Origin of the sequence: Mangrovicella endophytica (assembly GCF_002893625.1) — a bacterium.
Taxonomy (GTDB): Bacteria; Pseudomonadota; Alphaproteobacteria; order Rhizobiales; family Rhizobiaceae; genus Mangrovicella; species Mangrovicella endophytica.
On sequence record NZ_PKMZ01000002.1, the window covers coordinates 113,375 to 558,670 of the forward strand.

Below are 445,296 nucleotides of genomic sequence, written 5' to 3' on the forward strand. Positions count from 1 at the left end.
GAGGCGCATCATGACCTTGCCGCTGATGAACCTGGTTCTCGCGCTGATCTGGGTGACGGTCAGCGGATCCTTTTCGCTGGTCAACCTCGTATTCGGCTTCTGCCTGGGCGCACTCTCCCTTCTGCTGGTGCGCGAACATGTCGGCGCGGTCGGCTATCTGTCCCGCACGCGTCGCATCCTGTCGCTGCTGCTGCTCTTCATCCGCGAGCTGCTGATGTCGGCCTGGCGGGTGGCGCGGGTCGTCTGCCGCCCGACGATCGACGTCAGGCCGGGCATCTTCGCCTATCCACTGACCGTCGATCGCGACCTTGAGATCGCGCTTCTCGCCAACCTCATCACCCTGACGCCGGGGACGCTTTCGGTCGATGTCTCGGCCGACCGGCGGACGCTCTACGTCCATGCTCTCGACTGTTCCGACCCCGATGGCGCGCGCAGGGACATCGCCGACGGTTTCGAACGCAAGATCCTGGAGGCGTTTCGATGAGCCTCGAGACCTTCGCTGCCGGCTTCCTCGACATCGCGCTGGATGTCTCGTTCGCGATCTTGGGCTTCGCCTTCCTGGCGACGCTCCTGCGGATCTACAGGGGGCCGACGCTGCCGGACCGCGTGATCGGTCTTGACATGCTGACGGCGATCGCGATCGGCTTCATCGCCGTGATCGGCATCGACACCGGCTACACATTGTATGTCGACATCGCCATCGCGCTCGGCCTCGTCGGCTTCCTGGCAACCGTTGCCTTCGCGCGCTTCATCCTTGCCAGGGGTGGCGGGGACGACGAGGAGAAGGCGTCCTGATGGCCGGTGCGATCATCCTCATCCTGGCCGCGCTTCTGTCGCTCACTGGATCGATCTTCGTGGCCATCGCCGCCATCGGACTGCTGCGCTTGCCGGATCTCTATACGCGCATGCACGCCGCTTCGAAGGCGGGGACGGTCGGCTCGGGCATGATGCTCATCGCGCTCGCACTCGTGTCGGCGGGATCAGCCGAGGCGCTTCGCGCCATCGCGGCGGTTCTCTTCTTCATCCTGACCGCGCCCATTTCGGCTCACCTGCTGGCCAAGGCAGCACATGCCGCGGGTTATCGCCTGTGGCCGGGCTCCGTCCTCAACGAGATGCCCGCGCTCGACGTTGCGCCCATGCCGCCGGATGCAGGCGACGGTATGGTGGGGAGTCCGGACGCGCAGGAGAGCGATGGCGGGGCCGCCGCGCCGCACGGAGCGCCGCCGCAGATCGCGCCTCGCGGGGCTGCATGAGCGAGCGTTTCTCCACTTTGTTCTCCATCGTTGCGGGCCTCTTCGGCGCCGTCGGCATCGCCTTGTCGGCCATGGCCGCGCATGTGGGCGATGACCGTTATCTCGCGATCGCCGCGGCGATGCTGCTTTTCCACGCGGCCGCGCTGCTTGGCCTGTCACAGTCCACGCCGGCCCGGCTGCGGCTGGCTCCGCTGTCGGCGCTGCTGATCACGATCGGTACGCTGCTCTTCGCCGGTGATCTCTCCGCCCGCAGCTTCCTCGGTGACCGGCTGTTCCCAATGGCCGCGCCGAGCGGCGGCATCGCGCTGATCGCCGGCTGGCTCAGCATCGCCGCCGGGGCCGCGGTCGCCGCAGTCCGGCGTCGAGGCTGACGGATGCCGCGGATGGGAATTTAGACAGGGGGAGAGCAGAGATGAACGGCTTCGACAACAAGCTCTTCGACGGCAGGACGGTGGTCGTGACCGGCGCCGGACGCGGCATCGGCGCAGCGGTCGCCCGCGCCTTTCTCCAAGCCGGCGCGCATGTCGTCGCCCATGCCGGGCGCAGCGAGGAGCATGTGGAGCGCGATCTGACGCGCGGCCTCGACGCGGCTGCGCTCGAACGCCTCAGCGTCGTCACGGGCGATCTTGCCGCGCCGGGCGCGGGGCTTGCTCTCGCCGGGCGCATCACCGGCTTGGCGCCGCGCATCGACGTGCTCGTCAACAATGCCGGGACGATGGTCGGCCGCGTTCTCCTCGGCGAGACGACGCCGGAGCACTACGACCGGGTGCTCGATCTCAACATCCGCTCGACAGTGGAGGTCACGCAGGGCCTGCTTCCGGCGTTGAAGACTGCTGAAAGTGGCGCTGCGATCGTCAACACGGTGTCGATCTCCGCGCGTACCGGCGGCAGCCCGGGCTCGTCGCTCTATTCGGCCTCGAAGGCCTTCGTCTCCACCTGGACCCGTTCGCTCGCCCGCGAACTCGCGCCGGATCGTATCCGGGTGAACGCCGTGTCGCCCGGTACGATCATGACAGACTTCCACCGCCGCTACTCCTCGCCGGAGAAGCTTGCCGCCACCGCCACCGGCATTCCGCTGCAGCGGCTCGGCACGGCGGAGGACTGTGCGCCGGCCTATCTCTTCCTCGCCTCCGAGCACCTGTCCGGCTATGTCACCGGCCAGGTGCTGGAGATCAATGGCGGTCAGTTCATGGGTTGAGCCGCGGCGCCAACGGTCCTGCCGGCGTCGGCGTCCGGCTCGCTCGCGTCGGCCTCGCGTTCCGCAGGCGCCGGCTGCGCCGTGTCCACGGCGACCACCACCGACATGCCGGGCGCGAGGCGCTCCGCCAGCGTCTGGCCTTCGTCGATGGCGATCCGCACCGGCAGGCGCTGCGCCACTTTGGTGAAGTTGCCGGTGGCGTTGTCCGCCCGCAGAACCGCAAACTCCGAGCCCGTCGCCGGCGAGAAGCGCTCGATATGGCCCCTCATCGTCTCGCCCCGGAAGGCGTCGACGGTAAAGGTGACGACCTGGCCGACGCGCATGCCGGCGAGCTGGGTTTCCTTGAAGTTGGCCGTCACCCAGATCCGATCCGGCACCAGCGTGGTGATCTGCGAGCCCGCCGTCAGATATTGGCCGAGGCGCGCGCCGACTTCGCCGAGCACGCCGTCCTTCGGCGCCACGATGCGGGTGTTGCCGAGGTCGATCGTGGCTAGCTCCACCGCCGCCTCAGCCCCTTCGACGGCGGCTTCGAGAGAGCGTCGCCCGACGATGATCGACTGCAGGTCCTGGCGGGAGACTTCCACCGCCGCCTGCGCCTGCTGCAGGACCGCCGTTGCCTGATCGAGAGCACTGCGGGTTGCATCCGCCTCGCTCTTGTTCACGATGCCCTTCTGGACGAGCGGAACTATGCGGTCCCAGTTGGCTTGCGCCGTCGCCAGAGCCGACCGCGCGCTCGTGACCTGCGCCTCGCCGGAGGCGATCTTGGCTTCGGCCGAACGGCGTTGCTGGGCGGAATTGGCCAGCGCCGCCTTCTGCACATCCAGCGTCGCCCTGGCCTGGCTCAGCTTCTGCCGGTAAATGCGATCGTCGATCCTGAGCAGCGTCTGCCCAGTCTTGACGCTCTGATAATCCTGCACGGCGACCTCGGCGACGTAGCCCGCCAGTTGCGGGCTAATCACAGTCACCTGGCCGCGGACATAGGCGTCGTTGGTGGTTTCCACCGTGCTGGCGAAGGGTGGCAGGCGCCAGGCATACAGAACCAGCGTCACGCCGGTGATGCCGATGAGGAGCGCGACATAGGTCGCGAACGAGCCGAAGATCTTGCGCATGAGCGTCACCGTTGCAGTTCACGCGGCCGCCGGCGGCGCAGTGTGCGGCGCCTGGAGAGCCTTGATCCATTTGAATGTCTGATGAGCCAGAAGCCAGAAGAGCCCGAAGGCGGCCGTGGCTGACACCAGCAGGAAGGCGTCGTTGTAGGCGAGGACGTTGGCCTCGCGCGTGGCCTGCTGCGCGATCAGGCTGACGCCCTCGGCCCGCTGCAGCACCGGATCGGCGAGCGTCTTGGCATAGGCAGCGCCATACTGGGCGGCGCGCTGGGCCACGGTCGGGTCGGTGAGGACGACGCCCTCGACCAGATAGTGGGAGTGATACTTCTCGCGGATCGTCACCACCGTGCGGAAGATCGCCGAGCCCATGGCACCACCGATGCTCTGGGTGACGAGGAAGACGATCAGGAAGCTGAGGATGTAGTTGGTGCCTCGCTTCATCGCCGAGACGAAGCCGACGCTCATCGCCGGTGGCAGGAACAGGGTGCCGGCCGCCGCTATCATCGCCTGGCTCACATACATCTGCTCCGGCCGCGTCAGGCTGGTGGAGTGGCCGTCGAGAAAGGCCCCGACCGCCAGCAGCGCCAGCGCCAGAGCGTGGATCGCCGGCACCCGATCCGGCGTCAGCACGGCGGCGCAGAAGGCGCCGGCGACGAAGGTCGCGCCGAGGATCACCGTATAAAGCGTCACCAGCTGGTCGTTCAGGAGACCGAGCGTGGTGAAGAGGCCGTAGGCGCCGCTGGTCTGTTCGGCGAGAATCAGTCGGAACAGGAGGAGCACACCGGCGAAGTGCAGGATTTCCGGCGAGGCGATCCAGCGGAAGTCAACGAGCGGGTTGTCCCGGTTGAGCTCGATCAGCACCGCCGCCGTGAGGCTGCTGCCGCCGACGGCGAGCAGCACGCCGAGCCAGCGCGCCTCGAACCACCAATAGTACGGGCCGACGGTGAGCGCGACGACGATCGAGCCAAGGCCGATCGCGATCAGGAGATAGCTGAGAACGTCGAGCGGCTCGATGACCTTGGCGCGGGCGGGCGCCGTCAGTGGCAGAAGGTAGATCGCACAGTAGCTCATCATCGCCAGCGCCACCTCCAGAAGGAACATGGCGTTCCAGCCGCCGAGATCGACGAGCGTGGGCGAGATCAGCCGGGCGATCGGCATGGCGGCCGCGGTCAGCGTCAGGCTCGCCGTCATGCCGATGCTGAGCTTCCTGGCCGGCGGGAAGGACTCCAGCATGTAGAGAAAGCCGAGCGAGGACATGGGCGAAGCGGCGCAGCCCGCAAAGAAGCGCACAACGATCGCCGAGCGCAGGTCGCTGACGAACAGATGGGCAAGCGTGACCAGCACGAAAACCACGATGGCGCCTTCGGCAAAGCGCCGCAGACCGAACTCCGCGCGGACCTTGGTGAGGAGCAGGGTCAGGCTGACATTGGGTGCCAGATAGGCGGCGATCAGCCAGGCGGACTCATTGGTGGTGGCGCCGAGCGAGCCCTGGATCTGCGTCAGGTTCACCGACATCAGGTTGAGGCCGAGCCCCTGCGTCAGCGAGATGAGGATTGCGGCGGCGATATAGCAGGCGGCGAGCAGGGGATGGCGCGGGACGTATTCCGCCGGCGCCGGCATCGGCTGCGTCTGACGACGGCTGCGTCCGATCACGGCGCTGAGCGTCGGTGCAGGAGCCCGCGCTGCCTCTGCATCCGGCGCTGCTGCCGTCTGGGCAGCTTTCGGTTCGAGCGGCACATCGGCGACGGCGGTCGCATCCGCGGCTGGGTGCGGCATGATGGTCGGCTTGATCATCGTCTGACCTCAGGACGCTGGGTCGAGACGCTTGGCGAGAGTGCGGAGCACCGCAGCGGCACCCCTCAGGTCCGCCGTCGCAATGTCACCGATGATCTCGTCCCGCAGCTCCGCCGCGATCGTCGCGACGATGTCCGCCTGCGCCTGCCCATGCTTGGTGAGGACAACATGCTTGGCCCGCCGATCGTTCTCGACCGGCAGCCGGCTAATCAGATGGAGCTTCTCCATGCCGTCGAGCAGACGCACGACGGTTGCATTCTCCAGCTCCAGCTCGGCTGCGAGCTCGCTCTGCGTCAGGCGACCGAGCCGTGACAGGCAGAACAAGGTCCGCGCCCTGGCATAGGTGAGGCCATGTGCCACCACGCGAGCGTTGAAGGCGGTTCGGATCCGACGGCCGACGCCGGTGAGCGTCTCCATGAACTCGGCTCTGGCTACGTCTGCATGCATGGAGATAAGCCTGCTTAAATGTAGTATGCTAACTTTCCTGAGGCGATATAGCCGCTCTCTCGGCTCTCTTCAAGATCGTCAGTGGGACTTATGAACCCGTGCGGCGTGGCCCTGGCTGCGTCGGCAGGATGCCCGGTTTCAGTCGCCGCCGTCGTCCGGGATCTTCAGGAGATGGCCGCAGGCCTTGCAGTGGACGGCGTCCGGCTCATGGCGCTGCAGGGCGCATTGCGGGCACGTGAAGCTGACCTTGTAGGGGCGGAAGATCGCCTGAGCCAGGCGCACGAAGAGCGAGATGCCGACGATCATCGTCACGATCGATGTCAGCTTTCCGGCGGTGCCGGGTAGGGTGATGTCGCCGAAACCCGTGGTCGTCACCGTCGCGACGGTGAAGTAGAGGGCGTCCACATAGCCCTCCATGCCGGATCCGGGCCGGGCGAAGGCGGTGTAGACGAAGCCGGTGATCAGGAAGAGGCAGGTGGCCAGATTGATCGCAGCCCGGCCGACATCCTCCCATTGCCGGAGACCCCGTTTGCGCAGTGAGCGCCAGAACAGGTCCTTCTGCGACAGCGTCCAGAGGCGCAGGATCCTGAGGAAGCCGAGATTGGCCAGCCATAGCGGTGCCAGCAGCGTCGCAAGGACGATGAGATCGACCCAGGTCGCCGGGCGCAGCAGCCAGCGCCGCAGGCTGTAGGCCGCTGCGCCGCGGGCGCACAGGTCAAGTGCCAGGATCACCGCGACCGCATAGTCGAACCACAGGAAGTGCTGCTGCTCCTGCAGCACCGGGCTGACGATGAAGAAGCCGATGATGACGAGGTCGACGGAGGCGATCGCCCACTGGAAGTGGATGTCCCGCGGATCCTCGCCGACATAGAGCGAGCGCAGCCGGTTACGCCAGGCGGCGCGATGGGGGGCGGGAGACGAGCGACTGTCCACGGTGGTCCTTCACGAGGCATGCGATGGATGTCCCGCCCCGGGGCCAAGGGCCCGGGCGAGAGCGTGCGTGTTCTAGCTCAGTTTAGGGCGAGAGCATCCGGCGACATCAGCGCAGGCTCGCTCAACAGGTGCAGGCGAGTGGGTCGAGGTGCCGAGTTCAGTCGCGATCAGCGGTGCCGGCAACATTCGCCACTGTGACCGAGCAACATCCGCAATCTTGGATAGCAGCCAAAATGGTCCGATTCCCGTCCAGGTACGGTTAAGCAGGTAAATGTCGGCTGAACGGTAAGACTATCGTAATCGGCGTCTGCGATGACTCGCCGATTGATACGGCTCGGTTTTCCGGCGCTCTCCGCTGGCCGCACCGGCCGCCTCAGTGTCGCGAGGTCAGCCAGCGGGCATCGATGTCGATCAACCTAAAGCTCATCATTGCCGGGCTGGCTATCGGCCTCGTCACGATCGTGGTGGGCGTCCTGTCGCATCAGTCGCAGATGCGCTCACGCGAATATGCCGCCCAGGTCTACGATCAGGGGCTGCTACCGCTTGGCGAGCTGTTCGAGGCCGACAGCGCCCTGACGATTCTCAGCGACCGCTACTCCCGCAAGCTCATTTCCGATCCCGACAAGGCTCCTTCAGCTGCCGAGGTGGAAGCGCTGACGCGCTCGCTCGGCGTCATTCTCGGTCATCTGCGCGTCGGTGCGGCCGGCGCGCTGTCGGACGGGACGCGACTTGCCACCCGGGCACTGATCGAGCGTCTCAGCCTCGTTCAGGCCGCCGACGGCAAGTTCAGCCTGCGCCTTCTGTCAAAAGAGCTGGCCGAATCGAACATCCAGCTGAACGACACGCTGCAGCGCTACCGCGCCGACGTCACCGCGCTGCGCGCCGAGATCAGCGCCGGCTTCGACAGCCTGCTGGTGGCAAGCTGGATCGAGCTGGCGCTCGCGGTGATCTTCTGCCTTCTGGTGGCGCTCATCCTCTCGCGCACCATCGTGCCGCCGATCCGCAATGCAGTGAGCATCGCGACCTCCATCGCCGGCGGCAATATCGAGAACGAAATCGTGCCGGCCGGTCGCGGCGAGACGGGCGAGCTGCTGGCCGCACTCGCCATGATGCAGAAGAGCATCCTGTCCAACAGCCGCCGCATCGAGAAGCTGATGACGGCGCAGGCGAGCCGGTTCGACAACCAGATCACGACGCAGCACAACCGCTTCGAAGCCGCCCTGAACAACATGACGCAAGGGTTATGCATGTTCGACAGGGACATGAACCTTGTCGTCTTCAACGAGCCCTTCGCGCAGATGTTTCCCAATCTGGCGCTCGGCGCGCCGGCGACGGAAGTTCTGGCGGATTCCCGGCTTCACGATCTCCTCGCGCCGCATGAGACGGGCTTCTTCGTCCATGCCATGCGCGATGGCCGGATGATCGCCGTCTCGCGGCGCGGCATGACCGGCGGCGGTCTGGTCGTGACATTCGAGAACATCACCGAAAAGCATCGCACCGCCAAGCAGCTCGAGCACCTGGCAAGCCACGATTGGTTGACGGACCTCGCCAATCGTCACCAGTTCACCGAGAGCCTCGAGCGGATGCTGCGCGATCAGCCGCAGATACCGATCGCCATCCACTGCCTTGACCTCAACGGCTTCAAGTCGATCAACGACACCTACGGACACCCTTGCGGCGATGCGCTGCTGAAGCTCGTCGGCGACACTCTCGTCGCCTGCGTGGGCCCGAACGATCTCGTCGCCCGGCTCGGCGGCGACGAGTTTGCCATCATCCAGACAGCGCCGGAGTCGCAGGACGTGGCCGAGGCGCTCGCCCGGCGTGTCGTCGATGCGATGAGCGAGCCCATGGAGGCCGCGGGACGGCGAGTCTCGATCGGCGTCTCGATCGGGGTCATCTTCGTGCCGAAGCGGACGAAGGCGTCGGCGCCATCCGCCGACGTCGTCATCAAGAATTGCGACCTCGCCCTTTACCGGGCCAAGTCGGAGCGGCGTAGCGGCTATCAGTTCTTCGAGCCCGGCATGCGCGAGCATCTGGAGCTGCGCCGCCTCTTGGAGAGGGATCTGGAACAGGCGCTCGACCGCGAGGAGTTCGAACTCTTCTATCAGCCGTTCGTCGATGTGGACCGCAAGGCGGTCTCCGGTTTTGAGGCGCTGCTGCGCTGGCGTCATGCCGAGCGCGGCATGGTCTCGCCGATGCAGTTCATCCCGCTGGCGGAAGAGCTGGGCCTGATCGAGAGGATCGGCCTATGGGCTCTGCGCTCAGCCTGCGAGCAGGCTGCCGCCTGGCCGGGCGACCTGAAGATCTCGGTCAACCTTTCGCCGGTGCAGTTCCGCAGCCCCACGCTCGTCGCCGATGTTGTCGCCATCCTGCGTGAAACCGGTCTGGAGGCCAAGCGCCTCCAGCTGGAGGTGACGGAATCGGTGTTCCTCGACGATACCGATGGCGTCTTGACCTCGCTGCGGGCGCTCCGTCAGCTCGGCGTTCTCATCTCAATGGACGACTTCGGAACCGGCTATTCCTCGCTCGGCTATCTCAGCCGTTTCCCCTTCGACAAGATCAAGATCGACCAGTCCTTCGTCCGCGACCTGAAGAAGCCCGAGAACATCGCCATCGTGCGCGCCGTGATGGGTCTCAGCCGCGCCATGAAGATCGCCGTCATCGCCGAGGGCATCGAGACGCGCGAGCAGCTGGAGACGCTCTATCGCGAAGGCTGCCGCGAGATGCAGGGCTACCATTTCAGCAAGCCGCGGCCGGCAGCGGATTTGCCGAAGGTCCTGCGCGAGGTCGCGCAGTACTGGCGCGACAACAAGGCGCTGGAGGAGCCGCGTCAGGGTCGCGACAAGGCTGCCTGAGACGCGGGTGCAATCGCGGCCGCTCATCGACGCCACCGGACGGAACCACTCGTCGCCTTTCCCCGCCAGAGCCGGCCTTTCGCGCCTTGACCGACTCCGGAGGCGCTTCTAGCCTCCGATCCCGACATCGCTTCAGCTTGCAAACGCCCTGGACCATATCGTTTCAGGGTTCGGGATCGCCGCATGGACCAGATCGCATCCACCAACAATCTCGAAGCTTTCTGGATGCCGTTCTCGGCGAACCGGCAGTTCAAGAAGGCCCCGCGTCTCTTCGTCGGCGCCAGGGACATGCACTACAGCACGGCCGACGGGCGGCAGGTGCTGGACGGCACGTCAGGGCTCTGGTGCGTCAATGCCGGGCACTGCCGCCCGCTGATCACCGAGGCCATCGCCGTGCAGGCCGGGGAGCTCGACTACGCGCCGGCTTTCCAGATGGGCCACCCCAAGGCGTTCGAGCTGGCGGCGCAGCTCGTTGCCATGGCGCCGAGCGGCCTCGACCATGTCTTCTTCACCAATTCGGGCTCGGAATCGGTCGATACGGCGCTGAAGATCGCGCTCGCCTATCAGCGGGTAAAGGGGGAGGGCTCGCGTTTCCGCCTCATTGGGCGCGAGCGCGGCTATCACGGCGTCAATTTTGGCGGCATCTCGGTCGGGGGCATCGTCGGCAACCGCAAGATGTTCGGAACGCTGCTGACTGGCGTCGACCACATCCGCCATACCCACGATCCCGCGCGCAACGGCTACTCGCGCGGCGAAGCCGAACACGGCGTCGAACTCGCCGACGACCTCCTGAAGCTGACGGCGCTGCACGACCCATCCACGATCGCAGCCGTCATTGTCGAGCCGGTCGCCGGCTCCACCGGCGTGCTGCCGCCGCCCAAGGGATATTTGAAGCGCCTGCGCGAGATCTGCGACCAGCATGGCATCCTCCTCATCTTCGACGAGGTGATCACCGGCTATGGTCGCATGGGGACGCCGTTCGCTGCCGACTATTTCGGCGTCGTCCCGGACATCATGATCACCGCCAAGGGGCTGACCAACGGCGTCATCCCGATGGGCGCGGTGTTCGTGAAGGACACGATCTACGAGGCCTTCATGAACGGGCCGGAGCACCTCATCGAGTTCGCCCACGGCTATACCTATTCCGGCAATCCGATTGCCGCCGCCGCCGGTCTCGCGACGCTGCGAACCTATCGCGAGGAGGGTCTGTTCGAGCGCGCGGCGGCGCTGGAGTCCGTCTGGGCCGACGCCATCCACTCGCTGAAAGGCGAGCCGCACGTCATCGACATCCGCACCATCGGCCTCATCGGCGCCATCGAGCTCGACCCGGTGGCTGGGCAGCCGACGAAGCGCGCCTTCTCCGCCTTCCTCGAAGCGTTCGAGAAGGGCCTCCTGATCCGCACGACGGGCGACATCATCGCCCTATCGCCGCCGCTGATCGTCTCCGAGGCACAGATCGGCGAGATCGTCGATATGCTGCGGACGATCCTGAAGAGCCTGCGGTAGCACCGCGGCCGTTCTCATTTCCAAACGGAGCTCGCGGATGAGCCTTACGTCAAACGTCCAGGTCGACGGCGACCGGCTGTGGGATTCGCTGGCGGAGATGGCGATGATCGGGCCCGGTATTGCCGGTGGCAACAACCGCCAGACGCTGACCGATGCCGATGGCGACGCGCGCCACCTCTTCAAGCGGTGGTGCGAGGAGGCCGGGCTGACGATGGGACTCGACTCGATGGGCAACATGTTCGCCCGCCGCGACGGTACGGACCCCGATGCGCTGCCGGTTTATCTCGGCAGCCATCTTGATACGCAGCCGACCGGCGGCCGCTACGACGGGGTGCTCGGCGTACTCGGGGCCCTCGAAGTGGCGCGCAGCCTAAACGATCTCGGCATCCGGACGAAGCACCCGATCGTCATCGTCAACTGGACCAACGAGGAAGGGACACGCTTCGCGCCGGCCATGCTCGCTTCCGGCGTCTTCGTGGGACTTCATGACGAGACCTGGGCGAAGAGCCAGACCGACCGCGACGGCAAGAGCTTCGGTGCCGAACTGAAACGGATCGGCTGGGAGGGCGATGAACCCGTCGGCGGGCGCGCGATGAAGGCCTTCTTCGAGCTCCATATCGAGCAGGGGCCGATCCTGGAGGAAGAAGGGATCGACATCGGCGTCGTCACGCACGGGCAGGGGCTCTACTGGCTGCAGGTGACGCTGAACGGCAAGGAAAGCCACACCGGCTCGACGCCGATGCCCCGGCGGCGCGACGCGGGTCTCGGCCTCGCGCGGGTCACGGAGCTCGTCCATGAGATCGCCATGGACTACCAGCCGGATGCGGTCGGAGCGATCGGCCATGTCGAGATCTACCCGAACTCCCGCAACATCATCGCCGGGCGTGCGGTCTTCACCATCGACATCCGCTCGCCCGACAAGGGCGTCCTCGATGCGATGCGCGAGCGCATCGAGGACGGCGTCGCGACGATCTGCGAGGCCCTCGACATCGGCCACGCCATCGAAGTGACGGGCCATTTCGACCCGGTCACCTTCGACCCCGGCTGCGTCGCCGCCGTCCGCAACGCCGCGGAGCGGCTCGGCTACTCGCATCGCGACATCGTTTCCGGTGCAGGGCATGATGCCTGCTGGATCAACCGTGTCGCCCCGACAGCGATGATCTTCTGCCCTTGTGTCGACGGGCTCAGCCATAACGAGGCGGAGGCGATCAGCAAGGAGTGGGCGAAGGCCGGCGCCGATGTTCTGCTTCAGGCCGTGGTGGAGACGGCCGTCGTGGTGGAGTAGAGTATCGCCGCCGACAGGAGGCTGCGATGGGACGGCCAAAGGAACTCAGCGACGCCGAGCGGGCCGAGCTCATGGCCCAGGGTCTCAGACCGGCCGAGGTCTGGGTGCCGGATTGGGACAGCCCCGCTTTCCGAAAGCAGATCGAAGAGGACTGCCGTGCGATCAACGCTGCCGACGCGCGCTCCGGCGAAAGCCGCCGTCTGTCGGAAGAGGTCGATGATCTCTGGAACAATCCGTCCGAATGAGGCGTGGCGACGTCGTTCTCGTGTCCGGCAAAGGCGACTACGGCAAGTCGCGGCCTGCAGTGGTCGCTCAGGCTGATTATTTCGCACAGCATCTGAACAGCGTGACGGTGATACCGTTTACGAGCGATCTATCGAGCGACATCTCGCTACGCTTCACGATCGTTCCGTCCGCCACCAACGGGCTTCGACAGCCCTCGCAGCCGATGGTCGACAAGATCCAGACCTATCCACGCGATAAGGTTTATGGCCCCATCGGATTGCTGGATGCGGAGCAGATGATCAGGATCGATCAAGCGCTGATCATCTTCCTTCAGTTGGCGTACCCCGCCGCGACGGTACCATTCGCGTCGAAGCTCTGACCGGCTTTTGATCAGACCGTTAGACGCTGAGCCAGTCATCCCGCCGAGCCCAGTGTCAATCGGCGAAAAGTGTCGCCTCAAGCCGGTTTCAGGCCTTGTTTCAGACGGCGGCTGAGATCCTCGAAGGGCATCGCGCTCGTCTGGTCGTGCGGATGCTGGATCAGCCCGTCATAGATGTGCGGCACGAGGTCGACCGCCTGGTCGAGCGTCGTATCGCCGCCGCGCTGATAGCCGCCGAGGAGGCGCAGGTCGCGCGTGTCCTCGAAGCGGGAGATCATCGCGCGCAGCCGAGTCACCAGTTCGCGCTCCTGCGGCGCCCACGACAGGTCGGCGAGGCGCGAGATCGACTTCAGGACGTCGATCGCCGGAAACCGCCCCTGCTCGCCGATGGCACGGTCGAGGACGATGTGGCCGTCGAGCGTGCCGCGGATGGCGTCGGCAATCGGATCATTGTGATCGTCGCCGTCGACCAGCACCGAGAAAATGCCGGTGATCGTGCCGGACCCCTCATAGCCGGGGCCTGCGCGTTCCAGCAGCTGCGGCAGCTCGGAGAAGACGCTCGGCGGATAGCCGCGGGCAACCGGCGGCTCGCCGGCCGCAAGTGCGACGTCGCGGGCCGCGTGGGCCAAGCGGGTCACGCTGTCGACGATGAGCAACACGTTCTCGCCGCGGTCGCGGAAGAACTCGGCGACCGACATCGCGGTCTTCGGCGCCAGCCGCCGCATCATCGGGCTTTCGTCGCCGGTCGCCACCACGGTGACGACCCGGTCGAGATTGCCGCCCATGGTCTCCTCGAGGAATTCGCGCACTTCGCGTCCGCGCTCGCCGACGAGCGCCACGACCACCGTGTCGAAGCCCTTGGCGCGCGCCAGCATGCCCATCAGCGTCGACTTACCGACACCGGAGCCCGCGAAGATGCCGATGCGCTGGCCCTTGATCAGCGGCGTGAAGATGTCGATGGCCTTGACGCCGGTGCGCACCGGCTCCTTGACACGGCCGCGCTTCAGCGCGGGCGGCGGCGGCGCGTCGGCCAGACGCTCCTCGTCGCCGCGCCCGAGCGGGCCGAGACCGTCGCAAGGCATGCCAAAAGCGTTGACGGCACGGCCTTTCCAGCTGGCGGCCGGCGCGACCGTCAGCGGCCCCATGCGATGGGCCGGCGCCTTGACCGGACGGGTGAAGCGCGTCCCGAACGGCTTGACCGTCAGACTGCCTTCCTCGATGCGCACCACCTCGCCGATCTCGTCGCCATTGTCGCCGGGACAGCTGATGCAATCGCCGAGGCGCACGAAAGGCGACAGACCGGCAACACGGAACGCCTGCGGCGAGACGTCGACGATGTGGCCGGAGATCCTGAGGCAGTCCTCGTCAAGCGCCGAAAGGCGGCTGGAAACCGGCTGCTCTGTCGTCACGAGGTCGCCCCGAGGGTCTTCACGGCCTCGTCAAGCGAGCCTTCGGACTTGGTGATCAGGTTGGCGGCACTCTCGAAGGCGCGCTGCACGGCGATCAGCCGGGTGATCTCCAGCACCGGATTGACGTTGGACCCTTCGGTGAAGCCCTGCATGACGCCGGCAGCGTTGAAGTCGAGGACCGGCGTTGCGGCGACGTCCGGCACGACGCCGGACGTTCCGGCGCGCTGCAGCTTCGCATTCGCCGCCATTTCGAACAGGCCGATGGCGCCGATCTGGCCGCGCCCCTGCGTGATCATGCCGTCGCGGGCGACGGAGATGCCGCCGCCGGCAGGGTCGACGAGGATCGGCGCGCCGCCGGCGTCGAGGAAGCTCTCGCCGTTCAGCGTCTGAACCTGGCCCTCCTCGTTGATCCGCATGCGTCCGTCACGGGTGTAGACGGTGCCGTTCGGAGTCTGGATGGCGAACCAGGCATTGCCAGTCACCGCCATGTCGAGCGGATTGCCGGTCTGCGTCAGTTCCCCGACCTTGGTCGAGATATAGGTCTCACCCTTCGACACGAAGGCGGACGGATTAGCGCTGGCTTCGGACAGGAAGGTCTCGAACTTGACCTCCTCGGCGCGGAAGCCGGCGGTGCGGGAGTTGGCGATGTTGTTGGAGATCGTCTCGAGCCGCTTTTCCATAGCGACCTGAGCCGACAGCGCAATCGGGAGCGCAGACTGCATGTGTTTCAGAAGCTCCTGTTGCGATAGGTCTGCAGCGTCAGAAGGACGCTGGTGTCGATGCCGATGCCGCCGCTCGATCCGGTGAAGAGCGCGAGCGCCGGATTGGCCGCCGCCGGATTGGAGGTCGCGGTGTTCATGTCGTACATGGCCAGGAACTGGCCGATGAACTTCTTCAGCTTCGCCGGATCCTTCAGGTCGGCGACGTCGAGGCGCTTCTCGATCATGGCCGCCTGCTTGTCGATATCCATCGACGAGGTCGTGGCCGGGATGTTGAAGGCCGTCTGCACCACCTGGAGGAGGGCCTTGTCGGCGAGGATCGAGAAGGCGCTGGTGATCGTCGTCGCCTTGCGCTCGAAGTAAAGCGCCAAGCGCGTGCCCTCGTTCGTGGCGCCCGCATTCTCCTCCATCGTCTGGCGAAGATACTTGGCAACGACCGGCTGCTTCAGCACGTCGGACTTTGTGGTGTCCGCGCCGTTGACGGCGAAGTTGAAGGCGGTCGCGAATTCCCTGTAGCGCTTGTCGGTCAGCTTGTTGGCGAAGCTGTCGCTGCTGGTGACGCCTTCGGTGAGGACCTTGCGCATGAAGCCCTTGGCATAGGTCATGTCCTCCAGGCCGAAGGCCTTCATGGCAAAACGGTAGACCTTGTCGTTCTTCAGGAAGTCGTCGATCGACGTGACCTTGGACAGCTCCGACAGATAGTCCTCGCTCGCCCGCTCGACTGCCGGCTCCTTGGACGTGCGCGTCAGCGACGTCGACAGATCGCGCGAGATGAGGGCGTAGTTCGCCGCTGCGCTCAGCATGGAAGTCTCCCGGTCTCAGATGCCGGCAAGATCGGGATTTGAGCTTGCGCCAGCCTGTCGGAGAGCCAGTCAGGTCCGCACAAGCCGTCATGCCGTAGCAACGACCTCGGTCATCTGCCGGAAGGGGTCGTCATGGGGATCATCATCGGACTGGTTGTAACGCTCGGTTGTCTGCTTGGCGGCTTCGTCGCCATGGGCGGTCACCTCAGCGTTCTTGTGCAGCCCTTCGAGTACGTCATCATCCTGGGCTCATCGATCGGCACCTTCCTCGTCGCCAATCCGATGAAGGTCGTGAAAGACACCGGCAAGGGCATCAGCGAAGCCTTCAAGAACGCTTCGCCGACGCAGCGCGATTACCTCGACGTTCTCGGCATCCTGCATCAGCTGATGCGGGAGATGCGGTCGAAGTCCCGCAGCGAGGTCGAAGCGCATGTCGACAGCCCATCGGAGTCGGAGATCTTCCAGGCCTTCCCGAAGGTTCTCAAGAATACCGCGATGACCAACTTCATCTGCGACTATTGCCGCCTGATCATCATCGGCAATGCCCGTCCGCACGAGATCGAGTCGCTGATGGAGGAAGAGATCGAGACGATCAGCCGTGACACGCTGAAGCCCAAGCACGCGCTGCAGGACATGGCCGACGGCCTTCCGGCTCTCGGCATCGTCGCCGCCGTGCTCGGCGTCATCAAGGCCATGGGCGCCCTCGACCAGTCGCCCGAGGTGCTCGGCCACCTCATCGGCGCCGCCCTCGTCGGCACCTTCGCCGGCATCTTCTTCTCCTACGGCGTCATCGGTCCGCTCGCGACCAAGGTGAAGGTCGTGCGCGAAAAGCGGGTCCGCATGTATGTCATCATCAAGCAGACGCTGATCGCCTACATGAACGGAGCCATGCCGCAGGTCGCGCTGGAATACGGCCGCAAGACCATCTCGGCCTATGACCGCCCGACCATCGACCAGGTCGAAAACGAAACCATCGGCGGCGGCTCGACCGCGCAGGCAGGCTAAGCGATGTCGGCCCTCGCCAAGGACGTGATCGCATCACAGGGCGTTGGAGCGCGCATCCGCTCCGCCGCGGAGATCGAGCCAAGCCGGCTGCCTCTCCTGCGGGTGATCGCCCAGAGCTGGACGGACGCGGTGCGCGCCGGGATGGAGACGCTGGCGATCTCGCCCGTCACCATCGAACTGGCCGGCATCTCGTCGACCGACTTCAACAAGACCTCCGCCATGGTGACGGACGCCGCACTCGGCGCCGTCGCGGCATCGCCGAAATGGGGCGAGAACGGCTTCATCCTCGGCGACACCAACCTCGTCGATCTTGTGCTTGAAACCTTCTTCGGCGGCGACGGCAGCCCGCGCGAGGCCTCGGATCGCTCCGTCACCGAGCTCGACAAGAGCTTCGTCGAGCTGGCGCTGAAGACCTTCAACAAGGCTGCCAACCGCGCTTTCGCCGACATCGAGGAGATGGGTCTGACGACCCGCGACACCGCTTCGCACGAGATCGGCGAGGCCATCGGCGCGAGCCTGCAGGGTTCTCGCTCGCGCTATGTGTGCATCACCTTCGAGCTGCGCACGGGATCGATCAAGGCCGAGCTGCGCTATGCGCTGCCGGAGTCCTTCGTCGCCTCGCATCGTCGCAAGCTCAGCGTCATGCCGGAGACCTCCACGGCCGTCCTCGACGAGGGTTGGCAGCGGCAGATCCACAGCGGCCTCGGTCATGCCGAGATGAAGCTGACTGCGATCCTGGGCGAGAAGACGATGACCCTCGACGAGGTGTCACATCTCGCCGTCGGCCAGACGCTTGTCCTCAGCGAGACGATCGAGAGCCTGATCCGCATCGAATGCGAGGATCAGGGCCTCTTCCGCGGCAAGGTCGGGCGCTCGCGCGAAGCCTTCGTCGTCTCCATCGAAGACAAGATCGACCCCACCGAGGAGTTCATCGATGACATCCTATCTGATTAACATCGTTCTTCTCGGCGCTCTCGCCATCACGGCCTGGCGCACGGGGCGCATGTACAAGGAGCTGCGCACGCTGCGCGACGGCGAGAGCGGGCTTGGCGCGGCGCTCGAGGCGGCGGACCAGTCGATCAACCGTGCGGCACATGCCGTGGTCGTCCTCAAGCACGAAGGCGTGCGCACGCTGAAGGCGCTCGAAGCCTGCAACGATGAGGGCAGGGCGCTCGCCGAGCGCCTGGAGGCTCTGATCGCGCGCGCCGACCACCATTGCGCCGGCACGGCTGGTGCAGCCGTGCAGCGCGTGGCGGCGCCGTCCATCGTGCCGGCGCTGTTCCCGACGATCACGACCGCCGGCAAGGAGATCGCGAAGACGGTTTCGCACCAGCCCCGCGCGGTAGGTCAGACAAGGGCGCATGAACGCGCCTCCAGCATCACGCAATAATTCCCGACGGCGGTGTGGACGACGATATGTCAATCGATTACTCCGAACTCGCAAATCTCGGCCTCGAGGACGACGTGACGCCGCCTCCGGCGCCCGAAAAGAAATCCGGCCGCAAGGGCTCCAGCTCGGCTGCGGCCGCCGCCAGCGCCTCGACTGTCTCGGCCGGGCACGGCGACACAGGCGAGAAGCCCGACCTCAGCATCATCATGGACATCCCGGTGACCATGCAGGTCGTCCTGGGCTCGGCGGTGATGTCTGTCGGCGAGCTGGTCAAGCTCGGACGCGGCGCGGTGGTCAAGCTCGACTCCAAGGTCGGCGAGCCCGTCGACATCACGGTCAACGGCCGCATCGTCGCCCGCGGCGAGATCGTCGTGCTGGAGAACGAGGAATCCCGCTTCGGCATCACGCTGACAGAGATCGTCTCGCCCGGCACGCGTCAGACGCGCGCCAAGAACATCGCGGCCTGATCGCGTCATGTCGGCGGCGTTGAAGATCGAGGACCAGTCGGGCGATCTGTCGTCGACCGGTGCTGCGCGTGCGGCGATCCTGCTGCTTGCGATGGGCACCAGCGGCGCAGCCCGCCTGCTGAAGCACCTCACGGCTGAGGAAATCCGTGCGATCCGGCAGAGCGCCATGGCGCTCGAGTCGATCTCGCGGGAGGAGCTCGACGAACTCGTCGAGGAGTTCCAGGAAGCGTTCAAGATCGGCCCCGGCCTCAGCAAGCCCGGCCGTCAGATGAAGGAACTCCTGCAGCAGGCGCTGTCGGAGGAAGAGCTCGCGACCGTTCTCGACGATTCCGACGACGACCAGCCGGTTTTCGATCTCAGTGCCGGTTCGGTCTGGGACGAGGTGGAAAAGCTCGATCGCGAGGTGCTGGTCACGGCGCTGTCACGGGAGCATCCGCAGGTCGTTGCCGTGCTGCTCTCCAAGGTCGAGGCGCAGACGGCCGCCGACATCGTCATCAAGTTCCCGTCGGCCTTCCGCAACGAGGTCATGCGGCGCATGCTGGCGGTAAAGCAGCTTGCCATCCCGGTGCGCCTGCTGTTCGAGACGCATCTGCGGCAGGAACTGCTCGCTTCGCCCGAGAAGGCGGCTGGCGGACGGCATGCGGCGCTTGCCGACATCGTCAACCGCATGGACAAGGAACAGTCCGACGAGCTCCTGAAGGTGATCGCTGCGACCAAGCCGGCCGACGCGGTGACGCTGCGCAGCCTGCTGTTCTCCTTCGAGGACGTCATCTACCTGCCGGCCAAGGCTCGCTTCGTCCTGTTCGACGCAGTGCCGACCGATGTGGTCATCCGCGCCCTCAACCGGTCGAACGAAGAGATCCGCGAATGCGTCCTTTCGGCGCTCGGCGCCCGCGCCCGCCGCATGGTGGAAGCGGAGCTCGCGCAGAACAACGAGATTCCGGACGCGGACATCAACGCGGCGCGGCGCACCATCGCGACCTCGGCGCTCAGGCTTGCCGGCGAAGGCAAGATCCAGCTCCGCGAGGCGGAGCCGGCCTGATAACGCGAGAACGGCCCGGCGGCACGCCGTAGCACGCCGCCGTCGATGCCCGCGATCGATGATCGGTCGCGGCGGAAGTTTTCACCCCGTTGGGCGAGGCGTGTAGGCCGTGGCGGCAGACGAGGACCGCGAAAGTAAAACAGAACAGCCGACAGAGAAGAAGATCCGTGACACGGTCGAGAAGGGCAATCTGCCCGTCTCCCGTGAAGCGCCGATCCTCGCGTCGCTGTTCGCCTCGATGGCCTTTCTCATGTTTCAGGCACGAGAGGGCGCGAGCCGGCTTCTTCTGAGCCTGGAGAACACTTTCGAAAACCCCAGCCAGTGGGACATCGAGAATGGCGCGGACGCGCTGCATCTCCTGCATATGCTGGGCCTTGAGAGCGGCCGCTTCCTGCTGCCGGCCAGCGCCTTCTTCCTTGCCGGCGGCATCGTTGCCTCGGTCGCCCAGAATCCGCCGCAGATCAATCTTGAACGCATCGTTCCGAAGTGGTCGAACGTTTCTCCGACATCCGGTTTCTCCCGCTTGTTCGGGATGCGCGGCCTCGCCGAGTTCGGCAAGGCCGTCTTCAAGTTCGCAACCGTTGGCACCGTCGTTGGTTGGATGCTGGCGTCAGACTTCCAGACGATGCTGAAAACCATGTGGTCCGATCCAACGCTCCTGCCGGAGCTCATCCTCAAGCTGGCGATGCAGCTCCTGGCGGGCGTCAGCATCGCCACGATCGTGCTGGTGGCCGCCGACATCGTGATGTCGCGCGTCTTCTGGCGGCGCGACCTGAAGATGACCAAGCAGGAGATCAAGGAAGAGATGAAGCAGAGCGAGGGCGACCCGATGGTCAAGGCTCGCCAGCGTCAGATCGCCCGCGATCGTACCCGCAAGCGCATGATGGCCGCGGTGCCGCAGGCAACGCTCGTCATCGCCAACCCGACGCACTACGCCATCGCCCTGCGCTACCAGCGCGAGGAGGGCGGCGCGCCGCTCGTGGTGGCCAAGGGCACCGATCTGATCGCGCTGAAGATCCGCGAGATCGCCGAGGCAAATGATATTCCGGTGATCGAGGACAAGCTGCTGGCAAGGTCCATGTATGATCATGTCGAAATCGATCAGATGATCCCGCCGCAGTTTTTTAAAGCGGTCGCCGAGATCATCTATTATCTGTACTCCCGTGCGGGAGCCAAGGTTGGGGCGGCAGCGGTCTGATCATGCTGGATATTAGAAACAGGCACACTGCGGCCCGCGAGAAGGCCTTGGCGAACGGCATCAAGGAAGTCGTCGCGGAGCTGCGTCTCGTCGAGGTCGTGGACTACATCGCCTTCCTTCGCATGAATCACTACGGCAACATCGCCGACCTCGTGCGCTCCTCCAGCGAGCTGCACCTGAAGCCGGGGGCGTTGCGCTTCGCCAACAGCGGCGACATTCGCCTCAACTGGGGCAGCGTGCCGATCATCGCGCTCGACATGGAGTTCCATTACGAGCCGATCACCGCGCATTTCCGCCTGGAGCTCGGCTCGGCCAATGCAGCGGTCGACATCTCCTATCTCGTGATCGACAATCCGAGCAGCGATCCCGAGGTCGATACGGCGCGCCTGCAGCGTGCCGTCGGCGAGGCAAGGCTGCAGCCGACGATGCTGGCCGCCGCCCACTGAAGTGCCTGGCGGCTCAGCGCCGCCGTCAACTGTTTCGCGCCCGCAGGAGCCAGCCGGTTCCCGCGGGCGTTTTCTTTGCGAAGCCTCTGAAAAACAACGACGTGCGACGAAACCGCACAGGCGCGGAACCATCGGGAGTTCCAATCGCGAGCCGAGCTCGAAGGCAAGTTTCAGACAAGCGGTCAGGCTTAGTTCTCTCCACATGGTTAATGCGGCGAGGATGCCATGGCCGACCAACTTTATCTGATGGGCGTTGCCTCGCGCCGGGCCGAATGGCTCTCGACGCGCCAGAGCGTCGTTGCCGAGAACGTCGCGAATGCCAACACGCCCGGCTACACCTCGAAGGACATCAAGCCGTTCTCCGAGGTGATGGAGACGACACGCCTCGAGATGACGACGGGTAATCCGATGCATCTCGTCAGCGGCGACGGGCGCCAGTTCGGCACCGAAAGCAACGAGACCGGCGGCTGGGATGTCCTTTACTCCGGCAACTCCGTCAGCCTGGAGCAGGAGATGCTGAAGGCGGGTGAGGTGCAGCGCGACTACTCGCTGAACACCAACATCGTCAAAGCCTTCCAGCGCATGCTCCTCTCCAGCATCAAGGGCTGAACCTGATGTCCGATCCGATCATCTCTTCGCTGAAGATCGCCTCCAGCGGCCTCGAGGCACAGTCGATGCGCCTGCGCGTCGTGTCCGAGAACATCGCCAACGCGCAGTCGACCGGCGCCACGCCCGGCAGCGATCCGTACCGCCGCAAGACGGTGACCTTCGAGAGCGAGCTCGATGCCCTCAGCGGCAGCGAGCTGGTGCGGGTCGGCGACATCGGCACCGACAACACGCCCTTCCGCGTCGAGCATGACCCGGGCAACCCGGCCGCTGACGCCAACGGCTATGTGAAGATGCCGAACGTCAACACGCTGGTCGAAATGGCCGACATGCGCGAAGCCAACCGGTCCTACGAGGCCAACCTTCAGGTGGTGAAGCAGGCTCGCGAGCTGATCACCATGACCATCGATCTCATGAGAGGCTAGCCATGATCCCCGCTATCGGTTCGGCGCTTCCGCGCCTCGACGTCACCAATGCCGACACGGGCATGTCCGTTGGCGGCAGCCGCTCTGTCGGCGCCGCATCTACCGTCGGCGGCGCAAGCGACTTCAGCAAGGTTTTGGCCGAGGTCGCGAACGACGCGATCGGCACCATGAAGAACGCCGAAGCCGTCTCGATCCAGGGCGTCAAGGGTCAGACTTCGACCCAGGCCGTGGTGGACGCCGTGATGGCCGCCGAGCGCACGCTGCAGACCGCGGTCGTGCTGCGCGACAAGGCCGTCTCCGCCTATCTCGATCTGTCGCGCATGGCGATCTGACGCGCCTTCCATGTCTTAGCCGCTCTGCTGCATCGCAGGGCGGCCACCGGCCTCGCTGATCGTCCGCCGATCACCCAAATCCCCCAAGGATACGTCCCATGAGAGCACTGGCCATCGCCGCGACCGGCATGAGCGCGCAGCAGACCAATGTCGAGGTGATCGCGAACAACATCGCGAACATCAACACGACCGGCTTCAAGCGCTCGCGCGCCGAGTTCACCGACCTGCTGTACCAGGTGGAACGTATGCAGGGTCTGCCCGTGCGCGGCGGTGACAACGTCGTGCCGGAAGGCGCCCAGCTCGGCCTCGGCGTGCGCACCGCGGCGATCCGCTCGGTCCACATCCAGGGCACGCTCGCGCAGACCGGCAACACGCTCGACGTCGCGATCGTCGGCAAGGGCTGGCTGCAGGTCCAGGGTCCGGGCGGCGAGACGCTCTACACCCGCGACGGTGCGCTCAACACGAACGCCAACGGCCAGCTGGTGACGCTCGATGGCTTTCCCGTCGATCCCGCGATCACGGTGCCGACCAACTACAAGGACTTGACGATCAATGAGACGGGCGAAGTGTTCGCCCGGATCGATGGTCAGGCCGACCAGCAGTCGCTCGGCCAGCTGACGCTCGTCACCTTCGCCAACGACGCGGGCCTTGCGGCACAGGGCGGCAACCTCTTCGCCGAAACTACGGCGTCGGGCCAGCCGGTCGCCGGCGTTCCCGGGGATCCGGGCTTCGGCACGCTGCGCCAGGGCTACCTCGAAGATTCCAACGTCGATCCCGTCAAGGAAATCTCGGAGCTGATCTCGGCGCAGCGCGCCTACGAGATGAACTCCAAGGTCATCCAGGCCGCCGACGACATGTCCGGCATCGTCTCCAAGGGCCTGCGCTGATCATGGCCTTCGCCCGCAAGCACAGGAAAGCCATGCACGCCGCCATCCGCGCGATCGCAGCCGGCGTGCTTGCGGGCGCGCTCTTGGGCCCCATCGCAGCCCGGGCGGCGGACATCGAGCTGCCGACGCCGCAGGCCGTCATCTATCCCGGCCAGTCGGTGCTCGACAAAGGCGTCGGCTCCAAACGCTTCCGCATCCCCGGCGAACGGCTCACGGCCTATGCCATCGAAGAGGCGATGCTGAACGGCAAGGTCGCCCGCCGCACGCTGCTGCCGAACAAGCCGATCCTCCTGTCCGACCTGAAGAACCCGGACATCGTCAAGGCCGGTGTCGGCACCACGCTCGTCTATCGCGACGGCGGTCTTATCATTACCGGTCCCGCGACACCGCTCCAGTCCGGCGGCGAGGGCGAGACGATCCGCGTGCGCAACTCCGACAGCGGCATCGTCGTGACGGGGACGGTCGCAGCCGACGGAACCATCGAGGTCAGCGCCAGATGAGATCCCGCACGCTCCTTCTCGGCCTCTGCGGCTGGCTCTTTGCGGCCAGCACCGCGCTGCCAGCCGACATCTCCGCGGTCACCTACACGCGGGCCGCGCCCAATCCGAGCTACAGCTACGCCGCCTCTCCGGAAGCGCCGCCCCGCACCGGTGGTGTGCGCATCAAGGACATCGTGAGCGTCAAGGGTGTGCGCGACAACCAGCTGGTCGGCTACGGCCTCGTCATCGGCCTGCAGGGCACCGGCGACAGCCTGCGCAATTCGCCGTTCACCGAGCAGGCGATGCAGTCGATGCTCGACCGCATGGGCGTCAACGTGCGCTCCAACTCGCCGCGCAGCAAGAACGTCGCGGCCGTGATCGTCACCGCCGAGCTGCCGGCCTTCGTCGGCAAGGGCTCGCGGATCGACGTTACCGTCTCCTCGCTCGGCGACGCCCAGTCGCTGATGGGCGGTACGCTGGTGATGACGCCACTCTACGGTGCCGACGGCGAGATCTATTCGGTCGCCCAGGGCTCGGTCGCCGTCACCGGCTTTACCAGCTCCGGCGAAAGCGAGTCGCTGACGCAAGGCGTGCCGACCGCCGGCCGTATCGCCAATGGCGCGCTGGTCGAGCGCGAGGTGCCGGGCGGCTTCGACGACAGCGTGCTGACCGTTGAGTTGCGCAATCCGGACTATCGCACCGCGATCCGCGTGGTGGACGCGATCAACCGCTTCGCCGGCGGGCGCTACGGCCGCATGGTGGCGCGCGAACGCGACTTCCGCTCCATCCAGCTGACCAAGCCGACGAAGATCTCCGCGACGCGGTTCATGGCCGAAATCGGCGATCTGACCGTGACGCCCGACCAGGCCGCCCGTGTCGTCATCGACGAGCGCACCGGAACGGTGGTGATCGGGCAGGACGTGCAGATCTCGACGGTCGCGGTCACGCAGGGCAACCTCACCGTGCGCGTCACCGAGATGCCATCCGTATCCCAGCCGGCGCCCTTGTCGAACGGCCGCACGACCGTGACCTCGGACACGGTGGTCGACGCGACCCAGACCGGCGGTAACTTCGCCTTCGTCGGCGGCTCCGACCTCGAGACGGTGGTGCGCGGCCTGAACCGCATCGGCCTCAAGCCGACCGGCATCATCGCCATCCTCCAGGCAATCAAGACGGCCGGTGCCCTGCAGGCCGACCTCGTGGTGCAGTAATGACGATGATCACACGCTCCCGCCTCGTCGATCTCCTGGGCGGCGCCGCATTGGCGGCCGCACTTGCCGTCGGCGCTCCTGCCGCCTTCGCCCAGGACGCGCCGGGCTCGGCCGGCATCGAGGCCGAGACGGCCGCCCCGGCGGTGATCAACGAGAACGCGGCCGGCGCCGCGCAAGGGCCGGCCAAGCTGGCGCAGCCCTTTGACATCAAGCCGCAGGTGCTGCGCCGCGTCGGTTCCGACGGAACGGATGCGACGCTCGCCCAGCCGACCGAGGTCGAGAGCTACTGCCTGAACATCGCCGACAAGGTGCAGGACGCGCGCTACGCCGCGCAGACCGCGCAGCTGAAGGAGATCGAAGGGCAGATCGATCAGAAGATCGCGGAGCTCGAAGCCAAGCGCCAGGATTTCCAGCGCTGGCTCGAGGAGCGGCAGAAGTTCCTCGACGCGGCCTCGCCGATCGTCATCGACATCTACGCCAAGATGAAGCCGGACGCAGCCGCCGCCCAGCTGGCCGGCCTCGATCAGGCGACGGCCGCTTCGGTGCTCGCCAAGCTGAAGACCCGCACGGCGTCCTCGATTCTTGCGGAAATGCCGGCCAAGGCCGCGGCCGATCTTGCCGCCTTGATCGTCGCCAAGACCACCGATCCTGACGCCCCGATCGCGGCGCCGAAAGATGGACAACAGTCATGAGGGCACTCGCGCTCCTGGCGCTGGCACTCCTCGCCGGCTGCTCGACGACGAAGGACGACTTCCTGCGTGAGCCCAGGCTCTCGCCGGTCGGCTCCGGCGTCTACCAGTACCCGCCGCTGCAGGCGACGCCAGCGGCCTTCCCGCCCTCCGTTCCCGCTGGCGAGCACTCGCTGTGGACCGATGCGCGGGCGGACTTCTACACCGATCCGCGAGCGCTCAATGTCGGCGACATCGTCACGGTGAAGATCCGCATCAACGACAAGGCGGCGCTGGCCAACAACACCAAGCGCAACCGCAAGGGCGAGATCGACAACAGCCTCGACTTCAAGGGCTCGATTGACGGCGAGTCGATCGGCACGCTCGGCGGTTCGCTCGGCGCCAGCAACGAATCGGACATGAAGGGTAGCGGCTCGATCTCGCGCTCGGAATTCCTCGACCTCTCGGTCGCGGCGGTGGTGACGCAGGAGCTGCCGAACGGCAACCTGTTCATCAGCGGCCAGCAGGAGGTGCGGGTCAACTTCGAGGTGCGCGTGCTCTCCATCGCCGGCATCATCCGCCCGCGCGACATCCTGCCCAACAACACGATCTTCTACGACAAGATCGCCGAGGCCCGCATCTCCTATGGCGGCCGGGGCCGCCTGACGGAGGTGCAGCAGCCGGGCTGGGGCCAGCAGATCTACGACATCGTCGCGCCGTACTGACCGCCTCATTCGACATGTCGAGCGGCGGGCCTTCAGGGTCCGCCGTTTGCGTTTCCGCGGGGGGCGGCTGGCGACCGTGGAGCAGGGTCCGGAGGTCGCGGCGTTTGGTTCCCTGCAATCCACCACTAACGATTTGTTAAGCAAGTCTCGGAACAGGCTGACCCGCTAGTGCTTGGCGCAGGCCCGATGGTGTCCGAGCGGCGATGAGCGCCCCTCCCTTTCGGCCTTTACCCTTGACCGCAGGGTTCGCCGATGACCGATGTGAACGCTGATATCCTGGCCGCGCTGGCCGGCCCGCCGAAGAAGCAGAGCCCGATGCCGACGATCATCGCGGTCGTGGTGCTGACGGTGATCGCGGCCGGCGGCGGCGCGCTGATGGGCAAGATGCTCGGCAGCCAGACGGCCGAAGCGCCCGCCGCGGCTGCCGATGCCAAGCCTGCGGGCGAGGGCGCTGAGACGGCGGCCGAGCCGGCCAAGGCGAAGACCGACGCTTATGGCGGCGACCCCGAGAAGGGTCCACTGGTGATCCTGCCGCTGCAGCCCGTCATCACCAATGTCTATGCGCCGAACAACACTTATCTGCGCCTGCGCGCCTCGGTGGTGATCCGTTCCAAGGAGACGGAGGAAAGCCCTGAGCTGCTCGCCCAGCAGATCCAGTCGGACGCGGTGGTGTTCCTGCGAACGGTGCAGCTCGCCCAGATCGAGGGCGCGCGGGGGCTGTTGCACCTGAAGGAAGACCTGACCGAACGCGCCAAGATGCGCTCGCCGGCGGTCGTCGACTACATCATCCAGGAACTGGTGGCGGAATGAGCCGGGCCGCCTCGCTGCTGAGCGCCGCGCTTCTCGCCGGCCTCGTTCTCGTGCCTGCCGCGGCCTTCGCGCAGGAGACCTCGGCCGCCAACGCTCTCGCCTCGCTGATCCCGGCCGGCGACGCCGCGGCATCCGGCCGCATCGTCCAGCTCTTCGGCATCGTCACGGTCCTGTCGATCGCGCCGGGCCTTCTGGTGATGGTGACCTCGTTCACCCGTATCGTCATCGCGCTGTCGATCCTGCGAACCGGCATCGGCCTGCAGACGACGCCGGCGAACCTCATCCTGATCTCGCTGTCGCTGTTCATGACCTTCTTCGTCATGGCGCCGACCTTCGACAAGGCCTGGAACAACGGGCTGAAGCCGATGCTGAACAACGAGATCACCGAGCAGGAAGCCTTCACCCGCATCTCTGATCCGTTCCGCGATTTCATGCTGAGCCAGGTGCGCTCGCAGGACCTCGCACTGTTCGGCGACATCGCGGAGGCGACGAGCCGCACCCGTGTCGAGACGATCGAGCAGGGCGCCGGCGAGGGGCCATCGGTCGAGCTCCGGGTGCTGATCCCGGCCTTCATGATCTCCGAACTTCGGCGCGGCTTCGAGATCGGCTTCCTGATCGTTCTGCCCTTCCTCGTCATCGACATGATCGTCGCGACGCTGACCATGTCCATGGGCATGATGATGCTGCCGCCGACCATCATCTCGCTGCCCTTCAAGATCCTGTTCTTCATCCTGATCGATGGATGGAACATGCTTGTAGGCTCACTGGTCAGATCGTTCTTCTGACGGGCCCTCGGGCCCTCCCCAGCTGCCGCAACGGCAAGCATCGAAAGCCCTCCGGCCCCCAATGCCGAAGGGCTTTTTGCGTTATGCAACAACGCGCTAGGCGATGGGGGCGGATAGGCACCGAGGCGGATGGAACTCTTGCCGGCCTCGCCACGTTTTTATCGGCTTTTACTCGGCGTTAAAGCGTCCCCTGTAGATTCGAGACATGGCGGATTGGCCAGATCGCGTTTGATGCGACGGCCAAAGGCATGATGCCGAACCGCCATGCCGGCAAGACCCGGAATGTCCCCCAAAGGTTTCAACCAGTTTTCGGGACAGTTCTCCTATGACTAGCGTTCTCTACAACGGCGCGGCGACGACCGCTCTCCGCGTTCTCCAGAACACCAACAGCAACCTGGACAAGGTCCAGAACCACATCTCCACTGGCCTGAAGATCGGCGAAGCCAAGGACAACGCCGCCTACTGGTCGATCTCCACGACGCTGAAGTCGGACAACAAGTCCCTCTCCACCGTCAAGGACGCGCTCGGCCTCGGCGCCGCCACCGTCGACGTCGCCTACAAGGGCCTCAACGAGTCGCTGAAGGCGCTCAACGAGATCAAGTCGAAGCTGACCTCGGCCACCCAGGCCGGTGTTGATCGCGCCGCTGTCCAGGCCGACATCGACGCCTACCAGAACCAGCTGACCTCGATCGCCAACGCCTCGGTCTTCTCCGGCGAGAACTGGCTTTCGATCGACTCCGACATCTCCGGTACGTCGAAGCAGGTCGTCGCTTCCTACTCCCGCAACGCTGACAACACGGTTGAGATCGGCACGATCAATATCGACCTGTCGAGCACGGCGCTCTTCGACGCCGGCGGCACGGGCAAGGGCATCCTCAACAGCCAGTCTGCGCTGATCTCGGGCGGCACCTACCTGACCGTTGGCGGCAACAACGCCGCGTCGGTCCCGACGACCACCGCGCTTGCTTTCGGCGCGCAGACGGGCGGCGCTGCGGTTTCGAACGGTTCGGCCCGCGTCGTTTCCCTCGGCACGCTCGACATTTCCGACATCAGCGGTGGCGACACGATCAACTTCAACCTGACTGTGGGCGGTGTCTCCGGTGCGGTGAAGCTCGCGACGGACGGCCTGAACGAATCGAACTTCGTCTCGCGACTGAACCAGGCCATCGTCGACTCCATCGGCGCCAGCAAGGCCATCGCTGCGGTTGATCCCGCGACCAAGGAAGTGACGATCTCGACCGTCGCCACCGGCACGTCGGCGGCCATCACGGTCGGCGCCGTCACGGGCAATGACGGCGACGGCAACCTGACGGCGCTCGGCGGCCTCTTCGGCGCCGGCTCCTACCCGCTGCCGACCGTCGGAACCGGCGCTGCGGCCGTCTACACCGGCGGTGCACGTGGCACCTCGGGTGCCGGCGATACGCTGGCGATGACGATCCAGTATGGCTCGCGCGTCGTCAACGTCTCGCAGGCAATCACGGGCGCGGTGACGAACGACGCTACGTTCATCAGCGAGCTGCAGACGACGATCGACACGGCTATGGCCGGCGCCGGTTATACTGCTGGCGACATCATCGTCGGCGTTACCACTGGCGGTAACGTCACGCTGACGACGAAGAACCAGGGTGCGGAGCAGGCCATCGGCGTGACGAACGTCGTTCCTGGCGGCATCGCTGCCACGCTCGGCTTCACCAACTCCACGGCTGTGTCGTATGGCTCCTCTGCCGCCGCGACCATGACCGTCGGCACCTTCGACAACACGGACCTCGCGTCCGGCGACAAGATCAAGTTCAACCTGAACGTCAACGGTACGGTTTCGACCATCACCGTCGACACCGCGGGCCTCGTAGGCACGGCTGCTTCGGCCGCCGCCGACAAGACCCTGTTCGCGGCCAAGGTTCAGGGCGCTCTTGATGCGGTCTTCACCGGTGCGAACCGCGTGAACTTCGATATCGCCGCTGGCGGTGCGATGACCCTGACCACGGTCAAGGAAGGTTCCACTGCTCAGCTCGCGATCTCCGGCGTTCGTGCCGAGGATGGTGATGGCACGACCACCCACACCGCGGGCCTGACGGTCGGCGCAACGACTGGCGGCGCGGCGGGCTCGCCCGGCACGGTTGCCACGATCACCGGCACCGGTGCGTTCTCCGGCACGCAGACCTTCGGCGCCAAGGACAAGGTGACCTTCAAGCTGACGCTGGACAGCACGGAGCATACCGTGACTGTCGATAAGGCAGCGGTTGTCGCTGCTGGCTTCTCCAGCGGCACGATCAGCTCGGCCAGTGACTACGCCACGGTGCTGAACTCGGTCTTCGCGGCCAACAGCATCGCAGCCACGGCGTCCGATGACGGCGCGGGTCACCTCGTGCTCGAAAAGGCGTCTAACTCCGGTGCCGGCACGATCGCCGTCAGCGGCGTGAGCTCGAACGTCGGTGCCGACACGATTTCGGTCGCTGAGATCGACATCAACTCGGACGGCTTCAAGGCCCTCACCGATAGCCAGAAGACCGACGTCCTCAAGGCCTACATCTCGGTCGTCAACGACGCGATCTCCAAGGTGACCGCGGCGGCTGCTGCGCTCGGTTCGGTGTCCAGCCGTATCGACCTGCAGAAGGACTTCGTGACCACCCTGATCGACACCATCGACGCGGGTGTCTCGGGTCTCGTCGACGCCGACATGAACGAAGAGTCGACCCGCCTCCAGGCCCTGCAGGTTCAGCAGCAGCTCGGCGTCCAGGCTCTCTCGATCGCCAACCAGTCGGCTCAGAACGTCCTGTCGCTCTTCCGCTAAGCGGAACGAAACTGACGGTAAACGCGGACACTGCGCTCCACCTGCAGGGTCTGCACGAACCGACCGAAACAGCACCTCCCGGCGCATCGCCGGGAGGTGTTGTCGTTTAACAAGGACACTGCGGCGAGGCGCCGCATGCCGATACTTCCGGAAGGTTCCATCTGCAGCGGCCATTAGCGGCTGTTTTGCCCAGCACCCGCCACCCCCGCACAAGCTTGCCCCGCAATAGTCCGGCCACACGGCAGCAGCAGCACATGCGGCAAGGGGAGCTTGATGGCGATCGTCGGGCGCGAGCAGGCACAGCAGATCTGGTCGAATTTGAGCGCCCTCGGGCCGCGCAAGCTCGGCGCATTGGGAATTATCGGCGCGCTGGTGATCGCGATCGTGGGCATTGGCGCCTACTATCTCAGCCAGCCCGACCAGGAGGTTCTGTACTCCGGCCTCGAGCGCAACGACGTCGCGCAGATGAGCGCCGTCCTCAGCGAGAACGGCATCCCCTTCGAGGTCAGCGCCAAAGGTGATTCGATCACCACCGCCTTCTCGCAGACGGGCAATGCCCGCATGCTGCTGGCCCAGAACGGGCTGCCGCGATCCGACAAGGCCGGCTACGAGCTGTTCGACCAGCTCGGCTCCATCGGCCTCACCTCCTTCATGCAGGAGGTCACCAAGGTCCGCGCGCTGGAGGGCGAAATCGCCCGCACCATCCAGAGCCTGAAGGATGTGCGCGCCGCGCGCGTCCACATCGTCCTGCCGGAGGAGGGCTCCTTCCGCCGCGAGCGGCAGAAGCCCTCGGCGAGCGTCGTCATCCGTACCGACAATGCGGACGGGTTCAGTTCGGCGCAGGCGATCCGCCAGCTCGTCGCGGCCGCCATCCCGGACATGACTGCGGACGAGGTCACCATCCTCAACTCCGACGGCACGCTGCTTGCCTCCGGCGAGGATTCGCTCTCGGCCGCGCCGACCAAGCTCTTCGGCATCGAGAAGATCGTTTCGGGCAGCGTCGAGGATTCGATCCGCCGCACGCTCGCGCCTTATCTCGGCGTCGGGAACTTCCAGGCGAGCGTCGCCGCCCGCGTCAACACCGACCAGAAGAAGATCGACGAGCGGATCTTCGATCCGGACGGCCGCGTCGAGCGCTCGACCCGCACCGTGCGTGAGAACGCCAAGTCCGCCAACTCGTCGGAGAATCAGCCGGCGACGGTCGACCAGAACATTCCGGAAGAGCAGACCCAGGGCGCCGGCACGGGCAAGAACTCAAACGAGGAGACCGACCGGCGCGAGGAGCTCACCAACTACGAGATCAACGAGAAGACCGTCTCGACCACGAGCAACGGCTACTCGGTCGAGCACCTCAGCATCGCCGTGGTCGTCGACCGCAACCGCCTGAAGGAAAGCGTCGGCAAGGACGCGACCGACGAGCAGGTGAACCAGGCCCTCGACGGCATCAAGCAGCTCGTCACCTCGGCTTCCGGTTACCAGGAGAAGCGCGGCGACCAGATCACCGTGACCGCCGTCGACTTCGTGGCGAATGGCGATCTCGAGCCGGTGCCTGCGACGAGCTTCGGCGAGATGTTCATGCGCCAGTCCGGAACCCTCATCAACGCGCTGACGGCGCTGGCGGTGGCGGTGCTCCTGATCTGGTTCGGCCTGAAGCCTGCCATCCGTGCCATCGCGGCGCCGGCTGCGGACGCTTCGCTCGCCGACAGCCCGCTGGAGCTGCAGAACGCCGGCATGTCTGACCTCGGCAGCCTTGGTTCGATCGGTGACGACAGCAGCAGCGGCTTCGGCGATCCGGCCATGACCAACGACCTGGCGGCCAACCTCCTCGCCGGCATCGACTTTGGCGACGGCAATGGCATGGGTGGCATGGGCGGCATGGGAGCCATGGGTGGCGCCGACGGCGGCGAGGGCATGGACCCGATGCTCCTCGAAGACCTCACCCGCAGCCAGCGCAACTCGCCTCAGTCGCGGCTCGAAAAGCTCATCGACTTCGATGAAGCCCAGGCCGCCTCGATCCTCAAGCAGTGGATTCACCAGAAGGAAGCGGCATGAGCGCGACGCCTCTCGCCCAGTACCTCTCGGAGTTCGACGAGCGCCACGCGGCCAAGGCGGCCTTCGAGCCGGCTCGTTCTGCGACCCGCACCCGCCAGCCGGTCTTCGAGCATCTCTCGCTCGTCTCGGATCGTGACGCGGAGAGCAACGACTTCACCGGCTTCGGCAGCTTCGGTGCCGGTGATGACGACGAGGATGCTACGCCGGGCGGTTTCGACCCGGACGCCTTCCTCGCCAATCTGGGCACCGACGGTGACGATGAGGCGGAGGGCGGCTCGTTCGGCTTTCAGCTTCCGGCCCCCGACCTCGACATCGAGAGCGTTCGCGAGAAGGCTTTCCAGGAAGGTCGCGACTGGCAGCGCCGGGAAATGGAGGCCGAGTTCCAGGCGACGCTAGCCGAGGAGCGCAGCAAGGCGGCCGCCGCGCTTGCCGAGGCCGTCGATGCGGCCCGCCGCGAGTGGTCGTCTGCCGAGGGCGCGCGCCTGGCCGAGCGCTTCGGCGAAGGCCTGGTGGCGCTCGAGAAGAGCATCCGCGGCTCGATCTCGGATGTCCTGCGGCCGCTCGCCACTGGCGCCCGCCAGCAGCAGACGGTCGGCCAGCTCGTCGATGCCGTGCGTACGATGACGCTCGACGGCCAGGCCTTCCGCATCGTCGCCTCCGGCCCGACCGACATGCTCGCCGACTTCGCCGACCGGCTCGGCGAGAAGCGCGAGCTCGTGACCTTCGAACCGCAGGAACAGGACGGCGAGATCCGCATCGCGGCGGACAAGACCGTGATCGAAACCCGCCTTTCGGCATGGCGCCGGGCGGTTGAGGAGGCATTGTCGTGAGCTCGCCCAACGATCATCGCGGCGAGATCATCATCGTCAAGCGCAGGGGCGGCGAAGAGGAGGGGCATCACGGCGGCGTCTGGAAGATCGCTTTCGCCGATTTCATGACCGCCATGATGGCGTTCTTCCTGGTGATGTGGCTGACCAATTCGTCGGACGACGCCACCAAGAAGCAGATCGCGCAGTACTTCAACCCGATCAAGCTGAACGACTCGACGCCTTCGGCCCGCGGGCTCAACGACGGCAATGCCGGCGCGCAGCTGCCGATCCCGCAGCGCGATGCCGGCGTGAAGGAAGCGCCGGGCGAGCCGGGCGGCAAGCCTGTCGCCGGCGACAAGAAGGGCGGGGAGGATAAGGCCGTCTTCCGCGATCCCTATGCCGTTCTCGCCGAGATCGCGGCCGAAGGCGGCCCCGGCACGGGCAAGAACCAGCTCGATGCGGGCGGGCCGAATGGTACGGGCTTGCCGGGTCTTAATGGCGGCGAAGCCTATCGCGATCCGTTCGATCCGTCGTCCTGGCAGCTGTCGCCGAATGCCGTCGCTTCCGACGGCAAGAACACCAACCCGCCGCCGGCGGAATTCCCGACGACGGTGACGCTCGCGCCGCCGGGCCAGCCGAACCAAGCCGAGGCGGATGCCGCCAAGGCCGGCGCGGATGCAGCCGCAAAGCCCGGCGCCACGGCGCCGGCCGATGCATCCAAGGTCGCTTCCGCGGCCGCTGCGGATGCGGATGCGCCGAAGACCGAAGGCGAGAAGATCGAACAGGAGATCAAGGCTCTTGGCCAAGGTGTGGCCTCGCAGGCCGAGGTCACCGAAGGCAAGGGGGGCATCACCATCTCGCTGTCGGACAATGTCATCAGCGGCATGTTCGAGGTCGGCTCGTCACGCCCCACGGCCGCGACGATCGCCATGATGGAGAAGATCGCCAAGATCCTGTCGGAGCGGAAAGGCTCGCTCGTCATCCGCGGCCATACCGATGCGCGTCCCTATCGCGGCGAGGAGTACGACAACTGGCAGCTTTCGACCGCCCGTGCACACATGGCCTACTACATGCTGGTGCGCGGCGGGCTCGACCAGAACCGTGTCAGCGCCATCGAAGGCGTCGCCGATCGCGACCCCCGCGACGCGAAGGATCCGAATGCGGCGGTCAACCGCCGCATCGAGATCCTCCTGACCGAGCCGAAGGCATGAGGTCGCATCGAGCGGCGCTGGCCGCCGCGAGCGCCATAGCGCTCCTTATCGGCGCATCGCTGCACGGCACGGCGCTGGCGCAGGACAGCGAAGCAACGGCCGAGGGCAGCGAACCACCGGCTGCTCCCGCGCCGACGCCGGCTGCGGCCACGCCGGCGATGCAGCCGATGCCGGGCGATACGATGAGCGACATGCCGGCCTCGCTGCGGGACGAGCCGGATGAGGGCGCGGCGAACCCCGCTGCCTCCGCCGAGCAGGTGCCGCCTCAGCCGGTGCCGGCCGCGCCGGCAGAGGCGGAGGCTGCAACGCCGGCGCATACCACCGCCGGCGATGCCGGGCCGTGGAAGCTGACGCGCCCGCCGATGCCGTTCGAGATCATCCGCTCGCTGCAGTTCCTGCAGGATCAGGTGGCGCGCGGCAACGGTGACGCCATCAGGGTGCAGGCTGCCCTCCTGCGCCGGTTCGGTCCGGTCTTCCTGGCGACCGATCCCGAGCTTTGGGCGGATCCGCGCAACATGCGGGCTGCGGCTCTCTTCGTTTTCAGTGGCGGCCCGCCGTCGGTGCTGGAGGGTATCCTTGCGAGCTCCTCGAAGTTCATCGCCGACCGGACGCTGATGGAGGGTGCGCTCGCCTATGTGCAGAACCGTCTTGGTGAGGCGAAGCAGAAGCTGAGTTCGCTCGACTTCCGCCCGATGGAGCCGGGGATCGCCGCGCATATCAACCTCGTGCTCGGACAGATCAACCAGCTCGACAATCCCAAGAGCGCGATTGCCTATCTCGACGAGGCTCGTCTGCTGGCGCCGGGCGGTCTCATTGAGGAAGCGGCGCTCCGGCTGGAGGTGATGCTGGTCGAGGCGCAGGGTGACAAGGCGAAGTCGAACCGTCTGGCGCGCCAGTATTTCGACCGGTTCGGCGAATCCGCCTATGCCGGCAATTTCCGGGCGCGGTTCGCGGCCGTCTATGCCGAGCGCAAGACCCCGAAGGCCTCCACGACGATGGCGGAGATCGACGACGCGACGGCTCGGCTGCCGATGCCGGACCGGCTGTCGCTGTATCTCGCGGTCGGACGGCGGGCGCTGGTCTTCGGCAACATGTCGCTTGCCGGCGATGCTTCGTCCGCAGCATTGGCCCTCGATGCCGCCAAGCCGGCCGATCGTCAGCGGGCGATCCTGTACTCGATCGCCTCGTCGCTGCCCTCGCGCAGCATCGGCGAGGCCACGGCGACGCTGAACTCGATCGATCCGAACCTCCTGCTCCAGCCGGATCAGGAGCTTCTGAAGGCGGCCTATTCGGCCCTCGAGGAACTGAAAAAGCCTGCGCTCGCGCAGTCCGACATCTCGCCGGCAACGCCGGAACCGCAGTCAACCGACGTCACTGGACCGGTCGTTGCCCGTGCGCAGCGCCTCCTGGACGCGGTATCGAATGATTTGAAAGTGCAGGGACCATGAAAGTCGCAGTTCAGACGCCTGCCCGTGATGCCGATGCCGCCGGCAAGACCGCCGAGGGCAAAGCCGGCGCCAAGGGGCGCCACTCCGCCGCCAAGGCCTTCGATCTCGTTTACGGCGAGGCGGCGCGTGAGGCTGCCGAAATCCGCGAAACGCGTCGGGGCGACGGTGCTTCGGCTGCCGGCAAGACCGGTAAGTCGGGCAAGGCCGAGGCCAAGGAGCCGATCGACCTCGCCGCTGCTGCCGAGGCCGAGACCAGCGAAACGGATGCGGATCGCTCCGATGCCTCGGAGGAGGGGAGCGATGCGGCGCGTTCGTCGCTGACGTCGGCCAACCGGCTCGCCGATCTTCTGTCCGGGCAGACTGCCATTCCGGTAGCGCCTGCCGCCACGGGGACAGGATCGGCCGACGGCGCCGTCCCTGAGCAAGGGTCGAAGATGGTCGCTACGGCCGACACGTCGAAGACGGTCGCAGTGACTGACACTAGCGATGCATCTTCGATGCAGATGCCGAGCGATTCCGCTGCCATGCCCGAAATGGGTTCGACCGACAGTCTCGACATCCTGAGCGCGCTGACGGCGACGCCGGCGAAGGCCGGGGACGACGCGGCACGGGCCGACGGACCGGCGCCGAAGCTGCGTGTCGACGTCGTCCACATGGAAACGCATTTCGAACCGAACGAAGACCAGGGCGTCGTCCTCGAGAACGCCACGACGCGCCGAGCCGACGCCCTGTTCGGCACGTCGCATTCCGAGGACGCCGCTCCCGCCTCTGACGCCGAACTGCCGCTGCACGGGAACGAGGCGCCTGCCGTCGGCGGTGATGAACCTAATCCCTCCGGCGATGCGCCAAAGTCTCGTTTCGCCGTGGACGGTCAGCCATCGCGGGTGGCGGACGTCGCCAAGGCACAGAAGGACGACCCGCGCTCCAGCCGCGCCAGCGCACGAGGCGAGGCGCTCCAGCGCCAGGCGATGACGCAGGACACGCCCCGTGCCGCCACGCGATCGACGCCCCAGCCGGCTGGGACCACCGTGCCGCCGGCCGCGACCGTCGGGCCGCCGGCTTCAGCGGGCGAGATCACCGAAGCCGCTGCAGGCGCAACTGTGGCGCCTCAGGGCAACGCTGCCGCCGATCTCCTGGCGGATCTCGGTGCCTCGTCCGCCACAACCGCGCCGGAGCAGCCGAAAGACAACAAGCCGGCGGCGGTGTCACGGCCGGGCTTCTCTCCAGCCACGACCTTCGAGCGCGTGCTCGCAGCCGCCAAGACGCCGTCCGCCGATCGCGCCGCCACCCCTAACGCTGCAGCATCCACCAGCACGGGCGCTGCCAGCCTCCATCAGGAGGAGCGCGCTCAGCCCGCCGCGGAGATGCGTCAGCCTGTTGCTTCCGCCTCGGCGGGTATCCAGGCCTCGGCTGCCGCCAAAGGTGCTTTGAACCCGGCAACGGTTGCCGCCTCGGCCGCGGCCCGGGCCGGAACCCGGCAGAGCGGCGACGTTTCGACGTCGCGTCAGCGCAGTCCGGCCGACACGAGCGACGTCAAGGCTGCGATGGCCGGCGCCGAAGGCGCGTCTGCGACGCCACGCGGTGCCGACAGCGTCGACGCGGTTGCAGTGAAGGGCGATGCGGGTATCCGCAACCGCCGCGCCGGCAGTGGTGCCGCTGCCGCCGACGCGGCACGGGTGACGGCCGCATCCAACGACGATGCGAGCCCGAGGAGCCGCGCCAGCGAACCCACGGAAGCTGCACGCGTGATCGACGTCTCCGTCGGTTCGGAACTGCCGAACGCCCAGTCGATGACTGGACAGGTGGCGGGCAAGATCATCTCCGCCATGGCACCGCTTGCCGGCTCGGCTCGCTCGCACGAAGCCAATACGGCCGGCGCCTTCCGACTGAAAGCCGGCGGCGCGGCGATGAAGACCATGCAGATCCAGCTTCACCCGGCGGATCTCGGCACGCTGGACGTCTCGATGCGGCTCGTGGACGGGCAGCTGACGGTGGAACTCGCCGCGAGCGAAGTGGGGACGGCCGAAAAGCTGTCCGGTGACCGCGATGGGTTGAAGTCGCTGCTGGAGAAGGCCGGCTTCACGCTTGACGAGGCCGCGATCACCATCGTGGCCAGGGAGCCGTCGACCTTCCGCACGGCGAACGGTCTGCAGGATGGGGCGCGTCAGGATCCGTCCGGGGGCAGCGATGGCCGCGGCGGCTCGGCGCAGTCCGACGGCAGTGGGTCGCGCCAGCAGAGCGGCTCGGGCGAGCGGAATTATCGCCAGGCTCGCGGTGAGCCCGCGGCGCAGACCGGCCGCGGCAACGCCTCCAACTTCGTCTGATCGCCTGTTCCGGAATTACAACCTGAACCAAGACGGCCGCCACGGCCGTCTTGGTTCAGGTCCGCACTGCGATGCTTCGGGCCGCGCTCATGGTGCTCGGCGGACCTCGTTTTCCCTGCTTCGCCGAGCCTTCGTGAAGCTTGACTCCCTTCTTGATCTGAGTCCGTCTAGCTATTTCTCACCATCTTCGGAAAAGGATCATTGCCTTCAATGCGTTAACTCCGCGTTCGCAGAATTTTAAACATATCCTAAGATTTGAGGATAGGCAGATTCGGCCCGCCCCGGTACCTATTAACCATAAGAAAACGAGCGGACCGGAGGGGTGTTATGATCGTGGTTGTGGATAACCGAGAGCTGGTGACGAGTGGCTACCAGTCGCTCTTCGGTCGTGAAGGCGTGTCGGCTGCCGGCTTCGGCGCTGAAGAATTTCGCTCTTGGGTTGAGACGGCGCCGGACGCCGACATCTCCGCCGTGGAAGCATTCCTGCTCGGTGACTTCAACGAGCGTTCGACCTGCCCGCGGCTCATCCGCAGCCGTTCCAAGGCGCCGATGATCGCCCTGTCAGAGGCGCGCTCCCTGGACGGCACCCTCGACCTCTTCGCTGCCGGCGTCGATGACGTCGTGGCCAAGCCCATCCACGTCAAGGAAATCCTCGCCCGGGTCGGCGCCATCCGCCGCCGCGAGATCGTCGAGAACAACAGCCGCTCGACGGTCGGCGAGATCGCCGTCTTCGCCGACGGCCGCGACGCCGAGATTGCCGGCGAGCCGATCGCCCTGCCGCGCCGCGAGCGCCGCATCCTCGAATATCTGGTCGCCAACAAGGGCCGCCGCGTCTCCAAGCAGCAGCTGTTCAGCGCCATCTACGGCATCTTCGACGAGAACGTCGAAGAGAACGTCATCGAAAGCCACATCTCCAAGCTGCGCAAGAAGCTCAAGATGCGCCTCGGCTACGACCCGGTCTCGTCCAAGCGCTATCTCGGCTACGGCATCGGCATCGACTGATACGAAGTCTCTCCGGTTACAAAGTAAATATTCCATTAAAGACCTTGCCACTTCTTGTGGTGAGGTCTTTTTTATTTTCCAACGTGTTTCAGCCTGTCGCGGTTCCTCGTCGGATCAGCTTGCTGACAGCTACGCGCAAGCCTCGTTGCTTAATCCTGTCGCATCAACTGCAGCTGCGAACAGCGGGATGAGGACATGAGCATCTACGGGATCATGCGCACGAGCGTGTCCGGAATGAACGCGCAGGCGAACCGCCTGAGCGCAGTCTCGGACAACATCGCGAACTCCAACACCAACGGCTACAAGAAGGCCTACACGGACTTCTCGTCCATGACGCTGCCGCAGGGTGCGAGCCAATACAATTCGGGCGTGGTCGATACCCGCATCCGCAGCCGGATCAGCGAGCAGGGCAACCTGTCCTACACCACCTCGACGACCGACCTTGCCGTCAACGGCAACGGCTTCATGGTGGTGAGCAACTCCAACGGCGAGAACTTCCTCACCCGCGCCGGCTCCTTCGTGGTCAGCTCGGACGGCAGCCTCGTCAATGCTGCCGGCTTCAAGCTGATGGGCTACAAGCTCCCCGTCGGTGACACCGTCGGCGTCGTCAACGGCTTTGCCGGCCTCGAGCCGGTCAGCCTCGCGACGTCGTCGCTGATCGCAACGCCGACGACCGAAGGCAAGCTCGCGGCAAACCTGCCGGATGGCGCCGCCGCCGTGCCGCAGCTGTCCAGCGCCAGCTTCGCCGCCGGTATCTACAACGGCGCCGGCCTCGACACCGGCGACAGCCTCAAGTTCACGCTGTCGGTGGACGGCTCCACGCCGGCCGCCAACATCACGGTGCCGCTGACGACCGTTACCGGCCCGGTCACTCTGAAGGACGCCATCCAGACCGCCATCGACGGCTCGTCAATCGGTGCCGGCAAGGTTGTCGTCAGCGTCGATGCGGCTGGCGCGATCACCTACACGGCCGTCTCGACCGGCCCGACCTCCGCGATCAATGTCGGCCCGGTGACGGCCGACAACACCGACGCCGATGGCTCCACCACCTCGGTGCTCGGCCTCGACACAGTCGGCGGCTCGGATACCGGCACCAACAACCGGTTGCCCTCCGCCAACGCGGCGAACGCCACCTACACCAACAAGAAGTCGATCGTCACCTACGACAACGTCGGCAACCAGGTCACGCTCGACATCTTCATGAGCAAGAAGAGCGAGGACACCTGGGAGGTCACGGTCTACAACCGCGCCGACGCTCCGAAGGCGCCCTCGACGGCCGAGTTCCCGTACTCCAAGGCAGCCCTGACGTCGCAGACGCTGACCTTCGACGGCGCGGGCAAGCTGGCCTCGGAGAAGTCGATGTCGATCGCCATCCCCGGCGGCCAGACGATGGCGCTCGACCTGTCGTCCATGACGCAGCTCGGCGGCGACTTCCAGGTTCTCGACGCCAGCGCCAACGGCAACCCGCCGAGCGACGTGAAGGACGTGCAGATCAGCGCCAACGGCATCGTCAGCGCCGTCTTCACCGACGGTTCGACCCTGGCGCTCTACAAGGTGCCGCTGGCCAACGTCGCGAGCCCGGACAATCTCGAGACGCTGTCGGGCAACGTCTTTGCCGCGAACAACGAATCCGGTGCGGTGCAGATCGGCTTCGGCGGCAGCGGCGGCCTCGGCGACATCGTCTCCGGCGCGGTCGAGCTCTCCACGGTCGATCTCGCCTCGGAGCTGACCGAGATGATCGAGGCCCAGCGCGGCTACACCGCCAACTCCAAGGTCTTCCAGTCCGGCTCGGAAATCCTCGACGTCCTCGTCAACCTGAAGCGCTGACCCCGTCGCCGGAAACGATCAAACAGGCTTGAATCATGTCCCTTTCATCTGCCCTGGAAAGCGCGAAGTCAGCGGTCTCGACCGCCTCGACGCAGACCTCGATCGTTTCCCGCAACGTCGCCAACGTCAACTCGACGACGGCCACCCGCAAGATCGTCAACGTGACGACCGCTGCCAATGGCGGCAGCCAGATCGTGACGGTCACGCGGGCTACCAACAGCACGCTCTTCCGCAACATGCTGGACGCGAACGCCTCGGTGGGCGCGTCCGGCGCACTCCTGGACGGTCTCGACCGGCTCCAGGGAACCATCGGCGACACCGATGACGAGAACTCGCCGGCGGCCCTGATCGGCGTTCTGGGCGATGCGCTGACCGCCTATTCGGTGGATCCCAGCAACTCGCAGCTCGCCCGCAACGCCGTTCAGTCCGCCCAGGACATCGTATCGCGCCTCAATGAGGCCAGCGGCGTCGTGGCCTCGATCCGGCAGGACGCGGACAACGACATCGCCGGCGCGGCCAACGACATGAACAAGCTGCTGGCGCAGTTCCAGCAGCTGAACGAGAAGATCATCCGGGGGACGCGTTCCAACACCGACGTCACCGATATGGCCGACCAGCGCGACCAGATCGTCGTCCAGCTTTCCAACTACATCGGCGTCACCGCGCGCACCCGCGGCGACAACGACATGGTGCTCTACACCGACTCCGGCGTGACGCTCTTCGAGAACGTCCCGCGCAAGGTGGAGTACACCAAGACCGTTCCGCTGACGCCGGGCGTTCCCGGCAACGTGTTCCGGATCGACGGTGTCGCGGTCACCGGCGACAATTCGACGATGCCGCTGAAGAGCGGCAAGATCGCCGGCCTGATGGCGTTGCGCGACAATGTCGCCAACACGTACCAGGCGCAGCTGGACCAGATCGCCGGCGCGCTCGTCAGGGCATTTGCCGAAACGGATCAGACCGCATCCGGCCTGCCGACGAAAGCCGGCCTCTTCACCTCCGCATCGGCGATGTATCTGCCTGATCTCAGCACCGCCTCGAGCGCTGTGCCGGCCGGGCTCGCCGGAACGCTGAAGGTCGCAGACGGCGCCTATGCGACGCCATCGCTGATCCGCGACGGTGGGTTCAACGGCGTATCCTATGTCCAGAATGGCGGCGCCTCCGCGCCGACGGGCTTCGCGGGCCGCATCAACGGCTTCATCGCAAACCTGTCCTCCACCCGCAGCTTCGACACGGCTGCGACCGAACTCGATGCCACGACGACGCTCGCCAACTTCGCCACCGCTTCGGTCGGCTGGCTCTCGGCGATGCGCTCCAACGCCACGTCCGAGGCCGAATACAAGTCGACCCTGCTCGATCGGACGCAGGAAACGCTTTCGAATGCGACGGGCATCAATCTCGACGACGAGATGACGCATCTCCTCGATCTCGAGCACTCCTATCAGGCGTCCGCGAAGCTGATCGCGGCAATCAACCAGATGCTCGACACGCTGCTCGAGACCAACTTCTAAGGCTGACCTGCGATGACGATTTCGACCCTCTCGATGATCCAAGCGCAGCGCATGACGGCGATGAAGGCGCAGGAGCAACTGCGCGATGCGCAGACCGAGGCTGCCACCAGCCGCTATGCAGATGTCGGCAAGACGCTCGGCTACCAGACCGGGCAGAGCGTCTCGTTCCGCGTCGAGACGACCAGCATCAAGAGCCAGGTCACGACCAACGGACTCATCGGGCAGAAGCTCGATTCGATGCAGAACGTGCTGGACAGCATCTTCAAGACCGCCGAGGCCTTCAAGGGCAACCTGATCGGTGCCCAGCAGGACAAGACGTCCATGGCGGCGCTCGTCACCGAAGCGAAGGCCGGCCTCGACCAGCTGATGTCGGCACTGAACACCGCCACCGGTGGCCAGTATCTCTTCTCCGGCACCAATGCCTCTACGGCGCCGATGAAGTCGTCCAATTATCAGGATTCCGACGGCCAGACTGCGGCCGCCCAGAGTCTTTCTACCTTCCTCGCCGGACCGCCCACCTATACCGACCTCAGCGAGGTGCCAGCGGCAGACCTCGACGCCTATATCGACGGCGCCTTCTCGGCGCTCTTCGACACCGATCCGGCCAGTCCGCCCACGACGGGGTGGACGGCGAGCTGGTCGTCGGCCAACGACGCTGCGACCTCCAACTACATCAACAAGACCGAAACGATCGAAACGTCGGTCAGCGCCAACCTTCAGGCCTTCAAGGATCTCGCCAAGGCCTATTCGATGGTGGCGACGCTCGGCAGCGAGAAGCTGACCAGCGAGGCCAAGACGACGCTGACGATCAAGGCGACCAAGACCCTCGCAGTCGGCTCGCTCGGCATCACCTCGATCCGCACGGACCTCGGACTGCGGCAGCAGCGGCTGGAATCGGCCAATGATCGCCTCGGCGCACAGCAGGCCGTCGTGGAAAGGTCAATCGGCAAGCTGGAGCAGATCGACCCCTATGAGGCGTCGACGCGCGTGACCCTGCTGCTCAACCAGATCAACGCATCCTACGCGATCACCGCGAAGATCCAGCAGCTGAGCATCCTGAACTTCATCTAATCCGCGGCAGCCTGACCGCCTGCGTCTCGTTCGAACCAAGAAGGATCGACATGTATCAGTTTTCTTATGCGGAAGTGATGCAGGATGACTGCGTCAGTGCCCGCGACCGCGAGCGGCAGGCTCTGGATCGTTCGATCGAGCTTCTCCAGCGCGCGGAGCGCAGTGGTCCACGCTCCCGCGATGCGATCGAGGCGCTCTACGTGACGCGCAGCCTCTGGTCGATCCTGATCGAAGATCTCGCGGCGCCCGGCAACGGTCTGCCGGAGCAGCTGCGCGGCGAGCTGATCTCCATCGGCCTCTGGCTGATGCGTGAAGCCGAGGCGATCCGGCTCGGTCGCTCCGAGAACTTCAAGGGTCTGATCGACATCTCCACAACCATCCGCAACGGGCTGAACTGAGATGGCGACGCTGCGCATCTCCCTGCGGGCTGGCGAGCGCATCTTCGTCAACGGCGCCGTCATGCGGGTCGACCGCAAGACGACGCTGGAGTTCCTGAACGACGTCGTCTTCCTCCTGGAAAGCCACGTCCTGCAGGCGCACGACGCCACGACGCCGCTGCGCCAGCTTTACTTCATCGTCCAGATGATGCTGATCGACCCGTCCAACGCCGATGAGGCGAAGGGATTGTTCGCACGGTCCTTCGCGCTTCTGTCGCAGTCCTTCGACAAGGCCGAGATTCGCGATGGCCTGGTCGAGATCGACGGGATGATCGCCCGCAACCGGGCCTTCGACGCCCTCAAGAAGCTGCGGGCCCTGATCCCGATGGAGGACGAGATCCTGGCACGCCGGGCCGCTCCGACCGCCAGCAACGACGCCGAGGCCCGTCCGGCCCGAATGATGCAGGGAGCGTGACGATGGACGTCTCGGGGATCAACACCAACAACAAGACGTCGAACACGACGAATACGACCAATGCGGCGGTCAAGACCGGCCTCGACTACAACGCCTTCCTGCAGCTCCTCGTCGCCGAGATGAAGAACCAGGATCCGCTCGAGCCAGTCGATTCCTCGCAGTATGTCGCGCAGTTCGCGACCTTCTCCAACGTCGAGCAGGCGATCAAGTCCAACACCAAGCTTGATTCGATCCTGACCGTTTCGGCCCTGACCCAGGCGAACTCGATCATCGGCCGTACCGCCACCTCCGGCGACGGCACGATCAGCGGCGTCGTCAAGGCCGTCCGGGTCGCCGATGGCGAGGCGCAGGCAATCCTGGCGAGCGGGCAGATCCTGCCGCTCAGCTCCGGCACGGTCATCGAGTAAATCCATGAACCAGGCTGACGCGATCGACATCGTACAATCGGCGATCTGGACCATCGTTGCGGCCTGCGGACCCGCCGTCGGCGCCGCCATGGTCGTCGGCATCATCATCGCCCTGTTCCAGGCGCTGACGCAGATCCAGGAGGTGACGCTCACCTTCGTGCCGAAGATCCTGGCGATCTTCATCGTGATCGCCCTGACCGCATCCTTCACCGGGGCGCAGGTCTATGCCTTCACGCAGGAGTCCTACGCCCGGATCGAGAACGGCTTCTAACCGGAGCGTGTCCCCGGCGGCGCGCCGCCGGAGACGGACCTTCAGGCATCACCCATGCGGCCCCGCCGGCTCTGTCGGCGGGGCCGCTGGCGTTTCGCCGACGCGTCTGGCGGCGCGGAAGACAGGCAGAGGCAATCTTCGTTTGCGAAGACCTGCCTGCACAGCCGCGTTCCGACGCGGCCGCGCGACCGGCATGATGCCCTGAGGAGACGACCATGGCCGTCGATCTGTTGAAGCCGCCCGCACTTGCCTCCGGCATGCCGAAGGAAACGGCCAAGCGCGACATCGGCTTTGCAGCCGGTATCGTCTTCATCCTGACGGTGCTGTTCGTCCCGATCCCGGCGATCATCATCGACCTTGGCCTGGCGCTCTCGATCGCGCTGTCGATCCTGATCCTGATGGTGGCGCTCTGGATCCAGAAGCCGCTGGAATTCTCGGCCTTTCCGACGGTCCTCCTGCTTGTCACCATGCTGCGCCTGTCGCTCAACATCGCGACGACGCGCGTCATCCTCTCGCATGGCGACGAGGGAGTCACGGCCGCCGGACACGTCATCGGCGGCTTCTCCAACTTCGTCATGGGCGGCGACTTCGTCATCGGCCTCGTGGTCTTCGCTATCCTCATCACCGTCAACTTCATGGTGATCACCAAGGGCGCGACCCGTATCGCGGAAGTCGGCGCCCGCTTCACCCTCGACGCCATCCCCGGCAAGCAGATGGCGATCGACGCCGATCTCTCGGCCGGCCTCATCGACGAGAAGCAGGCGCAGATCCGCCGCCGCGAGCTCGAAGAGGAAAGCGCCTTCTTCGGCTCCATGGACGGTGCCTCGAAGTTCGTGCGCGGCGACGCCATCGCCGGCCTCATCATCACCGCCGTCAACATCTTCGGCGGCATCATCATCGGCGTCACCCGCCATGGCATGAGCGCGGGCGATGCGGCCGACATCTTCACCAAGCTCTCCGTCGGCGACGGTCTGGTTTCGCAGATCCCGGCGCTGATCGTCTCGCTCGCCGCCGGCCTTCTGGTCTCCAAGGGCGGTATGCGCGGCGGCACGCAGACCGCAGTGCTTGGCCAGCTCGGCAACTATCCGCGCGCACTGTGGGTCGCCGCCGCGCTGCTCGGCGTCCTGGCGATCCTGCCGGGCCTGCCGGCGCTGCCGTTCCTCTCGCTTGCCATGATCATGGCCTTCGTCGCCTACACGGTCCCGAAGCAGCGGGCCGAGGAAGAGCGCGTGGTCGCGCTGAGGGAGAAGGAGGAGGCCGAGAAGGTCAAGGAAGCCGAGCGCGTGTCGGTGAAGGAGTCGCTGCGCATCGTCGAGATCGAGCTGGTCTTCGGCAAGCAGATGTCGGCCCATCTCCTGCTGCAGCGCGAGGAGCTTGCCCAGCGCGTCCAGAAGATGCGCCGCCGCTTCGCCGGCCGCTACGGCTTCGTCGTTCCCGAGATCAAGCTGTCCGATGACTTGTCGATCGAGCCGAAATCCTACGAGATCAAGATTCACGGCACGACCGTCGCCACGCAGTCGCTGCGGCTCGGCGAACTCCTGATCGTCCTCGGCGAGGCTGCCGCGCCGGACGTGCCGCACGACCTCACCAAGGAGCCGGCCTTCGGCCTGCGCGCCGCCTGGGTGTCGGAGACCTTCGCCTCGGAGGTCCGCCGCGAGGGCTTCGAACCGGTCGACACGCTGTCGATCCTCCTGACGCACCTCTCGGAGGTCATCCGCAACAACCTGGCGCAGCTTCTGTCCTACAAGGATATGCGCACGCTGCTGGACCGCCTGGAGCCGGAATACAAGCGGCTCACCGATGAGATCGTGCCGGCGCACATGTCCTATTCGGGTCTGCAGGCGGTGATGAAGCTGCTGCTCGCCGAGCGCGTTTCGGTCCGCAACCTCAACCTCATCCTGGAGGCCATCGCCGAGATCGCGCCGCATGCCCGCCGTTCCGAGCCGATCGTGGAGCATGTGCGCATGCGCATGGCCCAGCAGATCTGCGGCGATCTCCTGCATAACGGTCAGCTCGGCGTGCTGCGCCTCGGCAACCGCTGGGATCTGGCCTTCCACCAGGCGCTCAAGCGCGATGCCAAGGGCGATGTCGTGGAGTTCGACATCGATCCGCGGCTGGTCGAGGAGTTCGCGACCGAGGCGACGCGGGTCATCCGCGAGAAGATGGACCAGGGCGAGAACTTCGTGCTCGTCGCGGCCCCGGACGCACGCCCCTATGTGCGGATGATGATCGAGCGCATCTTCGTCAACCTGCCGGTGCTGTCGCATCTGGAAATCGCGCGCGGTGTCGACATCAGGGCGCTCGGATCCATCTCCTGATGCCCGACTTTTCCAACAGCGTCCTCGCGATCTTCCTGATCTTCTGCCGCGTCGGCAGCTGCCTGATGCTGCTGCCGGGCTTCTCCTCCTCGCTGATCCCGATGCAGGTGCGGCTGTTCCTGGCCTTTGCTGTGTCGCTGGCCCTGTCGCCGGTGCTGCTGCCGACGCTCTTGCCGCTCGTCACCGTCGGATCGGACGCCGACAGGCTCGCGACGATCGCCTCCGAGATCCTGAACGGCCTCTTCATCGGCCTTCTCGGTCGCTGTTTCATGATCGCGCTGCAGTTCGGCGGGCACATCATCGCGCAGGGCATCGGCATGGGTCAGACGCTGGGTGTTGCGATGGAGGATGACGCCGGCGCCGATCCCGCTCTCGTCACGCTGGTGACGATGACGGCGACGGTGCTGATCTTCATCCTCAACCTGCATGCCGAGATCGCCAAGGCGCTGGTCGCCTCCTACTCCGCGATCCCGGTCGCCGGGGGCTTTGCGGTCCGCGCGAACCTTGCCTCCCTCGTAGACAACCTGTCGGAGTCCTTCCTGCTGTGCCTCAGGATCTCGAGCCCGTTCATCCTTTATGCCGTCATCGTCAACTTCGCGATCGGCCTCGCCAACAAGCTGACGCCGCAGATTCCTGTCTACTTCATCTCGCTGCCCTTCGTGCTGGCGGGCGGGCTGGTCGTGTTCGGCTACTCCGTCGGCGACTTCCTGATCCTGTTCATGCAGGACTTCCAGAAGTGGGTGATGCTGGGATGAGCGTCGATCCCACACGGAGCAAGCGGCTCAAGCGCCTCCTGAAGGTGCAGCAGCAGAAGCGCACGCTGCAGGAATGGCGTCTCGCCACGCTGCAGCGCGAGCGTAGCGACCTTGATCAGCAGGAGGTCGAGATCGTCGAATCGCTCGGCGAGCAGTCGATCCTGCAAGGCCTCTTCCTCGACACCAAGGTGCGGGCACTCCGCCGCAACACGCAGGACAAGACCCGCAACGCCGAGGCGCAGCACACGACGTCGAAGCGGCTGGAGGCGGAACGCCGGCGCGAGAAGCAGGTCGAGCGCGCCAAGGCGGAAGCGGTGCGCGAGGATGCCGGCGTGTCGGCGCAGAAGGATCTCGCCTCGGCTCTCGACACGTTTCTGTCGCGCCTGCGCTGACAGTTGCGCCGCGTGCGCTCGAGGGTGAGGGCAGGGTGCCTGGCGTCATCACGCAAGCTTCGAATAAGTCGCCCACCCTACAAAGGTCATCAACGCTGAACGAGGGCAGAAGCCATGGATGTGTCGCTGTCGACAAGCCTTGCGCCGGACCGTCGGCGCGTCGCCGGACCGGACATTTCGCAACGTACCGGCTCGGTCGGGCGTGCGGTGGAGGCGAAGGAAGCCGGTGTCGGATCGGCCGCCTTCACGCGGGTGCTGGACGAACAGGCCGTGGCGAGCGCCGAGGGCGTGACGGGCACGCAGGATGTCACCGAGGGTGCTCCGGCGGCGGCAGCGTCATCGTCGCAGCCGCTGCAGATCGTCAAGCACCAGACCGGCCAGCGCTCGCCGTATGAAAAGTTCGAGGGCTTCGTCCTTCGCACCTTCGTGGAATCGATGCTGCCCTCGGACAAGGACGGTTATTTCGGCACCGGCACCGCGGGCAACATCTACCGCTCCATGCTCGCCGAGCAGATCGGCGACCAGATGGCCAAGGATGGCGGCATCGGCATCGCCGCAATGCTGCAGAAGGCCCGCGAGGGCAAGGTGGACGGCGCGGCGGGCTCCGCCGGCGCCCATCTCGGCGGCTCGTTGAAGGCCGCTACGAACGATCTTCAGGCACTTCAGGGCCTGGCAGGACTCCAGGACAAAGGGAGAAGTTGAGTGGAACCCAACCTCATTCAGGCGATCGGCCGGCTTGAAGCCGTGCTCGCGATGGAGACCGGTGCCCTGAAGGCCGGTGAGCCTTTCAGCCTGGCCGAGGCCAGCGGGCGCAAGAACCAGAGCCTGCTCGAACTGTCGCGGATGGCGCGCGGGCTGAAGGCGGATTCCATCTCGCCCGAACTGACGCTGCGCCTGCAGGGACTGCGCCAGCAGCTCGACGACAACCAGCGCACGCTGAAGCTCCATGTCGAGGCGAGCGAAGAGATCGCCGGCGTGATCGCCAGCAGCATCAAGCACGCTGAATCCGACGGCACCTACGGCGACGCCGTGAAGCAGATCAAACGCGCCAGATGATCAAGATCGTCGCCATCGGAATCTGGGTCTGCATCGTGTCGCTGGGGTCCAGCTACATGATGGCGTCCTTCAGCGCGCCGCATGCCAAGGAAACCGAGGCGGCGTCCTATTTCGACGGGCTCGACTACAAGAAGGTCGACCCGATCACCGTCCCGATCATCGCGGACAACGAGGTGAAGGGCTACATCCTTGCCCGCTTCATCTACACGATCGACGGCAAGGCGGCGGCGAGCCTCGCCGTGCCGCCGGACCCGTTCATTCTCGACGAGGCCTTCCGCGCGATCTATTCGACGGTCGGCTTCGACTTCCAGCGGCCCGAGCGCTACGACATCGCCAAGCTGACGAAGTCGATCAAGGAAGCGATCAACGCCAGGTACAAGACGGCGCTGCTCGACGACGTCCTGGTCGAGCAGTTCGACTATATCGACAAGCGCGACGTGCAGCGGCAGGGCTGAGCCCCGCCGCTAGAGCCGCCGCCGTCGGCGAGCGCGGCACGCCAGAAAGCCGGCTGGCGGAGAAGGGGCGTTGCAGCCCTCAGACTGACCGCCTCGAAGGCCGAGATCAGCGCTCGACGGCGTAATAGCGGCCTGACACGCGCGCCAGCTCCGCAGCCTCCGGTACTTCCCGCAATCCGGTGAAGCAGGCGCCGGCCTCCGAGCCTGCGCTCCAGACGAGCCGGGCCGGCTGCATCACCCCCTCGACCTCGTCGAGCAGGCTGAAATGCTCCGGCCGCGCCGTATCGTCGAAGAAGCGCAGGCGTGCGCCGCGCGTCGAGCGGTCGATGATGGCGCAATCGGCCAGAAAACCGCCCTCGTTCGAGACCAGCTTGCCCGGGCGCAGCCGCGTCCGCAGTCGGGGATAGAGGCGACTGTCGCCGTCCATGGCAGCCCTTCCTTACGCTTGACCACGACCACCTGGCCGCTCGAGGCCGAGCATGCCACCACCGGCCGCCCGCGTGTAGAGCGTTCAGCAAGGCTTAACCATAAGGCAAGAATTAAGCTTAACCCGTAACCCTATCCGGCTGCGCTATCGAGCGGAATCAAGCGGTTAGCGTCTGCGCGGCGGGATCGGTTCTAGGCGGGTGTTAGGGTTCGCCCTGTAGCTCTAGAGGCTCTGTGACGGAGCCTTGCGATGACGACCCTGCAACCGGCGATGGACGCTGCCCCGGCGGACGACTTCAAGGGCTATGTCGGCGATCCCGACATCGTTGCGCCCACGATCAAGGTGCGTCGGCGCCGGCGTTTCAACAGTGACCCCATCCTGCATGTTGCAGTGGGCATGCTGCTGGTGACCTCGGTCGCCTTCTTCGTCACGGTGCTGCGCATCTCACATGCCGACCCCACCTATTTCGACAGGCTGCTGACCGCCGATCTCACCGAGCCGCTCGATCCGATGATCACCGGCACGGCCACCAAGGGCGACGACGACGGCGCGCTGCCGGTGCCCGTGGTGACGCGCGCGCAGGAGCCGAAGCCGAGCGACTTCCAGATCGTCATGGTGTTCGATGGCGAGGCGCTTCTGGCAACGGGTGAGGAGCTGTTCCGCGTCAAGGTCGGCTCGGTCCTGCCAGGGCTCGGAACGGTGCTGGAGATTCACCAGAAGGGCGATGGCGGCACGATCGTGACGTCGAATGCGACGCTGAGCGGCGCCGGCGCCTGACGCGTCGTAGTCACCGCGGCCGTCTGAAGGCGAGGGGCGCTGAGGTCAGCGGCAACGCTGAGCCGCCGGCAGGGGAACGAGCGCCGGAAAGCCTCTACTTCTTTTCCAGGAGGATCTGCCCTTCCTTGGCGAGGCGGCCCTTCAGCTTGTCGGCAATCGCCGCCAGGAAGGCCGGCAGATCGACTTCCAGGTGGACGCTGTCGTCGAGAACGTCAAGACGTCCCGTCACCGACTGGCCCATCACCCGGGCGCGGAAGTCGAGCCGGTCGCCGCTCCAGCTGTCCTCGAACTTCACCATGCCGCCGAGGATCTCCTGGCGCACCTTGGCAAATCCCGTGTCGATGCGAGCGCGCGCAGTCTCGCGCGTCAGCTTGTGCGGGATATCGACGGTGATCGTCTCGGCCATGGTGATTCTCCGTGTCGCTTGCGCTCATATGGAAAGCCATCGATGCCGCATCAATACGGAAAAAAGGGGCGACGCCGTGTGGCGCCGCCCCTTGATGAAGCTCGGATGTGAAGCCGTCGATCAGGCGACGGCAGATGCCCGGCCACGGCCGCCGCGGCGACCGCGGTTCGGCTTCGGCGCCTGACCGGCATTATGTCCGCCGGGATGACCGGCAGGCCGGCCGTCCTGAATGCCGTGACCCGCATGCGCGGCCTGGCCGTTGTGGTTGCTCGGCCGTGCCGGCCGCTGTCCCATTGTCGCCGGCTTCTGGCCGGCTGGCTTGGCGGCGCCGCCCGGGCGCTGCTGGCCATTCGGCCGCTGCTGGCCGTTCTGCGAACGCGGCTGGCCGTTCTGCGGCCGCTGCCCCGGACGGCCCGAGCGCTGCGGACGGGGGCCGCGGGCCTCCTCCGCCGGAATGTCGGTGCGGTTGAGGTAATCGGTCTGCTGGAGGTCGAAGGTCAGGCCCGTCAGCTTCTCGATCGCCTTCAGCTTGGCCCGCTCGCTCGGATCGACCAGCGCGACGGCAAAGCCGGACTTGCCGGCGCGCGCGGTGCGGCCGATGCGGTGCACGTAGCTTTCCGGCTCTTCCGGCAGGTCGAAGTTGACGACGTGGGAGATGTCGTTGACGTGGATGCCGCGCGCCACGATGTCCGTCGCCACGAGCACCCGGCTGTCGCCGCTATGGAAGGCGGCGAGGGCCTTCTGGCGGGCGGCCTGGCTCTTGTTGCCGTGGATCGCCTGCGCGACGATGCCAGCCTTGGCGAGATCGTCGGACAGGCGGTTGGCGCCGTGCTTGGTGCGCGTGAAGACCACCACCTTCTCGTAGGAGGCGTCTTCCAGTCGCTCGATCAGCCAGAGCTTCTTGGCCTTCTGCGGCACCAGGAACGCGCTCTGGTCGATCTTCTCGACGGTCACCACCTCCGGCGTCACCTCGACGCGGATCGGCTCCTTGAGGATGCGGGCGGCGAGATGCTCGACATTCTTCGGCATGGTGGCGGAGAAGAGCAGCGACTGGCGCTCCGTCGGCAGCGCCTTCACGATGCGGGTGACGTCGCGCACGAAGCCCATGTCGAGCATGCGGTCGGCCTCGTCGAGAACGACGTGGCGAACCTCGGAGAGGGACAGCGCCTGCTGCTCCATGAGGTCAAGCAGGCGGCCTGGCGTCGCGATGACGATGTCGACGCCGCGACGAGCGGCCTCGATCTGCGGCCGGATGCTGACGCCGCCGAAGACGACGGAATGGGTGATCTTGGTGCCGGCCGTATAGGCCTTGACGCTCTCGGCGATCTGCGAGGCGAGTTCACGCGTCGGGGCGAGCACCAGGGCGCGCGCCGTCTTCGGGTTGGGGCGGCCGCCCTTCTTCAGGAGCGCGTCGATGACGGGGAGCGCGAACGCCGCGGTCTTGCCGGTGCCGGTCTGGGCGATGCCGAGAACGTCGCGGCCCTTCAGGACGGCGGGAATGGCCTGCGCCTGGATCGGCGTCGGCGTGGTAATGGAAATGCGCGTCAGCGCGTCGACGAGCGTATCGGCCAAGCCGAACGCCTGAAAAGTCGTCTGGGTCAAATTATGCCTTCGGGATTGCGAGCAGGGCTCGCTGATATGCCGATCGTCTTCGCGCTGGCGGACGGTTCGGCGGGCCGTGTCGGAAATGGAACCCGCTGCCTTGCTGCAGCGAGCCGGTCCGATGACGCTTGGCGATGATCCTGAAGGGTCAGGAGAAAAGCTGGCGCTGCGCGATCACGGCGTGATGGCGCTCATATCGGCTCTAAACGGCGCCGCGTCAAGTCGCGCGGCCGCGCACGGCCACGCGCCAGGCGCAGGTCTGCTCCTCACTCGAAGTAGGAGTAGACGTATTCCTGCATGCGCTGCATCAGGCCGGCTTCCTCCACGGCGGCCGTGGTGGCGAGCTTGACGCTGCGGACGGCCTCGCCGTTGCGGATGATCGCGACCTCGCCGAATTCAGTGCCGGCCGCCACCGGTGCCGGCAGCGCGCCGCTGAAGGACGCCGCCTTCTCGTACTCGTTGCCGCCGCCTTTCGGCGCGAGGACGCGGACCTCTTCCTTGGCGGCCAGCGGCACGCTCTTGACGACGCCGCCCTCGACCTTGGCCTCACCGAAAACCTCGCCCGGCTTGACGAGGACGATCTCCTCGAAGCCCGCCAGGCCGAAATTCATCAGCTTGCTGGCCTCCTCGGCGCGTTCCTTCACTGTCTTCATCCCGGCAACCGCGAGGATGATGCGGCGTCCGTCGCGCTCGGCGGAGGCGACAAGGCCGTAGCCGGCCTCCGAGGTATGCCCGGTCTTCAGCCCGTCGGCGCCGAGCGCCAGCAGCGGATTGCGGTTGTGCTGCTTGATGCCGTTGAAGGTGAACTCCTCCTCGCTGAAGAGGTGGTAGAACTCCGGATGCTCGTGGATCAGGTAGTTGGCGAGGATCGCGAGATCGCGGACGGTCATGTGCTGCTGCGGGTCGGGCAGCCCATGCGGGTTCATGAAATGGGAGTGGGTGAGGCCGATCTCCTTCGCGCGCCGGTTCATCATGTCGGCGAAGGCCTCGACGCTGCCGGCGATTCCTTCCGCTGCCGCGATGGTCGCGTCATTGCCGGACTGGATGATGATGCCCTTGATGAGATCGTCGACCGAGACCTGCGAGTTCAGCGGCAGGAACATGGTGGAGCTGCCCGAGGCGGCTCCGCCGGTGCGCCAGGCGTTTTCCGAGACGAAGAACTGGTCCTCCAGCTTCAGCTTGCCGGCCTTCAGCTGATCGAAGATCACCGCCAGGGTCATCAGCTTCAGCATGGAAGCCGGCGGCATCTCGGTATCGGGTTCCTTCTCGAAGAGGACGGTGCCGGTGCCGTAGTCCATCAGGAAGGCTCTGGGCGCGCTCGTCTCGAAGGCTGACGCTGCCGGCGCAGCGAGGCTCGCTGCCGCCAACAGGACGGCGCCGACCGTCAGCCGGGCGAGGGCTTTGAGCCTGTGCGGCAGTTCGATCATGGGTTCCGTCCTTGCTTCATGCCAGAAAATTGCCAGAGGCACGCTGCAACAGGAAGGTTGCCCGAGGCTTGGCGGGCCAGCGGCAGATATGCAATCCTCCGCCAGAAGGTACGCCCCCAGCGGCGTTACCGTCTACGCGTTCCGCTGCCGGCGACGCGGCATATCGCGGCAAAATTCGTCTTCGAACACCGCATCACAGCTGGAGAGGCCCCATGTCGACCTTGCGTGTTTCCCTGCCGGCTCCCATGCAGGCGTGGGTCGATCAGCAAACCGAAAGCGGCCGCTATGAGGATGGCGGGGACTATGTCCGCGACCTGATCCGGCGGGACCAGGAACGCGCAAGCAAGATAGCGGCGATGCAGAACAGGATCGACGAGGGTCTGGCAAGTGGCATCAGCGACCGGACTGTCGCTGAAATAGCGTCGGACGTTCGCGCATCGCTCGGATAAAGCCGAAGGATCGTGAGCTACAAGCTCACCAAAGCGGCGGATCAGGACATAGCCAGTCTTTACCGGACGGGTATCGAACGGTTCGGTATCAATCAGGCCGATCGCTTCCTGGCCGGGCTTGTCGACACACTCGACGTCATCGCGTTATTTCCGATGATCGCGCGAGAGCGGCACGAACTTGCGCCGCCGCTTCGTGTTCACCGCTACCGTTCTCACCTCATTCTCTACTCAGTCGAGAATGAAGATGTTCTCATCGTGCGCGTCCGGCATGGACGGGAAGATTGGGAGAACGAGTGAGCGTGCCGCTCAGCCCTCCATTTCGGCGCGCAGCATTTCGAGTTCCAGCCACTCGTCCTCGGCTTTGGCAAGGGCCGCGCGGCTGGCTTCGATCGTCTTCACCAAAGCCTGGAAGCGGTCGGGCTTCTTGGAGAACAGCGTCGGGTCGGCCATCTCGCCTTCAGCCTTGGCGATCTCCTTTTCCAGCCGAGCAATTTCCTTCGGCAGGTTCTCCAGCGCGAATTTCTGCTTGAAGCTCAGCTTGGCGCTGCCGCTGCCGGAAGAACGCGTCGCATCGCTGCGGCCGGCTCCCGTCGCCGCCCCCTCCGACTTTGCGGCCGTCGGCTTCAACGCCTGACGCGCCTCGCCGCGCCGCTGCGCCAGCATGTCGGAATAGCCGCCGGCATATTCGATCCAGCGGCCGTTCTCGGCCGGCGTGATCGTGCTCGTGACCGTGCGGTCGAGGAAGTCGCGGTCGTGGCTGACGAGGAGCACGGTGCCGGGGTAGCCGGCGATCAGCTCCTGCAGGAGATCCAGCGTCTCCATGTCGAGATCGTTGGTCGGCTCGTCGAGGACGAGGAGGTTGGCGGGGCTGGCCAATGTCTTGGCCAGCAGCAGGCGCGCCCGCTCGCCGCCTGAAAGGTTGCCGACGGGCGTGCGGATCTGCTCCGGCGAGAACAGGAAGTCCTTGAGGTAGGAGACGACGTGGCGCGGCTCGCCATTGACGATGAGCTGATCGCCATGCCCCTCCGTCAGCGCGTCCGAAACCGAGGTGTCGTCGCGCAGCGCCGCGCGCTTCTGGTCAAGGAAGGCAAGGTCGAGATTGGTGCCGGTGCGGATCGAGCCGCTGTCCGGTTCGATCTGGCCGATCAGCATCTTCAGGAGCGTCGACTTGCCGGCGCCGTTCGGGCCCACGAAGCCGATGCGATCGCCGCGCAGGATGCGGGTAGAGAAGTCGTCGACGAGGGTGCGGCCGTCATAGGCCTTGGCGATATGCTTGGCTTCGATGACGAGCTTGCCGCTTTCGCGCGTTTCGCCGGCCGCCATCTGCACCTGGCCCACGGAGCGCCTAGCATCGCGCCGGTCCTGGCGCAGCGTATGCAGCGCCTCCAGCCGACGCTGGTTTCGGGTGCGCCGCGCGGTGACGCCGTAGCGCAGCCAGTGCTCCTCGCGCACGATCTTGCGGTCGAGCTTCTGGAGGTCGCGCTCTTCCTCCTCCAGCAGCTTGTCGCGCCAAGCCTCGAAGCCGCCGAACCCCTGATCGAGGCGGCGCGTCGTGCCGCGGTCGAGCCAGACGGTGGCGCGGGTGACGTTCTCCAGGAAGCGGCGGTCGTGGCTGATCACCACGATGGCGCTCTTCAGCGAGCGCAACTCCTCTTCCAGCCATTCGATCGTCGGCAGATCGAGATGGTTGGTCGGCTCGTCGAGCAGGATGATATCGGGCTCGGGTGCCAGCGTGCGGGCGAGCGCCGCCCGACGCGCCTCGCCGCCGGAGAGATGCGCCGGATCGGCGCCTTCGGAGAGGCCGAGCGCCTCCAGGCAGAAGGTGACGCGATAGGGATCGTCGGCCGGGCCGAGACCGGCCGCGACATAGGCGCCGACGGTCCTGAAATCGCCGAAGTCCGGCTCCTGCGGCAGGTAGCGCACCGTCGCGCCCGGCTTGCGGAAGACCTCGCCGCCATCGGCCTCGACCATGCCTGCGGCGATCTTGAGCGCCGTCGACTTGCCGGAGCCGTTGCGGCCGACCAGCGCGATGCGGTCGCCCGGCAGGACGTTGAGTTCGACGTCGGTGAGAAGCGGCGTGCCGCCGAAGGTGAGGCGCACGCCGTCGAGGCGCAGAAGCGGAGGAGGTGCCATGCCGGGCTTCTAGAAGGTTTCGCGCCCGGGCGGAACCTGTCTCTGCGCTTCTGACACTGCCGGCGGACGATCCGTCACGCCGGGTGCGGCGGCGGCGGCGGTCCCATCAGCGGCGGCGTGCTGAGCGGCTCACCCTCGCCCCGCGTGGTCAAGGCGGCTGGTGCCGGCGCCGACACCGATGGCTCCGCTGCTGATGTGCCTGAGGCATTCGCTTGGTGACCATCCGCAAGCTGGCCGTCTTCCGCCTCTGCCAAACGCTCGGCCTCGGCCAGTTCGCGGTCGAGCCGCGCCTGCTTCTCGGACTGCGGCTTGGAGAAGCGGGCGAGCGCGAGATAGACGACCGGCGTCAGGAACAGCGTCGCGAAGGTCGCGAGACCCAGCCCGCCGACGATGACGTAGCCAAGGGCGACACGAGCCTCTGCGCCGGCGCCGTGAGCGATGATCAGCGGCACGCCGCCGACCACCGTCGCGATCATCGTCATCATGACCGGACGCAGGCGGATCATCGCGGCTTCCTCGATCGCCTCGCGCACGTTCATGCCGCGGTCGCGCAGCTGATTGGCAAATTCCACCACCAGGATGCCGTTCTTGGCCATGATGCCAACGAGGAGCACGAGGCCGATCTGGCTGTAGAGGTTGAGCGACTGGTTGAAGAAGGCGAGCGCAAAGACTGCGCAGGCAAGGCCGAGCGGCACCGTGGCGATGATGATGAAGGCGGACACGAAGCTTTCGAACTGCGCCGCAAGCACCAGGAGGATGATGACGATGGCGAAGCCGAAGGTGATGATGAGGCCGCGCGAGGTGTCCGTCAGCTCGCGCGCTTCCGCCAGCGGAATCAGGCGCTGACCGGGCGACAGCACCGTGCCGGCAAAGGCCTGCAGCTGCGTCCAGCCTTCCTGGATGGAGAGTCCCTCCGGCAGGTCCGCCTGCAGCGACACGGCGCGCGACTGGTCCTCGCGGTTCAGCGAGGGCGAGACCGCCTTTTCCTCCGTCGTGGCGATGGTCGACATCGGTACGATGCGTCCGTCTCCCGTCTTCAGGAAGATGTTGCGCATGTCGCCGGGATCGTTGACCGGATCGCTCGAGGAGATCAGCCGGATCGGGACGAGCTTGTCCTCGATATAGGTGTCGCCGATCTCCCGGCCGTCGAGCAGCGCCTGCATGGTGGTGGAGAGATTGTCGATGTCGATCCCGAGATCGGAGGCCCGCTCGCGGTCGATGACGATCGAGAGCTGCGGCTGACTGGCGTCGAAGGAGAGACGCACATTGCCCCAGCGCCCGTCCGCCTGCATCGCCGTCCGCAGCTTTTCAGCCGTGGTGGCGAGCTCGTCGTAATTCGGTCCGACGACCGCAAACTGCAGCCCCTGGCCGCCGCCGCGGATGCCGAGCGAGTTCGGCTGGATGACCGAGGCGCGCACGCCCGGAATGCTGGCGAGGCTACGGTTCATCTCCGCGACGATCGTCTGCTGGCTGCGCTCGCGCTTTTCCCAGGGGGCCAGCGTGATGACCACGAAGGCGGAGTTCTTCGTGCCGCCCTGTCCGATATTGGAGAAGATGCTGACAGCCTCGCCGCTATCGAGATAGGGCGCCATGACCTCCTCGATCTTGGCGACCTGATTGTTGGTATAGTCGAGGCTGGCGCCCTGCGGCGCAGTCACCCGCAAGAGGGCCACGGCGCGATCCTCGCTCGGCGTCAGCTCCTGCGGCAGGCTCTGGAAGACAATCCAGGCGACGAAGGAGACGACGCCTGCCGCGACGAAGACCAGCAGCGGGAAGGCGAGGCACAGGCGTAGGAGCACGCCGTAGAAGGCGGCCATCCGCTCGCCGAGCCGCATCGTGGCACGTGCCAGCAAGCCGTGCGGCTTCTGGTGCTCTTCCGCCTTCAGGAGCTTGGAGGCGAGCATCGGGCAGAGGGTGAGGGCGATGAAGGCGGAGATCGCCACCGCGATCGCCAGCACAAAGCCGAATTCGCGGAAGAGGCCACCGGCCTTGCCGGGCAGGAACGAGATCGGCACGAAGACGGCGGCCAGCGTCGCCGTGGTGGAGATCACCGCGAAGAACACCTCGCGGGTGCCGATCACCGCCGCCGCCTGCGGCTTGGCGCCCATGTTGCGCCGCCGCTCGATGTTTTCCAGGACGACGATGGCGTCGTCCACCACCATGCCCGTCGCCAGCACCAGCGCCAGAAGGGTGAGGATGTTGATGGAGAAGCCGGCGAGATAAATGAAAGCGACGACGCCGATCAGCGCGACGGGCATCGTCACGGCCGGGATCAGCGTTGCCCTGAGGTTCAGGAGGAAGAGGTAGATCACCGCGACGACGATGATGACGGCGAGGACGAGAGAATTCACCACCTCGTCGATCGAGCCGTTGATGAAGGTCGCGTCGTCGCTGGTCACCTGCAGGCGGACGCCGTTCGGCAGCGAGCCGTTCAGCTCGTCCACCGCGGCGCGCACGCCTTCGGAGATGTCGAGCGTCGAGGAGACCGCCTGGCGCACGACGCCGAGGCCGACGCCGGTCTGGCCGTTGACGCGCAGGCGCGAGGTGCCTTCCTCCGGACCGAAGCGCACGCTGGCAACGTCGATCAGCTTGGTGCGGTCATTGAGGGCGATCGCCTCGAAGCCCTCCGGGGTCGTGACGTTGGCATTGGCGCGCACGACGAGGTCCTGCGTCGGCGAGGTCAACGACCCCGCCGGCACGTCGAGCGCGACGTTGGCGAGGGCGCGCGAAACGTCCGCCATGGTGAGGCCACGGGTCGCCAGCCTGTCGGGATCGATGTCGACATAGATCAGCCGCTCGCGCGCGCCGGAGAGCTGCACGTCGGCGACGCCCTCGACGGCAGCTATGCGGTCGCTGATGCGGTCCTCGACCAGCGTCGTCAGATCCTCGATCTTCATGGTGGGCGCGACGACGGCGATGCGCATGATCGGCTGCGCGTCGGCATCCGCTTTGACGATGCGCGGCTCGTCGGCATCATCCGGCAACTGGTTGCGGATACGCGCCACCGCGTCGCGCATGTCGCTTGCGGCGACGTTCAGGTCGGTGGTTTCGGTGAACTCCGCCGTCACGCGGCTGGAGCCGAGCTGCGAGCGCGAGGAGAGGGAAGCGATGCCGGAGACGCGCGAGATCGCGCTCTCGATCGGGCTCGTCACTTCGCGGTCGACCGTATCCGGGGAGCCACCCTCAAAGTCCGTCGAGACCGAGATGACGGGATTGTCGACGTTGGGCAGCTCGCGGATCTCGATCGAGTTCAGCGCGGCGAGACCAGCGACGACGATCAGGGCGTTGAGCACGATGGTGAGGACCGGCCTGCGGATGAACAGGCTGGTGAAGGTCGTGATCGCGTCCGGCTTGCCGGGTGTCGCGGTCATCGGCCGGTATCCCCGGTCGAGGCAGATCTGTCAGCGTCGACGCCTCGGGCCTCGGCGAGGCTGACGGGCGCTTGCAGGGACGAGCTGCGTTCACCGCTGCCGCTGCGCGCCTGCGGTGTGCTCGATGGATCCGATACGCCGGCCGGAGCCTGTTGAGGCTGCTGCGGCGCGGCGTCCGGCTGGCGCGGCGTCTCGCGCTGAGGCTTGCTCCCCGCCTTCTCGTCACCGGGTTGATCGGCAATGCGCACCGTCACGCCATCGCGCAGCGACTGCACACCCTCCGTTGCGACGGCATCGCCCTCCGCCAGCGCGTCGGCTGTGACGAGCACGCGGTCGATGTTGCGCTCGACGATCTGCACCGGCGTCTTGGCGGCCTTGCCGTCGACGATCTTCCAGACATACGGGCCCTCGCGCTGCCACTGGATCGCCAATGGATCGACGGAGGGGAAGGTTTCGCCTGGGAAGGCGAGCGTCAGCGAAAAGGACATGCCGGGCCGCAGCTCGTCCGCCGCGTTGTCGAGCGTCGCCTCCGTCCGCAGGGTGCGGCTGGCCTCATCAAGGCGGCTGTCGATGGCGCTGATCACGCCGCGATACACCTTGCCGGCGCGCGCACTGGTGGCGGCCGTCACTTCGGCGCCGAGCTTCAGCTGCGGCACGAAGCTCTCCGGCGTGTAGAAGATCACCTTGACCTTCGAGCGGTCGTCGATGGTGGCGATCGCCGTCTGGCTGCCGATGAGATCGCCGACATCGACGTTCACGATGCCGACGCGCCCCGAGATCGGCGCGAAGATGCGCCGTTTCGACAGCGCCACTTCGGCCGAGCGCATGTCGAGCTGTGCGACTTCCAGCTCACGCTGCACGTCGCCGAGTTCGACGGAGGTGATGGTGCGGGCCGACTGCAGGCGCTTGTAGCGCTCCAGCTTGTCCGTGGCGGCCGCGGTTGCGATCCGGGCTCGGTCGAGAGCGAGGGTTTCAGTGTCGTTCTGCAGCGTGATCAGCGCCTGGCCGGCTTCGATGGCGTCGCTCGACTTGAAGCCAACTTCCGTGACGATGCCGGTCGAATCCGAGTAGACCGAGACGGACTGCACGGCCTCGCCGGTGCCGATCGCCTTCAGGCGGTCGCGTGTCGTCGCGGTGCGTACGGGGTCGCTGACGACCAGCGGCTCGCGCGAGCCGCGCCGACCGCCACCGCCGGAGCGGCCGTTGCCGCCTCCACGGCTGTTCTCGGCCGTCTCGGTGCCGCTCACCGGCGGCTCCTCGCCCGCAGGCGAGATGGCGGCCACGACAGAGCGCAGCGAAGCGGGCAGACCGCGCTCCGGCGCCAGCAGGTAGGCACCCGGCCGTGGATCGAAATGCAGCCAGGCGGTGCCGGCGAGCAGTGCCACGACGATGGTCACTACGATCTGCTTGAGGATGGCCATGTCGCTCGTCAGCTCGCCTGATGGGGGTCTGCAGCCCCCAACTTCGAAGGGCACGCTGACGATCCGTCACGATCTTGCGCTGCCTTGTTGATCAGGCAGCGATGCACGGGCTTATCGATAGACGAAAAAAAGGCCCGCGATACGGCGGGCCTTTTTCAAAATGTATCAGACGTGGCTTACTGGGCCGGCGTGGCGCCCGTCGCGGCCGGCGGGGTCTCGCCAGCGTCGGAGCGGAGCATCATGGTATCGCGGTTCTGCGCGAAGTTATCCTTGTTGTACTCCGGCGCGCTGTTCAGCTGATCACGCGTGAACTTGGTGTAGAGGTACAGCGAGCCGCCGCTGTCACGCATGAACTGCAGGTTGTCCATGGCAACGGCAACCGGCTTGGCGCCGATTCCGAGGAAGCCGCCGACATCGATGATCACGGCATCGACCTTGCTGTCCTTGTTGAGCGCGATGTCGCCGATCTCGCCGATGCTCTCATCGTTCGGACCATAGACGGTCGTGCCCATCAGGTTGTCGGCGGAGAGCTGAGCGGTATCCTCAACCGGCGTCATGTTGGCGCGGTCATTGCCACCGGTGGACGCCGTGGTCTCGCTGGCAGTGCCAGCAACGCCCGTCGTCGCCATGCCGTTCTGGTTAGCTGCCATGTCCGTGGAACCCGCGGCCGGAGCCGTGGCTGCAGTGCCGGAGTCAGCCATCGTGCCGGCTGCCGGAGCCGCTGTGTTGTCGGCCGTCGTCGCAGCGGTGTCGCTGGACGCGCCGAGCGTCGGCGAAGAGGCAGCGTTGTCGGCCGTCGTGGTCGTCGCGCTGTCAGCGGCCGTCGTGTCGGTCGTGGTCCCGTCGTTCGCGGCGACAGCTTCGTCGCGATCGTCGTCGAAGGCCGGAGCCTGCTCGAGCTGCTCCTTGGTCGCCGCAAGCACTGCGTGAGCGTCGCCGTCAGCGTCCTTGCCCATCTGGACGTTGGCGAAGGGGACCGCGACGTCCTTCTCGCCGATGCCGAGGAAGCCGCCTACACCAATCACGATCGCGTCGACCTGGCCCGAAGAGGCCAAAATCAGGTCGTTGACCTGGCCGATCGAGTCGGCGTCGTCAGCCGGGCCGGTGTAGATGTTCTCGCCGATGATCGTCTCGGACAGGTACTGATCAGCGCCGACGCTCATGGCCTGACCGGCGTCAGCCGCAGCCGTTTCGGTGCCGGCGGCAGGCGCTGCCGGAGTGGCCGGGGAGGTTGCCTCGGCCGTCGTGGTCGTCGTGGTGGCGGCATTCTTGTCGACCGGCGCAGCGGCAGTGCCGGCCGGATTGGTCGCCGGCGTGGTGCCGGCAGCGCCGTCAGCGGCAGCCTGCTGCTGCGGCTCGGTAAAGGTCGGCGCGCTAGCCAGTTCGTCCTGGCTCGCCGTCAGAACGGCGCGTACGTCGTCGCCATCCTCATCAGCCATCCAGCTGATCTTGTCATAGGGCAGGGCGATGACACGCGACTGGTCGCCGATATTGGCGTCGATGATCACCGAAGCGACCTTGCCGTCAGCGCCGATAAGGAAGTTGTCGATCTCACCGACCGACTCCGCGTCCTCGGCCTGGCTGGCATAGACGTTCTTGCCGGTCAGGTCGGAAGCGAGACGCTGCTCGCCGCTGAGGGTCTGGATGTAGCCGGCCTGGACAGCGCCAGCATCGGCCGTGGTCGCGGCCGTATCGGCCGTCGTAGCGGCGGTGTCGGCCGGGGCCGCGGCGCCCGCGCCCATCGTACCAGTCTGCGTGGAAGACTCCGGCTGGGCCGCCGGCGTCTGCGTGGAGTTGTCCTGTGCCAGGGCACCCGTCGCGATGACGCTCGCCAAGGCCGTGGTAGCCAGAAGTTTGCGGATCATGGTAGGATCGTCCTTGTCTTTTGTGTTCCGAAAGACACGTCGCGGGGGTCGGTTGTGAGAGGCAGGCCCCTGCGACGGCTATTCCAGGTTAAGTCGTATGCCGGCTATTCGGTTCCGGCTTCCGCTGCAGAAATCGCGTCCCGGAGGGGCGTCGACTCCTTCGTCGAAGACCGTTGGTCACGATGCATCATGCGATCCGCCGTCATGCGACGACGAGGATGCCGAGAAGCAGCAGTGCCAGCAGTCCGACCAGCACGATGAAGATGAGGATCTGCGCAAGCCCGGCAGATGCACCCGCGACGCCGCGGAAGCCGAGCAGGCTTGCCACTGCGGAAACAATCAAAAGGATCAGGATCCACTTGAGCATGAGGCGGGTATCTCCCTGAATTGCGCAGGCCGTGCCGGACTGCTTCTTACGAACGCCCACGCAGCGGCGGTAGTTCCCGGCGCAATGGTTTCAGTTGCCGACTTCTCCTTCTCTTGGCGATCGAGGGTCGACGCCATAGATCAGGCGCGCCACAGGTACGGCTTGGCTTAAGTTGGTCGAGTCGGCTCGGCCGCGGCTGGTCGCAGCCTTTCGTCACGACGTCTTCGCCGGATGCAGCCGGCTCCTCGAACGCAGGCAGGATCCGATGCGCGTCCACGTCATCCTCAATCGTCACGGCGGGACGCTGAGGACCACCAATCTCGACTGGCTTTCCGATCTCATCGTCGGCGAATTTGCGGTGCACGGCCACCAGTGCGTCGTCGAGGCCTTAGCCGGAAAAGGCGTCGTCGCCGCCATCGAGGCGGCGGCCAAGCGCAACGACATCGACGTGCTGATCGTCGGGGGCGGCGACGGAACCGTTTCTGCGGCGGTTACCGCATTGACCAAGGGCACGATCGCACTCGGCATCCTGCCGGTCGGGACAATGAACCTTTTTGCCCGAACGCTGCAGATTCCGCTCGACCTGCAGGGCGCTGTAGCAGCGCTGGCGACGGGCCAGATCACCGAGGTCGACGTGGCGAGCGTGAACGGCGAACCCTTCGCCCACCAGTTTGCGCTGGGTCTCCACGCCCGGATGGTCCGCATGCGTGGGCGGTTCAAGTATGGCTCCCGCATCGGCAAGATAGCCGCTACGCTGCGCTCCATCATGATCGCTCTGCGGCGGCTGCCGGCAATCGAGCTGGAACTGGAGCTCGACGGCGAGACGCGACGCGTCAGGACGCCCGCCCTCGCGGTCTCCAACAATATGTACGGTGAAGGGCACATCCCGTATGCGGACGATCCGCGAGGCGGGATCCTCGGCGTCTATATCTGCGAGACGCGGGACGTGCGCGCCATCGCCCGGCTGACTTTCGACATCATGATCGGCAACTGGCGGCGCAATCGCTCGCTCGGCGTCTACCAGGCGAGCAAGGTGACGATCCGCTATTTCGGCAAGAGCCATGACAACAGGGCGGTCATGGATGGAGAGCTGGTACGGCTGGAGCCGGTGTCGGAGATCGAGCTTCACCCGAAGGCGCTGAAGGTTCTCGTTCCGGCGGAAGCGACCTACCTCGACTGACCACCTACCTCGACTGACCGTCCGCCAGTTCGGCGGCGGCGAGCCTGGGAGGCGTGAACAGAGCCGCGACGGGCGGCATCTCGACGGCCGCGTCGATATCGTCGAGGGGAGTGGGGTCAGCGCTCGCGGCGATATTCGCCGGCGGCGTCAGTCGTGTCCCGATCGGTGGCGCTCGCATCCGCATCGTCTTCGGAAAGGTCAGCGCCGTAGAGATGCCCGCCTTCTGCGAGCATGGCGAGGGCGTCCTGCAGCTTGGTGCCGAGCGGCTCGTATTCGCTGCCGCGCTCCAGATGCTGCTGCTCGGCAAGCCGGCGGCCGAGCTCCTGCAACTGCGCCTGGCGCTGCTCGAACGGCATATCCGGGTCGTTCAGGATCGCGTCGATGGCGGCTTCGCTGAGGTCGTTCGCGCTGTCGCCATAGGCGATCGGGCTTTCGGCAGCGGGACCTCCGGCTGGATAGGCGACGCTGGCGTCGGGTGTCACCCCGCCGCCGAAGCGCAACGTCGGGCTGGGCGAAGGCTGCTCCACGGCGGCAACAGGGCCTGCCAGGCCACCATTCATCTGATCGCGCTCGGTTGTCATCGCCACCTCCATGTGGAGTGAAGCTGCGCACCAAACAGGCGCAGATTCACTCAGTCGTAGCGGCCGATTACTGACCGGCCGGTGCGCTGCCAGTCCCCTGGTTCGGCGCGACGACCGAACCAGTGCCCGCGGTGCCGGTGCCCGTTCCCGTATCGGCCGGCGGCGTGCCGGTGGTGTCGACACCGGCTTCGGTGCCACCCGTCGAACCCTCGCCGGCCTCGGTCGCCGCGGGCGTGCCGAGGCTCTCCTCGGGAAGGGTCTGCCCATAGAACTGGACCGCGATAAACGCGACCACCGCAAGCGCGAGGCCAATGATCAGGATCATCAGCACGGGCGTCCCCTTGTTGCCCTGACGGGCCTTATCGGGTTCCAACCGTGGCATTGTCGTTCCTCCGTTACCGGCCAGTCGGCGGCCGCATCGTTGTTGGTCTTCGTCTGAAAGCCGGACGAACGGCGGTCAGCGGTAACGCCGACCGGTCACGAGACGCCACACGCCGAAGGCGCCGGCGGCGGCGACCGGCACAAGCATCAGGCTCTTGTGACGGCGTGCTGTGCGAAACAGCTCGGGTGCATGCGACAGCGCCGCAACACTGGCGATGGAGGCGATGTCGCGCTGCAGCCGATCGTCGGCCCGCTTGTGCGGCGGCCGCCTCGCGATCACCGCCATGATCCAGAACAGGATCACCAGGAGAAAGGATCCCCCGGCAAAGCCGAGCGCGGTCGGTAGACTGCCGTAGCGCTGCTCCAGAAAGATGTAGAGGGCCGCGAGCAGGAAGCCGATCATGGCGAGTGCGAAGGCCGCCATCACCGCATAGAGCGCCATGACGCGGCGCATACGCGCGAAAAAGACGCCCGCCTCGCCCGCGATGAGCTTGGTGACCAGCTGGGTCAGCATGGATTAGTTCTTGAAGATGCGGGCGTAGAAATATCCAACAGCGGCAGCGATGAGCACGCTCTTGATCGGCTCGGCACGAACGCGCTCGCTGATCTGCGCCTCGAGATCGGACGCTGCATCCTGCGCCTGACGCAGATACTGCTCGCCGCGCTCGCGCACATCGTCCCGCAGCGCGAAGGCCTGGCGCTTTGCGCCTTCCGCTCGCTCGGTGGCCAGAGACTTCAGCGCATCAGCGACGCCGGCCACATCCTCGCGCAGGCGTGCGACCTGCGTCTCGAGATCGCCGTTCGTGCTGGCGTTGTTGCCGTTGTTTTCGAAGCTGCTGGTGTCGGACGGCATTCTGAGACCCTATACGCTGGGATGCGAGCCGTGTCGGCCGCACCACTGATGATCGAGAGGCCTGCCAGGCCTTCTCTCACAATGGGCGAGGCGGCAAAGAAGTTCCCGCCTGCAACCATTTTGCATATGGCTCACGCTGCGGGAGCGACGCCGATGATCTGGGAGGAGATCGCATCCGGCCCGTATTCGCCATCGCCTTCCAGCGCCAGCAGATCGGCGATCCGTGTCCGCGCCCGGGAAACACGGCTCTTGATGGTGCCGACGGCGCAATTACAAATCTCGGCCGCTTCCTCGTAGGAGAACCCCGACGCGCCGATCAGGATCAGAGCCTCGCGCTGATCGTCCGGCAGCTGGTCCAGAGCCTTGCGGAAATCCTGCAGGTCGAGATGACCATGCTGCTCGGGATGGCCGGCGAGCTGCATCGCATGGATACCGTCGACATCCTGGACCTCGCGGCCCTTCTTGCGCATCTGCGTGTAGAACTCGTTGCGCAGGATGGTGAACAGCCATGCCTTGAGGTTGGTGCCGGGCTGAAACGTGTGCTGCTTGTCCCAGGCCTTGACCAGCGTCTCCTGCACCAGATCGTCAGCGCGGTCGAAGGACCCCGACAATGACGCTGCAAACGCGCGCAGATTGGGGATGATGGAAATCAGTTCCCGACGGAACTCAAGCGCTTCACTCATCGCCGGCTACTCGCGATCTGCCTTCGAGGCCCGTTCGGCTGCATCAAGAGCATCGAGGAGCGACAGGAAGCGGTCGGGAACAGGCTCGCTCGCAACGTCGTCGTAATACGCCTTCAGGCGCTTTCCGATCGCCGAATTCGGTCCGAGCTCGGTCCCGCTCTTGGTGGAAGCTTCCGAATGCGACATCTGCAAGGTGGCATCCTCATGTTCACGATCGTCCATCACCGTACTCGATCGCTCGGCGTCTGATGGTTGGGAAGGCAACGCCATCTCACTCGCTTTACTCGTTTGCTCTCAGTCACTCGAGGCATCTTCTGTTATCTGTAGCGGGACAACCGTTTCGCAAGGGACGCGATGCCGCATCGTCTTGCACGACGGGCAGAGCGCTCCATCTTAGTTCACAGAAAATTCGCAATGCGCCCGCAAAGCGTTGGTTCCATCCCGGCGGAACTTTTTCCGCGCTGGCGCATTGTGATGGTTTGTTTGTCTGTCGGCACGAGGGGAGTTTTCATGTCGATGTCATCGCGCATAATGCCGCATATTCCGTATCTTCGGCGTTATGCCCGTGCACTCAGCGGGTCTCAGGCGAGCGGCGACGCCTATGTGGCGGCGGTGCTGGAAGCGCTGATCGCCGATCCCAGCCTCTTCAATGCCGACGAGGCTCCGCGGATCGCGCTGTATCGACTGTTCTCCTCCCTATGGCAGTCGCTCGAGGTCAATATCCGCGAGGACGCGCCTGTCTCCGCCTGGGAGGAAAAGGCTGCGCACAATCTGCGCGCCATTTCGCCGCGGCCGCGTCAGGCCTTCCTGCTTGTGGCGGTGGAGGGTTTCACCACCGAGGAAGCGGCTCGGATCCTCGGGACGGAGAATAGCGAGTTCTCCAGCCTGATCGACCAGGCGAGTTCCGATATCGGTCGCCAGGTGTCGACGGAGATCATGATCATCGAGGACGAACCTCTGATCGCGATGGACATCGAGCAGATGGTCGAGAGCCTCGGTCACCGCGTCACCGGCATTGCCCGCACCCATAAGGAAGCGCTGACGCTGTTCGAGCAGCAGAAACCGGGCATGGTGCTCGCCGATATCCAGCTGGCGGACGGCAGCTCGGGCATTGATGCGGTCAACGACATCCTCGCCAAGGTGTCCGTCCCGGTGATCTTCATCACCGCCTTCCCGGAGCGTCTTCTGACGGGGGAACGGCCGGAACCGACTTTCCTCGTCACCAAGCCGTTCAATCCGGACATGGTGAAAGCGCTGATCAGCCAGGCGCTGTTCTTCGAGGCTGACAAGCGCGTCGCCGCCTGATCGGCCGCTCCTGCGCCAGGTCGTCGGCGTCGATCGCCGGCGCTCGGCCAGAGAGTGCATTATGTCAAACCTGAGGGAGCGCAGCCATCGCCAGCGGGTGCGGCTGCGCGAGCCCCTGAAGGCACATCGCAGACCTGCATGCGACTTCTGTTGTGGGGCTCTCACGGCCTTTCGAACCGATTTTCGGGTTTTCCAAAGGTTCTGATAGCCGGCTCTCGGAACCTCGCAGGATGAGCGTCGTTCAGCACCAAACGAGAGCAGAAGATGCTCGGGGTGGTCTATATGCTCGCTCCGGTTGCCTTGATTTTTCTCGTTGGGAATGAGCCTGAGCGTCGTCTGCCGTGCAATGAGGGGCGGCTTCGACGTTCTGACAATACCGCTCACAGCCATCGACCTGCGGGCGACTGGCGTTGCGCGAACGCGGAAAGAGCAAGGTTGAGTGGCGGGTGATGGTTTCGCGTAAGGCTCTGAAAGCTCTGGCTAACACCGAGATGAGCCTCTTCGCGCAGGACATGAATCTCACCTATCTCTGGGTCTTCAACGGCGAGGGCTCGTGGCTCGGCGCGGATGCAGAAGGGCGCGACGACCTGCAGCTTCTCGCCGGGGCGGCGGCCGAGCGGGCCGTGGCGATCAAGAAGGAGGTCCTTCGCAGTCGCCGGCCGGCGCGTTTCGAGATTGCGATTGCCACCCAAGGCGTGATGCGCTGGTTCGACATCCGGGTGCAGCCGGACATCGATGATGACGGCTCCGTCATCGGTGTCGTCGGGGCATCGTCAGAGATCACAGACCAGAAGCGGCGCGAAGAGACGCTGAAGACGCTGCTTCGCGAATTGTCGCATCGCTCCAAGAACCTCCTCGCGATCATCCAGAGCCTTGCAAGTCAGACCGCACGCCATTCCGTCTCCGTGCCGGAGTTCCTGGTGCGGTTCCGGGGCCGCATCCAGTCGCTTTCATCCTCGCAGGATATCGTCACCGATGCCGACTGGCGCGGCGCCGATCTCGTCAGCCTCGTGACGATGCAGGTCGAGCGCTATGCGCCCGACGGCATGGAGCAGATCGAGTTCCGCGGCGCGGATGTCTATCTCTCGCCGACAGCGTCGCTGCATGTCGGTCTCGCGCTGCATGAACTAGCCGTCAACGCCGCCTCGTACGGCTCGCTGTCCGTGCCTGGGGGGCGCGTCGCGATCGTTGCGGATTTCCGCGAGGTGGACGGTGAGACGCTGCTCGTTTTGTCCTGGCAGGAATCAGCAGGCCCGCGAGTGCGGCCCGAACATGATGCGCGCTTCGGCACGTCGACGCTCGAGCGCATCGTCCCGAACGCTGTCGGCGGCGAAGCGCGTCTGGAATACCGGCCGGAGGGGATCTCCTACACGCTGACGATTCCGGAGACGCAGTATGAAGTCATCGCGCCGGAGATCGCGACGTCATCGGCTGGCTAGGCTGATCATCGCCCGAGCCGCGTCGCACTGACGCGATTGCGCGGCCTCGGCAGGCTGTCGCGGCCACCTGGATCCCGGGCACGAGCAGAAAAAAATCAGATTTCGGAAGCGGTCACTTCGATAGGCTCGCTGATTTTGCTGATCCAGATGGTTGTTGCGCCCTGCCAATGGCGAGGCAGCAGCATCGGCAACGGCTGGGCGGCGTCCGGTCTGGTTGGACTGACCGTCATCGCAGCCGCGAAACCGAGCAGGATGAGAGACGTCGCTCGGCGCCGACGGGGGCGCGGGGAGCTGCATCGAGTGGCAGCAACCAACACGGTGGCTGCGACGCCTAATAAAGCGCGAATCACGGGAGGGTGAGCTGGACAATCGGAACCAAGCTCCTAATCGGCCGTTAATGGCGCAAAGGAGAGGTTACCACCATGGAACACATCGCTGCGTTCATGCTGCTGGTCGGCTGCTCGGGGGACGTTGCCAGCTGCCAGGAAATCCCGGTGCCGGTTCCCGCCTATGAGACCCTGGACGAGTGCCAGAGCGACCTGCCGCTGCAGATCCGACTGAGCGGTTCTTCTGATAAACGCGTCTTCGGTGCCTGTAAAGCGGTTGACGAAGAAACTTTCGAGCAGTCGGCCACTATCGACTGGGCTGTCACCCGCAACGGCCAGCTGACCATCAACTTCGAGGCCGAGCCGCAGATGGTGGCTTCGCGCTGATATGGCCTGCAGGTCTAAACGATTTCATGTGGAACCAATGCCCCGGCTGCGCATTCTGTGGGCAGGGACATGAGTTCATCGAGAGGTAAAAGATGATCAGAACGGCGACGATCGCGGCGGTATCCGCTCTCACTCTGGGTTTTGCGGGCTGCACGACGGTCGAGCGCGACACCGGCACGGGCGCCCTGATCGGCGGTGTCGGCGGCGCCGCGATCGGTGCAGGCGTCGGCGGCACTAAGGGTGCCGTCGTCGGTGGTCTGATCGGCGCGGGCGCGGGCGCCGTTGCCGGCAACGTCATCGGTCGTTCCAAGACGGCAGGCGACTGCGTGTATCGCGACCGCTCGGGCCGCCGTTACGTGGCGGAATGCCCGTCCGGCTACTGATCGCCGCCTCATTGATTGTCGAAGGCCGTCGGAGCATCTCCGGCGGCCTTTGCGCTTTTGGAGGCGAACGACAGCAAGGCGTTCTGTGGCTGCCGGGTCATTGCCTCGCGCCCGCAGTTTGACGTCTTTCGCGTCCGCCATATCATCGGCACCACGATCTCCAGCGATCGTTCGGCTCGCCGGAGGCAGACAATGCGACCTTCATCCCTTGCCACCCGAAACCGGACGCTGATCCGCGCTGCCGTTATCGCCGGGCTCGGGCTGTGTCTCAGCGGCTGCGGCTCGCGCGAGAATCTGCCGCCGGTCTTCGGTGCCGTCTTCGGCGTGCCTGGCGTACAGCAGGCCCCTTATTCCGTCGGCAAGATCGGCGATCCCGTCGTGCAGCCGGGCGACCGCGTCATCGGCACGGCCGCCAATGCGCCGGGCCAGTGCATCTACTTCAGCGGCACGAGCGATCGACGCTTCCGCGCGGACTGCCCGGAAGGCTACAGGCCTTAGCTAGAGTCCCAGCCGGTGAGGCACAGAGTTCGCCCCGGTCTTACCGCCGACGCCGTCCAGGCTTTCCACCCGCAGACTGCGTCCACTCGACCCTGATCACCATGCCCGGCGGCATCAGTCAGTGGAGGCAGGCGGCGTATTCACGGCCCGAACGAGGTCGATGAAGGCGGCGTGATAGGTGTAGCCGCCAACGCCCACGGGCGCGCTGAAGTCCATACGGTCGAGGGCGTCGCCCCGACCCACTTCGAAGCCGGTGCGGTCGACGGTCAGGATCCGCCAGCCTTCTGCATCCGGCCGCTGCGCGCTCAGCATGGTCTCGACGGCATCGAGATGATCCTCGTTCATGTGGTCGCGAGCGCGCCGGCTGCTCGCCTCCAGTCCCTCGACAGCGGTCGCTGCATCAATGAGATCGGCTGCCTCCAGATCGTAAGCCTTCCCGAAGCCACCGTTCAGCGATGCCCGTTCGACATCGACGGCGATGAACACGAAGTCGGGGAAATCCACATAGAGCTTGGCCTTCGGCTGCCGAGCCAGGAAGCGCTCGCGGCAGACCTCCATAGCGGGATCGTCGCGTTCAACCCGCCGGGCGCGTCCGGTCACGCTGATGCGGGGATGGGCGAGGGGATCGCCTTTCCCCGGCTGCCCGAACAGGAGAGCACAGCGCGGATCGACAGCCAGCGACTTGCTGTGGCCGGAAAGGCCGGAGATCAGGAGGAGGGGCCGGCCGTCGAAATCGGTCGCGACGGAAACGCGGCTGATTGCAGGAAAGCCGCTGCCGGGTTCGAGGCAGGCCAGCGCCGCGTGGCGGGCGGTCCGCACCAGCGCCTTTGCCTGCCTCCTGACGGCATCATCGACGGGCTGGAGCAAGGATCGCGGTTCTTTGGCTGCCGGCCGGTCCATGATGGGCGTCCTCATCGTTTGGCGCCGCGCGTTCGCGCGGTCACCTGCTTTACCGCAGGTGAGGAGACGAGCAAGTCAATCCGTCCGTCTGCACGGTTCGGCCTCGGGAGAGCCGACAAGGCCCGCATGACGGCCACGCCGATCGACCACGGTCGTTCGATCGTAGTCGTCTCTGCCCTGCAAGCGGACGTTTGGATGATCGCCCGCTCTGTGCCGGCGTTGGCCTGCGAAGCGCGATCCGGTGCCCGGCTCGGTGCGGATTTCCTGGCGGTGCTTCCACCTACACTCGAAAGGTTCTAGACCCTGCGGGAATGGCGAAGGTCCCTGACCCTCGCCCTCGTGGAGGGAGCCGCATGAGCGACGCGCTGAAGCAACAGGTCCGTGATGCGCTGGCGCGTCTTCCGACCCCGGACGGAGGTGGCGACGTCGTCAGTCGCGGGATGGTCTCCGATATCTTCATCGCCGACCGCAAGGCCTTCTTCTCCCTGCAGGTGCCGGCCAGCGAGGCCGAGCGCTTCGAGCCGTTCCGCCAGCAGGCGGAGAAGGCGGTGGCATCGCTGCCGGGGATCGCCAGCGCCATGGTTGCGTTGACGGCCGAACGGGCTGCGGGTTCGGCGCCGCGCGCCCCAGCGCCGCGCGCGCCCCAGCCGGTACCGCAGCCGTCTGCCCCGGCGGCGCGCCCGGCGCCGCAAAAGCCGGGCATTCCCGGTATCCGGTCCATCATCGCTGTCGCCTCCGGCAAGGGCGGCGTCGGCAAGTCGACGACGGCGGTCAATCTCGCGCTCGCTCTGCAGGATCTCGGCCTGAAGGTCGGCATCCTCGACGCAGACATCTACGGGCCCTCCATACCGCGGCTCCTCGCTCTGCGCGACAAGCCGCAGAGCGCTGGCGGGCGCACCATCATCCCGCTCGACGCCTATGGGCTGAAGGCGATGTCGATGGGCCTCCTGGTCGACGAGGAGACGCCCATGATCTGGCGCGGCCCGATGGTGATGTCGGCGCTGACGCAGATGTTGCGCGAGGTGGAATGGGGCGAGCTCGACCTCCTCGTCGTCGATATGCCACCCGGCACCGGCGACGCCCAGCTTACCATGGCACAGCAGGTGCCGCTCGCCGGCGCCGTCATCGTCTCGACGCCGCAGGACCTGTCGCTGATCGATGCGCGGCGCGGCCTCGCCATGTTCCGCAAGGTGGATGTGCCGGTGCTCGGCATCGTCGAGAACATGAGCTACTTCATCGCGCCCGACACCGGTGCGCGCTACGACATCTTCGGCCATGGCGGGGCACGGCAGGAGGCCGAGCGTCTCGGTGTGCCGTTCCTCGGCGAGGTGCCGCTGGAGATGAAGATCCGCGAGACGTCCGATGCCGGCAAGCCGGTGGTGGTGGTTGAGCCGGACGGGCCTCATGCCAAGACCTACCGCGACATTGCTGCCGGTGTGCTGGCGGGCATCGACGGCGGTCGACCGGCCGCGCCGCGGATCGTCTTTGAGTGAATAACGCAATCGGGCAGCATGGCTGACCATAAATTAAGCTTGCATCAATTTTGGGAAAGCGATTGGGATATTGGCTCGGGCGGACGCAGTCTGCCGAACCCGATGGAGATCCTCGTATGAAAACATTGAAGACGCTTCTGGCTGCAACGGCGCTGACGCTCAGCCTGGGCTCTGCCGCTTCGGCCAAGACCCTGGTCTATTGTTCGGAAGGATCGCCGGAAGGCTTCGATCCTGGGCTGTACACGGCCGGTACGACCTTCGATGCTTCCTCCAAGCCCGTCTACAACCGCCTTGTCGAGTTCGAGCGCGGCACCACCAATGTCGTTCCGGGCCTGGCCGAAAGCTGGGAAGTCTCCGAGGACGGGCTCGTCTATACCTTCCACCTGCGCAAGGGCGTGAAGTTCCAGACCACCGACTTCTTCACGCCGACCCGCGACTTCAACGCTGATGACGTGATCTTCAGCTTCGACCGGCAGGGCAACAAGGAGAACAAGTTCTTCGCCTATGCCGGCGACGTGACGTGGGGCTACTACAACGACATGTCGATGCCCTCGCTGGTGAAGTCGTTCGAGAAGGTCGACGACAACACGGTGAAGATGACGCTGACGACGCCGAACGCGCCGATGATCGCAAATCTCGCGATGGACTTCGCGTCGATCATGTCGAAGGAATATGCCGACAAGCTGCTCGCCGACGGCACGCCGGAGAAGCTGAACCAGCAGCCGCTCGGCACCGGCCCCTTCACCTTCGTCGGCTACCAGCAGGACGCGGTCATCCGCTACAAGGCCTTCGACCAGTATTGGGGCGGCAAGCAGCCGATCGACGACCTCGTCTTCGCCATCACCCAGGACGCTGCCGTGCGTCTGCAGAAGCTGAAGGCCGGCGAATGCCAGGTCGCGAGCTATCCGAATCCGGCCGACATCCCGGCGCTGAAGTCCGATGACACGCTGAACGTCTTGGAGCAGCCCGGCCTCAACGTCGGCTATCTCGCCTACAACACCACGCAGGCGCCCTTCGATAAGCCGGAGGTTCGCCGCGCCCTGAACATGGCGATCAACAAGCAGGCGATCCTCGAGGCGGTCTATCCGGGCATCGGCCAGATCGCCAAGAACCCGATCCCGCCGACAATGTGGTCCTACAACGACGCGGTGAAGGACGACACCTACGATCCGGACGCCGCCAAGAAGATGCTGGACGAAGCCGGCGTCAAGGATCTGAAGATGAAGGTCTGGGCGATGCCGGTGGCGCGTCCCTACAACCCGAACGCCCGCCGCATGGCCGAGCTGATCCAGGCGGACTTCGCCAAGGTCGGCGTCGGCGTCGAGATCGTCACCTATGACTGGACGCAGTATCTGAAGCTCGCCGGCGATCCGAAGCATGACGGCGCGGTTCTCGCCGGCTGGACCGGCGACAACGGCGATCCGGACAACTTCCTGGCGATCCTGCTCGGCTGCGACGGCGTCGGCAGCGGCAACAAGGCTGCCTGGTGCAACAAGGACTATGACGCGCTGATCAAGAAGGCGAGCACCATCTCCGACCAGGCCGAGCGCGCCAAGCTCTACGAGCAGGCGCAGGTGATCTTCAAGGATCAGGCGCCCTGGGCCACGGTGGCACATTCGCTGGTGAGCCTGCCGATGCTCAAGAGCGTCCAGAACTACAAGATGGATCCGCTGGGTTCGCACCGCTTCGACGGCGTCGACATCACCGAGTAATCCACGACCGCCGGATGCCGCCGCGACAGTGGCGGCATCCTCTATTTCCAGGATGCGACGCGCTGACGCGCTTGCAATGCGACCGTTCCGGATAGAAATCGCCCGATGCTGGCATTCCTCATCAAGCGGATCGGCCTTCTGATTCCGACCTTTATCGGCGTCACCCTGATCTCGTTCTTCTTCATCCGACTCCTGCCCGGCGACCCCGTGATCGCGCTTGCCGGCGAGCGCGGGCTTTCGCCCGAGCGCTATGCGGAGCTCATGCGCAATTTCGGCTTCGACCGGCCGCTCTATATCCAGTATCTGCAGTATCTCTGGGAGGTCATGCAGGGGAATTTCGGCCGTTCCATCGCCACCAAGCAGCCGGTGCTGCGCGAGTTCTGGGCGCTGTTCCCGGCCACGATCGAACTGTCCGTCGTCGCGATGATCTTTGCGGCCGGCCTGGGCATTCCCGCCGGCGTCTTCGCCGCCGTGAAGCGCGGCTCCTGGTTCGATCAGTCGATCATGGGAGCGGCGCTCGTCGGCTATTCCATGCCGATCTTCTGGTGGGGTCTTCTCCTGATCATCCTCTTCTCCGGCATCCTGCAATGGACGCCGGTCTCGGGGCGCATCTCGCTCATGTATTTCTTCCCGCCGGTCACCGGCTTCATGCTGATCGACAGCCTGCTGTCCGGGCAGTCCGGTGCCTTCCGCTCAGCGCTGAGCCACCTGATCCTGCCGGTGATCGTGCTCGGCACGATCCCGCTCGCGGTGATCGCCCGGCAGACGCGCTCGGCCATGCTCGAGGTGCTGAGTGAGGACTATGTCCGCACGGCGCGTGCCAAAGGGCTCGCCAGCTTCCGCGTCATCGGCATCCACGCCCTGCGCAATGCTCTGATCCCGGTGGTAACGACGATCGGCCTGCAGATGGGCGTGCTTCTCGCCGGCGCCATTCTGACGGAGACGATCTTCTCCTGGCCGGGCATTGGCAAATGGCTGGTCGATAGCGTCTTCAAGCGGGACTACCCCGTCGTGCAGGGCGGCCTGCTCCTCGTTGCCGTCGTCATCATGGTGGTGAACCTGATCGTCGATCTTCTCTACGGCCTGATCAATCCGAGGGTGCGCGCCCGATGAGCCAGATTGGAGCGCAGAACGCGGAGGAAGGCATCGGGACGGATATTCCGGACCGAGCCCCACGGCGCAGCCAGCGACGTCAGCAGCTTGCCGACTTCTGGTACTATTATTCCGTCAATAAAGGCGCCGTCGTCGGCCTCGTCGTCTTCGCCATCATCGTCGCCGTGGCGATCCTGGCACCGCTGATCGCCCCGCATGACCCGGTTCTGCAGGATCGCAGCGCGCTTCTGGTGCCGCCGGTCTGGATGGAGGGCGGAAGCTGGAGCTTCCTGCTCGGCACCGATGCGGTAGGCCGCGACATTTTCTCGCGGCTCGTCTACGGCGCCCGGTTCTCGCTCTTCGTCGGCCTGTTCGTGGTGACACTGTCGGTCTCGACGGGCGTCGTCATCGGTCTCGTCGCCGGCTATGTGCGCGGCTGGGTGGATGCGCTGATCATGCGGGTGATGGACATCATCCTCGCCTTTCCATCGCTGCTCCTGGCGCTGGTGCTGGTGGCGGTGCTCGGGCCCGGTCTCGTCAATGCCATGATCGCCATTGCCCTGGTGCTGCAGCCGCATTTCGTGCGCCTCACCCGCGCATCCGTGATGGCGGAGAAGCAGCGCGACTACGTCACCGCCGCGCGCGTCGTCGGGGCCGGACCGATCCGCATCATGGCAATGACGATCCTGCCGAACTGCCTCGGGCCGCTGATCGTGCAGGCGACGCTATCCTTCTCGAATGCCATTCTCGAAGCGGCCGCACTCGGCTTCCTCGGCATGGGGGCGCAGCCGCCGACGCCGGAATGGGGCACCATGCTGGCGGAAGCGCGCGAGTTCGTGCTGCGGGCCTGGTGGGTGGTGACGTTCCCGGGCCTGGCGATCCTCATCACGGTTCTCGCCATCAACCTCATCGGCGATGGTCTGCGCGACGCGCTCGACCCGAAGCTGAAACGGTCATGATGCATGAACGACTGGATCGGTCCCGCGGTCATCGCAGCGCTGATCTCGTCGCTGGTGAGCGTCGGCGGCTGGTACGCGGGCTACCGCGTCAGCCTCGGACTGGAGCGGCACCGTCGCCTGGAGAAGATCAGGGACTTCCAGATCGCACTGCGCGCCGAAATCCGCAGCGAGCTGCATGATCTGCAGGCCCATGACACGCCGGAGATCCTCGCTTCCATCGAGGCGAAGTACCGGCAGGTGGATAGCTTCTCAGTGCGCGTGCCGAGCCCGGCCCGCCACGCTGTATTCGAAGCGATCGTGAACGAGCTTCATCTCCTCCCCGAGGAGGTCATCGATCCGGTCGTCATCTACTATCGCCAGCGCGATACGATTGAGCGCTTTGTCGCAGATCTTCGTGCCCCTGACTTCCCGGCGCTCGCCTGCCGAACGGCAGCTCGCGATGTACAGGGACTACATCGGAATGCGCCGCTACCTGCTGGAGCTTGCGCGAATAGCTGTCGAGGTCCTCGATGAATCGCTCAGTAGCCGGGCCGTGGGCCCGTCGGACCGGAGATGGGTCTTGGATGTGTAGCGGCTGGCTTGGGTCTGCTCATGATCGACCTTTCGGTGCATTCCGCCAGGATATAGGATCGAAAGGATAACACTATGCCTCTTCTGTCCGTCCGCAATCTAACCGTCACCTTCGCCACCTCGACCGGCCCGTTCAAGGCCGTCGACGGCATCGACCTCTCCGTCGAGGCCGGCCAGGTGCTGGCGATTGTCGGCGAATCCGGCTCCGGCAAATCGGTCGGCATGCTCGCTGTCATGGGGCTCCTGCCGCCGACCGCGACCGTCACCGCCGACGAGATGCGCTTCGAAGACATCGACATGCTGACCCTGACGGGCAAGCGCCGCCGCGAGATCATCGGCCGCGACATCACGATGATCTTCCAGGAGCCGAATGCCAGCCTCAATCCGTGCTTCACCGTCGGCTACCAGCTGGAAGAAACGCTGCGCCAGCATCTGAAGCTCGGGCGGCGCGAGCGCCGGGCGCGGGCGGTCGAGCTCTTGCGCTCGGTCGGCATCCCCGAGCCAGCGGAGCGGCTGAAGAGCTATCCGCACCAGATGTCGGGCGGCCAGTGCCAGCGCGTGATGATCGCCATGGCCATCGCGTGCCAGCCGAAGCTCCTGATCGCCGACGAGCCGACCACCGCCCTCGACGTGACGATCCAGAAGCAGATCCTAGACCTCCTCATGAAGCTCCAGACCGAGCACCGCATGGGCCTCATCATGATCACGCACGATATGGGCGTCGTCGCCGAGACGGCCGATCGCGTCATCGTTCAGTACAAGGGTCGCAAGGTGGAGGAGGCGAACGTCCTGTCGCTCTTCACCGCGCCACGGGAGCCCTATACGCGTGCGCTCCTCGCGGCGCTGCCGGAGAACGCCACCGGCGACCGCTTGCCGACCGTTTCCGATCTCGTTGCCGCGCAGACCGCAGGAGCTGCCCGATGAGCGCCGTCGGCACGCCCGTCCTCGAAGCCCGTGACATCCGCCGTGACTACACCGTCTCCGGCGGCCTGTTCGGCCGCAACCGCGTCGTCCATGCGGTGAAGGGTGTCAGCTTCTCCGTGGAGAAGGGGCGAACGCTCGCCATCGTCGGCGAGAGCGGTTGCGGCAAGTCCACGCTTGCCCGCATCCTGACGCTGATCGATCCGCAGACCTCCGGCGAATTCCTGATCGAGGGCCATCCCGTCGATATCGCCGTGACGCGACCGACCCCGGAGCTGCGCCGAAAGGTGCAGATCGTCTTCCAGAACCCGTATGGCTCGCTCAATCCGCGCCAGAAGATCGGCAGCGTCCTCACCGAGCCGCTGCTCCTCAATACGGATAAATCGGCGGCCGAGCGGCGTGACCTCGCCATGGAGATGCTGGTGAAGGTCGGGCTGCAGCCGGAGCATTTCGGCCGCTACCCTCACATGTTCTCCGGCGGTCAGCGCCAACGCATCGCAATCGCCCGCGCGCTGATGCTCTCGCCGAGCATCCTCGTTCTGGACGAGCCGGTCTCCGCGCTCGATCTTTCCGTCCAGGCGCAGATCCTGAACCTCCTTGCCGACCTGCAGGACGAGTTCGGGCTCACTTACGTCTTCATCAGCCACGATCTGTCGGTGGTGCGGTTCATCGCGGATGACGTGATGGTGATGTATTTCGGCGAAGCGGTCGAGCATGCGCCAAAGGATCAGATCTTCGCCGATCCACAGCATGAGTATACGCGCATGCTGTTTTCCGCGACGCCTCGGGCCGATCCCGTCAGCATCCGCCGGCGCATTGAGGCGCGAGCCTGAAAGGGCCGCCCTCGCGCTGAGGTCTGGCGGAGGCGCCGTGCAGTGGATGTCAGTCGGCGCACCTCATGAAGGGCTGACCGTGGGCTTGGCTGACCGCTAAACCTGCGCCGGGCGAGGCAGTGGATCGCTGGAGATCGCTGCATCCTCGGCGAGCATTGCCGCAGCAGCCCCGGGCGTCGCCGTCGGAACTCGGCGTCAGGATTTGCGCTGGTGGCGGGACAAGGCCTCGACAATCTCGCGCGGGCCAATCGTGCCGAGGATGCGGCCCTTGTGCGACACCACGACGTCGCCCTTGTCACCCGAGACCGCCGCCATGATGCGCCGCAGCGGCGTTTCCGGCTCAGCCATGGCGGCAACGCGCGCTGGCGCTGCGCCTGCTCCCGCGGCAGTCAGCGGCGTCATCACGTCCTCGGCACACAGGACGCTGAGCGGATTCATGTGCGCGACAAATTCGGCGACGTAGTCGTTTGCCGGACGCAGCACGATGTCCTGCGCCGTGCCGACCTGGACGATGCGGCCGCCTTCCATGATGGCGATGCGGTTGCCGATCTTGAAGGCCTCGTCGAGATCGTGGCTGACGAAGATGATCGTCTTCTTCAACCGGCTCTGAAACTCCAAGAGCTCGTCCTGCAGCCGCGCGCGGATCAGCGGATCGAGCGCCGAGAACGGCTCGTCCATCAGGAGCACCGGCGCGTCGGTGGCAAAGGCGCGGGCAAGGCCGACGCGTTGCTGCATACCGCCGGACAGTTCGCCGACACGGCTGTCGGCCCAGTCGCGCAGGCCCACCAGCTCCAGCTGCTTCATCACCTTGTCGCGCCGTTCCGCCTTGCGGCAGCCGGCCAGCTCCAGGCCAAGGCCGACATTTTCGGCGACGCTGCGCCAGGGCAGCAGCGCGAACTGCTGGAACACCATGGCGACCTCGTGCCGCCGGAGCTCGCGCAGGCGCTGCCGGCCGCAGTCCTTCGGATCGACGGCGCCGCGGCCGGTATCGATGACAACACGGCCGCGCGTGATCGGCGCCAGGCCGTTGACGGCCCGCAGCAGCGTCGACTTGCCGGAGCCCGACAGGCCCATCAGCACGGCAATCTCGCCCTCGTTGATGTCGAGCGAGGCATCGGCGACGCCGAGCACCGCTCCGGTGGCCTCGCGGATCGCCGAGCGGCTTTCGCCGCGGTCGATCAGCGGCAGGGCCTTGTCGGCGCGCTTGCCGAAGACGATGCTGACATTCTGGAAGGAGACGATCGGGCTCACCGGCGGCCTCCCTCGTCGACGCGGAAGAAGCGGTCGAGGATGATGGCCAGGAGCACGATCGCGAGACCGGCCTCAAAGCCCTTGGCAACGTTGATGGAATTCAGCGCCCGCAGCACCGGAATGCCGAGGCCCGGCGCACCGACGAGTGCGGCGATCACCACCATCGACAGCGACAGCATGATCGTCTGCGTCAGCCCGGCCATGATCTGCGGCAGGGCATAGGGGATCTCGATCTTGAAGAGCCGCTGCATGCGCGTCGCGCCGAAGGCATCGCCCGCCTCGATCAACTGCTCGGGCGTCGAGGCGATGCCGAGGCGGGTCAACCGGATGGAGGAGGGCAGGGCGAAGATCACCGTCGCGACGAGGCCTGGCACCATGCCGAGGCCAAAGAGGATCAGCGCAGGGATGAGGTAGACGAAGGTCGGAATCGTCTGCATCAGGTCCAGCACCGGTCGCATGCCGGCATAGAGCCATTCGCGCCGTGCCGCCGCGATGCCGAGGGGCACCCCGATCACCATGCAGACGGCCGTGGCGGCGAGAACGAGCGCCAGCGTCTCCGTCGTCTCCTTCCAGTAGCCGAGATTGATGATCAGCAGGAAGCCGAGGATCGTCAGCAGGGCCACGGGGATTGAGCGCCGCATGAGATAGGCGAAGACCGCAAAGAGGCCGACCGTCACCAGCGGGTGCGGGTATTGCAGCAGAAACAGGATGCCCCCGACGAAACTGTCGAGACCGGCCTGCAGCGCATCGAAGAGGAAGAGGAAGTTCTCCGTCAGCCAGTCGACGAAGGTCGCCGCATAGCTGCCGATCGGCAGCGGGTGGTCCTGGAGCCAGTTCACGGAGGCAGGTGTCCTTTCGTGGCCGAGGCGGGAAGCTGGTGGCTGTCGGCCGGTGAGGGGCAACCCTCGCGCACCGGACAAGACGCATCAAAGTCATGTCGGCACGGGACGAGTGCAGTTGCCCCGTGCCGACGGTATCACGGGCGGCTTACAGGCCGAGCGACGCCTTCACCGCGGGCGCGCCGTCCTTGCCGTCGCGCGTCTTGACGCCCTTCAGCCAGGTGTCGATCTGCTCTGGATGGGCCTTCAGCCACTCGGCGGCCGCCTTCGCCGGCTCCTCGCCCTTGTCGAGGATCGAGCCCATGATGACGTTCTCGATGTCGAGGGTGAAGGTCATGTTCTTCAGAAGCGCGCCAACATTCGGGCACTCGGTGGAATAGCCCTTGCGGGTGACGGTGTGGACCGTCGCGCCGCCGAAGTTCGGGCCGAAATACTCGTCGCCGCCGTCGAGATATTCGATCTCGAAGTTGGAGTTCATCGGGTGCGGCGCCCAGCCGAGGAAGACGATCGGCTTCTTCGACTTCGTCGCACGCGCGACCTGGCTCAGCATGCCCTGCTCGGAGGAGGCGACGAGCTCGAAGCCCTTGGTGCCGAAATCGTCCTTTTCGATCATCTTGATGACGAGGCTGTTGCCGTCATTGCCCGGCTCGATGCCATAGATCTTGCCGTCCAGCTGGTCCTTGAACTTGGCGAGATCGGCGAAGCTCTTCAGGCCCTCGTCGAACAGGTATTTCGGAACGGCGAGCGTGTATTTCGCGCCTTCCAGATTGGTGTTGATCCGCTCGATCGAGCCTTCGTCGGTGTATTTGGTGATGTCGTTCGTCTGCGCCGGCATCCAGTTGCCGAGGAAGGCATCGAGGTCGTTGTTCTTCAGCGAGGCGAAGGTCACGGGAACCGAGAGGATCTTCACGTCCGGCTCGTATCCGAGGCCCTTCAGGATGGTGCCGGCCACCGCGGTTGTCGCGGTGATGTCGGTCCAGCCGACATCCGACAGGCGCACCTTGGCGCAGCTTTCCGCCTCCTGCGCATAGGCGGCGGAGCCAAGCAGCGAGAGGGCGAGAGCAGCGGTTGCAAGTCTGGATATGGCGGCCATCGAAGGCTCCTTGTTCGAGTGTGGCTGCTGGAGGGCGATGTCTGTAGTTCGAACGATGCCAGACTATGCGCAGCCGCTTGATGCTGCGCAAGCCTTGGGCAGCGACGATTCATGTCGCTCTAAAGCGCAATGACGGTCGTGTTCTTGACCTCTTCCATCACGGCGTAGGTGTGGGTCTCGCGAACGCCGGGCAGGTTCAGCAAAGCGTCGGACAGGAAGACGCGGTAAGCCGCCATGTCCTTGACGCGGGCCTTGACGAGATAGTCGAAGCCGCCGGCCACCATGTGGCACTCCATGATGTCGGGATTGGCAAGGGCCGCTGCCGCGAAGTCCCGGAACACGTCGTCGCTGGTGCGGTCGAGCTTCACCTCGACGAAGACGATCATGCCCCGCCCCAGCCGCTCCGGGGACAGCCTTGCGGTGTAGCCGAGAATGTAGCCGTCGCGGGTCAGCCGCTTGACCCGTTCGGCCGCCGCGGTGGGCGACAGGTGCACGCGCTCGGCGAGCTCCAGCGTCGTCAGCCGGCCGTTCGCCTGCAGCTCGGCGAGGATTCGGCGGTCCTTGAGGTCGATCTCCGTCATTCTCTGCTATCTTTGATGATCCGGCCTGCGAAGTCACGGAATTTCTGACCATCTTTGGAGAGATCACCACCGGCACCCGCTGCTATAGCAACGCGCTCTGACGCCGTTCCGGAGCTCACGATGGCCGCCTATCCGACGCCCTTCCACGCCGATCTTGCGCCTGACGATGAGGCGGCGGTTCGCGCCCTCGTCGCCGCATCCGAGCGCTGGCGGCACGACGAGGAGGCTGTCAACCGCCGTGCCCGGGCGCTCGTCGAGAGCATCCGCAGCAATGCCGGCGGGATCGGCGGCGTCGAGGATTTCCTGCGCGAGTTCGGCCTCTCGACCCGCGAAGGCCTGGCGTTGATGGTGCTCGCAGAGGCGCTGCTACGCGTGCCGGATGCGAAAACGCAGGACCGGCTGATCGAGGACAAGATCGGCGCCGGCGACTGGGTCAATCACGAGGCGACGGAAGACCGCTTCCTGACGACAGCATCGGCCTGGGCGCTCGGCGTTTCGACCCGCATCATCCGACCCGGCGAGACGCCGACGGGTGTCATCGGCGGCCTCGTCAAGCGCGTTGGCGCACCGGCCGTGCGCACGGCGATCCGGCAGGCGATGCGCTTTCTCGGCCGTCAGTTCGTGCTCGGCGAGACGATCGAGGACGCGCTCGACCGCGCCCGCAGCTCGGAGAAGAAGGGCTACCGCTATTCCTACGACATGCTGGGCGAGGGCGCCCGCACGCAAGCCGACGCCGACCGCTATCTGAAGGCCTATCAGGACGCGATCGAAGCGATCGGCCGCAAGGCCGGCAACAAGCCGCTGCCCGACCGTCCCGGCATTTCCATCAAGCTGTCGGCCCTGCATCCCCGCTACTCGCCTGTGAAGCGCGAGCGCGTCCTCGACGAACTGGTGCCGCGAGTCATCGCGCTGGCCAAGCAGGCCAAGAGCTACGACCTCAATCTCACGGTGGACGCCGAGGAGGCCGAGCGGCTCGAGCTCTCGCTCGACATCATCGATGCCGTCGTCAAGTCGGGTGAACTCGCCGGCTGGGACGGCTTCGGCCTCGCGGTCCAGGCCTACCAGAAGCGCGTGCTGCAGGTGATCGAGCATATCGATGCTCTCGCCGCGGCGGCCGGCATCCGCATGATGGTCCGCCTCGTCAAGGGCGCTTACTGGGACACCGAGATCAAGAACGCGCAGGAAAAGGGGCTGCCGGGCTTTCCCGTCTACACCCGCAAGCCGGCGACGGACCTCTCTTATCTCGTCGCGGCCAAGGCGATGCTCGACCGTCGCGAGCGCATCTTCCCGCAGTTCGCCACGCATAACGCACTGACCGTCGCGACCATCATCGAAATGGCCGGCGGACAGCCCAGTGGTTTCGAGTTCCAGCGCCTGCACGGCATGGGTGAGGCGCTGTACGAGGCGGTGCGGGAATCCACCAAAGGCGCCGTCGCCTGCCGCATCTATGCACCCGTCGGCGGCTATCGCGATCTTCTCGCCTATCTCGTGCGCCGCCTGCTCGAGAACGGCGCCAACTCCTCCTTCGTTGCCAAGGTCGGTGATCCCGACGTGCCGGTGGACGACCTGCTCGGCCGGCCGCGCGACATCCTGGCCAAGGGCCCGGCGCGCAATCCGAACATTCCGCTGCCGCAGCACATCTTCGGCGCCCGCGCCAATTCTAAAGGCGTATCGTTTGGCGAGCGCGACGTGCTCGGCGCCTTCCTGCGAGAGCGGGACCGCGCCCGTCCGACGGGCGTCGAGGCGCGCTGCGCCTTCAAGGGGGCCGCGACGGATGCGGCCTTCGACGTGCGCTCGCCGATCGACGGCGCCGTCGTCGGACGCTGCGTGCCGCTCTCGGCTGACGGCGCACGCGCATTGGTGGACGAGGCGCGCCGAAACGTGCGCGCGGCGGAGAAGCGGTCGCCGCGGGAGCGGGCGGCAGCCCTCAATCGTGCCGCCGACATGCTGGAAGAAAAGACGGCGCAACTGATGGCGCTGCTGGCCACCGAGGCCGGGAAGACGGTCGACGACGGCATTGCAGAGATCCGCGAGGCCGTGGACTTCCTGCGCTTCTACGCCGCCGAGGCGGACCGGCTCTTCGCCGTGCCGCAGCCGCTGCCCGGTCCCACCGGCGAGGAAAACCGGCTCCTCTACCGCTCGCGCGGCGTGGTGGTCGCCATCTCGCCCTGGAACTTCCCGCTGGCGATCTTCATCGGCCAGGTCGCGGCAGCACTCGCCGCAGGCAATGTCGTCATCGCCAAGCCGGCCGAGCAGACGCCGCTGATCGCGGCGCTCGCCGTCGACATCCTGAAGTCAGCCGGCTTTGGCCAGGACACGCTGTTCCTGGCGCCGGGCGACGGTGCGGTCGGTGCGGCGCTCGTCGCCCACCCCGCCACCGCCGCGGTCGCCTTCACCGGCTCGACCGAGGTGGCCTTCGCCATCAACCGCTCGCTCGCCGCACGCAATACGGCGATCGCGCCGCTGATCGCCGAGACCGGCGGCATCAACGCGCTGATCGTCGATGCCACTGCGCTGCCGGAGCAGGTCGCCGACGACGTCGTGACCTCCGCCTTCCGCTCGGCCGGCCAGCGCTGCTCGGCACTGCGGCTCCTGTTCGTGCAGGAGGACGTCGCCGACCGGATGGCTGAGATGATCGCAGGCGCCTGTGCCGAGCTCACCGTCGGCGACCCGCGCGACATCGCGACCGATGTCGGCCCGGTGATCGATGCCGAGCAGCTGCGCATGCTGGAGGCGCATCTCGCCAGCATGAAGGGCAGCCATCGCATCCGCTATGCCGGAACGCTGCCGGGCGGCCTGCCCTCGGGCGGGCACTATCTCGCGCCGCACATCGTCGAGATCGACCGGCCGGAATCGCTCGGCAAGGAGGTGTTCGGGCCCATCCTCCACATCGTGCGCTGGAAGGCGGGCGAGCTCGACAAGGTCTGCGCCGCCATCGAGGAAACCGGCTACGGCCTCACCCTCGGCGTCCACAGCCGCATCGACGAGACCATCCGCGAGGTGACGGAGCGCCTGACGGTCGGCAACATCTACGTCAACCGCAACATGATCGGCGCCATCGTCGGCTCGCAGCCCTTCGGCGGCTCGGGCCTCTCCGGCACCGGTCCGAAGGCGGGTGGACCGAACTACGTCCAGCGCTTCGCCCGCGAGCAGGTGATCTCCACCAACACGGCGGCGGCCGGCGGCAATGCCAGCCTGATCGCGACGGAGGCCTGAGGACTGATGTCTTCGTGTCAGCCTCGCACAAGCGCCGGCTGATACAAACGTCCTGTCAGGACGAGCAAAGCCAAACGCCGGCAAGTCTCCTCCCAGCTTGACCGGCCTGGCTCAGCACTCCTGCAGATGCCGGCGGACGTTTCCTCCCAACGTCTGCCGCTGACGCATCACAGATGAAGACCCGGGCTCCTCCCGCCCGGGTCTTTCATTTCTGCGTCCGGCAAGGCACATGCCTATCCTTGAGACCGCGCTCGCGCGACCGCCGGCATCCGAGGCCGGGCAGCAAGGAAGGCACCACCACCCATGATGTCCGACATCGAGATCGCACGCGCGGCCACCAAGCAGCCGATCCGCGAGATCGCCGCCAGGCTCGGCATCGAGGAAGCCAGCATCGTCCCCTACGGGCACGACAAGGCCAAGATATCGGCGAGCTTCATCCGCTCGCTCGAAGGCCGCCCGGACGGGCGGCTGATCCTCGTCACCGCGATCAATCCGACGCCGGCCGGCGAGGGCAAGACCACCACCACCGTCGGACTTGGCGACGCGCTGAACCGGATCGGCAGGCGCGCCGCGATCTGCCTGCGCGAGCCCTCGCTTGGACCCTGCTTCGGGTCCAAAGGCGGCGCGACCGGCGGCGGCAAGGCGCAGGTCGTGCCGATGGAGGACATCAACCTCCACTTCACCGGCGATTTCCATGCGATCACCAGCGCCCACAACCTCCTGGCGGCGATGATCGACAATCACGTGCACTGGGGCAACGCGCTGCGGATCGACCCGCGACGGATCGTCTGGCGCCGCGCGCTCGACGTCAACGACCGCTCGCTGCGCGACATCGTGACCTCGCTCGGCGGCACGGCCAATGGCTATCCCCGCGAGGCCGGCTTCGACATCACCGTCGCCTCCGAGGTGATGGCGATCCTCTGCCTCGCAGACGATCTCGATGACCTGGAGGCGCGGCTCGGCCGCATGGTGGTCGCCTATCGCTACGACAAGACGCCGGTGCATGCGGCCGATCTTGGCGCCAGCGGCGCCATGGCGGTGCTCCTCAAGGACGCGATGCAGCCGAACCTCGTCCAGACCATCGAGAACAATCCGGCCCTGGTGCATGGCGGGCCGTTCGCCAACATCGCGCATGGCTGCAACTCGGTGGTGGCGACGCGCGCGGCACTGAAGCTCGCCGACTACGTCGTCACCGAGGCTGGCTTTGGTGCCGATCTCGGGGCGGAGAAGTTCTTCGACATCAAGTGCCGTCAGGCCGGACTGAAGCCGGATGCGGCCGTCGTCGTGGCCACCGTCCGGGCGCTGAAGATGAACGGTGGCGTCGCCCGTGCCGCTCTTGGCACCGAGAACGTCGAGGCGATGCTGCGCGGCGCGCCGAACCTCGCGCGTCACATCGAGAACGTGCGCGCCTATGGGCTGCCCGTGGTGGTGGCGATCAACCATTTCAGCTCCGATACCGATGCCGAGATCGCGGCGCTGCAGCAGTTCGTCGCCAACAGCGGCACCGAGGCGATCGTCTGCCGGCACTGGGCCGAAGGGTCGGCCGGGAGTGAAGAACTCGCACGCAAGGTTGCCGAACTCGCCGACAGCGGCGCGGCCCGCTTCGCGCCGATCTATCCGGACGACGTGCCTCTCTTCGACAAGATCGACAGCGTGGTGAAGCGGATCTATCGCGGCGGCGAGACGACGATCGAGCCGGGTGTGCGCGCGCAGCTCGCCGCCTTTGAGGCAGCGGGCTACGGCCACCTGCCGGTCTGTATCGCCAAGACGCAGTATTCCTTCTCCACCGACCCGTCGCTGCTCAGTGCGCCGACCGGCCACTCCGTGCATGTGCGCGAGGTGCGGCTCGCCGCGGGTGCCGGCTTCGTCGTGGCGATCTGCGGGGGCATCATGACGATGCCGGGCCTGCCGAGCGAGCCGGCGGCGCTGCGGATCCGTATTGGTGCCGATGGCGAGATCGACGGGCTGTCCTGAGACTCGGGCGATCCTGCCGTCGATGAATACTGCTGCCGCGCCGGATCTGCGGAGATGCTCGGTGCGGCAAAAGCTTCCACTCTAGCTGGCATGTTGTGGTTGATCCGCCACGAACATGCGTCGGTGCCTGCGCAGGACGTTCCCGTTTAAGTGTAAATTGAGGGTTTAGCTGTTTCCTCCTTCGCTGACGAGGGCGGCAAATGTCTCGATTTATCAGTCTGTTGATCAGTGAGCGACAGAAGAGTCTCGTGGGCGCGGTGCTCACGCTCGCCTTCTTTATCCTGATCCTTGCGATGCTGACTGGCGCCGCCGTCTATCATGTCCGGCGATCCATCGCGGCTGAGAACGAAGCGGCGTTGCAGGTCTATACCGATCTTCAGGGCCGCCTCAACACCATCTTCACGTCCCTGCAGACCGAGGTGACGGCCGAACCCTGCACCGCGCAGTTCCGCAGTCAGTTGCGTCGGCTGGCCTATCGCCCCGACGGCTTCAGCGAATTGATCTACGCGCCTGGCGGCATCATCCAATGCAGCGACGGTGTCGGCCGTCTGACCTATCCGATCCCGCTCGGAATACCCGATCTGACGCCGCAGGACGGATATGCCTCGATGGTGTGGATCGACTCGGGTCTGGCCTTTGCGGGCCTGGGCGACCTCGTTGGCACCATCATCCTGCGCGGCGACTATGCCGTCATCGTGCCGCCGCTGAAGCGCATCGAACCAACCGTCGACTGGCTCGACCTGGAGGTCGTGCTGCGCGGCCGTGGCGAACACTGGTGGCACCGTAACGGCGACGTGGACGTCTACAGGCGCAACCGGATCGCGGCCGGCGAACGGACCGGGCCGGCGCCGGCATTTCGCGAACTGGTATGCAGCGAGAATGCGCACCACTGCGTGGCGACCGAAGCCTCGCTCACCAATCTGGTTTCATCGTACCGGTTCCAACTGATTGCCGCCGTGATGCTTGCCGCAGGCTTGGCCTGGCGGCTGTCGCGGGCCGTGCAGCAGTTCATCACGCGGCACTGGTCGTTCGAGGCCCGGTTTCGTCGCAACTGCGGCATCGACACCATCGTCTGCGCCTACCAGCCGGTCATGGATCTCCACAGCGGCCGTATCATCGGCTGCGAAGTGCTCGCGCGCTGGCGGGACGTCGACGGCACGGTGGTGTTCCCCGACCGGTTCATTCCCATCATCGAGGATGGCGGTGATACGCTCGGCTTCACCCGTGATGTCGCGACAAAGGCGCATCGCGAGTTGAGCGCGGTCCTGCCGGTCGACGAGCGGCTGCAACTCGCCTTCAACGTCTTCCCTGAAGATCTCGGCAAGCCCGGGCTGGTGGACGTTTTCGATGTCTTCGCAGGCAGCCGGGACCGCTTCGACGTCGCGGTGGAGATCGTCGAAAGCAAGGCGTTCGATGTCGCCGACGCCGAATGCAGCATCGAGGCGCTGCATGGCGCCGGCCTGAAGATCTATATCGATGACTTCGGTTCGGGCTACTCGAACATCCGGACTTTGGCGGCTCTGCCGATCGACGGGGTCAAGCTCGATCGCGCCTTCGCCATGGCGCCGGACGATAGCCTGATGGCACGCATGCTGAACCAGGCGATCGACATGATCCGCGTCTCGGGCCGCGTCATCGTGGTGGAGGGGGTCGAGACGGCGGAGCGGCTGCAGGCGCTGCGGGGGATCCAGCCGGCCGTCGACCGGGTCCAGGGCTATCATATCGCCCGGCCGATGTCGGCTATGAGCTTTGCGGAGTTCCTTTATCGTCAGCGTCATGCGCCGACGCTTCTGGCGGCCGCCTGATGCTGCCGTCCGCGCAAGCCCATTGCCCTTTTCGCGCGTTCGCGCTACCGATGCCGGCATGACGAACGCGGTTGTTGCAAAGCTGTGGTGGCGGGCCTCTTAAGAGCGGCCTTCCTGCGTTTGCGTCGATGAAACGAGAGGTCGCCCTGGTTCCAGCCGGCGGCCTTTTTCGTGTTCGTAAGCCGGTCAGAACCAGAACCATGAAGGAAGAACGATCATGACTCTGGATGCTCGGACCGAGGCCGGCGAACAGTATGTGACGCTGGGCGGCATTACCGTCGCGCGGCAGCGCACCAGCGTTGCCTATGAGGGCGCGATCGAGCCTTATGTTGACCGGCTCGATCGCCGGCGCGGCGCGGTATTCTCTTCCAATTACGAGTATCCCGGCCGCTATACGCGCTGGGACACGGCGATCGTCGATCCGCCGCTGGTGATCTCGTCCAGCGGGCGCTTGATGCGTGTCGAGGCGTTGAACCCGCGCGGCTCCGTGCTGCTGGACTTCATCGCTGAAGCTCTGGAGAACCACGAGGATGTTGCCGAAGCCCAGCGCGACGGCGACCGACTCGACCTGACCATCGCCATGCCGAACCGCGCCTTCACGGAGGAAGAGCGCTCGCGCATGCCGACTGTCTTCTCGGTGCTGCGCACTGTGGTCGCCCTGTTCAAGTCGGACGAGGACAGCGATCTCGGCCTTTACGGCGCCTTCGGCTACGATCTCGCCTTCCAGTTCGATCCGGTGACGGAGGTGTTGCCGCGCGCCGCCGACCGCCGCGACCTCGTGCTCTACCTTCCGGACGAGATCCTGATGGTCGATCACTATTCGGCAGCCGCTTACGTGGAGCGCTACGAGTTCCAGAAGGACGGGCGTACGACGGCCGGCCTCGAAGGCGGCGGCAGCGACCATCCCTTCACGACCTCCGAGCGTATTCCGCCGCGCGGCGATCACCGTCCCGGCGAATATGCCGAGCTCGTACGCTCGGCGAAGCAGAAGTTCATGCGCGGCGACCTCTTCGAGGTCGTCCCTGGGCAGACCTTCTACGAGCGCGCCGACCGGCCGCCGTCGCAGATCTCGCGACGCCTGAAGGCCATCAATCCGTCGCCCTATTCCTTCTTCATCAATCTCGGCGAGAACGAGTTCCTGATCGGCGCCTCGCCGGAGATGTTCGTGCGGGTGAACGGGCGTCGGGTGGAGACCTGCCCGATCTCCGGCACCATCCGCCGCGGCGACGATGCGATCTCCGATTCCGAGCAGATCCTGAAGCTTCTGAATTCCAAGAAAGACGAGTCCGAGCTCACCATGTGCTCGGACGTCGATCGCAACGACAAGAGCCGCGTCTGCGAGCCGGGTTCGGTGCGCGTCATCGGCCGCCGCCAGATCGAGATGTATTCGCGGCTGATCCACACGGTCGATCACATCGAGGGCCGCCTGCGCGAGGGCATGGATGCCTTCGACGCGTTCCTCAGCCATGCCTGGGCGGTGACCGTGACCGGCGCGCCGAAGCTGTGGGCGATGCGCTTCATTGAGCAGAATGAGAAGAGCCCGCGCGCCTGGTATGGCGGCGCCATCGGCATGGTGCATTTCAACGGCGACCTCAACACCGGCCTGACCCTGCGCACCATCCGGCTGAAGGACGGCATCGCCGAGGTGCGCGCCGGCGCGACGCTTCTCTACGATTCCAATCCGGAGGAGGAGGAGGCCGAAACGGAACTGAAGGCATCGGCCATGCTGGCCGCTATTCGCGAAGCCGGCACGCCGAACGACGCCGGCACGGAGCGGACGGCGGCGGGTGTCGGCGAGGGGCTGCGTGTTCTTCTCGTCGACCACGAGGACTCCTTCGTCCACACGCTCGCCAACTACTTCCGCCAGACCGGTGCGACGGTCTCGACGGTGCGCACGCCGGTGCCGGCCGAGATCTTCGAGCGGGTCGATCCCGATCTCGTCGTCCTCTCGCCCGGCCCGGGCAATCCCGGCGACTTCGATTGCAAGGCGACGATCCGCGCGGCGCGCGGCCATGGCGCTGCCGTGTTCGGCGTCTGCCTCGGCCTGCAGGCGCTCGCCGAAGCCTATGGCGGCGAGTTGCGCACGCTGCATGTTCCGGTGCACGGCAAACCCTCACGCATCCGCGTGTCGAAGCCCGGCATCATCTTCTCCGGTCTGCCGGGCGAGGTGACCGTCGGCCGCTACCATTCGATCTTCGCCGATCCGGTGCGGCTGCCGCGTGACTTCGAGGTGACGGCGGAAACCGAGGACGGCATCGTCATGGCGTTCGAGCATCGCTCCGAACCCGTTGCGGCGGTGCAGTTCCACCCCGAGAGTATCATGAGCCTCGGAGGGGCTGCCGGCATGCGGATGATCGAGAACGTCGTGGCGCATCTGCCGCGCCGCGCCCGCGAGAAGGCTGCCTGACGTCATGCCCGCAGCTCTGGCCGGAGCCGAGCGGCACGCTGCGGCGGGAACCACGGTCAAGCGTACGGCGGCGGCCACCGTCGCCGTCGCGATGGTTGTGCTCGCCATCAAATATGCCGCCTACGCCGTCACCGGCTCGGTGGCACTGTTTTCCGACGCTCTGGAATCGATCGTCAACGTCATCGCCGGCCTGATCGCCCTCTGGGCGGTGACAGTGAGCTACAAACCCGCCGACACCGACCATCCCTTCGGACACACCAAGGCGGAGTATTTCTCCGCCGTGGTCGAGGGTGTCCTGATCACCCTCGCAGCCCTCCTGATCCTGCGCGAGGCCTGGCAGGCCTATCTGATCCCGCGGGCGCTGGAGGCGCCGACGCTCGGCATCGCCATCAATGCCGTCGCGACGGTGATCAATCTCGGCTGGGCGCTGTTCCTGATCAGGCTCGGGCGCGAGAAGCGCTCGCCGGCGCTGGATGCCGATGGGCGCCATATCCTGGCCGACGTGGTCACCTCCGTCGGCGTGCTGGCCGGGCTCCTCGTCGCACTTGCGACGGGATGGGACGTGCTGGATCCAGCCATGGCGGCGCTGGTGGCGCTCAACATCCTGCGCGAGGGCTACCGCGTCGTCACCAACTCGATCAGCGGACTCATGGATCAGGCGCTCGATCCGCTCGAGGGCGAGAAGGTTCGCGAGATCATCTCGACGCGGGCGGACGGCGCCATTGAGGTGCATGATCTGAAGACCCGTATTGCCGGACGGGCGATTTTTATCGAATTCCACCTGGTGGTGCCGGAAGCCATGACGGTCGGCGCCGCGCATGCAATCTGCGACCGGATCGAGGATGCCCTGCAGGACGCTTTTCGCGGCGCGCAGGTCCTCATCCATGTCGAGCCGGAGGCGGAGGCCAAGCAGACCGGTGTTCCGGTGATCTGAGCGTCCTGCGCAGGGGCACCTGCCATGGCTGCAGGTTCTGCTGATCCACGCGCCACTGCCTGATTGCTTAGCAGCGGCAGAGATTGGTATGCCTCCTGTGCGATCGTCGCGTTCTGCCGTTCGCTCGAAAACAGGCGACGTTCGTTATGCCCTTCACACCGGACCTCATCTCGTCGGGGAACGCTGAACTCGATCTCATCCTCAATGGCGGTTTGCCGGACCGGCGCCTTTATCTGTTCGAGGGTGCGCCCGGCTCGGGCAAGACGACGCTGGCCCTGCAGTTCCTCATCGAAGGAGCGAAACGCGGGGAGAAGGTGCTCTACATCACCCTGTCCGAGACGCGCGACGAGCTCCTGGCCGTTGCCGCCTCGCACGACATGGATGTCTGCGGAATCGACATCTTCGAACTCGCCTCGGCGGAGGAGTTTCTGGGAGAGGGCCGGGAGCAATCGATCCTGCACGCCTGGGAGGTCGAACTCGGCGGAACGATCAAGCTGATCCAGGACGAAGTCGATCGCGTGCGCCCGCGCCGTGTCGTCTTCGACAGCCTGTCGGAGATGCGGCTGCTGGCCCAGGACCCGCTGCGCTATCGGCGCCAGGTCATGGCGCTGAAGCAGTTCTTCGGGCCGCGCGACGCAACCGTGGTTCTCATCGACGACCTGACGGCAACCGCCGGTGACCGCGACAATCATCTTCATAGCCTCTGCCACGGCGTGCTGACGCTTGAGCGCCTGACGCTCGACTTCGGAGCGGCACGCCGTCGCCTGCAGGTGCAGAAGCTGCGAGGCGTTGATTTCATCGCGGGCTACCATGACTTCGCCATCCGTAAAGGCGGGCTCGAAATCTATCCCCGGCTGATCGCCGCCGACCACCACGCCCCGTTCGCCGGCGATCCGATCAGCAGTGGCATCGCCGAGCTCGACTCGCTGCTGGCGGGCGGTCCGCTGCGCGGCACGAGCACGCTGATCACCGGGCCGGCGGGCACCGGCAAGACGACTATCGCGCTGCAATATGTCGATGCTGCCTGCCGGCGCGGCGAGGCCTGCACCATCTACGAGTTCGACGAACGCATCGGCACCATGCTGGTCCGCGCCAAGGCGATGCATCTCGATCTTCAGCAGCATATCGACGATGGCCTGCTGGCAATCCGTCAGATCGATCCGGCGGAGCTCTCGCCGGGCGAATTCGCCTGGCAGGTCAGGCGCGAGGTCGAGACACGCGACTGCCGGCTCGTCGTCATCGACAGCCTGAACGGCTATCTGGCCGCCATGCCGCAGGAGCAGCAGCTGATCCTGCAGATCCATGAGTTGCTGTCTTATCTCAACCAGAAGGGCGTCGGCACCTTCCTGATCAATCCGCAGCACGGACTTGTCGGCACAATGGCGACGGGCTCCTTGAACATCTCTTATGTTGCGGATGCCGTTCTCCTCATCCGCTTCTTCGAGGCCGATGGCCGAATCCGCAAGGCCATATCGGCGCTGAAGAACCGCAGCGGTGTGCATGAGGATGCGATCCGTGAACTGAGAATCGATTTCAGTGGAGTGCGGGTCGGTGCGCCACTCAGCGAGTTCAGGGGCATCCTGACCGGGACGCCGGAATATGTCGGCTCGCGCGAGCCGCTGATGGAAGATCGACCGCGTGCATAGGCAAGCGCGAGAAGGCTACCGCGTTCTCGTCTGCGCGCCCTTCGGGCGCGATGCCGACAGCATCTGCGATCTCCTCGGCCGCAACGGCTACGTCGTCAGGACCTGTCCGGATCTCGACGCCGTCGCCGCTGATATCGACGACGACACCGGCGCGATCATCCTCACGGAAGAGTGCTTCCAGCAGAGCAGGCTTGCGCTGGCGGCGGCGCTCGATACGCAGCCCCCCTGGTCCGACGTTCCTTTCGTACTTCTGGCCGCGCGGCGCACAGGTCGCCTCGCCGCTGCCGAAACGCTGCGGGGTCGGCTGCCGGAGCAGATCATCAACGTCGTCGTGCTGGAACGGCCTCTGAGTGCGGAGTCGCTTGTCAGCACTGTCGCGGCGGTGATGCGGGCGCGGCAGAAGCAGTTCGAGATGCGGGATCGACTCGCGGAACTGACGGCGAGCCGCACCGCCCTGGAGGACAGCGAGCGCGAATTGCGTCTCGTTGCCGACTCACTGCCGGTCCTGATCGCCTTCGTCGACAAGGATCTGCGCTACCGCTTCGCTAATCTGGCTTACCGCACCTGGCTCGGGATCGATCCGGGGGCCATCATCGGCCGCACCGTGCCCGAGGTCATGGGGCCTCAGATCTACGAGCAGCGGCGCGAAGGTATCGAACAGGCGCTACGCGGCATATCCGTGCAGGTGGAGCTGCCATGGCCGATGCCGGGCAGGCCGGATGCGCAGACTGAGGTCCGCTACATCCCGCGCTTCACCGACAGCGGAGAGGTCGACGGCTTCCATGTCTTCGTGCTCGACGTGACTGAGCGACACCGTTCGGAACGCCAGCTGCGCGAAGCCGCTGCCATGCTCGAGACGCGCGTGGCCGAGCGAACGGCGGAACTGTCGGCCGAGATGGCCCGACGCGAAGGTGTCGAGGAGGCGCTGCGTCAATCCCAGAAGATGGAGGCCATCGGCCAGCTGACCGGCGGCATCGCGCACGACTTCAACAACATGCTGGCCGGCGTCATCGGCTCGCTCGACCTGATGCGCCGCCGCATCGAAAAGGGCGACTATGCCACCGTCGACCGATACATGACGGCGGCGATGCAGTCGGCGCAGCGAGCCGCGACTCTGACGGCTCGGCTTCTCGCCTTCGGGCGACGCCAATCGCTCGACCTAAAGCCGGTGGATCTCGATCAGCTCGTTGCCGGCATGGAGGATCTGCTACGGCGCACGCTCGGCGAAAACATCCGCATTGTCATCGATCTCGGCGCCGGCGGCCGCAGCGTCAACACCGATGTCAGCCAGATCGAAAACGCGCTGCTCAATCTGGCCATCAACGCCCGCGATGCCATGCCGGAGGGCGGGCTGCTCTCGATCGGAACACGCCTGGCGAGCCGTCTGGAGATCGCGGCCCTTCCGAACGCCACCGGGCCCTTCGCCGTTCTCTCCGTCGAGGATACCGGCTCGGGCATGACGCCAGAGACGCTGGCCAAGGTGTTCGAGCCCTTCTTTACCACCAAGCCGATCGGGCAGGGCACCGGGCTCGGCCTGTCGCAGATCTACGGCTTCATGCGGCAGTCCGGCGGTCACATCACCATCACCAGTGAGCCGGGCGAGGGAACGGCGATCCGGCTGTTCCTGCCGCTGGCCGGCGCGCAGGCGGATCAGGCCGGGGAGGCTCCGGCGAGCGCGCCCGGGGGACGCGGCGAAACGGTGCTTCTCGTGGAGGACGAGGAGCTCGTACGCATGCTCGTCGTCGAGGTGCTCAACGAGCTCGGCTATCGGCCGCTCGAAGCTGCCAGCGCGGATGCCGCGATCCCGATCCTCCAGTCCGGCGAGCGCATCGATCTTCTCGTGACCGATGTCGGACTGCCGGGCATGAACGGCCGGCAGCTCGCCGAGATCGCCCGCGACCTCCGGCCGGAACTGAAGGTGCTGTTCGTGACCGGCTATGCCGAGAAGGCGTCCGTGCGCGCCGAATTCCTCGGCGACAACATGGAGATGATCGGCAAGCCCTTCGCCTTCGAGACGCTGGCAACCACCATTCGGCAGATGATCGAGGGGTAAGGTCGGCCGGCTCAGCGCAGCGCAAACGGCTTCTCGCGGATGCAGCCTCCGATTCCGCCCGCCGACACGAAGCCGGCACTCGGGGGCTTGCCTTTTGCTCGCCGGCCAAGCATGGTGCCCCGCATGAACGCTGCAGCGACCCAATTCCCGGTCTGCGCCGACGCCGCCACGGCTTCGATGCGTTCGGCTGCGTTCATTCTTCTTACCCTTAGCGGCGACCGTCGGGCCCGTTAAGCGAAGGGGCGTCCGGCGGTCGAGCCGGCTCCCCAGCCATGCCCCTTTTCGCTTTACTTCTCCCCATGGATTGCGGATGACCCGGCCGTAGCAGAGCGCTTCGCGCCGCCGCCGGCTCCGCCAAGCGATGAAGGTGCATTGATGTCCGCAACGACCAGCGTCCGGCCGGGTGCCGGAGAGAGCGCCGCCATGGCGGCTGCGACCCGCAAGTATCAGCCCTATGCCCGGCTCGACCTCAATGATCGAACCTGGCCCTCCAAGGCGATCGAGAAGGCGCCGATCTGGTGCTCCGTCGATTTGCGCGACGGCAATCAGGCGCTCGTCGATCCGATGGGCCAGGACCGCAAGGCGCGCTTTTTCAACCTCCTGAAGTCGATGAACTTCAAGGAGATCGAGATCGGCTTCCCCTCGGCCTCGCAGACCGACTTCGACTTCACCCGCTGGTGCATCGAGGAAGGGGATGTGCCGGACGATGTGGCGCTGCAGGTGCTCGTCCAGTGCCGGCCCGAGCTGATCACCCGCACCTTCGAGTCGCTGGAAGGCGCTCGGCGGCCGATCGTCCACTTCTACAACTCCACCAGCGAGCTGCAGCGGCGCGTCGTCTTCGGCAAGGATCGTGACGGCATCCGGACCATCGCGACCGATGCCGCCAAGATGATCACCGACATGGCGGCGAAAGCGGGCGGCGGTTACCAGTTTGAATATTCGCCGGAGAGCTTCACCGGCACCGAACTCGATTTTGCGCTGGAGATCTGCAACGCGGTGATCGAGATCGTCCGGCCGACGCCGGACAACAAGCTGATCATCAACCTGCCGGCCACCGTCGAGATGGCGACGCCCAACGTCTACGCCGACCAGATCGAGTGGATGTGCCGCAACCTCGACAATCGCGAGAACCTGATCGTCTCGCTGCATCCGCACAATGACCGCGGCACGGCGATCGCGGCGACCGAGCTCGGCCTGATGGCGGGCGCGGACCGCGTCGAAGGCACCATCTTCGGCAATGGCGAGCGCACCGGCAATGTCGACATCGTCACCCTGGCGCTGAACATGTTCACGCAAGGAGTCGACCCGGAGCTCGACGTCTCGGACATCAACCACATCAAGGATGTCTACGAGTACTGCAACCAGCTCGCTATCCCCGAGCGGCATCCATATGTCGGCGAACTCGTCTACACCGCCTTTTCCGGCTCGCACCAGGATGCCATCAACAAGGGTATGAAGGCGATCAAGACCGCCAACACGCCGGTCTGGGAAGTGCCGTATCTGCCGATCGACCCGCAGGATGTCGGCCGCTCCTACGAGGCGATCATCCGCATCAACTCGCAGTCCGGCAAAGGGGGCATCGCCTATGTTCTCCAGGCCGACTACGGGCTGAACCTGCCGCGCAACCTGCAGATCGAGTTCCGCGAGGACATCCAGCGCATCACCGACGAGGAAGGGCGCGAGCTGCCGGTCAAGCGCATCTACGAGCGCTTCCTCGAACGCTATGTCGAGCAGCCGGGCGCCCGGCTGAAGTTCGTCGATCACTTCACGCGGCCCAGCCACAACGTCCATGGCGAGCGCGTCGTCGAGGCGACGATCCTTGACAACGGCGTCGAGACGACGATCGAAGGGCGCGGCACAGGCCCTATCGACGGCTTCATCGACGCCCTGTCGCGCCATGTCGGCGTAGCGATGTCCGTGGCGGACTATTCCGAGCACTCGCTGCAGCACGGCTCCAACGCGGCTGCGATCTCCTATGTGGAGGTCGAGCACGACGGCGGGCGACTTTTCGGTGCCGGCATCAACAAGAACATCGTGACGGCCTCGCTCGAGGCGATTGTCTCGGCGGCGAACCGGATCATCGCAAAATAAACGGCACGGGCGGCGAACTCCTCGTCAGCGCTCTCTCGAGGCGCAAGGTGTGCGCCGCCTGTTCTGTGTGCCGGGGGGAAGCTGCCCCCGGTGCTCGACGCCTTTGATGACAGCGCGATCGAGACAGTCGTCTGCCGGCAGGACGGCGGCACCGCGGTGAGAGCCGAGGCGACACGCCGTTCCTGCTCTCCGCTGGGGCGGTGACGCCTTGTCTCGTCTGCCTGGCGGAGAGCCTCGGGCAGGCCGCGACGGCCGCTGATTAGGCAACTTGCGCAAAATTTGGCGGTGCAACAGGCTCACTGCCGTTGCCGCGGCTTGATTTGCGCCATCTTATAGTGAACGAAACGTTAACATGAGGATCGGGAACACCAGCATGGCCGACGGCAGCGACAGCGTAACAGCTCTGACGGGGACCCGGCGCCTCGCGGAAGCCGTGCGCGCCGCCAAGATCGCCGCGGCGCACCGCTCGGACGTCATCGTCGATATCCGCGAGGCCGACCGGGCGCGGCTGGAAATCTTCGTCGAGGCGCTGCAACCGATCATCGACGACATTCCGCCCGAGGACGACCTGTTCGATCTCGCCATCTCCGGCGGGCCGCAGCCGCGCTTCTGGGTCGACGGCACGGCACATGTCACCATGGCGCGCGACCGGCGGACCTACCGCTTCGTGCGCGAGACGCGCCTCGGCCGCGTCACTTTGGCGGAATCGCTGGAGGCGCGTGTCATCGCCGATCGCGTCACCGCCTATATCGCCGAACGGATTGTGGAGCGCGACAAGGCGTTCGCCGTCTCGGACGGTCTTGGCGAACGGTCTGCCCTGCGCGGCGACGGCTCGGCCGCGCGCTTCGCCGACGAGGAGCCGCTGCGGTCTTCGGGCGCCACCGCTCCATCCAAGGCGACCGACCTGGTGATTGCCGCATCCTGGATGATGATCGGCATCGTCATCGGGGCAGGGGCGCTGATGGCGCTCGCCTCCTGGCGCGGCTTTACGATCGGCTGAGCCGGCGTCGCCGCGGCTGACGCGTCGGCGCGCCGCAAGCCGTTACTGCGATCCAGGAGACTGCCTCGGCGTTGCTGGCCTCACCCCACGATCTCGCGCGTTGCCTCGAAAGTGAGATCCGGATTGTTGGTCGCGGCATAGCGCAGGTCCCATTCGCTGCGCGGCAGGAAGACGGGGCTCTCGTCGCGGTCGAGCGCGACCTCCAGCGTGTTGTCCTTTACGAATTTGGCGATCAGCGCCGGGTCCTTGGCGCGAATCCAGCGCGCCGTCGCATAAGGCGCCGGCTCGAACGAGACCTCGACCTTGTATTCGGCGGCAACGCGTGAGGCGAGGACGTCGAGCTGCAGCGGCCCGACGACACCGACGATCCAGCTGGAGCCAATGACCGGCCGGAATACCTGCGTGAGACCTTCCTCGGCGAGATCCTCCAGCGCACGGCGCAGCTGCTTGACCTTCATGGAATCCTCCAACCGTACGCGCCGCAGCACCTCCGGCGCGAAGGAGGGCAGGCCGGTGAAGCGGAAGGTTTCGCCCTCCGTCAGCGTGTCGCCGACGCGCAGCGTTCCATGGTTCGGTATGCCGATGACGTCGCCGGCAAAGGCCTCCTCCGTCAGCGCGCGCTCCTGCGCGAAGAAGTAGATCGGGTTGGAGACGGCGAGCGGCTTGCCCGAGCGGACATGGTCGAGCTTCATGCCGCGCTGGAAGTGGCCTGAGCAGAAGCGCACGAAGGCGACGCGGTCGCGGTGCTTGGGGTCCATGTTGGCCTGCACCTTGAAGACGAAGGCCGAGACCTTGTCGCGGGCGGGATCGACGGGGCCGGCATCGCTCGGCTGCGGCCGCGGCGAGGGGGCGTGCTCGGCGACGAGCGACAGGAGCCGGTCGACGCCGAAGGAGCGCAGCGCGCTGCCGAAGATCACCGGCGTCAGGTGACCCGAGCGGTATTTCTCCGGATCGAAGGTGGCGTAGCCTTCCGTGGCGAGTTCCACCTGGTCGCGGAACTCGCCGAGGATCTCGCCTGGCACGATGGCGTCGAGCGCCGCGTCGCCCGGTCCGCTCATCGCCTGCGCCGTGTCGGCGTCGCCGGTGCGTCCCTTGGTGGCGGTCAGGTGCTCGTTGCGGGCAAGGTCGTAGAGGCCGTGGAAGGTCGTGCCCTGGCCGATCGGCCAGACCACGGGCGCGACCGCCAGCGCCAGCTTCTCCTCGATCTCGTCCAGAACCTCGAAGGGATCGCGCCCCTCGCGGTCCACCTTGTTGACGAAGGTGATGATCGGGATATCGCGCAGGCGACAGATCTCGAAGAGCTTCAGCGTCTGCGCCTCGATGCCCTTGGCGGCGTCGATCACCATGATGGCGGAGTCGACCGCCGTCAGCGTGCGGTACGTGTCTTCCGAGAAGTCGCTATGGCCCGGCGTATCCAGAAGGTTGAAGGTCACGCCGTCGCGCTCGAAGGTCATCACCGAGGAGGTGACGGAGATGCCGCGGTTCTGCTCGATCTCCATCCAGTCGGAGCGGGCGCGGCGGGACTCGCCCTTGGCCCGCACGGCGCCGGCCATGGAGATGGCACCGCCGGCGAGCAGCAGCTTCTCGGTCAGCGTCGTCTTGCCGGCGTCCGGGTGGGAGATGATCGCGAAGGTGCGCCGCGACAGGTAGCTGCGCGCCGGCGCGGTGCGGCTGGACGTCATCGTGGCGGCGCTCATCGTGCCTCTCCGCGGTTCGAGTTTGGCGTACGGGCCAGCGGCGGTGATCGGACCGCCGGGGCCGAAGACACGACTGCCGCGCCCGTCCGTCGCGGCCGCGCCGGTCGGCGTCACTGCTCCATCGTGCAGGCTTTCGCTCGCCTATACGCGTCTGAGCCCGCGATGTGTAGATGCCATCGTCGATCGGGCCGGTCTCGCGGTTACAGCTGGACGACCATTCGAAGGCGCTGGACCACTCCGCCGGCCGCCGCAATCAAGGCCATTGCCGCCAAAACGAGCGCTGCGCCGCCGAACAGCCCGCTGAAGCCAGCGGCTGCGAGGATCGGCGTCGTCAGAAGCGGCGAGCAGAACTGGCCGACGAAGACCGACGCCGTCAGGATGCCGCCCGCCATCCCGCGTTTGTCGGCCGGCGCGAGGTCGAGGGCGAGGGCGACGAAACTCGGTGAAACCAGCGCATAGCCGGTGCCGATCGCTGCCGCGCCGGCAAAGGCCAGCATGGCGTGCCCGGGCAGGATGAGGAGGCTGAAGCCGAACGCCATCGCGGCATAACCGAGGCCGAACACACCGGCATAGCCGATGGTCGCCTGGATGCGGCGATAAAGCAGCGCCACGCAGCCGCCGGTCAGCATCAAGATGCTGAGCGCCGAGCCGGTCATCACCGCGCCGCTGCTGCTTTCTGACGCGAAGAAAAAGGGCAGCTGCGTCGGCACGATGAAGAACAAGAGGTTCGTCAGTGCCTGCAGCAGCACCAGCCCCGCAAAAAGGAGGCGCCACGCCGTCGGCGAACCGCCGCCGCTGCCGTGATCGATCCTCACGGCCGTGGGGCGCTGCGCGACGTCGGTGATGACGATCCACATCAGCGGCAGGAACAGGGCGGCCAGCGCATAGATCGCGAAGGGAAGACGCGGCGACAGCGCCGCAACCCATCCGGCGATCGAGATGAAGAGGAAGCCGCCGAAGTTTCGCGCCGCGATCTGCAGGCCCGTCATGGCGTTGCGGTCGCTGCCGGAGAAGTAGTCCCCGACGAGAGCGGTCTGCGCCGTCATGATCAGCGCCACCGCAATGCCAAGGACAAGGCGGCTGGCGAAGATCGCCCTGAGGTCCGCCAGGACAAGTCCGCTGCTGCCGGCGAGCGCAAACAGGATGACGCCGCCGATCAGCAGCGGGCGCCGCCCGAACCTGTCGGCTGCGATCCCGGTAAAGGGTGCGAAGAGGGCGACGCTGAGCGAAGGGGCCGTCACCAGCATGCGGGTGAGGAGCGCTGCGTGCGGCTCGCCCGCAAAGAGGCGCTGCAGGCCGGGCAGCGCCGGGCTGATCGTCGCATTTGCCATCGTCGTCAGCATCGCCGCCATCAAAAGAGCGATCGCCCGCCTGTCGCGCCAAACCGTTGTCGTCTGTGTCGAACTTGGGCGTTCCATGGCGTTCCTCTTGCCGAAACCGTCGAGTCGCACCAAGCTGCCACTTCAAGCCAACTTGAGGTCAAGCATGGATTTGCTGGATATCGGCACGGTCTCCGAGAGGTCCGGCGTCCCGCCCTCGGCGCTGCGCTATTACGAGGAGATCGGGCTGATCCGCTCGGTCGCCCGCCGCGGATTGCGTCGGCAATTCGCGGCCGACGTGCTGCTCCGGCTGTCGCTGATCGATCTCGGGCGAACCGCCGGCTTCAGCCTCGCGGAAATCGCCGGGATGTTTTCAGGCGACGGCCAACTCGACCTGCCGCGTGCGGAGCTGCACGCCAAGGCGGATGCGCTGCAGCGCCAGATCGCGGACTTGCGCGTACTTCGCGACGCACTCCGGCACGTCGCCGACTGCTCGGCGCCATCGCATCTGGAATGCCCGAAGTTCCGCAAGCTCATGCGGGCGGCGGGGCGGCGGCGACCGTACCAGCCGCCCCAGCGCACGGCTGCGGCAAAGCGGAGGGGCGCAGAGGCCTGATGGGAGACGTGGGCGGAAGGCAGCCGCTGCAGTCCGGATGCGACCGCGCAGTCGGCCCGGCCGCCTGCGCATCTGGCTAAATTCAACGATGCGCCGGGTCATCGACAAATCGTCGCACCCGTGTCATGGCCGTCCCATGCGGTTCTGGCGCGACATCGTGAACGACAGGCTTTCGGGCGGCGCGCTCTGCGTCCTCCTGATGCTAGCCTTCGTCTTCCAGGCCGCCGTCTCCGGACGAGCGGCCGCAGCCGAACTCGCGCCCGACCACGCGACCGTCATCTGTTCCTCGTCGGGCGAGGGCGCTCACCGACCGAGCGATCCGGCTCCCGGCCACGACTGCCCCTGCCGCGAACTCTGTCAGGCCGGCGCGCACATGCCAGTGGCGCTTGCGCCCGCAGGCGGCGCGGGCATTCCCTTCCGCTTTGCCGACCGGGTGGAGGTGGCACCCGCATCGCCGGCACCCGCCCGGCTGCGCCTTCTGTTCAGGCCGCATCCGGCACGCGCGCCGCCTTTCACCTCGATCCAGGCCTGATCCGCGCCGGGGCGCCGCCCCGGCTTCTGCTTGACAATGGCCGCCTGCGCGCACCTGTCGTCCTAAGGGCGGGGTGCCGCCGGGCGGGCGACGTTTCGAGGCATTTTCGCAATGACCGACCTGACTGCCCGCGTGCAGCCGGCACCCGCCGCGCTCGCTCTCGACACCTACCGCGCCATCTGGCGTTGGCACTTCTATGCAGGCCTGATCGCCGTACCCTTCATGATCCTGCTGGCGGTGACCGGCTCGCTCTACCTCTTCAAGGACGAGATCGACGACACCGCCTTCGCCTACCGCAACCTCGTCGCTGAGACCTCCACCACACCGCTGCCGCCGAGCGAGCTCGTTGCCCGTGGACTAAAGGCGGTGCCGGGCTCGACCCTGTCGGCCTATCGCGAACCGGCCGACGCTGCAGGCTCGGCCCGCATCGCGCTGACGAAGGATGGGGAGACGGTCTACGCCTTCGTCGATCCTTACAGCGGCAGGGTTCTCGACACCGTCGAGAAGCGCCAGGAGTTCAACGAAGTCGTTCGGAAGATCCACAGCCTCGAATATTTCGGGCCCTACGCCAACCGCCTGATCGAGGCGATCGCCGGCTTTGCCATCATCCTCGTCGCATCCGGCCTCTATCTCTGGTGGCCGCGGCGGCAGACCGGCGGCATCGTGTTCGTGCGCGGCACGCCGTCGAAGCGCGTGTTCTGGCGCGACATTCATGCTGTGACCGGCGCCTTCGCCGGCCTGTTCATCGCCTTCCTGGCTTTCACTGGACTGCCCTGGTCCTCCGTCTGGGGCAGCAAGCTGACCGAGCTGACGGTCGCGACCGGCACCGGCTATCCCGCCGCCCTGTGGGATAGCGTGCCGGTTTCGGGCGAGCACGCGAGCCACAAGATGGAAACCGTCGGCTGGACGATGGAAGCGTCCCCGATGCCGATGTCCCAGGACATGCCGATGGCGCACGAGATGCCGGCCGCTCCGCCAAGCCCGATCGGCCTCGATCGTGCCGTCGCCATTGCCCGCGAGCGCGGCATGGCTCCGCGCTTCGAGGTCACCGTTCCCGGCGACGACAAAGGCGTCTACTCGGCCGCGGTGTTTCCGCACGATCTGGCGCGGGCACGCACCATCCATATCGACCAGTATTCGGGCGAGCCGCTGGTGGACATCAGCTATGCCGACTACGGAGCTGCGGCGAAAGCGATCGAGCTCGGGATCAACATCCACATGGGCCAGGAGTTCGGCCTCGCCAACCAGCTCCTGATGCTGGCGACCTGCCTCGCGATCATCCTGGCTTCGGTGTCGGCCGTCGTCATGTGGCTGAAGCGACGGCCCTCCGGTCGCATCGGCGTGCCGCCCTATCCGACGAGCCGCCGCGTCTATGTCGGGCTCTGGATGCTGGCCATCATATGCGGCGTTCTGTTTCCGCTGTCAGGCTTCCTGATCCTGGCGATGTTGGCGGTTGATCTCCTGATCATCCGCACCGTGCCGCCGCTGCGCAGACTCTTTGCCTGATCTGCAGCGCCGCGCGGGCGGGCGACGCGCTGCGACCTGCGTGTTTAAGCGCCAGCTTCGCCTTTTCAGCCGAGATGGCGAAGCACCATATCAGCCCGTGCCGACACGTCGATCTTCGGCAGGATGATCGTCTCATAGCCAAGCTTGGGATAGATGCGCGCCAGGCGCTCGTACTCCGCGACGGCCTCATCGAGACCGTGTCGGCGTTCACGATCCGTGGCGTAGATCTCGGGCCAGGGCGGGGTCAGAAAGACGCGCCGGTGGTAGGGCGCATCCTCGGCCAAAGTGGCACGCGCCGGTGCCCCTGTCGCAAGTTCCAGCGCCACGGCTGCATCGACGAGGCCGCGATCGAAAAACACCCAGCCTTCCGCTGCGGAGACCGTCTTCCTGTCATCACGAGCCATATCGAGCGCCCGCCGTGCGAAGGCGGCAAGATCGGTCCAGGGCAGGGCCGCGCCCGCCTGGCGTTGCTCCGCTTCGACGATGCGGCGCCCCGGCTCCGGCACCGTTCGGAAGCCGCGGCATGCCAGTTCCGCCAGGAGCGTCGACTTGCCGCCGCCTGAGCATCCGGAGAGGACGACATGTCGCGAGGCGGCGTCATCGGGTCCCCGCGATAGCATGCCGGTCTCTCCCCAACCGCCAGCGGCTCAGCGTGGCGTCTCGACCGGAGCGGAAACGACGGCTCTGAAGCCCGGCATGTTGTCGGTGTAGTCGATCGTGCCGACGAGCTGACTCGCAATCGCGCGCAGCATGCGCGAGCCAAAACCCGTACCAAGCGTCTTTTCACCTTTGCCGACGCCGCGGTCGGCAACGATGATCCGGAAGCGGTTGTGGTGCTGCTCCAGCGAGATGGACAGCGGCCCAGGGCGGCCGCCATAGGCGTATTTGTTGACGTTGATCACCAGCTCGGTGACGATCAGGCCGACATTCACGGCCCGATCGGCGGAGACGAGCACCGGCGCCAGCTCGAGCTGGAGATGCTCGCGCCAACCCTCCTCCAGGGAGGATAGAAGCTCCTCGACCAGTTCCTCCAGGTAGCGGCCGAGATCGACCACTTCGACGCTGCTGTCGCTATAGAGACGGCGGTGAACCAGCGCGACAGCACCAATGCGCCGCTGCGCTTCGGCGAGATGCGCCACCGCATCGCTGCCGGCTGCTTCCTTCGACTGCATCCGCAGGAACGTCATCACCAGCTGCAGGCTGTTCTGCACCCGGTGGTTCACCTCCTTGAGAAGAAAATCCTTCTGGCGCAACAGGGCCTCGTTCTCGCGGTTCGTGACCGCAAGCTCCTCGTTGAGCAACCGGACGCGCTGGTTAGCCCGCTCCTCCAGCAGCCGGCGCACCAGCCGTCCGGCGGATTCGGTCTCGGCCAGCGACCAGGATCGCGAGCGGCCACGCACGGTCTCCACCCAGTCCTCGAAGGATGAGCGCGGCGTCAGCACAGCGGTGGGATCGGCCGCGACGTCCTTGTGCGGGTTGCCGGCCCAGTTCACGACCTCCAGCTTCTCGGCTCTGAACCATAGGAGGATCGTGGGGATCTCCGTGGACATGGTCACGCCGAGAAGGCCGCTGGCCTCGGCCCGGTAACGGGCCGCCGGCGCGAACTCCTCCGACAGACGGGCGGTGCTGATCGGGATCTGGGCCGGGCCCTTGCGGACAAAGGCGCCGAGCTCACGGATTGCTTCATCGTCCGGGCAGTGGCCGGTCTTGTAGAGATCGCGGCCTTGTATGGCGGCGAAGCCATCGGCGTTGAGCATGGTGCGCAGGTCCGTGCCGATGCGCTGGAAGAAATCGGACAGCGACGTGTCGCGCCCGAGCTTGGCGCAGACCGCATCTTCATTGGACCTGTGCCGGATGCGCTCGCGATACAGAAGTGCCTCGTCCTTGGCACGGATCTGGCGGGACAGGTTGCTGGCCAGCGCACGACAGCTGACTCGCACCGGCAGCGACAGGCGCCTCGGCGTACGGTTGTGGCAGGCGATCAGGCCCCAGAGTATGCCGTCCTGGACGATCGATATCGAGGCCGAGGCGGCGACATTCATGTTGCGCAGATACTGCAGATGGATGGGCGACACGCTCCGCAGCGAGGCATCGCTGAGGTCGAGCGGAGGCCTGTCGGCGCGGCCCGGCCGAATGGGAGCCGGCACGTAGCCCACGTCCGGAATGACGCGGATGCGATTGCGCACATAGAGTTCGCGTGCCTGCCGCGGGATGTCGGCCGCCGGAAAGTGGTAGTTCATGAAGGAGTCGACGCCCTCGGCGCTGGACTCGGCGATCACCACCCCGGCATCGTCGTCCAGGAAGCGGTAGATCATCACCCGGTCATAGCCGGTCAGCTGCCGGAAGATCTGCGCCGCTTCCCGGCAGAGATCGTCGAGGCCGATGGTGCGCTCGAAGCGGTGGCTGGCCTTCTCGATCATCGCCAGCACGCCCAGTGGCCCGCCGAGCGGTCCGCCGCCGGGCTCGCCCGCGGGCTCCAGCTCCACCAGCAGCTTCTCCTGGGACCGGTGCATGGCGGCATCAAACCGCTCGCTTGTGCCGTTCACCCGTCCGAGAATGACGCTGTCGCCGATCGCCTCAAGCCGGTCGGAGGCGTCCACTTCCTGCCCGAGCAAGGCCGGCAGCCACTGGCCGACCCATTCGGGCGCCAGACGCGTCTCGATATCCCCTGCGCCCGCCTCGATGATCAGCGTCGCCGGGTCGACGACAAGCAGGAGGCCATGCGGCTGGATCGCGCCGGGGATGTGGATCGGCTCGCGATCGCACATCGTCAGATCCGGGGCGGCAACAGTCTTGTTAAACATGAGGCCTTCCCTTGGTGGCGCGTCGAGCGATTATGACGACACGGGAGGATTCTTGCCCATCAAACTTTCGACAGGTCTGACCGCGAGCGGCATTGGCGTCCGGGCATTGGGCGACGCGACGCCGACAGCCCGCAATCGATGGTGCTCACGCCCGGGGCGCTCCTCCCAGCAGGGGCTTGATGTGCAGCTCGCCCATTGCAGCGGCGGTCTTGCCGGTGCTCAGCTGCCGAACATCACCAGCTTCGGCTCTTCGGCCTTCGGTGCGTCGATGATCGGCCTGGCCTTGATCGCCCGACCGTCGCTGAGAAGCTGGCGCTCGCGGATCCAGTCGATGCCGGTTCCGTCAGCGCGGTGGCCGCGCTCGCGCTGCGTCAGCGACCAGGCGCCGGGCTCGCCATCGATCTCGAAGAGGTTATAGCGCGCCGCCGGCTTTTCCGGGTCGCCGGGGTTCTGGCTGGCCGAGGGAACGCCGACCACAGGCACCTTCCCCTCCGGCCCGTCCAGCCAGTAGAGCGTGTCGAGATGCGTATGGCCGTGCAGCACCAGCTCAGCCCCGACCTCGCGCATCACCTTGGAAAAGAACTGTTTGCCGATCAGCCGCTTGCTCCAGGCTGCAGCGCCGGAAATCGGCGGATGGTGGATCATCACGACGCGGAAGTGGCCGGTGGCGCGGCAGGTCTCCAGCATGCGCGCCAGCGCCACGGCCTGGCCACGGTTGAAGGCGCCGGTGGCAAAGAAGGGCGCCGTCGCCTCGGCGCTGCAGACGCCGAGGAGCGCGACCTTGCCGCGCACGCGGATATAGGGGAAGCCCTGACTCACCGCCGTCAGCGGGTTGTCGCCGGTCAGGTACGGCTTCCACTCCTCGCAGGAGCGTTTCAGCGCGCCGGGCACATAGGCGTCGTGGTTGCCAGGCACGACGGAGACATTCGCCGGCGTGCCGAGTTCCTCCAGCCAGACCCTGGCCGCGAGGGTCTCCTTCTTGGTAGCGAGGTTCACGAGATCACCGGTCACCGCGACGTGGTCGGGCACCTGCGCCTTCATGTCGGTGACCAGATCGATCAGCGTCGTGCCAAACATCGCCAACCGGCGGTTGCGATGCCAGTTGACATAGCCGGTGACGCGCTTGGAGGCGAGCTCACGAAGCGTCAGATCCGGCAGTGGGCCGAGGTGGATGTCGGAGAGATGAGCGAGCCGGAACATGGAGTTAAATCTACCGGACTCGCGCGAGATTGACAGAGGCGCTTTGCCACCGGATTGCAGAATGGCATTTGCCCGATGAACCTCTACGGCGCGGCCGGGTTCGCTCCACATGTGCCACGCCGGTCTTCACGCGGCTTCGACGGGGGGCAGCGTCGGGATGTGCGAGGCTCGAAACGGCGGCGGCGGCGGCGCGCGATCCCGATGAAGAAGGCATGGTCGATGCGATGAGGTTGCGCGAGAAACTCCTGGTTCGCCTGCTGCACGGCGTCCATCTGGCATCGCGGCCGCTGACGCTCGGCGTGCGCGGGGCGGCCTTCGACGACGAGGGACGCGTCTGCCTCCTGCGCCACACCTATGTGTCAGGCTGGCACATGCCGGGCGGCGGCGTCGAGGTCGGCGAAACGGCGGAGACCGCGCTGCGGCGTGAACTGCAGGAGGAGGCGGCGCTGGACCTCGCTCGCCCGCCGCTTCTCTTCGGCGTCTATCTCAACACTGTCGGCACGCGGCGCGACCACGTGCTCCTCTACCGCTGCGATGCCGTCTTGGCTGCCACGCCGAAGAAGGGTGACCGCGAGATTGCCGAATGCGGCTTCTTCCCGCTCGACGATCTGCCGGAGGGCACGACTCCGGCCACGCGCCGGCGGCTCGATGAGCTGTCCGGACGGGCAGCGCCCTCAGCCCTGTGGTGAGGCGAAGCGGCCGCGGTCATGCGGCTGAGTCAGATCCTGGTCCGGGCCGATCGGGACGATGCCGGTCGGATTGATCATCGTGTGGCTCCCGTAATAGTGCCCCTTGATGTGCTCGAAGTTCACGGTCTCGGCGACGCCCGGCGTCTGATAGAGATCGAGCAGGTAGTTGAAGAGATTGGGATAGTCGGCGATCTGCCGGCAGTTGCACTTGAAGTGCCCGTGATAGACGGCGTCGAAGCGCACAAGTGTCGTGAACAGGCGCCAGTCCGCTTCGGTCGGCGCATCGCCGACAAGGAAGCGCTGGTCGGACAAACGCTCCTCCAGCCAATCCAGCGCAGCAAAGAGCGTGCGGCAGGCCTTCTCGTAGACCTCTTGGGACGTCGCAAAACCGGCCTTGTAGACGCCGTTGTTGACGTCGTCATAGACGCGTGCGTTCACCCGGTCGATCTCCGGCAGGAGCGCCTGGGGCGCGATGTCCACCGACGCATCTCCCCACTGGTCGAAGGCGCGGTTGAGGATGCGGATGATCTCGGCCGACTCGTTGTTGACGATCGTGCCGGTTTCCTTGTCCCACAGCACCGGCACGGTGACGCGGCCGGTATAGTGCGGATCCGCTTTCAGGTAGACTTCGTAGAGCCGCTTCGCGCCGTTGACGTCGTCCGGGGTTGCGCCCGGCCGATCCGAGAAGACCCAGCCTTCCTCCTTCATCAGGAAGTCGACCACCGAGACGGAGATGACGTCCTCCAGCTTCTTCAGCCGGCGCACGATCAGCGTGCGGTGTGCCCAGGGGCAGGCGAGAGAGACATAGAGGTGATAGCGGCCCTTGGCGGCGGGCAAGGCGGGCTGCCCGTCAGGTCCAGGCGCACCGTCCAGGGTGATCCAGTTGCGGAACGTCGTGGTGGTGCGCTTGAAGCTGCCGCCGGTCGACTTGGTGTCGTACCACTTGTCCTGCCACTGGCCGTCCACCAGAAGTCCCATCGCACCCGTTCCCTGCCGATAATCGCCTCTACTGGCCGGTCAGGCCGGCCTTCTTGGAAGAACCTGATGGCACGGGAGGCGTTCCGGGGCAGGAGCGACGCAGTGTCAACATGGCGCCGACGCCGGCGGTTTGTGCCCGTCTCAGCCGGCCCCTGATGCGCAGCCGGTGGACGATGGCGCCGGCAGATGCTAAGCGCCGTTTCCGCGCCGGCAAACTGGCCAGCAGATGGGGATGGATGATGCAGATCCAGCGACGACGATCCGGAGCGCGTGCCGCACAGGCACACGAACTGAGCCGCCGCTGACCGCCCCGAAGGAGGAGTGGCACGCGGCGACCCTGCCCCTGCCGGAGCCTTCTTCATGCTTGCCGACGTCCGCTACGTCCCGGAAACGCCCGCCTGCGACCTTGAGATCGACGCCATCGCCGAGGAGGCTTTCGGCCCCGGCCGCTTCGCCCGCGCGGCTGAGCGCGTGCGCGAGATGGCCCGGCATGACCGCTCGCTTTCCTTCGTGGCGCTGCTCGATGGCGAGGTGATCGGCTCGGTGCGCCAGACGCCGATCGCAATCGGCGGTGTCGACGCCCTGATGCTCGGGCCACTCGCCGTGCGGCCGGCCTTCAAGAGCCGCGGTGCCGGCAAGGCGCTGATGCGCCTCGCCGCAGAGGCGGCGACGAAAGCGGGCGAGCGCTCGATCATCCTCGTCGGCGATCCGCCATACTACGAGGCGCTCGGCTACCGGGTGCTGCCGCGCGGCTCGGTGCTCATGCCAGGCCCCGTCGATCCCGCGCGGCTTCTGGGGCTGGAGCTCTCCCCCGGAGCGCTTGCGGAGCTGCGGGGCAGGGTGACGGCGCGGCGTTGAGAAGCGCGATTGATCTGCAGATGGTGGCAAAGCGACGCGCTGCCTTTTGGCGGCGCACGATTTTCTGATGACGGCGGGCTGAACCATCCCGCGCGGCGCAGCCTTTGGCCCAGAGCAACCTGAATCTCTGGAGCCCCCAATGAGCGATCAAACCAACCGCCGCACTCTTCTCAAGCTCGCGGCAATGAGTGGTGCCGCCGCGGCCGCCGTGCCGATGGGCGCTGCACGCGCGCAGGAGACGGCAACGGCACCCGTCGATCCGCAGAGCAAGTACACGAGCGAACCCTTCAAGGAGCAGCCGCAGCCCTGGCCGGGCCTGCAGAGCAAGATGGACCCCGTACCGGACTGCGGCGAGACGAGCTATCGCGGCTCGGGGCGGCTCGCCGGCCGCAGGGCGCTCGTCACAGGCGGCGATTCCGGCATCGGCCGTGCCGCCGTGATCGCCTTTGCCCGCGAGGGCGCCGACGTCGCGATCAACTACCATCCGGACGAAGAGCCGGATGCGCAGGACGTCGCCAAGCTGATCAAGGATGAGGGCCGCAAGGCGGTGCTGATCCCGGGCGACCTCACCGACCAGGCCTTCTGCGTGGATCTGGTGCAGCGGGCCGAGCGTGAGCTCGGCGGTCTCGACATCCTCGTCAACAACGCCGCCTACCAGCAGTCCAAGAAGTCGATCGATGACATCAGCTTCGAACAGTTCGACCGGACGCTGAAGACCAATCTCTACGCCATGTTCTGGATCACCAAGACCGCGGTGCCGCTGATGAAGCCGGGCGCGGCCATCATCAACACCGCCTCGGTGAACTCGGTCAGCCCCGGCGAGGAGCTGCTCGACTACGCCACCACCAAAGGCGGCATCGCCATCTTCACCAAGGGACTGGCCAAGCAGCTTGCCAAGAAGGGCATCCGCGTCAACGCGGTGGCGCCCGGTCCGATCTGGACGCCGCTGCAGGTCGCGGGTGGGCAACTGCCAGGCAAGCTCGGTGAATTCGGGCAGGATACGCCCCTCGGCCGTGCCGGGCAGCCGGCGGAGCTCGGCCCCCTCTATGTCGCCCTGGCATCGGGCGAGCTCAGCTACACCGATGGCAGCATCTTTGGAGCCAATGGCGGGACGGGTATCGTCTGACCAAGGCTCAGACGGGCGCGTGGCGGATTATCCCGCCACGCGTCCGCAGCAGGACCAGAACCCCTCTTCGACCGTGCAATACGGCGCACCTTTTTTGATGGTCCAATGATCAGATCGGCAAGTCCTGATCTGCCGCATAAGCCACCGCCTTCTGCGCCTTGAGCGCCTCCAGACGCGATGTCAGCGCCTTGGAGATGTTCTCGTAGGCGGTGCTCCCGAGCGCCAGCCGCAGGGCAGGGCGTTCGGCGTCGCCCGCCGCAATCATCGCGTCCACGCTCTTTGCTGCATCGCCTGTGATGGCAAAGCGGCCGTCCGCCAGCGCCCGGCGGATTTCGCCGGAGGGCGTTGCGTCATAGATAGGCATGGGCTCGGGACCGTCGATATTGGCGGCGAAGCCTGTCGCCGTCGGCCCCGGCTCGACGATGACGACGTCGATGCCGAAGGGTGCGACCTCCTGCGCCACCGTCTCCATGAAGCCTTCGATCCCCCACTTCGTGGCGTGGTAGATGCTGAAATTCGGGTAGGTCGTCTGCCCGCCCTCCGAAGCGACCTGCATGATGCGTCCGCCGCCTTGGGCTCGCAGATGCGCCAGGCAGGCGCGCACCAGCCGGATGGAGCCGAGCAGGTTTGTCGCGATCTGCCGCTCGATCTGCGCGTCCGTCACTTCCTCGGCCGCGCCGAAGAGGCCATAGCCGGCATTGCTGACGACGACGTCGATGCGCTGCGTGGCAAAGGCTTCATCGACGGCGCGGCGGATCGCGCCTGCGTCCGTCAGGTCGAGCTTGAGGACCTGCAGTCGCTCCCCGAGCCGAGCCTGTAGCTGCGCGAGCGCGCCCTCCCGTCGCACTGTCGCAATGACGCGGTCACCGCGGGCGAGCAGCTTTTCCGTCATGATGGCGCCGAGACCGCTGGATGCGCCGGTGATCAGCCATGTCTTTCTCATGTTCATCTCCTTGATTGTGGAGGCAATCTAAACGCTTCGATGCGGTGGCTTAAGGCGCTACAATCGGCATGAGCTAGTGAAGGAAAATCACCAATGCCACAGCCGAGCCTGGCCGATCTCACGGCTTTCGCCGCTGTTGCCCGGCATCGCAGCTTCCGCCAGGCGGCTGATGCGCTCGGCCTGTCGCGCTCGGCTCTCAGCCACACGGTCATTGCGCTGGAGCGCAGCCTCGGCGTGCGGCTCCTGCATCGCACGACGCGCAGCGTCTCCCCGACCGAGGCGGGCGAGCGCCTGCTGCAGCGCCTGACGCCGCTGTTTCAGGACCTCGACGAAGCGCTCGATGAGGCGCGTGGCGCCGACGGCGCGGTCGGGGGAGCGCTGCGGATCAACTGCGGTGAGGCGGCGGCCGAACAGCTGCTGCGCACCGCGGTGCCGGTGTTCCTGAATCGCTTTCCCGCTGTCGAACTGGACCTGACGACGGATGGTCGCCTCGTCGACATCGTCGCAGCGGGCTTCGACGCCGGCGTGCGGCTGCGCGAGGCCGTGCCGCAGGACATGATTGCCGTGCCCTTCGGCGGCGCCGTCCGCTTCGTGGCCGTTGCCGCGCCGGCCTATCTCGACCGCTTCGGTGCGCCGGCAACGCCAGACGATCTGCGGCAGCATCGTTGCATCCGTCAGCGTCTGCCGAGCGGCAAGCTGTATCGCTGGGAGTTCGAGCGGCACGGGCAGGAGATTGCAGTCGACGTTCCCGGTGCGCTGATGCTCGACCACAGCCGCCTGATGGCGCTGGCCGCTGCGGACGGGCTCGGCATCGCCTTCGTGCCCGACACGATCGTGCGCGGCGAGGTTGCCGCCGGGCGACTGGTGATCGTGCTGAACGAGTGGAGCCCGAAGCTGCCGGGTGTCTGCCTCTACTATCCCGGTCACCGCCATGTTCCGGCGGCATTGCGCGCCTTTGTCGATGTTCTGAAGGAGGTCGATGGGGCAACGCGGCCGGCGTCACGGGCGGAGGGAGGCTGATCTCGACGGCATCGGCTTGACCTCAGCCTGGAGTGCAGTGCTCCATTGCGGCAGGTGACGACGATATGCAGCGGGGAGCGAGAATGGCGGACGATCTTGCGAATAGCGCTCCCTCCGCGCTGATCGACGCCCGCATCGCCGCGCTGGCGGATTGGCGCGGCGCGACGTTGGCGCACGTCCGTGCTTTGATCAGGCAGGCCGATCCCGATGTCGTTGAGGAGTGGAAGTGGCGCGGGGTGCCGGTCTGGTCGCATGCCGGCATCATCTGCACCGGCGAGACCTATAAGGGCGCCGTGAAGTTGACCTTCATGAAGGGCGCCTCGCTCGAGGATCCGACCAAGCTGTTCAACGCCAGTCTCGACGGCAATGCGCGCCGTGCGATCGACATCCACGAAGGCGAGGCGCTCGACGGGCCGGCATTCATCACTCTCATCCAGGCGGCGGTGGCACTGAACATGACGAAGAGGGTGCCGAAAACGTCCTGATGGAGGGCCGCGAGGCATTGAGAGGCGCTTACGCCGAACGCCGGGCCGCCGCGATACAAGGGGATGAGGCCCGTCGTTATCATCGCCAGGAGTCCTCTCCCACGCCGGATAGACTTCCTGATCTTAATAGGTTTATATCAACGTAAATGGCTGTGTTAGACGCCGATGGGTGCAGCTGGCGGAGATGCGGGGCGGGGCGATGGTACAGGAGTCGAACTATCGCTGGGTCGTCGTGGCCGCTGGCGGCTTGATGGGCTGTATCGCCATGGGCGCGATGTTCTCGCTACCCGTGCTGCTGACGCCGACGACGGCGGACACCGGCTGGTCGCGGACCGGCATCTCCACCGCGATGACGATCGGCTTTCTCGCCATGGCCTTCGCGTCGATGATGTGGGGCTCCCTGTCGGACCGGTTCGGGGCGCGCCCTGTTGTGCTTCTTGGCGCCGTCCTGCTGGCCACAAGCCTCTGGCTCGCCGGCCATGCGCAGAGCCTGCTTGGCTTCCAACTGCTGTTCGGCCTTTGCGCCGGCACGTCGGTCGCGGCGTTCTTCGCGCCAATGATGGCGACGGTGACCGGCTGGTTCGTCACGCAGCGCAGCCTGGCCGTGTCGCTTGTGTCGGCCGGCATGGGGCTGGCGCCAGTCACGATGTCGCCGCTGGCGGCTTGGCTGGTCGGCGAACATGGCTGGCGCGGCACGCTGTCGATCCTCTCCATCATCGTGGCCCTGGCGACCATCCCCGCCGCGCTGTTCCTGCGCCGCCCGCCGGCCATGGCCGCCGGACCCTCAGGCGACGTTGCCGCTCAGCCGAGCGAGGCGATGACGGTGCGGCGGGCGCTGACCTCGCTGCCCTTCGCGACCCTCGTTCTCACCAACTTCTTCTGCTGCGCAGCCCATTCGGGACCGATTTTCCACACGGTCAGCTATGCCGAGCTCTGCGGTATCTCGGCGCTCGCCGCCGTCTCCATCTATTCGGTGGAGGGCATCGCTGGCCTTGGCGGACGCATCGGCTTCGGGCTTCTGGGTGACCGCTTCGGCGCCAAGCGCACGCTCGTCGGCGGTCTGCTGCTGCAGGCGCTGATCGCGCTCGGCTACCTCTTCGCGCGCGACCTATCGCAGTTCTACGCCGTCGCCGCCGCTTTCGGCTTCGTCTATGCCGGCACCATGCCGCTCTACGCCGTGCTGGTGCGCGACAACTTCCCGCCGCGCATGCTCGGAACGATCATCGGCGGCACGGCCATGGCGGGCGGGCTCGGCATGGCGACCGGGCCGGTGCTCGGCGGCTGGATCTACGACACGACGGCTGGCTACGGCGCGCTCTACCTCACCAGCTTCGGCCTCGGTCTTGGCGCCTTCTTGGTCGCCATGACCTTCACGCCGTTCAAGCCGGAGCCTGCTCGTCCTTCGCAGCTGCAGCCGGCCTGACGCGAGGCCGGCGCCGGCTGACTGCGCCTGGAGCAGGTTCAGGCGCCGGCGGCTACCGCCCCTCGCGATACCACGTGGCGGAGATCGCCAGCAGCAGCACGGCGAGGCCCAGGAAGCCGGCGAAAAGCGGCGTGCGCTCGACGCCACGCAGCACCGTCTCGTCCGTCTGTTTCAGGCCGATCCAGTCGCGTCCGTCGGCATTGGCGCGGCCGCGCACAGGCACGATCCGCGGCACGTCGATGCCGCCAGTGGCTTCCGCGAGCCGTCGTGCACTGCCGCGCGTCGCCTCGGCGATGGGCGCCAGCTTCGCCGTCGTCGAGATCGCCTCGCGATATTCCCGTGGGTTCACCGGTCCGACATTGGCAAGCGTGCGCAACTCGCCGTTGGCCGCCTGATAGAGGCCGAGCTCCTCGGTCTTCAGCGTGCCTTCCCAGCGTCCGCTGCCGGCGTCCGTCAGCGGCACCTCAACGGCCTGACCCGACGGCGTGACCACGGTCGCCGGCCCCGGGTTGTCGCCGATCGTCTGGCGGGTGATCACGAGGTCGGTGCCGCGGGCCTCTGCATCCAGCGCCTCCTCCTCGAGCTCCGGCTCCTTCATCAGCCAGTGCGCGAGGCGGCGGAACAGCGCGACATGCGGGCCACCGCCCTCGAAGCCGCGCGACCACAGCCAACCATGGTCGGAGAGGAGGAGGGCGACGCGCCCTTCGCCGACGCGGTTGAGGACGAGGAGCGGCTTGTCGGAAGGGCCTGTCATCACCGTCTCGCCCTGCACCTCGCCGACATCGACGGAGCGGAACCACTGGCTCCAGTCCGGCGGCTCTGCGGCCGAACCGGGCAGGTCGCGCGTCACCGGGTGCTTCTTGCCGAGTTCGGACAGGGTCGGGCGGAAGGGCGTCGTCTCGACGCCGCCGGTCGGCAGCGCCGGCAGAACCGACATCAGCGGCGAGGAGGCAACCGACTCTGGTCCGGCATATTCGGGCCCCGAGGCGATCAGCAGCGCACCTCCCTTTTCGACATACTGGGCGATGTAGTCGAAATAGAGCGCCGGCAGTACGCCGCGCCGCTGGTAGCGGTCGAAGATGATGAGGTCGAAGTCGTTGATCTTGTCGACGAACAACTCGCGCGTCGGGAAGGCGATCAGCGACAATTCGTCGATCGGGGTACCGTCCTGCTTCTCTGGCGGGCGCAGGATGGTGAAGTGCACCAGGTCGACGGCGGCGTCCGACTTCAGGAGGTTGCGCCAGGTGCGCTCGCCCGCATGCGGCTCGCCGGAGACGAGGAGCACGCGCAGGTTCTCGCGGATGCCGTCGACGACGGCGATGGCACGGTTGTTGACCGGTGTGATCTCGGCCGGGTCGCGTGCGGCCGACACCTCGATGATGTTCTTGCCGGCGCGCGGCAGGCGGAAGGTCACGCCCTGCGGCTGCCCGGGCCGCGCCTGCTCGCGCGCGATCAAGTCGCCGTTCAGGAACACCTGCACGTCGACGGCGCGGTCGGAGGCGCGTGGGCCCTCCTCGATGACACGGTAGGTCAGCTGCTGGTCCTGCTCGACCAGGCCGAAGCGCGGGCTGTTGGTGATCTCGATGCGCCGGTCGAACTCGTCGGGCCGCCCGGTGACGAGCGCATGCACCGGCGCGTCAAAGCCGAGCGCGGATGCTGCCGCTGGAATGTCGTGCACCTGTCCGTCGGTGACGAGGATGGCGCCGCCGACGCGTGTCGGTGAGACGTCGCCGAGGGCCGTGTTCAGTGCGCCGAAGAGAGCAGTGGTCGCATCGCCCGAGGCCGCATCCGACCGCGCCTCCACGGTGCGGACCTCGAACTCGGGGAAGCGGGCAAGGCTTTCCTGCAGCGCCGTCTCCGTCGCGTCGGCCTGGCCGGTCCGCTCGCCGATCGTCTGGCTCTGGCTACGATCGACGACGAGCGCGACGACGCTCTTCAAGGGATCGCGCTCCTCGCGCAGCACCACCGGGTTGACGAGGGCGAGCAGCAGGGCCACGACGGCGAGCGCCCGCAGCCAGGCTCCGCGCAGTCCCGCCAGCAGCAGTGCCAGCGTCAGGAGCACCGCCGGGACGGCCAGAGCGGCGACGGCGAGGAGCGGCAGCAGCGGCTCAATATCGATGGACCAGCTCATTATTGGCCGAGCCTTTCGAGCAGCGCCGGCACGTGCACCTGGTCGGCCTTATAGTTGCCGGTCAGCACGTACATCACGATGTTGACGCCCGCCCGATAGGCATATTCGCGCTGCGACGGGTCCGCGTTGTCGGTGGGGTAGAGGAACATTCCGTTGCGGTCGACGGCCCAGGCGCTGGCAAAATCGTTCGACGTGATCATGATCGAGGACACGCCGTCGCCGGCGCGGGCCGGGCGGTTCGCGGCATCGGGATCACGCCCCAGCGACTCCACCCAGAGTTCCGATCCGGTGTGGCGTCCCGGGAAATCCTTCATGATGTAGAAGGCCTTGGTCAGCACGTGGTCCGACGGCACCGGCTCCAGCGGCGGGATGTCGAGGTCGCCGAGGATGTCGCGCAGCCGCCGCTCGCCCGGGGAGACGCCGGCGCCGCCGAGATCGGCGAGATTGCCGTCGGCGAGATCGAAGAGCACCGTGCCGCCCTGTTTCATATAGGCGTCGACCCGGCTGATCGCGGCATCGCTCGGCATCGGCGCGGCCGGGTCCACCGGCCAGTAGAGGATGGGATAGAAGGCGAGCTCGTCGGTGGCAATGTCGACGCCGACCGGCGCGCCAGGCTCAAGTGCGGTCTTCGCCGCGATGTATTGCGACAGGCCATCGAGGCCTTGGCGCGCGATATCGTCGGTCGTCCCGACGCCGGTCTCGACATAGGCCAGATGCGTCGTCTCCGTCGCGCGGATCGCCGCCTCGGGATCAAGGGCGGCTGGCGGCGCGGCTGGCACGTCCGATGTCGGCATGTCCGCTGGCGGGTTCGTCTGCGCCCGTGCCGGGCCGGTATCGCCGATGAGCGATGGCGCGAGGGCGAGTGCCAGCAGGAGAGCGGCGGTGGCGCGAGGACGCCCGCGCAGCCGGGCCGCAATGCGGCTGAAGGCGCCGTTCAGCCAGAGCAATGCCAGGGCATCGAGCGCAAAGAGGCCGAGCGCGGCGGCGTAGAGCCAGGGAGTCAACTCCGTCTCGCCGCTGCGGCCATAGCCCCGTTCGCTGGCGGCAACGCCGAAGTCGGGCGTCGGCAGCGGCGCCAGCACGGCATCAGGCCCGAGCAGGTTGAGCGCGCTGTAGCCTTCCTCGGTGCCGTAAAGCCCCGGCGGGTTCTTCAGCGTCACGGCAGGCGCCGCACCGGCCTTCACCGTCAGCGGCTCCACCTCGGCTCCGGGCGTCGTCAGCCGGCCCTCGCCGTCGAGCACGCGATAGGGCGGCAGGCTGTCGGCCGCCGTCTGTCCGCCGCCGGCGCCGCTCGAGCGCGACAGCGTTACGATCCGCCGCAGCATATTGACGAAGGCGCCGGAGATCGGCAGGTTCGACCAGGTGGCTTCGGCGGTGACGTGGAAGAGCACGATGGTGCCGGCACCGACCGCTTCGGCCGTGACGAGCGGCGTGCCGTCGGTCAGGCTCGCCCAGGTGCGGGCGGCGAGATCGGCGGAGGGTTCGGCCAGGAGCTGCCGCGACACCGTGATGTCGGCGGGCACCGCGATGCCGGCAAAGGGGCTTGACGCTGCCATCGGCGCGATCTTCTGCGGCTCCGACCAGGACATGGCGCCGCCGAGCTGGCGCTCGCCGCTGCGCAGCCGCACCGGCACCAGCGGGTCCTCGCCCGTGGATGCGGCGAGGCGCGGTCCAGCAAAGCGCACCAGCATGCCGCCCTTCTCGACGAAGTCGCGCAGCGCGGTTTCGGCGGCGGCCGGCACGACGCCGATGTCGGCGAGCACGATCACCGACGGGCGCTGCTTGACGAGGTCCGGGATGGCGACGCCGAGATCGGCGCTGTCGGCCCGCACCAGATCGGCAAAGGGCTCCAGCGCACGGGTGATGTAGTAGAGCGGCGACAGCAGCGGCTGGGCGAGATCGGCCGCTTCGCCCGAGACCAGCCCGACACGGCGGCGGCGGAAGCTGTCGTCGACCAGCCGGACGGCCGCGGCGGTCGAGGCGCCGTCCAGCTCGATGCGGGCGATATCGTTGCGCAGCTCCACCGGGATGGCAAAGCGTGCTTCGGCGCTGGTTGCCCCTGCCGCGAAGGCGAGGGCCGTGCGGCCAACCTCACGACCCTGTGCATCGAGCGCCTTGAGGTCCGTCGTCTCCGCAGCCGTACCGTCGGGGCGGACGGCTTTGATAACCAGCGCTTCGGTGGAGTTGTCAGCACCGGCAAGACCGATCGTGCCGGCGAGCGGCGGGCGCAGGATGGCCGCCTCGCTCGGCTGCAGCGCCGAGAGGCTTGCCAACGCCTCATTAGCGCCCGTGCTGTCGAGGCCGTCGCTAAGATAGGCGATCCCAATGTCGCTCGAGCCATCGAGCGCCGTTCGGACACGGGCGGCTGCCGCCGTCCGGTCGACGGGGATCGGGCGCGGCCGGGCCGCGGCGATACGGTCAAGCGCGGCAGCTGCCTCGACGGGCGCGGCATCATCGGACGCCCCCTCGGCCGTGAAAGCGAGGGAAACGGGGCGGCCGGCAGCTCCGGCGTCTCGCACCAGGCTCTCGGCAGCATCGCGGCGTGCTTCCCAGTCGCGGCCGCTCGCCCAGCCGTTGTCGACGATCAGCGCCAAAGGCCCGGTGCCCGACAGGATCGCGGCATTCGGGTTGAGGGTCGGTGCGGCGAGCGCCAGGATGACCAGTGCGGCCAGGAGCAGGCGGAGCAGCGTCAGCCACCACGGGCTGCGGGCCGGCGTCTCCTCCGGCCGCATCGCTTCAAGGAGGATGCGCAGCGGCGGAAAGGCCTCGGTCTGCGGACGCGGCGGCGTCAGCTTCAGCAGCCACCAGATGGCCGGCAGCGTCACCAGGCCGAGCAGCACCAGCGGCGCGCCGAAGGACAGGGAGCCGATCATGCGCGCTTCACCTGCGCCTGCGGCGTGCCGCTCAGCCGCGCATGCACGGCCACCAGCGCCTCGGATGCGAGGCGGTCGGTCCGATGCTCGACGAAGCTCCAGCCGATGCGCCGGCAGTGTTCGCCAAGCGTGGCGCGTCGTGCGGCATAGAGGCGGCGATACTCCTCGCGCATCGTCTCCGCGCGGCCAGCGGTGAGCCGCTGGCCGGTCTCGGGGTCTTGGAACTCGGTGCGTCCGGAATACGGGAAGCTTTCCTCGGCCGGGTCGGCGATGGCGACGAGATGGCCGCGGATGCCGCGCCGCGACAGCGCCGCGATGCGGGCAAGGATGTCGTCGAGCGGATCAAGAAAGTCGCTGACCAGCACCACCTCGCTGAAGCGCTTCAGCCGCTCATCGGGGGGCAGGCCGCCGGCGGGACGGTTGGTCATCAGCGCCGCAGCGATGCGTTCGGCCGCGTTGCGGGCGGAGATCGGCTCCAGCACGCCGGGATAGCCGATCCGCTCGCCCGAGCGCGACAGAATGTCGGCGAGCGCCAGAACCAGCACCAGTGCGCGCGACTCCTTGGAAACACTCGCGGCAGTCGACTGGTAGAGCATCGAGGGCGAAGGATCGGCCCAGAGCCAGACCGTCTGCGCCGCCTCCCATTCGCGGTCGCGCAGATAGACATGATCGTCGCGGGCCGAGCGGCGCCAATCGATGCGCGCCACCGACTCGCCCTCGACGAAGGGGCGGAACTGCCAGAAATTCTCGCCCGCGCCGCGCCGGCGCCGGCCGTGCCAGCCGGCAATGACGGTCGCGACGACGCGCCGCGCCTCGACCAGAAGGTCGGGCAGGAGGGCCGCTCGCTGACGCGCTCTGACGAGGGCGTCCGATCCGGCGGTGAGTTCGACGATGCTGCCGATCGGCGCCATCAAGAGGTCCGGCTATGCCGCGCGGCGCTTGAGGACGCCGATGACGTCCCGAACGCTCATACCTTCGGCGCGGGCGGCGAAGTTGAGCGCCATGCGGTGCTGCAGGATCGGCTCGGCAAGCGCCATGACGTCGTCGACCGAAGGGGCCAGGCGGCCGTCATAAAGGGCTCGGGCCCGCACGCAGGTCATCAGCGCCTGGCTGGCGCGGGGGCCGGGGCCCCAGGCGATGTGGGCGTCCGCCTCGGCATTGTCGTTGCCGGGGCGTGCCGAGCGCACAAGCGCAAGGATCGCCTCGACGACGCTTTCGGCCACCGGCATGCGGCGCACCAGCGCCTGGATGGCGCGCAGGCGCTCGGCGGTCAGCACCGCTTCGGCCTTGGCGTCGGCGACACCGGTCGTCTCAATGAGGATGCGGCGCTCGGCCGCGAGATCGGGATAGAAGACGTCGACCTGCATCAGGAAGCGGTCGAGCTGCGCCTCGGGCAGGGGATAGGTGCCCTCCTGCTCCAGCGGGTTCTGCGTCGCCAGCACGTGGAAGGGGGCCGGCAGGTCGTAACGCTCGCCGGCGACGGTCACATGGTATTCCTGCATCGCCTGCAGCAGTGCCGACTGGGTGCGCGGCGAGGCACGGTTGATCTCGTCGGCCATCAGCAGCTGTGCGAAGACCGGGCCGCGCACGAAGCGGAAGGAGCGCCGGCCGCTCTCATCCTGGTCCAGCACCTCGGTGCCGACGATGTCGGACGGCATCAGGTCGGGGGTAAACTGGATGCGGCGGGCGTCCAGGCCGAGCGTGGTGCCGAGCGTCTCCACCAGCTTGGTCTTGGCGAGGCCGGGCACACCGACCAGCAGCGCATGGCCGCCGGCGAGGATGGCAACGAGGCTCTGCTCGACGACGCTTTCCTGGCCGAAGATGACGCGGCCGACCGCCTTGCGCACCTCGGCAAGGTCAGCCAGCGCGCGCTCGGCCTCGGCCACCACCTCGGATTCGGTCATCGCGGCAGCTTGCGGCGCGAGCATCGTCATCGGCATTCTCCGTCGATCAACCGGGGGGCCGGGAGACGAGCCGCTGCGCCCTCCCGTGATGCCGCCATCAAATCCGTCCGCATCCATCCTGACAAGGATGCGTGGGCCAACTATCTGGTGACGGGCAAGCCGGGCCAAAATAAGACGTCACCAGCGCACCGCCCCTACATAGAACCGGCATGGCAGGACTGGAATGCCCGATGGAAAATCAGTCGCATAGCCGGGACGGGATAAGCCTGGAGGCGCTCGTCTCACGAACCGAGCGCGCCGGCCGTGGCGCGCCGCCGGTCGAGCGCTGGAATCCGCCATACTGCGGCGACATCGACATGGTGATTCGGGCCGACGGCAGCTGGACCTATTGCGGCACGCCGATCGGCCGCCCGGCCCTGGTGCGGCTGTTCGCCTCGGTGCTGCGCAAGGACGCAGACGGGCGGACCTATCTGGTTACGCCCGTCGAGAAGCTTGGCATCGCCGTAGAGGATGCGCATTTCCAGGCGGTGGAGATGAGCCGCATCGAGCGGGACGGCGAGCCGGTGCTGGTGTTTCGAACCGACGCCGGGGAGGTTGTGGAGGCAGGCACCGAGCATCCCCTGCGCCTGGTTGCGGATGAATCCGGCTTCCGGCCCTACCTCACGGTGCGCGGTCGACTGGAGGCGCGGCTGACACGTGCACTGGCCTTCGATCTTGCCGACTATATCGAGGAGGAGGACGGCCGGCCTATCCTCCGCTCCGGCGGCGCCCGGTTCGCCGTTCCGGCGGTCGAAGACGAAGAGACACGCTCCGCATGACCTATGCCCTGTCCGGCTTCACCGCCGAGGATCTGCGACGCCGCTTTGCCCGCCGCGGCACGGGCGGGCAGGATGCCAAGGAGTATGGCGACCATCTGCTCAATCCGGACTTCGTCCAGCTGATGGAGCGCAGCACCGCGCGCGAGGCAGCGGTGCTCGTGCCCGTGGTCGATCGCCCGCGGGGTGCCGACGTCATCCTCACCCTGCGCTCGTCGAGCCTGCGAAAGCACTCCGGCCAGATCGCCTTTCCCGGTGGCTCGATCGATCCGGACGACGCCTCGCCGGAGGCCGCCGCCTTGCGCGAAAGCGTCGAGGAGATCCGCCTTGATCCCCACTTCGTGGAGCCGATCGGACGGCTGCCGCGCTACGTCACCGGCACCGGCTTCCGCATCACGCCGGTGGTCGCCATCGTCCAACCCGGCTTCACGCTGCAGCCGAACCCGGCCGAGGTGCAGGAGGCGTTCGAGGTGCCGCTGGGCTTCCTGATGAACGAGGCCAACCACCGCCGCGAGAGCCGCCGCCTGGATGGGCTCGACCGTCACTTCTATTCCATGACCTTCGGCGACCGGAACATCTGGGGCATCACCGCCGGGATCATCCGGACCCTTTACGAGAGATTCTATCAGTGACACCGAAGATCGATGCGCCCTGGCTGCAGTCGTCGGCGCTGCAGGCCCTGCTCGGCACCTTGAATGCAGACGGGGAGGAGGCGCGGGTCGTCGGCGGCGCCGTGCGCAACACGCTGCTGAACCTGCCCGTCACCGATGTCGACGTCGCCACGACGACGCTGCCCGACGAGACCATGCGTCGCGCCGCGGCTGCCGGCTTCCGCCCGATCCCGACCGGCATCGACCATGGCACCATCACGGTGGTGACGCCCGAGCGACCCTTCGAGGTGACGACGCTGCGGCGCGACGTTGCGACCGACGGGCGTCATGCGACGGTCGCATTCGGGCGCGACTGGGCGGTGGATGCCGGCCGGCGCGACTTCACCATCAACGCGCTCTACTGCGATGCCGACGGTACCATCCTTGATCCAGCGGGCGGGCTTGCGGACCTGCCGGAGCAGCGGCTGCGATTCATCGGCGATGCCGCGGCGCGGATCGAGGAGGACTATCTCCGGATCCTGCGCTTCTTCCGCTTCTTCGCCTGGTACGGCCGCGGGCGGCCGGATGCCGAGGGCCTGCGTGCCTGCGCGCGACTGAAGGACGGCCTGCGCAAGCTGTCGGCCGAGCGGGTCTGGTCGGAGCTGCGCAAGCTGCTCGGCGCCCGCGATCCTTCGCGCGCGCTCCTGTGGATGCGACAGGCCGGCGTCCTCACGGTGGTTATGCCGGAGAGCGAGCGCTGGGGCATCGATGCCATCCATGGCCTCGTCACTGCCGAGCAGCAACTCGGCTGGTCTGCAGATGCGATGCTGCGGCTCGAGGCGATCGTGCCGCCGGACGAGGCGCGCCTCGCCGAGCTGGCGCGGCGGCTGCGCCTTTCCAACGCCGAACGCGACCGGCTGCTCGCCTTCGCGACGGCCGAGGAGCCGGTGGCGGAGGAAAGCGATGGCAGCTTCCGGCGCCGCCTCTACTTCGGGGACCGGCAGGCGGTGATCGACCGGCTGCGCCTCGCCTACGCCGCGGCATTGGCCAAGGGCGAGGAGGCACCAGGCGGGCTGTCGCGCGCGGCGATCCTGGCGCGCCAGCTGAGCGCGGCGGAGCGCTTCGACCCGCCGGCCTTTCCGCTATCGGGCGACGACCTTGCCGCAGCGGGGATTGCGGCAGGACCGGAAATGGGCCGGCAGCTGAAGAGCCTGCGCGATGCCTGGGTCGACAGCGGCTTCGTCATGACGCCCGAGCAACTGCTGGCTCGCCTCGAATGAAGTCCGAGGCCTGAATCGCGGGCAATAAAAAAGCGGGCCTCAGGCCCGCTCCAGTTCCGGATGTATTATGTCTTGAGGCCTCGCCGCCACGAGGCGGAGCCGGTCAGTTCGGCAGCTCCGTCGTCCTGTGCTGAAACGAGTCCATCATGTTCGGCGTGATACGATCGACGCCCAGCTGCTTTGCCTGGACCACGGCACGGCGGATGACTTCCGCTCGCGTCTCGGCCCGGATGACACGTTCGCAACCTGGGATGACGCCTGCGCAATTCAGTTCGTACATGACTGCTCCTCCCTTCGAGACACGTACCGACCCACAACGAGGATCTGGTCTCAAGGTTCAATGTACTACCGGATTTTAAGAATTCCTACGGCCATTTAACCAATGGCGGCATCGACGACAGGATGGATGCGACATTTCCGCCCGTCTTCAGGCCGAATAACGTGCCGCGATCATAAAGTAGGTTATACTCCACATAGCGGCCCCGGCGGATAAGCTGCTCTTCGCGGTCGTCTTCCGTAAAGGCAGATGCGGCATTCTGGCGCACGATGTGCGGGTAGACGACGAGAAAGGCCTTGCCAACGTCCTTGGTGAAGGCGAAGTCGGCATTCCAGCCGCCTGATTCGTCCGGCGAGTGCAGCCAGTCGTAAAATATGCCGCCGACGCCGCGCGCTTCGCCCCGATGCGGCAGGAAGAAGTACTCGTCGCACCACTCCTTGAACTTGTCGTAGTCGGCGACGGCCGTGTGCCGGTCGCAGACGAATTTCATCGCGCGGTGGAAGGACTGCGTGTCGGCGTCTTCCTGGGTACGGCGGCGCTCCAGCACCGGCGTCAGGTCGGCGCCCCCACCGAACCATTGGCGGCTCGTCACCACCATCCGGGTGTTCATGTGCACCGCCGGCACGTTCGGATTGCGCGGATGGGCGATCAGAGAGATGCCGGAGGCCCAGAAGCTCGGATCCTCCTCGGCCCCGGGAATCTGCTGGCGGAACTCCGGCGAAAAGGCGCCGTGCACCGTCGAGACGTGGACGCCCACCTTCTCGAAGACCCGGCCGTGCATCATCGCCATGACGCCGCCGCCGCCGTCTTCGCCGCGCTGCCATGGCGTACGCTCGAAGTGGCCGGGTGGAAGTTCGGTCTCTTGGCCGAAGCCCTGTTCGATCTCCTCGAAGGCGGCGCAGATGCGATCGCGCAGCGCCTCGAACCAGGCGCTCGCCTCGGCCTTCTTCTCTTCGATGTTCTCCGGCAGCCCTTCGGGCAGGTCGGGGCGCTGCATGCTCATTCCTTCTTCGGCGGGCGGTGGCATCAGAGCCGATCTGCCCGCCTCTTTGCTTGTCCTTCATAGTCCGGCGCGATGAATGCGCCGGATTCGCCTTGTGCGAAAGACGACGCTATCTTCGTCCCCGTCAAGCGCAATCCGGAAGCGTATGGAGTTCCACATCGCGATGAGCCGGTTTCCCCGCCCGCCTCTCCAGGCACTGGCGCGCCAGCTGCAGGAAACGCGGCGGCGCTCGGATGCAGCGCGCGACAGCTTCGTGCGCGAGACCTTCGTGCTGCCGCGCGAAGCGGCGCGATCCAAGGCCCGGGAGTGGCTGCAGCTCTATCCGAAGGCGGCCTATTGGAGCTCGGTGGAAAGCTGGCGCCTCCTGCCGGATGGGGCGGTGGAGTTCACCATGCGTCGCCTGCCAAGCGCCGACTGACGGCTGCTCGCGCCGCTTTTCAGCGCGGCGCTGGAGTTTCGTTAGCTTCCCACCGGTCGGGCAGCCCGGCCTCTCGGCGAGTGGCCGAAGATCGACCTGTAGGCATGGCCGAAGGCGCTTTGCGAGTCGTAGCCGACGGTCAGGGCGACGCTCTCCACACTGCGCCGGTCGTCGTTGAGCAACTGGCGCGCCATCAGCATGCGCCGGCGCTTGAGGTAGTCGAGGGGCGACTGGCCGACGAGATGCGCGAAACGTGCCGCAAAGGCCGAGCGCGACATCCCGACCTCGGCAGCCAGAGCAGCGACCGTCCAGCGGTGGCTGACATCGCCATGCATCAGCTGAAGCGCGCTGCCGATCTGACGATCCGCGAAAGCGGCGATCAGGCCGGCCTCTGGCGCGCCAGCGGTCATGGACGTGCGGACGGCCTCGACAAGCAGCATCTCCGCCAGCCGCGCCATCACCAGAGCGCCGCCGGGGCGCTGGTTGTCGGCTTCGCTGTCCAGAAGTCCGAGCGTCCGCCGGATCGCTTCGGCCGAAGGATCGGCACCCTTGATTGGCAGAAAGGACGGCAGCGCTCGGAGCATGATCTGCTGGTCGGCCAGAACGATACTGCCGCCGATCATGATCGTGTCGCCACCGCCGTCGCCGATCCGGGCGAGGTCAACGCCGGGCTCCTTGTAGAGAGGCGTTCCATCCGTCGGTTCAATGCCGGGATCGCTGGCGACGGCATAGGGCGTTTCTCCCAGCAGGAAGACGTCGCCAGGGCCAAGCGGCGACGGCGCGCGCTCCGGCACGAGAAGCCACGCATGGCCCTCCAGCAGCGCCACGAATTTCAGCCGTCGCAGCGGGGGGAAGGCGAGGGCCCAGCTGCCGGATGCCTCCAGCCGCGTACGGCGCGCCGTGCCTGCGCCGGCGGCAATGACGATCTCGAACAGCGGGTCGGGGAAAGGATTGGACGATCGCGACAAAGACATGGTGGCTCAAGTCTAGGGCTGCTCGTCACCGCCGCCTAGCGTCGGCACTCATCAAGCGAAGGAGATCGCCATGGGTATCGCCGACAAGGTCGTCGTCATCACGGGAGCCGGCAGCGGCATCGGACGTGCCACGGCACTCCATCTTGCCGCATCCGGCGCCAAGGTCGTCCTCGGCGCACGGCGGGAGGAGCAGATCGCCGGCGTGGCAGCCGAGATCGAGGCAGCCGGCGGGCAGGCGGCATTCCGCCGGACCGACGTGACCCGCCGCGACGAAGTCGAGGCGCTGGTCCAGCTGGCCTGCGAGCGCTTCGGCCGCTTGGACGTCCTCGTCAACAATGCCGGCATCGGCCCGATCTCGCGCTTTGACGCGCTCAAGGTCGAGGACTGGGATGCGATGATCGACGTCAACATTCGGGGCGTGCTTCATGGCATTGCTGCCGCACTGCCGATTTTCGGGCGGCAGAAGAGCGGCCACATCGTCAACATCGTCTCGACGGCCGGCCTGAAGATCGTGCCGACGATGGGCGTCTATGCCGCCACCAAGAATGCCGCGCGCACGATCACCGAGGCGCTGCGGCAGGAATCGGGTCCTAATCTGCGGGTCACCGAAATCTCGCCGGGCTTTGTGGCGACCGATTTCGCGGCTTCGATGACGGACGAGACCGTCAGATCGTCCATACAGGCGCGCATGGACACCATGGCAATGCCGCCTGAGGCGATCGCGAGAGCGGTGGCTTTCGCCATCGAGCAGCCGCCGGAGGTGGAGATCGGCAGCATCGTCGTCCGGCCAACGGCGCAGGACTGAGGCCGCCCGCGGCGATGGTTGGGGCGGCGCGCCGCTACGTCACGCCCGCTGCCCCGGTTTCTGCAGGAGGAGCCGGCGGCAGCTCGACCGTGAAACCGGCACCGGACGTCGTCCGGTCCAGGCGAATGGTTCCGCCATGCGCCTTCAAGAGCGCGGCGACGATGCCAAGGCCGAGGCCGGTCCCGCCTGTCTCGCGCCGCGTCGTGAAGAACGGCTCGAAGATGCGGTCGCGATTGGCCTCGGAGATGCCCGGGCCGTCGTCGCGGATCTCCACCGACAGACGATCCTCGCCCCGTCGCGCAGCCATCGCGACATGCCTCGCCCCATGCTTGGCGGCGTTGTCGATGAGGTTGGCGAGCACGATCGACAGAGCCTCGCCGGACATCGGCAGAGCGATGTCTCCGCCCTCGGCCAAGATCATCCTCAGCCCATCATCGAAGGTGAGAGAGGCCAGCACCTGCGACAGCGACGTCGTCTCGTTGGTGCGGTTGGCATTCTCGGCCCGCGTCAGTTCCATCAGCCGCTGCAGGAGACGGCCGAGCCTTTGCGCATCCGCGACGATGTTGGCCAGGAAGCGCTGGCGCGTCCCGGCATCCATTCCGTCGCCCTCGTCGCGCAGCAGCTCCGCCGCACCCTGGATTGCCGTCAGCGGGGATTTCAGCTCGTGCGACAGATGCGTCGCGAAGACACGGATCGCATCCGAGCGGCGGGCGAGTTCCTCGGCCATGTCGAGGAAGGCTTGCGACAGCTGGGCCATCTCGCGCGTGCCGTTACGGGCAAGCGGTTGCAGGGCGCCGGCATCGCCGGCCGCAATGCGCGCGGTGCGACGACGCAGCTCATGCATCGGTCCGGTAATGGTCCGGATGAAGACAAAGGCGATGAGGAGCGTCGCGCCAACGATGCTCAGCATGGCGAGCGCCATCTTGCCGCGCTCGCCATAGAGATGCTTCAGGATGTTGTTTGGCGTACGTGACAGGTAGAGCGCGCCGGCGATCCGGCCCTCGACGATGATCGGCATGGCGACGAAGACGCGGATGCCGGTTCCCCGGCTGATCGAGTAGAGCGGCGGATCCGGCTCATCGGATATGCGCCGCCGCAGGATGCTACGATAGCGGCCGGACAAAGCGCTCTGCACCTCCTCGACCGCCGCCAGCGATGCGCCGACTTCGCTGCCGCCGGCGATGACGATCCCGGCCGGGTCGAGCAGGCGGAAGCCGGTCAGCGTCGCTTTCTGCGTCTCCGCCAGGATGCCGGCCATGCCTGCGCCAGCTGCCGCGAAGGGCGAGGGAGCATTTGTCGGCTGCGCGTCGGGCCGCGGCGGCAGGATCGGATCGACCGCCAAGTCGAGCGTTGGCTCGATCGGCCGATACCGCCCGAAGCGGGGATCGGCGTCCTCCTGACGAATAACGGGGCCGAGGGGTGGGCGCTGAGCCAGTCCTGACAGATCCCGGGCATAAACGGCGGCAAGGGCGGCGCCTTGCGCGATCAGCTCCGCCTCCGTCTGCCGCACCAGCTGGTTCTCGTAGAAGCGGAACAGGAAGAGGCTCGCCAGCGGCAGGCTCAGCACCGTCAGGAGAATGGCCGAGACAACGAGGCCGACGGGCGGGCGCCACTTCTCCGTCACGCGTCGCATCGGCCGAGCCTGAAGCCGACGCCATGCACCGTCTCGACGACGTTGCTGCCGCCGGCCGCTCCGAACTTGAAGCGGATGTTGCGAATGTGGCTGTCGATGGTCCGATCGGAGACGTGGACGCCGTCGGCGTGGCTGGCCTCCATGATCTGCTGGCGCGTCACCACATGCGATGGCCGCATCAGGAAGCGCCGCAGGATCGCAAACTCCGTCGATGTCAGCTCGACGCCGCGGCCATCGAAGGTCGTCGTGTGCTGGGCCGGATCGAGCGTCAGGCGCCCGTGGCTGATTGCGGGAGCCACCGGCTCGGGCTCCGCCGTCCCCGGCTGCAGACGCCGCAGGATGACCTTCACCCGCGCCACCAGCTCACGCGGGCTGAACGGCTTGGTGACATAGTCGTCGCCGCCGATCTCGAGACCGAGGATGCGATCGATCTCCTCGTCGCGCGCCGACAGGAAGAGAATCGGCACAGTGGAGGTCTTGCGCAGCTCCCGGCAGACGTCGAGCCCGTCGAGCTCGGGCATGCCGATGTCGAGCACCACGAGGTCGGGCCGGCGGCGCTGGACCTGCCGCAGGGCGGAGGCGCCGTCCGGTGCGGTCTCCGTCTGCATGCCCGCCTTTTCCAGAGCGAAGCAGATCACGTCGCGGATGTGCGGGTCGTCATCGACGACGAGGATGCGCGGTGCCATCGTCTGCGTGCTCCGTCACCATGGGAAGGGCGTCCAGCGTCGGCCGCCGAGCCTGCTGAGCTCTAGATATCGAGAGAGGCGCTCGCTGCGAAAGGTCCAGGATCGCCAGCGTAGCGCTCGGGCTCTGTGACGAGAGAGGAGGATATCTCGCGCAGACTGGACATCGATCATCTTGCGAGCTTCCCAGCCGCCCTGAGGGATCGGGCGCGATCTCATAGCCTCGAGCAGCGTATCCAGCGCTGGCAGGGCGGATGGTCCGAGCGCGGACAGATGGTCGATGTCGAGGAATGCGCCCGTGCCGGTCATCTCACGGCTGTGCTCGACGTTGAAGCGGGCGATCAGCGCGTCGAAGTCGGCGAAGGCGCAGCCATAGATCATTCCGGCCGCCACGGTCAGGTTGGTCATGACGAGCCAGTCGTTCGATCGGGCGAGCGCGATCCTGGCCACGATCAGAACCAGCCCCACCATCACGAGCGCCATCCACAGGAAGGCCGCCACCCGCCAGTGCGTCAGGGCATAGACATCGACATAGAGGTCGAGGCGCCGCATCGCGGACAGGACAAGGACGACCGTCTGCGCCGTCCAGAGGTAGACCAGCGCCCGGATCCAGCGATCCGATGCGGCTGCCGAGCCGGGTCGCATGGCGAGGAGCACGAAGGCGGCGGCGCAGAGGGCGGTGGCGACCAAAGTGTAGGCGCCACGATGGGCATATTCGGCATAGGTGATGCCGTCTGGCAGCGCCTTTCCGCCCCAGAGATAGAGACTGTCGAGGACGGTCTGCACCGCGAAGACCGCATTGAAAAGGACAAGGGCGCGCAGGATCGAGTCGGCGCCGAAAAGCGTGCTGGAAAAGCCGGAGGGCAGGGCGGGCGGTTCGTCCGAGGCGCGGGCTGCGGGCTCGGATGGCCGTATGGCTCGACCACTGAGATGGCGCAGCCGCGGACGCAGGAACGGCCAGATCAGCACGAAGGCCAGTATCCAGAAGATCAGCCGCGCCGGCTCCAGGAGGTCGATAAGGGCAGAGAGGTCGATCAGCCACAGCCAGTGCTCGACGATCGGATTGCCGGCGCCGAGCAGGATGATGAAGCCTCCTGCCAGGATGAGCGGCATGATCCAGACCGTCCATCGGACAAGCCGGCCAGCCGACATGCGCCGGGCGTCGCGCAGGCTTTTTGCCGCGCGGCGACGGCGGACCTCGTCCAGACAGAACGCAGCTGGACTCGTGACCAGGAAGCGCAGCACCGCCCTTGCTGCGGCAGGTCCATGAGGCAGCCGCCCGGCAGCCGCGAGCGCGAAAGCCGCCAGACAGGTCAGCCCGACAACGACCTGAAGCCTGCCCACCGTCTCTGCCAAGGCAAGCGCCGCGCCGGTCAGAAGTATCGCCGTCGGTATAGCCGAGACACCCAGCGACCGGCGATTGCAGAGGACGACGCCCAACCCGACCGTCAGCAGAAGAAGCGGCACCGGTAGCCCGATCGGTTGCGTGAGGGTGAGGCCGCCCGGTCGCTCGAAGGAGCGGAACAGAAGGAAGTCCGCCGCGGTGGTCAGAAGCAGTGCGGCCACGGCGTAGTCGCGGAGCCGCGGGGCGGCGAAACGGGCGGGTGTCATTGCGGATTGTCCTCGGCTGGTCGAACGGAGTGGCTCGGCTCGCGGACGATCGGCGGCGGGCTCGCAGCCGGCCGGAGCGGGTCGACCAGCCACCAGCCGTCGCGGCGGAGGCGATCGGGGATCGGGGAGCCCGGCGGCGGGACAGGGCGACGTCGGATCGTTCGCATGCCCCGTTCTCGCAGGGCCGCCAGCATCGCCTTTGCGCGACCTGCGCAGGCTTTTAGGATTTTCGTGCAGGATGTGTGCAGGCGACCGGCCCGCGCGGATCAGCGGGACGGGCTGCGATGCGGGTCGAAGCGGCGCGACCGTCCTCAGCGGCTGACCGCTCGCCATTGACCCGCTGCCTCTGACCGTCGCGGTCATCGAGCAGGGGGCATTAGTGAAGGACGGGTCGTGGACGCCGCAAGCCTGGCGGGCTGAACGTTGCCGGAGGGCTACTCGGCCCCAGCCTTTGCCGGCATGAGGGACGGCTGGTATCGGCTGATCGAAGCGCTCTCGCGCAAGGCCTCTGCAGGCGTGCCGTCAGCAACGGTGCGGGCGCGCGTCCAAAGGAAAAGATCGCTGACCTTCGTTACGCCGCGATCTGGCGTTCGACGGCAGCCTTGTCGATCACCGACCGGACTGAGACGATCTTCGATCCCCCGAATTGGTAGAAGACGTTCTCCGCAAAGGAGATCCTGCGGCCGTTGACCGGCAGCCCGAGAAACGCGGCCCTTGGATGGCAGTCGAACACGAGTCGTGCCGCGACGTGCGGCGGCTCACAGACCAGTGTGTCTATCCGGAAGTGCAGGTCCGGAATGTCCGCAAAGTCCTTGACCAGCATGGCGCGATAGCCAGCCAGGCCGAGCGGTCTGCCATTATGCTCAACATCGTCGTCGACATGCAAACCGAGGTTCGGCCAATCCTGCCGATTGAGGCAGTCGATATAGGCGCGGTACTGGTCGGCTAACGGGCGAGGGGTCAATGCGGCGGCTCCTTGCTCCGGCGGGTCAATCGAGGGGCGTTGCGGTTCGCCGGATGAGGCAGCCCTGATCGGCACCGCGCCGGCCGCGCTTGGCAAGCCACCTCAAAGCCGTACCGATCATCGCCCGTGATTGTCACGCCTTGGCGTCTGCCCAGTCTTCCCGCTGCTGCAGGACGTGCGTGACCTCGGCGACATGCTCCGTGCCCCAGTTGCAGAGTGGCGTGAGCGCCTCGGCAAGCGAGCGCCCCAGCGGCGTCAGCGCATAGTCTACCCGCGGCGGCACCTCGTGATAGTCGGTGCGCATGACGATGCCGTCGGCTTCCAGCTCCTTCAACTGCTGGATAAGCATCTTGTCGCTGACGCCACGAACCGCCCGCTTCAGCTCGCCATAGCGGTTCGGGCCTTGCAGCAGGAAGTACAGGATCAGCGGCTTCCACTTGCCGGCAATGACGCGCAGCGTTGCGTCGAGTCCGCAGCTGAATCCGGGCGGTGGTGCAAGGGTCGAGGACATGATCGGGTACTTACCAAAAGGTGCATACTTGTCTATAGGTGTGTAGCCAGCCAGCTATAGGCCACCTTAACAAGGAGGCGTGACATGAACAGGCTGGACGGCAAGACGGCAGTGATCACGGGCGGCGGAAGCGGCATCGGCCTTGGTGCCGCCCAGCGCTTCATCGAGGAAGGCGCATTCGTTTACATCTTCGGACGGCGGCAGGATGCGCTCGACGCCGCGCTGGAGCAACTCGGACCGAACGCCCGCGTCGTGCAGGGCTCGGTGACCGACCTTGCCGATCTCGATCGGCTGTTCGAGACGGTGAAGGCGGAGCGCGGCACGCTCGATGTCCTATTTGCCAATGCGGGCACCGGTGATCTTGCACCTCTCGGCGAGATCACGCCTGAGCAGTTCGACCGCACCTTCGGCGTCAATGTCAAAGGTGTGCTCTTCACAGTTCAGAAGGGCCTGCCGCTGATGACGAAGGGCGGCTCGATCATCCTGACGGGATCGACCGCGGGATCGATGGGCACGCCGAGCTTCAGCGTCTACAGCGCTACCAAGGCCGCGGTCCGAAACTTCGCACGCAGCTGGGCACAGGATCTGCGCGGCACGGGCATTCGCGTCAATGTTCTGTCTCCTGGACCCACCCGCACGGAGCTGGCGATGGACGTCGTGGGCAGCGAGGTGATGGAGTCGCTCGGCGGTACGACGCCGATCGGTCGCCTCGGCGAGCCGTCGGAAAACGGCGCGGTCGCAGCGTTCCTCGCCTCCGATGACAGCAGCTTCATGACGGGCAGCGAGGTCTTCGTGGACGGCGGTCTCGCGCAGATCTGATGCGCTGACCTGGCGAGGTCGAACGTCGAGAGACGATGGCGGCGTCTGGGCAGTTCTGCTTGGTGACATTGCTGGGGTGCCGCAAAGACAAAGGCCCTGCTTCCGTCGGGAAGCAGGGCCTTCTGCATGTCGCTCAGGTCCGCCGCGGATCAGAACCGGTAGGTGATACCGGTACCGATCAGCCAGGGATTCAGCTTGGCCTTGCCGGAGAGTTCTGTGCCGCCGAGATTGGCGGTCCAATCTGGCGCCAGGAAGACCTTCTTCACGTCGGCGTTGAAGCCCCAGTGATCGTCGATCATGTAGTCGAAGCCGACCTGGAGGGCCGCGCCCCATTCGTTCTCGATGTCCATGTCAGAGAACGCGCCGGAGTCGTGCTGGTTGTAGAAGATCGTGTAGTTCACGCCGGCGCCGACATAGGGCTTGAAGGCGCCGAAGTCGGTGAAGTGGTACTGCAGGGTCAGCGTGGGCGGCAGCACCCAGGTCTTGCCGACTTTGCCGAGGCCGGCGATCGAGTCGTCCGTCCAGACATTGGCATAGGTCGTGCCAAGGATCAGCTCCGCCGCGATATTGTCGGTGAAGTAGTAGCTGATGTCGAGCTCGGGGATGACGGTGTCGGAGTAGGTCAATCCGGAATCATCGATGCCGTCGACATAGCCTTCATCGTCGGTGATGACGCCGAGCGCGCGCAGGCGTACCTGCCACGGGCTCTTTGCCGTCTCTACCACCGTGGCTTCCGGCACGTCGTTCGCAACCGCCAGGTCGGCGGCGATCGCCTGGCCCGCAGTCAGCAAGAGGCCGGCCGCTGCGGCCCAGCCCAACGCTGTCGTCTTCATCGTCATCTCCTTCAACGTCCACCGGCGTCTCAGCCGCAGGCGGACCATGGGGAGGAGGGGACGCTGACTGTTTGCGCTAGATCAATGCGCGGCTAATCATTAGCCAATCACGGCGCCGTGATCGAGCACTGTGACGAAAATGCAACGGAACTGCCGCCTGGGTTCTACTCCTGCTGCCTGTCCGGATCGTAGTCCCCATAGGCTGACGCCGGAACTAGTCGATTCCCGATCATCGCGAGTCGCTTGGCCGTCAAGTCCGCGCAGTCTTGGTGCGTGACCACCGCAGCTGCCGCAGCGCTTCGCCGGCGGTCATGCCGACGGAGACGGCCAGGTTTAGCGAGCGGCTGCCGGGCTGCATCGGGATCAGCAGCCGTGCATCGGCATCGTCATGCACCGCATCCGGCACGCCGGCGCTTTCCCGACCGAACAGCAGCACGTCGCGGTCCTCGAAGATGAAGTCCGTGTAGGGGCACGCGCCCTTGGTGGTGAGGAGCACCAGCCGCCGCCCGGCGGCGCGTCGCGCCTTATCAAAGGCGGTATAGTCGACGTGACGGCGGAGCGCCGCCTGCTCAAGGTAATCCATGCCGGCCCGCTTCAGGGCGCGGTCGGAGAGGTCGAAGCCCGCCGGCTCGATCACTTCGACGGGAAGGCCGAGGCAGGCGCCGAGTCTGAGGATCGTGCCGGTATTGCCGGCGATGTCGGGCTGGAACAGCGCGATGGACAGGTCGCCTGCCTCGGCGGCAGCCTCGTGATCGGTGGCGGTCATTGCTGCTTGTCCCCATGACGCGGCGCCTACAGCTGCCTATATCGGAGACCTATTGCATGGCGCGAGTGCCTCCCCGGCACGGCCGCCTGCCGCCGATTGGAAGCGATTACGTGTCGATCTTTTCCTTCTTCGAGCGGCTCGTCGACCCGTTCCCGGAAGGGCAGCGCAAGGCGAGCCCTCCTACAACCCTGTCCGCTTTCGTCTGGCATCACGCCAAGCCGGTCTGGCCGATGCTGCTGATGCTCGCCATCACCACGGCGGCGATCTCGATCATCGAGGTGTCGCTGTTCGGCTTCCTCGGCAGCCTCGTTGACTGGCTGTCGGCGCAGTCGCGCGAGACCTTCCTGCAGCAGGAATGGCCAACGCTTGCGCTGATGGCCTTCGTCATCCTCGTGGCACTGCCAGGCGTCGTGTTCCTGCAGTCGCTGGTCTCGTTCCAGGCGCTCGCGGCGAACTTCCCGATGCGCTTCCGCTGGACAGTGCACAACTGGCTGCTCGACCAGTCGCTCGCCTTCTTCCATGACGAGTTTGCCGGCCGCATCGCCACCAAGATGATGCAGACGGCACTCGCCGTGCGCGAGAGCGTGGTCAAGACGATCGACGTCATGCTCTACGTCGCGGTTTACCTCACCGGCATCGTCGTGCTCGTGGCCGCGGCCGACTGGCAACTGGCGCTGCCTTTCGTCGTCTGGGTGATGCTCTATGCCGTGATGCTCGGCTACTTCATCCCGCGTCTGCGCAACATCTCGATCGCTCAGGCCGATGCGAGAGCGCTGATGACAGGCCGCGTCGTCGATGCGTATTCCAACATCGGCACGGTGAAGCTGTTCTCGCACACGACGCGCGAGGCGACCCACGCCAAGCGTTCGATGCGCGAGTTCATCGGCACCGTATACGGCCAGATGCGGCTCGTCAGCGGTCTCTACCTCTGCCTCTACGCACTGAATTCGCTGCTGCTCTTCGCCATCGCCGCCACCGGCATCGCCCTGTGGCTGGACGAGCTCGTCAGCGTCGGCGCCATCGCCATCGCCGTCGGTCTGGTGCTGCGGCTGAACGGCATGTCCCAATGGATCATGTGGGAGGTGGCGCAGCTCTTCGAGAATATCGGCACCATGCAAGACGGCATGGTGACCTTCTCGCAGAGCCGCGCGATCACCGATCGTCCGGATGCCGTCGCGCTGGCCGTGCCCGAGGGACGGATCGAGTTCGACCGCGTCAGCTTCGCCTATGGCAAGGCCGGCAACGTCATCAAGGATTTCTCGCTGACCGTCCGTCCCGGCGAGAAGATCGGCATCGTCGGGCGATCCGGCGCCGGCAAGTCGACGCTTCTCAACCTCCTGCTGCGCTTCTACGAGGTCGAAGGCGGCGCCATCCGCATCGACGGCGCCGACATCCGCGACGTCACGCAGGCTTCGCTGCGCCGGCAGATCGGCATGGTGACGCAGGACACCTCACTGCTGCACCGCTCGATCCGCGAGAACATTCTCTACGGGCGTCCGGATGCCAGCGAAGCGGAGGTGCAAAAGGCTATCGAGCGGGCCGAGGCCGCGGGCTTCATTGCCGATCTCGCCGACAGCGAGGGTCATGTGGGCCTCGATGCCGAGGTGGGGGAGCGCGGCGTCAAGCTCTCCGGCGGCCAGCGCCAGCGCATCGCGATCGCCCGCGTCATGCTGAAGGACGCGCCGATCCTCCTCCTCGACGAGGCGACGTCGGCCCTGGACTCGGAGGTCGAAGCCGCGATCCAGGAGAATCTCTATCGCCTGATGGAGGGCAAGACGGTGATCGCGGTCGCCCATCGGCTGTCCACCATCGCGGCGCTCGACCGGCTGGTGGTGCTCGACCGTGGCCGCATCGTCGAGGAGGGCACCCATGCCGAGCTGATCGCCTCGGGCGGCATCTACGCCCAGCTCTGGCACCGGCAGGCCGGCGGCTTTCTCCCCGAGGACGAGGATCAGGCCGACCTTCCCGCCGGCGCCGCCGAGACCGCTTCGGACAGCCGGGCGGCCGCGGAATGATGGACCGCTTTCTGCAGCGCTTCGAAGGCGTCATCGATCCATTCGGAGACGATGGCGAGACGCCAGAGGAGGCGCGTGCCAACCGCACCGGCCATCTGAAGGCGCTGCCGTCGGAGACCAACCGCTTCATCTGGCACTTCGCCAAGGCGGCCAAGTGGCCGCTCGCCGGCCTCCTCGTCACTGGCGGCCTCACCGGCGGAGTAGAGGCGGCGATCTATACGGGCGTCGGCTGGCTGATCGACGCGCTGGAGAAGGGCTCGCCGGCCACGCTCTTTGCCGAGCACGGCTGGCTCCTTCTCGGTCTCGTCGTGCTGACACTGGTGGCGCGCACGCTGGTGCTGGCCGCCGCCTCGATCCTCGAGGAGCAGGTGATCTCGCCGAGCTTCTACAATCTTATCCGCTGGCAGAGCTACCGCCGGCTCATGGACCAGTCCTACACCTTCTTCCAGAACGATTTCGCCGGGCGGCTCGCCCAGAAGGTGCAACAAGTCGGCCAGGCGACGGGCGACTTCATCACCACCACGCTGCAGACCTTCTGGTCCTTCGTCACCTTCATTCTTCTCAGCATCACCATTCTCGGCGCCCTCGATGTCTGGATGGGCGTGGTGCTGGGCGTATGGTCGCTCGGCTACTGGTGGATCGTGCAGAACCTGCTGCCCGAGATCCGCGAGCGCGGCCGCGAGCGCGCCAATGCCAACTCGGTCTGGACCGGCCGTGTCGTCGACAGCTTCACCAACATCCTGTCGGTCAAGCTCTTCGATGCCACGCGCAGCAACGACGCCTTCGTGCGAGACGGCTTCGAGCGTTTCGTGGAGGCCAGCCGACGCATGACCCGTTCGCTGACGAGCGTGCGCACGGCCGTCGCGCTGCTCAACGGGCTCATGATGGTCGGCGTCGGTGCCGTCGCCGTCATCGGCTGGCGCGCCGGCAGCATCTCCACCGGCGGTGTTGCGACAGCGCTCGGCCTGGTGCTGCGGCTGAACCAGATGTCAGGCTGGATGATGTTCAACATCAACGCGCTGGTGCGCAACTACGGCACCATCCAGGATGCCGTCACCACGGTTTCGGCGCAGCCGACGCTGGTGGACAGGCCCGATGCCGCCCCGCTCGTAGCCGGCCAGGGTGCCGTCACCTTCGACCGCGTGACCTTCCACTATGGCAAGGGCGGCGGCGTCATCGACGAGTTCAGCCTGACGATCCAGCCGGGCGAAAAGGTCGGGCTCGTGGGTCGCTCAGGCGCCGGCAAGACGACGCTCGTCAACCTGCTTCTGCGCCTCTACGAGCTGGAGGGCGGGCGCATCCTGATCGACGGGCAGGACATTGCCGGTGTGACGCAGAGCTCGCTACGCGCTGCGATCGGCGTCGTCACGCAGGACACCTCGCTTCTACACCGCTCGATCCGCGACAACATCGCCTATGGCCGAGTTGGTGCCGATGAGGGCGACATCCTGTCGGCCGCCGAGCAGGCGAGCGCCGACGACTTCATCCCGACCTTGCGCGATCCAAAAGGGCGCTCCGGCTACGATGCCTATGTCGGCGAGCGCGGCATCAAGCTCTCCGGCGGGCAGCGCCAGCGCATTGCCATCGCCCGGGTGCTCCTGAAGGACGCGCCGATCCTGATCCTCGATGAAGCGACCTCGGCGCTGGACTCGGAAGTCGAGGCGGCGATCCAGGAGAACCTGACCACGATGATGGAGGGCAAGACGGTGATCGCCATCGCGCATCGCCTCTCCACCATCGCAGCGATGGACCGCCTTGTGGTCATCGACAAGGGGCGCATCGTGGAGGAGGGGCGCCACGCCGACCTCATCGCGAAAGGCGGCCTCTATGCCGCTTTGTGGAACCGGCAGTCCGGCGGCTTCCTCGATTCGGCCGCAGCGGAAGCGGCCGAGTAGGGGCGCCTGCTCGTCCGTCACGACTGCGAGGCAACATCCAGCCAAAACGCAGCGCATCACCAGCATGACGGCTCTGCGGACAATCCTGGGCCGGCACTAATTGCGGCGACGCCTACCGGCTTGCCGGGTGCTGCGAGAGACAATCAGAACGTTGGCGAGCCGGAACTCTCGCCTGCCGCCGCAGCAATCCTGCCCCTCTTGAAGCAGGTCATTCGGCCGCACGGATGAGAGGAAGTTCCACCCTCCTGCGCCCCGCCGTCGCAGCGACGCGCGAAGCTTGCGCAAAGGCTGCGTATTCCGGCGCTCTTAGACTTGTTCCAGTCTGGACAAGGGACGACCCTCCACCTAAGAAGTCGCGAACGATCGACCATGGTCGCAGTCGCGCCGCATTTTCGCGTCTGCCGGCCACTTGCCGGTCGATGCGGATTTCGCGAAAGAGCGTGGCCGGCAAGCACGGCAGAAGTGCAAGGAGAGTGTTCCCGTGAGCGCGAACGAAACCCTCGAACCGACCCGCCGGGACTTCTTGTACATCGCGACCGGCGCCGTCGCGGCCGTTGGCGCCGCGTCCGTCGCATGGCCGTTCATCGACCAGATGAACCCGGATGCGGCGACCCTCGCGCTCGCCGAGATCGAGGTCGACGTCAGCCAGGTTGCCGTTGGTCAGTCGATTACCGCCAAGTGGCGCGGCAAGCCGATCTTCATCCGCCAGCGGACGCCGGAAGAGATCGAGGCGGCCAAGACCGTTTCGCTCGACGAGCTGAAGGATCCGGTCGCGCGTAATGCCAATCTCGGCGCCGACGCGCCGGCGACCGACGAGAACCGCTCGGCCAAGGGTAAGGAAGCCTGGCTGGTGATGGTCGGCGTCTGCACGCATCTCGGCTGCATCCCGCTCGGCCAGTCCGGCGACTACAATGGCTGGTTCTGCCCCTGCCATGGCTCGACCTACGACACGTCCGGCCGCATCCGCAGCGGCCCGGCGCCCGAGAATATGGCGATTCCCGCCTTCGAGTTCATTTCCGACACGACCGTGCGCATCGGCTGATCCGGGAGAAACGATAAAGTCATGGCTGGTCATTCCTCCTACGTTCCTTCCAACGGCTTCACGCGGTGGATCGACGCGCGTCTGCCGCTGCCGCGCCTCGTCTACGACTCCTTCGTTGCCTACCCCGTCCCGCGCAACCTGAACTACGCCTATACCTTCGGCGGCATCCTGGCGCTGTTCCTGGCGGTCCAGATCCTGACTGGCGTCGTGCTCGCCATGCACTATGCGGCGGCGACGGGCCTGGCCTTCCAGTCCGTCGAAGCGATCATGCGCGACGTGAACTGGGGCTGGCTGCTGCGTTACATGCATGCCAACGGCGCGTCCTTCTTCTTCATCGCCGTCTACCTGCACATGTTCCGCAACTTCTACTACGGCTCCTACAAGGCGCCTCGCGAAGTGCTGTACATCCTGGGCGTGATCATCTTCCTCCTGATGATGGCGACCGCCTTCATGGGCTATGTGCTCCCCTGGGGCCAGATGAGCTTCTGGGGCGCCACCGTGATCACCGGCTTCTTCACCGCCTTCCCGATCATCGGCGACCCGATCCAGCAGCTGCTGCTCGGCGGCTTTGCCGTCGACAACGCCACGCTGAACCGCTTCTTCTCGTTGCACTATCTGCTGCCGTTCATGATCGCCGGCGTCGTGATCCTGCACGTATGGGCGCTGCATGTCGTCGGTCAGACCAACCCTACCGGTGTCGAGGTGAAGTCGCCGCGTGACACCGTGCCGTTCACCCCGCAGGCCACCGTCAAGGACGGCTTCGCGATGGTGGTGTTCCTGTTCGTCTTCGCCTGGTTCGTCTTCTACATCCCGAACTTCCTCGGCCATCCGGATAACTACACCCCGGCCAACGCGCTGAAGACGCCGGCTCACATCGTGCCCGAGTGGTACTTCCTGCCCTTCTACGCGATGCTGCGCGCCATCACCTTCAACATCGGACCCATTGATTCCAAGCTCGGCGGCGTGCTCGTCATGTTCGGCTCGATCATCGTCCTCTTCTTCCTGCCCTGGCTCGACACCTCGCGGGTGCGCTCCACCGCCTTCCGGCCGATCTACAAGATCTTCTACTGGATCCTCGTGGCGGACTGCATTCTCCTGGGCTGGCTCGGCTCGCGTCCGGCAGAGGGCATCTATCCGACGCTGTCGCTGATCGGCACGATCTACTACTTCGCGCATTGGCTGATCGTTCTGCCGGTGGTCGGTCTCATCGAGACGCCGCGCAAGCTGCCGAACTCCATCGCCGAGGCGGTGCTCGGGCCGGACCGCGGACTGGGAACCGGCACCGGCCATGGTGCGGCTCCGACCGGAGCCGTGACGGCGCCGCAGGTCAAGGGCTGAGCGCGGACTGAGGGGAACATCCATGAAAACGCTACTCTCAGCCGTCCTCGCAGCCGGCCTTCTCTCGACAATGCCGCTGGCGAATGCCCAGCAGGACGCGGTCACCCCGGCGCCGACCCAGCCTGAGGCCGGGGCTGCGGCTCCTGCCGCACCTGCAGGCGAGGCCGTAGCGCCCGACGCGGCCGGTGGCCACGGCGGCGAAGCGGAGGAGCACCACACGGTGCACTATCCGCTGAAGCATCCCGCCAGCCTCGACTGGTCCTTCGCGGGCATGTTCGGCCACTGGGACGTCGCCCAGCTGCAGCGCGGCCTGAAGGTCTACAAGGAGGTCTGCTCGGCCTGCCACTCGATGAACCTCGTGGCGATGCGCAGCCTCGGCGCGCTCGGCTACAGCGAGGAGCAGGTGAAGGCGTTCGCCGCCGAGTACACCGTGCAAGACGGACCGAACGGCGACGGCGAGATGTTCGAGCGCAAGGCGATCCCGTCGGATCACTTCCCGGCGCCGTATCCGAACCCCGAGGCGGCCGCTGCCGCCAACAATGGCGCGGCTCCGCCGGACCTGTCGCTGATTGCCAAGGGGCGCGCGGTGGAGCGCGGCTTCCCCACCTTCATCTTCGATATCTTCACCCAGTATGCCGAGAGCGGGCCGGACTATGTCCACGGGCTTCTCACCGGCTACGGCCAGGAGCCGGCCGCCGACGTGGTGATCCAGCCGGGCACCTACTACAACCCGTACTTCATCTCAGGTCCGGCGCTGGCGATGCCGCCGCCGCTCTCGGCCGATCAGGTCACCTATGATGACGGCACGCAGCAGACGGTCGACCAGTATGCCCGCGACGTCTCGGCCTTCCTGATGTGGGCCGCCGAGCCGCATCTCGTGGAGCGTAAGCAGACCGGCTTGATCGTCATCCTGTTCCTCGCTGTATTCGCCGGTATGCTCTACATCGTGAAGCGACGCGTCTGGGACGGCATCGCCCACTGAGGCGGCGTCACGGATCGAAAACTCGGAAGCGGGGGGCTGCGGCCCCCCTTTTCATGTCTGCGGGCTGGAAGAGGGAGACAGGATCATGAGCGAGACAGCCGAAGACTTCGCCGCAGCGATCCGCACGATTCCGGACTATCCGAAACCCGGCATTCTCTTTCGCGACATCACCACGCTGCTCGCCGATGCCGCTGTCTTCCGCAGTGCGGTTGACCGTCTGGTCGACCCCTTCAAGACGAGCGGTGTCGACAAGGTTGCGGGTATCGAGGCGCGGGGCTTTATCCTCGGCGGCGCTCTGGCGCACCAGCTGCAGGCTGGCTTCGTTCCCATCCGCAAGAAGGGCAAGCTGCCGCACGAGACGATCCGCATCGCCTATTCGCTCGAATACGGCCTCGATGAGATGGAGATGCACCGTGATGCGGTGAAGCCGGGCGAGCGCGTGCTCCTGACTGACGATCTCATCGCCACCGGCGGGACGGCAGAAGGCGCAGTGAAGCTGCTGCGCGAACTCGGCGCCGACATCGTCGCCGCCTGCTTCGTCATCGACCTGCCGGATCTCGGCGGCCGCCGCAGGCTCGAGGCGCTCGGCGTCGAGGTGCGAACTCTGGTGGAATTTCCCGGGCACTGAGCGAGACCATCGTCATGACGGCACGCAGCGACCAGCCGGACGCCGAGCCGATCTTCGATGAAGCCTTCCGCAGGACACTGACGCAGCTTCTGGCATGGCGGCGGGACGTGAGGTCCTTCGATCCACGGCCTGTCGATCCGGCGGCTTTGGCGGCGGCCTTGTCCTCCTTCGATCTGGCGCCCTCCGTGGGCAACAGCCAGCCCTGGCGCCTCGTCACGGTGAACGACCCAGAGCGGCGGGTGCGGATCCGCGACAGCTTCGAGCGTTCGAATGCATCGGCCCTGCGGGCGCAGGCGACGGAGCGGGCAGGACTCTATGCTTCTCTCAAGCTCGCCGGGCTCGACCAGGCGCCGGTGCATCTCGCCGTCTTCTGCGACGAAGATTGCGAGCAGGGGCATGGTCTGGGCACCCGAACCATGCCGGAGACGCTCGCCTATTCCACCGTTGCGGCGCTCACCACCTTCTGGCTGGCCGCCCGCGCACACGGGATCGGCGTCGGATGGGTCTCCATCATCGAACCCGATGTTGTCAGCGCCGTTCTCGACGTTCCTGCGGAGTGGCGGCTGATCGCCTATCTCTGCGTCGGCTATCCCGCCGCTGCCGACGACGTGCCGGACCTGGAACGGCGCAGCTGGCAGGCGCGGGCGCCTTTGGCATCGAAACTCATCCGCCGCTGAGCAATCGGTCGCGATGGGCTTGCCTGAAGTTCCCGGATAGGCTGCAGTGGGCCGGTACCTCAGCCGGAGCGAAGGCCATGCAGCCGAAGATCGTCGTCTTTGCCATCATGGCTGCCGTCACACCCGCAACCTGCGTCTTGGCACAGGAGCCGGCGGCAGAAGTGGCGCCAGCGGCGGCGGCTGCGGTGCCGGACGCAGCTGCGCGGGCTTCGCCGAACGACCTCCTCAACGCCGCGCTCTGGATGCAGTCGTCCGTTGAATACAAGGCCACTGCCATCGGCATCTATGCGCTGGCGCGATCCAAGCTGGACGCGGCGATCGCAGACAAGGCCGCCAGCGCCCTCGACCAGAACGGCGCAGCTGAGCTGCCGCCGGCCATTATCCTCGATCTCGACGAGACGGTGCTCGACAACGCTGCCTATGAATCCGGCCTCGTCACCAGCAACCACGACTACAGCTCCAAAACGTGGGGTCAGTGGGTCGATGCCAAGGCGGCCAAGGCCGTGCCGGGCGCCTTGGACTATCTCACCTATGCCGATTCCAAGGGCGTGAAGATCTTCTACGTCACCAATCGCAATGCGAACCAAGAAGAGGCGACGCGCGCCAACATGCAGGCCCTCGGCTTTCCCATGGGCGGCAATGTCGACACTTTCCTGATGTCGCGCGAGAAGGGCTGGCGCTCGGCCAAGAAGACGCGGCGCGACTTCGTGGCGAAGGACTACCGTGTCGTCGCGCTTGTCGGCGACAACTTCAACGACTTCTCCGATGCCGCCTCCGGCACGCCGGCGGAGCGCCTCTCCGCCTTCGACGGGGTGAAGGCGCATTTCGGCACCGACTGGTTCATGCTGCCCAACCCGACCTACGGCTCGTTCGAATCGGCGCCCTACGGCAACGACTTCCGTCTGCCGGCTGAGAAGAAGCGGCAGGCCAAGATCGAGGCGCTGGAGCCATGGGTGCCGACGGGGGAGTAAGGTGTGTGCCGCGGTGACGTGGCGAAGTTACGTCAGTCCGTCGAGCAGAAGGCCGCGCCGTCGCAACTGAACACTGGCTCGCCCCGCTGGTTCACCGCCTCGACATGCGTCTCGACAATGCCCCAGCCCGGACGGCTGGCGGAAAGGCGCTTGCCCGTTACCGTTCGATGATACGTTACGCTGTCGTCCGCCATTACCGGCTTCGGCCAGCGGATGTTGCGGATGCCGGGCGAGGGGCCGAAGTTCGGTGCAGCGTTACCGCCGGCGATCCACGCGGCCGCGATCCGGTCGCGATGATCGACATTGAGGCGCATGTAGATCGCCGCCGTATGCCAGCCCGAGGCGCAGAGGCCGCCGAGCAGCGAGACCTTGGCGGCCTCCTCATCGAGGTGGAACGCCTGCGGGTCGTACAGCGCGGCAAAGCGCTTGATCTCGGCGGCTTCGAAGAGATGCGTTCCAAGGCCGGCGGTTTCGCCCACGACGATGGCGTCGAAGAAGCTCATACCGCGCCTCCCGTCGCGTCGGCCACAACGCCGCTGGACGGTTGCCCGATGCCATCGCGCGTCAGCAGGAGCAGCGTGTATTCGCTATCCATAACGGTCTCGCCGCGCTGGTTTGCGACCTCGGCGCGCAGCTTGGCGATGCCGAGCGCCGGCCGCGACGCCGAGCGCCGCGCCGACAACACCGTCGCCGTGCCTGTAAGGCGATCGTCGGGTCGCACCGGCTTCAGCCAGCGGACGAAGTCGACGCCCGGCGACCCTTGCGAGGTGGAGTCCCGCAGGAAACCGTCGAACATCATCCGCATCATCATGGCGCAGCTATGCCAGCCGGAGGCGGCAAGACCACCGAGCATCGTCGCCGCTGCAGCCTCATCATCGACATGAAAGGGCTGCGGGTCGAACTCGGCGGCAAAGGCGACGATCGCCTCGCGCGTCACATCGTATGGCGCGAGCGGCAGCACCGTCTCGACGGTGAAATCCTCGAATGTCCGCATCGCCATGCCTCCTCAGTCTTCGACCGGCATGCCATCGACCGAGCGCGAGACGAGACAACCCTCGCTGGGGTGGGGCAATCAGGTGTTGAACTTGAACATCATGATGTCGCCGTCCTGGACGACATATTCCTTGCCCTCGTCGCGCGCCTTGCCGGCCTCTTTGGCCGCCACTTCGCCGCCGAGCGTCACGAAGTCATTGTAGGCGATCGTCTGGGCACGGATGAAGCCGCGCTCGAAGTCGGTGTGGATCACGCCGGCGGCGCGCGGCGCCTTCCAGCCGCGGTCGATCGTCCAGGCCCGGGTCTCCTTCGGGCCGACGGTAAAGTAGGTGATGAGGCTGAGGAGGTCGTAGCCGGCGCGAATCAGCCGGTCGAGGCCGGGCTCGGTGAGGCCCATCGCCTCCAGATAGTCGCCGACCTCGTTCTCGGGCAGCTGGGCGATCTCGGCTTCGATGGCGGCGGAGATGATCACGCTGCCGGCGCCCTGGCGCGCCGCCATCTCCTCCACCGCGCGGGAATGCGCATTGCCGGTGGCGGCATCTGCCTCCGCAACGTTGCAGACATAGAGGACGGGCTTCGACGTCAGCAGGTTGAGGCCGCGCAGGATGGCGAGCTCGTCGGGCGCCAGCGTGGGAAGGAGCGTGCGCACCGGCTGGCCGTCGGTCAGCTTGGCAAGCGCCGCCTCCATCACCGGCAGCACGGCGAGCGACTCCTTGTCCTTGGCACTGGCACGCTTGCGCGTCGCCACGACACGTCGCTCGAGGCTCTCAAGGTCGGAGAGCATCAGCTCAGTCTCGACCGTATCGGCGTCGGCGACGGGGTCGATCTTGCCCTCGACATGGGTGATGTCGTCATCCTCGAAGCAGCGCAGCACGTGGACGACGGCGTCCACCTCGCGGATGTTGGCGAGGAACTGATTGCCGAGGCCTTCGCCCTTCGACGCCCCGCGCACCAAGCCAGCGATGTCGACGAAGGTGATGCGTGTCGGAACGATCTGGGCGGACTTGCCAATCTTGGCGATGACCTGCAAGCGCGGATCCGGCACGGCGACGTCGCCCGTGTTCGGCTCAATGGTGCAGAACGGGTAGTTCGCCGCCTGCGCCGCCGCCGTCTTGGTAAGCGCGTTGAAGAGCGTCGACTTGCCGACATTCGGCAGCCCGACGATGCCGCATCTGAAACCCATGGAAAATCGTCCTGTTGCTGTCTTCGGCCGAGCCTCGCGCCTCGATGGGCGTCAGTCCTTGCGACCGAACATCGTCTTCAGAATGTCCGCCAGCGGCCCTTTGGCGGGCGCTGCCGGCGCCGTCTTCGGCGCGCGAGCCTGACGGATGTGGCTTTGGCCCTTCGGCGGCTTTGCGTCTGACGCAGCACTGCCAGCGCGTGCCGGCGCACTGCCGGAGCCCTTGGCGCCAGCGGGCTCGGTCGAGCCGGTGGCGAGCGCAACGCGTGTCATGAACAGCGCATCATCGCCCTTGGCGATGGCGTCGATGTTGCGGCTGACGGCGTCGAGCAGCCCGTCCACCCAATCGCGATCCGCCTTGGCAAAGTCGGAGAGGACATGCGGGTTCACCCGCTCCTTCGAGCCGGGATGGCCGATGCCAAGACGCACGCGGCGATAATCCTTGCCGATATGAGCATCGATCGATTTCAGACCATTGTGGCCTCCATGGCCGCCGCCGGTCTTCACCCGCACCTTGCCCGGTGCAAGGTCGAGCTCGTCATGAATGACGACGACCTGTCCAGGCTCCAGTTTGTAGAAGCGGGCAGCTTCGCCCACTGACTGGCCCGACAGGTTCATGAAGGTGAGGGGCTTCAGGAGAAGCACCTTCTCGCCGGCGATCTGGCCCTCGGCGATCTCGCCGCTGAACTTCTTCGTCCAGGCGGAAAAGGAGGCGTCCTTCGCGATGCGATCAAGCGCCATGAAGCCGATATTATGCCGGTTGCCGGCATAGCTGGGGCCGGGATTGCCCAATCCTGCGATCAGCAACATCGTCCCGGCTCCCTCATGTCAGAAGATCCCTGGCGTTAGGCCGCCAGGGAGCTGCGCGTCTTTAAGCCTCGGCGCCTTCGCCATCCTCGTCGGCCTCGGACTGTCCGGCAGCCGTGGAGGCGATGGTGGCGATGGTGAAGTCGCGATCAGCGATCGTCGGACGCACGCCCTTCGGCAGCTTGACGGCCGAAATGTGGACGGAGTCGCCGATCTGGAGGCCAGTCAGGTCGACTGTGAAGGCTTCCGGAATGCTGCCGGCCGGGCAGTGGACCTCGACCTCATGGCGCACGATGTTCAGCGTGCCGCCGCGCGTCAGGCCGGGCGCTGCATCCTCGTTCTCGAAGTGGACCGGCACCTGCACCGTGACTTCCGTGCTCTCGGAGACACGGAGGAAGTCGACGTGGACCAGGAAGTCACGGACCGGATCGAGCTGGTAATCCTTGGGCAGGACCTTGATCTGCTCGCCGTTGAGTTCGATCGTTGCGATCGTCGTCAGGAAGCCGCCGGCATGCAGCTTCAGGAACGTTTCCTTGTAGGGGATCGCGATCGGCTGGGGATCTTTCTTGTCGCCGTAGATCACGGCGGGAATCATTCCGTTGCGGCGAAGATGTCTGGCGGCCCCCTTGCCGACCTGCTCGCGCGCCTCGGCCTTGACCGTGTAGGTCTCGCTCATGGCAATGTCCTTTGACTGGGTTGAGGTGGCCGCAACCGGATCATGGATCCGGAAACGACGAAAAGCGGTCCACATGGAACCGCTGTCCTCCGCGCTGCCTCCAAGGGTGTCTGCGCGGACGTCGACCGTATAGCCGAGGGGAATGGCAGGGGCAAGTTGCGGATGCAGCTTGATGACCCAGCGTCAGCCGAGACCTCATTCACGGATCGAGGGCAGGCGCTCCATGACACATGCACCGGAGCGGGCCGGAGCATTCGCAGGCGATCGAATGCACGCTGCGGCGACGACGAAAAGGCGATGCCGTCGCACGCAGCCTATAAGGAGCTTGGCCTCGGCGAGGCCGATACCGCTCGTCAGATCAGGCCAAGGACGATCGACTTCGCCACCGCATGAGTGCGGTTCATCGCCTGCAGTTTGTCGACGGCAGCTGCGATATGATTGTCGACCGTGTAGCGGGAGAGATTGAGCCGACCCGCTATCTCGTCACTCGTCAGACCTTGCGAGACCAGGGCCAGGCATTCCGTCTCGCGCGGCGTCAATGTCATTGCTATCGCGCCACGCTCGGCCTCATCAGAGAACGATCCTCTGGCTGCCGTTCAGGTAGCTCAACAAGCTGCTGAAGATGGCTATCCCGGTATCGTCACTGCTCTTCTTCGCGTGGAGCAGCCCGGCGGCCGCCTCTGCAGCCGCCTGATCGCCGTACTGGGAGCGAAGGAACTCGGCCGCTCGCGCCGTCCGATCCCTCGCCTCGGCAAGCGATTCTTCGGGAAAGCGCTGCCAGTTGATCAAGGCTTGATCGCCGTCGCCGCGGCCCGAGCTAGTGTCGGCACCGTCGCCATCCACGGTGGCATGACCGTCCATACCGTCGTGTCCGTCGACTGTAGCGGCACCGTCCGGGCGAATCTCGCTCGAGCCGTCGCCGTGTGGCCGCATCACGTAGCCGGCTCTGCCGACGATGCCGCTCCCGCCGCTCCAGGCGTTTGCTGCCGCTTCGGCATCTTTATCGGTCGGTCCAGTGTTCATGCATTGCAGCATGCGCTGGCAAGTCTACGAATGCAATAACTTGCATCAGTGCAAGACTACAAACCCAGATCGACGGTTTGCCGTGGGGTAAAATTCGAATATCTACAGGATCCAGGCTCTGGTAATCAGTCGAACAGGCTGGACACCGACTCTTCGGTGGCGGTGCGCTGGATGGCTTCGCCGAGAAGGTTCGCGGTCGTGACGACCCGGATGTTCTCTGCCGCGGTGATCGCCTTGGTCGGCTGGATCGAGTCGGTGATGACCAACTCCTTGAGGCTCGAGGCGCCGATACGTGCCACGGCGCCGCCGGACAATACGCCATGCGTGATATAAGCGGTGACGCTGCTGGCGCCTTGCTCCATCAGCGCGTCGGCCGCATTGCAGAGCGTGCCGCCGGAATCGATGATGTCGTCGATCAGGATGCAGTTGCGGCCGTCGACGTCACCGATGATGTTCATGACCTCCGACTCGCCCGGCCGGTCGCGGCGCTTGTCGACGATGGACAGGGGCGCGTCGAGCCGCTTGGCAAGGGCGCGGGCGCGGACCACGCCGCCGACGTCGGGGGAAACGATCATCAGGTTCGACAGGTCCTGATGCTCCTTGATGTCGCGCGAGATCAGCGGCACGGCAAACAGATTGTCGGTCGGGATGTCGAAGAAGCCCTGGATCTGTCCGGCATGAAGATCCAGCGTCATGACGCGATTGGCGCCGGCCTCGGTGATGAGATTGGCGACCAGCTTCGCCGAGATCGGCGTGCGCCCGCCGGCTTTGCGGTCCTGTCGGGCGTAGCCGAAGTAAGGGATCACCGCAGTGATACGCCGGGCGGATGCGCGCCGCATCGCGTCGATCATGATGAGCAGTTCCATCAGGTGATCGTTGGCGGGATAGGAGGTCGACTGGACGATGAAGACGTCCTCGCCGCGCACATTCTCCTGGATTTCGACGAAGATCTCCTGATCGGCGAAGCGCCGAACCATCGCCTTGCCCAGCGGCAGTTCCAGATAGCGGCCGATCGACTCGGCCAGCATGCGATTGGAATTGCCGCTGAAGAGTTTCATCGCGTTTTTCTCATCGGAGCCGGGGGCAGAAGGGCAGTGTCGCCACAGGGCCTATCGCAGTGCAGCATAGATGGGGCCGTCCTTCTTCGCAGCGCTCCTTAACACCGTCCGAAGAAGATTCAAGGCGGATCGCGGCAGGCACACCCTGCAAGCTGCGACCGCCTTCAAACAGGGTAAAGCCTCAGCCCTGCGCTGCCGCGATACGTGTCGTCTCGCTTAATGTGCGTGTGGCGATGGCGTCGAGGACCGCAGGTCCGACCGCCGTCCAGGGGTCACCGCCGCCGCTGCCGGCAGCCAACTCCTTGCCCTGGATACGATCAATGCGGCGGTCGTTCTGATCCAGAACGTCCCAGACGAAGACGACAGCCGTGCGCCCGCCCTCGTCCAGTGCGGAGAGGTAGCCCTTCAGCCGCAGAGGGGCGCTGGGCCCGCCGGAGGGCCTGATGGTGATCCCTTGCGAGACCGCTGCGCGCGACAGCGCTTGCGCCATCGCGCCTGCCGTTTCCGGCGGCGCACCCACCAGCGGCAAGAACTGGATTTCGGTTGAGACGCCTCCAGCGCGAAGCTCCGGCTCTGCGGCTGCGCTTCTGTTGCTGGACCCGCCGGGCATCTCCATCGGCGGCATGCTGCCGGCGCCGCCGCTCGCCATGTCGCCCGGCGGCGTCATCCCCATGCTCGTATCCGAGCTGCGGCAGCCCGACAGAAGCAGGAGGACGAGGCAAAGCGAACGGCCCGCTCGCGCGCCAGTCAACATCATCGCTCGCGATCCTCTTCGTCTAATGATCCTCCTGCCGGGAGTGCTGCTGCTGAGCATAGCCTCACCGGCGTCGAGCGATCCGCGGATTGCCGAAGAGCATCATTGTCGCGATTTCCGCAACAAAGCCTTAAGAACTGGCCGCGCGAGGGCCGACCGGAAGCCTCGGATCACGCGGCCGCTTTCGCGCCGATCGAATTCCGGCGGCGCAGCGCATGACGACGCGGTGATCAGGAAACGATCGACAGCTCCAGCGGCAGACGCGACAGCGGCTCCGGATCGCCGTCTGTGGTGAGGTATGTGCGCCCGAGCGTCATCGCCGTTCCCGTGTCGGAGTCCATGATGATCATGTGGGCGAAGAGCGTCATGGCGGGCTGGATCGGTTCGGCATTGCCGGATACGAACATCGGCATGTCCATCCAGGATGGCGCGTAGCGGGCACCGAGCGAATAGCCGCAGGCGCTCAGCCGGTGGCGCACCAACTCGTGCTTCTCCATCACCGCAGCATGCGCGTCGAACACGTCGCCGAAGGTCTGGCCCGGCCGCATCATCGCTTCGACGGCCCGCAGGGCTTCGCTGGCGGCTGCGTGCAGTTCCAGATGCCGGTCGCTCGGACGTCCGATCACCACGGTGCGCATCAGTGCCGCGTGATACTGTGCCTTAACGCCGGCCCATTCGAGCGTCAGCTGGTCGTCCTCGTCCAGACGGCGCCTGCCGGACTTGTAGCGGCAGAGAAGGGCATCGTTGCCGGACCCGATGATAAAGGGATTGGCGGGATAATCGCCGCCGGCCTTCAGGATCGATCCCTGCAAGGCGTGCAGGATGTCGGCCTCGTCGGCGCCCGGCTTGATCAGCGGTAGCGCCGCCTCGAAGGCGTCGTCGGCCAGCCGCGCCGCTTCACGTACATAGGCAATCTCGGCGTCGCTCTTGATCGCGCGCAGCATCGGCACGAGCGTCGAGGCGTCCTTCAGGGACGCGAAGGAGCCAAGCCGCTCCTCGACGAGCTTGCCGTTGGCTGCGGTCAGTCCATGCGTCGCCCATTCAACGCCGATCTTGGCGCCGAGCAGGCCCATGTCGTCCAGCATGTCGCGCAGGTCGAGACCTGGATCGGCGGCGCCACGATCGCGCCAGACCACGATGGTCTCGAGAATGGACGTGTGCCGCGCCTGCCGTAAGTCGGCCGAACGGGTGAGGAGGCGCATCTCGCCATCGGCCTTCACGGCAAGGCACTGGAAGAAGCAGAAGCCAAAGGAGTCATAGCCGGTCAGCCAGTACATCGACTCCTGCGCGAACAGGAGCATGGCGTCCAGTTTGCGTTCGCTCATCTCGAGGATCAGCCGGTCGCGCCTGGCCTCGAATTCCTCGCGGGTAAAATGCAGCATCGTCTCTCAGGCCCTGATGGCGATTGCGGCGAGCTGCCGGCCATAGTCCGGCTCGCTGCGATGCGTGGTGCGCCGGAAGGAGAAGAAGCGATCCTCCTCGGCATAGGTGCAGCGGCCGACGAAGCTCGCCTGAACGCCCGCTGCCTCCAGGCGCGCGACGATGAAGGCCGGCAGGTCGAGCTGGCGCTTGTCATCCGAGACGCCGGCGCTGAAAAAGCGGCCATAGGAGGAATCCGCTTCGACGAAGACGGCCTCGCGATCGGCGCCGATCTCGTAATTGGCGGCCGTGATGGTCGGGCCAAGCACCGCGACAATGTTTTCGCGCCTCGCGCCACAGCGTTCCATCGCATCGATGGTCGATTCGAGCACGCCGCCGAGCGCGCCCTTCCAGCCCGCATGGGCGGCGCCGACGACGCCGGCCTTCTCGTCGGCGAAGAGCACCGGTCCGCAGTCAGCCGTCACAACGCCGATGGGAAGGCCGGGCGTCGCGGTGACGATGGCGTCGACCTTCGGCCGCTCCGGCCCGAACGGCGCCTCGACGATGACGGCATCCGGCGAATGGATCTGCCACGGTGTGACGACGTCCGATCCGGTGCTGCCGAGATAGGCGGCCGCGCGCCGGCGGTTCTCGCGCACATCATCACGCCGGTCCTCTGAGCCGAGCCCGGCGTTCAGCCCAGCATAGATGCCGCTGGAGACGCCGCCGCGGCGGGTGAAGAAGGCATGGCGGATGCCGGCCATGCGGGAGAGGGGGCCGGCCGAGAGGACGTCATCCTCGGTCAGCGGCCGGTCAGCCGTTTGCGTATCGTCGAACATGGCGCGGGATGGTGGTGGAGCCACTCGGTGAAGTCAATCACTGGACATTAGCGAAAAGGCGGCAGTTCCATTGGCTGCGACGCGGCCGCCAAGACCTTGAAAAGGCGGCCCATCTCGCCTTCGCCGCTGCCAGCGAGACGGCGTGTCGCAGTCTCGATCGCGCGACCCTCGTCAGCGCCGCCGCGGCGGGCCAGAGCCTCGGCGCGGTCGAGGAGGCCTAGGGTGGCAAGGAATGCCCCCTGCTCGGCGATTGGCGCGACCGCCAGACCACTCGCGGCGAGGATCCGTGCGAGCCGGCTGAAGTCAACATGGCTCGTGATATCGACGAGGCCCGGCTGTGCCAGCGGGTCGGCAAAGGCATGGCGGCGCAGCGCCTGAAGCGTGTCGCCATAGCCGGGCGCGGCGTGGCCGTAATCGATGAAGAGCGCCGCACCGCCTACCGACGCGATGCGGCGGCCGATCGTCGAGGCGAGCGCGTCCCGCTGCGGGGAGAGCTCCAGGATCCCGCCCTCCGGCGGTAGCGGCCAGCGCGCCAGCTCGGCCGAGATCGGATCGCCTTGAAGGTCATGCGGCACGAAAACGAAGCGGCTATCCGGAGCCAGGGCGACGCGGCGCTCCTGCCAGCGCCCGTCATGCGAAACGAACTGGCGGATCGGCGCGGCGTCGAAGAGCTCGTTGCCGACGATGATCGTCGGCATGGCCTCCAGTTCCTCGATCCGGCGCACCCGTCGCAGCGGCAGGTCGAAGCGGTCGAGCGCCTGCAGCTGCAGCGCGGCGAGTCGGTCGCTGGTTTCCACCAGCCGCACCTTCGCAGCCTTGATGAAGTCCGGTTCAAGCCGCAGCACGGTCCGGATCATGTCGATGGCGAGTGTGCCGCGGCCGGGCCCGATCTCGACAAATACGAACGGCGAGGGGCTCCCCAGCGCGCGCCAGGCCGCAACGCACCAGGCGCCAATGATCTCGCCGAACATCTGACTGATGTCCGGGGCGGTGACAAAGTCGCCGGCGCGGCCGAAGGGTTCTGCCTGCGAATAGTAGCCGTGCTCGGGATCGAAGAGCGCGACCGCCCAGTAGCGCTCCAGGGTGATTGGCCCGTCGCGCCGGATCGCTTGCGTGATCTTGGCCGCAGCGCCTGTCACGGGGCCGTCGGTGCGGCGCCCGGCGTCGCGGGCGCGGCATAGCTGCGCGGCTTGGCGGTGATGATGCCCCAGGCTGCGACGAGCAGCATCGGCATCGACAGCACCATGCCCATGGTCAGCCAGCCGCCATAGAGATAGCCGAGCTGGACGTCGGGGATGCGCACGAACTCGACGAGAATCCGGGCGATACCGTAACCGCCAATAAAGACGGCACCGACAAAGCGGGGTTTTCGGAGCATCTTGAAGTGATGCGTCAGGATCCGCAGCACCAGCCAGAGGATGACGCCTTCCATCAGCGCCTCGTAGAGCTGGCTCGGATGGCGCGGTTCTGGACCGCCGGTCGGGAACACCATTGCCCAGGGCACGTCGGACGGTGCCCCCCACAGCTCGCCATTGATGAAGTTGGCGATACGGCCGAAAAACAGGCCGAAGGGCACGGAGGCCGCGACGACGTCGATCAGGCTGAACAAGGGCACGCGATACTGCGCGCAGAAGATGATGATGGCGATGACGACGCCGACGAGGCCGCCATGGAAGGACATGCCGCCTTCCCAGACGCGCAGTGCCGCCCATGGATCGTCGACGTAGCGCGGGAAGTCGTAGAACAGGATGGAGCCGAGCCGGCCGCCAAGAATGATCCCGCCGGTGATCCACAGGATGAAGTCGTCGATGTCAGTCTCTTTGATCGGCGAGACGCCGCCTGGCCAGAGCCTCGGATTGCCGACGAGGGCGCGCCCGTAGAGCCAGCCGCACAGGATGCCGGCGACATAGGCGAGGCCATACCACCGGACCGCGATCGGCCCGAGGTGGATGAGTACGGGATCGATGGAGGGATAGGTGAGAATGCCGAGAGTGGCGATCGGGAGCATCAGGGCCTGATCCGGAGAATGGCGCCGGGCGCCCATTGCGAAGCGGCGCGACCTTGGCTCCTTGGCCCCGGCCGGTCAAGCGCAGACAGCCTGACTTCTGTCTGAAGACGGCCCCGGCTCGACCTGCCATTGCCTTTGCGGATCGGCCTCACTAACTCGAAAGTCTGATCGCTATCCGGAGAGACGCCATGAGCAACCGAGGTCCGAACCGCTTTCTCGACGAGTTCGCGCGGCTGATGACCGATGCCGCCGGTGCCGCGCAGGGCATGCGCAAGGAGGTTGAAGGCGTCTTCCGTGCCCAGGGCGAGCGTCTGCTCAATCAGATGGACCTCGTGCAGCGCGAGGAGTTCGAGGCGGTGCGCGATATGGCGCTGAAGGCCCGCGCTGAGAATGAAGCGCTGAAGAAGCGCATGAGCGACTTGGAAGCCAAGGTCGGTGCGGGAACGCCCACGACGCCGGTGAGCGAGCCCACCATGGGTGACGGTCCGAACATCCCGATGGCGTGAGTCCGGATCGGGACCCGGATCAGCTTCGCCTGTCGTGCCGAGCAGCGCAACTGAACAGGCGGAGCAGCCGAGTGGCGGATGGTGTGTCCTCGCCCGCCTGCTTTGTCGTGCCGTCCGAGCACCTACTCAGGGGTTTTTCGCCCTTCGTCAGGACGAGGGGCGGCCTGCTGCGCTCTGCCGAAGATGACCTCGTCCGATCTTCAATAAAATGCAGGAGACTCCGGTAATAGATTGTTAACCATACCTTTGCTGAACGGGCCATTTAGAGCCTCTTGTAAAGGTTTTCTTAACCCTGGCGCTTGCGCCGACTGCCGTCGCTGCGGCTAATCCTTCCGTCGCGGGAGGATCCTCGCCGCTCAACAGTCGGGTATCGTCATGGCTCTCGCTTCACTGGTTCGTTCTGCTGCGCGCATTGCGCTCGGTGCGGCGTTGCCGCCTGCAATCCTGATGCGTGCTCCCGCACTGGCCGGAACCCGCCTCCTCGCCCGCTACTGGATCGAAGCACTGCTTGGCCGGGGTAGCAGAACGCTGGTCAATGTTGGCGCGTGCGACGGTCAGAAGTTCGATGACGTCACGCCTTGGTTCCGGCGCATTCGCAACGGTCGGGCGCTGCTGGTTGAGCCGATCCCCTACAACCTCGAACGGCTACGCGCGAACTTCCCCGACCGCTCGCGCTTCATGATCGAGCCCGTGGCTATCGCCGACAAGGCGGGGCGGATCACCATCCGCTCCTTCGACGAGGCGGCCCTGGAGGCCGGCACCCTCCCGGCTGAGCTGCAGGGCTGCTCCTCCATCACCTCCACCAACCTCATGCACGGGCGGACCGCCTGGGGCGAGGCGGACAACAACTTCCACTCCTTCGCCGCCTTCCTGCGCGACATGGAGATCGATGCCGAGCGACTGCAGACGGTGCTCGACCGCAACGCCATTGATCGCATCGACGTGCTCCTGATCGATGCAGAAGGCGCGGACTGGATGGTGTTCAGCCAGTTCGACTTCGCGCGCTATCATCCAGACATGATCAAGATCGAGATCGGCGCGCTGGAGGCGGCGGACATCGGGGCGACGGTGCTGCGGCTGAAGCAGAACGGATACAGGATTGGGATCACCGAGGAAGACATCTGGGCTTTCGCGTCATGACGGGCGCGTTTCACCCGGCTGACGGTGCTGCGGTGGCGGCAATCAACAGCTTATCCACTGCTTCGTGCCGCCTTTAAGGATTCGGAAAGGCCTTTTCGCAGAGTCGCTTAACCGGCCGCCGGACTCGGTCCATCGACCGGCGGGATGGCTTCCCCATGAATATTCCCGGCTTCCCCTTAGCGTCATGACTCCGTGCCTATAGACTGATTCTTAACGGTGATTCGCCGCGAGGCGGGTGCGGACCCACCGTTAGGATGCCGGTGCAGCCGCTCGCAGCAGTGCGCTCCGCGCCGGTTCGGCACGAGGAATTGGACAGGGAATGAGCTTCAGCCATACACATGCCGAGCGGCAATCCCACCCCGTCGACGTGGTGGAGCTTGTGGCGTCGGCGCGCGACTGGGCATTCGAGCGATCCTGCGAGGACGAGATCGCCATGTCCGTTGCCGGCCTGTGGGCGGATTACTCCGTGTCCTACTCCTGGCTGGAGGATTGCGAGGCACTGCATCTCGGCTGCGCCTTCGACATGAAGATCCCGGAGCATCGCCTGATCGAGGTGCTGAAGCTCCTGTCCAAGATCAACGAGCAGCTCCTTGTCGGTCACTTTGACCTTTGGATGCACCAGGGCGCTGTGATGTACCGCAACACGCTGCTCCTGTGCGGCGGGGCCGAGCCGACTGGCGAACAGGCGGAGCGGCTGATCTCTGCAGCGCTCGAAGCCTGCGAGAAGTACTATCAGGCCTTTCAGTTCGTCATCTGGTCCAACAAGGACGCAGACGCAGCGATGGCCTGTTCGCTGTTCGAGACGGTGGGTGAAGCGTGAGCACCAGGCTCGGCCGCATCCTGCTGCTCGGCGGCGGGAACATGGGCGGCGCGATGCTTGGCGGCTGGATCGCCGCGGGTATCGATCCCTCTGACGTCCTGATCGTGGACCCCAATCCGGGCGAGGCGGTGCGTCCGCTGATCGAGGAGCGGGGCGTCCGTCTTGCTGCAAGTGTGCCCGCAGAACCGGTGGATGTCGTGGTCGTCGCGGTGAAGCCGCAGGTAATGGCAGACGTGCTGGCAAGCCTCCAGCCCGCTTTGAAGCCCTCGACGCTCGTCATCTCGGTCGCCGCCGGCAAGACCATCGCTTTCATCGAGGCTCGGCTTGGTGCTCGTCCGGTCGTGCGAGCCATGCCGAACACCCCGGCGCTGATCGGACGCGGCATCACCGGTTGCTATGGCAACGAGGCGGTGATTCCTGCTCTGCGGGACGCGACAACGACGCTTCTCTCGGGGAGCGGTCCTGTCGAATGGGTCGACAGCGAAGCGTTGATCGACGTCGTCACCGGCGTTTCCGGCAGCGGCCCTGCCTATGTCTTCCTGCTCGCCGAGGCACTTGCCGCCGCAGGCGCGGCGGCCGGGCTGGAGCCGGACCTCGCGATGCGGCTTGCCCGGCATACAGTCGCCGGCGCCGGCGAACTGATGATCCGCTCCGACAAGGTGCCGGCAGAGCTTCGTCGCGCCGTGACCTCGCCGAACGGCACGACACAGGCCGCCCTGGAAATCCTGATGGCGGACGACGGCCTCAACGCGCTGATGACACGCGCCGTCGCCGCGTCGGTCAACCGAGCACGTGAACTCGCGAAGGATTGAAGATGGCAGGGGCGGCAAGCGAGGCGGTGGAGCGGATCGGTTTCGACGACTTCCTGAAGGTGGATATCCGCGTCGGCACAATCGTCGAAGCTGAACCCTTTCCGGAGGCTCGCAAGCCCGCCATCAAGCTGCGCATCGATTTCGGCGCACCGATCGGTATCAAGCGATCCTCGGCGCAGATCACGGTGCACTACAGGCCTGAGGACCTCGTCGGTCGTCAGGTGATCGCGGTGGTGAACTTCCCGCCGCGCCAGATCGGGCCAGTGATGTCCGAGGTGCTGACGCTCGGCGTTCCGGATGAGCGCGGCGAGGTGGTGCTGCTCGCGCCGTCCCAGAACGTTCCAAACGGTGGACGGATGTTCTGAGCGCCTGAGCTGGGCGTGGCCATCGGCCATTGATGGTCGACAGCCGACGGGTCAGGCCGGCACGCGCACCACGGCGCGAAGGCCACCGAGGGGGCTTTCGGAAAGAAGGATGTCGCCGCCGTGGCTGCGGGCGATGTCGCGGGCGATCGACAGACCCAGCCCGGTTCCGCCCGCATCAATGTTGCGCGCCGTATCGAGCCGCACAAATGGCTTGAAGACCTCCTCGCGATGCTTGGCAGCAATACCAGGCCCGTCATCCTCAACGCTGACGGTCAGCCAGCGGCCCTCATGACGGGCCATGATGCGCAGCCGCGCCGCATGCCGCATCGCGTTTGACACGAGGTTGGTCAGAAGCCGGGTGAAGGAGTCCGGCCTCACGGTGATCCGCGGGTCGCCTGAGAAGCTCGTCTCGATCCGCTTCCCTTTCAGCTGCGCCTCGGTCTCGAAACGGGTCAGCAGGCGCTCCAGGTCGAGTTCGCCGACGTCCTCCGCTGCCTCGCCCTTGGCGAAGGCGAGATAGCCTTCGAGCATGCGCTGCATCTCGTCGACGTCTTCGTTCAGCTCCTTCTGGTCCTCGCCGTCGCCCAGCAACGCGAGCTGAAGGCGGAAGCGGGTGAGGATGGTGCGCAGGTCGTGGCTGACGCCGGCGAGCATGGCGGTGCGCTGCTCGATCTGGCGCTCGATGCGGTCACGCATCTGAATGAAGGCGAGCGAGGCACGCCGCACCTCCGAGGCGCCGCGTGGGCGGAAGTCCGGCGGCATCGGCTGGCCGCGACCAAAGCCTTCGGCGGCCGCCGCTAGCGCCTGGATCGGGCGGATCTGATTGCGCAGGAAGAGAATGGCTATGGCCAGAAGCACCAGCGACGTGCCCACCATCCAGACGAGGAAGATGTGGGTGTTCGACGCATAGGCGGAGTTTCTCCGGGCGAGCACCCGCAGCACCCGATCATCCAGCTGGATGCGGATTTCGACGATCTTGGAATTGCCGACCGTGTCGATCCAGAAGGGGCGCTTGATCTGCCGGGTGATCTCGTCGCCGAGGATCCCGTCGAGGATGTTGAAGAAGGGGCGTGGCGCCGCCTGTGGTAAAGGCTCGGGCGGCAGGACGCTGACATTCAGGTCCAGCGTGTCGCGCGCGATGGCGGTAATGGTCGCGTAGCTCGGATCCTGCGGATAGGCGTCAATCAGTTCGATCACCGCCGCAATGTCCTGCACGACGGCCGCCGACAGGCGTTGCGTAACGAGCTGCCAGTGCCGCTCCATGAAGACGAAGGCGACCACCGACTGCAGCAGCACCATCGGCGCGATGATGATGATCAGCGAGCGGGCATACAGCCCCTTCGGCAGCCAGCGCGTGGCGACGCGCGGCAGCGGGCGCAGCGGACCCTGGAAGAGGTTCAGCCGTGGCCAGCGCTGCGGGATGCCGGCGCGCAGCCTGTCGATGAGCGTCACGGCCGCGAGCCGTCAGTCGACATTGAGGCGGTAGCCGATGCCGCGCACCGTCTGCAGCCACAGCGGGTTGGCGGGATCGCCCTCGATCTTGCGCCGAAGGCGGTTGATCTGCACGTCGACGGTGCGCTCGCCGACCTCGCCCTCGCCGTTGAGGAGGTCGAGGCGCGGAATAGTCTGGCCGGCCTTGGCGGCGAACTGCGCCATGATCTCCTGTTCGCGCTCGGTGAGGCGGATGATGTCGGCGCCGCGGCGCAGCTCCCGGCGTGAAAAGGAGAAGGTAAAGGGCCCGAAGCGCACATGCTCGACCTTGGGCGTCGTCGGCTGCCCGCCACGCTTCAGGATCGCGACGATGCGCAGCAGCAACTCGCGCGGATCGAAGGGCTTGGCGAGATAGTCGTCGGCGCCGGCCTCGAGCCCGGCGATCCGGTCCTCGGTTTCGGCTCTGGCGGTCAGCATCAGCACCGGCGCCTCGCGCTCGGCCCGGAACGAGCGCACCAGCTCGATGCCGCTCTCGCCCGGCATCATGACGTCGACGACGAGGAGGTCGAACTCGAGGCCGCGCAAGATCTTGCGTGCCTCCGCCGCATCGGCGGCCGTCGAGACCCTAAAGCCCCTGTCGGAGAGGAAGCGGGACAGTAGCGAGCGGATGCGGCGGTCGTCGTCAACGACGAGGAGGTGAGGGGAGTCGTCGCCCGGCCGCGACGCCGCGCCATCGAGCAGTGCTTCAACCTCGCTCATTGACGCCATCCTCTTCGATGCCCTGGCGTTCGAACCATTCGCGGGTGCTGCGGCGATCGTTGCCCATCTGCCGCAGGAACTCCGTCACCGAAACATACGGGCCCTGCGTTGCCGCCGCCAGCGCCTGGTCGATGCGGCGGACCTGCGCATGCGAAAGGTCAAGCGCCAGCTTCCGTCCCCTCTCCGTCGGGTAAAGGCGACGCTGCCGCTTGTCCTCCGCTCCGGGCATCACACGCACGAAGCCGCCGTCAACGAGTTGGCGCAGCACCCGCGAGAGCGACTGCTTGGTGATCTGCAGGAGGTCTAGGATGTCGGCAATCGTCATGCCGGGACTGCGGTTGACGAAGTGGAGGATGCGGTGGTGCGCGCGGCCGAAGCCATAGGTCTCCAGGATCGAGTCCGCGTCGGCTGTAAACTCGCGATAGGCGAAGAACATGAGTTCGATCATGCGGAAGTCGATCTCGCCGCGGGTCGGCAGCGGCGTGGAGACGATCGTCTTGGTATCGTCTCCCTCATGATCAGGCGGCACGCGGAGATCCATCAAAATAGGTCAGCACCATTGACGTAATTTCCCTCTATTGTTACACCTCCGAGCCGCAGGAGGAACAGTCTGTCGGCATTCGCATCGTTCCCGAGCGCTCGGCCGTGATCTACGGTCGGTGCCGCGATGCACTGTCTTATCCGCTGCTCCAATCCGGCGACGCCTAGAAGCCGCATCGGCGCGGCGACGGCGTCGGATCACCCGACCGGTCGCATGATGCGGCAGGCCGAGCGTCTGCTCTGTATCGTCATCTGTCAGGGAGGGCGCCGTCCGGGCGCTGAAGCAGCATGAGCAACGTTCCATTCGATCAACTCGACGGCTGGATCTGGTTCAACGGCGAGTTCGTGCCGTGGAAGGACGCCAAGATCCACGTTCTGACCCACGGGCTCCACTACGCAAGCTCGGTGTTCGAGGGTGAGCGGGCCTATGGTGGAACGATCTTCAAGCTGCGCGAGCACACCGAGCGCCTGATCGAGTCCGGCCGGATCCTCGGCTTCCAGGTTCCCTATTCGGTCGATGAGATCGACGCCGCCTGCAACGAGCTCCTCCACCGCCAAGGCTTTACCGACGCTTATGTCCGGCCGATCGCCTGGCGCGGCAGCGAGATGATGGGCGTCGCAGCGCAGAAGAACCGCATCAACGTCGCGATCGCGATCTGGCAGTGGCCAAGCTACTTCGATCCGGAGCAGCGGATGAAGGGCATCCGCCTCGACCTTGCCGAGTACCGCCGTCCCGATCCACGCACCGCGCCATCCAAGGCGAAGGCCAGCGGCCTCTACATGATCTGCACCATCTCCAAACACGCGGCCGAGGCGAAGGGATATGCCGACGCTCTGATGCTGGACTGGCGCGGGCAGGTGGCCGAGGCAACCGGCGCCAACGTCTTCTTCACCAAGAACGGCGTCATTCACACGCCGACGCCGGACTGCTTCCTCGACGGCATCACCCGTCGCACGGTGATCGAGCTCGCCAAGCGGCGCGGCTATGAGGTCAATGTGCGTCCGATCATGCCGGAGGAGCTCGACGGCTTCGAGGAGTGCTTCCTCTGCGGCACGGCTGCGGAAGTGACGCCGGTGTCGGAGATCGCCCACTGGCGCTTCACGCCGGGCGCGATCACCCGCCAGCTGGTCGAGGACTACATGGCCGAGGTGCAGCCGAAGCGGATGGCTGCGGAGTAGGATTTGATTGCGATGGGCCGGCGTCATTCGCCGGCCTGCCGCCGCCGTCGAGGGCAGGGAGTGCCAGCGTGACACAGCTCAATGCCGTCATCGTTCCCGTCACGCCGTTCCAGCAGAACTGCTGCCTTCTCTTCGATCAGGAAGAGAAGGTCGGCGTCGTCGTCGATCCCGGCGGCGACGTCGAGCGCATCCTCGCGGCGGTTGGAAAGTCGGAGCTCACCATCAAGGCGATCTGGCTGACGCACGGCCATATCGACCATGCCGGGGGCGCGATGGAGCTGAAGGAGGCGCTCGGCGTGCCGATCCTCGGCCCGCATGTCGATGACGAGCCGCTGCTCGCCAACATCGAACGACAGGCCAGCATGTATGGGTTGGCCGGCAACTACCGGAACGTCGTGCCCGATCGCTGGCTCTCCGAGGGAGACGTCCTCAAGATCGGCCACCACAGCTTCGAAGTGCTGCACACGCCAGGCCATGCACCAGGACACGTCGTATTCTACAACAGAGACGCTGCCTTCCTGCATGCCGGCGACGTGCTGTTTTCGGGATCGATCGGCCGCACTGACCTTTTCGGCGGCGATCATGCGACGTTGATTCGCTCCATCAAGGAGAAGATCCTGCCGCTCGGCGACGAGGTCGGCTTTATCTGCGGCCATGGTCCCGGCAGCCGCATCGGCGTCGAACGCCGCACCAATCCGTTCCTGTTGTAGCCGCAGCTGTCTTCGCGTCGGTCCGCTGCGCGGGCTTTGACGTGCCTGAATCGCCCTGCGGACGTTTGCTTCCGCCCGCAGTGCCATTGCGCTAGACTGTGAGTCCGGCGCCGCCCGCGCCGCCCACCCTCCGCTGGGGAAGTAGATTTCATACAGGGCAACTGACCATCGATCCGACTGTTCGAGCGAACGCACAAGGAGGGACTGCGGCCGCGCTTGTGACAGGAGGTTTATCGATGAAGCTGTCTGCACCGATCTACCGGTTGAAGCGTGAAGCGCGATTGTTGTCGCGCTCGCAGGCGATCCCCTTGCATGATGCGCTCGATCGCATCGCCCGCGGCCAAGGGCATTCCGCATGGAGTTTGCTGGCGGCGAAGCATGCCGAAGCATCGCCAGCCGCGGCGCTGTTCGGCCGACTGGCGCCGGGCGATCTGGTTTTGATCGCCGCGCGCCCAGGTCAGGGCAAGACGCTGATGGCACTCGAGCTTGCCGTGGAGGCCATGAAGGCGGGCCGGCGCGGCTTCTTCTTCACCCTTGAATATACCTTGGCCGAAATCCTTGATCGCCTTCGGGCGATCGGTGCCGAGCCCGGACTCTACGAGGGGCTGTTCGACTACGACTGCTCGGATGCGATCAGTGCCGACCACATCATCGGTGCACTGACGTCGCAACCGGCCAGTACCTTGGCGGTCATCGACTACCTGCAATTGCTGGATCAGCGTCGGGACAATCCGCCTTTGGCCGAGCAGGTAAATGCGCTGAAGGCGTTCGCACAAAGGCGGGGCATCGTGATCGTCTGCCTCTCGCAGATCGATCGAGCCTATGACCCGGCATTGAAGCCGTTCCCCGACCTTCAGGATGTGCGGCTTCCAAATCCGGCCGATCTCAGCCTTTTCGACAGAGCGTGCTTCCTCAACGCCGGCAGCGTTCGCGTGCACGGCTGAGGCGAAACGGGACGGGTCGACGGTGCTCCGTCATCCTTGCTGATTGGACGGGACCCACTCCGCTGCATACTACAGCAGAGTGGACCATGCACTGGTGCCAGCAAGCAAGACCACGTCGTTCGGTATCTTAGGCTGCCAGCCGAGGCGGTGCCTGAGGCACCCCGGCGGCTTCGCCGACACCGGCCTCAGTCGGCTGCGCAGAAGCGCTGCCGCCCGTCGCTGTCCGTAAACGTCCCGAGATCGGTAGCGAAGTCGGCATGAGCATCCATGCAGTGCCGAAGCCACTCGCGTGACCAGGGCTGCAGATATCCCGCCGACGGACGGGGTTCAGCCGCAGCGGTTCGCAGCGAGTAGTCCGGCTTGATCCGGATGATCCGCGCACCGCCCGTGTTGATGACGTCGATCCCGGACAGTCCGATCGGACGGCGGTCGAGCCGTTCGGCCGCGACATCGATAATATGGACGCCGCCGGTCGGGATGGCGGCGATCGGACCGGGTCCAGCCGCCGCACCGCCGAAGCCATGGTACTCGTAGTCGTCGACCCCGCGATACGTGATGCCGGTCTCGCCCGCACCAGCCCCTCGCAGTTGCTTCTCGGCACGATCCAACAGGCGATCCTCCACGCTGTCGCGAACATGGAGAACCGAACGTTCGACTTCGAACCTGTACCGTGCCTTCTTCAAGTCGTGAAAGGCCCGCTGGTCGTACCCATCGTACCCTTCGAAGTCGTCGTAACGCCGGTCGGAAGTGCTGGAACGGACGCTGATTGCGCCGCCATCGTTCCGGCGCATGTGGCTGCCGGCAACGCCGTGCCAGCCGCGTCCGCTGCCTCGTGCCTGCCACCGGTTGCCACCGGTTCGCCCGATCGTCTGGAATGCGCTGTGGCCGTGGTCCGCCCTGGCACCGTGGTGATTACCGCCGCCGCGATCTTCGGCAAGGGCGCTGTCCGTGGCCGCCAGGATGGCAACCGTGCAGGCGAGAACGTGCAGAAGTGAGGTTCGAGGCGCCATGGCAAAATATCCTTTCGAATTCCTTAACGGATTTCAACAAGGATGCCGAGCATGAAGCGTGCCAGTGTGGTTGTGTCAGCTTGGGACGCGCAACTGACATGGTGATGAGGTACGTCGTCCGTCGCCGATGTGGCAGCAGTGCTGGCTATGCGTTAGCAGGCACTTCGATCCGGATAACCGTGCGCCGGTGGTGCGGGAGCCGCTGTGGCAGTCTGAGCGATGCCAAATCGGGACGTCCTATTCGTCCGCGGCAGGCGTGACCATCACGCCAGGAGCGCTGGCTGGCCGCGTGGCGGCGTCGCATGGTCCAATTACGAGCGCGACGTTGGATCCTTTGCAGCCGGCACGCACCAGAGCAGGTCAAGCTTCAAGAGGGGCAATTTGGATCTCGGAGCAGGAGCCGGCGGGAGGCCGCTTGCTCAACAGTGCCTACCCGCGACATCACACGCTCGGCAGCTCGCGATGCCTCATCTCGCAGAGCTTGGTCTGTGGGACGGCGTGGCGTCGAAGGCCAAAACCTGAATGACCTGGCTTGTGATGGCAGCAGAACCCGTTGGCCCGGTCGGCTCTGACAGCGATCCGACTGCCTCCCGACGCACGGTGAGAGCATGGCGGCCGCTCCAAAGTCGTGTGAGCTTCTGTCGGTGGCCGGTGCTTCAAGAGCTTTGCGCGGAAGGCTGGCGCTGATCGTCAACGCGCCACCGCGGCAGTTTGCGGTCGATGTGCAAAACCCGCCGCGGCGAAGCCGGGCGGGGTCGCGTCATCGTAAGACCGGTGTGGTCAGCCCGCCTAGCCTAGGCCAGGCAAAGCGAAATCAGTCAGCGGTCTGGAGATTGACGGCCTTCGGGCCCTTGCCGCGCTTGTCCGGCTCGGTGTCATAGGAGACCTTCTGGTTCTCCTGCAGGCCGGGAAGGCCCGACGCCTGGACGGCCGAGATGTGGACGAAGATGTCCGCACCGCCGTTGTCCGGCTTGATGAAACCGAAACCCTTCTCGGTGTTGAAGAATTTGACCGTGCCGGTCTGCGCCATTATCGGAATCCCTTTTCCTTGGCTATACGTGTCGCCGTCGAGGCGGTGGCAGGCAAGTCTTGATTCAAGGACAGGAACCGATACATCGCGATGCCGCTCTCACGAGACCGCCCGAAGGATGCGCCTTCGATACGCAATTCGTCCATCACCTGTGTTCGCGAATTTGCCCGAACATGAAATCATTGCTATCACGCGCGTCACTTTGCAAGTAAAACTTTTAGAGGACCTTTCACGTTTCATTTCGGAACAGGCCTCTCGACCGCGCGGCGGCGATCCACACGTAAAGCGCTCCGAGTTTGCATGACGATCCTGATCGCAGGTTTCTCCGCGTTTCCTGGTGCACCGGTCAATCCGACGGAGAGGCTGGTCGAGTCTCTATCCGGAACAGCAACTCCGGGTGGCGACACTGTATCGACGGTGGTGCTTCCAGTTTCATGGACCGAAAGCTGGCCGAGGCTGCGGGCAGCGATCGACGTTGCGAAGCCGGCGGCGGTGCTGCTGTTCGGGCTGTCGTTACGATGCGAGCGCCTGCATATCGAAATGTTGGCGCGCAACCACAGGCAGCTCGGCCGCGCTGACGCGAGTGGCGCTTTTCCGTCCGGTCCGGCCGTTCTGGACGGTCCCGAGCAGTTGCCGGTGCGCATCCCGATCGCTGCGACGGCGACTGCTCTGCGCTTGGCTGGTCTCGATTTTGCCTGGTCGAAAGATGCCGGCACATACCTCTGCAATGATACGCTCTACAGGTTGGCCTTTCATGCCGACGCACTTGGCATCGACCGGTTCGGCTTCGTCCACTCACCGTTGACCGATGAGCTCGTCGATTCTTACCTAGTGGCCGAGCAGCTGCCATCGCTTGTCCGTACGGTGCCGGAGCACACGCTTGCGGCCGCTGCGGCAGCCATCATAGGTGCATGGTGCGACTGAGCGCCTTTCACTCTCAGCGCTGAGGACCACGAACTTCGCCGTGGCTCGGCGGCAGACCCTGCATGGAACAGGCCGGCGCTCAGCCTGTTGACTCCTGAATGGCGCGGCCGGTCCGCGCCTCATCATCGGGAGATATGCCATGACCATGAAGAGGCTCCTCGCTGCCGCAGCGCTGACCGCATTGCTGTCCGGGGCTGCGGCAGCACAGACAACGGGCGGCGACGCGCCGGCGAGCGCCCCGGTGCCGAAGGATGGCACGCTGGTTCAGCAGGGGGCGGGAACACCGATTGAGGATCAGGTCCCAACCGGCGGGCTGCCAGGTGTCGGCGACACGGCTGCAGACAACTCCACCGCTGACGGCGAAGGCGAAAGCGGTCCCGGAGGGCTGCAGAACGGCGTTGGCGCCGTCGGCACGCTGACGCCTTCAGCCTCCGGCGAAAATCCGGTGCCGGTCGAGCCAGGAAGCGACACGACCGGTATCCCGCTCGGTACGCCTGCTACCGCACAGTAGAGCGCAGAATTGCACTCCGCTCCGGCATCGATGATCAAGGAGCTGTGAACTTTCTTAAGCAACCTTTTACGTCGACACCCCGTTGTTCAATCCGAGACTGGAATGATCCGGTCACCCGCAACAGACCTGTCGCAGGCGGCCGGTCGCAGATGACAAAGGAAAAACCATGAAGAAGACCCTGATCGCAGCCGCTGCTCTTGCTCTCCTCGCTGGCCCCGCTCTTGCTCAGTCGGCCGGCTCCGGCACCGGCGTGAAGCCGCTTCCGGGCCAGGATGGTACGGGCAGCGCGGACGCGACCGGCACCAGCGACACCATGTCGACGACCCCGGGCGCAACGAACGGCTCCTCGTCCATGAGCACGGATTCGTCCGCCATGGGCACGATGGGCACCGACTCCACCTCGACCAGCAGCACCACCGCTGGTGAGATGTCGCCGGACGGTCAGTCGAACACGGCGAACGGCACGGTCCTGCAGCGTCCGCAGTCCGGCGCAACATCCAACTCGGAGGGCCCGTCCTCGACCACCAACCAGAAGGAGCAAACTCCTTCGGCCGGCGTGGTCCCGGGCCAGGACGCCAACTAAAAAGCTCTTGATGGCGCCTCCAGCGCCGTCATCGACACAGAGGCCGCTCCCCTGGAGCGGCCTTTTTCGTAGGTGGGAGGCGTCTTCTAGATGGCCGGTGTCGGCATCCATCTGGCAGAGCCCAGCCAGCCCTCCCAAAGCGGCCACAACCACCAGATCAAGCAGCCCGCGGCCAGAGCCCATATCATGATGACTGCCGTCATGCCGGCCTTGCTGACGGGCCGCGGATGAGCAGCCGCAGCACTTCGAAACTCTCGCATCAACTCAGGAGGGATCATCCTGACGATCAGCGCGATCGCGATGGGGAGGAGGAGCGCCTCGTCCAGCAATCCGAGGATGGGGATGATGTCGGGGATCAGATCGATAGGGCTGAGCGCATAGGCGGCGGCCGCGCCGGCGGTTGCCTTCACATACCAGCGCGTTCTCGGATCGCGGGCGGCGATCCAGAGCGCGAGGACGTCCCGCTTGATCACGCGCGCCCATTCTTTGATCCTGTCCAGCATGCAAGAGCGTTTCTGCTTCGAGGCCCACGCGGTGGGTATGATAAGCACGGCAGCAAAGAAGTGTCCTGCAAAGCGGGGCCGATGCATGAGACTTGAGGCAAAGCGATGAGCATCATCGACGACGAGCGGCTGGCGGACGCCTATAACAAGGGCTTGTCTCTGGAGCGGGCCGGCGACCGCGACGGCGCTGCGACAGCCTACCGCCAATGCCTGACGCTCGATCCCGCCGACCATGGCGGTGCGGCGGTGCGGCTTGCCGCGCTCGGCCTCGGCGACGTGCCGGACAAGGCGCCGGATGCCTATGTCGCCACCCTGTTCGACCAGCATGCCGATGTCTTCGAGGACATGCTCGTTCGGCAGTTGCGCTACGAGGTACCCAGCCGTCTGGCAGCGCATCTGCTGAAAGCGGGACCATTCAACCGCGTGCTCGATCTCGGCTGCGGAACCGGGCTGGTCGGCGAGGCCTTGCGCGACCGCTCTGAGGAGATAGTCGGCGTCGACCTGTCCGAGTCGATGGTCGAGCTGTGCGACGAGAAGGAGATATACGATCACCTCTTCGTGGGCGAAGCGGTGTCCTTTCTCGGCGACGACGACGGGAGCGGCGACGAAGATGAGGATGGCGGCGGCGGGCTGTTCGACGTCGTGACGGCTGCCGACGTGCTCCCCTATCTCGGCGATCTCGATCCTCTCGTCGGCGGCGTCGCCCGGCGCCTCGTCCCCGGTGGACGGTTCGGCTTTTCCACCGAAACGATGTCGGAGGAACGTCTGGCGGGCCGCGCGTTCACCGTCGGGCCGGGCCAGCGCTTCCACCACAGCGATGGCTACGTGCGCGATTGCCTCGACCGGCACGGCTTCGACATCGAGACGTTCGAGCCCATCACCGTGCGCCTGCAGGAGGGCGAGCCGGCACCGGGTCACCTAGTGGTGGCACAGCGGCGGGGCGGCGGCGGCGCCTGATTGCGGCGGCCGGTGCGTGGCTGCCGAAGTCGGCCGCAACCTTCGGAGAGAATGCCTCGTTCGGGTTCAAGGAAGCCAACAAGGACCCCTGCATGCGGACCCTCCTCCTCGCCTCAGCCGCTCTCGCCTCCCTGCTTGCCGCGTCGGCCTGCACCACTGCCGGCCGGACAAACCCCGGCGCCGCCACCGACACCGGGGAGACCCCCTCGGGAGGGCTGGTCCCGGGCCAAAGGCGGCTGTGAAGGTCTGCCGGTCGGATCGAGCACAGGCGGGCGGAGCGGCTGCAACCCGGATCCTGTCCCGCTCGTTTCCTCCTCAGAGCCCTGCCTGCTGATCGTCCTACAACACGATCCTAAGCCCGTTCGGAGCCAACGAGGATTTTTCATGACCCGCATCGCATTGGCCCCCGCTTTGGTCCTCACCCTCCTGGCCGCCACACCGGCGCTCGCGGACTATTGCGGCGGCTCCCAGAATGACGGGCCGGTGATCCTGTCGCCGCGCGAGCGGGAACGGGCGCGGCGGGTGCAGCTGCCGGACGGGCGGATCGCCGCCTATGCGGAGAACCGCGGCATCCCCTGGCTCTACGGGTTTGGCGACAATACCGGCAAGGCCTCGGCGCTGCCGCTGCGCAACGGCCGCACCCCGTCCGAAGAGGCCTCGACCCCGTCCTGCGGGCTGGTGCCGGGTCAGGAGCCGCACTGACGATCGCCCACCGGCACCGCTAGCGTGGTCCACGCGCCGAGGCTTGCCTTGCCGGGGCCGAGCGGCGAGGGTGCCGGCGACCATAGTCGAACCCTTTGGCAACCGAGACTATCCGCCCATGCGCATCCTGACCGCCATCGTCCTTCTCGCCACGCTTGCCGGCTGTGCCGAGATCAACAAGCCGATCAAGCCGAACGACACCTGGGGCTCCGACGCGGAAGCCGCCAACGCGCAGATCTTCAACTGAGTGCGGCAGCGGCGGCTCATTGCCCGTCGCTGCAATCCTCCTCCTTGGCATTGCGCGGCCGCCATTCGACCGTCGCGATGCAGCTGGCCCTGAGATGCACGACGGGCTTGGAGTAGCATTTCGGGTCGGTCAGCGGGTTCTCGTTCAGCTCGGCGAGGAAGGCACCGTCCCTGGCGGCCTTCTCGATGGTCCGGAGAATGTCCTCCGCCCCGTCCTCGTTGCCGGGGCAGAGATCGTTCATGTATCTCGCGAAAGACCCGTAGCCGTAGGTGGGGCCGGTGCGGTTGGCGCCCTTGTGGTCGATGATCGACCCGCCGGCCTCCCGCATGGCGTCCCAGGCGCGTTTGGCTCTCCCGTCCTTGACCATAATGCGCTCTCCCGCATGACGACGATCACCACCTAACGCTGGGTAAGCTGCGCGGTTGCGAGCGCGTCACGGCGGGCGGCTCGGGCGGCTGCGCCGGCGTTGCCGTTTGATGGGGCTGCGGGCGCCAGCGCTCGGGCAGCGGCTCGCGCGCTGCGGGATCGCCCGCCGGACCGGCCTCCGCCAGCGCGGCATGGGCGGCGCGGATCGCCTCTGCCTCGCGGCGGGCGACGGCGGGATCGCGGAACATCTCGGGATGGTGACGCCGCATCATGGCGAGCGGCAGAGCGAGCTGCACCGCCTTCGGCAGCGCCTCGAAGCAGGGCGCCCGCAGGCGCTCCGGCAGGGGCGGACCGTCGGTGCGGCGGTCGCCGTGGCAGCAGCGGCGGCGCCGGCGGCAATCGCCGCGCTTGCAGACCGCGACCAGCAGCCAGGCAATGGTCGGGAGAAACCGCTCCGGCCGATCGTCGTCGCCGGGCAGCCGCGCCGTCTGCCGGCCGGCCTCGCGGTTGCGGCGGCGCGCGGGGAGGGGAAAGCCGGCCAAGGCCTTGCGCACGATGGCGAGATGGGCGCTGGCGATCCCGTGGCTTTCGGCGATCTCCTCCGGCGTTGGCGGCGCGTCGCTGATCTCCATGCATGCTTCTCCGTATTCCATGGGGGGCGGGCGCGCGGAAACGGCGCCGCGCCCGAAGCCGGGCCGGCGGTGTGGTGGTTTGCAATTCCGGCGGCGCTGCGCGCTCTCGCTGGAATTGCGGGGTGCCGCCCGATGAAGGGCGACGGATCGCCGAGGGCATGCCCTCCTGATGTGTTTGGTGCGGCACGCCCTCGGCGATCCGCGCGGTGTTTGTGCGACCCGTGGGGTTTTCTGCCCCGCCCTTAAGCTTCGCAGCGTGCGCTGCTCGCTGGTGGAGACGGAGCTTTTGCCCCACCCTTAAGCTTCGCAGCGTGCGCTGCTCGCTGGTGGGGACCCCGTGTGGCTACCGGCGCTTCACCCTTGCGGGCTTAAGCGGATCGATCCGCAGCCCCCTCGTAGTGGGGGACGGGCCGGCGAGGCCGTTGGGCCGTCCGGGACGGCGCCTCTCCGGAAGAGGCCGCGCCGCGGACACCGCCCGCCGGCCCTCGAATGATCCCGGTGATCAATCGTGCCCTTCAAGGGCCGGCGGTGAGGGCAGTATGGGGCGGGCGGAGAGGGCGGGGATAAGGTTTATAAGCTAAGTAGGTATTTAGAACGCTAGTCTTCTAGTTTGCTGCTCCCGCAGAACAGAGGGATGAGCATTTTAGCGCATGGCCCCAGAATCATCTTGTTGCCTAGGATAAATCCAACGACGTTAACCGACACTGTCGTTACGAAAATTTTGAAATAACTCTTATGATGTCTAAAAAAGTTCAATGTATGAAACACAATTGCTTTGTTGGCCCGCTACAAATCTAAGGCAGGATGCCTGATGCGTGTGTACTCGAATAGGTATGCGTGTAGGTGCCGAAAACATAGTCCTATCGTTGACTTCCCTACTAAGTTAGCTTCATCTCAGTGCCGCAACCGCCAGTAGAGAGCCTAACGAAGTGTCGAGACCGACGTTCTTTCGCGACCCGATCCATCTTCAAATAAGATTTGACAAGGTAGATACCAAGCTTCCAGCTACGAGCATCGAGCGATCTAAGTTAGCAAGCTGGGCGCTTCAGAAGATTATCGATACAGATCAATTTCAACGCTTACGCCTCATTCGTCAGAATGGCCTCGCAAACTTTGTATTTCACGGAGCTGAACACTCCCGCTTTTCACATAGTATAGGCGTACATCATGTGGCTAATAGGATGTTCGAGCGAATTTGCCGAAATATGGGTTTTGAGGAGAGCGCTGAGACGAGATTAGAGGTCTTAGTTGCCGCTCTTATTCATGACATCGGACACGGGGCGTTCTCTCACACACTTGAAGAAATATTAAAGGACAATCACATTCCATTTCACCACGAAACTATGACTGAAAGATACATTATCGAGGAAGGATCTGAATTAAACGCGATTTTGAAAGAGGCTGATCTACAGCTTCCTTCTAATGTTGCCGCCTATTTCGACAAGAAAAAGCGAGGAAATGATCATTGGAAGTACAAGATCGTGTCGAGCCAGATGGATGCAGATCGTCTTGACTATGTTCAGCGTGATGCTCTGTTTGGTGGCATCAAGGGGCACGGATTCGATTTTGAGCGGTTGTTGGACCTGCTGTCTGTTCATGATCAAAGAAGTATAGGCGTTGACAGGGGCGCCGTAGAGGCTGTGGAAGCGTACTTGGTAACAATTGACCAGATGTATAGAGCTATTTACTATCATCAAGGAGTAAGGGCGGCTACGCAAATGCTGCTGTCGGTGTTCAAGAGGGCGACTTTGCTCTGGAAGGAGGGTGACAGAAACGTATTCCCTGCTTTCGGAAGCAGTGTTCATCCCATTGAAGTGTTGCTGAAGGAAGGCTCATATATTGACTTAAAATATTATAATTCTATTACCGATCCAATGATCTGGATGTTAATTGATTTTTGGAAGAATCATAAAGACAGCTCTCTTTCTGATCTGGCCTCGAGGTTGCTGCGGAGAGATCTGCTAAAGACGATGCCTATAACGGATGTTGCTTTCTCCAATATCTCGTCGCTGAGGGGGCGTGCAATAGAACTGACGTCAAAATTTATATCAGACCAAAAGTGTGCAGAACTATACGTTGCGGTCGATGACCCGTCTCGCACCAGTTATAAGGGCTATAACTACACTCCGGAATCACCAGACGAATCAATCTGGTTGACGGGTGGCGGGGAGCGGGACTTGCCTTTGGAAGACGTGTCAAACAGCGCTATCGTCAACGCTTTCAAGCAAAAAACATATTTCCCTCGTCTGGTCGTGCTTCCGGAAGTGCGCGATCTGATGATGGCGTAAATGTTCCTCTTTCGTTCGGTTGATGGTAGGCTTACCTAACTCAGGAGGGCGGTGCGATAATGAAGGCGTCTTTGGTTTTGGGCATCTTAAAAATCCTAGATGCGTCGGACGGCCAGATCGACACTCGCATCAGGTTGCAGAAAGAAGCCTTTCTGCTGGCGGCTCAGAGATTGCCTTATTTTAATCTTCTAGACTTTGAGTACCATCATTATGGTCCTTATAGCCGTTCGTTGTCTGATGCTCTTAGTTTTGCAGTGTCGACTGGATTGGTCGAGGAGGTTGCGCATCTGGCTGAGGATAACCTTGGCAGCCCTATTCGATATTCGTATAATCTTTTAGAGGATGGCCGGAAATTTTTGGAGGATGGTGGAGAGGACGACCACGTCCTTCGCGATTTTGTTGAATTTATGCGCTTCAAGCCTTGGCGTTCTCTTGAACTAGCCTCGACAGTCAGGTTCTTACAGCTTCGTGAAGGCTGGAATGACTATGCTGCAGCGTTCGAGGAAGCTCTGCGTTTGAAGCCAGCCACAGCTTCATACGCTTCTCAGGCACAAGAGGTGATAAGCAAAATGGAATCGTTTTCGCAAGCCCGGTAAGATGTACCTGTAAAGTTAATCAGTCGACCTCCAGAAACGCGAGGTTTAGCGGGTTCCATTGGGTATCTGTGATAAGGCTCTCTTCATAGATTGAATGCCTAACACTTGTAGATGTAAGTAGCGACGTCCCTGTAGGACAATCTCCGCGCGGCGGTCCAGGTGCTGCGCGAGCACAAAGGCTGCATCGTGAACACTTCCTCGGTCTCCGGCCTCGGCGGCGACTGGAACCACAGCTTCTATTGCGCGGCCAAGGGCACGGTGACCAACTTGACCCGTGCGCTGGCGCTGGACGAGGCGAAGGCCGGTGTGCGCGTGAACGTGGTGAACCCGACGCTGGTCTATACGCCCTTCACCGCCGGTATGCAGGACCAGCCGGAGCTGGTGAAGGCCTTCGAGGAGCGCATCCCAATTGGGCGCGGCGCCCAGCCGGAGGACATGATCGGCGCCTTCCTGTTTCTCGCCAGAGAGGACGCACGTTTCGTCGCCGGCGTAAACCCGCCGGTGGATGGCGGCCTCTCCGCCTCCAACGGCCAGCCGAAGCTGAGCTGAGCGCAGGCGCCTGGGGCGGGGCGGGGCGGGCGCGAGGCGGCTCAGCGCCCCGGCCGGCCGGTCTTCGAGGGCCGGCGCTTGCGTCTGATATCGGCGGGGTCTTCGTAGGAGCCGAGGCCGATCTTTTCGCGGCGGAGCGGGGCCGGGGAGTCGGTGCCGGCCGCCCCTCGTGGTTCGACAGGCTCACCATGAGGGACTGCCTTAGACGCCGCAGCTGCTCCCTTAGCAGGGGAGTGCTCCGGCTTCTGCGGCAGCGGGCCGGCGTGCTGCGGCTTTTCGGTGCGGCCGACCGTCATCTCATCGAGCGTATTCTTGCGGAACAAGGAGCGGTTGGGCGTCGGCATGTCCGTGCCCGGCCCCATGTCGTCGAGCGAAGGCTTGGCGAAGTAGGAGGCGCGGTCGTCCCTGGCACCTGTAGCGCTGCCATTGTCAGGCCGGCCGAGGCGCGGGGCGGCGGCCGAGCCGTCGCCGCGGGGTTTCAGCGGCTCGCCGCGCGGGCCAAAGCGGGTGGGCTCCGTCGGCGCGCGGTCGCGCTTGGTCTTCTTGCCGTATTTCGACTTGCCGGTGACGGGGGAGATCATCGCCTCCTCCATCTCGGCGGCGCTGGCGAGCGGATCGGCCGAGCTGCCGCCGCCGCCATATTCCAGCTCCTTGGCCTGCAGCCGCTTGATCTCGTCGCGCAGGCGCGCGGCCTTCTCGAAGTCGAGATCGGCGGCGGCGTCGCGCATCTCCTTCTGCAGATAGTCGAGATGGGCCTTGAGGTTGCTGCCGACGAGGGCGCCCTCGTCGACAAGGCCCTTCACGTCGACGCGGACGTGATCCTTCTCGTAGTAGCTGTCGAGGATATCGGCGATCTTGGCCTTGACCGACTGCGGCGTGATGCCGTTGGCGGCGTTGTAGGCCTCCTGCTTGTCGCGGCGCCGGTTGGTTTCGGCAATGGCGCGCTCCATCGAGCCCGTGACGTTGTCGGCATAGAGGATGACCTTGCCGTCGACATTGCGCGCGGCGCGGCCGATGGTCTGGATCAGCGAGGTCTCTGAGCGCAGGAAGCCTTCCTTGTCGGCATCGAGAATGGCGACGAGGCCGCATTCCGGGATGTCGAGGCCCTCGCGCAGCAGGTTGATGCCCACCAGCACGTCGAAGGCGCCGAGGCGCAGGTCGCGGATGATCTCGATGCGCTCCAGCGTATCGATGTCGGAGTGCATGTAGCGCACGCGAATGCCCTGCTCGTGCAGGTATTCCGTCAGATCCTCGGCCATGCGCTTGGTGAGGACGGTGCAGAGGACGCGGTAGCCCTTGGCGACGACCTCGCGGATCTCGCCGATGACGTCGTCGACCTGGGCGCGGGCGGGGCGAATCTCGACCGGGGGATCGGTGAGGCCGGTCGGGCGGATGACCTGCTCGGCGAAGACGCCGCCGGACTCCTCCAGCTCCCAGGGGCCGGGCGTGGCGGAGACCGCGACGGTCTGCGGGCGCATGGCGTTCCACTCCTCGAAGCGGAGCGGGCGGTTGTCCATGCAGGAGGGGAGGCGGAAGCCGTATTCGGCCAGCGTCGCCTTGCGGCGGAAGTCGCCGCGATACATGGCGCCGATCTGCGGCACGGTGACGTGGCTCTCGTCGATAAAGACGAGGGCGTTGTCGGGCAGGTACTCGAACAGGGTCGGCGGCGGGTGGCCGGGCTGGCGGCCGGTGAGGTAGCGCGAATAGTTCTCGATGCCGTTGCAGGAGCCGGTGGCCTCGATCATCTCGATGTCGAAGGTGACGCGCTGCTCGAGGCGCTGCGCTTCCAGGAGGCGGCCGGCCTTGTTCAGCTCGATCAGGCGCAGGCGCAGCTCCTCCTTGATCGATTTGACCGCCTGCTGGAGGGTCGGGCGCGGCGTGACATAGTGCGAGTTGGCGTAGATCTTGACCGACTTCAGGTCGTCGGTCTTGGCGCCGGTGAGCGGGTCGAATTCGTGGATCGCCTCGATCTCGTCGCCGAAGAGCGAGATGCGCCAGGCGCGGTCCTCCAGGTGGGCGGGGAAGATCTCGATCGTGTCGCCGCGCACGCGGAAGGAGCCGCGGACGAAATCCATGTCGCGGCGCTTGTATTGCTGGGCGACAAGATCGGCGAGGAGCTGGCGCTGGTCGAGCCGGTCGCCGATCGCCATCTGGAAGGTCATCGCGGTGTAGGTTTCGACCGAGCCGATACCGTAGATGCAGGAGACCGAGGCGACGATGATGCAGTCGTCGCGCTCCAGCAGCGCGCGCGTCGCGGCGTGGCGCATGCGGTCGATCTGCTCGTTGATGGAGGACTCCTTCTCGATGAAGGTGTCGGAGCGCGGCACATAGGCCTCGGGCTGGTAGTAGTCGTAATAGGAGACGAAATACTCGACGGCGTTGTCGGGGAAGAAGTTCTTGAACTCGCCATAGAGCTGCGCCGCCAGCGTCTTGTTGGGCGCCAGGATCAGCGCCGGGCGCTGGGTGCGCTCGATGACATTGGCGACGGTGAAGGTCTTGCCGGAGCCGGTGACGCCGAGCAGCACCTGCGTCTGGTCGCCGTCGGCGACGCCGGAAACGAGGTCGGCGATGGCGGTGGGCTGGTCGCCCTTCGGCTCGTAGTCGGAGGCGATGCGGAAGCGCACGCCGCCCTCGGACTTTTCCGGCCGGGCCGGGCGGTGCGGCACCCAGATCTCGCCGTTCTTGAGGAGCGGGTTGCCCTCGGTGATCAGCCGGGTGAGCGCCTCGACCGTGGCGGTGACGCCGCCGGCCGGGAGCGCCGCGGCGTCCTCCAGGGAGACGTCGAGGCCGGCCACCGGATTGAGCCCGGCGGCGGCGCGCGCCCTGGGGTCGCTGGTGCCGCCCATGGATGTTCCACGGGATGTCTTGCCGCCGGCCGGCTTGTTGGCCGTAATCCCGGCGTTCTTGCGCGGAGAGGGCGCGTCGGTGGGGGCGGCGGGCTTCTTCGCCTTGGCCGGCTTCGACCCGGCCTTGCGCTCCGCCTGCTCCTCGGCGTCGCGGGCAATGGCGTCGGCCCAGCCGGAGACGGGGCCGCCCAAGTCGCCCAAGGGGTCGCCCGTCGGATCGCCAAACGGATCGCCCTCGAACCCGGCCTGCGGCGCCTCGCCGAAGCCGGCGCGCGGGTGCAGCGGCCCGGAGGCGTCGGCGAAATCGAGGACGGGCGAACGGCGGGGCTTTTTCGGGGAGGCCATGGCGCGAATATGGGCCCGCGGGCCGGATTCGAGAAGAGGCTCTTCATCCTTCGCTTACCAGTTGGCCTTAGCATCCTTATTGCCCGCTCGAGTTCCCGCGGGCACCCCGCCGCCCCTTGTCTCGCGTATCCGGCGGCGGCGCATGCGGCGGTGGCTGCCGGCGTTTCGCGGCGGCCACCACCGGCCGCCCGTCCGCCCCCAGACTGAGGCTGGCGGCGGCCAGCCTCCCGCCAGCCCGATCCCCTAGTCTCCGCCGATTGACAGCGCCGGGCGAAGCGCCGAGAAGCGCGCGGCGACGCGCTTGGGCCGAGGCCGCCGGAGATCACGATGAACATCGAATGGGTGGGAAGCCTCGCGGCCGTCATCACGACGTTCTGCTGGCTGCCGCAGATCGTCAAGCTGATGCGCACGCGCCAGACCGCGGGCATCTCGCTCGCCAGCAACGCCTTCTTCGCCACCGGCGTGGCGCTGTGGCTGGTCTATGGCCTCGCCATCGGCTCGCTGCCGCTGATCGGCGCCAACATGCTGACGCTGGTCTTCGTGCTGATCATCGTCGGCTACAAGCTGAGATACAGCTGATGCTCGCTTTCATTGCCCGGCCGAGCGTCGCGCCGATCCTGCTGCTGGTGGCCTCCAACATCTTTATGACGCTGGCCTGGTACGGCCACCTGCGCTTCAAGGGCGTGGCGCTGCCGATCGTGGTCGCGGTGAGCTGGGGCATCGCGCTGGTGGAATACTGCCTGGCAGTGCCCGCCAACCGCATCGGCTCGGCCTACTATTCGGCGGCGGAGCTGAAGACCATCCAGGAGGTGATCACGCTCGCCGTCTTCGCGGTGTTCTCGGTGGTCTATCTGAAGGAGCAGCTGACGCTCGCGCACCTCGCCGGCTTCACGCTTATTGCTTGCGGGGCGGCGCTGATTTTCAAGAACCCGTTTTGAGGGTTCTTGGCCATTAAGAGGCGAGAGCGGACCAGTAGCTTGCGGCATAGATCGCATCGATCAGCGCTCCACTTCTTAGGTCGCTGCGGCATAGTGTAGGGCGAGACGATCAGGTCCTTGTCGAGATCGTAGAGCCTGCGCCCGGCGGCGGGGCGCCGGCCGGAATTCAGCCGACGCCGTTGCGCAGGGCGGTTGTGGTGCTCCGGGCGCGGTTTATCCGTCGCTCGTCGCTCGTCGCTCGTCGCTCGTCGCTCGTGGCTCGTGGCTCGCAGAGCGGGAGCGCACGGCCGTCGGCGGCGACGGCCTGCGCCGCGAGCCGCCGGGTGTCGCGGCTGTCTGCTCAGAAGCCGGGGGTGGAGGCGGAGATCGGCACGCTGATCGTGCAGTGGACGCCGTCGGGCAGGAATTCGTAGCGGGTCTTGGCCTTCAACTGGTAGGGCAGGGCGTGTTCGATCAGCTCGCGGCCCTGGCCGGTTCCGTCCGGCGCCGCGCCCGGCTCCGGCATGACGACGCCGCGCTCCCGCCAATCGATATGGATCAGGGGCTGCGCGCCATCGCCGGGCGGCTCCAGGCGCCAGGTGACCTCCAGACGCCCGGTAGCCTGGCGCAGCGCGCCGTATTTGGCGGCATTGGTGGCCAGCTCGTGCAGCGCCATGGCGAGCGTCTGCACCGTGCCCGAGCGGAGGCGGATGCCCGCCGGCCCCTGCAGCACCACTCGGTCGGCCGCGCCATCGAAGACGCCGAGGCTGGCCATCTCGGTGCGGGTCAGCTCGTCGAAGGTGACGCGGTCATGCTCCTGGAGGCGGGACAGCAGCCCCTGCACGCGCGCCAGCGCCGCCAGGCGGTCCCCGAAACTGTCGCGGAACTCCGGGAGATCGGCGGCGCGCCGCATGGTCCTGTCGGCCATGGAGCTGACCACCGTGATGAGGTTGCGGGTGCGGTGCTGGAGCTCGGCGACGAGGACGGTCTGGCGCTCCTCCCACTCCCGCCGCACGGTGGTGTCCGTCATCGCGCCGACCATCCGGACCGCCCGCCCGGCCTCGTCATAGAAGAAGCGGCCGCGGCCGTGCAGCCAGCGGACCGCGCCGTCGGGATGAAGCGTGCGGAACTCGTGATCGAACTCGTGCCCGCCGTCCCGCGCCTGGCGCAGCGCCGCTTCGGCGCCGGCGCGGTCGTCCGGGTGGATGCGCGAGGCCCAGGCCTCGTAGCTCGGCGTCACCTCGCCGACCGCATAGCCCTCCATGCGGAAATGCTCGTCCGACCAGTGGATCTCCCCGGTGAGGACGTTCCAGTCCCAGAGCCCGAGCCGCCCGACCTCGACCGCGCTGCGCAGCCGCTCCTCGCTCTGCTCGAGCCGTTCCGTGGTGAGCTTGGCCGCGGTGATGTCGGAGCCGATGCCGCCGATGAAGTCCACCGCCCCGCCGTCGGCGACGATGGGGAAATCGGTGTCGCGCAGCCACCGGATCTTGCCGTCGGCGGGGCGCCTGATGCGGTATTCGAAGGCGACGTGCTGCCCCTTGCGGACGCGGCGGATGTTCTCGATCGCGCGCGGCCGGTCCTCCGGCACGATCAGCTCCAGCCAGGAGCGGAAATTGTCGCGCGTCAGCGCCTCCTCGCGGCTGAGACCGTAGATCGTCTCGAAGGCGGGGGTGAGATAGGTCCATCGCAGCGCCTGCGCGTCGCGGATCCAGAGGATGTCCTGCGAGGCCTCGCCGAACTGGCGCAGCCGCTCCTCGCTCTCGCGCAGCGCCTGTTCCGCGCGCGCGCGCACGACCTCGGCCCATAGGCGCTCCGAGACCTCCTGCACCAGCGCGACCTCATCGTCGGTCCAGTGGCGCGGCTTGTCCTGGTGGATGCTGACGTTGAAGGCCAGCTTCCCGTCGACGAGCAGCGCCGGACTGAGCAGCGCCTGCACCTGCACGCTCGCGATGGCGGCGTAGCCGGACCCGGCGCCCAGCCGGCCGACATCGTCGACGCGCACGACACGCCCTTCGCGAAGGTCGTTCAGAACCTCGCCTTCGAAGTTCTCGAGCTTCACCACCGACGGGAAGGGTTGCGCCCCATCAGCCAACCAGCCGTTGAAGATGTGGGCGAGGCCCTTCTCGTGATCATATTCGGCATAGAGCACGCGGGACGCGGCGAGCTTCTCCCCGAGCAGCCGCGCGGCGACCTCGATCTTGTCCTCGGCGGCGGGCTGCGCCCGCATCGCGTCGCCCAGCGCGAGCAGGAACGCCTGCCGCTCCTCGCTCTCGCGCAGGGCGCTTTCGGTCCGCTTGCGCTCGCTGATGTCGTCGAACAGGATGGCGACGCGGCGCCGCTCGGGCTCGTCGACGCGGAAGGCGTAGACGCTGTACCAGCGGCCGAGCGCCTCCGCGCGCGCCTCGAAGCGCTTCGGCTCGCCGGTCAGCGCGATCTCCCCGTAGATGTCGAACCAGTGCTGCTCAAGCGCGGGCTCGAGCGCGCGCATCAGCTTGCCGGCGGCATCCTTCAGGCCGGTCTGGCGCTCGAAAGAAGCGTTCGCTTCGACAAAGCGGTAGTCGACGGCGCGGTTGGCATCGTCGAACAGCACCTCGACGATGCAGAAGCCCTCGTCGATCGTATCGAACAGCAGGCGGTAGTTGGCTTCGCTCTCGCTCAGCGCCTCCTGCGTGCGCTTCTGCTCGGTGACGTCGAGCGAGGAGAGCAGGATGCCGTCGCCCGCCTTGGCGATCGTCTGTGCGAACCAGCCGTCGAACTGCTCGTGGGCATAGTAATGCTCGTGCATGAGGGGTGGCCGGACTCCATCACCTGGATGAACCTGTCCCAGACGCCCGATTCCACCACGGCGGGGTTTTCGGTCAGCAGCCGCCGGCCCGTCATCGGGCCCCAGCGGTCGTTCCACTGCTTGTTGGTCAGCACCCATTCGAAGTCGACGATGGTGTCGTTGTCGTCGCGCACCGCCTTGAAGAGCTGGATGATCTGCAGCGAAGCGTCGAAGGTCGTGCGCAGGAGGGAGATGATCCGCAGGAACTCCATCTCCGCTTCCTTGCGCTGATGGATGTCCTTGAAGGAGACGGAGAAGCTCTCATTGGCGGAGTGGAGGTCGGCGAACATGCGCTCCCGTACCGCGCTGCGCTCCTCGACCAGATACAGGCGGTCGATCACCGGGCCGAGGATGGTGGCATAGGTGCGCAGGAACTGGATCTCGTTCTCGCCGAACTCCCGCGGACTGGTATCGTCGACCTGAAGGATGCCGTAGGGGCGCTCGCCGGGCACGAAGATCGGCACGTTGACCAGCGCCACCACGCCGGCCTCCTTCATGAAGGCGGGAACGTCGAACCTGTCTTCCTTGGCGATGTCCTGCGAGATGACGGGCTCGCCGGCCCGGATCGAATAGGTTTCCGACGAGCGCTCGTCCATCGGCAGGCGAACCCGTCCGACGACGTCCGGCCCCCATCCGACCCCGGCCCGCAGGAAGAGCTGCTGCCGATCCTCCTCGATCTCGAAGACCTTGGCCCGTCCCGTTCCGAGCGCCTCGCCCACCAGACGGCAGGCCTCCATGAGCACCTCGTCGAGATCCTGCGAGCGAATGGCGAATTCGCCGAAATCGGCGAGCACCTGCTGGCGCTTCATCAATTCGTCACGGTCGGGCATCGCATCTCCGGAAGCGGCCAGGGCTTGCGACCAGGACCCGCGATGGGGTCCGATCAGCGGACACACACCGGTACACACTATCGGGGAGCGGGCCCATGGCAAACGGTCCGGCGCGCCCGGCGTTGAACCTCTCGCGGCGCATCCGGCCGGCAACCGGATCGCCGGGGACCCTGCTCGCTTTGGCTGTGCCGCCCTGACGGCCTACTCGTCGTCGTCGCGGGTCGGGATGATCTCGTCGAGATTGTCGTCCTCATCGTCGTCGTCGAGCGCCAGGACGCGGTCGTCGTCCGCATCGTCGTCATCGTCATTGACGTCCTCGTCGTCGCCGACACCGTCGACATCGGCCACCGAGGACTGGGCGTCATCCTCGACATCGGCGAGGGACACCGTCTCGGCATCATCCTCGTCCTCGTCCTGCGGCTCGACGACAACCTCGTCCTCGGGCTTCTCGTCCCGTTTCACGTAGCGGGTCGCGGTGCCGTAGCGCGACTGCGTCGCCGGCGGATCGAAGAAGGAGAGGGGATAGGCCGTGCCCGTATAGGGCGAGACGGCCGGATCCTTGCCGAGATCGTAGAACTTGCGCCCGTTTTCCGGATCGGTGCGCTTGGTGCCGAGTTCGGGTCTGCCCATGGATGGCTCCTTGTCGGCGGGATTGGCGCCGGGGTTGATTGGCGGGGCCGCCGGCCGGGTGGCCGCGCGGGACATGCGGGGCGGCACGGCGCCGCGCCGGGCGGGCCGATGAGGCGCCGGCCGCGCATACGAAAAGGCCGCGGCGCGCTGAAAAGCGAACCGCGGCCTTGCCGATCGTGCCGAGGACGCCGCCGCTGCGCCGCGCCCGCCTGCCAGTACATCCGTGGTCAGGCGGGAGCAGCAAGGGGCAGCGTCGCTCGGCTGAGACGCTGCTAGTTCAGCAGCTCGAGATTGGAGGCGGAGAGCTTGCCCGTCCGCTGATCCGAGACGAGGTCGAAGCTGAGCTTCTGGCCCTCGCGCAGATCGCTGAGGCCGGCGCGCTCGACCGCGCTGATATGGACGAAGGCGTCATGGCTGCCGTCGGCCTGCTCGATGAAGCCAAAACCCTTGGTGTAGTTAAACCACTTTACGGTTCCCTGAGACATGGGAGACCTTTCTACATAGAAAATCCGTCGGCCCGCACGCATTGCAGGGCCGTTATCGATCGAAACAATAGAATGAAGCGAGATGAACAGACGCTCAGGCGAGCGAAAAGCCAAATGATCAGGCTGTCTTCGATGAGTTCTATATGCGCCTTTGCGGCGGATTTATCAAGGAGCGGCCGGCGATATAATGAACAATACGCGGCGGCGGGCCGCCAGGAGCTGATTTCGACTGGCGGGACTTGGCGCCGCTCTGGCGCGGCTCAGGCCGGCTGGGATCGCCGCTTGCCCCATAGCGGCACCAGCTCCACGGCAAGGATGGCCGCGAAGATGAGGGCGCAGCCGAGGAAGCCGAGGGCTTGCATGCGCTCGCCGAGGACGAGGGCGCCGAAGAGGGCGGCGAACAGCGCCTCCGAGGACAGGAAGATCGCCGCCTGCGGCGCGCTGGTCCAGCGCTGGCCGATCGTCTGCAGCGAGAAGGCCAGCCCCGAGGAGAAGATGCCGGCATAGGCGATCTCCTTCCACACCGCGCCCAAGGCTTCGAGCGAGATCGGCTCCAGGAGGACAGCGCCAATAAGGGCGATGACGGCGGTGGTGGCGAACTGCACGGTGTTGAGGAGGAGCGGCCGGCCGGAGCTTTGCGCATATTTGCCGACGAGCAGGATCTGCAGCGACCAGAACAGCGCGCAGACGACGGTGAGGCCATCGCCGACCGTCAGGGCCGCCAGCGTGCCGCCGCCGAGAAGGGCGATGCCGATGAGGGCGGCGAGCGCCGCCGGCCAGACCACCCAATGCGCGCGGTGGCGCATGAGGACGAGGGCGAGCAGCGGCGTGAACACGACATAAAGGCCGGTGAGGAAGCCGGAGTTCGTGACGCTGGTGGTGAGAAGGCCGACCTGCTGCAGGATCGCGCCGGCAAACAGCACCAGCCCGGTGAGGACGAAGCCGCGCCAGGCGCCGGCCGGCATCGGCGTTGCGGCGGGTTTGCGCCCCTCCAGCCAGGCGAAGGGTGCGACCGTGGCGGCGGCGATGAGGAAGCGCGCGGCGACGAAGGTCCACGGCCCGACGCTCGCCATCGCCGCGGACTGGGTGACGAAGCCCATGCCCCAGATGGCGCCGGCGAGCAGCAGAAGGAGATTGGCGGCGGATCGGGTCACGGGCGGGGCTTTCTCAGGATGTGGGCCCGTGGCTAGCGGGACGGCCGGGCGAGGGCAAGCGGGCGCGGCGGCATCGGGCGAGGAGGGACGCGGGGGCGGGTGATCTGGGGCGCGGCACGAGGGGGGGCATGAGGGGGCGGCATGAGGGGGCGCGCGCGGCATTCACGTCGGCGTGGCCCGGTGGTTTGCCGCGAACCGATCCGGCGCCCGGGCATTACGCTGAGGCAACCCTTTGGAGAGCGACCCCATGATGCTGACCCGACGCACGATCCTTGCCGCCGGCGCCGCCACCGCCGCGGCCGGCTTCCTCCACCGCCCGAACATCGCCCGCGCCGCGGCGCCCTTCACCCAGCCCAAGCTGCCCTTCGCCGAGGACGCGCTGGCGCCGGTGATCTCGGCGAAAACCGTGGGCCTGCACTACGGCAAGCACCACAAGGCCTACTTCGACAAGCTCAACAAGCTGGTGGAGGGCACGCCCTATGCCGAGATGGAGCTGGAGAAGGTCGTGACGGGCGCGGCCGGCAAGCCGGCGGACAAGGCGATCTTCAACAACGCCGCGCAGGCCTGGAACCACGTCGCCTATTTCGACCAGTTCAAGCCGGGCGGGCCGAACCGGCCGGAGGGCGAGGCGAAGCGCGCCATCGACGAGGCCTTCGGCGGCTATGACGGCTTCGTGGAGAAGACGGTCGCGGCCGCCGACACGGTGTTCGGCACCGGCTGGGTGTGGCTGACCCGCGACGACGCCGGCAGCATCGCGCTGGTCGGCTACGAGGACGGCAACAACCCGGTCGCCGTCGGGCGGCCGGCGCTGCTCGGCATCGATATCTGGGAGCACGCCTACTACCTCGATTACGAGAACCGGAAGGCCGAGCACATCAAGGCCGTCTTGGACAAGCTCGTGAACTGGCAGGTGGTGGCCGAGCGCATGAGCGCCTGAGGGCGGCGGCCGCTTCGGCGCGGCCGCGCCCGTCCGTCCGGCTCAGTCGGGCGGACTTAGGCCGGCTGGGCGGGCAGCCAGTCGATCGGCTGGAAGCCCGGCAGATGCTCGATGCGCTTTAGCCACGCCGTGATGCCCGGAAAGGCGGAAAGATCGAAGCCGCCCTTGTCCGCCATATGGGTATAGGCATAGAGCGCGATGTCGGCGAGGCTCGGCCCGTCGCCGACCAGGAAGGGGCGTTCGTGCAGGCGCTGCTGCATGACGCCGAGCGCCTTGTTGCCGCCTTCGAGCGTTTGCGCGAGGCGTTCCGGCGTCGCCCCGGCGCGGCGCTCGGGATAGACATGGAGGGCGCGGCGCACGGCGATGTTCGGCTCGTGGCTGTATTGCTCGAAGAACATCCAGGCGAGCATCTCGGCGCGCTCGAAGGGGTCCTGCGGCACGAAGGACGAGCCCTTGCCGAGATAGAACAGGATGGCGTTCGATTCCGGCAGGCGGCGACCGTCCTCCAGCTCCAGCAGCGGCACCATGCCGTTGGGGTTCTTGGCGAGCCATTCGGGCTTCTTCGTCGAGCCGTCGATGCTGTCCACCTCGACATGGCGGAACGGGCGGCCGGTGAGCGCCAGGAGGAGGCGCGGCTTGTAGCAGTTGCCGCTGGAATGCATGCCATAGAGGGTGATCATCGGGGTCTCGTCTGCGCTGCGTCGCGGCGCTGAAGGCAGCACACGACGTGGAAGCGTCGCCTGCCGGCTCGGCACGGCGCATCCTGACGCGCCCGACCGCGCCGTTCCAGCGCAATTTCCTGAAGCGTCTCATCAGCCGCGTTGATCACAGCTCCCACAATTGCGCGCTTGCGAGTGCGGGAGGGTGCGACTAGGGTCCGCGCGCCTCGCGGAGGTCCTTCGCGCGGGCATATCCCGTCAATCGTGACACCGGACGCTGACCCCCATGGCCTTCCTTGCCGACGCCCTCGATCGCGTAAAGCCCTCCGCCACCATCGCCGTGGCGCAGAAAGCGCGGGAACTGCAGGCACAGGGGCGCGACGTCATCGGCCTCGGCGCCGGCGAGCCGGATTTCGATACGCCCGACAACATCAAGAATGCCGCGATCGACGCGATCCGCCGCGGCGAAACCAAATACACGCCGGTGTCCGGCATCATGCCGCTGCGCGAGGCGATCGCCAAGAAGTTCAAGCGCGAGAACAATCTCGACTACACGCCGGCGCAGACGATCGTCGGCACGGGCGGCAAGCAGGTGCTGTTCAACGCCTTCATGGCGACGCTGAACCCGGGTGACGAGGTGGTGATCCCGACGCCCTACTGGGTGAGCTATCCCGAGATGGTGGCGATCTGCGGCGGCACGCCGGTGTTTGCGCAGACCGGCATCGAATCGGGCTTCAAGCTGACGGCCGAGGCGCTGGAGCGCGCGATCACGCCGCGCACCAAGTGGTTCCTGTTCAACTCGCCGTCGAACCCGTCGGGCGCCGCCTATACGCGCGAGGAGCTGAAGGCGCTGACCGACGTGTTGATGCGCCATCCGCATGTCTGGGTGCTGACCGACGACATGTATGAGCACCTCGTCTATGGCGACTTCACCTTCACCACGCCCGCCGAGGTGGAGCCGGCGCTCTACGAACGCACGCTGACGGTGAACGGCGTCTCCAAGGCCTATGCGATGACCGGCTGGCGCATCGGCTATGCCGCCGGTCCGCTCGCCCTGATCAAGGCGATGGACATGATCCAGGGGCAGCAGACCTCCGGCGCCTGCTCGGTGGCGCAGTGGGCGGCCGTGGAGGCGCTGAACGGGCCGCAGGACTTCATCCATGCCAACAAGGCCGTGTTCCAGGGGCGCCGCGATCTCGTGGTCTCGATGCTGAACCAGGCGCGCGGGATCAAATGCCCGTCGCCGGAGGGCGCGTTCTACGTCTATCCGTCCTGTGAGGCGCTGATCGGCAAGACCACGAAAAGCGGCAAGACGCTTCAGAGCGACCAGGACTTCGTCACCGAACTGCTGGAGCAGGAGGGCGTCGCGGTGGTGCATGGCGCGCCGTTCGGGTCGAGCCCGAACTTCCGCATCTCCTATGCGACCTCCGAGACGCTGCTGGAGGAGGCCTGCGCCCGCATCCAGCGCTTCTGCGCCAGCCTCGACTGAGCCCCCCCCCCGCAGGAGGCGACGATATGATGGCGGCGGGCTCTGGCCCGCCGTCTTCGTTTCGGTGGGGGGCGGGGTGCCGAAGACGAAGGCGCCCGGGGCGCCGGGACACTTTTCCTAAAGCGTCTCGAGGCTCCGCGAGACGATGGCGACGGGGACGCCCGCCCGCAGCGAGTTGGACACCATGCAGGTCGCCTTGGCGGCCTCGATGATGGCTGCGGGGTCCGATCCGTCGAGCGTCTCGCAGGACACCGTCATCGTTGCCCCGGTCGCCAGCAGGGGCTCACCCTCCAGCTCGACGGTGACGGAAATGGCGATCCGGCCAAGGCCGACGCCGGCTGCCTCAGCCGTGTAGCGCAGGTCGTTGCAGAAGCACCCGCCGATGGCGAGCGCGAGCAGCTGTGCGCCGTTGAAGCCGAGCCCCAAGCCCCCTGCCTTACCGAGCGGACGATCCACCACGATCGTGTGGCCGCCGGCCCAGCCGAGAGCGGCCTGCGTGCCTTCCACATTGCGAAGCTCGACTGTCGCAGCAACCATGACTTCAGCCCTCCGACCATCCCAGACGAGCCTATCCGACGGCTGAGCGGAAGGGGAGACGCCGGGTGCAGGCGGGACGATGCAGGTTGCCTTCGGCGAGCGGCGTCACGCAAGGAAAACGAACCGGCGCGTCCCGATCGACGGTCGCCGGCCCGCTTCGGAACCTTTGCATCCGCCGGGGTTGTCGACGACAGGGCGGGGCGGGACCGCGGCCACTCCGCCGTCGACAGAAAGCCGCCAACCGCCCGCCTGGGCAGCGATGACCAGACGGTCAGCCTTTCAGTGGCAGCAGGGTGCCGTCCGCGGCCCGACACCCGGTCCGGATCCCTACCTCGATCTCCGCGAGATGGCGCTGGTGATCTGCCTCGGATGTGACGAACTGAGCCAGCAGAGCGGTCGCCTCCTTGAGCAAAGGCGAATGTGTCTCTCTGAGATGTGCGACGAGTTCACGTTGCCTGCGCACGTGCCCCGCTCCCTCGCGCACATGCCTCCTCGCCATCTCCAGGAGGGTTTCATCTTGTGTCATGCGCGAAGAGTAGGTTGTCCGGCGCCAACTGCCAATGCCCGCAGATCGAAGGCCGACGGCCTGAACGACGGGGGAAGGATGGACAGGAGATGGCCCGTCCCGGCGCACCGATCAGCCGAAGCTGCCGATGAGCCCAGCATGGCTGAGATAGTCGGCGCGTGCCCGTTCGACACCGAACAGAGTTCGGTTAAGCTGCCGTCATGAGGATCGGTATCATCGCTGATGTCCATGGGAACCTGATCGCGCTGGAGGCTGTTCTGGCCGACCTTCGCGCGGCGGCTCCCGACATGATCGTGAACCTGGGCGATCTCGTCTCCGGACCTTTCGATCCGGCCGGAAGCGCCGATGCCCAGATGGCGCTCGCCTGCCCGACATTGGCGGGCAACCATGAGCGCCAACTTCTCGAGAGGGGATCAGGCCCCTCCGACGTGATCGCACGCGCTGTCCTGTCGCAATCACATCTCGACTGGATCAGCGGCCTTCCCGCGACGCTGTCCCTGGCCGAAGGGCAGGTATTCGCCTGCCATGGAAGCCCTCGGGGCGGCGACCTGGACTATCTCCTGGAGGACATCAGCACAGGCCGGGCCCGGCTCGACACGCTGGACGCGATCAAGCCCCGGCTCGACGGCATTGGCGCGGCACAGGTCGTCTTGTGCGGACATACCCATATGGCACGTGCGGTCAGCGTCGGCGGCGTGCTCGTCGTGAACCCGGGCAGCGTGGGCTTGCCGGGCTATGCTGCGGGTGACCCGATGCCCCACGTCATCGAGGCCGGATCGCCTCACGCTCGCTACGCCCTCATCGACCGTCGCGGCGGCGACTGGAGCGTCGAGTTGCGGGCGGTACCGTATGACTACGAAGCGGCGGCGCAGCAGGCCGAGGGTCATGGACGCCTGCAAGCCGCGCACGTGGTCCGCACCGGCTGGTGGCCATCAGCGTAGCCCGCAATCAGGGTGCGGATGTCCGTCGGAGCGGACGATCAAACAGCCGGTCTATAGCGAGCCAGCTTGTAGCCGAAACCGAGGAAGACGAGACCCGTCGCTCCTTTGAGGTACCGCTGGAAGCCGCCGGAGCGCGTGAACGAAGCAAGCCGGGCGAAGAGCAGGATCACCAAGCTGAACCAGGCGACATTGATAAGAGAATGAATGCCCACCAAGGCATATGCCGACAGGACCGCGTCATTGTTGGCCGGGAGGAAATGCGGGAAGACCGCCAGGTAGAACATGGAGACCTTCGGGTTCAGCCCATTGGTCACCAACCCCTCCCAGTAGGCCCGGCCGAGCGTGCGGGGACGGTGGTAAGGCGCCGCATCGGCCCGCACCTTCTTCTGAACGACAGCCTCGTAGAGGCACCTGGCGCCGACCCAGCAGAGATACGCGGCTCCCACATATTTGACGATCGCGAAGGCTGTTGCGGACTGCATCACCAGGACCGACAGGCCGAAGACCGACAGGGTCCCGTGGATCCAGAACGCTGTGAAGAAGCCGGCAACATTCGCAAAGGCGGCTCCGACGCCGGACACCGGAACGGTCTTGGCGATCAGCGCTCCGTTCGGTCCAGGAGACGCCACCAGGACGAATGCGGCGACAGCGAATGCCAAGAGGTCCGAGTAACTCAAGGTCGCATCTCCCCGTCGGCACTTGCTACGCGCGAAGCCTATATCGAGCATAAGCGCATGGGGCGCGTAAACGGGCCGAGAGCCCCGTTCGCTCCGAGGATGGCACGGCTACGTCGATTGCATCCCAGCGGGTCGGAAGCCGCTGGACGCTTCGCAAACGGTTGCGTTCGCCAGGGCCGTTGGCGACAGGGCGGGTGGCTTCGGATCGTCCGCTGGCGCCGGCTCGAAGCGGCGATTGACCGGTCGATGCGTTCCGCCGATCCTGCCTCCTATCCGCAGGAGCTGGGAGACATCTCATGGCGGGTTACTTCGGCACTGCCGTGCAGCAGCGTCTTCAGGCCCGCGCCGAGGACGCCGCCGCATTCATCGCCGCAACGCCAGGGGCGTGCCAGGTGGGCCGCATGATGGGATGTGACGACCCCGACCGGCTCGGCTGGGATCACATCGGAGAGGTCCTGCGGCACGATCTGGCGTTCGGCTTTCGCCTGATCGACCGGGACAGGGTGGACGACCTGCGCTCGCGCCTCGCGGAACGAGGCTGCCGCCTCGACACCTGGCAGGTCTTCCTTGCCGACCGCGCGAGCGCGCTGGCGGCCTCGCAGACCATCCTCTCGAGAGGGTTGCCCGCTGGCCTCGCCGAACTGGAACGAGCGCGCGATCCGGACGGCGACGGGATCCGGCGCATTCAAGCCCACATGGCCGCCGCCGGCATCGCGCCGTTCTCGGGCTCGATGCTGACCGGCGCGTGCGGTCCTGCGGTGACGGTCGGGTTCAAGGATGCCGAGGGAGGAATCCTGGCGACCGCGCATGGATACCTGCCGCACTCCGTCCACAGTCCCTATCAGCGCTACGCCTGGGGCGGACTGGTTGCGGTGGCCGCGGAGGCGCGGGCCCAGGGCCTGGGGAGCCTCGTCAATGCCCGTCTGATCGCCGAAGTTTTCCGCGAGCTGGAAGCGACCCACATCTACGAGCTCGTTTCGGACACGAATGTCGCCTCCCGGCGCATGGTGGAAGCGTGCGGGCTGCGCGCGGAACCCGGCCTCGTCTGCGGCGTGGGGGTGGCGGAGGACAGTACGCGCTTCACGCGCTAACGCCTTCGAGGAGTGGGCCGCGGCTCGGACGCCCATCGCCAGTGGCTGCTCCCGACCAACTGATGCGAGTCTACCCGGGGCCGGGGACGTCGGTCGCCGCGGCGTCTCCCGCTCATCGCGTTCCCCTTTAAGCCCGATCTATCCCTCCCGTCTGTCGAAGTCGGCCTGGGCCTGCTGGAGTTCGGGACCCCGCTCAAGCGCCCAGGCGTAAAGCGCCTCGAACGGCTCGCGCAGGGAATGGCCGAGCGGGGTGATCGTGTATTCGACGCCGACCGGCGTCGTCGGCAGGACCGTGCGCTTGACGAGGCCGTTCCGCTCCAGCCGCTTCAGGGCGTCCGCCAGTGCCTTGTGGGTGATGCCGTCGAGACGCCGCATGATCTCGTTGAAGCGCGACGGTTGCGTGCACAGGACCGTCAGGATCAGCACCGACCATTTGTTGGCGATGTGCTCCAGGATCGGCCGCGTCGTGCGCGCGTCGATCAGCGCTTCGTCGGTCGCGTCACAAACCGGCGCACGGGGGCGTTGCCGGGAGGGGCGCATCTGCGTCGTCGTCTCGGACAAAGGTATACTCCGCGATATCTGCGCTAAACATAGTGCGTAATTGACCGTAGATATAGAATCTATATCGCTGCGTCCATCGCTATCAGGTGGATGAGACATGACCAGACTCCAAGACAAGACAGCCCTCGTCATCGGCGGCTCGGGCGGAATCGGAGGCGCGATCGCCCATCGCTTCGCGCAGGAGGGGGCAAGCGTCTATGCCACCAGCCGATCCGCCAAGGCCGAAGGAACCACCACGCCGGTCGGGACAGGTTCGATCCGCTCGGTGGCGGCCGACGCCTCCAAGCCAGCCGATCTCGAGGCGGCGATCACCCGGATCCACGGTGAGGCTAGGCGCATCGACATCCTCGTGGTCAATGCGGGCCTGTCGGAATTCGCCACCCTCGACGGCCTCACCGAGGATCACTTCGACCGCACCTTCGGGCTGAACGTCCGCTCGCTCGTCTTCGCCGCGAAGGCCGCCGCGGCTCACATGGGTGAGGGGGGCTCGATCGTTCTGGTGGGCTCGATTGCCGGCGACATCGGCACGAAGGGCTATGGCGCCTACGGGGCGACGAAGGCCGCGGTGCGCTCGTTTGCGCGGACCTGGGCCAACGAGCTTGCGCCGCGCGGCATCCGCGTCAACGTCGTCAGCCCCGGCCCGACCGACACGGCGATGTTCGCCTCCGCTTCCGACGAGATGCGGGCGACGCTGACGGGGATGATCCCGCTGGGACGCATGGGACGTGCGGACGAGGTCGCCGCTGCCGCGCTCTTCCTCGCCAGCGACGAGGCCAGTTTCGTCACGGGCGCCGAACTGCCGGTCGACGGCGGCATGGCGCAGGTTTGAGAGTGATCACGATGTCCAGATCCATGTTTGCTTCCCGTCTTCAGTCCCTTCTCATCGCCGCCGGCCTTGCCGCCGGCTTCGCTTCGGCAGGGCCGGTGGCTGCCGCTAACGCCCCTGGCGCGGACGGCCTGAAGGTCGCGCTGCGATCCGTGACAGAGCACGCGGTTCCGGCGGGCTTGAATGCCGACGCCAAACTGCTCGTCCACACGATGCCGGACGTGCAGGGCCGGCAGACGCCGGCCACCACGCTCCTGTTCGTCCCGAAGGGCACGGCGCCGAACGGCGGCTGGCCGATCGTCGCCTGGGCGCACGGCACCTCGACGCCGGGACAGAAGACCTGCGCCCCAAGCCTCACGCCGGAGCTCGACGGCGGCCTGACGCGCGACGGTTTTCCCAGCGACTACGTCTATCAGATCGGTGAGCTTCTGAAGGCGGGCTATGCCGTGGTGGCGCCGGATCTGGAGGGGCTGGGAGCGGAGGCCATCGGGCCCTATCCCTATTTCGGCGCCGCCAGCGGGGCGCGGTCTCTGATCTCGGCCGTCGAAGCCGCACGGCTTGCCGATCCGCATCTCTCTAACCGATATGCCGCGATGGGGCACTCCGACGGCGGCCACCTCGCGCTCGGCGTCGAGGCGCATGCCGACGAGGCACCGGAGCTCGAGCTCGTCGGAACCGTCGCTTCGGTGCCCTACACCTCGATCGATGCGACCGCCGAGCATTTCGGCCAAGCGGCACGGACGGCAACCGACGGGACGGCGGCAAGCCAGGCCCGGATGATGCGCGAGTTCCAGGGGGCGCTCATGACGGTGGGCCTGACCGCCGAGAATCCCGCCTTCAACCCGCGGACGGTGATGGGCGAGGACCTGGCGCGGCTGCTGCCCGCGTTCCGCTCCCTTTGCTCCGTGAAGGCGATCGGCACGATCGACGCCGCGGTCAAGGCGAAGGGAGAGGCATTCGACGGCCTGAAGACCGACTGGGCCTCCAACCCCGAGATGAAGGCCTTCCTGGCCGCCAATGACCCCGCGGCAGCGCCCGATTTCTCGCTGAAGCGGCCGACGCTGGTGGTGCAGGGAACAGCCGACGGCTTCGTTCTCGAACCCCTGACGACGGCCTTCGTGGAACGGCTCCGCGGCAAGGGAGCCCCGGTCACCTACAAGACCTATCCCGGCGCTGACCACTTCTCGATCATCCGCAGCGCCGATGCCGACGTCCTCGCCTTTCTGCGGGAACGCTTCGCCCATTGAGGCGCCCGGGCCGCCCAGGCCAATTGCGCGGCCCCTTTTCACGGAAAGCGAACGACAGATGACGACACCCATGTCGAACCAAAGGGTCCTGCTGGTCCGGCGGCCGCAGGGCGTAGCGCGACCCGACGATTTCACGCTCGTCGACCAGGCGCGGCCGCGGGCGGGGGAGGGCGAGGTGCTGCTCCGCAACCTGTTCCTGTCTCTCGACCCCTATATGCGCGGTCGCATGAACGACGGAGACGGCTCCTACGCTGCACCCTATGCCCTCGGCGAGCCGCCCGGGGGCGGAACGGTCGCCGAGGTCGTCTCGTCGACCATCGATGGCTTCCGCTCGGGCGACCTCGTGGTCGCAAATGGCGGCTGGCAGGCATACGCGGTCTCGGACGGGTCGGACCTCTACGCCCTGCCAGGCAACATGGCCCGCCCTTCGCTGGCTCTCGGCGTCCTCGGGATGACGGGATTCGCCGCATGGCATGGGCTGACCGCCATCGGCTCTCCCCAGCCCGGCGAGACGCTGGTCGTCGGGGCGGCCACCGGCGCGGTCGGCGCGGTGGTCGGCCAGATCGGGAAGATCTTCGGATGCCGGGTGGTCGGCATAGCCGGCGGGGAGCGCAAGTGCCGCCATGCGGTCGAGGTTCTCGGATTCGATGCGTGCCTCGATCACCGGACTCCCGGCCTTTCCGAGCGGCTGGCGGACGCTGCCCCTTCGGGCGTCGACGTCTATTTCGAGAACGTCGGCGGCGCAGTTCGGGCCGCCGTGTGGCCGCTGCTCAATGTCGGCGCGCGGGTGCCCGTCTGCGGGCTCGTCTCCGGGTACAACGGCGACGGCGTCACGGACGGGAGCCTCCATGAGCTGATGATGTCCCTGATCATCAAACGCATCCGAATGGAGGGCTTCATGATCGCGGATCACTATGGAGCCGAGTTCGAGACCTTCAGCCGGCAGATGTCGGGCTGGGTGAGCGCCGGCAAGATCCACGCTGACGAGGACATTGTCGACGGCCTCGAGAATGCGCCGGAGGCGTTTGTCGGGATGCTCGAGGGCCGTAACCTCGGAAAGACGCTGGTGCGCATCCGGCATGGGTGACGCGGGGTAGCGCAACACGGTGCTGATGAAGGCGGTCTCGACAGCCCGTGAACGGGAAACCAAACGTCCGGATCCAAGCAGACCGTGATCTCGACCCCACGGCCAGGGGTGGGGCGAAACCGGCTCGACCGTGTCCGGACGGCCGCCTTGTCTGCCACCGGAGACCGAAAGGGACACTGTCGCGCCTCGGGGTGACCGTGCGTGCCGGCCACCTCGAAGGCCGACAGTTCGCCATCACGGGAATAGACGCCTGAAATCAGGCGGTGCTCCGCGCCACGACGTCGTAGAAGCGATGCATGCTGTTCGACCTTCCCGACCAAGCGACCCTTTATGCGGCCCTCATCGCCCGCGACGAACGCTACGACGGGCAGGCCTTCGTCTGCGTGTCCTCGACCGGGGTTTTCTGCCGCCTGACCTGTCCGGCCCGCAAGCCCAAGCTCGAGAACTGCACCTTTTTCCCGACGATCGGCGCGTGCGTCGAAGCGGGCTATCGCGCCTGTAAGCGGTGCCATCCCATGCAGGCGGCCGCAGCGGCCGATCCGACGATCGGCGCACTTCTGCAGGCCCTCGACGCGCGGCCGGAGCTGCGCTGGTCCGAATACCATGTGGAGCGGCTCGGCTACGACCCGTCCACGGTCCGCCGCAGCTTCAAGCGCCAGTTCGGCATGACCTTTCTGGAGATGGCGCGCCAACGGCGCCTGCGTGAGGGCTTCGAGGCGCTGGCCGTCGGCGGCACGGTGATTGCCGCCCAGCAGGAGGCGAGCTTTGAGTCCCCCAGCGCCTTCCGCGCGGCGTTCGCCCGGCTGCTGGGATGCGCGCCGGCAGACCTGCGCGCGGAGGGCCTTCTGAAAGCGACATGGATCCCGACGCCGCTGGGCGACATGATCGCCGTCGGCAGCCGGCAGCATCTCCACCTTCTGGAGTTCGTCGACCGCAAGGGCCTGCCGGCGGAGCTGAAACGCCTGCAGGCGGGGACGAAAGGGTCGATCGGGATCGGTGCGACGCCGCCTGCCGAGCAGGCCGCGGCCGAGCTCGAGGCCTATTTCGCCGCCCGGTCCGAACGCTTCGAGACGCCGCTGGCTCTGGCGGCGAGCGCCTTCACGCGACGAGTCTGGGACGCGCTGCGCGAGATTCCCGCCGGCGAGACGCGATCCTATGGCGAGATCGCGCGCCGGATCGGCAGTCCGAGCGCCACGCGAGCCGTGGCGCGGGCGAACGGCGCCAACCAGATCGCCCTCATGATCCCCTGCCACCGCGTGATCGGATCGGACGGTGCGCTGACCGGCTACGGCGGTGGGCTCTGGCGCAAGCGGCGCCTGATCGAGATCGAACGGCAACTGAAGACACTCAGACGGGAGAGCGTTCGTTGACCACCACCAAAGACAAGGCGCAGGCCTTCCGTCGCCTCCACATGCGGGGCGAGCCGATCATCCTCTACAATGTCTGGGACGCCGGCAGCGCGAAGGCCGTCGTGCGCTCGGGGGCGAAGGCGATCGCCACCGGAAGCTGGTCGGTCGCTGCGGCGCAAGGCTATGACGACGGCGAGGCGATACCGCTGGAGGATGCGCTGGCGGTGGCTGGGCGGATCGTGCGCAGCGTCGACCTGCCTGTCACTGTGGATTTCGAGGGGGGCTATGCCGTCGATCCCGCCTCGGTCACGGAAAACGTTCGACGGCTGCTCGCGCTCGGCGTCGTCGGCCTGAACTTCGAGGATCAGGTGGTGAACGGTCCAGGACTGTACCCCGTGGCCGAACAGGTCGAGCGGCTGAAGGCGGTGCGGCGCGCCGCTTATGACGCCGGGGTTCCCGCCTTCATCAATGCCCGCACCGACGTGTTCCTGAAGGCGGAACCGGGCAGCGACCATGCCGGCCTGCTGGACGAGGCGCTGCTGCGCGAGAAGGCCTATGCCGAAGCGGGAGCGGACGGCTTCTTCGTGCCAGGGCTGACCGACACGGTACTCGTTCGAAAGCTTTGCGAGCGAGCGACGTTGCCGATCAACGTCATGGCGCCGGATGATCCGGATCGCATCCGCGGGTTCGTCGGGCTTGGCGTCGCGCGGATCAGCCTGGGGCCTGCGCCCTACGTCACGATGACGGCCGATCTGGAACGCCGCGCCAGGGCGGCCCTCCGACCCGCATGATCGTAGCCTCGTCCGCTACCATTCGACGCCGATCTTGCCGAAATGGCTGCCGCCTTCCTCGTGCCGGAACGCGTCCGCGAGCTCCGCAAGGGCGAAGCGACGGTCGATCACCGGGCGCACGGCGTTTGCCTCCAGTGCGCGGACGAACTCCTGCTGCTGGCGGCGGTTTCCCACGATCAGTCCCTGCAGCTTGGCCTGCTTCGTCATGAACGCGCCGGTCGGGATCTCGCCGGAAAAGCCGGTGAGGACGCCGATGAGCGCGATGTGCCCGCCGATTCGCACGGCCTCGATGGACTGGGCGAGGGTGCCCGGCCCGCCGACCTCGATGACGTGATCGACGCCCCGTCCGCCGGTCCAGTCGCGAACCCGCCGACCCCATTCCGGCTCGGCCCGGTAGTTCAGCGTGAAGTCGGCTCCCAGCGAGCGGGCGCGCTCGAGCTTCTCGTCGGACGACGAGGTGATGGCGACGCTCGCACCGAACATCTTGGCAATCTGAAGCGCCCAGATCGAGACGCCGCCCGTGCCGAGGAGGAGCACCGTGTCGCCCGCCTTCAGACTGGCATCGCCGACCAGAGCGCGCCAGGCCGTCAAACCCGCGGTGGTTATGGCCGCCGCCTCCACCGCATCATAGCCCTTCGGCGCATGGGTGAACGCCGTGGCGGGACGAACGACGGCCTCCTGTGCGAAGCCGTCGATCCCGTCGCCCGGCGTGCGCGCGAAATCGCCAACCGTCGGCGCGCCGTCCTGCCAATCCGGGAAGAAGCACGAGACGACCAAGTCTCCCGGCGCGAACGCGCTGACGCCTTCGCCAACCTCTTCCACGACCCCCGCGCCGTCAGCCAGGAGGACGCGCCCGTCGGCCGCCTTCATCCGTCCGGTGGCGACCGACAGATCGTGATAGTTCAAGGAGGCCCCATGCAGGGCAACGCGGATCTCTCCCGCCCCGGGCCGGCCGGGATCGGGACGGTCCTCGGCCACGATCCGGTCCAGACCGCCTGGTGCTCGCACTGTCATCGCCTTCATCGTCACGTCTCCATGCTGTCTCGCGCGGCGGATGCGCCACTTCGCGATGGAGATAGGGCATCTCCGGCTGCCGCAACGAGGACAATGCGTATGGCGGCCGGAAAGGTCGCCGTCGACACGATCCGCGAATAGCGCCACAGTGCGGTGTCCATGCCGCGGCGGGGCCCACGGTGCCGGCGTGCCGCTGCGTTGCAGGGGCGATCGGTCCTCACAGGACGGCGCCTGTGTCGCCGCTCTCCCGCCCGCCCATCCTCCAACCGCAGGCTCTCGGCATGTCCGATACATCGATGTTCTCGCTCGATCCGGCACCGAAGGTGATCACCTTCGACTGCTACGGCACGCTGGTGCAGTGGTACGAGGTGCTCGAGCGGGAGATCGGCGCGACGCTGGCGCGGCTCGGTGCAAGAGAAGCCGACGCCTCCGCGATCCTCGACAGCTTCTCGGCCGAGGGCCGGCGCCTGACGGCGGAGAGACCGCACCGGCTCTACAAGGAGATCCTGCGCCTCGGCTTTGCCGCCGCCTTCCGCGAGCACGGCCTCGCCCCCGCTGCGGCGGAGATCGAGCGCATCGCCTCGTCGCCGATGACGATGGGACCGCATCCGGAGGTGCCCGACGCTTTGCGGCGGCTGCGCCAGCGCTACAAGCTGGCGATCTTCACGAACTCGGACGACGACCTCATCGCGCCGACGGTGGCGCGCATCGGCGTGCCCTTCGATTATGTCATCACCGCCGAACAGGCCGGAGCCTACAAGCCGTCGCGGCAGCTGTTCGAATACGCGTACCGCCGAATGGGCGTGACGCCGGATGAGACGGTGCATGTGGCCATGGGCATGTACTGGGACATGAAGGCCCGCCACGAGCTCGGCCTGCGGGGCATCTGGGTGAACCGCCGCAGCGAAACCGGCAATCCGGACTGGCTGCCCTATGCCGAGGTGACGGATCTCGACGGGGCGGCGGCCCTGCTGCTGCCGGCCTGACAGCCCGGCTCGGGAGCGCACGGCAGTGAAGCGGGCAAGAAAAAAGCCGGGCTCGCAAGAACCCGGCTGAAAAGTAAGGGGCTTCCAGAGGAAGCAAACCCTTGGGAGGAAACAGCCGGCGGGCGAAAGGGAGGAGGTATCCGCCGCAACCGACTGATGATCATCATACCTTTTCGCAGCTGCGTAACCATCTGAGATCTGCACATGCCAGCCATGCGCCAGGTGCATGCCGAAACGCAGGGCGACGGGCGGCGACGCCGGAGCTGACGGTGTCGGCTGATGCGTCGAGGGTAGCCGCTTTGCGAATTTTGAATAGGTGCGCTGCAACGAACGGTTGCCGACCGTGTCCTTGGCCCAAGCCGGCATCGAAGCGCCGCGGCCGCTCGGCCTGGCGAAGCAACGAAGTACAGCCGATCGCGTTACATGATGGCGTAAACGTCGCCGAAAATGGCGGATTCAGACAAGCATAGGCTCGCCGCTGCAACGGAAACAATCCGTCTGCCGCAGCGGTGGCGGCGTATTGACAAAGCTTGCCCGACGCTGGCGCAAGCAAGCCGATTTTCCTTTCGATCTCATGCAGTTGCTCGGCGGCACCATAGCTATTTTTCGTCGGTTGTAGGTTCTAAATCGGAGGTGGTACTTAAGCGAACATCTTGCGATTAACCAAAGGGCGAAGCAGAACAATGTCGCTGGCGAGACAGTTCAACACGAGACCGCTCTACCAGCAGGTCGCGGACGAATTCATTTCCCGCATCGTCACCGGCACCTGGGTCCCCGGCCAGCCGATCGAGAACGAAGCGGACATTGCACGCTCGCTCGGGATCAGCCTCGGCACCGCGCGCAAGGCCTTCGACATCCTCGTCGACCTGAAGCTGCTCGATCGCCAGCAGGGCAAGGGCACGGTCGTCTCCGATCCGGAGTTCGGCCGCGCCGGCCACCGCTTCAGCAATATCTGCGACCGGCCCGGACGCCGGATCAGCGGCGAGATCACCATCATCGATCCGCGAATCGAGACCCCGTCGCCGCGCACGGCCGAGCTGCTCGAGATCAATGTGCGCACCCCCATCCTCGCCTTTGGCCGCATCCGCAGCCATGAGGGCCGTGTCTTCATGACCGAAGCGGTGCAGTTCCGCGTCGATTCGTCGGTGCACGCCATGACGCCCGCAGAGCTCGAGGCGGTGGCGCGGCGGCGGTGGGTCGGCAGCGATCTCGCCGTGCGCAAGCGCGAGACGGTGACGGTCGGCACCTGCGACGCGGAGGCGGCTGCGACGCTCAAGATTTCGGAAGGCACGCCGGTGCTGCGGCTGCAGCGGGTGATCCTCTCCTATCAGGAGCGGCCGCTGGAGGTGCGCGACGCCGTCTGCTACCTCGGCGACAATCTGCATTACGCCTGCTGAGCGTTCCGGACGCGCGGAGCTGTCGAAGCGCGGGTCAGAACAGCCAGCGCTTCAGGAGCTTGAGGCCGCGCAGCACCAGCAGCGTCAGTACCACCGCCATGACGGAGAGGGTGAACTCGCCGAGCCCGCAGCCGACGCCGATGGCGCCGGCAAGCCAGAGCGAGGCGCCGGTGGTGAGGCCCCGGACGCTGCCGCGCCCATGCACGATCGCCCCGGCGCCTAGAAAGGCGACGCCGGTCGTGACCGCCTCGATCAGGCGCGTCGGGTCTGGCCGGATCAGATCCGCGTCGAAATTGCTCATCATCCTGATCGTCAAGAGCATGAACAGGCAGGCGCCGACACCGACCATCATGTGGGTGCGAAGCCCCGCGACCTTGTCTCCGGCCTCGCGCTCATAGCCGACGGCGCCGGTCAGCAGCAGCGCTGCCACCAGCCGAAGGGCCTGCACCGCGGCTGCATCGTCACCCAGCCAGTTCCAGACGTCCGCCATGTATTCCTCCATGCCGCCGGCAGGTCATAGCATGCCGGACTGCACCGGGAAGGCAGCGCGACCGCTTGCCAGCTAAGCGCTCACCTCTACTCTTAGCGCCGGCGCCGCAGGGGATGCGGCCGGAGGCGGGGCGGATGCTGGCAGAGCTTTTGACAATCGAGAACCTGACGACGCTCGTCGTCCTCACGGCGCTGGAAACGGTGCTCGGCTTCGACAACCTCCTCTACATCACCATCGAGGCCAAGCGCGTCGCACCCGACCGGCAGGCCTTCGTGCGGCGCTGGGGCATCATCCTCGCCATCGGCCTGCGGATCGTCCTGCTCTTCGTCGTCCTGCACATGATCGAGGCCTTCCAGGAGAGCTGGTTCGGCTTTGCGACCGAATGGGCGCACGGATCCTTCTCCGGCCACAGCCTGATCGTTCTCGCGGGCGGCCTGTTCCTGATCTACACGGCGCTGAAGGAAATCCACCACATGCTGGCCGTGGAGCATGTGGGCGAGGGGCGCGCCACCGGGCCTGTGACGCGATCGGTGGCCTCGGCGATCACCTGGATTCTCCTGATGAACATCGTGTTCTCCTTCGACACGGTGCTCTCGGCGATCGCGCTCAGCCACAACTTCATCGTGATGGCTGCGGCGATCATCATCTCCGGCACGCTGATGGTGCTGCTCGCCGACGGCGTCGCGGCCTTCCTGCGCAAGAACCGGATGTATGAGGTGCTCGGCCTGTTCGTGCTGCTGCTCGTCGGCATCATGCTGACGGCGGAAGGCGGGCATCTCGCCCATCTCGCCTTCTTCGGCTACGAGATCGAGCCGCTGCAGAAAGCGACCTTCTACTTCGTGCTGGCGGCGCTGGTGATCGTCGACGTGCTGCAGGGGCGCTACCAGAAGAAGCTGCAGCTGGAGAAGGCGCGCGAGATCAACGATCCCGACGTCTCCACCTGACGGTCAGGCCGGTGGCGACGCGGTCGCGACGCTGCCGGATCAAACGGCTGCGCCCGCCATCTCAGCCGCTGGCCGGCGGCGGGACGATGCGGTCGAGCCAGGCGAACAGGCCTGCGAGCGCCGGGCGGCGGAAGGCCTCGATCTCGTTCAGCGTCTCGTGCCGCGCGCCGGCGGCGAGCTCAAGCGTGACATCGCGCAGGCCCTGATGGCGCAGGCGCCCGGCGAGCCGTTCCACCGCCGCTCCATAGCGGGTGGCAGGATCGGCGGTCCCGCCGAGGCAATGCACGGGCAGGCCGACCGGGAGCTTCGCCAAGCCGGCGTCGCTGCCGCCGGCAAAGATCAGCGCGACGACATCCTCCATCATCGAGACGGTGGGCGCGAAGCCGCAGAGCGGATCGGCGATATAGGCGTCGACGGCGGCGGGATCGTGCGACAGCCAGTCGGCCATGGTGCGGCGCCCGGGGATCGAGCGGCCCCAGGCCTCGAAGGTGGCGCTCTGGACGATGCGGCTCGCGACATCCGAGCCCTTCAGCGCTCGCTCCACCCGTAAGGCAACGCGGGCGAGGCGCTCCTGCGCGCCGATATCGAAATTGGCGTTCCAGACGGCGAGGCCCGCCAGGCGCGGGCCGTGGCGCAGGGCGTGGTTCAGCGCGACGAGGCCGCCCATGGAGTGGCCGAAGACGACGACCGGCAGGTTCGGATGCTGTGCTTCGGCATGGAGCTGCACGGCGCGAGCATCCGCCAGCACTTTTGCGGCACCGTCGCGGCGGGCGAAGCGGCGCAGCGGCGCATCGGGCGCGACGGTGGAGCCATGACCGCGATGATCATGGGCATAGACGTGGAAGCCGCGTGCCGCGAGGAGGCCGGCAAAGACCTCGTACCGGCCGGCATGCTCGGCAAGGCCATGATGGATGAGGACGACCCCGCGCGGCGTCCCGTGCGCCGCGGCGTGGTAGAGGGCGAGCGCCGCGCCGGTCGGGCTGTCGAGGGTCGAGCGATGGTCGAACACGGCTGGCTCCGAATGGCGGACGCGGCAGGTTGCGGGCTGCGGCTTCGAGATAGGACTGGTACAGGGGATCGCGCAATCGCCATGCCGGCGCGGAGTGCCGGTCGCGCAAAAGGCGGACCTGCCGACTCACACGACGAGCGCGCAACGGAGACAGCCATGCCGAAGACGAGGAGGGGCCGCGGCCTGATGCGACCGGTTCTGACGGCTGCGGTGCTCAGCGTCGCCACCATGTTCGCCGCGGTGGTTCCGGCTGCCGCGCAGATCGCCATGAGCGGGACCTTCGTCGCCGAGGCGTCCTGCCCGGCGCTGCAGTCGATCCGCCAGCAGACCAATCCGGGTGCCGTGGCGACGGAAAGCGGCGCCCGCTACCGGCTTCTCGGCCGCAATGCCGATCCCGCCAGCCATTACCTCATCGAGATGCCGGGCGCAGAACCGCCACGGCGTTGGGTTGCGATCGGCTGCGGGCGCGTCGCCGGCGATGCCGACGTGGCTTCGGCCGGCGCAGCGCGGCGGGCCGGGACCGAGGGTGCCTGGTCGCGGACCGCACCGGGACGCGCGCGCGACCAGGCGGCGCCCGGTCTGCCGGTGCCGAGCGAAGCCTGGGCCGGCGGCAGCGAACGGTCCGGAACAGCGACGGCAACGGGGTCCGGCGCGCGGTCCCGCGGCCTTCCGGAGGCGCCGTCGCAGGGCCGGGATCAGCCGCGAGGCGGCGGGCAGGCTCTTCTCCTCGCCGCCTCATGGCACGCGGCCTTCTGCGAAACGACGCCGCGGGCGCGGGACTGCCGCAGCGGCGGACGCGCCGACGGCTTTTCGCTGCATGGGCTGTGGCCGCAGCCGCGCTCCAACGAATTCTGCGGCGTGCCGGCGAGACTGGTGGCGGCCGACCGTTCCGGCCCGTGGCGGCAGCTGCCGGAGCCCGAGCTGAGCGCCCGGGTCCGCCGCGACCTCGACCGGGTGATGCCGGGCACGGTCGCCGAGCTGCACCGGCACGAATGGCTGCGGCACGGCACCTGCTACGGCGGCGACGCAAACCGCTACTTCGCCGATGCGGTGGCGCTGATCGACGCGCTGAACGCCTCGCCGGTACGCGATCTCTTCCGGCGCGCGGTGGGCCAGCGCCTGGAGGCCCGTGCCGTGCAGAGCGCCTTCGACCGCGCCTTCGGGACCGGCGCCGGCGAAAGGGTGCGGCTCGCATGCGAGCGCGACGGTGGGCGCATGATCATCACCGAGCTGCAAATCGGCCTCGTGGGCCCCGCCAAGGCTGATGCCGGCCGGGCCGATCTCGCCGCGATGCTGCGGGCGGCCCGGCCGGAGCGGGGCGGCTGCCGCGGCGGCATCGTCGATCCCGCGGGGTTTCAGTAGCCAAGCTTAAAGGCGCCGACGCCGAAAATCGGATCTTGCCGCTTCGTCGAACAGCATGCGCCGCGCCGCCGCAGCGGGCAGGCCGATGTCATCGTAGCAGGGACAGAGGGCGTACGCGTCGAACATCGAACCCTCATCAGGGCCGTCACATCGAGTGGGTTGATCCAGCAGCATCATATAACATATGAAGTTACGTGACCGGCCGGCGCACGAGAGGGATGCCTCCTTCGTGTGGCGCGGCCTGTGAGTTGCTTCGGAGAAGACCCTCAATGCAGCACGACGCCATCATCATCGGCGGAAGCTTCGCCGGCCTGTCGGCCGCCATCTACATCGCGCGCGGCCGGCGCTCGGTCTGCGTGATCGACGGCGGGCGCCCGCGCAACCGCTTTGCGGCAGCCTCGCATGGCTTCTTCGGGCAGGACGGACAGGCGCCGCTGGAGATGATCGCGGCGGCGCGGGCACAGTTGCAGCTTTATCCGAGCGTGCGGATGGTGGACGGCGAGGCAGCGGCCGCGCATGCTCTCGACGGTGGCGGCTTCGACGTGACGCTGGCGGACGGCACGAGGCTGACCGCGCGCAAGCTGGTGCTGGCCTTCGGCATTTCCGACGTCCTGCCGGAGGTGCCGGGTCTGGCGGAGCGCTGGGGCAAGAGCGTGCTCCACTGCCCCTATTGCCATGGCTACGAATTCGCCGGGCGCCGCCTCGGTGTCCTGCAGACGATGCCGATGTCGGCGCACCAGGCGCAGCTCATCGCCGAATGGGGCCCGACGACACTGTTTCTCAACGGCGGCGACAGACCGGATGCCGAGACGCTGGCTGTGCTGACGGCCCGCGGCATTGCCGTGGAGCCGGCGCCGGTTGTCATCCTGGACGGCAAGGGGGATAGCCTGTCCTGCCTGCGCCTCGCCGACGGCCGGACGATCCCGACGGAGGCGCTGTATGTCGCCGTCCCGACGCGGCTTAACAGCCCGATCGCCGAGCAGCTCGGCTGCGCCCTCGATGACGGGCCGCTCGGCCCGGTGATCCGAACCGATGCCTCGCGCCTGACCAGCGTGCCGGGCGTCTATGCCGCCGGCGACATCGCCCGCGTGCCCCATAGCGCCACCTTCGCGGCAGCGGACGGCGTTTGCGCCGGCACCTCGCTGCACCAGTCGCTGGTGTTCGGCGCGCCGGCGTGAGGCTGTCGCAGCCGGGCGCGATCCATCGGCCGCCCGGCTGGCCGCTGTGTTGCCGCGAGGCGAACATGGCTGCGGCGACAGGCCTCGGTCCCGCTCGCCGCGTCCGAAGGCGTCAACCGGTAGGCGCTTGCGAGTCCGGCCGCGTCGGCGTTGAAGCCGGCGCTCCGATGGCTTAGACACGGCGCAACTTCACCCATCCGATCCGGAGTAGCTTGCGCCCCATGGCTCGCCAGTTCATCTACCATATGTCCGGCCTGACCAAGGCCTATGGCAACAAGAAGGTCCTCGAGGACATCCATCTGTCCTTCTATCCCGACGCCAAGATCGGCATCCTCGGCCCGAACGGCGCCGGTAAGTCGACGCTCCTGAAGATCATGGCCGGCGTCGACAAGGACTACACCGGCGAGGCCTGGGCGGCCGAGGGCGCCACCGTCGGCTATCTCGCGCAGGAGCCCAAGCTCGACGAGACGAAGACGGTCTTCGAGAACGTCATGGAAGGCGTCGCCGACAAGAAGGCGATCCTCGACCGCTACAATGAGCTGATGATGAACTACTCCGACGAGACGGCGGAGGAGGGCGCCAAGCTCCAGGACATCATCGACGCGCAGAATCTGTGGGATCTCGAGCCGCAGGTCGAAATGGCGATGGACGCGCTGCGCTGCCCGCCGGGCGACGCCGCCATCGCGCCGCTCTCGGGCGGCGAGAAGCGCCGCGTGGCGCTCTGCAAGCTGCTCTTGTCCAAGCCCGACATTCTGCTCCTCGACGAGCCGACGAACCATCTCGACGCCGAGACCATCCTGTGGCTCGAGAAGCACCTGCGCGACTACGAGGGCTCGGTGCTGATGGTCACCCACGACCGCTACTTCCTCGACAACGTCACCGGCTGGATCCTCGAGCTCGACCGCGGCCGCGGCGTTCCCTATGAGGGCAACTACTCCGTCTATCTCGACAAGAAGGCCAAGCGCATGGCCCAGGAGGGCCGTGAGGACGATGCCCGCATGCGCGCCATCTCGCGCGAGCGCGAGTGGATCCAGCAGGGCGCCAAGGCGCGGCAGACCAAGTCGAAGGCCCGCATCAAGGCCTATAACGAACTGGTCGAGCTGGCCGAGAACCGGAAGCCCGCGGACGGCAAGATCGTCATCCCGACCGGCGAGCGCCTCGGCAACAAGGTGATCGAGGTCGAGAACCTGACCAAGAGCTATGGCGACCGGGTGCTGATCGAGAACCTGTCGTTCAAGCTGCCGGCCGGCGGCATCGTCGGCATCATCGGTCCGAACGGCGCCGGCAAGTCGACCCTGTTCAAGATGCTGACCGGGCAGGAGAAGCCCGACAGCGGCACGGTCTCGATCGGCGAGACCGTCGACCTCGGCTATGTCGACCAGAGCCGCGACCATCTGGAGCCCAACCACACGGTGTGGGAGGAGATCTCCGGCGGCGTCGACATCATGAAGCTCGGCAAGTACGAGATGAACAGCAGAGCCTATGTCGGCAACTTCAACTTCAAGGGGCCAAACCAGCAGCAGAAGGTGGGCACGCTCTCCGGCGGCCAGCGCAATCGCGTGCACCTCGCCAAGATGCTGAAGTCGGGCTCCAACGTCATCCTGCTCGACGAGCCGACCAACGACCTCGACACCGAGACGCTGACGGCGCTGGAGGACGCGCTGGAGGAGTATGCCGGCTGCGCCGTGGTGATCAGCCACGACCGCATGTTCCTGGACCGGCTGGCGACGCACATCCTAGCCTTCGAAGGCGACAGCCACGTCGAGTGGTTCGAGGGCAATTTCGAGGATTACGAGCAGGACAAGATCCGGCGCCTCGGACCGGAATCGGTCAACCCGAAGCGCCCGACCTACAAGCGCCTGACGCGCTGACGCATCTGCGGCGTCGGGAACAACCCGGCGCCGCCAATGCCTGACCGCAGCGTCCGCATCGCTCGACGGCGGAATGCATCTTCGGGGCGGACAGGTGCGCAACGAATATGTCGCCGGGCAATCAATGAGCGATCACATTTTGCAACGAGGAGCGGCAGGAGAGAAGATTTTCACGGGAAGGCATCTATAACGGTCGAGACTCTCAACTGAACGCTACGACCGGAATTCCGGCAGACGCATGCACCGTATCGATTTTCAAAGCCTGTTCATGGCCTTGCCTGGCCCGCATATGATCCTTGACCGGGATCTGCGTTACGTAGCCGTGAACCGCGCCTATGAGGCGGCCGTACTCCGATCGAGCGAGACGCTCGTCGGACGATGTATCTTCGACATCTTTCCCGGCAGCGCCGACAACCGGCGGCGGCTGGAGGACTCATTCCAGAAGGTCTTTCGGACCGGGAACGTCGATACGCTCGCCTACATCCCCTACGAGATCCCGATCCCCGAGGAGCACGGCGGCGGCATCGAACTGCGCTACTGGACGGCGGTCCACACGCCGATCCTCGACCTGGAGGGGAAGCCTTCCTTTCTCCTGCAGAACACCGTCGACGTGACCGAGATTGCGCGGCTGCGCGAGGTCGCCTCCTTGCCTTTCCGGGACGTACCCTCGGAAGTGGCGCTGCTGCAACGCACGCTGGAGGTGGAAGAAGCCTATCAGGAGAGCGTTTCGGCCAGCGCGCAGTTCCGCCGGCTGTTCCAGCAGGCCCCGGGCATGATCGCGATCCTGCAGGGGCCCGAGCAGATCATCACCTTCGCCAACGATTCCTATGTGCGCTTCACCGGCGACCGGCCGCTGATCGGCCAGTCCCTCGCCGACGCCTTGCCCGAACTGCAGGGCCAGGGCTTCATCGAGATATCGCGGGCCGTCTATTTCGACGGCGAGGCGCGCAGCGGCGAAGGGGTCCCGGTGATGATTCGCCGGCACGCCGACAGCAGCCCGGAGGAGGCATTCGTCGACTTCGCCTATAATCCGATCCGCGCCGACAATGGCGAGATCACCGGCGTCTTCGTCCAGGCCTGGGACCGCACCGACAGCTTCCGCGCCATGCGCCGCCAGCGCCTGCTGCTCGACGAGTTGAACCACCGGGTCAAGAACACGCTCTCCACCATCCAGTCGATGGCGCGCCAGAGCCTGCGCAACAGCGAGGATCCGCAGACCGCCTTCGCCGCCTTCGAGGCGCGGCTGATGACGCTGTCGCAGACGCACAACATCCTCTCGGAGCAGCAGTGGGAGGCGGTCCGGCTGCAGGCGGTGCTGGAGGCGGGGCTGCAATCCTACGGCGCCGACCGCGTGAGCCTCACCGGCCCGGACGTGCAGCTGGCCTCCAAGGGCGCCATCGGCCTGTCCATGGCCTTCCACGAGCTGGCGGCCAATGCGGCGACGCATGGTGCCCTGGCGACGCCCGAAGGGCGTGTGGCGGTGAGCTGGAACCTCGTGCCGGGCGATGCCTGCGGCCAGGTGCTGGAGGTGACCTGGCAGGAAAGCGGATCGCGAGCCGTTGCCGCCAACATGCAGCCCGGTTTCGGGCTGCGCGTCCTGCAGCGGGTCGTCGAGGGGGAATTCGGCGGCAGCTTGTTCCTCGACACGAAGCCAGACGGGCTTATCTGCCGCTTCCGTATCGACATGCCGGAGGTGCGCGCGGTTGCAAGCTCTGCTGCATAAGGATCGCCCGGCGCTGCAAGGCCTGCGCGTCTTCATCGTCGAGGACGAGAGCCTCGTTGCCATGCAGCTCGAGGACATGCTGTTCGACTTCGGCTGCGATGTCGTCGGGCTGGCGATGCAGGTGGCGCGCGGCATCGAGATGGCAGCGGCGGCCGAAGCGCTGGATGTCGCGATCCTCGACGTCAATATCGGCGGCCAGAAGGTCTATCCCATCGCCGAGCTGTTGCGGCGGAACGGCGTGCCGATCGTCTTTGCGACGGGCTATGGACGCGCCGGCGTCGAGGCGGAGTGGCAGGACTGTCCGGTGCTGCAGAAGCCCTACACGGCCGATCAGGTCGGCTCGACCATCGAGGCCGTGCTCGGCTGAGGGCGGCGGATCTTCGGCTACTCGTCGGCGCTGCCGGCCAAAAGCAGGACGAGGTCGCGATCGGCGATGTCGAGGGTAACGCGCCGCGCCGCGGGCAGGGGCGGCTTGTCCAGGCCGGGCGGCATCATGAGGACGATCCTGGCCTTGCCGGCGCTCGCGAGAGCCGAGCGGAGCGGCGCCGACAGGCTCTCGCCGCCGGGGAGAACGGCGAGGATGATGCGGTAGGGGCGGGCGAGAAGGTGCTCCGTGGCGACGGCCTGGCTTGGTGCCAGCGTCACCTTGGCGCCGGCCTCCTCCAGCGCCTCGGCAAGGCGCAAGCCGCGCTGCCGGTCGCCGTCGCAGACGAGCGCGCTGCGACCCGCCAGCAGGCTCGACCAGGCAAAGGCATCGAAGCTCGCCAGACCCGTGCTCATGGGACCGAGCGTCGCATCGCCGGTCGCCGCGCGCAAGGAAATCCGCAAGGCCGCTTGAATGCGAAGACGCTTCGACGCATGACTGCGCCGCGCCGGCGAAGCATCATGCGACCGGCGGCCGCCCCGAAAGCCTAACAGAGCGACCGTCCCGCCGATGATCGACTTCGTGCACTACCTCATGGACAATCTGGGGCCTTTCGGCATCGCGCTGCTGATGTTCCTGGAGAACGTCTTTCCCCCGATCCCGTCCGAGGTGATCATGCCGCTGGCCGGCTTCCAGGCCGCGACCGGGCAGATGTCGATCGTCACCGTGATCATCGCCGGCACGATCGGCTCGCTCGTCGGAATCCTTCCGTGGTTCTATCTCGGCTACTTCTTCGGCGAGAAGCGCATCATCTGGCTGGCGGAGCGCTTCGGCCGCTGGATGACCATGACGCCCGAGGATGTCGAGGCGGCCGACCGCTGGTTCCGCCGCTACGGCTACTGGGCGGTGTCCTTCGGCCGGCTGGTTCCGACGGTGCGCACGCTGATCTCGGTGCCGGCGGGTCTGGCGCGCATGCCGTTCTGGGCCTTCTTCGCGGTGTCCGCAGTCGGCACGCTGGTCTGGACCGCCGGTCTGGCCTTCGCGGGCTACCTGCTCGGCCAGCATTACGACGTGGTGGAGGGCTATGTCGGCACCTTCGCGAACGTCGTCGTGGTGTGTGTCGTGCTGCTCTACATCTACCGTGTCGTCACGTTCAAACCGACGGAACGCCGCCGGCCGGTGGACCTGCAGTCGAACGAGGCACCGCATCGCCATGACTGACGCAACGGCCCTATCGGGCGCGCCCGTGACGATGACGCGCCAGCCCGCCCGCAAGCTCGCCGGCCGGGTGGCCGGGCTCTACCGCGCCGGCCCGGACGACTTTCCGACCAGCGTCGTCGATGCGCTCGACCTGTCCTTCGACGGCATCGCCGGCGACGTGCATGGCGGGCCGACGCGGCGCTCCGGCGGGCGCGAGCCCTGGTACAAGCGCGGCACCGAGATGCGCAACGAGCGCCAGCTCTCGCTGCTGGCGCCGGACGAGCTGCAGGTCGCGGCCGACGGGCTCGGCATCCCTGAGATCAAGCCCGAATGGATCGGCGGCAACATGCTGATCGAGGGCATCCCCAACCTCACCTGGCTGCCGCCGCGCACGCTCCTGTTCTTCGCGGGCGGGGTGACGCTGAAGATCGACGGCGACAACGGCCCCTGCCGGCTGGCGGGCCGCAGCATCGCCAAGCATTTCGACGGCCGCGAGGATATCGAGTTCGGCTTCGTGCAGGCGGCGAAGAACCGGCGCGGCCTCGTCGCCTGGGTGGAGAAGCCCGGGCGCATCAGCGTGGGCGAGGCGCTGGAGGCGCGGCTGCCGGAGCAGTGGATCTACGGGTAAGGGCTGCTTGATCGGCGGGCTTCTTGTATTACGATGTATTACAAGAAGGAGATGCTGATGAGTAAAGCTGAGCTGTCCGGCCCTATCACACTGCGCCTACCGGCTGACCTCCTCAAACAGGTCGAGGCCATCGCCGCGGCGTCCGAGCGCAGCCGCAGCTGGGTGATCGTTCGCGCGTTGCGGCTCTATATTGCTGGGGAAGGCGACGAGATCCTCGCCGTCAGTCGTGGTCGGGGCCAGATCGCTTCGGGCGATGCCCACGATGTGGACGATGTACTTCGCGATGTCGAAGCAATCGTTGCCGGCAAGGCCGCCTGATGCGCGTGCGCCTCTCGTCGGAGGCGCGTGATTTTCTGATCAAAGAAGCTCGCTATCTTCGAGCTCATAGTTCCGAGGCGGCGCAGCGTCTTCTGGCGCGCATCGACGAAGCCAAGGGAATGCTGGGACGGCACGCGGCAGTAGGGCCGCGGGTCCGTGCCAGCCCTGTCTCCGGTACGCGGCGGCTGGTTCTCGGCGATACGTCCTGCTCTACGAAGTGGATCGTCAAGGGGTCGCGATACTCGCCATCAGGCAGGGTCGGATGGACCAGACCACGATCGAGGTCGAGGATGATTTCGACTACGAAGTCGATCCCTCAATCGGTGACAGCCGATAGGCTCGATCCGCATCTTCTGGACGGTCGCTTGATACCGTTTGCAGACTCTATGGATCAATCCGGCTCGTCCTCGCTCTCGTCTTCGTCCTCCGTTGCAACACTGGCCGGCTCCGTCTCCAGCGCCTCCTCGCCGCTAACCTGCCGGGTGGAGCCCCAGCGGTCGAGGACGGCGTTGATGTCGTCCAGCACGAAGAAGCGCGCGGCGTCGCGGCCGTAGCCCTCGTCCATCAGCTCGTCGTAGTCGGTATGGGCGTGGCGGATATGGGCCACCGCCGCGAGCCAGAGCGCGGTTGCCGGCGACAGATCGCGCAGGTGCTTGGCGCGGGCCGCCTGCCGGATCGCCTCTGCGTCGATGAAGGGCGCGCGGGGGATCGTTGCCGTCAGCGCACGGGCGATCGCCTTCTGCCGTTCGGTCGCCATCAGGCCATCCAGCCCGGCTCGCCTTCGCCGATCTCCCGGGCAACGTCCACGGTGGCGAAATAGGGCTTGATGTCGAGGAGTGGCGTGCCGTCGAGAGCGTCGATCGCATCGATGCCGATGCGGCCGGTCTCGATGTCGAGCGACAGGATGCGCACGAGATGCAGGCCGATCGGGTTCGGCCGCACCGGCGAGCGCAGCGAGAAGGTACCGCGCGGGGCCTCGGCATGGCGCGGCATCTGAAGGGCAAGATCACGCCGCGCGCGATCGAGCCAGGTGAGGAGATGCACGGCGGCGCCGGGCGCGACGCCCGCCAGCGCCGCCCGCCATGGCGCATCCAGCTCGACGGTGGCCGGGCGGCCGGTCTCGCGCGCCTTCGCCATGTTCTTCGGGCAGGCGCTCCGCTCCGTCCAGGGCGAGCGGATGCGGCCGATGAAGACGAGGCCGGCATCTGCGTAGCCGCTTTCGGGTTGCGGAAAACGCGTCTCGCCCGGCCGCTGTCCGGCGTCAGACCTCTCGATACTGTCATCCATGTCGCTCGTCCCGCCTGCCGTCCTCACGCGTCTTCAACCGGAGCTTAGCCGATCGGCGATCATCGCCCAGCCTCGAAAAAGCAGGTCGGACCGCTCTTGCCGTCCAGGCGTTTCTGACATAAAGATATCTTTATGTCTCATCCGAGGTCGTGATGCTCGAGTCCAACAAGCTGTCCTTCGATCGTGCCGTCGATGCGCTGCGCGCCATCGCCGAGCCGACGCGGTTCCGCCTCGTGCAGCTGCTGGCGCGCAACGACCTGACGGTCTCCGACCTCACCGCCATCCTCGGCCAGTCGCAGCCGCGCATCTCGCGGCACCTGAAGCTGCTGGTGGAATCCGGCATCCTGTCACGCTACCAGGAGGGTGCCTGGGCGACGTTCCGGCTCTCGGAGGAGGCGGTGGTGACCGGGCTCGTGCGCTCGCTCCTGTCGCGCGTCGATGAGGGCGATCCGGAGCTGCGGCGCGATGCCGAACGCCTGGCGGCCGTGCGCACGCAGAAGGCCGAGCGTGCCGCCGCCTATTTCGCCGCCAATGCCGGCAGCTGGGATCGCATCCGCTCCCTGCACGCGCCGGACGCCGTGGTGGAGAAGGCGCTGCTCGACGCCCTCGGCAAGGCCCCGGTCGGCGCCTTTCTCGACATCGGCACCGGCACCGGCCGGCTCCTGGAGCTGTTCGCGCCGCTCGCGGGGCGGGCCGTCGGCATCGATGCCTCGCGCGAGATGCTGGGCGTCGCCAGAGCCAATCTCGATAAGGCCGGCATTGCCAATGCGCTGGTGCGCCAGGGCAATGCCTATCACCTGCCGGTGCAGCAGGGCGCCTTCGATCTCGTCACCATCCATCAGGTGCTGCACTTCCTGGACGATCCCGCCGCGGCGCTGCGCGAGGCGGCGGCGGCGCTGGCGCCGGGGGCGCGGCTCGCCGTCATCGACTTTGCGCCGCACGATCTGGAATTCCTGCGCGCCGAGCACGCGCATCTGCGGCTCGGCTTCGCGCATGACGCCTTGTCCTCGATGATCGAGGATGCCGGGCTCGACGTCGAAACCGTCGTCGACGTGAAGCCGGAGGGCCAGGCCGCAAACCAGCTCACCGTTTCGATCTGGGTGGCGCGCGATCCGCGCCCCGCCGCTACCGCTTCGGCCGGCCAGCCGGCCGCCCTTGCCCTTCTTCAGGAGTAACCACCTTGAACCACCGCAACCCCTTGAAGAATGCCGGCATCAACGTGTCCTTCGAGTTCTTCCCGCCGAAGAGCGAGAAGATGGAGGAGACGCTGTGGCGCTCCATCGAGCGGCTGGCGCCGCTGAGCCCGAGCTTTGTGTCGGTCACCTATGGCGCCGGCGGCTCGACACGCGAGCGCACCCACTACACGATCGAGCGCATCCTGACCGAAACCAGCCTCAAGCCGGCGGCGCATCTGACCTGCGTCGACGCCTCGCGCGAGGAAGTGGACGCGGTGGTGCGCCAGTACTGGCAGACGGGCGTGCGCCACTTCGTGGCACTGCGGGGCGACAGCCAGACCGGCGTCGGCGGCACCTATCAGGCGCGCCCGGACGGCTATCGCAACGCCGTCGAGCTCGTCGCCGGGCTGAAGGCCTTTGCCGATTTCGAGATCTCCGTCTCGGCCTATCCCGAGAAGCACCCGGAAAGCCCGGACTTTGCCACCGACATCGACCTCCTGAAGCGCAAGGTCGACAATGGCGCGACGCGGGCGATCACCCAGTTCTTCTTCGACAACGACGTCTATGAGCGTTACGTCGAGCGGGTGCGCCGCGCCGGCATCTATATCCCGATCGTGCCGGGCATCGTGCCAATCCACGACTTTACCAAGGTGGCGCGCTTCTCGGCCGCCTGCGGCGCGACGATCCCGGCCTGGCTGGCCGAGCGCTTCCAGGGCCTGGAGGACGACGAGCAGACGCGCAGCCATGTCGCGGCAGCCGTCTGCGCCGAGCAGGTGCTCGACCTCGTCGACCGCGGCATCGGCGACTTCCACTTCTACACGATGAACCGGGCCGACCTCGTCTACTCCATCTGCCACATTCTCGGCCTCAGGTCCGGCGCCGAGCAGGCGGGCGAGAGCGACGCGGCGTCGGTTGCCGCCTGAGGAAGAGGTATGACCGTCACGGACGGCGCCGTGCGCCGTCTGCGACGGCCAGACGCTCGTGCGTGCCGGTTCCGGTCGCAGTCCGCCCATGCCGATGTCGCCGCCTGAATGGTGCCATCGCCGGCCCGCCGCCGGTCATAGGGCGCAAGATTCCGCCTCGTCGGGCGCTGTCACACGGCCGCCACCATCCGCCGCTAGATACGAAAAAGCCGGGGTTTTGGACCCCGGCTTTTCGTTCGACCGCATCGATAGGCGGTGTTGGAGCGTCCCTGGATCGCCTTACGGCAGGACGCCGACGATCATCGCGCCGACGAAGGAAAAGGCGGCGCAGATCATCAGGACGTTGAGCGGACGTGTGAGTTCCATTCCCTTCGGCTCCTCGCACCAGATGGGAAGAGATTAAGACTCCTTTCGAATTCGTAAAGAGGGTGTCGTGTGTGCGCCGCAGCGCGAGTGCGCTGGCCTTGTCGCAACCCATTGGTGCGGCTGACAGAGTCGCTTCGATCAAAAAGATGAATGTGCGGCGCGCGACATGGCACGTCGCAAGCGAAGCAAAGGGGCCGTAACGTCACCTTTCAGCGAATCGTTCATCCCGACCGTCCTTGCCTGGTCGCGACGGCTACCAAGGGATCGGAGCTGGACCGGCCCGCCACGTGGAAGTGCCTCCGATCGAGATAACGGCGGCACGGAGGTGCGGGAGAAGCTGTCCTGCCGCGTGCATTTCGCTTGCAGACAGGTCTGTCCTCGGTCATTGAGCTTTTGCCGACAGACTTATTTACGGATGGCTCCCATCACTTCGACCGAAGAGCGGGTTTCGACGATCTATTCCGAGATCCTCGAACTGGCGTCCATATCGGCAGACGACGACATTTTCAGTCTCGGTGGCGATTCACTTCAGGCGGTCCGTATCGCGCTGGAGATCGAGCGGGCCTTCGACGTCAGCCTGCCGATCGAGATACTGGAGCAGTCGAGCCGCGTCAGCGACGTCGCGCGGTGGATCGACTCACAAACGGCAGTCAACGTGCCGGCCGCGAACAAGCCTTGACCGTCCAGACTGGTCCCAGGCGGTGACGATCGACCCGGCCCTTGCCGCCCGTTATCTGGAAGCCTGCTGGCGGCGCGGTGAAACGCCGCTGTTCCTGGCGGCGAACGTCAAGATCTGGGCCGTTGCGATCGATGCCATGGTGGCGGCGAACCGCCTCGATGCCGCCGCGCATGCGAGCCTGCTGGCGGCCGCCGAATTCCCGTCCGTCGTCTTCATGCGGACGATGGCGCTGGCCTTCTCGAAGCTGCCGCCGCCGGTCGACCGGGCGGGGCAGGACGGCTTCAGTGACGCCAAAGGCGTCGACGTCCAGATCGTGCGGCGGCAAGGGTCGGACACGGTGATTTTCGCCTTCACCGGCAACAGCGACAGGCTAGGGCTGCCGCTGAACCTCATTCACCGCTGGATGGTGCCATTGGGCGTCCATGTCGTCTATCTCAGGGACGTTCAGCGGCACTTCTACACGAGCGGCATCGCGTCGCTGGCGCCGACCGAGGCGGGTACCGTCGCGGCCCTGCGCCGGCTGGCGGAGCAGCTCGGGGCAAAGCGGATCCTGACCTATGGCAATTCGGCCGGCGGCTATGCGGCGCTGAAATACGCCCTCGGGCTGCAGGCGGAACGCGCGCTGGTCTTTGGAGCGCCGACGGCGCTTGAGATGACGGGCGAGCTTCATCACCTGCCGGACCTCTCGGCCGAGCAACTGCCGGACCTGCGGGCGCTTTATGCCGCCGCCCCGGCGCGGCCGCGCACTCACCTCGTGGCCAGTGGCGGCGTGGAGCGGGACGTACAGCAGGCGATGCATCTGCAGGGGCCGCCGGGCGTCTCCGTCGAGCTGATCCCGGACTATGCCAGCCACGAAACGATCCTGCCGCTGATCGAGAACGGCCGCTTCCCGCAGATCCTCGAGTGGTTCGTCGGCACGCAGTGGGACGTGCCGTGAGTCACCGGACCGATGACATGGCCCCGGCGCAGCCGATCGCTGCTCGGCTGCAGCACTTCGCGCGGGTGCAGCCGGACCGGACCGCCCTTATCGTGCTGGGGAACGGCGAAGCGGAAAGCGAGCGCGCCAGCTTCGGCGATATCGACGAAGGGGCGCATCGGGTGGCGGCGCAACTCGTGGAGGCGGGGCTTGCAGGCCGCGCCGTGCTGCTGCCCGCCCGCTCGGATCGCGGCTTCGTCGAGGCGTTCTTCGGCTGCCTGTATGCCGGTGCGATCGCCGTGCCCGTTCCTCATGGCGCGAAGAACCGGGACTTCGAACGGATCGACGGCATTGCCCGCGATGCGGGGGCGGCGGTGATCTTCGGCCATACGCCATCGGCGGTGGCCGAGCTGCACGGACTGACATGGATGGAGCCGGTCTCCAAGGAAGGCGCGGCGCCCGCGGCGCCGCCGCCGCCCGATGGCGATGCCGTGGCCTTCCTGCAGTACACGTCCGGTTCCACTGGTAATCCGAAGGGAGCGGTGATCACGCAGCGGGCCCTTGCGGCCAATCTGCGCATGCTGGGCGAGGCCTTCGCTGTCCGGCCGGATAGCCGCTTCCTCACCTGGGTTCCGCTGTTCCACGACATGGGTCTGTCGCAGATCCTTTTGCCGCTGACGAGCGGTGTCGAATGCGTGCTGATGCCGCCGCTCGCCTTCATGCAGCGGCCGCTGCGCTGGCTGCAGGCGATCAGCCGCCATCGGGTGACGATCAGCGGTGCGCCGAACTTCGCCTTCGAGCTCTGCGCCCGACGCGCCGTGCCGGCTATCTCGGGCGATCTGGACCTGTCGTACTGGACGACCGCCTTCTGCGCCGCCGAGCCGGTGCGCGCGAGCACGATGCGGCGCTTTGCCGATGCCTTCGCGCCGGCCGGCTTCGACGCCGGTGCGCTGTTCCCCTGCTATGGCGCAGCCGAGGCGACCGTCTTCATCAGCGGCGGGACGGCCGGCAGCGGTGTGACGACGCTTCCCGCAGAGGCGACGCCGGCGGGGATGGGCGAGCTCGTCTCCTGCGGCAGGTCGTTCGGCGGATCGAGCCTTGCGGTCGTCGACCCATCATCACGTGCGCCGCTGCCGGACGGCCAAGTCGGGGAGATCTGGGTGGCGGGCGAGCATCTGGCGAGCGGCTACTGGCACAATCCGGAGACAAGTGCGGCGACGTTCGGCGCCGGCCTCGCGCCGGCCGCTGACGGACCCTACTGGCGCAGTGGCGATCTGGGCCTTGTGCGAGACGGTAACCTCTACGTCGCCGGACGGCTGAAGGCGCTGATCATCCACCGCGGCGTCAATCATCATCCGGAGGATATCGAGACCAGCATCGCCGCGAGCCATGCGGACTTTGGAACGGCAGGCGCGGTGTTCTCCGTCGATACCGGCGAGGAGGAGCAGGTCGTCGCGGTCTGCGAGGTGGCGCGTGCGTCGATGGCGCAGCTCGATGCGCCGGCAATGATCGACCGCGCGCTCGATGCCGTCGCGATTACGCACGGCTTTCGGCTGCATGACCTGGTGCTGGTGCGGCCAAACTCGATCGCGCGCACGACCAGCGGCAAGGTGCGGCGGGATGCCTGCCGCGAAGAGTATCTAAAAGGCGAGCTGCGGCTGGCGCCTTATCTGCCGGGGCACAAGCAGCTCGGCCGCTACGCCGCCTGAGGGCGGCTCCTATCCTATCTTAGGGCAACGGCCGCGAAACATGGCCGGCATACCAGCCAACGCGCACGCGTGGCTTGGCTTTTCGCGCAGCGGCGGAGGAGCAGGACAACTGCCATCAGCAGACCGCCGCCATCGGCATCGCGGCGCGCGCTGCTTCACCCGAATGCCCGGCTGCGTCTTCCCTGTCCATGTAGTGCCGCACCTTGGCGTAGGACGAGAAGAAGGAGAGGATCGCCGGCAGCGCCTCGGGCTTGCGGTTCGCAGCAGACAGCACGTTGGAAACCATCTGGGCCTCGGCCGGACCGCGAGACGAGATGCCGGCGATGAGCTTCAACGCCATCCGGCCACGGGCTCCGCCGGCACCGGCACGGCGCTTCAGGACGCTCGGGTCGGGACCATAGAGCTCGATCAGGTTGAGCATCCGCTGCTCGACGGCGGCCGGCGCGAAAAGGTCTTCGGTCAGCTTGCGAACGCCAGCCGAGAGTTCTTCCGGAGACATCCGCGCGGGCATGAAGTTGACGGCGTAGGGTCGTTCCCACAACCCTTCGAGAAGCCGCCCTTCCTTCTTCAGGCGCGCATACAGGCGCGTCGCCTTGGAAGCCGTCAACGCGCCGACCGACAGATCCAGCAGCGGAGAGGCCTGCAGGAACTCGTAAAGATGGCCGAAGATCGAGGCGTCGTCATGGTCGAATCCAACGATGAAGCTCGCACGCATGGAGATGCCGTGGCTGGCGATCTTACGCACCGCATCGAGCGTCGGCATCAGGAGGTTCTGCTTCTTGTTGGTCTCGCGCAGGCTCGCGTCGTTGATCGTCTCGATGCCCATGAAGAGGACGCGCAAGCCGGCGGCGGCGCAGAGCGCCAGCATCTCATCGTCGCGCGCGATGTCGAGCGAGGCCTGCGTGGTGAAGCGCATCGGATCGTCGGCGTGGCGCTCGTTCCATTCGATGAAGGCCTGCAGCGTGGTGCGGGCGAACTGGCGATGGACAGTGAAGTTGTCGTCGACGAGGAAGGTCTGCCGGAAGCCGTAGGCATAGAGCTGGTCGAGCTCGGCGATGACCTGCTCCACCGTCTTGTGACGCTGCTTACGACCCTGATACTGGATGACGTCGCAGAACTCGCAATCGAATGGGCAGCCGCGGGTCGTCTGGAGCGCCCCGGTCTCGGCCCTGTCGACGGGATAGAGATCCCAGCGCGGCAGCGGCGACAGGCGGATGTCGGCCCGGCCGCCGTCATAGCTCGGCTGCCAGCTGCCGGCCTCGAGATCGGCAAACAGGCGTGGCGCCAGCTCTTCCAGCTCGCCGGTGACGAGAATGTCCGCATGCGGGCGCACGAACTCCGGATCGAGCGTCGCGAAGGGGCCGCCGATCAGCACCGTGCGGCCGAGGCCGCGGAAAATTCCGGCCAGCTCGGCAATGCGCCGGCGCTGGGTGATCTGGCCGGTAATGGCGACGAAGTCGGTCGCGAACTCGAAGTCAATCGGCTCGATCTGCTCGTCGGTGATGCGGATGTCCCAGCCGGCCGGCACCATCGCCGCAACCGTCGTCACGGCGAGATTGGCGGTGAAGGTCCAGTGGCGGCCGTCATTGTCGGGCAGGGCGTCGGACGTGGCATAGCTGACGAAGGTGGCCGCCGGATTGACGATGTGGATCGAAGGCATGAGCACTCCTGGCCGGATCGAGCGCGGCTTGTGCGAGGCACCGGTCCGCAAAAAGCGGCGGAGCGAGCATCGTTCTATATCACCCCATACATTTGCCTGTGTCGACAGGCCGCGATGGAGGGGAGGCACGGTCAAGCTTTCAGTCGAGCGGCCGGTTGCAACCGGCTCAACCCTGACCATGACAGTCGGCTGCCCTAGCTCCCCGCTTCCAGAGGGAGATGCCGATGCAGTTGTTCGAGACCGCCACCGATGCCGCGCTGACGCTGCGTCCCGACGTTCCCGTCTACTGCTTCCGTCCACAGGTGCTGAAGGCCGATGCCACCGCCTTCATGGCGGCCTTTCCCGGCGAGACCGCCTATGCCGTCAAGACCAATGGTGAGCCGATGGTGCTCGAAGCGCTGGCGGCGGCGGGCGTGAAGGTCTTCGACGTCGCGTCGCCCGGCGAGTTCGAGGCGGTGCGCACCGTCGCGCCCAAGGCCGGCATGCTCTACATGCATCCGATCAAGGCGCAGTCCGACATCCGGCTTGCCTTTGAGACCTATGGCATCCGCGTGCTCGCGCTCGACCACGAGGACGAGGTGGCCAAGATCCTGCGCGTGGTGCGGGCGCTCGATCTCGACCCCGGCACGATCACGCTGTTCGTCCGGCTGCAGACCAAGGGGCATGCCGCCTACGAGCTGTCGAAGAAGTTCGGCGCGGCACCCGCCCACGCGGTGGAACTCCTGCAGCGCTGCCACCGCATCGGCTTCAAGGTCGGGATCTGTTTCCATGTGGGCTCGCAGATCGAGGACCCCGAAACCTACGAGCGGGCGCTCGCCTCGGCGAACTGGGTGCGCAGCCGCGCGGGCGTGCCGCTTGCCGGCCTCGACGTCGGCGGCGGCTTCCCGGCCGAGTACGGCCATGACCCGCGCCGCCGCAAGCCGGTGATGCCGGGCCTGCCGGAGATCATGAGCCGCCTGCGCGAGGACATCGACGCCTGGGGCTTCTCCGACGTGCCGCTGGTGGCTGAGCCGGGCCGCGTCGTCGTGGCGCGCGCCTTCTCGCTGATCGTGCGTGTGCTCCTGCGCAAGGGCCGCCGGCTCTACATCAATGACGGCATCTGGGCGTCGCTGTCGGATTCCTGGACCGGCAAGATCACGCTGCCGGCGCGCTTCATCCCCGACCCCGCGCGCACGCGGCGCAACGGCAATCCGGAGACGATCGGTGCCTTCCGCGTCTGCGGCGCCACCTGCGACAGCGTCGACATCCTGTCGCGGCCGTTCTGGCTGCCGGAAACGGTGGATACCGGCGACTGGATCGAGATCGGCCATATCGGGGCCTATTCGCTGTCGCTGCGCACGCGCTTCAACGGCTTCTATCCCGACACCTTCGTCGAAGTGCGCCGCGGCTTCGACGAGGGAACGGCCGCCGAGGGTTATGCGAGTCTGGAGACGATGGCGGACTGAGCGGACCGCCGTCGTCCTCGCGGCTGCGGCTGCGACGTCGGACGCAGGGCAATGGCCGCATTTTCTGCCCGCGCCAGAGATGACGCAGCGAGCCGAACCCTTGCGAGTTTCGTTGCGGAGCAGAAACCATCCTTGCCCGCGAACGCGTCCAGCGACAAAGCGCCGTTGAGCGTCGGCCGTCTCTGCGCTATGGGCAGCTTTCTTCCCTCGATGCGGCGGCGATCTTGGTCACTTTCTCGGAACGGTTCTTCGGGCGGTTCGTCGTCAGCGCCATCGCGGCCGGCTTTGTCCTGATCCTGCTCGCGGCCGGCGCCGGTGCGTTCGTCTTCATGCGCACGCAGGAGAATGCCGACCTCATCGCGCATACGCTGGAAGTGGAAGGTGCGGTCGCCGACATCCGCACGCTGACGGAGCGGGTGGAGGTGGCGCGGCGGGGCTACCTGATCCAGCCCGATTCGCGTTTCACTACGACCTTCGAGGAGAATGCCAGGCTCCTGCCGGATGCGATCGCCCGGGCCGGCATGCTGACAAGCGACAATCCCGAGCAGCGCCCCCGCGTCGAGGAGCTGAAGCGGCTGAGCGCGCAGCAGGTGCAGATCCTGCGCCAGTCGATCGCGGACCGGGACGGCGCCGATCCGACAGCCGTCGCCGAGCGCTTCATGAACGACCTCAGCCCGACGGCGATTCGCACCATCCGCGACATCACCGAGGCCATGGCGAACGAGGAGGAGACGCTTCTGGCCGAGCGCAGCGCCACCCAGCGTCGCGACCTCGCCATCTCCTACGCGGTGCTCGGGCTGGCCGGTGCCATCCTGTTCGTGGTCGCAGGCGGCACGATCTATGTCGTGCGGCGCAACACGATCGAGCTTGCGGCCTCGCGCAACCGGCTGCGGTTGATGAACGAGGACCTGGAATCGATGGTCCAGGAGCGCACCGCCGACCTGCAGCGCGCCAATGACGAAATCCAGCGCTTCGCTTACATCGTCAGCCACGATCTCAGATCGCCGCTGGTCAACGTCATGGGCTTCACCAGCGAGCTCGACGCTGCGACCCGTCCGCTCTCCGAGATGATGGACCGGGCCGAGGCGGAGGCGCCGGGCCTCGTCAGCGAGGATGCGCGGCTTGCCGTGCGTGAAGACCTGCCGGAGGCGATCGGCTTCATCCGCTCCTCGACGCAGAAGATGGACCGGCTGATCAATGCCATCCTGCGGCTGTCGCGCGAGGGTCGCCGGGTGATCACGCCCGAGCGGCTGGACATGAACCAGATGCTGCGCGGCATCGTTGACAGCCTGCAGCACCGGCTTGTGGAAGGCGGTACGGAGATCACGCTGGGACCGCTGCCCACGGTGACCAGCGATCGCGTCGCGATGGAGCAGATCTTCTCGAACCTCGTCGAAAACGCGGTGAAGTACCTGAAGCCGGGACGCCCGGGGCGCATCACCGTGCGTGGCAAGCGGCAGGGCGACCGGGTCGTCTTCGAGGTGCAGGACAATGGCCGCGGCATCGATCCCAAGGATCACGAGCGCGTCTTCGACCTTTTTCGCCGCTCCGGCATGCAGGACCAGCCGGGCGAGGGGATCGGACTTGCCCATGTCCGTGCGCTCGCCTATCGCCTCGGCGGCATCATCGGCTGTGAATCAACGCTTGACCACGGCGCGACATTCCGCCTTTCAATGCCCGTCGAGCTGAACGCCTAAGGACTCACGCCGTTGAACACGCCCCAGTCGGTAAACATTGTCATGATCGAGGACGATGAAGGCCATGCCCGGCTCATCGAGAAGAACATTCGCCGCGCAGGCGTCACCAACGAGATCAAGCATTTCACCGACGGCACCTCGGCGCTGGCCTTCCTCTATGACGCCGAGGACGGCCCGGCGAAGAACGGCCCGGCGCTGGTGCTGCTCGACCTCAACCTGCCCGACATGAGCGGCACCGACATCCTGACCCGCATGAAGTCGGACGGGCCGTTGAAGCGCACGCCCGTGGTGGTGCTGACGACGACGGACGACAAGGTCGAGATTCAGCGCTGCTACGACCTCGGCGCCAATGTCTACATCACCAAGCCGGTGAACTACGATTCCTTCGCGCAGGCGATCCGCCAGCTCGGCCTGTTCCTGTCGGTGATCCAGGTTCCCGATCCCGAGCTCGAAGGCTGATCATCCTTGCCGCGGGTTCTCTATATCGATGACGATGAGGGCCTGCGTCTCCTGACACAGCGGGCGCTGCGCCGCCGCGGCTACGAGGTGGTGACGGCGGCGAGCGGCGACGAAGGTCTGGCGCGGCTGATCGACGAGTTCTTCGATCTGGTGGCTATCGACCACTACATGCCGGGCAAGGACGGGCTCGAGACGCTGGCGATGTTCTCGACGCTGCCGGAGATGCCGCCCGTCGTCTACGTCACCGGATCAGAGGAAAGCCGCGTCGCCGTCGCCGCGCTGAAGGCGGGCGCGGCGGACTACGTGGTGAAGACGGTCGGGGAGGGCTTCTTCGACCTGCTGTCGACGAGCTTCGCGCAGGCCCTGGAGCGCACGCGCCTCGTCGCCGCCAAGGCCGAGGCCGAGGCCGCGCTGAAGGCCACGAACGAGCGGCTGGAAGTGCTCCTCGACGAGGCGAACCATCGCGTCGCCAACAGCCTGCAGATCGTGTCCGCCTTCGTGCAGATGCAGGCCGCGGCGCTCGATTCCGAATCGGCACGGCTGGCGCTGAAGGAGACGCAGCAGCGCATCCGCGCCATCGGCCAGGTGCACCGCCGGCTCTATACGTCCGGCGACATCGAGACCGTCGACATGGCGGACTACCTGCAGACGCTGGTGCGCGAGCTGGAGGAAACCTGGTCGACGCCGGCGTCCCAGCGCTCGATCCACTTCCTGTCGGATCCCATCCGGCTTTCCACGGACCGGGCGGTGTCAGTCGGCGTCGTCGTCAATGAGCTCGTCAGCAACGCCTGCAAATATGCCTATGCCGAGGGCTCGATGGGGACGATCCGGGTGTTCCTGCGCCAGGAGGACGACGAGTTCCTGCTGGCGGTGGAGGATGACGGCCCGGGCCTGCCGGATGCGGCCGCCTCGCCGCAGGGCACCGGCATCGGCACCAAGATCATCCGCGCCATGGCCCACAGCCTCAAGGCGCGGATCGACTATGCGGCCGGACCGGGCGTCAGGGTGACGCTGCGCGCGGCGCTCTGAGGCGCCTTCCGCCCTAGAGCCTTTCACGATCAGATGGAGGCGGTTCTGTTTCTCCGGTGGCGAGGCGATCCGGCAGGAGAGACGTGCCGGTCGATGCTGGTGCATCGGCCAAGCGGCTCGACGAATCGGGCGCCCGCCGACGGGAAGCCCTGCCCGCCTGTTTGCCTTCGGCAAACGGCAGACAGGATAAACCCGTCGATCATCTCCACCGCGCCTTGGCGCGGGATGATCGATGGGCCGGGTGAATTCGGGACAATTCCATCGGGCTTCGTCTCGGCCGTAGCCCGCTACGACCTTCACCGTTCCGGGGCGAGCCACGGGTCTCGCCCGTCCTTCGGACCCCCTCGACCTTGATCCCAAATTCCCTCCGGCAGAACGCTTCCAGCTGACCGTGAAAGGCTCTAGCCGATGCGACCGGGCGGGACCGGGCTCTAGCGCCGGTGGGGCGGCGTCACGTCCCTGGCGAATTCGGCGCGATCCTCGGCGAAGTGCTCCATCATGATGTCCAGGTTGCGCCGGTGCGACTTGAAGAAGACGTCGAAGACGTCACCGAGCAGAGGCACTGCGCCGACCAGCGCGTCCGCCCCGACATTGCCGGCCATGCGCAGGAGCTTGGAGGCCGGCATCCCCATCTTGCGCGCCTCGTTGATCATATAGAGGCCGATGAGGCCGCCGGCGGCATCGCCGACGCCGGGGATGAGGCCGATGATGGAATCGGCGCCGAAGCGGATGCCGAGGCCGGGGACGCGGATCGCCGTATCCATCAGCCGGGCCAGACGCTGCAGACGCTCCAGGCGCCGCAGCCGCTCGTGGCGCGGCATGGCCGTGAACGATCCCGTTGCAGTCGCGTCTACCATGTTGCCTGTTCTCCCGGCCGTGCTGATCCATCTGAAGAGATGGTGATGCCGCACCGCTGCACCAGAGGCTTGTCCATCTGGAATGAACGCGCGGAGAGAGATTGAGATGCAGTCGGCCTATCGGCGCCTACCCAAGCTCGTGCGCTTCGTCCTCCGCAACGCGGCGATCGGCATCCTGCTCGGCTGGGCGGTGGCGGCGATCATCGTCGCGCTCGACATCGGCGGCTTCGGGACGCGGATCGGCAATGCGGAGCAGCCCTATCTTGCGGTGCTGCTGCTTGCCGCCGGCTTCGGCGTCACCTTCGGCTTTGCCTATATGGCGACCGCCGTCTGGCTGCTGCCGACCGACCAGACCGGCTTCGACGAGACGTTCAGGGACTGAGCGGCCGGAACAATCCGGCTGCGGGTGACGATCTCAGGCGGCCGCCGCCAGTGTCCGCCGGGCGGTGCGCCGGTCGCTGAGGAGCGACAGGAGGAAGACGCCGAAGCCCGCGACCGCCAGGAGCGCGCCGACCCAGCCGGTGGATTGAAATCCGTAGCCGGCGGCGATGGCGAGACCGCCGAGCCAGGCGCCGAGGGCGTTGGCGACGTTGAAGGCCGAGTGGTTCAGCGCCGCGGCCAGCGTCTGCGCATCCTCGGCAACGTCCATCAGCCGGGTCTGCAGCGACGGGCCGATGGCGATGCCGCAGCCGACCAGGAACACGCAGAGGCACAGCATCACTGGGTTCGACGCCGTCAGCCAGAGGACGGTCATGACAGCGGCGTCCCAGATCAGCACGCCGCCGATGGTGCGCATCAAAGCGCGATCGGCGAGCCAGGCGCCGACGAGATTGCCGGTGATGGCGCCGGCGCCGAAGATCGCCATGATGATCGGCACGGCCGTCTCCGGCATCCGGGCGACCAGCGTCGCGGTGGAGGCGACATAAGTGAAGACGGAGAACAGGCCGCCGAAGCCGATCGAGGCGATGCCGAGCGTGTACCAGACCTGCTTGCGGCGGAAGGCGCCGAGCTCGCGCAAGGGGCTTGCGCCCACATGCGGCTTGTCGGCCGGCAGGAAGGCGGCGATCAGCACGGCGGTGAGGATGCCGAGCGCGCCGACAAGCGCGAAGGTCACGCGCCACGAGACGATCTGACCGAGCCAGGAGGCGAGCGGCGTGCCGATCAGGATCGATACGCTGAGACCGAGCATGACGCGGCCGACGGCCTTGGCGCGGTTGTGCGGCTCCTGCATGGAGGCGGCGACAAGGGCCGCGACGCCGAAATAGGCGCCGTGCGGCAGGCCGGTGAGGAAGCGCAGCAGCGTGAAGGACGCAAAGCCTGGCGCGATGGCGCTGACGATGTTGCCGAGCGCGAAGATCGACATCAGGAGGAGCAGCAGTTGCCGGCGCGCCAGCCTGGCGGCGCAGACGGCAATCACCGGGGCGCCGACCACGACGCCCACGGCATAGGCGCTGATGACATAGCCGGCCTGCGGCATCGTGACGGCGAAGTCGCGCGCGACATCCGGCAGCATGCCCATGATGGCGAACTCGCCGGTGCCGATGCCGAAGCTGCCGACGGCGAGGGCGAATTCGATCAGCGCGATGGTGAGGAACGGCAGACGCGTCGCGGGCTCCGGCGGCAGCGTCTCGACATGCGCTTCCGTCAGGATGGTCTCGGCGGTGGTGTCGGACATGGCTGCGGCGCTTCTTTTGTCCGGCGCGGCGCCGGCATTGCGATGATCACGGAGCAGCGCAAACGGCGGGGCCGGGGACTGCCTCCGGTCGGGAGGCGTCAGTCCGCGAGTGCCATGGCTGTGTTCGAGCGCGAAGCGGCCTGTCTACCGGCTTTTGCTGCAGCGCACCAGCATCGATGCGCAAACAGACCGTCCGCTATCGGGGAATGCTGCCTCAGAGGGCGGACAGAAGCTCGCCCGTCGGCCAGCCATCGGCGGGGAGCCCGCGCTTCTGCTGCTCCTGGCGGACGGCGGCTCGCGTGTTCTCGCCGATAATGCCGTCGATGCCGCCGACATCGTAGCCCTTGTCGGTCAGCTTCTGCTGCAGCGACTTGGTTTCCTCGACATTGAGGCCCGGCTGGGGGTTGCCCATGTCGACGGGCCCGGCGCCGTCGAGCCGGGTGGCGAAATAGGCGGCGGTCAGCGAATAGACCAGCGACTTGTTCCAGCCGAGATAGATATCGAAGTTCGGGAAGGCGAGGAAGGCCGGGCCGCCGCGTCCCATCGGCAGGACGAGCGAGGCCTGCATGGCGTCGCTCTCCAAGGGCGAGCCGTCCGCCTTGGTGACGCCGAGTTCAGCAAAGGCACTCCGGGGCTCCTTGCTGACGAGCGCGGCGCGCTCCCAGGGGAAGTTCGAGGGCACGCGGACGGCCTCCAGCCACGGCTCGCCGGCGCGCCAGCCGAGCGACTGGATGTATTTGCCGGTGGTGACGAGAACGTCCGGCACGTCCTTGCGCAGGTCGACACGGCCGTTGCCGTCGGCATCGGTGCCGAACTTGATGTATTCCTCCGGCAGGAGCTGGGTCTGGCCGAGCTCGCCGGCCCAGGCCCCCTTCATCTGCGACGGCTCGAGGTCGCCGCGGCCGACCAAATCGATCGCCGCGATGAGGTGGGCGCGGAAGAGATCCGGCCGCCGGCAGTCATGGGCGAGCGTCGCGAGGGCGGGGAGCGTCTCGAAATCGCCGAGGACGGCGCCGTAGTCAGTCTCAAGGCCCCAGAAGCTCGCGATCACCGGGCCGGGGACGCCGGTCTCGGCCTCCACGGTGGAGAAGGTCGATGCGTATTTTTCCAGATTCGCCTTGCCCTGCTTCAGCCGATAGCCGCTGATCATGCGTGAGGCGAATTGCTGCCAGTTCTGCGCGAAGACACCCTGCGCGCGGTCGCGCTGCAGCACCTTCTCGTCGATGCGCATGGTGCGAACAGCCGTGTCGACGGCGTCCCGGGCAAGGCCCTTGGCGAGGGCCTCCTGGCGCACTCCGTCGAGGAAGGCCGCGAAGTCGCCGCCGCATTGCTGCGCGAACGCGGCAGGCGCGCCAGTGAGGAGGCAGGCGAGGGCGATGGCGATGCGGCGGCCGGCCATGGGCAGTCCAATCTCAGACGTCTTAACGAGCGCCAAGCGTTAGGACGTCGCCCTTAACGGGGCAAGATGGCGCTTTCTGGATCGGCCTTTCAGGGTTGGCAGACGCCTAACGCGCCCGGCGCGCCTTCAGCCACTTCACCCAGTCGGCCTTGGACCCGGCAAAGGCGTTGCGGTCGACCTCGCCCTTGACGCCCGGCACGGTGCCTGTGGCGGTCCACTGCCAGAAGCGGAAGCGGCGGGACTGGTAGACGTTGTCCGGATGGTCGGCGACGGCGCGCACCCAGAACTCGTAGTTTGGCAGGGTGCCGACCATGCGGTCGCGATGGACGTCGATCGGCACATACAGGATCGGCTTGACGCCGTAATGGCTCTCCACCGTGTCGAGGAAGTCCTTGACCTCGCGCAGGAGCTCGTCGCGCGGCGGACGCTTGGTGCAGGTCGGCGAGTCCGGGGTCCATTCGACGTCGAGCACCGGCGGCAGCGCCGCCGCGTCGCGCGGGACGTTGGCGATGAACCACTTGGCCTGCTCGCGCCCGGAGCGGCAGTGGTAGAAGAAGTGGTAGGCGCCGCGCGGCACGCCCGCCGCGCCTGCCGCGTTCCAGTTCTCGGCGAACTTGGAATCGACGCGGTCGCCGCCTTCCGTCGCCTTCAGCCAGGCGAAGGCAACGCCGCCGTCACGGGCGGCGGACCAGTCGACGTCGCCCTGGTACTTGGAGAGATCGATGCCCTGCACCGGATAGTGCAGCGCTCGTTCCACCGCGAGGTTCGACAGGCCGAGATCATCGGCGTCGAGCGCTGTGCTGCGGCAGCCGGCCACCATCAGGAGACCTGCAAGCAGCACCGCCACCGGCGCCGCGAGGCGAAAGCGATCCGTCATCGGCAGCGCACCTTGTCTGTCCATCAGAACGGCTGGCTAGAGGAACAGGCTTGAGTGACGCTGACCGTGGGCAGAAAGGCGTCGCCACCGCAATGCATCACGCCGCTCCGGACTGGTATAGATGCGCTTTGCAACTTATTACCGTGCTGCGGGGAGCGGAGGATCAGTCCTCCTTGAAACCATTTCGGGACCCCCTAAGTCGGCACACACTGGCCGCGCCCGCAAGGGCTCCGGTCTCAACAAAGAGGTATTGGGATGAGAAAGATTTCCTTGGCGCTCGGCACGTCCGCTCTGCTGCTGCTCGCAGCCTGCGGCGACAGCGAGACGACGTCGACCACGACCACGACGACCAGCGAGCCTGCTGCGTCGGGCTCGACCACCACGACGCCGCCGGCCACCACCACGACCACGCCGGGCACCAGCAGCACGACGACGACGACCAACCCGTAAGTCGCGTTCTCATCCAGGGTCCAAGCTCGCGGCGATGCGCTGCGGGCTTGGACCCATCCACAGAAGCACCCGGCCGCATCCTCCTGCGGCATAGCCAGAGCGGGCTTGGCCTCGCGCTGATGATCGCTATGATCCGCGCGCTTCGAGACCAGCGAAGCAGTCAAGCCGCGGCAACCAGATGAAATTCCTGTCCAGTCTCTCCGCGCTGTTCAGCGCGCTGCCCTCCGGCAGCCGTGCAACGCTCGACGCGCTGATCGAAGGCGTGAGGACGCTGTTCTCCGGCGATCGCCAGACGCGTCGCGGCGTGGCCTTTTCCGTCGCGATGATCGCCCTGTCGGCCAAGATGGCGAAGGCCGACGGCATCGTCACCCCCGAGGAGGTCACGGCCTTCCAGCAGATCTTCCACATTCCGGCGGAGGAGATGCGCAACGTCTTCCGCCTCTACGACCTCGCCAAGAAGGACACGGCCGGCTTCGACAGCTACGCCTCCCGGCTGGCCGGCCTCTGCCAGGACTCGGCTGGCGACTGCACGCTGCTTGCCGACGTGCTCGACGGGCTGTTCCATATCGCCAAGGCGGACGGGGTGGTGCATGAGCGCGAACTCGTCTTCCTGGAGGAGATCGCCGGCATCTTCGGCCTCAGCGAGGGCGAGTTCGACAAGATCCGCCTGCGCCATGTCGCCGGCGCGGCCAATCCGTATCTCGTTCTCGGGCTCGAGGGCGAGCCGACGCCGGAGGCGGCGCGGCAGCGCTATCTGGAGCTGGTGCGCGAGAACCACCCGGACCGGCTGGCCGCCCGCGGCGTGCCGGACGAGTTCCTGCTGATCGCCACCGAACGCATGAAGGCGATCAACGCGGCCTATGCGTCGATCTCGGGCAAGAGCGCGGCGTGAAGGCGGATAGCGAACTCGCCGGGCTCGTGCAGCCGTCGCCGAACCATGGCGAGCGGCGCAGCGGCGTTACCGAGCCGGACATGCTGATCCTCCACTATACCGGCATGGAAGACGGCGAGATGGCGCTGCGCTGGCTCTGCTCGGAACGCAGCGAGGTGTCCTGCCACTATCTCGTCCACGAGGACGGGCGCATCGTGCAGCTGGTGCCGGAGGCGCTGCGGGCCTGGCATGCCGGGGCCGGCAGCTGGAAGGGGCAGGCCGACATCAATTCGCGATCGATCGGGATCGAGATCGTCAATCCGGGCCACGACAATGGCTATCGCCCCTTTCCGGAGCCGCAGATCGCGGCCGTGATCGCCCTCTGCCAAGACATCCTTGCCCGCCGTTCCATCCCGGCCGAACGGGTGCTGGCGCATTCGGACGTGGCGCCAAGCCGCAAGATCGATCCGGGCGAGCTGTTTCCGTGGGACCGCCTGCATGCGGCCGGCATCGGCCACTGGATTCAGCCGGTGCCCCTCGGCGGTGGGCGCTTCATCTCGATGGGCGACAAGGGCGAACCCGTCGTCGCCTATCAGTCGCTGCTCGGCGCCTATGGCTACGAGGTCGAGGCGGATGGCCTCTTCGGTGAGGCGACGCGCTTTGCCACGATCGCCTTCCAACGCCATTTCCGCCAGGCCAAGGTGGATGGTGTCGCCGACCTTTCGACGATCGGAACGCTGCACCGGCTGCTGTCGAGCCTCGATCGCTCGCCCTTCGCGGCCGCCTGACCGCCGGCCAAGGCGGCCGATGCCAGCTTGACTTCGCCGGGCGCGGCGGCCACTTAGCCGACGCCAGCCGGCCGGGCGGCCGCTCCCGTCAATTCCCGAAAGGCGACGGGGGAGGAAAGTCCGGGCTCCACGGAGATACGGTGCCGGATAACGTCCGGCGAGGGAAACCTCAGGGACAGTGCCACAGAAAAGAAACCGCCCCGCCTGCAATGCGGCTCGGCGCCCGCTCAGGGCATGAGCCGCATTGCCGGCGGGGTAAGGGTGAAACGGTGGGGTAAGAGCCCACCGCGCGACTGGCAACAGGAGCGGCACGGCAAACCCCACCGGGAGCAAGACCGAATAGGAACGACGCGGGGGAGGGCCTTGCCCTTCGCCAGCCCATCTCCGGGTCAGTCGTTCGGGTGGGTTGCTCGAGGCGGCATGCAAATGCCGTCCCAGAGGAATGGTCGCCGCGCAGCCCGCAAGGGCTGCCATACAGAACCCGGCTTATAGGCCGGCTGGCACCTTACGCCGGAGCGCCAAGCGCGCAATCTGCGCGTGTTTGCAGCGTCTTCTCTACTACCTTTGAGAAGCACTCCCAAGCGAGGGCTCGCCTAGGCTGCCGTTTTTTCGGCGCAATTCTTGCCGTCGCATGGGACGGACGCTGCAGCGCGAAAAAGCCTCTTCATTTCTCAAGGTTTAGCTCCTCTAGATGACCGCTCATCTATGCTGCATTGCCGTTATCTATCATTCAGTGAATAGATCAGGGCGGCGGTAAAAAGCCGTTAATTAATAGCGGGTTAACCATGTGGCGGTAATGTGGTGGACAGCCGGACGCCCGTCCTGGTGTGGCGCAATCCCATTGACGCCCATAGGGTCCCATGTTATCCCTTTGGTCATCATCAAACGGCCGAAACCGGCCGGTTTTCACGACCATAAATCGCATCCCCGTGTGTGTCGGGGGCGGTCGGGCGGGCAGCCATGCTCGTCTTGCCGAGGTGTTCCTGTGCCGGTCGCTTGCTGGGCAAACGGGGGCTGTCATGCAGTGCGCAGGGAACGGGGAGGCGGGTCTGAATTCGGATGGAGCCGTTCCTCTCCAACTTTGTGCACAATGTCGACTCCAAGGGACGCGTGTCGGTGCCGGCAAGCTTCCGGCAGGCGCTCGCCTCGCGGGGCAATCGCGACCTGTATGCGATGCAGTCCATCACCCGGCCTGCGATCGAGGTCGGCGGGCCCGATCTCCTGGAGCGCTACGAGGCGCAGATGGTCGCCGCGGACCCGTTCGGCGAGACCTATCAGGACCTGGCGCTGCTGGCCTATGGCGACGGCGCCTTCCTGAAGTTCGATTCCGAGGGGCGGATTTCCGTGACGGACTTCATCCGGCAGCACACGGGCATCACCGACAAGATCGTGTTCGTCGGCATGAAGCACTTCTTTCAGCTATGGGAGCCAGCGCGCTTCGAGGCGCAGCGCGCGGCGGCGCGCGCACGCCTGTCAGCGCCGGTTCGCAAGAGTTCACCGGAATGATGGCGGGCGACAACGGGCATCCCGTGGTTGGCGGACCAGCCCCTCACATTCCGGTGCTCCTATCCGAGGTGCTGGAGGCGCTGCAGCCGAAAGCCGGCGAGCGCCACATCGACGGCACGTTCGGCGCCGGCGGCTACACCCGCGCGATCCTCGATGCTGGAGCGGATGTGGTGGCGATCGACCGCGATCCCACCGCCATTGCTGAAGGACAGGCGCTGGTCACGGCCTCGGGCGGACGGCTGCGCCTCGTCGAGGGGCGCTTCGGCGATCTCGGCACGATCGCCGGGCTGACGGCCGGCGGGGTCGACGGGATCGTTCTCGACATCGGCGTCTCCTCCATGCAGATCGACCAGGCCGAGCGTGGCTTCTCCTTCCAGAAGGACGGGCCGCTCGACATGCGCATGGGACGGCATGGGCCGAGTGCGGCCGACGTCGTCAACCGGCTGAAGGCGGGCGATCTCGCCCGCGTCATCGCGTTCCTTGGCGAGGAGCGGCATGCCGGCCGCATCGCCCGTGCCATCGAGGCGCGCCGCGCCGAGCGGCCGTTCGAGACGACGCTCGATCTCGCCGGCGTCGTCGGCAAGGTCGTCGGGCGCTCGCCCAAGGACAAGATCGATCCGGCGACGCGCACGTTCCAGGCGCTGCGCATCTACGTCAATGACGAGCTCGGCGAGCTGGCGCGCGCGCTGGTGGCGGCCGAAGAGGTGCTGCGCCCCGGCGGGCGGCTCGTCGTCGTCACCTTCCATTCGCTGGAAGACCGGATCGTCAAGCGCTTCTTCCGCGACCGTTCGGCGCCCCCGACGGGCTCGCGGCATCTGCCTGATATCGCCGAGGTCGCTCCGACCTTCACCGCCCGCAACAAGGCCGTCGCCGCGACGCCGGAGGAGGCCGACGCCAATCCGCGCGCCCGATCCGCCAAGCTGCGCGCCGGGCTTCGCACCGACGCAGCCGCGACGGATGCGCGCCGCGCCTTCGACTTCGCCGATCTCCCCTCGCTCGCCGACCTTCCTCAAACCGGAGCCCGACCGTCATGCTGAAGACGATCGACATCGTTCTCATCGCCTTGATGGTCTCGGCCGCAGCCTGGACCTTCGGCATCAAATACGACGCCGAGAACATCGAGGAGCAGGTGGCCAAGGTCTCCCGCAAGATCGATCTGGAACGCGAGACCATCGCGCTGCTCGACGCCGACTGGAGTCTCCTCAACCAGCCGGCTCGGCTGGAGCGTCTATCCGACGCCTTCAAGGGCGATCTCGCGCTCGAGCCGGTGCGGCCCGACCAGATCGTCGCGCAGGATGAGCTGCCTGCGCAGCCGGTTCTGATGGTGCCGAACGAGAGCACCACGCTCGGCGGCTTCGCGGATGCCTCCGGAACCGTGGTGAGATGAGACTTAAACGCCTCAGAACGCTTCTGACGCGGCCGGCCCCGCTGCCGCCGAAGGCCGATCCGTTCGGCCGTCGGCAATGCAGGGCCGTGCCGCCGATGAACCGGTCGCGCATCGTCATCGCGGTCGGGCTGTTCTGTGGCGTCTATGCGGTCATCGGGGGCAAGCTGGTCCTCTGGGGCGGCATGCCGGGTGCGCAGGATTTTTATCAGAGCGCCTATGACGAGGTCGTCGCCCCGCGTCCCGACCTTCTCGACCGCAATGGCGAGGTGCTGGCGACCGACATCCGCACGGCCTCGCTGTTCGCCGAGCCGCGCCGCATCGTCGATCCCGAGACGACGAGCGCGCAGCTGCGCGCCATCCTGCCGGAGCTGGAGCCCCGCACCCTTCACAACCAGCTCGCCAGCAATGCCGGCTTCGTCTGGGTGAAGCGGGAACTGACGCCGCGCCAGCAGCGCGAGCTCCGCGACCTCGGCCTTTCCGGCATCGGCTTCAAGACCGAGAGCAAACGCTTCTATCCCAGCGGGCCGACAGCCGCCCACGTCGTCGGGATGACCGACGGCGAGGGGCAGGGTATCGCCGGAATGGAGAAGTTCATCGACGCCCGGAACACTGCAGCGCTGCAGACGGCTGCTGCGGGCGGATCGGAGCCGGACCCGATCCGGCTCTCGCTCGACCTGCGTGTCCAGTACATTCTGCGCGACGAGCTGTCGGCCGCCATGCGACGCTACAAGGCCGCCGCGGCCGGTGGCGTCGTCCTGAACGCCGAGACGGGTGAGGTGGTGGCGCTGGCTTCGATGCCGGACTTCGACCCCAATGCGCCGGCGATTGCGTCCGGATCCGGCACGACGAACCGCATGGCGGCCGCAAGCGCGGAGATGGGGTCGACCTTCAGCGCCTTCACCACCGCGATGGCGCTGGAGTCGGGCAAGGTGACGATGGCGGACCGCTTCGACGCCTCAGAGCCGATCCGTATGGGCTCGGCCATCGTCAGCGACGATCACGGCCAGCGGCGCGCGCTCAGCGTCCCTGAGGTGTTCCTCTACTCCTCCGCCATCGGCGCGGCGAAGGAGGCGGAGGCGGTCGGCATTCCCTACCATCAGGCGTTCCTGACCAAGCTCGGCCTGCTCACGCGCATGCGGACCGAGCTGCCGGACGTCGCCATGCCGGTGCAGCCGGCCGCATGGACGGCATCGAACCAGGCCGCCATCGCCGCCGGGCGGAGCGTCGAGACGACGCCGCTGCAGACGGCGGTCGCCGCCGCCGCGCTGATCAATGGCGGCAAGCTCGTACCGCCGACTTTCCTGCCGCGTAGCCGCGCAGCAGCCGACGCCATGGCCGTGCGGGTGGTCAGTGGCAAGACCAGTGAGACGATGCGGGCGCTCTTGCGCCTCAACGTCGTCGACGCCCGCGGCTCAGGCGCTTCGGCCGATGTGCCGGGCTTCAGGGTCGGCGGCAAGACGGCGACGACCCACAAGGCCGGAGAGGAGGGGAAAGAGGGCGCCAAGACGTTCAACGCCTTCCTGGCCGCGTTTCCGGCCGAGGATCCGCGCTATGTCGTGCTGATCACCGTCGACGAGCCAAAGCCGGAAGAGGGCAAGGCGGTTGCCACCGCCAGCATGAACGCGGCGCCGACGGCCGGTGCCGTCATCCGCCGTTCCGCCGCGCTCCTCGGCGTCAAGCCGAAGTTCGGCGATGCCGGGATGTCGCTGCTGGTGTCGTACTAAGGCAGTCTGAAGGCCGCTGCGATCGTTCCTGCAGCGGTTTATTCGTCATCCCCTGTCCCAGTGCCTTCGGCCCCATCTCGTCAGCGGCTGCTCTGGAGCGCTCGACTCGAAGAGTCCAGAAGACGCTGCATGCCGGTGCCGCTGAGTGCCGGTTCCTTCTCAAGCCAACGGGTAGCAGCATGCGCCTTGTGTTGTGCCTGATCATCTCCGTGTTCGGCACTGCCGTTGCCAAGGCAGAGAACGGATTGGCTGCCGAGTGGCGTGATCTCTGGACACGCTGTCGTATCGCCATCGAGACCGGTGCGCCTGCTGACACACACGGTCTCATCAACCTCGGCTTAGTGAGAGCCTTTGTAAAGCCCGTCATGGTTGAGGGCTACACGGTTCTCCCGGGCTACGAATATGACGAGCAACGGTGGACCCGCAGAGGCAGCCGCCTGAACATCTTTGAGACGGAGATCCCGAAGGGCGGAGGCGTCCGTCGACGCTGCGACGTCAGGTTTGCATCTTGGGATGACCGTCTATCGCCTGACCAGGCGAAAGCGCTGACCCAAGCCTTCCTCACTGAGCGACAGACGCTTCTCGCAGCCGGCCGGCACGAGGTCCGTGATCCGGATGCTGTTCCCGACACCGGTTTCCTCGGCGTAGGACCGAAGGCACTCAACCCGAACGGCTGTCGTGTCATGTCGACCCTGATGATAGGCATCGGCGGGCAGTGGAGCTTTTCATCCTTGAGTGCTGAGCAAACCGTGGGCTGCAGCGGGCCGTCTCTCCTCAGGCCAAAGCCTTGATCGATCTTCGGCCGTGCCCGGATCATCGACCAGAGGTATCTCTCGTGCCGGCTGTGCCATTTTCCGTCGGCTGCTCTGGAGCGCTCGACTCGAAGAGTCTAGAAGACGCTGCCATGCCGGTATCGCTTGGTTCCGGCCCATTGTTCGAAGCGGAACAGGTGCATGCAGCTTTCCGAACTCGCAGACGGTCTCGCACAGGGCGGCGAGGGCCTCAGCACCCCGGTGACCGGGATCTCCGCTGATTCGCGCAAGATCGAGCCGGGCTTCGTCTTCGCTGCGCTGAGCGGATCGAAGGCGGACGGCGCGCGCTTCATTGCGGATGCCGAGGCGCGGGGCGCAAGTGCGATCCTCGTCGCCGACGGCAGCGCCGTCGAGACCACCCTGCCGGTGCTGCGCTCAGGCGATCCGCGTCACGCGCTCGCGGTGATGGCCCGCCGTGTCTATGGCGCGCAGCCGGAGACGGTGGTCGCCGTCACCGGCACCAGCGGCAAGACCTCGATCGCCGCCTTCACCCGGCAGATCTGGGCGTCGGCCGGCATCGCGGCTGCCTCGGTCGGCACCACCGGCGTCGTTTCGCCGACCCGCAACGACTACGGCTCGCTGACGACCCCGGACCCGGTGGACCTGGCCAAGCTGATGGCCGAGCTTGCCGGCGAGGGCGTCAGCCATGTCGCCATGGAGGCTTCTAGCCACGGGCTCGACCAGCGCCGCCTCGACGGCGTGACGCTCGCCGCGGCCGGCTTCAGCAATCTCGGCCGCGACCACATGGACTACCACCCGACGGTGGAAGAGTATTTCGCCGCCAAGATGCGCCTGTTCGACACGCTGCTGCCGAAGGGTGCGCCGGCGGTGATCTTCGCCGACGACCGCTGGTCGGCCGCCGCCGAGGAGATTGCCCGCAAGGCCGGCGCGTCCGTGCTGACGGTCGGCCGCACCGGCGGCTTCCTGACGCTGAAGCGGCTGGAGCACGAGCGGCACCGCCAGATCGCCGAGATCGACGCGGCCGGCAAGATCCACCGCGTGGTGCTGCCGCTCGCCGGCGAGTTCCAGATGGCCAATGCCCTGGTCGCGGCCGGCCTTGCCATCGCCACGGGGCTCGACATCGATCCGGCGCTGGCGGCGCTGGAAACACTGCAGGGTGCGCCGGGTCGGCTCGACCTTGCCGGCACGACCGCAACCGGCGCGCCGGTCTTCGTCGACTACGCCCACAAGCCGGAGGCGCTGGAGAACGTGCTGCAGTCGGTGCGGCCCTTCACCACCGGCCGCGTCATCGTCGTCTTCGGCTGCGGCGGCGACCGCGACCGCGGCAAGCGCCCGATCATGGGCGAGATCGCGACGCGGCTCGCAGACCTCGTCATCGTCACCGACGACAATCCGCGCTCGGAGGAGCCGGGCTCGATCCGCGCCGCCATCATGGAAGCGGCGCCGGGCGCCCGCGAGATCGGCGACCGCCGCGCCGCTATCCGCGAGGCGGTGGCCGGCGCCAAGGCTGGCGATACGGTGGTCGTCGCCGGCAAGGGCCACGAGATCGGCCAGATGGTGGGTACGGTGACGCATCACTTCAGCGACCACGAGGAAGTCGTGGCCGCGATCGCGGAGGCTGCCCGATGACCCGCCCGCCGCTCTGGACAATGGAGGCGCTGATCGCCGCGACGGGCGGCCGGCCCGTCGGCGACGTGCCGGAGGCGATCACCGGCCTTTCCATCGATACGCGCACGCTCCAGCCGGGCGATGCCTTTCTCGCCATCAAGGGCGACCGCTTCGACGGGCACAGCTTCCTGACCACGGCCGCCGCTGCGGGCGCTTCGCTCCTCGTCGTGTCGGAGCAGAAGCTGCCGGCGCTCGGCCGCGTGCAGGGCGCGCTGCTCGTCGTCGACGACGTCTTGAAGGCGCTGGAACGCCTTGCCGTCGCGGCACGGGCGCGCAGCGAGGCCAAGATCATCGCGGTGACCGGCAGCGTCGGCAAGACGACGACCAAGGAGGCGCTGCGCCAGGCTCTCGGCGCCTGCGGCAGCGTCCACGCTTCCGCCGCCTCGTTCAACAACCACTGGGGCGTGCCGCTGAGTCTCGCGCGCCTGCCGGCCGACACGCGCTACGGCGTCTTCGAGATCGGCATGAACCATCCCGGCGAGATCCGGCCGCTGGTGAAGCTGGTGAAGCCGCATGTCGCGATCATCACGCTGATCGCGGCCGCCCATCTCGGCCATTTCGCCGATCTCGACGAGATCGCCACCGCCAAGGCGGAGATCTTCCAAGGGCTGGTGCCGGACGGCACCGCCGTCCTCAACGCCGACGATCCGCAATGCGGGCCGCTGGCGACCCGCGCCCGCCAGGCCGGCGTCTCGCGCATCGCCACCTTCGGCGAGGCGTCCGGCGCCGACTTCCGGCTCGTCTCCTTCGAGCCGTTTGCCGACGGGGCGCTGATGCGGGCATCGATCGCCGGCACGGATGTCGAGATCCGCCTGTCGGCGGCCGGCCGTCATATCGCGCAAAACATCCTCGCCGTGCTCGGCGCCGCGCAGCTCGCCGGCGCCTATGTACCGGCCGCAGCCGCCGCGCTGTCGAGCTGGCGGGCGGGCAAGGGGCGCGGCGAGCGCCATGTCTTGACCGTTCCCGGCGCTGGACGCCTGACGGTGATCGACGAAAGCTACAACGCCAATCCGGCCTCGATGCGCGCGGCCTTCGCCGTGCTCGGCTCGACGCCGCCGGAGGAGGGCGGGCGGCGCATCGCCGTGCTCGGCGACATGCTGGAGCTCGGCGACCGCTCGGCCGAGCTGCACGCGGCGCTGGCCGAACCGCTGATCGAGGCCGGCGTTGACCGCGTCCACTGCGCCGGCGCGGCGATGAAGGCACTCGACGATGCGCTGGAGGGGCGGCTCGCCTGCCAGTGGCACGACAGCGTCGACGAGCTTTGCGCAAGCCTCCTGCAGGATATCAAGGCAGGCGACGTCGTCATGGCCAAGGCGTCGAACAGTCTGGGCTTCTCGAAGGTGGTCAGCCGCCTCCTCGAAGCCTATGGCAGCCGCACCAACGCGCCTGCCGGCGTGGCCGACGCCGGCAAAGGCCAGGAGTCATCGTCCTAATGCTCGCCTATCTCGGCCAGTTCGCCGCCGACGTCCCGGCCTTCAACGTCTTCCGGTACATCACCTTCCGGACGGCGTCGGCGATGATCACCGGCTTCATCGTCGTGTTCCTGTTCGGCCCCGCGATCATCGCGGCGCTGCGTATCCGGCAGGGCAAGGGCCAGCCGATCCGCGCCGACGGGCCGCAGACGCATTTCAAGAAGGCCGGCACGCCGACCATGGGCGGGCTGATGATCCTCTCTGGCGTGCTGGCGGCAACGCTGATCTGGGCGGACCTCAGCAACCTCTATGTCTGGACGGTGCTGCTCGTCACCGTGGGCTTTGGCGCCATCGGCTTCTATGACGACTATCTGAAGGTCACCAAGCAGAGCCACAAGGGCTTCTCCGGCAAATCGCGCCTGGCGCTGGAATTCCTGATCGCGGGCGTGTCGAGTGCGCTGGTGGTCTATGCCGGCACCGGCACCTTCGCCTCGTCGCTGGCATTCCCCTTCGTGAAGGAACTGCTGATCGACCTCGGCTGGTTCTACGTCGTCTTCGCCGCCTTCGTGATCGTCGGCGCCGGCAATGCGGTGAACCTCACCGACGGGCTGGACGGCCTCGCCATCGTGCCGATCATGATCGCGGCCTCGGCCTTCGGCCTGATCGCCTATCTCTCCGGCAATGTGAACTTCGCCAACTACCTGCAGATCCACTATGTCTACGGCACCGGTGAGCTCGCGGTGCTGTGCGGCGCGGTGATCGGGGCGGGGCTCGGCTTCCTCTGGTTCAATGCGCCGCCGGCGGCGATCTTCATGGGCGACACGGGTTCGCTCGCGCTCGGCGGCATGACGGGGGCCATCGCGGTCGCCACCAAGCACGAACTGGTGCTCGCTATCATCGGCGGCCTCTTCGTCATCGAGGCGCTGTCGGTGATCCTGCAGGTCGCCTCCTTCAAGCTGACCGGCAAGCGCATCTTCCTGATGGCGCCGATCCACCATCACTTTGAGAAGCTCGGCTGGACGGAGAGCCAGGTGGTGGTGCGCTTCTGGATCATCGCCTTCATGCTGGCCTTTGTCGGCCTGTCCACCCTGAAGCTGCGGTAGGCGCGCGATGATTCCGGTCGCAACCTCTGCCGGCAAGCGTGTCGCGCTGTTCGGCCTCGGCGGCTCCGGCCGCGCCACCGCACAGGCCCTCGTGGAAGGGGGCGCCGACCTCACGGCGTTCGACGACAATCCCGACAGCGTCGCGGCGGCAAGTGCGGCGGGCATTCCGACAGGCGACCTGAAGGCGGTGGACTGGAGCGGCGTGGACGCGCTGGTGCTCTCGCCGGGCGTGCCGCTGACGCATCCGCGGCCGCACTGGACGGTGGATCTGGCCAAGGCGGCCGGCGCCGAGGTGATCGGCGATGTCGAGCTGTTCGCGCGCGAGCGGGCGGCCCAAGCGCCCGAGGCGCCGCTCGTCGCCATTACCGGCACCAACGGCAAGTCCACCACGACGGCGCTGATCGCCCACTGCATCCGGGCGAGTGGTCGCGATACGCAGCTCGGCGGCAATATCGGCGTCGCCGTGCTGACGCTGGAGCCGCCGCGGCCGGACCGCTTCTATGTCGTTGAGTGCTCGTCCTACCAGATCGACCTCGCGCCGAGCCTGAAGCCTTCCGTCGGCATCCTCCTGAACCTGACGCCGGACCATCTCGACCGGCACGGGACGATGGAAAACTATGCCGCGATCAAGGAGCGGCTGGTGGCGGCCTCCGACGTCGCGGTCGTGGGCGTCGACGACGACCATTGCCGCACCATCGCGGCGCGGCTGGAGGCGAACGGTCGGCGCGTGGTTCGCATCTCGCAGACCGAGGCGCTGGAGGAGGGCGTGTTCTTCGACGGTGCGCAGGTGATGCGCCGGATGGCCGGCTACCCCGAAGCGATCTTCGACCTCACCGGCATCGGTTCCTTGCGCGGGCGCCACAACGGCCAGAACGCGGCGGCCGCCGTCGCGGCGCTGACGGCGGCGGGGCTCTCCGTCTTCGAGCTCACCGCGGGCCTGCGCAGCTTTCCCGGCCTGGCGCACCGGATGGAGGAGATCGGCCGACAGGGGGACGTGCTCTTCGTCAATGACAGCAAGGCGACCAATGCGGAAGCCGCGGCGCCGGCGCTCGCGGCCTTTCCGCGCATCCACTGGATCGCCGGCGGGCTTCCCAAAGCGGGCGGCATCACCTCGCTCTCGGGTTTTTTCCCCCGCATCGCCAAGGCCTATCTGATCGGCGAGGCGGCACCGGCCTTTGCCGCGACTCTTGGTGAACGAATTCCTTACGAAATCTCGGGTACATTGGCTGCTGCCGTCGAGCACGCCGCCCGGGACGCCGGCGAGACCGGCCAGGAAGAGGTGGTGCTTTTGTCGCCCGCCTGTGCCAGTTTCGATCAGTTCCGTAATTTCGAAGTGCGTGGCGACGCGTTCCGGGAGGCCGTCAAAGGGCTGCCCGGCATCGAACTCATTCGGAAGGGCTGAGACATGCCGACCCGTGCCAAGCGTGGTGTCGTCACCGACTGGTGGTGGAGCGTCGACCGCTGGTTCCTCGCCGCCTTCCTGACGCTGATGGTGGGCGGCCTCGTCCTGTCCTTTGCGGCCAGCCCGCCGGTTGCCGAGAAGATCGGGCTGGAGCCGTTCCACTTCGTCAAGCGCCACGCGCTGTTCCTGATCCCCTCCATCGTCGCGATGATCGGCACGTCGATGCTGAGCCCGCGCGGCGTCAGGCGCATGGCGCTCATGATGCTCGGCGGCTCCATCGTGCTGATGGTGCTGGCGCTGTTCATCGGTGTCGAGGTGAAGGGCGCCCGTCGCTGGATCGGCGTCGGCGCCCTGGCGATCCAGCCGTCCGAGTTCATGAAGCCGGCCTTCGTGGTGATCTGCGCCTGGCTGTTCGCCGAGAAGGCGCGGCGGGCCGACATCCCCGGCAACCTCTTCGCCATCATCCTCCTCTTCATCGTGGCGGCGCTGCTCGTCGCGCAGCCCGACCTCGGCCAGACCATCCTGACCGCCGGCGCCTGGGGCGGCCTGTTCTTCATGGCCGGCCTCTCCTGGATCTGGATCGCCATGCTGGGCGGCCTGGCGGGTGCCGGCTTCTTTGCCGCCTATTACGTCTTCCCGCACGTCGCGAGCCGCATCGACCGCTTCATGACCGGCGAGGGCGACACCTTTCAGACCGACACGGCGCGCGAGGCGATCATGCGCGGCGGCTGGCTCGGCCAGGGCCCGGGCGAGGGCACGGTGAAGCGCCTGCTGCCGGACAGCCATACCGACTTTGCCTTCTCGGTGATCGCCGAGGAGTTCGGCATCGTCACCTGCATGCTGCTCGCCGGCATCTTCTGCTTCATCGTGGTGCGCGGCCTTTCCATCGCGCTGCAGCAGCGGGACGTGTTCTCGCGGCTTGCGATCTCCGGCCTCGTCTTCCTGTTCGGCCTCCAGTCGATCATCAACATGGCGGTGAACCTGCAGCTGATGCCCGCCAAGGGCATGACGCTGCCCTTCATCTCCTATGGTGGCTCGTCCATGCTCGCGGTCGCGATCTCGGCCGGCTTCGTGCTGGCGCTGACGCGCAAGCGTCCGGAGAACCGCTCGCAGACCGACCGGCTGATGGACAGGACGCTGGCGCTGCACGGGGCGTGAAGCGGCTCAGATAGCAGAAGACGTCAGCGCCTCAGCGACGATGATCCGCGTTGTCCGAGTGGGCGCTGGCTGCAACAACCTTCGCCGCATCTCGCGGGTTGAATCCCGCGTCGAGTAGCTGATCCAAGGTCAGCGGACAGTCCTCGGGCAACTGCGGAACGACGATACCGTACTCCGCCAGCAGGTCAGTCGCGTTCCTTCTGGCCACGCTCCATATTTTCGGCAGATCCAGCCGCTGCCTTAGTCCGGGCGAATAAACAAGCATCGCGTCGCCCTGAAATCCGGATGCCTCGCCGACCCAGTGAGCCACGGACGGGGCGTCCGGATCGAACGCGATCTTCACGAGATGGACGAGCGTTTGCCTGAGCAGGCTCGAGACTTCCTTGATCTCGGCCCTGCCCAAATCCTCGATCTCCTCGGCCAGATTTTCGATATCAAGACGATTGGAACTGCGCGGCAGCGCACGCAGCAAAGCGGCTTGATCCTGCGTCCAGGTGTAGAAGTCAGTGTCGTGCTGCTGCGAAGGGGTCATGGCAATCCATCGTTCGCTGACTCTGCATGATGAGTCTACAGAGGCGGCTTACAGCTCGCAAACGGGTTGCCCACAGCGTAAGAGCTTCGATCACGCCTTGAAGGGAGGCTCGCTTGCCGACACAGCAAATACGCTCCTAACTTCCTCGCCTCGCCTGGAAACAGTAGTGGCATCTGCCACCTAGAGTATTTCGTCCGGCAGCACGGTTATCCCATACGGAGCTTCATGAACGGTCCCATTCTTCTGTCCGCTGGCGGGACCGGCGGACACCTGTTTCCCGCCGAGGCGCTGGCGCATGAGCTGCGGGCGCGCGGCTTCGACGTGCACCTGGTGACGGATGCGCGGGCCGAGCGCTTTGCCGGCAGCTTTCCGGCCGAGGCGGTGCACAGCGTGCGCTCCGCCACATTCGGCTCCAAACGTCCGCTGGCGCTCGCCCGCTCGCTCTGGACGCTGTGGACGGGCTTTCGCGCCGCCGGAGCCCTGATCCGGCGCATCCGGCCGGCGGTCGTGGTCGGCTTCGGCGGCTACCCCACCGTGCCGCCGCTGATGGCGGCCGTGCAGGCGGGGCGCCCGACGGTCGTCCACGAGCAGAACGCGGTGATGGGCCGCGCGAACACATTCCTGGCCAAGCGCGTCACGGCGATCGCGGGCGGCTTCCTGCCGAAGGCCGGACCCTTCGCCGACAAGATCACCGTCACCGGCAATCCGGTGCGGCCAGCAGTGGTCGCGGCGGCCGAGACGCCGTATATGCCTGCCGCGGCGGGCGAGCCGTTCCGCCTCCTCGTCTTTGGGGGCAGCCAGGGCGCGCGCTTCTTCTCCGACATGATGCCGGACGTCTTCGCCCGATTGCCCGAGCACCTGCGCGCGCGGCTGCGGGTGACGCAGCAGGCGCGGGTCGAGGATCAGGCGCGGGTGCAGGCCCGCTATGCCGAAGTCGGCGTTGAGGCCGCCGTCGAGCCTTTCTTCAAGGATCTGCCGGTGCGAATGGGGGAGGCGCATCTGGTGATCTCGCGCTCGGGCGCCTCGACGGTGCTGGAGCTCTCGGTGATCGGCCGGCCCGCCATCCTCGTGCCGCTGCCGCACGCCCTGGACGACGATCAGGGCCACAACGCCAAGCTTCTCGTCGATGCGGGCGCGGCGGTGATGCGCCGCCAGCCGACGATCACGCCGGACACGCTCGCGACCGAGATCGCCGCGCTGGTCGAGGATCCGGCCCGCCTCGCCGCCATGGCGACGGCGGCCAAGACGCTCGGGCGCACCAACGCCACGCAGTTGCTTGCGGACCTGGTAGAGTCTATCTCGGCGCGGACGCGTTCAGCCTGACCAATCAAGGAGTGTGGCCATGAAGATGCCGCCCAATATCGGCCCGGTGCACTTCATCGGCATCGGCGGCATCGGCATGAGCGGCATTGCCGAAGTGCTGGCCAATCTCGGCTACACCGTGCAGGGCTCCGACCAGTCGGAGAACGCCAACGTCCAGCGGCTGCGCGACAAGGGCATCAGCGTTTCGATCGGCCATGACGCTGCCAATCTCGGCAAGGCCGAAGTGGTGGTGGTTTCGACGGCGATCCGCCGCTCCAACCCGGAGCTGGCGGCCGCGCGCGAGCGCCTGCTGCCGATCGTACGCCGCGCCGAGATGCTGGCCGAGCTGATGCGCTTCCGCCAGGCGATCGCCATCGGCGGCACGCATGGGAAGACCACGACGACCTCGATGGTGGCGACGCTGCTCGACGCCGGTGGGCTCGACCCGACGGTCGTCAACGGCGGCATCATCAACGCCTACGGCACCAATGCGCGCATGGGCGCCGGCAACTGGATGGTGGTGGAGGCGGACGAGTCCGACGGCACCTTCTTGAAGCTGCCGGCCGACGTCGTTATCGTCACCAACATCGATCCCGAGCATCTCGATCACTACGGCACCTTCGATAAAGTGCGCGACGCCTTCCGGGCGTTCGTCGAGAACGTGCCGTTCTACGGCTTCGGCGTGATGTGCCTCGACCATCCGGAGGTGCAGACGCTGGTCTCCGAGATCGAGGACCGGCGCATCATCACCTATGGCGAGAACCTGCAGGCGGACGTACGCTTCGAGAACCTGACCGTGGACGGCGGGCGCTCGCGCTTCGACGTGACGCTACGCGACCGCGTCAGCGGCGGGACGGAGCGCATCGAGGGTCTCACCCTGCCGATGCCCGGCCGCCACAACGTTTCCAACGCGACGGCGGCGGTCGCCGTGGCGCACCGCCTCGGCATTTCGGCGGATGCGATCAAGAAGGGCCTCTCCGGCTTCGGCGGCGTCAAGCGGCGCTTCACCCATACCGGCCACGTCAACGGCGTCGACGTCTATGACGATTACGGCCACCATCCGGTCGAGATCCGCGCCGTGCTCGCCGCAGCGCGCTCCTCGGCGAGCGGCCGCGTCGTCGCGGTGGTGCAGCCGCACCGCTTCACCCGCCTGCAGAGCCTCTTTGCCGACTTCGCCGCCTGCTTCAACGACGCGGACACGGTGATCCTGGCGCCTGTCTATGCCGCCGGCGAGGACCCGATCCCCGGCGTCAGCTCCGAGGCGCTGGTCGAGCGGCTGAAGCTCGGCGGCCATCGCGACGCCAGGCTGATCGAGGGGCCGCAGGAACTGGCGCCGCTGATCGACCGCATCGCCGAACCCGGCGACATGGTGGTGTGCCTCGGCGCCGGCTCGATCACGCAGTGGGCCTATGCGCTGCCGAAGGAGTTGGCAGCACTCCACGAGGCGCGCGGCCGATGAACGGCGAGGCGCTGCTGACGAGCCTCGGCGACAGGCTGGCGGGCATCCGCGGCCGACTGACGCCGAATTCCGGCATGGAGAAGATCACCTGGTTCCGCGCCGGCGGGCCGGCCGAGATCCTGTTCCAGCCGGCCGACGAGGAGGACCTCGCGGCCTTCCTGCGCGCGCTGCCCGAAGAGGTGCCGGTGCTGACGGTTGGCATCGGCTCCAACCTCCTGGTGCGCGAGGGCGGCATCCCCGGCGTCGTCATCCGCCTGTCGGCCAAGGGCTTCGGCACCGCCGAGGCGATCAGCGAGACGGCGATCCGCGCCGGCGCCGCGACGCCCGACAAGCGCGTGGCCGCCGTTGCGCACGAGGCCGGCATCGGCGGCTTCCACTTCTACCACGGCATCCCCGGCTCGATCGGCGGGGCACTGCGGATGAATGCCGGCGCCAACGGTGTCGAGACGCGCGAGCGGGTGCGCGAGGTGAGGGCGCTCGATCGTGCCGGCAACCTCCACGTCCTCTCTAACGCGGACATGGGCTATGCCTACCGCTTCTCCGCGGCGCCGGGCGATCTGATCTTCACCTCCGCGATCTTCGACGGCTATGCCGCCGACCGCGAGGAGATCCGGGTCAAAATGGACGAGGTGCAGCACCATCGCGAGACGGTGCAGCCGATCCGGGAGAAGACCGGCGGATCGACCTTCAAGAACCCGCCGAACTCCTCGGCGTGGAAGGAGATCGACAAGGCCGGCTGCCGGGGCTTGCGCATCGGCGGGGCCGAGATGTCGACCATGCATTGCAACTTCATGATCAATACGGGCGAGGCAACGGGCTACGAGCTCGAGACGCTCGGCGAAACCGTGCGCAAGCGCGTCGCCGAGACGTCGGGCCTGCGGCTCGACTGGGAGATCAAGCGCTTCGGCAACTTCCTGCCGGGGCGTGAGGTGGAGCCGTTCCTCGGCGCCGCCTGAGGTCCCAGTCTCAGGCCTCGGGTTGCTGAGGCGCCGGCCCGAGACGGTCGAGGCGGCGCCGACATTCCCCCGCCTCCTTGGTCCACGGCAGTGCGGCCGTGATCCTTCAACGACCGCTTATGTCAGCCGAACAGCCGCAAGGCGGAGGGATGCGGCATTTGGCCGTTCAGCGGTTCGGCAGAAGCGCGTCGACAGCCTTCTGCAGCTGGTCCTGCTGAAAAGGCTTGGGCAGTCGGGGCAGGTCGAGCTCGAAGCCCGGCGGCAGATCGGCATAGCCGGTGGACAGCAAAATCGGCAGGCCCGGGCGCAGCTCGAGCGCGGCAATCGCAAGCTCCGCACCGGTCATCTGCGGCATCGAGTGGTCGGTGATCACGAGATCGATGCTCGGCTCGCGCTTCAGCACGTCCAGCGCCTCGGCACCGGAATTGGCCTCGATGACGCGATGCCCGAGATCTTCCAGCATGTCGACTGTCGTCATGGCGATCAGCGGATCGTCGTCGACGACAAGGATGGTCGTGGAGGAGGCAGGCTGATCTGTCGACACGTCGGTATCCATCAAGGGTTCGCCGCCATTCGGTGTCGAGCGCCCGGCCGCCGGAGGCCGCTGGCGGATCGGTCACGCACGACGTCGAGGATGTCTGCGGCTGAAGTCCGGAATGCAGTCTGCCGCAGCGCCGTGCCTATGTCGCAGCCGTCGCCTGGAAGGCGTCTGGCCGCTGCATAAGGGGTCGCGGTGTTGCGGCGGGATATAAGGAGCCTCTGACGCCCCGCTATGTCCAGCATCGACCTAGCATGATGTCGATGGGACGGTGTTGCCCTCCGGCATCACTTCCGCGAGACGGCGGCAAGTCCGAAAGGCCTTTCCGCTCAGTGGTTAACAGCTGCTGTTACGATTTTCTTTCAATGCGTGAATCGCCTTAACCACCGTTTAACCATCCGCACGGCATGAATGATCCGCTAACCTCGTTGAGGCGGAAAAACGGTCGATGACCAAGCATGTCGCGATGTTGATGGGCGGATTTTCCTCGGAGAGGCCGGTGAGCCTCGCCTCCGGGAATGCCTGCGCCGACGCGCTGGAAGCGGAGGGCTTCCAGGTGACGCGCGTCGACGTCGATCGCGACGTCGCCCGGACGCTTGCCGAGCTGAAGCCTGATGTCGCCTTCAACGCGCTGCACGGGCCGTTCGGCGAGGACGGCACCATCCAGGGCATTCTGGAATATCTGGAAATCCCCTACACGCATTCCGGCGTGCTCGCCTCGGCGCTGGCGATGAACAAGGCCAAGGCCAAGCTCGTCGCGAAAGCCGCCGGCGTGCCGGTCGCCGAGGCAAAGATCATGCACCGGCTCGACGCGGCCGAGGCGCATGTGATGCAGCCGCCTTATGTCGTGAAGCCGGTGGCCGAGGGCTCGAGCTTCGGCGTCCTGATCGTGCGCGAGAACCATCCGACCCCGCCGCAGCAGCTTTTCGCCTCCGATTGGCCGTATGGCGACATCGTCATGGTGGAGCGCTTCATCCATGGCCGCGAGCTGACCTGCGCCGTGATGGGCGACGTCGCGCTGAACGTCTGCGAGATCACCACCGAAGGCCACACCTTCTACGACTACGATTCCAAATATGCGCCGGGCGGCTCGCGCCACGAGATCCCGGCGGCGATCCCCGCCAAGATCGCCCGGAAGGTGCAGGAATATGCACTGGCGGCGCATCAGGCGGTCGGCTGCCGCGGCGTCTCGCGCTCCGACTTCCGCTACGACGACCGTTTCGGCGAAGGCGGCGAGATCATCTGGCTGGAGGTCAACACCCAGCCGGGCATGACGCCGACCTCGCTCGTTCCCGACATCGCCGCCGAAGCTGGCCACAGCTTCGGCCAGCTCCTGACCTGGATGGTGGAGGACGCGTCATGCCGGCGCTGACCGCACCCGAACGTCTCGCGTTTCGCGAGGGTGAGCGGCCGCAGGGGCGGCTCGCCTTCAAGCTCTCCATGGCCCGCCGGCGCGCCGTCGCGACGGCCGAGGCGCTGTCGCGCCTGCCGACGCCGCGCTTCGGCACCGTCATCGTCGTGGTGCTCGGCGCCACCGGCCTCTACGGCATGTCGCTCGGCGGTCATACGACGGCGGTGATCGACGAGATCGCCCAGCCTTTCGGCTTCTCGATCGACGACATCGACGTCTCCGGCAATCGCGAGACCTCCGAGATCGACGTGCTGCAGGCACTCTGGTCGACCGGCTCGACGAGCCTGCCCTCGCTTGACCCGGAGGCTGCCCGCGCGACGCTGGAGGCGATGCCCTGGATCGAGAGCGCGGCGATCTCGAAGATCTATCCGAACCGCGTCGTCATCAAGCTCGTCGAGCACCAGCCCTACGCGCTCTGGCAGAAGGGCCGCGAGCTCTTCATCGTCGACAAGGCCGGCCGGGAGATCGTGCCCTACAGCTTCGGCCGCTACTCGACGCTGCCGCTGATGGTCGGCACCGGAGCTGCGGCGCACGCGGCCGAGCTGCTCGACCAGATGGATGCGCTGCCCGAGCTTCGCGCAAGGGTGAAGGCGTATATTCGCGTCGGCGACAGGCGCTGGGACATGCGACTGGACAACGGCGTCACTATCCGCCTGCCCGAGGACCAGCCCGTGGAAGCGGCGGCCGAGGTGGCGCGGATGGACCGTGAGACCGGTCTCTTGTCCCGCGACATCGCTGCGGTCGACGTGCGGCTTGCCGACCGGATGGTGATCAAGCTGACGCCGGATTCCCTCGTCCGGCGCAATGCGGCGCTGAAGGAGCGCGAGAAGCTCCTCAAGCGCAGCAAGAAGGAGAATCCGGTATGAGCGTTTTCTCCCGGACGAACGACAAGCTGCCCCGGATGAAGGCGCTGTCGCGCCGGCGCTCGCGCATCATCTCAGTGCTCGACGTCGGCAGCGACAAGGTCACCTGCCTGATCGGGCGGCTGAAGCCGCGTCCCGACAGCGAGGTGCTGCCGAACCGCACCCACACGATCGAGGTGATCGGCGTCGGCCACCAGCGTTCGCGCGGCATCAAGTCGGGCGTCGTCGTCGACCTCGAAGCGGCCGAGCATTCGATCCGCCATTGCGTCGACGCGGCCGAGCGGATGGCAGGCCTCACCATCGAGTCGCTCATCGTCTCGGTCACCGCCGGGCGGCTGAAGAGCCTGCGCGGCCGCGCCGAGGTGGCGACGCGCGGCAATGCCGTCACCGAAGCCGACATGAACCGCGTCTTCTCGCTGGCGGCACAGACGCCGATCGAGCACGGCCGCATCGCGCTGCACTCGATCCCGTTCGAGATCTTCCTCGACGGCGAGAACGGCCTGGAGAACCCGCAGGGGATGGTCGGCGAGCGCCTGGGCGCGGACATGCACGTCCTCACCGCCGAGGAAACGCCGCTGCGCAACCTCGAGGCGGCGGTGAACCGCGCCCACCTGGTGGTCGAGGCCTTTGTCGCCACCCCCTATGCCAGCGGCCTCTCGGTGCTCGTCGACGACGAAGCCGCGATGGGTTCGGCCTGCATCGACATGGGCGGCGGCTCGACGACGATCTCGATCTTCCAGAACGGCCGCTTCGTTTATGCCGACTCCGTCGCGCTCGGCGGCAACCACATCACCATGGACCTGGCGCGCGGCCTGTCGCTGCGCCCGGAACATGCCGAGCGGCTGAAGGTGATGCATGGCTGCACGCTGTCGGAGCTGATGGACGACCGCGAGCCGGTGCAGGTCGCGCCGCTCGGCCAGGAGGGTGACGAGACCTCGGTCAGCGTCGCCCGTTCGCTGATCGCCAAGATCATCCGCCCGCGCGTCGAGGAGACGTTCGAGCTGATCCGCGACCGGCTGGCGGCCTCAGGCCTCGGCCATGTCATCGGCAAGCGCGTCGTCCTGACCGGCGGCGCCAGCCAGCTCGCCGGACTGAACGAGACGGCCAAGGCGGTGATGCAGCGCAATGTGCGCCTCGGCCGCCCGGTCGGCGTCTCGGGCCTCAGCCCGGCCAACAAGAGCCCCGCCTTCGCGACTTCCGTCGGCCTCCTGATCTACCCGCAGGTGGCCCAGACCGAATACGTGGCGAGAACGTCGCCGGCCGCCTTCGCGGTCGACGAGAGAACCAGTGTCGGGCGCTTCGGCGCCTGGCTGAAACGCAGCTTCTAAGTTTCCGGCGGGTTCGCCCGCCACTCCACACGGTGCGCGCCGCGCGCCGGGCGCATCATGAAGACCAACGGCCGGCGCGGCGAGACGGCCATAGATCGAAGAGGAACCAAGGCCATGGCCATCAATCTGCAGAAGCCGGACATCACCGAGCTGAAGCCGCGCATCACCGTGTTCGGTGTCGGCGGCGGCGGCTGCAATGCGGTCAACAACATGATCAACGCCGGTCTCGAAGGCGTCGAGTTCGTGATCGCCAACACCGATGCGCAGGCTCTGCGGTCCTCCCGCGCCGAACGCGTGATCCAGATGGGCGTCGCCGTCACCGAGGGTCTCGGCGCCGGCTCGCAGCCCGAGGTCGGCCGCGCCGCCGCGGAAGAGTCCCTCGACGAGATCTGCGATCACCTGCTCGGCTCGCATATGTGCTTCGTCACCGCCGGCATGGGCGGCGGCACCGGCACGGGCGCTGCTCCGGTCGTGGCCCGCGCGGCCCGCGAAAAGGGCATCCTGACCGTCGGCGTCGTGACCAAGCCGTTCCACTTCGAGGGACAGCGCCGTCTGCGCATCGCCGAGCAGGGCATCGAGGAGCTGCAGAAGAACGTCGACACGCTCATCGTCATCCCGAACCAGAACCTCTTCCGCATCGCCAACGACAAGACGACCTTTGCGGACGCCTTCGGCATGGCCGACCAGGTGCTCTATTCGGGCGTCGCCTGCATCACCGACCTGATGGTCAAGGAAGGTCTGATCAACCTCGACTTCGCCGACGTCCGTTCGGTGATGCGCGAGATGGGCAAGGCGATGATGGGCACGGGCGAAGCGTCCGGCGAGGGCCGCGCCATGGCCGCCGCCGAGGCGGCGATCGCCAACCCGCTCCTCGACGAGACCTCGATGAAGGGCGCCAAGGGCCTGCTCATCTCGATCACCGGCGGGCGTGACCTGACGCTCTTCGAGGTCGACGAGGCCGCCACCCGCATCCGCGAGGAGGTCGACCAGGACGCCAACATCATCCTCGGCGCCACCTTCGACGAGAGCCTGGAAGGCGTCATCCGCGTGTCCGTCGTCGCCACCGGCATCGACAAGACCGCGATGGAGGTCTTCGACCGTCCGGTCGAACTGCGCACGCAGGCTATTGCCCAGCGTCCGGCCCCGGTGCAGCAGCCGGTCGTCCCGGCGATCGCCGCCGCCGCGCCTGTCGCGCCGCAGCCGATGATGGCCGCTCCGTCCTTCACCGCCGAGCAGCATCAGCCGAAGGCCGCCGCGCCGGAGCTCGAGGACGACTTCACCGCCGCTCTCGAGGCCGAGATCGCCCAGGTCGCGCCGGCTGCCCGCCCGGCTGCTCCGATGACCGCCCAGCGCGAGGCGGTTGCGCCGCGCATGCCGCGCGTCGAGGACTTCCCGCCGGTCGTGCAGCAGGAGATCGAGCGTCGCACGGCTGCGATGGAGCCCGCTGCCGCGCATGACGACAAGGGTGCCATGGGCCTGCTGCGCCGTCTGACCACGGGCCTGTCGCGCCGCGAGGAGGACGACATGCTGGCGCCGGACGCCGCGCGTGCCGCCAAGCCTCAGGAGCAGCGCCGTCCGGCCCATGTCGAGCCGAACCCGTATGCGCCGCGCCGTGCGGCCGCCGAGTCCGCCGCCCGTCCGGTGTCGCAGGTCCGCCCGGCCGCTGAGGACGATCAGCTGGAAATCCCGGCCTTCCTGCGCCGCCAGGCCAACTGATCCAGCTCTGTTACAGCTTCGCAACACGAGCCCGCCGTCTCCGGACGGCGGGCTTTTTTGTTAAGACATTGTTTAAAATGCCATTTATCTCCGCTTAACCCTGTCTGCCGTAACATGGGGTAAGAAAGCGTGATTTGGTTGCAACGCCTTGCTCACGTAAAAACCCGTGAGAAAGCAGGGGGTTTTCGGACCCGGTTGCGCTCAAGGGGGAGCGAGGCCGGGCACCAGCGAAACTTCTTTCCGGCACGGACGCCACGGATCATCCGGTTCGCGGCAAGTCCTTTTTCGGGCCGGTGGGAAAGGAATGGCAGAGTGTTGATGTACCAACAGACGATCGGCGCACAGATCGACTTCCACGGCGTCGGCGTCCATCGCGGCCTTCCGGTCTCGCTGTCTCTTCTGCCGGCCGATGCCGACACGGGCATCGTCTTCCACCTCTGCGACGCCAACGGCATCACCCACGAGATTCCCGCCGTCTCCACCAGCGGCGCCGCGATGGACCTGTCGACGATCATCGGCGACCTCAACGGCGCCCATGTCGCCACGATCGAGCATCTGATGGCGGCGCTCTACGCCATGGAGATCGACAACGTCATCGTCGCGATCGACGGCACCGAGACCCCGATCATGGACGGCTGCTCGGCTGCCTTCGTCGAGGCGATCGAGGAGGCCGGCATCCGCGAGCTGCGCGCCCGCCGCCGCTACATCCGCGTCCTGAAGCCGGTCCGCGTCGAGCTGCCGAACGGCGCCTTCGCCGAGTACCGCCCCCATTCGGGGACGCGCTTCGAGGTCGAGATCGACTTCCCGACGCCGGTGATCGGCCGTCAGGCCTATGCCATCGAGCTGTCGCCGGCCGGCTTCCGCCAGGAACTCGCCCGCGCCCGCACCTTCGGCTTCATGAAGGACGTCGAGCGTCTCTGGGCCTCCGGCTACGCGCTGGGCTCCTCGCTCGACAACTCCGTGGTGATCGGTGAGGACGGCCGCATCATCAATCCGGATGGCCTGCGCTACAAGGACGAGTTCGTCCGCCACAAGATGCTGGACGCCGTCGGCGACCAGGCGCTGGCGGGCGAGCGCATCCTCGGCTGCTACCGCTCCTATCGCGGCGGCCACAAGCTGAACGCGCTGACGCTGCAGGCGCTGCTCTCCGACCGCCGCGCCTACGAGATCGTCGAGGCACCGGCGCGCCGCCGCGAGCCGCTGCGCCACTCGCCGCTGGTCGCGGTCGCCGCCTACGGGCCGCAGACGCTCTGACTCCAGCGGCCTCGGCCGCTCGATTTTCCTGACGGCGCCCGTCGCGACCCCTTCGCGGCGGGCGTTGTCGTTTTGCCCGGCTGGTGACGACGATTGCCGCAACGAGCCGGATGACGTAGGGCACACCCGGCCGCCCGTTAGCCTGACGCCACAAAAAAGGCGTCTTAACCGCGCTTCAACCGTTGTCGGGGCCGGGGGGCTGACGTAGGAATGCGGGCCTTGGAAAGAGCAGGGGAAGCGCTGATCATGAGCAAGCTTTCGTCGTCGCGCGCCGCACCGTCGGTGCTGGCGCGGCTGGTGCTGGCAGGCCTTCTCGGCGGCAGCGCGTTGACGCTGTCGGGCTGCCTGTCCGGCAAGGACGACGACGTGGACGCTCTGGCGCTGGCTGCGCAGACCGAGCCCGCGGACGTTCTCTACAACCAAGGCCTTGCCAATCTCGAAGGCGGCCGGCTGACTGAGGCTGGCAAGAAGTTCGACGCCGTCGACCGCCAGCATCCGTATTCCGAATGGGCGCGCAAGGCGCTGGTGATGCGCGCCTTCACCAGCTACCGCAGCGGCGAGTATGACGAGGCGGTCAACACCTCCAAGCGCTACCTGTCGCTGTACCCGAACTCGGACGAAGCGGCCTACGCGCAATACATCATCGGCCTCTCCTACTACCGCCAGATCCCGGACGTCACCCGCGACCAGAAGTCGGCTGCGCGTGCCGCGGCGGCGATGCAGGAGGTGATCGACCGCTATCCCGACAGCGAATATGCCGAGGATGCGCGCTCCAAGATCCGCATGTCGCGCGACCAGCTCGCCGGCAAGGAGATGCAGGTCGGCCGCTACTACCTGGAGCGGCGCGAGTACATCGCGGCGATCAACCGCTTCAAGAATGTCGTCGAGAACTACAGCGAGACGCGGCAGGTGGAGGAGGCGCTCTCCCGCCTCACAGAGGCCTACTACGCCATGGGCCTGACCCAGGAGGCGCAGGCTTCGGCCTCGGTGCTCGGCCAGAACTTCCCGGATTCTCCGTGGTACAAGGACTCCTACGCCCTTCTGGAGAGCAAGGGCCTGCGCCCGAGTGCGCCCGGCGCCAGCTCCTGGTTCTCCGGCATCGGCAAGAAGATCACTGGCGCCTGAGCAAAGACCCGCCGGTGCCGCCGCAAGGTGGCGCCCTGCTGCGGCTCTCCGGCAAAGCCGGGCTTCGGTTTGATGCGAAAGGCGGTGGCACTGCGGTGCCGCCGCCTTTGCGTTTTCGGCGCCAGCGCCTATCTATGACGCCGCACCGGTTGCGTCAGCGCCACGCCGGGCGTAGCGACATCACGGCATGCTTGTTCACCTTTCGATCCGCGACATCGTCCTCATCGAACGTCTCGATCTGTCGCTGACCGGCGGGCTCTCGGTGCTCACCGGCGAGACGGGCGCTGGCAAGTCGATCCTGCTCGATGCTTTGTCGCTCGCCCTTGGCGGGCGCGGCGATGGCGGCCTGGTGCGCCACGGCGCCAAACAGGGCGAGGTCACCGCCGTCTTCGATCTTGCCGGCGACCATCCGGCGCGCCGGGTCCTGGCCGAGAACGGCTTCGAGGACGATGGCGACGTGATCCTGCGCCGCGTGCAGAGCGCCGACGGGCGCACCCGCGTCTTCATCAACGACCGGCCATCCAGCGTGTCCCTGATGCGGGACGTCGGTGCGGGGCTGGTGGAGATCCACGGCCAGCACGACGACCGCGCGCTCGTCGATCCGGAGGCGCACCGCTCCCTGCTCGACGCCTTCGGCGGCCTCCAGGCGGAGGCAGCTGCGACTGCGCGCGCCCATGCCGACTGGAAGAGCGCCGAGGCGGAACTGCGCCGCCACCGCGCCAAGGTGGAGGCCGCGGCGCGCGAGGCGGACTATCTCCGCGCTTCGGTGGAAGAGCTGTCCGACCTCGCGCCCATCGCCGGCGAGGAGGAGGAGCTTGCGGCGCGGCGGCAGGTGATGATGCGCTCGGAGAAGATCGCGACCGACGTTGCCGAGGCGCATGAGCAGCTCGCCGGCACGACCTCGCCCATCCCCGGCCTTGCGGGCCTCCTGAAGCGGCTCGATCGCAAGCGCGACGAGCTGCCGGGCCTTCTCGACGAGCCGATCGAGCGGCTGGATGCGGCACTCGATGCCCTCTCGGACGCACAGATGGGTCTGCAGTCGGCGCTGCGCTCGCTGGAATTCGATCCGCGCGCGCTGGAGGAGACCGAGGAACGGCTGTTCGCGCTGCGCGCCGCGGGGCGCAAGTTTGCCGTTCCCGTGGACGACCTGCCGGAGCTAACGGCGCGGATGATCGGCGATCTCGCCGAGGTCGATGCCGGCGAGGAGGCGCTGGGGCGTCTCGAGGCCGAGGTCGGACGCCTGCGGCAGGCCTTCGATGCGCTGGCGAGAGACCTTTCGGAGAAGCGCAAGACGGCGGCGCGGCTGCTGGAAGGCGCCGTCATGGCCGAGCTTCCGGACATGAAGCTGGAACGGGCCGCCTTCATCGTGGAGATGACGAGCGATCCCGAGACGCCCTCGGCGGCCGGCATCGATACGGTCGAGTTCTTCGTGCGCACCAATCCCGGCACGCGCGCCGGGCCGATGATGAAGGTCGCGTCCGGCGGCGAGCTGTCGCGCTTTCTCCTGGCGCTGAAGGTGGCGCTCGCCGACCGCGGCTCGGCGCCGACGCTGGTCTTCGACGAGATCGACACGGGCGTCGGCGGCGCGGTTGCCGATGCGATCGGGCGGCGGCTGGCGCGGCTGGCAGCGGGCGTGCAGGTGCTGTCGGTGACGCATGCGCCGCAGGTGGCGGCGCGCGCTTCGACGCATCTCCTGATCTCCAAGAGCGAGGCGGAGGCCGATGGCGAGCGCCTGGCGACACGGGTCGCCGTCATCGCGGAGGAGGGCCGGCGCGAGGAAATCGCTCGGATGCTCGCTGGCGACGTCGTCACCGACGAGGCGCGGGCGGCGGCGTCGCGGCTGATCGGCGCTGGAGCCTGAACTCGGCGTCACAATCGCGGCACGTCTCTGGACGGTGAGGCCGCGTTGCGCTTCCCTTAACGTTTCTCGGCGTTCTTACGCGCTCATCCTGAACCACGGCCCGAACGACGGAGCGGATACGGCATGGCGACAGCAGCGAAGGGCGCCGGCACGGCAGTCGACGCGCTGACCGAGGCCGAGGCGGCGGCCGAGCTGCAGCGGCTGGCCGCGGAGATCGCCGAGCATGACCGCCGCTACCACGGCGAGGACGCCCCGACGATCTCAGATGCCGACTACGACGCGCTGCGCCGCCGCAACCTTGCCATCGAGCAGCGCTTTCCGGCTCTCGTGCGCGCGGATTCGCCGAGCCTTCGCGTCGGCGCCTCGGCCTCGGCGAAGTTCGCCAAGGTGCGGCATGCCGTACCGATGCTGTCGCTCGACAACGCCTTCACCGACGAGGACGTCGCCGACTTTGCCCGGCGCGTGCGCCGTTTCCTCGGCCTCGAGGAAGACGCCAAGCTTGCGATCACCGCCGAGCCGAAGATCGACGGGCTGTCGCTGTCGCTGCGCTACGAGAAGGGCAGGCTCGTCTCGGCCGCGACGCGCGGCGACGGTGCGGTGGGTGAGGACGTGACGGCGAACGCCCTGACGATCGGCGACATTCCGCATCGCCTCAGCGGCACGCGGCCGGATGTCTTCGAGGTGCGCGGCGAGGTCTACATGACCCATGCGGATTTCGCGGCCTTGAACGAGCGGCTGGCGATGGCGGCCGAGCTGGTGCCGGTGGGGGACTCCGACGGCGAGACGCCGGCCGAAGGCGACGCGGCTGACGATGAGGCGCCGGAGGAGGCGGGCTCGGGGAGCGCCGAATCCACGCTCAGCCCGAAAATCCGGCAGTTCGCCAACCCGCGTAACGCGGCGGCGGGATCGCTGCGCCAGAAGGACCCGGCGGTGACGCGCGCGCGGCCCTTGCGCTTCTTCGCCTATGCCTGGGGGGAGACCAGTGCGCTGCCGGGCAAGACGCAGACGGAGGTGGTGCAGGCGCTCGATAAGATGGGCTTCCGCACCAACGTCGTGCCGCAGGACGGAAGGGCCGAGCCGCTGATGCAGCGGCTGGAGACGGTGGAAGGGCTGATCGAGCACTACCGGCTGATCGAGGCGCAGCGCTCCAGCCTCGGTTACGACATTGACGGCGTCGTCTACAAGGTCGATGACCTGTCGTTCCAGCGCGACCTCGGCTTCGTGTCGCGGGCGCCGCGCTGGGCGATCGCCCACAAGTTCCCGGCCGAGAAGGCCACGACGGTGGTGCGCGAGATCGTCATCAATGTCGGGCGCACCGGCAAGCTGGCGCCGCTCGCCAAGCTGCAGCCGGTGACGGTCGGCGGCGTCGTCGTCTCCAACGTCACGCTGCACAACGAGGACTATATTGCCGGGCGCGATGCCGACGGGCAGCCGATCCGCGGCGGCCGCGACATCCGCATTGGCGACACGGTGGTGATCCAGCGCGCCGGCGACGTCATCCCGCAGGTGGTCGACGTCGTGGAGGAAAAGCGGCCGAAGGGCGCCGAGCCCTATCGCTATCCCGATCATTGCCCGATCTGCCATTCCACCGCGGTGCGCGAGATCAACCCGCGCACCGGCCGGCTCGATTCGGTGCGGCGCTGCACGGCAGGGCTGACCTGCCCGGCGCAGGGAAAGGAGGGGCTGAAGCACTTCGTCTCCCGCAACGCCTTCGACATCGAGGGTTTTGGCGACATCTATGTGGAGGCGCTCTTCGATGCCGGGCTGGTGAAGCAGCCCGCGGACATCTTCCGCCTCGACTTCGAGGCGCTGAAGGAGGCCGTCGGCCGCCACCATCTGGCGCTGCGCGACGCGCGCGAGGCGGCCGAGAATGCCGAACGGGCGCAGCGTGGGCTGCCGCCGAAGGAACGCGGCAAACGCAAGGACTACGACTACACCACGGTGACGCAGAACCTTCTCGCCGCCATCGAGGCGCGGCGGACGGTGGCGCTGGAGCGCTTCATCTTTGCGCTCGGCATACCGGAGATCGGCGAAAGCTCGGCCAAGGCGCTGGCGCGCCATTTCGACGATGTTCGCGCACTGATTGCCGGGGTCGATGCGGCTCGCGAGGGCCAGCCGGGCGAGGACTGGGCGGAGCTCAGCGCGCTGCGCGGCATCGGCGGCAACACGTTTGAGCGGCTGATGAGCGTCGATGCCGCCAAGCTCGCCGACCCCGACTGGCAGCCGCTGCGCGACCCGAGCCTTGGCCTGAAGGCGAACCAGCGGGTCGCCCTGCGCGAGCGCTATGGCGAGGACGGCGCGGCTTTGCGCGAGGCGATCGCCCGCGCCGTGGGGCAGGCACCGGGCAAGGCCTTCCTCGACCTCACCGGCGACAGCGACATCGGGACGGTTGCGACGCTGTCGCTGATCCACTTCTTCACCGAGAAGCACAACTGTGAAGCGGTCGAAGCGCTGCTCGACGCGGGCGTGTCCACCACCAACGAGCGCGCCGCGCCGCCGCCGGCCTCCTCTCCGGTCGTCGGCAAGACGATCGTCTTCACGGGTTCGCTGGTGCGCATGACCCGGGAGGAGGCAGGGGCCATGGCCGAGAAGCTGGGGGCGAAGGTTGCCGGCTCCGTCTCGCGCAAGACCGACCTCGTGGTGGCGGGGCCGGGCGCCGGGTCCAAGCTCGCCAAGGCGACCGAATTCGGCGTCGAGGTGATCGACGAGGATGCCTGGTTCGCGCGGATTGGGATGTAGGGCGCCCGGCTGTACGGGCGGCTCTGCGTGACCGCCCGGCTGCGGCGGGGGGAGGCGATAGCGGACGCCGCGGCTGGCCGCCTGTCGTCACGCACCGGTCGGTTGGGATAACGGCGACAGAGGCGCGTTCCGGCCCTGCGCCGGCCTATACCGATCACGGCGGAAATGCTCTATGAATGATCGCCACCTTCGGAGACGATCGATGAGCTACCGAATCCGCGTCGCCGCCGCCGCTCTCGGCGCGGTTCTCTGCACCAGCCTTGCCGCAACGTCGCCCGCGTGGTCGGCCGATGTGATGTTCGATCAGAACACCGAGCCCGAGCGCATTGCCGAGTCGCTGCGCGGCTTCGGCTCGGCCGTGGTGGAAAAGGCCGAGAATGGCGCGCCGATGATCCGGGGACGGATCGAAGGGACCGGCTATGCGGTCTTCTTCTACCAGTGCAACGACGATCAGGCCGCCTGCAAGTCGATCGGCTTCTATGCGGCCTGGGAGGGCGTCACGGCCACTTCGGAAGCGATCAACCGCTGGAACTCCAACCGGCGCTTCTCGCGCGCCTATATCGACGACTCGGGCAATCCCGCGGTCGAGATGGACATCAACCTCTATGGCGGGGTCACCGTCGCCAATTTCGAGGACACGGCCGACTGGTGGAAGATCGTGATCGGCACCTTCCGGAAGGAAGTCATCGACGCGAAGTAGGGGGCGCGGCATACGGCCCTGATCTGCCAGCCCCGCGCGTCTCGTCGGCTATACGGCCGGCGAACCAGTTGATATTCAGCGTGCTGCCGTTCCCCCGCCGTTCGCTGAAAGCTGTCCCTTGCCGATCGATTACTCCGCCGAAGTCCGCGCGGCGCTTCGGCACCTGCTGCCTGTCGCCATCGCGGTTGCCCCGTTCGGGGTGCTCTATGGGGCGGTTGCGACCGGCCGCGGACTGAGCATCATGGAAGCGGTCGGCTTCTCGGTATCCGCCAATGCCGGGGCCAGCCAACTCGCGGCGCTGGAACTGATCGGCGTCGGATCGCCGATCCTGGCGGTTGTGCTCTCGGTCTTTGCCATCAACTTCCGGCACGTTCTTTATTCTGCTTCAGCCGGGCGACATCTCCAGCGTTTCTCGCCGCTGCAGAAGGCGGTCGCCTTCTACTTCCTGACCGATCCGAGCTTCGGCGCGGTCGAGGCGCGGGCGCGGGACCACGTCGTCACCAGGACCTACTTCTTCACCTACGCCCTCAGCCTCTATGCCGTTTGGATCGGCACGTCGCTCGCCGGCGCCGTGTCCGGCGACTTCATCGACGATCCCAAGGCGTTCGGCATCGACGTCATCCTGCCCGTCTACTTCCTGGCGCTGCTGATGGCATTTCGATCGCGCAGCCTGTTCTACCCGGTCGCGCTGGCGAGCGCCTTCGTCTCGACCGCTGTGTATGTGATCTTCGGGCCACCCTGGCATGTGACGCTCGGCACGCTGGGCGGCGTCCTGGTGGCTGTCGTGGCGCCGCTTCGCGGGCCGGCGGAATGAGCGACCTCTGGGTGATCATCCTCCTCTCCGGGCTCCTGACCTATGTCACCCGGATCGGCGGCTATCTCATCGTTGCCCGTGCGGGCAAGTTGTCACCGCGTATGGAGGCGGGCCTCAACGCCGTGCCGGCGGCGGTGCTGACGACGATCGTCGTGCCTTCGCTCGTCGACGGCACCTGGGCGGAGCGGTTGATCGTGCTCGCCTGCCTCGTCCTGTCGCTCCGCCTGCCGCTGATCGGCGTGATCGCGATCGGCGCAGGCGCGGCGGCACTGGCGCATGCTGCGGGATATTGAGGCGCCATCGAAGCTTTGCCGCCGAAGATCGAGCCGGCCTGTCGCCGGCTCGATGCTGTACGTCCGACGGCGCGCCGCTTACGCCTCCTGGATCGCGGACAGCGTCCAGGCCGTGCCGGGACGACGCACGAAGGTCCAGAGTTCGGTCGTCTCGCTCGGCTCGGCGCTGGCGCCGGCGGCGATGCGACCGGTGGCGCGGTCGCGCATGACGTCGACCGAGGAATAGCGCATCGCGACGGTGGCATAGTCGCGCCCGTCCTCGTTCCAGGCCTCGGCGACGTCGCCCTGCAGGAGCTTCACGTCCGAGACCTCGTTGCGCAGGCCGTTGGTGGCGTTCTCGCCGAGCTCCTCGGCGAGGTAGGACATCATCTCCGGCGTGGTGATGCGGCGCAGTGCCCCATAATCCTCTCGGCCGAATGCGTCCTGCACCTCAGCGAGCATGCGCTCGAAGGTGTCGAGGTCACGTTGGGTGATGCCGATCTCGTCGGATTGGCCCGGCCGCGCCGTGGACGCTGCCGCCGCGGCGGCGGGGCCAGCGTTGGAGCGGCTGCCCGAGCCGATCGAGGGAATGCGGAAGCTGCCCTGGCCCGCCGGTGCGCCGCGCGGCGCATCCTGCCCGCTGTCGCGATAGGTCTGGCCGGCGCCCGCATAGGCCGGCGCCGAGCGGCGACGGAACAGCCGCATCAGGAACATCGCGGCGACGGCAATCAGCGCGATCTGCAGGATCATGCCGAACAGGCCGGCCATGCCGCCGAAGCCGCCGCCGAACAGGAGACCGATGAGGCCGCCGATGGCGAGGCCGCGCAGGAGCGAGCCGCCGAAGCCGTTGAAGAAGCCCGGCCGCTGCGGCGTGGCAGAGCGGTTGGCGAAGGAGCCGGTCTGATTGCCCGTGCGCGGCGTCATCGAACGCTCCAGCGGCGCAGACTGGGTCGGCGCAGTGCGGGTGACCGGCGCGCTCTGGAAGGTGCGCGAGCCGCGGCTGCCGAAGCTGCCGCCGCGCCGTGCCTCGGCAAAATCCACGCCGACGAAGCTGAAGGCGAGGAAGAGGCAGGTGAAGAGCGTGCCGAGACGCAGCGACGAAGTCATGGGTGTCCTCCCGTTGATTTTGCCTCCATATGGGAACGCGGGCGCGCCCGTGCGAGAGGGTGGCGAGTGCGATGGCTCACGAAGCGACGATCGCGAACACTGCGTCGCACTTGGAAGGGCGGCGCAGCCGGCCTATCAACGCGGACCCTTCGATCCGGAGCTTTCCCCCATGAGCACCGAACACGTCATGCGTCGCGGCGGCGAGGGCGTCGCTGCGGCCGGTCTCGGCAGCCTTCTGACGGTGCTGATCGCCACCTGCTGCGGCGCGCTGGCGGCGAACATCTACTACGCGCAGCCGCTGATCGCGCTGATCGGCGACAGCGTCGGCATGGCGCGCGCCTCCGAGAGCGCGATCGTGACGGTGTCGCAGATCGGCTATGCGATCGGGCTGTTGCTGCTGGTGCCGATCGGCGACGTCATCGACAGCCGGCGCCTGATCATCGCTACCATGGCGGCGAACGTGCTCAGCCTCATCTGCATGGCGGCGGCGCCCGGCGCGGCGCTCCTCTTCGCAGCCATGGCGATCGTCGGCGTCACCTCAGCTGCGGCGCAAATGCTGGTGCCGCTCGCCGCAAGCCTCGCGCCGCCCGATGCGCGCGGACGCATCGTCGGGAACGTCATGGTGGGGCTGCTGCTCGGCATCCTGCTGGCGCGGCCCGTCGCGAGCTTCCTCTCGGGCTATGTCGGCTGGCGCGGCGTCTTTGCCTTGTCGGCGGGACTGATCACGCTGCTCGCATTCGCTTGCCTGCTGTGGCTGCCGAACCGGCCGACCGCGCCGCGGCAGAGCTATGCCACGCTGATCGCCTCGCTCGGGCGGCTGTTCGTGACTCAGCCGGTGCTGCGGCGCCGCGGCTTCTACCATGCGGCGATCTTTGCATCCTTCTCGATGTTCTGGACCGGCGCGCCGCTGATCCTGCTTCGGCCGCCCTTCGAACTCTCCTCCAACGGCGTCGCGCTGTTTGCCCTGGCGGGGGTTCTCGGCGTGCTGGCCGCGCCGGTCGCCGGGCGCTTGGCGGACCGGGGCCATTCGCGCCGGGGGACGATTCTAGCCATTGCGACGGCAATCGGGGCCTTCGCGGTGGCGATCCTCGGGCAGAGCCACATCGCAGCGCTGGTCGCGGCCGGCATCCTGATCGACCTCGGCGCGCAGGCCAACCTCGTCATCGGCCAGCGCGAGATCTACCAACTGGATCCGGCGCTGCGGAACCGGCTGAATTCCATCTACATGACGATGTTCTTTCTCGGCGGCGCCGCGGGCTCCGCGCTGACGAGCCCGGTGCTGGAGAGCTTCGGCTGGCCCGGTCTCTGCATTCTCGGCATGGCCTTCCCGGCAGCGGCGCTCGTCTACCTCTTCGTGTCCGAACCGCGCTGACGCGCTTCCCAGCGGTCGAGGAAGGCCTCGATCGGCAGCGCCTGCATGTCGGGGACGGCCTCGAACAGCGTCTCGTGCGGCCAGTCCCACCAGGCGAGGCGCTCGATGCGCGCCGCGACGGTCATATCAAAGCGCGGGCGCAGCAGACGGGCCGGGGCGCCTGCCACAATGGTGAAGGGGGCAACGTCCCGCGTCACCACCGCGTTGGCGCCGACCACCGCACCGTTGCCGACCGTGACCCCGGGCATGACGACGGCGCCATGGCCGATCCAGACGTCATGGCCGAGCGTGACGCTCGCGTCGCGCCGGCGCTCGCGAAAGGCCTGATCGACGCCGAGATAGCGGAAATACTCGTTCGGCCGATAGCTCAGCTTGTGCGTGGTCAGCCGCTCGATGGGATGGGCGAGGGCGTTCAGACGCACATTGGCGGCGATCGAGCAGAAGCGACCGATCGTGGTGTAGATCGCCTCGCCCTGGCGCTCGAAATAGCTGAAATCGCCGACGCTCGTCTCCCGCAGGATGGTGCGCGGGCCGATCTCGACATAGCGGCCGAGCTTGACCTCCTTCAGCTCCGCGCTCGGATGGATGCGCGGCTCCGAGGAGCGAAAGCGCAGGTCCTCCTCGGGAGCTTCGGGCGGACGGGACGGCGACATGGCGGCTCCGGCAGGCTGGCCGGCGACGGCGCTGGCGCAAGGGCATGCAGAGGCCTATAATCCGGCCATGTCGGATGCCGCAAATCGCACCCTCCCCGTGCTCGGGATGACTGTCGGTCTCGCCGCGCTGGCGCTGGTTGCCGGGCTTGCCGTCTGGGGCTGGGCCGCGCATGGCGAGACCATCTTCATGCAGCTTCTCCAGGACGGTCTGCGCACCTGCCTGTGAGTTCGGGTGACCGCGGCTTGCCTTGCGTGGCCTGGCGGTGGATAGGCTGCGGCCGTCCTCAAGTCCTACGGAGACATCGATCATGAGCGGCCTGTCGGCTGTCCGCGTCGCCCTTTGGGCGATCGTCGCCCTGATGCTCGGGGCCGCGATCGCGCTGTTCGCCGTCGGGCGGACCAGCAATACCGGCGGAGGCGAGGGGGCCCCTTACGGCTCGGGCTTCAGCCTCGTTGACCAGAACGATCAGCCGGTGACGGAGGCGGTGCTGCGCGACGGCACGCCGGCGGCCGTGTTCTTCGGCTTTACCCATTGCCCCGAAGTCTGCCCGACGACGCTGTTCGAACTTGCCGGCCACCAGAAGGCGCTGAAGGACGAAGGCAAGGTGCTGCAGGTCGTGTTCGTCAGCGTCGATCCGGAGCGCGATACGCCGGCGGTGATGAAGGACTACGTCTCGGCGGTCTCCCCTGACATCAAGGCGCTGACCGGCAGCCCCGAGGCGGTCTCCACCATGGCAAAGGGCTGGGGCGTCTATGCCCGCAAAGTGCCGCAGGGCGACAGCTACACCATGGACCACACGGCGACGGTGTTCCTGATCGACGGCGAGGGCAAGCTCGCCGGAACGATCGCTTATGGCGAGAACCCGGACACCGCCCGCCAGAAGCTGGAGCGGCTGACCTCCTGAGGATTTGGCGATCCTCGTCATGGACGGCGGAAACGGTCGGCGCACCGGCGCGATGCGAAGCAGCACGGAAGGTATTCTCATGAGCGTGACGCAGACGCGCTATTTTCGGCGCGGTTCGCAGGCCGAGGCCCAACGGCTGTTCTCGGTGCTGGAAAGCGCCTTCGAAGACGAGGGCGCGCCGATCGCGATCACCGAGATCGACGAGGCCGCGGACGTCCACGAGGTGTCGATCTATCTCGACACGCGCGAGGGCGACCGGCGGCACGAGGTCGAAGCGGTGCTCGGCGATGCCGCGGTCGGGCTCGAGCAGGAGCAACTGCCGGACATCGACTGGATGGCGCAGGTTCTGGCCGAGCTGAAGCCGGTGCGGGCCGGGCGCTTCCTCGTCCATGGCTCGCATGATCGCGGCGAGGTGGCGCCGGGAGACCTATCGATCGAGATCGAGGCGGGCCAGGCCTTCGGGACCGGACATCACGGCACGACGGCCGGGTGCCTCGAGATGATCGAGATGCTGGTGTCGCGCCGCCGCATCGGCAAGGCGCTCGACCTCGGGACGGGAAGCGCGGTGCTCGCGATCGGCATCGCCAAGCTCGGCGGCATCCCCGTGCTGGCAACGGATATCGATCCGGTGGCGGTGGAGGTCGCGCAGGGGAATGTCGTGCTGAACGGCGTTGCCGATCTCGTCGAGACAGCGGTCGCAACCGGGTTCGATGCGCCGGCGATCCAGGCGGCGGAGCCGTTCGACCTCATCGTCGCCAATATCCTGGCCGGTCCGCTGATCGATCTCGCGCCGGCCTTCGGCGATCATCTGGCAGAGGGCGGCGACATCGTTCTGTCCGGCATTCTGACGACGCAGCGGGATGGCGTCCTCGCCGCCTTCGACGCGGCGGGGCTCATCCACCGCGAGACGTTCACGCGCGGCGAGTGGGTGACGCTGCACCTGACGCGCTGAGGCAGGATCAAAACGCAAAGCGCCGGCCACATCGCTGCAGCCGGCGCCCCAGAACTGGAACTGTTCGAGCGTCAGTTGCGCTCGGGAAGGCGCGGCTCGAAGAGCGAGTTGCGCTCGAAATCGGACGCCGGGCGGCCATCGGCATCAACAAGGTTGAGAACGCTGGCGACGTAGCGCCGAGCCTGGCGCTCGCGCGCTTCGATGACACGGTCGTATGCGGTACGGAACATGCTCTGCCTGCGGGTCGCGGGGCGTGCCCCGAGTTCGGTCATGGTGGTGGTGGTCATGGCTGGCTCCAGAATCGGCTTTGCGTCAGCCCTCCCAATGGCTTGCAATATGGCGGCCCCGGCCGGGCCGAGCCACCCTGCCAGGCGCATAGGTGAATCCCGCATATTGCAATGCACAAATCCGCTGGCGTCATACGCCGTTAACGTTGGTGCGACCTTGCGCTAAACCGGTCGCCGACCTTTCGCAGCGGAGTGGCCGGCGGGTTGCTTCGGGCGAGCGAACAGAGTGGTACGGCATGTTCCAGAGCTTCGACGAGATCACCGACTTCAGCCGCAGCGCCATGCGCGTGGCGCAGCTGCGTGCCGGCTTCGCGGAGGCCGGTATCGACGGCTTCCTCGTGCCGCGCGCCGACGAGCACCAGGGCGAGTACATCGCGCCGTCGGCGGCGCGGCTGCAGTGGCTCACCGGCTTCTCCGGCTCGGCCGGCATGGCGCTGGTGCTCGCCGACAAAGCCGTGATCTTCGTCGATGGCCGCTACACGCTGCAGGTGCGCTCGCAGGTGGACCTCAGCGTCTTCACCCCGGAAAGCTCGGTCGAGATGCCGCTGGCCGAGTGGCTCCGCCAGAACGCGAGCGGGCTCAGGATCGGCTTCGACCCGTGGTTGCATACGCTGGGCGAGGTGCGGGCGCTGCGGCAGGCGCTGGAATCGACCGGCGGCGCGCTCGTTGCGCTGAAGGCCAATCCTGTCGACCGGATCTGGAACGAGCGGCCGGCGCCGCCGAAGGGCGCCGTCAGCGTCCAGCCCGAGGCGCTGGCGGGCAAATCCGCGGCCGAGAAGCTCGCCGAGCTGCAGGCGGCGATCGGCGAAGGCGGCGGCGACTATGCCGTCCTCACCGATCCGTCCTCGGTGGCCTGGACCTTCAACATCCGCGGCAGCGACGTCTCGCACACGCCGCTGCCGCTGTCCTTCGCGCTGATCGGCCGTGACGGCCGGCACAGCCTGTTCATCGATCCGGACAAGCTGGACAGTGCAGCGACGGCGCATCTGAGCGCGCTCTGCGAGCTCGCAGCGCCCGAGGCGTTCGAACGGGTGTTGCGGAGCGCAGCGAAGGGCGCGCGCGTCCTCCTCGACCCGAGTCTCGGCGCCGACCGGATCGCGGCGCTCGTCACCGAGGCCGGCGGCACCGTGGTGGAGAAGCCCGATCCGGCTCGCGTGCCCCGGGCGCGCAAGAACGAAGCGGAGATCGCGGGCTCACGCGCCGCGCATCGGCGCGACGGCGCTGCAATAACGAGCTTCCTCCACTGGCTGGACAACCAGACGCCGGGCAGCGTCACCGAGATCGAGGCCGCGGAGACGCTGGAAGCCTTCCGTGCGCAGGCCGCGGAAAAGGACGGAATGCCGCTGCGCGACGTGTCCTTCGACACAATCGCCGGATCGGGGCCGAACGGCGCGATCGTGCATTACCGGGTCAATCGCGAGAGCAACCGGCCGCTTGGAGCGGGCGAGCTTTTCCTGATCGATTCGGGTGCGCAGTACCAGGACGGCACCACCGACATCACCCGCACCGTGCCGATCGGCACGCCGAGCGAGGAGATGCGGCAGCGCTTCACGCTCGTGCTCAAGGGGATGATCGCGATCGCGACAGCGCGCTTCCCGAAGGGCACGCGCGGGGTCGACATCGACGTGTTGGCCCGCATCGCGCTGTGGAAGGCGGGCCTCGACTATGCCCACGGCACCGGCCATGGCGTGGGTGCCTACCTCGCCGTCCATGAAGGGCCGGTCTCCATCTCGCGGCGGGGCATGGCGGTGATCGAGACCGGCATGATCCTGTCGGACGAGCCCGGCTACTACCGCGAGGGCGCCTACGGCATCCGTATCGAGAACCTGATCCTGACACAGGCGCCGAGCCCGATCGAGGGTGGCGACCTGCCGATGCACGCCTTCGAGACGCTGACCTTCGCTCCGATCGACCGGCGGCTGATCGTGCCGTCCATGCTGGAGCGTAGCGAGCGGCTGTGGATCGACAATTACCATGCCGAGGTGCGGGCGCTGCTCACGCCGCTTCTGGAGTCCGCCGCGGCCGAGTGGCTCGGCGCGATGACGCAGCCGCTGGAGGGGTAGGGCGTCCCGCCCTCACGGCTTCGGCTCAGCGGTTTCCGTGACAGCAAAGGGCCGGCGGATCGCTCCGCCGGCCCTTTGTCGTGTCGGATGAAGGGTCGCCAGCCTTAGCGGCAGAGACGACGGGGGCCGCTATAGGGCTGGTACGTGCCCGAGCGGGCGTCGAAGGAGCGATACTTCGAGGCGCAATAGCGATACCAGGCGCGGCTATAGGGACGCGGCGCCGCATAGTAGCGTGGGCCGCTGTTGGCGATCGCCGCACCGACCCCGAGACCGATGATTGCGCCGGCGATTGCGCCGCCATGATTGTGATGATGGCGCCGGTAATAGTGGCGGCCGTAGTAGCGGTTGTGGTGACGGCGCCACCCGTGCCGGTTGCCGCGCCAGTGCCGGTTGCCGCGCCAGTGGCGATTACCACGCCAGTGACGGTTGCCGCGAAAGTGGCGGCGGCCATCGAAATGCTGCGCCTGCGCTTCCGAGACGCCGATCACGGGAACACTCGACGGCACGGCGGCAGGTGCTGCCGAGAAGGCGAGGGCCACCGCCAGTACCTTCACGCCTAATGATTTGAGAAATCGCACACGAACCTCCTGACCTTTGAGCTGTTGGAAAGTGAACCAGTGCAGGCCTGAACGGTTCCTGAACAAGCGGTAACCTTTGCCGTGACAATCTAGACGCGACTGATGGATTTGCGGCCGCAGGCAGCGCAGGCCTTGGGCTGGCGGGTAACCGAGCAGGGAGTGACGGAACCCGTCGCGGGATCAGTCGTTAGCCGCAGCGGCCATTCCGGCCCTGGATTCGCCTGCTGAATGGTCCATCACGTTCCGCCCGAAAGCCCCATGAGCAACCCGGTACCGGCGTTCGACGCCAAGGCGGCGCCGATCCACCGCAATCCGGAAGCCGAAGAGTTCTACGCGCTCGCCATCCGCGAACTGACGGATATGGGGATTCCGTTCCTGCTGGCCGGCACCTATGCCGTCAGCGCCTATACCGGCATCTCCCGCGAGACCAAGGATCTCGACATCTTCTGCAAGGCCGGCGATTACCCGCGCATCCTGTCGCACTTCAAGGAGCTGGGCTACGCCATCGAAGTCGAGGACGACCGCTGGCTTGGCAAAGTGTTCAAGGGCAAGCACTTCTTCGACGTCATCTTCGCCTCCTCCAACGGCACCATGCCGGTGGGCGACCCCTGGTTCGAGCATGCTCGCGAGATCGAGGTCTTCGGCAGAGCGGTGCGGATCATCGGGCCGACCGAGCTGGTCTGGTCCAAATGCTTCATCCAGCTGCGGCATCGCTATGACGGTGCGGACGTCGCCCACACGATCCTGAAGGCGCATGGCGAAATCGATTGGCAGCGCCTGCTCGCCTATATGGAAGTACACTGGGAGGTGCTTCTGACGCATCTCCTGAACTTCCGCTGGATCTATCCGACCGAGCGCGATGCGGTGCCCGCCTGGCTTCTTGACGAACTGCTGGAGCGGCTCGACAAGCAGCGCGATCTCCCGGCGCCGCAGATGAAGATCTGCCGCGGGCGGATGTTCTCGCGCATCGACTACGAGATCGACGTCAAGGAATGGGGCTTCGGCGATGTCGGCGGGGAAGGCGAACTGCGCAGCGACCGCTAGGACTGTTCAAGCTCTGAAGGGATCTGGAAGGAGGATGCCGCGGCATGGCTGATGAGGGTGTTGTGGCCGAAGAGAAGGCGACGCTGACCGTCGCGGCGATCGGCGACCTGCATGTGAAGGACGATCATTCGGCGCCTTATCGCGAGCTGTTCGGCGAGATCTCGCGCGAGGCCGACGTGCTCGTCATCACCGGCGATCTCACCGATCTCGGCAAGCCGGGACAGGCGAAGATCCTCGCCGAGGACCTGCGGGCCTGCTCGATCCCTGTGGTGGGCGTACTCGGCAATCACGACTTCGAATGCGGCTGCGTCGAGGAGGTGACTTCGATCCTGAAGGATGCCGGCGTCCGGCTTCTCGACGGCGAAGTGACGGAGGTCGACGGCGTTTCCTTCGTCGGCGTCAAGGGATTTGCCGGCGGCTTCGGCTCCCGCATGCTCGGCTCGTTCGGCGAGCCGGCCATCAAGGCGATGGTGGCCGAGAGCGTCAGCGAGGCCATGCGGCTGGAGAACGCCATGCGCCAGGTGCGAACGCAGCGCGCCATGGTGGTGCTGCACTATGCGCCGATTGCCGAAACGGTTGCCGGCGAGCCCCTGGAGATCTTTCCGTTCCTCGGCTCGTCACGGCTTGCCGAGACCATCGACCGCTTCAAGGTCAGCGCCGTCGTGCATGGCCATGCCCATTGTGGTGCCTTCTCCGGCCACACGCCCGGCGGCGCGCCGGTCTACAATGTCGCGATGCATATCGAGAAGCCGAGCGGCAGGCCTTACGCACTGCTGGAGATCTGATTCGGACCGAGGCTTGCCCGCGAGTGCCCGCTGTCGGCCTTCGGTGGCGTGGCGTCTGCGCAAGCGCGTCGATACGGCAGCGCCACCCGGCACCGGTGAATGATCTCCGGGCCGGAAGCAGCGCCCCTTTGCGGCGTCAGGCGAGGCGTGCCCGCGGCCCGGCAGCCGGCTGAGCGGTCTGCGCGCCGTGTCCATCGCTGGATGGTGTGCCCAGAGCAGAAGCCGCAACCCTGCTCCGGGTCTTCCGGTCGATATGGTGCGAGACCAGGATCGCCAGTTCGGAGAGGAGTTCCACCTTGTCCGCATGCAGCGGCTGGCGCGGCGCATCGTCGGCCACGCAGAAGGCGCCGAGCGGCATGTCCGTCGCCGGATCGACGACCGGTGCTCCGAGATAGAAGCGGATGCCGCCGCTGCTGATGGCGAAGGGATTATCGGCAAAGCGGGGGTCGGTCATCGTATCTGCGACCATCAGCGGATCCTCGCCCACAATGGCGTGGGTGCAGAAGCTGACATGCCGCGGAATGCGGTCGACCTCCAAGCCATGCCGGCCGATCAGCACCACCTCATCCTGCTCGACCAGTGAGATGAAGGCCTGCGGCGTGTCCAGGAGTTCGGCCGCGAGCCTCGCAAGGCGGTCGAGATCCTCGTCCGGACCGAGAGTGCCCGCGCGCTTCAGGCTCTCCAGCATGGCCAGGCGCTCCAGCTCGTCCGAACGCAGCGGGGCTTTCTGCTCGCGTGCGGCGAGATCGCTGAACGAGATGATGCGATTGCGGCCGAAGCGCTTGGCCTCATAGAGGAACTTGTCCGCCGCGGAGATGATGTCCTTTTCGCATTTTTCGAGATCGTCGTCCGCGCAGGTCGAGGTGGCACAGCCGGCGCTGATCGTGGCGATCCCGCCGCAGGCTTCATTGCCCTCGTGCTCGATTTCGAGGGCATGGATGGCAAGCCTGATCTTCTCGGCGACATGCCGGGCGCCGGCCTCGTCGGTGCCGGGCAGAAGGACGGCGAATTCCTCGCCGCCATAGCGGGCGGCCAGATCAGCCGGGCGCAGGACCGAAGCGCCGATGGCTGCGCCGACGCGGCGCAGGCACTCGTCGCCTGCCGGATGCCCGTAGCGATCGTTGTAGGCTTTGAAGCGGTCGACATCGAGCATGATCAGCGAGACGGGCGTGCCGTCTCGGCTGGCGCGGCGGATCTCCGTCGCGATGGTCTCGTCGAACCGCCGGCGGTTGGCGAGGCCGGTCAGCGCGTCCGTATGCGCCAGTTTGGCCAGCGCGGCATGGGCTGCGGCGAGCTTCAGTTCGGCAGCCTTGCGCTTGGAGACGTCACGCAGCACCACGACGAAGGTATTGTCGTCAGCGACGAAGCTGTAGCGCCCTTCGATCCAGACGAAGTCTCCCGACTTGTGGCGGAGCCGGTAGGTCGCCTCGGCCGCGGTGGAGGTATCCCTTCTTGCAATCTCCACGATGCGACTGACCGCAGGCCAGTCCTCGGGATGGATGATCTCGCGCGTGGATTTGCCGATGAGTTCCGCAGGGTCGTAGCCCAGAATGGGCCGGCAGGCTGGCGAGATGTACTGGCGAACGAGGTCCGAGTTGAGCTGCATGATGACGTCGGTCGCATGGTCCGCCAGCAGGCGGTACTTGGCCTCGCTCTGGCGCGTCACGACCTCGGCCGCGCTGCGGCGGTCAGCCTCCCGGCGCATCACGAGCCAGAGCCCGGCCGATAGAAGACAGAGAACGGCAAGAAAGCCGCCCAGGACGGCGGCGCGATTGCGCCAGGCCTCGTAGATCCGGTCCTCTGCGATCGCCACGTCCAGGATCAGCGGCAAACCCTCCACATGCTGGAAGCTGTAGTAGCGAAGGACGCTGTCGATCGCGGATTTGCCAGAAAATGAGCCGGCCGGCGACGTCATGAAGCGGGCGACATTCGGGGTCTTGGACAGATCGCGGCCGATCTGATCGGCGCTATAGGGACTGCGCATGACCAAGACGCCGCGGTCGAGAAAGACGTTGATTGCGTCTTCGGGATCGATATTGGCGCGCTCGAAGAGGTGCCTGAAGTAGATCAGCCGCATGGTTGCGACAACGACGCCGGCAAACGAACCGTCGGAGCGGCTGATCCGCCGGCTCAGCGCGATGACCTGATCCTCGCCAGTCAGGCGACGGAAGAACGGCTCGCTGATGTAGAGGCCGACATCTGCGCGGTCGCGATGGATCTGGAAGTACGATCGATCGCGGAAATTGTCCTGCCGCGGCGGCAGGCTGCCGGCATCTTTGACGACGTTGCCGTTCTCGTCGAGGATCAGGATGCTTCCCAGCGTCCCGTCGCCGAGTTCGCCATCGAACATGATCGATTGCTGCAGCGCTGGGGAAAGGGCAGCGATCGCAGGATCCTGGTAGTGCGCAATGACTGCGCGCAGCGACATGTCGTAGGAGTTGATGTGACCGGCGATGTCGGCCGACAGCGTGGCAAGCAGGTTGCGTGCGCCTAGCTGTGCCTGCTCGAACCGGTCCTGCCTCAATTCCAGAAGGGCCGATACGGCAGCTGCGCAGAAGCCGGCAATCAGAAGGCCGATAGCCGCAGCGGTGAGCGTTGAGCGCCTGATTTTTCCAGTCATGCCGTCCACCGCTGCCACACCGAAGGGTGCGAAGGTCTGCAGAGATCACGGCGGGAGACTAGAATTTACGACTTCACAAGAGCTTACGATCGCCGGTTGATAGCCTCACACGTCGACCGCTGCGACATCATGGCGCAGCGATCGGACTTCAACCACGGCAGGGAGAGCGCCGCGAAGGCCTGCCCGGCCAACGCCTCAGGCAGCTTGATCGGCGCTGCCGATGCCGTTCAGCTCCGCCATCGCATCCTCCGGCAGGTCCAGCTCCGCCGCGGCGAGGTTCTCCTTCAGATGCGCAACCGACGAGGTGCCGGGGATCAGCAGGATATTGGGCGAGCGGCGCAGCAGCCAGGCGAGGGCCACCTGCATCGGCGTGGAGCCGAGGCGTTCGGCAACGCCCGAGAGGGTTGAGGACTGGAGCGGCGAGAAGCCGCCGAGCGGGAAGAACGGGACATAGGCGATGCCGTCCCGCGCGAGCTCGTCGATCAGCGCGTCATCATCGCGGTGGGCGACGTTGTAGAGGTTCTGAACGCAGACGATCTCGGCGATCTTTCGGCCTTCTGCGATCTGCGACGGCGTGACGTTGCTAAGGCCGATATGGCGCACCAGCCCTTCCTGCTGCAGTTCGGCGAGCGCGGTGAGGGGCGCCTCGATGGAACCTTCGCTCGGCGCGTGGACGTCTCCCATGATGCGCAGGTTCACCACCTCCATGGCCTCCAGGCCGAGATTGTCGAGGTTGTCGCGCACCGCCTGGCGCAGCTCTGCGGGCGAGGCGGCGGGCAGCCAGGAGGCGTCGGCACCGCGGCGGGCGCCGATCTTGGTGACGATGACGAGATCGTCGGAATAGGGCGACAGCGCCTCCCGGATCAGCTTGTTGGTGACATGCGGCCCGTAGAAGTCGCTGGTGTCGATGTGGTTGACGCCAGCTTCCACGGCGGCGCGCAGGACGGCGAGCGCGGCGGCCTGGTCCCTGGGCGGGCCGAAGACGCCGGGGCCAGCGAGCTGCATGGCGCCATAGCCGAGGCGATGGACGCTTCGCGTGCCGAGAGTGAAATTGCCGGATTGTTCGAGGCTGGCCATGACGGGCTCTCCTGTTAGGTTCGACGTCACAGATAGACTTTGCCGTAGAGTGCGATAATCCAGTACAATCCGCACGGGCTGTGCGGGAGGGCGGACAATGCAGGCGGATCTCGGCGACCTTCAGCTGTTCGTCTTGGTGGCCCGTGCCAGGGGGTTTCGGGAAGCCGCACGCTTGAGCGGCGCCAGCGCGTCGAGCCTCAGCGAAGCGATCCGCCGGCTGGAGGCACTGCTCGGCGTGCGGCTGTTCCACCGCACCACCCGCAGCGTCGTGCCGACCGAAGCCGGCGAGCGGCTGCTGGAGCGTCTGGCCCCGGCGCTTGACGAGGTGGAGGCGGCGCTCGATGTCGTCAACGGCTTCCGGGACCGGCCCGCCGGGACGCTGAAGCTGAATGTGCCGATCAGCGCCGCACGGCTTGTGCTGCCGGCGATCGTGCCGCCGTTCCTCGCCGCCTATCCGGACATCAGCCTGGAGATCGTGGCGGAGGACAGTTTCGTGGATCTCGTCGCGTCCGGCTGCGACGCCGGCATTCGCTATGACGAACGGCTGGAGCAGGACATGATCGCAGTGCCGATCGGCCCGCGCACACAGCGCTATGCGACCGCTGCGGCGCCTAGCTATCTCGACCGCTTCGGCCGGCCCGAACACCCGCGCGACCTTCTCAGCCATCGCTGCCTGCGCGGCCGTTTCGCCAGCGGGGCGATGACCGTCTGGGAGTTCGAACGGGAGGGTGAATTCATCCGCGTGGAGCCGACCGGCCCGCTGATTACGCGCGTCTCGGCCTCCGACCTTACAGTGGAAGCAGCGATCGCCGGCCTTGGCATCGTTGCGCTGTTCGAGGAGTGGCTGCGCCCGCAATTCGACAGCGGCGCGCTGGAGCCGGTGCTGCAGCCCTGGTGGCCGACCTTCCCGGGGCCTTTCCTGTATTATTCGGGCCGGCGGCTGGTACCGGCGCCGCTGCGGGCGTTTCTGGACTTCGTGAAGGCGGCGGGCAGCGGCGCCTGAAGCTGGCACAGGTCAGGCCACGAGCCGACGCCGAGTACGGCTGAGGGGCCCGCCTTGACCGGCATCCCAATCATGTACTAATCAAAGTTACATGAGACAGGACAGCCGATTATCGGGCGTGCTCCACGTGCTCCTGCACATGGCGGAGCACAATGGGCCCGTGACCTCCGAGGTGCTGGCGAGAGCCATGGACACCAATCCCGTGGTGCTCCGGCGTGTCATGGCGGGCCTGCGCGAGCAGGGCTTCGTCCAGTCCGAGAAAGGCCACGGCGGCGGCTGGATGATCGCCTGCGACCTCTCGGCCGTGACGCTGCGCGACGTCTATGACGCGCTGGGCCGACCGTCGCTGCTGGCGATCGGGCACCGAAGCGACAATCCCGGCTGCCTAGTCGAGCAGGCGGTGAACGCTGCGCTCGGCGCCACCTTTGCGGAAGCGGAGGCGCTGCTGCTGCAGCGCTTTGGCGACGTGACGCTTGCAGCGCTCAGCGCCGACTTCCATGCCCGCCTAGCGGCGCGGCCGCACCCGATGAAGACGGAGACCGACCATGTCGCATGCAGCTGAAGACGGCTCGCAGCACTTCCTGCGTGCCTTCTCCGACCCCCAAGCCGTGGCGCACTATACGGACGGGCCGAAGCGCTTCGTGCCCGGCCTCGACGGGCTGCACCGCATGACCGGCCTGCTCCTCGCGGAGGCTGTGCCGGACGATGCGACGATCCTCGTTCTCGGTGCCGGCGGCGGGCTGGAGTTGCGGGCAATGGCGGAGGCGCATCCCGGCTGGCGCTTCGTCGGCGTCGATCCGGCGCCAGCGATGCTGGATGTCGCGCGCCGGACGCTTGGCCCCCTGACAGCGCGGGTCAAGCTGGTCGAAGGGTATATCGATGACGCGCCGGATGGGCCCTTCGATGGCGCCACCTGCCTCCTGACCCTGCACTTTCTCCAGCCGGAGGAGCGGCAGCGGACGGTGGCGGCGATCCGCCGGCGCTTGAAGCCGAACGCGCCCTTCGTCGCGGCGCATGGCAGCTTTCCGCAGGATCGGGGCGAGCGGTCGATCTGGCTGTCGCGCTACGAAGCCTTCGCCATGAGTTCCGGCGCCGACGAGGAGATGGCACGCAAGGCGCGGACGGCGGTCGAGAGCAGCGTCGCCATGCTGGATCCGGCCGCCGACGAAGCCATCCTGAGGGCGGGCGGCTTCCCCGATGCCAGCCTGTTCTATGCCGCGTTCATGTTCCGCGGCTGGATCGGGCATGCGGGCTGACGGGATTGGATGAGCTGGCTTGGAGGAAGAAGGTCGCCAGCTTTGGCCTGACCTCGCTCTCGTTGTCAGGGCGGGCGACGTTCGCCCCCCGGCATCAGCTGACCAGCCTGAGGATCGTTAAAACTTTCGCTACGTCAGTCGCGCTAGTCATCGTCCACGACTGCGCCGGCGGTTGGCCTCGCAGGCGTGCCTTCAGACCGGCGCCTTGTCGTGATGGATGAGCCGCCACACGAGCGCCGGAGCGTTTCCCATGACCGATCTCCCGTCCAAGCTGCGCATCGGCATCCTCTTCGGCGGCCGCTCGCCGGAGCACGAGGTCTCCGTGATGTCGGCGACGAATGTCGTGCAGGCGCTGGATCCCGCCAGGCACGAGGGCGTGCCGATCTATGTCACCCGCGACGGGCGGTGGCTGCTGAGCGGCTTTGCCGAGGGCAGCTTGGCGCGGCCCGACGCCGGCACCTCGGTCTGCCTCCTTCCGGGTGGGGAAGGGCGGCTGATTGCCATCGAGGAGAGTGGCTCCACGCGGGAGCTCCCCAAGATCGACATCCTCTTCCCGGTGCTGCACGGCTTGCATGGCGAGGACGGCTCAATGCAGGGCTTGGCGGACGTGGCGCGTGTGCCGCTCGTGGGCTGCGACATCTTGGGATCGGCGACGGCGCTCGACAAGGACATCGCCAAGCGGCTCCTGCGCGACGCCGGCATTCCGACCGCGCGCGCGGTGACGATCCACCAGGGGACGACGCCGAGCTTCGCCGAACTGAGTGCGGAGCTGGGAACCCCGATCTTCGTGAAGCCGGCGCGGCAGGGCTCGTCCGTCGGCGTCAGCAAGGTTGCGAGCGAGGCCGAGCTGCAGGCGGCGCTCACGGAAGGCTTCCGGCACGACCGCAAGCTTCTGGCGGAGGCCTTCATCAAGGGCCGCGAGATCGAATGCGCCGTGCTGGAGGCGCCGGACGGCAGCCTCTTCGTCTCGCGGCCGGGCGAGATCGTGCCTGCGGAAAGCCACGGTTTCTACAGCTACGACGCCAAATATGTGGACGTCGAAGGGGCTGCGCTGAAGGTGCCGGCGGTGGTGCCGGAGGCGGTAGAGCAGCGCCTGCGCGACCTTGCCGCGCGGGCTTTCACCACGGTGGGCTGCGACGGGATGGCGCGCGTCGACTTCTTCGTCACCGCCGAGGACGACATCCTCCTCAACGAGCTGAACACGATTCCGGGCTTCACCGACATCAGCATGTACTCCAAGGTGATGGCAGCGAGCGGCGTCAGCTATCCAGAGGTCATCGAGCGGCTGATCGCGCATGGCCTGGCGCGGGCGCAAGCACGGCCCTGAGCGACCGTCCGCGGACAGCGATCCGACCCTGAACGGACGGAACAAGGAGCCGGCAGCATCGGCCGAGAGGCCGCCGGCTCTTCACGTCAGCTGAAGTAGTAGGGCTGGTCGATATCTTCGATGAGGCCGGGCCCGCTTGGGCTCCAACCGGTCAGCTCGCGCGTCTGCCGGCTGGAGGCGCTCATGTCGAGGCCGGCGAAATGGGTGAACCAGCCGAAGTGCCCGGCGGCCTCCTCCTTCGTCAGGCCGGCGACGGGAAGGCCGAGACGGCGGCCGATGACCTCGGCGATGTCACGAAACGGCATGCCCCCTTCGGCCACGGCGTGGTAGGCCGCTGCGGTCGCACCGCCTTCCAGAACGAGCCGGTAGAGACGGCCCGCATCCGACCGGTGCACGGCCGACCAGCGGTTGGAGCCGCCGCCGACATAGGCGGCGATGCCCTTTTCGCGGGCCAAGTTGATGAGGATCGGCACGAAGCCATGGTCGCCCTCGCCATGCACGGAGGGCGGCAGGCGCATCAGGACGGCGTTGATCCCCTGCGCGCGAAGGGCCTGCACCGCTTGCTCCGTCGCGACGCGCGGCGAGGCGCCTTCGCTGGGCTGATCATCCTCGATAATCTCCCGGCCGCCGGGGAAGACGCCGATGCCGGAGGTGACGATCAACGGCCGGTCCGAGCCTTCCAGCGCACTCCCCAGCGCCGCGACGATGTGGCGGTCCTCTTCGCAGCTCTCCCGGAAGCGCGAGAAGTCGTGGTTGAAGGCGGTGTGGCAGACCGCGTCCGCCGCCGCGGCGCCACGGCGCAGGCTGTCGAGGTCGTTGATGTCGCCGCGATGCGGCTCAGCGCCGGCCGCCCGCAACGACGCTTCGGCCGCATCGGTCCGCGCGAGACCGAGAACCTGATGGCCGGCCTGGAGAAGCTCCTGGACGACCGCCGAGCCGACAAAGCCGGTCGCTCCGGTGACGAAGACACGCATGATGATGCTCCCTGACGGATGATGGCGCCCGCGCCTTGCAAGGCCCGGCTTTGGAATAGGCGATTGCCTGCCGGACGATCCATGCTGTAGCGTCCGGAACTTCTTCGCGATCGTCCGGGTGTGCTGATGGATCCCCTATCCGACGTCCTGTCGCTGCTGGAGCCCCGCAACTACATGTCGGCTGGCTTCGATGCCGGCGGCAGCTGGGCGATCCGGTTCCCCGACCAGCAGGCCAGCATCAAATGCGGCACCGTGGTGACCGGCCGCTGCCTCGTCTCGGTCGAGGGTATTCCGGATGCGGTTCTGCTTCGGCCGGGCGACTGCTTCCTGCTGCCGCATGGTCGGACCTTCACGCTTGCCAGCGATGCGGACGCTGAGCCGGTCGCGGCGGGAGCGACCTTTGCCTCGGTGCGGGAGGGCGGCATTGTGAGCCATCAGGGCGGCGGCGACTGCTTCATCGTCAGCAGCCGCTTCGCCCTTCTCGGCGAGCATGCCGCCGGTCTGCTGCGCACGCTGCCGCCGATCGTCCACATTCCTGCGGAAGCCGGCGAGGCGAACGAGGGGGCGCTGCGCTGGCCGGTGGAGCGGATGATGCAGGAGCTGCGCCAGCCGCGGCCGGGCGGCACGCTCGTTATGCAGCATCTCGCGCATATGATGCTGATCGAAGCGCTGCGGCTGCATCTCACCGAAGGGCCGGCGGCTGGGCGCGGCTGGCTATTCGCGCTGGCCGACCGGCGCTTAAGCCGGGCGCTGACGGCGATCCATGCCGAGCCAGCGCGGCGCTGGACGCTGGGGGTCTTGGCCGAGCGGGCCGGCCTTTCGCGGTCGAGCTTCGCCGAGCGCTTCAAGACGGTCGTCGGCAAGGCGCCCATGGAGTACGTCACGCAATGGCGCATGCTTCTGGCGGCGCGGCGGCTGCGGGATCGGAGCGAGCCTGTGTCGGCGATCGCGCTGTCGCTCGGCTACGAATCGGAGAGCGCCTTCAGCACTGCCTTCAAGCGAGAGATGGGCATCTCGCCACGCCACTATGGCCGTGAAGCCGAGGCGGTGGATCGTGCCGCGACGGAAGCTGACGCGCTGGCGCTGGTGTGAACCGGAGCGCCCCGCCCGAGACGAGGCCGCTGCACGACCGGGCGGTGATCAGGCTGCCGGCTGCGCCGCCCGAACCGCGTCCCGCGCCGCCGCCGTCTCGCGCACCGGCGGCAGGCCGAAGAACCGGCCATACTCGCGGGTGAACTGCGGCACGCTTTCATAGCCGACGGCAAAGGCGGCGCTGCTGGCGCTCGCCCCCTCCGCCAGCATCAGCCGTCGGGCCTCGATCAGACGCAGCTGCTTCTGGAACTGCAGCGGCGACAGCGAGGTCACCGCGCGAAAATGCTGGTGGAAGGAGGAGGGGCTCATGCCGGCCACAGCCGCGAGACGCTCCACCGGCAGCGGCATGGCGAAATCGGCCCGCAGCATCGCGACGGCCCGGGCGATGCGCTGCGCCGGCCCGTCCGGCCAGCCGAGGCGCCGGATGGAGGGACCAAGGCGGCCGGCGAGGAGCCAGTAGTGCATCTCGCGCAGCAGCTGCTCGCTCAGCACCGGCAGCGCCGCCGGCCGGTCGAGCAGGCGCATCAGCCGCAGCGCCGCGTCGGCCGCCTCTGCATCCGTCGGCTCGACCCGCACCGCGGTGCCATGCGAGCCGGAGGCGGCCGGCATCTCCGCCGCCAGTTCGGCGATGAGAGCGGGATCGAGCTCCAGCACCAGCGACAGGTAGGGGGCGGTGCGGCTGGCGCGGGTGATCTGGCTGACCGTCGGCACGTCGGCGGCGATCAGGAGCGAGTCGCCGGCGGAAAAGGCAAAGCCCTCAGTGCCCATCGTCACGTGCTTGGCGCCCTGCAGGACGAGGCAGGCGAGCGGGCGCGAGATGGCATAGACCAAGCCGCTTGGCGCGGTGGCGCGCACGGTGGTGAGGCCGCGAATCGCGGTCGCGGCGATGCCATCGGCGTCGGAATGCGCTTCGGCGTGGCGGCGGACGGTGTCGAGTAGCGTCGTCATAGCGGCACTCTAGCCTCCGAACGTGCGTCTTGCACGCGGTCTTGGAGGATCAGGCAAGGAATGTCGAGGTTCCGGCAACACGGCCTGGCGCCGACGGGCGATATCAGGGCCTCAACCAAGAGGAGCCCCAAAATGACCACCATCACCCTCATCACCGGCGGCAGCCGCGGCCTCGGCCGCAACACCGCGCTCAGCATCGCCGCGCGCGGCGGCGACGTCATCCTCACCTATCGCAGCCGGCGCGAGGAGGCGGATGCCGTCGTGGCCGAGATCGCAGCCACCGGTCGCAAGGCAGTGGCGCTGCCGCTCGACACCGGCGACGTCTCCGGCTTTCCCGCCTTCGTGGCGGCGCTGCGGCAGGTGCTCCCCGAGACCTTCGGGCGCGACAGCTTCGACCACCTCGTCAACAATGCAGGCCATGGCGACTACGCGCTGATCGCGGAGACGACCGAGGCGCAGTTCGACGCGCTGGTGAACGTCCACTTCAAGGGCGTCTTCTTCCTGACGCAGGCGCTGCTGCCGCTGATCGCCGACGGCGGTCGCATCGTGAACCTCTCCTCCGGCCTGACGCGGGTTTCGGCGCCGGGGTGGAGCGCCTATTCCGCGGTGAAGGGCGCCGTCGAGGTCCTCAGCGTCTACATGGCCAAGGAACTCGGCAGCCGCGGCATCGCCGTCAACACAGTGGCGCCCGGCGCGATCGAGACCGACTTCTTCGGCGGCGCAGTGCGCGACACGCCGGACTTCAACAAGTATTTCGCCGAGATGACGGCTCTCGGGCGCGTCGGCGTCGCCGACGACATCGGGCCGATGATCGCGAGCCTGCTGTCGCCCGACAACCGCTGGATCAATGCGCAGCGGATCGAGGTCTCGGGCGGGCAGGGGATCTAGGCGGCATGAAAGAGGCCGGCGCTGCGATGCGCCGGCCTCGTGTTCAAACATTGCCCGTCTGCCGGAGCGACATCCCGTCAGCGACGCTCGCGAAAGAACACCATGCCGCCATGGTGCAACTCGTCGTTGCTGACGAAGGTGCCGTCGGCGGTGAAGCCGGTGTCGTCCCAGTAGAAGATGCCGGTGCCGTTTACCTCGTAGCGGCCCTGATAGGCGCTTTGCCGCTGCCCGCGCGCCTCGTCGTAGCGGCCGTTCGCCAGCAGCTCCTGCCGGATACGGCCGTCGGCGGTGACCCACATGCCGACGTAAGGGTGGTTGGCCTCAGCCATGGCTTCGTTTCCTCTGGCGGGTTCGATGAGGAGGGCCGCACCGAGCGCGGCAAGGGACAGGGCGCGCATCAGTAGGGCGACTTCGTCGGGCGGACGACGATCTCGCTGACGTCCACATCGGCCGGCTGCTCCAGGGCGAAGCGCACGGCGCGTCCGATGGCAGCAGGCTTCAGGGCGATCGACCGGTAGCCCTTCATCAGCTCCGCTGCCGCCTCGTCCGTGATCGTGTCCGCCAGCTCGCTTTCCACCACGCCGGGATGGATGCAGGTGACGCGGATATCCTGGCTCTCCTGCCGCAGGCCGTCCGAAATCGCGCGCACCGCGTATTTCGTGGCGCAGTAGACGGTGGCCGTCGGCGAGACGCTCAAGGCGCCGATGGAGGCGATATTGACGATGTGGCCGGAGCGGCGCGCCGTCATCTCGGGCAGCACGGCGGCGACGCCGTAGAGGACGCCTTTGATGTTCACGTCGATCATGCGGTCCCACTCGTCCACCTTCAGCGAGGCCATGAGCGACAGCGGCATCACGCCGGCATTGTTGACGATAGCGTCGATCGGGCCGAAGGCACTCCGCCCGGCCTCGGCGAAGGCTTCGACGTCCGCACGACGCGTTACGTCGAGGCGCTGCGTCTTCACCTGTGCGCCGGTCGCGCGCAGCTCGTCGGCCAGCGCTTCGAGCCGGTCGGTCCGCCGGGCGCCGAGCACCAGCCTGGCGCCGGCGGCAGCAAGTTCGCGGGCGATGCCGACGCCGATGCCGCTCGATGCGCCGGTGATGAGGATGGTCTTGTCCAAAGCCATGGTCGTTTCCTTGTTGGATTGTGTTGCGGTCACTGCGCCGTCCAGCCGCCGTCGGCGGCGACCAGCGCGCCGGTGACGAAGCTCGATGCGGGAGAGGCGAGGAAGGCGATCACCTCGGCTATTTCCTCCGGCTGGCCGATGCGGCCAATCGGATGCTGGTCGCCGAAGCTGCGCAGCATGGCGCGGCCGTCGCCCTCGACGACGCCCTCCATGATGTCGGTCTCGATGACGCCGGGCAGTACGGCATTGGCGCGGATGCCCCGCTCGCCGCCCTCGATCGCGATGACGCGTGTCAGCTGGGCGATGGCGCCCTTTGAGGCCGCGTAGGCAGCCTGCGTCTTGAAGGCGACGACGGAGGAGATCGAGGCGACGGAGACGATGGCCCCGCCATCCGCCATCACCTTCATCGCCTCACGCGCCTGCAGGAAGTTGCCGCGGGCGTTGACGGCGAGGATCGCGTCGAAATCGGCGACGGAGGTGTCGACCAGCGGCACGTTGAGCGTACGGCCAGCATTGTTGACGAGGATGTCGAGGCGGCCGAAGCGTTGAAGTGCCAGCGCCATGGTGGCAACGGCATCCGCCTCTTCGGTAACATCGGCAGTAAGCGTCGCGACATCCTCGGTGGCGAGGGCGTGGACGGCGTCGGACCGGTCGATGGCAACGATCCGGGCGCCGCGCCGGCGCAGCAGCGTCGCCGTTGCGTGGCCGATGCCGCGGGCCGCGCCTGTCACCACTGCCACCTTGCCGGATAGGTCCCAGGTGTGGGGAATATTGGTCATGTCCTGTCTCCTTCCTGCGATGGGGGAGACGTAAGCGGCAGTGGTCCGTCAGACAATTTGCTCAATCGTAACGACGCCGGTAAGATGATCTAACCAATGATCAGCGACCTCACCGGACTGTCCGTCTTCCTTGCCGTTGCCGAGACGCGTAGCTTCCGCGTCGCGGCGGAGCGGCTCGGGGTCACCCGCTCGGCCGTCAGCCAGTCCCTGCGGCGGTTGGAGGATCGCCTCGGCATGGCGCTGGTGCAGCGGACCACCCGCAGCGTCAGCCTGACGGAAGCGGGCGCTGCCTTCTTCGAGCGGGTCGCGCCATCGATCCGCGAGCTGACGCAGGCGATGCAGACCGCGAGCGACCAGCCAGAGCGGCCGAGCGGCCGGCTGCGGCTCGCCGTGTCGAGCATTGCCGAAAGCTTTATCTCCGGTCCGCTGATCGCTAGCTTCGCGGCGGCCCATCCGGCGGTCGAGATCGACGTCACGGTGACGGATGCCGAATTCGACATCGTCGCGGAGGGGTTTGACGCCGGCGTCCGCCTCGGCGAGGTGCTGGAGCAGGACATGATCGCGGTGCCCGTCTCCGGCGACCAGCGGCAGATCGTAGTCGCAGCGCCGGGCTATCTGGAGCGGCATGGCACGCCAACGCATCCGCGCGAGCTCGCCGCGCATCGCTGCATCGGCTGGCGCCCGGCGCCGGACGTCGCGCCTTATCGCTGGGAGTTCACCGAAGAGGGGCGAGACTTCGACGTGGCGGTGAAGCCGCAGGTCACCACCAACGACATGGGACTGATGCTGCGCACGGCGCTTGCCGGCGGCGGGCTGACCTTCGGCATGGAAGAAACGTTCCGGCCGTATCTCAGGCGCGGCGAACTCGTTGCTCTTCTCGAGGACTACGGCCCGCCATTCCCAGGCTTCTTCCTCTACTTTCCCGAGCGGCGGAACATGGCGCCGAAGCTGCGGGCGCTGGTCGACCACGTGCGGCAGCACCGCACAGGTGGCGCTGCCGGGTAGAGTTCAGCCTCAGATGCGGTTCATCGCCATGGACGGCGCCGCGTCACACAGCCTCGACAAAACTGTCGAGGACGCGCTTCTGGCCGGCACGGTCGAAGTCGACGGTGAGCTTATTGCCCTCGACCACCGCCACGGTGCCATTGCCGAACTTGAGGTGAAACACGCGGTCGCCGACGGAAAAGCGGCTTTCCTCCGTCGCGACGGACTTTGCCACCAGCTCACCGGCGATCTCGCGCGGGCCGCCCGCCTTGGCGGAGGAGTAGAGGCCGGCGCCGCGCCGCGGCGGCTGGTTGGAGCCGCGCCCCTGGCGCAGCGGCGTCGGCTCGGTGTTCATGCGGCCGGCGAAGCCCGATCCGCCCGAGCCGCCGAACCCCGCCTGCGAGCCGCTGCTGAAGCCGCCGGCCTTGGCTTCGGCATCCCGCGCATAGCGGTCTGCCTTCGACTTCACCCCGTCGTCGTCATAGGCGATTTCGCGAATGCGCCCGCCGCCCCAGCCATCGCCGGCAAATCCGGCGCCGGGCGTGCCGCGCGCCTGCGCGGCCTGGGCGCGCTGCCAGCCGGGGGTGCGATAGGCCCCCTGATTGAAGGCGGCGGTGCCGTCCCAGCGGCTGGCGCCATAGCCGCCGAAGCCGCCGGCGCCGTAGCCCCCATAGGACGTGTTCGCCTCCATCACCTCCACATGGTCCTCCGGCAGCTCGTCGAGGAAACGGGAGGGGATGGTCGATTGCCAAAGGCCGTGAATGCGGCGGTTGGAGACGAACCAGATCTTCACCCGCTTCTTGCCGCGGGTGATGCCGACATAGGCGAGGCGCCGCTCCTCCTCGAGGCCGGAGCGCCCGCCCTCGTCGAGGGCGCGCTGGTGCGGGAAGAGGCCTTCCTCCCAACCCGGCAGGAACACGGTCTCGAATTCCAGCCCCTTGGCCGAGTGGAGCGTCATGATGGAGACGGCGTCGAGTTCCTCGTTCTGCTCGGCGTCCATGACGAGCGCGACATGCTCCAGGAAGGAGGGCAGGCTCTCATACTCCTCCATGGAGCGGATCAGCTCCTTGAGGTTGTCTAGCCGGCCCGGCGCCTCGGCCGAGCGGTCGTTCTGCCACATCTCGGTGTAGCCGGACTCCTCCAGGATCGTCTCGGCAAGATCGGTATGGCGCGTGGTGCCGAGGAGCGACGACCAACGGCGGAACTGCTCGACCAGGCCGCGCAGGGTGGCGCGCACCTTCGGCTTCAGCTCCTCGGTCTGCGTCAGCTCGCCGGCGGCGGCGATCAGCGGGATACCCTTGGCCCTGGCATAATCGTGGAGGAGACGAACGGTGGCGTCGCCAAGGCCGCGTTTCGGCGTGTTGACGATGCGCTCGAAAGCGAGATCGTCGGCCGGCTGCACCACGGCGCGGAAATACGCCATGGCGTCGCGGATCTCCAGGCGCTCGTAGAAGCGCGGGCCGCCGATGACGCGGTAGTTGAGGCCGAGCGTGACGAAGCGGTCTTCGAACTCGCGCATCTGGAAGGACGCGCGCACCAGGATGGCCATGTCGTTCAGCGCGTGGCCCTGGCGCTGCAGCTGCTCGATCTCCTCGCCGATGGCGCGGGCTTCCTCCTCCGAGTCCCAGCCGGCGTTCACCGCAACACGCTCGTGCTCGGGGTCGGAGAAGTCGGTGAAGAGGGTCTTGCCGAGCCGGTCCTCATTATGGGCGATGAGATGCGAGGCGGCGCCGAGGATGTGGGCGGTGGAGCGATAGTTGCGCTCCAGCCGGATCACCGTCGCGCCCGGAAAATCCTTCTCGAAGCGCAGGATGTTGTCGACCTCGGCGCCGCGCCAGCCATAGATCGACTGGTCGTCGTCGCCCACACAACAGACGTTCACAGTGCTCCCGCTGTCGCCGCTTCGCGGCTCGCTCCGCAGGGGCGCGCCATCGGGCGCGGCGGCCGTTCGGCCTTGCCTCGCTGCGCTCGGAGATGCGTCGCCTCCTGCACCGCTGGCAACGGCGCCATGATCTTCCACAGCGCGATCCCGCCGCGGCTGCGGGCGCTGCGCGAGGAGGCGCAGCCACAGATACTGCGCGACGTTGGTGTCCTGGTACTCGTCGACGAGGATGTAGCGAAAGCGCCGGTGATAGTCGGCAAGGACGTCCGGGTGCGCGCGGAAGATCGCGATCGGATGCAGCAGCAGGTCGCCGAAATCGGCGGCGTTGAGGCTCTTCAGCCGGTCCTGATAGGCCTGGTAGAGCTCGCGGCCCTTGCCGTTGGCGAAGGCCCGAGCGTCGCCCTCCGGAATGTCCTTCGGTGTCAGGCCCTTGTTCTTCCAGCCATCGAGCATGTTGGCGAAGGAGCGCGCCGGCCAGCGCTTGTCGTCGAGACCCTCGGCCTGGATCAGCTGCTTGATCAGCCGGATCTGGTCGTCGGTGTCGAGGATGGTGAAGTTCGGCTTCAGTCCGGCGAGCTCGGCGTGGCGGCGCAGGATTTTCACGCCGATCGAGTGGAAGGTGCCGAGCCAGGGCATGCCCTCGACCATCGAACCGACGAGAAGGCCGATGCGCGTCTTCATCTCGCGCGCCGCCTTGTTGGTGAAGGTGACCGCGAGGATCTGGCTCGGAAACGCCCGGCCAGTGGCGAGGATGTGGGCGATGCGGGTGGTCAACACCCGCGTCTTGCCGGTGCCCGCGCCGGCCAAGACCAGCACCGGCCCCTCCGTCGTCTCGACGGCGGCCCGCTGCTCCTCGTTCAGCCCGGAGAGGTAATCCGGCGTCTGCGGCGCCCGCGCCGCCATGGCCCGCGCCGCGATACCGCCGCCGCGGGACGGCTGCGAAGCGGGGTGCGGCGGCAGATCGTTGGAATCGCTCATCGTGCCTATGTAGTCGGTTCGGCGGGGAACACTAGCGGAACATCGTCGCGCCACAAGCGGCGCTCCGCTCCTGTTGCGTCCGCGCCCCGGGCGCTCATTCGTGGACGGCGGCGGCGCGCCGCGATCAGATGCCGGCCTCGACGGTGATGCGGCTGCCGTCGCTGAAGCGCGAGAAGCGGAACGGGTGGGGATCCACCACCGGGTCGTCGCCTGCAACGATGTCGGCCATCAGCCGGCCGGCACCCGGGCCGATGCCAAAACCGTGGCCGGAGAAGCCGGTCGCCATGAAGAAGCCGGGCAGGCTCGGCACGTCCGAGATGACCGGCACCGCATCGGGCGTGACGTCGATGAGGCCGCCCCAGCGCTGCTTCTCCCTGGCCGCGGCAAACGCCGGATGCGAGGCTCGGAAGGCCGCAAAGGCTGTGTCCAGAAGCTTGTGCGCCGGCTCCGGGTCGAGCACGCGCTCGTGCTCGAAGGGCGAGATCGCGTCGGCCGCCCAGCGGCGCGGCTGGCGCAATTCGGTGAGGAAGCGTCCGGAGAGGCGCAGGGCTAGGCCCTTGTAGTTGCCGCGCAGCGCCGGCAGGAACGCACTGAAGAGGCGGAAACTGTCCGGTGTGATGTCGAAGGTCGACAGGCCGCCATGGGCGATGTTGTAGCCGCCATCGAGCCGCTTGCGAAAGGCGAAGTCGGAAGCGGCCGAGGAGATCTCCGGCGCGTCGTCGAGGCGCTCGGTGCGCAGGACCGAGCCGAGGACCTTCAGCTGCGGCAGCGCGATGCCGGCATTGCCGGCAAAGAGCCGCGACCAGGCGCCGCCGGCGAGCACCACGGCCTTGGCCGCGATCGGCCCGCGCTCGGTGACGACGCCGGAAATGCGCCCGCCTTCCGTCTCGACCGTGCGCACTGCGCAGTCGGTGAGGAGCGTGCCGCCGGCCGCGGCGAAGGCCCGGGCGATGGCGGGGGCGGCCATCTGCGGCTCGGCACGCCCGTCGGACGCGGTGTAGAGCGCCCCCGCCACAGGGCGCGAGAAGCCCGGCATCAGCGCCTGCACCTCGGCCTGCGAGATCAGCTTCGAGCCGATCTGGTGCTGGCGCGCATGCTCCAGCCACGGCTCGTAGCTCTCCAGCTCGGCCTTGGAGTCGCACAGATACAGGATGCCGCAGGTCCGGTAGCCGACATCCTCGCCGACTAGCCCGTCGAGCCGCTTCCAGATGCGCAGGCTTTCCTGGATCAGCGGGATCTCGCGCGAATCGCGGCCCATGGCGCGGCACCAGCCCCAATTGCGGCTGGACTGCTCGCCGCCGATCCGGCCCTTTTCGCAGAGCGCGACGGAGAGCCCCTTCTGCCGAAGGAAGAAGGCGGTGCTGGTTCCGGCGATGCCGCCGCCGATGACGACGACGTCGACGCTCTTCGGCAGAATGGCGGAGGGGACGACCGAATCGACGTCGGGTGACAAGGGGAGCCTCGAGTGCGGAGGAGAGGAGAGGGGCCGCGCGTCGGGCGGATACTTTCCTATAGGAGCTTGCAGGAGCGTCCTCAACGCCGCCGCGCGAGGGGCCAGGCCGTGCTCGTCGACAGCCGGCAGGCGCCGCTGCGCCACGGGACAATTGGTCGCTGCCGACGGGTGGCCCCTTACAAGCGCTCGGAGTTGCTAGGCGATTGCGTGCCGCGCCTCGGATGCTAACGTCTGCCGGGCAGGCGGAGGAGGGCACCATGGCACAAGACGAGCAGCCGGCGATCAGCCAGGCGATGATCGACGCTTATGACGAATACACCCATCTGACCCTCGACCGGCGCGGCTTCATGCAGAAGCTGACCGGGCTCGCCGGCTCGGCTTCGGCGGCCGCCGCGATCGCGCCGCTGCTGGCGGCCTCGCCCACGCGAGCAGAACTCGTCGCGCCGGAGGATTCACGGCTGACCTCGATCTGGGCGACGCTGCCCGGGCCCGAGGGCGACATCAAGGCCTATCTGACGAAGCCGGCAGGCAGCACCGGCGATCTCCCCGGCGTCCTCGTGATCCACGAGAACCGCGGGCTCAACGCGCACATCCAGGATGTCGCGAGGCGCCTGGCGCTGGAGGGATTTACCGTGCTGGCGCCGGATCTTCTGTCCGCCGCCGGCGGAACGCCGCCCGACGAGGATCAGGCGCGAAAGCTGATCCAGGAGCTGAACGCCGCGACGACCGTGAAGAACGCCGTCGCCGCGGTCGACTGGCTGGGCCAGCAGGGCGGCGTCGAGGGCCGCGTCGGCGCTGTCGGCTTCTGCTGGGGCGGCGGACTCGTCAACGACCTCGCCGTCGCGGACCCGAAGCTGAAGGCGGGCGTTGCCTATTATGGCCGGCAGCCGGACGCGGCCGAGGTGCCGAAGATCAAGGCGGCGCTGATGTTGCACTATGCCGGCCTCGACAACCGCATCAATGCTGGCATCGACGCTTACCGTGAGGCTCTCGAAGCGTCGAAGGTGGAGCACGAGATCTTCGTCTACGAAGGGGTCAACCACGCCTTCAACAACGACACCTCGGCCGCGCGCTACGACAAGGCGGCGGCCGATCTCGCCTGGAGCCGCACAGTCGGCTTCCTGAAGGACAAGCTCGAGGCCGACAGCTGAGGCACCGGGACGAGCGTCAGGCGCGACCGCTGCTTGCGGCGGCGTCCACGCCTGACGCGGCGGCTGCCGCGACGAGCGGTTCCACCGGCAAACCAAAGTCGCGATAGCCGGCTTCTATGACGGCAAGATAGGCATTCGCGGGCACGGCGTAGCCGGCTTCGTTCATGCGATAGGCGAACACGGCCGGAGCAGCTTCGGGCTGACCGTCCGCGGGAGGAATGGCGTCTGGCCCGAGCCACTGCGGCAGGATCTCGATCCGGCGATACAGCCCGCCGTCGAGATTCTCATAGGCGTCGAGCGCGGCTTCGCAGGCTGCAGTGACTCGCCACAAGCCGCCGACCACGTTGCAGCCCGCGGCGGGCTCGATATCGGCGAAGGTCCGGAAGACCAGCCGGTAATCGGCCAGGGTCGCTGCGCCGACGGGTTCGGCGCCGGGGCACAGCGCCGCCATATGCGCTTTGCTGAGATTGGAGCCGTAGGCGAAATAGAGGCGGTCTGCCACGCTCAGCTCCTCGGCTCGCGATCTGTCATCTGGCGCCCCGCCGCCGCATATCCGGCGACGGCGGCCGTATCGCTCATGACCACCGGTCGACGTGCCTTGCGGAGACACGAGCCTCGCGGAACAGCCCGCGCTCCGGGGCACCACGGAGCTCGAACGGCGCTGGACGGGCGATCGACTATCGGTTCATCAGCATCATATCGTCGGCAAAGCCGATACGACCTCAACTACTGGCTTGAGGACCGCAACGAAAGCACAAAGAAGGACGATCCGCCTTGCAAGTGATCCGGCTTCAGCCGACAGCCACCATTCCGAACAGCCCGCTGCCGCTCCTCATCCTGCCGGGTGCTCTGCCGCCGGAGGCCCGCAACTCCGCCGATGGCGAGGCGCTGCTGAAGCGCAACGGCTGGCAGGGCACCTGGACCTACACCGTCTACGACTTCTGGCACTACCACACGACGGGCCATGAGGTGCTCGCCTGCATCCGCGGCGAGGCGGTGATCGGCTTCGGCGGCGAGGGCGGCGTCGCAATCACGCTGAAGCCCGGGGACGTCGCCATCCTGCCGGCCGGCACCGGGCACAAGCGCCTCTCCGGCACGAGCGACTTCGCCGTCGTCGGGGCCTATCCGCCGGGCCAGGACGGCGCCATCGTGCGGGAGGGCTCGATGAGCGTCGACGCGGCGCGGCAGGCGATCGCCCTCTTGGCGCTGCCGGAGAGCGATCCGATCACCGGCGACAAGCCCGGCGTGCTCGCAGCTTGGCGGTAAATGTCGGCCGCGGAAGCGAGGCTCGGTTCGGCCGCGGCCGCCAGCCACGGGATGACGGCGGCATCGGCTGCGTCTATGCATGCGGCGGAGCCGCCGCGGCGGCGCTGCCGGCCGGGAAGGAGCGAACATGGCCCTGAAGGACATCCTGTCGGAGGCGCGCCCGGCGCGTGAGGGGATTGCGCGGGCGCTGCCGATCCTCAAGCAGCGCTTCGGGGACCGCCTCGTCACCGGCGAGGACGTGCGCCGCGCCCATGCGCATTCAACGAGCTACATTCCCAACCAGATGCCGGACGCGGTGCTGTTTGCCGGGAGCGAGGACGAGGTGCGCGATCTCGTGCTGATCGCCGGTGAGCACGGCGTGCCGATCATCCCCTTCGGTACGGGGTCGTCGCTGGAGGGGCATGTCAACGCGCCGCAGGGCGGCGTCTGCCTCGATCTGTCGCAGATGGACAAAATCCTGGCCGTCCATGCCGAGGATCTCGATTGCACCGTCGAGCCGGGTGTCACCCGCGAGGCGCTGAACAACGCGCTGCGCGACACCGGCCTGTTCTTCCCGATCGACCCCGGTGCCAATGCGAGCATCGGCGGCATGGCGGCGACGCGGGCCTCGGGCACGAATGCGGTACGCTACGGCACGATGAAGGACAACGTGATCGGCCTTACCGCCGTGATGGCGGATGGGCGGATCGTGCGCACCGCACGGCGGGCCAAGAAGACCTCCGCCGGTTACGACCTGACGCGGCTTCTGGTTGGGTCGGAAGGTACGCTCGGCATCATCACCAGCATCAACCTGAAGCTCTACGGCATACCTGAGACGATCCTCTCCGGCGTCTGCCCATTCCCAAGCGTGAAGAGCGCCTGCGACGCGGTGATCCAGACGATCCAGACCGGCATCCCGGTGGCGCGGATCGAGCTTCTCGACGAAGTCGCGGTGAAGGCGGCGATCGGCTATTCGCAGCTCGACCTGCCGGCCTCGCCCTGCCTCTTCATCGAACTGCATGGCTCGCCGACCGGCGTCGCCGAGCAGTCGGAGCTGTTCTCGGCAATCGCCGAGGAGCATGGCGGCGGACCCTTCGCGGGCTCGACCCGGACGGAGGAGCGGGCGAAGCTCTGGAAGGCGCGGCACAATTTCCTCTGGGCGGCGATGGCGCTGCGGCCGGGTGCCCAGAGCATCTCGACGGATGTCTGCGTGCCGGTGTCGCGGCTTGCCGACTGTATCGAGGAGACCCGCCTCGACATCGAGGCGACCGGCCTGCTCGCACCGATCGTCGGCCATGTCGGCGACGGCAATTTCCACGTTTCGATGCTGCTCGATGCGAGCGATCCCGCCGAGATCGACAAGGCGGAAGCCTTTATCGCCCGGCTCAACGATCGGGCGCTCGCCATGGACGGCACCTGCACGGGCGAGCACGGCATCGGGCAGGGCAAGCGCGGCTTCCTCGCCCGCGAGCTGCCGGAGGCGCTGGAGGTCATGCGGGCGATCAAGGCGACGCTCGACCCGAAGAACATCCTCAACCCCGGCAAAATCTTTCTCTAGCGGCCGCGCCGCCTCGTCCGGCGGCGGAAGGCTCTTAGCCACGTTCGGATGCGGCGGCGGCGCCGCATTGCCGCACCGGGATGCTTCGGCTAACACAAAATCATCATGGCCGCCCGCTTTCGCCGCCGGGCGGCGCTTGCGTCGACACGCCGCCACGGCCTGCCGAGCAGTCTCCGGCGGGAGGGAAGGAGCCTCGCCCTGATCAGAGCCTTCGTCGTTCTCGGCAGCCTTCTGGTGCTGGCGCTGATGGCGGCCGTGATCGCGCCCTTCTTCATCGACTGGACCGCCTATCGCGCCGACTTCGAGCGTGAGGCCTCGCGCATCGTTGGGCGGCCGGTGGTCGTTCATGGCGACGCCTCGGCGCGGCTCCTGCCGTTTCCGTCGGTCACCTTCACCAATGTCGCGGTGGAGGGCGCCGGTGACGTGCCGCTGATGACGATCGACCGTTTCCGCATGGATGCCGAGCTGGCGCCCTACCTCTCCGGCGAGATCCGCATCTATTCGATGACGGTCGAGCGGCCGCGCGTGCGCGTGCCCGTTTCGGAGGCGGGTCGCGTCGACTGGGTGGTGGGGCAGCCGTCGTTCCACACCGCTGCGACCGTGGTGCTGGAGAACGTCGCGATCACCGATGGTTCGGTGCTGATCGAGAACGGATTGACCGGGCGATCGCATGTCCTGTCCAACGTCAATGCGACGCTGTCGGCCCGCTCGCTCGTGGGTCCGATCGCCGGCTTCGGCAGCTTTGTCGCAGACGGCGAGGCGCTGCGCTTCTCGATCAGCTCGGGCGAGGCACAACCGGACGGCGCCCTGCCGCTGAAGCTCGATGTCGCCTCGGACCGGCTCGACGGCAGCGTGACCTTCGACGGCGCTGCGCGTGTGGCGGAGGGGCAGCCACACCTCGCCGGGACGCTGCAAGTGCAGCGGCCGCCGGCGGCGATGCTGACCGGGTCTCCCGGACCGACGGGAACAGCCGATACCGCGGCCTCCGGTGCGGATGCCGCCGACGAACAGACGCCGGTGCACATGACGAGCGCGGTCGCGGCCACGGTGACCGCCGCTGAGCTGAGCGAGATGCGTGTCACGGTCGGCAAGGGGACGGCGCCCTATGCGATGACCGGTGCCGGCACGCTCGACTTCGGCAAAAACCCGCATTTCACTCTGGATCTCCAGGGCGAGCAGGTCGACGTCAACACTCTGGCTGCGCCAGGCACCGAGGAGACAGGACTGGCTTCTTCGCAGGGTGCACCAGCTGTTCCTCCGACGGATGTCACGCCGGGGGCGGCGGACACGCCGAAACCGAGCTTCGCCGAGCGGCTGGAGGCGACGCGCCGCGTGCTCGCCGCCATTCCGCAGCCGCCGCTGCCGGGCACCGCGACGATCAAGCTGCCGGTGGTGGTGGCGGGCGACACCACGATCCGCGACGTCGGCTTCGTGGTTTCGCCTGGCGCTGCCGGCGCCTGGACGGTGAAGGACTTTGCCGCCGAACTGCCCGGACGCACCCGCATCGAAGCCTCCGGCGACGTCTTTCCCAGCACCGCGCTGCGGTTTGCCGGCGACCTTCTCCTGGCGTCCCGCCAGCCCTCCGGCTTCGCCGACTGGCTGACGGGTTCGGTCGATCCCGCAATCCGCACGCTGCCGCGTGCCGGCTTTTCCGCCAAGGTTGATCTGTCGGCGGCGGCACAGCGTTTCGACGAGCTGGAGGTGGACGTTGGCGGGCAGGGCCTGAAGGGGCATCTGGCGCGATCGGCCGAGAGCGGCCATCGCCTCGTCGACGCCGAGCTTTCCGGCGGCGCGATCGATCTCGATGCGCTGCTGGCGCTGTCGAGGCTCTTCACCGGCGCGGGCGAGAGCGTTGCCTCGGCCGACCGGCTGCGGCTGAAGCTCAAGGCTGGGCCGATCCGCAGCGGCGATGCCGCGGCGGCGCGCGTCGACGCCGACCTTGCCTATGATGGCGCTACCCTCTCGATCGAGCGCCTCGACATCGGCGATCTCGCGGGCGCCAACCTGTCGACCGCGGGCCGGCTGACCGGCCTCGATCAGTCGGCCGAGGGCGCGCTGACCTTCAAGCTGGACGCCGAGCGACCGCAGCCGCTCTTCACGCTGCTGCGCGACCGGCTGCCCGAAGTCCCCATCGTCGCGGCGCTGGCCGAGCGCTCCGACCGCCTCGGCCCGCTGGCGGTCAGCGGCGAGGTCAAGACCGCGCCGGGCGAAGCCGGCGCCAAGCCGACGCTGATGCTGCGGCTGGCGGGACGCGCGGACGGCACGGCGATCAAGCTCACCAGCGCGCTGGAAAACGGGCTCTACGGCGCAAGCGAAAGCGGCCGCTTCGGCGCGGAGCTGACGCTGACGAATGATGAGCCGGGCGTGCTGCTGGCGCAGCTCGGCCTGGAGACGCTGCCGGTGGATGCGCCGGCGCCGCTCACCGCCGCGCTCTCGCTCTCGGCGGCTGCAACCGGGCCGGTGGCCGCCAGCGCCAGCCTGCGCGCGCCGGGAACGGACATCTCGGCGGACGGGACGCTCGACATCGAGCCGGCGGGCCTCGTCGGCGCCGATCTGTCCGTGGCAATCCGCAGCACCGACCTCTCGCCCTTCCTCCTGATGACGGCGGTCTCGCTCGGCCAGTCCTTCGAGAGCCTGCCCGTCGAAGCCGCGGCGCGCCTGTCCTGGTTCAAGGACGACTGGACACTTCAGGATCTCTCCGGCGACATCGCGGGTACACGCGTCGCAGCCGATCTCGCGCGGACCGGCGGCGGTGCCATCGGCGGCAGCGTGACGCTGTCGGACCTCTCGATGCCGTGGCTGGCGACGCTCGTCTATGGCCGTGCGCCGCTGGATGACGCGGCCGGGCTCTGGCCTGAAGAGGCGTTCCTGCCGTCGCTGCTGCCGGACGTCGAATACGGCGTCGACCTGAAGGCCGACCGGCTCTGGCTCGGCACCGGTCCCGAGGCCGCAGGCGTCTCGGCGCGCGTGTCCGGCGCCGGCGATCGCCTCTCGATCGAGGCGCTGAGCGCACGCATAGCCACGGGTACGGTCGAGGGCTCGGCCGCCTTCCGCAACGCCGCCGGGATCGGCAGCGCCTCGCTGAAGCTCAACCTTGCCGGCATCGACTTGGCGACCCTGTGGCCGGCCGCCGCGCCCGGCGAAACCGCGCCGGCAGGAACCGGACTGAACGGGACGCTCGCCGCGACGGTGGCGATCGATGCCAGCGGCCAGTCCTATGCCGGGCTTGCCTCGGCCTCCGTCGGGGCCGGCCGCGTCGAGCTGACGGATACGGAACTGCCGGGTCTGGCGGAAGGGCTCTTCCCCTCCATCCTGGCGGCAGCGGATGCAGAGGGTTTCGACGCTTCGGAGCCCAATGCGAGCGCCTTGGTGAAACGCCTTTCGGCTGGCCGGCGCTACGGTCCGCTCGACTTCGGCGCCGACTTCGCGCTGACCGGCGGTGTCGCCCGCTTCACGCCGACGGCCATCGCCCGTCCCGGCGAGATGCTGACGGTCGGTGGCTCGCTCGATCTCGCCGATCTCGATGCCGAGGCCGACCTGTCGCTCGCGTTCGATCCGGGAGACGAGGCGGTGGAAGGCGCGGTCCCTGCAGTCACCTATGCCCTGCGCGGTTCGGCCGCGGCGCCCTCGCTGACGATCAGCGCCGAGCCTCTCGCAAACTACCTGTCGGTGCGGGCGCTGGAGCGCGAACAGGCGCGGGTGGAGGCGATGCAGGAGGCGTTGCAGGAGAAGCTGCGGCTGCGCCGCGAGGCGAGGCTCTACCGCTCCCGCGCCGAGGAATTTTCCCGTGCGGCCGCGGCCAACGCCGCCGAAGAGGCCGAGCAGATGCGGCTCGAACGCCAGCGGCGCGAGGATGCCGAGCGGCAGGCCCGGCTGGAAGAGGAAGCGCGGGCTGCGGCCGCAGCGGCCGCAGCCGAGGCGGAACGGGCGGCTGCTGAGCGTGCCGCGGCGGAGCGGGCTGAGCGTGCGGCCGCCGAACGCCGTCGCGAGGCGGAGGCAGCTGCGGCTCAACGCAGCCGTGCGCCGACGCCTGCGACGCCGGCATCGCCGCAGATCAGTCCGACGGAGCGCCCGGCAGTGGCGCAGCCGCCGACGACACCACGTCCGGAGCCCGATTTCGGCGCGCCGGTTGCCGGACCCGATGCGCCTGCGACGACTCCGGCGCCTGACTTCCCGTCATTGCCGGGCGTCAACGATCCGCTGCGGTTCTGATCGCAGGCCGATGCTGGGTTCATCACGCTCGCGACGGTGCGGCAGGCCTCACTTGATCGTCCGCTGACCATCGCCTCCCCGTGATGCCCATCGGGCCCGGTTCAGCTCACGTCTGCTGCGGCTTGCAAGGACGTGCGTTCGCCAAGATCCGCCGCCGGCTGACGTTCCAGCGCATCCGTCAGGACCGCGACCCGGATGGCGGAGGAGAGGTTCGTGGATTCATCCCGGCGGGCATCGATGCGGGCGACGAGGCCGGCGAGCGAGATCGCCTGACGATCGGCCATGGCGCGCAGCGCCGCCCAGAATGGTTCTTCGATGCTGATGGAGGTTCGATGGCCGCGAATGGCGATCGACCGCTTGACGATCATGCGCCGGGCTTTGCCGGACCGCCGTCCATCGCCCCGGCATCATCCAGCCGGTGCGCGTCGAGCTGTGCCGCCGACCGCTCTCGTTCCGCACTTGCCGTCTGGCGCAGTGCCTTGGGCAGGCCGTGGAGAACGCGGTTGGCCGCGGCCTTGTCATCCTTGCGGCGAGCCTCGGCCCGCTTGCGCTCGCGGCGAAGGTTGATGATCTCCGCCATGCAGGGACACGTGCCTTATGGCTTCTTGCGGAAGGCGTCGAGCGAGACGACCTCGGCGGCGCGTTTGCCGTCTTCGGCCGCCGGCTCCTTTGCGGGCTTGGCCGCAGCCGGAGCCTTGTCCTTGGCCGGCAGCTTGGCGGTCGCCGGCGCCTTCACCGGCTTTGGCGCCTCGGCCTCGCTCGTCACCGGTGCGATGGAGGCGACAGTCGCGCCCTCGCCATCGGCATTCGCCGCCTCGACCTCGCGCACGTCGAATTCGAGTTCGAAATTCACCGCTGGGTCGTAGAAGCCGCGGATCGCGCTGAACGGGATCAGCAGGCGCTCCGGGATGTCGGAGAAGGAGAGGCCGACCTCGAAGTTCGTGTCGGTGACCTGCAGGTCCCAGTACTGGTGCTGGATGACGATCGTCATCAGCTCCGGATACTTCTCGCGCAGGCGCGTCGACAGCCGCACGCCGGGTGCCGACGTCAGGAAGGTGATGAAGAAGTGGTGATCGCCCGGCAGGCCGGTCTTGATCACTTCGGCCAACACCTTGCGGATGACGCCGCGGAGCGCGTCCTGCGCGAGAATGTCGTAGCGGATCAGATCCTGGCCCATCGATTCCCCGAATACATGCCGGCTGCAGGCAGCGCCTGCCTAAAATGAAGTGGAGGCTTCTGTTGCCAGGTGCCTCCGAACCCCGCCTAGAGGTGCGAACCCCCAGGGCTTTGATTGAAGCTATCGCACTGCATTAAGCAGCGAGACGGGCTTCCGCATAGTTGTCGTTGGCAACTATTGTACGGCCCGATAACGGCGGAACCATGCCGAGCAAAAGTCCGATCTTTACGCCCTCGTCGATCCTATTTCGCCCCCGCCTCAGCCCATCGCAGCGGATGGGTTGAGGTGGAGGCGCCGGGTACCGCCCCCGGGTCCGAAAGGTTTATTACATCGGCCGTTTATCGCCATAGCCGGTCGGGTGACCGGCACGCGGAATATAGGGGCTCAGGCGCGCCCTGCAAAGATCGGAAATCGCTATCGATGACACTGATGATGTGGCGCCTGTCGCGGCGATGCCGCGCGCCTGTTGCGGCGGGCGCACGAGCGATCGCTAATCCGTCATCGCCGCCGCTTCCGGAGTCGACAGGGCGGGGTGCGTCTGAGATGGATAGGCTGCGGTGACGCCGTATCCGAATCCGCTTCGAGGGCGCGAGCCTGCGCCAGTGCCGGGTGGCGGGGCTCCGCATTCAGGCCGGAGTATGCATGCGCCAATATCTCGATCTCCTCGACCGCGTCCTCACCGACGGTACGCTCAAGGGCGACCGGACCGGAACCGGCACGCGCTCGGTCTTCGGCCATCAGATGCGCTTCGATCTCTCGGCCGGCTTCCCGCTCGTCACCACCAAGAAGCTGCATCTGCGCTCGATCATCCACGAACTGCTGTGGTTCCTGAAGGGCGAGACGAACGTCGCCTATCTCAGGGACAACGGTGTGCGGATCTGGGACGAATGGGCGGACGAGAACGGCGATCTCGGCCCGGTCTACGGGGCGCAGTGGCGCTCCTGGCCTGACTACAATGGCGGCCATATCGACCAGATCGCGAGGGTGGTGGCCGATATCCGCCGCAACCCCAATTCGCGCCGCCTGATCGTGTCGGCCTGGAACCCGGCGCTGGTGGACGAGATGGCGCTGCCGCCGTGCCACTGCCTGTTCCAGTTCTATGTCGCCGACGGGAAACTCTCCTGCCAGCTCTATCAGCGCTCGGGCGACATCTTCCTCGGTGTCCCCTTCAACATCGCCTCCTATGCGCTGCTGACAGCCATGGTGGCGCAGGTGACGGGGCTGAAGGCCGGCGACTTCGTCCATACGCTGGGCGACGCGCATATCTACGCCAACCATTTCGAGCAGGCTCGCCTGCAGCTGTCGCGCGAGCCGCTGCCGCTGCCTCGCCTGAAGCTGAACCCTGCGATCGACGATCTCTTCGCCTTCCGATTCGAGGACATCGCCATCGAGGGCTATGAGGCGCACGGCCACATCAAGGCGGACGTCGCGGTTTGATGGCAGAGCAAGGCCAGCCGCGGCTGACCGCCGTCGTCGCGATGGGGCGCAATGGCGTGATCGGGCAGGACGGGCAACTGCCCTGGCGCCTCTCGACCGACCTGAAGCGCTATCGCAGCCTGACCATGGGCAAGCCGATGATCATGGGCCGCAAGACGATCGAATCGATCGGCCGGGCGCTCGACCGTCGCGACACGATCGTGCTGACGCACCGGCCCGAGATCGCCATTGCCGGCGTCTTCCTGGCGCATTCGCCACAGGAGGCGCTGCGGCTGGCTGGCGAGAGGGCGGCCGAGCGCGGCGTGGACGAGATCATCATCGCCGGCGGCGGCGAGATCTATGCCGAGTTCCTGGACCGCCTCGATCGACTCGCCATCACCCATGTCGATGCCGACCCCGCGGGGGATGCGCGATTTCCGGCCATAGACTGGGACGGATGGACCGTGGTGACGTCGGAAGATGTGCCGTCGGGTCCGAAGGATGACGTCGCCAGCCGCCACGTCGTCTACGAGCGGCGCTGAGGGCGCTCACGCCGATCACTCTTGCCGGCCGTCTGGAACACTACCGCGCCGCTAACCATCCCCGCCTGCAACGCGGCAAAAGCGGCCGCTCGCGTTGAAAGGGCGAGGGGCAGTTCCTATACAGGGCACAACACCTAAAGACAGGCGGCGCGGGCACGGCTTCTCGCCTCCCATAGCGCGGGCGAAAGGACCTTCATGCCCTGGAGTAATCAGACGGGGAACGGCGGCGGCTGGAAAGGGGGCGGCGGCAATGGCGGCGGTCCCTGGGGGCAAGGACCTCAGAACCCGCGGCCCGGCAACAATCCGCCTGATCTCGAGGACATCCTGCGCCGCGGCCAGGACCGGTTGCGTCGCGCCATGCGCGGCGGGCGCGACGGCTCGTCGGGCAATGCCAATGGCGGCGGCTTCGCACTTGCGGGCCTGATCGTCGCAGGCCTTGCCGTGCTCTGGCTGTTCAAGGCCGTCTATACCGTCCAACCCGACGAGGTCGGCGTCGAGATGTTCCTCGGCAAGCCGGAGGAGCAGCTGTCGCAGCCGGGCCTCCACTTCGTCATGTGGCCGCTCGAGACGGTGGACACGGTTCCCGTCGTCGAAAGCCAGATCACCCTCGGCAGCGGCCAGCGCGGCGATACGTCGGGACTGATGCTCTCGGGCGACCAGAACATCGTCGACGTGCAGTTCGCGGTTCTCTACCAGGTCGACAATCCGCAGGCCTATCTCTTCAACGTCGAAGACCCCGTCGCGATGCTGCAGCAGGTCGCCGAGAGCGCCATGCGCGAGGTGGTCGGCCGGCGTCCGGTGCAGGACGTCTTCCGCGACGACCGCGCCGGGATCTCCGAGGACGTGCGCAGCATCGTTCAGGACACGATCAACCGCTACGGCACGGGCCTTCGCGTGAACGCCATTTCCATCGAGGATGCGGCGCCGCCGGCCCAGGTCGCCGACGCCTTCGACGAGGTGCAGCGCGCCGAGCAGGACGAGGACCGCTTCGTCGAGGAAGCCAATCGCTATCGCAACCAGCAGGTCGGCCAGGCGCGCGGCGAGGCGGCGCAGGTCCGCGAGGATGCAGCGGCCTACAAGAACCGCGTCACGCTGGAAGCCGAAGGCGCGGCGAACCGCTTCTCCTCGATCGTGGCTGAGTATCAGAAGGCGCCCGAGATCGTGCGCCGCCGGCTCTTCCTCGACACGATGGAAGGCGTCCTGCGCAACTCGTCCAAGGTGATCGTGCCGGAGGGCGGGCAGGGCGTCGTGCCCTATCTGCCGCTCAGCGAATTGCAGCGTCAGCAGCCGGCCACGAGTGGTCAGCCGCGCGTCGTCGGCAGCGGAGCCAGCGTCACCGGTGGCGCTTCGGTGCAGGAGACCGGCCGATGAGCAACCGCGCCACCGCCATCCTGATCGCCGCCGCTGCGGTGCTCTTCATCCTCTGGAACTCGCTGTTCATCGTCAATGAGAAGGAGCAGGCGATCGTGCTCCGCTTCGGCGAGATCACGCGGGTCGTCAAGGAACCCGGCCTCTACTTCAAGGCGCCCCTGAGCTTCGCTGGCGCGGACAACGTGCAGAAGCTGCCGGACCGCCTGCTGCGCTTCGACCTGGACAACATCCGCGTCCAGGTCTCGGGCGGCAAGTTCTACGAAGTCGATGCCTTCATGGTCTACAGCATCCAGGATGCCGCCCTGTTCCGGCAGGCCGTGTCCGGCTCCATCGAGGCGGCCGAGCAGCGCCTGCGCACCCGTCTCGACGCCGCTCTGCGCAGCGTCTACGGCCGGCGCGGCTTCGAAGCCGCGCTGTCGGAAGAGCGCGGTGACATGATGCGCGAAGTCCGCGACCAGATCCGCCCGGATGCCGCCTCGCTCGGCGTCGAGCTAAACGACGTGCGCATCCGCCGCACCGATCTGACGCAGGAGGTCTCGCAGCAGACCTATGAGCGTATGCAGGCCGAGCGTCTGGCCGAGGCCGAGCTCCTGCGTGCCCGCGGTCAGGTGTCGGCGCGCGAGATCCGCGCGGCGGCCGATCGTGAGGCGGTCGAGTCCATCGCAGCCGCGCGGCGCGACGCCGAGGTGCTGCAGGGCGAAGGCGACGCGGCGGCCAACCGCGTGCTCGCCGAGGCTTACGGCAAGGACCAGGGCTTCTTCGACTTCTACCGCTCGATGAACGCCTACAAGGCAGCACTGGAGAATTCGGGCACCACCATGGTGCTGACGCCGGATTCGGAGTTCTTCCGCTACTTCAACAGCGCCTCGGGCGTGGGCACGGGCCGCGGGCCTGTGACCGGCGCAACGGCTCCCGGTGGAGCCGCCTCGGGTCCGGCTGCGGCTGCGACGCCGGGCACGGCCTCGGGTGCTGCCGCGACATCGCCGGGCGCAGCTGAGACGCCGGCTCCGGCACCTGCCGCTCCTTTGGACACGAGCACGACGCCGGCAACGCCGGCACCGTGACCGACTTCCTCGCCGCCCTCGGTCTGGTGTTGGTGATCGAGGGCGTCGTCTGGGCGCTTTTCCCGGCTGCGCTGGCGCGGCTCGGCCGCATGGCCGAGCAGATGCCGGAAGCGGCGCTCCGGCGCAGCGGCCTTGTTGCGGTGATCGCCGGTACGGCGATCGTCTGGCTGGTGCGGGGATAGGCGCCCGCCGCCTGCCAACTTCGGGTGCCGCGACCGCTCAGCGGCACTGCGCCTTCTTGATTCGGACGCTTTTTTCCGCTCCGCTCATCCTCTCGCCCGATCGGGATTCGCGCTGAGGCCGCCTTGCGCGGCTTCTGCTGCACCTGAATGCGCGGCGCACGGGGACTGCCATGACCGCACTGCCGAGCCGCCGCTGCCTGACAATCGCGCTGATCTGCGCCGCTTCGGCGGGCGGCCTTGCGCCAGCCCGAGCGCAGCCTGTAACGCCGCCAGCGGTTGCCCCCGTGCCGCCGCCGCCGCCGCCGCCGGCGGCTGATCCGGTGACACCGCAGCAGCAGGCACCCGCGACGAGCCGTGGACCTGCCTCGGTCGCGGACCTTGCGGAATCGCTCCTGGACTCCGTCGTCAACGTCTCGACCTCGCAGAATGTCGAGGGTGTGGCGCAGGGGCTGCCGCGGCTGGAGGCGCCCGAGGGCTCGCCGCTGCAGGACTTCTTCGATGACCTCCTGAAGGATGGGGACAAGGGCGGCTCGCAGCGCGTCCAGTCGCTCGGCTCCGGCTTCGTGGTCGACGCCTCCGGTATCATCATCACCAACAACCACGTCATCGCCGACGCCGACGAGATCAGCGTCAACTTCTCCGACGGCTCGAAGCTCGACGCGACGGTGCTCGGCAAGGATACCAAGACCGACATCGCGGTCCTGAAGGTGCTGCCGCCCAAGCCCCTGAAGGCGGTGAAGTTCGGCAACTCCGACAAGTTGCGTATCGGCGACTGGGTGATGGCGATCGGCAACCCATTCGGCCTCGGCGGCTCGGTGACGGTTGGCATCGTCTCGGCGCGCGGCCGCAACATCAATGCCGGCCCCTACGACAACTTCATCCAGACCGATGCTGCCATCAATCGCGGCAATTCCGGCGGGCCGCTCTTCGACATGAATGGCGAGGTCGTCGGTATCAATACCGCGATCATCTCGCCGACCGGCGGCTCGATCGGCATCGGCTTCTCGATCCCGGCAACGCTTGCGGTCAACGTCGTCAACCAGCTGAGGGAGTTCGGCGAAACCCGGCGCGGCTGGCTCGGCATCCGCCTTCAGGCCGTGACCGACGAGATCGCCGAAGGCTTCGGCCTGTCGAGTGCCAAGGGCGCCATCGTCATGGGCGTGGTGCCGGGCGGACCGTCCGACAAGGGGCTGCTGAAGGTCGGCGATGTCATCACCAGCTTCGACGGGCGCGAGGTGGAGAGTTCGCACGACCTGCCGCGCATCGTCGCCGAGACGCCGGTCGGCAAGACCGTGAAGGTGGAGGTGCTGCGCAAGGGCGCCGCCGCCGAGCCGCCCAAACCCGTCACCGTCGATGTCACGCTCGGCCGGCTCGAGGACGGCGAGCAGGCGATGAACGAGACCGGAAGCGACAAGGGACTCGGCGGGCCGCCGAGCGGTCAGGAAAACGAGGAGCGGGACGGCGACGTCTCGGCGCTCGGCATGACGCTCGCCGAGATCGATGACAAGGCCCGGCAGGAATACAGCCTCGGCAAGGAGATCTCGGGCGTCGTCGTCACCGGTGTGGCGCCGGCGTCCAGCGCAGCCGAGAAGGGCATCCAGCCCGGCACGGTGATCAAGGAGGTGGCGCAGGAAGGCGTTACCAAGGCCAAGGACGTCGAAACCAAGATCGCTGCGTTGCGCTCCTCCGGGCGCAAGAACGCGCTGCTGCTGCTCTCGTCCAACACCGGCGACCTGCGCTTCGTCGTGGTGCCGCTCGACTGAGCGGCGCAGCTGCTCAGGCCGCGACGAAGTCTGCGCGGCGGAAACCCTGGATGAAGAGCAGCGCCGTCAGGTCGCCGTGATCGACCCGGTGCGGCGCGGCCGCGGCAACGCTCGGCTTGGCATGCAGCGCAACGCCGGTACCCGCTTCCTTCAGCATGGCGAGATCATTGGCGCCGTCGCCGACGGCGATCGCGGCATCGACGCCAGTGCCGAGCGTCTCCGCGATCTCGCGCAGCGCCGCAACCTTGGCGTCGCTGCCGAGGATCGGTTCCTGCACGAGGCCCGATAGCGCGTTGCCCTCGACCAGCAGCGTGTTGGCGCGGTGCTCGTGGAAACCGAGGCGCTCGGCAATGACGGCGGTGAAGGCGGTGAAGCCGCCGGAAACGAGGGCGGTGCGCGCGCCGTCCGCCCGCATGGTGGCAATCAGCGTCGCGCCGCCCGGTGCCAGGGTGATGCGCTTCTCGATGACCGCGGCGATCGTCGACTGGGGCAGGCCCTTCAAAAGCGCCACCCGCTCGCGCAATGCCGGCTCGAACGCGATCTCGCCGTTCATCGCCCGCGCTGTGATGGCGGCGACGCGATCCTTGATGCCGATTTCGGCGGCGAGTTCGTCGATGCACTCCTGGCCGATCATGGTGGAGTCCATGTCGGCAATGAGAAAGCGCTTGCGCCGGCCAGCCTCCTCCTGCACCACGCAGTCGATCCCGGCCTCGCCGGCAAGGCCTGCGAGTGCCGTGCGATCGTTGGCCGAAAGGGCGCGGGCGGGACGAAGGTCGCAGGCGAAGCCTTCGTGCAGCCAGTCGGCGCCCGCCTCGGCACCGATCGCGGCACGGGCAGCTTCGACGATTTGCCGAGACAGGCCAGGGCCTTCCGGCGCGGCGATCAGCGTGACGACGACGGACATGGGAACGCCTGAGACATGAACTGGAAGGCGATCCTGATAGCCGGGCCGACCGCGAGCGGCAAGTCGGCGCTGGCGCTGGCGCTGGCGCGGCGCACGGGCGGCGTCATCGTCAATGCCGATTCCATGCAGGTCTATGCCGGTCTGCCGATCCTCACCGCGCAGCCGAGTGCGGAAGAGCAGGCCGAGGCGCCGCACCGCCTCTATGGCCATGTCGATCCGGCGCGACCCTATTCGGTGGGCGACTGGCTGCGCGAAGCCGTGCCGGTCATCCAGGATCTGCAGGCGGCGGGACGGGTGCCGATCGTCTGTGGCGGCACCGGCCTTTACTTCAAAGCGCTGCTCGGCGGCCTCGACGACATGCCCGCGGTGCCGGATGCGATCCGCCGGCAGTGGCGTCAACGGCTGGCGGACGAGGGTGTCGCCGCGCTGCACGCCGTGCTGGCCACGCGGGACGCGGAGGCCGCATCCCGCATTCGGCCGAGCGATCCGCAGCGTGTCGTCCGCGCGCTGGAACTGATCGAAACGACGGGCGGGCGGCTCGCCGATCTCCAGGCCGGACGCTCGCGCCCGCAGATCGATCCCGCCACGACGCAGAAGATCGTACTCACGCCCGATCGCGCTCTTCTGCGGCAGCGGATCGCCGACCGGTTTGGGCTCATGGTCGAGGCCGGCGCCCTCGATGAGGTGCGGCGGCTACGGGCGCGGGGCGACATCGACCTGGCCACGGGCGCCGCTGCCAAGGCGATCGGCGTCACCGAGCTCGCACGGGTACTCGATGGCGAAATCGACCAGGTTGCGGCTGCGGCCTTGGCGGTCACCCGAACGCGGCAGTACGCCAAGCGGCAGGAGACCTGGTTCCGGCATCAGTTCGACACCGATTGGACACGCATCGTTCACGCCGGCGCAGTCTGACGAGCGCAATTTTAGCAGCCGGATTAAGGTTGTCGGAACCCTGCGTCGGCTATTGATTCGCCTCTGTCCTACAGAGTTGTCCGGGCCGAATGAGCATCCGAAAAGTTGAGTTGGCTGTCTTCGTGATGCTGCTGGCGGTTGCCATTTCGGCAACGCTCGTCTTCGCGGCCGACCAGACGTTTCAGAACGCGATGCAGACTGGAAGCAGGCTGGTCGGCAACAGCGGCAGGCCGCTCGTTATTGCTACCTATGCGACATTGATCGGAACGCTGCTCTTCGGATTCCTCTACGTCATCCCTGCCATTCGCCGGCAGTCCCAGGAGCAGGGGCAATTACATGCGCTGGCCGGCGAATTGCACGAGCAGTCCCGCCATCTGAAGCATGCCGCGCTGACCGATCCTCTGACGGGCATGAACAATCGTCGCCTCTTCGACGAGGCGCTGACGCAGTATCTCGAGGAGTTCCGCCGTGTCGGGCGGCCGCTCGGGCTGATGCTGCTCGACCTCGACCACTTCAAGTCGGTCAACGACATGCACGGCCACGATGTCGGCGACGCGGTGCTCTGCGAAGTGGCCCGCTGCCTCGGGGACTATACGCGCTACCACGACATCGCGGCGCGCATGGGCGGCGAGGAGTTCGCGATCATCGTGCCCAATGCCGCCATGCCGGAGCTGACGGCCTATGCAAACCGGATCCGCCGCGCCGTCGAGGGCCTCGTGATCACCTCGAACGGCAAGAAGGTGAGGGTGACGATCTCCGTCGGCCTTGCCGTCGCCGACGGAACAGAGGATGCGCCGGGCTTCCTGAAGCGGGCGGACGTCAAGCTCTACGACGCCAAGACAGGCGGGCGGAACCGCATCGTTTCGTGATCCCGTGCTCTCGCCTTTCGCGGAGACATAATTCGCCATTGACGCGGGTTGACGTTGCGACTAGCGTGCCGTTCATGATGACGATGAGCATTCTCGTAGTATTGAGGCGCACACGCGTGGCGGTCTAAGGACCGTCCGGCTAAAGCCACGTGTGCGCAACCAGGGCCTTCAGGGGCCCTTTTTTATTGCGCCGATCATCCCGGAACGACAGGCACGGTGAGGGGAACGGCGGGGACTTTCTCGGGCAGGATGAGACGATGGACACCAATGCGATGAGCACCGAACGGCGGGAGATGACGGGCGCCGAGATGGTCGTGCAGGCGCTGAAGGACAACGGCGTCGAGCATATTTTCGGCTATCCCGGCGGCGCGGTGCTGCCGATCTACGACGCGATCTTCCAGCAGGAGGCGGTGCGCCACATCCTCGTCCGCCACGAGCAGGGCGCCGGCCACGCCGCCGAAGGCTATTCCCGCTCGACCGGCAAGCCGGGCGTCATGCTGGTCACCTCCGGACCCGGCGCGACCAATGCGGTGACGCCGCTGCAGGACGCGCTGATGGACTCGATCCCGCTCGTCTGCATTACCGGACAGGTTCCGACGACGCTGATCGGCTCGGACGCCTTCCAGGAGTGCGACACGGTCGGCATCACGCGGCCCTGCACCAAGCACAACTGGCTGGTGAAGGACGTCAACGATCTCGCGCGCATCCTGCACGAGGCTTTTCATGTCGCGACCACCGGCCGCCCGGGCCCGGTCGTCGTCGATATCCCGAAGGACGTGCAGTTCGCCACCGGCATCTATACGCCGCCGCCGGCCCAGCCGAGCCACCAGAGCTACCGACCCAAGCTCGCCGGCGATCCCGCACGGATCGAGGCGGCGGTGGAGCTGCTGGCTTCGGCGAAACGGCCGATCCTCTATACGGGCGGCGGCGTCGTCAATTCCGGTCCGGAGGCGAGCCAGCTTCTGCGCGAGCTCGTCGCGTTGACCGACGCGCCGATCACCTCGACGCTGATGGGCCTCGGCGCCTATCCGGCATCCGGCGAGAACTGGCTCGGCATGCTCGGCATGCACGGGACCTACGAGGCCAACCATGCGATGCATGGCTGTGACGTCATGGTCTGCATCGGCGCGCGCTTCGACGACCGCATCACCGGGCGGCTGAACGCCTTCTCGCCGGGATCGAAGAAGATCCACATCGATATCGACCCTTCGTCGATCAACAAGAACGTGCGCGTCGACCTGCCGATCATCGGCGACGTCGCGCATGTCCTGGAGGAGCTTGTCCGCGTCTGGAAGGCGAAGAACAAGGCGATCGACGCCGAGGCGCTGAAGAGCTGGTGGTCGCAGATCGACGGCTGGAAGGCGCGCAACTCGCTTGGCTACAAGCCGAGCCGCGACGTCATCATGCCGCAATATGCGGTCCAGCGGCTCTACGAGCTGACCAAGGGGCGCGACACCTATATCTCGACCGAGGTCGGCCAGCATCAGATGTGGGCGGCGCAGTTCTACGGCTTCGAGGCGCCGAACCGCTGGCTGACGTCCGGCGGTCTCGGAACCATGGGCTACGGGCTGCCGGCAACGATCGGCGCGCAGATCGCCCATCCGGAGTCGCTGTGCATCTGCATCGCCGGCGACGCCTCGGTGCTGATGAACATGCAGGAGATGTCCACCGCGATTCAGCACGGCGCCCCGGTGAAGATCTTCATCCTCAACAACCAGTACATGGGGATGGTGCGCCAGTGGCAGCAGCTGCTGCACGGTAACCGGCTGTCCAACTCCTACACGGAGGCGCTGCCGGACTTCGTGAAGCTGGCCGAAGCCTATGGCGGCGTCGGCATCCGCTGCCAGAAGCCGGACGAGCTGGACGACGCGATCAACGAGATGATCTCGGTGGATGCGCCGGTGCTGTTCGACTGCCGCGTCGCCAATCTCGCCAACTGCTTCCCGATGATCCCGTCGGGCAAGGCGCATAATGAGATACTGCTGCCCGACGAGGCGACGGATGAGGCGGTCGCCACCGCCATCGACGCCAAGGGCAAGGCGCTGGTCTAACGAGCGGCACGGGAGAGAGGCCGGACCGGCGTAGCGCCTGTCCGGTCTTGCCTGAACTAGAACAAGCGATGCCGGCCGTCTGCCGGGAGGATAATGCCATGAACACAGCCACCCAGCCGCCGGCTTCCGCCTACTTCATCACCGAGGAGCGGGAGAAGAACGAGGCCCGCACGCTCGCCATCCTCGTCGACAACGAGCCGGGCGTTCTCGCGCGCGTCATCGGGCTCTTCTCCGGACGCGGCTACAATATCGAGAGCCTGACCGTCTCCGAGACGGAGCACGAGCGGCATCTCTCGCGCATCACCGTCGTCACGCGCGGCGCGCCGCATGTCATTGAGCAGTTGAAGAGCCAGCTCGACCGGATCGTGCCGGTGCACCGCGTGGTCGATTTGACCCGCGCGGCGGGCGAGGACGGCGAGACCGGCCCGATCGAGCGCGAGCTTGCGCTCTTGAAGGTGGCGGGGCAGGGGGACAAGCGGCTGGAGGCGCTGCGGCTCGCCGACGTCTTCCGCGCCAAGGTGATCGATTCCTCCATTGAGCACTTCGTCTTCGAGATCACCGGCCGGCCCTCGAAGATCGACAAGCTCGTCGCCATCATGGCGCCGCTCGGCCTCGTCGAGGTCTGCCGCACCGGCGTCGCGGCCCTGTCGCGCGGTAAGGACGGCATGTCCGGCCCTGCTGAGGCGAGTGCCTGAGCGCCGCTCCAGCGCGATTTTCTCCATCCAGCGGGACATCGGCCCGCACGGGATCTGCGATGAGCCTCGACACGTTTCTGGCGCTGCTCGGCTTTGCCTTCGTCACCTCGGTGACGCCGGGGCCGAACAACTTCATGCTGATGACCTCAGGCGTGAATTTCGGCTTCCGCCGGACCATCCCGCACATGCTGGGGATCGGCTTCGGCTTCCTGTCGCTGCTGCTGGGTGTCGGCTTCGGACTCGGCGCGCTGCTGCACGCCTACCCGCCGCTGGAGATCGCGCTGAAGGTCGCGAGCGTCGTCTATCTCGTCTGGCTGGCCTGGAAGATCGCCTTTTCCCGCTCGATGGGCGAGGCCGACTCCACCGCGCGGCCGCTGCGCTTCGTCGATGCCTTCCTGTTCCAATGGGTCAACCCTAAGGCCTGGGCGATGGCGCTGGTCGCCATGGCCGCCTATGCCAGCACCGAGGAGCCGGTGACGCGGGTGCTCCTGGTCTCCGCCGCCTTTGCGCTGGTGAACCTGCCCTGCGTGTCCATCTGGGCGGGCTTCGGCGTCGCGTTGCGCGGCTTCCTCGCCGATCCGAAGCGGCTGCGCTGGTTCAACATGGCGATGGGCATGCTCTTGGTGCTGACGATCATCCCGATGCTGCGCTGAGGCACCTCGCTCCGGGCGCAAGCGTCGTTCTGCTCCGCTTCAACGTCCACCTGCATCAGCTGCTGCGGGAGTTCTCCTGCTTCTCGATGGCGTCCATCACGGCCTCCGGGGCCACATTCCGGGTAACCTCCGGCACCTCGCGATCCACAGCCGTGCGGATCCCCAGGTGCTCGCGGATCTCCGCCACCATCTCGGCGAGCTTGGTCAGTTCATGTTCGGCGAGAAGGCTGATCTGGAGATCGAGGTCGGCGCGCTTGTCCTGTGCCGCCGCGGTCCGATTCTGGCTGATCAGAACGAAGGTCGACAGGAAGATCGCCTCGACCGAGGCGATCATCGCCAGCATCACGAAGGACGGGTCGAAGGCCGGAATGACGGGCAGTATGCCGAGGTTGACGAGGATCCAGCCGCCGTACAGCACCAGGTGCAGGTAGACGAAGCGCATGCTGCCGGTGAAGCCGGTGATCGCCTCGGCCACCTTCTCCTCGCGCGTGGCGCGCGCCGCCTCGTCCTCGCGCCGCTTCTGCAGTGCCGTGATGTTACGCTCCAGAGACGCGGATAATCCCGAAGGATTGGGGGGAGGAACGACCGGGCCGGCCGACAGCCCGTCCTTGCGATCATCCATGCATCGCCTCTTCGTTCGGCCCCGGGCGCCGTCCGCCGAGCCGAGGTAGAGGCTTATCTTGCCTGCCGGAGTGCCGCGGCAAGATGAGGATGATGCTCCAAAGCGCGATGATCGGTGCCGTGCGCTGGGGCGCGCCTGTCTTTCGTGATGCTGCGCTCGACGGCGGGCATCACGCCGTCGCCCCCTGCCTGAGCGATGCCGCCGCCGCTCCGCTTCGCCCGGTAGAGTGCCTGGTCGGCGTGGCGGACGAGATCGTCCGGCGAGGCGGCATCGCACATTGAGGCGACCCCGATGCTGGCGCCGACCTTCACCACCGCGTCCTGTAGGGGGAATGGTGCTTCGATGGCTGCGATGAGGGTGCGGCAAAGCTGGACGCCCTCGGCTTCCGGCGCGGGCGGCAGCAGGATGGCGAACTCGTCGCCGCCAAGGCGGGCGACGGTCGCACCGGCCGGCGCTGCCTGGCACAAGCGCTCGCCGACGGCCCTGATCAGCGCGTCACCGGCTGGATGGCCGAGCGTATCGTTCACCTGTTTGAACCTGTCGAGGTCGAGCAGGAGCAGCCTGATGTCGCCATCGCCCGACCGGAAGGCGGCGTCCAGCTGCTCGTTGAAGCGGGCCCGGTTCGGCAATCCCGTCAGCGTGTCGTGGAAGGCGAGATGACGTGCCCTGGCTTCGCTGGCCCTGAGGGCGCGTGCACCCTTTCTGAGGCTCGCGACCAGAACGGCCACGACGATCAGCATCGCACATAAGGTGGCGACCAGAGCCGGCGCCATCCGCTCGGCCAGCACCTGCCCCGGCAGGTGCACTTTCCAGAGGAGGAAGCCCACAGGCCGGCCCTGATTGTCACGCAGGGCGAATGACAGCTCGTCACCGCCGGGACGGTCATCCCAGGAGAACCGCGCACCCTCGAAGAGGTATCTGTGCTCCAATTCCTCCAGAAAGCGGCCGTCGAGATAGTGGACGGCCAAATGAATGTAGGCGTCGGCGGGGCGCTGGCGGATCTTCCCGGTCGAGGGCACGACCGGCTTGACGCTGACCACGGCCGGATGCCCGTCGATCACGGCGATGTCCTGTGCGCCGGGGCTGCGTATCCGGCTGTCCGGGCTCTGCCACTTGCCACTCGCAAGCGCTTGCCGCACGTCGGCGATCATCGAACGGGCGGTTGGCTCCAGATCCTGGAAGGTGGAGGGATCGGCGCGGCTGTCTCCTTGGGAGGCGTAGACGGGCCGGTCCTGCGGATCGAGAACCACGAGGCGCTCGAAGCCGAAATACATGTTCATCCAGAGCCCCATATTGTCGTCGATCCATTCGGGATCGAGAGGGCCCTGCAGATGAGTCACCGCCTCGTCCCAGGCCGTGACGCTTTCCTGATTGTGGGCGATGCTCTGGACGGCCTGCTGGAGGATGGACGCGGCGAGACTCCGGTCGCGCTGGACGACGAGTTCGTTGGCTTCCCGCACCGACATCGCCAGGAGCATGCAGGCCAGACCGCCGATCAGCGCGATGGCCAGACCGGCAGGAACGGCAACGGCGAGCCAGCGGCTGGGATCGGGAAGATACGAACGGTTCGGCATGCCCCACCGTGACACTCCGCCGCTTAAAGGTTCCCCTGCAGCGGCGGGGAATGTGGATTGGCATGAACGATTGGTTAAGAGGCCGCTACGGCGGAACCCGATGAATAGACTCTCGGCCTCGCTATATGGAAATGCCCTCGCTTTGCCTTCGGCCCCGGCACCTGCCATTGGTGGCACTTCAGAATCGCACAAGGGCGACCGAGCACCGTGAAATTCTCACCCCAGCAGGACGAGGCGCTGACCCGCGTGGCCGCATGGCTGAAGGCCGGCGACCAGCCGATCTTCCGCCTGTTCGGCTATGCAGGCACCGGCAAGACGACGCTGGCGCGGCACTTTGCCGAGGGGCTCGACGGCGCGGTGCAGTTCGCCGCCTTCACCGGCAAGGCGGCGCAGGTGCTGCGCTCCAAGGGTGCCAAGAGCGCGCGCACGCTGCATTCGCTGATCTACCGCCCGCGCGGCGAGGAGACGGTGTCCGACGAGGAAAGCGGCACGTCACGCGTCTCGCCGACCTTCTCGCTCAACCGGCAGAGCCCCGTCGCCAAGGCCAAGCTGGTCATCGTCGACGAATGCTCGATGGTCGACGAGGCGCTGGGGCGCGACCTTCTGTCCTTCGGCACGCCGATCCTCGTTCTCGGCGATCCCGGCCAGCTGCCGCCGGTTTCGGGGGGCGGCTTCTTCACGGAAGCCGAACCGGATTTCCTGCTGACGGAGATCCACCGGCAGGCGCGCGACAACCCGATCATCGAGCTCGCCTTGCATGTGCGCGAAGGGCGCGAGCTGATGCATGGTGACTGGGGCACGGCGCAGATCATCGGCAAGCGCGACGTCGAGCGCGAGCGGGTGCTCGCCGCCGACCAGGTGCTGGTCGGCACCAACCGCACGCGCCGCCGCTACAATGCGCGGCTGCGCGAGCTGAAGGGCTATACAGGCGCGCTGCCGCAGGCCGGCGACAAGCTGGTGTGCCTCAGAAATGACCCGGCCAAGGGGCTGCTCAACGGCTCGCTCTGGCAGGTGATGACCGCCTCGCCCGAAAAGACCAAGCCCGGCACCAACCTGATCGTGAAGCCCGACGACGACGACGTGGACAGCGGCGCGGCGAAGATCAAGCTTCTGAAGTCGGCCTTCGAGAACCCGGAGGAGGAGGTGCCCTGGGCGACCAAGAAGCGCTTCGACGACTTCGACTATGGCTATGCCCTGACCGTCCACAAGGCGCAGGGGTCGCAGTGGAACGACGTGATGCTCTTCGACGAGAGCTGGGCCTTCAAGGAGACGCGCGAGCGCTGGCTCTACACGGCAATCACCCGGGCGGCGGAGAAGCTGACGATCGTCAAATGAGGCAGCGGGCAGCCTCTGCTGCTGCTCCGATGCCGACCGCTCGTGCGTGTCGGCGCCCAGCCGGCACATCGGCCGCGCTTGCGCCGCGCCCTTCCATCTGCAGCGCACACATGGAAAAGGCGGCCGCGGCCGCCTTATCGGTACCAGCTGGTCGCGGAACGCCGTCTGGCGCGCCGCAGGAGATACTCAGCAGCCTGTGCCGGTGAGGAAGGCGCGGCGGTTTTCGATCCTGTCGAGCATCACCTGACAGCCATTGCCGAGGTCAGCCGAGGCGCCGGGCGCGACGGTCTGGCGGCTCTTGCCCATGACGGCGAGCGTCGCGCCGGCGTCGGTGATGCCGGAAACGAAGACGCGCTTTTCGCCGAAGGCCGCCGTCTCGCCGATGCCGTAGCCGTTGGCGCCCTTTTCGGGAGCATCCGTGGCGGCTGCCGGTGCCGCAGCGGGTGTGCTTGCAGCAGCACGGGGCGTGTCGCTCGGAGCGCCTGCCGGTGCGACCGGTGTCGGTGCTGCCGGGGAGGCCTGGTCGGCGCCGGATGTCTCGGCCGTGGTGCCCTCCGTCGCGGCCGGCACAGCCGGGACGGGTGCAGCCGTATCGGCCGGTGCCGCGGATGAAGCCGTCGTCGCGGCAGGTGCCGATCCTTCGGCCGGGGCCGCGCTGCTGCCCGCCGGGCTGGCTGCGGCCGGCGCTCCGCCGCTGTCTGAGGTGCCACAGCTTGCCGGGGCCAGGCGCACCGAGCCGTTCTCGATCGCCTCGACCGTGATCTGGCAACCGTCGCCGAGATCGGCGGGCGTTCCGACCTTCGCTTCGACGGACGGTCCGCCGAGCGTGCGGAAGAAGGCGGTGTCATCGCTGATCCGTGACAGCGACAGCCCCTTGCCGCCGACCGTGGTGGCCTGACCGACGACGAGCGTCACCGGACCGCCCGGAGCCGCGGCCGCCGTGTCAGTCGCGCCCGAGGCTGCGGCGGCATCGCCGGACGGTTGGGCGGCGGGCGCCGGGGCCGTTGCAGCGGCGGTATCAGCCGGCGCGGCCGCGGGCGCATTGCCCTGTGCTGCACCGGCGTCAGATGCTGGTTGCGGAGCCGATGCACCGCCTTGCGCTGCCGCAGGTGACGGCGTCGCAGCGGGTGCCTCCACGCTACCAGCCGGAGCCGCATTCCCGGCAGCCGCAGCAGCGCCGGCAGCGCCCTGCTCGGTCACACGAGCCGTCTTGCCGCCCTCGGAGGGTCCCGCAGCGCCGCCGGGTGCAGTCCCCTCGCCGCCGGCGGGTGCCGCTGCGGACGATGCTGCTGTCTGGCCGGTCTGCTCGGCAGCGCAGCCGTTTGACTTGAGGTAAGCGGCGCCGGCCGCGACGCCCACGAGGGTGACGCTGCAGCCGTTGCCGAGATCCACCGAGCTGCCGGCTGCAACATCGGTGGGATTCTGGTCGCCGGCCCTGAGCGTCGCGATACCGGCCTCGGCGGAGAGGGAGGCAACGCCGAGCCGCGAGGTGCCGAAGATCGCGGTCTGGTTCGGCAGCAGGATCGCACCGGTGCTGCCGATCTCACCGGCAAATCCGGCAGCTTGGTCGCCACCCGCCGCCGCTGCAGGCTGCGATGCGGCCGGGGCGGGCGCTGCGGGAGCCGCTGCCGCCGCGGCATCCATCTTGCCCTCCAAGGCGCCGAGGCGCTGGTCGAGCGCGTCGATCTTGCCGGAGACGTCGCCGATGGTGGAGCCAAGCCCCTTGGTCTGCGTCTCGAGATTTTCGGACAGCTGCTGGAAGGCCGGACCGAAGTCGGTGTTGGCGGCGGGCGAGCCGACCTTCTCCGTCAGTGCCGTCGTCTTCTGGTCAACGGCGGCGACGCTGGTCTGCAGCTGATCGATCCGCGCCGACAGCGCCTCCTCGACATCGTCCACATCCGGCCCGAGCAGCCAGCCGATCAAGAACCCGACGAAGCCGGCGATCACCAGCGGAATGACTTTAGCGCGATCCATGCTGTTCCTCCCGAGCGTTTCGTATCGTTAAGTGCCGCAGCCGAGCGTGCGGGCAAGGGCTTGTCAAGCAACGGTTGCATGACGGTTTTGCGCCGGCGGCCATGTCGCCGTGCCGGCGGATGGCTCAGGCAGCGCGAGCAAGGCGCAGGGCGGCGGCCATCTTCACGTGCCCGACCTGAGCGCCTAAGGATGGGGCCGATCCCGCGGAGCACAGCCATGCCGACCGAACTCTCCGTCAACCTCAATGCCATTGCGATGCTGCGCAACCGGCGCGACCTGCCATGGCCGAGCGTTACGCATCTCGGCCGCATCGCGCTCGGCGCCGGTGCTCACGGCCTGACGGTGCATCCGCGCCCTGACCAGCGGCATATCCGCTTCTCCGACCTGCCGGAAATCCGCCACCTCATCGACAGCGAGTTCCCCGAGGCCGAGTTCAACATCGAGGGCTATCCGACCGAGGAATTCCTGGCCCTCGTCGAAGCGGCGCGGCCCGAGCAGGTGACGCTGGTGCCGGACGATCCCTCGCAGCCGACCTCGGACCATGGCTGGCACTTCCCGTCGAGCGTCGATGCGCTGCGGCCGATCGTGGAGCGGCTGCAGGGGCAGGGCGCCCGTGTTTCGCTGTTCGCCGATGCCGAGCCGGACTGGATCGCCGACGCTGCCGCAACGGGGGCCGACCGGATCGAGCTCTATACGGGGCCTTACGGCGGCACCTTCGGCGACGGAGAGGCCGCGGCCGCCGAGATCGAGCGGCTCGGCGCGACGGCGGATGCGGCCATTGCCGTGGGCCTCGGCGTCAATGCCGGGCATGATCTGACCGTCGCCAACCTGCCGGCCCTCGTCGCGCGGATCCCGGCACTGGCGGAAGTGTCGATCGGCCATGGCCTCACCGCCGATGCGCTGGAATACGGCATGGCCGAGACCGTGCGCCGCTTCATCCGCGCCTGCGGCCACAGCGGGTGAGATTGGCGGCGGCGCCCGCATGAATCCGCCTCTTGCAGCGGCGCTCCGAACCCGCTAGAGAGCCGTACCGTACGTTACGGTACGGTGTTGGAGCGGTGGCTAGGCGGCGCGATTCAGGTGGCAGCAGAGGGTGACATCGCGATCGAGACGCTGACGGAGCGCCAGCGTGCCGTGCTGGACGCCGCGCTCGCCCTGATCGTCGCCGAAGGCCAGCCGTTGACAATGAGTGCGCTGGCGCGATCCGCCAGCTGCTCCAAGGAAACGCTCTACAAGTGGTTCGGCGACCGTGACGGTCTCCTGACCGCGACCGTGCGTTGGCAGGCGGCCAAAGTCCGCTCCGTACCGGTCGAGCCTGAAGGGCTGACGCGCGAGACGCTTGCCCACAGCCTGACGCGCTTTGCCGCCGATTGGCTGCGAGTCCTATCCGGCGAGACCTCTGTCGCGCTGAACCGCGTGGCGATCGCCGAGGCGGATTCGGCGCGTACCGATCTCGGTGCCATCGTGCTGCGCAACGGGCCGATCGCCATGGCACGGCGTCTGCAGCCGGTGCTGGAGGCGGGGCGAGTGGCGGGGCTGCTGCGCTTCGAGGATGGCGAGGCGGCCTTTCGAACCTTCTTCGGCCTCGTCGTGCGCGACGTTCAGATCCGGCTCCTCCTCGGCGATCGGCTGAGGCTCGGCGAGGCGGACATCGAAACTCAGGCCGCGCAAGCGACGCGGCACTTCTTCGCCCTCTACGGGGTGGAACCCAAGGCGGCCGGATCGGCCGACGAAACCGTCAACAGGAGGATATGACCCATGCGCGTTTATTACGATCGCGACGCCGACCTGAACCTCATCAAGGGCAAGAAGGTCGCCATTATCGGCTATGGCAGCCAGGGCCGCGCCCATGCGCTGAACCTGAAGGATTCCGGCGCCACGCAGATCGCCATCGGCCTGAAGCCAGGCTCGGCGACCGCCCAGAAGGTAGAGGCCGACGGCCTGAAGGTGATGACTGTCGCCGAGGCCGCCAAGTGGGCGGACCTGATGATGATGGCAACGCCCGACGAGCTGCAGGCCGACATCTACAAGGACGAGATCGCGCCCAACATCCGTGACGGTGCGGCGATCGCCTTCGCGCATGGCCTGAACGTGCATTTCGGCCTGATCGAGCCGAAGAAGACGGTCGACGTCGTCATGATCGCGCCGAAGGGGCCTGGCCACACCGTGCGCGGCGAGTACCAGAAGGGCGGTGGCGTGCCGTGCCTCGTCGCCGTTCATCATGACGCGTCCGGCAACGCGCTCGACCTCGCGCTCTCCTACGCCTCCGGCGTCGGCGGCGGGCGGTCCGGCATCATCGAGACCAACTTCAAGGAAGAGTGCGAGACCGACCTCTTCGGCGAGCAGGTGGTGCTCTGCGGCGGCCTCGTGGAGCTCATCCGCGCCGGCTTCGAGACGCTGGTCGAAGGCGGCTACGCGCCCGAGATGGCCTATTTCGAGTGCCTGCACGAGGTGAAGCTGATCGTCGACCTCATCTATGAGGGCGGCATCGCCAACATGAACTACTCGATCTCCAACACGGCCGAGTGGGGCGAGTACGTCTCGGGTCCGCGCATCATCACCGCCGAGACCAAGGCCGAGATGAAGCGCGTCCTGAAGGACATCCAGACCGGCAAGTTCACCTCCGACTGGATGCAGGAGTACCGCTCCGGCGCGGCGCGCTTCAAGGGCATCCGCCGGATGAACGACAGCCATCAGATCGAGCAGGTCGGCGAGAAGCTGCGCGGCATGATGCCGTGGATCAAGTCCAACGCGCTGGTCGACAAGGCCCGCAACTGACGCCGGACCGCGTTCCATTCTGAACGGGAGGGGCGGTCTTCGGGCTGCCCCTTCCGATTGCGAATCGCAGTTTGGATTCAATTGCCGGCTAGGGCTTCACTCCGTCGCAATCATTATGGGGGAAAGTGCCCCCGTCTGGCATCAGAAGCAGGGGCTGATGATGAGCGCGTTGCAAGAGTTGGATCCCGCCGGTGCCGAGCGCCGCGTCGCGCCACGGACGCGCACGCTCAAGCGCGCCAAGATCCTGTTCAACAATCACTATTCGACGTTCGACTGTGTCGTGCGCAACATCTCGGCGACCGGCGCCCTTCTGACCATCGACGAGGCGGCGCATCTGCCGAAGGTCTTCGAGGTGCGGATCGGCGAGGACAAGGACGCGCGACCGGCGCGGCTCGTCTATCGCCGCGGCATGTTCGCCGGCATCCACTTCATGGACGTGGCGAGCGACGAGAACCACATGCCGGTGGTGCCGAGCGCGGCTGGCGAGACGATGACCATGGTGGCTGAGGCCCATGATGTCGACGTGCGCCGCATCGTCCCCGAGCCGCTGCCGGCCGCGATCGTCCGCAACCTGCGCTGGCGGTGAGCCGGGGCGACCGGCCGTATCCGCCGTCGCCTCAGGCCGGGTCAGCCTCCTAGAGCGCTGAGCGCCGCCGCCGCGTCGTGCCGACGTCGCGTCGCACCGCTTCTACGGCTTGAAGCTCTCTGCCATGGCTCTGATGATCATCAGAGCCGAGACGGCGCCTGGATCGATATGGCCGATCGAGCGCTCGCCGACGCGTGCGGCGCGGCCGCGCACGGCCACCATGGAGCGCGTCGCGGCAGCGCCCCGCTCCGCCGCGTCCAGAACGATTGTCCAGAAGCGGTCGGGTCTGTCCGCAAGCGCATGCTGGGCAGCCTCGGCCGCCGGCAGCCACACGTCCAGCATGGTCTTCTCGCCACGGCTGCCTTTGCCACGCTGTGCGATCCCGGCTGCCATGGCGTCGAGCAACGTCGCGGCGCTGGCGCAGTCGAGCCCATCGCAGCCGTCGAGCCTCTGCGCGGCGCGCAGGAAGCCGTTGGCGTAGAGCGGCCCGGTGGAGGCGCCGACCGCATCGAGGAAGGCGCCGGCCGCGGTCCGGAACACGTCCGCCGGCTTGGCGCTCGCCGCATCCAGCCTGCCGAGCGCCACGACTACGGCGCGGAAGCCGAGCGCCATGGTCATTCCGTGATCGGCATCGCCGATCGCCCCATCGAGATCCGAAAGGTGGTCGCGCTCCGCCTCCATCGTCGCCGCGATGCGCGCGAACATGTCGAGGAGCGACCTCACTGCGGGATCGTGCATGCCGCGTCCCTCCTTCCGTCCAGCGTTGCCCGCGCATAGCACGACGCGCCGGCGGCTTCACCGTTGTGCCCGCTCATGGGCCGACCTTGAAGAAGGGCGTGTCGCAGGGATGGCCGAGGAGGTCGGCCAGCTCGTCGTCGAGATGCATGATCGTGATCGACGCGCCGGCCATGTCGAGCGACGTGCAGTAATGGCCGACCCAGTTGGCGGCGATCGTCAGGTTCTTGGTGCGCAGCCGCTGCTCGACGCGCCGGTAGAGGACGTAGAGCTCCATCAGCGGCGTCGAGCCGAAGGAATTGACGAGCACGGCGACGCGGTCGCCCGGCGCGGTCTGCATCTCCGCAAAGATCCGGTTCATCGCCATGTCGACGATGGCGTCGGCCGATTGCATGGGCTCGCGCGCGACGCCGGGCTCGCCATGGATGCCGACTCCGACCTCCATGTCGCCGGGTCCGATCGAGAAGCTGTAGCGGCGCGTCTGCGGCATCGAGCAGGGCTCCAGCGCAACGCCCATCGTGAAGGTGCGCGCATTGGCCCGGCGCGCGACGCGCTCGCAGGCGTCCAGCGGCCAGCCGCGATCGCAGGCGGCGCCCGCCACCTTGAAGACGAGCACGTTGCCGGCGACGCCGCGGCGGCCATCGCGATCCTCGGCGCGCGAGGAGGCAACGTCGTCCGTCGTCACCACGCTGCGCACCGGAATGCCGTCGGCCTGCACCAGCTCGGAGGCCATTTCGAAGTTCATCGTGTCGCCGGCATAGTTGCCGTAGACGAACAGGACGCCCTGTCCGCCGGAAACGGCGCGGGCGGCGCGGGCGATCGGGTCCGGCGGCGGCGACGAGAAGATGTTGCCGACCGCAACCGCATCCGCCATGCCGGTGCCGACATAGCCGAGAAAGCACGGCTCATGTCCGGAGCCGCCGCCGACCACCAACCCGACCCTGCCCGGCCGCGGCGCCGTACGCGCCATGAAGGCGCGGCGGGCGCCCTGCACGGGAACGAGGTAATCGCTGTGGGCCCGCAGTGCCCCGTCCAGCATCTCGTCGACGATGTCGTCGGGATCGTTCAGGAACTTCTTGACGTGGCGGCGCTGCACCTCCGCCTGGCCGGCACCCTCGGTGCTCTCGGCAGTGCTGCGCGGCGCCGGGCGGGGCAGGGCGCTGGCCCCATCGGCGTCGAGAAGCGCCTTGCCTGTCGCCGCGTCGGTGACGAGCACGTCGGCATAGCCGCCGCGCAGGGCGCCGAGGATCGCCGGCACCTTGTCGATGCCCCCCGCGACGGCGATCCGCCGCTCGATCTGGCGGAGGGAATCAAGGGACAGTCCGACGAGGCGCTCGTCGAGGGGACCGCGCACCGGCTGGCCCTGCACGTCGATGAAGCGGCCGGCGACGACGCCAACGGCGTTCAGGGCGAGATAATCCTGCAGAGGGACGGCGTCGAAGAAGCCGCTGCTGTGGATGGTGGAATTCGGGCGTAGCGAGGCGACGCCGAAAAGGGCCCGGCTCGCATCGCCGAGCGCTGCAAATTGCGAGCGCAGCAGCGGCTCGGCCATCAGCATGTCGCGCATTTCCGCCGAGGACACGATGCCGGGCGCCGTGATGGGCACGCAGGCTGCACCGAGGCCGGCTGCCAGACGGGCGGCGCAGGCCTCCGGCGAGCCGACGATGCTGGCCGTCATGCCGCCGGTCGCCTGCACGACGCGGACGTCCTGCAGACCGGTGATCGAGGTTGCCGAGGCGACCGCCAGGACAGTGCGTCCCCAGGTGACGGCAAGCGTGTCGCCGGAGCGCAGAAGCCGCCGCAGCACCAGGCTGCCGGCGCTGCCGAGGCTGTCGATCAGGGAATCGCCCGGCTCCTGGCTCGGCACGACGAGGCAGTCGTGCAGGCCGAAATGGCGTTTCAGCTCCTGCGCGATCGTCAAGGAGGCCAGGCGGTGCGGATCGAGCGTGATGTTGACGATGCCGCGCTCGCGTGCGTCGGCGAGATAGGCATTGACCGTCGCGCGCGAGATGCCCATCGCGTCGGCGACTTCGCCCTGGGTGAGGCGATCCTCGTAGTAGAGCCAGCAGGCCCAGACCTGCGGATCGTCGCCGAAACGGAGCGGGATGATGCCGGCACCGCCTTCGGCCGCGGGCGTGCGCAGCGGCCGGCGCCGGTTTGCCGAGATCGAGCCGTCCGTCACGCGTTCAACTCTCCCCGAACCGCCGCCGCCCCATAAGGGGCAGCGGCGCCATTCCTGTCAAACGGCCGATCAGAGCCTTTCGCGAGCGCCTTCGGCAAGCGTCGTCAGGATGATGGCGCAAGAGGTCGCGCCGGCATCCAGGACGCCGCGCGAGCGCTCGCCGAGCCGGCTGGCGCGGCCGATCTTCGCCACGAGGTCGATCGTCGAGTCACGCCCGGCCTCGGCCGCAGCGCTCAGGGCGTCGAGCGCCTGCGCGAAGGATCGGCCCTCGGCGATGGCGGCATCGAAGGCTTCGATCGCAGGCACGAAGGTGTCGAGCAGCGTCTTGTCGCCGACCTTCGCCGAGCCAATCGAGGTGACCCCGTCGAGGCCCTTGTGCAGCATGGCGGAGAAGGCGGCGGGATCGACGGCATCCTTGCCCTCGATCGCCTCGGCGAACTCGGTGAACATCATGCCGTAGAGCGGGCCCATGGAGCCGCCGATCTCGCTCATCAGCACGTCGCCAAGGGTGTTCATAGCCTCGGCCAGTGAGCTGTCAGCCCCCTTCAGCCGGTCGGCTGCCATACCGAAACCCTTGGCCATGTTCACCCCGTGATCGCCATCGCCGATCTTGCCGTCGATCTCGCTGAGATAGGCGCGGTTCTCGACGATCCGTTCGGCCATGCGCAGCACGATGGCGCCGGCGCCGGCATTGTCGAAGCTCTGCATACTGTCTTCCTTCCCGCTCAATTCGCGCTCACGGCATCGCCGGGCAGCTGGCCTCGGCGTCGAGCAGCGTCTTCAGCTCGTCGTCCAGCGCCATGACCGTGAGGCTCGCGCCGACCATCTCCAGCGAGGTGAAGTAGTTGCCGACGAGGCTGCGATGGACCTTGAGCCCACGGTCGGCGATCTCGGCCTCCACCGTGTCGTTGAGGATATAGAGCTCGTTCAAAGGCGTCGCGCCGAGACCCGACAGGAGCACGGCAACTTCGGTACCCTCGGCCAAGCCGTGGTCGTCGAGCACGATCTGGCACATGTCGCGGGCGATCTCGGCCGCCGTCTTCAGCGGCTCGACGCGGATGCCGGGCTCGCCGTGATGGCCGATGCCGACCTCCATCGTGCCGGCCTCGATCTGGAAGTTCGGGTGGCCGACCGCGGGCAGCGTGCAGGGCGCAAGACCGACGCCGATGGAGCGGCAGTTGTCGATCGCCTTCTGAGCGGTAACGCGCACCTCTTCGAGGCTGGCGCCGGTCGCGGCCTTGGCGCCGCCGATCTTCCACATGAAGATCTCGCCGGCAACGCCGCGCCGCCGGTCGCGCTCGTCGGGACCGGCCGAGCAGACGTCGTCATTGGCGACGACGGTCGCGACCTCGATGCCGTCCTTGGCGGCGAGCTTGGTCGCCATCTTCACATTCATATTGTCGCCGGCATAGTTGCCGTAGAGACAGATCACGCCGGCGCCGCCATTCGCTTCCTTGATGGCGTCATGGAAGCTCTTGGCCGTGGGCGAGGAGAAGAGTTCGCCGACGGCGACCGCGTCCAGCATGGCTCGGCCGGTATAGCCGATAAAGGCGGGCTCATGGCCCGAGCCGCCGCCGGTGACGACGCCGACCTTGCCCTTCACAGGCGCGGCGGTCGAGACGACGACGCGGCGGTTGGCAGCGGAGAGGCGGACGAGATCCGCATGCGCCTTGACGAAACCCTTGACGGTGTCCTCGACGACTTCGTCGGGATTGTTGATGAAGCGCTGCATGACAGCCTCCCTGCTGTGATCTTGTGGAGCGTTGCTCAGATGATCGTGTAGCCGCCGTCGATCAGGAGATCGGCGCCGTTGATCATCTGGGCGCCGTCGGAGGCCAGGAAGACGGCCGCGGCGGCGATCTCTTCCGGATAGGCGAAGCGGCCGGCGGGGATGCGAAGCTTGGCCGCCTCGCCCTTCTCGCCGCTCCAGGCCTTCTTGCCGAGTTCGGTCAGAACGATGGTCGGCGACAACGTGTTGACGGTGATGCCGTGCTTGCCCCACTCGGCGGCCAGCGTCTTGGAAAGGCCGATGACACCGAATTTGGAGGCGCAGTAGGCGGCGTGCTCGTCGATCGCGACGGTGCCGGCCTGCGAGGCCAGATTGATGATGCGGCCGCGGCGGCCGTCGGCAATCATCGCACGGCCCACGGCCTGCGACACGAGGAAGGTGCCCTTCAGATTGATCGCGATGGTCCTGTCCCAGGCGTCGAGCGACAGCTCCTCGGCCGGCGCCAGCGCGACGATGCCGGCGCTGTTCACCGCGATATCGATGCCGCCGAACGCGTCGATGGCGCCCTTCACGGCGGCCTGCACAGAGGCCGGGTCGGACACGTCGCAGCCGAAGGCCTTTGCACCGCCGCCGAGCGTCTCGGCCTGCTGGCGGGCCGCGGCCTCGTTGAGGTCGAGGAGGGCGAGTTTCGCCCCCTTCGCGGCAAAAGCTGCCGCGATGGCAGCGCCGATGCCGGAGCCTGCGCCAGTGACAAGGGCGACGCGGCCCGACAGTTGGAAGCTCAGATCGATTTCAGGTGCGGCGTCGCTCATCTGGGCATGTCCTTCGGTGGGGAAGAGGGAGCGGCCTTAACCGGCCGCTCCCGGAATGATCAGAGCTTGCTGCGGGCTTCCAGCAGCTTGTCGGCGTTCTCGGTGGTGACCGGCGTCCAGGGCACCAGGTAGTCCTTGGCCTTGCCGTCCTTCCACTCCATCTGCGGATACTGCTTCCAGATGTCCGACTGCGGCTGGTAGTCCGGCTTCACCGCCTTGATGGCGATGTCGAGCGCGCCCTGAGCCTGGGCGTTGGCGTCCTGCAGGATGGAGGCCATCTCGCCCGTCTTCACGGCGTTGATCGCGTCGGTCACGCCGTCGACGCCGGCAATGGCGAAGTCCTTGACGTTCAGGCCGGCGGCCTTGATCGCCTCGATCGCGCCGAGCGCCATCTCGTCGTTCTGGCCGATCACGCCGTTGATCTGGCCGGGATGCGAGGTCAGCCAGTTCTCCATCAGGGTCTGCGCCTCGGCGCGCGACCAGTTGGCGGTCTGCTTCTCCAGGACCTTGACATCCGGGCAGGCAGCGAGCGCCTTCTCGTTGCCTTCGAGGCGCTGGATCTGGCCGGACTGGCCGATCGGGCCCTCGATGATGACGACGTTGCCCTTGCAGCCGAGCTTGTCGAGGACGGCCTTACCCTCGAGCTCGCCGGCCTCGACGTCGTTGGAGCCGACATAGGCGGTCAAGGCGTCGGAGTTGACGCGGGCGTTGGAGCCGACAACCGGGATACCGGCGTCGACGGCGGCCTGCACCGGCGCGGCGCCGGCCTCCACGTCCATCGGCACGAAGATGATCGCGTCGTATTTCTGCGTGATCATCGTGTTGAACTGTTCCTGCTGGACCAGCGCATCATAGCGGCCGTCGAAGATCGTCACCTCGACCTCGCCGCTCTTGACCGCCGGATGCTGCTGCAGCGCCGACGTCCAGATCTGCATGAACTCGGCGTTGAGGCCGTAGACGGTCGCGCCGATCTTCAGCTTGTGGTCCTGCGCCATGGCCGGTGCGGCGACCAGCGCCGAACCCATGGCGAGAGCCAGGATAAGCTTCTTCATTGAAAGTCCTCCGTCTGAGGCGGAGCGCCCGGGATGAGGCTCCGCATTTCGCCACCGGCGCTGCGCCGGGGACATTCTGGACGGGGTCAGAACCCCTGATTGCGCTTCTGGTCCAGCATCACCGCGCCGACGATCAGGGCGCCTTTGAGGATCTGCTGGTAGTAGGACTGGATACCCATGAGATCGAGGCCGTTGTTCATGACGCCGATGATCAGTGCGCCGATCAGCGTACCGGTGACGCGGCCGACGCCGCCCGAGAGACTGGTGCCGCCGATCACCACGGCGGCGATCGCGTCGAGCTCGTAGGCGATGCCCGCCTGCGGCAGGGCCGAGCCGGTGCGCGCCGACAGGATCATGCCGGCCAGACCCGCAAGCCCGCCCGAGATGACGTAGACGACGAAGCGGGTGCGGGTGACGTCGATGCCGGAGGTCTTGGCGGCATGCGGGTTGCCGCCGACGGCGTAGATGTAGCGGCCGAAACGCGTGCGGGCGAGCACCCACCAGGACAGCGCGAAGACGACGATCAGTATGACGACCGGCATCGGGATGCCGAAGACGTTGCCCGTGCCGATCCAGCGGAATTCCGGGAGAAGCGCCGGGACCGGGCGTCCGCCGCCGTAGATGAGCGTCGCGCCGCGCGCCGCCGAGAGCATGCCGAGCGTCGCCACGAAGGCCGGCACGGCAAAGCGCGATACGATCACGCCGACGATGGCGCCAGAGACGACGCCGACGAGAATGCCGACGGCGAGCGCGAGGGCAACCGGATAGGGACCGCCCGGCACCATCGCGGTTGCCGAGGTCGTGGCAAAACTGGCGCTGACGATGCCGGCGAGTGCGACCACGGAGCCGACGGACAGGTCGATGCCGCGCGTCAGGATGACGAAGGTCATGCCGATGGCGAGGACGCCGTTGATCGATGTCTGCAGAAGGACGTTGGAGATGTTGCCGGCGGTGAGGAAGTAGGGGTTCGACACCGACAGGATGGCGACCAGGATCAGGAAGGCAATGAAGATGCCGTATTCCTGTACGAGGAGGCGGCGCTTCTCCGATCCGAGCCAGCCGGTTGCAGGCTTGACGTTGCCGTCGGACATAGTTGTTTCCCCTCGCGTCGTGCGAATTTCGGCCGTTCAGGTCGACAGGTGGACAAGCGACTGGGCGTTGGCCTCAGTGCGATCGAGGATCCCCGCCGCTCGCCCGCCGCGCATCACCATCACACGATCGGACATGCCAAGAACTTCGTCGATCTCGGACGAGATCATGACCACGGTGCCGCCGGCGGCGGCGTAGTCGCAGATGATGCGGTAGATCTCGCGCTTGGCGCCGACATCCACACCACGCGTCGGCTCGTCGAGAAGCAGCACCCGCGGCTGGCGCAGGAACCACTTGCCGAGCACGACCTTCTGCTGGTTGCCGCCTGAGAGGCCGGAGACCGGCATGGTGTCGCGCGCCGCCTTGATGTGAAAGCGCTCGATCATCGAGCGGCTGGCGGCGACCTCGTCGCCCCGCCGCATGACGAAGGAGGGGCTCATCTCCGGGAGACTGGCGAGGCTGATATTGCGTCGCACGCTGTCGGAGAGGTTGAGGCCGGTCTTCTTACGGTCCTCGGTGACAAGCGCGAGCCCTTGCGCCATCGCGTCGGCGGGCTTTTCGATCGAGACTTCGGACCCGTCCAGCATGATCCTGCCGCTGGCGGCATCATCGAGTCCGAACAGGCAGTCGAAGATTTCGGTGCGTCCCGAGCCCATCAGGCCGTAGATGCCGAAGATCTCGCCCTTGTGGACCTGGAAGGAGACGTCCTCGATCTTGCCGGGGCTTTGAAGCCCCTGCACCTCGAGGCCGACTTCCGCGGTCGGCGCATTGGTCTTGATGTATTCCTCTCCGAGTTCGCGCCCGACGATCATGCCGATCAAGGTCGGCCGGTCTACGTCGGCCATCCGGCCGCTGCCGACATAGGCGCCGTCACGGAAGACGGTATAGGCGTCGGCGATCTGGAAGATCTCCGACAAGCGATGCGAGACGTAGACGATGCCGCGTCCCTGCGCCTTCAGGCGCTCGATCGCGGCGAAGAGATGCTGGGCCTCACGCTCGCCGATGGCCGAGGTCGGCTCGTCCATGAAGATGACTTCGGCGTCGTGGCTGAGCGCCTTGGCGATCTCGACGAGCTGCATCTTGGCGACCGACAGGCTCGCCATCGTCTGGTCGGCGCGGATGTCGAATGCAAGGTCGTCGAGGAGACGCTGCGCGGCCTTGTTCATGGCGCGGAAGTCGATGCCGCCGAAGCGACCCGACGGTTCTCGGCCGAGAAAGATGTTCTCGGCGACCGTCATGAAGGGAACCGGGCTCAGCTCCTGCTCGATGATGGCAATGCCGGAGGCGAGCGCCTCGGCGGGGCTCGTGAACTCGACCGGCTGGCCGCTGCGCCAGATGGTGCCGCCATCGCGGCGGTGGATGCCCATCAGGATGGACAGGAAGGTCGACTTGCCCGCGCCGTTGCCGCCGCACAGGGCGTGGACGGACCCGGCGGCCAGCTCGAACTGGCCGTTCTTCAACGCATGGACGCCGCCGAAGGACTTTGTCAGTCCCTCGACCTTGAGAAGGGAAGTCACGTGCGTCCTCCCAGACGACTGACGCTCTGCGGGCCTTCGGTTGGGGAATACCGGCGCCTTGGCAGCAAGCTTCGACAACGTTCGATCATCGCCCGACATTTGTCAACGTGATCGCGGCCGCTGTTCCATCGTGGCGAGTGTCGTCCCCAGCTTCCATCCGCGTCGGTGGCAGAATGAGGCGGCAATGCAGGCGCCGGTCGATTTCGGCCGACGCTCTGGCGGCGTCGACGTCATGCGCGGCCCGAGGCCAGGAGGCAACCAGCCGGGGCAACAGGCAGCAGCAAACGCATATCAGGATGGCGGCCAGCATCGGCCACGGTCTCGACCGAGCCTGGCATGTAGTGACAAGTCGCGGATCGACTTCGCCGTTTCGATCCTTCACTGAGAAGGACAACAACCGAAATATCAGGCCCTCCGGATCACGGAGCCGCCGAGGCACAAAGTGGCAAGTCGATCATGGGCACGACATTCCTGCACATTGGCACCCACAAGACGGGCACGACATCGATCCAGCGCACCCTAGACGCGCAGCGGGCCCTGCTGGCCTCGCATGGAATCGCCTATTTCGCCGGCCGGCATATCCGTACCAATCACGTCGAGCTGCATGCCGCTGCCATGCGCGACGAGCGGATGTCGCCGTTCAAGCTGGTCTCGGGCGTGCGACCAGACGACGACTATCGCCGGTCCGTGCTCGACAGCATCAGCGCCTTCCTGAAGACACCGGCCGACAAGCATATCTTCTCGGCCGAGGGCCTGTCCTTCCTGCGCTACCGGGACGAAGTCGAGTGGATCCGCCGCGCGATCCCCGGAGAGGTCGAGATCATCGTCTATCTGCGGGAGAAGGAGGCCTACAGGGCGTCGCATATCGCGCAGATGGACAAGCGGAACGGTCTGATTCCGCACTGGGACCCGGACGCGGTCGTCTATATGGGACCGGACAGCTACCTCTTGGACTATGACCGCCGTCTCGATCCGTGGCGGACGGTGTTCGGCGCCGAGAAGGTCAAGGTGATCGACTATGACGAGGAGGTCGCACGGCACGGTACCGTGTTTCCATCGTTTTTGACGGCGATCGGCGCGCCTGATGCGTTGCCGCGGGACGTCTGGGAAAACGTCTTCCTCAACCGGCGTTCACCAGGCAACATATAGCGCCCGCTGCGTCGAAGTGGCGGCGCGGGTGCGACGGCCGCATACCGTACAAGGCACGATCCAGTGAGGCGAACTCACAACGCCTCCCACGCCTCACGCGGTCTTGGCCGGTTCACCTGATCGTCGTCGAAGTCGGGTTTTCGTCTTTATCCGGCAAGGTAACGCGCATCGGACGCGAGAGCGCAACGGACTCATCCGGTTCTCGCATCAGCACGGGAGCAGTAGGCGACATGTCGTCAGGGTGTTCACCGCCGTTGAAGAGCCAGTCGTGCTCTGCCCATCGCCGACAGCAGTGGCATTCCGGTTCATAGTCGGAGCACCGAGTGCCCCAAATCCTGCGGATGTAGAACCACGACACGACTCGATCGAACACGACTCTCATTTCGCCGTTTCCAGTCGCTGCATGGTGAAATCCAGGCGGCTATCCGCTTGCCGTATGTAAGTCACCGCTTCACCTCCTGAAAATGGAGACCGCAGTGGGGCACCTGATGCCAAGCAATGATCTGGACGCCATTCCTTTGCGGCGAACGAGAACAGCGCGCGAATTGGAAACCGATCAGCGATATTGGAAGGCAACCTGCTTCCGAGAACTGACCTGCGGCGTGGAATCTGCAGTGTTCTGATAAGGTTGACTGGTGGGTGCGACAGGGATCGAACCTGTGACCCGCTGATTAAGAGTCAGCTGCTCTACCAACTGAGCTACGCACCCACGACGCCGCTGGCGTCTGGTGGCGGTCTATAGCGACAGGTCCGGCACCTGTCCACCCGTCTTGTGCCGGAAAATGACACGGCCGTGTCATGAGGGTGAACAGCGTCTGCGCGGACGGTGCGCACTCATGGTCTTCACCGACCTTGCCCGCTCTCTGCGGTGTCATGTGATGTCAGTGGATCAGGCGCGGCGCAGCAGCGGCGGCCCGATCATCAGTGCCGTCGCACATATCGAGCTAGGCGCCTTCGGCGTTGCACGCCCGCCTCGCCGCCGCCTAAGATCCCGCGTGCTCGACACAGCCGGCGCGGCGCCAGAGCCGGCGGGGCCGCCGCTACGCGGCCGGACCGGCCGCGGTCTTCATCGCCTGGGCCGCCATGGCATAGCCGCCGGCCGCGCCGTCGACGAAGTGGACGTGGTTGCTCTGCATCGGGGAGGGGATGAAGCAGGTCATCAGCGCCGCCTGCTGGCTGTGCAGGCCGTAGCATACAATGCCGTCCGCTCTGGCCTGCCGCAGTAGCGCCTCGATGCCGGCCGCGGTCGCGGCCGAGCAGTCCAGCGTCATCCGCAGCCCGTCGTCATACTTGCGGAAGTCCGTGTTGCGTACGAGCTGGTCGAGATATTGGGTCGGATCGAAGCGGCCAAGTCGCTGTCCGGCGGCCAGAATCGCGGCGGCAAAGCTGGAGCGAAGCCCGGTCAGGACCGCCGCGCTCAGCCGGCCGCGGTGCTTCAGGGCGGCGCTCGCACGGCTTTCCAAATGCCGGCCGCGTCTGCTCCAAGGAACCCCCGGGCCGCCGACGGGCACCGGATGACCGCCGTCAGTCTCCGAATCGGCCAGGCGGAGCAGGTGTCGCACGACGGCGGTGAACCGGTCCATGTCGGCATCCTCGGCCGGCGTGACGATCAGCGAGAGAATGGCGCCGCGCCGCGCCGGAAATTCGTCGAACCGGCAGGAGAGGCCGGTGAGATCGGGGCCCGCATCGCCCGCAACTGCGGGCTCGATGCGGAAGGCGCCGTCCTTCATCTGCCGCTCGGCCCAGGCGAGGCCGCCGCCGGCAAACATGGCATAGGTCACATCCGGAGAGACGGCAAAGCGCGCCAGCTTGAGATCGTGGCCGGCGGCACGGATGGCCCGGACCGGGATAAGGGCAATGCGCATGTCGAGCCCGAGTTCGTCGCGGACCCATCCCGCGACCCTGGCGAGCGCAACGCGGGCCGGCTGGGCCACGGCGGGCTCCAGCGCAAAGCTCGCACCATCGCCGGCAAAGGCATATGGAATGTCACTGCGGCCAAGGGCGTTCGCCACCGCGGCAATGGCCGACGCGGCGGCCATGTTGACCTCCTTGTAACGCCCCGCCGCGATGGCGCCGGTGGAGTCGACGATATCGACCATGCCGAGACCCCAATCCGGCGGCAGCGGCGCGTAGGCGGCGGGATCGGCAAGACGATCGAACCGGTCGAGCGGCTGCAGCCCCGCATAGAAGCCGGCATCCGCCACCGTCGTTGCTACAGCCTGCATTCGTCTCTCGTTCACCGCTCTGCCGGTCCGGTGGCGCGCCATTCGGACCTGCTGATGATATCGCAGGTCCTCGAGAGCCAGTGAGCCGGCGGCCAGGACAGTCGCCCAGCAGCATAGAGCAGGCAATGACTGGAGCGATGCGGAAAATGGGGTTGTTGAGGGCTGATGCAGCACGCCTCGTCACAGATGCGTGCAACAGTCGATTAACCCTTCATTGAAGAAGAGACGCGCGTCGCCTGAAGATCGGCTGGATTATCGCTGCGGTTCACCTGACGGCAAGCAGCCCTTTGCAGAGTGGGCTGCAGAGCCAGAGGCCTTCGGGCCGTCCGGCGCCTTGGGGACGGAACGCGCCATGGATGCCACGGTCACGCAGACAGCCCGGCCGGTCTATGTCGATCTCGATGGAACGCTGATCAGGACGGACCTCCTGTGGGAGTCGCTGTTCCTGCTGGCGCGGCAGTTTCCGGGCGATCTGTGGCGCGTGCCGCTCTGGGCCGCCAAGGGCAAGGCGCATCTGAAGGCCAAGCTCGCCGAGCGGATCGCTTTCGACGCCAGCCTCCTGCCGTATCGCGAGAGCGTCATCGCGGAGCTGGACGAGGCGCGGCGTGCTGGCCGCCGTGTCGTCCTGGCGACCGGCGCCAATGAGCGCTTCGCGGCAGAGATCGCCGAGCATCTCGGCATCTTTGACGATGTGATGGCCTCGACGCCGGAGGTCAATCTGACGTCGCACCGCAAGCTCGAGCGCATCGTCGCTGAATGCGGCGAGGACGGCTTCGACTACTACGGCAACTCCCGCGAGGACCTCGTCCTTCTCGACCAGGCCGCCCATGCCGTGGTCGTGGTGCCGGACCGTGCGGCGCATCGCTGGCACAAGAGCTCGGGATCGCATCGGATCGACGACGAGATGCGGCGGCTGCGGCCGGCCGTGAAGGCGATGCGGCCGCATCAGTGGATGAAGAACCTCCTGATCTTCGTGCCGATCGCGCTGACGCATGAGTTCTTCAATGCCAGCCTGCTGCTCGCCGGCCTGGCTGCCTTCTTCAGCTTCTCCTTCGCAGCTTCGGCGGTCTACATCCTCAACGACCTCCTGGATCTGTCCTCCGATCGCCGCCACAAGACCAAGCGGATGCGCCCCTTCGCCAGCGGACGGGTGCCGATCCCGACGGGGCTCGCCATGGCAGGCGGGCTGCTGGCGGTCAGCATCGCCATCGCCCTGTTGCTGCCGTGGCAGTTCGGCGCGGCGCTCGCCGCCTACATGGTCGCCACGACCGCCTACTCCTTCTTCCTGAAGCGCATGCTCTTGATCGACGTCCTGGCGCTCGCCTCGCTCTATACCGTGCGGATCGTCGCCGGCGGCTTTGCGGCCGGCGTCGAGAGCTCGTTCTGGCTGCTGACGTTCTCCGGCTTCTTCTTCATGTCGCTGGCGCTGGTGAAGCGCTTCACCGAGCTGCAGGATTTCGGCACCGGCGCGGAGCGCTCCAAGACCGGACGCGGCTACGTCGATGCCGATTTCGAAACGCTGGCCCAGGCCGGCATGTCGTCGGGCTTCGTCTCCGTGCTCGTGCTCGCGCTCTATATCCAGAGCGATGCCGTGCGGGAGCTTTATCGCGAGCCCTACCTGATCTGGCCGCTGTGCCCGATCGTCCTCTACATCATCGTGCGGATTTGGGTTCTCGCCCGGCGCGGCGAGATGCACGAGGACCCCGTGGTGTTCATGCTGCGCGACTGGCGCAGCCAGATCGTCATCGGCCTCGGCGCGATGATGTTCCTGCTCGCCTCCTATTTCTGAGAGCGGATCCCAGGAGCTTCAGGATCTCTGAGCTTCGCGCGAGGCGAGGGCAGGGCTGATCCTGTGTGTCGATGCGCCGCCGGAGGTGCCTGCTGCTCGGACCGTATGGTCTGAGGCCTGAAGCGATCCGGTCCACGACGACTGTGCGGCGACTACAGGGCATTTCGGCTGTCGTCGGGCGGTCTTCGTCGCGGCGCCGAGGTGCCGTTCGGCAGGGCTTGCACGGCTGATTCCTGTCCGCCACGCCCGTGCCGCCGCCAGCGATCTATCGCCATGGTTAATGTATAAAAGTCGACAATCCTCAATAAAGCATCGTTCACCCTGATCGGTGATCAATGCTCTGAAGTTTTCTCAAGCGCCCTCGACTTAACTCATTTCTATGGCGATCGCTGTAACTGTGTCGCCAGAACGAATGATCAACCTGCAGCTTCCGGAGCGTCGCCTATGGCGAAGTACATACCGTTCATTCTCTTTACGGTGTTCACCAATGCCGCAGCGCAGGTGATGCTGAAATACGGGATGATGCAGCTCGGGCCGCTCTCCTTCGCCGGCGTCAATCCGCTCATCAAGATCCTGCAGATCGTCTTCAGCCCCTTCGTCTTCCTCGGCCTCTGCACCTTCGTCATCTCGATGGCGTCGCACCTCTTCGTGCTGTCGAAGGTCGAGCTGTCCTTCGCCTATCCCTTCCTGTCGCTCGCCTACGTCGCGGTCGCGATCTTCGCCTACTTCGTCTTCCGCGAAGATCTCAACGCCATGCGCATCGGCGGCATCGCGCTGATCTGCATCGGCACGATGTTCATCGCCCAGGGCGGCAGCCGCATCCATGGCGACGACGAGGTCGCCAGCCTTTCCCAGAACAGCCTGAACGAGGTCTCCCGATGAAGCACATCATCTTTGGCGGCGACGGGTTCGTCGGACGCCATCTCGCCCAGAAGCTCGTTGACGACGGCGAGAGCGTCATCGTCGCAGACATCGTCAAGAGCCCGCTGCCGCACTATGCGCGCTGCACCTTCATCCATACCGACGTGACCGATCCGGCAGCCGTCGCGGCGGTTCCGATCCAGCCAGAGGACATGGTCTACAACCTGTCCGCCAAGATGCTGTCGCCGATCCAGGTGCGCGCCAAGCGCCACGACTTCTTCTTCCCGGTGAACTACCACGGCACTGTCAACATCATCGAGGCGATGGCCAAGGCCGGCGCCGACCGCCTGGTGCACTTCACCACCGACATGATCTACGGCCACACCGTCACCTATCCGATGACGGAGGAGCATCCGGTCGCGCCGCTCGGCGAGTATGGGCTTTCCAAGCTGAAGACCGAGGAGCTCGCCGCGGAGTGGCGGGCCAAGGGAATGCGGATCTCGCTGTTCCGGCCGCGCCTCATCATCGGTCCGGGCCGCCTCGGGATCCTCCAGAAGCTGTTCAAGCTGATCGACAACAACCTGCCGGTTCCGATGATCGGCTCGGGCAAGAACCCATACCAGTTCATCTCGGTCTTCGACTGCGCCGAAGCTGCGCGGCTCGCCTGGAAGGCCGGCGTTCCGAATGAGGCCTACAATCTCGGCTCGCTGAACCCACCGCCGGTCAGGAAGCTCCTCGGCGACCTTATCAAGGAGGCCGGCTCGAAGTCGTTCCTGATCCCGACCCCGGGCTGGGCGGTGAAGCGCACGCTCGATTTCCTCGATCTCCTGAACATGCCGCTGATGGACCCCGAGCAGTACCTCATCGCCGACGAGGAATGCGTGCTCGACGTCTCCAAGGGCGAGCGGCAGCTCGGCTGGATCCCGCGCTACCGCGACGAGGACATGCTGATCGCCGCCTATCGTGAATACCGCGCCAAGCTCGACGGTCGCGCCGCGACCTCGGCCGCCTTCACGGCGCCGGCGGAATAAGGGAGGGATACCATGCTGGACAGACCGACACTCGCCGCGCCTGCGCTCGAAGCCTATCACCGAGGGCCGGCCAAGCCGCCCCTGCTGACGGTGGAGGACGCCAAGGCAATGGATCTCGCCACGATGGCGGATCTCTTCAAGGACCACATCAATCCGGGCCAGTTCCACTTCACCAAGCTTCTAGGCTTCCACAAGGTGAAGGTCGAGCGCGCCGAGGGGATGTATTACATCGACCAGAACGGTCGGAAGATCCTCGACTTCTTCGGCGGCTTCGGCTCGCTCGCCTTCGGTCACAACCATCCCCGCATCATCGAGGCGCGCCGCGCTTTCCAGGCGGAGAAGCGCCACGAGATCGCGATCGCCTTCCTGTCGCAATATGCGGCGGCGCTCGCCAAGAACGTTGCGGCCTGCAGCCCCGGCGATCTCGACATGGTGTTCCTCGGCTCTTCCGGCTCCGAAGCCATGGAAGCGGCGGTGAAGGTTGCTGAGCGCGCCTCCGGCCGCAAGAACTGCAAGATCGTCCACGCCGAGAATTCGTTTCACGGCAAGACCAAGGGCGTTCTCTCGCTGACGGATTCGCCGCTCTACAAGGGCGAGTTCAAGCTGGTCGAGAACACCTACAAGGTGCCGTTCGGGGACCTCGAGGCGCTGCGGCGCGTCATCGAGCGGGACCCGGACATCGGCGTCGTCGTGCTCGAGACCGTCCAGGGCGGCGGCGGCATCATCCATGCGCCGGCGGAATACTGGCACGGGGTGAGGGCGCTCTGCGACAAGCACAACGTGCTGTGGGTGGCCGACGAGGTGCAGTGCGGCTACGGCCGGACCGGCCGCTTCTATGCCTTCGAGCACTACGGGGTCGTGCCGGACGTCACCGCGCTCGCCAAGAGCTTCGGCGGCGGCAAGGCGGCGATCGGCGCGATGATCGCGCGGCGCGAGGTCTATATGAAGGCCTATGGCACGCCGAAGACCGCGATGATCCACGCCCATGCGACCTTCGGCGGTATCGGCGAAGCCTGCGTGACTGCCATCGAGGCGCTGAACGTCCTCTACGACGAGGACCTCATCGGCAATTCCGAGGATGTGGGCGCCTATCTGCTGGAGCGCCTCCAGGCGCTCCAGGCGAAGTACCCGACCATCATCAAGGAGGTGCGGGGCATGGGCCTGATGGTGGGGCTGGAGTTCCACGACTTCTCGCGCACGCTGCCGCTGGCGCTGCGCCCGATGGTGGCGATCCTCGACGACAAGCTGAAGGGCTCGCTGTCCGGCTTCGTCGGCGCGCTGCTCCTGCGCGACTATGACACGCTGGTGGCCTTCACCGAGTACAACCGCAACGTCATCCGGCTGGAGCCGCCGCTGATCTGCGGCCATGAGCATGTCGACCAGTTCTGCGACAATCTCGATGCGCTGCTAGGCCGCGGAATCGTCTCCATCGTGAAAGACTTCATCAAGTCCCAGATGGGATAACAGGACGTCCCCCGCGGGGTCCGCCCCGCGACAAGTGCCTCGCTCACGGGCGAGGTTACAAGCCCGGATGGTCGCGAAAGCCATCCGGGCTTTGTGCTGTCTGGAGGAACCTCTCTTTCGGCAGAGGGTCGCTCGACCGCCATAGCTTCCGCTACACGCCGGCATACGCTCTTTCACCGCCCTTGCGACCCGAACATCGCTGCCGTATTGTAACTACATGTAGTCACAAGAAGGTTCTGGTCGTGCGGATCATTCAGGTGAGGGATGCGAAGGCCGGGCTCTCGGCACTGGTCGAGGCGGCAGAGCGCGGGGAACCGACCACGATCACGCGCCACGGTCGACCGGCTGCGGTTATCGTTCCGGTCGATGTGGCTAGACGGCTCTATCCTGACGAAGCTGTCGATTTCGCCTCTTTCCTGATGAGCTTCCCGGGCGGGCTGGAAGACTTCGAGCGCGACCAGACGCCGCTCCGGTCCATCGACCTTTGAACGGCTTCCTTTTCGATACGTCAGCTTTGTCCGTCATGGCGCCCAGCAGGCCGCCGCTTCCTCGTGAGATTGCATCCAAGCTAACAGAAGCGGCGGCGTCCGACCGGCTGTTCGTGCCAACAATCGCTCTGGCAGAGATCAGGCAGGGAATCTGCAATCTGCGCCGTAAAGGAGCTGATGCTCGTGCGGACATTCTCGACGCATGGTCCACCGCGCTACGGCGAATCCATGGCCGGCGAGTGCTGCCGTTCGGTATCGAGGAGGCTGACGCGGCCGGCGAGATCGCCGACATGGCCGTGGCGGCAGGTCGGCATCCCGGCTTCGCGGACATCGCGATTGCCGGCATTGCCAAGGCCAACGGGCTCGCGATCGTCACGGAGAACTTGCGTCACTTCAAACCGCTGGGCGTAGCCAGCTACGACTTGGCCGGTCTTCCATAAACCGCCGCCGGATCGTCGGTGCTGTGCCGTTCAAGCGACCAGACTACACCCGACGCATCACCCCCGCAGCCCGAGTTCCTGCACTGCGGCCGCATTGGCGCGCAACAGCTCCGGCCGCACCAGCCCGTCCCAGCAGGGCGACAGCTCGACGCGTGTGCGGCCTTCCAGCGCCGCCTGGTAGAAGCTCTGCAGCCGCATGTTGGCGACCGTGATCGGGCACTTCGGATACAGAACGAGATCGGTTGTACGGACCGCGGCGAGGGTACGCTCGTCTGGCGTCGGCACGGCGCGGAACGGGTCGGCGCCGATGGCAATGTAGCGCGGCGCCTGGCGCTGCATCAGCCACGGGAACGGGTTGACGAAGTTGAGGCTCATGATCGTTTCGAAGCGCACGCCGTGGGCGGCCTCGTAGTCATGGATCGCCGCGACCGCGATGTCGGCGCTCTTCAGCCAGCCGATCTGGAAGTCGATCTCGGAATAGAGCGTGAAGGAGGGAAGCTGGCCCCTGTCCGCGATGAACTGGTAGGTCTCGGGATAGCGGATATAGGACTCGATCATCGTGTCGGCGCGGTCCAGCACCTCCTGGCGCTGCGACACCGAGGCAAGGCGGCCGAGATCGGTCGTCTCCAGCCGCGTATAGGTCATCTGTCCGACCAGCGCTCGCATGGCGCGGTGGACGATCTCGACCGGCGTCGGCAGCGCCGTGGCGGCGACGAGGCTGAGGACGAGGACCAGCTTACGCCCGCTGTAATCGCCGGCCTTGGTCAGGAGGGCCAGGAGCACCGGCCACAGGAAGACGAAGGCCTGGCTGCCGGTGTTCTGCGTTTCGAAGAACAGCCCCGCGAACAGGGCGACACCAATCCAGAGCGCATCGCGATCGAGGATCGAGGCGATCCGGGCGAGCGACGGGCGGCGCGCGAAAAGGCGGAGACTTGCCCAGAGCTTCGGCCAGCCGATGACAAGCAGCGCCAGGATCAGGGCCGCACCCGCGCCGACGACGCCGAAATGCAGCGATGCGGCGGTGAGGAAGCGCGGTGCCAGGCTCCCTTCATTCATGCCGACAAGGGTCAGGATGTCGCCGAGATAGGCGCTGACAGCATGCGTGGCCCCTTCCAGCGCGGCGAGCGAGAGCAGGAAGGCGAGGGCCGCGGCCAGGGCGGCGCGCAGGCCGATGCGTCCCGCGGCGAAGGCGAACAGGCAGAGCATCGCGCCGGCGATGAAGCCGGTGATCTTCACGAGGAAGAGCGCCAGCATCGCGCCGGCGACAACGGCGAAGAGCGCGCGCTGGCTGCGGCAGAAGACCAGTCCGGCGGTCAGCACATAGAGGAGATGGCAGGCCTGCCGGTTATAGATGCCGTAGCCGTCGAAGCCGGGATAGTTGGTGAACTGCTCGATATTGACCGGCAGGATCTGGAACAGGAGGAACGGCACGAGCAAGGCGAAGGCAAGGCCGCGCGAATGCTTGCCGACCGAGGCGAGCACCACCGCCATCAGGGGCGCGGTGACGAGGAGCAGCGACCAGTTCACCAAGAGCAGCGGCTGGGCCTGCGGAAAGATCTTCAGAAGCGAGGCGAACAGCCAGTAGCCGAGAGGTCCGACGGGCGCGAAGAAGTCGACGCCAGGCACCTGCCCGCTGAAGATGCGGTTCGCCGCATCGTAGTAGATGAAGAGGTCCCAGTAGAAGGCGCCGAGCGGCAGCGTCACCGGCAGCGTCAGGATCGCGGCGAGGGCGATCATCGTCGCGCCGAGGGCCAGGAGCGGCGGACTGATCATCAACGCGGCGCGCGAGGATCGCGCGGCCTGTTGGATCGTGACGTGGCTCATCGACAAGTTCCCGCTGCGCGGCGGCCGTCGGCCCCTCCGCATCCACAGAGCGAGAGAGCCTAGCGCCTGCAGGTTTAAGGATTGCTTTGCAGTCCGATGCTCCAGCCAAGGAGCGGACGTGACGGTTGATGTCGCAAAAAAGCCGGGCCGGTGACTTCCGCTTGGACTAGGTTGCTGGCCGGCTGCGACGAGGTCGCAAGGCATACCGGAGACATCGATGAAATCTCAGGCGCGTGCGGTGGTGATCGGGGGCGGTGTGGTCGGTGTCTCGACCCTCTACCATCTCGCCAAGAAGGGCTGGACGGACAGCGTCCTAATCGAACGCAAGGAGCTGACCTCCGGCTCCACATGGCATGCGGCCGGGCTCTTGCCGCTGTTCAACCTGTCCTATTCCGTCGGCCAGCTGCACAAGTACTCGGTGCGCTTCTACAAGGAGCTGCAGGCCGAGACCGGCATGAATGTCGGCTTCTCCAATGTCACCAACATCCGCCTGGCGCGGACGCAGGACCGGCTTGACGAGTACCGCTACTATGCCGGCATCGCCGAGACGATCGGCGTGCCCGTCAAGTTCCTGACGCCGGAGGAGCTGAAGGAGGTCTGGCCGCTCTGCGAGACCGACGGCATCCTCGGCGCCCTGCAGCACCCGGAAGACGGCTATATCCAGCCGGCCGACCTGACACAGGCGCTCGCCAAGGGCGCGCGCGACCTCGGCGCCACCATCTACCGCAACACCACCGTGACTGCTATCGAGCAGCTGCCCTCCGGCGAGTGGAAGGTGACCACCGACCAGGGCGAGATCATTGCCGAGCACGTCGTCTCGGCGACCGGCAATTTCGCGCGCAAGACCGGCGCGATGGTCGGGCTCGAAATACCGGTCATACCGGTCGAGCACCAGTATATCGTCACCGAGCCGCATCCGGCGATCCTCGAACGACGCCGCCAGGGCCTGCCCGAGATGGGCGTTCTGCGCGAGAGCGATTCGGGCTGGTACATGCGCGAGGAGGCCGGCGGCCTGATCCTCGGCCCGTATGAAGTGGGGGCGCCGGTCTGCTACCTCGACGGTCCCGACGCCAATTCCGAATACGAGCTGTTCCAGGAGGATCTGGAGCGGCTGATGCCGCATATCGAGACGGCCTTCGTGCGCGTGCCGGCCTTTGCCGAGGTCGGCATCAAGAAGGTTTATAACGGCGCCATCGCCTATACGCCGGACGGCTCGCCGATCGTTGGACCGGCGCCCGGCCTGAAGAACTTCTGGCTGAACGAAGGCCACTCCTTCGGCATCACCGCGGCAGGCGGTGCCGGCTGGCAGCTGGCGGAATGGATGGTGGACGGCGCGCCGACGGTGGACATGGTCGGCGTCGATCCGCGCCGCTTCGGCCCGTATGCAACGGAAGGCTACCTCATCGAAAAGAACGAGGAGGCCTATTCCAACGTCTTCACCATGCATTATCCGGACGAGGAGCGCTCGGCCGGCCGGCCGCTGAAGACCTCGCCCTCCTATGAGCGGCAGAAGAAGCTCGGCGGCGTGTTCGGCTCCGTCTATGGCTGGGAGCGCGCCAACTGGTTCGCGCCTGAAGGCTATCAGGTCCCGGAGGCCGAGCTCGACGTCGGCGCCGACGTTCTCCTGAAGCACAACCATGCACCGGCCGAGGCCGACGGGCGCATCCGCGAGCGCTGGAGCTTCCGTCGCTCCAACTACTTCCCCTTCGTCGGGGAGGAGGTGAAGGCCGTGGCGAATGGCGTCGGCCTTCTCGACATGAGCCCCTTCGCCAAGGCCTGGGTGTCCGGCCCCGGCGCCGAGGCCTGGCTCGACGGCCTGCTGGCCAACCGACTGCCGAAGCTCGGCCGCGTGTCGCTCTGCCACGCGCTGACGCCGAGCGGCGGCGTCGCGGCCGAATTCACCGTGTTCCGTGCCGCCAGGGACCGCTTCTACCTCGTCTCGGCCGGTGGACTGGAGTCGATCGATCACGACGTCCTCGTGAAGGCGCTGCCGCAGGACGGCAGCGTCCGCTTCCAGCCAGCGACGACCGCGATGGGCGTGCTGGTGCTGGCCGGTCCGCGCTCGCGCGACGTCCTGAAGAAGCTCACCCGCACCGACCTCTCCACGGCGGCCTTCCCCTGGCTCACCGGCAAGCGCATCGCCGTCGGGCGGGCCAACGCGCTGGCGCTGCGCGTCAACTTCGTCGGCGAGCTCGGCTGGGAGCTGCATCATCCGATCGAGATGCAGAACGCCATCTATGACGCGCTGATGGAGGCGGGCGCCGAGTTCGGCATCCGGCCGTTCGGCATCCGCGCCATGAACGCGATGGCGATCGAGAAGAGCTACCGGCAGATGGGGCGCGAACTGTCCATCGAGTACAACGCCTATGCGTCCGGCCTCGACCGCTTCATCCAGCCGAACAAGGGCACCTTCACCGGCCGCGAGGCGGTCGTGGCGACACGCGAGACAGGCCCGGCGCAGCGCTTCGCGACGCTTGAGGTGCACGGGATCACGGATGTCGATGCGCGGGGCTCGGAGCCGATCTATCGCGACGGCGCGCTGATCGGGCGCGCTACGCAGGGCGGCTATGGCTGGCGCGTCGGCAAGAGCCTGGCGCTTGCCATGCTGCGGCCGGACTGCTGCGAGGAGGGCACGAAGCTCCAGATCAAGATTCTCGGCACGCTCTACGATGCAACTGTCATCGCCGAGAGTCCCTATGATCCCGAGAACGCCAAGCTTCGCGCCTGAGGTGGCGACCCTCGGTCGTTAGCCGACGGGCGGCTTCGTGCCGCCCGTTACGACTTCGTGACTTGCGCTTCTCGCCGTGCGGTATGACGCTGCGACATGCGCAACCGAGCCGTGAGCTGCCGCCTCGTTGCCTGCTTGGCCCTGACGGGTCTGCTGCAGACGGCGGCGCTCGGCCAGAACATGCCGCGCGGACTTGGGCAGATCGGGCGCGAGAGTGCCGCGGACGGGCAGCCGGTGGACGTGGAACTGGTGCTCGCCGTCGACGTCTCCTGGTCGATGGACCGCGGCGAGCAGGAGATCCAGCGCGCCGGCTATGCCGCCGCCTTTCGGTCGGAGGAGGTGCAGCGCGCCATCACCGAAGGCGTGCATGGCCGGATCGCCGTCACCTATATCGAATGGGCGGGCGAGTTCTCGCAGAGCATCATCGTTCCCTGGACGCTGATCGATTCCAAGCCGGCAGCGGATGGCTTCGCCTACCGGCTGTCGATCGAGGAGCCTGACCGGGCACGCCGGACCTCCATCGCCGCCGCGATCGACTTTGCCGCACCGCTCTTTTCCGGCAACGGCTATGACGGATTGAAACAGGTGATCGACGTGTCCGGCGACGGTCCCAACAATGAGGGCCGCACCGTCATGGATGCGCGCGACGCCGCCGTGCGGCGCGGCATCACCATCAACGGGCTGCCGCTGATGACCACGGGCGGGTATTCGTCCTGGGGATCGATCCCGAATCTCGACCGCTACTACGCCGACTGTGTGATCGGCGGGCCAGGCGCCTTCATGATCCCGGTGAACAGCTGGGACCAGTTTCCGAGAGCCGTCCGCCGCAAGCTGGTGATGGAACTCGCCGGCGGCTGGCCCGAGCGTGGACCGATGCCGCCCGCAGACGTCGGCGTCGTACCCGCTGCGGGCGAGCCGGTCTCGGACTGCTCCATTGGCGAGAAGATGTGGCAGGACCGCCAGCGCTACTGGATGAACGGCCCGGGCTGACAGGGCCGAAGGCGGTCCGCTCGCCGGCCGACAGGCCGTGACGCCACGGACGGCTGGCGATCCTTGGCGATGCCCTCTGCATCGCGGCGTGTCCGTCTTCGCATGCAGGCCGGGGAGCGGCCACGCGCGGACCGGGCGACCGCTCGCCCCTTGCGAAGAACGGTGACAGCTCCGATCCTTGCAAATGCTGTGGATGGTGCGCTGTCGCCGCTGTGCCGGCGGATCTTCTGGGCAACTGTACGGGAGCGCCCATGCCCCTCGGCAGGCGGCATGAAAGGCGAACGATCGCATGCGGGAACCGACCGCCGAAATCCGCAAGCCGCAGATCGTCCAGGCCGCCTTTGAAGCGATTCGCAAGAACGGGCTGCCGATGCCCTCCTACGATCTGATCGCCAAGGAAGCGGGCATCTCACGGCAGCTGATCCGTCATTACTTTCCGGATCCCGAGGCGCTGATGGAGGGCGTCTGCGATCACCTTGCGGCGGCCTATCGCGACTGCCTGATGAAGGGGATCGTGGCGGCGGGGCAGGCGGAGCGCCTGCCGATCTTCCTCGACTTCTACTTCAACTTCCTGAGTGGCCAGGGCATCCCCAAGCCGGCAGACGACGTTGTCTACGATGCGATGGTGGCGATCGCGGCGGCGTTGCCGACCGTCCGCAAGAACCTGTTCGACCAGTACACACTCCTGCAGCACACGATCGCGCACGAGGTGCAGATCAGCTATCCCGCCCTGCCGCAGACGGCTTGCCGCGAGATCGGCTTCCTGTTCGTCGCCCTGATGTACGGGCACTGGAAAATGGTCGCCTCGCTCGGCTTCTCCGAGCGCTACAACCGCATCACCCGCGAGGCCGTGGACCGCCTGATCCAGTCCTACTGCCAGCGCTACGACGACCCTGACATTTAAGCAACAACCCCAGCGGGCATGCCGTCCTGCCGAATTTTCCGATTGAAAATATGATCGGGCCTGTCATTGTGCCTTAGCGGCAAGTGCCGGCGGGGCGTCAACCGACTCGTTCAACCCGTCTGTTCGGAAGACGAGGCGACACAGGTTCTCTGCTTCTAGCCGCGCGTTCGCAGGCAAGACATGCGTGCGTCTGGCCATGCCGGGCGAGTGATCGGTCATCTTTGAATGGATACTTCGTCATCTCGGGGAGAGATTTCGAAGACGGAGCGCTTTTGCTTCTTCTGGGGAGAAGGGGTGTCGCGAACGGGCAAGACGATTGTCTTGCTCGAAGGCTGATCTGCACGCTGCAACTGGCTCGGCCCGGGCTTTGGCGGCAGGTGCAGAGGGATATGGGGGCGGAATGAAACCTCTGATAAGGCTCGCCGCAGCGTCCGCGTACGGGATGCTGCGGAGCATCAGGCCGCGACGACTGCTGCAATACAGGCGCGCGTATAGTCGCAAGACCGCGGCCGGCCGTGGTGACATCGAGCCGTGATCGTCGTCGCGCCCATTCTCGATGCCGGTGCCTGCGCCGAGGTGGCTGAGCGCGCCGGCGCGTTGAGCTTCGTCGACGGCGCGAGCACCGCAGGCTGGCATGCCAAGCTGGTCAAGAAGAACGAGCAGGCCGAGCCGAGTGAGGCCCTCCTCGCGCTGCAGGATGCCATTCTACGCATTCTGCAGAGCCACGCCACCGTAATTTCCGCCTGCCTGCCGGCGCGAATCTCACGTCCTCTCGTCAGCCGCTACGGCGCCGGCATGACCTATGGCAGCCATGTGGACGACGCGATCCGGCACGGTGATCCGCCGATGCGGGCGGACATCTCGTTCACGCTCTTTCTGTCGGACCCGGAGAGCTACGAGGGCGGCCACCTCGCTACCCAGGCCGGCGGCGGCGAGACGCAGGTGAAGCTGCCTGCCGGCTCTGCCGTCTTCTACCCCTCCGACACGCTGCATCGGGTGACGCCGGTTTCCAGCGGAACGCGGCTGGCGATCGTCGGCTGGATGCAAAGCCTCGTGCGGCAGCCGCAGCAGCGGCAAATTCTGCACGATCTCGATCTGGCCCGCCGCCACGTCTTTGAGACCGGTGGCAAGGGGCCGCTCTTCGACACGCTGACGAAAACGCACTCCAACCTCCTGCGCCTGTGGGCCGAGGTCTGAGCCGACTTCTTACGAGGAACAGAGACCATGATCCCGCGTATCAGCCTCACCCTTCTGGCAACCAGCTCCGCCTTGACCCTTGCAGGGCTGCTGGGTGCATCCGGCGCCCATGCGGCCTGTGCGCCCGATCCCGTGGGCAATGGCGGTACCGTGTCCTGCACCGGCACCGACACGAACGGCTTCCAGACGACGAGCAGCGGCGTCAGCCTGACCGTGACGAGCGGCGCAGTGGTGCAGGGTCCGGCCCGGTTCGACGGGCCGATCGAACTCGGCAGCGGTGCGACGCTGGTCAACAACGGAACGATCGACGCCAACCTCGCCAGCACGGCTGTGTTCGCCGGCCCGGATGCGACCGTGACCAACAACGGCACCATTACCGCGCCGGCGGGGCAGGGCCTCACACTCCAGGGCGGCAGCTTCGTCAACAGCGCCGGCGCCGTCATCGATATCACCGCCGGCACGAACGAAGGTACGTCGGGTGTGCTTTTGGGCAACGGCGGCTCGATCCGCAACGAGGGCGAGATCTATGTCAGCGGCGACAACGTTGCCACTGGCCTGATCGGCAGCGGTGGTGCGACGGTGACCAACGCCGAGGGCGCAACGCTGTCTGTCGCGGGTTTCAGAGGTGTCGGCATCAACGGCTCTTCCGAAAGCACCGGCACGGGCAACACCCTGGTCAATGCCGGCACGCTCCTCGTGAATGGCTCCGGCTTCGGCGGCGCTGGCATGCTGCAGAGCTACTTCGGTGTGGCGGACGGCGTGACGACCACGCTGACGAACACGGCGACCGGCGTGATCGAGGTCGAAGGCGAGCGGGTCCGCGGCATTCTGACCAGCCCCACGGACCGCGCCATCAATGCCGGCACGATCACCGCGACCGGTAGCGGCAGCGGAGGCATATCGCTCGTCGGTGACGAAAGCTATGGCGAGAACAGCGGCACCATCAGGACCTTCGGCGAGCTGTCGATCGGCGTCTCGATGACCCCGTTTTCCTCCGGGCAGCGCTTCGTCAATACTGGGACTGTCGCAGCGAATGGCGGCGGTTCGGGCCTCGCTTTCGAGGGCGGCGAGATCGGCTTCTCGCTGACCGGTGCGACGGCTGTGCTCATGCTCGGCCAGGACGGTCTTCTGGAGAACAGCGGCAGTCTTCTTGCGGGCCAAGCAGCGACCGGCTCGGGTTCTTCCGCGATCGTCGTCGGAGCGGTGACCGAGGCTGACCTGTCTGGCCTCGGCGCTGCCGCCTACGACGGAAATCGGATCGTCAACTCCGGCGTGATCCAGGGGGATGGCAGCGGCATCAGGCTTGTGGCCGATCCCCAATCCGGCGCGCCGACGCTGACCATCCAGAATGCGGCCGGCGGCGGGATTTCGGGATCGGATCCCGACAGCACCGGCATCGTCTCTGAAGGTGGCGTGCTGGTCATCGACAACGCCGGGACGATCCGTGGCGGGTCCTTCGGCATCGATGCCAATGGCGGCATCACCCTGACCAATCGAGACGGTGCTACTCTCTCCGGGTTCGATGCCGCGCTTCGATCCCGCGGGACTTTCAACGACACCTTTACGAATGCCGGTCTGGCGTCCGGTCTCGTCGATCTCGGCGGCGGCGACGACGTGATTATCGTCCTGCCGACGGCGGACTTCGCCGGTGGCGTCGAGATGGGCGCCGGCTTCGACACGGTCGCCTTCGACGGCGCCGCCGGCACGGTGGGCGATGCGGCGTTCCTGCGGGACGGCGTGCCGTTCGCAACCGGCGTCGAGCGGATCGAGAAGCGTGGCGAGGGCACCTGGCGTTTCGTCAGCGAAGAGACCATCCCCGCCTTCGTCGATCTGGCGCCCGCCTTCGTTCTGGACGGAACCGTTATTCTCGGCATCACCGCACCGAGCCTCGACCTCACCAACACCGTAGGCGGGCGCGTGGAAGGCGTCGGCACCCTGCGCAACCTCGTCAACGAGGGAGAACTCGCCGTCGGTGGCGCCGGGGCGACCGGCACGCTGAACGTTGCCGGAAACCTGACGCTGGACGGCACCGGCACCACCTATATGGACATCGCAGCCGACGGCACCTCCGATCTCCTGGCCGTCACCGGCAGCGCCAATATCGGCGGATCGCTTTTGGTCAACGGCATCGCCTATCCCACGGGATATCCGGACGCGCAGAGCTACACGATCATCACGGCGGGAGGCGGCGTGTCCGGCACCTTCTCCAGCGTGGCGGACAACCTGCCCGATGTGGATGTGGTGGCGCTCTACAACGCCAATGACGTGCAGCTGAGCTACGACCGCGATGGGTCCGGACCGGTCGATCCGGAGGATCCGGACGACGGCTTCACCCGCAAGGAGAATGCGCTGGCGTCTGTCTATGCGCTCGGACACGCGGCGCTCAGCTTCTCCGAGACGCTGGCGGGCCGCGGCGGACGTTCGGCTGCGGCGCAGCGCACCTCGCTCGGCGGCATACAGCAGCTCGCCTATGGCGAGGATGAGCCGCGCGCGAGCGAACTGCCGGCGTCGAAGGCGATCTATGGTGCCGATCTCGGAACCACTGCGGCGGCGATGACGGGGCCTGACGGCGGCGTCAGAGTCTGGATCGGCGCCTTCGGTGACGACCTCTCCGTCGATCCGGACGGTGGCGCCGCCGGCTATGACAGCAATTCGGCTGGCGTCGCCGGCGGCGTGGAATATGTCATGACGGGTGCAGACTACACCGCTGTCATCGGTCTTGCCGGCGGCTACAGCAGCACCGACGTCGACATCGTCGCCGGTGGCGCGGCCATCGACACCGGCCATGTCGGCCTCTACGCCGCCTGGGAGCAGGGACCGCTCGCCCTCAATGGTGCGATCGCTTACAGCTTTGCCGATTTCGACCTCGCGCGAGCGGTGCTGACCTCGACCGCCTCGGGCTCGGCCGACGGTGACGCCGTCTCCGGCTACACAGAAATCTCCTACGACATCGTGCCGCTCATCGGCGGCACCGGCTACCGTCTGGCGCCGGCGGCGCGTCTGCGCGGCGTCCATGCGACGCGGGATGCCTTCACCGAAACCGGCGCGGGCATCCTGAACCTCTCGGTCAACGAGGACGATGTCAGCCTTCTCTACGGTGGCATCGGCCTGAAGGCGGAGACGGAGATCGTCCTCGGCTCGGCCGTGCTGACGCCGGAGCTCTCCGTCTTCTACGAGCACAACTTCGCCGACAACGACCGCACCGGCTTCGCCACGGTGACACCGGCCGCGGTCGGGTTCGAGACGCTGGTGTCAGCCGGGGCGGAGGACGCCGTTGCGGTAGGTGCCGGGCTCGGCGCGCGCTTCACCGAGACGATCTCCGGGCGCCTGCGTTACGACGGCACCTTTGGCGACGACATGGAAAGCCATCGCGGCTCGGCGACGCTGTCCTTCGCATTCTGATGCCTGCAGTGCCGGCTCGTCACGACACGGCGAGCCGGGGCTGGCGAGAGGCGTGCGGCTTAGGCTGTGACAGCGGCGGCCCGCAGGGCGCGCTCCTGCTGCGGCGAACGTGAATACAGCTCGCGATAGCACTTGGAAAAATGCGAGGCCGAAACGAAGCCGCAGGCGACGGCGATCTCGACGATCGGCAGCTGCGACTGAACCAGCAGGTGCCGCGCCCGATCGAGCCGGATCTCCAGGTAGTAGCGCGCCGGCGAGCGACCCATCTCCTTATCGAAGAGCCGCTCCACCTGGCGGCGGGACAGGCCGACGAGACGCGCCACCTCGACCAGCGACAGCGGCTCGCCGAGATTGGCCTCCATGATCTCGATGATGCGCAGCACCTTGACGTGCTGGACGCCGAGCCGGGCCCTCAGCGGCAGGCGCTGGCGATCCTGTGCGCCGCGCACGCGGTCGGTCAGAGCCTGCTCGCAGACGCGGTTCACCACGTCATCGCCGAGATCCTCGCCGATCAGCGCCAGCATCATGTCGAGCGAGGCCGTGCCGCCGGCGCAGGTATAGATGTTCTGGTCGATCTCGAAGAGGTCGGCATAGACATCGGCGCGGGGAAAGGCTTCGGAGAAGCCTGGCAGGTTTTCCCAGTGGATCGCACAGCGGCGGCCGGCAAGAAGACCCGCCTTGGCGAGGATCCAGGCGCCCGTGCAGAGGCCGCCGACGGAAACGCCGCGCTGATGCGTCTCGCGCAGATAGGAGAGCGTCGCCTTGTCGCCGAAGGATTCGACGAAGACGCCGGAGCAGATGAACACCATGGAGGGCCGGCCTTCGCCGGACAGCGCCTTGCGCTCGGCCTCGACGCCCGAGGAGACGGCGACCTCGACACCGTTTGAGGCGCGCACCGGCTTGCCATCGGGCGAGACCAGCCGCCAACGGTAGATTTCGTGCCCGGCGATCCGGTTGGCGATGCGCAGCGGCTCGATCGCGGTCGCAAACGCGATCATCGAAAAGTTCGGCACGAGCAGGAAGGCGATGGTGCGCTTCGGCGTCGCGGTCGGCATTGGCGCTGCGGCGGCCACCACCCGGCGGATCTGCTCCGGCCTGTCCTGCAGCGCTACGGCAACGGAACGCCCGCCCATTCGAACTCTCTTCCGCTTGAGGAAACCAGCGATGTCGCCGATGGTCTCACAGTGATCGGGAATTAGAACGGGTGCAAGCAGGCAAAATTCGGACGGTGGTGGAAGACCTTGTCGAAGCCTCGCGCGAGATACGGGAGATCACGCTGCTCGACCGGTTGTCGGCGCGAGGCCCGGTCGATGGCGGTGATGCCGTCCGGGCGGCGACCGGTGCGCCGTGGCGAGGAATGGCCGCTGCGAAAAGGCTATGACCCGCGGCAGAGCGGGCCGCAAAGAGGGAGGGCGGCTCAAACCGTCGTGCCGCCCTGCGAGTATCAGCTTCGAACCCGAGATGACTGCGGCTGACGAATCAGAACGTCTCGCCGCCACTGCCGGTCGGCCGGTCCTCGGCCTCGCGGCGGACCTCCTCTTCCATCTCGTCAAGGCCGTCCTCGGTTTCGGTGTCGTCGTTGTCCGGAATGGCGGCGGTTGTCTCGCTCATCGGCTGCGTGCCGACATCCATGTAGAGCGCATCATCGCCCGCCAGCGTGCCGGATGCACGATCCTCTTCATCGCGCGGGGCCTCGTCGGCGACGCTATCCAGCAGCGCACGGTCGGCGAGGGAAACCTCTGCGGCCTCGGCGTAGCTGCCCTTCGGATCGACGGTCCCCTCGCGCTGCTCGGGAAACTCCTTCGGCATGATCGCCTCCTCGTCTCAGATCAACTTTCGTCGGCAACGGCCGGCCGGAGCGATCGTTCCGTCAAGGGACGCGCCGCGAACCCGGAGATTGAGCCCAGAGCCCTGATACGACGCCTATTCGCCGGTCGCCGTCTTCTTGGCGCGCGGGGCCGCCGGCTTCTTGGTCACGGGGGATTTGTCGGACTTCGGCGCCTTTGCCGCCGCAGGCTTCTTGGCCTTTGTCTTCGCCGGCTGCTCGTCGACGGTCAGCGCCTGCTCCTCGGTGGTCTCGCGGGCAGCCTCCCAGCTCGGGCCGCGACCTTCTTCGCCGAGATCGGTTAAGCCGGGTACGTCGGCCTGATTCTCGTAGGCGATCGCCGGCTCGGCCGGCTCGCTGACGGTCTCGTCCAGCGGCCTCAGCGTCGTGCCGAAACTATCCTGAAGCGCGATGATCTCCTTCGCCTGATCCCAATGCTCCTGGTCACGGCCATGAGGCCGCCCCTCGGCTTCCCAGAGCTCATGCGCCTTGCGGCGGATGCGATCTTCGTCATCGGTCATCGTCTCGTCTCCTTCACGCGCGGCTTCCGCCTGCCTCCGTCGCCGCTCGCCGACGCATGACGAAGAGCGGCCGTCCGGCACTTGGCGGACGGGATGCAAACTAGGCGAAGCGAAGGAGATTTCCAGACGCCGATGTGGCGAAGCGGGGAGCGCAGTCGCGAACAGCGGACCAGGCGACTGATTCGGGTCTCGTCGCAGGCCCTGCCACGCTCAGCCGACGCTGAAGAGATCACCGACGGCCCCTAAACTCATCGTCAGACAGAGTGCCGGCCGGCTCAGGCTAGAGCCGTCGTCGGCCCGAGAGGGGCGCCGCAAACGAAAACGCCGCGAACGAGGTTCGCGGCGTTGATGATCATGCAACTGCCTGTCAGGATGCGCCGGTCAGCGCTTGCCCTGGCGCGCCTTGCGAGCGGCATAGCGAGCGTCACGAGCAGCCTTGCGGGCCGCCTCGTCGGCGACCATCTGGTCGATCAGGCGGTTCTGCTCGGCCTTCTTGGCTTCTTCCTCAGCCTGACGCTGCTCCTCCAGAAGACGCTGACGCTCGGCCTCCTCCGCGGCGAGCTTTTCCTGCTCGATGCGGCGGAGTTCATCGCGCTCTTCGCGCGCCTTCAGGATCGCCGCGCGCTCGGCGCGACGCTTCTCGGCCTCGGGGCCTTCCTGCCGGGCCTTCATCTTCTCAAGAAGCGCCTTCTTGGCGTCCTTGTTATTGCCGCGGCGTTCGACGAAATCGGGTTCTTTGGGCTTCAAAGCTATTCTGCACCGGTTACGGATCGGCGTCCTGCGAGCGGCTCACAGCCGGCGCACCAACGCGATAATTCGGAGTGTGTCACGAATGGGCTGGAGATAAGCCCCCGACCGCGGGAGGTCAATGACGCGGCGGCAGCAAAACTTGAAGTATGCTTTCCATCTCCACCGGATGTTGCGGGCGGGCCACCCCTCTTGAACGGACCTGACCCGACGGAGGACGGCGATCTCAGCGGCGGCCGGCGCGTCCGCCGCGACGGCGGGGCGAGCCGGCGTCGCCAGCCGCCGATTCGCCATTCTCGCCGCCATCCGGCGCGGCTTTGATGAGGCCGGCCGAGTCGCGATTGGGCAATGGCTGCACCTTCACCAGCTCGGGATAGGAATCGAGCTTGTTCGGAAAGGCCATGGCCGCCACGAAGTGGCCCTGGAAGTCCGGCTCCAGAGCCGTCTCGATCTTCTCGATGCGGGTGACGACATCCTCGATCTCGCGGCGATAGTCGCGGTTGAGCAGCGCCATGCGCGCACCGGCGCCCGCGGCGTTGCCGACCGAGCCGCATTTCTCCAGCGCGCAGTCCGGCACGAGGCCGAGCACCATGGCATAGCGAGGCTCGATGAAGGAGCCGAAGGCGCCGGCCAGCGCGATGCGGTCGATGGTGGGGTTGCCGAGCTTTCCGAGCAGCAGCTTGATGCCGGCGTAGAGCGCGGCCTTGGCAAGCTGGATGGCGCGCACGTCCGTCTGCAGGATGGTGAGGCGGCGCTCTGGTGTCTCGTGCAGCACGTAGGCGAAGGTGCGGCCCTGCGGCACAATGCGGGGTGAGCGCTCCGCCAGCCGTCCGTCGATGACGCCGTCCTCGGTGATGACGCCGGCGAGGAACATCTCGGCGACCACCTCGATGATGCCGGAGCCGCAGATGCCGGTGACGCCCGTGATTGCGGATGCCTCGACAAAGCCCGGCTCGTCCGACCAGAGTTCGGTGCCAATGATCTTGAAGCGCGGCTCCAGGGTCGCCGGGTCGATGCGTACGCGCTCGATGGCGCCGGGCGCGGCCCGCTGGCCGCAGGAGATTTCGGCGCCTTCGAAGGCGGGGCCGGTGGGCGAGGAGGCGGCGACGAGGCGCTTAGAACTGCCGAGCACGATCTCGGCATTGGTGCCGACATCGACCAGCAGCATCGTCTCGTCCTGCCGATGCGGCCCTTCCGACAGGGTTGCGGCGGCGGCATCCGCGCCGACATGGCCGGCGATGCAGGGGAGAAGATAGGCCCTTGCACCCGGATTGAGCGTCAGGTCGAGCGCGCTCGCCGGCAGCGACAGGGCGCCGGACAGCGCCAGGGCGAAGGGCGCCTGGCCGAGCTCGGTCGGATCGATGCCGAGGAAAAGGTGATGCATCACCGGGTTGCCGACGAAGACACAGTCGATGATGTCGGCCGGCGAGACATTAGCCTCGGCGCAGACCTTCTCGGCCAAGGCCTGGATGGCGCCACGAACGGCGGCCGTCATCTGCGGACGGCCGTCCGGATTCATCATGACATAGGATACACGGCTCATCAGATCCTCGCCGAAGCGGATCTGCGGGTTCGGCGCGCCGGTGGAGGCGATCGTCTGGCCGGAGAGCAGCGAGGAGAGGTGCAGCGCGATCGTCGTCGAGCCGATATCGACGGCGATGCCATAGGCCTCGTTCTTCAGGCCGGGATAGAGGGCGACAAGGCGCGGCGCCTCATCGTCGCGGTCATGCGCGATTGCGGCGGTGACGCTCCAGCCACCCTGGCGCAGCACCGGCTGGATGTGGGGCAGGAGGTGGGGCTCGATCGTCGGGCGCGCGAGCTTCCAGTCGCGCTCCAGCGCCTGGAACAGCCGATCGAGGTCGCCGAGCGGCGCATGCATGTCCGGCTCGCTCACCTCGACATAGAGGAGGCGAACAGCGGGATCCCGCGGGAACTGCCTTGTATCGACGGCCTTGCGCACGACGGCGGCGTTGATCGCCATGTCCTGCGGCAGGTCGACCACGAGATCGCCTTGGACGGTGGTCGAGCACGACAGGCGGCGGCCTGGCTTCAGGCCGCGTTTGTCGGCATAGCGCGCCTCCTTGGCCGACCAGGGCGACAGGTGGTCGCCGGAGGAGGTGATGCCGTGCTTGGCAAAGCGGCCTTCCGCCACCTCGACCTGGCAACGGCCGCAAATGCCGCGACCGCCGCAGACGCTTTCGACATAAACGCCGAGCGAGCGTGCCGCCTCAATCACGGGGGTGCCGCGCGGAAAGCGGCCGCGCCGTCCGGACGGCATGAACAGGACCAGCGGGTCGGCGCTATCGCTCATCGTATCGATCTTCGGAATTCAGGCGGGTTATTTCGAAAGCCGTCGATGATTAGCGCGCACGCGGCGAGTGAACGGCCGCAGCCCTGCCTTCAGCACGGCGTCAGCATCGTTGACGTGGCGCATGCGCCCGGTCACCGCCGCAAGGGCCATGTCGGCGGCGGCGGTCCCGACAGCGAGGTTCATCGCCAGAACGCTCTCGGCGGCGGCCTGAAGCTTCTCCGTCACCATGCGCGCCGCCTCGGCCTTGTCGCGCGTGGTGGGAGACGCAGCGGATAGCCAGAACTGCGTCATCCGCGCCGACATGACGAGCGGCGAGAACAGCATCAGCGTCGACAGCTCGGCCATGGAGCCGGGCAAGCTTTGGCGGCGGTTCATGATGCACATCCCGGCATGCCGCGCCTGCCGCGGCCTCGATCCAACGCTGGCGCCTGCCGGTGCCTTGCTGTCAATCGATTTCTTCGCAGCTGCGAAATGGCCTCAGGCTCCGACCTGCGCCCGCCGCGCATCGCGCCCGCCGCGACGACGCCCACCACCCGCATCACCGGCCGGTGCCACGCCTTGCGCCGGAGCCGCGGTCGCACCCGCCGGCTGGACGTCGCGATAGGTGCGGATCCAGGTCATGCAGGAGGGGTCGTTGCCCATCAGCACGTTGGCGCCGCGCACCGCTTCCATCTCCTGCGGCCGGCACGGATTCATGATGGCGCTGGTCATGCCGGCGGCAATCGCCATCGGCAGGAAGGCGGCATTGATGCCATGCCGGTGCGGCAGGCCGAAGGAGATGTTGGAAGCGCCGCAGGTGGTATTGACGCCGAGCTCCTCGCGCAGGCGGCGGACCAGCGAGAAGACCTGCCGCCCGGCCGTCGCCATGGCGCCGATCGGCATGACCAGAGGATCGACGACGATGTCATGCGGCTTGATGCCGTAGTCGGCCGCGTGCTGCACGATCTTGCGCGCAACCTCGAAGCGCACGTCCGGATCTTCCGAGATGCCGGTCTCGTCGTTGGAGATCGCCACGACCGGGACGTCGTATTTCTTGATCAGCGGCAGGATCGCCTCGAGCTTCTCGAGCTCGCCGGTGACGGAGTTCACCAGCGGCCGACCTTGCGTCACCTCCAGCGCCGCCTTGATGGCGGAGGAGACGGAGGAATCGATCGAGATCGGCAGGTCGGTCAGGCTCTGGACGAGCTGGATGGTCCGGACGAGGAGCGGCGGCTCGGAGACATTCGGGTCGACCGCGGTGACGCCGGCATTGACGTCGAGCATCGTCGCGCCGGCCGCGACCTGGTCGGCGACATCCTTGGCGACCGTGTCGAAGTTGCCGGCGACCATTTCGGCCGCGAGCTTCTTGCGGCCGGTCGGGTTGATGCGCTCGCCGATGACGCAGAAAGGCTCGTCAAAGCCGATGACGATCTCGCGCTTGGCCGAGGCCACCACGGTGCGGGTCATGATGTTCCTCCCCTCGGACGTGCCGCGTCAGGCCTGCAGCCGCAGCGGTTCGGCGTCTAGACCTACAGTGCCGGCGTTCCATGAGCCACGCTCGTAGAGCCATTCGGCCGACTTTTTCAGCCCACCGAAGGGAAAGACATGGATCTGGCGCACGGAGGTCTCGGCGCCGGCCTCCTGCCAGTGCCGCTCGATCGGGCCGACGACGGCTTCCGGCGAGTGGGTCGTGGCGAGGGCGGTTAGGGCGAGGGCGCGCTTCTTCAGGAAGGCGACGGAGTTGCCGACGCCGCAGAGCGCCGCGTATTTGATGAGCGTCGTGATCTTGGCGGGCCCGGCGACGCCGAGATGGATCGGCAGGCCGACGCCGGATTCGCGCACCGCCATCGACCACTGGATGAACATCTCCGCGTCGAAGCCGAACTGGGTGACGATGCGCATGCGCGCGCCCGTGCGCTCGGCGAAGTCGCGCTTCAGGCGCAGCGCGCTCTCGGCCGTGGTCAGCGAGAAGTCGGGCGAGCCCTCGGGATGGCCGGCGACGCCGATCTCGGTGATGCCGTAGCGGTCGAACAGTCCGCTCTCCAGTACCTCCATGGAGGAGGTGAAGGGGCCGGCCGCCTTATCGAGGCCGCCGCCGATGACGAGGATGTCGGTGACGCCTGCCTCCTCGGCATAGGCGCGGATGCGTGTCTCCAGCTCTTCGCGGCTGCGAATGCGGCGGGCCGGGATGTGCGGTACCGGCTTGTAGCCGAGATCGCTGACGCGCTTCGTCGCCGCGATGAAGGACTTCACGGGATCAACGCCGACATCGGTCAGGTAGGTGCGCGTTCCCTGCGGGAAGAGGCCGGGAAGATCGGCCGATTCCAGCGCCTGCTTCGGCGCGACCTCGATCGAGGCGGGGATGGGCGTGCTGCGCATTGCGGTGGCCGACATCATGTCTCATGCCCTTCGTTGGCGATCAGCGTCTTCAGGCGGGATGCATCGTAGGCGGTATCGATCTCTGCGAGTGCACGGTCGGCTTCGGCTTCCAGGTCAGTCGCCTCGCTCGGCGAGGAGACGCGCCGCCATTCCGCCAGATAGGCATCGGAATCCTTGGCTCCGACGCGCATCGCGCACATGTCGACGGCTTCGATGAAGCGAAGCGGCAGCTCCCGGCGGGCGGCCTTGCGGCCCTGCCGGACGACCACTTGGGCGGGAATGTCGCGCCAGTAGACGATCTGAAGCTCGGCCACGGCACGCCTCCCGCTGAAGTGCTGCTACCTTAGGAGGATACGCCTGTGCCGGCTGCGCTTCTCACGACAGCGGCCACGTCGGAATGCGACATGATGGAGAGAGTGCGACATCGGGCGCCTGGCGGCTCTGCGATGGCGGCCGCGCATCGTGGCGATCACGGACGTCCGTGGCTTGAGCCGCCCGCCTCAGATGAAGTGCATGAAGGCGTAGAGCGCTCCGCCATAGACGACGGCGAGCAGGATGATGGAGGCGATCCCCAGCAGGACACCGGCGCCGAGCCACAAGCCGTCCCGCACCGTCAGCGCGACGCCGAGGAAGCCGACGGCAATGCCCGGGAACATGTTGGTCAGCGGCGCCGGGAACAGCACCAGCGACGACAGGAACAGGGCGAACCAGCCGATGGCCATCGACAGGGCCTTGTCTTCTGCCGGCCAGTAACGGTGCCGCGCGAGGCGCTCGGCGCGCCGGAGCGGCGGGCCGATCCGCGCCATCACCCGCGCGAGAAGCTCGCGGCTGAAGCGCATGGCGCGCACGCGCTCCGGCAGCCAGAGATGTCGGCGTCCGAGGGCCAGCTGCAAGGAGACGACGCAGAGCGGCAGGCCGCAGATCAGCGAGGCGCCGGGCGGCAGCGGTATGGCATTCATGCCGCCGAACAGGATGAAGAACGCCCCGAAGGCACGGGCATCGAAGGCGTTCGCTATGTCGCCAACGGTGATGTCTGCGCCCGCGCCGACCGAGAGGCCGCGCAGGATGGCCGAGATGCGGCGCTGCGGGCGTCGTATCCGGCGCTTGCTGGACATCGGGAGAGTTGCGCTATCGGCGGAAATGGACAGGCCCCGGCGGCTGATGGTCGTCGGCGAGCTTACGCCTGGACGCTACAATATAGGTGCTCTTTGAAAAGAATTTGCGGCGACGGTTAGCGGCGTGTTGGCATGACTGCGGAAGACCCGAGCGGTCCGGCTCGAGGCACGCCCGGTTGGGACCGCTTCGTCAGGCTCGCTCCGGCGCCGTGGGCTCAGCCCGCATCCTGATCGTCTTCGTGGTCCTCGTCCTCATCATCACCGATGTCCGCGCCGATCAGCCGCTCGCCGTTCGGCACCCCGGCATAGTCGTTGTCCATCCGCTCAACGACGTTGCCGAAGTAGCCGCCGTCGGCGTCGCGGCTCGCCGGCGGCTGCGGCGTGGGATCCGGTGTGCCTGGCTTGCGCGGTGTGTCTGACATGCGGTCCTCCTTTGCCGAGAAGGAATGCGGAGCCGGTTGCGGGCGTTCCGTGCCGTCTTCGAAGGCGCGCGGTGCGCTCAGGATGCGCGCCGGGCCGTGGCGGCAAGAAGAGCCGCCGGCAGGTCGCCATAGCCGACGCTGCGGCGCTGATAGGCAAGGCCGAGCCGTCGGGCGATTGCCGCGGCGGCAGCATCGAGCTCGGGATCATCCTCTTGGGCGATATAGACGACGCGCTCGTAGCGCCCGAACAGCATGTCGCGCATCTCGGGATAACGATCGAGCTTCAGCGGCTTTGCGACGAAAGCGTCGAACTGGCGCGCCAGGAAGTCGGTGAGCCAGAAGGTCGTCAGATGCGCGTCGCCCTCGTCGGCGAAGCGGTCGTTGCCGCTGAAGAAGGAGTAGCAATGGGGGCCGGCGATGCGCTCGACCCCTTCGCGCTCACACAGGGCATCGAGAAGACCGCCGGTGCCGCAATCGGCATAGGCGATGAAGATGCGGGAGGCGCCGCCGGCCCGTGCCTCCGCAATGGCGGCCTCGACCGCGGGCGTGATCTTCTGCGGTGCGTTGTGGAGGATCGCCGGCAGGCAGGTGAGATCGACATGGCTGAGGCCGTTCGCCTCCATCACCGCCAGGACCTCGCGGGCGATGGCGCCACAGGCGATCACCGTCACCCGCTCCGCTGCGGTCGATTCATCCGAGATCGGTTTATTCGCAACCAATTTTTCGTCCCGCGGGAACTCGGCGCTGCCTCTGCCGTTTTTCCGTCAAAATGAACGTCCGGCGCGGATGCGGCGGTCGCCTTCATCGAACAGCTCGCGCACGGTCATTGCCGAAGCAATCCCGCTCCGGAACCCGCTGCGAGGCGTAACCGGAGAAACTGCCATGAAGAACCGCATCGCTCTCGTGTCGCTTGTCCTCGCTGGCGCGCTCGCCCTGTCAGCCTGCGCCAACACCGTCCGCGGCGTCGGCCGTGACGTTGGCAACACGGTCGACGCGACCGGCGCTGCGGCGAACGACATCGCCAACTAAGCGGCGTCGCTTCATTCCCGAATGGCCGAAGGCTCGGAGCGATCCGGGCCTTCTGCTTTATAGGCCTTCGAGCCAATCAGATCGGGCGCCCGGCTGCGCTGTGCAAGGTGCTGCGGATCCCGCAATCGCTGCCGCCGCAGCAAGGGTGCAGCGGCAGCCGAGCCGAGCGGCGGCGGACGATCAGCCGGCGGCGAGCTGGTTGTGCTTGCGCTTGATCAGGTCCTTGGCCGTTTCGACCGTCACCGCCGCGTCGCGGCAATAGGCATCGGCGCCGACCGCCTTGGCGAAGTCCTCGTTCAGCGGTGCGCCGCCGACCAGCACGATGACGTCGTCGCGGATGCCCTGCTGCACCAGCGTGTCGATGACGACCTTCATGTAAGGCATGGTCGTCGTCAGCAGCGCCGACATGCCGAGGAACTCCGGCTTGTGCTCCTCGATCGCGGCCAGATACTCCTCGACTGAGGTGTTGATGCCGAGATCGACGACGTCGAAGCCCGCGCCCTCCATCATCATGCCGACGAGGTTCTTGCCGATGTCGTGGATGTCGCCCTTCACCGTGCCGATGACCAGCTTGCCCTGCTTGGGGGCGCCGGTCTCGGCGAGCAGCGGGCGCAGGATCGTCATGCCCGCCTTCATGGCGTTGGCCGACAGAAGCACCTCGGGCACGAAGAGGATGCCGTCGCGGAAATCCTCGCCAACGATGCGCATGCCTTCGACAAGCGCCTTGGTGAGGACGTCATAGGGCGTCCAGCCGCGTTCGAGGAGGATCTGTGTGCCTTCCTCGATCTCCTCCTTCAGCCCGTCATAGAGGTCGTCCTTCATCTGGGCGACGAGATCGTCGTCGCTCAGTTCGGAAAGAACGATATCGTCTTCATCTGCCATTACGGACATCCCCGCCGCAGTCCGGCACTCCGCCTTCAAGGCGCGCCGCTTCGATCAAGGAGGATAGAGCAAGCGCGATCCTTCGCAATCGTCTCCAGCGACATGGCGTGCGGCAGAATGCGACGCGCACGCAGGGCCTTACGCGGCGCACCGCTGTCGCCCACGCGTCAGGCGCCGCCGCATCCGGAATTGCGGGCCGGCTTGGCGCCGCTACAATCGCTGTGAATGACGATTGCGCCGGCTGCCGCTGACTGCGGCGATTCGGCAGGGAGACGGCCATGACGGACGACATCGCGGGACTGGACGGAGTCGGCGCGGCAGCGGGCGGCGAGGGACGACGCGGCCGGGGCGGCGCCTCGGCGCGGCGGGCCGCACGCACCCAATCGGGCAGCGGGCCGAAGTTGACCTACATCACCCGCCGCATTCCCGAATACGAGGTGCTGAACGAGGAAGGCATCTCCCTGATCGAGGCCAATGCCGACACGGTGCTGGAAGAGATCGGTATCGAATTCCGGGACGATCCGGAGGCGCTTGCCATGTGGCGCGAGGCTGGCGCGGATGTGAAGGAGAACCGCGTACGCTTCCCCAAGGGGCTGTGCCGCGAGCTCCTGAAGACGGCGCCGCGCACCTTCACCCAGCACGCCCGCAATCCCGCCAACAACGTCCAGATTGGCGGCAAGGCCACCGTCTTCGCGCCGGTCTACGGTCCGCCATTCGTGCGCGACCTCGACGGCAAGCGGCGCTACGCCACGATCGAGGATTTCCGCAACATCGTGAAGCTCGCCTATATGGCGCCGGCAATCCACCATTCCGGCGGCACGGTCTGCGAGCCTGTCGACATCCCCGTCAACAAGCGGCACCTCGACATGGTGCACGCCCATATGCGCTACTCCGACAAGCCGTTCATGGGCTCAGTGACGGCGCCGGAGCGCGCCGTCGATACGGTGGAGATGTGCCGCATCCTCTTCGGCGAGAAGTTCGTCGACGAGAATACGGTGGTGATCAACCTGATCAACGCCAACTCGCCGATGACCTTCGACGGCACCATGCTCGGCGCCTTGAAGGTCTATGCGCGGGCGAACCAGGCCTGCATCGTCACCCCCTTCATCCTCGCCGGCGCCATGAGCCCGGTGACGGTGGCCGGCACGCTGACGCAGGTGCTGGCCGAGGTGCTGGCGGGCGCGGCCTTTACGCAGCTCTGCCGCAAGGGCGCGCCAGTGGTGTTCGGCACCTTTGCCTCGTCGATCTCCATGCAGTCTGGCGCGCCGACCTTCGGCACGCCGGAGCCCTCGCTCGTGTCGCTCGGCGCAGCGCAGCTCGCCCGCCGGCTGGGACTGCCCTTCCGCACCGGCGGCTCGCTCTGCGCCTCGAAGGTACCCGATGCGCAAGCAGCCTATGAGAGCGCCAACACGCTGAACTCGACGCTGCTCGCCGGCACCAACTTCGTGCTGCATGCGGCGGGCTGGCTCGAGGGTGGTCTCGCCACCTGCTACGAGAAGTTCATCATGGACTGCGACCAGCTCGGCATGATGCAGCGCTTCTCGGAAGGGGTCGATCTCAGCGAGAACGGGCAGGCGCTGAGCGCGATCCGCGAGGTGGGCCCGGGCAGCCATTTCCTCGGCTGCGCCCATACGCAGGCGAATTTCCAGACGGCGTTCTACCGCTCGACCATTGCCGACAACAATTCCTACGAGCAGTGGCTGGCCGAGGGCGAGCAGCGGGCCGAGAACCGCGCCAATGCCCTTTGCCGCAAGTGGCTGGAGACCTACGAGGCGCCGGCGCTCGACGCCGGCATCGAGGAGGGGCTGACCGCCTTCATCCGGCGGCGCAAGGAGTCCGAACCCGACGCTTTCGCCTGAAGGCGTCAGGCGGACCCGGCCGCCAAGCTAGGTGATCTGATCCACCGTGCCGTCTGGCGCACCGGCTGGAGCTAAGGTCGAATGAGACGAGCGCGACGGCCCTACGTTTTCGCGCTCGATCGTCGCCTATCGGAGAGAGCACCTCTCGGCGCCTACCGCAGCGCTGCTCGCTCCAAGGTCGAGACCACCCACTTGTTGAGGCTGACCCCCGCCCTCCTGGCAGCGGACACGAAAGCTCGATGAGCCGAAGGCTCAGTGCGGACAACGAACTGTCCCGAGAAGGGCTTCTCCGGTTCCTCGCCGCGCTCCTTGCAGAAGGCCAGATAGTCCTCGACGGAGTCGCGGAAGGCCGTCTTCAGCTCCGCGACGGAGGCACCCTGGAAGGTGATGACATCACGGAGGTTGAGGACTTCCCCATGGAAGATCTCCGCTTCGTCATCGAACTCGACCGCTGCTTCATAGGCCTTGTAGCGCATTACCGTCATGGCTTGATCCCTGCCTCGGTCAGGAAGCGACGCACCGATTTCACCGCGCCTTTGTCGGTCTCCTTCTGAGGATGCGGGCGGTGAAATACCGCGCGTATCCCGTTGAGCACCACGCGCACGCGCGATCCATGGCCCTCGCTGATCTCGGCGCCGCAAGCGTCCAGAAGAGCCTCGATATTCCGCCAAGCGATACCGGCACGAACCGGATCGTCGAAGATGGCTTCTAGCGTGGCCTCATGCTTCTTGTTCAGAGGCATATAGTATCGCCTGGCGATATCATCAACAGCGGGCGTTGACCCAGACCTGCACGACAATGCGCCGCCTGGTACTCGTTCGCCAGCCCTCCGCCTAATGCCCGCCCGTGCCCGGCCGGTAGCGCGCCTCGAGCAAGTCGAGCTCGCGGACCAGCTTCCTCGCCGTCTCGCTGCTGATGCGGCGGCGGCGCAGCGAGGCGAAGATCGCATCTCGCTCGGCTTTGACGGCGGTCAGGCGCAGACCCTCTTCGACCAGCTCGCTGCGGCGGGCGAGCGCCGCCTCCTCACCATCATGGGAGAAGCGCGACAGCCTTTCGCGATAGAAACCCATGACACGCGCGGCTGCATCGACATAGACGTCGGCATCGGTTCGTCCGGCGGACAGGTCGTGCTGCGCCTTTTCCACCGCCTTGATCGCGGCTTCGGCTGCGATGATACGGGCGCGGTCCTCCTCCGCCTCCCGCTCGGTGTGCGGCTCCATCTCGAGGTCCTTCAGGAGAAGAGGCAGCGCGAGGCTAGCGGCAACGAGCGAGAGGATGATGACGCTGGTTGCAAGGAAGATGGTGAGATCGCGGGCGGGGAATGGCGCACCACCCGGCAGCGTCAGCGGCAGGGTCAGCACGCCCGCCAGCGTGATGGCGCCCCGGACGCCGGCCAGCGAGACCGCAAGAACCAGCCGCCGCGGCGGCCGCCTGATGGCGATGCCCTGCCGCTGGCGACGGACCAGGCTGATACTGAGCGACACAGTCACCCAGACGAGCCGGAGCAGCGCCAGACCAACGGTGATGGCGACGGCATAGAGGAGCAGCCACCAGATGTTCCCGATACCGGCGCTGCGGGCGGCCTCGTCGGCGCTGCCGAGGATCACCGGCAACTGCTCGCCGAGCAGCACGAAGATGACGCCGTTGGCAGCGAACTGCACCATGTCCCAGACGGTGCTCCGGCGCACGCGCGTGCCGCCCTGGCCGCGCCCGGAGAACTCCGTGATGCTCATGGTGACGCCGGCAGCGACCGCAGCGAGGATGCCGGAGCAGTGAAGATGCTCGGCCGCGAGATAGGCGGCGAAGGGGATCAGCAGGCTGATCAGGATCTGCGAGCCGCTTTCCTCGCCGAAGCGGCGCGAAACGAAATCGCCGGCCCGCACGATCAGCCAGGACACGGCGATGCCGACAGCGATGCCGCCGAGCGCAAGCCAGAGGAACGTCAGGCTGGCATCCCAGAGCGAGAAGGTGCCGGTCAGTGCCGCGGCAATGGCGAAGCGCAGGCAGACAAGTCCGGACGCGTCGTTGAGAAGCGACTCGCCTTCCAGGATGTGCATCAGCCGATCCGGAATCGGCACGCGTGCCGCGATGGCCGAGACGGCGATCGGGTCGGTCGGCGAGACGACGGCGGCCAGCGCGAAGGCCACCGGCAGCGGCATGGCCGGGATCATCCAGTCGATGAAGAAGCCCATGCCGAGCACGGTAAAGACGACGAGCCCCAGGGCGAGCTCCAGGATCGTCCCGGCGTCGCGCAGCATCTCGTCCTTCGGGATACGCCAGCCGTCCAGAAAGAGAAGCGGCGGCAGAAAGAGAAGGAAGAACAGCTCTGGATCGAGCTGCACGCGAAGATTCGCGGCAAAGCCGATGATGGCGCCGAGCGCGATCTGCACCAGCGGTCGCGGCAGGCCTACGGGAAGCATGCGCGACAGCGCGCCGCTGACGACGACGGCGAGGAGAAGGACAAGGATGGTGGAGACTGCTTCCAAGCGCTGACACCTCCTCGCAACTGCCGGATTCTGCCGTAGCCGAGCCAATTTACCTGCGGCAGCTGCCACGTTGACGGCAACGCCAAAGGCCGACGCCGACTGTCACGCGGCAGAGACTCGCGCCGGGTTCGCCGCGAGCTCTGTGCCTTGCCAGGCGAGGTGAGTTGTTCTCACGCCACGGGAACGGCGCCGCGCCTTGGTGGCCTGTTACGAAGCTGCCGCGTCGGAGCCGCCACGGCGCGAGCGCCGCGTGCGGCCGGCGCCGCCTTCGGCGCCGGATTCGGACGCCTGCTTGTTGACCAGCGGTCCGACCGTCTCGACGATCTCTTCCACCGTCGGGCGATGCCGGCGGACATGATGGTCCAACGCGCCGCGCATGGCCGCGAGATGATGGGGCGAGGTGCCGCAGCAGCCGCCGATGATGCGCGCGCCGGCGTCGATCGCGAGGCGCGCATAGTCCGCCATCTGCTCCGGCGTGCCGGAATAGACCGTCTTGCCGTCCTGATAGCGGGGGATGCCGCAGTTGGCCTTCACCACGATCGCCGCGCCGGTGCTGCCTGTATCGAACTCCAGTGCGGTCGCCAGCATGTCAGAGGCGCCGACGCCGCAATTGGCGCCGAGCGCCAGCGGCGACTGCCCGATATCTTCGACGGACTTCCAGAAGTCCTTCGGGTGGATGCCCATCATGGTGCGGCCGGCACTGTCGAAGGAGCCGGTGGCGACATAGGGCATGCCGCAGGCGACCGCCGCCTCGGCCGCGGCATGCACTTCTTCCGCAGCCGACATGGTCTCGATCCAGACGACATCGGCGCCGCCGGCCTTCAGGCCCTCGATCTGCTCTTTGAAGGCTGCCACGGCGTCGGCGTAGGCGAGGGCGCCGATGGGCTCCAGGATTTCGCCGGTCGGGCCCACAGACCCCCCGACGATTACCGTCCGGCCAGAGGCGTCGGCGACGGCGCGCGCCAGTTCGGCCGCCTTGCGGTTGAGATCATGCGTCCGGTCCTCGGCCTTGTGCAGCTTCAGACGATGGCGGTTCGCGCCGAAGGAACAGGTGAGAATGATGTCGGCGCCGGCATCGACGAAAGACTGGTGCAGGGCGCTGATACGATCCGGATGCTGCTCCAGCCACATTTCCGGCGCTTCGCCGGATTCGAGCCCGACATCGAACAGATTGGTCCCGGTCGCGCCGTCGGCGAGGAGGACGCCTTTTTCCTCGAGCAGGCGGCTCAGCGCATCGGTCATGGCACAACTCCTGTGGCGGCGGCAGATCGGCTTCGGCTGGTGTTTTCTCTGGGTACCGGCCCGCGTGGAGAGGGTCAATCGCGTGGCACCCGAAGCTGACGCCAAGCTGACTTCCCCTTCAGTCTTTACCTTGCGTTAACTCTATCCTTAGACATCTATAGAAGCATCGGAGCCGAGGAGATTCGCCATGGAATGGGTGAGCAGCGGGCGCAAGCCAAGCCGGTTCGACGAGGCGGAGCTGATGGTAGCGGCCATCCGCGTGCTCGCTGCCGAGGGCTTTGACCGGCCGGTCATCGAGCGAACGCTGATGAATATCGCGCCTGTCGACCTCGATCTCCTCCATGACTGCCTCGACGTCATCGCAACAATGACGCCTCTGGACGTGCCAACCGCGGCGTCGGCTGCCAAGGCAGCCTGATCAGGCGCCCTATGGCGAGGTCAGCGGCGGCGTCACCATCGCCGCGACCAGGGCCGCCTGTGTGACTGTGCCCAGCACCTTCCCGCTCGCGTCCACGACACGCCCGAGCGAGGCGCCCGCGTCCGACAGCTGCCGGACCGCTTCCTCCACCCACATGCCGGCCGTCAGCTGGACCGCGCCGCTTGTCTCATCAACGGATCCAGGCTGCATCACCGCCCCCACCCTGAGGACGCGTCCGCGGTTCACCTGCGCTACGAAGTCCCGCACATAGGCATCGGCCGGCCGCAATACGATCTCCGGGGTCGAGCCTCGCTGAACGATGCGACCGTCGCGCAGAATGGCGATGCTGTCGCCGAGCCGCAGCGCCTCGTCGAGATCGTGGGTGATGAAGACGATGGTCTTCTTCAGCTCCGTCTGCAGTCCCAGCAGTACGCTCTGCATATCGGCCCGGATGAGGGGATCGAGCGCCGAGAAGGCCTCGTCCATCAAGAGGATGTCGGCATCGGTCGCCAGCGCCCGCGCCAGGCCGACGCGCTGCTGCATGCCGCCGGAGAGCTGTGCAGGATAGGCGTCCTCGTAGCCGCCCAGGCCGACGCGCTCGATCCAGCGCATGGCCGCTTCCCGGCGCTCATGGCGGGCGCGACCGATGATCTTCAGCCCATAGGCGACATTCTGCCGGACCGTCCGGTGCGGAAGAAGGGCAAAGCGCTGGAAGACCATGGAGATGTGCCGGCGACGGAAGTCGCGTAAGCGGCGCGGCGACATGGCGAGGACGTCCTCGCCGAGAACGGCGATCGACCCCGCCGACGGCTCGATCAGGCGGTTGACGTGCCGCACCAGTGTCGACTTGCCCGAGCCGGACAGGCCCATGACGACCTGGATGCTGCCGGCCGCGACGTCGAGGTCGATGCCGTCGAGCGCCAGCACCTGACCGTTGCGGGCCAAGAGCTGTGGCTTGTCCAGGCCCGCCCTCACGTCGGCCACGCCAGCGGCTTCGTCGGATCCGAAGATCTTGACGAGGTCGCGGATGCGGATGGCCGGTTCGCCGGACCTCGCATCAGCCATTCCGGGTCGCCTCCCGATGCTGCTGCAGGCGCCGGCCATAGGCCTGGCTGGCGCGATCGAAGATGATGGCGATGGCCACGATGGCGAGCCCGTTCAGTAGGCCTTGGGTGAAATACTGGTTGGTGATCGCCTGCAGCACCGGCTGGCCGAGACCGCGCACGCCAATCAGCGAGGCGACGACGACCATGGCGAGCGCCATCATGATGGTCTGATTGATGCCGGTCATGATGGTCGGCAGCGCCAGCGGCAGCTGCACCTGCCATAGCGTCTGCCAGCGGCTGGAGCCGAACGCGTCAGCGGCTTCGAGCACTTCGCGGTCGACCAGGCGAATGCCGAGATCGGTCAAACGGATCATCGGCGGTACCGCGTAGATCACCACGACGATGAGGCCGGGGATCAGGCCGATGCCCAGCAGCATGACGATCGGGATGAGATAGACGAAGCTCGGCATCGTCTGCATCACGTCGAGCACCGGGCTGATGATCGTCCGCACCCGGTTCGACCAAGCCATGGCGACGCCGACGGGCAAGCCGATCGCGATCGCGATGACGGTGCAGACGATGATGATGGACAAGGTGCGCATCGTGTCCTCCCACAGGCCGAAGAGGCCGATGAGGAGGAGGGCGGCAACGCTGCCGATCGTGACGATCGTCGAGCGGCTCGCCAGCCAGACGATGGCGGCGGCGGCGGCGATGATCAGCCACCAGGGCGTCGTGATCAGCAGGCTTTCAAACCAGAGCAGGAAGTCGAGCAAGGGCCGGAACGCGGCTTCGATGCTGCCGCCCCATGCGCGCGAGAAGGCGCGGTAGTGCTGATCGACCGCGCGGGCACTTTCCCGCAGCGTGCGCCCTTCGATCTGCGGGAAATGCCAAATCCAGTCCAACTCTACCTCTCCCGAGGGCGTATGCGCCGCGCCGCGTCCGAGAGATAGGGCGGGAGAGATGAACGTCCGCAGTTCAAGAGCATTTCCGGCGAAGGCAAATCCCAACGGCCGGATGCAGTCGGCAGAGGAAGTCCGTGTTCACCGGAAATGCTCCAGCCGCAGGAGTGTAATCAAAGAAGCCGCGGGCTGTTAGCCGAACGGTAACACCTGCGTGTGTATCAATGAGGGGCGACGAAGAGCGACGCCCAAACCGGATCAGGTATTGCGTACCGGCACGGCGACGACTTCATCTACCGGCCTAGTCCCGGTACGGCTTTCCCTTTCATCAAGCAGCGTTCGCTGTGCCGTGGAGCCGGTGGCATTCTCGCATCTGCGGATGCGTGCTGCGGCTGCGCGATGGCCGTGTCCTGTCGAGTCAGGCAGCGGCGGCGGGCAGGACGCCTGCAATCTCGGTCGCCCGGAACGGCTTGGACACACGCGGAACCGCGCCGAAGTTGTTCGGCAGCGTTTCCAGGCTGCTCGAGATAAAGCAGAAGGGTATCCGCTTCTTCAGGAGCTGCTTGGCAACCGGCAGCGAGGTCGTCCGCGGCGATCCAAGATTGATATCCAGCATCGCGAAGTCGATGCCCTGTGCCAGATGTCGCAAACCTTCTTCGGCAGTTGAAGCAACAACGACTTCAGCGTCGAGCTTGCTGAGAACGATCTCCTCGAGGTCGATGGCTATGATGGGTTCATCTTCAAGTATAAGGATCCGCATGACGTCGCCCTTCAATTTCTAGGACAATGCGGCCCTGCACAATTGGTTGCCCACATAGATCAATTTGAGTCAAAAAAGTCCATTAAACCAATCATTTACCATATAGATGAAAGGGCGGATCAAGCTCCGATATAGCTCGGCCTGAGCCATCAGCCGACCATATCCCGCCGTCTATTCCGCAATGCGGATGCGCAGCCTGGGGGTTAGCCCACCAGGGCGATCGAGCGCGGCACGCCGGAGTCCAGCTGCCGGCCGACGCGGTATTTCGCCAGGATCTCGCCCGCAACACGGTCCGCCGCCATCGGCTTGCCGAAGAGGTAACCCTGCAGCTGATCACAGCCCGCGCCGCGCAAGAGCGTGACCTGCGCCTCCGTCTCGATGCCTTCCGCGGTCACCTTCATCCCCATGTGATGCGCCATGGAAACGATTGTCTCGACAATCTGCGGAACGTTACGTTCGCCTTCTTCGAATGCCTTCATGAAGGACTGGTCGATCTTCAGCTTGTCGAAGGGGAAGCGCCAGAGGTAGCCGAGCGAGGAATAGCCGGTGCCGAAATCGTCCATGTCGATGGAGATGCCGAGACTCTTCAGCTCGCGCAGCTGCGTCAGGATGTTGTCGGAGCGCTCGAGGAGAAGCGACTCCACGACCTCGATCTCCATCCGCCGCCCCTCGATGCCGGCCGCCTCAATGGCGGAGCGGACGATGTCGACAAGGTCGCCGTCGCGGAACTGGACGGCGGAGAGGTTGACGGACACGAAGAGTTCCTGAGGCCAGGCGGCGATCTGGCGCGTCGCTTCGCGGATCACCCAGGTGCCGATGGCCTTGATGTAGCCGCGTGCCTCGGCGATCGGGATGAAGACAGACGGCGGAACATAGCCACCTTCGCCGTCGCGCAGGCGGATCAGCGCCTCGAAACCGAGGAGCAGCGAGCCGTCGCCGCTGACGATAGGCTGGTAGAAGAGCTCGAAGCCGTCTTCCTCCAGCGCGGCGCGCAGCAGCGCCTCGATCTGGCGGCGGCGGAAGAGCTCCTCGTCCATAAAGGGGTCGAAGGTGGCGAAGTCGCCCGACTTCATCGCCTTGTGATGCATCAGGGCGAGTTCGGAATGCTTGACGAGCTCGCTGTGGGTGCGACCGTCCTTCGGCACCATGGCAACGCCGATCGAGATCCGCGGCGTCACCGTCTGTCCGGCGAGTTCGACCGGTTCGCTGACGGCATCGACGATCCGGCGGGTGAGGGCCGACAGATCGTTCAGTCCACCGAGCCGGCGGTGTAGAACCGTGAAGTCGTCGGCGCCGATGCGGCCGAGAAGATCGTTGCGGTCGACGACGCTCGTCAGGCGTCGCGCCACGATGCGGAGCAACTCGTCGCCCTGCACCTGACCGAGGCTGTCGTTGATTTCCGACAGACCGTCGATATCGATGAACAGGAACGCCATCTGTTCGCGCGTCGCCCGCGACGTTGCGAGAACACGGTCGGTTTCTTCCTGCATCCGCGTGCGGTTGAAGAGATGCGTCAGCGGATCATGGTTGGCGAGGAAGTGGATGCGCTCGTCCGCCTCGTTCATCTTCTTCTGACGGCGCAGATACACGAGCAGCGGGATGCCGGTCGCAACCAGCAGCACTGCGAACAGCGACAGCGATGCACCGAGGAGCGTCGACCTGTAGGCCCTGCGGTCCTCGGTCATGCCGGCAATGATGGAGACGAAGCCGATGGTGCGGCCGTCGCGGATCAGCGGCGTGATGACGGACGGATCGGAGCTGCCGTCGTCATAGACGATCTGCCATTCGCCAGGACGCTCGATCACCTGGCGAGACAGCCGGTCACCGGAGCGCAGACCGCCCGGCCGATCCCGCAGCAGCCACTTGTAGCGCTCGGACCGCGACGAGAAGACCTCCTCGCCGTTTAGATCGAAAATGCTGAAGGCATCGATCTCCGCCAGCGCCGCAACCTCGCGGATGGTGCTTTCCGCGTCCGGGTTGCGGGCAATGCCGGTCAGGAAGGCTTCGGCGTTGCCCTTGGGGGAAATCAGCAGGGCTGCAAAGCTGGCACCCTTTTCCCGCATGGCGGTCTCGACCAGCTGGCCGACCGCCCCGGCGCCGAGACTGAGGATGCTGACCAACACAAAGGCTGCGATCGCAACGCCTCCGATTATGGTCGCCCAGTATCGTTTCGCCAGATTGAGAAGCATCACTCACACAGTGCCATGTTGGCGGCGACGCTAACCTGCAGAAGTAAAAAAACTCTCAGGATCGTTGTATGATGACTGTACCACGAGCAAGACTGCATCCGAATTTGGCCGGCTTGCTGGAGAGATCAGGTGGCACTGCTTCGGCGAGTTCCAGTGCTTGGCCGTAAGCGCGCCAAGCCCTGAGCCGGCAGTCAGCCCCGTGCGGCTGCGACAATCCGGCGCAAACGCCAACTGGAACAAACGGATCCGGTGGCTTTGGCCGCTGAGGCCATACGGCTCGTCGTCCGGCTATAGCGGCGACGGATGATGCGGCGACGATGCCCGTGCCTTCGAAATATTAGACGAAAGTTCTAGCCGGCGAGTCAGGTGATCATCGAGCGGGTCTCCACTACGGTGACGTTCGGGGGCATGCCGACATGATCTGGAGAGAACCGGTGCAACGCATCGCGATAGTCTGCGTCCTGCTGTTTGGACTTTTGAACCTGATAGCGCCTGCCGCAGCGGGAGCGCGCCTCGTGGCGCAGGTCGATATTTCAGCGCAGACGATGACGGTCTCCCTGGGCGAACAGGTGGTCTACCGCTGGCGAGTTTCGACCGCCGGAAGAGGCTACGTCACCCCTGTGGGCACGTATCGTCCGACCCGCCTGCATCGCATGTGGTATTCGCGCAAATACGACGACGCACCCATGCCGCATTCGATCTTCTTCCGCGGTGGCTACGCGATCCACGGCACCGGCGCGATCCGTCAGCTTGGCCGCCCAGCCTCGCATGGCTGCGTTCGCCTGCATCCACGCCATGCGGCGGCGCTGTACGCGCTCGTGAGACAATTCGGCCGCAGCAATACGTCGATCGTCATCCGACGCTGACGCCGGGCGGTCGCAAGCGTTTCACGGCATCCAGGGGACTAGGCAGTCGCTGCGCTGCCTGGCGTCAGGTCAGATCTGCCAGCGGCGGTGGAACCACATCCACTGATCCGGATATTCCCGCACCCATCCCTCGACGACGTCGTTGAGGAGCTGGCAGGTGGCAGGCACGTCGACGACGCCTGCCTCCGTGCGGGGCAGCTCCAGCCGCGGTTGCAGCTCCAGCCGGTAGCGGCCGCCGGGAAGCCGGATGGAGCGGGCGGGATATACCTCGCAATCGAACTGGCGCGCGAGCTTGGCAAGCAACGGATTGGTGCGGCACTCGCGCCCGAAGAAGCGCGTCAGCACGCCCTTGCCGAACTTCTGGTCGACCAGCATGCCGACGGCGCCGCCACTCTGCAGCGTACCGGCCAGCGCCCAGGCGGCACCGGCCTTGGACGGTACCAGATGGCCGCCGGCGGTACGGCGCGCCTTCAGAAGCTCGCGGGCGATTACCTTGTTGTTCGGCTGGCGGAAGAGGGCGGTGACCTCCAGCCCGTAGGTCGCGGCGCAGATCGGCAGCAGCTCGAAGCAGCCGAGATGGCCGGTGAAGAAGATGAACGGTCCTTTGCGGTTGCGAAGGTCCTCGAAGATCTCCTTGCCCTCGACCTCGACGATACCGGCATTCGGGCGCTCGGGATCGTAGTCAAAGATCTCTTCCAGGAAGACGAACTCGGCGGCGACGCGCCCCATCTGGCCCCAGTTGCGCCGCGCGGTCTTCTCCACCCAAGCCTCGTCTTTTTCGGGATAGGCGAGACGCAGGTTCTCCTTGGCGAGGCGATGGCGCGGGGTGAGTGGACCGAGCAGCCGCGTGAAGTTCTCCGCGACATTGAGACCGGCACGCGCCGGGAAGAGGCGCACGATCGCGAGCAGCGCGAACAGCGCCTGCGCGATCAGCCAGTTCTGGCCCTTGCGCCAGCGCTTCCAGAGCTTGGCGATGCGCGGGTTCATGCGAAGGCGGTCGAGCCCTGCGCCGAGGAGGCGCCGTCCATGTCAAGAATGATCTTGCCGAAGACCTGCCGACCTTCCATGCGGCGCAAGGCAATGTCGATCTCGTCGAAGCCGATCATCGTGTCGACAACCGGGCGGACGAGACCACGCGCCATCTTCTGCATCGACAGCGCCATGTTCTCCATGCGGCAGCCGAAGGAGCCGATCAGGCGCAGTTGCTGCTGGAAGAGCTGCATGAGGTTCACTTCGGTCGAGACACCCGAGGTCGAGCCGCAGGTGACGAGGCGGCCGCCGCGGCGCAGCACCAGCATGGAGCCGGCGAAGGTGTCCTTGCCGACGTGCTCGAAGACGACGTCGACGCCGCGCTTCTTCGTCAGCTTGCGCACGACGCCCTCGAAGCGGTCCTCGCGGTAATTGATGACGTGGTCGGCGCCGAGCGCACGTGCCGGCTCGATCTTGTCGTTCGAGCCGACGGTGGTGATGACGGTGGCGCCGTGCCGCTTGGCGAGTTGGATCGCCGCCGTGCCGATCCCTGAACCGCCGGCATGGACGAGGATCGTCTCGCCCGGTTCGAGCTTGGCGTTGTCGAAGAGCATATGCTCGACCGTGCCGAAGGTGACCGGCGCAACCGCCGCACCGACCGCGTCACAGCCATGCGGTGCCGGGACGAGCAGGCGCGCCGGCAGGTTCACCCGCTCGGTGGCAAAGCCGTCGAGATGGAAGCCGTGGACGCCCGAGACGTGTTCACACAGGTTGTCGCGGCCTTCGCGGCAGGGCCGGCACAGGCCGCAGGTGCGCGCGCCATAGATGGAGACGAGCTGGCCCGGCAGCACGCCGGAGGCGCCGGGGCCGATCGCCTCGACAAAGCCGGAGGCTTCGGCACCGACGACGAGCGGCATCTTGCGCTTGGCAAATGCCATGCCGCGCCAGCCCCAGACATCGATGTGGTTCAGAGCGACCTTGGAGATGCGCACCGTCGCCTCGCCGAAACCCGGCGCGGGCGGTTCGTCGATCTCGGTACGTCGGAGATCGCGGTCGCCGACGAGTTGCAGTGCGTGCATGGGATCAGGGTCCGGTCGAGCGGCAGCGGCTCAGGGGCGCGGTTCGCGTCCGAGCACGAGGCAGACATTCTGTCCGCCGAAGCCGAAGGAGTTAGAGAGGACGGCCCGGACCTCGCCACGCCGCGCCGCGTTCGGCACGGTGTCGAGCGGGATCGCCGGGTCGGGATTGTCGTAGTTGATGGTCGGCGGCATCAGGCCATCGCGCATGGTGAGGATCGAGAACACCGCCTCGATCGCGCCGGCCGCCGTCAGCGTGTGCCCGATCATCGACTTGTTGGAGGAGATCGGCGTCGAGCGCAGCGCTTCGCCGAACACGGCTTCGAGGCTGGTCGCCTCCATGCGGTCGTTCTCCGGCGTCGAGGTGCCATGGGCGTTGATGTAGTCGATGTCGGAGGGTTCCAGCCCTGCATCCGCCAGACCGGCGCGGATGGTCGCGATGATGGGCGAGCCGTCCGGCTTGGAGCGCGTGCGGTGGAAGTCGTCGGCCTTTTCGCCGCAGCCATGGATGACGCCGAGGATCGTCGCGCCGCGGGCCTTTGCGGACTCCAGCGACTCCAGCACCAGCGCGCCGGCACCTTCGGCCATGACGAAGCCGTCGCGGTCGCCCGAGAACGGCTTGGAGGCCTTTTCCGGCATGTCGTTGTGGGTCGACAGCGCCGACAGGAGGGAGAAGCGGATCAGCGCCTCGGCGGTCACGGAGCCGTCGGTGCCGATAGCGAGCGCGCGTTCGCACTCGCCGCGCCGGATCGCCTCGACGCCGAGCTGGATGGCGGTCGCGCCGGACGCGCAGGCGGTCGACAGCGTCACCGGCAGGCCGCGCACGCCGAGCTCGTCCGCCAGCAACTCGGAGATGCGGCCGAAGCGGGTGTTGTCGTAGGTGGCCGGCGAGGGGTGCTGGCGCGCCAGCTCGATCAGCCGGTCATAACCGGCGTCCGCCGGCGCATCGCCGTCAGCCGCATCGAGGGCGAAGCGATCGGCCCACTCGAGCTCCACCGGGGGTGCGGCGAGGAACAGCCGACCGCCGAAGTCGGACGCATCGAGGCCGGCCATGCGGATCGCCTCGGTGCCGGCCGAGCGCGCCATGGCGTGCGAGCGGCTCACCGAGATCGAGGGCTCGACCTCTATGAAGTCCACCGTGCCGGCGATGGTGGTGCGGAGGTTATCGATGGGGAAACGGTTGATGCGGTGGATGCCGGAGCGTCCAGCCGTCAGCGACGACCAGTTGGCTTCGACGCCCTCGCCGAGCGAGGAGACGACGCCGAGGCCGGTCACTGCAACGATGGGGCGGCCCCTGAAATCGGTGGTGCTCTCGCTCATCTCTGCGCTCCTCTTCGGCTGTTCAGCGTCAGCGGGTTTCGCCGGCCGGTCCGACCGGCTCCAGCAGACAAACACCTTCGGCCTGCAGGTGGCCGACGGTGGTGACCAGCGCAGCGCGGGCCGGCTGCAGCGCCGGGCTTTCCTCGCCGCTGTCGAAGGCGGGCAGACGCGTGCCCCGTGCGAGCGTCGCCGCCGCCAGCGCAATGCCGGCCGGGAACTGCGCCTCGAAGGAATGGCCGAGCAGCGAGCCATAGGCGCGGACCGGCGCCTGGGGAAGGGTGTTCGCCAGCACCTGCCGCTCGACCGCCGTCGGCGCCTCGATGCCGCTCGCGCCGGAGAGGACGAGGAGGCCGTCATCTGCGGGCGCGCCCTTGATAAGATCGTCGAGCCGCGCGGCTAGCGCTTCGCCGCGGCGGGGGCCACGGTCGCCGGCGACACGGGTCAGCTTCGCATAGGCTGGAGCGGAGCGGGCGGCGGCGTGCTCGGCCGATTCCAGCACGAGGAAGACGCCGACGCTGCCGATGGCAAGGCCATCCGCTGGTGCACGACGTGCAAAAACCGAGCGCCAGTCGCTGCGCAGCAGCAGGCCGCCCATCTCGTAGTTGAGGATGAGGTCCTTGCGCTCGGCGGCGAAGGCGGCGCCGACGAGACAGATGTCGCTCTGGCCGGCGGCGATGCGTGCTGCGGCGACCGAGACGGCCGATATGCCCGCGCCTTCCTCGCCCATGAAGGTGCGCGAGGAACCGGTGACCTTGTGGACGATGGAGATGTTGCCGGCGAGGAGATTGGAAAGCTGGGCGAGAAACAGCGTCGGGCGCAGCTCGTTCGCCAGCGTCTCGTTCATCACCGCGCCCGAGCCGCCGCTCTGGCGGGCGCGCTCCATGACGAGCGCATCGACCGCCGTGTCGCGCTCGCCGCCGCCGGCCGCGACGATCATGTCGACGCCCGAGCGCACGCTCTCATCAGTCGGGATGCCGGCGTCGGTGAGGGCAAGGCCGGCCGCATAGGTGCCGAGCTTCTGCCAGGTTTCCATCTGCCGCTGATCGCCCTTCTTGGGGATCTGCGTGCTCCAGTCGATGGGGGGCAGCGGATGCACGAAGTAAGGCGCGAACCGCTCGCTCTCGATCACCGGCTGCGGCGCGCTGCCACGCTCGAGGAGATCGAGATGGGCCGCAATGCCTTCGCCGAGCGACGACACGAGGCCGATGCCGGTGATCAGGACATCCCTGGCGGTGTCGGTCATGAACGAATTCCGGTTCTTCGAAAGGCGGCCGTCGACAGGCTCGTCAGCCGCCGCAGTATTGGCTCAGGACGCTGCCTTGGCCGCGCGCAGCTCGTCGATCTTGGCGCAGAGGTTCTTCATCACGAAGTACTCTTCCGTCGGCGCCTCGCCCTCGTTGACGCGCTGGGTCCACTTCTCCAGCGGAATCTTGATGCCGAACTCCTTGTCGATCGCAAAGACGATGTCGAGGAAGTCGAGGGAGTCGATGCCGAGATCGTCGATCGTGTGGCTCTCGGGCGTAATCTGGCTGCGGTCGATCTCGCTGGTTTCGGCGATGATATCCGCGACCCTGTCGAACGTGGAAGACAAGAGCGTCTCTCTTTGCTGAGGCTGATGGTGTGATCGGCGCGAAGCTATAGGGAATCCGTTCGCGATTGCAAAGCAGGCCGAACGTTCCGCGGCTAGCGAGCCTCGATGCTGCAACTCGAAGTGCGACCGATTTCCGCAGAAACGATCTTCTTTGCAACCTCTTCGGTCGATGCGTGTTTCGAAGCGAAAGGTCTGTCTCTTGGAAATGCCAGCGTCTCTCGTGAACGGAGATCCGACGAATCCTCATGAGCGAACATCAGCCTCTCGAGCAAAAAGGTCTTCTTTCCAATCGACTGACCCGTGCTGCCACGGCCGTCGGCCGCGTCACGTCGCAGGTGCACAAGAGTGAGCACGGGCTGACGACGCCTGAATTCAACGTGCTGATGATCCTCGGCAGCACGAGCGGGCGCGGCTCCATCACCTCGTCGGACATCGTCGAGGCGACCGCGATGGACAAGACCAAGGTCAGCCGCGCCGTCTCCTCGCTGGATCAGCGCGGCTGGCTTGATCGCGAACGCGCATCCTCGGACCGGCGCTTCGAATTCCTGTCGCTGACGGAGGATGGCCAGAAGGCGTACCAGAAGCTGATGCCGAAGGTGGAAAGCGCCGAAGGCACGCTGCTGCAGCACCTCACGGACAAGGAACGTGACAGCCTGGAGATCGGGCTGTCCGGCCTCGATCGGGCACTCGGGCGATAGAAGCAGGACCCGATCTGGGTCATCGCGGCTGATCCTGCCGGCGGCGTGGCTTGCTCGGGACGCAGATTGGGCCAGCGCGTGCTATATCGGACGCCAGAGGCGATCCCACTCGCATGACACCGTTGGCTTCGCTTGCAGCGCTTTCAGCGCTTGCGCCGCGTCGGCGCATGGAAATCCGGCGGCTTGTTGCCGATCCAGGCGAGGAAGCCGGCGAGTTCCGGACGCTCGGCGAGACGCGTTCCGTCCGCCTCGATGCGGGCGAGTTCCACATTGGTGAAGCTCGCATGAATGGTGCGGTGGCAGATCGGATGCACCGGCACCGTTTCGCGGCCGCCGCGGCTTTTGGGCTTCGGATGATGCCACTCAACCCGCTGGCCGAGCGGCCGGGCGCATAACCAGCAGTCGGTTACCTCGATATCTGATCGACCTTGTCGCATGGCGGTTGATATGGTCCGGTGTGACCACATCGCCAACCGCAGATGCGGCTGTTTCAGCGAAGACGGCGATCAAGTCCGACGCTCCTTGCGTGAGCCAGCGTCAGGCCGTGCGTTGCCGGTAAAGCTCGCGAGGGGACGCGTAATGATCAGTAGACGGTCTCATCCTTCGAGATCATCTCTGTTGATGTAGAAGCTGTTACTCGCACATCTTTATCAGAATCGATTATTATAAGCTGTCCCAAGCATCAAATCAGATGCATCTCCAGAGGGTCTGTGCTCCTCAGTTCTCGGACCATCCTGATTTTTATTTTGAACCGATCGGCCGCTCGGCCATTACACCTAAGGATACCAACTGCAAGCTTGAAAGGAGACATCATGATTCGTTCCAGCCTTACCGCCGCAACGGCTCTCCTCCTCCTCGCATCGCCCGCTCTGGCTCAGACTACCGCCGCACCTGCCGCGACCGATGCGCCTGCGGCCACGACCGCTCCTGCGGGTGCGACAAGCGCCCCTGCAGCGACAACTGCTCCTGCAGCGACGACGTCTACCACGCCGGAGGCAACCTCCAATGGGCAGTCGGGTGGGATGATGATGGGCGACAGCGCCACGGTAGCCCTGCGATTCGTCGAATTCTCCAAGGCAGATGTCATGGCGTCGAAGCTCGATGATCTGGAAGTCTATAACAACCAGAACGAAGAGATCGGCGAGATCGAAGATCTGGTGATCCGCGACGGCAAGACGATCACCGGTGTCGTAATCAGCGTTGGCGGTTTCCTCGGGCTTGGCGACCGATATGTGCTTGTCGACCCGGCGAGCATCATGCTCAGCAACCAGAACGACGAGATGCGGGCCCACATCAACACGTCCAAGGACGAGCTGAATAACGCTCCTGCTTTCGAATACACGGAAGAAGACTGATCACTTTCGGTCGGCGACTTGTCTGGGCGTCCGCTTGCGCGGGCGCCCTTTGTCGTTCGTGGCGAGTGGTATAGTAGGACAAGCGGTTGCGACCCTTAGCGCTGCCGCCAGGACCGCACCGCTGCCCGTTGTCGATCTTCGCTGCGCCGCTGGTCGTTGGTTGCGGCTGATCCGGATGGACGCCCAGAACAGCAGGACCAAACGTGTCTCAACCAGCTGAGCCATCAGCCATGATCTCTACCGAAGGTGGAACGCCTCGTCCGGTCTTCGCCGTGGCGCCCATGATCGACTGGACTGATCGGCATTGCCGCTATTTCCACCGGCAGCTGACCGGACGTGCGCTGCTTTATACCGAGATGGTGGTGGCCGACGCCGTGATCCATGGCGACCGGGAGCGGCTGCTCGGCTTCGATCCGGCGGAGCATCCGGTGGCGCTGCAGCTTGGCGGCTCCGATCCGCAGAAGCTTGCCGAAGCGGTGCGCATCGCGGGCGCCTTCGGCTATGACGAGATCAACCTCAATGTCGGCTGTCCGTCCGACCGCGTGCAGTCCGGCGCCTTCGGGGCCTGCCTGATGCGCGAGCCGGCGCTGGTCGGCGAGTGCCTTGCCGCGATGGTTGAGGCCTCGGCCACGCCGGTGACGGTGAAATGCCGCATCGGCGTCGATGAGCAGGATCCGGAAGAGGCGCTCGACCGGCTGGCCGATGCCGCGGTCGCGGCTGGCGTGCGGGCGATCTGGGTGCATGCGCGCAAGGCCTGGCTGCAGGGTCTCAGCCCCAAGGAGAACCGGACGATCCCGCCGCTCGACTACGATCGCGTGCGGCGGCTGAAGCAGCGTCTACCGGATGTCTTCGTCGGGCTGAACGGCGGCCTGGCGACGCTCACTGACGCGGTGGAGGAACTCGGTCCTGTCGATGGCGTGATGATGGGGCGCGGCGCCTACCAGACGCCGGACGAGCTGATCGGCGTCGACAGCACGATCTATGGCGAGGCGGCCGGGAACGGGTTCGATTATGCCGCGCTGATCGCGACGATGGCGGCCTATGCCGAACGGCACATTGCGAATGGCGGGCGACTCGCGCAGGTGACGCGGCACATGACCGGCCTCTTCACCGGCCGGTCTGGCGCGCGGCGCTGGCGTCAGATCCTGTCGGAGAAGGCGACGCGGCCGGGCGCGGGTCCCGAGCTCCTGTTCGAGGCGTTTGAGGCCGTCGATCTGTCGGCGGGCGAGGGTGCGGCCGCAAATAGGGCCGTGCAGGCCGCCTGAGGCAGGGTCGCGGCCTGGATGTTGCTGCCGCAGCCGGAGGGCCCCGGGCGGAGCGGACTCAATCCGTCAGGATCAGCCGTTCGCCGCGGAAATCGAACGACGACAGCGTTCCCAGGAAGCTCATGCCGAGCAGCGTGACGCCGAGGCCGCTGCCTTCCGTGACCGCCGCCTCGACATTGTGCCGGACGATCTGACCGATCTGCACAGTCTTCAGCCGCAGCGGCGCGGCGCGCGCGATCCCATTGGCCGTCATCACCTGCGAGGTGAAACGCAAGGCCGAAGTGTCGACACCAAGCGCCTTCGCCGTCTGTTCGTCCAGGGCGATCATCGAGGCACCTGTGTCGACCATGAAGGCGGTCTCGACGCCATCGATCTCGCCGTCCACATGGAAGTGGTTGTCGAGCCCGCGCGTGACGACGTACTGGCTGCCGTTCGACCCCGCAACCTCGATCGGCGTGCCAGGCATCAGGACCGCAAGCATGCGGTTCTTGATGCCGCCGAGCTCCGGCGAGAAGGCGTAGGCGCCGATCAGCGCCGCGAAGGCGAGCGCCCAAACAAGGGCGTTCTTCACCGTATCGGCGAGGCGCGAGCGCGATGCCGTCAGGCCGGCGGCGATCGCCACCCCGATCGTGCCGAGATAGATGAGGCTGGCGAAACGGCTGTCCTGCAGCCCGAGGATCTGGCCGTCGGCATCGACCGCCAGCAGGATGACGGCGCCCGCGATGACGCCGAGGATGAGGACGAGGAACAGGCTACCGCGCATCGCCATCCTCACTGGACGCGGCGACGTCGCTCGCTTCGGCGCGTTCTCTCGCTATTCGGGCGCGGCGGGTCTCCCGCCTCTGCGGCCGGTCGACCGTGGCAAGCCTGGCCGGCAGGCTCTCCATCACGGTGCGGCGATGCTCCGGCGTGTAGCCGATCCAGCTGGCGATCTCCGCGCCAGTGCGTCCACAGCCGAAGCAGAAGCCGGTCTTCGGATCGATCGAGCAGACGAGGATGCAGGGACTTTCGATATTCATCCTTCGCTCGCGCTCGCGGTCATGCCTCCTGAGGTAGAGACGGCGACACGGTCCCGCAAGCCAGCATAAGCGATGCTTCGTCAGGTGTAGTCGGCAAGCGCCGGCATGACCTCCAGCACGCGCGAATGCGGGAAGATGGCGATCGCCTCGGTGCCCTCGCGCAGCTTCGACAGGAGCTGGAACTCGCCGTCATGCATAGCGACCAGCGCCTGCACGATCGGCAGGCCGAGGCCAGCACCCTGTTCGGCGCTCTTGATGGCAATGGAGCCCTGGCCAAAGGAGGAGAGGACGATGGGGATTTCCTCCTCGGGAATGCCGGGTCCGTTATCCTTGACCGAGATGTACTGACCGCCGCCGGCGGTCCAGCCGACGCGCAGCTTGATCTCGCCGCCGCTCGGCGTGAACTTCACAGCATTGGATAGAAGGTTCAGGATGATCTGGCGCAGCGAGCGCGCATCGGCCCAGAGGGCCGGCAGGTCGGCCTCGAAATGGCCCTTGACCGTGATGTCCTTCGCCTTGGCGCGCATGTCGATATAGGCGAGGCAGCTGCGTGCCACGGCCACCGATTCGACAGCCTCCTCGTTGAGGGCGTAGCGGCCCGCTTCGACGCGCGACAGGTCGAGGATCTCGTTGATGAGGTCGAGAAGGTGCTGGCCGGACGAGTGGATGTCCTTGACGTAGTCCTTGTAGGTGGCGTTGCCGACCGGCCCGAGGATCTCGTTCTCGATCACCTCGGAGAAGCCGAGAATGGCATTCAGCGGTGTGCGCAGCTCATGGCTCATCGTCGCCAGGAAGCGCGACTTGGCGAGATTGGCGTCCTCGGCACGCCGCCGCGCCTCGTCGGATATGATGCGCGCAGTCTCGAGCTCGGCGATCAGCTCGTCCTTCTCGGCCTGGTGCTTCATGCGCTCGGTGGTGTTGCGGCGCAGGCGCTCCGCGACAAGGGCGAAGAAGGGCACGGTGAGCACCAGCATCACCTGCATGGCGGCCGTGGTCGGATCCGGATTGAGCAGCACGGTCACCAGCAGCGAGGCCGACACCGGCAGGAAGGCGACGATGGTGGCGAATTTCAGGGTCGAAGACACCATCGCGGTCAGGGCGATGGCAAGGAACAGGATCGCGAACTGCAGGATCTCGAAACGCAGGGGCGCACAGCCGGTGCAGCCGAGCCCGGCGAAATAGGCCCAGCCGATACCGGCCGAGAAGTGTCCGGCCAGAAAGAAACGGGTCCAGCGGCGCGGGTCGAGCTCGGCCGGATCAAGGCGGGTGAAGCGGATCGTGGCGATGAGCAGGGTCGAATAGCCGGCCAGCGCGACGACGGCCCAGACCAGCGCCGGGGTCGCGCCGGTGAAGACGGAGAGGCCGAAGATCGTCAGAAGCAGCGGCATCGGCAGGACGATCGCGGCCGAGCGCAGCGAGGCGGCATGCTGAACCAGGAGCTCGCGGTCGAAGCGCGGCGTCACGCCGCCCTTCGAGGCCAGCCGCTCGCGCGTGGCCTTCAACGTTCGCGACAGGCTCGGGTTCTTCGATCCGCGCCGGCGCTCAACGATGTTCTTGTCGTAGATGGGCGGTGCAGCGACGGACATGAACGCGGATACGGGATCGCCTGACGATGGACTCTGGTCCGGTCGATCATGTTTCGGAAAGCTTAAGAAAATGCCTTAAGGAACGCGAAAAGACGAGTGAATGCATCAGTTCTCCGGCCACGGGTGCAGTGGGCCCCCGCAGCTATGGCGCCGCCAGGCCTTTACCCTTGACCGCGGCGCTGCATTTCAGCTGCCGATGCTCCAGCCATGCGATCTCCACGCCATCCACGCCTTTGCGAATGACATTCGTCAGCGTCCCGATCGGAAGGACTGCTGCTCCCCAGGCATAGTGGTGAGGTGGCGGCAGCGCGGGCAAGCCGCGTGAGCGCGACGTCGCCCGAGGCGCTTTACGAGACGATCCGTGGCTGCCGCATCTGCCGCGACCAGCCGCTGGGGCCGCCGCTGCCGATCGAGCCGAACCCGATCCTGGTGCTCTCCTCCACCGCGCGGATCTGCATCGCCAGCCAGGCGCCGGGCAATCTCGCGGACAAGCAGAGCAAGCCGTTCATGGACCCGTCCGGCGTTCGCTTGCGAAGCTGGCTCGGCATCGGTCCGGACATCTTCTACGATCCAGGCAAAGTCACCATCGTGCCGATGGGCTTCTGCTTTCCCGGCTACGATGCGAAGGGCGGCGACCTGCCACCGCGCCGCGAATGCCGGGCGACGTGGCATGAGCGCATCTTCGCCGCCATGCCACAGATCGAGCTGATTCTGGCGATCGGCCTCTACGCTCAGGCATTCCATCTTGTCGGCCGCGAGACGATGGGGCTGACGCAGCGGGTGCAGGACTGGCGCGCGATCCTCGAGGGTGGAGGGCGCTATGCGCCGGTCCTGCCGATGCCACACCCCTCCTGGCGCAACAATGGTTGGCTGAAGCGCAACCCGTTCTTCGAAGCCGAGCTGCTGCCGGAACTGCAGCGCCGCGTTGCGATACTCGTCGGCACGCAAGGCAACGCCGAAAAGCTCGCAGGCCAAAGCAACATCATGTAAGAGCCGCTGCCGAAACAGACTGCCGCACGGATTGGACCAATGGATCGCCTCGACAAGAAAATCTTGCGGCTGCTGCAGGAGGACGCGACGCTGGCCGTCGCCGATGTTGCAAAGCGCGTCGGGCTTTCAACCACGCCGTGCTGGCGGCGCATCCAGAAGCTGGAAGAGGAAGGCGTCATCCGGCGCCGCGTCGCCATCCTCGATCCGCAGAAGGTCAATGCGCGCGTTACCGTGTTCGTATCGATTCGCACCAACTCGCACTCGAACGAGTGGCTTAAGCGGTTTTCCGAGGTCGTCGGCGACTTCCCGGAAGTGGTCGAGTTCTACCGGATGAGCGGGGAGGTGGATTACCTCTTACGCGTCGTCGTGCCCGACATCGCAGCCTATGACGACTTCTACAAGCGCCTGATCAGCCGCATCGAAATCCGCGACGTGTCGTCGTCCTTCGCGATGGAGCAGATCAAGTACACCACCGAGATGCCGCTCGACTACATGGTGCTGGACCGCGAGCCGCGCGACGTCTGACATCTCTACTTCGCAAGCGGGGTGCTGACCGTCGCGTCAGCGCTCGCGCTTCAGGCCCTTCGCCTTCAGTTCGTCCAGATAGGCCTGCCATTTCTCGTCTCGCTGGGCGCCGAGTTCAGCGAGGTAGCGCCAGGTGAAGATACCGGTGTCGTGGCGATCGGAGAAGACGATCCGGATGGCGTAGTGGCCGACCGGAACGATGTCCGCGATGGTCACGTCTTTCTTGCCGCCGACGGTGACGCGCTGGTCGGGACTGTGACCCTGAACCTCGGCGGAGGGCGACAGCACCCGCAGAAGCTCGGCGGGCAACTCGTCGACCGCGCCGCCGGCCAGGGTCAACCGCAGCGTGCGACGGTCCTGTGAGACGCGGATCTCGGTGGGGGCGGCGTCGGCGTTAGACATGACGTAGGATCCGGCTGCTGGCGGAAATACCGCTTCCACATCGTCAAATCCGCCGATCATGGAAGCATCGCCGCTTGACCCGACCCCACTGCGCTTCCAGATTTAGCGGATAGCGGGAGAACGGCCTGACGGCCGTGATGGCATGGCCTATCGAGAGAACGACATCAACCTGTTCCCGCGCACTGATGCGGATCGCACCTTGGCGGGATCGATGATCGACCCGTTCGGACGGGCGATCACCTATCTGCGCATCTCCGTCACCGACCGCTGCGACTTCCGCTGCGTCTACTGCATGGCGGAGGACATGACCTTCCTGCCGAAGCGGGATCTTCTGAGCCTCGAGGAGCTCGACCGGCTCGCCTCCGCCTTCATCTCCAAGGGCGTTCGCAAGCTGCGGCTGACCGGCGGCGAGCCGCTGGTGCGCAAGAACATCATGCATCTCATCCGCTCGCTGTCGCGCCATCTTGAGAGCGGCGCGCTGGAGGAGCTGACGCTGACGACGAACGGCTCGCAACTCGCCCGCCATGCAGCCGAGCTCGCCGACTGCGGCGTCAAGCGCATCAACGTATCCGTCGATACCCTCGATGCCGACAAGTTCCGCCAGATCACCCGCTGGGGCGATCTCGCCAAGGTCCGCGAGGGCATCCGCGCCGCGCAGGCTGCGGGGTTGAAAATCAAGATTAACGCGGTGGCGCTGAAGGGCTTCAACGACGCGGAGATTCCCGCGATGATGGAGTGGGCGCATGGCGAGGGGATGGAGCTGACGCTCATCGAGACCATGCCACTGGGCGAGATCGATGCGGACCGCACCGACCAGTACCTGCCGCTGAGCACGGTCCGTGCGGGGCTCGAGGCGCGCTACACGCTGCGCGACATCCCGTTCCGCACCGGCGGGCCGGCGCGCTACGTCGAAGTGGCGGAGACCGGCGGGCGCCTCGGCTTCATCACACCGATGACCCACAATTTCTGCGAAAGCTGCAATCGCGTGCGGGTGACCTGCACCGGTACACTGTTCATGTGCCTTGGCCAGGAGGACGCCGCCGATCTCAGGACGCCGATGCGGGCCTCCGAGGGCGACGCGCTGCTGCACCAGGCGATCGACGAGGCGATCGGGCGCAAGCCGAAGGGCCACGACTTCGTGATCGACCGGGCGACGCGCCGCCCGTCGGTATCGCGCCATATGAGCGTCACGGGAGGATGAGGACGATGATTCGGTCGACGGCAGCAGGCATCGGGCTCGTTCTGGCAGCTGTCATGGCCGGACCGGTCCTGGCGGACAGCTTCACCTATGCCAATCCACGCTTCGGAACATCGGCGAGTTTCCCGGCCGAGGCGTTTCCGCAAGCCTTGCCGGAACCCACGGACCGCGACGGTCGCGCCTGGCGGTCGCCACAAGGGGCCGAGCTCTTCATCTATGCCCGGGCCAACTCGGGCGGTGAGACGCCGGCCTCGATCACCCGGGCGCGCGGCCAGGATGACGAGGTCACCTACGCCAAGGCCGGGCAGCGATGGGCGGTGGTCTCGGGCTACCGCGACGGCAAGATCTTCTACGAACGCTACATCTTCCGTGGCGGCCTGATCCACTCGGTCGCGATCCGGTATCCCGAAGCGCTGCGTGGCCGCTATGACCGGTTGGTTGGTCCGATCACGATGAGCCTGCGCGGGCCGTCGAGCTGACGCATTCATACGCTGCGGACCCTGGAGAGGTGGAGGACGGTCGTTCTTTGCTGCTGCTGGCACACGGGGCGCTGCGCGTATCGCATGGACTTTCACTGATTTAGCCGGGATCGGGCTGGCGAAGCACGCCCTGGGCGCGTAATCGGGGGTGCTCTGCTCCCCCCGCCGCTGATTCGATGCCTCCCATCTCCGACAGCTCCGCCAACATCCGCGCTGCGGGATTCATGCTTGCCGCTCAGGTGGCGTTCGTCGCAAACGACAGCATGGTCAAGGTGATGGCCCAGTCGCTGTCGATTCCGCAGATCATGGCGGTACGGGGCTGCTTCGCTACGATGCTGCTCCTGCTCTTCGCCTGGTATCGCGGCGCGCTGCGCTCGCCCCGGCTGTTCTTCCAGCGCAACGTCGTGCTGCGTACGGTCGGCGACACCGGCACCACCTTCACCTATATCGGCGCTCTTGCCCTGCTGCCGATCGCCAACGTGTCCGCCATCTATCAGGCGCTGCCGCTGGTGCTCACTCTCGCCGTGGCACTCCTCTACGGCGAGCCCGTGGGCTGGCGACGGTGGAGCGCCATTGCAGTCGGCTTCGCCGGCATCCTGATCATCGTGCGCCCGGGTCCCGAAAGCTTCAGCCTCGGCTCGCTGCTCGTGCTCGCGGCCGTTCTCAGCTCCACCTTGCGCGATCTCGCCATGCGTGGCGTGCCGCCGATGGTTCCTTCCGTTCTCGTCTGCGTCGCCACTTCGGCGGCCGTAACGATCGCGGGCGCGGTCACGGTGCCGCTGGCCGGGTGGTCTTCCATGTCCGCGGCGGAGATCGGGATGATGGTCCCCTCGGGCCTGCTGCTCGCTATCGGCTACATCTTCTTCGTCGAGGCTACGCGCGCCGGCGACGTCGGCTTCGTGGCGCCGTTCCGCTATGCGGTGCTGGTCTTCAGCATCGTTTCGGGCATCGTCGTCTTTGGCGACTTCCCGTCATCGATCATGCTGCTGGGCGCCGGGATCGTCGTCGCGAGCGGCCTCTACACGCTTTACCGCGAGCGTATGCTGCGGGTTCGTGCCGCCGCCGCCGCCGCCGGCCCAACCGCGTGACCTGCCTGTTGTCGGCTTGCAGAATGCGTGGGCAAAACCTATGACGCCGATCGACAGCACGGCCGCCGAAGCGGCTGCCCGCAAGCCGACGCTGGCGACGCTGATGATCGTTTCGGCGCTGTCGCCGCTGGCGATCAACATCTTCGTGCCTTCGATGGCTTCGATCGCGCTCGATCTGCAGGCCGATGGATCCACGATCGGCCTCGGCCTGTCGCTCTATCTGGTTGCGACGGCGCTAATCCAGCTCGCCGCGGGGCCGCTGTCCGACCGCTACGGACGCCGCCCGGTGATCCTCTACGGCATGGTGCTGTTCCTTCTCGGCACCATCCTCTGCCTTTTGGCGACAACAGCCGGAGCCTTCCTGGCCGGGCGGACGCTGCAGGCCGCCAGCGCGACCGGCATCACCCTGTCGCGCGCCATCGTGCGCGACCTCTACGGGCGGCAGAAGGCTGCGAGCATGATCGGCTATGTGACGATGGGCCTCGCCGTCGCGCCGATGATCGGGCCGGCGATCGGCGGCGGGCTCGACGTCTCCTTTGGCTGGCGCAGCGTGTTCTGGTTGCTGGCCGGTCTCGGCGCACTGACGATCGCGCTGATCCTCGCCGACCTGCCGGAAACCAACCGCGACCGCGGCCAACCGGTGCTGGCGCAGCTTGCGCATTTCGAGGCGCTGGTGCGCTCCTCCGGCTTCTGGATCTATGTGGGTGTCGCGGCGCTGAACGCCGCCGTGTTCTACGCCTTCATCGGCGGAGCCGCCTTCGTGTCCGTGCATGATCTCGGCATGAGCGCGGCTGATTACGGCCTCTGGTTCACCCTCTGCGCGCTCGGCTACATGCTGGGCAGCCTCGTGACGGCACGCCTGACGGAACGTACCGGCCTGCGCCTTATGATCGTGTGGGGCACGCTGATGTGCCTGCTGTCATCGCTGGTGATGCTGGGGCTGATCATGCTGACACCCTTAAGCGCGTTCAGCCTGTTCCTGCCGCCCTTCTTCATCGGGGTCGGCAACGGCATGGCGCTGCCCTGCGCAACGGCCGGTGCGATCAGCGTGCGGCCGGATGCAGCCGGCGCCGCGGCGGGCCTGCTCGGCGCGTTGCAGACGGGCCTCGGCGCTGTCGCATCGGCAGCCGCCGCAGCGGCCGCGGTCGGCCTGCAGGGGCCGGTCAACCTGACGCTGCTGATGGTGGCGGCAGCCTTCGCCGCGATGCTCTGTGCGCTCGCTGTCCGCCGGCAGGGACGGGCACCATGACGAGGCTTGGCGCGGTCGCCGGGCTGATCCTGGCCGGTGGTCGCGGCAGCCGCATGGGCGGCACCGTGCCGAAGCCGCTGGTCTCACTGGCGGGGCGGCCGATGATCGCGCATGTGCTGGAGCGCCTTGCCGGCATCGCGCCGATACTGATCGCGGCGGATGATCCGGCGCTGTACGGTGCTTTCGAGGCGACGGCGTTGCCGGATCGGCTGCCGGGCTATGCCGGGCCGCTGGCCGGGCTCGATGCGGGCGCCGCCTGGCTGTGCCGCGAGGCACCGGATTGCTCCCATGTCGCCGTCTTGCCGGCCGATACGCCGTTCCTGCCGAGGGATATCGTCCAGACGCTCGGCACGGGCCCGCTGCCTCGGGTTGCATCCATCGGCGGCCGTCTACAGCCGGCCGTCGCCAGCTGGCCGGTCGCGGCGCTTGGCGGACTGAGCCGCTGGCTGCAGGACGGACGGCCGCGGGCGATCCGCGCCTATCTCGACGCCTGCGGGTTCGAGCCGGTGGATGTATCCGCACAGCCAGGGGCGCCAAACGGCGATCCGTTCTTCAACGTCAACACACCGGACGACCTGCTGGCGGCGGAGGCCAAGCTTCGGCAGCAGCTCGCCGCTCCCGTGGAGCCGCCGCACCGTTCCAGCTGAGCGCAACGCGACCAAAGGCGCATTCTAAAAGCGTAGCCATCCGCGCGAAGCCTGTTGCCAACCCATCTGGAACCGTACCAGTATCGCCGACATAAAAGGCATGCCCAATCCGCAGGCTACGGCCGCTTGGGTACAACCGGAGTTACGTGATGCGCTTCAAGACGTCTCTGACCTTTGCCGTAGCGGCTCTTGCTGTCGCAACCGGCCTGACTGCCGCGCGCGCCGATGATAGCGGCAAGGACTGGACGAAGGTCGTCATCGGCACCGAGGGCGCCTATCCGCCGTTCAACACGCTGAGCGCCAGCGGCGAACTCGGTGGCTTCGATGTCGATATCGCCAAGGCGCTGTGCGAGCAGATGAAGGTGGAATGCACTTTCGTCGCCCAGGATTGGGACGGCATCATCCCGGCGCTGCAGAACGGCAAGTTCGACGCCATCATCGCCTCGATGTCGATCACCGAGGAACGCAAGCAGCAGGTCGCCTTCACCAAGAAGTACTACAACACGCCGCCCGCGATTGCGGTGGCGAAGGACAGCGACATCCCCGCCGCAACGCCGGAAGCCTTCGCGGGCAAGACGCTGGGCGCCCAGGGCTCGACGACCCACTCGAACTACGCCGAAGCGAAGTTCAAGGACACCGAGGTCAAGCTCTATCCGACCGCCGACGAATACAAGCTCGATCTCGAGAACGGCCGCGTCGACGGCGTCATCGACGACATCGTCGTGCTGTCGCAGTGGGTTAAGGCGGACGGCGCCAACTGCTGCAAGCTCCTCGGCGCTCTGCCGGTCGATCCTGTGATCAACGGCGAAGGCGCGGGCATCGCCCTGCGCAAGGGCGACGACAAGCTGAAGAAGATGTTCGACGATGCCATCATCGCGATCCGCGAGAGCGGCAAGTACAAAGAGATCCAGGATAAGTATTTCGACTTCGACGTCTATGGCGGCTGATTGCCGGCCCGTCTGATCCTGGCCACCGGCCCCACTGGCCGGTGGCGCCTCCAGTCTGAGAGACCCGGCTTGAGCGCTCCATTGCAGCCTCTCCACCCCGACTGCCGACCCGCCGCATGAATTCTGTGTCCACCTGGACGCTGATCGGCATCGGACCGGAGGGATGGGGCGACGACATCCTCGCCGGCGTCCTCGTCACGATCGCGCTGGCGCTTGCCACCCTGCCGCTCGGCCTGATCGTCGGCTTCCTTATGGCGCTGGGTAAGCAGTCCGAAGATCGCGGCCTGCGATTGTCTTCGGATATCTACACCACCATCTTCCGCGGCCTGCCCGAACTGCTGACGCTGTTCCTGGTCTATTTCGGCGCGCAGCGGCTGCTCAACCTCGCGACATCGGCAACCGGCCTGCCGGAGATCGGCATCTCCAGCTTCCTGTCCGGCATGATCGCACTTGGCCTTGTCTTCTCGGCCTTTGCGAGCGAGGTCTTCCTGTCGGCCTTCCGCGCCATACCGGCGGGGCAGACCGAAGCGGGCATGGCGCTCGGCCTGCGGCGCTCTCGCATCATGCTCCTGGTCATCCTGCCGCAGCTCATCCGCATCGCCCTGCCGGGGCTGTCGAACCTCTGGATGAACCTCCTGAAGGATACCGCGCTCGTCTCGGTGGTCGGCCTGGCCGACATCCTGCGCCAGGCGGGGATCGCAGCGCGCGTCAGCAAGGAGCCGTTCCTGTTCTTCGGCATCGCCTGCGCCCTCTACCTCGTCCTGACGATGGGCTCCTCGATCGTGCTGGGCTCCATCGACCGGTGGACCAAGCGCGGTGAGGTGCGGCGATGACCGTCGTTCCCGCGCCGCCGCCGGCCGCGCCACAGCGTCCCGGACTTGCCGGGATGATCACGCTCGGCCTGTGGGCGCTCGCGGCGATCGGCCTCGTCACATGGCTCGTCTCGGTCTGGAACCCGGACCTCGTCGCCCGCTACGGCCCGCTGTATCTCTCCGGCCTCGGGACGACGGTGCTCCTCGTCTGCCTGTCGTTCATCGTCGGCGCGATCATCTCGGTGCCGATCGCCTTCGGCCGGATGGCCCGGAACCCGGTCGCGCGCATCCTGTCCTTCCTCTTCGTCTACTTCTTCCGCGGCACGCCGCTGATCGCGCAGATCTTCCTCATCTATTACGGCTTCGGCAGTTTCCGGCCGCAGCTCGAGGCGGCGCATCTGTGGTGGTTCTTCCGCGATGCCTGGTACTGCGCCGTCTTCTCGCTGTCGCTGAACACCGGAGCCTATCAGGCGGAGATCCTGCGCGGCGCCATCGAGAGCGTTCCGCGCGGCCAGTGGGAAGGGGCACGATCGCTCGGCCTGACCCGGACGACCATCTTCCTGAAGGTGATCCTGCCGCAGGCAATGATCGTGGCGCTGCGGCCCTATGCCAACGAGATCATCCTGATGGTGAAGGCCTCGGCGATCGTGGCGATCATCACCGTGTTCGACCTCATGGGCGAGACGCGCCGCGCTTATTCCCGCACCTTCGACTTCCAGACCTATATCTGGGCCGCGCTGTTCTACCTCGCGATCGTCGAGGGACTGCGCCACCTCACCAACTTCGCCGAGCGCAGGCTGACGCGGCACCTGAAGCGGTAACGGCGGCGGCTTCTACTGGAGCCGTCTGGCGCACCGGCAGGATTGACCGGCTCCTCGGGTCTGGCTACCCGAAGCCCGAACGGTCGATGACGACGGCCGCAGCAGCTTGAGGGACGGCATGGCGAAGGTCGCATTCATCGGACTCGGCGTAATGGGCTTTCCCATGGCCGGCCACCTCAAGGCCAAGGGCGGCCACGAGGTCACCGTCTTCAACCGCACAGCGGAGAAGGCGGCCAGCTGGGCTGCACAGCATGGCGGCGAGGCGGCCGCGACACCGCGCGAGGCTGCGGCCGGCGCCGATTACGTCTTCACCTGCGTTGGCAATGACGACGACGTGCGCTCCGTCATCTATGGCGAGGCGGGTGCCTTTGCCGGCATGAAGAGCGGCGCGATCCTCATCGACAACACCACGGCCTCCGCCGAACTGGCGCGCGAACTCGACGCGGCGGCGCGTGACGGCGGACTGCGGTTCCTCGATGCGCCCGTTTCCGGGGGGCAGGCCGGGGCGGAAAACGGCCAGCTCACCGTCATGGTCGGCGGCGCCGAGGCGGATTTCGCCGAGGCGAAGCCGGTGATCGCCGCCTATGCCAAGATGGTCGGGCTGATGGGCCCGGCAGGATCCGGGCAGCTGACCAAGATGATGAACCAGATCTGCATCGCCGGTCTGGTGCAGGGGCTCGCCGAGGCGATCGCTTTCGGCCAGAAGGCCGGGCTCGACATTCCTACGGTGGTCGACGTCATCTCAAAGGGGGCGGCGGGTTCGTGGCAGATGGAAAACCGCCACAAGACGATGGATGCCGGCTCCTACGAATTCGGCTTTGCCGTGGAGTGGATGCGCAAGGATCTCGGCATCTGCCTTGCCGAGGCGCGCCGCAACGGCGCACAACTGCCGGTCACGGCGCTGGTCGACCAGTTCTACGCCGAGGTCGAAGCCATGGGCGGTCGGCGCTGGGATACGTCGTCGCTGCTGGCACGGCTGACCCGCTGAGCAGGCGCGCTGCGGCGGTACACCACGACGTGCTCAGGCCGCCGGCTCCAGATCGTCCTCCATCGGCAGCGCTGCGGCTGCCGAGAGAGCGGTCCAGCCGGACTTGACCGTCTCGGCCTGGTCGGCGGATGAGGGCACGACTTCGCTCAATTCGACACGATTGCGGCCGTTGCGCTTGGCTTCGTAGAGCTTCTCGTCGGCGCTCTCATATAGAGCCTCGAAGGCGATGCCGTCCTTAAAGTAGACCCCTCCGATGCTGATCGTGACGGGGATCGGTTCCTTGCCGGGTGTCGTCAGCCGCATGGTCGAAACGGCACGTCGCAGGCGTTCGGCCACGGCTTCGGCATCGGAAAACGCCGCGCCGGGCAGGAAGATCGCGAACTCTTCGCCGCCGATCCGTCCCACGAGATCGCCTGTGCGTACGTTATGCGACAGCTGCGTGGCCAGCTCGCGCAACACGCCGTCGCCGGTGGCATGGCCCCAGCGGTCGTTGATCGCCTTGAAGTGGTCGGCGTCGATGATCAGGAGCGCTCCCTCGGTCGAGCAGCCGGCACGGCGTTTCGACAGCCACAGCTCCACGCGGGTCGAGAAGGCCGTGCGGTTGAGAAGCGCAGTCAGGCCATCCCGCGACGCCAGGATATTGAGATCGCGGTTGAGCCGCGACAGCTGCCGGAGCTTCAGGGATAGGAAGAAAAACAGCGGACTTGCCAGGACGACCGGCGGCACCACGGCGCCGACCATGGCGCGGGCGAAAACATCCGGCGTGCTGCCGTGGAACAGAGCGGCGTTGAAGGCCAGCGAGATGAGCGTGCAAGCGAGCGTGCCGCCGAGCGTCAGTCCCGCCAGCTTCAGCTTGCTGCGCAGGGGAAGGGGCTTGCGGACTTTGCCGACCGTCATCGATGCCGCCTTTGGCCGTGAGTTGCACGACGCTACGAGCGGAGGCTTTACGATCAGCTAAATTATCAACCGAATGGATGAGACAATCCTGTAGCCGTCTGGATAGAATGTTTTGTGCTATTCATCTATACTATAGCTAATGCCGATCACGGCTTGCTCATCTTGATAGGGCGCCCTCCGAATAGAACGCAGCGGCCGAACAATAGAGGCACCTTCGCTACTGTGGGCTAAACGCCGGATGAGGGCGCAGTGATCTCGTCGAGATTGGCAATGACGCGTCCCAGTACGTCGATGAGCTGACCGGCCTCTTCGTCCGAAAATCCCCTGAGAACCTCACGATTGCCCTGCAGCAGCGTTGCGATCGCATCAGGCAGTCGCGCTTCGGCAGCCTTTGTCAGGGTGATGCGGCTGCTGCGCCCGTCGGCGGGATTGGGTTCGCGGCGGATCAAGCCGTCGCGCTCCATGCGGGCAAGCATCTGCGCCATCGGAGGCTGCTCGACCTTCGCGAAGCGGGCGAGATCGCGCTGTGTGCTCGCCTGACCATCCTGAAGTGCAACGAGCACCGGCAGATGCCCGACGCCGAAGCCGAGGGGCTTGAGACGGGCTTCACTCAGCCGCGCAAAGCCGCGGGCCGCCAGGCTGATGAGATGGCCGGGCGTCGACAGCACGTTCAGATCCATCGGGTTTATCCTCTTGCCACCGTAGACACCTAGCATATGCACGTATGTAAAACCAAATGAGGCTCCCGCCGGCGTGGAGCTGCGTCAAGGAGGCAATCCGATGAACGATGATGTCGAGCTTCTCAAGCGGATCTATGACCGCTTCAACGCGCGCGATATCGACGGCGTGCTGGCGGCGCTTGCCGACGACGTAGCCTGGGCCAATGGCATGGATGGCGGTCACGTTCATGGGCATGACGGGGTGCGTGCGTACTGGACGCGCCAGTGGGCCATGGTCAGCCCGCATGTCGAGCCGATCGGCTTCCATCGCCGTGACGATGGGGTGATCCTCGCCGAGGTCATCCAGACGATTCGCGATCTCGACGGCAAGCCGCTGCACGGGCAGACGCATGGCCTGAAAGACAAGACCGTCGGTCACGTCTTCCACCTCCGGGACGGCAAGGTTGTCCGCTTCGACATCGAGGATGCTGCTGCGGCAAGCTAAGCGCGCAGCGCCAGGGCGTCGCTCAGTGTCTCCGAAGAGGCCGCCGCGGTCAGACGGCCTTCAGAACGCTCTGTACGGGGACCGCAACCTTGGTTTCGCCGGGCTTCGGATCGCCCTCCGGCGCCGGAGTCGCCACGAAGGGCGGCAGTCTGTCGAAGGCGCTGCGGAGCGCATCCGACCATCCTTCCGAGATCTGCTGGTAGTATGGATCGCGCGCGTCGAAGCGGCGGCGATAGCCGGCCTTCAAGGCATCGGTCTCGTAGAACTGCAGGTCGATCGGCAGACCAACCGAAAGGTTGGAGCGGATCGTCGAATCAAAGGAGACGAGCAGGAGCTTGGCGCAATCCTCCAGCGACATCGCCGCGTCATAGGTGCGGATGATGATCGGCCGGCCGTATTTGTGCTCGCCGATCTGGAAGAACGGATTGTCGTTGCCGGCCTCGATGAAGTTTCCTTCAGGATAGATCATGAAGAGGCGCGGCTTGCCGCCCTTGATCTGCCCGCCAAGGATGAAGGAGCCGAGAAACATCGAGTCGGCCGACTGGCCCGAGGCGGCCGAGGTCGCGATCACCTCCCGCAGCGTCTCGCCGACGAGCTTGGCCGTCTGGAACATCGAAGGCTGGGCGAGAATCGCGGGCTTGCGCTCGGACGGCGCGATGGCGCGCTCCTCCAGGAGCGAGATGGTGGACTGGGTCGTCGCCAGATTGCCGGCGCTGAGCAGGCACAGGAAGCGGTCGCCCGGCACCTCCCACGTCTTCATCTTCGAGACGACGGAGATGTTGTCAATTCCCGCATTGGTGCGGGTATCGGACATGAAAGCGAGGCCGCGATCGACGAGCAGACCAACACAGTATGTCATGAGGCTCTCCGGTGGAGGTCAGGACAATGCGCAACGTCAAGATTGGCGCAGAAGGCTGGTGTCAGGCTTTAGACCCGAACCGTCAGCCGGCCAAGTGATGGGACGCCGTGCGATCAATCCACCGGAGAGCTGTTACATAGTTGCCTCAAGGTGGGCCTCGGGTGCTGCCGCGGGTCCCTGAGCATCGGCCGCGACCGCTCCCGGTTCAGGGTTGCCCTGCCGCAGAGGGCCGCCTCAGCGCTGCCGGCGCGGCCATCAGCCATGTCAGGCGGGGGTCACCAGGGCGTTGGGCCGCCCGCCTCGACGAACTGTCCGGACACGGCGTCTTCGCCAAGCAGCGCGTATTGGACGGGGAGCCGCGCGCCTTCCTCCGGCGTGAGCCAGCCGCCATGGCCGGTCAGGTCCGTCTTGACGTAGCCCGGGCTAACCGAGTTGACGACGATCGCGGTGTCGCGCAGCTCCTCGCTGAGCTGGACTGTCAGCATGTTCAGCGCGGCCTTGGAAGCGTTGTAGCCGATCAGGCGTGCCGCATAATAGGTCGAGGTCGGATCACCGTTCAGGGTGAGCGATCCGAGCGAGCTCGACAGGTTGACGATGCGGCCGGCGGGAGAGCGGCGCAGCAGCGGCAGCATGGCCTGAGTCACGCTCAGCGCGCCGATGAAGTTCGTCTCCAGGATTCGACGCGCTGCCTCGGGCGAGCCGCTGCTGGGAGGACCGTCGCGCTCGTCGACTATGCCGGCATTGTTGACGAGGATGTCCAGCCGGCCGTGACGCGCCGCGATCTCATCCGCGGCCGCGGTGATGCTGACGGGGTCGGTTACGTCGAGCTGGACGAACTCCGCCGGCATTCCCTCGGACGTCAACGTGGCGGCGGCGGCGCTGCCACGGCCCGGATCGCGGGCGCCGATGATGGCAACGACCCCGGCCTTGCCGAGTTGGCGGGCGATCTCCAGCCCGATCCCCTTGTTTGCTCCGGTGACGAGCGCGATGCGGTTTGTGTCGGCCATGCGACTTCCTCCAGACTGGTTCGAATTGCCCGCGGAGGATATGAAGGATTCTTCAGCTTGAGGATTCGCTTATGGATGCCGTGGTTCCGACGCATCTAAACGCCCGTAAACGGCCGCGTCAGGCTCGTGCTGCGGTGACGCTGGACGCCATCTTCGAAGCGACCATTCAGCTTTTGCTGAGCGACGGCCCCGAACGGCTGACGACGACGCGGGTGGCGGAGCGGGCCGGCGTCTCGGTCGGCACGATGTACCAGTACTTCCCGCACAAGCAGGCGCTGATCTATGCACTGAACGGGCGCTACCTCGACAAGGTGGCACAGGACGTGGAAGCCGTCTGCAGGGCCCAGCATGGCGCGCCCGTGGCCGAGATGGTGGACGCGCTGGTCGGTGCCTACTGGAAGGCCAAGACCGCGCGCAGCGACGTCACGCGGGCCTTGTACCGGTCTGCGGTGGAACTGGACACCGAGTCGCTGATCGAATCGTTCGGCCGGCGTGTGGACGCCGCCACAAGCGCCATGTTCGAGAGCGCCGCCGATGCCCGCTTCGCCGATCTCGCCATCGTCAACACGACGGTACTGACGGCGATCTTCGGAACGGTCCGCAGCGCCTTCGAACGGAACCTGCAGGCGCCGCTGATGTGCGGCGTACACAAGCAGCTGGTGGTGATGTGCCTCGCTTATCTCGAGGCGGTCAGGCTGCCTGCGACTGCAGACATGCGCGCCGGCGCTCAGACATAGAAGCTGTAGCTTGAGGCGATCTCCCGGGCGAGGCGGTTGTTGTCGACGATCAGCGCTTCCAGGAATTCGTGCAGGCCGCCATCGATGACGCCGTGCACGTCCGTACCGGCGAGGCGGGCGCCGATCGCGGCCGCCGTCTCGTGGCAGGCATGCTCGGTGCCGTAGGCGCGCGCCAAATAGGTCAGGCTGTCCTGGATGCAGAGGTAGCAGTAGACCAGAGAGCGCGGCATGCGCCGGTTGAAGATCAGGAAGTCGATGATGTCGACGGCGCGATACTCGGCGTCGTATTCCCAGGTGTAGGCGCGGTGCGCCGAGACCGAGCGCAGGATCGAGCCCCACTGGAAGTTGTCGAGCGATGAGCCGACGGAGGAATGCGTCGGCAGGAGGACCCAGTATTTGACGTCGAGAATGCGCGCGGTGTTGTCGGCTCGCTCGACGAAGGTGCCGAGATTGCAGAAGTCGAAGATCTCGTTGCGCAGCATCGTGCCGTGGAAGGCGCCGCGAATCTCGGCCGTCACGCGCTTGACGAGGTCGAGAATGCCGGGGAGCTCGGTGTCGCGGATCGGCTGCGACAGCCGCCGCTTTAGAGCGATCCAGGCGTTGTTGAGTGCCTCCCAGGTCTCGCGGGTGAGGGCGGTGCGCACCATCCGCCCGTTCTGCCGCGCCGTCTCGATGGCGGAGAGGACGCTCGATGGATTGTCGAGGTCGCGCAGCAGGAAGTCGATGATGCGGGGGGCGTCGAACTCCTGATATTTGGCGACGTAAGCGGCCTCGACACCGGCCGAGACGAGCACCGACTGCCACTCCTCCGGCCCCGAAGAGAGGTTGGTCATCGACAGGCGCAGGCCGGCATCGATGAGACGGGCCATGTTCTCCGCCCGCTCGATGTAGCGGTGCATCCAGAACAGGCCGTTTGCTGTGCGTCCGAGCAGAGCCATGATCAGTCCTCCAGCACCCAGGTGTCCTTGGTGCCGCCACCCTGGCTGGAATTGACCACCAGCGAGCCCTGCTTCAGCGCGACGCGGGTAAGACCGCCCGGAATGATGCGGACCTGATCTGAGACGAGGACGAAGGGACGCAGATCGACGTGGCGCGGTGCGAGACCGCGGTCCATCAGGATCGGCACGGTTGAGAGCGCCAGCGTCGGCTGGGCGATGTAGTTGCTGGGCCGCTCCTTCAGCTTGGCGGCGAAGGTGTCCCGCTCTTCCTTCGAGGCGGCCGGACCGACCAGCATGCCGTAGCCTCCGGAGCCGTGCACCTCCTTCACCACCAGCTCTTCCAGATGCTCGAGCACGTATTGGAGACTGTCCGCCTCGGCACATCGCCAGGTCGGCACGTTTTCGAGGAGCGCCGGTTGGCCGGTATAAAACTCCACGATGTCCGGCATGTAGGAATAGATCGCCTTGTCGTCGGCAATGCCGGTGCCCGGCGCGTTGGCGATGGTGATGCCGCCCTCCTTGTAGACCTTCATGATGCCGGCGACGCCCAGGATCGAATCGTCGCGGAAGACCTCAGGATCGAGGAAGGCGTCATCCACGCGGCGGTAGAGGATGTCGATCGGCTTGTAGCCTTGCGTCGTGCGCATTGCGATGCGCCCGTCGATCGCCTTGAGGTCGGAGCCCTCGACAAGCTCGACGCCCATCTGATCGGCGAGAAACGCGTGCTCGTAATAGGCGGAGTTGTGGATGCCGGGCGTCAGCACGGCAATGGTCGGCACGCCATCGCAGGCCGGCGGGGCAACGGCGGCCAGTGAGCGACGCAAATGGTTGGGATACGTCTCGACAGGGCGGACCCGGTTCTGCGCGAACAGCTCCGGGAACATCCGCATCATCGTTTCCCGGTTCTCGATCATGTACGAGACGCCGGAGGGCGTGCGGGCATTGTCCTCGAGGACGTAGAACTGGTCCTCGCCGACGCGCACGATGTCGGTGCCGATGATGTGGGTATAGACGCCGCCCGGCGGCCGGAAGCCCACCATCTGCGGCAGGAAGGCCTCGTTGCCCTCGATCAGCCGCGCCGGGACCTTGCCGGCCTTGATGATCTCCTGGTCATGGTAGATGTCGTCGAGAAAGGCGTTCAGCGCCTTGACGCGCTGCTCGATGCCCGCAGCGAGCCGGCTCCATTCGCGGCTGGCGATGATGCGCGGCACGAGATCGAAGGGGATCAGCCGTTCCGCCGCCTCCTGCTGCCCATAGACGGCGAAGGTGATGCCCGTGGTGCGGAAGAAGGCTTCGGCATCGATCGCCTTGGCGACGAGTGTTTCGGGATCCTGGCTCTGGAACCATCCGTGGAAGCGCTCATAGGGCGGGCGAACGCCGCCATCGTCCCTCAGCATCTCGTCGAATGGTGTCACGCCAAACCTCCACCAAGTCCTTGAACAAAGAAAAAGTCCGGCGGCAGAAAATCAAGGCTTCGCGAGGACTTCCGCTCCATTCGCTTCAACTTTTCCGAACGGCACAGGCCTTGCATCGCAAAGCCCCTCCGTGGCCTGCGGCCAGAGCGTCAGCCAGATGCTTCATGCAAACGTCATCATGATCTAAACCTCCCGGGGCAAGGTGGGAGCGAGCCATGGCCAGAACGCGCGAGGATGATGTCTCACGACTGGATGAGGCGGCGCGCGCCGGCTGGCTCTACTATGTCGCCGGCAACACGCAGGATGAGATCGCGGCCAAGCTCGGCCTGTCGCGCCAGAGCGTACAGCGGCTGGTCTCGCTGTCGGTCAGCGCCGGGCTGGTGCGGGTTCGAATCGACCATCCGATCGCGGCCTGTCTCGACCTGGCGCGGCGGCTGAAGGACCGCTTCGGCCTGCGCTTCGCGGAGGTTGTGCCAAGCGATCCCGCCTCGAGCTCGACGACGCTCGGCATCGCCGAGGCCTGCGCGGCGGAGATGGAGCGGCGGCTGTCGCAGGCGTCTCCGCTGGTGCTGGCGATCGGCACCGGGCGCACGCTGAAGGCGGCAGTGGAGAACCTGCCGCCGATGGCGTGCCAGCAGCACCGGATCGTGTCACTGACCGGCAACATCGCGCTCGACGGCTCGGCGTCGATCTACAATGTCATCTTCTCCATGGCAGACCGGGTCGGCGCGCCGCATTATCCGATGCCACTTCCGGTGGTCGTCTCCTCACCGCAGGAGCGTGCACTGCTGCACGAGCAGAAAGTGGTGCAGAGCACCTTGTCGCTCGCCGCCCGAGCCGACGTCACCTTCGTGGGGATCGGCCAGTTGGGGGATCGCGCGCCATTGTTCATCGACGGCTTCATCAGCAGCGAGGAGAGAGCTGAGCTCGACGGTCTCGACGCAGCCGGCGAGATCTGCGGCTGGGTCTTCGATGCCGGCGGCCGCATCATCGACTGCGCCTTCAACGACCGGGTGGCGAGTGCGCCGCTGCCGCCGATCGACCAGGGCGAGGTGATCGCCGTCGCAATGGGACCGGCCAAACGTCCGGGTCTCAGGGCCGCCGCAGGCCGACTCGTCAACGGTCTGATCACCGACGAACTGTCGGCCAAAGAGCTGCTTGCCGAGCAGCCTTAACGCTCGTTAAGGTGGATTTTGGAGGAGTGGCGACGGCCAAAGATCAGTCAAGTTGAGGAATTGGTGCGTCGCATCATGCATTTCATTTGACAGCGCTCGGGCGGCAGTGGGAATTTGCCCGCGTATTGGTCAAATGCTCGTTCATGCAGCTGGGAGGCACCTTATGACCTTGAAGGCAATTCTGGCGGGAGCGGCGTCGCTTCTCGCCCTGTCCGCCGTCGCGAGGGCGGAGACGTTGACGATCGCGACCGTCAACAACGGCGACATGGTTCGCATGCAGGGCCTGACGGAAGACTTCACCTCGAAGAATCCTGACATCCAGCTGGAATGGGTGACGCTAGAAGAGAACGTACTGCGCGAGCGCGTCACCACCGACATCGCAACCCAGGGCGGCCAGTACGACGTCCTGACCATCGGCAACTACGAAGTGCCGATCTGGGCCAAGCAGGGATGGCTCCTGCCGCTCGACAAGCTCGGCGACGACTACGACGCCGACGACCTTCTGCCCTCGATCCGCGGCGGCCTGACGGTGGACGGCAAGCTCTATGCCGCCCCGTTCTACGGCGAGTCGGCAATGATCATGTATCGCACCGACCTCTTCGAGAAGGCCGGGCTGAAGATGCCGGAATCACCGACCTGGGAGTTCATTGGCGACGCGGCCCGCAAGATCACCGACCGCTCCGCCGACATCAACGGTATATGCCTGCGCGGCAAGGCTGGTTGGGGCGAGAACATGGCGTTCGTCACGGCGCTCGCCAACTCCTTCGGCGGCCGCTGGTTCGACGAGAAGTGGCAGCCGCAGTTCGACCAGCCGGAGTGGAAGGACGCCCTGCAGTTCTACGTCGACCTGATGAAGGATGCCGGCCCGGCCGGCGCGTCTTCCAACGGCTTCAACGAGAACCTGACGCTGTTCCAGCAGGGCAAGTGCGGCATGTGGATCGACGCCACGGTGGCGGCCTCGTTCGTCTCCGACCCGAAGAACTCCACGGTAGCCGACAAGGTCGGCTTCGCGATCTTCCCGACCAAGGAAGGCGTCGACAACCACGGCAACTGGCTGTGGTCGTGGAACCTCGCCGTTCCGGCAAGCTCGAAGAAGGCCGACGCCGCCCAGAAGTTCATCGGCTGGGCGACCTCAAAGGCCTACACCGACCTCGTCGCCTCGAAGGAGGGCTGGGCCAACGTGCCTCCGGGCACCCGCACCTCGCTCTACAACAACGACGAGTACAAGAAGGTCGCAGCTTTCGCCGAGCCGACGCTGAAGGCCATGCAGGCCGCCGACATCACCAAGCCGTCGGTGAAGCCGGTGCCGTATACGGGCGGCCAGTTTGTCGCGATCCCCGAGTTCCAGGCTCTCGGCACCACCGTCGGCCAGCTGTTCTCGGCCGTCGTCGCAGGCCAGTCGAGCGTCGATGACGCGCTCACCGCTGCCCAGTCGACCGCGACGCGCGAGATGACCCGCGCCGGCTACATCAAGTAAGCCGCCGACCAGCCGGACCATCGAGGTCCGGCTAACCTCCGATGCCGCCGGCCGGCGTGTCCAAGCGTCGACCGGCTCCCATCTCAGATATCCAATCGAGTCTGCCGCTCGGCGGCGGTCGAGCATCCGCCTTCGGGACGGATGGCCTTTGGCAAAGCGTCCGGGAGCGGCGCTGTGCCGGAGGAGTGAACGGCACGCGCCGGATCGCCAGGGGCGAGACGCGATGCCATCGCCCTTCGCGGCCGTCACGGCGGCGCCGAAGCGGCGATAAACATTGCTCCGTAGGGAGGGGCGGATAGTGGCAACTGAGAACACCAAGACCCTGGCGCGCGCGATGATGGCGCCCTCCGTCATCATGCTGCTGGTCTGGATGATCGTGCCGCTGGCGATGACGCTGTGGTTCTCGTTCCAGAACTACAATCTGCTGACGCCCGGCAACAACAGCTTCGCCGGCTTCTTCAACTACCAGTACTTCTACACCGACCCGGCCTTCTTCCAGTCGATCTGGAACACGCTGCTGCTCGTGGTCGGCGTATTGCTGATCACCGTGATCGGCGGCATTGGGCTGGCGCTCTTGCTGGACCAGCCGATCTACGGCCAAGGCGTCGCGCGCATCCTCGTGATCTCACCGTTCTTCGTCATGCCGCCGGTGGCCGCGCTGATCTGGAAGAACATGATCATGCATCCGGGCTATGGCGTCTTCGCCGATATCGCGCGGTTCTTCGGCGTGCAGCCGGTGGACTGGTTCGCCCAGGCGCCGCTGTTCTCCATCATCGTCATCGTGGCGTGGCAGTGGCTGCCCTTCGCGACGCTGATCCTCCTGACCGCGCTGCAGTCGCTCGACGGCGAGCAGAAGGAAGCGGCCGAGATGGATGGGGCAGGCTTCATTTCGCGATTCTGGTACCTGACGCTGCCGCATCTGGCGCGCGCCATCACCGTGGTGGTGCTGATCCAGACCATCTTCCTGCTCGGCATCTATGCCGAGATCCTGGTGACCACGAATGGCGGGCCGGGCTTTGCCTCCACCAACCTGCCGTTCCTGATCTACAAGACCGCGCGTCTGTCCTTCGATGCAGGCGGAGCGGCGGCGGGCGGCGTCATTGCCGTGGTTCTCGCCAACATCGTCGCCTTCTTCCTGATGCGCGCCGTCGGCAAGAACCTCGACCGCTGATCTGAGACGAGAGAAGGGAGCACGCTTCCATGGCCCGCGCAGTCTCCACGAAGACCAAGATCGGCTGGACGGTTGTCGTCTGGGCCGTGGCTCTCGTGATCTTCTTCCCGATCCTCTACACCATCATCACCAGCTTCAAGACTGAGCAGGAGGCGATCCAGGGCTTCAGCCTGATCCCCTCCGGCACCGTCGAGAACTATGTGACGGTGCAGACTCAGCGCGACTACTTCAAACCGTTCATGAACTCGGTGATCATCTCGGTCGGCTCGACGCTGCTCGGCGTTATCATCGCCGTGCCGGCGGCCTGGGCCATGGCCTTCTCGCCGACGCGGCGGACGAAGGACATCCTGATGTGGATGCTGTCGACCAAGATGATGCCGGCGGCGGCCGTGCTCGTGCCGATCTACCTGATCTTCCTGCGCGCCGGCCTGCTGGACAGCCGCATCGGCGTCACGATCATGCTGATGCTGGTGAACCTGCCGATCATCGTCTGGATGCTCTACACCTACTTCCGCGAGATCCCCGGCGAAATCCTGGAGGCCTCGCGCATGGACGGCGCCTCGCTCTGGAACGAGCTCGTCTATGTGCTGACGCCGATGGCCATTCCCGGCATCGCCTCGACGCTTCTCCTCAACATCATCCTCGCCTGGAACGAGGCGTTCTGGACGATCCAGCTGACCACCACCAACGCGGCGCCGCTGACGGCCTTCATCGCGACCTTCTCCAGCCCCCAGGGTCTGTTCTGGGCAAAGCTCTCCGCCGCCTCGACGCTGGCCATCGCCCCCATCCTGATCATGGGCTGGTTCTCGCAGAAGCAGCTCGTCCGCGGCCTCACCTTCGGTGCCGTGAAGTGACGGCGGGCCGACATACAGCCTTCAGGGCGTCGAAAGGGCATCAGTCATGAGTCAGATCACGCTTCGCAACGTCTCCAAACGCTTTGGCGACATCGTCATCATTCCCGGCCTGGACCTCGTCATCGAAGACGGCGAGTTTGTCGTCTTCGTCGGTCCGTCCGGCTGCGGCAAGTCCACGCTGCTGCGGCTGATCGCCGGGCTCGAGGACGTCTCGGGCGGCACGATCTCCATCGATGGCAAGGACTGCACCAACACGCCGCCGGCGCAGCGCGGCCTTGCCATGGTGTTCCAGTCCTATGCGCTTTACCCGCATATGAGCGTGCGGCAGAACATCGGCTTCCCGCTCAAGATGGCCGGCCAGGACAAGGCGACGATCGACCGCAAGGTGGCGGGCGCCGCGGCGACGCTGAACCTCACCGACTATCTCGACCGGAGGCCGCGCGAGCTCTCTGGCGGCCAGCGCCAGCGCGTCGCCATCGGCCGCGCCATCGTGCGCGAGCCGAAGGGCTTTCTCTTCGACGAGCCGCTATCGAACCTCGATGCGGCCTTGCGCGTCAACATGCGCCTGGAAATCTCGGAGCTGCACCAGCAGCTCAAGACCACGATGATCTACGTCACGCACGACCAGGTCGAGGCGATGACCATGGCCGACAAGATCGTTGTTCTCAACCGCGGCCGGGTGGAGCAGGTCGGCTCGCCGCTGGAGCTGTACCGCCGGCCAGCCAACCTCTTCGTCGCGGGCTTCATCGGCTCGCCGAAGATGAACTTCCTCACCGGTGCGGCAGCCGGCTCACACGGGGCGGCGACGATCGGCGTGCGCCCGGAGCACCTGCGCATCTCCAAGGAGTCCGGCGCACTGCGGGGCGTTGCCGGCGTCGCCGAGCATCTCGGATCCGATACCTTCGTCCATGTGAAGCTCGACGACGGCAGCATCATCACCGCGCGCGGCACCGGCGAGTATCCGGTGGAGCACGGCGACACGGTGTGGCTGACGCCGGAGGAGGGACGCACCTACCGTTTCGACCAGCAGGGCGCCGTGATCGGCTGACGCCCACGCCGAAGGCGAGGGACCCGCATCGCGGCCGCGGTTGCGGCCGGCCCCCAACCTGCTACACCCATGACACGCCTCGCACCCACCGGTGCGGGGCCTTTCGTCGTCGTGGGAGGAGTGCATGGATCGCCTGTTCGTCGGGGTCGATGTCGGCACCGGCAGCGCCCGTGCCGGCGTGTTTGACGAGGCGGGGACACTCATCGCTTCGGCGCGCCGGCCGATCCGCATCTGGCACGCCGATGGCGGCATGGTGGAGCAGTCGTCCGACGACATCTGGGCGGCGGTGACCGCGAGCGTCCGCGAGGCTGTGGCGTCGGCCGGCGTGGAGGCGGGGCAGATTGCCGGGCTCGGCTTCGATGCGACCTGCTCGCTCGTCGTCGTCGATCCGGAGGGCCGCCCCTTGCCGGTCGGCCCATCGGAGGACCCTCAGCGCAACGTCATCGTCTGGATGGACCACCGTGCGCTCGACCAGACGGCGCGGATCAACGCCACGCAGCATCCGGTGCTGCGCTATGTCGGCGGCGCCCTGTCGCCGGAGATGGAGACGCCGAAGCTCCTGTGGCTGAAGGAGAAGCGGCCGAGCGTCTTCGCCGGGGCCGGACACTTCTTCGATCTCGCGGACTATCTGAGCTGGCGCGCGACCGGCAGCCTGCAGCGCTCCGTCTGCACGCTGACCTGCAAGTGGACTTATCTCGCTCATGAGGGGCGGTTCGACCCCGGCTACTTCCGCATGATCGGGCTCGGGGAGTTCGCCGACGAGGCCTTCGCCCGCATCGGGCCGGAGGTCGTTGCGATCGCAACGCCATTGGGCGAGGGCGTGTCTGCGGCGGCCGCGGCCGATCTCGGGCTCATCTGCGGCACCCCGGTCGGCGCATCGCTGATCGACGCGCATGCCGGCGGCGTCGGGACCCTCGGCGGGTCGCGACCGGGCGTGCAGAATGCGGTGGCGGCATCGGGCGCCGCCGGTGGCGAACTCGCCTTCATCATGGGCACGTCCTCCTGCGCCATGGCGCTGACGCGTGAGCCCGCCTTTGTGAATGGCGTCTGGGGCCCCTATTACGACTCGCTGCTGCCGGGGCAGTGGCTGCTGGAGGGCGGACAGTCGGCCTATGGGGCCGCGCTCGACGCGCTGGTGGCGCTGCACCCCGCCCGTGAGGCTGCGAAGCAGGCGGCCGACGAGGCGGGCCTGCCGCTCCTGGATTTTCTGGAGCGCCGTGCCGTCACGCTCGCCGGTGGCGTCGCAACAGCGGCGCGGCTGGCGGCCGCGCTCCATGTCGTGCCGGAATTTCTCGGCAACCGCTCGCCGGAGGCCGATCCGGAGGCGACGGCGGCCATCGCCGGGCTGACGCTGGATGCCGGCGTCGACAGCTTGGTCCGGCTGTTCGTGGCCGGGCTTTGCGGCCTCTGCTACGGCACCCGCCAGATCGTTGAGGCGAACCGCGCACGCGGGGTCTCCTTCGGCACCATCGTCGTCAGCGGCGGCGCGGCACGCAGCGCCCTGCTGCGGCGGATCCTTGCCGATGCGACGGGGCTGACGGTGGCCCTGCCGGCTACCCCGGAGCCAGTGCTGCTCGGCAGCGCCATGCTCGGCGCAGTGGCGTCCGGCACCTATCCGGACCTGCCGGCGGCGGCGGCATCGATGTGCCGGATCGCCGAGGAGATCAGCCCGGACAACGGGCCGCTCGCCCGCTTCCACGACGCCAAATATGCCGCCTTCCTCGCTCTGCAGACGGCGGAGCGCGAGGTGCGGCGGGCGATGGCGGCTGCCGACTGACGGTTCATCCGAGGGTTCTTCGAGGTAGCCGCGGCGCGGTATTCCGGTCGCCGCAGCTGGTCTCGTGGCATCGTCCAGTGATGAAGCCCGAGCGGGCTGGTGGGTCCGCCGTCAGCCTGCCCTGGTCTTGCGCCCCGGGCGCACCTTGTCGATGGCGCTGCGGATGATGTTCTTGCGCGCGCGCTTGGCCGTCTCGGGCGACAGCGTGCCCTTCAGCATCTCTTCGCTCAGCGCGTTCTTCTCGTCCGATGTCAGGTCGCGCCGCCGCATCGCTGTCGCCTCGCGCTCCCATTCCTTCAGCATATGTTCGGCCATTGGCTCGTCTCCTCGTGTCGGTTCATCCGGCCGGTCCGGATCGTCGCCGACAAGATGGGGCGGTAAGCGCCGAGGTCACGCGTGGAGAGAGCGTCTAAAGCCGGGCCGGCGCATGACCGCAGGGCCGGTACCGCGGCCATCGACCACACCTAAGCCAGGGCGAGATCAGTCGTTCTGCTTGGTGGCAACCCAGATCGTATGGCGGGCCCCGCGGCCGGTGCGATTGGCGCGCACGCGCTGCTCATCCACGGCAAAGCGCGAGTCGCGCAGGCGCCGGGTGAAGCCCGCGTCGGGGCGGGACGACCAGACGGCGAGAACGCCGCCGGGTCGCAGCGCTGAACGTGCTTTCGCCAGGCCCGCGAGGCTGTAGAGCCGGTCGTTGCCGGGCTGAGTGATGCCATCGGGGCCATTGTCGACGTCGAGAAGAATGGCATCGAAGGCTCCAGCCTGCCGCGCGATCACGGCTGCCACATCGGTTTCCTCGACGCGGACGCGGATATCCGACAGGCAGCCGGCAAAAATCTCGGCCATCGGACCCTTCGCCCAACGCACGACCGCCGGCACCAGCTCTGCGACCACGATTTCGGCATCGGAGCCCAGCACCTCCAGCGCGGCCCGCAGGGTGAAGCCCATGCCAAGGCCGCCAATCAGCAGCCGCGGTTTCGGACGATCGCCGAGGGCCTCGCATGCCAGGGTGGCAAGGGCGCGCTCGGAGCCGCTCAGCCGGCTGTTCATGAGCTCGTTGGTGCCGAGCATGATCGAGAATTCGCCACCGCGACGCATCAGCTTCAGCTCGGCGCCGCCGGGGACGGAGGCCGTGTCGAGATGGACCCAAGGGATCACAGGCAGTGTCCTTCCGGATGTGAACGCTGCGGCCGGTGCCCGCGGCATGTGCGGCCGCTCTTTACCGCCGACCGGCGTCGCCGTCACGGCAGAGGTCAGCTGCGGGAGTCGAACGCGCGCCGCGCCGCGTCCACTTCGGAGAGATTGGCCATCGTCCAGGCATAGAGCGCCTTGAAGGGCGGCAGCAGCGTGCGGCCGAGCGGCGTCATCTCGTATTCCACCGCAATCGGCGAGACCGGAATGACGCGGCGCGTGATCAGCCCGTTGCGTTCCAGCCGGCGCAGACACTGCGTCAGCGCCTTCTGCGTCACGCCCTCCAGGTGCCGCTTGATGCCGTTGAAGCGCATGGGCCCCGTGTCCAGCACGCTGAGCACCATCATCGACCACTTGTCGGCGATCTGATCGAACAGCAGGCGACTGGGACAGTTGACGTCGAATTGCTGGCAGACAGGCATTGGGTTTCCTCGGAGATACTTAGGCGCTTGCAAGTGCGTTATTGCACCCTGGTAGCACATGTATACTTTCCGCGCCATTGCATGAGAAAGGCTTCCCTATGACTTCGACCGACGTCCTGTTCCGCCCCTTCCGCATCGGCTCGATGGAGCTGAAGAACCGCATCGTCATGGCTCCGATGACCCGCAGCTTCGCACCCGCCGGCATCCCCGGCCCGGCCAATGCGGCCTATTACCGGCGGCGGGCCGAAGGGGGTGTGGGCCTGATCCTTTCGGAGGGCACGGTGATCGACCGGCCCGCCTCCCGTAACGATCCCGGCATTCCCTTCTTCCATGGCGAGGCGGCGCTGGCGGGCTGGAAGGGCGTGATCGACGCTGTCCATGCGGGCGGCGGGCGGATGGGCCCGCAGCTCTGGCACACCGGTGCGGTCAAGAGCTTCCTGGTCGATTGGGAGGCGGACGCGCCCGTCGAGAGCCCCTCCGGCCTGGATGCGCCCGGCGTTGAGCGTGGGAAGGCTATGACCGATGCTGATATCGCCGACACCGTCGCCGCCTTCGTCAAGGCTGCCGCCGATGCGAAGCGCTTGGGCTTCGATACGATCGAGCTGCACGGCGCCCATGGCTATCTAATCGACCAGTTCTTCTGGTCCGGGAGCAACCATCGCACAGACCGTTACGGCGGGCCGACGATCCGTGAGCGCTCCCGATTTGCGGCCGAGGTCGTTGCGGCGATCCGGGCGGAGGTCGGCCCCGACTTCCCGATCATCCTGCGCGTCAGTCAGTGGAAGCAGCAGGACTTTACGGCGCGCCTCGCCGAGACTCCGGCCGCGATGACCGACTGGCTACTGCCGCTGGTCGAGGCGGGCGTCGACGTGTTGCATTGCTCGCAGCGGCGGTTCTGGGAGCCCGAGTTTCCCGAGATCGACGGCGAGAACGGGTTGAACTTCGCCGGCTGGGCCAAGAAGCTGACGGGCGCAGCGACGATCAGCGTCGGCTCGGTCGGCTTGACGGGCGACTTCATGGCCGCGTTCGGCGGCGAGAGTTCAACCGCTGCCGGGCTCGACGGGCTTGTGGATCGGATGGAGCGCGACGAGTTTGACCTGATCGCCGTCGGACGCGCCCTGATCAGCGATCCGGACTGGGCCGTTAAGGTGCAGGCGAACGATCGCACGAAGCTGCGTGGCTTCGACGCTGCGAACCTGGCCGAGCTCGTCTGAACGTCCCAACACCCGGTCAGGACTGATCTCATGCATCCGTGGCGGGTGAGTGGAACTGCTCGCCACGGGGTTAATGGCAGGCTGCGCGAGCAGCCGAGGCTGCCGCTGCCACGTCTGATCAAGCTCGGCGGGCGGTGCGAGCCCTACATGCCTCGGTCAGCCCTGTTGTCGTGGCTGTGTGGCGGTGCCCCGCTCCACTGCCTGGTCTTCGGTGATCAAGCGCGCGCCGCGTTCGTAGGTGAGATAACGCCAGAGCCATTGCAGCGAGACCAGCATCCGGTGCTGGAAGCCGACAAGCAGATAGACATGCACGAAAGCCCAGCCGAGCCAGGCCAGAGTACCGGAGATGGTGCGGCGGCCTTTCTCGAATACGGCGGCATGCCGCCCGACGATCGCGGCATTGCCCCGGCTCGCATATCGGAATGGTGCGAGGGATGTACCGTCCTGCAGATGCAGGCCCAACTCGCGTCCGAGATGAAAGCCCTGCTGCTTGGCCACCTGGGCGAGCCCGGGCAGGGGGCTGCCGTCGGGGTCCTTGCAGTGAGCTGCGTCGCCTATGGCGAAGACGCCTGGCAATCCCGGCACCGCCAAGGTCGAGTCGACCATGACGCGCCCGGACCGGTCGACTGCGGCGCCGAGGTCGCGGGCAAGCGGTGACGGCTTCACACCGGCGGCCCAGATGACCATCCCTGCCGGCAGGCTCTCTCCTGCGATGGTGATCGACGTTGCGGTGATGTCCTCGACCGCAGTGCGCAAGCGAACCGTGACGCCGAGCCGCTCCAACCGTGCCTTGGCATAGTCCGAGGCCGTCTCCGAGAATGCCGCCAAGAGGCGCGGCGCAGCCTCGATCAGCACGATCCGCGCCGCGGCGGGGCTGATGTTGCGGAAGTCGCGGGCCAGCGTATAGCGGCACAGCTCGGCGACCGACCCCGCAAGTTCAACGCCGGTCGGGCCGCCGCCGATGATGAAGATGCTCGTCAGGCGCTGCTGCTCGACTGGATCCGTCTCGCGCTCGGCCTGCTCGAACGACAGCAGCAGCCGCGAGCGGATCGTCCGTGCGTCCTCGATCGTCTTGAGGCCCGGCGCCAGCGACGCCCATTCTGAGTGCCCGAAGTAGCTGAGCGATGCGCCACTGGCGAGAATGAGATAGTCGAAGCCGATCTCGGTGCCGCCGGACAGTGCGATGACCCGTCTCACCGGATCGACGCGATCGACCTCGCCGAACAGAACCTGAATCGAAGGGTAGCGCCTCAGTATCTTTCTGATGGGCTCCGCCACATCGGGCGCCGACAGGGCCGCAGTCGCAACCTGGTAGAGGAGCGGCTGAAACAGGTGATGATTACGGCGGTCGATGACCGTCACGGCAATGCCGTCCCGCCCGAGCGCCTTGGCCGCTTCCAGCCCGCCGAAACCGGCTCCGATGATCACCACATGTGCGTGAGTACGCGGCGGCATCATACTCGCCGAGTCCGGCGTTGGCGCAGCGACAAGCTCCGGTAACGCCTTGATCTGTGCAGCCGCGTTGCCCGACATGTCTCAGCCCCCTCTTTCGCAAGAAGGTCGTGTCCGCTTCCGGGACGTCCTTCCGGCAGACGGAGCCTGTGCGCTCCGGCAGTCCGACCGTCCGCCGCCGGCGCTAACGCTTGGCGGTTTCGTTCGCTAGGGACAGGTCGAGGAAGCGCGATGTGATCGTAGGCATGTTGTCGTCGAGTCAGCGTGCCATTCCCCGTTCTTCCTCAAGGGATGTTTCAAGAAGGGCTCGTGCGCCGGAAAGGTCCGGATCGCGCACAGTCAGCGTGATCAGGGAGCGGTAGGCTGCGATCTCGAAGTTCTCGAAAGCAAAGTCGGCAAAGGCGTTCTTCAGGACTTCGTCGGAGGCGGCTGTATGGCCAAGAGCCGCTATGCTGCCTCCGATCGACATCACCGTGTCCTTGAATGTCGATGGATCCTCGCCGAGCTCGCCCAGGATCTGCTCCAGCCGGGCGATCTGTCCCTCGGTCTCGCCGACATGCCTCTCGAGACGCTCCGACAGCGCGGGATAGTTCTTCAGCCGCTCGATCTGGCGGTTCATGATCGAAAGAGCCTCGTTCTCCAGAGCGTGTGCATTCCGCACGGCTTCGACAAAAATCGATTTGACGCCGTCGTTCGGCATGGTCGGTGTTGCAAGCGCTGACATCAGACATTCTCCATGGCAATGCCAACAGAGTTAGAGCGTTTCGGCGGGCCGTCCTGCGCGAATACTGTGAATTACAACGTCGGCTAAAGATAATTCTTCACTAACAAAAGTTAGTCCGCAACGATTGTGTTGCTGCCTAAGAAAGATATTGCGGCGGCGAGGAACGGGGCCGGACGGGAGGTGTTTGACCGTTTTCCACTGAGGATCAAAAGACATGTTCTATACCGATGGACAACTGCAGTATCCGGTGCGCGTCGAGCGGCCGAACCCGGTCTTTGCCCGCGCGCTTCAGCAGGCGATCGGTGGCGTTGAGGGCGAAATCCGCGTCGCCATGCAGTACATGTTCCAGGCGTTCGGAGCCCGTGGGCCGGCCAAATATCGGGATATGCTGCTGAACACGGCGACCGAGGAACTCGGCCATATCGAGATGCTTGCGACGGCCGTCGCGCTGAACCTCGAGAACGCGCCTTTGTCGCTGCAGGAGGAAATGTCCGCCGATCCCGTCGGCGGCGCCGTTCTCAACGGCATGGACTTCCGCCACATTCTCTCGACCGGCCTTGCGGCTCTGCCATCGGACGCCAATGGCGTTCCATTCGACGCATCCCATGTCTATGCGTCGGGCAACCTTGCGGCGGACATGTACGCCAATGTCACGGCGGAGAGTTCCGGCCGCGTGCTCGCCGTGCGCCTCTACAATATGACCGATGATCCCGGCATGAAGGACATGCTGTCCTTCCTGATCGCACGCGACACGATGCATCAGCAGCAGTGGCTTGCCGCGATCGAGGACATGGGCGGAGAGACCGTCAACCTGCCGATCCCCAACTCCTTCCCGCAGACGCAGGAGAATCAGGACTTCTCCTATGTCTATCTCGGTCACATGACCGACGGCACGATTCCGCAGGGCCGCTGGAGCGAGGGTGCATCGATGGACGGCAAGGCGAACTTCTCCTCGCAGGTCTCGCAGCCGATGGGCGGCAAGCCCTCGCTAGCACCGGCTCGGCCGGATGGCGGCGGGCAGACGCAGCAGACCTCGAAGTCCGGCATGGGCGGCGTAGTTGGCGCTGTCGAAGGCGCGATCGAGCGCAACCTGTAACGAAAGCGGCAGCTTCAACCCAGGCGGCCAATCCGGCCGCCTGGGCTCTTGTTATTTGTTGGACCTCTGTTTCTCGGAGCGCCCCGCAGCGGCGCCAGAATACTCAGCGCAGGCAGCGCCTGCTTCCGGCGATGGCGGATTGTTGTGCTCGCCCGAGCCGGGCGAACGACCCCTCCGATCCTCGTCATGCTGACGAGCGAAGACGCCTTCGCGGCGATCTATCGGGAAGGTCGCGCCGTTGGCACCATCTTGGCCATCAAGTCCTGAGACCGAGCGGCGACGTCTCATAGGCCCCCAGCAGTTCCGCAACATCGGCATAGAGCGCGACCGCGCCGGCGGCTCGCAAGGATTCAGCTGAGAATCCACCGGACAGCACCGCGACCGTGCGCAGGCCACATCTCGCGGCGGCTTCGATGTCGTAGGGCGTATCCCCGACCACCATGACCGTGTCCGGTGCGGGAGAGCCCAACTTCTTCAACGCGGCCTCGAAAATGTCGGGTGCCGGCTTGGAGGACTCGACATCATCCTTGGTGGTGACGGCGGTCACGAAGGAGTGTGCGTCGAGACGATCCAGATAATGGTCGATCTCCTGCTGCGACGATGATGAGGCGATGACGACCCGCTGGCCGCAGCCATGCGCCTTCTCCAGAAGGTCGCGCGCCTTCGCGAACGGCTGGACGCTGTTCAGATACCTGGCCTTGAAAACGTCGCCATGGGCATCGCCCAGCGCCTCCCGCTGCGGCGTGTCGAGCCCCGGCAGAAGAGTAGGCACCAGCATGTCCGCGCCCTTGCCGATCTGATCGTGGATGGTCTGGGCGTCGAACTCGTAGCCGGCAGACCGGAACGCTTCGTCCCAAGCTCGAACATGATGGTCGTTGCTGTCGACGAGGGTACCATCCATGTCGAACAGGATTGCCTCAATGGTCATGGATCGTCAGCCCTTCATCTGATGCCGTGTCATGTCGGCGGCTTCGTGCAATGGCGCCGGCCGCCGGACGTTCCCGACCGGGCGGGCAGTCAAAGCTGGGTCGCCGAGTGGCGGAGCAGAACGGCAAGATCGGTGTGGATGGCGAACTGGACCTGCAGCGATTCACCGTCGCAGACCACGTCGCCGGCCGTCTCGATGCTGCCGCTCGCCGTGTTCCAGAATGTCGCGCGATACCGGCCCGGCTGCAGTCCCCTGACCGATATCGATGCGGTGAGCGGAGCCGCGGCAGCGTCGAGGATTCCATCAGGTCTTACGCTGTCCCGGCGGACGAACCAACCGATCATCTGCGTTGAATCGGCACAGCCGAAACCTGCGACAGCGGGGCTGTCGATGCAGAGCGCCGCCGTGCTCCGCCGAAACCGTTGCCAATCCACGAGCGCTGCGAAGTCGCTCAAGCTCTTCTGCGCGCGGCGCATCCCAGCGGTCAGGACATGTGGGTGGCGGTTGGGCCAACGCATCCCTCCGCCTGCGCCGCCGGCCGCCAGATGCGCCCACTGCATGTGCCGGAAATACTCGTCGTCGAAGCGTTCCGGGAGCGTCAGCCGATGATCCTTGAAGGCATGGATCGGGCCGTGCTCGGTGTCGAGGAAGGGGCGCGTGTCGCGTATCTCCGACAGCGATTCCTGCACGATGCGGCCCGTGGCGAGAGCCGGGACGACCGTGTCACGCGGATAGTCGATCGTTCCGGTTTCGTAGAGGTGGATGGTCGCGAAATCGAGGTCGGGATGGCGGAACACCGCCTCGGCGATGTCGGCGCCGGCCGCAGTCCCGAGCTCCGGACCGAAGACGGAGATCGTTTGCAGATGGCTGCGGCCGTAAAGCCGCTCCTCCAGCTGGCGCACGTGGGTAGAAATATCGTGGATGAAGGCACCGAAGTTCGTTGCGCATCCACCGTCATGGGCGGGGTGGATCTCGTTCAGGAGGTCCCAGGCGAATAGCGCACCGCTGCCGCCCCAGCGCTCCACGGCGAAGGTCATCCGGGCTTTGATGGCGTGGCGGGTGGCCGCGCAGCTCAGGAGTTCGGAAGGGTGGCGCAGGTGTCCGCCATTCACGCGGTTGTAAGGGTGCCGCGGCCAGCGCAGCCACATCCAGAACGTGTCGAAGGGCGTCAGGAGGATGCGCAGCCCGTGACGCTCGCAGAGGCGGAAGAGATCGTCCCAGAAGCGAACCATGTTCGGCACGAACTGCCCGGCCGGCCGCTCCAGGTAGCGATGCCGCCCCTGGGCATATTCGAGCATCAGGCGAAGACAGGTCACGCCCTGCGCACGCAGATGCTCCAGATGCGCATCGACGGCCGCGATGTCGCGGCGGCGGAACAGGCCGGACAGGTCCGGCCAGTCGACAGCGTCGTTCTGCCCGATCGGCGTCCAGTCACGACCATCGTCGGTTCGGAAGTACGGGCCGCCCGCTGCGACGCCAACCCAGGGCATAGGCTCGGCTCCGAAAGCCGGAGCGTCGGCAGGCGACAGGCGTAGTGAGGCGGGCGCGCGTTGAAGCATTCGGCCTTCTAGGATTTTCCGCCGGCGATCGGCAAACAAGGTTCGCGATATCCCGCCGGCGAAGCGCGGTCGCGCTTCTGGCAGGTGTCGGCCGGAATGGCCGGCAGCAGGGCCGCCGGTGCGGCGCGTCGGCGGCATTCCTACCGTCGGCGCAACGCCTCGATCACTCGTGCCGGATCATGGCTGCACGACCTCTTCGGCCTGGAGATGAGGATCCGGCAGCCTGCGGCCTGTCCGGTGCTCCGCATGCTCCTCCCGAATGCGCTTGAAGGTGGCAAGCGCCTGGCCGACGACCTGGTCCATATTGTAGTATCGATAGGTCGCGAGCCGTCCGATGAAGTGGACGTCGGGATGCGAGCGCGCCAGCGCCTGGTATTTGCGGAAGATCGCCTGGTTCTCCTCCCGCGGGATGGGATAGTATGGATCGCCATCCGCGGTCGGATACTCATAGGTCAGGCTGGTGCGCGAGTTCGACTGGCCGGTGAGGTGCTTGTATTCCGTGACGCGCGTATAATCCTGCGTCTGCGGATAGTTCACCACCGCCACGGACTGGTGCCACTCGGTGTCGAGCGTCACATGCTTGAAGCTGAGCGAACGATAGGGCAGGCGCCCGTAGACGTAGCGGAAGTACTCGTCGATCGGCCCCGTGAAGATAAGGCGCTGGTAGGTGACGATGTCGCGGATCTGATCGAAGTCGATGCCGGTGCGGACCGTGATGTTCGGATGGTCGAGCATGCGCTCGAACATGCGCGTGTACCCATCCGCCGGCATCGCCTGATGCGTGTCCGAGAAATAGCGGTCGTCCGTGTTGGTCCGTGTCGGAACGCGCGCCGTGACCGACTTGTCGAGGTCGGACGGGTCAACGCCCCACTGCTTGCGCGTGTAGCCGCGGAAAAACTTCTCGTAGAGTTCGCGGCCGACGCTCGCGACGACGACATCCTCCGACGTCTTTATCTTCTCGATCGGCTCCGCCCGAGCGGCGAAGAAGGCTTCCGCTTCGGCGTCGGTCGAAAGCGACAGGCCGTAGAGACGATTGATCGTCGTGCGGTTGATGGGGATCGGCACGCGCTGGCCGTCCACCTCCGCCAGCACGCGATGCTCATAGGGCCGCCAGCGCGTAAACTGCGACAGGTAGTCAAAGACCGCGTCCGAATTGGTGTGGAAGATGTGCGGCCCGTATTGGTGGATCAGGATCCCGGCATCGTCGAGCCGGTCATAAGCATTGCCGCCGATATGCGGCCGCCGATCGATGACGAGGACCTTGGCGTCCAGCTGGCTCGCCAGCCGCTCCGCAATGACGCTGCCGGCAAAGCCGGCGCCGACAACGAGCCAGTCAAACATTGGCGTGCTCCATGGCCTTGATGGGCTGAGTTTGCGTCCATGGTTGCACCTTCCGTGCAGCGATCCGGCGGATCTCCTCGTCCATGGCGGCCCAGGTGAGGTCCCAGGACATGGTCGCGAGCATCGTATCGACCGCCGTCAGCCAGGGCTCTTTCGGGCGTGCCAGCGCCGATTCGATGGCGGCGACGGCCTCGGCGGCCGTTGCTGCGATCCCCACGAGGTCGAATGTGCCATAAGGCCGGACCACGTCGGCGATCGGCGTCGAGACGACGGGAATGCCTGCGGCGAGGTACTCCGGCGTCTTCGTCGGGCTGATGAAGCGTGTCGCCTCGTTGAGGGCGAAGGGCATGAAGCCGGCGTCCCAGCCGCCGAGATAGCGCGGCAGATCGCTGTAGCTTCGGCCGCCGAGCCAGTGGATGTTGTCCGCCTGCGGAAGGATCTGCGGGTCGATCTTGACCACGGGCCCGATGACGACGAAGTGCCAGTCGGGCCGGAGTAGCGCAGTCTCGCGCAGGAGGTCGACGTCCAGCCGCTCGTCGATGACGCCGAAGAAGCCGATCCGCGGATGCGGAATGCCAGCCTGATCGTCCGTATCAACGCCCGCACCACGCGCCGCGGCGAAATGGGCCGCGTCGATGCTGCTCGGAAAGGGCTTCACGTTCGGGTGGCGATCACGCTTGGCCTCGTAGAGGCTCATGCCGCCGGTGAAGACGACGTCGGCGAGCGACAGCAACCGCTTCTCGATCTCGATCAGTTCGGGCGGCGCTCCGAGGAAGGCCGAGAGCTCGTCCATATTGTCGTAGACGACGACGTCCGAGGTCCGCGGTTCAGTGAAACCGAGGGCGACTGGCGTGTAATACCACAAGATGCGCGGCGCTCCGACGAATTCTGCCAGGAGGGTGTCGACGAGCCGGCGCTGATGCTCCTGCGCCTCGTCGCCGCTGCTGCCCGCCGGCAGGACCGGAACGGCGAGCGTCACGCCTCCGTCGCGCGAGGCCATCCGCAGATGCGCCGTGGCGCCATCTTCGAACACGGGCTCTTCGACGAAGAAGACGCGGTACTGGCGTGCTGCACGTTTCAGAAGGTGTTGCGGCCGCTGAAAGACGAAATCCCATCGAAGATGGGAGAAGCAAATCAGAGCGGTTTTGGATGGAGTTCCATTTTCACTGAGGGTTTCGAAACGGTTATTTTGCCAGCTCATTAAAAATTCACTCCGAAAGGACGCTTAAACAGGATGCAAGCTTCCGTAGAGAACAAGCTGGTGCTGCTTGGATGATCGCCAACTCTACCGCCAGCCAGCTATGAATATTGTCGGAGTGCGATGTTGATTATTGGTCTGTCGCTGCGACTTGAGACGTCATCGACGCATCCATGGGCACGATGTTCAGTAGCTTCTTCCTCGCCGGTTTCGAGTGTTCGACCCATCGCAGGGCAGACGGCAGTCGTCTCGACCTGCTGGCTTCCTCGCAACACGACATCCACGCGGACAAGGATTACAGGCGGCTGCGGGCGCTCGGGATCGCGGCTGCTCGCGACGGGGTGCGCTGGCACCGCATCGAGGTCTCGCCCCATCATTACGACTGGTCCAGTGCGGAGCCGATGGTCGAGGCAGCCAGGCAGGCCGGCATGCAGGTGGTCTGGGACCTCTGCCACTATGGCTGGCCGGACGATATCGACATCTGGTCGCCGGAATTCGTCGAGCGGTTCGCTGCCTTTGCCGCTGCTGCAGCGCGCCATATCGCTCGCGGGAGCTCGACACCGCTCTGGTTCTGTCCGGTCAACGAGATCTCCTACTGGGCCTGGGCCGGGGCCGAGGTCGGGCTGATCAATCCGGCAACGCATGGCCGGGGCGCCGAACTGAAGCGCCAGCTCGTGCGCGCGGCCGTTGCGGCAATGAAAGCCATCGGAGCCGAGCATCCGGATGCACGCTTCGTCTTCGCCGAGCCGCTCATCCACGTCGATGGTGGCGCCGGCTCTCTTGAGGAGCGCGCTGCGGCGGAAGCGTATCGACTGTCCCAATTCGAGGTGTTCGACATGCTGTCCGGGCGGATGGCGCCGGAACTCGGCGGATGCCCGTCCCTGCTCGACGTCGTCGGGGTGAATTTCTACCCGGACAACCAGTGGTACCTCCACGGCAGCACGATCCCGCTCGGGCATCATGCGTATCGCCCGCTGCGCCTCATGCTGCGCGAGGTCCATGAGCGCTATGGGCGGCCGGTGGCAATCCTCGAGACCGGGGCGGAGGGCACTGCTCGTGCCGCCTGGCTTCACTACGTCGTGGGCGAAGTCGCGGCTGCGATCGAGGATGGCGTTCCGCTGGCAGGGGTCTGCCTTTATCCGATCCTCGATTATGCCGGCTGGCAGAATGGGCGGCTCTGTCCGGTGGGACTTCTGTCAATCGCCGACGAGCGGGGTGAGCGGGTGCTGGATCGTGCCTTCGCAGAGGAACTGGCATCGCAGCAGCGTCGCATCGAGCGGCTGCTCGGCGAGGCCGGTCGTGGCGGGCCAGCGGCCCAACTGATCCCGGCCGCAGCGGCGCCGCAGCAATGAGCCTGTCCGCCGTCTCCCTGAAGGAGGCCGCCGAGGCGCGGTCCAGAGATTCGCAGCAACCCGAGGCGGCGGCTCCCGCCTTCCTTGCGTCGCCCGGCGCCTTCATCCTCCACTATATCGGGCAGCGGCCGATCCTGTTCGGCTGCCTGTTCCTCGTCGCGACTCTGGCGGCTTCGCTCGCCGTCGGCGTTCAGTATGGAATGAAGCTGCTGGTCGATGCCATATCCGGCCCGCAGCACGACCCTGACGCCGCCTGGATGTGGCTCACCGTGTTCGTAATCCTGATCGCTCTGGAAAGCGTGCTCTGGCGCATCAGCGGGTGGCTGGCGGCAAAGACGACGATTTCGGTCGGCGTGGATATCAGGCTCGACCTTCTCGATTACATGGTCGGCCACCCCGTCCGCTACTTCCAGGATAATCTCGCCGGCGCACTCGGGCACCGCGTGACGTCGACCGCCGGCGCCTTCGGCGCGCTGACGAACCGCACCGTTTGGGACATCGGGCCACCGATCATCAACTTCATCGGTGCGCTGATCATCTTCGCAACGATGGATCTCGGCATGACGGCGAGCCTCGCCCTCTTTGCCTTTGCCGCCACCTATGGGCTGATCCATTTCGGCGTGCGGGGGCGGCATCTTCACCGCGCCTATGCCGAAGAGGCCGGACGGGTCGGCGGCGAACTGATCGACGTCATCATCAATGTCTGGGCCATCAAGGCGTTCTCGGCGCGCTCGCGCGAGCGCGAACGGCTGGCTGCGGCCTTCCGTCAGGAGGCGAGGGCGCAGCGCCGCAGCTGGATGTACACCGAGAAGAGCCGTGTGCTGCACGATCTCCTGCTGCTGGTGATGGCGGGCACCATGCTGATCTGGGCGATGGTGCTGTGGGACCGCGGGCACATCACCGCCGGCGACGTCGTCGTGATCAGCGCACTGACCTTCCGCATCCTGCACGGCTCACGCGATCTGGCGATGGCGCTGGTCGACATGGCGCAGCACCTCGCCTATCTCGGCGAGACACTGAGGATCATCGGGCAGCCGCACGAGATCCCGGATGCGCCGGATGCGATCGCCTCGGTGCCGCAGCGGGGCGATATACGGTTCAACGGCGTGAGCTTTGGCTATGGTGATCGTCGGCAGCTGCTCGCCGACTTCAACCTGCACATCCCGGCCGGCCAGAAGGTTGGGATCGTGGGTCCGTCCGGCGCGGGCAAGTCCACCGTCCTTCATCTGCTGCAGCGCCTCTACGACGTGCAGTCCGGCGAGGTGCTGATCGACGGACGCGCGGTCCGCGAGCTCCGGCAGGACAGCCTCCGGGCCGCGATCGCCGTCGTGCCGCAGGAGGTCGTGCTCTTCCACCGCTCCATCCTGGAAAACATCCGCTTTGCCCGCACCGAAGCTGGCGAGGACGACGTCATCGCCGCGGCGAAAGCCGCCTATTGCGACGCGTTCATCCGCGAGCTGCCACAGGGTTACGCGACCCTTGTCGGCGAACGCGGCGCCAAGCTCTCCGGCGGGCAGCGCCAGCGGATCGGCATCGCGCGTGCCTTCCTCAAGGATGCCCCCATCATTCTCCTGGACGAGGCGACGTCGGGGCTCGACACGCAGTCCGAGCTCGAGGTCCAGGCGGCGCTGTCGCAGCTGATGCGGGAGCGCACCGTCATCGCCGTCGCTCACCGGCTTTCGACCGTTGCCGGCTTCGACAGGATCATCGTCCTCATGGATGGACGGATCGTCGAGGACGGACCGCCCTTCGAGCTGCGGCGTGCCGGCGGGCTATTCGCCCGCATGTGGGCGCTGCAGGCAGAGGGTCTGTCGATCGACGAAGTCGACGAAGACCTGAACGAGCCACGCGGTGGTGAGAGTCCAACAGGGCCAATCTTCGGAATGCCCCAGTGAAGCGACCCGCCGTTCGTTCAGCGACCGCGATGTTGCCGTAAGCCTGCTGAACCACCGTTCATCCGTAGTTCTACACCGCTGCGGCGCATCGACCGGGGCCGACGACTGGAGAAGGAACGACATGGCTCGCCGCGAACTCGTCTCTGCCGGCCTGGCTCTTGGCGCCTGCGCGACTGTGGTCGCCCTGCAGACGCGTCAAGCGCGGCGCCACAACCCGCCGATCGGCAGGTTCATCCAGGTAAACGGGGTTCGCCTGCACTATGTCGAGCGCGGATCCGGTCCGGCGCTTGTGCTGTTGCACGGCAACGGCAGCTTGGTGCAGGACTTCCTGACGAGCGATTTCGTCCGGCTGGCGGCTCAGACCCATCGCGTCATCATCTTCGATCGGCCCGGCTATGGCTGGAGCGAACGGCCGCGATCCCATCTCTGGACGCCTGCGGCTCAGGCCGATCTTCTCGCTGCTGCAGCAAAGCGGCTCGGCGCCGTACGTCCCCATCTGCTCGGGCATTCCTGGGGGAGCCTCGTCGCCATCGAATGGGCGTTGAACCATCGGGACGATGTCGCCGCGCTGACGCTCGTCTCCGGCTACTATTTCGCGACGCCTCGCGCCGACGTCGTCCTGGCGTCAGGGCCGGCGGTTCCGGTCGTCGGGGATGTTCTGCGCTTCACCGCGTTGCCGCTCGTCGGTCAGCTGCTCTGGCCGCGGATCCTGCGCAAGTTGTTTGCTCCTTCAGCGGTCCCAGCGCATTTCGACGCGGTGCCGCGTGGCCTGATCCTGTCACCGCTGTCGCTGCGCGCATCGGCAGAGGAATCGGCATTCATGCTACCGACCGCTGCCAAGCTCCAGGCGCGCTACGCCGAATTGACGCTGCCGGTGGCGATCGTGGCTGGCGGGGGCGATCGAATCGTCGATCCCTCGCGTCAGTCGGAGCGGTTGCACCGTGCGATCTCCGGCAGCCGCCTCAGCATTCTTCCGGGCGTCGGTCATATGCTCCATCACAGCGAACCTCGCGTCCTGGCCGAGATTTCTCGCGGCATCGAGCCACGTTGAGGTCGCGTCTGCGCCGGTCACTCGACAGGCTGACCGCCTCGTCGTCATTACCTCGTAACGGCTAGGATGCGCGGCCGGCGCGGCTCGCGGCCCGGCGGCCGCGGTGATCATGGCTGCCAGATTCGAGGTTCGGCGAGACCGGCGACGCTTGCCATGCCGGCAAGGAGGGCTGTCGCTGGACGTGCTAGCCAAGTCCCTGTAGCCGGTGGCGATGAGCCGCAACGCAGTCCTGTCCTCCGCCCCCACGTCAGTCGATCGCATTCTGCCGGGCATTGGCCTGATGATCGCCTTCTGCCTGATCGCTCCTCTGATCGACGTCGCTTCGAAGATGGCCGTCCAGACGGTGTCGGCCGGGACGGTGACGCTGGCGCGCTTCATCGTGCAAGCGACCCTGATGGGGCCTGTTGTCCTCGCCATGCGCCTGCCGATGCGGATCGGGCGGCGCATCGCCGGCCTGACGATGCTTCGCGCGGCTGGAGCGGTGGGCTCCACCTTCTGCTTCATTGCGGCCGTGCGGTTGATGCCGATCGCCGACGCGCTGGCGATCGGCTTCATTTCGCCCTTCATCCTGCTGCTGATGGGGCGTTTTCTTCTGAAGGAGCAGGTCGGACCGCGGCGCATCGCGGCCGCACTGATTGGCTTCGGCGGTACGATCCTGGTGATCCAGCCGTCTTTCGTGCGCTTCGGCACGACAGCGCTCCTGCCTGTCGGCAGCGCATGCGCCTTCGCCCTTTACATGATGGTGACCCGGCACCTCAGCCGCGTGCAGCATCCGGTGACGATGCAGTTCCAGACGGCCGTGGCAGCGGGGCTTCTCTGCCTGCCGATCCTCGGTCTCGGCTCGACTGCCGACATCGGGCCGATCCGCTTCGTGGTTCCCGAAGGAGCCGCCTGGCTGTCATGCGCAGCCGTCGGGGTCGCGGCAACGATCAGCCATATGGCCATGACCTATGCTCTTACTTTCGCCCCGTCATCGACGCTGGCGCCGCTCTCCTATCTCGAAATCGTCACCGCAACCCTCTTCGGCTACCTGTTCTTCGGCGACTTTCCGGGTGGCATGACCTGGACGGGGATCGCCATCATCGTGGCGTCGGGCATCTACGTGATCCATCGTGAGCGGGTCATCGCGCGCTCGAGGACGCAGTATCATTACGAATCAAATCGATAGGCCATTGAGACAGGTTCGTTGAGCCTGCCCCCGAGTTCCGTGCCGCATCCTGTGGATGCCAGCGGTGCGCCGGTGGATCCTGCTGAAGCGCGTCACGGCGGAACTGTTCAGGCTGCCGCCGCAAGGCGGGCGAAGCTCAGCGTATCCTAAGATTGCTTGCAGATCGGGAGCTCCTGCGCAGGCTGCGCGGGATGAGCGGCGTTGTAGCGGGCGATCAGGGGCTCGAGCGTGCTGGCCTGCCAAAACTTCGGCGTCCGGATCGCCTTGAGGCAGGCGGAGTTCCAGTAGACGCCGGTCCGCGCCAAGGGCTGCCCCGTCTTGACGGCGGTTGCGACCGCTTCGATGTCGCGCCGTTCGGGGTAGATGTAGACGGTCGTTGGATTGTCCTGCATCAGCGGGATGATCTTTCGCGCGTCCGAGGACGACCAACTCGTGCAGCCGTTGCTGCGACCTCCGGCGTAGTCGACCAGCTTTCCCATCCGCACGTAGCCATCCTCGTCGGCATAGGCGCTGTCGGAATTCTTGCTCCGACACATGCCCTTCAGCACCTGTGCCGGATGCCCGCCGATGGCGCGAACTCGCGCATTGGCCGTATCCCCTTCGCCGTCGAACTGCACGAAGGAGCGGATGAACGGCACGCTCTTGCCGAGCCCGGACCGATAGTAGCCCTTGAATGAAGTACGCGTCTCGGCCGTTACATAGCCGCCGCCTGTCGTCAGCAATGCGTCTTGAGCGTTGCCGAAGTTTCTGGCGCACTGCCGCCCGTTCGAGAAGTCGACGACGCCGCGCAGGTTGCGGCCGCTGCCAAAGCCGGCCGACACGGCCTTGAAGGTCTGCGATGCTTCACAGATGGTGTAGAAGCGGCGGCCAAGCTGGTCGGTGCCGACGCTTGTCGGTCGGGTGGCGTCCATCGCGAAGTAGCAGGGGTTATTCACCGCTCCTTCGCTGACCTTGCGCAGGTAAAGAGCGCGGGCCCGCTGCAGCACGACGGATGTGATCTGCCCGTCACCGTCGCCGACATGCGCCTCCAGCCAGGCCGGAATGCTCTGCGGTTCCGAAGCTGCGGCGCTGCCGGGTGCCGCCGACGTCACGATGGCGATCAGGCCTGCCACGACCTTCGAGAAGGTCCAGCCCGTCGAGAGCTTCGGCAGCCGCTCAGTCCTCAGGTTCGGCATATCCAGAAAGTTCCTCTTCACCGCCAGCCGACCGTGGCCTTCTCAGCCGGCGTCAGGCTGTAAAATATCGGAGGAGGCGTTGGCACCCACACCGGTTTGACTTCCGTAATGTGATAACATCATATCAAGCGGGCATGTGCAAAGTGTGGCCACTCGTCTCGCTTGCGCACAGGCCGCCACTCGCAATCCACCTCCAGATCGTTGCCGCAGATGTTTGCCAGACATGTCTCCACGACGGCAGGGCAGCGCGTCGTCTGCCTCTCCGCTGTCCTCCTGCTCCTGTGGGCGAAGGCGGATCCAGCGGATGCTCATATCGTCAGCAATGCCGGTGGCTTCAGCAGCGGGTTCGAACACCCGCTGACCGGTTCCGATCACCTGCTGGCGATGCTCGCGGTCGGCATCTGGGGTGCTCAGATGGGTGGCGCGGCGGTCTGGACGCTGCCGGTGACCTTTCCGCTGATCATGGTGGTCGGCGGCGTGCTGGGCATGCTGGGACTGCCGATACCGGACGTCGAAGTGGGGATCGCACTCTCGATGATTGTTCTTGGCGGCGCCATCGCGGCGGCGTGGAAGGCACCTGGCGCGGTGGCCCTGGTCATCGTGTCTGTCTTCGCGATCTGTCACGGCTATGCGCATGGCGCCGAACTGCCGCTAGCAGCCGACCCCGCCGATTATGCTGTTGGCTTCGTGATCGCCACGGGACTGATCCACGTGCTCGGCGTCGCCGTCGGGCTGGTCTCCGGCAAATTCTACGACGGCATTGTCTCCCGATGTCTCGGCGGCCTGATCGCGCTCGCGGGCGCCTACTTCCTGCTGGTCTGAGCGTCTGATGCAGCGCTTCGCTCCAGCTGCGGCATTCGGATCAGTTGGCTTCGCCGCGCTGGGCCTGCTGACGATCGCGAGGTTCGATGGGCTGATCGATGCGGGGATCCGGCAGTTCTTCACCTCTGGTCCGTTGTTGCCGCTCGCCGTCGCAGGTGTCGGGCTCGCATCCAGCCGGAACGGCTCCAGGCCGCGCATGGTCTCCGTCGCAGCTGTGGTGCTCGGGCTCGCCGGCGGGCTGTTCCTGCGGGACTCGCTTCTCTGGCCTTTCCTGAGCAGGATCGACGTCTTCGGACGACTGGCGCTGCTGCCTCCCGCAGCTTGCATGCTCTCCGGCGTCGTCCTGCTTCTGCCGGGAGGCGTCTCGGCGCTCCTCGAACCACTCGCGGCGATCCTCGTCGGAGTTGTCGCGACCTTCGAAGCGAGCCTGAACGACCCCTTCGGCAACCCGTTCGGGCTGCCGGTCGGAGCGGCACTCGCTGCCCTGTGGCTCGTCTCGTTTCTCGTCGCTGCCGGAGCGGTGCTGCCCATAAGGGCATTGCTCATCGGCAAGCGGATCGCCGGCAGTTGGCTGCTGGCGATCGGCCTGCTTCTGTCGGGATTGCAGTTCCTGCCGAAGCAGCCGGGCCTCCAGGAGCCGACGCCGATGGCCAATCCGGAATTCGGGCCACCCCTTGAAGTGCCGTTTGCTCCCACGCTGCCGCGAGATGCTCCGCCTGCCTACATGCTCCCTCCGTCGCCGGATCGGTCGCAGCAGTACTGAGGCGGAGCGTGTTTTTTAGGCTCGGCTGCCGTGGCGCCAACCGTCAGCTGCGGCAATCGATCTCGACGCGTGTTGCCAGGGCCTCCGAGAAGTTGATTCCATCCTCGGGCGGTGTGGAGTCGGCGGGTCCAAGCGCCGCCATCGTGTCCTGCCAGATCTTCTCCGCCTCGTCAGGAGTTGGCGTCACCATCCGCTTGTGACACGAAGCCGGCAGGTGACGGAGCGCAAAGCGGCTGTCGTCCGGGAAGTCGAACGCCACGAAGTAGGTCTTGTCGAAGTTGCTGACGGTGACGTCCGCGCCTTTCAGATCGACCGGATGCTGCGGGGTCAGGTCGAAGCGGAAGATCAGCTTACCGCTCGCCGTCTCCCATGAGGCGCGGAAGTCCTTCGGCGGATCAAGCGGAACCTCGTGCCCATTGCTCTTCAGAAAGGTGTAGAACGACCACTCGGCGATGGATGTGCGGACTTGGCTGGCCACCGCCGCGAGTTCGCCGGGATCGAGCTTGCCATTGGCGTTCTTGTCGAAGTCGGGGATGACGCTTGCCGAGAAGAGCTCGTCCATCGCCCAGACGTTGGTCAATCCGGTGAGATGTCCGTGACCGTCGCCTGTGATCTCCATGCGGCCGTCGACGAAGACGTGGGGGTGCGCGAGGCTCGGCTTCGCTGCACCAAGCCAGCTGAGCGCCACGATGATCGCGAGAGCAGCCCGCATCACATTCGATCCTGATCGTCTTGTTGCCGAACTCGTCCAGCACTGTGGCGAGATTCGGTTCTGTGCGTCGAGCGAGCGCCCGCTTTCGCTGGCGCTGACGGTATGGACCGGAACGAGGAGCCTTATGAACCTGTCGATGCCCCCGCGGTGGCGCCGCATCCCGATCGCAGCGGTCCTCCTGCTGACGACAGCCGTGTGGGCAGGACCGGCCGCCGCTCATCCGCACGTCTTCGTGACGGCCTCGGTCCAGTTCGTCGGCGACGGCAAGGGAGACCTGACGGCCGTCCGGTCAGGCTGGGTCTTCGACGAGATGTTTTCCTCCTCGCTCCTCATGGACTTCGACCGTAACGCGGACGGCACGCTTGACGAGAAGGAGCTTGAGGCGATCGGCGCCACCGTTCTGCATTCGGCTGCGGCCTACAACTACTTCACCGTCCTGAAGGACGAAGGCAAGCCGATCGCGCTGGCTGCACCGGACAAATTCCGCGCGCTGATCGAGAACGGGCACCTCGTGCTGCTGACAGAGATGCGTCCCGCAAGCCAGGTCGCCCTCGACGGCGTGGATCTGACCCTGTCGATCTACGATCCCAGCTTCTACGTCTCCATCGATGTGACGAGCAACGACCAAGTCCGGCTGACGGATCTGCCGGAGACGTGCCAGTCCTCGATCCTGGCAGAGCCTGAAACGGACGGTGCCGCGGCGTGGCTCAACCAGGTGGCGGGTCTCGGCAAGTCGGAGAAGATCCCCGCCGACGGTGTCAACTATGCCGAACTCGTATCCAGCCGGATCAAGCTGGTCTGCGGCAAGCATCCGTGATGCGGCCGGCCCGAGCGACAGGGGGCAGAAGGAGCTGCGCAGCCGGCTCGCATTGCGCCGGCCGGTGACCTCGTCCACATAAGCGATGAGGGTGCGTATGCGCGCGGCGGGTCCCACTGCCGATTTGCGGGCGGAACGGTTGGTCGGATGACGATGGCTAAGCAGTTGACGAAGAACCAGACCGTGGTGCTGGAGGCGCTGACGCGATCAGATGCCCCGCTCAGCGCCTACAGTCTTCTCGATCAGGTTCGCTCGCACGGCATGCGCGCTCCGCTGCAGGTCTATCGCGCACTGGAGCGCCTGGTGGAACTTGGGCTCGTGCATCGTCTGGAGAGCATCAACGCGTTCGTCGCATGCACCCATCCGGAAGACCACGTCCATCGACTGATCGCCTTTGCCATCTGCACGACGTGCGGGCGAACGGAAGAAATCTCCGATGCCGTCATCGAGGGCCGGCTGCGGAACTGGTCGAAAGAGCAGTCCTTCAAGCTGGAGAAGGCGACCGTGGAGATCAGAGGCACCTGTTCGCGGTGTCACCCTGCTGGGACGCATTCTCACGAAGGCCCTACCTCGACGCACTAATTCCCTCGCATCACGGATAGACGGACGTCATCGAAGCCGATGTCCTCGACCGACTTGTGGATGCGGATCGTCCGGACGCGCTCCGCAGGCCGCATGATGCCGATCACGGTCTCGACATCCGGACAGCCGACATCACGGCAGGCAAGCTCGGCAACCGAAATGACGACGCGATCATCCAGGTTGTAAAGCGCCCGCACCCAGGCTTTGAGCTGCCGCGTCTTCTCAGGGAGCTTGCGGCTAAGCGGGGCGAGCGGATTGTCGAAGTGGTTCATGCCGTATCCTCGAGGTCGCCGACAGACGTTCGACTCGCGGGCGCGCCGCTCAGATCATGCGTCGGTCAGCGAGCCGGCGTCCGCTGGAGGGCTGCCTTGCCGGAGCGCCAGGCTTTGGCGAAGACACGGCAGAGGCTGGCAAAGCTCTCTTGAACACTGTGGGTGCCGTCCACGAGTGCGGCTGCGAAGAGTTGCCGCACGGCGTCGGTATCGAGCCCGTCGGTGATGAAGACGAGCCGCGTACGCCGGTCGTCGCTCGGCCACTCCTCAAGCACGGTCGGCGGGTGCACGCTGTGCTGCACCGCATGGACGAGGCGAGGGCGGCCAGGATCATCTGCTACTTGCACCAATCCCTTCACGCGTAGGAGGCGCTGGCCGGCGCTCGCCGTCAGGACGTCTAGGAAGCGGCTCATCGACGCTGCATCGACGGGCCGGTCCAGCGTGAGCGAGAAGCTGCCGATGCGGGCGCCGTGTCGGCGGAAGGCATTCTCATCGTCGGCCGGTCGCTCATCCCGACCCCCGTGGCCTTGCGAGCTGATCGCCTCATCGAGCGTTAGCCATCCGAGGACGTCGTCGCCGAGACCAGCAGGTGTATAGGTTCGCGGTGCGAAGAGCGACGCCGGCTGGAAATCCGGGGAGGCTGCGTCTGACACGGGCGCGGTGGGATTGAGCATAGCAAGCCTTTCGCGCAGGTCCCCAATGTCTTTGATCGTCGCAGGATCGCGAGCAAGGTCCGTCTTGGTCAGGACGATGCGATCGGCGAAGGCGATCTGCTTGGCGGCCTCGAAGTGGTTCTCGATCGACAGCTCTCCGGTGACGATGTCGACGAGCGTCACGACGCCTGCGAGCGCGTAGTGACGTGCGACGATGTGGTCGCCGAGGCTCCGTGCCGGTGTGCCTCCAGGTATCAACTGGTTGACGAGCGGGGCAGGGTCGGCGAGCCCAGTGGTCTCGACGACGATACGTTCGACGTCGATGCCGCCGCCGAGCGCCGCCTGATGAAGCTCGTGCAGAGTGGACCTGACGTCGCTTCCGGCCGTGCAGCACAGGCAGCCGGTCGTGGTGCGGGAAAGGGGAGCGTCGGCGACCCGCACCAGATCGTGATCGAGTGCGATCTCGCCGAACTCGTTGATGATGATCGCCGTTTTGGCGAAGGCAGGATCACGCAGAAGCCGGTTGAGCAGCGTGGACTTGCCGGCTCCCAGGAAGCCGGTCAGCAGGAATACGGGTGTCCTACGCATGGCTGCAGTCGTCGCAGAGACCCGACAGTTCGACGGCTGCTTTCTCGACCTTGAACCTTGATCGCCGGGACAGTTTGCCGAGCAGACGGCTCAATGCTGGATCGTGCAGCTCGTCCGCTCGACCGCAGGTTCGGCAGATCGTGAAGAACGCACCTCCATTCTCTTCGCAACAGGGCTGCGCACAAAGGGTGTAGGCGCCAAGCGTCTCGATCTTATGGGCCTTGCCCTCGCGAATGAGGCATTCAAGAGCCCTGTAGATCTGCGGCGGCGCTCTGAGACCCTCAGGTTTGAGCAGGCGAAGCAGGTCGTACGCGCCCAAGGGACGCTCCGCATGGGATAGGGCGTCGAAGACGAGCTGCTGATTTCGTCCCGGTCGCCGACGCTTGCCGGCTTCATCGTCACTGGGAGCCATGGACCGCCATTATCCGAAACGTTATAACAGTTGTTGACGAACGTCATAACATAACATATTCAGCCGTCAACGCCGGTCGTGGCCGGCACAGGAGATGCGCGACAGATGAGTGCCTGCGTGACCTTTGGCGATCTGACGCTCGGCTATCATCGCCATCCGGCCGTGCATCATCTGAACGGAACGGTACGCCGCGGATCTCTTACGGCTGTGGTCGGCGCTAACGGCTCAGGCAAGTCGACCCTGATGAAGGGGATCGTGGGTGTCCTGAAGCCGATGTCGGGCCGCTGCGCCGTCGCGCCAGGAACGAGTCTCGCCTATCTTCCGCAGCAATCGGAGCTGGACCGCTCCTTTCCCGCTCGCGTGATCGACCTGGTATCGCTCGGCCTGTGGCCGCGGCGCGGCCTGCTTGGCTGGCACGGCGCGCGCGACAAGGCGGTTGTGGCGGATGCCCTTTCGGCTGTCGGCCTCGAAGGCTTCGACGCGCGCCCGATCGACTCCCTATCGGGAGGGCAACTCCAGCGTGCCCTGTTCGCTCGCGTTCTGGTGCAGGATTCGGACCTCATCCTCCTCGATGAACCGTTCAATGCGGTGGACGCGCGAACGGTGCGGGACCTCATCGATCTCATCATGCGCTGGCACGGCGAGAAGCGCACCGTCATGGTCGTGGTGCACGATCTTGATCTGGTTCGCGAGCACTTTCCGGAAGCGCTGCTGATGGCGCGCGAGCCGATTGCCTGGGGTGATACGCGTGCGGCGCTCTCGCCGGAGAATCTCCTGAAGGCCCGCCAGTTTCACGAGGCATGGGACGAGAAGGCAGCCTTGTGTGCGCCGGGGCAGGGCGGTGCGTACGTCCACCGGCACGGTGGCCATGAGCACAGCCACGCTGCCGCCAAGGATGCCGCCTGATGGGTCCGCTCTACGACTGGCTGATCGCGCCCTTCGCAGAGTACGGCTTCATGCAGAGGGCGCTGGTCGGTGCCCTGATGCTCTCCGTCAGCGCGTGCCCGATCGGCGTGTTCCTGATGCTGCGCCGCATGAGCCTGACCGGCGATGCCATGGCGCATGCCATCCTGCCTGGCGCCGCCGTCGGCTTTCTCTTCTACGGCCTCCAGATCATCCCGATGACCCTCGGGGGACTCGCCGCCGGCGTGATCGTGGCACTCGGCGCCGGTGCCGTCTCGCGTCTCACCGTCCAGAAGGAGGATGCCTCCATGGCCGCCTTCTATCTGATCTCGCTGGCGCTGGGAGTGCTGATCGTTTCGCTTCGCGGGTCCAACGTCGATCTCATGCACGTGCTCTTCGGCACCGTTCTCGCCCTCAACGACGAGGCGCTCACCCTCATCGGCGCCATCGGCGTGACGACACTCGTGGCTCTCGCCGTCTTCTGGCGTGCGCTCGTGGCGGAATGCCTCGACCCTCTGTTCCTGCGTTCGGTGTCGCGCCTCGGACCGCCAGTCCACTTTCTCTTCCTGGGACTGGTGGTGCTGAACCTCGTCGGCGGATTCCAGGCGCTCGGCACGCTCTTGGCGGTCGGTCTGATGATGCTGCCCGCCGCGTCGGCCCGCTTCTGGACGACGCGGGTGGAGCCAATGTGCCTCCTGGCGATCGGCATCGGGATCGTGTCGTGCCTTGCGGGGCTGCTTCTGTCCTACCATGCCTCGCTGGCATCGGGACCGGCGATCATCCTGTCGGCAGGCGTCGTTTACATCCTCTCCACCATCTTCGGCACGCGCGGCATTCTCGCCACGCGCATCCGGCCCGCCTCCCACCTCACTGCCTAGGCTGAACAGAAGGAGCTTCACATGTTCAGGACCCTCAATCTTGCCGCTGCTGCGAGTGTTATAACGTTAATCTGCGCGACCGCTTCCGGTGCCTCGGCGCAGGAGCTGAAGGTCGTGGCGAGCTTCTCGGTCATTGCCGACTTCGCCAAGAATGTCGGAGGCGACCGGGTTGCGATCACGACGCTGGTCGGTCCCAATGGCGATGCCCATGTCTACGAGCCCAAGCCGGCGGACGCCGCGGCCTTGGCTGCCGCTGACGTCGTTCTGACCAACGGTCTGCAACTCGAAGGCTTCCTGCCGCGCCTGATCGAGGCGAGCGGCACCAAGGCGCCGATCATTGAGCTGACGAAGGGCGGCGAAGTGCTGAAGAACGCGGAGGAGGAGCATCACCACCACCACGAGGGTGAGGCCGGCGAGGCTCACGAGCACAAAGCCGCCGATCACGATGAGGCCGAGGAGGGCCACGGCCATCATCACCACGGCGAGTATGATCCGCACGCCTGGCAATCGGTTCACAATGCCGAAGTCTACGTGAAGAACATCGCCGATGCCTTCTGCGCGGCGGATGCTGCAGGCTGCGACACCTACAAGGCCAATGCCGAAGCCTATGGCAAGAAGCTCGAGGCGCTCGACAAGGAGGTGAGAGACGCGATCGCCGAGATCCCCGAGGAGAAGCGTACGATCATCACCTCACATGACGCCTTCGGCTATTTCCAGCACGAATACGGCCTCAGATTCCTGGCGCCGGAAGGCATCTCGACGGAGTCCGAAGCCTCTGCCGCGGATGTCGCCGCCCTCGTCAAGCAGGTCAAAGAGGACAAGGCGTCTGCGATTTTCGTGGAAAACGTCACCAATCCGCGGCTGATCGAGCAGATCGCCAGCGAAACCGGCCTCAAGGTCGGTGGCGAGCTCTATTCTGACGCCCTGTCGGACGAGAGCGGTCCGGCTTCCACTTACATCGACATGGTTCGCCATAACGTCGAAACCATCAAGACCGACATCCTCGGGAGCTGAGCCACCTCCAAGGTGAAGGGAAGGGCGGAGCGATCCGCCTTTTCTTTGCCTCGTGGATGTTATGTAATAACATAAGGATAGATCCATGAAGTTGAAATCGACTGCAGCGACAGCGCTTGCGCTGATCCTCGCACTTCCTGGGGCGGCCGCTCAGGCTGAGGACGTGACCGCATGGCGGCTCTTCGTCGCCGACCGCGACGCGCCGAAAGTAACAGTGATCGATGCGCTGAAGAGCGAGACGATCGACATGTTTCAGCTGGAGAGCCCCGCCGTGCTCTACCCCAGCGACAGCGGCCGCCTGATCTTCGCCCGACAGGCCGATGCCGGTGTGGTGACGACCCTCGCAAGCGGCATTGCCTTCGAGGATCATGGCGACCACGGCGACATCGAGGTCGAGGCGCCGAAGCTGACGGGAACGAAGATCGCCGGCCAGAAGCCATCCCACTTCGTCGAACATGGCGGTGAGTTCGCTACCTTCTTCGACGGAGAGGGCGTCGCGCGCATCATCTCCGAGAAAGCTGCTCTCGAAGGGAAATCAGATACCCGCGAGGTGAAGACGGATTCGCCGCAGCACGGTGTCGCCGTCGCCTATGACGATCATGTTCTTCTGTCTGAGCCCAACAAGGAGCAGCCAGACGAGCTCCCGGTCGGTATCAGAACCGTGGATGAAGATGGCAAGCAGGTCGGGGACATCGCCGACTGCCCCGATCTGCACGGCGAGGGGTCGTCGGGCAATGTTCTCGCCTTGGCCTGCGCGACCGGTCTGCTCGTCGTCACGCATGGCGAGGGTGCCCCGCAGATCCGGCATCTGCCTTATCCGGACGATCTTCCCGAGGGCAAGGCGACGACCTTGGTCGGCGGCCGCGGGCTGCAGTACTTCCTCGGCAACTACGGCTCCGACAAAGTGGTACTGATCGACCCCGCCGCTGAGACGGACGCCTTCCGTCTGGTCGAGCTTGCGACCCGGCGCGTCCACTTCGCCGTTGATCCCATCCGGGCGAGGTTCGCCTATGTCTTCACCGAGGATGGCAAGCTTCACCAGCTCGATGTGATCAAGGGCGAGATCACCAAATCGATCAGCCTGACCGATCCCTATTCCATGGACGGCCATTGGAATGATCCGCGGCCTCGCATCGCGGTGGCCGGTGACAAGATCGTCCTCACGGACCCGCTGCAGGGCAAGCTGCATCTGGTCGATGCCGCCTCCTTCACAGAGGCCGGCGACATCGCCGTCGAGGGCAAGCCGTTCAACATCGTCGCGGTCGGCGGCAGCGGCCAGAGCCATGACGAGGCGAGCGCAAGTGAGCACAACCACGCTCACAGCCATGGCAACGACCAGATCTACAAGGGCTACTTCGAGGACGGCCAGGTCAAGGACCGGCCGCTGTCGGACTGGGCTGGCGACTGGCAGTCCGTTTATCCGTACCTGACGGACGGCACGCTCGATCCGGTGATGGCGCACAAGGCCGAAGACGGCAAGAAGAGCGCCGCCGAGTACAAGGCGTACTACGAGGTCGGCTATAAGACCAACGTGGAGCGCATCACCATCGAGGGCGACACCGTCACCTTCTTCCGCGAAGGCAAGCCGCTCAAGGCCCGCTATGCCAGCGACGGCCACGAGATCCTCACCTACGAGAAGGGTAACCGCGGTGTCCGCTTCATTTTCAAGAAGGTGGACGGCGATGCGGACGCGCCGGACTACTTCCAGTTCAGCGACCACAAGATCGCGCCGGAGAAAGCCGATCACTACCATCTCTACTGGGGCGACGACCGCGCTGCCCTGCTGAAGGAAGTGACGAACTGGCCGACCTACTATCCCTCGTCGCTGAGCGCGAAGGACGTCGCCCAAGAGATGATGGCGCACTGATCACAGATCGCCCTGATCGTACGCGCCCGGCCACTGAGGTCGGGCGCTCCCTTCCGCACGTCCATCAGACCCGAAGGTCATTCATGCTCAGCACAGCCGGATCCTTCCGCCGCTTGCCTGTCACCGTGCTCTCCGGCTTTCTCGGAGCCGGCAAGACCACGCTCCTCAACCACGTCCTCAACAATCGCGAGGGCCGTCGCGTCGCGGTCATCGTCAACGACATGAGCGAGGTGAACATCGACGCCGCGCTGGTCCGCGACGGCGGAGCGAACCTGTCGCGCACCGAAGAGCAACTGGTCGAGATGACCAACGGCTGCATCTGCTGCACGCTGCGCGACGACCTCCTCAAGGAGGTTCGGCGGCTGTCGAGAGAAGGGCGCTTCGACTATCTCCTGATCGAAGGCACCGGCATAGCGGAACCCTTGCCGGTCGCCGCGACCTTCGACTTCCGCGACGAGAACAACGAGAGCCTGTCGGACGTCGCCAGACTTGACACGATGGTGACGGTGGTCGACGCCGCGAACCTCCTCAAGGACTACGCCTCGCAGGACTTCCTGCGCGACCGCGGCGAGACTGCCGGCGCCGGCGACGAGCGCGCCCTCGTGGATCTCCTCGTGGAGCAGATTGAGTTCGCCGACGTGGTCGTCCTGAACAAGGTCTCCGATACGCCTGCGTACGATCTGGATCTTGCCCGCAAAATCATTCGCTCGCTCAATCCAGACGCCGAACTGGTGGAAAGCGATTTCGGCAAGGTCCCGCTCGAGGCGGTCCTCGACACCGGCCGCTTCGACTTCGAGAAGGCACAGCAGCATCCTCTGTGGTTCAAGGAGCTGAACGGCTTTAAGGATC

Annotated in this window: 432 protein-coding genes, 1 tRNA gene, 2 other RNA genes and 2 pseudogenes (2 of these 437 only partly in view); 260 read left to right on the plus strand and 177 right to left on the minus strand. The window is 66.5% G+C overall.

The genetic code is table 11. The features are described from left to right. From C0R46_RS06070 to C0R46_RS06095, 6 genes and pseudogenes are all read left to right on the plus strand, one after another. On the plus strand, positions 1-14 hold the 3' end of the coding sequence (locus C0R46_RS06070) for a Na+/H+ antiporter subunit D (RefSeq protein ID WP_102958720.1). Its footprint begins 1,642 nt before the window's first position; only the last 14 of its 1,656 coding nucleotides appear in the window; its start codon lies off the left edge, out of view; the stop codon is at positions 12-14. Next, positions 11-484 (plus strand): Na+/H+ antiporter subunit E, encoded by a 474-nt coding sequence (locus C0R46_RS06075; RefSeq protein WP_102958721.1) that lies wholly within the window; start codon positions 11-13, stop codon positions 482-484. The genes C0R46_RS06070 and C0R46_RS06075 overlap by 4 nt, the downstream gene beginning before the upstream one ends. Beyond that, a complete protein-coding gene (locus C0R46_RS06080) occupies positions 481-795 on the plus strand; it encodes a cation:proton antiporter (RefSeq protein ID WP_102958722.1) in 315 nt (104 codons plus the stop codon). The genes C0R46_RS06075 and C0R46_RS06080 overlap by 4 nt, the downstream gene beginning before the upstream one ends. After that, positions 795-1,118, plus strand: a pseudogene (gene mnhG, locus C0R46_RS06085) (monovalent cation/H(+) antiporter subunit G); the annotation flags it as partial. The gene C0R46_RS06080 and the pseudogene mnhG, both read left to right, overlap by 1 nt. A gap of 131 nt (positions 1,119-1,249) precedes the next feature. Then, positions 1,250-1,624 (plus strand): DUF423 domain-containing protein, encoded by a 375-nt coding sequence (locus tag C0R46_RS06090; RefSeq protein WP_102958724.1) that lies wholly within the window; start codon positions 1,250-1,252, stop codon positions 1,622-1,624. A 41-nt stretch (positions 1,625-1,665) separates the two neighbouring features. After that, a complete protein-coding gene (locus tag C0R46_RS06095; RefSeq protein WP_102958725.1) occupies positions 1,666-2,451 on the plus strand; it encodes an SDR family NAD(P)-dependent oxidoreductase in 786 nt (261 codons plus the stop codon). Here C0R46_RS06095 and C0R46_RS06100 read toward each other — a convergent pair. From C0R46_RS06100 to C0R46_RS06115, 4 genes are all read right to left on the minus strand, one after another. Then, positions 2,436-3,560 (minus strand): HlyD family secretion protein, encoded by a 1,125-nt coding sequence (locus C0R46_RS06100; protein WP_102959226.1) that lies wholly within the window; start codon positions 3,558-3,560, stop codon positions 2,436-2,438. The genes C0R46_RS06095 and C0R46_RS06100 overlap by 16 nt on opposite strands. An 18-nt stretch (positions 3,561-3,578) precedes the next feature. After that, positions 3,579-5,177 (minus strand): efflux MFS transporter permease, encoded by a 1,599-nt coding sequence (locus C0R46_RS06105; protein WP_425349871.1) that lies wholly within the window; start codon positions 5,175-5,177, stop codon positions 3,579-3,581. Positions 5,178-5,360: 183 nt separating this feature from the next. Then, positions 5,361-5,798 (minus strand): MarR family winged helix-turn-helix transcriptional regulator, encoded by a 438-nt coding sequence (locus tag C0R46_RS06110; protein WP_102958726.1) that lies wholly within the window; start codon positions 5,796-5,798, stop codon positions 5,361-5,363. A gap of 138 nt (positions 5,799-5,936) precedes the next feature. Then, the gene (locus C0R46_RS06115; RefSeq protein ID WP_102958727.1) at positions 5,937-6,731 is read right to left on the minus strand and encodes a potassium channel family protein; all 795 of its coding nucleotides are present in this window, start codon (positions 6,729-6,731) and stop codon (positions 5,937-5,939) included. 404 nt (positions 6,732-7,135) lie between these two features. Here C0R46_RS06115 and C0R46_RS06120 point away from each other — a divergent pair, with 404 nt between their 5' ends. From C0R46_RS06120 to C0R46_RS06140, 5 genes are all read left to right on the plus strand, one after another. Beyond that, positions 7,136-9,586 (plus strand): EAL domain-containing protein, encoded by a 2,451-nt coding sequence (locus C0R46_RS06120; RefSeq protein ID WP_102958728.1) that lies wholly within the window; start codon positions 7,136-7,138, stop codon positions 9,584-9,586. 183 nt (positions 9,587-9,769) lie between these two features. Then, on the plus strand, positions 9,770-11,092 hold the full coding sequence (gene aptA / locus C0R46_RS06125; RefSeq protein WP_102958729.1) for an omega-aminotransferase AptA: 1,323 nt from the start codon (positions 9,770-9,772) through the stop codon (positions 11,090-11,092). A gap of 37 nt (positions 11,093-11,129) precedes the next feature. Further along, positions 11,130-12,377, plus strand: a complete 1,248-nt coding sequence (locus C0R46_RS06130; RefSeq protein WP_102958730.1) for a Zn-dependent hydrolase — start codon at positions 11,130-11,132, stop codon at positions 12,375-12,377. A gap of 26 nt (positions 12,378-12,403) precedes the next feature. After that, positions 12,404-12,622, plus strand: coding sequence for an antitoxin MazE-like protein (locus tag C0R46_RS06135; protein ID WP_102958731.1), 219 nt, complete (start codon positions 12,404-12,406; stop codon positions 12,620-12,622). Further along, on the plus strand, positions 12,619-12,981 hold the full coding sequence (locus C0R46_RS06140) for a type II toxin-antitoxin system PemK/MazF family toxin (RefSeq protein WP_102958732.1): 363 nt from the start codon (positions 12,619-12,621) through the stop codon (positions 12,979-12,981). The genes C0R46_RS06135 and C0R46_RS06140 overlap by 4 nt, the downstream gene beginning before the upstream one ends. Positions 12,982-13,058: 77 nt before the next feature. Here C0R46_RS06140 and fliI read toward each other — a convergent pair whose 3' ends face one another. From fliI to C0R46_RS06155, 3 genes are read right to left on the minus strand one after another with little or no spacing between them, the layout of a single operon-like run. Then, positions 13,059-14,390 (minus strand): flagellar protein export ATPase FliI, encoded by a 1,332-nt coding sequence (gene fliI, locus C0R46_RS06145; RefSeq protein ID WP_102958733.1) that lies wholly within the window; start codon positions 14,388-14,390, stop codon positions 13,059-13,061. Further along, positions 14,387-15,112, minus strand: a complete 726-nt coding sequence (gene flgF / locus C0R46_RS06150; RefSeq protein WP_102958734.1) for a flagellar basal-body rod protein FlgF — start codon at positions 15,110-15,112, stop codon at positions 14,387-14,389. The genes fliI and flgF overlap by 4 nt, the downstream gene beginning before the upstream one ends. 5 nt (positions 15,113-15,117) lie before the next feature. Beyond that, on the minus strand, positions 15,118-15,912 hold the full coding sequence (locus C0R46_RS06155; RefSeq protein ID WP_102958735.1) for a DUF1217 domain-containing protein: 795 nt from the start codon (positions 15,910-15,912) through the stop codon (positions 15,118-15,120). A 132-nt stretch (positions 15,913-16,044) separates the two neighbouring features. Here C0R46_RS06155 and motA point away from each other — a divergent pair, with 132 nt between their 5' ends. The 37 genes from motA (at position 16,045) to C0R46_RS06340 (ending at position 50,940) form a co-directional block, all read left to right on the plus strand. Further along, on the plus strand, positions 16,045-16,917 hold the full coding sequence (gene motA / locus C0R46_RS06160) for a flagellar motor stator protein MotA (RefSeq protein ID WP_102958736.1): 873 nt from the start codon (positions 16,045-16,047) through the stop codon (positions 16,915-16,917). A 3-nt stretch (positions 16,918-16,920) separates the two neighbouring features. Continuing rightward, entirely contained in the window at positions 16,921-17,871 is a 951-nt protein-coding gene (locus tag C0R46_RS06165) for a FliM/FliN family flagellar motor switch protein (RefSeq protein ID WP_102958737.1), read from the plus strand. Further along, positions 17,852-18,307 carry a hypothetical protein gene (locus tag C0R46_RS06170; RefSeq protein ID WP_102958738.1) on the plus strand — a complete coding sequence of 152 codons (456 nt, stop codon included), beginning with the start codon at positions 17,852-17,854 and terminating at the stop codon, positions 18,305-18,307. The genes C0R46_RS06165 and C0R46_RS06170 overlap by 20 nt, the downstream gene beginning before the upstream one ends. Positions 18,308-18,333: 26 nt before the next feature. Further along, complete coding sequence (gene fliN / locus C0R46_RS06175; RefSeq protein ID WP_102958739.1) at positions 18,334-18,774, plus strand: flagellar motor switch protein FliN; 441 nt, start codon at positions 18,334-18,336, stop codon at positions 18,772-18,774. A 7-nt stretch (positions 18,775-18,781) separates the two neighbouring features. Further along, positions 18,782-19,816 (plus strand): FliG C-terminal domain-containing protein, encoded by a 1,035-nt coding sequence (locus C0R46_RS06180; RefSeq protein WP_102958740.1) that lies wholly within the window; start codon positions 18,782-18,784, stop codon positions 19,814-19,816. A gap of 109 nt (positions 19,817-19,925) precedes the next feature. Next, positions 19,926-21,014 carry a flagellar biosynthesis protein FlhB gene (flhB, locus tag C0R46_RS06185; protein WP_102958741.1) on the plus strand — a complete coding sequence of 363 codons (1,089 nt, stop codon included), beginning with the start codon at positions 19,926-19,928 and terminating at the stop codon, positions 21,012-21,014. A gap of 47 nt (positions 21,015-21,061) precedes the next feature. Then, positions 21,062-21,460 carry a hypothetical protein gene (locus tag C0R46_RS06190; protein ID WP_245413446.1) on the plus strand — a complete coding sequence of 133 codons (399 nt, stop codon included), beginning with the start codon at positions 21,062-21,064 and terminating at the stop codon, positions 21,458-21,460. 225 nt (positions 21,461-21,685) lie between these two features. Next, a complete protein-coding gene (flgB, locus tag C0R46_RS06195; RefSeq protein ID WP_102958743.1) occupies positions 21,686-22,069 on the plus strand; it encodes a flagellar basal body rod protein FlgB in 384 nt (127 codons plus the stop codon). Positions 22,070-22,074: 5 nt separating this feature from the next. Continuing rightward, entirely contained in the window at positions 22,075-22,491 is a 417-nt protein-coding gene (gene flgC, locus C0R46_RS06200) for a flagellar basal body rod protein FlgC (RefSeq protein WP_102958744.1), read from the plus strand. A gap of 2 nt (positions 22,492-22,493) precedes the next feature. Beyond that, entirely contained in the window at positions 22,494-22,823 is a 330-nt protein-coding gene (fliE, locus tag C0R46_RS06205) for a flagellar hook-basal body complex protein FliE (protein WP_102958745.1), read from the plus strand. 98 nt (positions 22,824-22,921) lie between these two features. Then, complete coding sequence (gene flgG / locus C0R46_RS06210) at positions 22,922-23,710, plus strand: flagellar basal-body rod protein FlgG (protein WP_102958746.1); 789 nt, start codon at positions 22,922-22,924, stop codon at positions 23,708-23,710. A 32-nt stretch (positions 23,711-23,742) separates the two neighbouring features. Next, entirely contained in the window at positions 23,743-24,210 is a 468-nt protein-coding gene (gene flgA, locus C0R46_RS06215) for a flagellar basal body P-ring formation chaperone FlgA (protein ID WP_245413447.1), read from the plus strand. After that, entirely contained in the window at positions 24,207-25,400 is a 1,194-nt protein-coding gene (gene flgI, locus C0R46_RS06220) for a flagellar basal body P-ring protein FlgI (RefSeq protein ID WP_102958748.1), read from the plus strand. The genes flgA and flgI overlap by 4 nt, the downstream gene beginning before the upstream one ends. Then, positions 25,400-26,092 carry a MotE family protein gene (locus tag C0R46_RS06225; RefSeq protein ID WP_102958749.1) on the plus strand — a complete coding sequence of 231 codons (693 nt, stop codon included), beginning with the start codon at positions 25,400-25,402 and terminating at the stop codon, positions 26,090-26,092. Before flgI ends, C0R46_RS06225 begins: the two co-directional genes overlap by 1 nt. Beyond that, positions 26,089-26,793, plus strand: coding sequence for a flagellar basal body L-ring protein FlgH (flgH, locus tag C0R46_RS06230; RefSeq protein WP_102958750.1), 705 nt, complete (start codon positions 26,089-26,091; stop codon positions 26,791-26,793). Before C0R46_RS06225 ends, flgH begins: the two co-directional genes overlap by 4 nt. 252 nt (positions 26,794-27,045) lie before the next feature. Then, positions 27,046-27,603, plus strand: a complete 558-nt coding sequence (locus C0R46_RS06235) for a flagellar basal body-associated FliL family protein (RefSeq protein ID WP_102958751.1) — start codon at positions 27,046-27,048, stop codon at positions 27,601-27,603. A gap of 17 nt (positions 27,604-27,620) precedes the next feature. Next, positions 27,621-28,388 carry a flagellar type III secretion system pore protein FliP gene (fliP, locus tag C0R46_RS06240; protein WP_425349872.1) on the plus strand — a complete coding sequence of 256 codons (768 nt, stop codon included), beginning with the start codon at positions 27,621-27,623 and terminating at the stop codon, positions 28,386-28,388. Between the two features lie 325 nt (positions 28,389-28,713). Continuing rightward, positions 28,714-31,179 (plus strand): flagellin N-terminal helical domain-containing protein, encoded by a 2,466-nt coding sequence (locus C0R46_RS06245; protein WP_102958753.1) that lies wholly within the window; start codon positions 28,714-28,716, stop codon positions 31,177-31,179. Positions 31,180-31,452: 273 nt separating this feature from the next. Then, complete coding sequence (fliF, locus tag C0R46_RS06250; protein WP_245413448.1) at positions 31,453-33,231, plus strand: flagellar basal-body MS-ring/collar protein FliF; 1,779 nt, start codon at positions 31,453-31,455, stop codon at positions 33,229-33,231. Then, entirely contained in the window at positions 33,228-34,061 is an 834-nt protein-coding gene (locus tag C0R46_RS06255; protein WP_102958754.1) for a hypothetical protein, read from the plus strand. Before fliF ends, C0R46_RS06255 begins: the two co-directional genes overlap by 4 nt. Continuing rightward, the gene (locus tag C0R46_RS06260) at positions 34,058-35,251 is read left to right on the plus strand and encodes a MotB family protein (RefSeq protein WP_245413449.1); all 1,194 of its coding nucleotides are present in this window, start codon (positions 34,058-34,060) and stop codon (positions 35,249-35,251) included. The genes C0R46_RS06255 and C0R46_RS06260 overlap by 4 nt, the downstream gene beginning before the upstream one ends. Then, positions 35,248-36,699, plus strand: a complete 1,452-nt coding sequence (locus C0R46_RS06265; RefSeq protein WP_102958756.1) for a hypothetical protein — start codon at positions 35,248-35,250, stop codon at positions 36,697-36,699. The genes C0R46_RS06260 and C0R46_RS06265 overlap by 4 nt, the downstream gene beginning before the upstream one ends. Further along, on the plus strand, positions 36,696-39,023 hold the full coding sequence (locus tag C0R46_RS06270; protein WP_102958757.1) for a flagellar hook-length control protein FliK: 2,328 nt from the start codon (positions 36,696-36,698) through the stop codon (positions 39,021-39,023). The genes C0R46_RS06265 and C0R46_RS06270 overlap by 4 nt, the downstream gene beginning before the upstream one ends. 327 nt (positions 39,024-39,350) lie before the next feature. After that, positions 39,351-40,025: a response regulator transcription factor gene (locus tag C0R46_RS06275; RefSeq protein ID WP_102958758.1), complete on the plus strand. Its 675-nt coding sequence runs from the start codon at positions 39,351-39,353 to the stop codon at positions 40,023-40,025. Between the two features lie 195 nt (positions 40,026-40,220). Next, a complete protein-coding gene (locus tag C0R46_RS06280; protein ID WP_102958759.1) occupies positions 40,221-41,852 on the plus strand; it encodes a flagellar hook protein FlgE in 1,632 nt (543 codons plus the stop codon). Between the two features lie 35 nt (positions 41,853-41,887). Further along, entirely contained in the window at positions 41,888-43,363 is a 1,476-nt protein-coding gene (gene flgK, locus C0R46_RS06285) for a flagellar hook-associated protein FlgK (RefSeq protein ID WP_102958760.1), read from the plus strand. A 12-nt stretch (positions 43,364-43,375) separates the two neighbouring features. After that, positions 43,376-44,434 carry a flagellar hook-associated family protein gene (locus C0R46_RS06290; RefSeq protein ID WP_102958761.1) on the plus strand — a complete coding sequence of 353 codons (1,059 nt, stop codon included), beginning with the start codon at positions 43,376-43,378 and terminating at the stop codon, positions 44,432-44,434. A 50-nt stretch (positions 44,435-44,484) separates the two neighbouring features. Continuing rightward, positions 44,485-44,832: a flagellar biosynthesis regulator FlaF gene (flaF, locus tag C0R46_RS06295; RefSeq protein ID WP_102958762.1), complete on the plus strand. Its 348-nt coding sequence runs from the start codon at positions 44,485-44,487 to the stop codon at positions 44,830-44,832. A gap of 1 nt (position 44,833) precedes the next feature. After that, positions 44,834-45,286, plus strand: a complete 453-nt coding sequence (gene flbT, locus C0R46_RS06300; protein ID WP_102958763.1) for a flagellar biosynthesis repressor FlbT — start codon at positions 44,834-44,836, stop codon at positions 45,284-45,286. A gap of 2 nt (positions 45,287-45,288) precedes the next feature. Next, complete coding sequence (gene flgD, locus C0R46_RS06305) at positions 45,289-45,693, plus strand: flagellar hook assembly protein FlgD (RefSeq protein ID WP_102958764.1); 405 nt, start codon at positions 45,289-45,291, stop codon at positions 45,691-45,693. 4 nt (positions 45,694-45,697) lie between these two features. Further along, entirely contained in the window at positions 45,698-45,964 is a 267-nt protein-coding gene (gene fliQ / locus C0R46_RS06310; protein ID WP_102958765.1) for a flagellar biosynthesis protein FliQ, read from the plus strand. Between the two features lie 257 nt (positions 45,965-46,221). After that, positions 46,222-48,282, plus strand: a complete 2,061-nt coding sequence (flhA, locus tag C0R46_RS06315) for a flagellar biosynthesis protein FlhA (RefSeq protein WP_245413483.1) — start codon at positions 46,222-46,224, stop codon at positions 48,280-48,282. Further along, entirely contained in the window at positions 48,282-49,037 is a 756-nt protein-coding gene (locus C0R46_RS06320; RefSeq protein ID WP_102958767.1) for a flagellar biosynthetic protein FliR, read from the plus strand. Before flhA ends, C0R46_RS06320 begins: the two co-directional genes overlap by 1 nt. Continuing rightward, positions 49,034-49,429, plus strand: a complete 396-nt coding sequence (locus tag C0R46_RS06325) for a hypothetical protein (RefSeq protein ID WP_102958768.1) — start codon at positions 49,034-49,036, stop codon at positions 49,427-49,429. The genes C0R46_RS06320 and C0R46_RS06325 overlap by 4 nt, the downstream gene beginning before the upstream one ends. A 114-nt stretch (positions 49,430-49,543) precedes the next feature. Beyond that, entirely contained in the window at positions 49,544-50,131 is a 588-nt protein-coding gene (locus tag C0R46_RS06330) for a rod-binding protein (RefSeq protein WP_102958769.1), read from the plus strand. Further along, positions 50,132-50,485 carry a flagellar protein FlgN gene (locus C0R46_RS06335; RefSeq protein ID WP_102958770.1) on the plus strand — a complete coding sequence of 118 codons (354 nt, stop codon included), beginning with the start codon at positions 50,132-50,134 and terminating at the stop codon, positions 50,483-50,485. Further along, positions 50,482-50,940, plus strand: a complete 459-nt coding sequence (locus tag C0R46_RS06340) for a hypothetical protein (protein WP_102958771.1) — start codon at positions 50,482-50,484, stop codon at positions 50,938-50,940. Before C0R46_RS06335 ends, C0R46_RS06340 begins: the two co-directional genes overlap by 4 nt. 106 nt (positions 50,941-51,046) lie before the next feature. On the opposite strand, the gene C0R46_RS06345 is transcribed toward C0R46_RS06340, so the two are convergent. Next, entirely contained in the window at positions 51,047-51,367 is a 321-nt protein-coding gene (locus tag C0R46_RS06345; protein ID WP_102958772.1) for a hypothetical protein, read from the minus strand. Between the two features lie 249 nt (positions 51,368-51,616). Here C0R46_RS06345 and C0R46_RS06350 point away from each other — a divergent pair, with 249 nt between their 5' ends. Beyond that, positions 51,617-52,144: a hypothetical protein gene (locus C0R46_RS06350; RefSeq protein ID WP_102958773.1), complete on the plus strand. Its 528-nt coding sequence runs from the start codon at positions 51,617-51,619 to the stop codon at positions 52,142-52,144. 94 nt (positions 52,145-52,238) lie between these two features. Here C0R46_RS06350 and C0R46_RS06355 read toward each other — a convergent pair whose 3' ends face one another. The 3 genes from C0R46_RS06355 to C0R46_RS06365 form a co-directional block, all read right to left on the minus strand. After that, positions 52,239-52,550 carry a polyhydroxyalkanoic acid system family protein gene (locus C0R46_RS06355; RefSeq protein ID WP_102958774.1) on the minus strand — a complete coding sequence of 104 codons (312 nt, stop codon included), beginning with the start codon at positions 52,548-52,550 and terminating at the stop codon, positions 52,239-52,241. 120 nt (positions 52,551-52,670) lie between these two features. After that, entirely contained in the window at positions 52,671-54,152 is a 1,482-nt protein-coding gene (locus C0R46_RS06360; protein ID WP_102958775.1) for a DEAD/DEAH box helicase, read from the minus strand. A gap of 266 nt (positions 54,153-54,418) precedes the next feature. After that, positions 54,419-55,579: a D-alanyl-D-alanine carboxypeptidase family protein gene (locus C0R46_RS06365; protein WP_102958776.1), complete on the minus strand. Its 1,161-nt coding sequence runs from the start codon at positions 55,577-55,579 to the stop codon at positions 54,419-54,421. 212 nt (positions 55,580-55,791) lie between these two features. Here C0R46_RS06365 and C0R46_RS06370 point away from each other — a divergent pair, with 212 nt between their 5' ends. Both C0R46_RS06370 and C0R46_RS06375 read left to right on the plus strand, forming a co-directional pair. Further along, a complete protein-coding gene (locus tag C0R46_RS06370) occupies positions 55,792-56,028 on the plus strand; it encodes a type II toxin-antitoxin system ParD family antitoxin (RefSeq protein ID WP_102958777.1) in 237 nt (78 codons plus the stop codon). Between the two features lie 12 nt (positions 56,029-56,040). Then, positions 56,041-56,325, plus strand: a complete 285-nt coding sequence (locus C0R46_RS06375; protein WP_102958778.1) for a type II toxin-antitoxin system RelE/ParE family toxin — start codon at positions 56,041-56,043, stop codon at positions 56,323-56,325. A 9-nt stretch (positions 56,326-56,334) separates the two neighbouring features. Here C0R46_RS06375 and C0R46_RS06380 read toward each other — a convergent pair whose 3' ends face one another. The 5 genes from C0R46_RS06380 to C0R46_RS06400 form a co-directional block, all read right to left on the minus strand. Beyond that, positions 56,335-58,161 carry an ABC-F family ATP-binding cassette domain-containing protein gene (locus C0R46_RS06380; RefSeq protein WP_102958779.1) on the minus strand — a complete coding sequence of 609 codons (1,827 nt, stop codon included), beginning with the start codon at positions 58,159-58,161 and terminating at the stop codon, positions 56,335-56,337. 74 nt (positions 58,162-58,235) lie between these two features. Next, the gene (locus C0R46_RS06385) at positions 58,236-61,532 is read right to left on the minus strand and encodes an efflux RND transporter permease subunit (RefSeq protein ID WP_102958780.1); all 3,297 of its coding nucleotides are present in this window, start codon (positions 61,530-61,532) and stop codon (positions 58,236-58,238) included. Further along, entirely contained in the window at positions 61,529-62,953 is a 1,425-nt protein-coding gene (locus tag C0R46_RS06390; RefSeq protein ID WP_102958781.1) for an efflux RND transporter periplasmic adaptor subunit, read from the minus strand. The genes C0R46_RS06385 and C0R46_RS06390 overlap by 4 nt, the downstream gene beginning before the upstream one ends. 176 nt (positions 62,954-63,129) lie before the next feature. Further along, entirely contained in the window at positions 63,130-64,818 is a 1,689-nt protein-coding gene (locus C0R46_RS06395; RefSeq protein ID WP_102958782.1) for a PRC-barrel domain-containing protein, read from the minus strand. 202 nt (positions 64,819-65,020) lie between these two features. Beyond that, positions 65,021-65,185 carry a DUF1328 domain-containing protein gene (locus C0R46_RS06400; protein WP_102958783.1) on the minus strand — a complete coding sequence of 55 codons (165 nt, stop codon included), beginning with the start codon at positions 65,183-65,185 and terminating at the stop codon, positions 65,021-65,023. A gap of 265 nt (positions 65,186-65,450) precedes the next feature. On the opposite strand from C0R46_RS06400, the gene C0R46_RS06405 reads away from it, so the two are divergent. After that, on the plus strand, positions 65,451-66,365 hold the full coding sequence (locus C0R46_RS06405) for a diacylglycerol/lipid kinase family protein (RefSeq protein ID WP_102959229.1): 915 nt from the start codon (positions 65,451-65,453) through the stop codon (positions 66,363-66,365). 116 nt (positions 66,366-66,481) lie between these two features. Here the strand turns inward: C0R46_RS06405 and C0R46_RS06410 are convergent, their stop codons facing one another. The 6 genes from C0R46_RS06410 to C0R46_RS06435 form a co-directional block, all read right to left on the minus strand. Continuing rightward, the gene (locus C0R46_RS06410; RefSeq protein ID WP_157944566.1) at positions 66,482-66,946 is read right to left on the minus strand and encodes a hypothetical protein; all 465 of its coding nucleotides are present in this window, start codon (positions 66,944-66,946) and stop codon (positions 66,482-66,484) included. Between the two features lie 67 nt (positions 66,947-67,013). After that, the gene (locus tag C0R46_RS20745) at positions 67,014-67,328 is read right to left on the minus strand and encodes a hypothetical protein (protein WP_157944567.1); all 315 of its coding nucleotides are present in this window, start codon (positions 67,326-67,328) and stop codon (positions 67,014-67,016) included. Positions 67,329-67,403: 75 nt separating this feature from the next. Next, entirely contained in the window at positions 67,404-67,841 is a 438-nt protein-coding gene (locus C0R46_RS06420; RefSeq protein WP_102958785.1) for a hypothetical protein, read from the minus strand. 3 nt (positions 67,842-67,844) lie between these two features. Next, on the minus strand, positions 67,845-68,180 hold the full coding sequence (locus C0R46_RS06425; RefSeq protein ID WP_102958786.1) for an ElaB/YgaM/YqjD family protein: 336 nt from the start codon (positions 68,178-68,180) through the stop codon (positions 67,845-67,847). A gap of 131 nt (positions 68,181-68,311) precedes the next feature. Continuing rightward, positions 68,312-68,863, minus strand: a complete 552-nt coding sequence (locus C0R46_RS06430) for a sigma-70 family RNA polymerase sigma factor (RefSeq protein WP_102958787.1) — start codon at positions 68,861-68,863, stop codon at positions 68,312-68,314. A 6-nt stretch (positions 68,864-68,869) separates the two neighbouring features. Next, positions 68,870-69,085, minus strand: a complete 216-nt coding sequence (locus tag C0R46_RS06435) for a NepR family anti-sigma factor (RefSeq protein WP_245413450.1) — start codon at positions 69,083-69,085, stop codon at positions 68,870-68,872. A gap of 288 nt (positions 69,086-69,373) precedes the next feature. Between C0R46_RS06435 and C0R46_RS06440 the strand changes: the two genes are divergently transcribed. The 5 genes from C0R46_RS06440 (at position 69,374) to C0R46_RS20750 (ending at position 73,201) form a co-directional block, all read left to right on the plus strand. After that, a complete protein-coding gene (locus C0R46_RS06440) occupies positions 69,374-70,168 on the plus strand; it encodes a response regulator (protein WP_102958788.1) in 795 nt (264 codons plus the stop codon). Positions 70,169-70,617: 449 nt separating this feature from the next. Beyond that, on the plus strand, positions 70,618-71,607 hold the full coding sequence (locus tag C0R46_RS06445) for a sensor histidine kinase (protein ID WP_102958789.1): 990 nt from the start codon (positions 70,618-70,620) through the stop codon (positions 71,605-71,607). Between the two features lie 422 nt (positions 71,608-72,029). After that, on the plus strand, positions 72,030-72,320 hold the full coding sequence (locus tag C0R46_RS06450) for a hypothetical protein (protein ID WP_102958790.1): 291 nt from the start codon (positions 72,030-72,032) through the stop codon (positions 72,318-72,320). Between the two features lie 92 nt (positions 72,321-72,412). Then, on the plus strand, positions 72,413-72,703 hold the full coding sequence (locus tag C0R46_RS06455) for a hypothetical protein (RefSeq protein WP_102958791.1): 291 nt from the start codon (positions 72,413-72,415) through the stop codon (positions 72,701-72,703). A gap of 192 nt (positions 72,704-72,895) precedes the next feature. After that, a complete protein-coding gene (locus tag C0R46_RS20750) occupies positions 72,896-73,201 on the plus strand; it encodes a hypothetical protein (RefSeq protein ID WP_157944568.1) in 306 nt (101 codons plus the stop codon). Positions 73,202-73,315: 114 nt separating this feature from the next. Here the strand turns inward: C0R46_RS20750 and C0R46_RS06465 are convergent, their stop codons facing one another. After that, entirely contained in the window at positions 73,316-74,068 is a 753-nt protein-coding gene (locus C0R46_RS06465) for a HugZ family pyridoxamine 5'-phosphate oxidase (RefSeq protein WP_245413451.1), read from the minus strand. 386 nt (positions 74,069-74,454) lie between these two features. Between C0R46_RS06465 and C0R46_RS06470 the strand changes: the two genes are divergently transcribed. The 7 genes from C0R46_RS06470 (at position 74,455) to C0R46_RS06500 (ending at position 81,681) form a co-directional block, all read left to right on the plus strand. Further along, positions 74,455-75,594 (plus strand): Mrp/NBP35 family ATP-binding protein, encoded by a 1,140-nt coding sequence (locus C0R46_RS06470; RefSeq protein WP_102958794.1) that lies wholly within the window; start codon positions 74,455-74,457, stop codon positions 75,592-75,594. A gap of 116 nt (positions 75,595-75,710) precedes the next feature. Continuing rightward, positions 75,711-77,306 carry an ABC transporter substrate-binding protein gene (locus C0R46_RS06475; RefSeq protein ID WP_102958795.1) on the plus strand — a complete coding sequence of 532 codons (1,596 nt, stop codon included), beginning with the start codon at positions 75,711-75,713 and terminating at the stop codon, positions 77,304-77,306. 105 nt (positions 77,307-77,411) lie between these two features. Continuing rightward, the gene (locus tag C0R46_RS06480; protein WP_102958796.1) at positions 77,412-78,419 is read left to right on the plus strand and encodes an ABC transporter permease subunit; all 1,008 of its coding nucleotides are present in this window, start codon (positions 77,412-77,414) and stop codon (positions 78,417-78,419) included. Next, on the plus strand, positions 78,416-79,357 hold the full coding sequence (locus C0R46_RS06485; protein ID WP_102958797.1) for an ABC transporter permease subunit: 942 nt from the start codon (positions 78,416-78,418) through the stop codon (positions 79,355-79,357). The genes C0R46_RS06480 and C0R46_RS06485 overlap by 4 nt, the downstream gene beginning before the upstream one ends. Before the next feature lie 3 nt (positions 79,358-79,360). Next, complete coding sequence (locus tag C0R46_RS06490) at positions 79,361-79,870, plus strand: hypothetical protein (protein ID WP_102958798.1); 510 nt, start codon at positions 79,361-79,363, stop codon at positions 79,868-79,870. Positions 79,871-80,002: 132 nt separating this feature from the next. Further along, complete coding sequence (locus C0R46_RS06495) at positions 80,003-80,851, plus strand: ABC transporter ATP-binding protein (RefSeq protein WP_102958799.1); 849 nt, start codon at positions 80,003-80,005, stop codon at positions 80,849-80,851. Next, positions 80,848-81,681: a dipeptide ABC transporter ATP-binding protein gene (locus tag C0R46_RS06500; RefSeq protein WP_102958800.1), complete on the plus strand. Its 834-nt coding sequence runs from the start codon at positions 80,848-80,850 to the stop codon at positions 81,679-81,681. The genes C0R46_RS06495 and C0R46_RS06500 overlap by 4 nt, the downstream gene beginning before the upstream one ends. A gap of 195 nt (positions 81,682-81,876) precedes the next feature. Here C0R46_RS06500 and choV read toward each other — a convergent pair whose 3' ends face one another. From choV to C0R46_RS06520, 4 genes are all read right to left on the minus strand, one after another. Further along, positions 81,877-82,932 carry a choline ABC transporter ATP-binding protein gene (gene choV / locus C0R46_RS06505; protein ID WP_102958801.1) on the minus strand — a complete coding sequence of 352 codons (1,056 nt, stop codon included), beginning with the start codon at positions 82,930-82,932 and terminating at the stop codon, positions 81,877-81,879. Beyond that, positions 82,929-83,771, minus strand: a complete 843-nt coding sequence (gene choW, locus C0R46_RS06510) for a choline ABC transporter permease subunit (protein ID WP_102958802.1) — start codon at positions 83,769-83,771, stop codon at positions 82,929-82,931. Before choW ends, choV begins: the two co-directional genes overlap by 4 nt. A gap of 148 nt (positions 83,772-83,919) precedes the next feature. Continuing rightward, the gene (locus C0R46_RS06515) at positions 83,920-84,864 is read right to left on the minus strand and encodes a choline ABC transporter substrate-binding protein (protein WP_198598258.1); all 945 of its coding nucleotides are present in this window, start codon (positions 84,862-84,864) and stop codon (positions 83,920-83,922) included. A 119-nt stretch (positions 84,865-84,983) separates the two neighbouring features. After that, positions 84,984-85,445: an Lrp/AsnC ligand binding domain-containing protein gene (locus C0R46_RS06520; protein ID WP_102958803.1), complete on the minus strand. Its 462-nt coding sequence runs from the start codon at positions 85,443-85,445 to the stop codon at positions 84,984-84,986. Positions 85,446-85,565: 120 nt separating this feature from the next. Between C0R46_RS06520 and putA the strand changes: the two genes are divergently transcribed. The 7 genes from putA (at position 85,566) to C0R46_RS06555 (ending at position 99,480) form a co-directional block, all read left to right on the plus strand. Continuing rightward, positions 85,566-88,661: a bifunctional proline dehydrogenase/L-glutamate gamma-semialdehyde dehydrogenase PutA gene (gene putA / locus C0R46_RS06525; protein ID WP_102958804.1), complete on the plus strand. Its 3,096-nt coding sequence runs from the start codon at positions 85,566-85,568 to the stop codon at positions 88,659-88,661. Between the two features lie 303 nt (positions 88,662-88,964). Beyond that, positions 88,965-90,635 carry a formate--tetrahydrofolate ligase gene (locus tag C0R46_RS06530; protein ID WP_245413452.1) on the plus strand — a complete coding sequence of 557 codons (1,671 nt, stop codon included), beginning with the start codon at positions 88,965-88,967 and terminating at the stop codon, positions 90,633-90,635. 248 nt (positions 90,636-90,883) lie between these two features. Next, positions 90,884-92,440: an EAL domain-containing protein gene (locus C0R46_RS06535; protein WP_198598259.1), complete on the plus strand. Its 1,557-nt coding sequence runs from the start codon at positions 90,884-90,886 to the stop codon at positions 92,438-92,440. A 217-nt stretch (positions 92,441-92,657) separates the two neighbouring features. Continuing rightward, positions 92,658-94,847, plus strand: a complete 2,190-nt coding sequence (locus C0R46_RS06540) for an anthranilate synthase (protein WP_102958806.1) — start codon at positions 92,658-92,660, stop codon at positions 94,845-94,847. A gap of 4 nt (positions 94,848-94,851) precedes the next feature. After that, complete coding sequence (locus C0R46_RS06545; RefSeq protein ID WP_102958807.1) at positions 94,852-95,781, plus strand: cation diffusion facilitator family transporter; 930 nt, start codon at positions 94,852-94,854, stop codon at positions 95,779-95,781. Positions 95,782-95,927: 146 nt separating this feature from the next. Further along, a complete protein-coding gene (locus C0R46_RS06550; protein WP_102958808.1) occupies positions 95,928-97,427 on the plus strand; it encodes an ATPase domain-containing protein in 1,500 nt (499 codons plus the stop codon). After that, positions 97,420-99,480, plus strand: a complete 2,061-nt coding sequence (locus C0R46_RS06555) for a PAS domain-containing sensor histidine kinase (RefSeq protein ID WP_102958809.1) — start codon at positions 97,420-97,422, stop codon at positions 99,478-99,480. The genes C0R46_RS06550 and C0R46_RS06555 overlap by 8 nt, the downstream gene beginning before the upstream one ends. An 11-nt stretch (positions 99,481-99,491) precedes the next feature. Here C0R46_RS06555 and C0R46_RS06560 read toward each other — a convergent pair whose 3' ends face one another. Then, positions 99,492-99,677 (minus strand): hypothetical protein, encoded by a 186-nt coding sequence (locus C0R46_RS06560; protein WP_102958810.1) that lies wholly within the window; start codon positions 99,675-99,677, stop codon positions 99,492-99,494. Between the two features lie 178 nt (positions 99,678-99,855). Between C0R46_RS06560 and leuA the strand changes: the two genes are divergently transcribed. Further along, positions 99,856-101,571, plus strand: coding sequence for a 2-isopropylmalate synthase (gene leuA / locus C0R46_RS06565; protein ID WP_102958811.1), 1,716 nt, complete (start codon positions 99,856-99,858; stop codon positions 101,569-101,571). A gap of 352 nt (positions 101,572-101,923) precedes the next feature. Next, a complete protein-coding gene (locus C0R46_RS06570; protein ID WP_245413453.1) occupies positions 101,924-102,571 on the plus strand; it encodes a hypothetical protein in 648 nt (215 codons plus the stop codon). An 80-nt stretch (positions 102,572-102,651) separates the two neighbouring features. On the opposite strand, the gene C0R46_RS06575 is transcribed toward C0R46_RS06570, so the two are convergent. Further along, positions 102,652-104,268: a peptide chain release factor 3 gene (locus C0R46_RS06575; RefSeq protein WP_102959234.1), complete on the minus strand. Its 1,617-nt coding sequence runs from the start codon at positions 104,266-104,268 to the stop codon at positions 102,652-102,654. A 200-nt stretch (positions 104,269-104,468) separates the two neighbouring features. Next, the gene (locus tag C0R46_RS06580) at positions 104,469-105,686 is read right to left on the minus strand and encodes an MFS transporter (RefSeq protein ID WP_102958812.1); all 1,218 of its coding nucleotides are present in this window, start codon (positions 105,684-105,686) and stop codon (positions 104,469-104,471) included. Between the two features lie 67 nt (positions 105,687-105,753). Here C0R46_RS06580 and C0R46_RS06585 point away from each other — a divergent pair, with 67 nt between their 5' ends. From C0R46_RS06585 to C0R46_RS06595, 3 genes are all read left to right on the plus strand, one after another. After that, positions 105,754-106,203 carry a helix-turn-helix domain-containing protein gene (locus C0R46_RS06585; RefSeq protein WP_102958813.1) on the plus strand — a complete coding sequence of 150 codons (450 nt, stop codon included), beginning with the start codon at positions 105,754-105,756 and terminating at the stop codon, positions 106,201-106,203. 136 nt (positions 106,204-106,339) lie between these two features. Further along, the gene (locus C0R46_RS06590; RefSeq protein ID WP_102958814.1) at positions 106,340-106,735 is read left to right on the plus strand and encodes a DUF2946 family protein; all 396 of its coding nucleotides are present in this window, start codon (positions 106,340-106,342) and stop codon (positions 106,733-106,735) included. A gap of 111 nt (positions 106,736-106,846) precedes the next feature. Next, entirely contained in the window at positions 106,847-108,241 is a 1,395-nt protein-coding gene (locus tag C0R46_RS06595) for a PepSY-associated TM helix domain-containing protein (protein ID WP_102958815.1), read from the plus strand. 65 nt (positions 108,242-108,306) lie between these two features. Here the strand turns inward: C0R46_RS06595 and C0R46_RS06600 are convergent, their stop codons facing one another. The 3 genes from C0R46_RS06600 to C0R46_RS06610 all read right to left on the minus strand — a co-directional run bounded on the left by C0R46_RS06600 (position 108,307) and on the right by C0R46_RS06610 (position 112,245). Next, entirely contained in the window at positions 108,307-108,861 is a 555-nt protein-coding gene (locus C0R46_RS06600; RefSeq protein WP_102958816.1) for an AAA family ATPase, read from the minus strand. Positions 108,862-108,888: 27 nt separating this feature from the next. After that, complete coding sequence (locus C0R46_RS06605) at positions 108,889-111,045, minus strand: histidine kinase dimerization/phosphoacceptor domain -containing protein (protein WP_102958817.1); 2,157 nt, start codon at positions 111,043-111,045, stop codon at positions 108,889-108,891. A gap of 219 nt (positions 111,046-111,264) precedes the next feature. Further along, positions 111,265-112,245: a metallophosphoesterase family protein gene (locus C0R46_RS06610; RefSeq protein ID WP_102958818.1), complete on the minus strand. Its 981-nt coding sequence runs from the start codon at positions 112,243-112,245 to the stop codon at positions 111,265-111,267. 212 nt (positions 112,246-112,457) lie between these two features. Here C0R46_RS06610 and C0R46_RS06615 point away from each other — a divergent pair, with 212 nt between their 5' ends. Next, positions 112,458-112,934: an NUDIX domain-containing protein gene (locus C0R46_RS06615; protein ID WP_245413454.1), complete on the plus strand. Its 477-nt coding sequence runs from the start codon at positions 112,458-112,460 to the stop codon at positions 112,932-112,934. Here the strand turns inward: C0R46_RS06615 and C0R46_RS06620 are convergent. Beyond that, positions 112,920-113,912 (minus strand): glutathione S-transferase family protein, encoded by a 993-nt coding sequence (locus C0R46_RS06620; protein WP_102958819.1) that lies wholly within the window; start codon positions 113,910-113,912, stop codon positions 112,920-112,922. The two genes, C0R46_RS06615 and C0R46_RS06620, sit on opposite strands and share 15 nt — an antisense overlap. Before the next feature lie 360 nt (positions 113,913-114,272). Between C0R46_RS06620 and C0R46_RS06625 the strand changes: the two genes are divergently transcribed. Both C0R46_RS06625 and C0R46_RS06630 read left to right on the plus strand, forming a co-directional pair. Continuing rightward, complete coding sequence (locus C0R46_RS06625) at positions 114,273-114,770, plus strand: GNAT family N-acetyltransferase (protein WP_102959236.1); 498 nt, start codon at positions 114,273-114,275, stop codon at positions 114,768-114,770. A 139-nt stretch (positions 114,771-114,909) separates the two neighbouring features. Beyond that, a complete protein-coding gene (locus tag C0R46_RS06630) occupies positions 114,910-115,896 on the plus strand; it encodes an SDR family oxidoreductase (RefSeq protein ID WP_102958820.1) in 987 nt (328 codons plus the stop codon). Between the two features lie 109 nt (positions 115,897-116,005). Here C0R46_RS06630 and C0R46_RS06635 read toward each other — a convergent pair whose 3' ends face one another. Then, a complete protein-coding gene (locus C0R46_RS06635; protein WP_102958821.1) occupies positions 116,006-116,839 on the minus strand; it encodes an SDR family oxidoreductase in 834 nt (277 codons plus the stop codon). 93 nt (positions 116,840-116,932) lie between these two features. Here C0R46_RS06635 and C0R46_RS06640 point away from each other — a divergent pair, with 93 nt between their 5' ends. From C0R46_RS06640 to C0R46_RS06650, 3 genes are all read left to right on the plus strand, one after another. Then, positions 116,933-117,859, plus strand: coding sequence for a LysR family transcriptional regulator (locus C0R46_RS06640; protein ID WP_102958822.1), 927 nt, complete (start codon positions 116,933-116,935; stop codon positions 117,857-117,859). Between the two features lie 83 nt (positions 117,860-117,942). Continuing rightward, a complete protein-coding gene (locus tag C0R46_RS06645) occupies positions 117,943-118,344 on the plus strand; it encodes a DUF1801 domain-containing protein (protein ID WP_102958823.1) in 402 nt (133 codons plus the stop codon). Positions 118,345-118,543: 199 nt separating this feature from the next. Next, positions 118,544-119,767 carry an MFS transporter gene (locus tag C0R46_RS06650; RefSeq protein WP_102958824.1) on the plus strand — a complete coding sequence of 408 codons (1,224 nt, stop codon included), beginning with the start codon at positions 118,544-118,546 and terminating at the stop codon, positions 119,765-119,767. A 52-nt stretch (positions 119,768-119,819) separates the two neighbouring features. Here the strand turns inward: C0R46_RS06650 and C0R46_RS06655 are convergent, their stop codons facing one another. From C0R46_RS06655 to C0R46_RS06670, 4 genes are read right to left on the minus strand one after another with little or no spacing between them, the layout of a single operon-like run. Further along, the gene (locus C0R46_RS06655; protein WP_102958825.1) at positions 119,820-121,898 is read right to left on the minus strand and encodes a hypothetical protein; all 2,079 of its coding nucleotides are present in this window, start codon (positions 121,896-121,898) and stop codon (positions 119,820-119,822) included. Further along, complete coding sequence (locus tag C0R46_RS06660; protein ID WP_102958826.1) at positions 121,898-124,771, minus strand: DUF4159 domain-containing protein; 2,874 nt, start codon at positions 124,769-124,771, stop codon at positions 121,898-121,900. The genes C0R46_RS06655 and C0R46_RS06660 overlap by 1 nt, the downstream gene beginning before the upstream one ends. Next, on the minus strand, positions 124,768-125,682 hold the full coding sequence (locus C0R46_RS06665) for a DUF58 domain-containing protein (RefSeq protein ID WP_102958827.1): 915 nt from the start codon (positions 125,680-125,682) through the stop codon (positions 124,768-124,770). Before C0R46_RS06665 ends, C0R46_RS06660 begins: the two co-directional genes overlap by 4 nt. A 12-nt stretch (positions 125,683-125,694) precedes the next feature. Further along, a complete protein-coding gene (locus C0R46_RS06670) occupies positions 125,695-126,705 on the minus strand; it encodes an AAA family ATPase (protein WP_102958828.1) in 1,011 nt (336 codons plus the stop codon). 200 nt (positions 126,706-126,905) lie between these two features. Between C0R46_RS06670 and C0R46_RS06675 the strand changes: the two genes are divergently transcribed. Genes C0R46_RS06675 through C0R46_RS06685 form a run of 3 tightly spaced genes read left to right on the plus strand, consistent with a single transcriptional unit; the run spans position 126,906 to position 129,360 of the window. After that, positions 126,906-127,493, plus strand: a complete 588-nt coding sequence (locus C0R46_RS06675) for a DUF1285 domain-containing protein (RefSeq protein ID WP_102958829.1) — start codon at positions 126,906-126,908, stop codon at positions 127,491-127,493. Next, positions 127,490-128,122 carry a CoA pyrophosphatase gene (locus C0R46_RS06680; RefSeq protein ID WP_102958830.1) on the plus strand — a complete coding sequence of 211 codons (633 nt, stop codon included), beginning with the start codon at positions 127,490-127,492 and terminating at the stop codon, positions 128,120-128,122. Before C0R46_RS06675 ends, C0R46_RS06680 begins: the two co-directional genes overlap by 4 nt. Beyond that, the gene (locus tag C0R46_RS06685) at positions 128,110-129,360 is read left to right on the plus strand and encodes a CCA tRNA nucleotidyltransferase (RefSeq protein ID WP_245413485.1); all 1,251 of its coding nucleotides are present in this window, start codon (positions 128,110-128,112) and stop codon (positions 129,358-129,360) included. Before C0R46_RS06680 ends, C0R46_RS06685 begins: the two co-directional genes overlap by 13 nt. A 103-nt stretch (positions 129,361-129,463) precedes the next feature. On the opposite strand, the gene C0R46_RS06690 is transcribed toward C0R46_RS06685, so the two are convergent. Both C0R46_RS06690 and hemF read right to left on the minus strand, forming a co-directional pair. Then, complete coding sequence (locus tag C0R46_RS06690; RefSeq protein ID WP_102958832.1) at positions 129,464-129,640, minus strand: DUF1059 domain-containing protein; 177 nt, start codon at positions 129,638-129,640, stop codon at positions 129,464-129,466. Positions 129,641-129,725: 85 nt separating this feature from the next. Next, a complete protein-coding gene (hemF, locus tag C0R46_RS06695) occupies positions 129,726-130,634 on the minus strand; it encodes an oxygen-dependent coproporphyrinogen oxidase (RefSeq protein ID WP_102958833.1) in 909 nt (302 codons plus the stop codon). A gap of 169 nt (positions 130,635-130,803) precedes the next feature. Here hemF and C0R46_RS06700 point away from each other — a divergent pair, with 169 nt between their 5' ends. Beyond that, positions 130,804-131,058, plus strand: coding sequence for a hypothetical protein (locus tag C0R46_RS06700; RefSeq protein ID WP_102959237.1), 255 nt, complete (start codon positions 130,804-130,806; stop codon positions 131,056-131,058). A gap of 41 nt (positions 131,059-131,099) precedes the next feature. On the opposite strand, the gene C0R46_RS06705 is transcribed toward C0R46_RS06700, so the two are convergent. After that, the gene (locus C0R46_RS06705; RefSeq protein WP_102958834.1) at positions 131,100-132,032 is read right to left on the minus strand and encodes an AraC family transcriptional regulator; all 933 of its coding nucleotides are present in this window, start codon (positions 132,030-132,032) and stop codon (positions 131,100-131,102) included. Between the two features lie 70 nt (positions 132,033-132,102). On the opposite strand from C0R46_RS06705, the gene C0R46_RS06710 reads away from it, so the two are divergent. Further along, entirely contained in the window at positions 132,103-132,837 is a 735-nt protein-coding gene (locus C0R46_RS06710) for an SDR family oxidoreductase (protein WP_102958835.1), read from the plus strand. 34 nt (positions 132,838-132,871) lie between these two features. Here the strand turns inward: C0R46_RS06710 and C0R46_RS06715 are convergent, their stop codons facing one another. The 5 genes from C0R46_RS06715 to C0R46_RS06735 all read right to left on the minus strand — a co-directional run bounded on the left by C0R46_RS06715 (position 132,872) and on the right by C0R46_RS06735 (position 138,239). Continuing rightward, complete coding sequence (locus tag C0R46_RS06715) at positions 132,872-134,470, minus strand: sensor histidine kinase (protein ID WP_102958836.1); 1,599 nt, start codon at positions 134,468-134,470, stop codon at positions 132,872-132,874. Beyond that, entirely contained in the window at positions 134,458-135,156 is a 699-nt protein-coding gene (locus C0R46_RS06720) for a response regulator transcription factor (protein ID WP_102958837.1), read from the minus strand. The genes C0R46_RS06715 and C0R46_RS06720 overlap by 13 nt, the downstream gene beginning before the upstream one ends. Before the next feature lie 15 nt (positions 135,157-135,171). Then, complete coding sequence (locus C0R46_RS06725; RefSeq protein WP_157944569.1) at positions 135,172-136,764, minus strand: DUF4153 domain-containing protein; 1,593 nt, start codon at positions 136,762-136,764, stop codon at positions 135,172-135,174. 571 nt (positions 136,765-137,335) lie between these two features. Beyond that, entirely contained in the window at positions 137,336-137,728 is a 393-nt protein-coding gene (locus C0R46_RS06730; protein WP_102958839.1) for an ester cyclase, read from the minus strand. Positions 137,729-137,861: 133 nt separating this feature from the next. Further along, positions 137,862-138,239, minus strand: coding sequence for a winged helix-turn-helix transcriptional regulator (locus C0R46_RS06735; RefSeq protein ID WP_102958840.1), 378 nt, complete (start codon positions 138,237-138,239; stop codon positions 137,862-137,864). 84 nt (positions 138,240-138,323) lie between these two features. Between C0R46_RS06735 and C0R46_RS06740 the strand changes: the two genes are divergently transcribed. After that, on the plus strand, positions 138,324-139,058 hold the full coding sequence (locus C0R46_RS06740) for an SDR family NAD(P)-dependent oxidoreductase (RefSeq protein WP_102958841.1): 735 nt from the start codon (positions 138,324-138,326) through the stop codon (positions 139,056-139,058). A gap of 149 nt (positions 139,059-139,207) precedes the next feature. Here the strand turns inward: C0R46_RS06740 and C0R46_RS06745 are convergent, their stop codons facing one another. Together C0R46_RS06745 and C0R46_RS06750 are read right to left on the minus strand one after the other, a co-directional pair. After that, positions 139,208-139,891 carry an OmpW/AlkL family protein gene (locus tag C0R46_RS06745; protein ID WP_102958842.1) on the minus strand — a complete coding sequence of 228 codons (684 nt, stop codon included), beginning with the start codon at positions 139,889-139,891 and terminating at the stop codon, positions 139,208-139,210. 250 nt (positions 139,892-140,141) lie between these two features. Continuing rightward, positions 140,142-140,657: a tRNA (cytidine(34)-2'-O)-methyltransferase gene (locus C0R46_RS06750; protein ID WP_102958843.1), complete on the minus strand. Its 516-nt coding sequence runs from the start codon at positions 140,655-140,657 to the stop codon at positions 140,142-140,144. A 56-nt stretch (positions 140,658-140,713) separates the two neighbouring features. Between C0R46_RS06750 and C0R46_RS06755 the strand changes: the two genes are divergently transcribed. The 8 genes from C0R46_RS06755 to C0R46_RS06790 all read left to right on the plus strand — a co-directional run bounded on the left by C0R46_RS06755 (position 140,714) and on the right by C0R46_RS06790 (position 150,205). Beyond that, positions 140,714-142,672, plus strand: coding sequence for an ABC transporter ATP-binding protein (locus C0R46_RS06755; protein ID WP_157944570.1), 1,959 nt, complete (start codon positions 140,714-140,716; stop codon positions 142,670-142,672). Further along, a complete protein-coding gene (locus tag C0R46_RS06760) occupies positions 142,669-144,567 on the plus strand; it encodes an ABC transporter ATP-binding protein (protein WP_102958844.1) in 1,899 nt (632 codons plus the stop codon). Before C0R46_RS06755 ends, C0R46_RS06760 begins: the two co-directional genes overlap by 4 nt. A 481-nt stretch (positions 144,568-145,048) precedes the next feature. Then, positions 145,049-145,609, plus strand: coding sequence for a ubiquinol-cytochrome c reductase iron-sulfur subunit (petA, locus tag C0R46_RS06765; RefSeq protein ID WP_102958845.1), 561 nt, complete (start codon positions 145,049-145,051; stop codon positions 145,607-145,609). A 21-nt stretch (positions 145,610-145,630) separates the two neighbouring features. Beyond that, positions 145,631-146,947: a cytochrome b gene (locus C0R46_RS06770; RefSeq protein WP_102958846.1), complete on the plus strand. Its 1,317-nt coding sequence runs from the start codon at positions 145,631-145,633 to the stop codon at positions 146,945-146,947. Positions 146,948-146,969: 22 nt separating this feature from the next. Continuing rightward, positions 146,970-147,929: a cytochrome c1 gene (locus C0R46_RS06775; protein WP_102958847.1), complete on the plus strand. Its 960-nt coding sequence runs from the start codon at positions 146,970-146,972 to the stop codon at positions 147,927-147,929. 85 nt (positions 147,930-148,014) lie between these two features. Further along, positions 148,015-148,557, plus strand: a complete 543-nt coding sequence (locus C0R46_RS06780) for an adenine phosphoribosyltransferase (RefSeq protein ID WP_102958848.1) — start codon at positions 148,015-148,017, stop codon at positions 148,555-148,557. A 14-nt stretch (positions 148,558-148,571) separates the two neighbouring features. Further along, on the plus strand, positions 148,572-149,234 hold the full coding sequence (gene bluB, locus C0R46_RS06785; protein WP_102958849.1) for a 5,6-dimethylbenzimidazole synthase: 663 nt from the start codon (positions 148,572-148,574) through the stop codon (positions 149,232-149,234). 77 nt (positions 149,235-149,311) lie between these two features. Beyond that, complete coding sequence (locus C0R46_RS06790; protein ID WP_198598262.1) at positions 149,312-150,205, plus strand: 5'-nucleotidase, lipoprotein e(P4) family; 894 nt, start codon at positions 149,312-149,314, stop codon at positions 150,203-150,205. A 32-nt stretch (positions 150,206-150,237) separates the two neighbouring features. On the opposite strand, the gene C0R46_RS06795 is transcribed toward C0R46_RS06790, so the two are convergent. The 13 genes from C0R46_RS06795 to lgt form a co-directional block, all read right to left on the minus strand. Then, positions 150,238-150,708: a MaoC family dehydratase gene (locus tag C0R46_RS06795; RefSeq protein WP_102958850.1), complete on the minus strand. Its 471-nt coding sequence runs from the start codon at positions 150,706-150,708 to the stop codon at positions 150,238-150,240. Beyond that, on the minus strand, positions 150,705-151,199 hold the full coding sequence (locus tag C0R46_RS06800; RefSeq protein ID WP_102959240.1) for a MaoC family dehydratase: 495 nt from the start codon (positions 151,197-151,199) through the stop codon (positions 150,705-150,707). The genes C0R46_RS06795 and C0R46_RS06800 overlap by 4 nt, the downstream gene beginning before the upstream one ends. A 78-nt stretch (positions 151,200-151,277) precedes the next feature. Next, the gene (ychF, locus tag C0R46_RS06805; protein WP_102958851.1) at positions 151,278-152,381 is read right to left on the minus strand and encodes a redox-regulated ATPase YchF; all 1,104 of its coding nucleotides are present in this window, start codon (positions 152,379-152,381) and stop codon (positions 151,278-151,280) included. Positions 152,382-152,432: 51 nt separating this feature from the next. Further along, a complete protein-coding gene (gene pth / locus C0R46_RS06810; RefSeq protein WP_102958852.1) occupies positions 152,433-153,188 on the minus strand; it encodes an aminoacyl-tRNA hydrolase in 756 nt (251 codons plus the stop codon). A 61-nt stretch (positions 153,189-153,249) separates the two neighbouring features. Beyond that, positions 153,250-153,861 carry a 50S ribosomal protein L25/general stress protein Ctc gene (locus tag C0R46_RS06815; protein WP_102958853.1) on the minus strand — a complete coding sequence of 204 codons (612 nt, stop codon included), beginning with the start codon at positions 153,859-153,861 and terminating at the stop codon, positions 153,250-153,252. A gap of 353 nt (positions 153,862-154,214) precedes the next feature. Beyond that, positions 154,215-154,406: a helix-turn-helix domain-containing protein gene (locus C0R46_RS06820; RefSeq protein WP_102958854.1), complete on the minus strand. Its 192-nt coding sequence runs from the start codon at positions 154,404-154,406 to the stop codon at positions 154,215-154,217. A gap of 25 nt (positions 154,407-154,431) precedes the next feature. Then, positions 154,432-154,884 (minus strand): hypothetical protein, encoded by a 453-nt coding sequence (locus C0R46_RS06825; protein WP_198598263.1) that lies wholly within the window; start codon positions 154,882-154,884, stop codon positions 154,432-154,434. Between the two features lie 125 nt (positions 154,885-155,009). Next, entirely contained in the window at positions 155,010-155,942 is a 933-nt protein-coding gene (locus tag C0R46_RS06830; RefSeq protein WP_102958856.1) for a ribose-phosphate pyrophosphokinase, read from the minus strand. Positions 155,943-156,123: 181 nt separating this feature from the next. Continuing rightward, entirely contained in the window at positions 156,124-156,699 is a 576-nt protein-coding gene (locus tag C0R46_RS06835) for a hypothetical protein (protein WP_102958857.1), read from the minus strand. Positions 156,700-156,926: 227 nt separating this feature from the next. Next, positions 156,927-158,078: a M24 family metallopeptidase gene (locus C0R46_RS06840; protein WP_102958858.1), complete on the minus strand. Its 1,152-nt coding sequence runs from the start codon at positions 158,076-158,078 to the stop codon at positions 156,927-156,929. Between the two features lie 6 nt (positions 158,079-158,084). Continuing rightward, the gene (pgeF, locus tag C0R46_RS06845) at positions 158,085-158,894 is read right to left on the minus strand and encodes a peptidoglycan editing factor PgeF (protein WP_102958859.1); all 810 of its coding nucleotides are present in this window, start codon (positions 158,892-158,894) and stop codon (positions 158,085-158,087) included. A gap of 47 nt (positions 158,895-158,941) precedes the next feature. Further along, positions 158,942-160,033, minus strand: a complete 1,092-nt coding sequence (locus tag C0R46_RS06850) for a class I SAM-dependent methyltransferase (protein WP_102958860.1) — start codon at positions 160,031-160,033, stop codon at positions 158,942-158,944. Beyond that, positions 160,030-160,902, minus strand: coding sequence for a prolipoprotein diacylglyceryl transferase (gene lgt / locus C0R46_RS06855; RefSeq protein WP_102959241.1), 873 nt, complete (start codon positions 160,900-160,902; stop codon positions 160,030-160,032). Before lgt ends, C0R46_RS06850 begins: the two co-directional genes overlap by 4 nt. Positions 160,903-161,090: 188 nt before the next feature. Here lgt and C0R46_RS06860 point away from each other — a divergent pair, with 188 nt between their 5' ends. The 5 genes from C0R46_RS06860 (at position 161,091) to C0R46_RS06880 (ending at position 164,545) form a co-directional block, all read left to right on the plus strand. After that, positions 161,091-161,408, plus strand: a complete 318-nt coding sequence (locus C0R46_RS06860) for an accessory factor UbiK family protein (RefSeq protein ID WP_102958861.1) — start codon at positions 161,091-161,093, stop codon at positions 161,406-161,408. A gap of 447 nt (positions 161,409-161,855) precedes the next feature. Further along, on the plus strand, positions 161,856-162,548 hold the full coding sequence (locus C0R46_RS06865; RefSeq protein ID WP_245413455.1) for an FkbM family methyltransferase: 693 nt from the start codon (positions 161,856-161,858) through the stop codon (positions 162,546-162,548). A gap of 319 nt (positions 162,549-162,867) precedes the next feature. Continuing rightward, positions 162,868-163,368, plus strand: a complete 501-nt coding sequence (locus tag C0R46_RS06870; RefSeq protein ID WP_102958863.1) for a type III secretion system chaperone family protein — start codon at positions 162,868-162,870, stop codon at positions 163,366-163,368. Continuing rightward, entirely contained in the window at positions 163,365-164,180 is an 816-nt protein-coding gene (gene proC, locus C0R46_RS06875; protein WP_102958864.1) for a pyrroline-5-carboxylate reductase, read from the plus strand. The genes C0R46_RS06870 and proC overlap by 4 nt, the downstream gene beginning before the upstream one ends. A 2-nt stretch (positions 164,181-164,182) precedes the next feature. Then, positions 164,183-164,545 (plus strand): tRNA-binding protein, encoded by a 363-nt coding sequence (locus C0R46_RS06880; protein ID WP_102958865.1) that lies wholly within the window; start codon positions 164,183-164,185, stop codon positions 164,543-164,545. Positions 164,546-164,596: 51 nt separating this feature from the next. On the opposite strand, the gene C0R46_RS06885 is transcribed toward C0R46_RS06880, so the two are convergent. The 3 genes from C0R46_RS06885 to C0R46_RS06895 form a co-directional block, all read right to left on the minus strand. After that, entirely contained in the window at positions 164,597-165,946 is a 1,350-nt protein-coding gene (locus C0R46_RS06885) for an ATP-binding protein (RefSeq protein ID WP_425349873.1), read from the minus strand. Positions 165,947-166,009: 63 nt separating this feature from the next. Continuing rightward, complete coding sequence (locus C0R46_RS06890) at positions 166,010-166,735, minus strand: response regulator (protein ID WP_198598264.1); 726 nt, start codon at positions 166,733-166,735, stop codon at positions 166,010-166,012. Further along, the gene (locus tag C0R46_RS06895) at positions 166,722-167,264 is read right to left on the minus strand and encodes a MarR family winged helix-turn-helix transcriptional regulator (RefSeq protein ID WP_425349865.1); all 543 of its coding nucleotides are present in this window, start codon (positions 167,262-167,264) and stop codon (positions 166,722-166,724) included. Before C0R46_RS06895 ends, C0R46_RS06890 begins: the two co-directional genes overlap by 14 nt. A 299-nt stretch (positions 167,265-167,563) precedes the next feature. Here C0R46_RS06895 and C0R46_RS06900 point away from each other — a divergent pair, with 299 nt between their 5' ends. The 3 genes from C0R46_RS06900 (at position 167,564) to C0R46_RS06910 (ending at position 170,108) form a co-directional block, all read left to right on the plus strand. Then, positions 167,564-168,454 carry a branched-chain amino acid aminotransferase gene (locus C0R46_RS06900; protein WP_102958868.1) on the plus strand — a complete coding sequence of 297 codons (891 nt, stop codon included), beginning with the start codon at positions 167,564-167,566 and terminating at the stop codon, positions 168,452-168,454. A gap of 68 nt (positions 168,455-168,522) precedes the next feature. After that, positions 168,523-169,164, plus strand: a complete 642-nt coding sequence (locus tag C0R46_RS06905; RefSeq protein ID WP_102958869.1) for an MBL fold metallo-hydrolase — start codon at positions 168,523-168,525, stop codon at positions 169,162-169,164. A 236-nt stretch (positions 169,165-169,400) separates the two neighbouring features. Then, on the plus strand, positions 169,401-170,108 hold the full coding sequence (locus tag C0R46_RS06910; protein ID WP_102958870.1) for a DNA helicase: 708 nt from the start codon (positions 169,401-169,403) through the stop codon (positions 170,106-170,108). A gap of 185 nt (positions 170,109-170,293) precedes the next feature. Here C0R46_RS06910 and C0R46_RS06915 read toward each other — a convergent pair whose 3' ends face one another. Both C0R46_RS06915 and C0R46_RS06920 read right to left on the minus strand, forming a co-directional pair. Beyond that, the gene (locus C0R46_RS06915; RefSeq protein WP_102958871.1) at positions 170,294-171,118 is read right to left on the minus strand and encodes a hypothetical protein; all 825 of its coding nucleotides are present in this window, start codon (positions 171,116-171,118) and stop codon (positions 170,294-170,296) included. An 814-nt stretch (positions 171,119-171,932) separates the two neighbouring features. Next, the gene (locus C0R46_RS06920; protein ID WP_102958872.1) at positions 171,933-172,148 is read right to left on the minus strand and encodes a cold-shock protein; all 216 of its coding nucleotides are present in this window, start codon (positions 172,146-172,148) and stop codon (positions 171,933-171,935) included. 300 nt (positions 172,149-172,448) lie between these two features. Here C0R46_RS06920 and C0R46_RS06925 point away from each other — a divergent pair, with 300 nt between their 5' ends. From C0R46_RS06925 to C0R46_RS06935, 3 genes are all read left to right on the plus strand, one after another. Next, complete coding sequence (locus C0R46_RS06925) at positions 172,449-173,072, plus strand: pyroglutamyl-peptidase I (protein WP_102958873.1); 624 nt, start codon at positions 172,449-172,451, stop codon at positions 173,070-173,072. Positions 173,073-173,211: 139 nt separating this feature from the next. Continuing rightward, the gene (locus C0R46_RS06930; protein ID WP_102958874.1) at positions 173,212-173,583 is read left to right on the plus strand and encodes a hypothetical protein; all 372 of its coding nucleotides are present in this window, start codon (positions 173,212-173,214) and stop codon (positions 173,581-173,583) included. A gap of 166 nt (positions 173,584-173,749) precedes the next feature. Continuing rightward, a complete protein-coding gene (locus C0R46_RS06935; RefSeq protein ID WP_102958875.1) occupies positions 173,750-174,166 on the plus strand; it encodes a hypothetical protein in 417 nt (138 codons plus the stop codon). Positions 174,167-174,252: 86 nt separating this feature from the next. On the opposite strand, the gene C0R46_RS06940 is transcribed toward C0R46_RS06935, so the two are convergent. Then, a complete protein-coding gene (locus tag C0R46_RS06940) occupies positions 174,253-174,669 on the minus strand; it encodes a DUF1232 domain-containing protein (RefSeq protein WP_102959243.1) in 417 nt (138 codons plus the stop codon). A 105-nt stretch (positions 174,670-174,774) separates the two neighbouring features. On the opposite strand from C0R46_RS06940, the gene C0R46_RS06945 reads away from it, so the two are divergent. The 3 genes from C0R46_RS06945 (at position 174,775) to C0R46_RS21265 (ending at position 176,575) form a co-directional block, all read left to right on the plus strand. Continuing rightward, the gene (locus C0R46_RS06945; RefSeq protein ID WP_102958876.1) at positions 174,775-175,626 is read left to right on the plus strand and encodes a methyltransferase; all 852 of its coding nucleotides are present in this window, start codon (positions 174,775-174,777) and stop codon (positions 175,624-175,626) included. 384 nt (positions 175,627-176,010) lie between these two features. Next, a complete protein-coding gene (locus C0R46_RS06950; RefSeq protein WP_157944571.1) occupies positions 176,011-176,328 on the plus strand; it encodes a hypothetical protein in 318 nt (105 codons plus the stop codon). 118 nt (positions 176,329-176,446) lie between these two features. Continuing rightward, positions 176,447-176,575: a hypothetical protein gene (locus tag C0R46_RS21265; protein WP_280953012.1), complete on the plus strand. Its 129-nt coding sequence runs from the start codon at positions 176,447-176,449 to the stop codon at positions 176,573-176,575. Positions 176,576-176,591: 16 nt separating this feature from the next. On the opposite strand, the gene C0R46_RS06955 is transcribed toward C0R46_RS21265, so the two are convergent. Together C0R46_RS06955 and C0R46_RS06960 are read right to left on the minus strand one after the other, a co-directional pair. Then, positions 176,592-176,942: a hypothetical protein gene (locus C0R46_RS06955; protein WP_102958878.1), complete on the minus strand. Its 351-nt coding sequence runs from the start codon at positions 176,940-176,942 to the stop codon at positions 176,592-176,594. A 25-nt stretch (positions 176,943-176,967) separates the two neighbouring features. After that, positions 176,968-177,573: a hypothetical protein gene (locus tag C0R46_RS06960; protein WP_102958879.1), complete on the minus strand. Its 606-nt coding sequence runs from the start codon at positions 177,571-177,573 to the stop codon at positions 176,968-176,970. Positions 177,574-178,502: 929 nt separating this feature from the next. Between C0R46_RS06960 and C0R46_RS06965 the strand changes: the two genes are divergently transcribed. From C0R46_RS06965 to C0R46_RS06970, 3 genes and pseudogenes are all read left to right on the plus strand, one after another. Then, positions 178,503-179,861, plus strand: coding sequence for an HD domain-containing protein (locus tag C0R46_RS06965; RefSeq protein WP_157944572.1), 1,359 nt, complete (start codon positions 178,503-178,505; stop codon positions 179,859-179,861). 59 nt (positions 179,862-179,920) lie between these two features. Then, positions 179,921-180,457 (plus strand): hypothetical protein, encoded by a 537-nt coding sequence (locus tag C0R46_RS20755; RefSeq protein WP_157944573.1) that lies wholly within the window; start codon positions 179,921-179,923, stop codon positions 180,455-180,457. Between the two features lie 156 nt (positions 180,458-180,613). After that, a pseudogene (locus C0R46_RS06970) lies at positions 180,614-181,006 on the plus strand (SDR family NAD(P)-dependent oxidoreductase); the annotation flags it as partial. 41 nt (positions 181,007-181,047) lie between these two features. Here the strand turns inward: C0R46_RS06970 and uvrB are convergent. Further along, a complete protein-coding gene (gene uvrB, locus C0R46_RS06975; RefSeq protein WP_102958882.1) occupies positions 181,048-184,197 on the minus strand; it encodes an excinuclease ABC subunit UvrB in 3,150 nt (1,049 codons plus the stop codon). Positions 184,198-184,524: 327 nt separating this feature from the next. Between uvrB and C0R46_RS06980 the strand changes: the two genes are divergently transcribed. Continuing rightward, positions 184,525-184,776, plus strand: coding sequence for a SemiSWEET family sugar transporter (locus C0R46_RS06980; RefSeq protein ID WP_102958883.1), 252 nt, complete (start codon positions 184,525-184,527; stop codon positions 184,774-184,776). Then, positions 184,776-185,135: a DMT family protein gene (locus tag C0R46_RS06985; protein ID WP_102958884.1), complete on the plus strand. Its 360-nt coding sequence runs from the start codon at positions 184,776-184,778 to the stop codon at positions 185,133-185,135. The genes C0R46_RS06980 and C0R46_RS06985 overlap by 1 nt, the downstream gene beginning before the upstream one ends. 340 nt (positions 185,136-185,475) lie before the next feature. Here the strand turns inward: C0R46_RS06985 and C0R46_RS06990 are convergent, their stop codons facing one another. From C0R46_RS06990 to C0R46_RS07015, 5 genes are all read right to left on the minus strand, one after another. Continuing rightward, positions 185,476-187,845 (minus strand): PAS domain-containing protein, encoded by a 2,370-nt coding sequence (locus C0R46_RS06990; protein WP_280953015.1) that lies wholly within the window; start codon positions 187,843-187,845, stop codon positions 185,476-185,478. Continuing rightward, a complete protein-coding gene (locus tag C0R46_RS07000; protein ID WP_102958885.1) occupies positions 187,770-188,768 on the minus strand; it encodes a GAF domain-containing protein in 999 nt (332 codons plus the stop codon). The genes C0R46_RS06990 and C0R46_RS07000 overlap by 76 nt, the downstream gene beginning before the upstream one ends. Before the next feature lie 201 nt (positions 188,769-188,969). Beyond that, positions 188,970-189,398: a TIGR02300 family protein gene (locus C0R46_RS07005; protein WP_102958886.1), complete on the minus strand. Its 429-nt coding sequence runs from the start codon at positions 189,396-189,398 to the stop codon at positions 188,970-188,972. Between the two features lie 272 nt (positions 189,399-189,670). Next, complete coding sequence (locus C0R46_RS07010) at positions 189,671-189,883, minus strand: cold-shock protein (RefSeq protein ID WP_102958887.1); 213 nt, start codon at positions 189,881-189,883, stop codon at positions 189,671-189,673. 260 nt (positions 189,884-190,143) lie between these two features. Next, positions 190,144-191,037, minus strand: a complete 894-nt coding sequence (locus tag C0R46_RS07015; protein WP_102958888.1) for a DMT family transporter — start codon at positions 191,035-191,037, stop codon at positions 190,144-190,146. 247 nt (positions 191,038-191,284) lie between these two features. On the opposite strand from C0R46_RS07015, the gene C0R46_RS07020 reads away from it, so the two are divergent. Continuing rightward, a complete protein-coding gene (locus C0R46_RS07020) occupies positions 191,285-191,974 on the plus strand; it encodes a superoxide dismutase (RefSeq protein ID WP_102958889.1) in 690 nt (229 codons plus the stop codon). 56 nt (positions 191,975-192,030) lie between these two features. Here the strand turns inward: C0R46_RS07020 and C0R46_RS07025 are convergent, their stop codons facing one another. Then, the gene (locus C0R46_RS07025) at positions 192,031-192,654 is read right to left on the minus strand and encodes a glutathione S-transferase family protein (RefSeq protein WP_102958890.1); all 624 of its coding nucleotides are present in this window, start codon (positions 192,652-192,654) and stop codon (positions 192,031-192,033) included. Positions 192,655-192,919: 265 nt separating this feature from the next. On the opposite strand from C0R46_RS07025, the gene C0R46_RS07030 reads away from it, so the two are divergent. Then, positions 192,920-194,122 (plus strand): pyridoxal phosphate-dependent aminotransferase, encoded by a 1,203-nt coding sequence (locus C0R46_RS07030; RefSeq protein ID WP_102958891.1) that lies wholly within the window; start codon positions 192,920-192,922, stop codon positions 194,120-194,122. 117 nt (positions 194,123-194,239) lie between these two features. Here C0R46_RS07030 and C0R46_RS07035 read toward each other — a convergent pair whose 3' ends face one another. Next, a complete protein-coding gene (locus tag C0R46_RS07035; protein ID WP_102958892.1) occupies positions 194,240-194,659 on the minus strand; it encodes an OsmC family protein in 420 nt (139 codons plus the stop codon). Between the two features lie 726 nt (positions 194,660-195,385). On the opposite strand from C0R46_RS07035, the gene C0R46_RS07045 reads away from it, so the two are divergent. Next, positions 195,386-196,126, plus strand: coding sequence for a metallophosphoesterase family protein (locus tag C0R46_RS07045; RefSeq protein WP_102958894.1), 741 nt, complete (start codon positions 195,386-195,388; stop codon positions 196,124-196,126). 38 nt (positions 196,127-196,164) lie between these two features. On the opposite strand, the gene C0R46_RS07050 is transcribed toward C0R46_RS07045, so the two are convergent. Then, the gene (locus C0R46_RS07050) at positions 196,165-196,803 is read right to left on the minus strand and encodes a LysE family translocator (RefSeq protein ID WP_102958895.1); all 639 of its coding nucleotides are present in this window, start codon (positions 196,801-196,803) and stop codon (positions 196,165-196,167) included. A 296-nt stretch (positions 196,804-197,099) separates the two neighbouring features. On the opposite strand from C0R46_RS07050, the gene C0R46_RS07055 reads away from it, so the two are divergent. Continuing rightward, a complete protein-coding gene (locus C0R46_RS07055; RefSeq protein WP_102958896.1) occupies positions 197,100-197,894 on the plus strand; it encodes a GNAT family N-acetyltransferase in 795 nt (264 codons plus the stop codon). A gap of 138 nt (positions 197,895-198,032) precedes the next feature. Here C0R46_RS07055 and C0R46_RS07060 read toward each other — a convergent pair whose 3' ends face one another. Continuing rightward, positions 198,033-198,434 (minus strand): winged helix-turn-helix transcriptional regulator, encoded by a 402-nt coding sequence (locus C0R46_RS07060; RefSeq protein WP_102959245.1) that lies wholly within the window; start codon positions 198,432-198,434, stop codon positions 198,033-198,035. A gap of 118 nt (positions 198,435-198,552) precedes the next feature. Between C0R46_RS07060 and C0R46_RS07065 the strand changes: the two genes are divergently transcribed. The 5 genes from C0R46_RS07065 (at position 198,553) to C0R46_RS07085 (ending at position 203,755) form a co-directional block, all read left to right on the plus strand. Next, the gene (locus C0R46_RS07065; protein ID WP_102958897.1) at positions 198,553-199,284 is read left to right on the plus strand and encodes an SDR family NAD(P)-dependent oxidoreductase; all 732 of its coding nucleotides are present in this window, start codon (positions 198,553-198,555) and stop codon (positions 199,282-199,284) included. A 23-nt stretch (positions 199,285-199,307) separates the two neighbouring features. Next, positions 199,308-200,528 carry an alpha/beta hydrolase family protein gene (locus tag C0R46_RS07070; protein WP_157944574.1) on the plus strand — a complete coding sequence of 407 codons (1,221 nt, stop codon included), beginning with the start codon at positions 199,308-199,310 and terminating at the stop codon, positions 200,526-200,528. Positions 200,529-200,598: 70 nt separating this feature from the next. Continuing rightward, on the plus strand, positions 200,599-201,615 hold the full coding sequence (locus tag C0R46_RS07075) for an NADP-dependent oxidoreductase (protein ID WP_102958899.1): 1,017 nt from the start codon (positions 200,599-200,601) through the stop codon (positions 201,613-201,615). Positions 201,616-201,911: 296 nt separating this feature from the next. Next, a complete protein-coding gene (locus C0R46_RS07080; RefSeq protein WP_102958900.1) occupies positions 201,912-202,985 on the plus strand; it encodes a bifunctional transcriptional activator/DNA repair enzyme AdaA in 1,074 nt (357 codons plus the stop codon). Next, complete coding sequence (locus C0R46_RS07085; RefSeq protein WP_280953013.1) at positions 202,982-203,755, plus strand: isocitrate lyase/PEP mutase family protein; 774 nt, start codon at positions 202,982-202,984, stop codon at positions 203,753-203,755. Before C0R46_RS07080 ends, C0R46_RS07085 begins: the two co-directional genes overlap by 4 nt. A gap of 15 nt (positions 203,756-203,770) precedes the next feature. Here C0R46_RS07085 and C0R46_RS07090 read toward each other — a convergent pair whose 3' ends face one another. Continuing rightward, positions 203,771-204,778: a zinc-dependent alcohol dehydrogenase family protein gene (locus C0R46_RS07090; RefSeq protein ID WP_102958901.1), complete on the minus strand. Its 1,008-nt coding sequence runs from the start codon at positions 204,776-204,778 to the stop codon at positions 203,771-203,773. A 272-nt stretch (positions 204,779-205,050) separates the two neighbouring features. Here C0R46_RS07090 and C0R46_RS07095 point away from each other — a divergent pair, with 272 nt between their 5' ends. Together C0R46_RS07095 and C0R46_RS07100 are read left to right on the plus strand one after the other, a co-directional pair. Then, positions 205,051-205,755: a haloacid dehalogenase type II gene (locus tag C0R46_RS07095; RefSeq protein WP_102959247.1), complete on the plus strand. Its 705-nt coding sequence runs from the start codon at positions 205,051-205,053 to the stop codon at positions 205,753-205,755. Positions 205,756-206,438: 683 nt separating this feature from the next. After that, on the plus strand, positions 206,439-207,152 hold the full coding sequence (locus C0R46_RS07100; protein WP_102958902.1) for a GntR family transcriptional regulator: 714 nt from the start codon (positions 206,439-206,441) through the stop codon (positions 207,150-207,152). A gap of 34 nt (positions 207,153-207,186) precedes the next feature. Here the strand turns inward: C0R46_RS07100 and C0R46_RS07105 are convergent, their stop codons facing one another. Continuing rightward, on the minus strand, positions 207,187-207,642 hold the full coding sequence (locus C0R46_RS07105; protein WP_102958903.1) for an MgtC/SapB family protein: 456 nt from the start codon (positions 207,640-207,642) through the stop codon (positions 207,187-207,189). 134 nt (positions 207,643-207,776) lie between these two features. On the opposite strand from C0R46_RS07105, the gene C0R46_RS07110 reads away from it, so the two are divergent. Continuing rightward, on the plus strand, positions 207,777-208,586 hold the full coding sequence (locus C0R46_RS07110; protein WP_102958904.1) for a TerC family protein: 810 nt from the start codon (positions 207,777-207,779) through the stop codon (positions 208,584-208,586). A gap of 61 nt (positions 208,587-208,647) precedes the next feature. Here C0R46_RS07110 and C0R46_RS07115 read toward each other — a convergent pair whose 3' ends face one another. After that, a complete protein-coding gene (locus tag C0R46_RS07115) occupies positions 208,648-209,595 on the minus strand; it encodes an alpha/beta fold hydrolase (RefSeq protein ID WP_102958905.1) in 948 nt (315 codons plus the stop codon). 156 nt (positions 209,596-209,751) lie between these two features. Between C0R46_RS07115 and C0R46_RS07120 the strand changes: the two genes are divergently transcribed. The 5 genes from C0R46_RS07120 (at position 209,752) to C0R46_RS07140 (ending at position 216,096) form a co-directional block, all read left to right on the plus strand. Further along, positions 209,752-210,957, plus strand: coding sequence for a ribonuclease T2 family protein (locus C0R46_RS07120; protein ID WP_157944575.1), 1,206 nt, complete (start codon positions 209,752-209,754; stop codon positions 210,955-210,957). Positions 210,958-211,226: 269 nt separating this feature from the next. After that, complete coding sequence (locus C0R46_RS07125) at positions 211,227-212,135, plus strand: NAD(P)/FAD-dependent oxidoreductase (protein ID WP_102958907.1); 909 nt, start codon at positions 211,227-211,229, stop codon at positions 212,133-212,135. Between the two features lie 221 nt (positions 212,136-212,356). After that, positions 212,357-214,006 (plus strand): energy-dependent translational throttle protein EttA, encoded by a 1,650-nt coding sequence (gene ettA / locus C0R46_RS07130; RefSeq protein WP_102958908.1) that lies wholly within the window; start codon positions 212,357-212,359, stop codon positions 214,004-214,006. Between the two features lie 238 nt (positions 214,007-214,244). After that, a complete protein-coding gene (locus C0R46_RS07135) occupies positions 214,245-215,729 on the plus strand; it encodes a sensor histidine kinase (protein ID WP_102958909.1) in 1,485 nt (494 codons plus the stop codon). Then, a complete protein-coding gene (locus C0R46_RS07140) occupies positions 215,710-216,096 on the plus strand; it encodes a response regulator (protein ID WP_245413457.1) in 387 nt (128 codons plus the stop codon). Before C0R46_RS07135 ends, C0R46_RS07140 begins: the two co-directional genes overlap by 20 nt. A gap of 17 nt (positions 216,097-216,113) precedes the next feature. On the opposite strand, the gene C0R46_RS07145 is transcribed toward C0R46_RS07140, so the two are convergent. After that, complete coding sequence (locus C0R46_RS07145) at positions 216,114-216,509, minus strand: hypothetical protein (protein WP_157944576.1); 396 nt, start codon at positions 216,507-216,509, stop codon at positions 216,114-216,116. A 154-nt stretch (positions 216,510-216,663) separates the two neighbouring features. Here C0R46_RS07145 and C0R46_RS07150 point away from each other — a divergent pair, with 154 nt between their 5' ends. The 3 genes from C0R46_RS07150 to C0R46_RS07160 are packed head-to-tail and all read left to right on the plus strand — an operon-like array spanning position 216,664 to position 218,239. Beyond that, complete coding sequence (locus tag C0R46_RS07150) at positions 216,664-217,314, plus strand: DedA family protein (protein ID WP_102958911.1); 651 nt, start codon at positions 216,664-216,666, stop codon at positions 217,312-217,314. After that, complete coding sequence (locus C0R46_RS07155) at positions 217,307-217,921, plus strand: MOSC domain-containing protein (protein ID WP_102958912.1); 615 nt, start codon at positions 217,307-217,309, stop codon at positions 217,919-217,921. Before C0R46_RS07150 ends, C0R46_RS07155 begins: the two co-directional genes overlap by 8 nt. A gap of 57 nt (positions 217,922-217,978) precedes the next feature. Next, complete coding sequence (locus C0R46_RS07160) at positions 217,979-218,239, plus strand: CopG family ribbon-helix-helix protein (protein WP_102959249.1); 261 nt, start codon at positions 217,979-217,981, stop codon at positions 218,237-218,239. Between the two features lie 391 nt (positions 218,240-218,630). Here the strand turns inward: C0R46_RS07160 and C0R46_RS07165 are convergent, their stop codons facing one another. Together C0R46_RS07165 and C0R46_RS07170 are read right to left on the minus strand one after the other, a co-directional pair. After that, positions 218,631-218,996, minus strand: coding sequence for a DUF2293 domain-containing protein (locus C0R46_RS07165; RefSeq protein WP_102958913.1), 366 nt, complete (start codon positions 218,994-218,996; stop codon positions 218,631-218,633). Continuing rightward, positions 218,996-219,526 carry an SAM-dependent methyltransferase gene (locus C0R46_RS07170; RefSeq protein WP_102958914.1) on the minus strand — a complete coding sequence of 177 codons (531 nt, stop codon included), beginning with the start codon at positions 219,524-219,526 and terminating at the stop codon, positions 218,996-218,998. Before C0R46_RS07170 ends, C0R46_RS07165 begins: the two co-directional genes overlap by 1 nt. A 152-nt stretch (positions 219,527-219,678) precedes the next feature. Here C0R46_RS07170 and C0R46_RS07175 point away from each other — a divergent pair, with 152 nt between their 5' ends. From C0R46_RS07175 to C0R46_RS07195, 5 genes are all read left to right on the plus strand, one after another. Then, positions 219,679-220,701, plus strand: a complete 1,023-nt coding sequence (locus C0R46_RS07175) for an ArsR/SmtB family transcription factor (protein ID WP_102958915.1) — start codon at positions 219,679-219,681, stop codon at positions 220,699-220,701. A 5-nt stretch (positions 220,702-220,706) separates the two neighbouring features. Further along, positions 220,707-221,624, plus strand: a complete 918-nt coding sequence (metF, locus tag C0R46_RS07180) for a methylenetetrahydrofolate reductase [NAD(P)H] (RefSeq protein ID WP_102958916.1) — start codon at positions 220,707-220,709, stop codon at positions 221,622-221,624. Between the two features lie 781 nt (positions 221,625-222,405). Then, complete coding sequence (locus C0R46_RS20760) at positions 222,406-222,669, plus strand: phosphopantetheine-binding protein (RefSeq protein WP_157944577.1); 264 nt, start codon at positions 222,406-222,408, stop codon at positions 222,667-222,669. A 22-nt stretch (positions 222,670-222,691) separates the two neighbouring features. Next, entirely contained in the window at positions 222,692-223,606 is a 915-nt protein-coding gene (locus C0R46_RS07190; RefSeq protein WP_102958918.1) for an alpha/beta fold hydrolase, read from the plus strand. A 17-nt stretch (positions 223,607-223,623) separates the two neighbouring features. Beyond that, a complete protein-coding gene (locus C0R46_RS07195; protein ID WP_102958919.1) occupies positions 223,624-225,294 on the plus strand; it encodes a fatty acyl-AMP ligase in 1,671 nt (556 codons plus the stop codon). A 115-nt stretch (positions 225,295-225,409) separates the two neighbouring features. Here the strand turns inward: C0R46_RS07195 and C0R46_RS07200 are convergent, their stop codons facing one another. Beyond that, positions 225,410-226,954 carry a B12-binding domain-containing radical SAM protein gene (locus C0R46_RS07200; RefSeq protein ID WP_198598265.1) on the minus strand — a complete coding sequence of 515 codons (1,545 nt, stop codon included), beginning with the start codon at positions 226,952-226,954 and terminating at the stop codon, positions 225,410-225,412. A gap of 224 nt (positions 226,955-227,178) precedes the next feature. Here C0R46_RS07200 and C0R46_RS07205 point away from each other — a divergent pair, with 224 nt between their 5' ends. From C0R46_RS07205 to C0R46_RS07220, 4 genes are all read left to right on the plus strand, one after another. Next, the gene (locus C0R46_RS07205; protein ID WP_102958921.1) at positions 227,179-228,399 is read left to right on the plus strand and encodes a type III PLP-dependent enzyme domain-containing protein; all 1,221 of its coding nucleotides are present in this window, start codon (positions 227,179-227,181) and stop codon (positions 228,397-228,399) included. A gap of 224 nt (positions 228,400-228,623) precedes the next feature. Continuing rightward, positions 228,624-230,096, plus strand: a complete 1,473-nt coding sequence (locus tag C0R46_RS07210; protein WP_245413459.1) for a sensor histidine kinase — start codon at positions 228,624-228,626, stop codon at positions 230,094-230,096. A gap of 42 nt (positions 230,097-230,138) precedes the next feature. Then, complete coding sequence (locus C0R46_RS07215) at positions 230,139-230,555, plus strand: response regulator (RefSeq protein WP_198598279.1); 417 nt, start codon at positions 230,139-230,141, stop codon at positions 230,553-230,555. A gap of 6 nt (positions 230,556-230,561) precedes the next feature. Further along, entirely contained in the window at positions 230,562-231,584 is a 1,023-nt protein-coding gene (locus C0R46_RS07220; RefSeq protein ID WP_102958923.1) for a sensor histidine kinase, read from the plus strand. Positions 231,585-232,015: 431 nt separating this feature from the next. Here the strand turns inward: C0R46_RS07220 and C0R46_RS07225 are convergent, their stop codons facing one another. Further along, the gene (locus C0R46_RS07225; protein ID WP_425349866.1) at positions 232,016-232,441 is read right to left on the minus strand and encodes a DUF4112 domain-containing protein; all 426 of its coding nucleotides are present in this window, start codon (positions 232,439-232,441) and stop codon (positions 232,016-232,018) included. A gap of 106 nt (positions 232,442-232,547) precedes the next feature. Between C0R46_RS07225 and C0R46_RS07230 the strand changes: the two genes are divergently transcribed. Further along, entirely contained in the window at positions 232,548-232,823 is a 276-nt protein-coding gene (locus C0R46_RS07230) for a hypothetical protein (protein WP_102958924.1), read from the plus strand. Positions 232,824-232,856: 33 nt separating this feature from the next. Here the strand turns inward: C0R46_RS07230 and C0R46_RS07235 are convergent, their stop codons facing one another. The 3 genes from C0R46_RS07235 to C0R46_RS07245 form a co-directional block, all read right to left on the minus strand. Continuing rightward, complete coding sequence (locus tag C0R46_RS07235; RefSeq protein WP_102958925.1) at positions 232,857-234,116, minus strand: MFS transporter; 1,260 nt, start codon at positions 234,114-234,116, stop codon at positions 232,857-232,859. Positions 234,117-234,330: 214 nt separating this feature from the next. Further along, complete coding sequence (locus C0R46_RS07240; protein WP_102958926.1) at positions 234,331-235,515, minus strand: lytic murein transglycosylase; 1,185 nt, start codon at positions 235,513-235,515, stop codon at positions 234,331-234,333. A gap of 106 nt (positions 235,516-235,621) precedes the next feature. After that, positions 235,622-236,392, minus strand: a complete 771-nt coding sequence (locus C0R46_RS07245; RefSeq protein WP_102958927.1) for a glycoside hydrolase family 25 protein — start codon at positions 236,390-236,392, stop codon at positions 235,622-235,624. A 255-nt stretch (positions 236,393-236,647) separates the two neighbouring features. Here C0R46_RS07245 and C0R46_RS07250 point away from each other — a divergent pair, with 255 nt between their 5' ends. The 14 genes from C0R46_RS07250 (at position 236,648) to ftsW (ending at position 250,634) form a co-directional block, all read left to right on the plus strand. Further along, a complete protein-coding gene (locus C0R46_RS07250; RefSeq protein WP_102958928.1) occupies positions 236,648-236,842 on the plus strand; it encodes a hypothetical protein in 195 nt (64 codons plus the stop codon). Between the two features lie 178 nt (positions 236,843-237,020). Continuing rightward, on the plus strand, positions 237,021-237,734 hold the full coding sequence (locus tag C0R46_RS07255; RefSeq protein WP_102958929.1) for a J domain-containing protein: 714 nt from the start codon (positions 237,021-237,023) through the stop codon (positions 237,732-237,734). Then, positions 237,731-238,501 carry a peptidoglycan recognition protein family protein gene (locus C0R46_RS07260; protein WP_245413460.1) on the plus strand — a complete coding sequence of 257 codons (771 nt, stop codon included), beginning with the start codon at positions 237,731-237,733 and terminating at the stop codon, positions 238,499-238,501. The genes C0R46_RS07255 and C0R46_RS07260 overlap by 4 nt, the downstream gene beginning before the upstream one ends. A gap of 63 nt (positions 238,502-238,564) precedes the next feature. After that, positions 238,565-239,006: RNase P RNA component class A (rnpB, locus tag C0R46_RS07265), an RNA gene on the plus strand. Between the two features lie 554 nt (positions 239,007-239,560). Then, positions 239,561-240,007 (plus strand): division/cell wall cluster transcriptional repressor MraZ, encoded by a 447-nt coding sequence (gene mraZ, locus C0R46_RS07270; RefSeq protein ID WP_102958930.1) that lies wholly within the window; start codon positions 239,561-239,563, stop codon positions 240,005-240,007. Continuing rightward, positions 240,004-241,044 (plus strand): 16S rRNA (cytosine(1402)-N(4))-methyltransferase RsmH, encoded by a 1,041-nt coding sequence (gene rsmH, locus C0R46_RS07275; protein ID WP_198598266.1) that lies wholly within the window; start codon positions 240,004-240,006, stop codon positions 241,042-241,044. Before mraZ ends, rsmH begins: the two co-directional genes overlap by 4 nt. Then, positions 241,038-241,394: a cell division protein FtsL gene (gene ftsL / locus C0R46_RS07280; RefSeq protein WP_102958931.1), complete on the plus strand. Its 357-nt coding sequence runs from the start codon at positions 241,038-241,040 to the stop codon at positions 241,392-241,394. The genes rsmH and ftsL overlap by 7 nt, the downstream gene beginning before the upstream one ends. Before the next feature lie 95 nt (positions 241,395-241,489). After that, positions 241,490-243,118 carry a peptidoglycan D,D-transpeptidase FtsI family protein gene (locus C0R46_RS07285; RefSeq protein WP_245413461.1) on the plus strand — a complete coding sequence of 543 codons (1,629 nt, stop codon included), beginning with the start codon at positions 241,490-241,492 and terminating at the stop codon, positions 243,116-243,118. Between the two features lie 179 nt (positions 243,119-243,297). Further along, on the plus strand, positions 243,298-243,909 hold the full coding sequence (locus tag C0R46_RS07290; RefSeq protein WP_102958933.1) for a hypothetical protein: 612 nt from the start codon (positions 243,298-243,300) through the stop codon (positions 243,907-243,909). 162 nt (positions 243,910-244,071) lie between these two features. Further along, on the plus strand, positions 244,072-245,520 hold the full coding sequence (locus C0R46_RS07295; RefSeq protein ID WP_102958934.1) for a UDP-N-acetylmuramoyl-L-alanyl-D-glutamate--2,6-diaminopimelate ligase: 1,449 nt from the start codon (positions 244,072-244,074) through the stop codon (positions 245,518-245,520). Next, positions 245,517-246,992 (plus strand): UDP-N-acetylmuramoylalanyl-D-glutamyl-2,6-diaminopimelate--D-alanyl-D-alanine ligase, encoded by a 1,476-nt coding sequence (locus C0R46_RS07300; protein WP_102958935.1) that lies wholly within the window; start codon positions 245,517-245,519, stop codon positions 246,990-246,992. The genes C0R46_RS07295 and C0R46_RS07300 overlap by 4 nt, the downstream gene beginning before the upstream one ends. Beyond that, positions 246,992-248,074 carry a phospho-N-acetylmuramoyl-pentapeptide-transferase gene (gene mraY / locus C0R46_RS07305; protein ID WP_102958936.1) on the plus strand — a complete coding sequence of 361 codons (1,083 nt, stop codon included), beginning with the start codon at positions 246,992-246,994 and terminating at the stop codon, positions 248,072-248,074. Before C0R46_RS07300 ends, mraY begins: the two co-directional genes overlap by 1 nt. A gap of 7 nt (positions 248,075-248,081) precedes the next feature. Continuing rightward, positions 248,082-249,476: a UDP-N-acetylmuramoyl-L-alanine--D-glutamate ligase gene (murD, locus tag C0R46_RS07310; RefSeq protein ID WP_102958937.1), complete on the plus strand. Its 1,395-nt coding sequence runs from the start codon at positions 248,082-248,084 to the stop codon at positions 249,474-249,476. 3 nt (positions 249,477-249,479) lie between these two features. After that, positions 249,480-250,634: a putative lipid II flippase FtsW gene (gene ftsW, locus C0R46_RS07315; protein ID WP_102958938.1), complete on the plus strand. Its 1,155-nt coding sequence runs from the start codon at positions 249,480-249,482 to the stop codon at positions 250,632-250,634. Between the two features lie 31 nt (positions 250,635-250,665). On the opposite strand, the gene C0R46_RS07320 is transcribed toward ftsW, so the two are convergent. After that, a complete protein-coding gene (locus tag C0R46_RS07320; protein ID WP_102958939.1) occupies positions 250,666-251,166 on the minus strand; it encodes a DUF29 domain-containing protein in 501 nt (166 codons plus the stop codon). 225 nt (positions 251,167-251,391) lie between these two features. Between C0R46_RS07320 and murG the strand changes: the two genes are divergently transcribed. Genes murG through murB form a run of 3 tightly spaced genes read left to right on the plus strand, consistent with a single transcriptional unit; the run spans position 251,392 to position 254,883 of the window. Further along, the gene (murG, locus tag C0R46_RS07325; protein ID WP_102958940.1) at positions 251,392-252,489 is read left to right on the plus strand and encodes an undecaprenyldiphospho-muramoylpentapeptide beta-N-acetylglucosaminyltransferase; all 1,098 of its coding nucleotides are present in this window, start codon (positions 251,392-251,394) and stop codon (positions 252,487-252,489) included. A gap of 19 nt (positions 252,490-252,508) precedes the next feature. Beyond that, entirely contained in the window at positions 252,509-253,927 is a 1,419-nt protein-coding gene (gene murC / locus C0R46_RS07330) for a UDP-N-acetylmuramate--L-alanine ligase (RefSeq protein ID WP_102958941.1), read from the plus strand. Next, on the plus strand, positions 253,924-254,883 hold the full coding sequence (murB, locus tag C0R46_RS07335) for a UDP-N-acetylmuramate dehydrogenase (protein ID WP_102958942.1): 960 nt from the start codon (positions 253,924-253,926) through the stop codon (positions 254,881-254,883). The genes murC and murB overlap by 4 nt, the downstream gene beginning before the upstream one ends. A 166-nt stretch (positions 254,884-255,049) precedes the next feature. Here the strand turns inward: murB and C0R46_RS07340 are convergent, their stop codons facing one another. After that, positions 255,050-255,427 (minus strand): response regulator, encoded by a 378-nt coding sequence (locus C0R46_RS07340; protein ID WP_425349867.1) that lies wholly within the window; start codon positions 255,425-255,427, stop codon positions 255,050-255,052. Between the two features lie 442 nt (positions 255,428-255,869). On the opposite strand from C0R46_RS07340, the gene C0R46_RS07345 reads away from it, so the two are divergent. From C0R46_RS07345 to C0R46_RS07395, 11 genes are all read left to right on the plus strand, one after another. After that, the gene (locus C0R46_RS07345) at positions 255,870-256,793 is read left to right on the plus strand and encodes a D-alanine--D-alanine ligase (RefSeq protein ID WP_102958944.1); all 924 of its coding nucleotides are present in this window, start codon (positions 255,870-255,872) and stop codon (positions 256,791-256,793) included. Continuing rightward, positions 256,781-257,698, plus strand: a complete 918-nt coding sequence (locus C0R46_RS07350) for a cell division protein FtsQ/DivIB (RefSeq protein ID WP_245413462.1) — start codon at positions 256,781-256,783, stop codon at positions 257,696-257,698. The genes C0R46_RS07345 and C0R46_RS07350 overlap by 13 nt, the downstream gene beginning before the upstream one ends. Beyond that, a complete protein-coding gene (gene ftsA, locus C0R46_RS07355) occupies positions 257,695-259,023 on the plus strand; it encodes a cell division protein FtsA (protein WP_102958945.1) in 1,329 nt (442 codons plus the stop codon). The genes C0R46_RS07350 and ftsA overlap by 4 nt, the downstream gene beginning before the upstream one ends. A gap of 114 nt (positions 259,024-259,137) precedes the next feature. Beyond that, positions 259,138-260,739, plus strand: a complete 1,602-nt coding sequence (gene ftsZ, locus C0R46_RS07360; RefSeq protein WP_102958946.1) for a cell division protein FtsZ — start codon at positions 259,138-259,140, stop codon at positions 260,737-260,739. A 318-nt stretch (positions 260,740-261,057) separates the two neighbouring features. Then, positions 261,058-261,993 carry a UDP-3-O-acyl-N-acetylglucosamine deacetylase gene (gene lpxC / locus C0R46_RS07365; RefSeq protein ID WP_198598280.1) on the plus strand — a complete coding sequence of 312 codons (936 nt, stop codon included), beginning with the start codon at positions 261,058-261,060 and terminating at the stop codon, positions 261,991-261,993. A 246-nt stretch (positions 261,994-262,239) separates the two neighbouring features. Then, the gene (locus tag C0R46_RS07370; protein WP_102959255.1) at positions 262,240-263,118 is read left to right on the plus strand and encodes an outer membrane protein assembly factor BamD; all 879 of its coding nucleotides are present in this window, start codon (positions 262,240-262,242) and stop codon (positions 263,116-263,118) included. 187 nt (positions 263,119-263,305) lie between these two features. Beyond that, complete coding sequence (recN, locus tag C0R46_RS07375) at positions 263,306-264,979, plus strand: DNA repair protein RecN (protein WP_102958948.1); 1,674 nt, start codon at positions 263,306-263,308, stop codon at positions 264,977-264,979. Between the two features lie 123 nt (positions 264,980-265,102). Then, the gene (gene ligA, locus C0R46_RS07380) at positions 265,103-267,718 is read left to right on the plus strand and encodes an NAD-dependent DNA ligase LigA (RefSeq protein ID WP_102958949.1); all 2,616 of its coding nucleotides are present in this window, start codon (positions 265,103-265,105) and stop codon (positions 267,716-267,718) included. A 202-nt stretch (positions 267,719-267,920) separates the two neighbouring features. Continuing rightward, positions 267,921-268,418, plus strand: coding sequence for a YbjN domain-containing protein (locus tag C0R46_RS07385; RefSeq protein WP_157944578.1), 498 nt, complete (start codon positions 267,921-267,923; stop codon positions 268,416-268,418). A 118-nt stretch (positions 268,419-268,536) separates the two neighbouring features. After that, positions 268,537-269,232: an AzlC family ABC transporter permease gene (locus C0R46_RS07390; protein ID WP_102958951.1), complete on the plus strand. Its 696-nt coding sequence runs from the start codon at positions 268,537-268,539 to the stop codon at positions 269,230-269,232. Continuing rightward, positions 269,229-269,525, plus strand: a complete 297-nt coding sequence (locus C0R46_RS07395; RefSeq protein ID WP_102958952.1) for an AzlD family protein — start codon at positions 269,229-269,231, stop codon at positions 269,523-269,525. Before C0R46_RS07390 ends, C0R46_RS07395 begins: the two co-directional genes overlap by 4 nt. Before the next feature lie 78 nt (positions 269,526-269,603). Here the strand turns inward: C0R46_RS07395 and C0R46_RS07400 are convergent, their stop codons facing one another. Then, a complete protein-coding gene (locus tag C0R46_RS07400; protein ID WP_102958953.1) occupies positions 269,604-270,611 on the minus strand; it encodes a Tim44 domain-containing protein in 1,008 nt (335 codons plus the stop codon). Between the two features lie 169 nt (positions 270,612-270,780). Here C0R46_RS07400 and C0R46_RS07405 point away from each other — a divergent pair, with 169 nt between their 5' ends. Then, positions 270,781-271,983 (plus strand): MFS transporter, encoded by a 1,203-nt coding sequence (locus C0R46_RS07405; RefSeq protein WP_102958954.1) that lies wholly within the window; start codon positions 270,781-270,783, stop codon positions 271,981-271,983. On the opposite strand, the gene C0R46_RS07410 is transcribed toward C0R46_RS07405, so the two are convergent. Continuing rightward, a complete protein-coding gene (locus tag C0R46_RS07410) occupies positions 271,956-272,636 on the minus strand; it encodes a DapH/DapD/GlmU-related protein (RefSeq protein WP_102958955.1) in 681 nt (226 codons plus the stop codon). The genes C0R46_RS07405 and C0R46_RS07410 overlap by 28 nt on opposite strands. On the opposite strand from C0R46_RS07410, the gene C0R46_RS07415 reads away from it, so the two are divergent. The 3 genes from C0R46_RS07415 (at position 272,635) to C0R46_RS07425 (ending at position 274,493) form a co-directional block, all read left to right on the plus strand. Then, positions 272,635-272,862, plus strand: coding sequence for a hypothetical protein (locus C0R46_RS07415; RefSeq protein WP_102958956.1), 228 nt, complete (start codon positions 272,635-272,637; stop codon positions 272,860-272,862). The genes C0R46_RS07410 and C0R46_RS07415 overlap by 2 nt on opposite strands. A 91-nt stretch (positions 272,863-272,953) precedes the next feature. After that, complete coding sequence (locus tag C0R46_RS07420; RefSeq protein WP_198598282.1) at positions 272,954-273,541, plus strand: SCO family protein; 588 nt, start codon at positions 272,954-272,956, stop codon at positions 273,539-273,541. 85 nt (positions 273,542-273,626) lie between these two features. Then, a complete protein-coding gene (locus C0R46_RS07425; protein ID WP_425349874.1) occupies positions 273,627-274,493 on the plus strand; it encodes a 50S ribosomal protein L11 methyltransferase in 867 nt (288 codons plus the stop codon). A 71-nt stretch (positions 274,494-274,564) separates the two neighbouring features. Here C0R46_RS07425 and C0R46_RS07430 read toward each other — a convergent pair whose 3' ends face one another. After that, complete coding sequence (locus tag C0R46_RS07430) at positions 274,565-274,780, minus strand: hypothetical protein (RefSeq protein ID WP_102958958.1); 216 nt, start codon at positions 274,778-274,780, stop codon at positions 274,565-274,567. A 236-nt stretch (positions 274,781-275,016) separates the two neighbouring features. On the opposite strand from C0R46_RS07430, the gene C0R46_RS07435 reads away from it, so the two are divergent. Continuing rightward, entirely contained in the window at positions 275,017-276,843 is a 1,827-nt protein-coding gene (locus C0R46_RS07435; RefSeq protein ID WP_102958959.1) for an aminopeptidase P family protein, read from the plus strand. Positions 276,844-276,947: 104 nt separating this feature from the next. Here C0R46_RS07435 and C0R46_RS07440 read toward each other — a convergent pair whose 3' ends face one another. Beyond that, positions 276,948-277,421 (minus strand): BA14K family protein, encoded by a 474-nt coding sequence (locus C0R46_RS07440; protein ID WP_157944579.1) that lies wholly within the window; start codon positions 277,419-277,421, stop codon positions 276,948-276,950. Between the two features lie 258 nt (positions 277,422-277,679). Between C0R46_RS07440 and C0R46_RS07445 the strand changes: the two genes are divergently transcribed. Continuing rightward, complete coding sequence (locus C0R46_RS07445) at positions 277,680-278,465, plus strand: nucleotidyltransferase family protein (RefSeq protein WP_245413463.1); 786 nt, start codon at positions 277,680-277,682, stop codon at positions 278,463-278,465. Positions 278,466-278,509: 44 nt separating this feature from the next. Then, positions 278,510-279,250 carry a metallophosphoesterase family protein gene (locus C0R46_RS07450; protein ID WP_102958962.1) on the plus strand — a complete coding sequence of 247 codons (741 nt, stop codon included), beginning with the start codon at positions 278,510-278,512 and terminating at the stop codon, positions 279,248-279,250. Positions 279,251-279,386: 136 nt separating this feature from the next. Here C0R46_RS07450 and C0R46_RS07455 read toward each other — a convergent pair whose 3' ends face one another. After that, complete coding sequence (locus C0R46_RS07455) at positions 279,387-281,870, minus strand: diguanylate cyclase (protein ID WP_102958963.1); 2,484 nt, start codon at positions 281,868-281,870, stop codon at positions 279,387-279,389. A gap of 195 nt (positions 281,871-282,065) precedes the next feature. Further along, entirely contained in the window at positions 282,066-282,947 is an 882-nt protein-coding gene (locus tag C0R46_RS07460; protein WP_102958964.1) for an aldo/keto reductase family oxidoreductase, read from the minus strand. Between the two features lie 97 nt (positions 282,948-283,044). On the opposite strand from C0R46_RS07460, the gene C0R46_RS07465 reads away from it, so the two are divergent. The 4 genes from C0R46_RS07465 (at position 283,045) to C0R46_RS07480 (ending at position 286,533) form a co-directional block, all read left to right on the plus strand. Next, the gene (locus tag C0R46_RS07465; protein WP_102958965.1) at positions 283,045-283,950 is read left to right on the plus strand and encodes a LysR family transcriptional regulator; all 906 of its coding nucleotides are present in this window, start codon (positions 283,045-283,047) and stop codon (positions 283,948-283,950) included. 91 nt (positions 283,951-284,041) lie between these two features. Continuing rightward, positions 284,042-284,512, plus strand: coding sequence for an RrF2 family transcriptional regulator (locus C0R46_RS07470; protein ID WP_102958966.1), 471 nt, complete (start codon positions 284,042-284,044; stop codon positions 284,510-284,512). Then, positions 284,496-285,206, plus strand: coding sequence for a class I SAM-dependent methyltransferase (locus tag C0R46_RS07475; protein WP_102958967.1), 711 nt, complete (start codon positions 284,496-284,498; stop codon positions 285,204-285,206). Before C0R46_RS07470 ends, C0R46_RS07475 begins: the two co-directional genes overlap by 17 nt. Positions 285,207-285,456: 250 nt before the next feature. Next, entirely contained in the window at positions 285,457-286,533 is a 1,077-nt protein-coding gene (locus tag C0R46_RS07480; RefSeq protein ID WP_102958968.1) for a D-alanine--D-alanine ligase family protein, read from the plus strand. Positions 286,534-286,619: 86 nt separating this feature from the next. On the opposite strand, the gene C0R46_RS07485 is transcribed toward C0R46_RS07480, so the two are convergent. Beyond that, entirely contained in the window at positions 286,620-287,507 is an 888-nt protein-coding gene (locus C0R46_RS07485) for an SDR family oxidoreductase (protein WP_102958969.1), read from the minus strand. Between the two features lie 126 nt (positions 287,508-287,633). Between C0R46_RS07485 and C0R46_RS07490 the strand changes: the two genes are divergently transcribed. Next, a complete protein-coding gene (locus C0R46_RS07490; RefSeq protein WP_102958970.1) occupies positions 287,634-288,599 on the plus strand; it encodes an AraC family transcriptional regulator in 966 nt (321 codons plus the stop codon). Positions 288,600-288,647: 48 nt separating this feature from the next. Here C0R46_RS07490 and C0R46_RS07495 read toward each other — a convergent pair whose 3' ends face one another. Next, positions 288,648-289,547: an AraC family transcriptional regulator gene (locus tag C0R46_RS07495; RefSeq protein WP_102958971.1), complete on the minus strand. Its 900-nt coding sequence runs from the start codon at positions 289,545-289,547 to the stop codon at positions 288,648-288,650. Between the two features lie 132 nt (positions 289,548-289,679). Between C0R46_RS07495 and C0R46_RS07500 the strand changes: the two genes are divergently transcribed. Next, positions 289,680-290,435: an SDR family NAD(P)-dependent oxidoreductase gene (locus C0R46_RS07500; protein ID WP_102958972.1), complete on the plus strand. Its 756-nt coding sequence runs from the start codon at positions 289,680-289,682 to the stop codon at positions 290,433-290,435. Positions 290,436-290,512: 77 nt separating this feature from the next. Here the strand turns inward: C0R46_RS07500 and C0R46_RS07505 are convergent, their stop codons facing one another. From C0R46_RS07505 to C0R46_RS07515, 3 genes are read right to left on the minus strand one after another with little or no spacing between them, the layout of a single operon-like run. Further along, positions 290,513-290,833: an Atu4866 domain-containing protein gene (locus C0R46_RS07505; protein ID WP_102958973.1), complete on the minus strand. Its 321-nt coding sequence runs from the start codon at positions 290,831-290,833 to the stop codon at positions 290,513-290,515. Beyond that, entirely contained in the window at positions 290,833-291,561 is a 729-nt protein-coding gene (locus C0R46_RS07510) for an SDR family oxidoreductase (RefSeq protein ID WP_102958974.1), read from the minus strand. The genes C0R46_RS07505 and C0R46_RS07510 overlap by 1 nt, the downstream gene beginning before the upstream one ends. A gap of 29 nt (positions 291,562-291,590) precedes the next feature. Further along, complete coding sequence (locus C0R46_RS07515) at positions 291,591-292,340, minus strand: SDR family NAD(P)-dependent oxidoreductase (protein ID WP_102958975.1); 750 nt, start codon at positions 292,338-292,340, stop codon at positions 291,591-291,593. Between the two features lie 96 nt (positions 292,341-292,436). Between C0R46_RS07515 and C0R46_RS07520 the strand changes: the two genes are divergently transcribed. Then, positions 292,437-293,345, plus strand: a complete 909-nt coding sequence (locus C0R46_RS07520) for a LysR family transcriptional regulator (protein ID WP_102958976.1) — start codon at positions 292,437-292,439, stop codon at positions 293,343-293,345. 43 nt (positions 293,346-293,388) lie between these two features. Here the strand turns inward: C0R46_RS07520 and C0R46_RS07525 are convergent, their stop codons facing one another. Together C0R46_RS07525 and C0R46_RS07530 are read right to left on the minus strand one after the other, a co-directional pair. Beyond that, positions 293,389-296,184, minus strand: coding sequence for an ATP-dependent helicase (locus C0R46_RS07525; protein ID WP_245413464.1), 2,796 nt, complete (start codon positions 296,182-296,184; stop codon positions 293,389-293,391). Between the two features lie 124 nt (positions 296,185-296,308). Further along, on the minus strand, positions 296,309-297,637 hold the full coding sequence (locus tag C0R46_RS07530; protein ID WP_102958977.1) for an NAD(P)/FAD-dependent oxidoreductase: 1,329 nt from the start codon (positions 297,635-297,637) through the stop codon (positions 296,309-296,311). Positions 297,638-297,894: 257 nt separating this feature from the next. Here C0R46_RS07530 and C0R46_RS07535 point away from each other — a divergent pair, with 257 nt between their 5' ends. Continuing rightward, positions 297,895-298,788, plus strand: coding sequence for a dienelactone hydrolase family protein (locus C0R46_RS07535; RefSeq protein ID WP_102958978.1), 894 nt, complete (start codon positions 297,895-297,897; stop codon positions 298,786-298,788). A gap of 16 nt (positions 298,789-298,804) precedes the next feature. Here the strand turns inward: C0R46_RS07535 and C0R46_RS07540 are convergent, their stop codons facing one another. After that, positions 298,805-299,434, minus strand: coding sequence for a gamma-glutamylcyclotransferase family protein (locus C0R46_RS07540; protein WP_342586496.1), 630 nt, complete (start codon positions 299,432-299,434; stop codon positions 298,805-298,807). A gap of 134 nt (positions 299,435-299,568) precedes the next feature. On the opposite strand from C0R46_RS07540, the gene C0R46_RS07545 reads away from it, so the two are divergent. The 3 genes from C0R46_RS07545 (at position 299,569) to C0R46_RS07555 (ending at position 305,803) form a co-directional block, all read left to right on the plus strand. After that, on the plus strand, positions 299,569-300,054 hold the full coding sequence (locus C0R46_RS07545; RefSeq protein WP_245413490.1) for a cupin domain-containing protein: 486 nt from the start codon (positions 299,569-299,571) through the stop codon (positions 300,052-300,054). 127 nt (positions 300,055-300,181) lie between these two features. After that, a complete protein-coding gene (locus tag C0R46_RS07550) occupies positions 300,182-301,591 on the plus strand; it encodes an FAD-binding oxidoreductase (protein WP_102958981.1) in 1,410 nt (469 codons plus the stop codon). Between the two features lie 105 nt (positions 301,592-301,696). After that, a complete protein-coding gene (locus C0R46_RS07555) occupies positions 301,697-305,803 on the plus strand; it encodes an AsmA family protein (RefSeq protein WP_102958982.1) in 4,107 nt (1,368 codons plus the stop codon). 101 nt (positions 305,804-305,904) lie between these two features. On the opposite strand, the gene C0R46_RS07560 is transcribed toward C0R46_RS07555, so the two are convergent. From C0R46_RS07560 to ssrA, 4 genes are all read right to left on the minus strand, one after another. Further along, positions 305,905-306,171, minus strand: coding sequence for a ribbon-helix-helix domain-containing protein (locus C0R46_RS07560; protein ID WP_102958983.1), 267 nt, complete (start codon positions 306,169-306,171; stop codon positions 305,905-305,907). Then, positions 306,168-306,383 (minus strand): DUF4169 family protein, encoded by a 216-nt coding sequence (locus C0R46_RS07565; RefSeq protein WP_102958984.1) that lies wholly within the window; start codon positions 306,381-306,383, stop codon positions 306,168-306,170. Before C0R46_RS07565 ends, C0R46_RS07560 begins: the two co-directional genes overlap by 4 nt. A 15-nt stretch (positions 306,384-306,398) precedes the next feature. Further along, positions 306,399-306,980 (minus strand): SspB family protein, encoded by a 582-nt coding sequence (locus C0R46_RS07570; RefSeq protein WP_102958985.1) that lies wholly within the window; start codon positions 306,978-306,980, stop codon positions 306,399-306,401. Positions 306,981-307,028: 48 nt separating this feature from the next. After that, positions 307,029-307,386: a transfer-messenger RNA gene (ssrA, locus tag C0R46_RS07575) on the minus strand. A gap of 236 nt (positions 307,387-307,622) precedes the next feature. On the opposite strand from ssrA, the gene C0R46_RS07580 reads away from it, so the two are divergent. The 6 genes from C0R46_RS07580 (at position 307,623) to C0R46_RS07605 (ending at position 313,318) form a co-directional block, all read left to right on the plus strand. Continuing rightward, positions 307,623-308,417 (plus strand): thymidylate synthase, encoded by a 795-nt coding sequence (locus C0R46_RS07580; RefSeq protein WP_102958986.1) that lies wholly within the window; start codon positions 307,623-307,625, stop codon positions 308,415-308,417. Next, on the plus strand, positions 308,417-308,938 hold the full coding sequence (locus tag C0R46_RS07585; RefSeq protein WP_102958987.1) for a dihydrofolate reductase: 522 nt from the start codon (positions 308,417-308,419) through the stop codon (positions 308,936-308,938). The genes C0R46_RS07580 and C0R46_RS07585 overlap by 1 nt, the downstream gene beginning before the upstream one ends. A 195-nt stretch (positions 308,939-309,133) precedes the next feature. Beyond that, on the plus strand, positions 309,134-310,309 hold the full coding sequence (gene hflK / locus C0R46_RS07590; protein ID WP_102958988.1) for an FtsH protease activity modulator HflK: 1,176 nt from the start codon (positions 309,134-309,136) through the stop codon (positions 310,307-310,309). Continuing rightward, positions 310,306-311,373 carry a protease modulator HflC gene (gene hflC, locus C0R46_RS07595; RefSeq protein ID WP_102958989.1) on the plus strand — a complete coding sequence of 356 codons (1,068 nt, stop codon included), beginning with the start codon at positions 310,306-310,308 and terminating at the stop codon, positions 311,371-311,373. Before hflK ends, hflC begins: the two co-directional genes overlap by 4 nt. Continuing rightward, positions 311,370-311,555 (plus strand): DUF2065 domain-containing protein, encoded by a 186-nt coding sequence (locus tag C0R46_RS07600; RefSeq protein ID WP_102958990.1) that lies wholly within the window; start codon positions 311,370-311,372, stop codon positions 311,553-311,555. Before hflC ends, C0R46_RS07600 begins: the two co-directional genes overlap by 4 nt. Positions 311,556-311,725: 170 nt before the next feature. After that, on the plus strand, positions 311,726-313,318 hold the full coding sequence (locus tag C0R46_RS07605) for a DegQ family serine endoprotease (RefSeq protein ID WP_102958991.1): 1,593 nt from the start codon (positions 311,726-311,728) through the stop codon (positions 313,316-313,318). Positions 313,319-313,331: 13 nt separating this feature from the next. Here the strand turns inward: C0R46_RS07605 and serB are convergent, their stop codons facing one another. After that, positions 313,332-314,222, minus strand: a complete 891-nt coding sequence (gene serB, locus C0R46_RS07610) for a phosphoserine phosphatase SerB (protein ID WP_102958992.1) — start codon at positions 314,220-314,222, stop codon at positions 313,332-313,334. Positions 314,223-314,237: 15 nt separating this feature from the next. Between serB and miaA the strand changes: the two genes are divergently transcribed. From miaA to C0R46_RS07635, 5 genes are all read left to right on the plus strand, one after another. Continuing rightward, on the plus strand, positions 314,238-315,134 hold the full coding sequence (miaA, locus tag C0R46_RS07615) for a tRNA (adenosine(37)-N6)-dimethylallyltransferase MiaA (protein ID WP_102958993.1): 897 nt from the start codon (positions 314,238-314,240) through the stop codon (positions 315,132-315,134). An 89-nt stretch (positions 315,135-315,223) separates the two neighbouring features. After that, positions 315,224-316,003, plus strand: coding sequence for a GGDEF domain-containing protein (locus C0R46_RS07620; protein WP_102958994.1), 780 nt, complete (start codon positions 315,224-315,226; stop codon positions 316,001-316,003). A gap of 257 nt (positions 316,004-316,260) precedes the next feature. Further along, positions 316,261-318,054: an acetolactate synthase 3 large subunit gene (locus C0R46_RS07625; protein WP_425349868.1), complete on the plus strand. Its 1,794-nt coding sequence runs from the start codon at positions 316,261-316,263 to the stop codon at positions 318,052-318,054. Between the two features lie 98 nt (positions 318,055-318,152). Continuing rightward, positions 318,153-318,749, plus strand: a complete 597-nt coding sequence (gene ilvN / locus C0R46_RS07630; protein ID WP_102958995.1) for an acetolactate synthase small subunit — start codon at positions 318,153-318,155, stop codon at positions 318,747-318,749. Between the two features lie 59 nt (positions 318,750-318,808). Continuing rightward, positions 318,809-319,402 (plus strand): LysE family translocator, encoded by a 594-nt coding sequence (locus tag C0R46_RS07635; RefSeq protein WP_102958996.1) that lies wholly within the window; start codon positions 318,809-318,811, stop codon positions 319,400-319,402. A gap of 55 nt (positions 319,403-319,457) precedes the next feature. Here the strand turns inward: C0R46_RS07635 and C0R46_RS07640 are convergent, their stop codons facing one another. Both C0R46_RS07640 and C0R46_RS07645 read right to left on the minus strand, forming a co-directional pair. After that, on the minus strand, positions 319,458-320,024 hold the full coding sequence (locus C0R46_RS07640; protein WP_102958997.1) for a DUF1003 domain-containing protein: 567 nt from the start codon (positions 320,022-320,024) through the stop codon (positions 319,458-319,460). A gap of 53 nt (positions 320,025-320,077) precedes the next feature. Further along, positions 320,078-321,598: a diguanylate cyclase domain-containing protein gene (locus tag C0R46_RS07645; RefSeq protein WP_198598267.1), complete on the minus strand. Its 1,521-nt coding sequence runs from the start codon at positions 321,596-321,598 to the stop codon at positions 320,078-320,080. Between the two features lie 207 nt (positions 321,599-321,805). Between C0R46_RS07645 and C0R46_RS07650 the strand changes: the two genes are divergently transcribed. Further along, positions 321,806-322,933 (plus strand): ATP-dependent DNA helicase, encoded by a 1,128-nt coding sequence (locus C0R46_RS07650; protein WP_102958999.1) that lies wholly within the window; start codon positions 321,806-321,808, stop codon positions 322,931-322,933. Positions 322,934-323,119: 186 nt separating this feature from the next. Here C0R46_RS07650 and C0R46_RS07655 read toward each other — a convergent pair whose 3' ends face one another. Beyond that, positions 323,120-324,907, minus strand: a complete 1,788-nt coding sequence (locus C0R46_RS07655; protein WP_102959000.1) for a hypothetical protein — start codon at positions 324,905-324,907, stop codon at positions 323,120-323,122. Between the two features lie 216 nt (positions 324,908-325,123). Between C0R46_RS07655 and C0R46_RS07660 the strand changes: the two genes are divergently transcribed. The 4 genes from C0R46_RS07660 to C0R46_RS07675 all read left to right on the plus strand — a co-directional run bounded on the left by C0R46_RS07660 (position 325,124) and on the right by C0R46_RS07675 (position 328,271). Further along, the gene (locus C0R46_RS07660) at positions 325,124-325,870 is read left to right on the plus strand and encodes a pyridoxine 5'-phosphate synthase (RefSeq protein WP_102959001.1); all 747 of its coding nucleotides are present in this window, start codon (positions 325,124-325,126) and stop codon (positions 325,868-325,870) included. Between the two features lie 111 nt (positions 325,871-325,981). Further along, entirely contained in the window at positions 325,982-326,662 is a 681-nt protein-coding gene (locus tag C0R46_RS07665) for a TetR/AcrR family transcriptional regulator C-terminal domain-containing protein (RefSeq protein ID WP_425349875.1), read from the plus strand. A gap of 3 nt (positions 326,663-326,665) precedes the next feature. Beyond that, positions 326,666-327,685: a ketol-acid reductoisomerase gene (ilvC, locus tag C0R46_RS07670; RefSeq protein WP_102959003.1), complete on the plus strand. Its 1,020-nt coding sequence runs from the start codon at positions 326,666-326,668 to the stop codon at positions 327,683-327,685. A gap of 157 nt (positions 327,686-327,842) precedes the next feature. Continuing rightward, entirely contained in the window at positions 327,843-328,271 is a 429-nt protein-coding gene (locus tag C0R46_RS07675; protein WP_198598268.1) for a PilZ domain-containing protein, read from the plus strand. A 102-nt stretch (positions 328,272-328,373) separates the two neighbouring features. Here the strand turns inward: C0R46_RS07675 and dhaL (C0R46_RS07680) are convergent, their stop codons facing one another. From dhaL (C0R46_RS07680) to C0R46_RS07715, 8 genes are all read right to left on the minus strand, one after another. Further along, complete coding sequence (gene dhaL, locus C0R46_RS07680) at positions 328,374-329,009, minus strand: dihydroxyacetone kinase subunit DhaL (RefSeq protein WP_102959005.1); 636 nt, start codon at positions 329,007-329,009, stop codon at positions 328,374-328,376. 73 nt (positions 329,010-329,082) lie between these two features. Next, positions 329,083-331,173: a bifunctional sugar-binding transcriptional regulator/dihydroxyacetone kinase subunit DhaK gene (locus C0R46_RS07685; protein WP_245413491.1), complete on the minus strand. Its 2,091-nt coding sequence runs from the start codon at positions 331,171-331,173 to the stop codon at positions 329,083-329,085. Positions 331,174-331,257: 84 nt separating this feature from the next. After that, a complete protein-coding gene (dhaL, locus tag C0R46_RS07690; protein ID WP_102959006.1) occupies positions 331,258-331,896 on the minus strand; it encodes a dihydroxyacetone kinase subunit DhaL in 639 nt (212 codons plus the stop codon). A 28-nt stretch (positions 331,897-331,924) separates the two neighbouring features. Next, entirely contained in the window at positions 331,925-332,920 is a 996-nt protein-coding gene (locus C0R46_RS07695) for a dihydroxyacetone kinase subunit DhaK (protein WP_102959007.1), read from the minus strand. A gap of 35 nt (positions 332,921-332,955) precedes the next feature. Then, a complete protein-coding gene (locus C0R46_RS07700; RefSeq protein WP_102959008.1) occupies positions 332,956-333,729 on the minus strand; it encodes a GolD/DthD family dehydrogenase in 774 nt (257 codons plus the stop codon). 59 nt (positions 333,730-333,788) lie between these two features. Next, positions 333,789-334,781 carry a substrate-binding domain-containing protein gene (locus C0R46_RS07705; protein WP_102959009.1) on the minus strand — a complete coding sequence of 331 codons (993 nt, stop codon included), beginning with the start codon at positions 334,779-334,781 and terminating at the stop codon, positions 333,789-333,791. 86 nt (positions 334,782-334,867) lie between these two features. Then, complete coding sequence (locus tag C0R46_RS07710) at positions 334,868-335,872, minus strand: ABC transporter permease (protein ID WP_102959010.1); 1,005 nt, start codon at positions 335,870-335,872, stop codon at positions 334,868-334,870. A gap of 36 nt (positions 335,873-335,908) precedes the next feature. Continuing rightward, a complete protein-coding gene (locus C0R46_RS07715) occupies positions 335,909-337,387 on the minus strand; it encodes a sugar ABC transporter ATP-binding protein (RefSeq protein ID WP_102959011.1) in 1,479 nt (492 codons plus the stop codon). Between the two features lie 456 nt (positions 337,388-337,843). On the opposite strand from C0R46_RS07715, the gene C0R46_RS07720 reads away from it, so the two are divergent. Continuing rightward, complete coding sequence (locus C0R46_RS07720) at positions 337,844-338,536, plus strand: hypothetical protein (RefSeq protein WP_102959012.1); 693 nt, start codon at positions 337,844-337,846, stop codon at positions 338,534-338,536. 633 nt (positions 338,537-339,169) lie between these two features. On the opposite strand, the gene C0R46_RS07725 is transcribed toward C0R46_RS07720, so the two are convergent. Together C0R46_RS07725 and C0R46_RS07730 are read right to left on the minus strand one after the other, a co-directional pair. Further along, positions 339,170-339,245, minus strand: a tRNA-Lys gene (locus C0R46_RS07725). A gap of 331 nt (positions 339,246-339,576) precedes the next feature. Continuing rightward, the gene (locus tag C0R46_RS07730; protein WP_102959013.1) at positions 339,577-340,761 is read right to left on the minus strand and encodes a DUF3095 domain-containing protein; all 1,185 of its coding nucleotides are present in this window, start codon (positions 340,759-340,761) and stop codon (positions 339,577-339,579) included. Between the two features lie 352 nt (positions 340,762-341,113). Between C0R46_RS07730 and C0R46_RS07735 the strand changes: the two genes are divergently transcribed. From C0R46_RS07735 to C0R46_RS07760, 6 genes are all read left to right on the plus strand, one after another. Then, positions 341,114-342,550: a UbiA family prenyltransferase gene (locus tag C0R46_RS07735; protein WP_102959014.1), complete on the plus strand. Its 1,437-nt coding sequence runs from the start codon at positions 341,114-341,116 to the stop codon at positions 342,548-342,550. Positions 342,551-342,994: 444 nt separating this feature from the next. Further along, positions 342,995-343,432, plus strand: coding sequence for an EamA family transporter (locus tag C0R46_RS07740; protein WP_102959015.1), 438 nt, complete (start codon positions 342,995-342,997; stop codon positions 343,430-343,432). Beyond that, entirely contained in the window at positions 343,429-344,442 is a 1,014-nt protein-coding gene (locus tag C0R46_RS07745; RefSeq protein WP_102959016.1) for an NAD-dependent epimerase/dehydratase family protein, read from the plus strand. Before C0R46_RS07740 ends, C0R46_RS07745 begins: the two co-directional genes overlap by 4 nt. 12 nt (positions 344,443-344,454) lie before the next feature. After that, entirely contained in the window at positions 344,455-345,906 is a 1,452-nt protein-coding gene (locus tag C0R46_RS07750; protein WP_102959017.1) for an aspartate aminotransferase family protein, read from the plus strand. 257 nt (positions 345,907-346,163) lie between these two features. Next, positions 346,164-346,394, plus strand: a complete 231-nt coding sequence (locus tag C0R46_RS07755) for a type II toxin-antitoxin system Phd/YefM family antitoxin (RefSeq protein ID WP_245413465.1) — start codon at positions 346,164-346,166, stop codon at positions 346,392-346,394. After that, the gene (locus C0R46_RS07760; RefSeq protein ID WP_157944582.1) at positions 346,391-346,834 is read left to right on the plus strand and encodes a PIN domain-containing protein; all 444 of its coding nucleotides are present in this window, start codon (positions 346,391-346,393) and stop codon (positions 346,832-346,834) included. The genes C0R46_RS07755 and C0R46_RS07760 overlap by 4 nt, the downstream gene beginning before the upstream one ends. A gap of 57 nt (positions 346,835-346,891) precedes the next feature. On the opposite strand, the gene C0R46_RS07765 is transcribed toward C0R46_RS07760, so the two are convergent. Further along, the gene (locus C0R46_RS07765) at positions 346,892-348,658 is read right to left on the minus strand and encodes a hypothetical protein (protein ID WP_102959020.1); all 1,767 of its coding nucleotides are present in this window, start codon (positions 348,656-348,658) and stop codon (positions 346,892-346,894) included. A 217-nt stretch (positions 348,659-348,875) separates the two neighbouring features. Between C0R46_RS07765 and C0R46_RS07770 the strand changes: the two genes are divergently transcribed. The 5 genes from C0R46_RS07770 to C0R46_RS07790 all read left to right on the plus strand — a co-directional run bounded on the left by C0R46_RS07770 (position 348,876) and on the right by C0R46_RS07790 (position 357,879). Then, positions 348,876-351,386, plus strand: coding sequence for a GcvT family protein (locus C0R46_RS07770; RefSeq protein ID WP_102959021.1), 2,511 nt, complete (start codon positions 348,876-348,878; stop codon positions 351,384-351,386). A 96-nt stretch (positions 351,387-351,482) separates the two neighbouring features. Beyond that, a complete protein-coding gene (locus C0R46_RS07775; RefSeq protein WP_102959022.1) occupies positions 351,483-352,376 on the plus strand; it encodes a DUF1194 domain-containing protein in 894 nt (297 codons plus the stop codon). Positions 352,377-352,665: 289 nt separating this feature from the next. Further along, positions 352,666-353,280 carry a TetR/AcrR family transcriptional regulator gene (locus C0R46_RS07780; protein WP_102959023.1) on the plus strand — a complete coding sequence of 205 codons (615 nt, stop codon included), beginning with the start codon at positions 352,666-352,668 and terminating at the stop codon, positions 353,278-353,280. A 531-nt stretch (positions 353,281-353,811) separates the two neighbouring features. Beyond that, entirely contained in the window at positions 353,812-354,477 is a 666-nt protein-coding gene (locus tag C0R46_RS07785; RefSeq protein WP_102959024.1) for a Fe2+-dependent dioxygenase, read from the plus strand. 27 nt (positions 354,478-354,504) lie between these two features. Beyond that, the gene (locus C0R46_RS07790) at positions 354,505-357,879 is read left to right on the plus strand and encodes an autotransporter family protein (RefSeq protein WP_102959025.1); all 3,375 of its coding nucleotides are present in this window, start codon (positions 354,505-354,507) and stop codon (positions 357,877-357,879) included. A 59-nt stretch (positions 357,880-357,938) separates the two neighbouring features. On the opposite strand, the gene C0R46_RS07795 is transcribed toward C0R46_RS07790, so the two are convergent. The 12 genes from C0R46_RS07795 to C0R46_RS07855 all read right to left on the minus strand — a co-directional run bounded on the left by C0R46_RS07795 (position 357,939) and on the right by C0R46_RS07855 (position 367,897). Continuing rightward, the gene (locus C0R46_RS07795; protein WP_102959260.1) at positions 357,939-358,934 is read right to left on the minus strand and encodes a GlxA family transcriptional regulator; all 996 of its coding nucleotides are present in this window, start codon (positions 358,932-358,934) and stop codon (positions 357,939-357,941) included. Positions 358,935-359,358: 424 nt separating this feature from the next. Then, entirely contained in the window at positions 359,359-359,688 is a 330-nt protein-coding gene (locus C0R46_RS07800) for a hypothetical protein (protein WP_102959026.1), read from the minus strand. Positions 359,689-359,802: 114 nt separating this feature from the next. Beyond that, entirely contained in the window at positions 359,803-360,225 is a 423-nt protein-coding gene (locus C0R46_RS07805; protein WP_102959027.1) for a DUF2934 domain-containing protein, read from the minus strand. Between the two features lie 381 nt (positions 360,226-360,606). Continuing rightward, the gene (locus tag C0R46_RS07810; protein ID WP_342586497.1) at positions 360,607-360,972 is read right to left on the minus strand and encodes a DUF6481 family protein; all 366 of its coding nucleotides are present in this window, start codon (positions 360,970-360,972) and stop codon (positions 360,607-360,609) included. A 226-nt stretch (positions 360,973-361,198) separates the two neighbouring features. Continuing rightward, positions 361,199-363,283 (minus strand): ASKHA domain-containing protein, encoded by a 2,085-nt coding sequence (locus tag C0R46_RS07820; protein ID WP_102959030.1) that lies wholly within the window; start codon positions 363,281-363,283, stop codon positions 361,199-361,201. Positions 363,284-363,310: 27 nt separating this feature from the next. Continuing rightward, positions 363,311-363,658, minus strand: coding sequence for a hypothetical protein (locus C0R46_RS07825; protein ID WP_157944583.1), 348 nt, complete (start codon positions 363,656-363,658; stop codon positions 363,311-363,313). 102 nt (positions 363,659-363,760) lie between these two features. Next, complete coding sequence (locus C0R46_RS07830; RefSeq protein ID WP_102959032.1) at positions 363,761-364,729, minus strand: methyltetrahydrofolate cobalamin methyltransferase; 969 nt, start codon at positions 364,727-364,729, stop codon at positions 363,761-363,763. 27 nt (positions 364,730-364,756) lie between these two features. Next, positions 364,757-365,659 carry a methylenetetrahydrofolate reductase gene (locus C0R46_RS07835; RefSeq protein WP_102959033.1) on the minus strand — a complete coding sequence of 301 codons (903 nt, stop codon included), beginning with the start codon at positions 365,657-365,659 and terminating at the stop codon, positions 364,757-364,759. Then, positions 365,656-365,955 (minus strand): virulence factor, encoded by a 300-nt coding sequence (locus C0R46_RS07840; protein ID WP_102959034.1) that lies wholly within the window; start codon positions 365,953-365,955, stop codon positions 365,656-365,658. Before C0R46_RS07840 ends, C0R46_RS07835 begins: the two co-directional genes overlap by 4 nt. A gap of 186 nt (positions 365,956-366,141) precedes the next feature. Continuing rightward, positions 366,142-366,756 carry an exopolysaccharide biosynthesis protein gene (locus tag C0R46_RS07845; protein WP_102959035.1) on the minus strand — a complete coding sequence of 205 codons (615 nt, stop codon included), beginning with the start codon at positions 366,754-366,756 and terminating at the stop codon, positions 366,142-366,144. Between the two features lie 215 nt (positions 366,757-366,971). Further along, entirely contained in the window at positions 366,972-367,178 is a 207-nt protein-coding gene (locus C0R46_RS07850) for a hypothetical protein (protein ID WP_102959036.1), read from the minus strand. A gap of 77 nt (positions 367,179-367,255) precedes the next feature. Continuing rightward, the gene (locus tag C0R46_RS07855; protein ID WP_245413466.1) at positions 367,256-367,897 is read right to left on the minus strand and encodes a DUF1638 domain-containing protein; all 642 of its coding nucleotides are present in this window, start codon (positions 367,895-367,897) and stop codon (positions 367,256-367,258) included. A gap of 163 nt (positions 367,898-368,060) precedes the next feature. Here C0R46_RS07855 and C0R46_RS20930 point away from each other — a divergent pair, with 163 nt between their 5' ends. Beyond that, complete coding sequence (locus tag C0R46_RS20930) at positions 368,061-368,207, plus strand: entericidin domain-containing protein (RefSeq protein ID WP_198598269.1); 147 nt, start codon at positions 368,061-368,063, stop codon at positions 368,205-368,207. Between the two features lie 180 nt (positions 368,208-368,387). Here C0R46_RS20930 and C0R46_RS07860 read toward each other — a convergent pair whose 3' ends face one another. Continuing rightward, on the minus strand, positions 368,388-369,089 hold the full coding sequence (locus C0R46_RS07860) for a corrinoid protein (protein WP_102959037.1): 702 nt from the start codon (positions 369,087-369,089) through the stop codon (positions 368,388-368,390). A gap of 278 nt (positions 369,090-369,367) precedes the next feature. On the opposite strand from C0R46_RS07860, the gene C0R46_RS07865 reads away from it, so the two are divergent. Further along, positions 369,368-370,948, plus strand: a complete 1,581-nt coding sequence (locus tag C0R46_RS07865) for a trimethylamine methyltransferase family protein (protein ID WP_102959038.1) — start codon at positions 369,368-369,370, stop codon at positions 370,946-370,948. A gap of 152 nt (positions 370,949-371,100) precedes the next feature. On the opposite strand, the gene C0R46_RS07870 is transcribed toward C0R46_RS07865, so the two are convergent. The 4 genes from C0R46_RS07870 to bmt form a co-directional block, all read right to left on the minus strand. Continuing rightward, on the minus strand, positions 371,101-371,433 hold the full coding sequence (locus C0R46_RS07870; RefSeq protein WP_102959039.1) for a type II toxin-antitoxin system HicB family antitoxin: 333 nt from the start codon (positions 371,431-371,433) through the stop codon (positions 371,101-371,103). After that, positions 371,430-371,690, minus strand: a complete 261-nt coding sequence (locus tag C0R46_RS07875; protein ID WP_102959040.1) for a type II toxin-antitoxin system HicA family toxin — start codon at positions 371,688-371,690, stop codon at positions 371,430-371,432. Before C0R46_RS07875 ends, C0R46_RS07870 begins: the two co-directional genes overlap by 4 nt. Positions 371,691-371,781: 91 nt before the next feature. Further along, positions 371,782-373,434 carry a Na+/H+ antiporter gene (locus C0R46_RS07880; protein WP_102959041.1) on the minus strand — a complete coding sequence of 551 codons (1,653 nt, stop codon included), beginning with the start codon at positions 373,432-373,434 and terminating at the stop codon, positions 371,782-371,784. Between the two features lie 207 nt (positions 373,435-373,641). Beyond that, positions 373,642-374,676 carry a betaine--homocysteine S-methyltransferase gene (gene bmt, locus C0R46_RS07885; RefSeq protein ID WP_102959042.1) on the minus strand — a complete coding sequence of 345 codons (1,035 nt, stop codon included), beginning with the start codon at positions 374,674-374,676 and terminating at the stop codon, positions 373,642-373,644. Between the two features lie 187 nt (positions 374,677-374,863). Between bmt and C0R46_RS07890 the strand changes: the two genes are divergently transcribed. After that, positions 374,864-375,094 carry a hypothetical protein gene (locus C0R46_RS07890; RefSeq protein ID WP_102959043.1) on the plus strand — a complete coding sequence of 77 codons (231 nt, stop codon included), beginning with the start codon at positions 374,864-374,866 and terminating at the stop codon, positions 375,092-375,094. A 9-nt stretch (positions 375,095-375,103) separates the two neighbouring features. Here C0R46_RS07890 and C0R46_RS07895 read toward each other — a convergent pair whose 3' ends face one another. The 4 genes from C0R46_RS07895 to C0R46_RS07910 all read right to left on the minus strand — a co-directional run bounded on the left by C0R46_RS07895 (position 375,104) and on the right by C0R46_RS07910 (position 379,922). Next, a complete protein-coding gene (locus tag C0R46_RS07895; RefSeq protein WP_102959044.1) occupies positions 375,104-376,159 on the minus strand; it encodes a quaternary amine ABC transporter ATP-binding protein in 1,056 nt (351 codons plus the stop codon). Next, positions 376,152-377,042 (minus strand): ABC transporter permease, encoded by an 891-nt coding sequence (locus tag C0R46_RS07900; protein ID WP_102959045.1) that lies wholly within the window; start codon positions 377,040-377,042, stop codon positions 376,152-376,154. The genes C0R46_RS07895 and C0R46_RS07900 overlap by 8 nt, the downstream gene beginning before the upstream one ends. 415 nt (positions 377,043-377,457) lie before the next feature. Continuing rightward, positions 377,458-377,814: a response regulator gene (locus C0R46_RS07905; RefSeq protein WP_157944584.1), complete on the minus strand. Its 357-nt coding sequence runs from the start codon at positions 377,812-377,814 to the stop codon at positions 377,458-377,460. 188 nt (positions 377,815-378,002) lie between these two features. Beyond that, on the minus strand, positions 378,003-379,922 hold the full coding sequence (locus C0R46_RS07910; RefSeq protein WP_425349869.1) for a putative bifunctional diguanylate cyclase/phosphodiesterase: 1,920 nt from the start codon (positions 379,920-379,922) through the stop codon (positions 378,003-378,005). 482 nt (positions 379,923-380,404) lie between these two features. Between C0R46_RS07910 and C0R46_RS07915 the strand changes: the two genes are divergently transcribed. After that, complete coding sequence (locus C0R46_RS07915) at positions 380,405-380,854, plus strand: L,D-transpeptidase (protein WP_102959047.1); 450 nt, start codon at positions 380,405-380,407, stop codon at positions 380,852-380,854. Between the two features lie 69 nt (positions 380,855-380,923). Here the strand turns inward: C0R46_RS07915 and C0R46_RS07920 are convergent, their stop codons facing one another. From C0R46_RS07920 to C0R46_RS07940, 5 genes are all read right to left on the minus strand, one after another. Continuing rightward, positions 380,924-381,841 carry a lipid A biosynthesis lauroyl acyltransferase gene (locus C0R46_RS07920; RefSeq protein ID WP_102959048.1) on the minus strand — a complete coding sequence of 306 codons (918 nt, stop codon included), beginning with the start codon at positions 381,839-381,841 and terminating at the stop codon, positions 380,924-380,926. Continuing rightward, complete coding sequence (locus C0R46_RS07925) at positions 381,838-382,902, minus strand: zinc-binding dehydrogenase (protein WP_102959049.1); 1,065 nt, start codon at positions 382,900-382,902, stop codon at positions 381,838-381,840. The genes C0R46_RS07920 and C0R46_RS07925 overlap by 4 nt, the downstream gene beginning before the upstream one ends. Positions 382,903-382,932: 30 nt before the next feature. Further along, positions 382,933-384,219 (minus strand): beta-ketoacyl-ACP synthase, encoded by a 1,287-nt coding sequence (locus tag C0R46_RS07930; protein WP_102959050.1) that lies wholly within the window; start codon positions 384,217-384,219, stop codon positions 382,933-382,935. Positions 384,220-384,247: 28 nt separating this feature from the next. Further along, positions 384,248-385,462 carry a beta-ketoacyl-ACP synthase gene (locus C0R46_RS07935; protein WP_102959051.1) on the minus strand — a complete coding sequence of 405 codons (1,215 nt, stop codon included), beginning with the start codon at positions 385,460-385,462 and terminating at the stop codon, positions 384,248-384,250. Positions 385,463-385,525: 63 nt separating this feature from the next. After that, on the minus strand, positions 385,526-385,810 hold the full coding sequence (locus C0R46_RS07940; protein WP_102959052.1) for an acyl carrier protein: 285 nt from the start codon (positions 385,808-385,810) through the stop codon (positions 385,526-385,528). Positions 385,811-386,055: 245 nt separating this feature from the next. On the opposite strand from C0R46_RS07940, the gene C0R46_RS07945 reads away from it, so the two are divergent. Further along, a complete protein-coding gene (locus C0R46_RS07945) occupies positions 386,056-386,508 on the plus strand; it encodes a MarR family winged helix-turn-helix transcriptional regulator (protein WP_102959053.1) in 453 nt (150 codons plus the stop codon). A gap of 143 nt (positions 386,509-386,651) precedes the next feature. On the opposite strand, the gene C0R46_RS07950 is transcribed toward C0R46_RS07945, so the two are convergent. Continuing rightward, positions 386,652-386,945, minus strand: coding sequence for an HNH endonuclease (locus C0R46_RS07950; RefSeq protein ID WP_102959054.1), 294 nt, complete (start codon positions 386,943-386,945; stop codon positions 386,652-386,654). Between the two features lie 375 nt (positions 386,946-387,320). Between C0R46_RS07950 and C0R46_RS07955 the strand changes: the two genes are divergently transcribed. Together C0R46_RS07955 and dusA are read left to right on the plus strand one after the other, a co-directional pair. After that, a complete protein-coding gene (locus C0R46_RS07955) occupies positions 387,321-387,863 on the plus strand; it encodes a PRC-barrel domain-containing protein (protein WP_102959055.1) in 543 nt (180 codons plus the stop codon). A 230-nt stretch (positions 387,864-388,093) separates the two neighbouring features. After that, positions 388,094-389,128, plus strand: coding sequence for a tRNA dihydrouridine(20/20a) synthase DusA (gene dusA, locus C0R46_RS07960; RefSeq protein ID WP_102959056.1), 1,035 nt, complete (start codon positions 388,094-388,096; stop codon positions 389,126-389,128). 58 nt (positions 389,129-389,186) lie between these two features. Here the strand turns inward: dusA and C0R46_RS07965 are convergent, their stop codons facing one another. The 3 genes from C0R46_RS07965 to C0R46_RS07975 all read right to left on the minus strand — a co-directional run bounded on the left by C0R46_RS07965 (position 389,187) and on the right by C0R46_RS07975 (position 391,733). Further along, positions 389,187-389,891: a retropepsin-like aspartic protease family protein gene (locus tag C0R46_RS07965; protein ID WP_102959057.1), complete on the minus strand. Its 705-nt coding sequence runs from the start codon at positions 389,889-389,891 to the stop codon at positions 389,187-389,189. Beyond that, a complete protein-coding gene (locus C0R46_RS07970; protein WP_102959058.1) occupies positions 389,881-390,147 on the minus strand; it encodes a DUF1289 domain-containing protein in 267 nt (88 codons plus the stop codon). The genes C0R46_RS07965 and C0R46_RS07970 overlap by 11 nt, the downstream gene beginning before the upstream one ends. An 80-nt stretch (positions 390,148-390,227) precedes the next feature. Beyond that, positions 390,228-391,733, minus strand: coding sequence for a sensor histidine kinase (locus C0R46_RS07975; protein ID WP_102959059.1), 1,506 nt, complete (start codon positions 391,731-391,733; stop codon positions 390,228-390,230). Positions 391,734-392,054: 321 nt separating this feature from the next. Here C0R46_RS07975 and C0R46_RS07985 point away from each other — a divergent pair, with 321 nt between their 5' ends. Both C0R46_RS07985 and C0R46_RS07990 read left to right on the plus strand, forming a co-directional pair. Beyond that, positions 392,055-392,723, plus strand: coding sequence for a uracil-DNA glycosylase family protein (locus tag C0R46_RS07985; protein ID WP_102959263.1), 669 nt, complete (start codon positions 392,055-392,057; stop codon positions 392,721-392,723). A 39-nt stretch (positions 392,724-392,762) separates the two neighbouring features. Continuing rightward, positions 392,763-393,248, plus strand: a complete 486-nt coding sequence (locus tag C0R46_RS07990) for an Lrp/AsnC family transcriptional regulator (protein WP_102959061.1) — start codon at positions 392,763-392,765, stop codon at positions 393,246-393,248. 36 nt (positions 393,249-393,284) lie between these two features. Here C0R46_RS07990 and C0R46_RS07995 read toward each other — a convergent pair whose 3' ends face one another. After that, positions 393,285-393,650 carry a gamma-butyrobetaine hydroxylase family protein gene (locus C0R46_RS07995; RefSeq protein WP_102959264.1) on the minus strand — a complete coding sequence of 122 codons (366 nt, stop codon included), beginning with the start codon at positions 393,648-393,650 and terminating at the stop codon, positions 393,285-393,287. Between the two features lie 211 nt (positions 393,651-393,861). On the opposite strand from C0R46_RS07995, the gene moaA reads away from it, so the two are divergent. From moaA to C0R46_RS08040, 9 genes are all read left to right on the plus strand, one after another. Continuing rightward, positions 393,862-394,851, plus strand: a complete 990-nt coding sequence (gene moaA, locus C0R46_RS08000) for a GTP 3',8-cyclase MoaA (RefSeq protein ID WP_102959265.1) — start codon at positions 393,862-393,864, stop codon at positions 394,849-394,851. A 5-nt stretch (positions 394,852-394,856) separates the two neighbouring features. Then, on the plus strand, positions 394,857-395,327 hold the full coding sequence (locus C0R46_RS08005) for a hypothetical protein (RefSeq protein ID WP_102959062.1): 471 nt from the start codon (positions 394,857-394,859) through the stop codon (positions 395,325-395,327). A gap of 176 nt (positions 395,328-395,503) precedes the next feature. After that, positions 395,504-396,415: a DMT family transporter gene (locus C0R46_RS08010; protein WP_102959063.1), complete on the plus strand. Its 912-nt coding sequence runs from the start codon at positions 395,504-395,506 to the stop codon at positions 396,413-396,415. Between the two features lie 40 nt (positions 396,416-396,455). Continuing rightward, on the plus strand, positions 396,456-397,664 hold the full coding sequence (locus C0R46_RS08015; RefSeq protein ID WP_102959064.1) for a multidrug effflux MFS transporter: 1,209 nt from the start codon (positions 396,456-396,458) through the stop codon (positions 397,662-397,664). Further along, positions 397,661-398,311 (plus strand): molybdenum cofactor guanylyltransferase, encoded by a 651-nt coding sequence (mobA, locus tag C0R46_RS08020; protein ID WP_102959065.1) that lies wholly within the window; start codon positions 397,661-397,663, stop codon positions 398,309-398,311. The genes C0R46_RS08015 and mobA overlap by 4 nt, the downstream gene beginning before the upstream one ends. A 149-nt stretch (positions 398,312-398,460) precedes the next feature. Beyond that, positions 398,461-399,258, plus strand: coding sequence for an ABC transporter substrate-binding protein (locus C0R46_RS08025; protein ID WP_102959066.1), 798 nt, complete (start codon positions 398,461-398,463; stop codon positions 399,256-399,258). A gap of 116 nt (positions 399,259-399,374) precedes the next feature. Beyond that, positions 399,375-400,091 (plus strand): ABC transporter permease, encoded by a 717-nt coding sequence (locus tag C0R46_RS08030; RefSeq protein ID WP_102959067.1) that lies wholly within the window; start codon positions 399,375-399,377, stop codon positions 400,089-400,091. Further along, a complete protein-coding gene (locus C0R46_RS08035) occupies positions 400,088-400,891 on the plus strand; it encodes an ABC transporter permease (RefSeq protein ID WP_102959068.1) in 804 nt (267 codons plus the stop codon). The genes C0R46_RS08030 and C0R46_RS08035 overlap by 4 nt, the downstream gene beginning before the upstream one ends. A gap of 118 nt (positions 400,892-401,009) precedes the next feature. After that, entirely contained in the window at positions 401,010-401,879 is an 870-nt protein-coding gene (locus C0R46_RS08040) for an NAD(P)-dependent oxidoreductase (RefSeq protein ID WP_102959069.1), read from the plus strand. A 33-nt stretch (positions 401,880-401,912) separates the two neighbouring features. Here the strand turns inward: C0R46_RS08040 and C0R46_RS08045 are convergent, their stop codons facing one another. Together C0R46_RS08045 and C0R46_RS08050 are read right to left on the minus strand one after the other, a co-directional pair. Beyond that, complete coding sequence (locus tag C0R46_RS08045) at positions 401,913-402,776, minus strand: GGDEF domain-containing protein (RefSeq protein ID WP_102959070.1); 864 nt, start codon at positions 402,774-402,776, stop codon at positions 401,913-401,915. A 227-nt stretch (positions 402,777-403,003) separates the two neighbouring features. Beyond that, positions 403,004-403,456 (minus strand): MarR family winged helix-turn-helix transcriptional regulator, encoded by a 453-nt coding sequence (locus C0R46_RS08050; protein ID WP_102959071.1) that lies wholly within the window; start codon positions 403,454-403,456, stop codon positions 403,004-403,006. 100 nt (positions 403,457-403,556) lie between these two features. Here C0R46_RS08050 and C0R46_RS08055 point away from each other — a divergent pair, with 100 nt between their 5' ends. Continuing rightward, complete coding sequence (locus C0R46_RS08055) at positions 403,557-403,940, plus strand: nuclear transport factor 2 family protein (protein ID WP_102959072.1); 384 nt, start codon at positions 403,557-403,559, stop codon at positions 403,938-403,940. Positions 403,941-403,989: 49 nt separating this feature from the next. Here C0R46_RS08055 and C0R46_RS08060 read toward each other — a convergent pair whose 3' ends face one another. Beyond that, positions 403,990-404,799 carry a proteasome-type protease gene (locus C0R46_RS08060; RefSeq protein WP_114348378.1) on the minus strand — a complete coding sequence of 270 codons (810 nt, stop codon included), beginning with the start codon at positions 404,797-404,799 and terminating at the stop codon, positions 403,990-403,992. 275 nt (positions 404,800-405,074) lie between these two features. Continuing rightward, on the minus strand, positions 405,075-405,806 hold the full coding sequence (locus C0R46_RS08065; protein WP_102959073.1) for an SDR family oxidoreductase: 732 nt from the start codon (positions 405,804-405,806) through the stop codon (positions 405,075-405,077). Positions 405,807-405,877: 71 nt separating this feature from the next. On the opposite strand from C0R46_RS08065, the gene C0R46_RS08070 reads away from it, so the two are divergent. Further along, positions 405,878-406,543: a TetR/AcrR family transcriptional regulator gene (locus C0R46_RS08070; RefSeq protein ID WP_102959074.1), complete on the plus strand. Its 666-nt coding sequence runs from the start codon at positions 405,878-405,880 to the stop codon at positions 406,541-406,543. Here the strand turns inward: C0R46_RS08070 and C0R46_RS08075 are convergent. Both C0R46_RS08075 and C0R46_RS08080 read right to left on the minus strand, forming a co-directional pair. Continuing rightward, on the minus strand, positions 406,534-407,481 hold the full coding sequence (locus C0R46_RS08075) for an alpha-E domain-containing protein (RefSeq protein WP_102959075.1): 948 nt from the start codon (positions 407,479-407,481) through the stop codon (positions 406,534-406,536). The genes C0R46_RS08070 and C0R46_RS08075 overlap by 10 nt on opposite strands. A gap of 2 nt (positions 407,482-407,483) precedes the next feature. Then, positions 407,484-408,878, minus strand: a complete 1,395-nt coding sequence (locus tag C0R46_RS08080) for a circularly permuted type 2 ATP-grasp protein (RefSeq protein WP_102959076.1) — start codon at positions 408,876-408,878, stop codon at positions 407,484-407,486. A 233-nt stretch (positions 408,879-409,111) separates the two neighbouring features. Here C0R46_RS08080 and C0R46_RS08085 point away from each other — a divergent pair, with 233 nt between their 5' ends. The 6 genes from C0R46_RS08085 to C0R46_RS08110 all read left to right on the plus strand — a co-directional run bounded on the left by C0R46_RS08085 (position 409,112) and on the right by C0R46_RS08110 (position 416,398). Continuing rightward, positions 409,112-410,071 (plus strand): sugar-binding transcriptional regulator, encoded by a 960-nt coding sequence (locus tag C0R46_RS08085; RefSeq protein WP_102959077.1) that lies wholly within the window; start codon positions 409,112-409,114, stop codon positions 410,069-410,071. 163 nt (positions 410,072-410,234) lie between these two features. Then, positions 410,235-411,548, plus strand: a complete 1,314-nt coding sequence (locus C0R46_RS08090; protein ID WP_102959078.1) for an ABC transporter substrate-binding protein — start codon at positions 410,235-410,237, stop codon at positions 411,546-411,548. 298 nt (positions 411,549-411,846) lie between these two features. Next, positions 411,847-412,719: a carbohydrate ABC transporter permease gene (locus C0R46_RS08095; protein ID WP_102959079.1), complete on the plus strand. Its 873-nt coding sequence runs from the start codon at positions 411,847-411,849 to the stop codon at positions 412,717-412,719. Positions 412,720-412,748: 29 nt separating this feature from the next. Next, positions 412,749-413,573: a carbohydrate ABC transporter permease gene (locus C0R46_RS08100; RefSeq protein WP_102959080.1), complete on the plus strand. Its 825-nt coding sequence runs from the start codon at positions 412,749-412,751 to the stop codon at positions 413,571-413,573. Positions 413,574-413,619: 46 nt separating this feature from the next. Next, on the plus strand, positions 413,620-414,621 hold the full coding sequence (locus tag C0R46_RS08105; RefSeq protein ID WP_102959081.1) for an ABC transporter ATP-binding protein: 1,002 nt from the start codon (positions 413,620-413,622) through the stop codon (positions 414,619-414,621). 124 nt (positions 414,622-414,745) lie between these two features. Further along, a complete protein-coding gene (locus C0R46_RS08110) occupies positions 414,746-416,398 on the plus strand; it encodes an FGGY-family carbohydrate kinase (RefSeq protein ID WP_102959082.1) in 1,653 nt (550 codons plus the stop codon). Between the two features lie 111 nt (positions 416,399-416,509). Here the strand turns inward: C0R46_RS08110 and C0R46_RS08115 are convergent, their stop codons facing one another. From C0R46_RS08115 to C0R46_RS08125, 3 genes are all read right to left on the minus strand, one after another. Next, entirely contained in the window at positions 416,510-416,713 is a 204-nt protein-coding gene (locus tag C0R46_RS08115) for a hypothetical protein (protein ID WP_102959083.1), read from the minus strand. Positions 416,714-416,878: 165 nt separating this feature from the next. Next, a complete protein-coding gene (locus tag C0R46_RS08120) occupies positions 416,879-417,556 on the minus strand; it encodes a spermidine synthase (RefSeq protein ID WP_102959084.1) in 678 nt (225 codons plus the stop codon). A gap of 95 nt (positions 417,557-417,651) precedes the next feature. Further along, positions 417,652-418,011, minus strand: a complete 360-nt coding sequence (locus tag C0R46_RS08125; RefSeq protein WP_102959085.1) for a winged helix-turn-helix transcriptional regulator — start codon at positions 418,009-418,011, stop codon at positions 417,652-417,654. A gap of 98 nt (positions 418,012-418,109) precedes the next feature. Between C0R46_RS08125 and C0R46_RS08130 the strand changes: the two genes are divergently transcribed. Next, entirely contained in the window at positions 418,110-419,225 is a 1,116-nt protein-coding gene (locus C0R46_RS08130; RefSeq protein WP_102959086.1) for an NADH:flavin oxidoreductase, read from the plus strand. A gap of 156 nt (positions 419,226-419,381) precedes the next feature. On the opposite strand, the gene C0R46_RS08135 is transcribed toward C0R46_RS08130, so the two are convergent. Beyond that, positions 419,382-420,653, minus strand: coding sequence for an NAD(P)/FAD-dependent oxidoreductase (locus tag C0R46_RS08135; protein ID WP_342586498.1), 1,272 nt, complete (start codon positions 420,651-420,653; stop codon positions 419,382-419,384). Between the two features lie 283 nt (positions 420,654-420,936). Next, on the minus strand, positions 420,937-421,401 hold the full coding sequence (locus C0R46_RS08140; RefSeq protein ID WP_342586499.1) for a ferritin-like domain-containing protein: 465 nt from the start codon (positions 421,399-421,401) through the stop codon (positions 420,937-420,939). A 214-nt stretch (positions 421,402-421,615) separates the two neighbouring features. Between C0R46_RS08140 and C0R46_RS08145 the strand changes: the two genes are divergently transcribed. Beyond that, the gene (locus C0R46_RS08145; protein ID WP_102959087.1) at positions 421,616-422,497 is read left to right on the plus strand and encodes a manganese catalase family protein; all 882 of its coding nucleotides are present in this window, start codon (positions 421,616-421,618) and stop codon (positions 422,495-422,497) included. 256 nt (positions 422,498-422,753) lie between these two features. On the opposite strand, the gene C0R46_RS08150 is transcribed toward C0R46_RS08145, so the two are convergent. The 4 genes from C0R46_RS08150 to C0R46_RS08165 all read right to left on the minus strand — a co-directional run bounded on the left by C0R46_RS08150 (position 422,754) and on the right by C0R46_RS08165 (position 427,358). Then, entirely contained in the window at positions 422,754-423,425 is a 672-nt protein-coding gene (locus C0R46_RS08150; protein WP_102959088.1) for an HAD family hydrolase, read from the minus strand. A gap of 89 nt (positions 423,426-423,514) precedes the next feature. After that, a complete protein-coding gene (locus tag C0R46_RS08155; RefSeq protein ID WP_102959089.1) occupies positions 423,515-424,915 on the minus strand; it encodes a glycoside hydrolase 5 family protein in 1,401 nt (466 codons plus the stop codon). A 246-nt stretch (positions 424,916-425,161) separates the two neighbouring features. Next, on the minus strand, positions 425,162-426,325 hold the full coding sequence (gene glf, locus C0R46_RS08160) for a UDP-galactopyranose mutase (protein WP_102959090.1): 1,164 nt from the start codon (positions 426,323-426,325) through the stop codon (positions 425,162-425,164). Then, positions 426,318-427,358, minus strand: a complete 1,041-nt coding sequence (locus C0R46_RS08165) for a glycosyltransferase (RefSeq protein WP_245413468.1) — start codon at positions 427,356-427,358, stop codon at positions 426,318-426,320. The genes glf and C0R46_RS08165 overlap by 8 nt, the downstream gene beginning before the upstream one ends. A gap of 338 nt (positions 427,359-427,696) precedes the next feature. Between C0R46_RS08165 and C0R46_RS08170 the strand changes: the two genes are divergently transcribed. From C0R46_RS08170 to C0R46_RS08185, 4 genes are all read left to right on the plus strand, one after another. Further along, the gene (locus C0R46_RS08170) at positions 427,697-428,875 is read left to right on the plus strand and encodes a glycoside hydrolase family 1 protein (protein WP_198598271.1); all 1,179 of its coding nucleotides are present in this window, start codon (positions 427,697-427,699) and stop codon (positions 428,873-428,875) included. Next, on the plus strand, positions 428,872-430,770 hold the full coding sequence (locus C0R46_RS08175; protein ID WP_102959092.1) for an ABC transporter ATP-binding protein: 1,899 nt from the start codon (positions 428,872-428,874) through the stop codon (positions 430,768-430,770). The genes C0R46_RS08170 and C0R46_RS08175 overlap by 4 nt, the downstream gene beginning before the upstream one ends. Before the next feature lie 121 nt (positions 430,771-430,891). After that, entirely contained in the window at positions 430,892-431,821 is a 930-nt protein-coding gene (locus C0R46_RS08180; protein WP_102959093.1) for an alpha/beta fold hydrolase, read from the plus strand. Between the two features lie 211 nt (positions 431,822-432,032). Continuing rightward, positions 432,033-432,989, plus strand: a complete 957-nt coding sequence (locus C0R46_RS08185) for a DMT family transporter (protein WP_198598272.1) — start codon at positions 432,033-432,035, stop codon at positions 432,987-432,989. Positions 432,990-433,135: 146 nt separating this feature from the next. Here the strand turns inward: C0R46_RS08185 and C0R46_RS08190 are convergent, their stop codons facing one another. Further along, positions 433,136-434,164 (minus strand): murein L,D-transpeptidase catalytic domain family protein, encoded by a 1,029-nt coding sequence (locus C0R46_RS08190; protein WP_245413469.1) that lies wholly within the window; start codon positions 434,162-434,164, stop codon positions 433,136-433,138. 210 nt (positions 434,165-434,374) lie between these two features. On the opposite strand from C0R46_RS08190, the gene C0R46_RS08195 reads away from it, so the two are divergent. Beyond that, complete coding sequence (locus tag C0R46_RS08195) at positions 434,375-434,986, plus strand: HupE/UreJ family protein (protein WP_102959094.1); 612 nt, start codon at positions 434,375-434,377, stop codon at positions 434,984-434,986. Positions 434,987-434,993: 7 nt separating this feature from the next. Further along, the gene (locus tag C0R46_RS08200; RefSeq protein ID WP_102959095.1) at positions 434,994-435,749 is read left to right on the plus strand and encodes a hypothetical protein; all 756 of its coding nucleotides are present in this window, start codon (positions 434,994-434,996) and stop codon (positions 435,747-435,749) included. A 43-nt stretch (positions 435,750-435,792) separates the two neighbouring features. Here the strand turns inward: C0R46_RS08200 and C0R46_RS08205 are convergent, their stop codons facing one another. Next, positions 435,793-436,461 (minus strand): DUF1007 family protein, encoded by a 669-nt coding sequence (locus C0R46_RS08205; RefSeq protein WP_157944585.1) that lies wholly within the window; start codon positions 436,459-436,461, stop codon positions 435,793-435,795. A gap of 124 nt (positions 436,462-436,585) precedes the next feature. Here C0R46_RS08205 and C0R46_RS08210 point away from each other — a divergent pair, with 124 nt between their 5' ends. Both C0R46_RS08210 and C0R46_RS08215 read left to right on the plus strand, forming a co-directional pair. Further along, complete coding sequence (locus C0R46_RS08210; RefSeq protein ID WP_157944586.1) at positions 436,586-437,278, plus strand: DUF1007 family protein; 693 nt, start codon at positions 436,586-436,588, stop codon at positions 437,276-437,278. A gap of 153 nt (positions 437,279-437,431) precedes the next feature. Next, positions 437,432-437,860 carry a Fur family transcriptional regulator gene (locus C0R46_RS08215; protein ID WP_280953014.1) on the plus strand — a complete coding sequence of 143 codons (429 nt, stop codon included), beginning with the start codon at positions 437,432-437,434 and terminating at the stop codon, positions 437,858-437,860. On the opposite strand, the gene C0R46_RS08220 is transcribed toward C0R46_RS08215, so the two are convergent. The 3 genes from C0R46_RS08220 to C0R46_RS08230 all read right to left on the minus strand — a co-directional run bounded on the left by C0R46_RS08220 (position 437,857) and on the right by C0R46_RS08230 (position 439,785). Continuing rightward, positions 437,857-438,132: a nitrate reductase gene (locus C0R46_RS08220; RefSeq protein WP_102959098.1), complete on the minus strand. Its 276-nt coding sequence runs from the start codon at positions 438,130-438,132 to the stop codon at positions 437,857-437,859. The genes C0R46_RS08215 and C0R46_RS08220 overlap by 4 nt on opposite strands. 65 nt (positions 438,133-438,197) lie before the next feature. Further along, positions 438,198-439,373, minus strand: coding sequence for a CobW family GTP-binding protein (locus tag C0R46_RS08225; RefSeq protein ID WP_102959099.1), 1,176 nt, complete (start codon positions 439,371-439,373; stop codon positions 438,198-438,200). Further along, a complete protein-coding gene (locus C0R46_RS08230; protein WP_157944587.1) occupies positions 439,366-439,785 on the minus strand; it encodes a Fur family transcriptional regulator in 420 nt (139 codons plus the stop codon). The genes C0R46_RS08225 and C0R46_RS08230 overlap by 8 nt, the downstream gene beginning before the upstream one ends. A gap of 105 nt (positions 439,786-439,890) precedes the next feature. On the opposite strand from C0R46_RS08230, the gene aztA reads away from it, so the two are divergent. The 5 genes from aztA to zigA all read left to right on the plus strand — a co-directional run. Next, entirely contained in the window at positions 439,891-440,691 is an 801-nt protein-coding gene (gene aztA / locus C0R46_RS08235) for a zinc ABC transporter ATP-binding protein AztA (RefSeq protein ID WP_102959101.1), read from the plus strand. After that, positions 440,691-441,566, plus strand: a complete 876-nt coding sequence (gene aztB, locus C0R46_RS08240) for a zinc ABC transporter permease AztB (RefSeq protein WP_102959102.1) — start codon at positions 440,691-440,693, stop codon at positions 441,564-441,566. Before aztA ends, aztB begins: the two co-directional genes overlap by 1 nt. A 21-nt stretch (positions 441,567-441,587) precedes the next feature. Next, complete coding sequence (gene aztC / locus C0R46_RS08245) at positions 441,588-442,580, plus strand: zinc ABC transporter substrate-binding protein AztC (protein ID WP_102959103.1); 993 nt, start codon at positions 441,588-441,590, stop codon at positions 442,578-442,580. 85 nt (positions 442,581-442,665) lie between these two features. After that, positions 442,666-444,447: a zinc metallochaperone AztD gene (gene aztD / locus C0R46_RS08250; protein WP_198598273.1), complete on the plus strand. Its 1,782-nt coding sequence runs from the start codon at positions 442,666-442,668 to the stop codon at positions 444,445-444,447. A gap of 83 nt (positions 444,448-444,530) precedes the next feature. Beyond that, positions 444,531-445,296, plus strand: the 5' portion of a protein-coding gene (gene zigA / locus C0R46_RS08255) for a zinc metallochaperone GTPase ZigA (protein WP_102959104.1). 449 nt of this gene lie beyond the right edge of the window; 766 of the gene's 1,215 nt are visible here — the first part of the coding sequence; it begins with the start codon at positions 444,531-444,533; its stop codon lies beyond the right edge, outside the window.

What these genes read in the sequence shown, in the direction of transcription:
- C0R46_RS06075 (WP_102958721.1), top strand. Translation starts at nt 11, where the DNA reads ATGACCTTGCCGCTGATGAACCTGGTTCTCGCGCTGATCTGGGTGACG.
- C0R46_RS06080 (WP_102958722.1), top strand. Translation starts at nt 481, where the DNA reads ATGAGCCTCGAGACCTTCGCTGCCGGCTTCCTCGACATCGCGCTGGAT.
- C0R46_RS06090 (WP_102958724.1), top strand. Translation starts at nt 1,250, where the DNA reads ATGAGCGAGCGTTTCTCCACTTTGTTCTCCATCGTTGCGGGCCTCTTC.
- C0R46_RS06095 (WP_102958725.1), top strand. Translation starts at nt 1,666, where the DNA reads ATGAACGGCTTCGACAACAAGCTCTTCGACGGCAGGACGGTGGTCGTG.
- C0R46_RS06100 (WP_102959226.1), bottom strand. Translation starts at nt 3,560, where the DNA reads ATGCGCAAGATCTTCGGCTCGTTCGCGACCTATGTCGCGCTCCTCATC.
- C0R46_RS06105 (WP_425349871.1), bottom strand. Translation starts at nt 5,177, where the DNA reads ATGCCGGCGCCGGCGGAATACGTCCCGCGCCATCCCCTGCTCGCCGCC.
- C0R46_RS06110 (WP_102958726.1), bottom strand. Translation starts at nt 5,798, where the DNA reads ATGCATGCAGACGTAGCCAGAGCCGAGTTCATGGAGACGCTCACCGGC.
- C0R46_RS06120 (WP_102958728.1), top strand. Translation starts at nt 7,136, where the DNA reads ATGTCGATCAACCTAAAGCTCATCATTGCCGGGCTGGCTATCGGCCTC.
- aptA (WP_102958729.1), top strand. Translation starts at nt 9,770, where the DNA reads ATGGACCAGATCGCATCCACCAACAATCTCGAAGCTTTCTGGATGCCG.
- C0R46_RS06130 (WP_102958730.1), top strand. Translation starts at nt 11,130, where the DNA reads ATGAGCCTTACGTCAAACGTCCAGGTCGACGGCGACCGGCTGTGGGAT.
- C0R46_RS06135 (WP_102958731.1), top strand. Translation starts at nt 12,404, where the DNA reads ATGGGACGGCCAAAGGAACTCAGCGACGCCGAGCGGGCCGAGCTCATG.
- C0R46_RS06140 (WP_102958732.1), top strand. Translation starts at nt 12,619, where the DNA reads ATGAGGCGTGGCGACGTCGTTCTCGTGTCCGGCAAAGGCGACTACGGC.
- flgF (WP_102958734.1), bottom strand. Translation starts at nt 15,112, where the DNA reads ATGCAGTCTGCGCTCCCGATTGCGCTGTCGGCTCAGGTCGCTATGGAA.
- C0R46_RS06155 (WP_102958735.1), bottom strand. Translation starts at nt 15,912, where the DNA reads ATGCTGAGCGCAGCGGCGAACTACGCCCTCATCTCGCGCGATCTGTCG.
- motA (WP_102958736.1), top strand. Translation starts at nt 16,045, where the DNA reads ATGGGGATCATCATCGGACTGGTTGTAACGCTCGGTTGTCTGCTTGGC.
- C0R46_RS06165 (WP_102958737.1), top strand. Translation starts at nt 16,921, where the DNA reads ATGTCGGCCCTCGCCAAGGACGTGATCGCATCACAGGGCGTTGGAGCG.
- C0R46_RS06170 (WP_102958738.1), top strand. Translation starts at nt 17,852, where the DNA reads ATGACATCCTATCTGATTAACATCGTTCTTCTCGGCGCTCTCGCCATC.
- fliN (WP_102958739.1), top strand. Translation starts at nt 18,334, where the DNA reads ATGTCAATCGATTACTCCGAACTCGCAAATCTCGGCCTCGAGGACGAC.
- C0R46_RS06180 (WP_102958740.1), top strand. Translation starts at nt 18,782, where the DNA reads ATGTCGGCGGCGTTGAAGATCGAGGACCAGTCGGGCGATCTGTCGTCG.
- flgB (WP_102958743.1), top strand. Translation starts at nt 21,686, where the DNA reads ATGGCCGACCAACTTTATCTGATGGGCGTTGCCTCGCGCCGGGCCGAA.
- flgC (WP_102958744.1), top strand. Translation starts at nt 22,075, where the DNA reads ATGTCCGATCCGATCATCTCTTCGCTGAAGATCGCCTCCAGCGGCCTC.
- fliE (WP_102958745.1), top strand. Translation starts at nt 22,494, where the DNA reads ATGATCCCCGCTATCGGTTCGGCGCTTCCGCGCCTCGACGTCACCAAT.
- flgG (WP_102958746.1), top strand. Translation starts at nt 22,922, where the DNA reads ATGAGAGCACTGGCCATCGCCGCGACCGGCATGAGCGCGCAGCAGACC.
- flgA (WP_245413447.1), top strand. Translation starts at nt 23,743, where the DNA reads ATGCACGCCGCCATCCGCGCGATCGCAGCCGGCGTGCTTGCGGGCGCG.
- flgI (WP_102958748.1), top strand. Translation starts at nt 24,207, where the DNA reads ATGAGATCCCGCACGCTCCTTCTCGGCCTCTGCGGCTGGCTCTTTGCG.
- C0R46_RS06225 (WP_102958749.1), top strand. Translation starts at nt 25,400, where the DNA reads ATGACGATGATCACACGCTCCCGCCTCGTCGATCTCCTGGGCGGCGCC.
- flgH (WP_102958750.1), top strand. Translation starts at nt 26,089, where the DNA reads ATGAGGGCACTCGCGCTCCTGGCGCTGGCACTCCTCGCCGGCTGCTCG.
- C0R46_RS06235 (WP_102958751.1), top strand. Translation starts at nt 27,046, where the DNA reads ATGACCGATGTGAACGCTGATATCCTGGCCGCGCTGGCCGGCCCGCCG.
- C0R46_RS06245 (WP_102958753.1), top strand. Translation starts at nt 28,714, where the DNA reads ATGACTAGCGTTCTCTACAACGGCGCGGCGACGACCGCTCTCCGCGTT.
- fliF (WP_245413448.1), top strand. Translation starts at nt 31,453, where the DNA reads ATGGCGATCGTCGGGCGCGAGCAGGCACAGCAGATCTGGTCGAATTTG.
- C0R46_RS06255 (WP_102958754.1), top strand. Translation starts at nt 33,228, where the DNA reads ATGAGCGCGACGCCTCTCGCCCAGTACCTCTCGGAGTTCGACGAGCGC.
- C0R46_RS06265 (WP_102958756.1), top strand. Translation starts at nt 35,248, where the DNA reads ATGAGGTCGCATCGAGCGGCGCTGGCCGCCGCGAGCGCCATAGCGCTC.
- C0R46_RS06270 (WP_102958757.1), top strand. Translation starts at nt 36,696, where the DNA reads ATGAAAGTCGCAGTTCAGACGCCTGCCCGTGATGCCGATGCCGCCGGC.
- C0R46_RS06275 (WP_102958758.1), top strand. Translation starts at nt 39,351, where the DNA reads ATGATCGTGGTTGTGGATAACCGAGAGCTGGTGACGAGTGGCTACCAG.
- C0R46_RS06280 (WP_102958759.1), top strand. Translation starts at nt 40,221, where the DNA reads ATGAGCATCTACGGGATCATGCGCACGAGCGTGTCCGGAATGAACGCG.
- flgK (WP_102958760.1), top strand. Translation starts at nt 41,888, where the DNA reads ATGTCCCTTTCATCTGCCCTGGAAAGCGCGAAGTCAGCGGTCTCGACC.
- C0R46_RS06290 (WP_102958761.1), top strand. Translation starts at nt 43,376, where the DNA reads ATGACGATTTCGACCCTCTCGATGATCCAAGCGCAGCGCATGACGGCG.
- flaF (WP_102958762.1), top strand. Translation starts at nt 44,485, where the DNA reads ATGTATCAGTTTTCTTATGCGGAAGTGATGCAGGATGACTGCGTCAGT.
- flbT (WP_102958763.1), top strand. Translation starts at nt 44,834, where the DNA reads ATGGCGACGCTGCGCATCTCCCTGCGGGCTGGCGAGCGCATCTTCGTC.
- flgD (WP_102958764.1), top strand. Translation starts at nt 45,289, where the DNA reads ATGGACGTCTCGGGGATCAACACCAACAACAAGACGTCGAACACGACG.
- fliQ (WP_102958765.1), top strand. Translation starts at nt 45,698, where the DNA reads ATGAACCAGGCTGACGCGATCGACATCGTACAATCGGCGATCTGGACC.
- flhA (WP_245413483.1), top strand. Translation starts at nt 46,222, where the DNA reads ATGCCGAAGGAAACGGCCAAGCGCGACATCGGCTTTGCAGCCGGTATC.
- C0R46_RS06320 (WP_102958767.1), top strand. Translation starts at nt 48,282, where the DNA reads ATGCCCGACTTTTCCAACAGCGTCCTCGCGATCTTCCTGATCTTCTGC.
- C0R46_RS06325 (WP_102958768.1), top strand. Translation starts at nt 49,034, where the DNA reads ATGAGCGTCGATCCCACACGGAGCAAGCGGCTCAAGCGCCTCCTGAAG.
- C0R46_RS06330 (WP_102958769.1), top strand. Translation starts at nt 49,544, where the DNA reads ATGGATGTGTCGCTGTCGACAAGCCTTGCGCCGGACCGTCGGCGCGTC.
- C0R46_RS06340 (WP_102958771.1), top strand. Translation starts at nt 50,482, where the DNA reads ATGATCAAGATCGTCGCCATCGGAATCTGGGTCTGCATCGTGTCGCTG.
- C0R46_RS06345 (WP_102958772.1), bottom strand. Translation starts at nt 51,367, where the DNA reads ATGGACGGCGACAGTCGCCTCTATCCCCGACTGCGGACGCGGCTGCGC.
- C0R46_RS06350 (WP_102958773.1), top strand. Translation starts at nt 51,617, where the DNA reads ATGACGACCCTGCAACCGGCGATGGACGCTGCCCCGGCGGACGACTTC.
- C0R46_RS06355 (WP_102958774.1), bottom strand. Translation starts at nt 52,550, where the DNA reads ATGGCCGAGACGATCACCGTCGATATCCCGCACAAGCTGACGCGCGAG.
- C0R46_RS06365 (WP_102958776.1), bottom strand. Translation starts at nt 55,579, where the DNA reads ATGATCGAACTGCCGCACAGGCTCAAAGCCCTCGCCCGGCTGACGGTC.
- C0R46_RS06370 (WP_102958777.1), top strand. Translation starts at nt 55,792, where the DNA reads ATGTCGACCTTGCGTGTTTCCCTGCCGGCTCCCATGCAGGCGTGGGTC.
- C0R46_RS06380 (WP_102958779.1), bottom strand. Translation starts at nt 58,161, where the DNA reads ATGGCACCTCCTCCGCTTCTGCGCCTCGACGGCGTGCGCCTCACCTTC.
- C0R46_RS06385 (WP_102958780.1), bottom strand. Translation starts at nt 61,532, where the DNA reads ATGACCGCGACACCCGGCAAGCCGGACGCGATCACGACCTTCACCAGC.
- C0R46_RS06390 (WP_102958781.1), bottom strand. Translation starts at nt 62,953, where the DNA reads ATGGCCATCCTCAAGCAGATCGTAGTGACCATCGTCGTGGCACTGCTC.
- C0R46_RS06395 (WP_102958782.1), bottom strand. Translation starts at nt 64,818, where the DNA reads ATGATCCGCAAACTTCTGGCTACCACGGCCTTGGCGAGCGTCATCGCG.
- C0R46_RS06400 (WP_102958783.1), bottom strand. Translation starts at nt 65,185, where the DNA reads ATGCTCAAGTGGATCCTGATCCTTTTGATTGTTTCCGCAGTGGCAAGC.
- C0R46_RS06405 (WP_102959229.1), top strand. Translation starts at nt 65,451, where the DNA reads ATGCGCGTCCACGTCATCCTCAATCGTCACGGCGGGACGCTGAGGACC.
- C0R46_RS06410 (WP_157944566.1), bottom strand. Translation starts at nt 66,946, where the DNA reads ATGACAACCGAGCGCGATCAGATGAATGGTGGCCTGGCAGGCCCTGTT.
- C0R46_RS20745 (WP_157944567.1), bottom strand. Translation starts at nt 67,328, where the DNA reads ATGCCACGGTTGGAACCCGATAAGGCCCGTCAGGGCAACAAGGGGACG.
- C0R46_RS06420 (WP_102958785.1), bottom strand. Translation starts at nt 67,841, where the DNA reads ATGCTGACCCAGCTGGTCACCAAGCTCATCGCGGGCGAGGCGGGCGTC.
- C0R46_RS06425 (WP_102958786.1), bottom strand. Translation starts at nt 68,180, where the DNA reads ATGCCGTCCGACACCAGCAGCTTCGAAAACAACGGCAACAACGCCAGC.
- C0R46_RS06430 (WP_102958787.1), bottom strand. Translation starts at nt 68,863, where the DNA reads ATGAGTGAAGCGCTTGAGTTCCGTCGGGAACTGATTTCCATCATCCCC.
- C0R46_RS06435 (WP_245413450.1), bottom strand. Translation starts at nt 69,085, where the DNA reads ATGGACGATCGTGAACATGAGGATGCCACCTTGCAGATGTCGCATTCG.
- C0R46_RS06440 (WP_102958788.1), top strand. Translation starts at nt 69,374, where the DNA reads ATGTCGATGTCATCGCGCATAATGCCGCATATTCCGTATCTTCGGCGT.
- C0R46_RS06445 (WP_102958789.1), top strand. Translation starts at nt 70,618, where the DNA reads ATGGTTTCGCGTAAGGCTCTGAAAGCTCTGGCTAACACCGAGATGAGC.
- C0R46_RS06450 (WP_102958790.1), top strand. Translation starts at nt 72,030, where the DNA reads ATGGAACACATCGCTGCGTTCATGCTGCTGGTCGGCTGCTCGGGGGAC.
- C0R46_RS06455 (WP_102958791.1), top strand. Translation starts at nt 72,413, where the DNA reads ATGATCAGAACGGCGACGATCGCGGCGGTATCCGCTCTCACTCTGGGT.
- C0R46_RS20750 (WP_157944568.1), top strand. Translation starts at nt 72,896, where the DNA reads ATGCGACCTTCATCCCTTGCCACCCGAAACCGGACGCTGATCCGCGCT.
- C0R46_RS06470 (WP_102958794.1), top strand. Translation starts at nt 74,455, where the DNA reads ATGAGCGACGCGCTGAAGCAACAGGTCCGTGATGCGCTGGCGCGTCTT.
- C0R46_RS06475 (WP_102958795.1), top strand. Translation starts at nt 75,711, where the DNA reads ATGAAAACATTGAAGACGCTTCTGGCTGCAACGGCGCTGACGCTCAGC.
- C0R46_RS06480 (WP_102958796.1), top strand. Translation starts at nt 77,412, where the DNA reads ATGCTGGCATTCCTCATCAAGCGGATCGGCCTTCTGATTCCGACCTTT.
- C0R46_RS06485 (WP_102958797.1), top strand. Translation starts at nt 78,416, where the DNA reads ATGAGCCAGATTGGAGCGCAGAACGCGGAGGAAGGCATCGGGACGGAT.
- C0R46_RS06490 (WP_102958798.1), top strand. Translation starts at nt 79,361, where the DNA reads ATGAACGACTGGATCGGTCCCGCGGTCATCGCAGCGCTGATCTCGTCG.
- C0R46_RS06495 (WP_102958799.1), top strand. Translation starts at nt 80,003, where the DNA reads ATGCCTCTTCTGTCCGTCCGCAATCTAACCGTCACCTTCGCCACCTCG.
- C0R46_RS06500 (WP_102958800.1), top strand. Translation starts at nt 80,848, where the DNA reads ATGAGCGCCGTCGGCACGCCCGTCCTCGAAGCCCGTGACATCCGCCGT.
- C0R46_RS06515 (WP_198598258.1), bottom strand. Translation starts at nt 84,864, where the DNA reads ATGGCCGCCATATCCAGACTTGCAACCGCTGCTCTCGCCCTCTCGCTG.
- C0R46_RS06520 (WP_102958803.1), bottom strand. Translation starts at nt 85,445, where the DNA reads ATGACGGAGATCGACCTCAAGGACCGCCGAATCCTCGCCGAGCTGCAG.
- putA (WP_102958804.1), top strand. Translation starts at nt 85,566, where the DNA reads ATGGCCGCCTATCCGACGCCCTTCCACGCCGATCTTGCGCCTGACGAT.
- C0R46_RS06530 (WP_245413452.1), top strand. Translation starts at nt 88,965, where the DNA reads ATGATGTCCGACATCGAGATCGCACGCGCGGCCACCAAGCAGCCGATC.
- C0R46_RS06540 (WP_102958806.1), top strand. Translation starts at nt 92,658, where the DNA reads ATGACTCTGGATGCTCGGACCGAGGCCGGCGAACAGTATGTGACGCTG.
- C0R46_RS06545 (WP_102958807.1), top strand. Translation starts at nt 94,852, where the DNA reads ATGCCCGCAGCTCTGGCCGGAGCCGAGCGGCACGCTGCGGCGGGAACC.
- C0R46_RS06550 (WP_102958808.1), top strand. Translation starts at nt 95,928, where the DNA reads ATGCCCTTCACACCGGACCTCATCTCGTCGGGGAACGCTGAACTCGAT.
- C0R46_RS06560 (WP_102958810.1), bottom strand. Translation starts at nt 99,677, where the DNA reads ATGAACGCAGCCGAACGCATCGAAGCCGTGGCGGCGTCGGCGCAGACC.
- leuA (WP_102958811.1), top strand. Translation starts at nt 99,856, where the DNA reads ATGTCCGCAACGACCAGCGTCCGGCCGGGTGCCGGAGAGAGCGCCGCC.
- C0R46_RS06570 (WP_245413453.1), top strand. Translation starts at nt 101,924, where the DNA reads ATGAGGATCGGGAACACCAGCATGGCCGACGGCAGCGACAGCGTAACA.
- C0R46_RS06575 (WP_102959234.1), bottom strand. Translation starts at nt 104,268, where the DNA reads ATGAGCGCCGCCACGATGACGTCCAGCCGCACCGCGCCGGCGCGCAGC.
- C0R46_RS06580 (WP_102958812.1), bottom strand. Translation starts at nt 105,686, where the DNA reads ATGGAACGCCCAAGTTCGACACAGACGACAACGGTTTGGCGCGACAGG.
- C0R46_RS06585 (WP_102958813.1), top strand. Translation starts at nt 105,754, where the DNA reads ATGGATTTGCTGGATATCGGCACGGTCTCCGAGAGGTCCGGCGTCCCG.
- C0R46_RS06590 (WP_102958814.1), top strand. Translation starts at nt 106,340, where the DNA reads ATGCGGTTCTGGCGCGACATCGTGAACGACAGGCTTTCGGGCGGCGCG.
- C0R46_RS06595 (WP_102958815.1), top strand. Translation starts at nt 106,847, where the DNA reads ATGACCGACCTGACTGCCCGCGTGCAGCCGGCACCCGCCGCGCTCGCT.
- C0R46_RS06600 (WP_102958816.1), bottom strand. Translation starts at nt 108,861, where the DNA reads ATGCTATCGCGGGGACCCGATGACGCCGCCTCGCGACATGTCGTCCTC.
- C0R46_RS06605 (WP_102958817.1), bottom strand. Translation starts at nt 111,045, where the DNA reads ATGTTTAACAAGACTGTTGCCGCCCCGGATCTGACGATGTGCGATCGC.
- C0R46_RS06610 (WP_102958818.1), bottom strand. Translation starts at nt 112,245, where the DNA reads ATGTTCCGGCTCGCTCATCTCTCCGACATCCACCTCGGCCCACTGCCG.
- C0R46_RS06615 (WP_245413454.1), top strand. Translation starts at nt 112,458, where the DNA reads ATGGTCGATGCGATGAGGTTGCGCGAGAAACTCCTGGTTCGCCTGCTG.
- C0R46_RS06620 (WP_102958819.1), bottom strand. Translation starts at nt 113,912, where the DNA reads ATGGGACTTCTGGTGGACGGCCAGTGGCAGGACAAGTGGTACGACACC.
- C0R46_RS06625 (WP_102959236.1), top strand. Translation starts at nt 114,273, where the DNA reads ATGCTTGCCGACGTCCGCTACGTCCCGGAAACGCCCGCCTGCGACCTT.
- C0R46_RS06630 (WP_102958820.1), top strand. Translation starts at nt 114,910, where the DNA reads ATGAGCGATCAAACCAACCGCCGCACTCTTCTCAAGCTCGCGGCAATG.
- C0R46_RS06635 (WP_102958821.1), bottom strand. Translation starts at nt 116,839, where the DNA reads ATGAGAAAGACATGGCTGATCACCGGCGCATCCAGCGGTCTCGGCGCC.
- C0R46_RS06640 (WP_102958822.1), top strand. Translation starts at nt 116,933, where the DNA reads ATGCCACAGCCGAGCCTGGCCGATCTCACGGCTTTCGCCGCTGTTGCC.
- C0R46_RS06645 (WP_102958823.1), top strand. Translation starts at nt 117,943, where the DNA reads ATGGCGGACGATCTTGCGAATAGCGCTCCCTCCGCGCTGATCGACGCC.
- C0R46_RS06650 (WP_102958824.1), top strand. Translation starts at nt 118,544, where the DNA reads ATGGTACAGGAGTCGAACTATCGCTGGGTCGTCGTGGCCGCTGGCGGC.
- C0R46_RS06655 (WP_102958825.1), bottom strand. Translation starts at nt 121,898, where the DNA reads ATGAGCTGGTCCATCGATATTGAGCCGCTGCTGCCGCTCCTCGCCGTC.
- C0R46_RS06660 (WP_102958826.1), bottom strand. Translation starts at nt 124,771, where the DNA reads ATGATCGGCTCCCTGTCCTTCGGCGCGCCGCTGGTGCTGCTCGGCCTG.
- C0R46_RS06665 (WP_102958827.1), bottom strand. Translation starts at nt 125,682, where the DNA reads ATGGCGCCGATCGGCAGCATCGTCGAACTCACCGCCGGATCGGACGCC.
- C0R46_RS06670 (WP_102958828.1), bottom strand. Translation starts at nt 126,705, where the DNA reads ATGACGATGCTCGCGCCGCAAGCTGCCGCGATGACCGAATCCGAGGTG.
- C0R46_RS06675 (WP_102958829.1), top strand. Translation starts at nt 126,906, where the DNA reads ATGGAAAATCAGTCGCATAGCCGGGACGGGATAAGCCTGGAGGCGCTC.
- C0R46_RS06680 (WP_102958830.1), top strand. Translation starts at nt 127,490, where the DNA reads ATGACCTATGCCCTGTCCGGCTTCACCGCCGAGGATCTGCGACGCCGC.
- C0R46_RS06690 (WP_102958832.1), bottom strand. Translation starts at nt 129,640, where the DNA reads ATGTACGAACTGAATTGCGCAGGCGTCATCCCAGGTTGCGAACGTGTC.
- hemF (WP_102958833.1), bottom strand. Translation starts at nt 130,634, where the DNA reads ATGCAGCGCCCCGACCTGCCCGAAGGGCTGCCGGAGAACATCGAAGAG.
- C0R46_RS06700 (WP_102959237.1), top strand. Translation starts at nt 130,804, where the DNA reads ATGAGCCGGTTTCCCCGCCCGCCTCTCCAGGCACTGGCGCGCCAGCTG.
- C0R46_RS06705 (WP_102958834.1), bottom strand. Translation starts at nt 132,032, where the DNA reads ATGTCTTTGTCGCGATCGTCCAATCCTTTCCCCGACCCGCTGTTCGAG.
- C0R46_RS06710 (WP_102958835.1), top strand. Translation starts at nt 132,103, where the DNA reads ATGGGTATCGCCGACAAGGTCGTCGTCATCACGGGAGCCGGCAGCGGC.
- C0R46_RS06715 (WP_102958836.1), bottom strand. Translation starts at nt 134,470, where the DNA reads ATGCGACGCGTGACGGAGAAGTGGCGCCCGCCCGTCGGCCTCGTTGTC.
- C0R46_RS06720 (WP_102958837.1), bottom strand. Translation starts at nt 135,156, where the DNA reads ATGGCACCGCGCATCCTCGTCGTCGATGACGACCCGCACATCCGCGAC.
- C0R46_RS06725 (WP_157944569.1), bottom strand. Translation starts at nt 136,764, where the DNA reads ATGACACCCGCCCGTTTCGCCGCCCCGCGGCTCCGCGACTACGCCGTG.
- C0R46_RS06735 (WP_102958840.1), bottom strand. Translation starts at nt 138,239, where the DNA reads ATGTCCTCGACCCTTGCACCACCGCCCGGATTCAGCTGCGGACTCGAC.
- C0R46_RS06740 (WP_102958841.1), top strand. Translation starts at nt 138,324, where the DNA reads ATGAACAGGCTGGACGGCAAGACGGCAGTGATCACGGGCGGCGGAAGC.
- C0R46_RS06745 (WP_102958842.1), bottom strand. Translation starts at nt 139,891, where the DNA reads ATGAAGACGACAGCGTTGGGCTGGGCCGCAGCGGCCGGCCTCTTGCTG.
- C0R46_RS06750 (WP_102958843.1), bottom strand. Translation starts at nt 140,657, where the DNA reads ATGACCGCCACCGATCACGAGGCTGCCGCCGAGGCAGGCGACCTGTCC.
- C0R46_RS06755 (WP_157944570.1), top strand. Translation starts at nt 140,714, where the DNA reads ATGGCGCGAGTGCCTCCCCGGCACGGCCGCCTGCCGCCGATTGGAAGC.
- C0R46_RS06760 (WP_102958844.1), top strand. Translation starts at nt 142,669, where the DNA reads ATGATGGACCGCTTTCTGCAGCGCTTCGAAGGCGTCATCGATCCATTC.
- C0R46_RS06770 (WP_102958846.1), top strand. Translation starts at nt 145,631, where the DNA reads ATGGCTGGTCATTCCTCCTACGTTCCTTCCAACGGCTTCACGCGGTGG.
- C0R46_RS06775 (WP_102958847.1), top strand. Translation starts at nt 146,970, where the DNA reads ATGAAAACGCTACTCTCAGCCGTCCTCGCAGCCGGCCTTCTCTCGACA.
- C0R46_RS06780 (WP_102958848.1), top strand. Translation starts at nt 148,015, where the DNA reads ATGAGCGAGACAGCCGAAGACTTCGCCGCAGCGATCCGCACGATTCCG.
- bluB (WP_102958849.1), top strand. Translation starts at nt 148,572, where the DNA reads ATGACGGCACGCAGCGACCAGCCGGACGCCGAGCCGATCTTCGATGAA.
- C0R46_RS06790 (WP_198598262.1), top strand. Translation starts at nt 149,312, where the DNA reads ATGCAGCCGAAGATCGTCGTCTTTGCCATCATGGCTGCCGTCACACCC.
- C0R46_RS06795 (WP_102958850.1), bottom strand. Translation starts at nt 150,708, where the DNA reads ATGAGCTTCTTCGACGCCATCGTCGTGGGCGAAACCGCCGGCCTTGGA.
- C0R46_RS06800 (WP_102959240.1), bottom strand. Translation starts at nt 151,199, where the DNA reads ATGCGGACATTCGAGGATTTCACCGTCGAGACGGTGCTGCCGCTCGCG.
- ychF (WP_102958851.1), bottom strand. Translation starts at nt 152,381, where the DNA reads ATGGGTTTCAGATGCGGCATCGTCGGGCTGCCGAATGTCGGCAAGTCG.
- pth (WP_102958852.1), bottom strand. Translation starts at nt 153,188, where the DNA reads ATGTTGCTGATCGCAGGATTGGGCAATCCCGGCCCCAGCTATGCCGGC.
- C0R46_RS06815 (WP_102958853.1), bottom strand. Translation starts at nt 153,861, where the DNA reads ATGAGCGAGACCTACACGGTCAAGGCCGAGGCGCGCGAGCAGGTCGGC.
- C0R46_RS06820 (WP_102958854.1), bottom strand. Translation starts at nt 154,406, where the DNA reads ATGACATTGACGCCGCGCGAGACGGAATGCCTGGCCCTGGTCTCGCAA.
- C0R46_RS06825 (WP_198598263.1), bottom strand. Translation starts at nt 154,884, where the DNA reads ATGAACACTGGACCGACCGATAAAGATGCCGAAGCGGCAGCAAACGCC.
- C0R46_RS06830 (WP_102958856.1), bottom strand. Translation starts at nt 155,942, where the DNA reads ATGAAACTCTTCAGCGGCAATTCCAATCGCATGCTGGCCGAGTCGATC.
- C0R46_RS06835 (WP_102958857.1), bottom strand. Translation starts at nt 156,699, where the DNA reads ATGATGTTGACTGGCGCGCGAGCGGGCCGTTCGCTTTGCCTCGTCCTC.
- C0R46_RS06840 (WP_102958858.1), bottom strand. Translation starts at nt 158,078, where the DNA reads ATGCTGCATTTTACCCGCGAGGAATTCGAGGCCAGGCGCGACCGGCTG.
- pgeF (WP_102958859.1), bottom strand. Translation starts at nt 158,894, where the DNA reads ATGTTCGACGATACGCAAACGGCTGACCGGCCGCTGACCGAGGATGAC.
- lgt (WP_102959241.1), bottom strand. Translation starts at nt 160,902, where the DNA reads ATGCTCCCGATCGCCACTCTCGGCATTCTCACCTATCCCTCCATCGAT.
- C0R46_RS06860 (WP_102958861.1), top strand. Translation starts at nt 161,091, where the DNA reads ATGAGCAACCGAGGTCCGAACCGCTTTCTCGACGAGTTCGCGCGGCTG.
- C0R46_RS06865 (WP_245413455.1), top strand. Translation starts at nt 161,856, where the DNA reads ATGCGTGCTCCCGCACTGGCCGGAACCCGCCTCCTCGCCCGCTACTGG.
- C0R46_RS06870 (WP_102958863.1), top strand. Translation starts at nt 162,868, where the DNA reads ATGAGCTTCAGCCATACACATGCCGAGCGGCAATCCCACCCCGTCGAC.
- C0R46_RS06880 (WP_102958865.1), top strand. Translation starts at nt 164,183, where the DNA reads ATGGCAGGGGCGGCAAGCGAGGCGGTGGAGCGGATCGGTTTCGACGAC.
- C0R46_RS06890 (WP_198598264.1), bottom strand. Translation starts at nt 166,735, where the DNA reads ATGAGCGAGGTTGAAGCACTGCTCGATGGCGCGGCGTCGCGGCCGGGC.
- C0R46_RS06900 (WP_102958868.1), top strand. Translation starts at nt 167,564, where the DNA reads ATGAGCAACGTTCCATTCGATCAACTCGACGGCTGGATCTGGTTCAAC.
- C0R46_RS06910 (WP_102958870.1), top strand. Translation starts at nt 169,401, where the DNA reads ATGAAGCTGTCTGCACCGATCTACCGGTTGAAGCGTGAAGCGCGATTG.
- C0R46_RS06915 (WP_102958871.1), bottom strand. Translation starts at nt 171,118, where the DNA reads ATGGCGCCTCGAACCTCACTTCTGCACGTTCTCGCCTGCACGGTTGCC.
- C0R46_RS06920 (WP_102958872.1), bottom strand. Translation starts at nt 172,148, where the DNA reads ATGGCGCAGACCGGCACGGTCAAATTCTTCAACACCGAGAAGGGTTTC.
- C0R46_RS06925 (WP_102958873.1), top strand. Translation starts at nt 172,449, where the DNA reads ATGACGATCCTGATCGCAGGTTTCTCCGCGTTTCCTGGTGCACCGGTC.
- C0R46_RS06930 (WP_102958874.1), top strand. Translation starts at nt 173,212, where the DNA reads ATGACCATGAAGAGGCTCCTCGCTGCCGCAGCGCTGACCGCATTGCTG.
- C0R46_RS06935 (WP_102958875.1), top strand. Translation starts at nt 173,750, where the DNA reads ATGAAGAAGACCCTGATCGCAGCCGCTGCTCTTGCTCTCCTCGCTGGC.
- C0R46_RS06940 (WP_102959243.1), bottom strand. Translation starts at nt 174,669, where the DNA reads ATGCTGGACAGGATCAAAGAATGGGCGCGCGTGATCAAGCGGGACGTC.
- C0R46_RS06945 (WP_102958876.1), top strand. Translation starts at nt 174,775, where the DNA reads ATGAGCATCATCGACGACGAGCGGCTGGCGGACGCCTATAACAAGGGC.
- C0R46_RS06950 (WP_157944571.1), top strand. Translation starts at nt 176,011, where the DNA reads ATGACCCGCATCGCATTGGCCCCCGCTTTGGTCCTCACCCTCCTGGCC.
- C0R46_RS21265 (WP_280953012.1), top strand. Translation starts at nt 176,447, where the DNA reads ATGCGCATCCTGACCGCCATCGTCCTTCTCGCCACGCTTGCCGGCTGT.
- C0R46_RS06955 (WP_102958878.1), bottom strand. Translation starts at nt 176,942, where the DNA reads ATGGTCAAGGACGGGAGAGCCAAACGCGCCTGGGACGCCATGCGGGAG.
- C0R46_RS06960 (WP_102958879.1), bottom strand. Translation starts at nt 177,573, where the DNA reads ATGGAGATCAGCGACGCGCCGCCAACGCCGGAGGAGATCGCCGAAAGC.
- C0R46_RS20755 (WP_157944573.1), top strand. Translation starts at nt 179,921, where the DNA reads ATGAAGGCGTCTTTGGTTTTGGGCATCTTAAAAATCCTAGATGCGTCG.
- uvrB (WP_102958882.1), bottom strand. Translation starts at nt 184,197, where the DNA reads ATGGCCTCCCCGAAAAAGCCCCGCCGTTCGCCCGTCCTCGATTTCGCC.
- C0R46_RS06980 (WP_102958883.1), top strand. Translation starts at nt 184,525, where the DNA reads ATGAACATCGAATGGGTGGGAAGCCTCGCGGCCGTCATCACGACGTTC.
- C0R46_RS06985 (WP_102958884.1), top strand. Translation starts at nt 184,776, where the DNA reads ATGCTCGCTTTCATTGCCCGGCCGAGCGTCGCGCCGATCCTGCTGCTG.
- C0R46_RS07000 (WP_102958885.1), bottom strand. Translation starts at nt 188,768, where the DNA reads ATGCCCGACCGTGACGAATTGATGAAGCGCCAGCAGGTGCTCGCCGAT.
- C0R46_RS07005 (WP_102958886.1), bottom strand. Translation starts at nt 189,398, where the DNA reads ATGGGCAGACCCGAACTCGGCACCAAGCGCACCGATCCGGAAAACGGG.
- C0R46_RS07010 (WP_102958887.1), bottom strand. Translation starts at nt 189,883, where the DNA reads ATGTCTCAGGGAACCGTAAAGTGGTTTAACTACACCAAGGGTTTTGGC.
- C0R46_RS07020 (WP_102958889.1), top strand. Translation starts at nt 191,285, where the DNA reads ATGATGCTGACCCGACGCACGATCCTTGCCGCCGGCGCCGCCACCGCC.
- C0R46_RS07025 (WP_102958890.1), bottom strand. Translation starts at nt 192,654, where the DNA reads ATGATCACCCTCTATGGCATGCATTCCAGCGGCAACTGCTACAAGCCG.
- C0R46_RS07030 (WP_102958891.1), top strand. Translation starts at nt 192,920, where the DNA reads ATGGCCTTCCTTGCCGACGCCCTCGATCGCGTAAAGCCCTCCGCCACC.
- C0R46_RS07035 (WP_102958892.1), bottom strand. Translation starts at nt 194,659, where the DNA reads ATGGTTGCTGCGACAGTCGAGCTTCGCAATGTGGAAGGCACGCAGGCC.
- C0R46_RS07045 (WP_102958894.1), top strand. Translation starts at nt 195,386, where the DNA reads ATGAGGATCGGTATCATCGCTGATGTCCATGGGAACCTGATCGCGCTG.
- C0R46_RS07055 (WP_102958896.1), top strand. Translation starts at nt 197,100, where the DNA reads ATGGCGGGTTACTTCGGCACTGCCGTGCAGCAGCGTCTTCAGGCCCGC.
- C0R46_RS07060 (WP_102959245.1), bottom strand. Translation starts at nt 198,434, where the DNA reads ATGCGCCCCTCCCGGCAACGCCCCCGTGCGCCGGTTTGTGACGCGACC.
- C0R46_RS07065 (WP_102958897.1), top strand. Translation starts at nt 198,553, where the DNA reads ATGACCAGACTCCAAGACAAGACAGCCCTCGTCATCGGCGGCTCGGGC.
- C0R46_RS07070 (WP_157944574.1), top strand. Translation starts at nt 199,308, where the DNA reads ATGTTTGCTTCCCGTCTTCAGTCCCTTCTCATCGCCGCCGGCCTTGCC.
- C0R46_RS07075 (WP_102958899.1), top strand. Translation starts at nt 200,599, where the DNA reads ATGTCGAACCAAAGGGTCCTGCTGGTCCGGCGGCCGCAGGGCGTAGCG.
- C0R46_RS07080 (WP_102958900.1), top strand. Translation starts at nt 201,912, where the DNA reads ATGCTGTTCGACCTTCCCGACCAAGCGACCCTTTATGCGGCCCTCATC.
- C0R46_RS07090 (WP_102958901.1), bottom strand. Translation starts at nt 204,778, where the DNA reads ATGAAGGCGATGACAGTGCGAGCACCAGGCGGTCTGGACCGGATCGTG.
- C0R46_RS07095 (WP_102959247.1), top strand. Translation starts at nt 205,051, where the DNA reads ATGTCCGATACATCGATGTTCTCGCTCGATCCGGCACCGAAGGTGATC.
- C0R46_RS07100 (WP_102958902.1), top strand. Translation starts at nt 206,439, where the DNA reads ATGTCGCTGGCGAGACAGTTCAACACGAGACCGCTCTACCAGCAGGTC.
- C0R46_RS07105 (WP_102958903.1), bottom strand. Translation starts at nt 207,642, where the DNA reads ATGGCGGACGTCTGGAACTGGCTGGGTGACGATGCAGCCGCGGTGCAG.
- C0R46_RS07110 (WP_102958904.1), top strand. Translation starts at nt 207,777, where the DNA reads ATGCTGGCAGAGCTTTTGACAATCGAGAACCTGACGACGCTCGTCGTC.
- C0R46_RS07120 (WP_157944575.1), top strand. Translation starts at nt 209,752, where the DNA reads ATGCCGAAGACGAGGAGGGGCCGCGGCCTGATGCGACCGGTTCTGACG.
- C0R46_RS07125 (WP_102958907.1), top strand. Translation starts at nt 211,227, where the DNA reads ATGCAGCACGACGCCATCATCATCGGCGGAAGCTTCGCCGGCCTGTCG.
- ettA (WP_102958908.1), top strand. Translation starts at nt 212,357, where the DNA reads ATGGCTCGCCAGTTCATCTACCATATGTCCGGCCTGACCAAGGCCTAT.
- C0R46_RS07135 (WP_102958909.1), top strand. Translation starts at nt 214,245, where the DNA reads ATGCACCGTATCGATTTTCAAAGCCTGTTCATGGCCTTGCCTGGCCCG.
- C0R46_RS07145 (WP_157944576.1), bottom strand. Translation starts at nt 216,509, where the DNA reads ATGAGCACGGGTCTGGCGAGCTTCGATGCCTTTGCCTGGTCGAGCCTG.
- C0R46_RS07150 (WP_102958911.1), top strand. Translation starts at nt 216,664, where the DNA reads ATGATCGACTTCGTGCACTACCTCATGGACAATCTGGGGCCTTTCGGC.
- C0R46_RS07155 (WP_102958912.1), top strand. Translation starts at nt 217,307, where the DNA reads ATGACTGACGCAACGGCCCTATCGGGCGCGCCCGTGACGATGACGCGC.
- C0R46_RS07160 (WP_102959249.1), top strand. Translation starts at nt 217,979, where the DNA reads ATGAGTAAAGCTGAGCTGTCCGGCCCTATCACACTGCGCCTACCGGCT.
- C0R46_RS07165 (WP_102958913.1), bottom strand. Translation starts at nt 218,996, where the DNA reads ATGGCGACCGAACGGCAGAAGGCGATCGCCCGTGCGCTGACGGCAACG.
- C0R46_RS07170 (WP_102958914.1), bottom strand. Translation starts at nt 219,526, where the DNA reads ATGGATGACAGTATCGAGAGGTCTGACGCCGGACAGCGGCCGGGCGAG.
- C0R46_RS07175 (WP_102958915.1), top strand. Translation starts at nt 219,679, where the DNA reads ATGCTCGAGTCCAACAAGCTGTCCTTCGATCGTGCCGTCGATGCGCTG.
- C0R46_RS20760 (WP_157944577.1), top strand. Translation starts at nt 222,406, where the DNA reads ATGGCTCCCATCACTTCGACCGAAGAGCGGGTTTCGACGATCTATTCC.
- C0R46_RS07195 (WP_102958919.1), top strand. Translation starts at nt 223,624, where the DNA reads ATGGCCCCGGCGCAGCCGATCGCTGCTCGGCTGCAGCACTTCGCGCGG.
- C0R46_RS07200 (WP_198598265.1), bottom strand. Translation starts at nt 226,954, where the DNA reads ATGCCTTCGATCCACATCGTCAATCCGGCGGCCACCTTCGTCAGCTAT.
- C0R46_RS07205 (WP_102958921.1), top strand. Translation starts at nt 227,179, where the DNA reads ATGCAGTTGTTCGAGACCGCCACCGATGCCGCGCTGACGCTGCGTCCC.
- C0R46_RS07215 (WP_198598279.1), top strand. Translation starts at nt 230,139, where the DNA reads ATGATCGAGGACGATGAAGGCCATGCCCGGCTCATCGAGAAGAACATT.
- C0R46_RS07225 (WP_425349866.1), bottom strand. Translation starts at nt 232,441, where the DNA reads ATGGTAGACGCGACTGCAACGGGATCGTTCACGGCCATGCCGCGCCAC.
- C0R46_RS07230 (WP_102958924.1), top strand. Translation starts at nt 232,548, where the DNA reads ATGCAGTCGGCCTATCGGCGCCTACCCAAGCTCGTGCGCTTCGTCCTC.
- C0R46_RS07235 (WP_102958925.1), bottom strand. Translation starts at nt 234,116, where the DNA reads ATGTCCGACACCACCGCCGAGACCATCCTGACGGAAGCGCATGTCGAG.
- C0R46_RS07240 (WP_102958926.1), bottom strand. Translation starts at nt 235,515, where the DNA reads ATGGCCGGCCGCCGCATCGCCATCGCCCTCGCCTGCCTCCTCACTGGC.
- C0R46_RS07245 (WP_102958927.1), bottom strand. Translation starts at nt 236,392, where the DNA reads ATGACGGATCGCTTTCGCCTCGCGGCGCCGGTGGCGGTGCTGCTTGCA.
- C0R46_RS07250 (WP_102958928.1), top strand. Translation starts at nt 236,648, where the DNA reads ATGAGAAAGATTTCCTTGGCGCTCGGCACGTCCGCTCTGCTGCTGCTC.
- C0R46_RS07255 (WP_102958929.1), top strand. Translation starts at nt 237,021, where the DNA reads ATGAAATTCCTGTCCAGTCTCTCCGCGCTGTTCAGCGCGCTGCCCTCC.
- mraZ (WP_102958930.1), top strand. Translation starts at nt 239,561, where the DNA reads ATGGAGCCGTTCCTCTCCAACTTTGTGCACAATGTCGACTCCAAGGGA.
- rsmH (WP_198598266.1), top strand. Translation starts at nt 240,004, where the DNA reads ATGATGGCGGGCGACAACGGGCATCCCGTGGTTGGCGGACCAGCCCCT.
- ftsL (WP_102958931.1), top strand. Translation starts at nt 241,038, where the DNA reads ATGCTGAAGACGATCGACATCGTTCTCATCGCCTTGATGGTCTCGGCC.
- C0R46_RS07285 (WP_245413461.1), top strand. Translation starts at nt 241,490, where the DNA reads ATGAACCGGTCGCGCATCGTCATCGCGGTCGGGCTGTTCTGTGGCGTC.
- C0R46_RS07290 (WP_102958933.1), top strand. Translation starts at nt 243,298, where the DNA reads ATGCGCCTTGTGTTGTGCCTGATCATCTCCGTGTTCGGCACTGCCGTT.
- C0R46_RS07295 (WP_102958934.1), top strand. Translation starts at nt 244,072, where the DNA reads ATGCAGCTTTCCGAACTCGCAGACGGTCTCGCACAGGGCGGCGAGGGC.
- C0R46_RS07300 (WP_102958935.1), top strand. Translation starts at nt 245,517, where the DNA reads ATGACCCGCCCGCCGCTCTGGACAATGGAGGCGCTGATCGCCGCGACG.
- mraY (WP_102958936.1), top strand. Translation starts at nt 246,992, where the DNA reads ATGCTCGCCTATCTCGGCCAGTTCGCCGCCGACGTCCCGGCCTTCAAC.
- murD (WP_102958937.1), top strand. Translation starts at nt 248,082, where the DNA reads ATGATTCCGGTCGCAACCTCTGCCGGCAAGCGTGTCGCGCTGTTCGGC.
- ftsW (WP_102958938.1), top strand. Translation starts at nt 249,480, where the DNA reads ATGCCGACCCGTGCCAAGCGTGGTGTCGTCACCGACTGGTGGTGGAGC.
- C0R46_RS07320 (WP_102958939.1), bottom strand. Translation starts at nt 251,166, where the DNA reads ATGACCCCTTCGCAGCAGCACGACACTGACTTCTACACCTGGACGCAG.
- murG (WP_102958940.1), top strand. Translation starts at nt 251,392, where the DNA reads ATGAACGGTCCCATTCTTCTGTCCGCTGGCGGGACCGGCGGACACCTG.
- murC (WP_102958941.1), top strand. Translation starts at nt 252,509, where the DNA reads ATGAAGATGCCGCCCAATATCGGCCCGGTGCACTTCATCGGCATCGGC.
- murB (WP_102958942.1), top strand. Translation starts at nt 253,924, where the DNA reads ATGAACGGCGAGGCGCTGCTGACGAGCCTCGGCGACAGGCTGGCGGGC.
- C0R46_RS07345 (WP_102958944.1), top strand. Translation starts at nt 255,870, where the DNA reads ATGACCAAGCATGTCGCGATGTTGATGGGCGGATTTTCCTCGGAGAGG.
- C0R46_RS07350 (WP_245413462.1), top strand. Translation starts at nt 256,781, where the DNA reads ATGCCGGCGCTGACCGCACCCGAACGTCTCGCGTTTCGCGAGGGTGAG.
- ftsA (WP_102958945.1), top strand. Translation starts at nt 257,695, where the DNA reads ATGAGCGTTTTCTCCCGGACGAACGACAAGCTGCCCCGGATGAAGGCG.
- ftsZ (WP_102958946.1), top strand. Translation starts at nt 259,138, where the DNA reads ATGGCCATCAATCTGCAGAAGCCGGACATCACCGAGCTGAAGCCGCGC.
- lpxC (WP_198598280.1), top strand. Translation starts at nt 261,058, where the DNA reads ATGTACCAACAGACGATCGGCGCACAGATCGACTTCCACGGCGTCGGC.
- C0R46_RS07370 (WP_102959255.1), top strand. Translation starts at nt 262,240, where the DNA reads ATGAGCAAGCTTTCGTCGTCGCGCGCCGCACCGTCGGTGCTGGCGCGG.
- recN (WP_102958948.1), top strand. Translation starts at nt 263,306, where the DNA reads ATGCTTGTTCACCTTTCGATCCGCGACATCGTCCTCATCGAACGTCTC.
- ligA (WP_102958949.1), top strand. Translation starts at nt 265,103, where the DNA reads ATGGCGACAGCAGCGAAGGGCGCCGGCACGGCAGTCGACGCGCTGACC.
- C0R46_RS07385 (WP_157944578.1), top strand. Translation starts at nt 267,921, where the DNA reads ATGAGCTACCGAATCCGCGTCGCCGCCGCCGCTCTCGGCGCGGTTCTC.
- C0R46_RS07395 (WP_102958952.1), top strand. Translation starts at nt 269,229, where the DNA reads ATGAGCGACCTCTGGGTGATCATCCTCCTCTCCGGGCTCCTGACCTAT.
- C0R46_RS07400 (WP_102958953.1), bottom strand. Translation starts at nt 270,611, where the DNA reads ATGACTTCGTCGCTGCGTCTCGGCACGCTCTTCACCTGCCTCTTCCTC.
- C0R46_RS07405 (WP_102958954.1), top strand. Translation starts at nt 270,781, where the DNA reads ATGAGCACCGAACACGTCATGCGTCGCGGCGGCGAGGGCGTCGCTGCG.
- C0R46_RS07415 (WP_102958956.1), top strand. Translation starts at nt 272,635, where the DNA reads ATGGCGGCTCCGGCAGGCTGGCCGGCGACGGCGCTGGCGCAAGGGCAT.
- C0R46_RS07410 (WP_102958955.1), bottom strand. Translation starts at nt 272,636, where the DNA reads ATGTCGCCGTCCCGTCCGCCCGAAGCTCCCGAGGAGGACCTGCGCTTT.
- C0R46_RS07430 (WP_102958958.1), bottom strand. Translation starts at nt 274,780, where the DNA reads ATGACCACCACCACCATGACCGAACTCGGGGCACGCCCCGCGACCCGC.
- C0R46_RS07435 (WP_102958959.1), top strand. Translation starts at nt 275,017, where the DNA reads ATGTTCCAGAGCTTCGACGAGATCACCGACTTCAGCCGCAGCGCCATG.
- C0R46_RS07445 (WP_245413463.1), top strand. Translation starts at nt 277,680, where the DNA reads ATGAGCAACCCGGTACCGGCGTTCGACGCCAAGGCGGCGCCGATCCAC.
- C0R46_RS07450 (WP_102958962.1), top strand. Translation starts at nt 278,510, where the DNA reads ATGGCTGATGAGGGTGTTGTGGCCGAAGAGAAGGCGACGCTGACCGTC.
- C0R46_RS07455 (WP_102958963.1), bottom strand. Translation starts at nt 281,870, where the DNA reads ATGACTGGAAAAATCAGGCGCTCAACGCTCACCGCTGCGGCTATCGGC.
- C0R46_RS07460 (WP_102958964.1), bottom strand. Translation starts at nt 282,947, where the DNA reads ATGGCCAGCCTCGAACAATCCGGCAATTTCACTCTCGGCACGCGAAGC.
- C0R46_RS07465 (WP_102958965.1), top strand. Translation starts at nt 283,045, where the DNA reads ATGCAGGCGGATCTCGGCGACCTTCAGCTGTTCGTCTTGGTGGCCCGT.
- C0R46_RS07470 (WP_102958966.1), top strand. Translation starts at nt 284,042, where the DNA reads ATGAGACAGGACAGCCGATTATCGGGCGTGCTCCACGTGCTCCTGCAC.
- C0R46_RS07475 (WP_102958967.1), top strand. Translation starts at nt 284,496, where the DNA reads ATGTCGCATGCAGCTGAAGACGGCTCGCAGCACTTCCTGCGTGCCTTC.
- C0R46_RS07480 (WP_102958968.1), top strand. Translation starts at nt 285,457, where the DNA reads ATGACCGATCTCCCGTCCAAGCTGCGCATCGGCATCCTCTTCGGCGGC.
- C0R46_RS07485 (WP_102958969.1), bottom strand. Translation starts at nt 287,507, where the DNA reads ATGCGTGTCTTCGTCACCGGAGCGACCGGCTTTGTCGGCTCGGCGGTC.
- C0R46_RS07490 (WP_102958970.1), top strand. Translation starts at nt 287,634, where the DNA reads ATGGATCCCCTATCCGACGTCCTGTCGCTGCTGGAGCCCCGCAACTAC.
- C0R46_RS07495 (WP_102958971.1), bottom strand. Translation starts at nt 289,547, where the DNA reads ATGACGACGCTACTCGACACCGTCCGCCGCCACGCCGAAGCGCATTCC.
- C0R46_RS07500 (WP_102958972.1), top strand. Translation starts at nt 289,680, where the DNA reads ATGACCACCATCACCCTCATCACCGGCGGCAGCCGCGGCCTCGGCCGC.
- C0R46_RS07505 (WP_102958973.1), bottom strand. Translation starts at nt 290,833, where the DNA reads ATGCGCGCCCTGTCCCTTGCCGCGCTCGGTGCGGCCCTCCTCATCGAA.
- C0R46_RS07510 (WP_102958974.1), bottom strand. Translation starts at nt 291,561, where the DNA reads ATGGCTTTGGACAAGACCATCCTCATCACCGGCGCATCGAGCGGCATC.
- C0R46_RS07515 (WP_102958975.1), bottom strand. Translation starts at nt 292,340, where the DNA reads ATGACCAATATTCCCCACACCTGGGACCTATCCGGCAAGGTGGCAGTG.
- C0R46_RS07520 (WP_102958976.1), top strand. Translation starts at nt 292,437, where the DNA reads ATGATCAGCGACCTCACCGGACTGTCCGTCTTCCTTGCCGTTGCCGAG.
- C0R46_RS07525 (WP_245413464.1), bottom strand. Translation starts at nt 296,184, where the DNA reads ATGAGCGATTCCAACGATCTGCCGCCGCACCCCGCTTCGCAGCCGTCC.
- C0R46_RS07535 (WP_102958978.1), top strand. Translation starts at nt 297,895, where the DNA reads ATGGCACAAGACGAGCAGCCGGCGATCAGCCAGGCGATGATCGACGCT.
- C0R46_RS07550 (WP_102958981.1), top strand. Translation starts at nt 300,182, where the DNA reads ATGGCCCTGAAGGACATCCTGTCGGAGGCGCGCCCGGCGCGTGAGGGG.
- C0R46_RS07555 (WP_102958982.1), top strand. Translation starts at nt 301,697, where the DNA reads ATGGCCGCCCGCTTTCGCCGCCGGGCGGCGCTTGCGTCGACACGCCGC.
- C0R46_RS07560 (WP_102958983.1), bottom strand. Translation starts at nt 306,171, where the DNA reads ATGATCGTCAAGCGGTCGATCGCCATTCGCGGCCATCGAACCTCCATC.
- C0R46_RS07565 (WP_102958984.1), bottom strand. Translation starts at nt 306,383, where the DNA reads ATGGCGGAGATCATCAACCTTCGCCGCGAGCGCAAGCGGGCCGAGGCT.
- C0R46_RS07570 (WP_102958985.1), bottom strand. Translation starts at nt 306,980, where the DNA reads ATGGGCCAGGATCTGATCCGCTACGACATTCTCGCGCAGGACGCGCTC.
- C0R46_RS07580 (WP_102958986.1), top strand. Translation starts at nt 307,623, where the DNA reads ATGCGCCAATATCTCGATCTCCTCGACCGCGTCCTCACCGACGGTACG.
- C0R46_RS07585 (WP_102958987.1), top strand. Translation starts at nt 308,417, where the DNA reads ATGGCAGAGCAAGGCCAGCCGCGGCTGACCGCCGTCGTCGCGATGGGG.
- hflK (WP_102958988.1), top strand. Translation starts at nt 309,134, where the DNA reads ATGCCCTGGAGTAATCAGACGGGGAACGGCGGCGGCTGGAAAGGGGGC.
- hflC (WP_102958989.1), top strand. Translation starts at nt 310,306, where the DNA reads ATGAGCAACCGCGCCACCGCCATCCTGATCGCCGCCGCTGCGGTGCTC.
- C0R46_RS07605 (WP_102958991.1), top strand. Translation starts at nt 311,726, where the DNA reads ATGACCGCACTGCCGAGCCGCCGCTGCCTGACAATCGCGCTGATCTGC.
- serB (WP_102958992.1), bottom strand. Translation starts at nt 314,222, where the DNA reads ATGTCCGTCGTCGTCACGCTGATCGCCGCGCCGGAAGGCCCTGGCCTG.
- miaA (WP_102958993.1), top strand. Translation starts at nt 314,238, where the DNA reads ATGAACTGGAAGGCGATCCTGATAGCCGGGCCGACCGCGAGCGGCAAG.
- C0R46_RS07620 (WP_102958994.1), top strand. Translation starts at nt 315,224, where the DNA reads ATGAGCATCCGAAAAGTTGAGTTGGCTGTCTTCGTGATGCTGCTGGCG.
- C0R46_RS07625 (WP_425349868.1), top strand. Translation starts at nt 316,261, where the DNA reads ATGGACACCAATGCGATGAGCACCGAACGGCGGGAGATGACGGGCGCC.
- ilvN (WP_102958995.1), top strand. Translation starts at nt 318,153, where the DNA reads ATGAACACAGCCACCCAGCCGCCGGCTTCCGCCTACTTCATCACCGAG.
- C0R46_RS07635 (WP_102958996.1), top strand. Translation starts at nt 318,809, where the DNA reads ATGAGCCTCGACACGTTTCTGGCGCTGCTCGGCTTTGCCTTCGTCACC.
- C0R46_RS07640 (WP_102958997.1), bottom strand. Translation starts at nt 320,024, where the DNA reads ATGGATGATCGCAAGGACGGGCTGTCGGCCGGCCCGGTCGTTCCTCCC.
- C0R46_RS07645 (WP_198598267.1), bottom strand. Translation starts at nt 321,598, where the DNA reads ATGCCGAACCGTTCGTATCTTCCCGATCCCAGCCGCTGGCTCGCCGTT.
- C0R46_RS07655 (WP_102959000.1), bottom strand. Translation starts at nt 324,907, where the DNA reads ATGGATCGCGCTAAAGTCATTCCGCTGGTGATCGCCGGCTTCGTCGGG.
- C0R46_RS07660 (WP_102959001.1), top strand. Translation starts at nt 325,124, where the DNA reads ATGCCGACCGAACTCTCCGTCAACCTCAATGCCATTGCGATGCTGCGC.
- ilvC (WP_102959003.1), top strand. Translation starts at nt 326,666, where the DNA reads ATGCGCGTTTATTACGATCGCGACGCCGACCTGAACCTCATCAAGGGC.
- C0R46_RS07675 (WP_198598268.1), top strand. Translation starts at nt 327,843, where the DNA reads ATGATGAGCGCGTTGCAAGAGTTGGATCCCGCCGGTGCCGAGCGCCGC.
- dhaL (WP_102959005.1), bottom strand. Translation starts at nt 329,009, where the DNA reads ATGCACGATCCCGCAGTGAGGTCGCTCCTCGACATGTTCGCGCGCATC.
- dhaL (WP_102959006.1), bottom strand. Translation starts at nt 331,896, where the DNA reads ATGCAGAGCTTCGACAATGCCGGCGCCGGCGCCATCGTGCTGCGCATG.
- C0R46_RS07695 (WP_102959007.1), bottom strand. Translation starts at nt 332,920, where the DNA reads ATGCAGCGCTTCATCAACAATCCCGACGAAGTCGTCGAGGACACCGTC.
- C0R46_RS07700 (WP_102959008.1), bottom strand. Translation starts at nt 333,729, where the DNA reads ATGAGCGACGCCGCACCTGAAATCGATCTGAGCTTCCAACTGTCGGGC.
- C0R46_RS07705 (WP_102959009.1), bottom strand. Translation starts at nt 334,781, where the DNA reads ATGAAGAAGCTTATCCTGGCTCTCGCCATGGGTTCGGCGCTGGTCGCC.
- C0R46_RS07710 (WP_102959010.1), bottom strand. Translation starts at nt 335,872, where the DNA reads ATGTCCGACGGCAACGTCAAGCCTGCAACCGGCTGGCTCGGATCGGAG.
- C0R46_RS07720 (WP_102959012.1), top strand. Translation starts at nt 337,844, where the DNA reads ATGGGCACGACATTCCTGCACATTGGCACCCACAAGACGGGCACGACA.
- C0R46_RS07730 (WP_102959013.1), bottom strand. Translation starts at nt 340,761, where the DNA reads ATGCAGGCTGTAGCAACGACGGTGGCGGATGCCGGCTTCTATGCGGGG.
- C0R46_RS07735 (WP_102959014.1), top strand. Translation starts at nt 341,114, where the DNA reads ATGGATGCCACGGTCACGCAGACAGCCCGGCCGGTCTATGTCGATCTC.
- C0R46_RS07740 (WP_102959015.1), top strand. Translation starts at nt 342,995, where the DNA reads ATGGCGAAGTACATACCGTTCATTCTCTTTACGGTGTTCACCAATGCC.
- C0R46_RS07745 (WP_102959016.1), top strand. Translation starts at nt 343,429, where the DNA reads ATGAAGCACATCATCTTTGGCGGCGACGGGTTCGTCGGACGCCATCTC.
- C0R46_RS07750 (WP_102959017.1), top strand. Translation starts at nt 344,455, where the DNA reads ATGCTGGACAGACCGACACTCGCCGCGCCTGCGCTCGAAGCCTATCAC.
- C0R46_RS07765 (WP_102959020.1), bottom strand. Translation starts at nt 348,658, where the DNA reads ATGAGCCACGTCACGATCCAACAGGCCGCGCGATCCTCGCGCGCCGCG.
- C0R46_RS07770 (WP_102959021.1), top strand. Translation starts at nt 348,876, where the DNA reads ATGAAATCTCAGGCGCGTGCGGTGGTGATCGGGGGCGGTGTGGTCGGT.
- C0R46_RS07775 (WP_102959022.1), top strand. Translation starts at nt 351,483, where the DNA reads ATGCGCAACCGAGCCGTGAGCTGCCGCCTCGTTGCCTGCTTGGCCCTG.
- C0R46_RS07780 (WP_102959023.1), top strand. Translation starts at nt 352,666, where the DNA reads ATGCGGGAACCGACCGCCGAAATCCGCAAGCCGCAGATCGTCCAGGCC.
- C0R46_RS07790 (WP_102959025.1), top strand. Translation starts at nt 354,505, where the DNA reads ATGATCCCGCGTATCAGCCTCACCCTTCTGGCAACCAGCTCCGCCTTG.
- C0R46_RS07795 (WP_102959260.1), bottom strand. Translation starts at nt 358,934, where the DNA reads ATGCCGACCGCGACGCCGAAGCGCACCATCGCCTTCCTGCTCGTGCCG.
- C0R46_RS07800 (WP_102959026.1), bottom strand. Translation starts at nt 359,688, where the DNA reads ATGCCGAAGGAGTTTCCCGAGCAGCGCGAGGGGACCGTCGATCCGAAG.
- C0R46_RS07805 (WP_102959027.1), bottom strand. Translation starts at nt 360,225, where the DNA reads ATGACCGATGACGAAGATCGCATCCGCCGCAAGGCGCATGAGCTCTGG.
- C0R46_RS07820 (WP_102959030.1), bottom strand. Translation starts at nt 363,283, where the DNA reads ATGAGCGATAGCGCCGACCCGCTGGTCCTGTTCATGCCGTCCGGACGG.
- C0R46_RS07825 (WP_157944583.1), bottom strand. Translation starts at nt 363,658, where the DNA reads ATGAACCGCCGCCAAAGCTTGCCCGGCTCCATGGCCGAGCTGTCGACG.
- C0R46_RS07830 (WP_102959032.1), bottom strand. Translation starts at nt 364,729, where the DNA reads ATGACCCGCACCGTGGTGGCCTCGGCCAAGCGCGAGATCGTCATCGGC.
- C0R46_RS07835 (WP_102959033.1), bottom strand. Translation starts at nt 365,659, where the DNA reads ATGATGTCGGCCACCGCAATGCGCAGCACGCCCATCCCCGCCTCGATC.
- C0R46_RS07845 (WP_102959035.1), bottom strand. Translation starts at nt 366,756, where the DNA reads ATGTCCAGCAAGCGCCGGATACGACGCCCGCAGCGCCGCATCTCGGCC.
- C0R46_RS07850 (WP_102959036.1), bottom strand. Translation starts at nt 367,178, where the DNA reads ATGTCAGACACACCGCGCAAGCCAGGCACACCGGATCCCACGCCGCAG.
- C0R46_RS20930 (WP_198598269.1), top strand. Translation starts at nt 368,061, where the DNA reads ATGAAGAACCGCATCGCTCTCGTGTCGCTTGTCCTCGCTGGCGCGCTC.
- C0R46_RS07860 (WP_102959037.1), bottom strand. Translation starts at nt 369,089, where the DNA reads ATGGCAGATGAAGACGATATCGTTCTTTCCGAACTGAGCGACGACGAT.
- C0R46_RS07865 (WP_102959038.1), top strand. Translation starts at nt 369,368, where the DNA reads ATGACGGACGACATCGCGGGACTGGACGGAGTCGGCGCGGCAGCGGGC.
- C0R46_RS07870 (WP_102959039.1), bottom strand. Translation starts at nt 371,433, where the DNA reads ATGACGGTAATGCGCTACAAGGCCTATGAAGCAGCGGTCGAGTTCGAT.
- C0R46_RS07875 (WP_102959040.1), bottom strand. Translation starts at nt 371,690, where the DNA reads ATGCCTCTGAACAAGAAGCATGAGGCCACGCTAGAAGCCATCTTCGAC.
- bmt (WP_102959042.1), bottom strand. Translation starts at nt 374,676, where the DNA reads ATGACCGATGCGCTGAGCCGCCTGCTCGAGGAAAAAGGCGTCCTCCTC.
- C0R46_RS07890 (WP_102959043.1), top strand. Translation starts at nt 374,864, where the DNA reads ATGGAATGGGTGAGCAGCGGGCGCAAGCCAAGCCGGTTCGACGAGGCG.
- C0R46_RS07895 (WP_102959044.1), bottom strand. Translation starts at nt 376,159, where the DNA reads ATGGCTGATGCGAGGTCCGGCGAACCGGCCATCCGCATCCGCGACCTC.
- C0R46_RS07915 (WP_102959047.1), top strand. Translation starts at nt 380,405, where the DNA reads ATGATCTGGAGAGAACCGGTGCAACGCATCGCGATAGTCTGCGTCCTG.
- C0R46_RS07920 (WP_102959048.1), bottom strand. Translation starts at nt 381,841, where the DNA reads ATGAACCCGCGCATCGCCAAGCTCTGGAAGCGCTGGCGCAAGGGCCAG.
- C0R46_RS07925 (WP_102959049.1), bottom strand. Translation starts at nt 382,902, where the DNA reads ATGCACGCACTGCAACTCGTCGGCGACCGCGATCTCCGACGTACCGAG.
- C0R46_RS07930 (WP_102959050.1), bottom strand. Translation starts at nt 384,219, where the DNA reads ATGAGCGAGAGCACCACCGATTTCAGGGGCCGCCCCATCGTTGCAGTG.
- C0R46_RS07935 (WP_102959051.1), bottom strand. Translation starts at nt 385,462, where the DNA reads ATGACCGACACCGCCAGGGATGTCCTGATCACCGGCATCGGCCTCGTG.
- C0R46_RS07945 (WP_102959053.1), top strand. Translation starts at nt 386,056, where the DNA reads ATGAGCGAACATCAGCCTCTCGAGCAAAAAGGTCTTCTTTCCAATCGA.
- C0R46_RS07950 (WP_102959054.1), bottom strand. Translation starts at nt 386,945, where the DNA reads ATGCGACAAGGTCGATCAGATATCGAGGTAACCGACTGCTGGTTATGC.
- C0R46_RS07955 (WP_102959055.1), top strand. Translation starts at nt 387,321, where the DNA reads ATGATTCGTTCCAGCCTTACCGCCGCAACGGCTCTCCTCCTCCTCGCA.
- dusA (WP_102959056.1), top strand. Translation starts at nt 388,094, where the DNA reads ATGATCTCTACCGAAGGTGGAACGCCTCGTCCGGTCTTCGCCGTGGCG.
- C0R46_RS07965 (WP_102959057.1), bottom strand. Translation starts at nt 389,891, where the DNA reads ATGCGCGGTAGCCTGTTCCTCGTCCTCATCCTCGGCGTCATCGCGGGC.
- C0R46_RS07970 (WP_102959058.1), bottom strand. Translation starts at nt 390,147, where the DNA reads ATGAATATCGAAAGTCCCTGCATCCTCGTCTGCTCGATCGATCCGAAG.
- C0R46_RS07975 (WP_102959059.1), bottom strand. Translation starts at nt 391,733, where the DNA reads ATGTCCGTCGCTGCACCGCCCATCTACGACAAGAACATCGTTGAGCGC.
- C0R46_RS07990 (WP_102959061.1), top strand. Translation starts at nt 392,763, where the DNA reads ATGGATCGCCTCGACAAGAAAATCTTGCGGCTGCTGCAGGAGGACGCG.
- C0R46_RS07995 (WP_102959264.1), bottom strand. Translation starts at nt 393,650, where the DNA reads ATGTCTAACGCCGACGCCGCCCCCACCGAGATCCGCGTCTCACAGGAC.
- moaA (WP_102959265.1), top strand. Translation starts at nt 393,862, where the DNA reads ATGATCGACCCGTTCGGACGGGCGATCACCTATCTGCGCATCTCCGTC.
- C0R46_RS08005 (WP_102959062.1), top strand. Translation starts at nt 394,857, where the DNA reads ATGATTCGGTCGACGGCAGCAGGCATCGGGCTCGTTCTGGCAGCTGTC.
- C0R46_RS08010 (WP_102959063.1), top strand. Translation starts at nt 395,504, where the DNA reads ATGCCTCCCATCTCCGACAGCTCCGCCAACATCCGCGCTGCGGGATTC.
- C0R46_RS08015 (WP_102959064.1), top strand. Translation starts at nt 396,456, where the DNA reads ATGACGCCGATCGACAGCACGGCCGCCGAAGCGGCTGCCCGCAAGCCG.
- mobA (WP_102959065.1), top strand. Translation starts at nt 397,661, where the DNA reads ATGACGAGGCTTGGCGCGGTCGCCGGGCTGATCCTGGCCGGTGGTCGC.
- C0R46_RS08025 (WP_102959066.1), top strand. Translation starts at nt 398,461, where the DNA reads ATGCGCTTCAAGACGTCTCTGACCTTTGCCGTAGCGGCTCTTGCTGTC.
- C0R46_RS08030 (WP_102959067.1), top strand. Translation starts at nt 399,375, where the DNA reads ATGAATTCTGTGTCCACCTGGACGCTGATCGGCATCGGACCGGAGGGA.
- C0R46_RS08035 (WP_102959068.1), top strand. Translation starts at nt 400,088, where the DNA reads ATGACCGTCGTTCCCGCGCCGCCGCCGGCCGCGCCACAGCGTCCCGGA.
- C0R46_RS08040 (WP_102959069.1), top strand. Translation starts at nt 401,010, where the DNA reads ATGGCGAAGGTCGCATTCATCGGACTCGGCGTAATGGGCTTTCCCATG.
- C0R46_RS08045 (WP_102959070.1), bottom strand. Translation starts at nt 402,776, where the DNA reads ATGACGGTCGGCAAAGTCCGCAAGCCCCTTCCCCTGCGCAGCAAGCTG.
- C0R46_RS08050 (WP_102959071.1), bottom strand. Translation starts at nt 403,456, where the DNA reads ATGGATCTGAACGTGCTGTCGACGCCCGGCCATCTCATCAGCCTGGCG.
- C0R46_RS08055 (WP_102959072.1), top strand. Translation starts at nt 403,557, where the DNA reads ATGAACGATGATGTCGAGCTTCTCAAGCGGATCTATGACCGCTTCAAC.
- C0R46_RS08060 (WP_114348378.1), bottom strand. Translation starts at nt 404,799, where the DNA reads ATGACATACTGTGTTGGTCTGCTCGTCGATCGCGGCCTCGCTTTCATG.
- C0R46_RS08065 (WP_102959073.1), bottom strand. Translation starts at nt 405,806, where the DNA reads ATGGCCGACACAAACCGCATCGCGCTCGTCACCGGAGCAAACAAGGGG.
- C0R46_RS08070 (WP_102959074.1), top strand. Translation starts at nt 405,878, where the DNA reads ATGGATGCCGTGGTTCCGACGCATCTAAACGCCCGTAAACGGCCGCGT.
- C0R46_RS08075 (WP_102959075.1), bottom strand. Translation starts at nt 407,481, where the DNA reads ATGGCTCTGCTCGGACGCACAGCAAACGGCCTGTTCTGGATGCACCGC.
- C0R46_RS08080 (WP_102959076.1), bottom strand. Translation starts at nt 408,878, where the DNA reads ATGCTGAGGGACGATGGCGGCGTTCGCCCGCCCTATGAGCGCTTCCAC.
- C0R46_RS08085 (WP_102959077.1), top strand. Translation starts at nt 409,112, where the DNA reads ATGGCCAGAACGCGCGAGGATGATGTCTCACGACTGGATGAGGCGGCG.
- C0R46_RS08090 (WP_102959078.1), top strand. Translation starts at nt 410,235, where the DNA reads ATGACCTTGAAGGCAATTCTGGCGGGAGCGGCGTCGCTTCTCGCCCTG.
- C0R46_RS08100 (WP_102959080.1), top strand. Translation starts at nt 412,749, where the DNA reads ATGGCCCGCGCAGTCTCCACGAAGACCAAGATCGGCTGGACGGTTGTC.
- C0R46_RS08105 (WP_102959081.1), top strand. Translation starts at nt 413,620, where the DNA reads ATGAGTCAGATCACGCTTCGCAACGTCTCCAAACGCTTTGGCGACATC.
- C0R46_RS08110 (WP_102959082.1), top strand. Translation starts at nt 414,746, where the DNA reads ATGGATCGCCTGTTCGTCGGGGTCGATGTCGGCACCGGCAGCGCCCGT.
- C0R46_RS08115 (WP_102959083.1), bottom strand. Translation starts at nt 416,713, where the DNA reads ATGGCCGAACATATGCTGAAGGAATGGGAGCGCGAGGCGACAGCGATG.
- C0R46_RS08125 (WP_102959085.1), bottom strand. Translation starts at nt 418,011, where the DNA reads ATGCCTGTCTGCCAGCAATTCGACGTCAACTGTCCCAGTCGCCTGCTG.
- C0R46_RS08130 (WP_102959086.1), top strand. Translation starts at nt 418,110, where the DNA reads ATGACTTCGACCGACGTCCTGTTCCGCCCCTTCCGCATCGGCTCGATG.
- C0R46_RS08140 (WP_342586499.1), bottom strand. Translation starts at nt 421,401, where the DNA reads ATGTCAGCGCTTGCAACACCGACCATGCCGAACGACGGCGTCAAATCG.
- C0R46_RS08145 (WP_102959087.1), top strand. Translation starts at nt 421,616, where the DNA reads ATGTTCTATACCGATGGACAACTGCAGTATCCGGTGCGCGTCGAGCGG.
- C0R46_RS08150 (WP_102959088.1), bottom strand. Translation starts at nt 423,425, where the DNA reads ATGACCATTGAGGCAATCCTGTTCGACATGGATGGTACCCTCGTCGAC.
- C0R46_RS08155 (WP_102959089.1), bottom strand. Translation starts at nt 424,915, where the DNA reads ATGCCCTGGGTTGGCGTCGCAGCGGGCGGCCCGTACTTCCGAACCGAC.
- glf (WP_102959090.1), bottom strand. Translation starts at nt 426,325, where the DNA reads ATGTTTGACTGGCTCGTTGTCGGCGCCGGCTTTGCCGGCAGCGTCATT.
- C0R46_RS08170 (WP_198598271.1), top strand. Translation starts at nt 427,697, where the DNA reads ATGGGCACGATGTTCAGTAGCTTCTTCCTCGCCGGTTTCGAGTGTTCG.
- C0R46_RS08175 (WP_102959092.1), top strand. Translation starts at nt 428,872, where the DNA reads ATGAGCCTGTCCGCCGTCTCCCTGAAGGAGGCCGCCGAGGCGCGGTCC.
- C0R46_RS08180 (WP_102959093.1), top strand. Translation starts at nt 430,892, where the DNA reads ATGGCTCGCCGCGAACTCGTCTCTGCCGGCCTGGCTCTTGGCGCCTGC.
- C0R46_RS08185 (WP_198598272.1), top strand. Translation starts at nt 432,033, where the DNA reads ATGAGCCGCAACGCAGTCCTGTCCTCCGCCCCCACGTCAGTCGATCGC.
- C0R46_RS08190 (WP_245413469.1), bottom strand. Translation starts at nt 434,164, where the DNA reads ATGCCGAACCTGAGGACTGAGCGGCTGCCGAAGCTCTCGACGGGCTGG.
- C0R46_RS08195 (WP_102959094.1), top strand. Translation starts at nt 434,375, where the DNA reads ATGTTTGCCAGACATGTCTCCACGACGGCAGGGCAGCGCGTCGTCTGC.
- C0R46_RS08200 (WP_102959095.1), top strand. Translation starts at nt 434,994, where the DNA reads ATGCAGCGCTTCGCTCCAGCTGCGGCATTCGGATCAGTTGGCTTCGCC.
- C0R46_RS08205 (WP_157944585.1), bottom strand. Translation starts at nt 436,461, where the DNA reads ATGCGGGCTGCTCTCGCGATCATCGTGGCGCTCAGCTGGCTTGGTGCA.
- C0R46_RS08210 (WP_157944586.1), top strand. Translation starts at nt 436,586, where the DNA reads ATGAACCTGTCGATGCCCCCGCGGTGGCGCCGCATCCCGATCGCAGCG.
- C0R46_RS08215 (WP_280953014.1), top strand. Translation starts at nt 437,432, where the DNA reads ATGGCTAAGCAGTTGACGAAGAACCAGACCGTGGTGCTGGAGGCGCTG.
- C0R46_RS08220 (WP_102959098.1), bottom strand. Translation starts at nt 438,132, where the DNA reads ATGAACCACTTCGACAATCCGCTCGCCCCGCTTAGCCGCAAGCTCCCT.
- C0R46_RS08225 (WP_102959099.1), bottom strand. Translation starts at nt 439,373, where the DNA reads ATGCGTAGGACACCCGTATTCCTGCTGACCGGCTTCCTGGGAGCCGGC.
- C0R46_RS08230 (WP_157944587.1), bottom strand. Translation starts at nt 439,785, where the DNA reads ATGGCTCCCAGTGACGATGAAGCCGGCAAGCGTCGGCGACCGGGACGA.
- aztA (WP_102959101.1), top strand. Translation starts at nt 439,891, where the DNA reads ATGAGTGCCTGCGTGACCTTTGGCGATCTGACGCTCGGCTATCATCGC.
- aztB (WP_102959102.1), top strand. Translation starts at nt 440,691, where the DNA reads ATGGGTCCGCTCTACGACTGGCTGATCGCGCCCTTCGCAGAGTACGGC.
- aztC (WP_102959103.1), top strand. Translation starts at nt 441,588, where the DNA reads ATGTTCAGGACCCTCAATCTTGCCGCTGCTGCGAGTGTTATAACGTTA.
- aztD (WP_198598273.1), top strand. Translation starts at nt 442,666, where the DNA reads ATGAAGTTGAAATCGACTGCAGCGACAGCGCTTGCGCTGATCCTCGCA.